Source organism: Streptomyces sp. NBC_01546, from assembly GCF_045208355.1.
Lineage (GTDB): Bacteria > Actinomycetota > Actinomycetes > Streptomycetales > Streptomycetaceae > Streptomyces.
Genome location: NZ_CP109379.1, coordinates 7,874,723 through 8,336,095 on the forward strand (window position 1 = coordinate 7,874,723; position 461,373 = coordinate 8,336,095).

General features: G+C 69.7%; 383 protein-coding genes, 2 tRNA genes and 51 pseudogenes (2 of these 436 only partly in view). 227 read left to right on the forward strand and 209 right to left on the reverse strand.

Annotated features, from left to right (window positions below):
- The 5 genes in view from OHA89_RS35950 to OHA89_RS35970 are tightly spaced (at most 6 nt apart) and all read left to right on the forward strand, a layout consistent with a single transcriptional unit that may run on beyond the window.
- On the forward strand, positions 1-728 hold the end of the coding sequence (locus tag OHA89_RS35950; protein WP_406367975.1) for an ATP-binding protein. Its footprint begins 817 nt before the window's first position; 728 of the gene's 1,545 nt are visible here — the last part of the coding sequence; its start codon lies off the left edge, out of view; the stop codon is at positions 726-728.
- 6 nt (positions 729-734) lie between these two features.
- Positions 735-1,142 carry a roadblock/LC7 domain-containing protein gene (locus tag OHA89_RS35955; protein WP_215140381.1) on the forward strand — a complete coding sequence of 136 codons (408 nt, stop codon included), beginning with the start codon at positions 735-737 and terminating at the stop codon, positions 1,140-1,142.
- Positions 1,139-1,498 carry a DUF742 domain-containing protein gene (locus OHA89_RS35960; protein WP_215140380.1) on the forward strand — a complete coding sequence of 120 codons (360 nt, stop codon included), beginning with the start codon at positions 1,139-1,141 and terminating at the stop codon, positions 1,496-1,498. The genes OHA89_RS35955 and OHA89_RS35960 overlap by 4 nt, the downstream gene beginning before the upstream one ends.
- Positions 1,479-2,099, forward strand: coding sequence for an ATP/GTP-binding protein (locus tag OHA89_RS35965; RefSeq protein ID WP_215140379.1), 621 nt, complete (start codon positions 1,479-1,481; stop codon positions 2,097-2,099). The genes OHA89_RS35960 and OHA89_RS35965 overlap by 20 nt, the downstream gene beginning before the upstream one ends.
- Complete coding sequence (locus tag OHA89_RS35970; protein WP_266612111.1) at positions 2,096-3,487, forward strand: cytochrome P450; 1,392 nt, start codon at positions 2,096-2,098, stop codon at positions 3,485-3,487. The genes OHA89_RS35965 and OHA89_RS35970 overlap by 4 nt, the downstream gene beginning before the upstream one ends.
- A 55-nt stretch (positions 3,488-3,542) precedes the next feature.
- Here OHA89_RS35970 and OHA89_RS35975 read toward each other — a convergent pair whose 3' ends face one another.
- The 3 genes from OHA89_RS35975 to OHA89_RS35985 form a co-directional block, all read right to left on the reverse strand.
- Positions 3,543-4,640 (reverse strand): hypothetical protein, encoded by a 1,098-nt coding sequence (locus OHA89_RS35975; RefSeq protein WP_266612113.1) that lies wholly within the window; start codon positions 4,638-4,640, stop codon positions 3,543-3,545.
- On the reverse strand, positions 4,637-5,509 hold the full coding sequence (locus tag OHA89_RS35980) for a cyclopropane-fatty-acyl-phospholipid synthase family protein (protein WP_266612114.1): 873 nt from the start codon (positions 5,507-5,509) through the stop codon (positions 4,637-4,639). The genes OHA89_RS35975 and OHA89_RS35980 overlap by 4 nt, the downstream gene beginning before the upstream one ends.
- 199 nt (positions 5,510-5,708) lie before the next feature.
- Complete coding sequence (locus tag OHA89_RS35985; RefSeq protein WP_266612116.1) at positions 5,709-6,743, reverse strand: helix-turn-helix domain-containing protein; 1,035 nt, start codon at positions 6,741-6,743, stop codon at positions 5,709-5,711.
- Positions 6,744-6,865: 122 nt separating this feature from the next.
- Here OHA89_RS35985 and OHA89_RS35990 point away from each other — a divergent pair, with 122 nt between their 5' ends.
- The gene (locus OHA89_RS35990) at positions 6,866-7,894 is read left to right on the forward strand and encodes a trans-acting enoyl reductase family protein (RefSeq protein ID WP_266612606.1); all 1,029 of its coding nucleotides are present in this window, start codon (positions 6,866-6,868) and stop codon (positions 7,892-7,894) included.
- A 126-nt stretch (positions 7,895-8,020) separates the two neighbouring features.
- Here OHA89_RS35990 and OHA89_RS35995 read toward each other — a convergent pair whose 3' ends face one another.
- Positions 8,021-8,416: a RidA family protein gene (locus tag OHA89_RS35995; protein WP_266612608.1), complete on the reverse strand. Its 396-nt coding sequence runs from the start codon at positions 8,414-8,416 to the stop codon at positions 8,021-8,023.
- 136 nt (positions 8,417-8,552) lie between these two features.
- Here OHA89_RS35995 and OHA89_RS36000 point away from each other — a divergent pair.
- Positions 8,553-9,033: pseudogene (locus OHA89_RS36000) on the forward strand (transcriptional regulator).
- A 4-nt stretch (positions 9,034-9,037) separates the two neighbouring features.
- Here OHA89_RS36000 and OHA89_RS36005 read toward each other — a convergent pair.
- The 3 genes from OHA89_RS36005 to OHA89_RS36015 all read right to left on the reverse strand — a co-directional run bounded on the left by OHA89_RS36005 (position 9,038) and on the right by OHA89_RS36015 (position 11,605).
- Positions 9,038-10,144 (reverse strand): sensor histidine kinase, encoded by a 1,107-nt coding sequence (locus OHA89_RS36005; protein WP_406367976.1) that lies wholly within the window; start codon positions 10,142-10,144, stop codon positions 9,038-9,040.
- Positions 10,137-10,832 carry a response regulator transcription factor gene (locus OHA89_RS36010; RefSeq protein ID WP_215140374.1) on the reverse strand — a complete coding sequence of 232 codons (696 nt, stop codon included), beginning with the start codon at positions 10,830-10,832 and terminating at the stop codon, positions 10,137-10,139. Before OHA89_RS36010 ends, OHA89_RS36005 begins: the two co-directional genes overlap by 8 nt.
- Positions 10,833-10,900: 68 nt before the next feature.
- A complete protein-coding gene (locus OHA89_RS36015; RefSeq protein WP_406367977.1) occupies positions 10,901-11,605 on the reverse strand; it encodes a VanZ family protein in 705 nt (234 codons plus the stop codon).
- Between the two features lie 211 nt (positions 11,606-11,816).
- Here OHA89_RS36015 and OHA89_RS36020 point away from each other — a divergent pair, with 211 nt between their 5' ends.
- Positions 11,817-12,659 (forward strand): helix-turn-helix transcriptional regulator, encoded by an 843-nt coding sequence (locus tag OHA89_RS36020; protein ID WP_266612124.1) that lies wholly within the window; start codon positions 11,817-11,819, stop codon positions 12,657-12,659.
- 3 nt (positions 12,660-12,662) lie between these two features.
- Here the strand turns inward: OHA89_RS36020 and OHA89_RS36025 are convergent, their stop codons facing one another.
- Complete coding sequence (locus OHA89_RS36025) at positions 12,663-14,057, reverse strand: amidohydrolase family protein (protein WP_266612126.1); 1,395 nt, start codon at positions 14,055-14,057, stop codon at positions 12,663-12,665.
- A gap of 443 nt (positions 14,058-14,500) precedes the next feature.
- Between OHA89_RS36025 and OHA89_RS36030 the strand changes: the two genes are divergently transcribed.
- Together OHA89_RS36030 and OHA89_RS36035 are read left to right on the forward strand one after the other, a co-directional pair.
- Positions 14,501-14,875, forward strand: coding sequence for a hypothetical protein (locus tag OHA89_RS36030; RefSeq protein ID WP_215140369.1), 375 nt, complete (start codon positions 14,501-14,503; stop codon positions 14,873-14,875).
- Positions 14,876-15,063: 188 nt separating this feature from the next.
- Positions 15,064-15,453, forward strand: a complete 390-nt coding sequence (locus OHA89_RS36035; RefSeq protein ID WP_215140534.1) for a helix-turn-helix transcriptional regulator — start codon at positions 15,064-15,066, stop codon at positions 15,451-15,453.
- Positions 15,454-15,565: 112 nt separating this feature from the next.
- On the opposite strand, the gene OHA89_RS36040 is transcribed toward OHA89_RS36035, so the two are convergent.
- Positions 15,566-16,762 carry a serine hydrolase domain-containing protein gene (locus OHA89_RS36040; RefSeq protein WP_406367978.1) on the reverse strand — a complete coding sequence of 399 codons (1,197 nt, stop codon included), beginning with the start codon at positions 16,760-16,762 and terminating at the stop codon, positions 15,566-15,568.
- A gap of 455 nt (positions 16,763-17,217) precedes the next feature.
- On the opposite strand from OHA89_RS36040, the gene OHA89_RS36045 reads away from it, so the two are divergent.
- The 3 genes from OHA89_RS36045 to OHA89_RS36055 all read left to right on the forward strand — a co-directional run bounded on the left by OHA89_RS36045 (position 17,218) and on the right by OHA89_RS36055 (position 20,155).
- On the forward strand, positions 17,218-18,864 hold the full coding sequence (locus OHA89_RS36045; protein WP_266612129.1) for a cytosine permease: 1,647 nt from the start codon (positions 17,218-17,220) through the stop codon (positions 18,862-18,864).
- Between the two features lie 99 nt (positions 18,865-18,963).
- Complete coding sequence (locus tag OHA89_RS36050; RefSeq protein ID WP_266612131.1) at positions 18,964-19,878, forward strand: acyltransferase; 915 nt, start codon at positions 18,964-18,966, stop codon at positions 19,876-19,878.
- A complete protein-coding gene (locus tag OHA89_RS36055) occupies positions 19,790-20,155 on the forward strand; it encodes an acyltransferase (RefSeq protein ID WP_266612133.1) in 366 nt (121 codons plus the stop codon). Before OHA89_RS36050 ends, OHA89_RS36055 begins: the two co-directional genes overlap by 89 nt.
- A gap of 69 nt (positions 20,156-20,224) precedes the next feature.
- Here the strand turns inward: OHA89_RS36055 and OHA89_RS36060 are convergent, their stop codons facing one another.
- Together OHA89_RS36060 and OHA89_RS36065 are read right to left on the reverse strand one after the other, a co-directional pair.
- Positions 20,225-21,064: an oxygenase MpaB family protein gene (locus OHA89_RS36060; protein WP_406367979.1), complete on the reverse strand. Its 840-nt coding sequence runs from the start codon at positions 21,062-21,064 to the stop codon at positions 20,225-20,227.
- A 184-nt stretch (positions 21,065-21,248) separates the two neighbouring features.
- Positions 21,249-22,472, reverse strand: coding sequence for a cytochrome P450 (locus OHA89_RS36065; protein WP_406367980.1), 1,224 nt, complete (start codon positions 22,470-22,472; stop codon positions 21,249-21,251).
- Positions 22,473-22,727: 255 nt separating this feature from the next.
- On the opposite strand from OHA89_RS36065, the gene OHA89_RS36070 reads away from it, so the two are divergent.
- Together OHA89_RS36070 and OHA89_RS36075 are read left to right on the forward strand one after the other, a co-directional pair.
- Positions 22,728-23,153, forward strand: coding sequence for a hypothetical protein (locus OHA89_RS36070; protein ID WP_266612135.1), 426 nt, complete (start codon positions 22,728-22,730; stop codon positions 23,151-23,153).
- Positions 23,154-23,172: 19 nt separating this feature from the next.
- A complete protein-coding gene (locus tag OHA89_RS36075) occupies positions 23,173-23,493 on the forward strand; it encodes an NAD(P)H-binding protein (protein WP_266612136.1) in 321 nt (106 codons plus the stop codon).
- A gap of 178 nt (positions 23,494-23,671) precedes the next feature.
- Here the strand turns inward: OHA89_RS36075 and OHA89_RS36080 are convergent, their stop codons facing one another.
- The gene (locus OHA89_RS36080; RefSeq protein ID WP_266612138.1) at positions 23,672-24,334 is read right to left on the reverse strand and encodes a nitroreductase family protein; all 663 of its coding nucleotides are present in this window, start codon (positions 24,332-24,334) and stop codon (positions 23,672-23,674) included.
- Positions 24,335-24,417: 83 nt separating this feature from the next.
- On the opposite strand from OHA89_RS36080, the gene OHA89_RS36085 reads away from it, so the two are divergent.
- The 3 genes from OHA89_RS36085 to OHA89_RS36095 all read left to right on the forward strand — a co-directional run bounded on the left by OHA89_RS36085 (position 24,418) and on the right by OHA89_RS36095 (position 26,804).
- Positions 24,418-24,813, forward strand: coding sequence for a helix-turn-helix domain-containing protein (locus tag OHA89_RS36085; RefSeq protein WP_215140360.1), 396 nt, complete (start codon positions 24,418-24,420; stop codon positions 24,811-24,813).
- 346 nt (positions 24,814-25,159) lie between these two features.
- Positions 25,160-26,203, forward strand: a complete 1,044-nt coding sequence (locus OHA89_RS36090) for a PP2C family protein-serine/threonine phosphatase (RefSeq protein ID WP_266947155.1) — start codon at positions 25,160-25,162, stop codon at positions 26,201-26,203.
- Positions 26,204-26,501: 298 nt separating this feature from the next.
- Positions 26,502-26,804, forward strand: coding sequence for a DUF2071 domain-containing protein (locus OHA89_RS36095; protein ID WP_406367981.1), 303 nt, complete (start codon positions 26,502-26,504; stop codon positions 26,802-26,804).
- Positions 26,805-26,892: 88 nt separating this feature from the next.
- On the opposite strand, the gene OHA89_RS36100 is transcribed toward OHA89_RS36095, so the two are convergent.
- Both OHA89_RS36100 and OHA89_RS36105 read right to left on the reverse strand, forming a co-directional pair.
- Positions 26,893-27,723, reverse strand: a complete 831-nt coding sequence (locus OHA89_RS36100) for a hypothetical protein (RefSeq protein ID WP_266612146.1) — start codon at positions 27,721-27,723, stop codon at positions 26,893-26,895.
- Between the two features lie 313 nt (positions 27,724-28,036).
- Positions 28,037-28,270, reverse strand: coding sequence for a hypothetical protein (locus OHA89_RS36105; protein WP_406367982.1), 234 nt, complete (start codon positions 28,268-28,270; stop codon positions 28,037-28,039).
- Between the two features lie 229 nt (positions 28,271-28,499).
- Between OHA89_RS36105 and OHA89_RS36110 the strand changes: the two genes are divergently transcribed.
- Positions 28,500-29,249 carry a hypothetical protein gene (locus tag OHA89_RS36110; protein WP_406367983.1) on the forward strand — a complete coding sequence of 250 codons (750 nt, stop codon included), beginning with the start codon at positions 28,500-28,502 and terminating at the stop codon, positions 29,247-29,249.
- Positions 29,250-29,333: 84 nt separating this feature from the next.
- Here OHA89_RS36110 and OHA89_RS36115 read toward each other — a convergent pair whose 3' ends face one another.
- Together OHA89_RS36115 and sbnA are read right to left on the reverse strand one after the other, a co-directional pair.
- Positions 29,334-29,624 (reverse strand): hypothetical protein, encoded by a 291-nt coding sequence (locus tag OHA89_RS36115; RefSeq protein WP_215140358.1) that lies wholly within the window; start codon positions 29,622-29,624, stop codon positions 29,334-29,336.
- A 236-nt stretch (positions 29,625-29,860) separates the two neighbouring features.
- A complete protein-coding gene (gene sbnA / locus OHA89_RS36120) occupies positions 29,861-30,844 on the reverse strand; it encodes a 2,3-diaminopropionate biosynthesis protein SbnA (protein ID WP_406367984.1) in 984 nt (327 codons plus the stop codon).
- A gap of 530 nt (positions 30,845-31,374) precedes the next feature.
- Here sbnA and OHA89_RS36125 point away from each other — a divergent pair.
- The 5 genes from OHA89_RS36125 (at position 31,375) to OHA89_RS36145 (ending at position 40,891) form a co-directional block, all read left to right on the forward strand.
- Positions 31,375-34,104 carry a Pls/PosA family non-ribosomal peptide synthetase gene (locus OHA89_RS36125; RefSeq protein WP_406367985.1) on the forward strand — a complete coding sequence of 910 codons (2,730 nt, stop codon included), beginning with the start codon at positions 31,375-31,377 and terminating at the stop codon, positions 34,102-34,104.
- Between the two features lie 59 nt (positions 34,105-34,163).
- Positions 34,164-36,713, forward strand: coding sequence for a non-ribosomal peptide synthetase (locus OHA89_RS36130; RefSeq protein ID WP_406367986.1), 2,550 nt, complete (start codon positions 34,164-34,166; stop codon positions 36,711-36,713).
- Positions 36,714-36,754: 41 nt separating this feature from the next.
- The gene (locus tag OHA89_RS36135) at positions 36,755-37,813 is read left to right on the forward strand and encodes a TauD/TfdA family dioxygenase (protein ID WP_406367987.1); all 1,059 of its coding nucleotides are present in this window, start codon (positions 36,755-36,757) and stop codon (positions 37,811-37,813) included.
- A complete protein-coding gene (gene sbnB / locus OHA89_RS36140; RefSeq protein WP_406367988.1) occupies positions 37,810-38,901 on the forward strand; it encodes a 2,3-diaminopropionate biosynthesis protein SbnB in 1,092 nt (363 codons plus the stop codon). The genes OHA89_RS36135 and sbnB overlap by 4 nt, the downstream gene beginning before the upstream one ends.
- A 265-nt stretch (positions 38,902-39,166) precedes the next feature.
- On the forward strand, positions 39,167-40,891 hold the full coding sequence (locus OHA89_RS36145) for a BCCT family transporter (protein WP_266612614.1): 1,725 nt from the start codon (positions 39,167-39,169) through the stop codon (positions 40,889-40,891).
- A 145-nt stretch (positions 40,892-41,036) separates the two neighbouring features.
- Here the strand turns inward: OHA89_RS36145 and OHA89_RS36150 are convergent, their stop codons facing one another.
- Complete coding sequence (locus tag OHA89_RS36150; RefSeq protein ID WP_266612153.1) at positions 41,037-41,510, reverse strand: ATP-binding protein; 474 nt, start codon at positions 41,508-41,510, stop codon at positions 41,037-41,039.
- 311 nt (positions 41,511-41,821) lie between these two features.
- Here OHA89_RS36150 and OHA89_RS36155 point away from each other — a divergent pair, with 311 nt between their 5' ends.
- From OHA89_RS36155 to OHA89_RS36170, 4 genes are all read left to right on the forward strand, one after another.
- Complete coding sequence (locus OHA89_RS36155) at positions 41,822-42,106, forward strand: hypothetical protein (RefSeq protein WP_215140352.1); 285 nt, start codon at positions 41,822-41,824, stop codon at positions 42,104-42,106.
- Between the two features lie 365 nt (positions 42,107-42,471).
- A complete protein-coding gene (locus OHA89_RS36160; protein WP_406367989.1) occupies positions 42,472-42,777 on the forward strand; it encodes a DUF6247 family protein in 306 nt (101 codons plus the stop codon).
- On the forward strand, positions 42,774-43,034 hold the full coding sequence (locus OHA89_RS36165) for a hypothetical protein (RefSeq protein WP_257558809.1): 261 nt from the start codon (positions 42,774-42,776) through the stop codon (positions 43,032-43,034). Before OHA89_RS36160 ends, OHA89_RS36165 begins: the two co-directional genes overlap by 4 nt.
- A 97-nt stretch (positions 43,035-43,131) precedes the next feature.
- Positions 43,132-43,350 carry a hypothetical protein gene (locus tag OHA89_RS36170; RefSeq protein ID WP_266612158.1) on the forward strand — a complete coding sequence of 73 codons (219 nt, stop codon included), beginning with the start codon at positions 43,132-43,134 and terminating at the stop codon, positions 43,348-43,350.
- A 103-nt stretch (positions 43,351-43,453) separates the two neighbouring features.
- Here OHA89_RS36170 and OHA89_RS36175 read toward each other — a convergent pair whose 3' ends face one another.
- Positions 43,454-43,816, reverse strand: coding sequence for a helix-turn-helix domain-containing protein (locus OHA89_RS36175; RefSeq protein ID WP_266612159.1), 363 nt, complete (start codon positions 43,814-43,816; stop codon positions 43,454-43,456).
- A gap of 84 nt (positions 43,817-43,900) precedes the next feature.
- Between OHA89_RS36175 and OHA89_RS36180 the strand changes: the two genes are divergently transcribed.
- Both OHA89_RS36180 and OHA89_RS36185 read left to right on the forward strand, forming a co-directional pair.
- Positions 43,901-44,809, forward strand: a complete 909-nt coding sequence (locus OHA89_RS36180; protein WP_266612161.1) for an NAD(P)-dependent oxidoreductase — start codon at positions 43,901-43,903, stop codon at positions 44,807-44,809.
- Between the two features lie 351 nt (positions 44,810-45,160).
- Positions 45,161-45,631, forward strand: coding sequence for a DIP1984 family protein (locus tag OHA89_RS36185; protein ID WP_215140531.1), 471 nt, complete (start codon positions 45,161-45,163; stop codon positions 45,629-45,631).
- Between the two features lie 582 nt (positions 45,632-46,213).
- Here OHA89_RS36185 and OHA89_RS36190 read toward each other — a convergent pair.
- From OHA89_RS36190 to OHA89_RS36205, 4 genes are all read right to left on the reverse strand, one after another.
- Positions 46,214-46,396 (reverse strand): hypothetical protein, encoded by a 183-nt coding sequence (locus tag OHA89_RS36190; protein WP_266612163.1) that lies wholly within the window; start codon positions 46,394-46,396, stop codon positions 46,214-46,216.
- Positions 46,397-46,509: 113 nt separating this feature from the next.
- Complete coding sequence (locus OHA89_RS36195) at positions 46,510-47,241, reverse strand: SDR family oxidoreductase (RefSeq protein ID WP_257558814.1); 732 nt, start codon at positions 47,239-47,241, stop codon at positions 46,510-46,512.
- A gap of 193 nt (positions 47,242-47,434) precedes the next feature.
- Complete coding sequence (locus OHA89_RS36200; protein WP_406367990.1) at positions 47,435-48,364, reverse strand: YybH family protein; 930 nt, start codon at positions 48,362-48,364, stop codon at positions 47,435-47,437.
- Positions 48,365-48,423: 59 nt separating this feature from the next.
- Positions 48,424-48,651, reverse strand: coding sequence for a hypothetical protein (locus tag OHA89_RS36205; protein WP_266612165.1), 228 nt, complete (start codon positions 48,649-48,651; stop codon positions 48,424-48,426).
- Between the two features lie 357 nt (positions 48,652-49,008).
- On the opposite strand from OHA89_RS36205, the pseudogene OHA89_RS36210 reads away from it, so the two are divergent.
- Positions 49,009-49,248, forward strand: a pseudogene (locus OHA89_RS36210) (helix-turn-helix domain-containing protein); the annotation flags it as partial.
- Here the strand turns inward: OHA89_RS36210 and OHA89_RS36215 are convergent.
- A tRNA-Met gene (locus tag OHA89_RS36215) sits at positions 49,246-49,319 on the reverse strand. The pseudogene OHA89_RS36210 and the gene OHA89_RS36215 sit on opposite strands and share 3 nt — an antisense overlap.
- A gap of 223 nt (positions 49,320-49,542) precedes the next feature.
- Here OHA89_RS36215 and OHA89_RS36220 point away from each other — a divergent pair.
- The 4 genes from OHA89_RS36220 (at position 49,543) to OHA89_RS36235 (ending at position 53,495) form a co-directional block, all read left to right on the forward strand.
- Positions 49,543-50,079, forward strand: coding sequence for an SMI1/KNR4 family protein (locus OHA89_RS36220; protein ID WP_266612166.1), 537 nt, complete (start codon positions 49,543-49,545; stop codon positions 50,077-50,079).
- Positions 50,080-50,438: 359 nt separating this feature from the next.
- Positions 50,439-51,083 carry a dihydrofolate reductase family protein gene (locus OHA89_RS36225; RefSeq protein ID WP_406367991.1) on the forward strand — a complete coding sequence of 215 codons (645 nt, stop codon included), beginning with the start codon at positions 50,439-50,441 and terminating at the stop codon, positions 51,081-51,083.
- Between the two features lie 850 nt (positions 51,084-51,933).
- The gene (locus OHA89_RS36230; protein ID WP_266612170.1) at positions 51,934-52,758 is read left to right on the forward strand and encodes a hypothetical protein; all 825 of its coding nucleotides are present in this window, start codon (positions 51,934-51,936) and stop codon (positions 52,756-52,758) included.
- Positions 52,755-53,495 (forward strand): class F sortase, encoded by a 741-nt coding sequence (locus OHA89_RS36235; RefSeq protein WP_406367992.1) that lies wholly within the window; start codon positions 52,755-52,757, stop codon positions 53,493-53,495. Before OHA89_RS36230 ends, OHA89_RS36235 begins: the two co-directional genes overlap by 4 nt.
- A 146-nt stretch (positions 53,496-53,641) precedes the next feature.
- Here the strand turns inward: OHA89_RS36235 and OHA89_RS36240 are convergent, their stop codons facing one another.
- Both OHA89_RS36240 and OHA89_RS36245 read right to left on the reverse strand, forming a co-directional pair.
- The gene (locus OHA89_RS36240) at positions 53,642-55,204 is read right to left on the reverse strand and encodes a DUF4139 domain-containing protein (RefSeq protein ID WP_406367993.1); all 1,563 of its coding nucleotides are present in this window, start codon (positions 55,202-55,204) and stop codon (positions 53,642-53,644) included.
- An 8-nt stretch (positions 55,205-55,212) separates the two neighbouring features.
- Positions 55,213-57,317 (reverse strand): annotated as a pseudogene (locus OHA89_RS36245) (DUF4139 domain-containing protein).
- Between the two features lie 685 nt (positions 57,318-58,002).
- On the opposite strand from OHA89_RS36245, the gene OHA89_RS36250 reads away from it, so the two are divergent.
- Positions 58,003-59,739: a DUF6777 domain-containing protein gene (locus tag OHA89_RS36250; protein WP_406367994.1), complete on the forward strand. Its 1,737-nt coding sequence runs from the start codon at positions 58,003-58,005 to the stop codon at positions 59,737-59,739.
- A 245-nt stretch (positions 59,740-59,984) separates the two neighbouring features.
- Here OHA89_RS36250 and OHA89_RS36255 read toward each other — a convergent pair whose 3' ends face one another.
- The 3 genes from OHA89_RS36255 to OHA89_RS36265 form a co-directional block, all read right to left on the reverse strand.
- Complete coding sequence (locus tag OHA89_RS36255) at positions 59,985-60,806, reverse strand: lipase family protein (protein WP_266612178.1); 822 nt, start codon at positions 60,804-60,806, stop codon at positions 59,985-59,987.
- A 288-nt stretch (positions 60,807-61,094) separates the two neighbouring features.
- Positions 61,095-63,743 (reverse strand): DUF4157 domain-containing protein, encoded by a 2,649-nt coding sequence (locus tag OHA89_RS36260; protein ID WP_266612180.1) that lies wholly within the window; start codon positions 63,741-63,743, stop codon positions 61,095-61,097.
- Positions 63,744-64,127: 384 nt separating this feature from the next.
- Positions 64,128-64,385: a hypothetical protein gene (locus tag OHA89_RS36265; protein WP_266612181.1), complete on the reverse strand. Its 258-nt coding sequence runs from the start codon at positions 64,383-64,385 to the stop codon at positions 64,128-64,130.
- Between the two features lie 190 nt (positions 64,386-64,575).
- On the opposite strand from OHA89_RS36265, the gene OHA89_RS36270 reads away from it, so the two are divergent.
- On the forward strand, positions 64,576-64,785 hold the full coding sequence (locus OHA89_RS36270) for a hypothetical protein (RefSeq protein ID WP_266612182.1): 210 nt from the start codon (positions 64,576-64,578) through the stop codon (positions 64,783-64,785).
- Here OHA89_RS36270 and OHA89_RS36275 read toward each other — a convergent pair.
- Positions 64,757-65,719, reverse strand: coding sequence for a hypothetical protein (locus OHA89_RS36275; RefSeq protein WP_406367995.1), 963 nt, complete (start codon positions 65,717-65,719; stop codon positions 64,757-64,759). The genes OHA89_RS36270 and OHA89_RS36275 overlap by 29 nt on opposite strands.
- Before the next feature lie 378 nt (positions 65,720-66,097).
- Positions 66,098-66,604, reverse strand: a complete 507-nt coding sequence (locus OHA89_RS36280) for a DUF1453 domain-containing protein (protein WP_406367996.1) — start codon at positions 66,602-66,604, stop codon at positions 66,098-66,100.
- A 71-nt stretch (positions 66,605-66,675) separates the two neighbouring features.
- Here OHA89_RS36280 and OHA89_RS36285 point away from each other — a divergent pair, with 71 nt between their 5' ends.
- The 7 genes and pseudogenes from OHA89_RS36285 to OHA89_RS36315 all read left to right on the forward strand — a co-directional run bounded on the left by OHA89_RS36285 (position 66,676) and on the right by OHA89_RS36315 (position 75,302).
- Entirely contained in the window at positions 66,676-67,293 is a 618-nt protein-coding gene (locus OHA89_RS36285; protein ID WP_266612186.1) for a TetR/AcrR family transcriptional regulator, read from the forward strand.
- A 235-nt stretch (positions 67,294-67,528) separates the two neighbouring features.
- A pseudogene (locus OHA89_RS36290) lies at positions 67,529-68,067 on the forward strand (amino acid permease); the annotation flags it as partial.
- A pseudogene (locus OHA89_RS36295) lies at positions 68,055-68,786 on the forward strand (HAD-IC family P-type ATPase); the annotation flags it as partial. The pseudogenes OHA89_RS36290 and OHA89_RS36295, both read left to right, overlap by 13 nt.
- Positions 68,787-68,962: 176 nt before the next feature.
- Entirely contained in the window at positions 68,963-70,900 is a 1,938-nt protein-coding gene (locus OHA89_RS36300) for an APC family permease (protein ID WP_266612187.1), read from the forward strand.
- A 324-nt stretch (positions 70,901-71,224) separates the two neighbouring features.
- Positions 71,225-73,558, forward strand: a complete 2,334-nt coding sequence (locus OHA89_RS36305; protein ID WP_266612189.1) for an Orn/Lys/Arg decarboxylase N-terminal domain-containing protein — start codon at positions 71,225-71,227, stop codon at positions 73,556-73,558.
- A gap of 208 nt (positions 73,559-73,766) precedes the next feature.
- Positions 73,767-74,357: a hypothetical protein gene (locus OHA89_RS36310; RefSeq protein ID WP_406367997.1), complete on the forward strand. Its 591-nt coding sequence runs from the start codon at positions 73,767-73,769 to the stop codon at positions 74,355-74,357.
- 240 nt (positions 74,358-74,597) lie between these two features.
- Positions 74,598-75,302 (forward strand): 2-phosphosulfolactate phosphatase, encoded by a 705-nt coding sequence (locus OHA89_RS36315; protein ID WP_323186051.1) that lies wholly within the window; start codon positions 74,598-74,600, stop codon positions 75,300-75,302.
- Here the strand turns inward: OHA89_RS36315 and OHA89_RS36320 are convergent.
- Positions 75,244-76,290 (reverse strand): LysR family transcriptional regulator, encoded by a 1,047-nt coding sequence (locus tag OHA89_RS36320; RefSeq protein WP_406367998.1) that lies wholly within the window; start codon positions 76,288-76,290, stop codon positions 75,244-75,246. The genes OHA89_RS36315 and OHA89_RS36320 overlap by 59 nt on opposite strands.
- A gap of 101 nt (positions 76,291-76,391) precedes the next feature.
- On the opposite strand from OHA89_RS36320, the gene OHA89_RS36325 reads away from it, so the two are divergent.
- Positions 76,392-77,582 carry a M6 family metalloprotease domain-containing protein gene (locus tag OHA89_RS36325; RefSeq protein ID WP_266612195.1) on the forward strand — a complete coding sequence of 397 codons (1,191 nt, stop codon included), beginning with the start codon at positions 76,392-76,394 and terminating at the stop codon, positions 77,580-77,582.
- A 67-nt stretch (positions 77,583-77,649) separates the two neighbouring features.
- Here OHA89_RS36325 and OHA89_RS36330 read toward each other — a convergent pair whose 3' ends face one another.
- On the reverse strand, positions 77,650-79,404 hold the full coding sequence (locus OHA89_RS36330; RefSeq protein ID WP_406367999.1) for an ABC transporter substrate-binding protein: 1,755 nt from the start codon (positions 79,402-79,404) through the stop codon (positions 77,650-77,652).
- A gap of 207 nt (positions 79,405-79,611) precedes the next feature.
- Here OHA89_RS36330 and OHA89_RS36335 point away from each other — a divergent pair, with 207 nt between their 5' ends.
- The 3 genes from OHA89_RS36335 to OHA89_RS36345 all read left to right on the forward strand — a co-directional run bounded on the left by OHA89_RS36335 (position 79,612) and on the right by OHA89_RS36345 (position 82,638).
- Positions 79,612-80,877, forward strand: a complete 1,266-nt coding sequence (locus tag OHA89_RS36335; protein WP_406368000.1) for an alpha/beta fold hydrolase — start codon at positions 79,612-79,614, stop codon at positions 80,875-80,877.
- 85 nt (positions 80,878-80,962) lie between these two features.
- On the forward strand, positions 80,963-82,141 hold the full coding sequence (locus OHA89_RS36340) for a M6 family metalloprotease domain-containing protein (protein ID WP_266612200.1): 1,179 nt from the start codon (positions 80,963-80,965) through the stop codon (positions 82,139-82,141).
- A 197-nt stretch (positions 82,142-82,338) separates the two neighbouring features.
- A complete protein-coding gene (locus OHA89_RS36345) occupies positions 82,339-82,638 on the forward strand; it encodes a hypothetical protein (RefSeq protein ID WP_406368001.1) in 300 nt (99 codons plus the stop codon).
- A 16-nt stretch (positions 82,639-82,654) separates the two neighbouring features.
- Here the strand turns inward: OHA89_RS36345 and OHA89_RS36350 are convergent, their stop codons facing one another.
- Positions 82,655-83,398, reverse strand: coding sequence for a TetR/AcrR family transcriptional regulator (locus OHA89_RS36350; RefSeq protein ID WP_266612203.1), 744 nt, complete (start codon positions 83,396-83,398; stop codon positions 82,655-82,657).
- A 134-nt stretch (positions 83,399-83,532) separates the two neighbouring features.
- Between OHA89_RS36350 and OHA89_RS36355 the strand changes: the two genes are divergently transcribed.
- The 5 genes and pseudogenes from OHA89_RS36355 to OHA89_RS36375 all read left to right on the forward strand — a co-directional run bounded on the left by OHA89_RS36355 (position 83,533) and on the right by OHA89_RS36375 (position 91,885).
- The gene (locus OHA89_RS36355) at positions 83,533-85,020 is read left to right on the forward strand and encodes an APC family permease (protein WP_266612205.1); all 1,488 of its coding nucleotides are present in this window, start codon (positions 83,533-83,535) and stop codon (positions 85,018-85,020) included.
- 120 nt (positions 85,021-85,140) lie between these two features.
- A complete protein-coding gene (locus tag OHA89_RS36360; protein WP_406368002.1) occupies positions 85,141-86,799 on the forward strand; it encodes an amidohydrolase in 1,659 nt (552 codons plus the stop codon).
- Positions 86,800-87,210: 411 nt separating this feature from the next.
- A complete protein-coding gene (locus tag OHA89_RS36365; protein WP_266612207.1) occupies positions 87,211-87,813 on the forward strand; it encodes a DUF6529 family protein in 603 nt (200 codons plus the stop codon).
- A 163-nt stretch (positions 87,814-87,976) separates the two neighbouring features.
- Positions 87,977-90,517 (forward strand): annotated as a pseudogene (locus OHA89_RS36370) (alpha-N-acetylglucosaminidase); the annotation flags it as partial.
- Positions 90,518-90,664: 147 nt separating this feature from the next.
- Positions 90,665-91,885, forward strand: a complete 1,221-nt coding sequence (locus OHA89_RS36375) for a cytochrome P450 (protein ID WP_406368003.1) — start codon at positions 90,665-90,667, stop codon at positions 91,883-91,885.
- Between the two features lie 449 nt (positions 91,886-92,334).
- Here OHA89_RS36375 and OHA89_RS36380 read toward each other — a convergent pair whose 3' ends face one another.
- The 3 genes from OHA89_RS36380 to OHA89_RS36390 form a co-directional block, all read right to left on the reverse strand.
- On the reverse strand, positions 92,335-94,140 hold the full coding sequence (locus OHA89_RS36380) for a hypothetical protein (RefSeq protein WP_266612209.1): 1,806 nt from the start codon (positions 94,138-94,140) through the stop codon (positions 92,335-92,337).
- A gap of 266 nt (positions 94,141-94,406) precedes the next feature.
- Entirely contained in the window at positions 94,407-95,324 is a 918-nt protein-coding gene (locus tag OHA89_RS36385; RefSeq protein ID WP_266612210.1) for a hypothetical protein, read from the reverse strand.
- The gene (locus OHA89_RS36390) at positions 95,321-95,752 is read right to left on the reverse strand and encodes a hypothetical protein (RefSeq protein WP_257558869.1); all 432 of its coding nucleotides are present in this window, start codon (positions 95,750-95,752) and stop codon (positions 95,321-95,323) included. The genes OHA89_RS36385 and OHA89_RS36390 overlap by 4 nt, the downstream gene beginning before the upstream one ends.
- Positions 95,753-95,812: 60 nt before the next feature.
- On the opposite strand from OHA89_RS36390, the gene OHA89_RS36395 reads away from it, so the two are divergent.
- Together OHA89_RS36395 and OHA89_RS36400 are read left to right on the forward strand one after the other, a co-directional pair.
- On the forward strand, positions 95,813-99,340 hold the full coding sequence (locus tag OHA89_RS36395) for a CHAT domain-containing protein (RefSeq protein ID WP_406368004.1): 3,528 nt from the start codon (positions 95,813-95,815) through the stop codon (positions 99,338-99,340).
- A gap of 3 nt (positions 99,341-99,343) precedes the next feature.
- Positions 99,344-100,870, forward strand: a complete 1,527-nt coding sequence (locus tag OHA89_RS36400; protein WP_406368005.1) for a tetratricopeptide repeat protein — start codon at positions 99,344-99,346, stop codon at positions 100,868-100,870.
- Positions 100,871-101,115: 245 nt separating this feature from the next.
- On the opposite strand, the gene OHA89_RS36405 is transcribed toward OHA89_RS36400, so the two are convergent.
- The gene (locus tag OHA89_RS36405; protein ID WP_406368006.1) at positions 101,116-101,622 is read right to left on the reverse strand and encodes a hypothetical protein; all 507 of its coding nucleotides are present in this window, start codon (positions 101,620-101,622) and stop codon (positions 101,116-101,118) included.
- A 543-nt stretch (positions 101,623-102,165) separates the two neighbouring features.
- On the opposite strand from OHA89_RS36405, the gene OHA89_RS36410 reads away from it, so the two are divergent.
- From OHA89_RS36410 to OHA89_RS36425, 4 genes are all read left to right on the forward strand, one after another.
- The gene (locus OHA89_RS36410; RefSeq protein WP_406368007.1) at positions 102,166-102,789 is read left to right on the forward strand and encodes a hypothetical protein; all 624 of its coding nucleotides are present in this window, start codon (positions 102,166-102,168) and stop codon (positions 102,787-102,789) included.
- 805 nt (positions 102,790-103,594) lie between these two features.
- Positions 103,595-105,037 carry a hypothetical protein gene (locus OHA89_RS36415; RefSeq protein ID WP_406368008.1) on the forward strand — a complete coding sequence of 481 codons (1,443 nt, stop codon included), beginning with the start codon at positions 103,595-103,597 and terminating at the stop codon, positions 105,035-105,037.
- Positions 105,038-105,290: 253 nt separating this feature from the next.
- Complete coding sequence (locus OHA89_RS36420) at positions 105,291-106,571, forward strand: AAA family ATPase (RefSeq protein ID WP_406368009.1); 1,281 nt, start codon at positions 105,291-105,293, stop codon at positions 106,569-106,571.
- 122 nt (positions 106,572-106,693) lie between these two features.
- Positions 106,694-107,899, forward strand: a complete 1,206-nt coding sequence (locus tag OHA89_RS36425) for a DUF2201 family putative metallopeptidase (RefSeq protein WP_266612217.1) — start codon at positions 106,694-106,696, stop codon at positions 107,897-107,899.
- 208 nt (positions 107,900-108,107) lie between these two features.
- Here OHA89_RS36425 and OHA89_RS36430 read toward each other — a convergent pair whose 3' ends face one another.
- The 8 genes and pseudogenes from OHA89_RS36430 to OHA89_RS36465 form a co-directional block, all read right to left on the reverse strand.
- Positions 108,108-108,545: a DUF3592 domain-containing protein gene (locus OHA89_RS36430; RefSeq protein WP_406368010.1), complete on the reverse strand. Its 438-nt coding sequence runs from the start codon at positions 108,543-108,545 to the stop codon at positions 108,108-108,110.
- Between the two features lie 535 nt (positions 108,546-109,080).
- Positions 109,081-109,581: a hypothetical protein gene (locus OHA89_RS36435; protein WP_406368011.1), complete on the reverse strand. Its 501-nt coding sequence runs from the start codon at positions 109,579-109,581 to the stop codon at positions 109,081-109,083.
- Positions 109,582-109,641: 60 nt separating this feature from the next.
- Positions 109,642-109,809, reverse strand: coding sequence for a hypothetical protein (locus OHA89_RS36440; RefSeq protein ID WP_257558881.1), 168 nt, complete (start codon positions 109,807-109,809; stop codon positions 109,642-109,644).
- A gap of 4 nt (positions 109,810-109,813) precedes the next feature.
- Positions 109,814-110,026: pseudogene (locus OHA89_RS36445) on the reverse strand (IS256 family transposase); the annotation flags it as partial.
- A pseudogene (locus OHA89_RS36450) lies at positions 110,027-110,101 on the reverse strand (hypothetical protein); the annotation flags it as partial.
- Positions 110,102-110,195: 94 nt separating this feature from the next.
- Complete coding sequence (locus tag OHA89_RS36455; RefSeq protein WP_406368012.1) at positions 110,196-110,450, reverse strand: hypothetical protein; 255 nt, start codon at positions 110,448-110,450, stop codon at positions 110,196-110,198.
- A gap of 241 nt (positions 110,451-110,691) precedes the next feature.
- Positions 110,692-110,907 carry a DUF6243 family protein gene (locus OHA89_RS36460; protein ID WP_266612221.1) on the reverse strand — a complete coding sequence of 72 codons (216 nt, stop codon included), beginning with the start codon at positions 110,905-110,907 and terminating at the stop codon, positions 110,692-110,694.
- A 673-nt stretch (positions 110,908-111,580) separates the two neighbouring features.
- Positions 111,581-112,690: an FAD-dependent monooxygenase gene (locus OHA89_RS36465; protein WP_406368013.1), complete on the reverse strand. Its 1,110-nt coding sequence runs from the start codon at positions 112,688-112,690 to the stop codon at positions 111,581-111,583.
- 166 nt (positions 112,691-112,856) lie between these two features.
- Here OHA89_RS36465 and OHA89_RS36470 point away from each other — a divergent pair, with 166 nt between their 5' ends.
- Entirely contained in the window at positions 112,857-113,819 is a 963-nt protein-coding gene (locus OHA89_RS36470) for a TetR/AcrR family transcriptional regulator C-terminal domain-containing protein (protein ID WP_406368014.1), read from the forward strand.
- Between the two features lie 101 nt (positions 113,820-113,920).
- Here OHA89_RS36470 and OHA89_RS36475 read toward each other — a convergent pair whose 3' ends face one another.
- From OHA89_RS36475 to OHA89_RS36485, 3 genes and pseudogenes are all read right to left on the reverse strand, one after another.
- Positions 113,921-114,097, reverse strand: coding sequence for a hypothetical protein (locus OHA89_RS36475; RefSeq protein ID WP_257558886.1), 177 nt, complete (start codon positions 114,095-114,097; stop codon positions 113,921-113,923).
- An 80-nt stretch (positions 114,098-114,177) separates the two neighbouring features.
- On the reverse strand, positions 114,178-115,326 hold the full coding sequence (locus OHA89_RS36480) for a DUF475 domain-containing protein (RefSeq protein WP_406368015.1): 1,149 nt from the start codon (positions 115,324-115,326) through the stop codon (positions 114,178-114,180).
- Between the two features lie 48 nt (positions 115,327-115,374).
- Positions 115,375-115,522 (reverse strand): annotated as a pseudogene (locus OHA89_RS36485) (TerD family protein); the annotation flags it as partial.
- Between the two features lie 1,363 nt (positions 115,523-116,885).
- On the opposite strand from OHA89_RS36485, the gene OHA89_RS36490 reads away from it, so the two are divergent.
- On the forward strand, positions 116,886-117,326 hold the full coding sequence (locus tag OHA89_RS36490; RefSeq protein ID WP_406368016.1) for a hypothetical protein: 441 nt from the start codon (positions 116,886-116,888) through the stop codon (positions 117,324-117,326).
- Positions 117,327-117,377: 51 nt separating this feature from the next.
- Positions 117,378-120,209: a tetratricopeptide repeat protein gene (locus tag OHA89_RS36495; protein ID WP_266612225.1), complete on the forward strand. Its 2,832-nt coding sequence runs from the start codon at positions 117,378-117,380 to the stop codon at positions 120,207-120,209.
- Positions 120,210-120,537: 328 nt separating this feature from the next.
- On the opposite strand, the gene OHA89_RS36500 is transcribed toward OHA89_RS36495, so the two are convergent.
- From OHA89_RS36500 to OHA89_RS36510, 3 genes are all read right to left on the reverse strand, one after another.
- Positions 120,538-121,521, reverse strand: coding sequence for an LGFP repeat-containing protein (locus OHA89_RS36500; protein WP_406368017.1), 984 nt, complete (start codon positions 121,519-121,521; stop codon positions 120,538-120,540).
- 230 nt (positions 121,522-121,751) lie between these two features.
- Positions 121,752-124,208 carry a hypothetical protein gene (locus OHA89_RS36505; RefSeq protein ID WP_406368018.1) on the reverse strand — a complete coding sequence of 819 codons (2,457 nt, stop codon included), beginning with the start codon at positions 124,206-124,208 and terminating at the stop codon, positions 121,752-121,754.
- Positions 124,209-124,419: 211 nt separating this feature from the next.
- On the reverse strand, positions 124,420-125,136 hold the full coding sequence (locus tag OHA89_RS36510; protein WP_266612618.1) for a DUF6333 family protein: 717 nt from the start codon (positions 125,134-125,136) through the stop codon (positions 124,420-124,422).
- A gap of 348 nt (positions 125,137-125,484) precedes the next feature.
- On the opposite strand from OHA89_RS36510, the pseudogene OHA89_RS36515 reads away from it, so the two are divergent.
- A pseudogene (locus OHA89_RS36515) lies at positions 125,485-126,244 on the forward strand (maleylpyruvate isomerase family mycothiol-dependent enzyme).
- A 330-nt stretch (positions 126,245-126,574) separates the two neighbouring features.
- On the opposite strand, the gene OHA89_RS36520 reads toward OHA89_RS36515, so the two are convergent.
- Positions 126,575-127,537, reverse strand: coding sequence for an SDR family NAD(P)-dependent oxidoreductase (locus OHA89_RS36520; RefSeq protein WP_257558887.1), 963 nt, complete (start codon positions 127,535-127,537; stop codon positions 126,575-126,577).
- Between the two features lie 178 nt (positions 127,538-127,715).
- On the opposite strand from OHA89_RS36520, the gene OHA89_RS36525 reads away from it, so the two are divergent.
- Both OHA89_RS36525 and OHA89_RS36530 read left to right on the forward strand, forming a co-directional pair.
- Positions 127,716-128,861 (forward strand): sensor histidine kinase, encoded by a 1,146-nt coding sequence (locus OHA89_RS36525; protein WP_406368019.1) that lies wholly within the window; start codon positions 127,716-127,718, stop codon positions 128,859-128,861.
- The gene (locus OHA89_RS36530) at positions 128,858-129,511 is read left to right on the forward strand and encodes a response regulator transcription factor (RefSeq protein ID WP_257558889.1); all 654 of its coding nucleotides are present in this window, start codon (positions 128,858-128,860) and stop codon (positions 129,509-129,511) included. The genes OHA89_RS36525 and OHA89_RS36530 overlap by 4 nt, the downstream gene beginning before the upstream one ends.
- A 120-nt stretch (positions 129,512-129,631) precedes the next feature.
- Here OHA89_RS36530 and OHA89_RS36535 read toward each other — a convergent pair.
- Both OHA89_RS36535 and OHA89_RS36540 read right to left on the reverse strand, forming a co-directional pair.
- A pseudogene (locus OHA89_RS36535) lies at positions 129,632-129,853 on the reverse strand (ATP/GTP-binding protein); the annotation flags it as partial.
- A gap of 638 nt (positions 129,854-130,491) precedes the next feature.
- Complete coding sequence (locus tag OHA89_RS36540; protein ID WP_215145158.1) at positions 130,492-131,145, reverse strand: TetR/AcrR family transcriptional regulator; 654 nt, start codon at positions 131,143-131,145, stop codon at positions 130,492-130,494.
- A 127-nt stretch (positions 131,146-131,272) separates the two neighbouring features.
- Here OHA89_RS36540 and OHA89_RS36545 point away from each other — a divergent pair, with 127 nt between their 5' ends.
- The 7 genes and pseudogenes from OHA89_RS36545 (at position 131,273) to OHA89_RS36575 (ending at position 135,564) form a co-directional block, all read left to right on the forward strand.
- Positions 131,273-132,241, forward strand: a complete 969-nt coding sequence (locus tag OHA89_RS36545) for an oxidoreductase (RefSeq protein ID WP_266612230.1) — start codon at positions 131,273-131,275, stop codon at positions 132,239-132,241.
- A 45-nt stretch (positions 132,242-132,286) separates the two neighbouring features.
- Positions 132,287-132,481 (forward strand): annotated as a pseudogene (locus OHA89_RS36550) (single-stranded DNA-binding protein); the annotation flags it as partial.
- A 50-nt stretch (positions 132,482-132,531) separates the two neighbouring features.
- Positions 132,532-132,996: a hypothetical protein gene (locus tag OHA89_RS36555; RefSeq protein ID WP_406368020.1), complete on the forward strand. Its 465-nt coding sequence runs from the start codon at positions 132,532-132,534 to the stop codon at positions 132,994-132,996.
- Between the two features lie 277 nt (positions 132,997-133,273).
- Positions 133,274-133,717, forward strand: a complete 444-nt coding sequence (locus OHA89_RS36560; protein ID WP_266612232.1) for a hypothetical protein — start codon at positions 133,274-133,276, stop codon at positions 133,715-133,717.
- 992 nt (positions 133,718-134,709) lie between these two features.
- Positions 134,710-135,036, forward strand: a complete 327-nt coding sequence (locus tag OHA89_RS36565) for a hypothetical protein (RefSeq protein WP_406368021.1) — start codon at positions 134,710-134,712, stop codon at positions 135,034-135,036.
- Positions 135,037-135,063: 27 nt separating this feature from the next.
- Positions 135,064-135,306, forward strand: a complete 243-nt coding sequence (locus OHA89_RS36570) for a DUF6247 family protein (RefSeq protein ID WP_266612235.1) — start codon at positions 135,064-135,066, stop codon at positions 135,304-135,306.
- 78 nt (positions 135,307-135,384) lie between these two features.
- Positions 135,385-135,564, forward strand: a complete 180-nt coding sequence (locus OHA89_RS36575; RefSeq protein WP_406368022.1) for a hypothetical protein — start codon at positions 135,385-135,387, stop codon at positions 135,562-135,564.
- Between the two features lie 30 nt (positions 135,565-135,594).
- Here the strand turns inward: OHA89_RS36575 and OHA89_RS36580 are convergent, their stop codons facing one another.
- A complete protein-coding gene (locus tag OHA89_RS36580) occupies positions 135,595-136,176 on the reverse strand; it encodes a hypothetical protein (RefSeq protein WP_406368023.1) in 582 nt (193 codons plus the stop codon).
- A gap of 284 nt (positions 136,177-136,460) precedes the next feature.
- On the opposite strand from OHA89_RS36580, the gene OHA89_RS36585 reads away from it, so the two are divergent.
- A complete protein-coding gene (locus OHA89_RS36585) occupies positions 136,461-136,847 on the forward strand; it encodes a transposase (protein WP_266612238.1) in 387 nt (128 codons plus the stop codon).
- Positions 136,848-136,921: 74 nt separating this feature from the next.
- On the opposite strand, the gene OHA89_RS36590 is transcribed toward OHA89_RS36585, so the two are convergent.
- Positions 136,922-137,866: a LysR family transcriptional regulator gene (locus tag OHA89_RS36590; RefSeq protein WP_257558898.1), complete on the reverse strand. Its 945-nt coding sequence runs from the start codon at positions 137,864-137,866 to the stop codon at positions 136,922-136,924.
- A 115-nt stretch (positions 137,867-137,981) separates the two neighbouring features.
- Between OHA89_RS36590 and OHA89_RS36595 the strand changes: the two genes are divergently transcribed.
- Entirely contained in the window at positions 137,982-138,794 is an 813-nt protein-coding gene (locus tag OHA89_RS36595; RefSeq protein WP_266612240.1) for an inositol monophosphatase family protein, read from the forward strand.
- Positions 138,791-139,489 carry an NADPH-dependent F420 reductase gene (locus OHA89_RS36600; RefSeq protein ID WP_266612619.1) on the forward strand — a complete coding sequence of 233 codons (699 nt, stop codon included), beginning with the start codon at positions 138,791-138,793 and terminating at the stop codon, positions 139,487-139,489. The genes OHA89_RS36595 and OHA89_RS36600 overlap by 4 nt, the downstream gene beginning before the upstream one ends.
- A gap of 322 nt (positions 139,490-139,811) precedes the next feature.
- On the opposite strand, the pseudogene OHA89_RS36605 reads toward OHA89_RS36600, so the two are convergent.
- The 24 genes and pseudogenes from OHA89_RS36605 to OHA89_RS36720 form a co-directional block, all read right to left on the reverse strand.
- A pseudogene (locus OHA89_RS36605) lies at positions 139,812-139,910 on the reverse strand (ATP-binding protein); the annotation flags it as partial.
- A gap of 44 nt (positions 139,911-139,954) precedes the next feature.
- A complete protein-coding gene (locus OHA89_RS36610; RefSeq protein ID WP_406368024.1) occupies positions 139,955-141,367 on the reverse strand; it encodes an alpha/beta hydrolase family protein in 1,413 nt (470 codons plus the stop codon).
- 89 nt (positions 141,368-141,456) lie between these two features.
- Positions 141,457-142,113 carry a TMEM175 family protein gene (locus OHA89_RS36615; RefSeq protein WP_266612243.1) on the reverse strand — a complete coding sequence of 219 codons (657 nt, stop codon included), beginning with the start codon at positions 142,111-142,113 and terminating at the stop codon, positions 141,457-141,459.
- 372 nt (positions 142,114-142,485) lie between these two features.
- Positions 142,486-143,829 carry an ABC transporter substrate-binding protein gene (locus OHA89_RS36620; RefSeq protein WP_406368025.1) on the reverse strand — a complete coding sequence of 448 codons (1,344 nt, stop codon included), beginning with the start codon at positions 143,827-143,829 and terminating at the stop codon, positions 142,486-142,488.
- A gap of 311 nt (positions 143,830-144,140) precedes the next feature.
- On the reverse strand, positions 144,141-145,391 hold the full coding sequence (locus tag OHA89_RS36625; protein ID WP_266612247.1) for a cytochrome P450: 1,251 nt from the start codon (positions 145,389-145,391) through the stop codon (positions 144,141-144,143).
- A 45-nt stretch (positions 145,392-145,436) separates the two neighbouring features.
- Positions 145,437-148,211: a BTAD domain-containing putative transcriptional regulator gene (locus OHA89_RS36630; RefSeq protein WP_266612249.1), complete on the reverse strand. Its 2,775-nt coding sequence runs from the start codon at positions 148,209-148,211 to the stop codon at positions 145,437-145,439.
- A 346-nt stretch (positions 148,212-148,557) separates the two neighbouring features.
- Positions 148,558-149,109 (reverse strand): hypothetical protein, encoded by a 552-nt coding sequence (locus OHA89_RS36635; protein ID WP_266612250.1) that lies wholly within the window; start codon positions 149,107-149,109, stop codon positions 148,558-148,560.
- A gap of 98 nt (positions 149,110-149,207) precedes the next feature.
- On the reverse strand, positions 149,208-149,759 hold the full coding sequence (locus tag OHA89_RS36640; RefSeq protein ID WP_406368026.1) for a MinD/ParA family protein: 552 nt from the start codon (positions 149,757-149,759) through the stop codon (positions 149,208-149,210).
- Positions 149,760-149,826: 67 nt separating this feature from the next.
- Positions 149,827-150,684: pseudogene (locus OHA89_RS36645) on the reverse strand (AAA family ATPase); the annotation flags it as partial.
- Positions 150,575-151,174 (reverse strand): sigma-70 family RNA polymerase sigma factor, encoded by a 600-nt coding sequence (locus OHA89_RS36650; protein WP_257558911.1) that lies wholly within the window; start codon positions 151,172-151,174, stop codon positions 150,575-150,577. The pseudogene OHA89_RS36645 and the gene OHA89_RS36650, both read right to left, overlap by 110 nt.
- A 146-nt stretch (positions 151,175-151,320) precedes the next feature.
- Complete coding sequence (locus OHA89_RS36655; RefSeq protein ID WP_406368027.1) at positions 151,321-152,469, reverse strand: S8 family serine peptidase; 1,149 nt, start codon at positions 152,467-152,469, stop codon at positions 151,321-151,323.
- Between the two features lie 173 nt (positions 152,470-152,642).
- A complete protein-coding gene (locus OHA89_RS36660; protein WP_406368028.1) occupies positions 152,643-156,074 on the reverse strand; it encodes a right-handed parallel beta-helix repeat-containing protein in 3,432 nt (1,143 codons plus the stop codon).
- A 52-nt stretch (positions 156,075-156,126) separates the two neighbouring features.
- Positions 156,127-157,500: a hypothetical protein gene (locus tag OHA89_RS36665; RefSeq protein WP_406368029.1), complete on the reverse strand. Its 1,374-nt coding sequence runs from the start codon at positions 157,498-157,500 to the stop codon at positions 156,127-156,129.
- Positions 157,501-157,580: 80 nt separating this feature from the next.
- Positions 157,581-158,003: a hypothetical protein gene (locus tag OHA89_RS36670; RefSeq protein ID WP_266612256.1), complete on the reverse strand. Its 423-nt coding sequence runs from the start codon at positions 158,001-158,003 to the stop codon at positions 157,581-157,583.
- 78 nt (positions 158,004-158,081) lie between these two features.
- Positions 158,082-179,069, reverse strand: a complete 20,988-nt coding sequence (locus tag OHA89_RS36675) for a hypothetical protein (protein WP_406368030.1) — start codon at positions 179,067-179,069, stop codon at positions 158,082-158,084.
- A 67-nt stretch (positions 179,070-179,136) separates the two neighbouring features.
- Positions 179,137-179,451 (reverse strand): hypothetical protein, encoded by a 315-nt coding sequence (locus OHA89_RS36680; RefSeq protein ID WP_215150354.1) that lies wholly within the window; start codon positions 179,449-179,451, stop codon positions 179,137-179,139.
- The gene (locus tag OHA89_RS36685) at positions 179,444-180,007 is read right to left on the reverse strand and encodes a YbaB/EbfC family nucleoid-associated protein (RefSeq protein ID WP_257558924.1); all 564 of its coding nucleotides are present in this window, start codon (positions 180,005-180,007) and stop codon (positions 179,444-179,446) included. Before OHA89_RS36685 ends, OHA89_RS36680 begins: the two co-directional genes overlap by 8 nt.
- A 73-nt stretch (positions 180,008-180,080) precedes the next feature.
- Complete coding sequence (locus tag OHA89_RS36690) at positions 180,081-182,204, reverse strand: hypothetical protein (RefSeq protein WP_266616483.1); 2,124 nt, start codon at positions 182,202-182,204, stop codon at positions 180,081-180,083.
- A gap of 44 nt (positions 182,205-182,248) precedes the next feature.
- A complete protein-coding gene (locus tag OHA89_RS36695) occupies positions 182,249-182,701 on the reverse strand; it encodes a hypothetical protein (protein WP_257558928.1) in 453 nt (150 codons plus the stop codon).
- Between the two features lie 135 nt (positions 182,702-182,836).
- Positions 182,837-183,133 (reverse strand): WXG100 family type VII secretion target, encoded by a 297-nt coding sequence (locus OHA89_RS36700; RefSeq protein WP_215150362.1) that lies wholly within the window; start codon positions 183,131-183,133, stop codon positions 182,837-182,839.
- A 65-nt stretch (positions 183,134-183,198) separates the two neighbouring features.
- On the reverse strand, positions 183,199-183,537 hold the full coding sequence (locus OHA89_RS36705) for a hypothetical protein (protein WP_215150364.1): 339 nt from the start codon (positions 183,535-183,537) through the stop codon (positions 183,199-183,201).
- A 104-nt stretch (positions 183,538-183,641) separates the two neighbouring features.
- A complete protein-coding gene (gene eccB, locus OHA89_RS36710; protein ID WP_266616479.1) occupies positions 183,642-185,108 on the reverse strand; it encodes a type VII secretion protein EccB in 1,467 nt (488 codons plus the stop codon).
- Between the two features lie 82 nt (positions 185,109-185,190).
- Positions 185,191-186,570 carry a type VII secretion integral membrane protein EccD gene (gene eccD, locus OHA89_RS36715; protein WP_406368031.1) on the reverse strand — a complete coding sequence of 460 codons (1,380 nt, stop codon included), beginning with the start codon at positions 186,568-186,570 and terminating at the stop codon, positions 185,191-185,193.
- 81 nt (positions 186,571-186,651) lie between these two features.
- Positions 186,652-187,074 carry a hypothetical protein gene (locus tag OHA89_RS36720; protein WP_266616475.1) on the reverse strand — a complete coding sequence of 141 codons (423 nt, stop codon included), beginning with the start codon at positions 187,072-187,074 and terminating at the stop codon, positions 186,652-186,654.
- 297 nt (positions 187,075-187,371) lie between these two features.
- Between OHA89_RS36720 and eccCa the strand changes: the two genes are divergently transcribed.
- From eccCa to OHA89_RS36735, 3 genes and pseudogenes are all read left to right on the forward strand, one after another.
- A complete protein-coding gene (gene eccCa, locus OHA89_RS36725) occupies positions 187,372-191,478 on the forward strand; it encodes a type VII secretion protein EccCa (RefSeq protein ID WP_406368032.1) in 4,107 nt (1,368 codons plus the stop codon).
- Positions 191,475-193,886 carry a hypothetical protein gene (locus OHA89_RS36730; protein ID WP_406368033.1) on the forward strand — a complete coding sequence of 804 codons (2,412 nt, stop codon included), beginning with the start codon at positions 191,475-191,477 and terminating at the stop codon, positions 193,884-193,886. The genes eccCa and OHA89_RS36730 overlap by 4 nt, the downstream gene beginning before the upstream one ends.
- 56 nt (positions 193,887-193,942) lie before the next feature.
- A pseudogene (locus OHA89_RS36735) lies at positions 193,943-194,389 on the forward strand (LysR substrate-binding domain-containing protein); the annotation flags it as partial.
- Positions 194,390-194,432: 43 nt separating this feature from the next.
- Here OHA89_RS36735 and OHA89_RS36740 read toward each other — a convergent pair.
- A complete protein-coding gene (locus OHA89_RS36740; protein WP_266616470.1) occupies positions 194,433-194,768 on the reverse strand; it encodes a hypothetical protein in 336 nt (111 codons plus the stop codon).
- A 122-nt stretch (positions 194,769-194,890) separates the two neighbouring features.
- Here OHA89_RS36740 and OHA89_RS36745 point away from each other — a divergent pair, with 122 nt between their 5' ends.
- Together OHA89_RS36745 and OHA89_RS36750 are read left to right on the forward strand one after the other, a co-directional pair.
- Positions 194,891-196,345, forward strand: a complete 1,455-nt coding sequence (locus tag OHA89_RS36745; protein ID WP_266616467.1) for a serine hydrolase — start codon at positions 194,891-194,893, stop codon at positions 196,343-196,345.
- Positions 196,346-196,594: 249 nt separating this feature from the next.
- On the forward strand, positions 196,595-196,831 hold the full coding sequence (locus OHA89_RS36750) for a hypothetical protein (protein WP_266616465.1): 237 nt from the start codon (positions 196,595-196,597) through the stop codon (positions 196,829-196,831).
- A gap of 82 nt (positions 196,832-196,913) precedes the next feature.
- Here the strand turns inward: OHA89_RS36750 and OHA89_RS36755 are convergent, their stop codons facing one another.
- Positions 196,914-197,144: a three-helix bundle dimerization domain-containing protein gene (locus tag OHA89_RS36755; protein WP_266616463.1), complete on the reverse strand. Its 231-nt coding sequence runs from the start codon at positions 197,142-197,144 to the stop codon at positions 196,914-196,916.
- A gap of 403 nt (positions 197,145-197,547) precedes the next feature.
- Here OHA89_RS36755 and OHA89_RS36760 point away from each other — a divergent pair, with 403 nt between their 5' ends.
- Positions 197,548-197,754, forward strand: coding sequence for a YozE family protein (locus OHA89_RS36760; protein ID WP_266616462.1), 207 nt, complete (start codon positions 197,548-197,550; stop codon positions 197,752-197,754).
- 251 nt (positions 197,755-198,005) lie between these two features.
- Positions 198,006-198,262: pseudogene (locus tag OHA89_RS36765) on the forward strand (RidA family protein); the annotation flags it as partial.
- A gap of 110 nt (positions 198,263-198,372) precedes the next feature.
- Here OHA89_RS36765 and OHA89_RS36770 read toward each other — a convergent pair.
- Genes OHA89_RS36770 through OHA89_RS36780 form a run of 3 tightly spaced genes read right to left on the reverse strand, consistent with a single transcriptional unit; the run spans position 198,373 to position 201,894 of the window.
- Entirely contained in the window at positions 198,373-199,047 is a 675-nt protein-coding gene (locus tag OHA89_RS36770; RefSeq protein ID WP_266616460.1) for a tetratricopeptide repeat protein, read from the reverse strand.
- On the reverse strand, positions 199,023-200,672 hold the full coding sequence (locus tag OHA89_RS36775) for a helix-turn-helix domain-containing protein (RefSeq protein ID WP_406368034.1): 1,650 nt from the start codon (positions 200,670-200,672) through the stop codon (positions 199,023-199,025). Before OHA89_RS36775 ends, OHA89_RS36770 begins: the two co-directional genes overlap by 25 nt.
- A complete protein-coding gene (locus OHA89_RS36780) occupies positions 200,635-201,894 on the reverse strand; it encodes an FAD-dependent monooxygenase (protein ID WP_406368035.1) in 1,260 nt (419 codons plus the stop codon). Before OHA89_RS36780 ends, OHA89_RS36775 begins: the two co-directional genes overlap by 38 nt.
- Positions 201,895-202,183: 289 nt before the next feature.
- Between OHA89_RS36780 and OHA89_RS36785 the strand changes: the two genes are divergently transcribed.
- Positions 202,184-202,993, forward strand: a complete 810-nt coding sequence (locus tag OHA89_RS36785; RefSeq protein ID WP_406368036.1) for a LysR family transcriptional regulator — start codon at positions 202,184-202,186, stop codon at positions 202,991-202,993.
- 105 nt (positions 202,994-203,098) lie between these two features.
- Here the strand turns inward: OHA89_RS36785 and OHA89_RS36790 are convergent, their stop codons facing one another.
- The gene (locus OHA89_RS36790; protein ID WP_266616454.1) at positions 203,099-203,833 is read right to left on the reverse strand and encodes an SDR family oxidoreductase; all 735 of its coding nucleotides are present in this window, start codon (positions 203,831-203,833) and stop codon (positions 203,099-203,101) included.
- Positions 203,834-203,927: 94 nt separating this feature from the next.
- On the opposite strand from OHA89_RS36790, the gene OHA89_RS36795 reads away from it, so the two are divergent.
- Together OHA89_RS36795 and OHA89_RS36800 are read left to right on the forward strand one after the other, a co-directional pair.
- Complete coding sequence (locus OHA89_RS36795; RefSeq protein ID WP_266616452.1) at positions 203,928-204,788, forward strand: LysR family transcriptional regulator; 861 nt, start codon at positions 203,928-203,930, stop codon at positions 204,786-204,788.
- Positions 204,789-205,468: 680 nt separating this feature from the next.
- Positions 205,469-205,639 (forward strand): hypothetical protein, encoded by a 171-nt coding sequence (locus OHA89_RS36800; protein ID WP_406368742.1) that lies wholly within the window; start codon positions 205,469-205,471, stop codon positions 205,637-205,639.
- Between the two features lie 283 nt (positions 205,640-205,922).
- On the opposite strand, the gene OHA89_RS36805 is transcribed toward OHA89_RS36800, so the two are convergent.
- Together OHA89_RS36805 and OHA89_RS36810 are read right to left on the reverse strand one after the other, a co-directional pair.
- Positions 205,923-206,348, reverse strand: coding sequence for a DUF4267 domain-containing protein (locus tag OHA89_RS36805; RefSeq protein ID WP_406368037.1), 426 nt, complete (start codon positions 206,346-206,348; stop codon positions 205,923-205,925).
- Positions 206,349-206,668: 320 nt separating this feature from the next.
- Positions 206,669-207,115 carry an anthrone oxygenase family protein gene (locus OHA89_RS36810; protein WP_406368038.1) on the reverse strand — a complete coding sequence of 149 codons (447 nt, stop codon included), beginning with the start codon at positions 207,113-207,115 and terminating at the stop codon, positions 206,669-206,671.
- Between the two features lie 90 nt (positions 207,116-207,205).
- Here OHA89_RS36810 and OHA89_RS36815 point away from each other — a divergent pair, with 90 nt between their 5' ends.
- A complete protein-coding gene (locus tag OHA89_RS36815; protein ID WP_406368039.1) occupies positions 207,206-207,784 on the forward strand; it encodes a TetR/AcrR family transcriptional regulator in 579 nt (192 codons plus the stop codon).
- A gap of 120 nt (positions 207,785-207,904) precedes the next feature.
- Here the strand turns inward: OHA89_RS36815 and OHA89_RS36820 are convergent, their stop codons facing one another.
- Positions 207,905-208,396 carry a hypothetical protein gene (locus OHA89_RS36820; protein WP_266616446.1) on the reverse strand — a complete coding sequence of 164 codons (492 nt, stop codon included), beginning with the start codon at positions 208,394-208,396 and terminating at the stop codon, positions 207,905-207,907.
- 175 nt (positions 208,397-208,571) lie between these two features.
- A complete protein-coding gene (locus OHA89_RS36825) occupies positions 208,572-208,985 on the reverse strand; it encodes a VOC family protein (protein ID WP_266616444.1) in 414 nt (137 codons plus the stop codon).
- A 356-nt stretch (positions 208,986-209,341) separates the two neighbouring features.
- Here OHA89_RS36825 and OHA89_RS36830 point away from each other — a divergent pair, with 356 nt between their 5' ends.
- Complete coding sequence (locus OHA89_RS36830; protein ID WP_266616442.1) at positions 209,342-210,082, forward strand: sialidase family protein; 741 nt, start codon at positions 209,342-209,344, stop codon at positions 210,080-210,082.
- A gap of 47 nt (positions 210,083-210,129) precedes the next feature.
- On the opposite strand, the pseudogene OHA89_RS36835 reads toward OHA89_RS36830, so the two are convergent.
- Together OHA89_RS36835 and OHA89_RS36840 are read right to left on the reverse strand one after the other, a co-directional pair.
- A pseudogene (locus tag OHA89_RS36835) lies at positions 210,130-210,353 on the reverse strand (transposase); the annotation flags it as partial.
- 141 nt (positions 210,354-210,494) lie between these two features.
- A complete protein-coding gene (locus tag OHA89_RS36840) occupies positions 210,495-211,130 on the reverse strand; it encodes a VOC family protein (RefSeq protein WP_266616440.1) in 636 nt (211 codons plus the stop codon).
- Positions 211,131-211,534: 404 nt separating this feature from the next.
- On the opposite strand from OHA89_RS36840, the gene OHA89_RS36845 reads away from it, so the two are divergent.
- The 3 genes from OHA89_RS36845 to OHA89_RS36855 all read left to right on the forward strand — a co-directional run bounded on the left by OHA89_RS36845 (position 211,535) and on the right by OHA89_RS36855 (position 213,675).
- The gene (locus OHA89_RS36845) at positions 211,535-212,371 is read left to right on the forward strand and encodes an ETEC_3214 domain-containing protein (RefSeq protein WP_406368040.1); all 837 of its coding nucleotides are present in this window, start codon (positions 211,535-211,537) and stop codon (positions 212,369-212,371) included.
- Between the two features lie 727 nt (positions 212,372-213,098).
- The gene (locus OHA89_RS36850) at positions 213,099-213,311 is read left to right on the forward strand and encodes a hypothetical protein (RefSeq protein WP_406368041.1); all 213 of its coding nucleotides are present in this window, start codon (positions 213,099-213,101) and stop codon (positions 213,309-213,311) included.
- Between the two features lie 211 nt (positions 213,312-213,522).
- A complete protein-coding gene (locus OHA89_RS36855) occupies positions 213,523-213,675 on the forward strand; it encodes a hypothetical protein (protein WP_266616436.1) in 153 nt (50 codons plus the stop codon).
- A gap of 48 nt (positions 213,676-213,723) precedes the next feature.
- Here the strand turns inward: OHA89_RS36855 and OHA89_RS36860 are convergent, their stop codons facing one another.
- The 5 genes from OHA89_RS36860 to OHA89_RS36880 form a co-directional block, all read right to left on the reverse strand.
- Positions 213,724-213,915, reverse strand: a complete 192-nt coding sequence (locus tag OHA89_RS36860; RefSeq protein WP_266616435.1) for a hypothetical protein — start codon at positions 213,913-213,915, stop codon at positions 213,724-213,726.
- A gap of 220 nt (positions 213,916-214,135) precedes the next feature.
- Positions 214,136-214,696 carry a hypothetical protein gene (locus OHA89_RS36865; RefSeq protein ID WP_266616434.1) on the reverse strand — a complete coding sequence of 187 codons (561 nt, stop codon included), beginning with the start codon at positions 214,694-214,696 and terminating at the stop codon, positions 214,136-214,138.
- A 31-nt stretch (positions 214,697-214,727) separates the two neighbouring features.
- Positions 214,728-216,032: an ABC transporter permease gene (locus OHA89_RS36870; RefSeq protein WP_266616432.1), complete on the reverse strand. Its 1,305-nt coding sequence runs from the start codon at positions 216,030-216,032 to the stop codon at positions 214,728-214,730.
- Positions 216,026-216,778 (reverse strand): ATP-binding cassette domain-containing protein, encoded by a 753-nt coding sequence (locus tag OHA89_RS36875; RefSeq protein ID WP_266616430.1) that lies wholly within the window; start codon positions 216,776-216,778, stop codon positions 216,026-216,028. The genes OHA89_RS36870 and OHA89_RS36875 overlap by 7 nt, the downstream gene beginning before the upstream one ends.
- Before the next feature lie 96 nt (positions 216,779-216,874).
- A complete protein-coding gene (locus OHA89_RS36880; RefSeq protein WP_215149845.1) occupies positions 216,875-217,219 on the reverse strand; it encodes a hypothetical protein in 345 nt (114 codons plus the stop codon).
- 877 nt (positions 217,220-218,096) lie between these two features.
- On the opposite strand from OHA89_RS36880, the gene OHA89_RS36885 reads away from it, so the two are divergent.
- On the forward strand, positions 218,097-219,275 hold the full coding sequence (locus OHA89_RS36885) for a copper resistance D family protein (protein WP_406368042.1): 1,179 nt from the start codon (positions 218,097-218,099) through the stop codon (positions 219,273-219,275).
- 338 nt (positions 219,276-219,613) lie between these two features.
- Here OHA89_RS36885 and OHA89_RS36890 read toward each other — a convergent pair whose 3' ends face one another.
- The gene (locus OHA89_RS36890) at positions 219,614-220,153 is read right to left on the reverse strand and encodes an HIT family protein (RefSeq protein WP_266616426.1); all 540 of its coding nucleotides are present in this window, start codon (positions 220,151-220,153) and stop codon (positions 219,614-219,616) included.
- Positions 220,154-220,300: 147 nt separating this feature from the next.
- On the opposite strand from OHA89_RS36890, the pseudogene OHA89_RS36895 reads away from it, so the two are divergent.
- Positions 220,301-220,825, forward strand: a pseudogene (locus OHA89_RS36895) (transposase family protein); the annotation flags it as partial.
- A gap of 525 nt (positions 220,826-221,350) precedes the next feature.
- Here the strand turns inward: OHA89_RS36895 and OHA89_RS36900 are convergent.
- A pseudogene (locus OHA89_RS36900) lies at positions 221,351-221,521 on the reverse strand (hypothetical protein); the annotation flags it as partial.
- A 768-nt stretch (positions 221,522-222,289) separates the two neighbouring features.
- Here OHA89_RS36900 and OHA89_RS36905 point away from each other — a divergent pair.
- On the forward strand, positions 222,290-222,910 hold the full coding sequence (locus OHA89_RS36905) for a hypothetical protein (protein ID WP_406368744.1): 621 nt from the start codon (positions 222,290-222,292) through the stop codon (positions 222,908-222,910).
- Positions 222,911-224,013: 1,103 nt separating this feature from the next.
- Here the strand turns inward: OHA89_RS36905 and OHA89_RS36910 are convergent.
- The 9 genes and pseudogenes from OHA89_RS36910 to OHA89_RS36950 form a co-directional block, all read right to left on the reverse strand.
- The gene (locus OHA89_RS36910) at positions 224,014-224,466 is read right to left on the reverse strand and encodes a hypothetical protein (protein ID WP_257558968.1); all 453 of its coding nucleotides are present in this window, start codon (positions 224,464-224,466) and stop codon (positions 224,014-224,016) included.
- Positions 224,463-224,975, reverse strand: a complete 513-nt coding sequence (locus tag OHA89_RS36915) for an RNA polymerase sigma factor (RefSeq protein WP_406368043.1) — start codon at positions 224,973-224,975, stop codon at positions 224,463-224,465. The genes OHA89_RS36910 and OHA89_RS36915 overlap by 4 nt, the downstream gene beginning before the upstream one ends.
- The gene (locus OHA89_RS36920; RefSeq protein ID WP_266616419.1) at positions 224,965-225,417 is read right to left on the reverse strand and encodes a DUF3995 domain-containing protein; all 453 of its coding nucleotides are present in this window, start codon (positions 225,415-225,417) and stop codon (positions 224,965-224,967) included. Before OHA89_RS36920 ends, OHA89_RS36915 begins: the two co-directional genes overlap by 11 nt.
- A gap of 374 nt (positions 225,418-225,791) precedes the next feature.
- Positions 225,792-226,034, reverse strand: a pseudogene (locus OHA89_RS36925) (DUF2236 domain-containing protein); the annotation flags it as partial.
- 942 nt (positions 226,035-226,976) lie between these two features.
- On the reverse strand, positions 226,977-227,150 hold the full coding sequence (locus tag OHA89_RS36930) for a CsbD family protein (protein ID WP_215149858.1): 174 nt from the start codon (positions 227,148-227,150) through the stop codon (positions 226,977-226,979).
- A gap of 101 nt (positions 227,151-227,251) precedes the next feature.
- Positions 227,252-227,617 carry a PRC-barrel domain containing protein gene (locus OHA89_RS36935; protein ID WP_266616418.1) on the reverse strand — a complete coding sequence of 122 codons (366 nt, stop codon included), beginning with the start codon at positions 227,615-227,617 and terminating at the stop codon, positions 227,252-227,254.
- Positions 227,618-227,889: 272 nt separating this feature from the next.
- Positions 227,890-228,279 carry a restriction endonuclease gene (locus OHA89_RS36940; RefSeq protein ID WP_266616417.1) on the reverse strand — a complete coding sequence of 130 codons (390 nt, stop codon included), beginning with the start codon at positions 228,277-228,279 and terminating at the stop codon, positions 227,890-227,892.
- Complete coding sequence (locus OHA89_RS36945) at positions 228,279-228,767, reverse strand: hypothetical protein (protein ID WP_406368044.1); 489 nt, start codon at positions 228,765-228,767, stop codon at positions 228,279-228,281. Before OHA89_RS36945 ends, OHA89_RS36940 begins: the two co-directional genes overlap by 1 nt.
- A 3-nt stretch (positions 228,768-228,770) precedes the next feature.
- Positions 228,771-228,959 carry a hypothetical protein gene (locus OHA89_RS36950; protein ID WP_257558978.1) on the reverse strand — a complete coding sequence of 63 codons (189 nt, stop codon included), beginning with the start codon at positions 228,957-228,959 and terminating at the stop codon, positions 228,771-228,773.
- Between the two features lie 183 nt (positions 228,960-229,142).
- On the opposite strand from OHA89_RS36950, the gene OHA89_RS36955 reads away from it, so the two are divergent.
- Together OHA89_RS36955 and OHA89_RS36960 are read left to right on the forward strand one after the other, a co-directional pair.
- On the forward strand, positions 229,143-230,291 hold the full coding sequence (locus OHA89_RS36955) for a mechanosensitive ion channel family protein (RefSeq protein WP_406368045.1): 1,149 nt from the start codon (positions 229,143-229,145) through the stop codon (positions 230,289-230,291).
- Between the two features lie 67 nt (positions 230,292-230,358).
- Positions 230,359-231,066: pseudogene (locus OHA89_RS36960) on the forward strand (glutamate synthase-related protein); the annotation flags it as partial.
- A gap of 171 nt (positions 231,067-231,237) precedes the next feature.
- Here OHA89_RS36960 and OHA89_RS36965 read toward each other — a convergent pair.
- Entirely contained in the window at positions 231,238-231,942 is a 705-nt protein-coding gene (locus tag OHA89_RS36965) for a TetR/AcrR family transcriptional regulator C-terminal domain-containing protein (RefSeq protein WP_406368046.1), read from the reverse strand.
- A 56-nt stretch (positions 231,943-231,998) separates the two neighbouring features.
- Here OHA89_RS36965 and OHA89_RS36970 point away from each other — a divergent pair, with 56 nt between their 5' ends.
- Positions 231,999-233,579 (forward strand): FAD-dependent monooxygenase, encoded by a 1,581-nt coding sequence (locus OHA89_RS36970; protein WP_406368047.1) that lies wholly within the window; start codon positions 231,999-232,001, stop codon positions 233,577-233,579.
- A gap of 287 nt (positions 233,580-233,866) precedes the next feature.
- Positions 233,867-234,043 (forward strand): hypothetical protein, encoded by a 177-nt coding sequence (locus tag OHA89_RS36975; RefSeq protein ID WP_406368048.1) that lies wholly within the window; start codon positions 233,867-233,869, stop codon positions 234,041-234,043.
- On the opposite strand, the gene OHA89_RS36980 is transcribed toward OHA89_RS36975, so the two are convergent.
- Together OHA89_RS36980 and OHA89_RS36985 are read right to left on the reverse strand one after the other, a co-directional pair.
- A complete protein-coding gene (locus tag OHA89_RS36980) occupies positions 234,040-235,023 on the reverse strand; it encodes a Dyp-type peroxidase (protein WP_406368049.1) in 984 nt (327 codons plus the stop codon). The two genes, OHA89_RS36975 and OHA89_RS36980, sit on opposite strands and share 4 nt — an antisense overlap.
- 218 nt (positions 235,024-235,241) lie before the next feature.
- Positions 235,242-235,613, reverse strand: coding sequence for a hypothetical protein (locus OHA89_RS36985; RefSeq protein WP_266616408.1), 372 nt, complete (start codon positions 235,611-235,613; stop codon positions 235,242-235,244).
- A 1,015-nt stretch (positions 235,614-236,628) separates the two neighbouring features.
- Here OHA89_RS36985 and OHA89_RS36990 point away from each other — a divergent pair.
- The 3 genes from OHA89_RS36990 to OHA89_RS37000 all read left to right on the forward strand — a co-directional run bounded on the left by OHA89_RS36990 (position 236,629) and on the right by OHA89_RS37000 (position 240,190).
- A complete protein-coding gene (locus tag OHA89_RS36990; RefSeq protein WP_266616407.1) occupies positions 236,629-236,910 on the forward strand; it encodes a hypothetical protein in 282 nt (93 codons plus the stop codon).
- A gap of 662 nt (positions 236,911-237,572) precedes the next feature.
- The gene (locus OHA89_RS36995) at positions 237,573-239,354 is read left to right on the forward strand and encodes an FG-GAP repeat domain-containing protein (protein ID WP_406368050.1); all 1,782 of its coding nucleotides are present in this window, start codon (positions 237,573-237,575) and stop codon (positions 239,352-239,354) included.
- A 278-nt stretch (positions 239,355-239,632) separates the two neighbouring features.
- Complete coding sequence (locus OHA89_RS37000) at positions 239,633-240,190, forward strand: hypothetical protein (RefSeq protein WP_257558987.1); 558 nt, start codon at positions 239,633-239,635, stop codon at positions 240,188-240,190.
- Positions 240,191-240,420: 230 nt separating this feature from the next.
- Here the strand turns inward: OHA89_RS37000 and OHA89_RS37005 are convergent, their stop codons facing one another.
- Together OHA89_RS37005 and OHA89_RS37010 are read right to left on the reverse strand one after the other, a co-directional pair.
- A complete protein-coding gene (locus tag OHA89_RS37005) occupies positions 240,421-240,897 on the reverse strand; it encodes a cupin domain-containing protein (protein WP_257558988.1) in 477 nt (158 codons plus the stop codon).
- Between the two features lie 403 nt (positions 240,898-241,300).
- Complete coding sequence (locus OHA89_RS37010) at positions 241,301-242,293, reverse strand: DUF4344 domain-containing metallopeptidase (RefSeq protein WP_406368051.1); 993 nt, start codon at positions 242,291-242,293, stop codon at positions 241,301-241,303.
- A gap of 449 nt (positions 242,294-242,742) precedes the next feature.
- Here OHA89_RS37010 and OHA89_RS37015 point away from each other — a divergent pair.
- Positions 242,743-242,861, forward strand: a tRNA-Arg gene (locus OHA89_RS37015).
- A gap of 566 nt (positions 242,862-243,427) precedes the next feature.
- On the opposite strand, the gene OHA89_RS37020 is transcribed toward OHA89_RS37015, so the two are convergent.
- From OHA89_RS37020 to ureA, 6 genes are all read right to left on the reverse strand, one after another.
- Positions 243,428-244,222 (reverse strand): urease accessory protein UreD, encoded by a 795-nt coding sequence (locus tag OHA89_RS37020; protein WP_257558990.1) that lies wholly within the window; start codon positions 244,220-244,222, stop codon positions 243,428-243,430.
- Between the two features lie 83 nt (positions 244,223-244,305).
- Positions 244,306-245,040 carry an urease accessory protein UreG gene (gene ureG, locus OHA89_RS37025; protein ID WP_257559609.1) on the reverse strand — a complete coding sequence of 245 codons (735 nt, stop codon included), beginning with the start codon at positions 245,038-245,040 and terminating at the stop codon, positions 244,306-244,308.
- Positions 245,041-245,065: 25 nt separating this feature from the next.
- A complete protein-coding gene (locus OHA89_RS37030) occupies positions 245,066-245,719 on the reverse strand; it encodes an urease accessory protein UreF (RefSeq protein ID WP_266616393.1) in 654 nt (217 codons plus the stop codon).
- 8 nt (positions 245,720-245,727) lie between these two features.
- The gene (gene ureC / locus OHA89_RS37035) at positions 245,728-247,629 is read right to left on the reverse strand and encodes an urease subunit alpha (protein ID WP_266616391.1); all 1,902 of its coding nucleotides are present in this window, start codon (positions 247,627-247,629) and stop codon (positions 245,728-245,730) included.
- 32 nt (positions 247,630-247,661) lie between these two features.
- On the reverse strand, positions 247,662-248,261 hold the full coding sequence (locus tag OHA89_RS37040; protein ID WP_266616389.1) for an urease subunit beta: 600 nt from the start codon (positions 248,259-248,261) through the stop codon (positions 247,662-247,664).
- A gap of 10 nt (positions 248,262-248,271) precedes the next feature.
- The gene (gene ureA, locus OHA89_RS37045) at positions 248,272-248,658 is read right to left on the reverse strand and encodes an urease subunit gamma (protein ID WP_257558993.1); all 387 of its coding nucleotides are present in this window, start codon (positions 248,656-248,658) and stop codon (positions 248,272-248,274) included.
- A gap of 1,125 nt (positions 248,659-249,783) precedes the next feature.
- On the opposite strand from ureA, the gene OHA89_RS37050 reads away from it, so the two are divergent.
- The gene (locus tag OHA89_RS37050; RefSeq protein WP_406368052.1) at positions 249,784-249,948 is read left to right on the forward strand and encodes a transposase; all 165 of its coding nucleotides are present in this window, start codon (positions 249,784-249,786) and stop codon (positions 249,946-249,948) included.
- 483 nt (positions 249,949-250,431) lie between these two features.
- Here the strand turns inward: OHA89_RS37050 and OHA89_RS37055 are convergent, their stop codons facing one another.
- Positions 250,432-250,989, reverse strand: a complete 558-nt coding sequence (locus OHA89_RS37055) for a hypothetical protein (protein ID WP_266616388.1) — start codon at positions 250,987-250,989, stop codon at positions 250,432-250,434.
- 490 nt (positions 250,990-251,479) lie between these two features.
- Here OHA89_RS37055 and OHA89_RS37060 point away from each other — a divergent pair, with 490 nt between their 5' ends.
- The 4 genes from OHA89_RS37060 (at position 251,480) to OHA89_RS37075 (ending at position 258,194) form a co-directional block, all read left to right on the forward strand.
- Positions 251,480-253,630, forward strand: a complete 2,151-nt coding sequence (locus OHA89_RS37060; protein WP_406368053.1) for a S8 family serine peptidase — start codon at positions 251,480-251,482, stop codon at positions 253,628-253,630.
- 341 nt (positions 253,631-253,971) lie between these two features.
- Positions 253,972-254,370 (forward strand): hypothetical protein, encoded by a 399-nt coding sequence (locus OHA89_RS37065; RefSeq protein ID WP_257559000.1) that lies wholly within the window; start codon positions 253,972-253,974, stop codon positions 254,368-254,370.
- Positions 254,367-256,292, forward strand: a complete 1,926-nt coding sequence (locus OHA89_RS37070) for a GMC family oxidoreductase (RefSeq protein WP_406368054.1) — start codon at positions 254,367-254,369, stop codon at positions 256,290-256,292. The genes OHA89_RS37065 and OHA89_RS37070 overlap by 4 nt, the downstream gene beginning before the upstream one ends.
- Before the next feature lie 42 nt (positions 256,293-256,334).
- A complete protein-coding gene (locus OHA89_RS37075) occupies positions 256,335-258,194 on the forward strand; it encodes a peroxidase family protein (RefSeq protein ID WP_257559002.1) in 1,860 nt (619 codons plus the stop codon).
- Between the two features lie 206 nt (positions 258,195-258,400).
- Here the strand turns inward: OHA89_RS37075 and OHA89_RS37080 are convergent, their stop codons facing one another.
- Positions 258,401-258,631: a hypothetical protein gene (locus OHA89_RS37080; RefSeq protein WP_257559003.1), complete on the reverse strand. Its 231-nt coding sequence runs from the start codon at positions 258,629-258,631 to the stop codon at positions 258,401-258,403.
- Between the two features lie 41 nt (positions 258,632-258,672).
- Here OHA89_RS37080 and OHA89_RS37085 point away from each other — a divergent pair, with 41 nt between their 5' ends.
- Complete coding sequence (locus OHA89_RS37085) at positions 258,673-259,410, forward strand: hypothetical protein (protein ID WP_266616382.1); 738 nt, start codon at positions 258,673-258,675, stop codon at positions 259,408-259,410.
- A gap of 94 nt (positions 259,411-259,504) precedes the next feature.
- Here the strand turns inward: OHA89_RS37085 and OHA89_RS37090 are convergent, their stop codons facing one another.
- Positions 259,505-260,221, reverse strand: a complete 717-nt coding sequence (locus OHA89_RS37090; RefSeq protein ID WP_406368055.1) for a TetR/AcrR family transcriptional regulator — start codon at positions 260,219-260,221, stop codon at positions 259,505-259,507.
- A gap of 63 nt (positions 260,222-260,284) precedes the next feature.
- Here OHA89_RS37090 and OHA89_RS37095 point away from each other — a divergent pair, with 63 nt between their 5' ends.
- The gene (locus OHA89_RS37095) at positions 260,285-261,781 is read left to right on the forward strand and encodes a monooxygenase (protein ID WP_266616379.1); all 1,497 of its coding nucleotides are present in this window, start codon (positions 260,285-260,287) and stop codon (positions 261,779-261,781) included.
- Between the two features lie 208 nt (positions 261,782-261,989).
- Here the strand turns inward: OHA89_RS37095 and OHA89_RS37100 are convergent, their stop codons facing one another.
- Both OHA89_RS37100 and OHA89_RS37105 read right to left on the reverse strand, forming a co-directional pair.
- Positions 261,990-263,105, reverse strand: coding sequence for a winged helix DNA-binding domain-containing protein (locus tag OHA89_RS37100; RefSeq protein ID WP_406368056.1), 1,116 nt, complete (start codon positions 263,103-263,105; stop codon positions 261,990-261,992).
- The gene (locus tag OHA89_RS37105) at positions 263,102-263,527 is read right to left on the reverse strand and encodes a VOC family protein (RefSeq protein ID WP_406368057.1); all 426 of its coding nucleotides are present in this window, start codon (positions 263,525-263,527) and stop codon (positions 263,102-263,104) included. Before OHA89_RS37105 ends, OHA89_RS37100 begins: the two co-directional genes overlap by 4 nt.
- Positions 263,528-263,637: 110 nt before the next feature.
- Here OHA89_RS37105 and OHA89_RS37110 point away from each other — a divergent pair, with 110 nt between their 5' ends.
- Positions 263,638-264,621 carry a helix-turn-helix transcriptional regulator gene (locus OHA89_RS37110; protein WP_406368058.1) on the forward strand — a complete coding sequence of 328 codons (984 nt, stop codon included), beginning with the start codon at positions 263,638-263,640 and terminating at the stop codon, positions 264,619-264,621.
- Between the two features lie 644 nt (positions 264,622-265,265).
- Here the strand turns inward: OHA89_RS37110 and OHA89_RS37115 are convergent.
- Together OHA89_RS37115 and OHA89_RS37120 are read right to left on the reverse strand one after the other, a co-directional pair.
- Positions 265,266-265,652, reverse strand: a complete 387-nt coding sequence (locus OHA89_RS37115; RefSeq protein WP_406368059.1) for an ATP-binding protein — start codon at positions 265,650-265,652, stop codon at positions 265,266-265,268.
- Between the two features lie 536 nt (positions 265,653-266,188).
- Positions 266,189-267,649 (reverse strand): nucleobase:cation symporter-2 family protein, encoded by a 1,461-nt coding sequence (locus OHA89_RS37120; RefSeq protein WP_406368060.1) that lies wholly within the window; start codon positions 267,647-267,649, stop codon positions 266,189-266,191.
- Between the two features lie 384 nt (positions 267,650-268,033).
- Here OHA89_RS37120 and OHA89_RS37125 point away from each other — a divergent pair, with 384 nt between their 5' ends.
- Complete coding sequence (locus OHA89_RS37125) at positions 268,034-268,753, forward strand: helix-turn-helix transcriptional regulator (RefSeq protein ID WP_266616368.1); 720 nt, start codon at positions 268,034-268,036, stop codon at positions 268,751-268,753.
- Positions 268,754-269,108: 355 nt separating this feature from the next.
- Entirely contained in the window at positions 269,109-270,545 is a 1,437-nt protein-coding gene (locus OHA89_RS37130; RefSeq protein ID WP_257559611.1) for a nucleobase:cation symporter-2 family protein, read from the forward strand.
- Positions 270,546-270,915: 370 nt separating this feature from the next.
- Here OHA89_RS37130 and OHA89_RS37135 read toward each other — a convergent pair.
- Positions 270,916-271,241 (reverse strand): annotated as a pseudogene (locus OHA89_RS37135) (transposase); the annotation flags it as partial.
- Between the two features lie 958 nt (positions 271,242-272,199).
- Positions 272,200-272,397: a 3-oxoacyl-[acyl-carrier-protein] synthase III C-terminal domain-containing protein gene (locus tag OHA89_RS37140; protein WP_406368061.1), complete on the reverse strand. Its 198-nt coding sequence runs from the start codon at positions 272,395-272,397 to the stop codon at positions 272,200-272,202.
- A 171-nt stretch (positions 272,398-272,568) separates the two neighbouring features.
- Between OHA89_RS37140 and OHA89_RS37145 the strand changes: the two are divergent.
- The 3 genes and pseudogenes from OHA89_RS37145 (at position 272,569) to OHA89_RS37155 (ending at position 275,872) form a co-directional block, all read left to right on the forward strand.
- Positions 272,569-273,115: pseudogene (locus OHA89_RS37145) on the forward strand (helix-turn-helix domain-containing protein).
- Positions 273,116-273,962: 847 nt separating this feature from the next.
- Positions 273,963-274,976, forward strand: a complete 1,014-nt coding sequence (locus OHA89_RS37150) for an SPFH domain-containing protein (RefSeq protein WP_406368062.1) — start codon at positions 273,963-273,965, stop codon at positions 274,974-274,976.
- The gene (locus OHA89_RS37155) at positions 274,973-275,872 is read left to right on the forward strand and encodes a hypothetical protein (protein ID WP_266616364.1); all 900 of its coding nucleotides are present in this window, start codon (positions 274,973-274,975) and stop codon (positions 275,870-275,872) included. The genes OHA89_RS37150 and OHA89_RS37155 overlap by 4 nt, the downstream gene beginning before the upstream one ends.
- Positions 275,873-276,522: 650 nt before the next feature.
- Here OHA89_RS37155 and OHA89_RS37160 read toward each other — a convergent pair.
- Positions 276,523-276,816: pseudogene (locus OHA89_RS37160) on the reverse strand (SDR family NAD(P)-dependent oxidoreductase); the annotation flags it as partial.
- Between the two features lie 107 nt (positions 276,817-276,923).
- Here OHA89_RS37160 and OHA89_RS37165 point away from each other — a divergent pair.
- A pseudogene (locus tag OHA89_RS37165) lies at positions 276,924-277,037 on the forward strand (IS5/IS1182 family transposase); the annotation flags it as partial.
- A 157-nt stretch (positions 277,038-277,194) separates the two neighbouring features.
- Here OHA89_RS37165 and OHA89_RS37170 read toward each other — a convergent pair.
- Positions 277,195-277,532, reverse strand: a pseudogene (locus OHA89_RS37170) (transposase); the annotation flags it as partial.
- A 114-nt stretch (positions 277,533-277,646) separates the two neighbouring features.
- Here OHA89_RS37170 and OHA89_RS37175 point away from each other — a divergent pair.
- A complete protein-coding gene (locus OHA89_RS37175) occupies positions 277,647-278,699 on the forward strand; it encodes a ferritin-like protein (protein WP_406368063.1) in 1,053 nt (350 codons plus the stop codon).
- Positions 278,700-278,714: 15 nt separating this feature from the next.
- Positions 278,715-278,906, forward strand: a complete 192-nt coding sequence (locus tag OHA89_RS37180) for a hypothetical protein (protein ID WP_406368064.1) — start codon at positions 278,715-278,717, stop codon at positions 278,904-278,906.
- A gap of 468 nt (positions 278,907-279,374) precedes the next feature.
- Here the strand turns inward: OHA89_RS37180 and OHA89_RS37185 are convergent, their stop codons facing one another.
- Together OHA89_RS37185 and OHA89_RS37190 are read right to left on the reverse strand one after the other, a co-directional pair.
- Positions 279,375-279,755: a hypothetical protein gene (locus OHA89_RS37185; protein ID WP_406368065.1), complete on the reverse strand. Its 381-nt coding sequence runs from the start codon at positions 279,753-279,755 to the stop codon at positions 279,375-279,377.
- 734 nt (positions 279,756-280,489) lie between these two features.
- Complete coding sequence (locus OHA89_RS37190) at positions 280,490-281,077, reverse strand: GNAT family N-acetyltransferase (protein WP_266616356.1); 588 nt, start codon at positions 281,075-281,077, stop codon at positions 280,490-280,492.
- Between the two features lie 183 nt (positions 281,078-281,260).
- Between OHA89_RS37190 and OHA89_RS37195 the strand changes: the two genes are divergently transcribed.
- Genes OHA89_RS37195 through OHA89_RS37240 form a run of 10 tightly spaced genes read left to right on the forward strand, consistent with a single transcriptional unit; the run spans position 281,261 to position 292,468 of the window.
- Positions 281,261-282,574 (forward strand): ATP-grasp domain-containing protein, encoded by a 1,314-nt coding sequence (locus OHA89_RS37195; RefSeq protein WP_406368066.1) that lies wholly within the window; start codon positions 281,261-281,263, stop codon positions 282,572-282,574.
- Positions 282,571-283,404 (forward strand): Rossmann-like domain-containing protein, encoded by an 834-nt coding sequence (locus tag OHA89_RS37200; protein WP_406368067.1) that lies wholly within the window; start codon positions 282,571-282,573, stop codon positions 283,402-283,404. The genes OHA89_RS37195 and OHA89_RS37200 overlap by 4 nt, the downstream gene beginning before the upstream one ends.
- Positions 283,401-284,522: a PLP-dependent cysteine synthase family protein gene (locus OHA89_RS37205; RefSeq protein ID WP_266616350.1), complete on the forward strand. Its 1,122-nt coding sequence runs from the start codon at positions 283,401-283,403 to the stop codon at positions 284,520-284,522. The genes OHA89_RS37200 and OHA89_RS37205 overlap by 4 nt, the downstream gene beginning before the upstream one ends.
- Positions 284,519-285,577, forward strand: a complete 1,059-nt coding sequence (locus OHA89_RS37210) for a dipeptide epimerase (RefSeq protein WP_406368068.1) — start codon at positions 284,519-284,521, stop codon at positions 285,575-285,577. The genes OHA89_RS37205 and OHA89_RS37210 overlap by 4 nt, the downstream gene beginning before the upstream one ends.
- The gene (locus OHA89_RS37215; RefSeq protein ID WP_406368069.1) at positions 285,574-286,848 is read left to right on the forward strand and encodes an MFS transporter; all 1,275 of its coding nucleotides are present in this window, start codon (positions 285,574-285,576) and stop codon (positions 286,846-286,848) included. Before OHA89_RS37210 ends, OHA89_RS37215 begins: the two co-directional genes overlap by 4 nt.
- Positions 286,845-287,657 (forward strand): trans-aconitate 2-methyltransferase, encoded by an 813-nt coding sequence (locus OHA89_RS37220; RefSeq protein WP_266616346.1) that lies wholly within the window; start codon positions 286,845-286,847, stop codon positions 287,655-287,657. Before OHA89_RS37215 ends, OHA89_RS37220 begins: the two co-directional genes overlap by 4 nt.
- Complete coding sequence (locus OHA89_RS37225) at positions 287,654-289,219, forward strand: ABC transporter substrate-binding protein (RefSeq protein ID WP_406368070.1); 1,566 nt, start codon at positions 287,654-287,656, stop codon at positions 289,217-289,219. Before OHA89_RS37220 ends, OHA89_RS37225 begins: the two co-directional genes overlap by 4 nt.
- Positions 289,216-290,163 (forward strand): ABC transporter permease, encoded by a 948-nt coding sequence (locus tag OHA89_RS37230; protein ID WP_406368071.1) that lies wholly within the window; start codon positions 289,216-289,218, stop codon positions 290,161-290,163. Before OHA89_RS37225 ends, OHA89_RS37230 begins: the two co-directional genes overlap by 4 nt.
- Positions 290,160-290,972, forward strand: a complete 813-nt coding sequence (locus OHA89_RS37235) for an ABC transporter permease (protein WP_266616341.1) — start codon at positions 290,160-290,162, stop codon at positions 290,970-290,972. The genes OHA89_RS37230 and OHA89_RS37235 overlap by 4 nt, the downstream gene beginning before the upstream one ends.
- The gene (locus tag OHA89_RS37240) at positions 290,969-292,468 is read left to right on the forward strand and encodes an ABC transporter ATP-binding protein (RefSeq protein WP_406368072.1); all 1,500 of its coding nucleotides are present in this window, start codon (positions 290,969-290,971) and stop codon (positions 292,466-292,468) included. The genes OHA89_RS37235 and OHA89_RS37240 overlap by 4 nt, the downstream gene beginning before the upstream one ends.
- 144 nt (positions 292,469-292,612) lie before the next feature.
- Here OHA89_RS37240 and OHA89_RS37245 read toward each other — a convergent pair whose 3' ends face one another.
- The 3 genes from OHA89_RS37245 to OHA89_RS37255 all read right to left on the reverse strand — a co-directional run bounded on the left by OHA89_RS37245 (position 292,613) and on the right by OHA89_RS37255 (position 294,094).
- Complete coding sequence (locus tag OHA89_RS37245; protein WP_406368073.1) at positions 292,613-293,029, reverse strand: transposase; 417 nt, start codon at positions 293,027-293,029, stop codon at positions 292,613-292,615.
- The gene (locus OHA89_RS37250; RefSeq protein WP_406368074.1) at positions 293,026-293,325 is read right to left on the reverse strand and encodes a transposase; all 300 of its coding nucleotides are present in this window, start codon (positions 293,323-293,325) and stop codon (positions 293,026-293,028) included. The genes OHA89_RS37245 and OHA89_RS37250 overlap by 4 nt, the downstream gene beginning before the upstream one ends.
- A 265-nt stretch (positions 293,326-293,590) precedes the next feature.
- Positions 293,591-294,094, reverse strand: coding sequence for an N-acetyltransferase (locus OHA89_RS37255; RefSeq protein WP_266616336.1), 504 nt, complete (start codon positions 294,092-294,094; stop codon positions 293,591-293,593).
- Positions 294,095-294,360: 266 nt separating this feature from the next.
- Between OHA89_RS37255 and OHA89_RS37260 the strand changes: the two genes are divergently transcribed.
- From OHA89_RS37260 to OHA89_RS37275, 4 genes are all read left to right on the forward strand, one after another.
- Positions 294,361-295,161 (forward strand): hypothetical protein, encoded by an 801-nt coding sequence (locus tag OHA89_RS37260; protein WP_406368075.1) that lies wholly within the window; start codon positions 294,361-294,363, stop codon positions 295,159-295,161.
- The gene (locus OHA89_RS37265) at positions 295,148-295,756 is read left to right on the forward strand and encodes a Fic family protein (protein ID WP_266616332.1); all 609 of its coding nucleotides are present in this window, start codon (positions 295,148-295,150) and stop codon (positions 295,754-295,756) included. The genes OHA89_RS37260 and OHA89_RS37265 overlap by 14 nt, the downstream gene beginning before the upstream one ends.
- Before the next feature lie 131 nt (positions 295,757-295,887).
- Entirely contained in the window at positions 295,888-296,037 is a 150-nt protein-coding gene (locus OHA89_RS37270; protein ID WP_406368076.1) for a hypothetical protein, read from the forward strand.
- A 126-nt stretch (positions 296,038-296,163) separates the two neighbouring features.
- Positions 296,164-297,417, forward strand: a complete 1,254-nt coding sequence (locus OHA89_RS37275) for a hypothetical protein (RefSeq protein WP_406368077.1) — start codon at positions 296,164-296,166, stop codon at positions 297,415-297,417.
- Positions 297,418-297,483: 66 nt separating this feature from the next.
- Here the strand turns inward: OHA89_RS37275 and OHA89_RS37280 are convergent, their stop codons facing one another.
- Positions 297,484-298,260 carry a MerR family transcriptional regulator gene (locus OHA89_RS37280; RefSeq protein ID WP_266616327.1) on the reverse strand — a complete coding sequence of 259 codons (777 nt, stop codon included), beginning with the start codon at positions 298,258-298,260 and terminating at the stop codon, positions 297,484-297,486.
- A 245-nt stretch (positions 298,261-298,505) separates the two neighbouring features.
- Here OHA89_RS37280 and OHA89_RS37285 point away from each other — a divergent pair, with 245 nt between their 5' ends.
- Together OHA89_RS37285 and OHA89_RS37290 are read left to right on the forward strand one after the other, a co-directional pair.
- Positions 298,506-299,732, forward strand: coding sequence for a serine hydrolase (locus OHA89_RS37285; RefSeq protein ID WP_266616326.1), 1,227 nt, complete (start codon positions 298,506-298,508; stop codon positions 299,730-299,732).
- A gap of 589 nt (positions 299,733-300,321) precedes the next feature.
- Positions 300,322-300,960: a transposase family protein gene (locus tag OHA89_RS37290; RefSeq protein ID WP_406368078.1), complete on the forward strand. Its 639-nt coding sequence runs from the start codon at positions 300,322-300,324 to the stop codon at positions 300,958-300,960.
- Positions 300,961-301,085: 125 nt separating this feature from the next.
- Here the strand turns inward: OHA89_RS37290 and OHA89_RS37295 are convergent, their stop codons facing one another.
- Positions 301,086-301,964 carry a GNAT family N-acetyltransferase gene (locus OHA89_RS37295; RefSeq protein WP_266616323.1) on the reverse strand — a complete coding sequence of 293 codons (879 nt, stop codon included), beginning with the start codon at positions 301,962-301,964 and terminating at the stop codon, positions 301,086-301,088.
- 187 nt (positions 301,965-302,151) lie between these two features.
- Positions 302,152-302,436 (reverse strand): hypothetical protein, encoded by a 285-nt coding sequence (locus OHA89_RS37300; RefSeq protein WP_266616321.1) that lies wholly within the window; start codon positions 302,434-302,436, stop codon positions 302,152-302,154.
- A 542-nt stretch (positions 302,437-302,978) separates the two neighbouring features.
- Between OHA89_RS37300 and OHA89_RS37305 the strand changes: the two genes are divergently transcribed.
- Together OHA89_RS37305 and OHA89_RS37310 are read left to right on the forward strand one after the other, a co-directional pair.
- Entirely contained in the window at positions 302,979-303,152 is a 174-nt protein-coding gene (locus OHA89_RS37305; protein ID WP_266616320.1) for a hypothetical protein, read from the forward strand.
- Positions 303,153-303,935: 783 nt separating this feature from the next.
- On the forward strand, positions 303,936-305,762 hold the full coding sequence (locus OHA89_RS37310; RefSeq protein WP_406368079.1) for a hypothetical protein: 1,827 nt from the start codon (positions 303,936-303,938) through the stop codon (positions 305,760-305,762).
- A gap of 595 nt (positions 305,763-306,357) precedes the next feature.
- On the opposite strand, the gene OHA89_RS37315 is transcribed toward OHA89_RS37310, so the two are convergent.
- The 3 genes from OHA89_RS37315 to OHA89_RS37325 all read right to left on the reverse strand — a co-directional run bounded on the left by OHA89_RS37315 (position 306,358) and on the right by OHA89_RS37325 (position 308,670).
- On the reverse strand, positions 306,358-306,762 hold the full coding sequence (locus OHA89_RS37315) for a hypothetical protein (RefSeq protein WP_266616317.1): 405 nt from the start codon (positions 306,760-306,762) through the stop codon (positions 306,358-306,360).
- A 439-nt stretch (positions 306,763-307,201) separates the two neighbouring features.
- Positions 307,202-307,645, reverse strand: coding sequence for a DUF4279 domain-containing protein (locus tag OHA89_RS37320; protein ID WP_406368080.1), 444 nt, complete (start codon positions 307,643-307,645; stop codon positions 307,202-307,204).
- 341 nt (positions 307,646-307,986) lie between these two features.
- Entirely contained in the window at positions 307,987-308,670 is a 684-nt protein-coding gene (locus tag OHA89_RS37325; RefSeq protein WP_406368081.1) for a TetR/AcrR family transcriptional regulator C-terminal domain-containing protein, read from the reverse strand.
- Positions 308,671-308,789: 119 nt separating this feature from the next.
- Here OHA89_RS37325 and OHA89_RS37330 point away from each other — a divergent pair, with 119 nt between their 5' ends.
- Positions 308,790-309,494 carry a DUF4386 domain-containing protein gene (locus tag OHA89_RS37330; protein ID WP_266616312.1) on the forward strand — a complete coding sequence of 235 codons (705 nt, stop codon included), beginning with the start codon at positions 308,790-308,792 and terminating at the stop codon, positions 309,492-309,494.
- Here OHA89_RS37330 and OHA89_RS37335 read toward each other — a convergent pair.
- A pseudogene (locus tag OHA89_RS37335) lies at positions 309,483-309,551 on the reverse strand (hypothetical protein); the annotation flags it as partial. The gene OHA89_RS37330 and the pseudogene OHA89_RS37335 overlap by 12 nt on opposite strands.
- Before the next feature lie 610 nt (positions 309,552-310,161).
- Positions 310,162-310,458 carry a hypothetical protein gene (locus OHA89_RS37340; protein WP_406368082.1) on the reverse strand — a complete coding sequence of 99 codons (297 nt, stop codon included), beginning with the start codon at positions 310,456-310,458 and terminating at the stop codon, positions 310,162-310,164.
- A 504-nt stretch (positions 310,459-310,962) separates the two neighbouring features.
- On the opposite strand from OHA89_RS37340, the gene OHA89_RS37345 reads away from it, so the two are divergent.
- From OHA89_RS37345 to OHA89_RS37370, 6 genes are all read left to right on the forward strand, one after another.
- Entirely contained in the window at positions 310,963-311,502 is a 540-nt protein-coding gene (locus OHA89_RS37345) for a hypothetical protein (protein WP_406368083.1), read from the forward strand.
- A gap of 450 nt (positions 311,503-311,952) precedes the next feature.
- Positions 311,953-312,579: a hypothetical protein gene (locus OHA89_RS37350; RefSeq protein WP_406368084.1), complete on the forward strand. Its 627-nt coding sequence runs from the start codon at positions 311,953-311,955 to the stop codon at positions 312,577-312,579.
- A 415-nt stretch (positions 312,580-312,994) separates the two neighbouring features.
- On the forward strand, positions 312,995-313,669 hold the full coding sequence (locus OHA89_RS37355) for a transposase family protein (RefSeq protein WP_266616306.1): 675 nt from the start codon (positions 312,995-312,997) through the stop codon (positions 313,667-313,669).
- A 55-nt stretch (positions 313,670-313,724) separates the two neighbouring features.
- Positions 313,725-314,225, forward strand: coding sequence for a Ku protein (locus OHA89_RS37360; RefSeq protein WP_406368747.1), 501 nt, complete (start codon positions 313,725-313,727; stop codon positions 314,223-314,225).
- Positions 314,226-314,340: 115 nt separating this feature from the next.
- On the forward strand, positions 314,341-314,853 hold the full coding sequence (locus tag OHA89_RS37365) for a nitroreductase/quinone reductase family protein (protein WP_266616304.1): 513 nt from the start codon (positions 314,341-314,343) through the stop codon (positions 314,851-314,853).
- A gap of 10 nt (positions 314,854-314,863) precedes the next feature.
- Positions 314,864-315,856 carry a pyridoxal-phosphate dependent enzyme gene (locus OHA89_RS37370; RefSeq protein ID WP_266616302.1) on the forward strand — a complete coding sequence of 331 codons (993 nt, stop codon included), beginning with the start codon at positions 314,864-314,866 and terminating at the stop codon, positions 315,854-315,856.
- Between the two features lie 27 nt (positions 315,857-315,883).
- Here OHA89_RS37370 and OHA89_RS37375 read toward each other — a convergent pair whose 3' ends face one another.
- A complete protein-coding gene (locus OHA89_RS37375; RefSeq protein WP_251064173.1) occupies positions 315,884-316,810 on the reverse strand; it encodes an SDR family NAD(P)-dependent oxidoreductase in 927 nt (308 codons plus the stop codon).
- A 173-nt stretch (positions 316,811-316,983) separates the two neighbouring features.
- Between OHA89_RS37375 and OHA89_RS37380 the strand changes: the two genes are divergently transcribed.
- Entirely contained in the window at positions 316,984-318,474 is a 1,491-nt protein-coding gene (locus OHA89_RS37380) for a glycosyltransferase (protein ID WP_266616300.1), read from the forward strand.
- Here the strand turns inward: OHA89_RS37380 and OHA89_RS37385 are convergent.
- From OHA89_RS37385 to OHA89_RS37405, 5 genes are all read right to left on the reverse strand, one after another.
- A complete protein-coding gene (locus tag OHA89_RS37385) occupies positions 318,443-319,156 on the reverse strand; it encodes an FkbM family methyltransferase (protein WP_406368085.1) in 714 nt (237 codons plus the stop codon). The two genes, OHA89_RS37380 and OHA89_RS37385, sit on opposite strands and share 32 nt — an antisense overlap.
- A gap of 245 nt (positions 319,157-319,401) precedes the next feature.
- A complete protein-coding gene (locus OHA89_RS37390) occupies positions 319,402-320,166 on the reverse strand; it encodes a CPBP family intramembrane glutamic endopeptidase (RefSeq protein WP_266616297.1) in 765 nt (254 codons plus the stop codon).
- Positions 320,167-320,177: 11 nt separating this feature from the next.
- Complete coding sequence (locus OHA89_RS37395) at positions 320,178-320,873, reverse strand: alpha/beta fold hydrolase (protein WP_406368086.1); 696 nt, start codon at positions 320,871-320,873, stop codon at positions 320,178-320,180.
- 163 nt (positions 320,874-321,036) lie between these two features.
- Positions 321,037-322,062, reverse strand: a complete 1,026-nt coding sequence (locus tag OHA89_RS37400) for a 3-oxoacyl-ACP synthase III family protein (RefSeq protein WP_266616293.1) — start codon at positions 322,060-322,062, stop codon at positions 321,037-321,039.
- Between the two features lie 89 nt (positions 322,063-322,151).
- Entirely contained in the window at positions 322,152-323,309 is a 1,158-nt protein-coding gene (locus tag OHA89_RS37405) for a DUF3419 family protein (RefSeq protein WP_406368087.1), read from the reverse strand.
- An 851-nt stretch (positions 323,310-324,160) separates the two neighbouring features.
- Between OHA89_RS37405 and lspA the strand changes: the two genes are divergently transcribed.
- Positions 324,161-324,739: a signal peptidase II gene (lspA, locus tag OHA89_RS37410; RefSeq protein ID WP_406368088.1), complete on the forward strand. Its 579-nt coding sequence runs from the start codon at positions 324,161-324,163 to the stop codon at positions 324,737-324,739.
- Positions 324,740-324,906: 167 nt separating this feature from the next.
- Here the strand turns inward: lspA and OHA89_RS37415 are convergent, their stop codons facing one another.
- Together OHA89_RS37415 and OHA89_RS37420 are read right to left on the reverse strand one after the other, a co-directional pair.
- Positions 324,907-325,569: a response regulator transcription factor gene (locus tag OHA89_RS37415; RefSeq protein ID WP_266616287.1), complete on the reverse strand. Its 663-nt coding sequence runs from the start codon at positions 325,567-325,569 to the stop codon at positions 324,907-324,909.
- Positions 325,544-326,716: a sensor histidine kinase gene (locus tag OHA89_RS37420; protein WP_266616285.1), complete on the reverse strand. Its 1,173-nt coding sequence runs from the start codon at positions 326,714-326,716 to the stop codon at positions 325,544-325,546. Before OHA89_RS37420 ends, OHA89_RS37415 begins: the two co-directional genes overlap by 26 nt.
- Positions 326,717-326,891: 175 nt before the next feature.
- Between OHA89_RS37420 and OHA89_RS37425 the strand changes: the two genes are divergently transcribed.
- Positions 326,892-329,156 (forward strand): MMPL family transporter, encoded by a 2,265-nt coding sequence (locus OHA89_RS37425; protein ID WP_406368089.1) that lies wholly within the window; start codon positions 326,892-326,894, stop codon positions 329,154-329,156.
- A gap of 81 nt (positions 329,157-329,237) precedes the next feature.
- Here OHA89_RS37425 and OHA89_RS37430 read toward each other — a convergent pair whose 3' ends face one another.
- Positions 329,238-329,819: a transposase gene (locus OHA89_RS37430; protein WP_406368090.1), complete on the reverse strand. Its 582-nt coding sequence runs from the start codon at positions 329,817-329,819 to the stop codon at positions 329,238-329,240.
- Here OHA89_RS37430 and OHA89_RS37435 point away from each other — a divergent pair.
- Complete coding sequence (locus OHA89_RS37435; protein ID WP_406368091.1) at positions 329,751-330,578, forward strand: hypothetical protein; 828 nt, start codon at positions 329,751-329,753, stop codon at positions 330,576-330,578. The genes OHA89_RS37430 and OHA89_RS37435 overlap by 69 nt on opposite strands.
- A 172-nt stretch (positions 330,579-330,750) precedes the next feature.
- Positions 330,751-331,011, forward strand: coding sequence for a DUF2625 family protein (locus OHA89_RS37440; RefSeq protein WP_406368092.1), 261 nt, complete (start codon positions 330,751-330,753; stop codon positions 331,009-331,011).
- Here OHA89_RS37440 and OHA89_RS37445 read toward each other — a convergent pair whose 3' ends face one another.
- Positions 331,012-331,629: a hypothetical protein gene (locus OHA89_RS37445; protein WP_266616278.1), complete on the reverse strand. Its 618-nt coding sequence runs from the start codon at positions 331,627-331,629 to the stop codon at positions 331,012-331,014.
- On the opposite strand from OHA89_RS37445, the pseudogene OHA89_RS37450 reads away from it, so the two are divergent.
- Together OHA89_RS37450 and OHA89_RS37455 are read left to right on the forward strand one after the other, a co-directional pair.
- Positions 331,623-331,847: pseudogene (locus OHA89_RS37450) on the forward strand (IS256 family transposase); the annotation flags it as partial. The gene OHA89_RS37445 and the pseudogene OHA89_RS37450 sit on opposite strands and share 7 nt — an antisense overlap.
- Before the next feature lie 56 nt (positions 331,848-331,903).
- Positions 331,904-332,242 (forward strand): hypothetical protein, encoded by a 339-nt coding sequence (locus tag OHA89_RS37455; protein ID WP_266616276.1) that lies wholly within the window; start codon positions 331,904-331,906, stop codon positions 332,240-332,242.
- Between the two features lie 143 nt (positions 332,243-332,385).
- Here OHA89_RS37455 and OHA89_RS37460 read toward each other — a convergent pair whose 3' ends face one another.
- From OHA89_RS37460 to OHA89_RS37475, 4 genes are all read right to left on the reverse strand, one after another.
- Complete coding sequence (locus OHA89_RS37460) at positions 332,386-336,804, reverse strand: trypsin-like peptidase domain-containing protein (RefSeq protein WP_406368093.1); 4,419 nt, start codon at positions 336,802-336,804, stop codon at positions 332,386-332,388.
- A gap of 17 nt (positions 336,805-336,821) precedes the next feature.
- Positions 336,822-337,133, reverse strand: coding sequence for a trypco2 family protein (locus tag OHA89_RS37465; protein ID WP_266616272.1), 312 nt, complete (start codon positions 337,131-337,133; stop codon positions 336,822-336,824).
- A complete protein-coding gene (locus tag OHA89_RS37470; RefSeq protein WP_406368094.1) occupies positions 337,037-337,855 on the reverse strand; it encodes a transposase family protein in 819 nt (272 codons plus the stop codon). The genes OHA89_RS37465 and OHA89_RS37470 overlap by 97 nt, the downstream gene beginning before the upstream one ends.
- Before the next feature lie 107 nt (positions 337,856-337,962).
- A complete protein-coding gene (locus OHA89_RS37475; RefSeq protein ID WP_406368095.1) occupies positions 337,963-338,253 on the reverse strand; it encodes a hypothetical protein in 291 nt (96 codons plus the stop codon).
- An 82-nt stretch (positions 338,254-338,335) separates the two neighbouring features.
- On the opposite strand from OHA89_RS37475, the gene OHA89_RS37480 reads away from it, so the two are divergent.
- Positions 338,336-338,977, forward strand: a complete 642-nt coding sequence (locus tag OHA89_RS37480; protein WP_266616270.1) for a hypothetical protein — start codon at positions 338,336-338,338, stop codon at positions 338,975-338,977.
- A 25-nt stretch (positions 338,978-339,002) separates the two neighbouring features.
- Here the strand turns inward: OHA89_RS37480 and OHA89_RS37485 are convergent.
- Positions 339,003-339,104: pseudogene (locus OHA89_RS37485) on the reverse strand (IS630 family transposase); the annotation flags it as partial.
- Positions 339,105-339,683: 579 nt separating this feature from the next.
- Between OHA89_RS37485 and OHA89_RS37490 the strand changes: the two are divergent.
- A complete protein-coding gene (locus OHA89_RS37490) occupies positions 339,684-339,950 on the forward strand; it encodes a hypothetical protein (protein WP_266616268.1) in 267 nt (88 codons plus the stop codon).
- A 312-nt stretch (positions 339,951-340,262) separates the two neighbouring features.
- Here the strand turns inward: OHA89_RS37490 and OHA89_RS37495 are convergent, their stop codons facing one another.
- The 6 genes and pseudogenes from OHA89_RS37495 to OHA89_RS37520 all read right to left on the reverse strand — a co-directional run bounded on the left by OHA89_RS37495 (position 340,263) and on the right by OHA89_RS37520 (position 343,499).
- Entirely contained in the window at positions 340,263-340,451 is a 189-nt protein-coding gene (locus tag OHA89_RS37495) for a hypothetical protein (protein ID WP_266616266.1), read from the reverse strand.
- Positions 340,452-341,042: 591 nt separating this feature from the next.
- A complete protein-coding gene (locus OHA89_RS37500) occupies positions 341,043-341,333 on the reverse strand; it encodes a hypothetical protein (RefSeq protein ID WP_266616264.1) in 291 nt (96 codons plus the stop codon).
- Positions 341,334-341,759: 426 nt separating this feature from the next.
- Positions 341,760-342,017, reverse strand: a complete 258-nt coding sequence (locus OHA89_RS37505) for a DUF3732 domain-containing protein (RefSeq protein ID WP_406368096.1) — start codon at positions 342,015-342,017, stop codon at positions 341,760-341,762.
- A gap of 91 nt (positions 342,018-342,108) precedes the next feature.
- Positions 342,109-342,534, reverse strand: a pseudogene (locus OHA89_RS37510) (DUF3732 domain-containing protein); the annotation flags it as partial.
- Between the two features lie 93 nt (positions 342,535-342,627).
- Positions 342,628-342,905, reverse strand: a pseudogene (locus OHA89_RS37515) (hypothetical protein); the annotation flags it as partial.
- A 90-nt stretch (positions 342,906-342,995) separates the two neighbouring features.
- Positions 342,996-343,499: a DUF4231 domain-containing protein gene (locus OHA89_RS37520; RefSeq protein ID WP_406368097.1), complete on the reverse strand. Its 504-nt coding sequence runs from the start codon at positions 343,497-343,499 to the stop codon at positions 342,996-342,998.
- Positions 343,500-343,846: 347 nt separating this feature from the next.
- On the opposite strand from OHA89_RS37520, the gene OHA89_RS37525 reads away from it, so the two are divergent.
- From OHA89_RS37525 to OHA89_RS37555, 7 genes and pseudogenes are all read left to right on the forward strand, one after another.
- Complete coding sequence (locus OHA89_RS37525) at positions 343,847-344,551, forward strand: hypothetical protein (protein ID WP_406368098.1); 705 nt, start codon at positions 343,847-343,849, stop codon at positions 344,549-344,551.
- Between the two features lie 259 nt (positions 344,552-344,810).
- Entirely contained in the window at positions 344,811-345,227 is a 417-nt protein-coding gene (locus OHA89_RS37530) for a hypothetical protein (protein WP_257559094.1), read from the forward strand.
- A gap of 727 nt (positions 345,228-345,954) precedes the next feature.
- Complete coding sequence (locus OHA89_RS37535; protein WP_406368099.1) at positions 345,955-346,230, forward strand: hypothetical protein; 276 nt, start codon at positions 345,955-345,957, stop codon at positions 346,228-346,230.
- A gap of 64 nt (positions 346,231-346,294) precedes the next feature.
- Positions 346,295-346,447 (forward strand): hypothetical protein, encoded by a 153-nt coding sequence (locus OHA89_RS37540; RefSeq protein ID WP_406368100.1) that lies wholly within the window; start codon positions 346,295-346,297, stop codon positions 346,445-346,447.
- A gap of 426 nt (positions 346,448-346,873) precedes the next feature.
- Positions 346,874-347,398, forward strand: a complete 525-nt coding sequence (locus OHA89_RS37545) for a VOC family protein (protein ID WP_406368101.1) — start codon at positions 346,874-346,876, stop codon at positions 347,396-347,398.
- Positions 347,399-347,520: 122 nt separating this feature from the next.
- A pseudogene (locus OHA89_RS37550) lies at positions 347,521-348,227 on the forward strand (transposase family protein); the annotation flags it as partial.
- Between the two features lie 71 nt (positions 348,228-348,298).
- Positions 348,299-348,577: a hypothetical protein gene (locus tag OHA89_RS37555; protein ID WP_406368782.1), complete on the forward strand. Its 279-nt coding sequence runs from the start codon at positions 348,299-348,301 to the stop codon at positions 348,575-348,577.
- Between the two features lie 99 nt (positions 348,578-348,676).
- Here OHA89_RS37555 and OHA89_RS37560 read toward each other — a convergent pair.
- A pseudogene (locus OHA89_RS37560) lies at positions 348,677-348,847 on the reverse strand (tetratricopeptide repeat protein); the annotation flags it as partial.
- 316 nt (positions 348,848-349,163) lie between these two features.
- On the opposite strand from OHA89_RS37560, the gene OHA89_RS37565 reads away from it, so the two are divergent.
- Positions 349,164-350,567: a N,N-dimethylformamidase beta subunit family domain-containing protein gene (locus tag OHA89_RS37565; RefSeq protein WP_406368102.1), complete on the forward strand. Its 1,404-nt coding sequence runs from the start codon at positions 349,164-349,166 to the stop codon at positions 350,565-350,567.
- 137 nt (positions 350,568-350,704) lie between these two features.
- On the forward strand, positions 350,705-350,962 hold the full coding sequence (locus tag OHA89_RS37570) for a hypothetical protein (RefSeq protein ID WP_266616253.1): 258 nt from the start codon (positions 350,705-350,707) through the stop codon (positions 350,960-350,962).
- Between the two features lie 53 nt (positions 350,963-351,015).
- Here the strand turns inward: OHA89_RS37570 and mmsB are convergent, their stop codons facing one another.
- The 3 genes from mmsB to chvE form a co-directional block, all read right to left on the reverse strand.
- Positions 351,016-352,251 carry a multiple monosaccharide ABC transporter permease gene (gene mmsB / locus OHA89_RS37575; RefSeq protein ID WP_266616252.1) on the reverse strand — a complete coding sequence of 412 codons (1,236 nt, stop codon included), beginning with the start codon at positions 352,249-352,251 and terminating at the stop codon, positions 351,016-351,018.
- A 3-nt stretch (positions 352,252-352,254) separates the two neighbouring features.
- Entirely contained in the window at positions 352,255-353,802 is a 1,548-nt protein-coding gene (gene mmsA, locus OHA89_RS37580; protein ID WP_406368103.1) for a multiple monosaccharide ABC transporter ATP-binding protein, read from the reverse strand.
- A gap of 102 nt (positions 353,803-353,904) precedes the next feature.
- Entirely contained in the window at positions 353,905-354,999 is a 1,095-nt protein-coding gene (gene chvE, locus OHA89_RS37585) for a multiple monosaccharide ABC transporter substrate-binding protein (protein WP_406368104.1), read from the reverse strand.
- A gap of 396 nt (positions 355,000-355,395) precedes the next feature.
- On the opposite strand from chvE, the gene OHA89_RS37590 reads away from it, so the two are divergent.
- From OHA89_RS37590 to OHA89_RS37640, 11 genes and pseudogenes are all read left to right on the forward strand, one after another.
- Entirely contained in the window at positions 355,396-355,686 is a 291-nt protein-coding gene (locus OHA89_RS37590; RefSeq protein ID WP_406368749.1) for a substrate-binding domain-containing protein, read from the forward strand.
- Positions 355,687-355,853: 167 nt separating this feature from the next.
- Positions 355,854-356,354, forward strand: coding sequence for a hypothetical protein (locus OHA89_RS37595; RefSeq protein WP_266616250.1), 501 nt, complete (start codon positions 355,854-355,856; stop codon positions 356,352-356,354).
- A gap of 144 nt (positions 356,355-356,498) precedes the next feature.
- A complete protein-coding gene (locus tag OHA89_RS37600) occupies positions 356,499-357,482 on the forward strand; it encodes an acetylxylan esterase (RefSeq protein WP_406368105.1) in 984 nt (327 codons plus the stop codon).
- A 133-nt stretch (positions 357,483-357,615) separates the two neighbouring features.
- Positions 357,616-358,849 (forward strand): annotated as a pseudogene (locus tag OHA89_RS37605) (GH1 family beta-glucosidase); the annotation flags it as partial.
- Between the two features lie 215 nt (positions 358,850-359,064).
- Positions 359,065-359,976 carry a MerR family transcriptional regulator gene (locus tag OHA89_RS37610; RefSeq protein ID WP_406368106.1) on the forward strand — a complete coding sequence of 304 codons (912 nt, stop codon included), beginning with the start codon at positions 359,065-359,067 and terminating at the stop codon, positions 359,974-359,976.
- A 451-nt stretch (positions 359,977-360,427) separates the two neighbouring features.
- Entirely contained in the window at positions 360,428-360,988 is a 561-nt protein-coding gene (locus OHA89_RS37615) for an RNA polymerase sigma factor (protein WP_406368107.1), read from the forward strand.
- Complete coding sequence (locus tag OHA89_RS37620; protein WP_406368108.1) at positions 360,985-361,803, forward strand: zf-HC2 domain-containing protein; 819 nt, start codon at positions 360,985-360,987, stop codon at positions 361,801-361,803. The genes OHA89_RS37615 and OHA89_RS37620 overlap by 4 nt, the downstream gene beginning before the upstream one ends.
- A gap of 150 nt (positions 361,804-361,953) precedes the next feature.
- Complete coding sequence (locus OHA89_RS37625; RefSeq protein ID WP_406368109.1) at positions 361,954-362,763, forward strand: ABC transporter ATP-binding protein; 810 nt, start codon at positions 361,954-361,956, stop codon at positions 362,761-362,763.
- On the forward strand, positions 362,760-364,121 hold the full coding sequence (locus OHA89_RS37630; RefSeq protein ID WP_266616240.1) for a hypothetical protein: 1,362 nt from the start codon (positions 362,760-362,762) through the stop codon (positions 364,119-364,121). The genes OHA89_RS37625 and OHA89_RS37630 overlap by 4 nt, the downstream gene beginning before the upstream one ends.
- Positions 364,118-364,693 (forward strand): hypothetical protein, encoded by a 576-nt coding sequence (locus OHA89_RS37635; RefSeq protein WP_266616238.1) that lies wholly within the window; start codon positions 364,118-364,120, stop codon positions 364,691-364,693. The genes OHA89_RS37630 and OHA89_RS37635 overlap by 4 nt, the downstream gene beginning before the upstream one ends.
- Before the next feature lie 208 nt (positions 364,694-364,901).
- Positions 364,902-365,319, forward strand: a pseudogene (locus OHA89_RS37640) (transposase); the annotation flags it as partial.
- A gap of 47 nt (positions 365,320-365,366) precedes the next feature.
- Here OHA89_RS37640 and OHA89_RS37645 read toward each other — a convergent pair.
- Together OHA89_RS37645 and xylA are read right to left on the reverse strand one after the other, a co-directional pair.
- Entirely contained in the window at positions 365,367-366,107 is a 741-nt protein-coding gene (locus OHA89_RS37645; RefSeq protein WP_406368110.1) for a class I SAM-dependent DNA methyltransferase, read from the reverse strand.
- 331 nt (positions 366,108-366,438) lie between these two features.
- Positions 366,439-367,611, reverse strand: a complete 1,173-nt coding sequence (gene xylA / locus OHA89_RS37650) for a xylose isomerase (protein ID WP_406368111.1) — start codon at positions 367,609-367,611, stop codon at positions 366,439-366,441.
- Positions 367,612-367,703: 92 nt separating this feature from the next.
- On the opposite strand from xylA, the gene xylB reads away from it, so the two are divergent.
- Positions 367,704-369,134, forward strand: a complete 1,431-nt coding sequence (xylB, locus tag OHA89_RS37655) for a xylulokinase (RefSeq protein ID WP_266616232.1) — start codon at positions 367,704-367,706, stop codon at positions 369,132-369,134.
- A 13-nt stretch (positions 369,135-369,147) separates the two neighbouring features.
- Positions 369,148-370,359, forward strand: a complete 1,212-nt coding sequence (locus tag OHA89_RS37660) for an ROK family protein (RefSeq protein WP_266616230.1) — start codon at positions 369,148-369,150, stop codon at positions 370,357-370,359.
- 603 nt (positions 370,360-370,962) lie between these two features.
- Here OHA89_RS37660 and OHA89_RS37665 read toward each other — a convergent pair.
- Positions 370,963-372,735 (reverse strand): glycoside hydrolase family 6 protein, encoded by a 1,773-nt coding sequence (locus tag OHA89_RS37665; protein ID WP_266616228.1) that lies wholly within the window; start codon positions 372,733-372,735, stop codon positions 370,963-370,965.
- Between the two features lie 618 nt (positions 372,736-373,353).
- On the opposite strand from OHA89_RS37665, the gene OHA89_RS37670 reads away from it, so the two are divergent.
- Positions 373,354-376,278, forward strand: coding sequence for a glycoside hydrolase family 48 protein (locus OHA89_RS37670; RefSeq protein WP_406368112.1), 2,925 nt, complete (start codon positions 373,354-373,356; stop codon positions 376,276-376,278).
- Between the two features lie 156 nt (positions 376,279-376,434).
- Here OHA89_RS37670 and araA read toward each other — a convergent pair whose 3' ends face one another.
- Positions 376,435-377,946 (reverse strand): L-arabinose isomerase, encoded by a 1,512-nt coding sequence (gene araA, locus OHA89_RS37675; protein WP_266616224.1) that lies wholly within the window; start codon positions 377,944-377,946, stop codon positions 376,435-376,437.
- Positions 377,947-378,028: 82 nt separating this feature from the next.
- Positions 378,029-379,723 carry a ribulokinase gene (gene araB, locus OHA89_RS37680; RefSeq protein ID WP_266616222.1) on the reverse strand — a complete coding sequence of 565 codons (1,695 nt, stop codon included), beginning with the start codon at positions 379,721-379,723 and terminating at the stop codon, positions 378,029-378,031.
- Positions 379,724-380,230: 507 nt separating this feature from the next.
- On the opposite strand from araB, the gene OHA89_RS37685 reads away from it, so the two are divergent.
- The 5 genes from OHA89_RS37685 to OHA89_RS37705 all read left to right on the forward strand — a co-directional run bounded on the left by OHA89_RS37685 (position 380,231) and on the right by OHA89_RS37705 (position 386,232).
- A complete protein-coding gene (locus OHA89_RS37685; RefSeq protein ID WP_266616220.1) occupies positions 380,231-381,229 on the forward strand; it encodes an ABC transporter substrate-binding protein in 999 nt (332 codons plus the stop codon).
- 93 nt (positions 381,230-381,322) lie between these two features.
- Positions 381,323-382,882 (forward strand): sugar ABC transporter ATP-binding protein, encoded by a 1,560-nt coding sequence (locus OHA89_RS37690; RefSeq protein WP_406368113.1) that lies wholly within the window; start codon positions 381,323-381,325, stop codon positions 382,880-382,882.
- A complete protein-coding gene (locus OHA89_RS37695) occupies positions 382,879-383,982 on the forward strand; it encodes an ABC transporter permease (RefSeq protein ID WP_406368114.1) in 1,104 nt (367 codons plus the stop codon). Before OHA89_RS37690 ends, OHA89_RS37695 begins: the two co-directional genes overlap by 4 nt.
- Positions 383,979-385,001 carry a galactofuranose ABC transporter, permease protein YjfF gene (gene yjfF, locus OHA89_RS37700; protein ID WP_266616215.1) on the forward strand — a complete coding sequence of 341 codons (1,023 nt, stop codon included), beginning with the start codon at positions 383,979-383,981 and terminating at the stop codon, positions 384,999-385,001. Before OHA89_RS37695 ends, yjfF begins: the two co-directional genes overlap by 4 nt.
- A 106-nt stretch (positions 385,002-385,107) precedes the next feature.
- The gene (locus tag OHA89_RS37705) at positions 385,108-386,232 is read left to right on the forward strand and encodes an aldose epimerase family protein (RefSeq protein ID WP_266616213.1); all 1,125 of its coding nucleotides are present in this window, start codon (positions 385,108-385,110) and stop codon (positions 386,230-386,232) included.
- A gap of 137 nt (positions 386,233-386,369) precedes the next feature.
- On the opposite strand, the gene OHA89_RS37710 is transcribed toward OHA89_RS37705, so the two are convergent.
- Positions 386,370-387,446 carry a LacI family DNA-binding transcriptional regulator gene (locus OHA89_RS37710; protein WP_406368115.1) on the reverse strand — a complete coding sequence of 359 codons (1,077 nt, stop codon included), beginning with the start codon at positions 387,444-387,446 and terminating at the stop codon, positions 386,370-386,372.
- Positions 387,447-387,784: 338 nt separating this feature from the next.
- On the opposite strand from OHA89_RS37710, the gene araD reads away from it, so the two are divergent.
- From araD to OHA89_RS37725, 3 genes are all read left to right on the forward strand, one after another.
- Entirely contained in the window at positions 387,785-388,522 is a 738-nt protein-coding gene (araD, locus tag OHA89_RS37715; protein ID WP_266616209.1) for an L-ribulose-5-phosphate 4-epimerase AraD, read from the forward strand.
- A gap of 268 nt (positions 388,523-388,790) precedes the next feature.
- Positions 388,791-389,141, forward strand: coding sequence for a hypothetical protein (locus OHA89_RS37720; protein WP_406368116.1), 351 nt, complete (start codon positions 388,791-388,793; stop codon positions 389,139-389,141).
- Between the two features lie 75 nt (positions 389,142-389,216).
- Complete coding sequence (locus tag OHA89_RS37725; RefSeq protein ID WP_406368117.1) at positions 389,217-391,712, forward strand: glycoside hydrolase family 9 protein; 2,496 nt, start codon at positions 389,217-389,219, stop codon at positions 391,710-391,712.
- A 69-nt stretch (positions 391,713-391,781) separates the two neighbouring features.
- On the opposite strand, the gene OHA89_RS37730 is transcribed toward OHA89_RS37725, so the two are convergent.
- From OHA89_RS37730 to OHA89_RS37765, 8 genes and pseudogenes are all read right to left on the reverse strand, one after another.
- Complete coding sequence (locus tag OHA89_RS37730) at positions 391,782-392,858, reverse strand: beta-galactosidase domain 4-containing protein (protein WP_406368118.1); 1,077 nt, start codon at positions 392,856-392,858, stop codon at positions 391,782-391,784.
- An 80-nt stretch (positions 392,859-392,938) separates the two neighbouring features.
- Positions 392,939-393,238 (reverse strand): annotated as a pseudogene (locus OHA89_RS37735) (glycoside hydrolase family 2 TIM barrel-domain containing protein); the annotation flags it as partial.
- A complete protein-coding gene (locus OHA89_RS37740) occupies positions 393,120-393,992 on the reverse strand; it encodes a glycoside hydrolase family 2 TIM barrel-domain containing protein (protein WP_406368119.1) in 873 nt (290 codons plus the stop codon). The gene OHA89_RS37740 and the pseudogene OHA89_RS37735, both read right to left, overlap by 119 nt.
- A complete protein-coding gene (locus OHA89_RS37745; protein ID WP_406368751.1) occupies positions 393,929-394,609 on the reverse strand; it encodes a sugar-binding domain-containing protein in 681 nt (226 codons plus the stop codon). Before OHA89_RS37745 ends, OHA89_RS37740 begins: the two co-directional genes overlap by 64 nt.
- Positions 394,610-394,759: 150 nt before the next feature.
- Positions 394,760-395,197, reverse strand: coding sequence for an alpha/beta hydrolase family esterase (locus OHA89_RS37750; protein WP_406368120.1), 438 nt, complete (start codon positions 395,195-395,197; stop codon positions 394,760-394,762).
- A gap of 75 nt (positions 395,198-395,272) precedes the next feature.
- Complete coding sequence (locus OHA89_RS37755; RefSeq protein ID WP_406368121.1) at positions 395,273-396,715, reverse strand: endo-1,4-beta-xylanase; 1,443 nt, start codon at positions 396,713-396,715, stop codon at positions 395,273-395,275.
- 396 nt (positions 396,716-397,111) lie between these two features.
- The gene (locus OHA89_RS37760; RefSeq protein WP_406368122.1) at positions 397,112-398,401 is read right to left on the reverse strand and encodes a glycoside hydrolase family 6 protein; all 1,290 of its coding nucleotides are present in this window, start codon (positions 398,399-398,401) and stop codon (positions 397,112-397,114) included.
- 115 nt (positions 398,402-398,516) lie between these two features.
- Positions 398,517-399,488 carry a glycoside hydrolase family 6 protein gene (locus tag OHA89_RS37765; protein WP_406368123.1) on the reverse strand — a complete coding sequence of 324 codons (972 nt, stop codon included), beginning with the start codon at positions 399,486-399,488 and terminating at the stop codon, positions 398,517-398,519.
- Between the two features lie 267 nt (positions 399,489-399,755).
- Here OHA89_RS37765 and OHA89_RS37770 point away from each other — a divergent pair, with 267 nt between their 5' ends.
- The gene (locus tag OHA89_RS37770) at positions 399,756-400,787 is read left to right on the forward strand and encodes a LacI family DNA-binding transcriptional regulator (RefSeq protein WP_266616203.1); all 1,032 of its coding nucleotides are present in this window, start codon (positions 399,756-399,758) and stop codon (positions 400,785-400,787) included.
- A gap of 106 nt (positions 400,788-400,893) precedes the next feature.
- Here OHA89_RS37770 and OHA89_RS37775 read toward each other — a convergent pair whose 3' ends face one another.
- The 4 genes from OHA89_RS37775 to OHA89_RS37790 all read right to left on the reverse strand — a co-directional run bounded on the left by OHA89_RS37775 (position 400,894) and on the right by OHA89_RS37790 (position 408,902).
- Positions 400,894-403,620, reverse strand: a complete 2,727-nt coding sequence (locus tag OHA89_RS37775; RefSeq protein ID WP_406368124.1) for a beta-L-arabinofuranosidase domain-containing protein — start codon at positions 403,618-403,620, stop codon at positions 400,894-400,896.
- Between the two features lie 332 nt (positions 403,621-403,952).
- Positions 403,953-405,446, reverse strand: coding sequence for a glycoside hydrolase family 43 protein (locus OHA89_RS37780; protein ID WP_406368125.1), 1,494 nt, complete (start codon positions 405,444-405,446; stop codon positions 403,953-403,955).
- Complete coding sequence (locus OHA89_RS37785) at positions 405,443-407,662, reverse strand: glycoside hydrolase family 3 N-terminal domain-containing protein (protein WP_266616200.1); 2,220 nt, start codon at positions 407,660-407,662, stop codon at positions 405,443-405,445. The genes OHA89_RS37780 and OHA89_RS37785 overlap by 4 nt, the downstream gene beginning before the upstream one ends.
- Before the next feature lie 226 nt (positions 407,663-407,888).
- Positions 407,889-408,902 carry a LacI family DNA-binding transcriptional regulator gene (locus OHA89_RS37790; RefSeq protein ID WP_406368126.1) on the reverse strand — a complete coding sequence of 338 codons (1,014 nt, stop codon included), beginning with the start codon at positions 408,900-408,902 and terminating at the stop codon, positions 407,889-407,891.
- A gap of 230 nt (positions 408,903-409,132) precedes the next feature.
- Here OHA89_RS37790 and OHA89_RS37795 point away from each other — a divergent pair, with 230 nt between their 5' ends.
- From OHA89_RS37795 to OHA89_RS37835, 9 genes are all read left to right on the forward strand, one after another.
- A complete protein-coding gene (locus tag OHA89_RS37795) occupies positions 409,133-410,425 on the forward strand; it encodes an extracellular solute-binding protein (RefSeq protein ID WP_266616196.1) in 1,293 nt (430 codons plus the stop codon).
- Entirely contained in the window at positions 410,418-411,407 is a 990-nt protein-coding gene (locus OHA89_RS37800; protein ID WP_406368127.1) for a carbohydrate ABC transporter permease, read from the forward strand. The genes OHA89_RS37795 and OHA89_RS37800 overlap by 8 nt, the downstream gene beginning before the upstream one ends.
- Positions 411,404-412,234, forward strand: a complete 831-nt coding sequence (locus tag OHA89_RS37805) for a carbohydrate ABC transporter permease (protein ID WP_257552267.1) — start codon at positions 411,404-411,406, stop codon at positions 412,232-412,234. Before OHA89_RS37800 ends, OHA89_RS37805 begins: the two co-directional genes overlap by 4 nt.
- A gap of 92 nt (positions 412,235-412,326) precedes the next feature.
- Positions 412,327-413,652 (forward strand): glycoside hydrolase family 30 protein, encoded by a 1,326-nt coding sequence (locus OHA89_RS37810; RefSeq protein ID WP_406368128.1) that lies wholly within the window; start codon positions 412,327-412,329, stop codon positions 413,650-413,652.
- Positions 413,653-413,681: 29 nt separating this feature from the next.
- A complete protein-coding gene (locus OHA89_RS37815; protein WP_406368129.1) occupies positions 413,682-414,740 on the forward strand; it encodes an endo-1,4-beta-xylanase in 1,059 nt (352 codons plus the stop codon).
- Positions 414,737-415,783: a Gfo/Idh/MocA family protein gene (locus OHA89_RS37820; protein WP_266616906.1), complete on the forward strand. Its 1,047-nt coding sequence runs from the start codon at positions 414,737-414,739 to the stop codon at positions 415,781-415,783. Before OHA89_RS37815 ends, OHA89_RS37820 begins: the two co-directional genes overlap by 4 nt.
- Positions 415,780-416,640, forward strand: a complete 861-nt coding sequence (locus tag OHA89_RS37825; protein ID WP_266616905.1) for a PmoA family protein — start codon at positions 415,780-415,782, stop codon at positions 416,638-416,640. The genes OHA89_RS37820 and OHA89_RS37825 overlap by 4 nt, the downstream gene beginning before the upstream one ends.
- On the forward strand, positions 416,637-417,380 hold the full coding sequence (locus OHA89_RS37830) for a cupin domain-containing protein (protein WP_257559192.1): 744 nt from the start codon (positions 416,637-416,639) through the stop codon (positions 417,378-417,380). The genes OHA89_RS37825 and OHA89_RS37830 overlap by 4 nt, the downstream gene beginning before the upstream one ends.
- Positions 417,380-418,855, forward strand: a complete 1,476-nt coding sequence (locus tag OHA89_RS37835) for a non-reducing end alpha-L-arabinofuranosidase family hydrolase (RefSeq protein WP_266616903.1) — start codon at positions 417,380-417,382, stop codon at positions 418,853-418,855. Before OHA89_RS37830 ends, OHA89_RS37835 begins: the two co-directional genes overlap by 1 nt.
- 95 nt (positions 418,856-418,950) lie before the next feature.
- Here OHA89_RS37835 and OHA89_RS37840 read toward each other — a convergent pair.
- A pseudogene (locus OHA89_RS37840) lies at positions 418,951-419,244 on the reverse strand (ABC transporter ATP-binding protein); the annotation flags it as partial.
- Positions 419,245-419,249: 5 nt separating this feature from the next.
- Here OHA89_RS37840 and OHA89_RS37845 point away from each other — a divergent pair.
- The 4 genes and pseudogenes from OHA89_RS37845 to OHA89_RS37860 all read left to right on the forward strand — a co-directional run.
- A pseudogene (locus OHA89_RS37845) lies at positions 419,250-419,552 on the forward strand (response regulator transcription factor); the annotation flags it as partial.
- Positions 419,553-419,568: 16 nt separating this feature from the next.
- On the forward strand, positions 419,569-420,051 hold the full coding sequence (locus OHA89_RS37850; RefSeq protein ID WP_266616902.1) for a hypothetical protein: 483 nt from the start codon (positions 419,569-419,571) through the stop codon (positions 420,049-420,051).
- Positions 419,946-420,476, forward strand: a complete 531-nt coding sequence (locus tag OHA89_RS37855; RefSeq protein ID WP_406368130.1) for a PadR family transcriptional regulator — start codon at positions 419,946-419,948, stop codon at positions 420,474-420,476. The genes OHA89_RS37850 and OHA89_RS37855 overlap by 106 nt, the downstream gene beginning before the upstream one ends.
- Positions 420,477-420,496: 20 nt before the next feature.
- A pseudogene (locus OHA89_RS37860) lies at positions 420,497-421,484 on the forward strand (NADPH:quinone reductase).
- Positions 421,485-422,193: 709 nt separating this feature from the next.
- On the opposite strand, the gene OHA89_RS37865 reads toward OHA89_RS37860, so the two are convergent.
- From OHA89_RS37865 to OHA89_RS37885, 5 genes and pseudogenes are all read right to left on the reverse strand, one after another.
- Positions 422,194-423,240: an IS630 family transposase gene (locus OHA89_RS37865; RefSeq protein ID WP_406368131.1), complete on the reverse strand. Its 1,047-nt coding sequence runs from the start codon at positions 423,238-423,240 to the stop codon at positions 422,194-422,196.
- Between the two features lie 192 nt (positions 423,241-423,432).
- Positions 423,433-424,884 carry a non-reducing end alpha-L-arabinofuranosidase family hydrolase gene (locus OHA89_RS37870; RefSeq protein WP_266616899.1) on the reverse strand — a complete coding sequence of 484 codons (1,452 nt, stop codon included), beginning with the start codon at positions 424,882-424,884 and terminating at the stop codon, positions 423,433-423,435.
- 323 nt (positions 424,885-425,207) lie between these two features.
- Positions 425,208-425,811 (reverse strand): annotated as a pseudogene (locus tag OHA89_RS37875) (transposase).
- A complete protein-coding gene (locus OHA89_RS37880) occupies positions 425,702-426,004 on the reverse strand; it encodes a winged helix-turn-helix domain-containing protein (RefSeq protein ID WP_406368132.1) in 303 nt (100 codons plus the stop codon). The pseudogene OHA89_RS37875 and the gene OHA89_RS37880 overlap by 110 nt, the downstream one beginning before the upstream one ends.
- A 42-nt stretch (positions 426,005-426,046) precedes the next feature.
- Complete coding sequence (locus OHA89_RS37885; protein ID WP_266616897.1) at positions 426,047-426,346, reverse strand: helix-turn-helix domain-containing protein; 300 nt, start codon at positions 426,344-426,346, stop codon at positions 426,047-426,049.
- 269 nt (positions 426,347-426,615) lie between these two features.
- Between OHA89_RS37885 and OHA89_RS37890 the strand changes: the two are divergent.
- Positions 426,616-427,158: pseudogene (locus tag OHA89_RS37890) on the forward strand (transposase); the annotation flags it as partial.
- A 93-nt stretch (positions 427,159-427,251) separates the two neighbouring features.
- Here OHA89_RS37890 and OHA89_RS37895 read toward each other — a convergent pair.
- Positions 427,252-428,745 carry a hypothetical protein gene (locus OHA89_RS37895; RefSeq protein WP_406368133.1) on the reverse strand — a complete coding sequence of 498 codons (1,494 nt, stop codon included), beginning with the start codon at positions 428,743-428,745 and terminating at the stop codon, positions 427,252-427,254.
- A 193-nt stretch (positions 428,746-428,938) separates the two neighbouring features.
- Here OHA89_RS37895 and OHA89_RS37900 point away from each other — a divergent pair.
- Positions 428,939-429,229, forward strand: a pseudogene (locus OHA89_RS37900) (DUF6766 family protein); the annotation flags it as partial.
- Between the two features lie 351 nt (positions 429,230-429,580).
- A complete protein-coding gene (locus OHA89_RS37905) occupies positions 429,581-429,937 on the forward strand; it encodes an SsgA family sporulation/cell division regulator (protein ID WP_266616893.1) in 357 nt (118 codons plus the stop codon).
- A 117-nt stretch (positions 429,938-430,054) separates the two neighbouring features.
- Here the strand turns inward: OHA89_RS37905 and OHA89_RS37910 are convergent, their stop codons facing one another.
- Both OHA89_RS37910 and OHA89_RS37915 read right to left on the reverse strand, forming a co-directional pair.
- Positions 430,055-430,474: an isoamylase early set domain-containing protein gene (locus OHA89_RS37910; RefSeq protein ID WP_323186145.1), complete on the reverse strand. Its 420-nt coding sequence runs from the start codon at positions 430,472-430,474 to the stop codon at positions 430,055-430,057.
- Between the two features lie 435 nt (positions 430,475-430,909).
- Positions 430,910-431,263, reverse strand: coding sequence for a PRC-barrel domain-containing protein (locus tag OHA89_RS37915; RefSeq protein ID WP_266616891.1), 354 nt, complete (start codon positions 431,261-431,263; stop codon positions 430,910-430,912).
- A 224-nt stretch (positions 431,264-431,487) separates the two neighbouring features.
- Here OHA89_RS37915 and OHA89_RS37920 point away from each other — a divergent pair.
- From OHA89_RS37920 to OHA89_RS37930, 3 genes and pseudogenes are all read left to right on the forward strand, one after another.
- Positions 431,488-432,575, forward strand: a pseudogene (locus OHA89_RS37920) (PEP/pyruvate-binding domain-containing protein).
- On the forward strand, positions 432,544-433,524 hold the full coding sequence (locus OHA89_RS37925; protein ID WP_406368754.1) for a PEP-utilizing enzyme: 981 nt from the start codon (positions 432,544-432,546) through the stop codon (positions 433,522-433,524). The pseudogene OHA89_RS37920 and the gene OHA89_RS37925 overlap by 32 nt, the downstream one beginning before the upstream one ends.
- A gap of 2 nt (positions 433,525-433,526) precedes the next feature.
- Positions 433,527-434,066, forward strand: a complete 540-nt coding sequence (locus OHA89_RS37930) for a histidine phosphatase family protein (RefSeq protein WP_266616889.1) — start codon at positions 433,527-433,529, stop codon at positions 434,064-434,066.
- 104 nt (positions 434,067-434,170) lie between these two features.
- On the opposite strand, the gene OHA89_RS37935 is transcribed toward OHA89_RS37930, so the two are convergent.
- Entirely contained in the window at positions 434,171-434,635 is a 465-nt protein-coding gene (locus OHA89_RS37935; protein WP_406368134.1) for a CDGSH iron-sulfur domain-containing protein, read from the reverse strand.
- Positions 434,518-435,203, reverse strand: a pseudogene (locus OHA89_RS37940) (HemK2/MTQ2 family protein methyltransferase). Before OHA89_RS37940 ends, OHA89_RS37935 begins: the two are co-directional and overlap by 118 nt.
- 318 nt (positions 435,204-435,521) lie before the next feature.
- Between OHA89_RS37940 and OHA89_RS37945 the strand changes: the two are divergent.
- From OHA89_RS37945 to OHA89_RS37955, 3 genes are read left to right on the forward strand one after another with little or no spacing between them, the layout of a single operon-like run.
- Positions 435,522-436,175 carry a nucleotidyltransferase family protein gene (locus OHA89_RS37945; RefSeq protein ID WP_266616915.1) on the forward strand — a complete coding sequence of 218 codons (654 nt, stop codon included), beginning with the start codon at positions 435,522-435,524 and terminating at the stop codon, positions 436,173-436,175.
- Positions 436,172-436,426 carry a hypothetical protein gene (locus OHA89_RS37950; RefSeq protein ID WP_266616888.1) on the forward strand — a complete coding sequence of 85 codons (255 nt, stop codon included), beginning with the start codon at positions 436,172-436,174 and terminating at the stop codon, positions 436,424-436,426. Before OHA89_RS37945 ends, OHA89_RS37950 begins: the two co-directional genes overlap by 4 nt.
- Entirely contained in the window at positions 436,423-437,193 is a 771-nt protein-coding gene (locus OHA89_RS37955; protein WP_266616887.1) for a metallophosphoesterase, read from the forward strand. Before OHA89_RS37950 ends, OHA89_RS37955 begins: the two co-directional genes overlap by 4 nt.
- A 60-nt stretch (positions 437,194-437,253) precedes the next feature.
- Here the strand turns inward: OHA89_RS37955 and OHA89_RS37960 are convergent, their stop codons facing one another.
- Positions 437,254-437,886: a hypothetical protein gene (locus OHA89_RS37960; protein WP_406368756.1), complete on the reverse strand. Its 633-nt coding sequence runs from the start codon at positions 437,884-437,886 to the stop codon at positions 437,254-437,256.
- 152 nt (positions 437,887-438,038) lie between these two features.
- Between OHA89_RS37960 and OHA89_RS37965 the strand changes: the two genes are divergently transcribed.
- The 5 genes and pseudogenes from OHA89_RS37965 to OHA89_RS37985 form a co-directional block, all read left to right on the forward strand.
- Positions 438,039-438,254, forward strand: coding sequence for a CBS domain-containing protein (locus tag OHA89_RS37965; protein WP_266616885.1), 216 nt, complete (start codon positions 438,039-438,041; stop codon positions 438,252-438,254).
- Positions 438,255-438,594: 340 nt separating this feature from the next.
- Positions 438,595-439,395 carry an SDR family oxidoreductase gene (locus OHA89_RS37970; RefSeq protein ID WP_266616883.1) on the forward strand — a complete coding sequence of 267 codons (801 nt, stop codon included), beginning with the start codon at positions 438,595-438,597 and terminating at the stop codon, positions 439,393-439,395.
- Between the two features lie 50 nt (positions 439,396-439,445).
- Positions 439,446-439,610 (forward strand): annotated as a pseudogene (locus OHA89_RS37975) (thiamine pyrophosphate-binding protein); the annotation flags it as partial.
- A 558-nt stretch (positions 439,611-440,168) separates the two neighbouring features.
- Positions 440,169-440,357, forward strand: a complete 189-nt coding sequence (locus tag OHA89_RS37980; RefSeq protein WP_266616881.1) for a DUF6381 family protein — start codon at positions 440,169-440,171, stop codon at positions 440,355-440,357.
- A gap of 373 nt (positions 440,358-440,730) precedes the next feature.
- A pseudogene (locus tag OHA89_RS37985) lies at positions 440,731-440,874 on the forward strand (glutathione-dependent formaldehyde dehydrogenase); the annotation flags it as partial.
- On the opposite strand, the gene OHA89_RS37990 reads toward OHA89_RS37985, so the two are convergent.
- Complete coding sequence (locus tag OHA89_RS37990) at positions 440,852-441,409, reverse strand: cysteine hydrolase family protein (RefSeq protein WP_266616879.1); 558 nt, start codon at positions 441,407-441,409, stop codon at positions 440,852-440,854. The pseudogene OHA89_RS37985 and the gene OHA89_RS37990 overlap by 23 nt on opposite strands.
- Positions 441,410-441,508: 99 nt before the next feature.
- Between OHA89_RS37990 and OHA89_RS37995 the strand changes: the two genes are divergently transcribed.
- Both OHA89_RS37995 and OHA89_RS38000 read left to right on the forward strand, forming a co-directional pair.
- On the forward strand, positions 441,509-441,736 hold the full coding sequence (locus OHA89_RS37995; RefSeq protein WP_266616878.1) for a DUF6479 family protein: 228 nt from the start codon (positions 441,509-441,511) through the stop codon (positions 441,734-441,736).
- Between the two features lie 74 nt (positions 441,737-441,810).
- A complete protein-coding gene (locus tag OHA89_RS38000) occupies positions 441,811-442,389 on the forward strand; it encodes a hypothetical protein (RefSeq protein ID WP_406368135.1) in 579 nt (192 codons plus the stop codon).
- 702 nt (positions 442,390-443,091) lie between these two features.
- Here the strand turns inward: OHA89_RS38000 and OHA89_RS38005 are convergent.
- Positions 443,092-444,378, reverse strand: a complete 1,287-nt coding sequence (locus tag OHA89_RS38005; RefSeq protein ID WP_266616875.1) for an AI-2E family transporter — start codon at positions 444,376-444,378, stop codon at positions 443,092-443,094.
- Between the two features lie 254 nt (positions 444,379-444,632).
- Between OHA89_RS38005 and OHA89_RS38010 the strand changes: the two are divergent.
- Positions 444,633-444,887 (forward strand): annotated as a pseudogene (locus OHA89_RS38010) (hypothetical protein); the annotation flags it as partial.
- A 259-nt stretch (positions 444,888-445,146) separates the two neighbouring features.
- On the opposite strand, the gene OHA89_RS38015 reads toward OHA89_RS38010, so the two are convergent.
- Positions 445,147-446,103, reverse strand: coding sequence for a TIGR03557 family F420-dependent LLM class oxidoreductase (locus OHA89_RS38015; protein WP_266616873.1), 957 nt, complete (start codon positions 446,101-446,103; stop codon positions 445,147-445,149).
- A gap of 277 nt (positions 446,104-446,380) precedes the next feature.
- Between OHA89_RS38015 and OHA89_RS38020 the strand changes: the two genes are divergently transcribed.
- The 10 genes from OHA89_RS38020 to OHA89_RS38065 all read left to right on the forward strand — a co-directional run bounded on the left by OHA89_RS38020 (position 446,381) and on the right by OHA89_RS38065 (position 452,221).
- The gene (locus OHA89_RS38020) at positions 446,381-446,857 is read left to right on the forward strand and encodes a hypothetical protein (protein WP_406368136.1); all 477 of its coding nucleotides are present in this window, start codon (positions 446,381-446,383) and stop codon (positions 446,855-446,857) included.
- Positions 446,854-447,156, forward strand: coding sequence for a monovalent cation/H+ antiporter complex subunit F (locus tag OHA89_RS38025; protein ID WP_406368137.1), 303 nt, complete (start codon positions 446,854-446,856; stop codon positions 447,154-447,156). Before OHA89_RS38020 ends, OHA89_RS38025 begins: the two co-directional genes overlap by 4 nt.
- A gap of 1 nt (position 447,157) precedes the next feature.
- A complete protein-coding gene (locus tag OHA89_RS38030) occupies positions 447,158-447,454 on the forward strand; it encodes a monovalent cation/H(+) antiporter subunit G (RefSeq protein WP_406368138.1) in 297 nt (98 codons plus the stop codon).
- A complete protein-coding gene (locus OHA89_RS38035) occupies positions 447,447-447,758 on the forward strand; it encodes a DUF4040 domain-containing protein (protein WP_266616867.1) in 312 nt (103 codons plus the stop codon). The genes OHA89_RS38030 and OHA89_RS38035 overlap by 8 nt, the downstream gene beginning before the upstream one ends.
- A complete protein-coding gene (locus tag OHA89_RS38040; RefSeq protein ID WP_266616866.1) occupies positions 447,755-448,531 on the forward strand; it encodes an MnhB domain-containing protein in 777 nt (258 codons plus the stop codon). The genes OHA89_RS38035 and OHA89_RS38040 overlap by 4 nt, the downstream gene beginning before the upstream one ends.
- Positions 448,531-448,878, forward strand: coding sequence for a sodium:proton antiporter (locus OHA89_RS38045; protein ID WP_266616864.1), 348 nt, complete (start codon positions 448,531-448,533; stop codon positions 448,876-448,878). The genes OHA89_RS38040 and OHA89_RS38045 overlap by 1 nt, the downstream gene beginning before the upstream one ends.
- A gap of 3 nt (positions 448,879-448,881) precedes the next feature.
- Positions 448,882-450,654, forward strand: a complete 1,773-nt coding sequence (locus tag OHA89_RS38050) for a complex I subunit 5 family protein (RefSeq protein WP_406368139.1) — start codon at positions 448,882-448,884, stop codon at positions 450,652-450,654.
- A 176-nt stretch (positions 450,655-450,830) separates the two neighbouring features.
- The gene (locus OHA89_RS38055; protein ID WP_266616861.1) at positions 450,831-451,280 is read left to right on the forward strand and encodes an SRPBCC family protein; all 450 of its coding nucleotides are present in this window, start codon (positions 450,831-450,833) and stop codon (positions 451,278-451,280) included.
- Positions 451,281-451,395: 115 nt separating this feature from the next.
- Entirely contained in the window at positions 451,396-451,785 is a 390-nt protein-coding gene (locus OHA89_RS38060) for an SRPBCC family protein (RefSeq protein ID WP_266616859.1), read from the forward strand.
- Positions 451,786-451,897: 112 nt separating this feature from the next.
- Complete coding sequence (locus OHA89_RS38065; RefSeq protein WP_406368140.1) at positions 451,898-452,221, forward strand: plasmid stabilization protein; 324 nt, start codon at positions 451,898-451,900, stop codon at positions 452,219-452,221.
- 144 nt (positions 452,222-452,365) lie between these two features.
- Here OHA89_RS38065 and OHA89_RS38070 read toward each other — a convergent pair.
- From OHA89_RS38070 to OHA89_RS38080, 3 genes and pseudogenes are all read right to left on the reverse strand, one after another.
- Positions 452,366-452,556, reverse strand: a pseudogene (locus OHA89_RS38070) (FAD-binding protein); the annotation flags it as partial.
- A 477-nt stretch (positions 452,557-453,033) separates the two neighbouring features.
- A pseudogene (locus OHA89_RS38075) lies at positions 453,034-453,387 on the reverse strand (Ku protein); the annotation flags it as partial.
- Between the two features lie 391 nt (positions 453,388-453,778).
- Complete coding sequence (locus OHA89_RS38080; protein WP_406368141.1) at positions 453,779-453,904, reverse strand: hypothetical protein; 126 nt, start codon at positions 453,902-453,904, stop codon at positions 453,779-453,781.
- A gap of 686 nt (positions 453,905-454,590) precedes the next feature.
- Between OHA89_RS38080 and OHA89_RS38085 the strand changes: the two genes are divergently transcribed.
- Complete coding sequence (locus OHA89_RS38085) at positions 454,591-455,355, forward strand: peptide ligase PGM1-related protein (RefSeq protein WP_406368142.1); 765 nt, start codon at positions 454,591-454,593, stop codon at positions 455,353-455,355.
- A gap of 140 nt (positions 455,356-455,495) precedes the next feature.
- Here the strand turns inward: OHA89_RS38085 and OHA89_RS38090 are convergent, their stop codons facing one another.
- A complete protein-coding gene (locus OHA89_RS38090; RefSeq protein WP_266616745.1) occupies positions 455,496-455,864 on the reverse strand; it encodes a PRC-barrel domain-containing protein in 369 nt (122 codons plus the stop codon).
- 373 nt (positions 455,865-456,237) lie between these two features.
- Positions 456,238-456,399 (reverse strand): hydrophobic protein, encoded by a 162-nt coding sequence (locus OHA89_RS38095; RefSeq protein ID WP_323186139.1) that lies wholly within the window; start codon positions 456,397-456,399, stop codon positions 456,238-456,240.
- 282 nt (positions 456,400-456,681) lie between these two features.
- Between OHA89_RS38095 and OHA89_RS38100 the strand changes: the two genes are divergently transcribed.
- Both OHA89_RS38100 and OHA89_RS38105 read left to right on the forward strand, forming a co-directional pair.
- Complete coding sequence (locus tag OHA89_RS38100) at positions 456,682-457,059, forward strand: hypothetical protein (RefSeq protein WP_323186138.1); 378 nt, start codon at positions 456,682-456,684, stop codon at positions 457,057-457,059.
- Positions 457,060-457,336: 277 nt separating this feature from the next.
- Positions 457,337-457,756 (forward strand): transposase, encoded by a 420-nt coding sequence (locus tag OHA89_RS38105; protein ID WP_406368143.1) that lies wholly within the window; start codon positions 457,337-457,339, stop codon positions 457,754-457,756.
- A 51-nt stretch (positions 457,757-457,807) separates the two neighbouring features.
- On the opposite strand, the gene OHA89_RS38110 is transcribed toward OHA89_RS38105, so the two are convergent.
- Positions 457,808-458,458 (reverse strand): hypothetical protein, encoded by a 651-nt coding sequence (locus OHA89_RS38110; protein WP_406368144.1) that lies wholly within the window; start codon positions 458,456-458,458, stop codon positions 457,808-457,810.
- Between the two features lie 104 nt (positions 458,459-458,562).
- On the opposite strand from OHA89_RS38110, the pseudogene OHA89_RS38115 reads away from it, so the two are divergent.
- A pseudogene (locus OHA89_RS38115) lies at positions 458,563-459,333 on the forward strand (transposase).
- Positions 459,334-459,384: 51 nt separating this feature from the next.
- Here the strand turns inward: OHA89_RS38115 and OHA89_RS38120 are convergent.
- Together OHA89_RS38120 and OHA89_RS38125 are read right to left on the reverse strand one after the other, a co-directional pair.
- Positions 459,385-460,734, reverse strand: coding sequence for a pentapeptide repeat-containing protein (locus OHA89_RS38120; protein ID WP_266616823.1), 1,350 nt, complete (start codon positions 460,732-460,734; stop codon positions 459,385-459,387).
- Positions 460,735-461,307: 573 nt separating this feature from the next.
- Positions 461,308-461,373 (reverse strand): annotated as a pseudogene (locus OHA89_RS38125) (IS110 family transposase) (it continues 1,136 nt past the right edge of the window).

Sequence of the window (461,373 nt, forward strand, 5' to 3'; positions counted from 1 at the left end):
TCCACACCCTTGCAGAGCTGCTGGACAACGCCACCCGGTACTCACCGCCGCACACCCGGGTCCACCTCACCGCCGTCGAGGTGCAGTCGGGCATCGCCGTGGAGATCGAGGACGGCGGCCTGAGCATGAGCGACGAGGCGCGCGGACGCGCCGAGAAGCTGCTCGCGCAGGCGCAGTCCGGCATCGACCTCAACGACCTGGGCGAGACGCCGAGGCTGGGCCTGGCGGTGGTCGGCCGGCTGGCGCAGGCGTACGGCTTCCAGGTGTCCCTGCGCTCTTCCGCGTACGGAGGCGTCCGCGCCGTGGTCATCGTGCCGCAGCACCTGATCACCACGGCGTCCGCGGCGACCGGTCTCGCCCACGGCATCGGCTCCTCCTCGGGGCCCAGGGCAGTGGCCGCCGCACCGCGCGAGCACCCCCTCGACCGCTCGTCGGCCGACGTGTTCGTGCCCCGGCCGGCACAAGCACCGGCACCGGCACCGGCGCCCAGGCCGGTGCCTGTCAGCAGCGTGCCGACCACCGAACGTACCGCGACCGGCCTGCCGCAGCGGCGCCGGAAGGACCGTGTCACCACCTCCGACGCCCAGCCCGCCGCGAGGCCGCAGTCGGCGGACGACGGCGGCCCCGGAATGTGGCTGGAGGCGTTCCACAGCGGACTGTCCGGCGAGCCCGGCCAAGAAGCGCAGGGCGCCCAGGACGCGTCGGGTTCAGCGACCAAAGGGGCGTAAGCAGTGATGACTCAGCGAAGCAGCAGCATGGACTGGATGCTCAAGGACCTGGCCGCCGGAGTGCCGCAGACGCGGCACGTGATCGTACTGTCCGCGGACGGGCTCTGCGTGGCGCAGCACGGGGCCGAGACCGACACGGCCGACCGCCTGGCAGCCGCCTGTGCGGGCCTGCAGAGCCTCGCCGGAGCGGTGGCCGCGGAACTGCCCCGCTCCGAGGGCAGAATGCGCCTGGTCGTGATCGAGATGGACGGCGGGTTCTTCTACCTGATGGCCGCCGGCAACGGCTCCTACCTCGCGGTCCTCGCCGACGAGGGTGTCGACGCGGGCCTGATGGGCGCGCAGATGCGCAACCTGGTGACCCGAATGGGGGAGCACCTGAGCAGCCCGCCCCGACATGACGGGCAGCCCGCGTGAATGAGCCGCCCACAAGCTGGGAGGACGGCAGCCCCGAACGGCTCTACGTCATCACCGGCGGACGCAGCGGACCCTCCACCGCTGTCCATCTGGACCTCGTGACCTTAGTCGTGGCCAAGGCGCCCGTCCGGCCCGAGATGCAGCCCGAGCAGGCGGCCATCCTGCGGATGTGCCAGTCACCGCTCTCGGTGGCCGAGATCGCCGCGTACGCCGGCCTGCCCGTGAGCGTCGTCACGGTGCTGGTCGGAGACCTGATGGCCGCACAGCGCGTGCACGTCCGTCCGCCCATTCCCGCCGCGCAGCTACCCGACCTTGCTCTGATCGAGGCAGTGATCGATGGACTACAGAAACTCTGACCCGCCCGCCGGGCCGTCCCGCGCGGACATACTGCCGCAGACGGCCGCGGCCGCCGTGAAAGTCGTCATCGTCGGCGGTTTCGGCGTGGGCAAGACGACGATGGTCGGTGCGGTCAGCGAGATCAAGCCGCTGACGACCGAGGAAACGATGACCAGGGCCGGCGTCGGCGTCGACGACACCTGGGGCGTGGCCCGCAAGATCACCACCACCGTGGCCATGGACTTCGGCCGCATCAGCATCAACGACGAACTCGTGCTGTACCTGTTCGGGACACCGGGCCAGGAGCGATTCTGGTTCCTGTGGCGCGGGCTCTTCGAGGGCGCGCTCGGAGCGGTCGTACTCCTCGACACCCGTCGGCTGGAGATCAGCTTCGATGTCATCGGACGGCTCGAGGAGCGGGGCGTCCCCTTCGTCGTGGCCGTCAACTCCTTCCCCGGCGCGCCCGAACATCCGGTGGAGGAGCTGCGCCAGGCCCTCGATCTGCCCCCCGCCGTCCCGATCCTCGTCTGCGACGCCAGACGACGGGACTCGTCCCGCGATGTCCTGCTGACCCTCATGCGCTACCTGCATTCCCAGGCAGCCACCCAGGAGGCAATGTGAGTACCCACCCCACCCCACCGCCCGAGTGCCCCGCCCACGCGGCGGGAACGGCGGGCGGCCTGTACCGGCTCCACGGAGAGGAGGCTCAAGCCGACCCCCTCGGGTTGTACGAGAAGCTGCGGGCCGAGTACGGGCCGGTGGCCCCGGTGCTGGTGAGCGGAGACCTTCCGGCATGGCTGGTCCTCGGTCACCGGGAGAACCTGGACGTCGCGCGCACCTCTTCGCGCTTCGCCCGCGATCCCCGGGGCTGGCGCGACATGAGAGAGGGCCGGGTACCGGCCGACACCCCGCTCGGCCCCATGGTCTCCTGGGTGCCGGTGTGCAACTTCACCGACGGGCCCGTTCACGAGCGGCTGCGCTCAGCCGTGGTGGAATCCCTGGAGCGCTTCGACAAGCGCGGCATCCGCCGCTACGTGACCCGCTTCGCCAACCAGCTCGTCGACCAGATCGCGGGCGAGGGATACGCCGACCTGGTCTCCGCCTTCTCCGACCAGCTCCCCATGCTGGTCATGACGCAGCTCATCGGTGCACCGGACGAACACGGACCCCTGCTGGTCAACGCGGCACGCGACATGCTCCAGGGAACCGAGACGGCCCTCCAGAGCGACCGCTACGTCACTGACACGCTGGAAAACCTGGTCGTGGAGCGCAAGGCCAAGCCGGCCCGTGACCTCGCCTCCTGGCTGATCGAGCACCCCGCGAACCTGAGCGACACCGAAGTGCTGATGCACCTGCGCGTCGTGCTGATCGCGGCCTACGAGACCACCGCCAACCTGATCGCCAACACGCTGCGGACCGTACTGACCGACCCGCGCTTCCGGGCGAGCCTCTCCGGAGGCCAGATGACCCTGCCCGACGCCCTGGAGCAAGTCCTGTGGGACGACCCGCCGATCAATACGATCATCGGGCGCTGGGCCACCGGTGACACCCTGCTCGGCGGCCAGCAGGTGAAAGCCGGCGACATGATCCTGCTCGGCCTGGCTGCGGGCAACGCCGACCCGCAGATCCGGCCGGACCCCGAGGTCTCCGTCCACGGCAACCGCTCCCACCTGGCCTTCAGCAGCGGACCGCACGAGTGCCCGGGCCAGGACATCGGGCGTGCCATCGCGGACACGGGCATCGAAGTCCTGCTGGACCGGCTGCCCGACCTCCAGCTGGCGGTCGACGCGAGCGAGCTCCAATGGCGTGGCACCCTCATGTCACGCCACTTGCTTTCACTGCCGGTACGGTTCGCCCCCCGTTCCGTGCCGAACCCGCAACCCCAGCCCGAGCAGCCGTCCGGGCACTCTGCGCACGCGCTGATCCCGCCGCAGCCGACGGCAGCGCCCGCGGTCGGCGTTCGCCGGCGTGGCGTCAGCTGGTGGCGCCGGCTGCTCGGCCGCCGCTGAGCAGGCCCTCCGCGCCAGGGGCCCCGGCCACACCGGCCGGGGCCCTCGTCATCGCTCAGCCGCGTACCCGGCGCCACCAGGACGCGAGAGCCGGCAGATCCGGTGGCTCCAATCCGGCGACGCAGGGGTCATCGGCGAACCGGACCGCGAACCCGGCTTCCTCGAGGGGCAGCTCGTACCGATTGCGCGGACTGGCGTACCGGGGGGCCCGACTCTGCCACGTGATGGAGCCGGCCATGTAGTGGCCCAACGCCGCCAGGTGACGGCGCAGTTCCCCGTCCGCACCCTCGTCCAGCTGTGCTCGTAGCCTCACGAAGAGGACCATCACCCGGTCACGCAAGGCAACCGCGAGGGGCACGGCCTCGGCGGGGGAGCAGTTCTCCTGATGGGCGAGGACATTGACGAGATTCACCTCGCGCGGCTCCAGGTGGTCGTCCTTGTCGTAGGAGAACAGGTCGTTGTCCGCGCTGACGACGAATCCCGCCGCGTCCGTCAGCGCCGTCAGGGCGGGGGAACAGAGCACGTCCGCCGGCAGCCGGTCTCCGCGTGCGACGTCGGACCAGGTCAGCGAGAAGCGTGTACCGTTCGCCAGCGGCCCCATGGCGACGAAGTCGTTCAGCCCCGGCATGGTCCCGGCCTCGGCCTGGGCGGCCCGCCAGGCCGCCCCGAGCAGCCAGTCCCGCGTCCCCTCGACGAACCTTCGCAATTCGTAGGGGGTGAGCATGGCGTGGGTGCGGCCCACCAGGTCCAGCAGCGCGCGGGTCATGGGCCCGTCGGGCAGCACGGACACCCCGGGGTCCTCGATGGTCCGCAGCAGACGCGCACCGTGTTCGACGACGGCACCCGTCCCCACCTCGTCGGAACCCGAATCCTGCCAGTCGTCGACGGCGTTGGCCCAGTAGTTCCACTCGGTGAACAGCAGGAGGGCCTCCACGTCCCCGTCGGGGATGATGCGGCAGGAGAAGTCGGCGCTGTGGGTGGCGAGACCCCACGCGCGTTCGACCGGATCCGGGTACAGGCCGAAGGCGTCCAGCCACTCGACCGCCCAGGCCTCCACCTGCTTCGCCTCGGGATGGACGAGGTCGCGCTCCAGGGGGCAGTAGAAGGACGGCAGGCGCGAACCGAGGCGGGAGGGGCGCGGGGAGACGGTCATCGGCCGCTACCGATCCGGAAGTGCAGCAGCCGCGTCTGCACCGCGTGGTCACGCCAGAGCCGGAAGAACCTGCTGTGCGCGATCGTCGACTGCTCGAGCCGTTCGCCGGTCCAGGCGCCGGGTCCGACTCCGGCGCCCGATCTGAGCCGGTCGAGTTCGGCGGTGTTCCACGCCATGGACTGCACCCAGAACTCCGCCACCGAGTCCGTCACGTCCTCGTCCTGTACCAGTTCAAAGCCGGCGGCCTCGGCCGCGGCCAGGTATTCCCCGCGCCGCCCCAGCCGCGTTCTGTAGTAGCCGTCCATGAACTCGCGCCACTCGGAGCGGCCCACGAAGTGCTCCTGGATCCCGAACCATCCACCGGGCACCAGCGCCTTGGCGACGACCTCGAAGAGCCGGGTCCGGTCGGTGTAGCCGCTGCTCTCGTTGGCGTAGACGGCGTCGTACGCACGGGTCTCGTCCAGGTCGTGCACATCAGCCAGTACGGGCGTCACCCGCCCCGTGACCCCCGCGTGACGGGCGAAGTGCCGGACGATCGGGACGTGTTCCGCCGCGACGGTGAGGCTGGTGACCGATGCCCCGTGCTCCTGCGCCCAGTACAGCGACGTGCCGCCGAGGCCGCAGCCGATGTCCAGCAGCCGCCGGGGAGGCGCCTCGTACGCGCCCCACGAACGGGCCGCGTGCTCGACGATCCGCTCCTGCGCGGCGGACAGGCGCTGCTGCAGTGTGCTCTGGGAGACGGTGGTCTCCGGGGGGTCGTCGGGATACAGCCCTACGTGGAAGTGCACTCGGGGGCCCGGACCGTACTTCTGGAGGATCTCCTGTGTCTTGCGGGTGTAGTAGAGCCGCACCGAATCGTCCGGGGCCAAGCCCTGATCGCTGCCTAAGGACGATACGAGGGGTATGACGCGCATGGGGTGTCCGCCCTTTCGTTGGGTAGGGCTGGTCTTCGGACACGCTGCCGCCGCTCTCACCCGCGTCCCGACCGGCACACTGTTGAAGCACGGATCATCGTGGCACTTCGCGGGCTCCACGTCAGCCACTGGAGCAGCACGGAGCAGCATCCGTTCATACGTGCGGCATCGGGGGAACTCCACTGCGGGCTTCCGCTGCGTCGGCAGCCTCTGGCCGGTGGTGTCGCCCGCGGTTGTCGGTGTGGGAGCGGGCGTGGGAGCGGAAGGTGCGGCGGTAGGCGTCCGGTGGGACGCCGACGGTCCGGTGGAAGTGCCGGCGCAGGGTGGTGGCCGTGCCCATGCCGGTGGCCGTGGCGATGGTGTCGATGGTGTCGTCGGTGGTCTCCAGGAGTTCCTGGGCGTGGCGGATGCGTTGGATGTGGAGCCACTGCAGCGGGGTGGTGCCGGTGAGCGACTTGAAGTGGCGGCCCAGGTGGCGAGAGCTCATCCGTGCCTGGCGGGCCAGGTCTTCCACGGTGAGGGGTTCGTCCAGCCGCCCGAGGGCCCAGGGGAAGAGGGTGGCGAGCGGATTGTTGCCCGGGGCGGGGACGGGGGTGGCGATGAACTGGGCCTGGCCGCCGTCGCGGTGTGGTGGTACGACCAGCCGGCGGGCGATCTTGTTGGCATTCGACGAGCCGTGGTCGAGGCGGACGAGGTGCAGGCACAAGTCCATGGCCGCGGCCTTGCCGGCGGAGGTGAGCACGTCGCCGTTGTCGACGTAGAGGACGTCCGGGTCCACCGTGACCTTCGGGTGGCGCCTGGCCAGTTCCCCGGTGTGCGCCCAGTGTGTGGTGGCGCGCTTGCCGTCCAGCAGGCCGGCGGCGGCCAGGATGAAGGCCCCTGTGCACAGGGAGGCCACGCGTGCGCCCGCCGCGTGTGCTGCGCGCACGGCGTCGACGAGTTCCGCCGGCGGGTCCACATCGGTGTCGGCCCAGCCGGGGACGATCACGGTGTCGGCGTGCGCGAGGTGGTCGAGCCCGTGGTCGGGCTCCAGGCGGAAGCGGTCGACCTGTACGGCGCTCGATCCGCAGAGCGAGAAGTGGTACCAGGGGTCCACGATGTGGGTCAGGTCCGAGCCGAAGACCTCGATCGCCATGGACAGTTCGAAATGCAGCATGCCGTCAGTGACGGCCAACGCGACAGTACGCATGTCCGGAATTGTACGGGGCATGTCGTTCCAGACACTCGTGCAGCGTTCTCTTCCTCGCCAGGATGGCCATGACAGATCGCAGCGACCAACTGCGGATCAGGCGAGTGCAGGGGAGCAACCTCATGGGATCGGGCCAGACTGTGGCGGTGTTCGGTGCGTACGGGCACACGGGGCGTTTCGTGGTGGCGGAGCTGCTGAAGCGCGGGTACGTCCCGGTTCTCTCCGGCCGCGACGCCGACAAGCTGAAGGCATTGGCGCACGAGACCGGGCTGGACGTTCGCGTGGCCTCGGTCGACGACCCGGCCTCGCTCGACCACGCCCTGGCCGGCACAGCGGCCGTGATCAACTGCGCGGGCCCGTTCGCCTCGACGACCGCCCCGGTGATCGAGTCGGCCCTGCGGGCACGGATCCCGTACCTGGACGTGGCGGCCGAGATCGAGGCCAACCTCGACACCTTCGCGCACTTCGCCGACCGGGCACGCGAGGCGGGAGCGGTCATCGTCCCCGCGATGGCCTTCTTCGGCGGTCTGGGCGACCTGCTGGCCACCGCGGCGATGGGCGACTGGACCAGGGCCGACTCGGCGCACATCGCGTTCGGACTGAGCAGCTGGCACCCCACCGCCGGGACGCGCCTGTCGAGCGCTGTCTCCCGGGAGCGGCGCGGGGATTACCGGCTGCGCTACACCGGCGGCCAGTGGGAGCACCGCACCGACGCCCCGCCCACCCTGGAATGGCCCTTCCCCGAGCCGATGGGCCCGCGTTCCGTCATCGGGGAGTTCACGATGGCCGACGTCGTGACCGTACCCAGCCACCTGTCCATCCCCGACGTGACCACCTACATGACGGCAGAGGCGGCCCGCGAGGTAGTGGCCTCCGACACGCCCGCGCCGGCCGCAGCCGACGAGAGCGGCCGGTCCGACCAGACCTTCCTCATCGACGCCGTCGTGCGCTCGGGCGACACCGAACGACGAGCCGTCGCGCGCGGTCAGGACATCTACGCCGTCACCGCGCCCCTCGTCGTGGAAGCGCTCGAGCGAGTCCTCACCGGGCGCACCCATGCGGTCGGCGTCGCCTCGGCGGGAGAGATGTTCGACGCCCCCGATTTCCTGAGTGCGCTGTTCCCGCACGTCACCCTCGAGCTCCACCCGTAACGAACTCCACCCGTAACGGACTGCAGCCGTAACGGACTGCTCCCGCACCTCGCGCCGGCAGCCACCCAGCTGCCTGCTGCTCGTGCCGGTTCAACCGGCACGAGCAGCAGGGGCGGTGAGGTCACATCACGCGACCGCGGTCCCCTCGAGCTCGACCATCTGGCCGGGGATCGCCAGTCGCGTCACCCCGAGCATCGTGGAGGTCGGCGCGACCCCGGCGGCACCCAACCGCGCTGCCAGCACGCCGTAGTGCTGGAAAAGCTGATCGACGTCGGTCGTGTAGACGTTGAGCCGGACGAGGTTCGCGAGAGACGTGCCGGCCTCGCCGAGCACGGCCTCCAGGTTGTCGATGCTCAGCGTCAACTGCGCCGCAATGTCACCGTCATGCTGGGGCTTGCCTTCGCCGCTCATCGCGGTCTGCCCCGAGATGTACAGGGTCCGTGTGTGCCCGGAGACGACCTCACCCTGGTTGAATCCCAACTCCTGCGACCACGTCACCGGGTTGACCGCCGTTCGTTCCACTGCCACGTCAGCTCCATTCGATTCATCGGGAGTGCGTACGTCCAACGGCTCGCTAGCCACCGGCTTCGACGTCGCGTAAACGAGCCTCCCAACAAATCACGACACCCTCTGTCATGTATTCCGTTAACGTTCTCGTATGCGCGCCGACCGGTTGGTCTCGCTGGTGCTGCTGCTGCGTCAGCGCGGTCGGCTGACTGCGGACACGCTGGCCCGCGAACTGGAGGTATCCACCCGCACCGTGCTGCGCGACATCGAGGCGCTGTCCGCCGCCGGCGTCCCGGTCTACGCCGAACGCGGCAGGCACGGCGGTTTCGCACTGTTGCCGGGTTTCCGGACCCGCGCAGTTTCTTTCCGGCGGCGACCACATCACCGTGCTGGTACGGGTGAACCCGGCGCGGCGGGAGGAGTTGCTGGACACCGCGCTGGCCGTCCGCGCAGAAGAACCCGACGCAGACGGCTGGCTGCGACTGGAGGTGACCTTCCAGGATTCACGGCACGCGGAATGGGCGCTGTGGCAGCTCAGCACGGACGCGGAAGCCCTGGCCCCGCAGTCGTTGCGCGCCTCCCTGCGCAACCGCGCCGCCGCGATCGTCACCCGCTACGGAGACTCGTCCTGAGGATCTAGTGGGCCCCGCTCGGGGACGGTGCCTGCGGTGTACCGGGAAGCCGGACCGTGACGAGGAGACCGCCGGCGGGGCGGGGGACGAGGCCGAGGGTTCCGCCGTGGGCGCGGACGATGCTGTGCACGATGGCCAGGCCGAGGCCGACGCCGGCGTGCTCGTCGGTGCGTACGCGTTCCGTTCCCCGCTGGAAGGGTTCGGTGAGGGTCGGTACCAGTTCCGGTGAGAGCCGAGGACCTGTGTTCTCGACCCGCAGCACGCTCGTGTCGCCTTGCGCCTCGGTGTGGACCGTCACGGTGCCGCCGGCGGGGAGGTTGTGGACGATGGCGTTCTGGACGAGGTTCGTCACCATCCGCAGCAGGAGCTCCGCGGAGCCGCTGGTCCCGGCCGTCCCGCCGGTGACGTCGAGCGTGATCCGGCGCTGTTCGGCTAGGGGAAGCAGCGTTTCGGCGGCTTCTTCGGCGGTGAGGGAGAGGTCGACGCTCTCGCGGGTGAAATCTCCGCGGTCGCCGCGGCTGAGCAGCAGAAGGGCCTCGGTGAGGTCGATCGCCCGCGTATTGACAGCGCTGAGGCGTTCGATGAGTTCGCCCCGGTCCCGCGTGGGATCCTTGCGGGCTACGTCGAGGAGCGTCCGCGAGATCGCCAGCGGGGTGCGCAGTTCGTGGGAGGCGTTCGCGGCGAACCGCTGCTGCTCGGCGACCTGGGACTCGAGTTGTTCGAGCATCGAGTCGAACGCGTCGGAGAGTTCACGGAATTCGTCCTGGCGGCCCTCCATGCGGATCCGGTGGGACAGCGACCCGTTCCCGGCCATCCGTGCCGCATCCCTGATCTGGGTGAGCGGTGCGAGCATCCGGCCGGCGAGGATCCATCCCCCCAGGAGGCCGAACACGAGCAGGAAGACCATCGCCACGGCCGCGGCGGGGGCGAAGGTGTGCACAAGGAGGTAGCGGTTGGGCGAGATCCCGAGAAGGCCCTGGGAGTTGTCGGGTACGTAGCGCAGCAGGAACACCCACACCACGGCCAGCAGGAGAGCACCGGCGACGGCGAGGAATCCGGCGTAGCTGAGGGTGAGTTTCAGCCGGGCGCTGAGCCCTGGGCGCCTATGCATGCGTGCTGCCGGGGGCGATGGTGTCCCTGCCGGTGTCGATCCGGTAGCCGACGCCGGGCACCGTGGCGATGATCCACGGTTCGCCGAGCCGTTTGCGCAGTGCGGAGACGGTGATGCGAACGGCGTTGGTGAGGGGGTCGACGTTCTCGTCCCAGGCCCGTTCCAGCAGCTCTTCGGCGCTGACGACCCCGCCCTCGGCGGCGACGAGGACTTCCAGCACGGCGAACTGTTTGCGGGTGAGCGCGACGTAACGTCCGTCGCGGAAGACCTCCCGGCGGAAGGGGTCGAGCCGCAGGCCCGCGATCTCGCGGACCGGGGGCCGGGCGTACGCGCGTCTGCGGTCGAGCGCCCTCAGCCGCAGGACGAGCTCCCGCAGCTCGAACGGTTTGGTGAGGTAGTCGTCGGCGCCGAGCTCGAACCCGGAAGCCTTGTCGTCGATGCGGTCGGCAGCGGTGAGCATGAGGATCGGGATGCCGCTGCCGGAGGCGACGATGCGCCGGGCGACCTCGTCGCCGGAGGGGCCGGGGATGTCGCGGTCGAGGACCGCGAGGTCGTAGGAGTTGACGCTGAGCAGTTCCAGGGCGGAGTCGCCGTCGCCGGCGATGTCGGCGGCGATCGCCTCCAGCCGCAGACCGTCACGGACGGCTTCGGCCAGGTAGGGCTCGTCCTCCACGATCAGTACGCGCATGTCCGAAGCCTAAGCGGCACACCATGTCGCCGACGCGTGCAAAGACGTGTGCACACCGGACACGCGGCTCAGCCTGCCGGTGCCAGCGCGGGGCGCGGCTGGTCCGACGGCGCTTGCGCCGTGGTGCGCCACCAGCGGCGCGACGCCAGCGCGGCCAGCACGGCGCCGGCGGCGTTGACCAGTACGTCGTCCACGGAGGACACCCGGTCCAGCCGCAGGACGTACTGTGCGGTTTCGACCAGGACCGAGCAGCCCGCCCCGAGCGCCAGGATCCGGGGCACGGACGCCAGCGCCGCGAACCGCATCGGGGCGAAGAACCCCAGCGCCGCGAAGACCAGCAGGTTGCCGACGATTCCGAGCGGCCCCATCGTGACCAGGTCCCGCAGCGGTACCAGGCTCACCCGGGCGGGGACGGTGCCGGCCCCGCCGCCCGGCATCATGGTCATCCAAATGAACGGCGCCGTGCCGTGGACCATGCCCACCTCGGCCAGCGACATCCTCCACGCCGATGTGACGCCGGCGGCACGCCGACGGCGTGCCAGAGCCCACACCACCAGCAGGGCCAACGGCAACGCGACCAACGTCATGAGCACCACACCGTTGAACGTATCGAAGCAGCCGTGCCACCGCCCGGCCATGCACATCGGAGCGGACATCATGAGCGGCCCCCGAACGATGAACACTGCGCTCGCCATGCCGAGGATCGCCAGGCCGAGGAGCACGATCCCGCGCACGTTGCGGGGAGGTGCTGACATGGACGCGTTGTGGTTCATGCCCCCATTGGAGACGGAGGGCCGTTGCGGTGGCGTATGCGATTTTCGATACGCCCGCGATACACGCAGCCCCCGGGCATCAGGGAATTGGACGGGGAAGGCGACCCTGGTGAACATCTCGTCGATCCCCGGGAAAAGGGAGCCAGGACGAAGCGTGCCCGGGTATGGCGCACCCAGGCGCGCGAGATGGGGTGCGGCATAGTCTGGAGGGGTGACCAGCAACGATCTCGGCGATTTCCTGCGCGCCCACCGCGCTCGTCTGCGACCCGATGATGTCGGGCTCGCCTCCTACGGCGCTCGCCGGGTGGCGGGGCTGCGGCGGGAGGAGGTCGCCGTCCTGGCCGGCATGAACAGCGACTACTACGCCCGCCTCGAACAGGGCCGCGAGCGCAGCCCCTCCCCGCAGATCCTCGAGGCCATCAGCAGTGCGCTGCGGATGGACGACGAGGCACGGGAGCACATGTTCCGGCTGGCGGGCATGGCGCCGGACGGTGAGCGGCCGCAGCCGAGGGAAACGGTCAGTCCTGCGCTGCGGCAGATGCTGGACGGACACCGGAACGCCGTGGCGTTCGTTCTGAACCCGGCCAACGACTTCCTGGCCTCGAACGCTCTGGCCGACGCACTGTTCTCACCGTTCGAGAACGTGGACAACATGGCCCGCATGACCTTCCTCGACCCGGCCGCCCGGGGCTTCTTCACGCAGTGGGGGCGGGCAGCCGAGGCAGTCGTTGCCGGACTGCGCCACGCCACGGGCCTCGACCCGCACTATCGGCGCCTGCGCGATGTCGTCGGCTCCCTGGCCCAGGCGAGCGAGGAGTTCGCCGCTCTGTGGTCCGCGCACACCGTGCACGGGAAGACCCGTGATGCCAAGGATCTCCTCCACCCCGACGTCGGGCCGCTCGCCCTCACTTACCAAACCTTCGACGTCCGCGGAGCATCGGGCCAGCAGCTGGTGATCTACCAGGCCGAACCGGGAAGCCCCAGCGATCAGGCACTCGCCCTGCTCGGCAGCCTCCACGCCACATCCCGCCAGGAGTCTGCCACGGAGCAGTAGCACTCAGGCGGTGGGAGTGTGGAGCACGTACTCGCGGGAGGCGTGGACCTCGTCGCGCAAGGCGGCCAGATCGACGTCGAGGACCTGGCCATTCCACTTGCGCGGCTCGCCGTTGATGAGGACGGCGCTGATGTTGCGGGCGTCCGAGCCCAGGACGACGGTGCCGATCGGGTCGTTGAGCGGCATGTTGTTGAGGTCCTCGGCCTGGATGACCAGCAGGTCTGCCTTCTTGCCCGGGGTGAGCGATCCGGTGACGTGCTGCAGGCCGTTGGTGCGGGCTCCCTGGAGGGTGGCGAAGTCCAGTACGTCGTGGGTGGTGATGCGGGCCGGCTGCTGGTCGGTGCCGTAGACGGCGTTGACCGCGCGCATCCGCTGGATGGCGTGCAAGGCCCGCATCTGCGTGAACATGTCGCTGACCAGCGCCACCTCGACGTCGATGCTCAGACCGGGCCGGACCCTGACCGCCAAGGCCTCGTCGACGGCGGGGATCGCGGTCTCCAGCCCGATCTGGGCGTCGGATGTCGGGGCCAGGGAGATGGTCGTGCCGCTCTCCCCGATCGCCTTCCAGGCCTCGTGAGTCAGGCCGGTGGCGTGGATGAGCGTGACGTCCGCCCCGAGGAGGCCCTCCTTTTCCCAGTTCAGGACGGCCGCCGAGGAGGAGGTACCGAAGACGGCGTCGACGCTCACGCCGATGCCCAGTTCCCTTGCTGTGCGGGCCAGTTCGGGACCGTAGGCGAGGGCGGGCCCGGCGATCTCGTCGGTGGCCAGGGCGGCCAGGCGCAGGGTCAGCAACTGGTCGTCGCCGGCGAAGTACTTCTCCTTGAGGCGGGCCAGGTCTCCGGGCCACTGCTCGTCCCAGTCACCGAAGTGCGGGCCCATCGAGGCGTGCACGCCGCGGATACCGGTGTCGATCAGCGCCTGGACGGCGGCGTCGGAGTGTGCGGGGGTACGGGAGTTATGGGAGAAGTCGAGCATGCACGTGATGCCGCTGTCGATCGCCGTCAAAGCGGCCAGCTTGGTGCCGACGTACATGTCGTTGGGCCGGTAGACAGTGGCGTAGCCGGCCAGAGTGGACATCACGTAGGCGCCGAGGTCGTCGACGTCCGGCATGATCCGGCGCAGCTGGGTCTCCCAGGCGTGCCGGTGCGTGTCGACGAAGCCCGGCGTGAGGATCGTGCCCGTGGCGTCGACAACCACCGCGCCGTCCCGGATCAGGCCAGAACCGATCGCGGTGATCGTCTCGCCCTCGACGAGCAGATCGGCGTTGTGCAGGACACCGCGGTCGGGGTCCATGGTGACGATGGTCGCCCCGGTGAACAGGATGCGCCGCTTCGGGTCGCCGGACCGGCGCTGAAGCTGTTCGAGTACGGCCGGGCTGGTGGTATCGGAGGTGGTCAAGGGGAAGTCCTGTCCGTCATGCCAGGGCCGTGGGCCTGTGCAGGGTGGGTGATGACCCCAGCCTCGGCCCATGCGACGGCCGCAACCAGGCCGCTGTCTGCCCAGGTACAGCACGCCCAGGCTCACCGCTCGATCCGTAGCCCGTAGCCCGTAGCCCGTCGCTCGGCTACCGCTGGTCGACCAGGAAGAAGGCCAGCAGCCGGCCTCGCCTTCACGCCTGTCCGGCGCGAAGGTCCGGGCTCGTCCCGCACAGAGGTAGGTGCGCCGTACAGCGGCCGAGGCCAGGCGAATGATAGCCGGGCAGGGGCCGGTTTCCGCCGAATTCACCATTCAGCACGCAGGTCGCCCCACGCTCAGTAGCTTTTGTCTCACAGACGGTCCGGCCCTCAGTTGGAACCGAGTGCCGGGCGTGGAGAGAGAACAGCAAGGGAGCGCGGACGGCGATGGCGAATGTGGAAGTCTCGTTGAAGGAGACGATGACCTCGATCGAGGGCGCGCTGGGTGCCGCACTGGTGGACTACACCAGCGGAATGGCCTTGGGCACCCTCGGCGGCGGGAAGGAGCTCGACCTGACGGTCGCCGCCGCAGGCAACACCGATGTGATCCGGGCCAAGGTCCGCACCATGGAAATGCTGGGCATGCAGGACGACATCGAGGATCTACTGATCACGCTCGGCACTCAGTACCACCTGCTCCGGCTGCTCAAGGGCCGCGGGGGCAACGGACTGTTCCTGTACGTGGTGCTGGACAAGAACAATTCCAACCTGGCCATGGCACGCCACCAGCTCAAGCGCATCGAGGCAGCGCTGGAGTTGTAACGCCGCATGATCGGGGCCCACGCATGCCCACAAGTTGAAGACTTCTTCAACCCGGCACATCCGAAACCGGTCAAGTTCGGGCATGCGCGGGCCCATCGGACGCGACGATGGACACCAAAGACCGGCTCGACTCGAAGACCCGCAGCCGCGGCCACGGTCCAAGCAACACAGCAGGAGCGTTCGTGGGAGTGCAAGTACCGCTGTACCAGGCCAAAGCCGAGTTCTTTCGCATGCTCGGACACCCGGTCCGCATCCGGGTCCTGGAACTCCTGCAGGGCGGGCCCATGCCCGTGAGGGACTTGCTGGCCGAGATCGACGTCGAGGCATCCAACCTCTCCCAGCAACTGGCGGTGCTGCGCCGCTCGGGCATCGTCATCTCCACCCGCGAGGGCTCGACCGTCAGCTACGCCCTCGCCGGCGGCGACGTCGCCGACCTGCTGCGCGCGGCCCGGCGCATCCTGACCGAGCTGCTGGCGGGGCAGAGCCAACTCCTGGCCGAACTACGGCAGGTGGAACCCGGCGCCGACGCCGTGGGAACGGGACCGGGCACGGGAACGGCTGGTGGCGCGGGCCACTGATCCGCCCGGTCCTGGCGGCAGGCGGTGACAACAGGCGTCACTGCCTGCCTGCCTGGACGGGCGGAACTCCCGGCAGGGCTCGGCGGCCGCCGCCTCGCTCTCGGCCCGCCCGTCAGTGCCCCTTGAGAAGGGCGCAGGCGAAATCCTCCTGCACGGTACGCAGCCGGGCCAGCAGGGCGGGCTTGTTGCTCTTGCTGGTCTGGGTGTTGATGGAGAAGGTCAGCGAGCGCGTGCCGTCGGGGGTGGTGGCGGCGAGCTGGGTGTAGCCGGGGAAGTTCCCGGTGTGGCCGTAGAGGACCCCGCAGCGGGTGGTGTACTGGAAGATCGCCAGCCCGGCGGCGTTGGTGCCGGGGCCGGCAGGCTCCGAGGAGTCCCCGGGGCGGAAGGTGAGCTGCTCCTTGCGGGTCTTCTCCGACAGCAGGGTGGGGCCGCCGTAGGCGCGGATGAAGGCGCCCAGCTCGTTGGGCGTGGAGACGATGCCGCCGGAGGCCCAGACGCTGGAGGCGCCGAGGGCTTCACTGATGTCCTCCGGTTCGGCGGGGGGGAGGACGTCGTAGCCGTGCAGGTAGGGCCGTGGGAGCTGGTAGCCCAGGGGCAGGCTGGTGCGGCGCAGACCCAGCGGGCGGTAGACGAGGTCCTTGAGCAGGTCCTCGTAGCGGCTGCCGGAGACGGCCTCGGCCATGAGCGCGACGGCGATGTTGTCCGAGTTGGAGTACTCGTACAGGGAGCCGGGACTGAAGAGCAGCGGCTCCCCGGCCACGAAGTCGAGGAGCGTGCGCGGGTCGAAGACGTGGTGCGGGTCGGCGCGGAGGATCTCCACGAACTCGGGGGCGGTGGTGTAGTCCGGCAGGCCGCTCGTGTGCTGGAGGAGCTGACGCAGGGTCACCGCGTGCCAGACCTCCGGCTGGTCGGGCAGGAGCTCGCCGATGGTGTCGTCGAGGGAGAGCCGGCCCTGGTCGACGAGCTGGAGGGCGACGGCCCCGCTGAACGCCTTGGCGATGCTGGCGATGCGCATGTGGTCGTCGGGGTGCGGCGGTCGGCCGGTCGCGATGTCGCCGACACCGGCGGTGTACACGTCCGTACGGTCTCCCCGGGTGAGGAGGGCGATCACCCCGGGCGGGCCGTCGTCCTGGGCGACGAGCCGGTCGAGCTGCTGCTGGAGGCGCTTGTCGTGGCGCGGGCCGCCATCAGCCGGACCGGGGTCGCCGGCTGCCTGCGCGGGCTGCAGCAGCCCTCCGAGCGCGGCGGCGGCGAGGGCGGTGGCGGACAGTCCGGTGCGGAGGCGGCGTCCGCGGGCGAGGGTCAGCACGTGCGTGTCTCCTGGTGTGCGGTGGGGCGGCGGGGCCGGCGAGACCCGAGCCGTACATCAGCCTGCCTAGCAGCCCGCGCCCCGCACCGGGGCCCACGGCACGCACCGGTACCCCCGGTTGGCTGCGTAAGTCGCAACCGGGCTGCGGCACACCTTCAGCACCGTTGGGCCAAGGTCGCACCCTGGGACACGGTCCAGGACAGGGCAGACGCACCTGCGCCGCGTGCGGGGTACGTACGCAGCCTGCGGAAACACGGCGTTCACCACAACGCGCACCCGGGGTAACAACCGCTTTCTAGCGTGACCGACCGTGGGATCACAGCCATATACAGGGCCGACGGAAACCACTGATGACGGTCCGTCATCCCTTCCCCGTCCTGTCAACGGCGCCACACGGGGCTCCCCACCGCATCGCAGCACCTGCACCTGCATCCAGCCCCACCGGGAGGCGTGGCATGAGCACCACCGAGTCACGACAGATCACGACGGACACGACGGAGCCCGCTGCCGACCAGGCGGTCAAGGAGACGCTGGAGGACTACACCCTCCGTTTCGCACCCCGCAGTTACCGCCGCTGGACCCCCATGGTCGTGGCCACCACGGCCCTCGGCGGCATCGCCTACATGGCCGACTTCTCCATCGGCGCCGGCATCGGCCTGGCCCACGGCACCAGCAACGCGCTCGTTGCCATCACCGTCGCCGCGGTCGTCATCTTCATCACCGGCTTCCCGCTGGCCTACTACGGCGCGCGCTACAACATCGACCTCGACCTGATCACCCGCGGCTCCGGCTTCGGCTACTACGGCTCGGTCCTCACCAGCATCATCTTCGCCAGCTTCACCTTCATCTTCTTCGCCCTCGAAGGCGCGATCATGGCCCAGGGCCTCAAACTCGGCCTCGGACTGCCGCTTTGGCTGGGCTACGCCGTCTCCACGCTCATGGTGATCCCGCTGGTCGTCTACGGCATGAAGGCGCTCAGCAAGCTCCAGGTGTGGACCACCCCGATCTGGCTGCTGCTCATGGTCGGCCCGCTGATCTACCTGATCGCCAACGACCCCGGCACGGTCGACCGCTTCCTGGCCTACCCCGGCACGAACGGCGACGGCGCCGTCAACACCGCCTCCGTCCTGCTCGGCGCGGGTGTGTGCCTGTCCTTGATCGCGCAGATCGGCGAGCAGATCGACTACCTGCGCTTCATGCCGCCCAAGACCGAGGCGAACAAGCGCACCTGGTGGACCGCCGTGATCATGGCCGGGCCCGGGTGGGTCGTGCTCGGTGCGCTCAAGCAGGCCATCGGCGTCTTCCTCGCCGTCTACATCATCGCCGAGGTCGGACCGGCCGCTGCGCCCGAGCCCATCCAGCAGTTCCGCGGCGCCTTCGAGGCGATGATGCCGTCCTGGATGGTCATCCCGCTGGCCGTGGTCCTGGTGGTCATCAGCCAGATCAAGATCAACGTGACGAACGCGTACTCCGGCTCGCTGGCCTGGACGAATTCCTTCACCCGCGTCACCAAGCACTACCCCGGCCGCATGGTCTTCGTCCTGGTCAACCTGGCCTTCGCACTCGCCCTGATGGAAGCCGACATGTTCAGCTTCCTCAACAGCATCCTGGGCTTCTACTCGAACTGCGCGATCGCCTGGGTGGTCACCGTGGCCACCGACATCGGCATCAACAAGTACGTACTGAAGCTGTCCCCGCTCCAGCCGGAGTTCCGCCGGGGCATGCTCCACGCGGTCAATCCGGTCGGCGTCGTGGCCTTCGTCGCCGCCTCCAGCCTGTCGATCGCCATGTATTTCCACCTCCTCGGCGACACCCTCCAGCCGTACTCGCCCGTGGCCGCAGCCGTCATCGCCTTCGTCGTCACCCCGCTGATGGCCGTGATCACCAAGGGCCGCTACTACTTGCGCCGCACCGAGGACGGCATCACCGAACCCCTGCTGGACACCGACGGCAACCCGAGCGCGGTCACCCTCGACTGCCACGTCTGCCGTCAGTCCTACGAGCGCCCCGACCTCACCGCCTGTGTCACCCACGACGCGGTCGTCTGCTCGCTGTGCCTGAGCACCGACAAGGTCGGCGACCACGTCCTGCCGGCTGGGTAGCCGTGACCTGAGGCGCTGGTTGCGGTTGTCGTGGGTGACGCCTCGCGTTCCGTGCCAGGTGCTTCTGTGCAGTGGGCGAGGCCCCAGGGAAGGCGTGCGATGACGGAGCCGGCCGGGCCATTGAGGTTGCCTTCGTTGACGGGTGTCCGCTTCGTTCTCGCCCTCGTGGTGGTGCTGAGCCACGTGTTCCATGTGTCCGGGCTGTTCGACGGACCGTTGCAGATGGCGCTCGGGGGACTCGCGCCGCTGGCGGGCACGGCAGTGACGGGATTCTTCGTCCTGTCGGGTTTCGTCCTGACCTGGGCGCACCGTCCCGGGGACCGGCCGCGGGCGTTCTGGCGGCGCCGCTTCTGGAAGATCTTCCCCAACCATGTCCTGGGCTGGTCTCTCGCGGTGGTGTTCTTCGGGTGCACGGGCGCGGGGCGGGTGCTGAGCATGGAGACCGGCCATGGCCCGGGCGCCGCTGTCACCGGCCTGTTCCTGCTGCAGGCCTGGGTTCCGGACGCCAACTGGTTCTTCAGCTTCAACACTCCGGCCTGGTCCATCTCGTGCGAAGCGTTCTTCTACGCGTTGTACCCGGCCCTGCTGGCTTTGACGATGCGCATTCCCGCCCGCCGGCTGCGCGCGGTGTGGGTGGCCGTCGTCCTGGTCATCCTGGTCCTGCCGGCCGTCGCCGGGCGCATCCCCGGGCCCGCCCTGTATGACTGGCTGCCCGTCAACGAGAACAGTCTGTGGTTCGGCTACGTGCTGCCGCCCGTCCGGCTGCCGGAGTTCGTTCTCGGCATCGTGACCCGCGAGGCTGTTGCAGACCGGCCTCCTTCCGCGCCCGACGCGCGCGTGGTCGCGTGGTCTGCCGGTGGCGGTCCTGGCCACGCTGCCCTTCGTGCCGCCGCAGTTCGCGCTGGGCGCGGCGATGGCCGCTCCTATGACGGTGGTCATCGCCGGCCTTGCCCTGGCCGACATCGAAGGGCGCTCCGGCTTCCTGGCCCGGCCCACTGCCGTCGCGCTCGGTGATGCCTCGTACGCCCTCTACCTCGTCCACTTCCCCCTCCTGCTCCTCTCCCGCTGGCTGGCGGGCCCCGAGCGCACATTCGGCACCTCGACGGGCGTCCCGCTGGCCCTCGGTCTGACCGGAGTGTCGGTGGGTGCGGCCTGGGTGGTCTACCGCTGCTACGAACGCCCGATCACTCGCGCCTGGAGCCGTAAGGCCCTGCAAACCGTCTGCTCCGCTCCACTGCCCACCCCCGCACGGCCACGCGAGGAGCAGGCCGACCGAGCCCACCACGAATGACGCCACCGATGCCGACCCCACGGACAACCCGTGGTCCGGTATAGAGGCTTGCACGGACCGCAGTTCCGGCTACTTCCCCGACAGGAGCGCTTCTCGGGGGAACGGGTCGGGGATGCGCACGGCATGGTCGACGCAGCCTCCGGCATGGGGAGTGTTCACGCGGGCCCGGGCCGTCTCCAGAATGGGCGAGGGCTCGCAGCCGAAGCGCAGGACAGCGCCCAGGGCGTGGGCAGCGGCGCGGTGCAGCAGGTCGAGGACCGGGCCGGGGTGGTTGAGGTTCAGTTGTGGTGGGGCCCAGACGGGCAGAACCCGTACCGCGGCGTTCATGAGGATGCGCACGGCCGTACGCTCCAGCGCGTCCTGGCCCAGACCGCGAAGAAACCGGACCGCGTCGAGGGACGCGTCGCTGGGCGCGAGGTCGCGGCGAACCGAGGCCAGGTAGGAGCGGACCTCGTCGGTCGAGGCGGGGACGGAGGAGGCGCCCAGTTCCTCGGCGATGACGGCCATTTCCCGGAAATACCGATCGCACTGCAGGTCCGTCAGCGGGCTTCCCCCGTATGCCTGATAGCCCGACAGGAAGCAGCTCGCCTCAGCGACGTGCACCCACGTGAGCAGAGCCGGATCAGAGGCCGCGTACGGCCGTCCGTCGGGCGCGGTGCCGCGGACGGGTCCGTGGCGCCGGCGGACCCTGGCGATGGCCGCCCGCGCCTGTTGGCACGACCCGAAGCTGGTCACCGCGATGAATCCCGTGGTCTGGTTGAGGCGGCGGACCGGGTCCTGCCGGTATGAGGAGTGATGAACAGCCCAGGGTCGCCCGCCGGGCCGGCCAGGCGCAAGCGAGGACAGATCACCCCCGTACACCGTCGCCTCGACACGAGCACGGATCCGCGCTGCCGCCACCGAACCCACACGTACCAGCCTCCCCAGTCGGCCAAGGAGACCCCGCCGAGGTAGCGGCCCGCTCCCGGCAGCTCGACGAGCCGCTCATCAAGCTCAACCACTGGGGGGTGGAAGCGTTACGCCACCACCACCCTCCGAGGCGACACCAACCCGCCGTTGCCACCAGCAGAGGCATCTCCCGCGCAGGAGGTGTTCACCAAGTCGCGTACAAGGTCTGCGGGGAGCGATGGATCAAGGTGGGGCGCATGGTCGGCGGGGGAACGTCGGGGTCCAGGCCGAGGCCTGGCAGTCGACGGGTGAACACCTCCAGGGTCAGGCGCAGTTGTTCGCGCGCCAGCTGTGAGCCGGGGCAGCCGTGGGGTCCGTGGCCGAAGGCCAGGTGGTGGTGACGGGCGGGGCGGCTGATGTCGAACCGGCCGGCGCGTTCGTACCGGTCCTCGTCCCGGTTGGCCGAACCGTAGGCGACCAGCACTGTGGCACCGGCGGGGAGTTTCGTGCCGGCGAGGGACACCGGCCGGGTGGCCGTGCGGCGGAAGGCCTGGACGCGCGTGTCAAAGCGTGCTGCTTCCTCCACCGCGGCCGGGATCAGCGCAGGATCGGCGCAGAGCATCTCCCACTGCGGCCGGTCGCGCAGCAGATGCAGCAGAGTGGTGCCGATCATTGCGCTGGTGGTGAGGAATCCGGCGATCAGGAGGTTCTGGAGGCTCGCCACCAGTTCGTGGCGCTGCTCCAGGGTGAGTTCGCCGCCGCCGGGAGCGAGAGTGGCCACCATGGACGAGCACAGGTCGTCCCGGGGAGCGGCGCGCCGGTCGCGGATGTATCCGTCCAGGAGGTGCTGAAGCGCGACGACGTCCGCGGCGGCGGCCGACTGAGCCTGCGGCGGCATGGGCCTGAACAGCAGCTCTTCGGCCCGGTACCCGCCGTGCACCGCGGCCGGCACGTCCGCCGGGTCCAGTCCGATCAGCCGGCCGACCACCTGCCCGGGCAGCCGACGGGCGTACGCGTCCATCAGCTCGGCCGATCCGGTCGCCGCGATGCCGTCCACCAGTTCCCGCGCGCACTCCCGGGCGTACGGCAGCAGGGCCGACACGCGTGCGGCGGACAGTCCGCGGTTCAGCACGGCCCGGTGCCGCCGGTGGTCGGCGCCGTCCGTGGTGACGACGGTGGGGCGTGGTGCGAACCCCCGCGGCAGGACGCCGAGCGCCGCTTCCGAGAGCGGGATGTCCGGCAGCAGGGCGTTCGCGGAGGAGAAGTCCTCGGCGCGCAGCAGCACTTCCCGTACGTCCTGATCCCGGGCCACCAGCCACGCGTCGAACTCGGGTACGTACGTCAGTCCCTCGGTCCGGCGGGCGCGGGCGTAGAGCGGGTACGGGTCGAGGTACAGCTCATCGCGCCTTGTCTGGTCGTGCGACGGCACACGGGCCTCCGGGTCGCGGTCGGTAGCGGGACGCGGGGCGGCAGCCCGCACGGGTGTACTCCGCTGCCGGGCCATGATGCAGGAGCCCTGCTGCCCAAGGAAGTACGCCTCCGCGCCCGCCGGAACGGATCGCCGGCGTGCCCCCGCTCTACGACCCGTTCGATTCCGGCCTCCGATTGGCGGATGTTGTCGGAGCGCGAGTCCGCATGCCCGGCTAGGGTGAGATCTCCTCAACTAGCTTCGTGGAGACGGAACATGCGCATACCTGCCCTGTCTGTCACCGTCGCGGTGGTGGCCGCGACGATAACGGGAGGAGCGGCTCCGGCCGCTGCCGACACGGTGCTCAGCACGGTCCCCCTGGAGGCCGGTACCGGCCTCCACCACAATTCCGCGACTGTGACCTATGAGCGCGTCGACGGCGCGGTGAACTCGGTCAAGATCATCTCGTTGGAGGCCTACTCCGGCGAGCCCGACTGCGTCTGGGTGGAGTGGAACGACCCGAAGGACCTGGGGGACGGCTGGGCCGCCCTCAACTCCGAGCCTCCGTGTTACGGCGGCAGCATGGGGGAGACGCTCAACCGGATCATCAAGGCGCCCAAGGGCCATCAGCTCAAAGTGCGTCTGGCCGCTTACCACGACGGCGGGATCGAAGTGATCCACAAGGACATCGCAAAGCTCTAGCCGGACCGTGCGGCAGGGGATGACGACCGTAGTGGTGACTGGCGCGACCGGGAACGTCGGACGACAGGTTGCGAGCGAGTTGCGCCGACGAGGCATCCCCCACCGCGCGCTCACCCGCAACCCGGAACGAGCCACTGCCGTACTCGGCCCCGGCGCCGACCTTGCGCAATCAGCACGGCCGCATCGAGCACCGCCTGCGCTCGGCGGGGATCCCTTTCGTGATTTCACCGAGGTCGCCCACCGGCTCTCCACCGCCCTCGGACGGACGGTGGAGTATGTCGCTGTACCCGACGAGGCAGCCCTGGCCGGCATGCTCGGGGCGGGCTTGCTCCGCTCCTGACCAGCTGATGTCGCAGCGGGTGGCGGCCGGCGCGGCAGAGTGGATCCCGGCACAGGGCCTCGCCGCCTGCGGGATCAGCGCCGGGGACCGACGTGGCCCTGCCCGGCCGCGGACACGCTGTCCTCGACTGCGCAGGCAGCCGCTGCCTCAGCGGATCGGTGTTACCGGTACAGGGCACCTATTCCTGGCGCGTGTCATTCCCCGCCCCGTCGGCTCCGTACGATTCGCGGAAGACGGTGCGCTCCCGGGCACGCCGACCTGGATGGCGCTGGTCCTCCGCCGGGTAGCCGACCGACACCAGCAGGGCAATGGCCAGGTCGTCACGGCCACCGATCCCGATCACCTGCTTCACCTTCGCCTCGTCCCAGCCGTTCATGGGCGAAGTCGCCAGGCCCATCTCCGTGGCGGCAAGCATCACGAAGGATGCCGCGATCATGGCGTCCTTGACCGCGTACTCCCGGAGCAGACCCCGCTGGTCGAGATCCTCCTGGAACACCCGTGACGCGGCGGAGAACATCGCGACGAACTCGTCGTTCCACGCTCCGCTGCACCGCGCCTGCTCGTAGACGTCGCTGTGGTCATCACGCCAGGACTGAGGCTCGGCGACGAAGACCAGTACGACCGGAGCCTCTTGCGGCTGGGGCTGGCCCCCCGTGGCCCATGCCAATCCGGCAAGGCCCTCGTCCTCGGATACCGCAACGATCGACCGGTCCTGCAGGTTCCAGCTGGTGGGGGCCTCAATGGCGAGACCGAGAAGCGCGTCGAGCGTGGTCTCCGGGATCGGGTCGGGCAGGTAGTGGCGGACGGTGCGGCGGGTGCGGATCGCTTCTGCGACAGACATCGTGGGACTCGTCATGTCACTCACTATTGGAGAGTCACTCTTCATGGGGAAGAAGGCACTATTTTGTGCGTTACTCTCCCCGCATGAAGACCACTGTGGAATCGTCCGGGCTGCCGGCCGATGTGTACTCCGCGAAGTGCCCCACACGCCAGGTCCTTGATCACATCTCCGGCAAGTGGACCATTCTGGTCGTGGACGCCCTCCTCGAAGGCACCTTGCGGTACACCGACTTGAGTCGGCGCATCGAGGGCGTGTCGCAGAAGATGCTCACTCAGACTCTGCGCGGTCTCGAAGCCGACGGGTTCGTCGCCCGCACCGTGTATCCCACCGTTCCGCCCCGGGTCGAATACGACCTGACGGAGCTCGGCCGCAGCCTCGCGGAGCCGATCACCGCGCTCCGTCAGTGGACGGAAACCCATATCAACGAGATCGAGCGGGCCCGGGCCCGGGTCACGTCAGAGGCTGGAAAGGCCCCCTGAGTCGCAGGACGGCCGTGCCGGACGCGGCCAGGGCCTTCGCTGGAACGGCGTAGTTGCGCAGCCACCCTTTGCAGGGTGAGCAGGTCATCAGGGACGCGGAAGGGTGCCCTCACCTTTCTATTACGACACGCGTTCGATTGGCCGCGCGAGCGGCCCGTCGGGTCACCGGCCGTACCAAAGTTTGAGTGGCGCGGGCCGTAGGGGCAGGGCGCTCATCGACTGCGGAACGGCAGGGGCGGGGCGGCCGACTCTGTTCGTCAGGGCGCTATGCCCCCATTGCGCAGATATTCTGGGAAGTGTGATCGAGTCTGGACGGCCGTGGCTCCGCCGGCGCTACGGCCGGGGGATGCTCGTTCGGCTGTCGCCAGTCATTCTGACCGTCGTAATCGCCAGCCTGGCCTACACCACTCCGCCTGAAATGGCCTTCAGTCGTCTCCTGCCGGCGGCGCCGGCCCTGGCAGCCGCCATGTGGCCGGTCCTGCCCACCGTCCTGCTCGGGACGGTCTGCCTCTTTCTGATGATCGGCCTCAGCCTCGTCTTCCCCGACCTGGGAACGTGGTGGACAGCCGCGGGGATCATCGCGGTCACCGTGGCCGCCGCGTACGGAAGCCATGTCCGGCTGCAGCGGGAGCGCACCCTCTTCCAGGTACGGCTCGTCGCCGAAGCGGCGCAACAGGTGGTGCTGAGCCCTATCCCACGCCGCTTCCGGAACGTCGAGATCGAGTCGCTGTACCTCGCGGCCGCGGCGGAGGCCCGCATCGGCGGAGACTTCTACGAGGTGGTCGACACGCCATTCGGGGTCAGGCTGCTCATCGGTGACGTGCGGGGCAAGGGCCTGCCGGCAGTGGGGGCGGCCGCCGCGATCGTCAACGCCTTCCGGGAGGCGGCCTACGGTGAGGCCGACATGGTCAACGTCGCACGCAGGCTGGACGCCAGCAGCACCCGTTACAACGCCGCCTTTCCCCCCGAGGGGCCGATGGAGCGCTTCGCCACCGCCCTCCTCGTCGAGATCCCGCACAAAGGCAGACGTATCGACATCCTCAACTGCGGACACCCCCCGCCGCTGCTCCTGAGCCGCAGAAAGCTCCGTGTCCTCGAGTCCGACAACCCCTCGCCACTGCTCAGCCTCGCGGAGCTCATCGGCGATCACTACAGCGTCGACACCTACGATTTCGCCCCCGGCGACCTGCTGCTCCTCTATACCGACGGGATCGCCGAGGCCCGCGCCCGCGACGGCGAGTTCTTCCCGCTGGCAGCTTGGATGCGTCGACAGCCCCCGACACCGCCCCGCGAACTGCTCACGGATCTTCACCGCGACCTCCTCCGCTACACAAGAGGACGCCTTGACGACGACATCGCCGCCCTTGCCGTACGCCTGCGTGAGTCCTGAGGCACGGAGTGCCAGCGAGCGGCCCGCACCGCTCACCCTTGATGGCACGCACGCGAGAGTTGAACGTCAAGCGTACGGCCGGCTCGTCGCGGCGCTGTCGTCTGCGGCGAGCCACTGGGCGGCGAGGCGGTCCCGTGGCGCGCCCACCCAGTCCGCGCCGCGGCCCTCGCCCGAGCGGTTGTCAGACCTCTGCTGTGACCGACCCGCGAGCTCTGCTTGTTCTAGTGCCGCATCAGGCAACGTTCGCCCTGTCGTGACGCGCCGTCCGGAGTGCAGGTCCGGGCGGTAAGCGCCCGCCATGCTGTCCTCGTGGCTGAGCGTGTGCGGGTGCGTGAGATCGACGCGCTCCTCGCAGGCCGAGGCCGCCCGCCCCCTCGATCACTGGCTCACCAACCGCTTCCACGCCCATTCCGCACGCATGGGCCTCCTGTGGCGAACCCCCGTCCGGCACGAGCCTTGGCCACTGGTCCACGCGACGACGGTGGCTCTCACGCAGACCCTCACCCGGGCCGCCGGCCTACCCGACCCCGAAACAGAGCCGACAACCCACACGTCCCCCTGCGTCGGACCGGTCAGACTCGGCCCGGCCCGACCCGCCTGAGCCACCTGGGCAGGCCGGCGTCACCTGGCCGCCAAGCCCTAGATCCAGGAGTGCGTCTTTGCGCCCGGTCAGGATCGGCCCGACCGAGTCAGCGGGAATCCGTTGCGTCGTCCTCGTCCGGGCCGGGAGCTGCCGTGCCGCCGGCGGCCTGGCGGGCGGCTCGTTCCGCGCGGAGTTCTTCGGCGACCTCGTAGGCACGGCCCGGGTCGTAGACGGTGACCGAAGTGCCAGGGCTGTACATCGCGGATGCCCGGGGCGTGTACCCATAGCTCTCGACGCGGCGCCGGGCGGCTATGCCGTCGACCTCGCCGATGGGTACCCGCCACAGCTCGGCGGTGTGGGACGGGGTCCACCACTCGTCCGGACGCACGAAGTCTCGCTTGACGTCCGTCCGACGCTCCACCGCCACCTGGGCCGGGGCGAGTTGCTCGGTCAACCAGCTGGTCAGCGCCTGTGCATCGACCCGAGAGAGCGGTGCGAAGGTCGCCGGTTCGCACTCCACCGTCTCGTCGCGGGTATGCAGCATCACCTTGATCGACTGTCGCTGCCCGAGACTGAGTCGCTCGATGACGACGACTCGCTGCAGATCAGCCATCGCCATGGTCGACGAACGCAGAAAGCGGGCGATGAGGACCTGGGCCGGAGTTCCCCGGGGGCGGAACTCGACCCACCGCACCGTCGTGGACACCGTGACGCACACCACGGCCACGATGAGCAGGATCATTCCGACGACCGTGAGCGCCAGGAGGACCCACAGAATGCCCCAGGCGACGGAACTCCCCGAGATCACGGCGCCCAGCAGAACGCCCAGCAGCAGGGGGGCGGCGACCACCGCCGGGACCACGATGCTCGCGCCGAACCCGAACGCCAGCTGGCGGACCCGGCTGGGGACGAACAGCAGCCGCCATCCGTCCGTCACGGGTAACACAACTTTCGCCAGCGGGCCAGAACGCTGAGATCTCATGGCTCAAAGGTAGGACCGTGCAAAGGAGTTCGTAAGGCCACTGCGAGCCGCACCTTCTCGAGGACGGGAACCGCAGGCGACAGCGCGTCAGCCGGTCAGGTGGGTGCAGAGGTCGGCCACGGCTTGGGGGTCCGGGTAGGCCGCGAGTTGTTCCAGGGGCAGCGGCTGGCCGGCGGGGTCCAGCCGAGTCGCCGAGGAAGCGAAGGCCCAGAGCGGGTGATGGCGCGGCGCGGCGGCGGGCGGTGCCGCCTGACGGGCGCCGGAGCGGTCAGAGCTCCGAGGCGTCGACCACGGCGACGTCCGGCTGGGACCGCAGGGTCGGGAGGGGGACGACGAGGACGGGGCACGGCGCGTGCGCGGCGCAGTACCGTGCGGTGGAGAACCCCGGGCAGCAGGCGTCGTCGCCGGGCGCCGACGACGAGGAGGTCGCCGTCCCGGTCGGCGGTCCGGGTGAGGACCGGTCCGGCGCCGCCCAGGGCGGCGACGGCCGAGAAGCGGACACCGGGAGGGCGGCCGCCCGTTCCGAAGACGGATTCGAGGACGGGCCCACCACGCCTCACCCTCGTGCGAGCGGTTGCGAAGCGCCCGCTCCAACGTCTCGACCACCACCTCGTGAGGCAGCGCGGGCGGTTTCTCGAAGCGCAGATGAGAGTGCATCCCACGAGGCTACGGGCCTGCGACCACGGCGAGACCAGGGCAAACGTTGCCTGATGGGGCACTAGCCTGGCTCGATGATGTACGAGGGGGACTTCCGGGTCGGCGACGTGCTGTCGGTCGCCTGCCCGTTCACGCCGACCAGGGTCGAACGAGGCGTGATGTGGGACCACGTGTCGGTGCGGTGGCCGTGGTGGCGCATCGACACCGACAGCGCCTTCTTCCGCTGGAACGGGATCGTTGCCCTGGGTGTGGACAGTGGCGGGTACGTCTCGGCGGAGGCCGGGGCGGAACTGTTCCGGACCGATCCGCCGCCCGAGCACCTGAAGGCGGGGGACGCCTGCCGGGTCGGAGTCCCGCCGACCGTAGTCCACGTGACTGCTGTCGACCACCACGTGCCTCCACTGGAGACGGGCTGGCTACCCCGCCCCGAGCTGACCGTGGTCGTGCTGCGCCGCGGTCTGTCGTACCGGGAGTTTCCGGACGGCAGCCATCTCAACGGCGAGGGTTATAGCCTCCACCCGGGCGACGGGATCCCCTTTGCGTTTGAGCTGCTGATGCGGCCGTACGCCTTTTTGCGGCCGGGCGACGAGGTCGCCGACGCCGCCGGGCGGGCGTGGCTGTTCGACGGCCCCTGGAGCTGGACCGCCTTCGATGCGGCGGGGCCCGGCACAGGCCCCGAGTGGCCGCTCGTCTTGCTGACCCGCTCAGGAGTGCCCTGCTCCGTCGCGGACGCGGAGGCAGTCGCCGAAGGCACGGCGATCGGTTCCCACCAGAAGACCGTCCGGCACTGGATGTCTCTCACCCAGGCATCGCCCACGCCCTAGCCGGCAACGTTGCCGTCGGCCTGGTCCGGAGCAGTGCTGTGAAGCCGCGAACGCCTTCGCCGGCCGGTTTGCCGCCGGGCAGGATCAGGGGCGGTCGGTGCTCAGGGGGAGGATCGCGCCGGCGCGTACGGAATGGATGACCGCGTCATGCAGGGCCCGGCTCGCCTCTTCGCTGGGGCACGGGACGGGGCTTCCGGCGAGGGGGAGCCAGTCGGACCCCCCGCTGTACTGCACCGTGACATGCGCCAGACCATCGGCCTCGGTCCAGGTGGTGTGAATATCGAGCTCACCGGTGAGGACGGGGCCGGCCTCGCCGGTCTGTACTCCGTCCCGTCCGGCGAAAATCCCGCGGGTGGTCCATGATGCCCAGCTCATCCGGCCTCCCAGCTGCGTTCGTCGTCCTGCCAGTGTGAACGAGCCGGCCCTGCCGCGCCTCTGCAGGCCGGGGATATCGGTCCGGATCAGGTTGAGGAGCGGTAAGAGCCCCGACGCTCGCGGTTCAGTCGACAGGGCGCCATTGGTCCTTCACTGTGGGTGACCGTCGCACGCTCGGGATGCCTCGCGCTGTTGCGTGGTGTGCGGGTGCCTGTGGCCGTGGCGCGCTCGGCGGGTCAGGCAGCCGGGGCGGCGGCGCTGACGGTCTGGGACTGGAGTACGTCCTCGCCGTACAGGTCTCGCACCCAGTCGGTCTGGTAGACGGTTTCGAGGTAGCGCTCGCCGAGGTCGGGGGCGATGGCGACCGCGGTCACCTGCCGTTCCTGCTGAGCCAGCCATTGGGTGGCGCCGTTGACGACGGTGCCGGTGGAGCCGCCGAAGATGAAGCCGTGGCGGGCCAGTTGGTGGCACGTACGAATCGTCTCGGCTTCGTCGACGTGTACCACGTCGTCGACGTAGGAGGTGTCGAGTAGCGGGGGGCGGATGCTGGTGCCGAGGCCGGGGATCATGCGGCGACTGGGCGTCTGTCCGAAGGTGGCAGAGCCTTCTGTGTCGATCGCGACGATGCGTACCGGGCGGTGCCAGGTGCGGAAGTAGCGGGCGCACCCCATGAGGGTCCCGGTGGTGCCGGCCCCGATGAAGAGGACATCAAGGTCGGGGAAGGCGCGGGCGATGGCCGGTGCGGTGGTGCGGTAGTGAGCGGTGTGGTTGTTGGGGTTGGTGTACTGGTTGAGCCATACGTAGCGGTCGTCGGACGCGCACAGGGCGCGGACGCGGTCGATGCGGGCGCCGAGCAGGCCGCCGGTGGGGGAGGGCCCGGTGACGATGTGGATCTGGGTGCCGAGGGCTTCCAGGAGGAGCCGGGTCGCCAGGTTGCAGCGGGAGTCGATGACGCACACGAACCGGTAGCCCTTGCTGGCAGCGATCATGCTCAGCGCCACGCCGAGGTTGCCGGAGGAGGATTCGACCAGGATGGAGCCAGGGGTGAGCAGGCCGTCGCGTTCGGCGGCCTCGACCATTGCGGTTGCGGCTTTGAGTTTGATGGACCCCGCGAAATTGAATCCTTCGCATTTGAGGAACATCCGGTGCCCGGTGATTGCCTCGAGGTCGACGTAGAGGTCGTCTTGGTTGAATTCCTGGGGGGTGGATATGACCGGCACGGGGCACCTCCTTGTATGCGTTCACGGCTGGTGTCTGGGGCCGCCAGCCTGTGTGGGGGCGGCTCGGGGAAGGCGTCGCTTGCTGCCACGTCTTCGGGCCTCTTCCAGTACGCGGGATGACCGTGGCTCTGTCATGTCACCGGATGTCGGGGCTTGACGCCGGCCGTGATCACGGATATGCGCCGGGCGGCACGGCTCTCGTGTGTACACGCTTGCGCGGCGGTATGCCGTGCCACACCGGCGAGCGCTGACCGCTCTACCTGGCTGAGCGCCTTTCCCGTATGCACGCGGCCGGGCTGTCCGGCGGTGCTTACCGCTGCAGGTGCGTGGTGTCAAGTCCCGACATTCAGCGGCGTGACGGATATGTGCCGACCGGGCCTACTGGAGAGGCGGCATCACGAACCCGATCGATGCCGAAAGGCATTTCCCGACAGCGGAACACGCGCATTTAGGTGGATTAACATGTTTTTCTTCTTTGGTGACCCGATGAGAGCCCCCGGCGCCCGAACCGTCGTCGTCGAGGAGCGCACATGCTAGAGAAATCCACCGATGCCTGGACGGCCGGCCCGCCCGGCACCTCAACGCTTTCCGGCAGCAGGCCCGAAGGCAGGCCAAACGGCATGTCCGGCGGCCCGCCGGCCGAGACCGCGCAGCTCGCGCGGCTCCTTGCGGAGGTGCTGGCCGAAGTCGTCGGAGTGGAGCAGGTGCCCGGCGACAGCAACTTCTTTGATGAGCTGGGCGCTGATTCGATGGTGATGGCGGGGTTTTGTGCCCGGGTCAGGAAGCGGGCGGACCTGCCGCCTGTATCGATGAAGGACGTCTACCGGCATCCCACAGCCGACAACCTGGCCTCCGCGCTCACCCACGCCGCGCCCGCGGCGGCCTCTGAGTCCACCTACGCAGCGCCCGCAGCCTCGGCACCCGTATCCGTCCATCCGGCCGTCCCGGCATCAACGCCGCAGTCTGCTTCGGCGTCTGCTTCGACGTCCGCTTCGGCGTCTGCTTCGGCGCGCAGGATCGCGGCGCGGGCGGGCACAGGGCAGTACCTGCTGTGCGGAATGCTGCAGCTCCTGGTGTTCCTCGGCTATTCCTACCTCGCTGCCCTGACCACGGTCCGAGGCCTCGAGTGGGTCAGCGCCGGCACCGGTGTGCTCGATGTCTACCTGCGATCCGTACTGGTGGGCAGCGCGCTCTTTGCCGGCGTGTGCATGGTGCCGATCGTGGCGAAGTGGACCCTCATCGGTCGTTTCACGCCGCGCGAGTTCCCCGTCTGGAGCCTCGGCTACCTGCGCTGGTGGCTGGTCAAGACCTTGATCCGCACAAGCCCTGTCCGTCTGTTCGCCGGGTCGCCGTTGTACGTGGCCTATCTCAGGGCGCTCGGCGCGAAGATCGGGCGCAATGTCGCGATCTTCTCCACTCACATCCCTGTCTGCACCGACCTGCTCACGATCGGTGACGGAACGGTGATCCGCAAGGACGTGCTCTTCTCCTGCTACCGGGCACACGCCGGTCTCATCCAGACCGGCCCCGTCACCCTCGGCAGCAATGTCCTCGTCAGCGAACAGACCGTCCTCGACATCAACACCTCGATGGGCAGCCAGGCCCAGCTCGGGCACGCCTCCAGCCTGCACGCCGGGCAGACCGTCCCCGCCGGCGAGCGCTGGCACGGGTCACCGGCCGAGCCCACGAGCACAGACTTCCGTACGGTCGGTGCCGGCGACTGCTCCACCGCCAGGAAAGTCCGCTACACCGTCGGGCAGCTGCTCGCCATGGTGCTGGTGTATCTGCCCCTGGCCACCGGCGGCGTCACCGTGCTGCTGGCCCCGCTGTCGCAGCTGACCACACCGCTTCAGGCCGGGACTTCGGCGTTCACCAGCGGAACGTTCTACCTAGGTGCGCTGGCCGCGTCCTTCGTGCTGTTCTTCGGCGCCGCTTTGGCGGGGCTGGTCATCCAGGGCGTCGTGCCGCGCCTGCTCAATCGGGCGGTCAAGCCGGACACGGTCTATCCGCTCTACGGCTTCCACTACGGTCTGCAGCGGGCCATCACACTTCTGACCAACAGGAAGTTCTTCACCGCGCTGTTCGGGGACAGCTCCGCGATCGTCCACTACCTGCGCTATCTCGGCTACGACCTGTCCCGCGTCACACAGACCGGTTCGAACTTCGGTTCCGAAGTGAAGCACGACAGCCCGTTCTTGACCTCGGTGGGCAGCAAGACGATGGTCGCCGACGGCCTGTCGGTCATCAACACCGATTTCTCCAACACGTCGTTCAGGCTGTCCCGGGTCTCGATCGGCGCCCACAATTTCCTCGGCAACCGCATCGCATATCCCTCGCAGGCCAGGACCGGTGACAACTGTCTGCTGGCGACGAAGGTGATGGTCCCGGTCGACGGAGAAGTACGGGAAAACGTGGGCCTGCTGGGCTCGCCTCCCTTCGCCATTCCGCGCACGGTGATGCGGGACACCCGGTTCCAGGACCTGGAGAGCGGCAGCGAGCTGCGCCGGCGCCTGGCCGCCAAGAACCGGCACAATGCCGTCACGGCGGGGCTGTACCTGATGGCGCGCTGGATCCACGTCTTCGCCGTGACCCTCGTCGCCCTGGGCGCCACAACCCTCTACCCCTCGCTGGGTGCGTCGGCGTTCGCGCTGGCCAGTGTCCTCACACTGCTGTTCACCGCCGTCTACTTCGCGCTGATCGAACGGGCCACCACCGGATTCAAGGCCCAGAAGCCGCTGTACTGCTCGATCTACGAACCGTCGTTCTGGCGGCACGAGCGCTTCTGGAAGTTGGCGTCGGTCGACTACGCGCAGGTCTTTGACGGGACCCCGTTCAAGAACGTCATCTGGCGGTTGCTGGGCGCGCGGATCGGCAAGCGGGTCTTCGACGACGGCTGCTTCTTCCCGGAGCGGACCCTCGTCACCATCGGGGACGACTGCACGCTGAACGCGGGCACGGTGGTCCAGTGCCACTCGCAGGAGGACGGCGCTTTCAAGTCCGACCGCACCACGATCGGTGACGGCTGCACCCTCGGTGTCGGCGCGTTCGTCCACTACGGCGTGACGCTGGCAGACGGCGTCCAGCTCGCCTGCGACTCCTTCCTCATGAAAGGCGAGCAGGTCCCGCAACGGGCCCGGTGGGCAGGAAACCCGGCCCGGCAGCTGACCGACAACACCCCGCCACCCGCAGCGCTGCCGGCACACCCGTCCGGCGCCGCGCCCCTGCACCCCGTACACCCCAACCCGCTCGGCGGCATCTGACGCCCAGCCCCAACCCCATCAGCACCAGCACCAGCACCAGCACAGGAGAGAGACCCCTCATGGCGCTCAAAGCATCTACCAGTAGAGAGTTCTGGCATGGCGTCCTGGCCGCCGGCAGCGGCTTCACGCCGCTTCCACGCTGGACCCGCGTGCCGGTTGCCGGCGTGGCCGAGTACGAGACGCCGGTCCCGGCCGGCCAGGCGACAGCATTGCGCCGACTGGCAGACGACCTGGCAGTGCCGCTGAACTGTGTGCTGCTGACCGCCCACGCGAAGGTGCTGGCCGCGCTGAGCGGCGAACAGGAGATCACCACCGGTTACGTCGCTGCCGTCGGCGGCAGGCCGCTGCCGTGCAGGCTGACGGCCGGCCCCGGCTCATGGAAGAGCCTGCTGCTGCACACCCACCACACCATCGCGCAGCTGCTGGCCCACCAGGACTTCCCCGTCGATGACCTCAGGCGCGAACTCGGCCTGACCGAAGCACCCTTCGAGACCGTGCTCGATCCCACCGGCATCAGCGGCGACCTCCCCGCCGCCGACGGTAAGCCGGCCCCGGACAGCAGCACCCTGGCCGCAGACACGGCGCTGTGGATAGGTGCCGCCCACCACGACGACGGACGGCTGACGCTGCGGCTGCGCTACCGCACCGACGTCCTCGACGCGGACTGCGCCGCCCGGATCGCCGGATACCACCTGACCGCGCTCGCCCTGATCGCCGCTGACCCGGATGCCGATCACGCAAGTCAGAGCCTGGTCTCGGCCGAAGAACTTCGTTTCCAGCTCCATGGCCTTGCCGGGCCGCACCGAGACCTGCCCGAGCACCGAGTGCACGAGCTGTTCGAGCAGCGTGTACGGCAGCACCCGAACGCCGTCGCCGCTCAGCACGGCAACCGGACGTGGACCTACGAGGAGCTCAACGCCCGCGCCAACCGGCTGGCCCGAGCCCTGCGGGCCCAAGGACTGCACCGTGAAGGAGTGGTCGCGGTGGCGATGGAGAGGAACCTGGACTGGCTGGCCGCCGTCCTGGCCGTCTTCAAAGCGGGCGGCACGTACCTGCCCATCGAGCCGCACCTGCCGGCCGAACGCATCAAAGCCATGCTGGCCCGTGCCGGATGCGGGCTCGTGATGACACAACCGGCCCCCACCACCCTCCAGCCGGCCCTCGCCTCCCAGCCCGCGGTCCAGATGCTGTTCGTCGACACCGCCTTCGGCCAGGAGCATTCCGGGACCGACCTCGGTATCGAGGTCGCACCCGACCAGCTGGCCTACATCTACTTCACCTCCGGCTCGACGGGTGAGCCCAAGGGCGCGATGTGCGAACACCAGGGCATGCTCAACCACCTCTACGCCAAGATCGACGACCTCGAGATCGGCGAAGGGCAGGTGGTCGCCCAGACCGCGCCCCAGTGCTTCGACATCTCGCTGTGGCAACTGCTCGCCCCACTGCTGGTCGGCGGGCGAACCCTGCTGATCGAGCAGGAAGCGATCCTCGACGCCGCACGGTTCGTCGACACCGTTGCCCGCGGCCGGGTCACCGTGCTGCAGGTAGTCCCCTCCTACCTCGACGTCGTCGTGTCCCATCTCGAGCAGCACCCCCGGACGCTGCCGGACCTGCGCTATGTGTCGGTCACGGGTGAGGCGCTGAAGAAGGAACTCGCCCAGCGCTGGTTCACCGCCCAGCCCGACATCAAACTCGTCAACGCCTACGGGCTGACCGAGACCAGCGACGACACCAACCACGAGATCATGGACCGCACACCGGACACCGACCGGGTCCCGCTGGGCCGGCCCGTCAACAACGTGCACCTCTACGTCGTCGACGAGCACCTCAACCCGGTGCCGCTCGGCGCGCCCGGCACGATCGTCTTCTCCGGGGTCTGCGTCGGCCGCGGCTACGTCAACGACCCCGAGCGCACCCGGCCCACGTACCTTGCCGATCCTCACCGTGAGGGCCGGCGCCTGTACCGCAGCGGCGACGTCGGCCGCTGGCTGCTCGACGGCAAGCTGGAATTCCTCGGCCGCCGCGACAACCAGGTCAAGATCCGCGGTTTCCGTATCGAGACCGGCGAGATCGAAAACACCCTGCTACGAGCACCCGGGGTCCGCGACAGCGCCGTGGTGGTCACCGAACGGCCCGACCACAGCACCCACCTGGTGGCGTTCTACACCGCCCCGCAGCCGCTCGAAACCAGCATCCTGCTGGACCGGCTGGGCACGTCACTGCCCGGGTACATGGTCCCCTCGGTCATCCACTGGCAGGAAAGCCTCCCGCTGACCGCCAACAGCAAAATCGACCGGAAGGCCCTGACGGCCCTGGCCACGCAACTTCACGACGCCGAGGACGACGTCCAGGCGCCGAACACGCCCGCCGAACAGCGGATGGCGGCCGCGTGGGCGCGCGTGCTCGGCATTCCGCAAGGGCGGATCGACCGGCGCGACAACTTCTTCGACCGGGGCGGCACCTCCCTTTCGTCCGTGAGACTCGCCATCACCCTGGACCGCGCGGTATCTCCGGCAGACGTCATCCGCCACCCCGTCCTCACCGATCTGGCCCGGTTCCTGGACACCGCATCCCACCGGCGCCCCACCGCACAGCCGGCCTCACCCTGATCGCCGGCCTCCTCCTCAGCACCACCGAAAGGACAAAGACCATGTCATTCACCAGCCCCGCCCCGATCAGCCCCAGCCCTGTGCCCTCCTCCGCGTCCGTGCCCCAGGTAGACCTGCATCCCGGCAAACCCCCGATACTGCACGTCCCCACCCCCGTCCCGGCCGACCTGTCGGCCTGGGCAGCCGAACACCGCCACACACTGCACGGACTCGTCACCGAACATGGCGCCGTACTCGTCCGCGGGCTCGGCCTGTGCGACATCGGGGAGGTGGGCGCCGTCTTCGGCCGATTGGCCCCCGCCCTGATGACCGACACCGAAGCCTTCGCCCCCCGTCAGACCTACACGCCCGGCGTGTACTCCTCCACGGCGTGGCCGGCCAACCAGCCCATGTGCATGCACCACGAGCTCAGCTACACCCACAGCCCTCCCGGTCTGCTGCTGCTGGCCTGCCTGACGGCGCCCACCGCCGGCGGAGCCACCGCCCTCGCGGATTCCGCCACCGTCCTGGATGCGCTGCCGCCGGAACTCGTCCAGCGGTTCGAACAGGACGGCTGGCTGCTCACCCGCACCTACAACGACGACATCGGCGCCTCCTGGACCGAGGCATTCGGCACCGACAGCCGGGCGGACGTCGAGAACTACTGCCGCGCCAACGCCATCGAGTTCGCCTGGCAACACGAGGGCGGCTTGCGCACCCGCCAGCGCCGCCCCGCCGTGGTGCGCCATCCGGCCACCGGCCGACGCTGCTGGTTCAACCAGATCGCGTTCCTCAACGAGTGGACGCTGGCGCCCGAGGTACGGGAGTACCTCGTCGACGTCTACGGCCCCGAAGCCCTGCCGTTCAACACCCGCTTCGGAAACGGCGACCCGATCGGCGAGGACATCGTCGAGCTGATCAACACGGTCTACGCCGAGCACACCATCCGCGAGCCGTGGCAGTCCGGCGACCTGATGCTCATCGACAACATCCGCACCGCCCACAGCAGGGAACCGTTCGAGCCGCCGCGCGAGGTCCTCGTCGCCATGGCCGCACCTCAAACCCCGACCTCCTTCCCGACCACCACCCCGACCGCAGCCTCCGAAGGGAGCACGCGATGACCACGTCCCGTCCCACTGCCACGCAGCCCCCGATGTCCGACCCGCACGCAGTGTCACCGCCGATCGCCGTGCCCCCGTTCGCCGTGATCTCCGGAGCCCAGGTCCAGCACACCCTCCAGGGCCAGGAGCACCAGATCATGGAGCTGATCGAGGCCACCTACCAGCTCCACGCCGTCGGGGAGTCGGTGAACCCGCCCTCCTACTTCCTGCGCTTCCCCGACCGCCCGAACGCCCGCATCATCGCGCTGCCCGCATCGATCGGCGGACAGGCGCGGGTGGATGGCATCAAGTGGATCTCCAGCTTCCCCAGTAACGTGCAGGCCGGCATCCCCAGGGCCTCGGCGGTGCTGATACTCAACGACCACGACACGGGCTACCCGTTCGCCTGCCTGGAAAGCTCCATCATCAGCGCCACCCGAACGGCCGCGATGGCCGCATCAGCGGCCAAGACGCTCAGCCAAGGCCGCGGGACACGACCGGCCCGCATCGGATTCTTCGGAACGGGCCTCATCGCCCGCTACATCCATACCTTCCTGACCGCAACCGGCTGGTCCTTCGACGAGATCGGCGTCCATGACATCAGTGCCGACAGCGCAGCCGGCTTCCACAGCTACCTGCAAGCCACCCATCCGACCACCCGGATCACCGTGCACGACAGTCCCGAGGAGCTGATCCGCTCCAGCGACCTGCTCGTCTTCGCCACCGTCGCCGACCGGCCGCACATAACCGACCCGGCATGGTTCGACCACAACCCCCTGGTCCTGCACGTGTCACTGCGCGACCTCGCCCCCGAAATCCTGCTGGCCGCGACCAACATCGTCGACGACATCGAGCACTGCCTCAAAGCCGACACCTCACCCCACCTGGCCGAACAGCTCACCGGGAACCGCGACTTCCTCACCGGCACGCTGCACGACGTCATGACCGGCCGCGCGGCGCTGCCGCAGGACCGGCCGGTGGTGTTCTCACCCTTCGGCCTGGGCGTACTCGACCTCGCCGTCGGCAAACACGTCTACGACGAGGCCGCCCGCACCGGGCAACTGCACGTCATCGACGGCTTCTTCCACGAAGTGAGCCGATACGGATGAGCGGCCCGCCGGATGGGGTGCGGATGCCGTGATCTTCGTACCGCGCGCGGAGGCAGTCGCAGCGAGCTCTCGTGCGGTTCCTCCTCGACACCCGTCTAGACACCCGTGCGGCCTATGACCTGGCAGAGGGGCCCGATCGACGCCTGTTGATGCCGGGACAGGTGTGCGCGCCGTGGTACGGGATAGCAGAAGCCAAATCGGGCCGTGATCGCGAAAGGTGCCGCCTGTGTCTCAGGAGCAACGCAAACGGGGGCAGAGGCTGCGGCTGCCCGTGAAGGCGGCACTGCCCGGCCGGCACCCGCACGAGGACAAGGCGCCCGTCACCGACCGGGTGGTCTTCGGCGTTGCGGCCGTGCTGACCTTGGGCTTCGTGATCTGGGGCGCCACGGCCACCAGCTCGCTGGAGAGCGTCTCCGACATCTTGCTGAACGGCCTTATGCACAACGCCGGCTGGGCGTTCGTCCTGGTCGCCTCGGGGTTCGTCGTCTTCGCTCTCTGGCTCGCCATCAGCCGGTACGGACGGATCGAGCTGGGCCAGGAGCACGAGAAGCCGGAGTTCAGCACCGTCTCCTGGGTCGCCATGATGTTCAGCGCCGGCATGGGCATCGGCCTGATGTTCTACGGCGTCAGCGAACCCCTCGCGCACTACACCACTCCGCCGCCGGGCACCGACCCCACCGACTCGGCGGACGCCATGCAGACGGCGCTCGCCACCACGCTCTTCCACTGGACGCTGCACCCGTGGGCCATCTACGCGGTGGTCGGCCTGGCCATCGCGTACAGCACCTTCCGGCGCCGCAGGCGGCAGACGATCAGCGCCGTCTTCATCCCGCTCCTCGGGAAGGAGCGCGCCGAGGGCGCACCCGGCCGGGTGATCGACATCCTGGCGATCTTCGCCACGCTGTTCGGCTCCGCCACGTCCCTGGGACTCGGCGCGCTCCAGATCGGCAGCGGCATGCACGAGGTGGGCTGGCTGGGCAAAGCCGGGACGGGCCTGCTCGTCGCCATCATCGCCGTGCTGACCGTCTGCTTCGTCTTCTCCGCCGTCTCCGGCGTGGAGAAGGGCATCCAGTGGCTCTCCAACATCAACATGGTGCTGGCCGCCGTCCTCGCGGTCTTCGTGTTCATCGTCGGCCCCACCATCCTGGTCCTCGACCTGATCCCCACCTCCCTCGCCGCGTACTTCGACGAGCTGCCCCAGCTGATCGGCCGTACCGAGGCGTCCACCGGCGGCGGTGACGTCGCCGACTGGCTGAGCAGCTGGACGGTCTTCTACTGGGCCTGGTGGATCTCCTGGACGCCGTTCGTCGGCATGTTCATCGCCCGCATCAGCCGGGGCCGTACGATCCGTCAGTTCGTCGGCGGCGTCATCCTGGTGCCCAGCACCGTGAGCCTGGTCTGGTTCGCCATCTTCGGCGGTACGGCCATGCGCCTGAAGGAGCAGGGAAAGCTCGGCGACGCGACCACGCCCGAGGCGCAGCTCTTCGGTGTGCTCCAGGAGTTCCCGATCGCCGGCGTGATGAGCCTGCTCGTGATGATCCTGGTCGGCATCTTCTTCGTCTCCGGCGCCGACGCGGCGTCGATCGTGATGGGCACCCTCTCCCAGAAGGGCACCTTCGAACCCGCCCGGTTCATCGTCGTCTTCTGGGGCGTGGTGACCGGTGGTGTGGCGGCCGTGATGCTGCTCGTCGGTGAGGGCAAGGGCGACGCCCTCGCGGGCCTGCAACACTTGACGATCCTCGTTGCCGCACCGTTCGTCCTGGTGATGATCGGCATGTGCTGGGCCCTGTTGCGAGACCTCCGCCGGGACCCGCTGATCGTCCGCGGCGAACTCGCCACGGAGGCGATGGAGGAAGCCGTGATCGCGGGCCACGAGAAGTACGCGGGCGAGTTCGAGATCCGCATCGGCCCGGCGAAGGACGAGGCACCGGGGGAAGCGAAGGACGACCGCGACCGCAAAGACCCGGGACCCCCGCCCCCGGCCCCCTGACGGGCACACCCGCCATACGCCACCACGGGCCCGGCCGGGCGACTCCGGGTAGGTGCGGACACGGCGTACGCGTCCCGGAAGAGCCGCGCCCGCCTACGCGGGCGCGGTATCCGCTGCACGGTCACGGGCACGATCCACACGCCATTTAAGGCAGTGGCGGATCGAACAGGTCCAGCTCGGCCGGAGTCGGGGCCTCGAACTGACTCTGACACTCCCTGAGCAGCTCGGGCGTCAGAACGACCGAGCCCGGCTCCTGGTTCCGGAGGGCGAGGCGCCGCTCCAGTTCTGCCATCGGCACATCGAGGTAGCGCAGTTCGACCTCGACCCCGAGCGCGCGAGCTCGGAGCCGCTTCTCATCGCGTTCGTGACGCTGCCAGAAGCCATTCTCCAAGATCACAACGGCTCCGGAAGTCAGCAGATCCTGGGCGTGCTGCCACAGGCGACGTTCGATGCGGTCCCGAGCCTTGCCGTCGAAGAGGTCAAGGCCCAGCTCCGCAAGCCGCTCGTCCGGGCACAGACGCACAGCGGAAAGTTCCCGCTCCAACCTCTTGGCCACCGTGGTCTTCCCCGCACCGGGAAGGCCGCACAGGAGTACCAGTCTTGGTCGTCGGTCGTCCATGATCCCCTACCCTCATCGAGCCCTCGTGGAGATCATCGCTCCTGTGGGGATGAGGGAGAAGCGAGTTTGTGGTGGGTGGCGGCGGTTCTTCGAGCCCGGCGGGCGGCCGGGGCCGGCGGGGCCTGGCGAGCCGCTGCCGGGGTGAGGTGTAGGTACGGGCCGTCGCACACCGTTCAGCGGTCGGCCGCCGTTCGGATCATTTGAGGCCGCCCTTCAGGTGATTGCCGCACCTCTGACGAGCCGGGCCGCTGTCCCAGGGGTACGACGACTCGGCGGGTGATGAACGCACAACCCCGGTGAGGAGCTCGACGATGTACGCAGCAGTCCGGCGGTACGAAGGGGTGAGTGATCCGACCGAGGCAGGACGCCTGGTGAAGGAGGGGTTCGTGCCGCTCATGCAGCAGGTCTCCGGCTTCGTGGCCTACTACTGGGTCGATGCCGGGGACGGAGTGATGGTCTCGACCAGCGTTTTCCGGGACCGGGCCGGTGCCGAGGAATCGGTGTCGAGGGCGGCGGACTTCGTGCGGGACAACCTTGCGTCACTGCTCCCCAACCCTCCTCAGGTCATGGCCGGTGAGGTCGTGGCTTCCGCGTGAGAGTGTTCGGGCCGGCGTGTCTCTTTGATGGGTGGTCAGTTGATCGGATGTGTCTGTCCGGTTGGTGACTGCTGTGACCGCCGAGCAGCACCAGCAGTAGCGCCCCGTAACGTGTTTCGGTCCGGGGCGCTGCTCTACTGCTCTGCTGCTGTGTGCTGAACAGGGGTTCGCCCGACTCCGCCTGCCCCAGGGCCGGCCTCCTCAACTACGCAGACTGCCTGAGAGAAGCAGGGCACCCGCTGCGGAATCACGTCTAGGCCGTCGCCCGTTCCCGGACCCTGCAGGAGGGATCTGCCCATGCCGGCTTCCACGGCCTTCCCGCGCGCGTACCGTGGCGGTATGACCCCCACCGGGAGGACCAGCCGATGAGCGTGGAGCCCGATCACGTATCCGTCCCGCCGTACGCGCCCGCGCCGGGTGCTCCGGGCGAACTACTCGCGCAGTTGCGTGCCGACCGCCGCGCAGAGCGGTGGGTGCCGGCGTTCGAGCGGGAGTGGGCGGCGGCGTTGGAGGAGTCGCGCCGTTCGTTCTCCCTCACCACACTGTACGAGGTCGTCCAGGTCTGGCAGGCCCGCGTCGCCTCCGCCCCGGCGGTCGACGCGTTCCTCGCCTCCGGCCGCGACGAGACCGGGTTCGTGGACATGGAGGAGCTCCGGAACGGGCGCCGGTGAGCGGCCGACCGTACGCGGTCCGGCTGTCGCCGCCCGCCGCAAAGGTGCTCGCCGCACTGCCCGAGCACGCGGAAGAGACAGTGTGGGATCTGCTGGACGCCGCTGCGGCCGACCCGTGGGGCTTCCGCCAGTGGGACGCCGGTGACCCTGAAGGCGAAGACGTCCGTATCGCGTCCGCCGGCCGCCTGTCCGTCATCTACTTCGCGAACCGTGCGCTTCGGCACCTGACGGTCCTGGACATCGTCTGGCTCGGCTAAGCCGGCCACTTGGCGTGCGAGCGTTCTGGTTTCTCCGGAGCCGGCAGGCGGGAGGGGCATCTATGCTGACGGCCTTCGTCCGCACCCGGGGGTCCATGTGTCCAAGAATCACTCCGTCACGTTCTACTCCAGCCTGCTCTCCATGGCCATGCTCGCCGTGCTGGGCGGTGCGTGCGTGTACTTCGGGGTCACCCTCAGCGTCTGGTGGTTCTACGCGCTGGCTGTCCCGTCGGTTTGCGGGGTGCTCGGCATCGGCGTCTACGAGTGGCTGAAGCGGCCGAGCCGCGTCGGGGCCGGGGCGGTCGAGGAAGAGTAGGGCCAACTAGGGGGTTCTGACCGCCCTTCTGGATGCCGTTGGTGATCTTTTTGGGGTAATCCGGACTGATGGCCAGCCATCGCGGTTTCAGCGCCGAGTGCGATCAGCAGTCGGCTATGTCGACCACTTCGAAGCCTTCGCGACGCATCCGTTCACCTCCCCAGGCGCCGAGCGGTCCGAGCGCTTGATTGAGCGTGCGCCCGTGCTCGGTCAGGGAGTACTCCACCCGTGGCGGCACCTGGGCGTAGACCTCCCGGTGCACGAGTCCGTCTTCCTCCATCTCACGCAGGTGCTGGGTCAGCATCTTCTCGCTCACTCCGGGCAGACCGCGACGGAGCTCGGCGAAGCGGCGTACGCCATGGGCTTCAAGTTCCCAGAGGATCAGTCCCTTCCACTTGCCGCTCACCACGTCGAGTGCAGCGTCGATGCCGCAGATGTAAGGCCCGTGCCTCGGCGCTTTGGCCATCACTGACCCTCCTTACTAAAAGGTAAGTACCGCAGAAAATAGTGGGTACTTCCGAGAGTAGTGGCGCTCTCCGAGCATGGAGGGGTGAACGAACAACAGAGCCACACCACCAGGCAATACAGCGCTGTCACCGTGATCGGGCTTGGCCCGATGGGCCAGGCGATGACGCGCACCCTCCTCGCCGCCGGCCACCCGGTCACCGTCTGGAACCGCACCGCCGGCCGGGCCGACGGCGTCGTCGCCGACGGAGCAACGCTCGCGGCAACACCTGGCGAGGCGGTCGGGGCGAGTGACCTCGTGATCCTCAGCCTCACCGACTACCAGGCGATGTACGACATCCTCGACAGCGCCACCGCATCACTCGCCGGCCGGACGCTGGTCAACCTGAGCTCGGACACGCCCGACCGCACACGCAAGGCAGCAACCTGGGCGGCGGGCCACGACGCCGCCTTCCTCACCGGTGGTGTCATGGTCCCGGCGCCGATGATCGGCACGGAGGCGGCCCACGTCTACTACAGCGGCCCCGACAAGGTGATGGAGAATCACCGGGCGGCGTTGGCACCGCTCGGCACGCCAAAGTATCTGGGCGAGGATCCGGGCCTTGCCCAGATGATGTATCAAGCCCAACTCGCGGTGTTCCTCACCACCCTGTCCGCGCTGATGCACGCCACCGCGATGCTGGGCACCGCAGGAATGAAGGCCAAGGAAACACTGCCGGAGTTGCTCTCCTCCGCCGACTCGATCGGCGCCATCCTGAGGGCCGGCGAAGCGACCCCCGGCGCCGCGCTGGATGCCGGCGAGCATCCGGGCGACCTCAGCACGGTCACCATGATGGGCGCGACGTCCGACCACATCGTCGAGACCAGCACGTCACTCGGCCTCGACCTCGCTCTCCCCCTGGCCGTGCAAGCCCACTACCGGCGCGCGATCGAGAACGGACACGGCGGCGACAACTGGACCCGCATCATCGACAGCATCCGAGAGCCGCGCTGACCGAACGCGGGACTGATGAACACACGGTTTGGCCTACAAGGAGGAGCTCGCGTCCGGGGGCTGCCTGAAGTGTAGGAATGGCTACGCAGGTGAGAGCGAAGAGCGGATGTCGGTGATTCCCGGCATCGGCTCTCACTCGAGATGCCCGGGGATGTCGGTGAGAAATGTGGCACCCGGGAGCGTGGGGGCGGTTGGCCCTCCTTCCCCCAGGCGGGGCAGGGAGGATGCTGCCCGGACCCGACACCATCCGACAAGCCGGGCCGGCCGTGCCGTGACGTGACGTAGGGTGATCGGCGCAGCGGTACCGCAGTACCGCGCGACGAATGGCACCAGGGGATGGGACCCATCACGATGAAGCTCGGCGAAGCACTGGCGGAGCGCGCGGAGGCGGCTCGCCGCGTCGAACAGCTGCGGGCCCGCATCGTGGCCAACGCCCGTCACCAAGAGGGCGAGACCCCCGCCGAGGACCCGGCAGCGCTGCTCGCCGAGGTCACCGAGACCCTCGACGCCCTGGAGTCCTTGATCCGGCGTATCAACCGGACCAACGCCGCCGTCGACATGGGCGCCGACGGCACCCTCACCGACGCCCTCGCGCGCCGCGACACCCTGCGCTTGCGCCACTCCGTGCTCACCTCGGCTGCCGACGCCGCCGCGGGCAGCGGGGACCGAGGCTACGGCCGCCAGCTGCGCTCGGAGCTGATGGTGCTCCCCGCGCTGCCCGTCGCCGAGCTGCGCGCCCGCGCCGACGACGCCGCCCGCGAGATCCGCGAGATCGACGTACGCATCCAGCGCACCAACTGGGAGGCCGACCTCCTGGACTGAGACCCGCGATGTGGAGCAGGTAGTCGCTCCGGAGGCGTGCACAACCGAGGGCCGGCGGTTACCGGCCCGGCTGGCGCGCGGAGAGCAGCGCATCGGGTTCGACTCCCGAGACGACAGTGCAGCTCAGCAGCGTGACGAGTCACAGCGCATCGCGCACATTTCATCACCACGTGCAGATCCGGTCGTGACGAGGGCGGGTTCGGGGCATCCGCATCGCAGGACGGCGCCCGGACCGGGAGCTCACGCTCCCGGTCCGGGCGCCGTGTCGTGCGCGGGCAGTGCGGGCCGCCTAAGGGCTGTCTGACCTCCTGCGGGGCGCGCGAAGGCCGGGTTCCACTGGCACAGACTTTCCTGCGCGAAGGCATCCTCGACGAACTCGTCATCACCACCGCCCCCCGGTCCTCCTGGGCACGGGCATCCAGAGCATCTGCACCGTCGACGACCAGTCGGCGCCAACGGGGAGCCGAGCCCGGGTCCCGGCACCGCCGAGCCGCTACGCGGTCCGGGCGGAACGCCAGGCTGTCGCTTCGAGGAAGTGCACGTCGTAGCGGGCCTGTTCGGGCAGCAGGCTGTCGAAGGAGTTCAGGCCGTGCTGGATGCGGCCCAGTGTCCGGAGAAGTATCCGAAGCGATCGATGCCCGGTGTCAGGACCGCCAGGAGCTCGGCGGCGTCGGCCAGCAGCCGGAAGCCTCCGCCGTGCGGCAGCGCTACGTACTCGGCTTCCTCGGGCCGCACGATCAGCGCGGTCTCGTTGCCAGTCTCCATCAAGTCTCCTTGGTGGCGCCTCCGGGAGGAGGCGGCCTTCTGCGGTCGAAGCCCTGCCCCCCGTCGCCACATACAAGGCGACGAGGGGCAGGACAGGGCACTGTCCGGCCCGATCAGGCGGCGTGGCCGCCGTCGACGGAGAACTCGGAGCCGGTGATGTAGTCGGCTCCGTCTCCGGCGAGGAAGGCAACCGTGGCTGCGATCTCCTCAGGACGGCCGAACCGGCCGAGGGCCGTCATCGCGGCCTGGGGGTCCGCGTGGGGTCCGTCAGCCGGGTTCATGTCGGTGTCGACCGGCCCGGGGTGGACGATGTTGGCGGTGATGCCCCGTCCGCCGAGCTCCCGGGCGAGAGCCTTGGTGAGCCCGGTCAGCGCCGACTTGCTCATCGCGTAGAGCGTTCCGCCCGGGCCCGGTACGCGCTGGGTCATGCAGGTGCCGATGGTGATGATCCGGCCTCCCCGGCCCATGTGAGCGGCTGCGGCCTGCGAGGCGAGGAAGGTACCTCGTACGTTGACCGCGAGCACGCGGTCGACGTCGGCCAGCGTCAGCCCGTTGAGCGGGCCCAGGACGCCCGCGCCGGCGTTGTTGACCAGCACGTCGAGCCGGCCGAGTGTCTGCACCGCCCAGTCAACGGCACCCGCCGCGTCCCCGACGTCGCCCGCGTCCGCCCTGACGGCGACGCCCCGGCGGCCGATCGCCTCGATCCTGCGGACCACTTCCTTGGCCGCCGCCTCGTTGGCCGTGTAGGTGATGGCCACATCGGCTCCCGCCTCAGCCATGGCCAGTGCGATCGCCGCGCCGATGCCCCGGCTGCCACCCGTCACCAGAACCGCCTTGCCGTTCATGCGCTCTCCTCGTCATTGGTTGCTGGTTCAATGAAACGAGACGGTGTTCGCCGGCGCTGGCGGGAATCGGACCTGGCGCTCAGCCCGCCAAGGTACGGGGGTACCGGTAGGCGCAGTGGGCGTTGACCGAGCCGGCGATCGCCGCGCGGAAGGCGGACCCGAGCCCGAGCCTGACTACGTAGCGCCGATGCGGTCAGCTGAAGAACGGGTCGTCCACGACGTGGACCCAGCCGCCGTCCGGCTGGCGTCGGAGGATCTCCGTGGTCGTGGAGATCACCGGCTCGGGGCCGACGCCCGTCAGGGTGGCGGTGTTCGACACCAGGGCGACGTCGTCCACCTGCCGGATTTCACGCAGCTCGAGCTTGAGGCGGGCGCCGTTGTCGATCAGCTGTTGCAGGGCGTTCCGGATGGCCTCGGTGCCCACCAGGTGGGTTCCGGGGGTGGGGACGAAGTGCGCGTGCGGCTCGTACAGCGACACCAGCCCCTCGATGTCACCCGCTTCCAGGTACTCCATGAACATGGCCCCGACCTGCTCGGGCGTCTCCGCACGGCGCCGGGCGACGGCGCCGACGGGCTTGTCGCCCCAGCCTGCCGCGGCAATCAGGTCGTACCAGTCAGGATGAGCGCCGTAGGGCAGATGGTGGCGCAGCAGCGTTCCCGGGAAGGTCAGCGGAGACGCCTTCTGCGGCTTGGACCTGGCCTGGGCGACGATCGCGTCGCTCAGCGCGTAGCCCAGGTCCATGCGGGGGAGCAGGGCGTGCACCTCGTCGGCGAGGCCGGCCGGAAGGCTCTCGCGCCGGACTCCGAGGATGTCGGTGCCAATGCCCGCTTGCGCCAGCGCCACCTCGGTGCCCTTCCGCCCGGCGATGCCGTCCGAGGTGTGCAGCGCGATGGCGTCCCAGGCGATGGCGATACGCCGTTCCCCGACGCCGCGTTCGCGGGGGAACACCGCTGCGGTGTCGCCACCGTCGACCTCAAAACGCTGATCGCCGTTGCCCTCGTTGCTCAGCCCGATGTCGTGCAGGACGCAGCTGATGAACAGCAGTTCGTCATCGTAGTCGGTACCTGCGCGCAGCCCCTGGTGCCGGGCGTGGGCGCGGGCGAAGACGTAGCTGCGGGGCACCGGTCGCGTGGTGTCGGCGTGACGGGCCCTGGCCTTGGCCGGCGTTCGCCGGTGCCGGATCACACCGTGCGGGTCCAGGCGGTTTCCTGGACCTGCTTGATGAGCTCCTCGGTCGCCGCGGGCCAGACGTTCCGGTACTTCCCGTAGCGCCCGTTCGTCGTGAGGTTCGATGTGCCTGGCCGGGGTGGCAGTGAGGCGGCGGACCGCACCGGTGAGGCGTCCTCGCCGGCCCGCTGGGCCACCACCACGTCCGGCAGGGGCGGCAGGAAAGCGCCTCCATCAGTCATGAAATGACCGTAGGCACGAACAGAGCGTGGGAGTCAGTGGCACTCGTGCCATGCAGCGATAGAATCATGCCATGGGAGTTCACGCCTCCGGCGGCAGCCACCACGTGGTCGTGGTGGCGCTCGAGAACGTCCTCGCACTCGATACTCGATGACGGTGTGCACGGAACGGCCTGGGCTGGTCTCGGTGCACGGAGGCCCGGCATTGTCCGTCGCCGATGGGTTGGACGCCCTGGAGACCGCGGACACCGTGATGGTCCCGGGGTACTTGGAGCCCGGCCCACCCTCCGCCGCGGTCACCGCCGCGCTACTCCGACACCGGTCGGCCGCCCATGAGTTGGCTGCTCGACCGCACGGGAACTCCTGGAATCGAGCGATCAGACGGTCGAAGCTGTCGCACGGCGCTGCGGCCTGGGCACGCCGGCCAACTTCCGGACCCTGTTCAAGGCACACGTCGGGGTACCGCCGCGCACTTACCGCGAGACATTCAACTCCGCCGGCACCGACGAGATTCAGGTACTGGCCGACCAGCCTGAAACGTTGGGACACGGCAAAAGGGCCCCGATCCCTGGGGATCCGGGCCCTTCCTTCCATCAGTAGCGGGGACAGGATTTGAACCTGCGACCTCTGGGTTATGAGCCCAGCGAGCTACCGAGCTGCTCCACCCCGCGTCGGTGAACCCCACCCTACGGCACTGCCCGGCGGTACTCGACCGGCTTTCGCTCAGGGTGCGGCGAAGACGTCGGCCTCGAAGCTCCCAGGTGAACCCGGCAGCCCGCGTCCTGCTTCCCTGAACGCTGAGGCCGGACGCCGAGAGTCGGCCCCGCCCCCGGTGCTGTCAGCGGGAGGCCTGATGATGCTCCCTACCAGCCGCATATCAGGAACGAGGAAGACATGCCGTCGCCGTTGGAACGACTCCAGGCACTGCTCGGTGAGCCGGAGGAGGCATGGGGCCGGCCGCGCAGAGAGGTCTGGGAGGCATCCGAACGGCATCTCGGTGTCACGCTGCCTGCGGACTACAAGGCCTTCATGGACGTGTACGGGCCGGGGACCCTCGGCGGGTACCTTCACCTGGACCGGCCGACGGGTCTCATGACCCCGGCCGAACTGGAGGAGTTCTGGTCCCTCGACAGCTGGCGCGAGGCACGGAGGGGGTGGGAGGACCTCTACCCCTTCCCCTTCCACCCCGACCCTGGCGGGCTCATCCCCTGGGGCCACGACGAGCACAGCAGCGAGTACTACTTCCTGGCCAGCGACCCGGATCCGGGCAATTGGGAGATTGCGGTCGGCAGCGAGTGTGCGGAGTGGTACCGCACCAGCGGCACCTTCACCGACTTCCTGATGCGCTGCTTCGACGGCCTCGACCGGGCGTCGTTCATGGACCGGGCCTGGCCCGCGGCCGACGCCCGCTTCGAACCTTTCGAAAGCTAGGTCCTACGACCGACGCCTGCCGAGAGGACCACTGCGATCGTCGAGTTCGCCGATCGCACGCAGAGAGGCCGCGTGGGACGGACCGGGCCCGCACGGGCCCCTCTCCGCCGACCATCTGTCCCGCATAGCCGAACTCGGCGATCCCATCGCGGTGCCCGTGATCACCGACACCCTCGCGTGGGCGCTCCACCGCTGCGCGGGGAGCGGGCAGAAACGGACAGGGCCCCTCACCGTTCACTGGCGAGGCGGCCTCGTGGTCATTCCGCCCGACTGGGTGAAGCCGGCGTCGCGGCGATGAGTCTGCGGGCGCCCGCAGGTCTATCTCTTGACGGAGACAACCGACTCATCGGGAGTAAGCCATGGGCCTCATCCACATCGAGCTGTTCGCGACCCTCGACCTCGTCGGGCAGGCGCCCGGCGGCCCCGACGAGGACCCGGTGGGGTTCCCGTTCGGCGGCTGGCAGGCGCCCCTGCTGGACGAGGTCGCCGGGGCGCAGGTCGGTGCCGCGTACGAGGGCACGGACGCCCTTCTGCTCGGCCGGCGGACGTACGACATCTTCGCCGCCTACTGGCCTCATCAGGAGGGCGGCGAGGACAACGAGATCGCCACGCTCTTCAACAGCGTTCCGAAGTACGTGGCCTCCCGCGGCAGGCCCGACCTCTCGTGGGCCGGGTCCACGCAGCTGGGCCCGGACCTTGCCGACGCGGTGCGTGAGATCCGTGACCGGCACGAGCACGTGAAGGTCGTCGGGAGCCTGAACCTCGTGCAGACCCTCCTGCGCGAAAAGCTCTTCGACCGTCTCGACCTCTGGCTGCACCCGATCGTGCTCGGCGTCGGGAAGAAGGTGTTCGACGACGGCGCGGTGCCCACCAACGTCAGGCTCCTCGCACCTCCGGTAGCCAGCCCGAAGGGCACCGTGTACCTGCGCTACGGGCTCGCCGAAGGCACTCCCGCGACGGGGGACATGAGCGCACCCGATCGCGGTGTCGGAAGCGAAGACTGAGGCCACCGCGCCTGGTGGGTCCGTGCCGCTGTGGAGTGGGCACCGGGATACCGGCCGCCCCAGCTGCCCACCCTGCCCCGGGCCGGAGAGACCGCAGGGCGGGCCAGGGTGGTTCGGGAGGCCGGCCCGACGACCGTCGGTTGTCCGTGGGCCGCTGCCTGGAGGGCGAGGCCGAGCTCACCGCCGAGGAGAGCGGCGAGCAGTACTGGATCAGGCCCGGAACCATGCACCCGCGACAACCGGCCCGCGTGACGCCAGTGCTGCCCCGCTGCCAGAGCCGCGGCGCCTGCCGCCCGGTGTAACGCCAGGGCTGTTCCGGCTGTTGTGCCCTCGGTGCCGGCCGCTGAACTGCTGCCGCGTCCGTACGCAGTTACGCCCAGGCGGACCGGCTGGCCTCTCGTCGATGGCAGTACCGAGCGGTCCCAGGACCTGAGCACAGGGTGCTGATTTCTTAGCATCAGAGGCCAATTATTCGCCCGGCCGCCGCCAGACCGACTACAAAGGATCGGACCGGACCGGACCGAACACGGTGACGGGGATGATGGAGGAATGCCTTGCCCGCCTGTGCACATTCAGCAGCGAGGCTTGTTCATCGAGCTCCACGTCGAGCCGCCTACAGAATACGAGACTTCGCATTGTCGGGTTTCGCAACACCTTCGAGAACGGGCAGGCCCTGCCGGAGGCACAAGTCCGTAACGTGCGGGACTCGGTCGCGCCGGGAATCCGCCGAACGGAAGCCCTGCCGTTCGGCTCGGGGCGCCACAAGAAGGAGTGAGGCCCTCACCAGGGGCTCATTTCACCCGTACGATCTGCGATTCCCTCCTTGGGGATCCAGGGAACAGGAGCGAATGTGATAGTCAAGCGCACCGGTCGCCTCGCAATACTTGCCGCCGTACCCGCCGCCGTGTTCCTGACTCTGGGATTTTCTGGACCCGCTCTCGCGGAGGGCGGAAAGGCCTACCAGATCGATCTGGCGCAACTGAACGAATCAGGCTCCAGCGGTACGGTCATGCTCAGCCTCAAAGGCAACCAACTCACCGTGCAAATCCAGTCCGAGGGCATGGTGCCCGGACAGCCGTCGGCCCAGCATCTGCACGGCTCGACGAAGGGGCACGACTTCCACTGTCCGGACGCCACCGACGACACCGACGGCGACGGGGTCCTCAGCAACACCGAGGCCACCCATGACTACGGCGACATCAACATCTCACTCACCACGGCCGGCGACACCAAGGCCACCAGCGGTCTCGCCGTGGAGCGGATGCCCGTCGCCGACAAGCAGGGCAAGGTCTCCTACAAGCGGACGATCGCCGTCGGCCAGGACGTGGTCGACCACATCAAGGACCTGCACGTCGTGCAGCACGGCATCGACCGCAACAAGAACGGCAAGTACGACTTCGAGGGGGCCGGCAAGAGCGAGCTCGACCCGAAACTGCCCCAGGAGGCCACGGCTCCGACCAACTGCGGAGAGGTCAAGGGCGCGGCTGTGGGGTCCATTCCGGTCGGCGGCATCGAGACCGGCGGCGGTTCTCCGCAGCGCGCGGCCGTGCCGGTGACGGTGCGCGACGGTGCGGCGATCACCGTACTCGCGGTGGTGGCCGGCGTGGTGGCCGTCGTGCGGAAGAGGGCCGCTGTCGTCCCCGTCCGCGGGGAGACCACCGAGGGCGGCGCGTGAAGCCGGCCCCGGCGCTCGCCGCATCCGCCGCACGGCCCCTTCGCCGCCGGACCGCAGGCCCCCTGGCGGCCGCCGCCCTCGCCGGGCTGCTCCTCGCGGGGTGCGCCGGCCAGCACGCGGTGAAGCCCCCCGCCCCTGAGGGGCAAGCCCTCCAGGGCGGGGCACCGGGGGCCGTCGGCGCCGCTCCCACCGGGAAGGCACCCGCCGACGGTGACTCCGCGTCACCCGCGGGCGGATCGCAGAGCGGTACGGGCACGGGTGCGGGCCAGGCCGAGCCCGTCCTCGCCCGGTCGGAGCCGCAGAAGATCACGATCCCCTCCCTCGGCCTGTCCAGCTCCCTGGAGACGCTGCGGCAGAACGCGGACGGCACCATGCAGACCCCGAAGGACCCCGCGCTCGCGGGCTGGTACGAGCCGGGTCCGACCCCCGGCTCCCAGGGACCGGCCGTCATCGCCGGGCATGTCACGTGGAACGGAGCATCCGCCGTGTTCGAGAAGCTGAAGACGATGAAGGCCGGTGACACCATCAAGGTGACCCGGCGGGACAGCAAGACGGTCACGTTCACGGTGGACCGGGTCGCGGAGTACCCGAAGGCCGAGTTCCCCACGCTGGAGGTCTACAAGAACCTCGACCACGCGGGCCTTCGCCTGGTCACCTGCGGCGGCGACTTCGACCCGAAGAAGCACTACTACGACAGCAACGTGGTGGTGTTCGCCCGTATGACGGGCGCCGCGTAGCCAGGCCGGCGGGGCCGGGAAAGTCGTCCGGCAGCCGCAGGGCCCCACTGCGGCTGCCGGATCCCGCCGGGCTCCTCGCGGATACGTCGGGTGCTCGGGTGCTTCCAGCAGGAGCCACACTGCATGCGTGCAGCGGACTGCCCCGCTCAGAGCCCGGCGACTTTGGCGCTCGCCGAGAGCTCGTAGACGAGGGTGAGCGTGCGGCGGCCGCCGGGTGGAAGGGTGACGTCCCAGCGGGCGATGCCCTCGCTGTCGACCTCCTCGGGCGTCGGGGAGCAGGCATCCTTCCGCAGGCGTACCTCCACCGCCGAGACCTCGGAGACCGGGATCCGCTCCCGGAGCACGACCACGCGATCGCCGTGCTCCCCGGGGGCGGAGAACCGGGACAGGTGCAGCCGGACCGTGCGGGTGACCACGGTCCGCTGCATGATTCCGGCCGAATCGCGGACCTCCTCGGTCTCCCGGACCACGGCGTGGTCGTCGCAGCTGCCGAAGGCGAGCTCGACGAGGGCGCCGGGAGCGGTGAAGTCCAGCGTGCCGCGGCCGCTGAATCCGCTGCCGCGGACCAGGTCCACCGGCCCGGCGAGCAGCGCGTGGCCGGACCAGTTGTCGAACTGCACCACCTGGGTGACCAGCGGCGACACCTCGGGCGAGCAGGCGTACTCGCTGCTCGCGGCCGTGGTGAAGACGGAGAGCGGCACGCGGTGGGCGCGGCCGTCCCCGGGCACGGAGACCGGCGCGGGGGAGCTCAGTACGCGGGCCTCGCCGCCGTCGTCCACCCCCGGCAGGCCGAGCACCGGGGCCGGGCCGAGCGCCCCGATCTCCTCCTCGCGCAGCTCGATGTCGACGGTGCGGCGCTCGGCTGCGGAGCGGTCCTTGAGCGTCAGCCGGTCCTCGCCCAGCCGTGGCGGATCGGAGGCCAGCCCCGAGCGGGCGGTCGACAAGGTCAGCCGTACGTCCGACCAGTCCTCACCGGTGCGCTGCCAGACCATCGCCTCGGTCTCCAGCGTCAGGGCGTCCCCGTCGAGCACGGCCCGGTAGGCGGGCCGCCACAGCGCACACGGGGTGAGGTGGCTCAGGCGCAGTTCGGCCGGCCCGGCGGCCGTGGCCTCCACGGTCAACTCGATGTGGCCGACCAGCTCGGCGGGCTCCTCGTCGGAGATGTGCACGGCGTGCTGGACGTCCCGGAGTTCGGCGGCGAGGGCGGCCAGCCGGGCTTCCACGGTGCGCAGTTGTTCGCCGTGCGTATCGCGTTCGTCGTCCACCCGGTCCAGTTCGCGGGCCCAGCGGGTCCCTTCGGTCTCCCCGGAGCCGGCGCCCTCGCCGATCTCCCGCAGCAGATCGGCGGCGAGGCCGCCCAGCAGGCCGAGGCGGGCGTGCAGCCGGTCGCGTCGCCGCCCCAGGGCCAGCTGCTCCTCTTCGAGGGCGTGTACGCGGTGGCGCAGGGCGGAGTCGTCGTCGGCGGACGGCAGCGGCCCGCGCGGCGTCCAGCTGCGGACGATCCGCACGTCGAGCACTGTCGCGGGGGAACCGGCGGTCAGCTCCGCATGGAGGGTCCGGTCGACGGCCAGCGCGCTGACCGGCCCGAGACGCAGCCGTTGGACCCCCGCCTCCAGGTCGAGCACGACGGCGCGCTCGACATGGGCGCGATCCTCGAGGCACGTGACGGCGGTAACGGGGAGGGCGATCGGCTTCGGGGCCGTGGACATGGGGTGCGTCAGCTCCTGCGGTTGCCGCCGACCAGGGCCTTGCCGGTCGGGATGCGGATCTCGTAGCCGCCGTCGAGGGCGGCGGTGGCGCCTGCGGGCAGGTCCAGCCGCCAGACGCGGGTGCCCGGGGCCAGGTGCTCGGGCCCGGTGCCTTCCTCGGGTGTCGTCCAGTCGGCCCGTTCCTCGATCCGGACATCCGGTTCGGAGGTCACCGGCACCCGCTCGCGGACCTCGACGGTGACGGGACGCGCGAGCCGGTTCGCCAGCTCCACGTGGACGCGGTGGTCGAGCACGGTGGTGTTGTTGCGCAGGCCCGAGGTCGACTCGCGGAGGTTCGTACGGCGGGTGACCCGGATGCTTTCGGCGGGCCCGAGCCCCACCCGGCGGACACCACCGGGGGCGAGCGTGGGCAGTGCGGCGGTCAGCAGGAAGTCGTCGTCGACGATGACCTCCACCGGTCCGGCCAGCAGTGCCTGGTCGGTTGCGTTGGAGAGCACCAACGTCGCGTACGCGGTCTGCTCCACCGACGGCACGCAGAGGTACTCGGTGCGCAGGCCGACCGGGATCTCGGCGACGGTGACGGTGTGCCAGGTGCCGTCCGAGGGAACGTCGGCGCGGGCGGCGGCATCGAAGCGGTGATCGAAGGACCCGGCCGACTCGCGCGGCCGCACGGCTTGTCCGGGCAGTGGCAGCGCGGCCACCGCCTCGGCGCGACGGCGGTGCTCGGCCGCCACCGGGTCGGTGGGGGAGCCGGGAAACAGCCGGCCCCGGCGAGCGCCCTGCTCGTCCGGGCCGCACAGCACGAGGGCGGCGTAGTCCAGCTCGGCGCCGCTCGGCCGCGGCGGACCGGTCACCGGTGCCGGAGAGGGGGCGGCGCAGCCCGGCCGGGAGCCGCAGGTGCCATGGGGGCGGGGGCTCCTGCGAAGGATCCGGCGCCGGTACGCGGCCTGGCGGCCGGTGGCGGCGGGGCCTGCCGCGCGAGGGCGGGCATCGCGCCGCCGTAGACCTCCGGGGAGAGCCCGTCGACGCCGCCGGGCATCGGGAACGCGGTCGGCGGACCGCCGTAGCCCTGCGGTGCCGGCGGCGGGGGAGGCGCTGGTGGCGGAACGGGACCGGATGCGGGGCCGCCCGCGGCAGCCAGGGAAGCGGATCCGGCCCCGACGGCGACAGGAGCGGCGGTCGGGGCAGGGCGCGGGCCGGCCGCCTCGTACCCGGCGAACAGGTCGGCGAGCCCCGCCGGAGGCTCGCGCCAGCCGGAAGGCGCGGGGGCGGGCTGACGGCGCCCGATGCGGATCGAGCGGAGCTTCGGCAGGTCGGTGCGGCGCCGGAGATCGGCGGTGGCCAGGGCTATGCGCACGCCGGTCCAGTCCTCGCCGGTCCGCTGGGCGACCGAGGCGCGCAGCACCAGACGGCCGCTGCCGTCGCCCTGACGGTGAGTGAGCCGGTACGTCGGCACCCAGACGGCGCCCGGCACCCCGTACTCCAACTCCAGTTCCACCTCGGTGTCACCGGCGCCGTCGAGGGTCAGAACCGCGCAGGGAGTGGTCTCCACGTGCGCTGACGGTGCGTCGGTGGAGGCGCGGGCGAGCCGGTCGGCGGCGACGGCTAGCTCGTGCCCGACGTCGCGCAGCGCTTCCTCCAGCTCGACGAGGCGGGCCTGCAATCCCTTCAACCGCTCGTCGACGAAGTCGGCGAGCTCCAGCCACGCGTCGACCGGGGTGCGGCGGTGCGGGTCCTCGGGGCTGCGCTCGGGTGGGACCGGGTGGAGGGCACTGACCTCCTCGATCCGGCTCAGCTGTCGGTCCCGGCGGCCCTGCGCTGCCGCGTACGCGTCGCTCAGCCGCTCCACCTCGCGCCGCAACGCGTCGGGCGTGCCCGTGCCGAGCGGCTCGGCCTCGACTTCCACCCGGGCCTCGGTGACGCGTACCCCGGGGGCGCCCAGGACTCGGGCCCGCAGTGAGCCGGGGTCCAGCGAGAGGGGCAGTCCCGTCACCCGCACCCGGCCGTCAGGCGGCACGACGCCCCGCGCCAGGCGGCGGCAGACCGCGCCCTGTGCGTACACCACGACCGAATCGAGGGTCGCGCCCCACCTGTGTGCCGTCTCTGCCCTCATGCGCCCCGCCCCCGCCGCGTCCATGCTGAGGGAAGCCTACGCCCTGGCGGTCGGCGTATCGCGTCGAGGCCCGACGCCGAAGACGGCCGTGGCCCGACCTCCGTCCGCGCGTCGCGCCCCCATCTCCCATCGTCGTTCGTCACGCACTGGGGAAGCGGGCGAATCTGCCTAGTGAGGCCACTGTCGCCTGTCAAGTCCCGAAAATCCGCAACATGACGCCTACCGAGGCCAGGGGCTTAATCAAGACATGGGCTCACGCACGACAGGTGGGCCCAACCGCGTCCACTGGTGGAGAGAGGGGCCCGTCTGGCCGCCTTTTCATTTTTTCTCGCGGGAACGGAACTGCGATAAGGAGCCAGCGCATGCGAATAGCCGTGATTTTCCCGATGTCCTACGTCGGGGGGCGAGTGTCGTGAGCTCCCTTCCTCCTGCGTCCGAGCGCCCCACCGGCCCCCCGGCCGGTCCGCTGTCCGGTCGGCCGACCAATGGGCAGACTTCGCCGCCAGGGCCTCCACCATCAGCGGGGCCACCGCCTCCGCCGCCACCAGCACCTCCGCCCCCGCCGAGGTCTGCAGGTCCGCCGCCCGGCAGCGGCGAGTCAGGTGAGCCGGGCCGCCGCCGCCGAGGGTCGGCTCGGGGGTGGCGTTCGCGCGGAACCGTCCTGAGTGCGAGCACTGCGGTGGTCTTGGCGACGGCGGTGGTCTTCGCCGTCACCGTCATGGGCGGGAACAAGGCAGCCGGCGGAGAGGTCTTCCTCACGGCCGCCTCGGCGGCCGGCCCCGATCCGTTCACCCCCTCGACGGCCACGGAGTCCAAGGACGCCGGAGTCACACCCGCGACCGCGGGCAAGGCAAAGGACGGTACGAGCGGGACGCGCACCCTCGAGGTCAACGGTGCGCACCCGGGGCTGTACGGGGGCACGCGGAACGTCGCGAGCTGCGACGTCGAGAGGCAGATCACGTTCCTCACGCAGCACCCGGACAAGGGGAAGGCCTTCGCCGCCCCCCTGGGCATCCGACAGCCCGACATCCCCTCCTATCTACGGTCTCTGACGCCCGTTCAGCTGGGCTGGGACACCCGGGTCACCAACCACGGGTACAGGAACGGCGCGTCCACTGGCTATCAGGCGATCCTGCAGGCCGGCACGCCCGTCCTGGTCGACGACCGCGGCATGCCTCGAGTCCGCTGCTCCTGCGGCAACCCCTTGACCCCGCCCGTCGCCGTCAAGGGCAGGCAGACCTACAGGGGCAAGGCGTGGCCATCGTTCCAGTCCTCCGATCGCGTTGCGGTCAAACCCGCCGAGAAGCCGGTGAAGACCGTCACGATGTTCGACCAGGACCGCAAGGGATGGTACGGGCGCCAGAGCGGCGACGTGTGGGGCAGGCATGACCGCGAGATACCTCCGCCGGAGGGCCGCACGCCCGACTCGCCGTACCCGGTCCTGCCCTCGCCCCATCCGGGATCAGTGGAGAAGTCCACGGACAAGGAGCCCGACAAGGACGGCAACAAGAAGAACGACCCAGCCCAGCACCCGGGCAAGGACCCCGGCCATACGCCGGACCGGATCCCTGGGAAGGACCCTGGCGGCGAGCCGGGCAGTAGGCCGGGCCTGGACCCGGACCCTGGCAAGGCGTCGGACCAAGGTTCGGGGAGGGACTCCGGCAGGAATCCCGGCCACGAGTCGGGGGACGGCCCGGGCCAGGACTCGGGCAAGGACCCGGGCCATACGCCGGACCGGATCCCTGGGAAGGACCCTGGCGGCGAGCCCGGCAATGAGCCGGTCCTGGACCCGGACCCTGGCAAGGCGTCGGATCAAGGTTCGGGGAGGGAGCCAGGTAGGAATCCTGGCCACGAGTCGGGGGACGGCCCGGGCCAGGACCGGGGCAAGGATCCCGGCCATGCGTCGGACCGGGTGCCTGGGAAGGACCCTGGCGGCGAGCCGGGCAGTAAGCCGGGCCTGGACCCGGACCCTGGCAAGGCGTCGGACCAAGGTTCGGGGAGGGAGCCCGGCAGGAATCCTGGCCACGAGTCGGGGGACGGCCCGGGCCAGGACCGGGGCAAGGATCCCGGCCATGCGTCGGACCGGGTGCCTGGGAAGGACCCTGGCGGCGAGCCGGGCAATGAGCCGGGCCAGGACCCGGACCCTGGCAAGGCGTCGGACCAAGGTTCGGGGAGGGACTCCGGCAGGAATCCCGGCCACGAGTCGGGCGACAGCCCGGGCCAGGACCCAGGCAAGGATCTCGGCCATACGCCAGATCGGGACCCTGGGAAGGAGCCCGGCAGTAAGCCGGGCCAGGACCCGGACCCCGGCAAGGCGCCGGACCAAGGACCGGGGAGGGACCCCGGCAGGAATCCCGGCCACGAGTCGGGCGACGAGTCGGGCCAGGACCCGGGGAAAGGCCGGGGTAAGAACGCCACGTAATCCGGACGGGTCACGTGGCAGTCGGTCTTGTCGAACCGAGGCCGACGGCCGGCCCGTACAGCGCGGAGGGGTGGCGGCCGTCCAGTGGACGGGCCGTTCTCGCTTCGGGCGTGTGCTGGGGGGTCGCGAGGCGGTCGAGACGTCGGCAGGCCAGGCCGCCCGCAGCCCACGTCCGACGGCTTCACCCGGTTGTGGCGGCCGAGTTGCTCCCTGCCGACTGCCAGGACGCCGCGCGCTGCCGGATTTCAGGCGAGGTCTTTCTCCAGCGCTGTGACGTACTGCTTGACGGGGTGGTCGCGCAGGGCGTCGCCGGCGGGGGCCAACAGGTCGGCGGTGGCGCCTTTGACCCGGTCGGTGAGGCTTCCCAGCAGCGGCACCGAGGAGCGGACGCGGCCTGTGGAGTCGATGTAGTGCAGGGTGTCGGCGTGGGTGTAGGCGGGCTCGGGCGGCAGCTGGGGGACGATGTCGTTGTTGTTGACGTATCGGTGCAGGCGGTCCTTGAAGCCCCTGTTGCAGGAGGCAGCCAGCAGCCGGTCGCAGGTGCGGGGCTGGCCGTAGGTGTAGATGCCGTCGGCCTGCAGGCGCGGCTCTTCCAGATACATGCGGCAGCCGGCGAGCATCGCGAGGGCGCCGCCGAGGCTGTGGCCGGTGAACCACACGCTCTGGTCGTTGTCCCGCAGGTCGGCGAGGGCGTCCTTGACCGTGGGGAAGACGGAGTCGAGGGCCTGGCCGAAGCCGTAGTGGATGTAGCCGGTCTTTCCCGGTCCTGGCCAGGGCGGGGTGGTGGCGTCGGGGAGCCAGTCGCGGATCTGCGCCGGCTCGGTGCCCCGGAACCCGGTGATGATCATTTTGTCGCTGGCGATCGTGTACGCCTGAGTGTCCTCCAGCGGGAAGGGCGGCGTGAACCGGGTGTGGTGGTGCCGGGTCCGGTCGAAGCCCCATTCGCGGGCGGTGGTGTCGATGGTGCCCTCGTTCTTGTAGGCCAGGTCGGCGGCCTTGACCATCCAGTAGGCGAGCCGGGAGCTGTGCTTCTTCGCGTTGTGGTCGATCGTCGAGGGTGCGGTCACCGGGTGCCTCTCGGGGTCGGTTGCAAGGGCGGTGCGGCGGCGACGGGAATCCGGCGCCGCCAGCCCGGATAGGGGGTGACCGGGCCGGGGATAGGGCGGGCGGCTGTGTCGGCCCGCGTACCTGACGGCCTGCTGCCGCGTGTGTGCGGGCCGCGGGGGTTGGCGGGCGAACAGCTCGCTGATCGTCGGCATCCGCACGCGGACGTGAGGTGAGCTGGTGCAGGTCGTTCCGGGATACGGAACTGGGCGGCACCCGATGGGTGCCGCCCAGTTCCGTCGGAAAAGCTGCTACTCGCTGCCCGGGAGTCCGAGGAGGTGGTCGACGAAGCTCTTGTAGGCATCGGGCTTCCGGTAGTCCGATTTGAGCTTCTCTTCCCTGCTCTGCAGACCGGAGGCGAGGTCGGTCTTCATCAGGAAGTCGCGCAGGTGCTGCCCGCCGATCCAGCGGCCGAGGTCCTTGGTGGCGGAGGCCTGGTCGCTGAAAGCCCCCATCCTGCCTTCCTGCTGCATGTTCTGCAGAGCTGCCGCCGCGGCCTTGAACTGGGGCTGGCCGGGTCCCGGTGTACCCCGCTGGTCGAAGTCCCGGCTGACGGCGGCGATGCTGTCGATGTCCGGCTGCTTGACCCCGGCGCCGGCGTACAGCGACTGCCGGAACGCCTTGCTCTGCTCCATGCCGATGCTCTCGTACATGATGGTCTTGCCGGCCGACAGCGCCTCGGAGGTGCTCTGGTTGCCGGTCGTCATCACGATCGGCTCGCTCGCCTTGATGAGCGTCAGCATGTCGTCGTGCGGGACCCGTTCGGTCGTGATCCAGTGCATCGTCTTGCCGGCGCCGCCGGTGTCCTGGACCGTGATCGTCGGGGCCGGTTTCTCGGAGGACACCTCCACCAGCCGGATCTTGGCCACCCCGAGCCCCGCGAGGTCGCGCTTCATGGTGTCGTCGAGCGCCGGCATCTGCGTGGGCGAGGACTGGACGACGTGCACGTCGTTGTTGTTGCCGTTTTCGACCTCGGCCACGGTGAGCGCGAACCGCATCGCGCTCTTGTTGGAGTAGGCGAAGTACAGCCGGGAAGTGGCGGCGGCGGCATACTCCTTCGCCGCCTGCTCCTGGTCTTCCGGGAAGAGCGCGGTCAGTAGACCTTTGGACTTGAGCGCCTGGAGGTTCTCCAACCGGGCGGCCCGCTTGTTCTCCTCGCCCGCAATGCTGTCCTGGTTCTGTTTGTAGGCCCGCAGACCGGCGTCGAAGGTGATACCGACCTCTCCGGCACCGAGTCCGGTGGTGTAGCCGGTCCCGGCGGCGCCAGGCGGTAGCGACTCCTTCTTGGAGTACTCGGTCATCGCGGAGACCGTGCTGCCCCATTTGTGGACGCTCTGCTGGAAGTTCTTGGTAGCGGCCAGCTGCGGGGCAACGACCGCGTGGGTGGGGGCCTTGCCGGGACCGAGTTGCGGAGCGGTGGGAGTGGCGCCGTCGAGCACCGTGAACGGGTGGCCGGAGTCCGTGAAAACGCCTGGCTGCTTCTTGTGCGCTGCCTCGGCGGTCAGCAGTGCGATGTCGTTCTTGTTCTCCTCGGTCCGCGGGAAGTTCTCGCGCAACGCGTCGGCGGTCTTGACGCCCAGCATCAGGTCGCCCCTGCCCTGGGCCTCATGGGTGAAGACCGCGATGGGTGCCCGGCCGGTCCACTCCAGGCAGCTGTAGAGCTGGTCGATGAGGTGCGGCATGATCTGGGCCTTGTTGTTGAGCCTCACGGATCCGGCCATCTGCTGGAACACCGCGTCGTTCAACTGGCTTGCGGCCCGTCGGCGCAGGTACTTGCGGGGAGCGGCGCGCTCCATCTCCAGTTCGTCCCGGGCCTGTGCGGAGTTCGCCGCGAAGTCCTCCACCGAGACCTGCTCGGCGACCCCCTTCTCCCGCTCCTCGACCGGCACTGGAGGCGCGGTGGTGTGGGCGTGCGGTGCCGGGGCCTGCGTCGAGGGGACCTGCTGCTGGGTGGCCGTGGAGCTCGACTGCTGCCCGGCCGTGGTGAGCCCGGTCGGTTTGGGCTTGGGCACCGGCCGCGGGGGACGGGCCGGGGTGGTCGTGGCCGGGGTGGTGGACGCCGGAACCCCCGAAGCCGACGTGTCCCCGGACTGCTGCGGCGGCTGGAGACCCAGCGCCGACGCGAGGCCGCCGAGGCTGTCGTAGGCCGTCGCGCCGGTACGCGCCGCGTTGACCGCACTCCACTTCGGTGCCGACCCCGGGACCTGCTCCTTCAGCGCCCGGATCGCCTGAGCGGTGTCGTAACTGCCCAGGTCACCCTGGAAGACCCGCTGCACGGGGGGCGACGTCGCGGAGTCCCCACCGCCCGACGCTGGGGGCGCGTCGGCGCCCGAGAGGCCGCCCTGCGGGGCGGGGCGGCTCATCACCCGACGGGCGTTGGCCTCTGCCTCCCGCTCGAACCGGTCGGAAGGGTCCGACACCCGCAGGCCCGCACCGTTGTCAGCGCCGGCGACCGGCCCCTGCCGCTGCTGAATGACGTGCGTCAACTCGTGAGCCAGGGTCTGCTTGTCGGCGCCGCCCTGGCCGACGACCACATGGCTGCCCGAGGTGTAGGCGCGGGCACCGACTTCGGCTGCGGAGGCCTTCGCGGCGCTGTCGGTGTGGATGCGGACGTCGGAGAAGTCCGCCCCGAGGCGGGATTCCATGTCCGTGCGGGTGGCGTCGTCCAGGGGCCGGCCGGGGGCGCGCAGGACGTCGTGGACGGCGGAGCGCTGCACGGCGGGCTGTGCGGCGCTCTGGTGGCCGCAACTGTCACTGTGCCGGTGCTCGTCGCGGGCCGGATGATGGCCGGCCTGCCGGAGCATCTGGACCACGGCTGCGTTGCCCGCCGTACTCTGCAGCGCGAGCAGTCCCTGCGGTCCTGACTCGCCCCGTCCCTGCGCGGCGGACGCCCCCCTCATTGAGGCGGGGCCCTGGTCCGGCTTCCTCTCGTCGCCCGATCTGTCGTTGCGCTGCGTCCGCACTGAGCACCATCCCCACGGTTAACGTTGCAAGTTTCCTTGATACACGCGGGTGGCGGTGTACGACGAAGGCTGCGGGGGCAGACCTTGGCGCCCAATCGGGCAATGATTGGTGGCTCGGTTCACGAGAACCCCGCGTCCAAAGCCACTTGGGGGACTCGAGCTTGCGGCCGCTCGACGCCCGTCATCCCTGTCAAGCGCCTGACCAGTGTCGGCGGGCGCGGGTTCGGAGCGGAACGAGCCCTGGCGAAGGCACCGCCTACCAGCGGCTGAGGTACGCCGAAGGGCAGTCCGGGTAACCGCGACCCGCCCCATCCGTCCGCGCTACGGATTGCAGAAGTCGTCCACGGCTTCCTGGCGGTCCTTCTGTTCCTTTCGCGCCGCTTTCCAGTTGGCCAGGGCCTGGTCGACCTCGGCCTTCTGGGCCTCGATCGCCGCCGTGTCCGGGGGCTGTGCGGCTTCCAACTCGTCTAGCTTGCGCTCGGCGTCGTTCAGCTCCTTCAGCTTGCGTTTTGTCTCCAGTTTGGCCTTTGCAAAAGCGTCCTTGGCCTTCTGGCACAGAATCGCCGCATCGCCCGGCATCTGTCCTCCTCGGGGAACCCGCTCGACGTACGGAGCTGGATCGGGTGCCGCCCTCGCGCAGTATGAACGGGACGCGGCCGCCGTCGTCCCACAAGCTAGTACTCGTCCCGCTCCAGGCCGTGGAACCCGGCTATGCGCGGGGTGAAGTTGTGCTGTTTGGCGGACACACCCGGGGCCGTGGTGCAGCGGTATGCCGGGAGCTGTCGGTCCGGTGGTGGTGGCCCGCCGGAAGCCGGGAGTCCGCTCCAAGCGCAAGCAGTGGCGCGGCCTGGCCACTCGCTACGAGAAGAGCGCGACCATCTACCTCGCCCTCGGCGCGCCGCCCGGTGAACGGCCACGTGGCGCGGACGGACGGCGGACGGCGGGAGGCGTCAGCGTCGCAGAGCCGTACGGAGCGTGAGTCCGTGGTGGCGTCGCAGCCGGTACAGCTCCCAGCAGGACAGGGCCGTCACCGTGACAGGGGCGCCGAGGATGAAGGCCACCCGGGCACCCGTCGGGACCTGGTGGTAGGCCCCCGTGATCACGTCCAGGAGCGCCATCTCCCACACCAGGACGCAGGCGAGGATCGGCGGCAGCACTTCGTGGATGTCGGCGGTGCGGAAGACGTGCACCAGCGACAGGCCGATGCCGTAGAGGGCGAAGCCGATCGACCACAGGCACAGCACGGCGATGACGATCTTCCCGGGCATCCCCACGGCATCCCGCAGACCCGCCAACTCCGGGGCCATGGCGAGGGCGGCGGTGCCCATGGACATCATGATGGCCAATACCGAGCCGAGCGGGCGCAGGGTCCGACGCAGGTACACCCGGCGCAGCCCGTCCCGCGCGGCTGCCACGAAGGCGCCGACCACCAGGGGGAAGGTGCAGACGAGTACCAGGACGCTGGACCAGCTCTGGTCGAGGCGTTCGCTCGCCACGCCCTGGACGTCGGTGGCGCTCGCGACGGCGTTGTAGGTGACCATCAGGCCCACCCAGGCGACGAGTCCCAGCCCGGTCCGCCACAACTGGAGCTTGCGGACCTCCCGGTCCTCGACGATCCCGGGGCGCGAGGGTCGGAAGGTCCGCTGGGCGGCGTACAGGGGGTTGTAGAGGCCGCGCAGGATGTTCCGGGCTCGCGACGGCTCTGCTCGCGGAGGCGGGATCGGCGGGTAGGTCGGCGCGTACGGGTATCCCGGCGGCGGGCCGGGCTGTGCATATGGGTATCCCGGCGGCGGGCCGGATTGTGCGTACGGGTATCCCTGCGGGGGGACCGGTGGAGCGTAGGGGTGTCCCTGCGGCGGGTTCGCGGCGCCGCCCGCCGGGTCACCGTACCCACCGCTGCCGTAACCGCTCATGCCACGTACCCCCGATGTCCTGCCCGGTCGAACCCAGGCATCCTAGGCCCTGCCCACCGCGGCGCCGGTCCGACCCCGTGCGGAGGCGGCCGGTCCCTCCGCCCGGGAGAGGAATGCCGAGTCCCCACCGCTGAGGAATGGCAGGAGTTCCTCGGCCACTTCGAACGAGGCAAAGTCTCCATCGGCGCATGCGGCCCCGCATTCGACACACCCGCATAGATCGACCGCATCGCTGAGGCTGAGCGAGAAGGCCCGCTCGGTGGGATCGAAGGACTTCAGGTCACCCTGTCACCCTGACCAGCGCTGGGGAGAAGATCGCACAGCTCGACGAAGCGGAGGCCCGCAGGCGCCAAGTGGTCAATCTGGGCATGCCCACCTTCATTGCCGGAGGCGGCTGACGTCATGAATCCTGCGAGTACGTGCCGGGGCGAAGGGGATTCCCGAAGCCAGGCCGCGGCGGCCGACCATGAGGGACTCGCCGAGGAAGCTCACGCCGATGGAGAGCTGCAGAGGGCGTGCGTTCTCGTGCATGCCCATCTTCACCGCCAGGACACTGAAGCCGGCTGAGACCGCCAGGGTGCCGATGACGGTGAGGAAGGTGCGGCCCGTGTACCGCTGCCACAGGACGCCTCCCTTGTCGACGAGTTGAACGGTGGCGCCGCGGAATGCGCCGAGTGCCGCGCCGAGGGCGGCGCCCGTGATGACCCAGGTGAGGTCGGTGCCGGTCAGATCCGGCATCTTGGCGAGGGACAGGACGCCGATCCCGGTAAGGATCACCGGGGTCGCGAAGAGGTCCCTTGCATTGACCGGTTCACCGATCATCCGTTTGATCACGACCGCGATCACGACCACCGCGATGATCACGGCGAGCAGCCAGGGGTTCACGCAGATACCACCCATCTTTATGGCACGACTGAGCTAAAACGATGTTAGCTCGGTCGTGCTATAACAGCAATGTGCCAAAGATCGTCGATCCCGTCGCCCGCCGCAGAGCGGTGGCGCAGGCCGTCCTGTCCGTCGCCGCCCGGCAGGGGCTGGAGCATGCGTCGCTGCGCAACGTCGCCGATGAAGCCGGACTCGCCATCGGCTCGGTCCGCCACTACTTCGCCGACCACGACGAGTTGATGACCTTCACGATGAGGGAGCTGAGCCAGCGCATCGGCGACCGCATCCGCACCCACGCCGAGCGGCTCCTGACTCCCGACGGCCATACCGACCGCCGGGCCGCAACAGAAGAGCTCCTCGCCGAGTTCCTCCCCCTGGACGAGGCCCGCCGTCAAGAGGCCGCACTCTGGCTCGCCTTCACCTCCGCAGCGCACACCCGCCCCGAACTGCTGCCTTGCGCAGCCGAGATGCAGGCCGACCTGCACACCCTGATGTCGCGCGTGCTGCACGAAGCCCGGTGCGCCGGCGGGCTGCCGGCCGGCACGGACGTCGAACTGGAAAGCACGCGACTGGCCGCCCTCCTCGACGGACTCACTCTCCAGGCGACGCTGCTGCCGGACCGCTATCCACCGAAACTGCTCCGGCAGGTACTGCGACGGCACCTGGACGCCCTCAAAGCCGCCAGCTGACCTCCGGCCAACGCGTTCAGCCCGCGCAACCCTGCCCCCTGTCGGAGGGACAGCCGCATACCCCGGCGAGGTCTTGACGCACCTCCTACGACTTTCCCGCCTCGGCATCAAGGGCGAGTGAAGACTCGAGCGGCGGCCGTATGGATAACGCCAAGAACACTGGTGATCCAGCCATGGCATTCCGACGCTGTCCTCACTCTGTCCAACGGAGGAACAGCGAAAGATGTCCATAGACATGGGAAAGCCGAGCACAGCAGGACAGGCCTCGGGCACGGAGGAACCTCCTGATACCGGCGTACGGACACTGGTGGCAGGGGACCGCCACCGGCTGACCGCCCTCAAGGGACTGGCGGCGCTGTCGCTCGACGCGATGGCGTCCGTGGCGCACGGGCCGGAGTCGATCGTGCTCGTCCTGGCAGCGGCCGGTGCCTACGGCATGGGCTTCACCCTCCCCGTCACCCTGGCGATCGCCGCGCTCCTCGCCTTCCTGGTGGCCTCGTACCGGCAGGTCATTGCCGCGTTCCCGGACGGCGGCGGCTCCTACGACGTCGCCAAACGCCATCTGGGCGGCGTACGAGTCTGGTCGCCGCGGCCTCGCTGGTCCTGGACTACGTCCTGAACGTGGCCGTGTCCGTCACGGCCGGTGTGGCCGCCCTGACCTCGGGGTTCCCCGAGCTGTACGGGGAGCGGGTGTGGATCTGCCTGGGCATCCTGGTTGCGGTCACCGCGGTGAACCTGCGCGGGGTCGTGGAGTCCGCCAGGGCCTTCCTCATCTCAAGGACGTGGTCAAGGAGGGCATCCGGGAGCGTTTCGCGGAGCTGCGCAGCATGGGGATCCGTACGGTCATGGTGACCGGAGACAACGAGCTGACGGCCCGCGCCATCGCCGCCGAGGCCGGCGTCGACGAGTACCTGGCGGAAGCCACCCCCGAGGACAAGCTGGCCCTCATCAAGCGGGAACAGGCGGGCGGCAAGCTCGTCGCGATGACCGGTGACGGCACCAATGACGCGCCGGCGCTGGCCCAGGCGGACGTGGGCGTCGCCATGAACACCGGTACCTCGGCCGCCAAGGAGGCCGGGAACATGGTGGACCTGGATTCCAACCCCACCAAACTCATCGACATCGTCGAGATCGGCAAGCAACTCCTCATCACCCGGGGCGCGCTCACCACCTTCTCCATCACCAACGATGTAGCCAAGTACTTCGCGATCATCCCGGCCATGTTCGCCTCGGCCTACCCGGGGCTCGGCGCGCTCAACGTCATGGGCCTGAGCAGCCCGACCTCGGCCATCACCTCGGCGATCATCTTCAACGCCCTGATCATCGTGGCCCTGATCCCGCTGGCCCTGCGCGGCGTCCGCTACAAGCCGGCCTCCGCGCACGACCTGCTGCGCCGCAACCTCGGCGTCTACGGTCTCGGCGGCCTGATCCTGCCGTTCGTCGGCATCAAGCTCATCGACCTGCTGGTGTCCACCGTCCCCGGCCTCGGCTGAACTTCCTGTCCTCCGAATTGAGCGTGAGTGCCTTCACTACGCCACAGGTGGCCTGTATGCGTTAAGGACGCGTCAGGATTTGTTGCCTCGCGTGCATGAGTGATCAGTCTGCGTACGCTTGCTCAGCCGTCGATGCCGATGGCTGAATCTTTTCCGTACGACAGGAGCTCCCCACGATGGCCACCCCTGCCCGCTCCTCGCGCCTGCGCGCGTGGATGCTGGAAGGCTTGACCGCCCAGACGAGTTCGCCCGCCGCCAAGGAGGCGGCGACCCAGCCCCATGGCCGGCCGTGGTGGCGGGTCATGTGCCTGACGGGTCTCGACTACTTCTCCACCCTCGGCTACCAGCCCGGCATCGCGTTCCTGGCAGCCGGTCTGCTGTCGCCGCTGGCGACCATCGTGCTCGTCCTGCTGACCCTCTTCGGCGCCCTGCCGGTCTACCGGAGGGTGGCCGAGGAGAGCCCGCACGGCGAGGGCTCCATCGCCATGCTGGAGCGGCTGCTCACGTTCTGGAAGGGGAAGCTGTTCGTCCTGACCCTGCTCGGGTTCGCGGCGACCGACTTCCTCATCACCATCACCCTCTCCGCTGCGGACGCGACCGCGCACCTGGTGGAGAACCCGCACCTCACCAGCACCCTCAACGGCCACCAGGTGCTGATCACCCTGATCATGATCGCGCTGCTCGGGGCGGTCTTCCTCAAGGGGTTCAGTGAGGCCATCGGCGTGGCCGTGGTTCTGGTGGCCATCTATCTAGGCCTGAACGTGGTCGTAGTGGCGGTCGGGCTGTGGAACGTGTTCACAGAACCGCAGGTCATCACCGACTGGACGACCGCGCTGACCGCCGAGCACGGCAACGTTTTCATGATGATCGCCATCGCCCTCGTTGTGTTCCCGAAGCTCGCGCTCGGCCTCTCCGGGTTCGAAACGGGCGTGGCGGTCATGCCGCACGTCAAGGGCGACACCGACGACACCGACGCGAAGCCCGCAGGCCGGATCCGCGGTGCGAAGAAGCTGCTGACCACGGCCGCCGTGATCATGAGCATCTTCCTGATCTGCTCCAGCCTCATCACCACCCTGCTGATCCCGGCCGACCAGTTCCAGCCAGGCGGCGAGGCCAACGGCCGCGCGCTGGCGTACCTCGCACACGAGTACCTGGGCTCGGCCTTCGGCACGGTCTACGACATCTCGACGATCCTGATCCTGTGGTTCGCCGGTTCCTCCGCGATGGCGGGTCTGCTGAACCTGATGCCGCGCTACCTGCCCCGGTACGGCATGGCCCCGCACTGGGCCCGCGCGCTGCGTCCGATGGTCATCGTGTTCACCCTCGTCGCGTTCCTGGTGACGTGGATCTTCAACGCTGACGTGGATGCGCAGGGCGGCGCGTACGCCACCGGTGTCCTCGTCCTGATCACCTCGGCGGCGGTCGCCGTGACCATCGCGGCGCGCCGGGCGGGGGAGCGCGGCTGGACCATCGGCTTCGGCATCATCTCGGCCGTCTTCATCTACACCACGGCCGTCAACATCGTGGAGCGGCCGGACGGCGTGAAGATCGGCGCCTGCTTCATCGCCGGCATCATGGCGCTCTCCCTCCTCTCCCGCCTCGCCCGGGTCTTCGAGCTGCGCGTCACGCACGTGGAGTTCGACGACATGGCGCAGCGGTTCATCCGTGACACCTCCAACCGTACGATCCGCTTCATCGCCAACGAGCCCGACAACCGGGACCTCGACGAGTACCGGCAGAAGAAGGCGCAGATCCGCGCGGACAACGACATCCCGTCCGAGGACGACGTCATGTTCGTCGAGGTCACCGTCCTGGACGCGTCCGAGTTCGAATCCGGCATGCGGGTACGCGGCGAGGTGCTGCACGACCGCTACCGCGTCCTGACCCTGGAGAGCTCCAGCATCCCCAACGCCCTGGCCGCCCTCCTGCTGCACGTACGCGACGAGACCGGCCAGCGCCCCCACATCTACTTCGAGTGGACGGAGGGGAACCCGATGGCCAACTTCCTCCGGTTCTTCCTCTTCGGCCAGGGCGAGGTCGCCCCCGTCACCCGCGAAGTCATCCGCGAGGCCGAACCCGACCGCACCCGCCGCCCCCACATCCACGCCGGCTGACCCATTCGGATCAAGACGCCGAGGGGAATCCCGCTGGACCCTCGCCGTGGCTGGGGTGCAGCGGGATTCTCACCACTGTGACCGCCCGCTCGCGCCCCGAGCGCGGAATCCGCCGTACCGTACTCGCCCTCGGAGCGGCTCCTGAATCACCGCCCCCTTGAGCAGGATCTCGGCCCGCAACGTCGTGTCGATCAACGGCACGACCGGAGGTCTCACCCGACTCCTCGAACGGGTGAGGCTGCCGCTTTTCGACACGATCCATGGCGTTTGCACTCGACACTTGGCTTGTCGGGCGGCTTGGTGCGCACGTGGGTGGAGAGTGTCATGGCAAACGGTAGTGTCCTGCTGGCCTTGCGCGAGGACCCTTTGGGCCGGGGCGTCGGCGGTGACCAGCTGCGGCGGATCGGCAAGGAGTTGGAGAACCGCGGGCTGGAGGTGAGGTGGGCGCGGACGGTCGAGGGGGCCTGTGCCGCCCTGCGTACCGAGGCAGGCTTGACGGCCGCGGTCGTCGCCTGGGACCTGCCGTCCGAGACCGGCGAAGACGCCGGCGGCGGGGGAGGGGCAGTCCTGCGGCAGATCATCCGCCGGTTTACGGCTCTGCCCGTCTTCGTCGTCATGAGCGAGGAGTCGGACCACGGCTTGGACCGCCTGCCCCTATGGGTGGCCGAGACCGCCGTCGGTTACATCTGGCCCCTGGAGGACACGCCGTCCTTCATCGCCGGCCGTGTCTTCAATGCGGCACGCGCCTATGGCGACTCCATCCTGCCGCCGTTCTTCAAAGCGCTGCGACGGTTCGACGACGCCCACGAATACTCATGGCATACCCCGGCGCACTCCGGCGGGGTGGCGTTCTTGAAGTCGCCCGTCGGCCGAGCGTTCTTCGACTACTACGGTGAGCGGCTCTTCCGCACCGACCTGTCGATCTCGGTGGAGGAACTGGGTTCCCTCTTCGAGCACAGCGGTCCCATCGGGGACGCCGAGCGCAACGCCGCACGCGTCTTCGGCGCGGACCGGACGTACTTCGTGCTGCATGGTGACTCCACGGCCGACCGCATGGTTGGGCACTACTGCGTCACCGCCGACGAGATCGCCCTGGTGGACCGCAACTGCCACAAGTCGGTGCTGCACGGCCTGGTGATCTCCGGTGCCCGACCGGTCTACCTCGTCCCGACCCGCAACGGATACGGCCTGGCGGGCCCACTCCCCGCCAGTGAGACCCTGCCCGCGGCGGTGGCCGCCAGGATCGCCGCCCACCCGCTGACGCCAGGGGCGGTCTCCCCCCAGGCTGAGTACGCGGTGATCACCAACTCGACCTATGACGGTCTGTGCTACGACACCGTGCAGACCGCGCGTGCCCTGGCCCCGAGTACTCCCCGTCTGCACTTCGACGAAGCTTGGTTCGCCTACGCCCGCTTCCACCCCCTCTACGCCGGCCGCTACGGCATGGCCGTGGGACCGGACACCTTCGCGAGCGAGGAACGTCCCACCGTTTTCGCTACCCAGTCCACGCACAAGCTGCTGGCCGCCTTGTCGCAGAGTGCCATGGTGCACGTGAAGTCCTCACCTCGGGCGCCGGTCGAACACCATCGGTTCAACGAGGCGTTCATGATGCACGGCACTACCTCGGCTCTGTATCCGGTGATCGCCTCGCTGGATGTGGCCGCGGCGATGATGGACGGGCCACAGGGCGAGTGGCTGGTCAACGAGGCGGTCACCGAAGCGATTCGGTTCCGGCAGGCCGTCGTGCGCACCGGACGCCGGATCGCGGACGCCGGCGACCGGTTGCCGTGGTTCTTCGGCGTTTGGCAGCCCGACAGCGTCACCGACCCGGCCGACGGGACCACTGTCCCCTTCGCCGACGCTTCCCCGGCGCTGCTGGCCGCCGACCCCCGCTGCTGGGAGCTCGACCCCGACGCGGACTGGCACGGCTTCCCGGGACTGAGCCGCGGACAGTGCCTGCTGGACCCCATCAAAGTGACGCTGACCTGCCCCGGTGTCAACGCGCGCAGCGAGACGGACACCTGGGGCATCCCCGCCCGCATCCTCACCGCCTACCTCGCAGGCCGTGGCATCGTCGTGGAGAAGACCGACACTTACACCACACTCATCCTGTTCTCCATGGGCATCACCAAGGGCAAATGGGGCACCCTGATGGACGCTCTCATGGACTTCAAAGCCCTCCACGACGCGGACACCCCATTGCGGCAGGTACTGCCCCACCTGGTCGAGCGCCACCCGCAGCGCTACAGCCGCACGACCCTGCGCGGCCTGTGTCAGGAGATGCACGAACACCTCACCCGAGCCGAACTGATCGACGCCCTGGACACCGCCTTCCAGCAACTGCCCGAACCCGTCGTCCCGCCCCAGACCTGCTACCAGCAGCTGATCCGGGGCGGCACCGAACGCCTCCCCCTCGCCCAAGCCTCGGGCAGGGTGGCCGCAGCCATGGTCACCGTAACTCCGCCCGGGATCCCCGTCCTGATGCCTGGAGAAGCACTCGGCGCCCCCGACGGCCCGGTCCTGCGCTACCTCGGAGCACTGGAGGCATTCGACCGCGCCTTCCCCGGCTTCCACAGCGAAGCACACGGCGTCACCATCGACCCCGACACCGGCGACTACCTCATCGAATGCGTACGCCAGGACACCCAAGCCCAGTAAGCTTCCGCGCCCAGGCGTACGGGAGACCGTGCAGCTCGACAAGCGACGCCTATCAAGAACCCGGCCCTCAGGCCTTTTCAGAGAGTGGCGCCCGGACCCTGGTTCTGGTCCTCCGGCGGCAGACTCCACCGCACCCTTTACGCGGGCACAGTCCCCGGGTTTCCTGAGAAGCATGACGGGGTGGGGTGGCGGCATACAGGTACGGCACGTGACAGCCTTGCTGGTGGCGATGACGTTCCCGTTAGTGGTGGGCGGGCTGGCCTATGCATGTTCGCGCGGGCAGGCTCTCGGCGCGCTCTCCGAGGGATGGGCGATCACCGGCATCGTGGTAGCGGCGGCGCTGGGGGTGGCGGTGTTCCTCTTCGGGCTGGGCAGCGATTCGTTCGCCTCTCATTTGGCCGGGCTGGCCGCCCTCATCGGGGTCTTCCTGGTCTCCGGCCACGTGGAGCAGGCTGTCCTCGAAGAGCGCGGGGTGGAGATCAGCTGCGTCGTACGGGAGGTCGACAGGCGCGTTGAGACGAGCACGTCCACCGACGCCGAGGGGCACACCACCACGACGACCACCACGTATTGCGACCACAAGCTCGATTGCCCGTTGGGCGGACCGGACGAGCTGGACGGCAGGAAGTCCAAGCTGGCCGAGGCCGGAGCCGACCTCGCCGTGGTCTACGACCCCAGGGGCAAGGTCTCGCCGCAGCCGGCGCGATCCCTCGATCCGGGCGGCATGCGGATGTGGGCGCTGATCGCGCTGTGCGCGTCGCTGTTGCTGGGTGTGGGCGCTGCCATCGACGACTGGTAGAACCCGGAGCGCGCCCCAGGGTCCCGGCGGGATCGGCACCGTCGCGTTCGGCGACCTTCCGGGCGACAGTGTCCACGCCGCGGCGGGAGCGGGCCAGCAGCGTCGGGGTGGCGGTGCCGCCCTCGGCGTCGTGGGTCAGGGCGCTGTGCCTTGTGTCCGCACTGGCCGTGTGCGGGTGACCCATATGATGCGCATCACTCTCCGGGTGCCTCGGGTCGGGCATGCGCGATCATGACCGGAATGGACGCTCGTTTCCTTGGCATCGCCGATCTGACCGAAGCCCCGGCCGTGGCAGTAGTAGTCGACGTCATGCGTGCTTTCACCGTGGCCGCGTGGGCCTTTGCCCAGGGGGCGGAAAAGATCGTTCTCGCTGAGTCGCTGGACGAAGCCCTGGCGCTCAAGGCTCGCCACCCGGATTGGGTGGCGCTCAAAGACGGCCCGCCCGCGCCCGGGTTCGACACCGTCAACTCGCCGGGCCTGCTGCGGTCTTTTGACCTTGGCGGACGCACCGTTGTGCAGAAAACCACGGCAGGGACAGTCGGCGCCCTTGCGGTCAAGGAGGCGCCGCTGGTGCTGTGCGCCGGCTTCGTGGTGGCGGAGGCAACGGCTCGGCTCTTGCGGACGCGCAAGAGTGACAGTGTCACGTTCGTGGTCACTGGCGAGGATGGGCAGGCCGATGAAGATCTGGCGTGTGCTCAATACATCGCTCGGAGGGTCACCGAGGCTGGGGCGGATGCTGCCGAGTTCGTCCGCCGCGCTGCCGAGTCGCGCGCGGCCGCCGAACTGGCGGAGGGAGTGCGTCAAGGTGTCCATCCTGATGACGTTGCACTCTGTCTTGAGGTCGACCGGTTTCCCTTTGCCATGGTGGCGACCTTGGAAGGCTCGCTCATGGTCCTGCGTCCACGCCCGATGCCTTTTCTGACTGACGAGGACCAGGTCTGGTGAGGTCTCCTGTGCGACATCCCTCGGGGTCCGGGAGACGGGCCGCGCCCGGGTGGCGTCGGCGCCAGTCCGCGTAGACCGGGCTGGCGGCACATGTGTCCAGGTAACCGGCCGCCACCCTGCGCAGGATGTCGTCGCCGTGGGGGGCCAGCGGGCCGTCACGGTGCCAGGCCACGACGTGGCGGTACCAGAGGGGGTTTCCCGCGAGGGGTCGTACGGTGACGCCGGGGGTTTCCGAGAACGTGGCCTGGCAGAGGCTGACGGCCAGGCCCGCACGGACCAGTTCGATCAGCTGGCGGCCCTCGGCCTCGTGCGGGGCGGAGGGGCGGCGGCCGGTCAGGGCGCACACGGAGGACCAGTACTCGCGGGTGCGGTCGCCGTCGGGCCGGGGCATCGCCCAGTCGTGATCGGCGAGTTCCGTCAGGGACACGGCCTCCTGGCCGACCAGCGGGTGGGTCGCGGGCAGCAGGGCGAAGACCGGTTCGGTGACCAGCGGGGTGAGGACCACCCCGTCGCGCTGCGGCAGGACCTGCTCGGGGTGGTCGCCAAGGACCGCCGCCTCCAGGCGGCCGGCCGCGAGGTCGTCCAGGAGTGTGACGGGGGAGTAGTGGCACCGTGACGTCACCTCGGCCTCGGGTAGCAACTCCCGTACGGCCAGGATGAGATGGCCGAGCAGAGGCGCGCCGACCGATCCGACGCGTACGCGGTTCGGGGAGGCCAAGTGGCGGGCCGCACGGGCGGTGTCGGCGAGGAGCGCGTCGATGCCCGGCAGGACGGCGTGGGCCCGGGCCAGCACCAGCTCGCCGAAGGCCGTGGGTGTGGCTCCAGCCCGCTGCCGGTCGAAGAGGGCACCGCCCAGCATCGATTCGATGCGGCGCAACTGAGTGCTGAGGCCCGGCTGGGTCATGGACAGCGCGGCGGCGGCCCGGGTGAGGCTGCCGGCCTCGGCGATCGCGCACACCACCCGCAGGTGCCGTACCTCCAGTTCCATGCCGCGCATGTTATGGAGCGGCGACAGCTTTCGGACAGGAGCGGGAACCCGTAAGTCTTATGTGAAATGTCACACACCATCCATGTGGAGGTTGCGAGTCCATGAGACCCACCCATCGGCTGAGAACATCGCGCGGGGTGCTGTTGCCCGCCCTTGCCGCCGCACTGCTGCTCCTCCTGCTGGGATCGCCGCCCGCCAGCGCCACTGACAGCCCGTCGGCCTGTGCCCTGCGCGGCACCACGGGCTGGACGGACGAGGGGCACGACACGGACTACTCGGTGTTCCAGCGCCCCGTCGGGACGGTCAGGGTCGGCATGATCTTCGTGGACTTCCCGGACGCACGGGCCACCGAGGCCCCGAGCGAGGACTCGGCGCAGATCACGCCCGGGGCGGACTGGCTGTGGTACGCCTCGTACGGCAGGACCTGGCTCTCGATCGACCAGCAGCAGCGGTGGGTTCGCATGCCTCGCGCCTCCACCGACTACGGCTTCGCGCGCGGCCTGACCCACGAGGCGCACGAGGCGTACATCAAGGACGCGGTGGCGGCCGCCGATCCGTACGTGGACTTCTCCGGCTACGACATGGTGTACGTCGTGCCGACGCGCAACGCGGCGGCGATCTCCTTCACGCCGACCTATGTGTACGCGCCGGGCACGGCTGGTGTGGTGGCCGACGGCCGCCGGGTCAAGTGGGCGGTGACCTTCGGTCAGGACATGTGGCACTGGGGTGCCAAGCTCGTCGCCCACGAGACCGCGCACACCTTCGGGCTGCCCGACCTGTACGCCTTCGAGGCGGGCAGCGACGCCCACCGCTTCATCGGCGGCTGGGACGTGATGGGCCTGATCGGCGGCCGGGGGTCGCAGTTCTTCGCCTGGCACTCCTGGAAGGCCGGCTGGACCGGGGACGGTCAGGTCGTGTGCCGGGCCACGAAGGGCAGCGACACCGTGCACCTCACGGCGGTCGAGTACGGCAGCGGTACCAAGATGGCGGTGATCCGCACCGGCCCCACGACTGCATACGTCGTCGAGTCCAGGCGCGGTGTCCAGGCGGACGCGGGTTCCTGCTCGACCGGCGCCCTGATCTACCGGGTCGACGCCTCCGTGCGGACCGGCTACGGGCCGGTCAGGGTCATGGACGCCAAACCGTCCGCCGCACCCGCCGGCGGCTGCCGCCCGTTGGACGACGCCCCGTTCTGGGCCGGCGAGTCGTTCACCGATGCGGCGGCCGGGGTCCGGATCGACGTGCTTGCTGCTGACGGCTACGGCGAGACCGTACGCATCACCAAGTCGTAGGAGCGGCATGGGTGCGGCAGTGTCCTCGGCTCCACACGAAGGAGCCGGGGGCGCTGCGCGGGTGGGGTCAGTTGCCGCTCTTCGCCGGGTCCTTGAGCCCGATCGTGGCGTAGTCGAGCTGGCCGCCGAACGACGTGTGGCCGAAGGCGCCGGCGATGTTGGTGCCGAGCAGCAGCGGCATGCGCTCGATGACGGTGGGCGCCGTCGGAGCCTTGGCGAGGATCTCCCCGTCCAGCTGCCGCCACGCCGTGTTGGCCTGCGCGGTGTCGGTCATGTCGGCGATCTCGTCCATCCGCTTCATCGTCGCCTCGTCGTGGAAGAGCGAGTGATTGCCGGAGTTCCCCTTCTCCTTGATGTAGCGGCCGTCGAAGAGGAAGGGCAGGAAGGTGGAGCCGGAGGGATAGTCGGGGCACCAGCCGGTGTAGACGAGGTCGGTGCGGTTCTTGGTGTCGCCGATGGTGTCGTAGAAGGCCGACGGGTCGACGGCGTCGATGGTGACCTTGATCCCTGCCCGGCCCAGGGAGTGCTGTATCGCCTCGGCGACTCCCTTGTCGCCGTTGGAGACGGTGATACGGGTGGTGATCCCGTCCGGATTGCCGGCCTCTTTCAGGAGCTGCTTCGCCCTCTCCACGTCACCGGTGGCCGGGATCCCCAGCGTGTCGGGCTGCTTGCCGCCGTAGAGCGAGCCGGGCATGAGTGCGGTGGCGGGGTCGTTGAGGGCCGGGCCGCCGGAGGCGGTCAGCACCGCCTCGCGGTCCAGGGCGTACTGCACGGCCTGCCGGACCTTGGCATTGTCGAAAGGGGCCCGGCCCGTGTGCATCTGCACCATCTCGGTGCAGTTGGTGGACTCGGCCAGCAGCCGCGCCCTGACGTCGGCGTTGGTGAGTACCTTGGGGGTGCTCTCCGGGCGCAGTTTGCCCCAGGAGACGGCAGAGGCGTCCACGCCCTCCGAGGCGATGAGCCGATCGTCGACCTGGTTGGCCCTCAGCCCCATCACCACGACCAGCCGGTCCGGGTACGCCTTGCGCACGGTGTCCGTCGCCGGGTCCCAGTGGGGGTTGCGGACCAGGACCAGCCGCTTGTCCCGGTCGTACGACTCGATCTTGTAGGGGCCCGAGGAGAACGGGCGGTTGTCGTACTGGGGGCCCTTGTCCTGGGCCCTGGGCACCGGGGCGAAGGTGGGCAGGACGGTGGCATTGGGGAACTCCGCGAAGGGCTTGCGGAGTTCGAAGACGATCGTGTGGTCGTCGGGGGTCTTGACCGAGTCGAGGTGCTGCCCCTGGGCGGGGCCCCGGTAGCCTTCGGCGCCGGCCAGGTAGCGTGCGGCGTAGTCCGGGCCGCCGGGCAGGTCGGGGGAGAAGGGCCGCTCCACGTTGTACTTGACGTCCTGGGCGGTGATCGGGGAGCCGTCCTCGTACGTGAGGCCCTTCTTGAGCTTGAACGTCCAGGTCTTGGCGCCGTTGGAGGAGACACCGAGGTCCTCGGCAAGGTCGGGGACCAGCTCTCCGCCCTTCGCGCCCGGTTCCGCGTCGTACGTCACCAGGGTGCGGTAGAGCAGCCGGGTCCCGAAGTCCATGTCTCCGATCACCCAGTTGCGGGCCGGGTCGAGGTGGGTGAAGTCCTGGTTGGACAGGACGGTCAGTGTGCCGCCCTTCTGCGGAGTGCCGCCGACTACGGCCCCCGCGTTGGCGAGTGCGGGGTTCTTCGAGCCTCTGTCCTGCTGACTGCCGCCGGAGTGGCTGCCGTTGGAACAGCCGGCCATGCCGAGTGCGACGGTCGCCGCCAGAGCGGTGGCGACGGCGTGAAGAGTGCGCTTGTTCATCAGTGGTCACTCCGTGAACGTCGGGCAGCCTCAGGAGGCTGGAATGTGACCGATAACATAGTTATGTGAAATGGCACTCCACAATTGTTGCGCCTCCATAGCGTGGAGTTATGGGTAAGTGAGGGCTCCACGGCCACGGTTGGCCGCGCCAGGCTGACGCGTGATGTCACACGTCACCGTGCGGCCATGTGGCCGCGAAAGGGACCCATGAACCCTGCGTACGCGACCGTCGATCACGTCTTCACCGTGCCCCTGGACCACGCGGCCCCGCACGGTCCGACCATCCGGATCTTCGCCCGGGAGGTCACCGATGCGCGCCGAGCAGGTCGGCAACTACCCTGGCTCCTCTATCTGCAGGGCGGGCCGGGCGGCAAGTCGCCCAGACCGTCGGCCGGTGCGCCGGGCTGGCTGCCGCAGGCCCTCAAGACCCACCGGGTCCTCCTCCTCGATCAGCGCGGCACGGGCCGCTCCACCCCCGTCACCGCCCGTACGGCCTCCCGCTTCGCCTCACCGGCCCGGCTGGCCGAGCATCTCGGCCACTTCCGGGCGGACTCGATCGTCGCGGACGCCGAACTGATCCGCCGGCAGCTGTGCGGCGATGAGCCCTGGGAGACCCTCGGCCAGAGCTACGGTGGCTTCGTCACCCTCACCTATCTCTCCCAGGCGCCCGAAGGCCTTCGGGCGTGCTACGTGACCGGCGGCCTGCCCGGCCTCTCGGCTACCGCCGACGACGTCTACGCCCGCACTTACCCCCGAGTACGGGACCGCGTCCTCGACTACTACACCCGCTACCCCGACGACGCTGCCCGGCTGGGCGAGATCGCCCGCCTCCTGGCCGCCACCGATGTGCGCCTGCCCGACGGAGACCGGCTCACCCCCCACCGCCTGCGCACGCTCGGCCTGGCCCTCGGCATGGGCGACGGCTTCGAACGGATCCACTGGCTTCTCGACGAATCCCTCGACGAGGAAGCGAGGCCTACCGACACGTTCCTGCACCAGGTGATGGCACTGACCGGCTTCACCGACAACCCGCTCTTCGCCGTCATGCAGGAGACCCTGTACGGGCAGGGCGCGGGGCCGACGGGCTGGGCGGCGTCCAGGATCATGGCGGCGTTCCCCGAGTTCGCCGAGGACGCCGACCCCCTCCTGCTCACCGGAGAAATGATCTACCCCTGGATGTTCCGCGAGATCAAGGGCCTGCGCCCCTTCGCCGGCGCCGCCGATCTGCTCGCTGAACGCCCGGACTGGCCACCGCTGTACGATCCTCGCCGCCTCGCCGCCAACCGGGTCCCTCTCGCCGCACTCGTCTACCACGACGACATGTACGTGGACGCTGGGCTTTCCCTGTGCGCCGCGCGCGAGGTCGGCGCCACCCGGGTGTGGGTCACCAACGAATGGGAGCACGACGGCGTCACCGCCTCCGGCGGCCGCGTGCTGTCCCGCCTGATGGACCTGGCCGCGGGTCGCGCGTAGGCCCCGCGCAGTTCCCACGCACGCTGCCCCGCAGTTACCGCCCGCGCTGCCTGCATCCCCTCAACCTGCCTCCGACGGGAGAGACATGACCACCCTGCTTCACCACCTGCGGCCGCTCGCAGCGGCCGTCGCCCTCATCTCCTGCCTGTCTGCCCCCACCGCGGCCGCCGCCCCCGGCTCGCCGCCCGCCGCCGCCGACTGCGCCCTCCCCGGCCGGACCGGCTGGACGGACGAGGGCCACGACACCGACCGGACCCAGTTCCAGCCCGCCACCGGAACCCGCCGCGTCCTTACGCTGTACGTGGACTTCCCCGACGCCCCGGCCACCGACTCCACCGAGCCGTACGCCGCTCACCTCGCCCCGGCCGCCGACTGGATGGGCCGCGCGAGCTACGGTCGTCTGCGACTGGACAATAGCCCGTTGCACCGCTGGATCCGGATGCCCGCCGACTCCACCTCCTACGGCTTCGCGCGCGGCCTCACCTTTGAGGCCCACGAGAAGTACCTCCGCGACGCGATCACGGCCGCCGACCCCTACGCGGACTTCTCCCGCTACGACATGGTCTACGTCGTCCCCGCCAGGACGGCGACAGCCATCCCCTTCTCACCGACCTACCTGTACGACCCGGCGGCGCCCGGCATCACTGCCGACGGCACCCGCCTCAAATGGGCCGTCACTTTCGGACAGGACATGTGGCGCTGGGGCCACAAGGTCGCCGCCCACGAGACCGCCCATACCTTCGGGTTGCCCGACCTGTACTCGTTCACCGGCGCCACCCACCGGTACGTGGGCGGCTGGGACGTCATGGGCGACATCGCGGGCCACGCCCCGCAGTACCTCGGCTGGCACTCCTGGAAGCTCGGCTGGACCCGCGACGACCAGGTCGCCTGCCTGCCCGTGTCCGGTCGCCGAACGGTACGGCTGACCCCGGTGGAACGTTCCGGCGGAACCAAGATCGCCGTGTTGCGGACCGGCGGGACGACGGCGTACGTGGCGGAATCCCGCCGTGCCCAGGGTAACGACGTGGCCGCCTGCTCCACCGGCGTCCTCATCTACAAGGTCGATTCCGCGGCCCCCACCGGCGAGGGCCCGGTGCGGATCATGAACGCGAACCCGACCACGACCCCGCCCACCGGCTGCGCCCCGCTGGCCCTGGCCGCGTACGCACCCGGACAGAGCTTCACCGACCCCGCGACCGGCGTGCGCATCGACGTCCTCGCGGGCGGACCGACGGGAGACACGGTGCGGCTGAGCAAGGAGTGACTCCGGTCGCCGCAGCCGTGGTTGGGGCTTGCGCGCCACTGCCGCCTCACCGTCCCCAGGGCCGGCCCTGCGTTCCGGCGGTGCCCTGCGCGGGGTTGTGGTGGCAGGCCGGCGCGCGGATAGTGGAGGCGTTCGGGGTCTTCGACGTGAGAGCGACGCGATGCCCCCAAAATGGACCTCTCGATCGGGAGCCACGGATGAAGCGCGTCGGATCCTTGATGACCTCGCTGGCCCTGGGCGCCGGGCTGGCGATGGCCGGGGCGAGCCCTGCGGCCGCGGACCCGTACGACTGCCGTACGTGGTACAAGTCCAGTACCACCGCGGCCGGTACGTGCACCAACGGAACCGGCGAGTTCCGCGTGTACACGAAGTGCGACAGGCCCTGGGCGCGGGACTACATCGTCTACGACCCCACGTGGCGCCGGGTCGGTACGACGAGCACCGCCATTTGCCACAGTGGTGGAACGCCGTACGGCGCGGGCATCCAGGTGCACTGATCCCCGGTCTTCATGATCACGTCGGTGGCTGCAACGTCGTGGCCCCTGCCGCCGGTTCGCCGGGTGTGTCGAGGCACCGACCCGCGGCCTCCGCCGTGATCCGCGCTGCGAGCCCGTCCAGCAAGGTCTCCAGGGCGGCCTTGAATACCGTCGCCCCGTCCAGCCGGGCCATGTGGGCCACACTGCGCGCGATGGCAGGGAAGGCGGCGGGGTCGGCCGCAGGGTACTCGCGGGTCCAGGCCTGCTCGTCGCCCGTCCGGGCGGCCCCGTCCAGTGACTCGAATGCCGCGTCCATCCCGGCCCAGGCCAAGGCGAAGTCTCCGTAGACCCGGTGCAGGACGGCGGCCAGCGCCGGGGAGCATCCGGCTCGGCCGAAGGCCACCAGGATGTGCTCCACGATCCGCATCTCGGCAGGGCGCCGGGTGGTGCGGTAGGTGGCCAGAACCGCCGCGCCGGGATGGCGAAGGGCGGTCTCCCGCGTGCGCAGCGCAAGGTCGCGCAGCGTGTCGCGCCAGCTCTCCGAGGGTTCGAACCCTGTCAGGGTCTCCTCGAAGAGGCGGTCGGCCAGGGCCAGGTGGAGCTCGTCCTTGTCGCTGACGTAGCGGTACAGGGCGGAGGGGTCGACCCCGAGTCTGGCGGCGAGCCGCCGCACGCTGAGCGCCGCCGCGCCTTCGTCGTCGGTCAGCGCGAGCGCGGCGTCCACGATGATCCGCAGGTCCAGCTCGACCTTGGGGGGACGGCCTCTGCCTCGTACTGCCATGGGGTGATCAGACCAGCCTGGACAGCGCTTCCGCAAGCCCTGCCGCCCGGCGGAAAATCTTTTACCCACACCGTTGACAAAATAGTGAGGCGAGCGGTTGTCTGCGGGGCACCCAGAACCGAGGAGTGCTGCTCATGGACCAGGGAAGACCCGCCACCGGCAAGGCGCCCGTCGCCGCGTTCCGCAAGACCCTCAGCACCCGGCACGGCGTGGTCATCGCGCTGGCCAACATCAGCCCCACCGTGAGCGTCGGCATCGGCCTCGCCTTCCTCGCCGCGCTCGCAGGCACCGCGATGCCCGCAGCTTTCCTGCTCGCGGCCCTGCCGATCCTTGCCGTGTCCGGGGGCTATGCCCGGCTCGCCGCCCGCGACCCCAACTGCGGCACGGCGTACGTCTGGGTGCGCCGAGCGCTCGGTCCCTGGACCGGCTATCTCACCGGGTGGACATCGGTCGCCACCAACATCCTGTTCCTGTCGTACGCGGGCCAGCTCACCGGGCAGTTCACCCTCGGCCTGCTCGCCGAGGCCGGCGTCCGGGCCGTCTCCCCGGACGACCCCCTGGCGGTCACCGTCACCGGCCTGCTGTGGAGCGTCCTGATCGTGCTGAGCGCGCTGCGGGGGGTGAAGGGCGCCACCGCCGTTCAGAGCCTGTTGCTCGGCATCTCCGCGGTCGTAGTCACCGCCATCGTGATCACCGCCTTCGCCCGGGGCGACGCGGCCCCCGTCTCCGCCTCGTGGTTCTCGCCGTTCGCCTTCCCCGACACCCTCACACTGCTCGGCGCGACCGTGATGGCGGCGTACATGTTCTGGGGCTGGGAGAGCGCCTTCTCCGTGGTCGAGGAGTCGACCTCGGTCCGCTCGTCGGGCCGTGCCGGAATCATCGCGATTCTGGTCACCACCGGGTTCTTCCTCTTCTCGGCAACCGGCTTCCTGCACGCGCTGAAGCCGGAGCAGCTCGCGGATCCCTTGTCCGGTGTCACCGAACTGGCCCGCACCTTCTACGGGGCCACCGGCGCGGCCGCAGCCCTCGCCGCGATGCTCTTCGCCACCGTGGCCTGCATGCAGTCGAGCGTCATCGCGGGGGCCCGGCTCACGCTCGCCATGGGCCGCGACGGTGTGCTGGGCACGAGCTGGACCCGATTGCATCCTGCGTGGGGCACGCCGGTCACCTCCACCGTGCGGATCGCGGCCCTCGCCATCGGAGTATCGCTCGCGGGGCTCGCGGTAGGCTCGCTGTCCGAAGTGGTGGTCGCCGTCGTCAACTCGGTCGGCATCCTGGTCTCGCTGATGTACGGGGTCGGCGGTATCGCCTGCGTCGTCACCTTCCGCCACGAACTGCGCGGCCGGATCCGCGACGCGCTTGTCGTGGGCCTGCTGCCGCTGCTCGGCGGCATCGCCCTGCTGCTGCTCGGCGGCCTCGTCGCCTATCAACAGTGGACCTCGGTGGACCACCTGGCCTTCGACCCCGAGAACGGGCGCTTCCTCACCGTACTGCCCCTCACCGTCATCGCCCTCGGTATTCCCACCGCCGTGTGGACCCGCTACCGGCGCAGGGCCGCCTACTTCACACAGCCGCCGGCTCCTCTCGCGCCCGTGCCCGCACCGGCTGCCGCCGGCGGCTGACCACCGCGCCCCGGGCGCGGACGCGCGCCTCACCAGACCTCACCCCCTCTCCCTCACCCCGTCGGCCTCTCCCACCTGTCACCAGCCCCTCACCAACGTGTCACCAACCGGAGCCCGCACATGCGCCATGCAGATCTCGTCCTCCTCAACGGCACCATCTGGACCGCCTCCCCGGTACGCCATCGGATATCGGCGCTGGCCGTCACCGGCGGCCGGATCACCGCCCTCGGCACCGACCGGGAGATCCGCGAGCACATCGGTCCGCGTACCGAGGTAACCGATCTCGGCGGCCGGTTCGTACAGCCCGGGTTCACCGACGCACACGTACATCCGGTGATCGCCGGGATCGGAATGCTCGGCTGCGATCTGAGCCCGGGCCGTACCGCCCTGGAGTACCGCGCCACGATCGCGGCCTACGCCGCCGCCCACCCCGAGGCCCCCTGGATCCAGGGCAGCGGTTGGTCCTTCGACGCCTTCCCCGGCGGTCTGCCGCACCGCGACCAGCTCGACGACATCCTTCCCGACCGGCCCGCCTACTTCCCGGTCCGCGACGGACACTCGGCGTGGGCCAACTCGCGCGCCCTGGCCCTGGCCGGACTGGACCGGCACACACCGGATCCCGCGGATGGCCGCATCGAACGCGACGCCGCGGGCGAACCCACCGGCGTACTGCACGAGGGCGCCATGATGCTCGTCGGGACGCTCGCGCCCGCTCCCTCGGCGGCCGAGGCCCGCGCCGGACTCCTCGCTGCCCAGGAACTGCTGCACTCGCTCGGGATCACCGGCTGGCAGGACGCACTCGTCGGCGCGTACGCGGGCTTCCCCGACCCCCTCGACACATACCTCGCCTGCGACGCCGACGGCTCGCTGACCGCCCGGGTACGCGGAGCGCTCTGGTGGGAACGGGACCAGGACCTCGGCCAGCTCGACTCGCTGCTCGCCCGCCGCGAGAAGGCCGCCCAAGGCCGGCGCTTCACCGCCGGCAGCGTCAAGATCATGCAGGACGGTGTGGTGGAGAACTTCTCCGCCGCCATGCTCGAGCCCTACCTGGACTCCTGCGGCTGCCCGGGCGACAACGCCGGGATCTCCATGGTCGACCCGGCCTTGCTCCGCGACGCCGTGGTCGCCCTCGACGGGCACGGCTTCCAGATCCACTTCCACGCTCTCGGCGACCGGGCGGTCCGCGAGGCGCTGAACTCCCTCGAGGCGGCCGTGGCCGTGCACGGCCACACCGGCCTGCGCCACCACCTGGCCCATCTCCAGGTGGTGCACCCCGACGACATCCCCCGTTTCCGCACACTGCGCGCCGCCGCGAACATGCAGCCGTTGTGGGCCGCCCACGAACCCGCCATGGACGAGCTGACGTTGCCCTTCCTCGGCGAAGAACGGGGGCGACGCCAATATCCGTTCGGAGCCCTGCACGCGGCTGGTGCGGTGCTCGCGGCGGGCAGCGACTGGTTCGTCTCGAGCCCGGACCCATGGCACGGCATCCACGTCGCCGTCAACCGCCAGGTGTGGGCCGAGGAACTGGGCGAGCCGGATCTGCGCCCCCCGTTCCTGCCCGAGCAGCGGCTCGCCCTCACCGACGCCCTCGCCGCGTACACGGCCGGCTCGGCGTGGGTGAACCACCAGGACGAGGCCGGTGTGATCGCCGTCGGCCGCCTCGCCGACCTCGCGGTCCTGGACCGTGACCCCTTCGCCGTCGCCGCTGCCGACCTGCACTCCATCCGCACCGTGGAGACGTACGTGGGCGGTGTACGGGTCTACAGCGCGGGCTAAAGAGGTGTTGCGGAAGTCCGTCTCGGGCAGGCCGGAGTGTGTTTGACCGGGTGTCTGCGTCGGGCCGCGGCACCGGCTCCAGCGCAAGCAACGGCCGCGGCCGCTGGCTGACCCGGCAGACCGGCGCCGGAGGGATCACGAACGGATGTGCCACTGCCGCAGGTCCCCGGATTGTGCTCCGTCCCCCTGATCGATCCCACGCCGCTGTACGCCTGGTCGCCGCTGTGGCGCTCCGGAAACGGACACCCGGCGCCGAACTGCCTCGAGATCGACGCCGCCCACGCCGCGTGCTTCGGCCGCGCCAACGAGGAGTCGAGGTCGCTACGGCCGCGTCGGCCGCCATCTGCCGGACCGGGCGAGTACAAGGGATGGCAAACCGCCAACCCTCAGCGTTCCGAGACGAGGAGCACCATGTCGCACGCCCGGCCCGCTTTGCGCCGCCCGGAAGCCGGGCTCGCTCTCGCACTGGCGTTCGTGGCTGCCGCCGCGGTCTTCGTCGCCGTCTTCCTGTTCGGCCGGGCGAACACGGCGGACTACACCGCGACACTGTTCGGCCAGGCGAACACCGATGCCGTGCGTCTCAAGGCACAGCTCGCCACCGGCGTCCTGGGGCTGGCCGCTCTCCAGCTGCTGCTGGCGCTGTGGATGTACCGCCGGCTGCCCGGGGTGCGCCGGGTGCCGGGCCCGGTGCCCATCACCCACCGCATCGTCGGTGTGGTCCTGTTCGCCCTCACCGTCCCGATCGCGGTGCACTGCGTCCAGGCGTACGGCGTGCAGCTGACCGGCTCGCGTGTGGCAGTGCACTCGATCGCGGGCTGCTTCTTCTACGGGGCGTTCGCCGCCAAGGTCGTGCTGGTGCAGAGCCGTCGCCTGCCGGGCTGGGCCCTGCCACTGGCCGGGGGCGCACTGGTGGTCGTGGTGGTGGTCCTCTGGTACACGAGTGCGCTGTGGTACTTCAACGGAGACAGCGTGCCGGCGCTGTCGCTCGGACACCCCCACCTGCCACCGGGGTAGATGTGACGATCGGACGAGCGCCGAAGGCCGGCGCCTATCGGATGACGGTCCTTGACACACCGTACGTGTCGCCGTCCCATGTACCCCGTTCGTACCGGTCCGAGCCGGTAGCCTGCGCTCCGCGGATCCGCCCGTCGTCACCCGAGGACCACGGAGAAATCAGATGGACATGCTGTCGAGGCGTGCCCTGCTCGGTGCGGTCGGCGCGGTGGGACTGTCCACGGGAGTGACAGGCTTCGCCCCGGCACCCGAACCCGTGGCGGCGGGCGTCACCGTACCGCCGGCTCCCCGTACCGGGCCCGCCTCGGACCTCGCCACGGCGTACGAGGCACTGCACCGCCTGCTGCCGCGCCACGCCGCCCAGTTCGTCCTCCGCGTCGTGGCAGCCGCCGACCGCGCCGACCGCGCCGACCGCTTCCGTGTCGCCGGCCACGACGGCCGTATCGAGGTCAGCGCGACCGGCCCCGCCGTCCTCCTCACCGGCGTGCACTGGTACCTCAAGTACGTCTGCCGCGCCCACCTCTCCTGGGCCGGCAGCCGCATCGACCACCTTCCCGACGTCCTGCCCGCTCCCGCCCACCCGCTCGAACGGTCCGCCACCGTCCCCCACCGCTTCGCCCTCAACGACACCCACGACGGCTACACCGCCCCCTACGCCGACTGGCCGCACTGGGAACGCCTGATCGACGACCTGGCGCTGCACGGATGCAACGAGGTGCTCGTCACCGTCGGCCAGGAAGCCGTCTACCATCGCGTGCTGCTGGACTTCGGCTACTCCGACGCCGAGGCCCGCGCCTGGCTGCCGGTCCCTTCCCACCAGCCGTGGTGGCTGCTGCAGAACCTCAGCGGCTACGGAGGCCCGCCCTCCCGCGAGCTCATCGCCCGCCGCGCCGCCCTCGGCCGGCGCATCACCGACCGTCTCCGCGCGTACGGCATGCACCCGGTCCTGCCCGGCTGGTTCGGCACCGTCCCGGACGGCTTCACGCAGCGCCACCCCACCGCCCGCGTGATCCCACAGGGCACGTGGTTCGGGATGCGCCGCCCGGACTGGCTCGACCCCCGCACCCCGCCCTTCGCCGATCTGGCTGCCGCCTTCTACCGGCACCAGCGCGAACTCCTCGGCGGTGCCGCCCACTTCAAGATGGACCTGCTGCACGAGGGCGGCAGTCCCGGCGACGTGCCCGTCGCCGACGCGGCCCGCGCCGTGGAGCGTGCCCTGCAAAGTGCCCACCCCGGCGCCACCTGGGTGCTGCTCGGCTGGCAGCGCAACCCGGTGTCCGCCCTCCTCGACGCCGTCGACAAGAGCCGCCTGCTCATCGTCGACGGCCTGTCCGATCTGGACACCGTCACCGACCGGGAGCGGGACTGGCGCGGCACCCCGTACGCCTTCGGCACGATCCCCAACTTCGGGGGCCGCACCACCATCGGCGCCAACACCGACCGCTGGACCGCTAAGTTCCCCGCCTGGCGGGACAAGCCCGGCAGCGCGCTCGCCGGCACCGCCTACCTGCCCGAGGCCACCGGTGGCGACCCCGCCGCCTTCGAGCTCTTCAGTGAGCTGGCCTGGCGTACCGAGACCATCGACCGGACGGCGTGGTTCGAGCGGTACTCCGAATTCCGCTACGGCGCCCCGGACCCCGCCGCACGGACCGCGTACGCCGCACTGGCCCCCACCGCCTACCGGCTGACCAGCCGTGACGGCCGCCCGCACGACTCCCTCTTCACCCGCCGCCCCCGCCTGCACGCTTCCTCCGCCACCGCCTTCGCGCCGGCCGGCTTCGACCGGGCCTTCGCCGCCCTGCTCGACGTGGCACCCGCACTGCGCGACAGCGACACCTACCGCCGCGACCTGACGGACCTGGCCCGCCAGGCCCTCGCCAACCGCTCCCGCACCCTCCACGAGCCGCTGCGCACGGCATGGCTGAGCCGGGACACCGCCACCTTCCGCGCCGTCGGCGCCCTCTGGCTGAAACTCATGCGACTGAGTGACACCGTGGCCGGCTGCCACCGGTCCTTCCTGCTCGGCCCCTGGCTGGAAGCAGCCAAACGGCAGGCCAGCAGCCCCGCCGAGGCCGCCGGACTCGAGCGCGCTGCCCGCGCCCTGATCACCACCTGGGCCGACCGGTCCGCCGCGGGCTCGCTGAACAACTACGCGGCCCGCGACTGGCACGGCCTGATCGCCGGGCTGCACCTGCCGCAGTGGGAGGAGTTCCTGCACGAGCACGCCGAGGCCCTGGCCGGAAACCGCCCCGCACCGCCCTTCGACTTCTACCCGCGCGAGGAGGCATGGACCCGGGAGCAGGACCGGCGGCACCCGGTCCGCCCGACGGGCGACGCGTACCGGACAGCCCGTACGGTGTACAAGACCCTGGCCGCCGCCCCCTACCAGGGCTCCACCACCGTCACCCTGGAACCGCTGGCGCCGGCCCCGGGCGGCACCGCCACCCTGACCGCCACCTTCCGCAACCGCAACGGCCTGCGAGACACCGGCCCCGTCGACCTCGCTCTCACCGGCCTGGCCGCCACCCCGCTCGGTTCCACCTCGACGCCCTCCGTCCCGCCGGGCGGCAGCATTTCGGTCTCCTGGCACGTCGCCGCCCCGTCGGCCCCCCTCCAGCCGCTGCCGTACACCCTGCGGACCCGGTACGGCCCGTCCGGCGAGCCCCCGGTCACCGTCACCCAGCACGGCATCGTGCCCGTGGCCGCCGGCGCGGGCCTGGCCGGACTGAAGGCAGGCCGCTGAACCGGGAGGCCGGAACCGAATCCCCGGCGCGGCTGTCGGTGACCCGTAGCGTGCGAATCGACATATATCGTCAGTCACCATGGCCGGGGCGACATCGCTGGAGGCGTCATGAGTGAGCGGCCGGTTCTTCTGCCCTACGCCGATCATGCCTTCGTCGCGGACCCTTTCCCGCTGTACCGGCAACTGCGCGAGGAAGGCCCCGTGCGCCGTGCCGTCATCGCGGGCGGCCTGGACGCCTGGCTCGTCACCCGCTACGAAGACGGACTCGCGGCCCTGACCGATTCCCGCTTCAGCGCCGATGTCCGTGACGCCTCGGACACCCGGCTCCTGGGGCAGCTGCCCGAAACGGAGCGTAAGTCGGTGCTGGGCAACATGCTCCGCAGCGATCCGCCCGATCACACCCGCCTGCGCAGCCTGGTCTCCAAGGCGTTCACCGCCCGCAGAGTCGCCGGGATGCAGTCCCGGATCCAGTCCATCACCGACGGGCTGCTGGACGCGGTCGTCCCGGCCGGCCACGCCGACCTCGTGGCGGACTTCGCGCTGCCGCTCCCGGTCACGGTGATCAGCGAGCTCCTCGGGGTGCCGGTGGACGACCGTCACGACTTCCAGCGCTGGACCGACCGCATGATCATGAGGGGCTCGGTGCCACCCGACCCGGCCGTGGTGAACGAGGCGTGGCAGCACATGCGGGCTTACGTCACCGAGCTCATCCAGGCCAAACGGGCACACCCCGGTGACGACTTGCTCAGCGGCCTGATCACTGCCCGGGACGAGGAGCGGCAACTGTCCGAGGATGAGCTGATCGCCATGGTGTTCCTGCTGCTGGCCGCCGGGTACATCACCACCGTCAACCTGATCGGCGGCGGTATCGCCATACTGCTCGCCCACCCCGACCAGCTCGACCTGCTGCGCTCCGACCCCGAGCTGCTGCCGGGCGCGATCGAGGAGTTCCTCCGCTTCGACGGACCGGTCAGCCCCGGCATCGCCCGGTTCGCACGCGAAGACGTCGAGATCGGGGGTGTGACCATCCCGCGCGGCGCGACCGTGCTGATCGCCTCGGCCATCGCAGACCGCGACCCGGCACGGTTCCCCGACCCTGACCGCCTGGACATCGCCCGGCAGGACAACGCGCACCTCGCTTTCGGGCACGGCATCCACTACTGCCTGGGTGCGCCGCTGGCCCGGTTGGAGGGGCAGATCGCGATCGGCACCGCCCTGCGCCGGCTGCCGGGCCTCGCTCTTGCCGTGGCGCCGGATGAGATCCGCTGGCGCCCAGGCGGCCTCCGCGGCCCCCAGACCCTGCCGGTCACCTTCACCTCAGGCGGCTGAGCACCCGCCGACAGCGGCCGCCTTCGGAGATCGGCCTACACCATCACGGACACCGTGCCCCGGATGCCGAACAGCGCCTTCCCCGTGTGACCCCACCCTGATCCACCACCCGATTGGTCTTGGAAGACAGACCCCAGGGGGTTCTCGCCCTCGGTCCGCCAGACGCCCAGCCTCTGGCGGACCAGGGCCCAGCCCTCCTCTCCCGGCGGAACTCCCAGTCGTTCGGCCCGCCCATGGCGTAGGGGGAGGCGGCCGTCCCGGGCGCGGGATCGGTGGCGACTCGTCGTCTACCAGGCCGAACCCGCCACCCCCAGCGCCCAGCCCTCGCCCTCCTCGGCACCTCCACGCCACCGCGCAAGGGCGTTGAAGTCTTCACTTCGCCGGTCTCATCGACCACCAGCACCGCCCGGTCATCGTGCAGGTGCTGCATGCCGTCCGGAGCGGTTTCTTCAAGCGCAGTTCGGCACCGCTTCGTCCACGAACGGAGTGCCCTTCACCGGCCCGGAGGTCTGACCATTGTTGTAGAAGGGGTCGGCCGAGGCGTAGTAGAGGTCGCTCCACGGGGGCGAACCGATGCGGTACCACCAGCTGTTGCCGTTCGCGACGGCGAAACCGCGCACCTTGCAGGTGATGAGGACCGAAGCCCCCGGGTCGATCCGTGGACCCTCCCGCCCACCCGCGTTGCGGTAGTCCGTCCAGGTGTGGGTGAGGCCCGCGACCGTTTCGGTCCGGCCTGCGGGAGCGGGCGGTGGAGGGTTCGGAGAGACGGGCGGTGGGGTCGGGCCGTCGCCGGTGTGGGACGGTCCCGGGGGCGGCGCGCTGGTCGTGGCGGGCGCGGTGGGCCTGGGCGGATCGGCCGGGCGGCGGGCCAACAGGGAGAAACCCGCGCCCAGTCCGCCCGCGTCCGACACGACCACCTGGTCCACGAACAGATCGGCGAACTGCCACTCGATGCCGTAGATGGTCCACCACCTTCCCACCACGGAGGCCTTCTTCAGGCCGTCCAGACGTGCCGAGAGCTGGTCCACCGTCGCGCGGTCCAGTTTTCCTGCGGCGACCTCGCGCAGGTAGGAGTCCTTGAGGCAGTCGCCGGCCGAGACGATGGTGTCGCGTAGCGACGCCGCCGACAGGTCGGGCGAGTAACTGGCCAACATCACGGTGCAGTTGCCCACCTCAGGCAGCTTCTTCCCCACCAGGAAGTCGGCTCCCTGCGTGGCGAAGTCCACGAAGAGGCTGCCCGCGGTCGGACCGATCCTGAAGCGGGACACCTGCGCGGCCGGAGTCCGAGGGATGCCGACCGAGGCCCGCCCGAGCGGCGGAAGGTACAACCGCCCCGGTCCCGCCAGGGCGTCGCCGAGCGCGTTCGCCCCGATCTCCTGGGCGCTCCCGCCCCCCTCGTGCCACCGCCACTTCACCGGCGCCCCGAACTCCAGCACCATGCCGTACGGCCTGTTGTTGACCAGCTGTACGTCCAGGACATCGTCCTCCGCCTGGGCGCAGCCGCGTACGGCGACCGCTGCGTCCGCCGTGACCCCGTTGAGCGCGGCCACCCAGTCGGGCGCGCCCCCGGAACAGGCAGGTTGCCCGGCGCGGCGCTTCAGGGCCTGGCCCACGTTCTGGTTCACCCGGGCCCCGATGTCGACCCAGTTCCAGGAGAAGGGGTTCCACCAGGAGAAGTGCGGGATCTGGGCGATGATCATGCGTCGGGCGGCGTCGTACGTGGAGGCGTACGGCATCCACGCGCCGCTCTTCTCCTCGAAGGTGGACACCCCGTACGACCGCGACGTCTCCGTGCCCGCGCCAGCGGGTGGTGCGGGCACCGGGAACTCCAGGGTGAGCAGCCCATGGATGGCGTCGGCCGGCTCGGCGGTCAGTTCCACCGGCGCCGAGGTGGGCGTCAGTTCGTTCCAGGCGCCATCCGGCCGGTGACGGTACGTGGCCCGGATCGTCGCGCCGTCCGTCATGGCCCCGGGCGGGACGATCAGGTGCGCGCCCCCGCCCAGGTCGACGGTGGTGGTCGTGGCGGCCACAACCTTGACGGGTACCGGATCGCCGGGCGCGGCCGGGATCCGGGGGCCGGAATCGCGGCTGTCGGAGCCCGAGTCGCAGCCGATCAGGGCGCTGCCGCCGAGCAGGGCGACCGCGACGAGGAGGGCGCAGGTGGGGCGTCGAGCACGTCGGGGGTACGGGGAGCATGAGCGGAGCCGGAGGCGCGGCGAGGAGGCTGGACGAGAAGGGCGTAAACGGATGCGCATGACGGGTACCCCTGTGGCGCGGACTGGCTGGAGGGTGGCCTGAAGCCACCAGGCAATCGTCAATGAGCCCTGTCGGCAAGCGATTTGACGGATGCTTTCCTCGTTGGTGTCGCTCTGCGGGGGGCGGGTTGAGCGCCTTCCTTCCTGTTCGGAGCAGGCGCCTGCGCGGGATGACTGCTCTTGCTGCGAAAGCTCCGGCGGAAGTGTGCAACTCCCTCATCACGCAGACTGGTGCGCCGCCCGGGCAGGTGGCCCGGAGCGTCACCTCAGGCCCGCAGGATCATGTTGACCTCGGCGGCCGTCGTGGGCCCGAAGGCATCGGGGCAGGCCACGCCCAGGCGCTCGGCCACGTCCCGTGCGTGCAGGTCCACGGCGCTCTCGGCCAGCGTGGCCAGCGTTTCGACTGCCTCGCGTGCCCGCCGCCCGGCTATCGGGATCAGCACCGCGGCCAGCGGCGCCGCGGGCCACCAGCCGGTGCCGGCTGCGATCGCCGCGTACCCCCAGGCCCAGGCGGCCAGCCGGGCCGCCGCCGCGTAGTTGTCCCGTACCGTCTGGACGTCACCACGCAGCTCACCGCTCGCCAGCGTCCACACGTGCGGCCAGACTTCGGCGAGGTCCAGGCCGTAGCGGCGGCGCACGCGGTCCGCCGCGTCCGCCATCCGCTGGGCCGGCCAGGTCGGCTGTGCAGGCCTTGTACCGGCGATCCGGTCCCGCCGGGCCTGTCGCCGCTCGACGGCGGGGAAGCGCCGTACCGTGGTTCCGCTCAGCAGCCGGTCCCGGGCCAGCACCAGGCCGGCCTCGGCCACGGCACGCGTGAGGGCGGCGTCGGCACGGTCCCACCGCCAGGCCCGCCACCGGGTCAGGGCCGCGACGTACCACCAGGGGCGCTCAGGAAGCCAGCAACGCTCCACGAACCGGCCTGCCGAGGCCGCGAGCAGCCCGGCGACGGCCGCACCGAGCAGGACCAGCGCCCCGATCACGATCAGACCCGCGAGCTCCTGGTTCGCCTTGTCCGTGGTGACGGTCCGCACGTACGCCCGCAGGTGCGCGAGGTCGAGGGCGTGGCCGAAGCGCTGGTGGTGCGCCAGGATCAGACAGGCGACGAACAGCAGCCCCGGTCCCAGCAGGACCGCCGCCCAGCGTTCGGCCGCTCTCTTCGACAGCTCCTGAAGCAGCGTGGTCATGGTCGGCCGGGCCCGGACCCGTCGAGTGGTACGGCCTCCAACGGCTGGTCCGCCAGAGCACACCGGCCTTGGTCGGCTTCGCCGCGCGTACACCGGGACAGCGGGCAGACATGCGCCGACGGCGTCCTTCGGGCGCCCTGTACACCGGGCAGCGCGCTGAAGGCACGGTCGGGGCGGGTCAATCCATGCACGCCCTGCGCTGCGAGCGCCTGCTCGATCGCATCGAGCACCTGTCGCATCCGCGTAGGCGCGTAGTCGGCGGACGTAGCCAGGGCGACGGCCTCGTCGAGCAGGTTCTCGGCGCCCTCCTCTTCCAGCAGGGCCACCAGCTGACCGCCGCGGCCGTGTTCGCGGCACAGTCGTTCCACTCGCTCGGCGAGCTCGACCAAGGCCTCTTGGGTGAGTGCGGGACTCGCGGGATTCGCCACAACTTCAGTCTAACGGCGGTAATTTGAGTTGTTGTTCGCTTTGTGGATCGGGGGCGGGGCGTGCGCGCACAGTTGCTGGAGAGCCTCGGGGCGAGGATCAGGGCCGCGGAGCGCGGGGCCGACGGCGGGAACGTGCTGTCCCGCGAAGCGCTGAGCGAGGCGGTTGGTCTGCTGTCCCACCGCAGCCCGCGGGGCCTCGACCTGGAGGCCCTCGTGACGGCCGGGCTGCTGTTCTTCCACCGCGCGATGCGGCAGCGGCCCGAGCGGCGCCTGGTGGAGATGGCCGCCGCCGCGCAGCTGCTCGGCCCGGTCTACGCCCATGCCCCCCACCTGGTCCCCGGCCGCATCCGGACGTTCTACGCCGGCGGCAACGACCCGTGGGCGCACTTCTCGGCGGACACCGGCTTCACCACGGACCCGTACGTGTGGTGGGAGCTGCACCAGGATCCCACCGCCCGCTACCTCGACTCGGACGACCAGGCCGACCTCTCGCTGGCCATGGCGCTGTTGCGGCTGGCCCGCCTGTCCGCTGCGCCGTCCCATCCGCATCTGCCGCAGGTGCTGACCAGCCTGGCCAGCCTGCTGAGCCTGTACCGGGCCGCCACCGGCGACCTCGCGGTGTGCCGCGAGGCCGTCGAGGTGGGGCAGGCCGTGCTGCGCGAGCCGCCGCCCGGCGACCCCGCGCGCGTGCTCACGCTCACCAACACCGGCCTGGCCGCCGTGGAGCTGGCCCGGCGGCTGGAGGACCGCTCGGCCGCCGATCTGGCGGTCCGGTGCCTCCGGGAGGCGCTTGCCCTGAGCGACGACGAGAACGGCGGCGACAGTGTCAACCTCGGAGGCGCACTGGCGACCCTCGCCGGACTCGTGGACAACGACGAGCCGTTGTTCGAGGCGATGAAACTGTTCCACGCGGCGGCCGAGCGAGCCGGGAAGATCGCGGTGAACAACCTCAATTCGGCACTGGGGATGCTGCTGCGCCGGCCCGATCCGCCGTACGAGCGGCTGGCCGCGTTCTGCGCGGCGGCACTGGACCACCCCGGCCCCGACCGGTCCGCCGACGTACCGCTGCTGCGCGTGCTGAGCGTCGTCCGGCAGCAGCACGGCGAGGAGCGTGCCGACCTGGCCGCAATGCGCGAGTCCGTCGCCCTGTGCCGCCGCGTGCTGGTCGTCTCCGACGACCCGGAGGCCCGGGGGGAGGCCGCCAACAACGCCTCCAGTGCCCTGCGGCTGATCGCCCAGCGCACCCAGGACGTCCCCGCGGCCCGTGAGGCGATCGCGCTGGCCCGCGCCGCACTCGGTCATGTGGCGCACGCCGAGCGGCTGGATGAGACCCTCGCCCGCGCCAACCTGGCCACGGCCCACAACGTGCTCTTCGAACTCACCGGTGACCTGGAGGCCCAGCGGGAGGCGGTGTACGCGAGCAGGCACGCGGTCGAGGCCTTCGCCCCGGAGGAGCACGCCGAGCACGCCAAACTCATCGCCGCCCAGGCCATGATCCTGCATCGCTACGCCAGCCGGACGGGTGATACCGGGCTGCTGCGCGAGGCACTGAACGCCCAGCGCCGCGTTGCCGCGCTACCGGACGCCCAGGCTCGCCGGGTGAAAGTGCTGTGCGGTCTGATCTCCATGCTCACTGATGCGTGGGTGCTGATTCCCAAAGAGCCGCTCAGCACCCTCGAGGAGGCCGTGCGCGCGGGCGAGAGCGCTCTGGCCCTGGTTGCCCCCGGAGACTACGTGGAGTCCTTCGTGCTCAACGAACTCGCCCGCGCCCAGCGGCTGCTGGGCCAGGCCGAGGCCGACCCCGGCCGGCTGCGCACGGCTGTCTCGCTCGCCGACCGGGCGCTGGCCCTCGGCGATCACGCAGTGCTTGCGGCCCTCGTCGCCGCAGAGATCGAACGCGCCCATGCACTCGGCCACCTGGCCGCACTCGAGACCGACCCGACGGCGGCCAAGGAGCTGCGGGCGGCGTCCGCCGCCGGATTCACCCGCGCCCGGGACACCCCAGGCGGCCGGGCCGACGTGCGGATGCTCGCGGCTCTGCGCCAGGTGGAGGCCACCGACGTCACCGCGCCCGACGCCCTGGACCAACTGACCAAGACCGTCGACCTGCTGCGCCGGACCGTCACCTCGGGGCCCTTGTGGAACGACCGGGAACACGCTCTGCGCAGTTTCTCCCGGCTCACCGAACGCATCATCGTCACCGGGCTGGCCGCCGACGCCCCGGAACGCCTGGTCGCCCTGCTCGAACGCACCAGGGGACTACTGTCCGAGGACGCCATGGACATCCGGCGCGATCTGCACGTCCTGGATCCTGGGCAGGCGAGGGAAATCCGCCTGGTTGACGCGCGGTTACGGGTCCTTGACGCACGGGACCGGGCCGCGGCCGCCGACGACTTCGAACACCGCCGCGAACTCGACCGTGAACTGGCCGCCGAACGCGCCCGGCTGACCGAACACTGGTCCAGGCTGCGCGGTGGGGCAGCACCGGACGGCAACCCCGATTTCGCCGCGCTCGCCGCCGACGGCCCGGTGGTTCTCGTCGCCTCCATTGCCTCCGGCGGCTACGCGTTCCTCCTCACCGGAGACCCCGCCCGGCCCGTGCAAGTTCTCGAGCTCCCCGGCCTCGACCATGAGTCGGCCAGCGAGCGGGTTCTCACCTTTCTCACCGCACGCCACTTCGCCACGGCAGACACCTACCCTCTGCGCGTGCGCCAAAAGGCGCAGGCCGAGGTGCGCGACACTCTTGCCTGGCTCTGGACAGTCGCCGCCGGGCCTGTCCTTGATGCCCTCGGCCTGACCGCACCCCCGCAGAGCGGCCCCTGGCCCCGTCTGTGGTGGTGTCCGGTCGGGTTCCTCAGCTATCTGCCTTGGCACGCCGCGGGACCCCCGTCCGGCGAGGGGGTGCTGGACCGTGCGGTCTCGTCCTACACCGCGAGCCTGCGCGCCCTGGCCTACGTACGCCGCATGCCAGGCCCCCCGGCGCACCCCAGCACTCTGATCGTCGCCCAACCCGAGGCGCCCGGTGCCTCCCCGCTGCGCGGGATCACGGAGGAAGTGACCGCCCTGCGAGCCCTGTTGCCCGGTGCCACGCTCATCGCCGGGGCCGACGCCACCAAGGAGGCCGTCCTCACCGCGCTCGGCGACCACGACGTGGTGCACCTGGCCTGCCATGCCATGACCGACGTCCACGCCCCGGGCACCAGCCGCCTGCTGCTCGCGGACCACGAGAGCGCACCCCTGACCGTCGCCGAACTCGCCGCCCTGCACCTGCCCGGACGCCAGCTCGCCATGTTGTCCGCCTGCAGCACCTCCGAGATCAGCCCCGATCTGAGCAACGAGGCCCTGCACCTGACCGGCGCCTTCCAGCTCGCCGGCTTCCGCCATGTCACCGGCGCGCTGTGGCCCGTCAGCGACGCCACCGCGGGGGAGGTCTCCCGCACCTTCTACGCCCACCTCACCGGCTCCGGCGCCCATTCACCGCGCACCGACGAGGCCGCGTTCGCGCTTCATGCGGCGGTACGACAACTGCGTGCCGGGTACCGCGCCACGCCCACCATCTGGGCGTCGTACATCCATACGGGGGCCTGACCGATGACGAACCCGAACCCGAACCCGAACCCGACAGTCGGCCCCCCTCGAGAGCTTTCGCCGAGCACCCCGCCCGGGGAACTGCCCGCCAGACTGGCCGCGCTGAGCGGTGACGCCCTCGTCCTACTGGCCGTGGCGGCGTGGCTCGACTGCGACCCGATCCCCGTCGGCCTGCTCTCCGTCCCCGCCGGCTCACCAGGCCCTGCCGCGCTGTCCGCCCTCGGCGCCGCCGGGCTGGTGACCTCCCGGCCGGACGGCGGCTTCACACTTCCCGAGGCCACTCGACGGGAGATGCACGCCCTCCTCGGCACAGAGGGCCGGGACCTGGCCCTCCGCATCCTCCAGGCACACCTGGGCGAACCCGGCTCCCCGGGGGAGACCGCGCGCTGCCTGCACCTGCTGCCCCACCTCATCCGGTGGACCGCCTTGACCCGGCCCGAGGACGACACTCCGGAGGGGGCCACCTTCCTCAGCCGGGCCGTCGTGCTGCTGCTGGAGAACCGGATGGGGTCGGCCGCCGTCCCCCTGGCCGAGCGGGTCGCCCGAACCGCCGAGACGCATATGGGGCCGGACGCGCCCAAAACGCTGTCGGTGCAGGCCAACCTGGCCTCGGTGTACGACCAGGTCGGCGAACACCGGCGAGGTGCACGGCTGCTGGAGAAGGTCATCGCGTCCCGTACCGCGCAGCTCGGCCCCGAACACCCCGACGTGTGGGACGCCTACAACAACCTCGGCGGCATCTACCTGACCCTCGGCGAGTACGAGAAGTCCGCGCGCATCGTGGAGGGCCTCATCGCCCACCGCACCAAGGAGCTCGGGCCCGCCGACCGGCGCACCCTGATGGCCCGAAACAACCTTGCCGTCATCACCCGGCGAGCCGGGCGCCGCGACGACGCCGTCACCCTGTGGGAGGCGGTACTGCCCGAGTTCGAGGCCGCCCTCGGCGAGGACGACACGGACACCATCGCCGTGCGCGCCGCCCTCTTCCAGGCGCGCAAGGACCGCGGCGGCACAGGCCGGACCGCTGACCTCACCGAGGTGGAGGAGCGGATCGCCCGGTTCGCCGGATCGTCCGGCGAGCCCACCCAGGAGGCCGTCGCCGCGCTCGTCGAACGCGCCACGGCCCTACGCGACCAGGGCCGCTACGACGAGGCTGTCACCGGCTACCGGGAGGCCATCGAGCGGGGTTGCGCCGCTCTGGGTCCGGGACATCCGGTCATGGTCTGCGCACGCTACCGGATGGCGCACGCGCTGCAGGCGCGAGGAGATGCCGAGACGGCCCTGGCAGAGGCCGAGGAAGCCCTGGCGTTCGCGGACCGAAGCCTGGGACGTCTCCACTACGAAACCCTGATGGCGGCCGCCAGCGTGCTTTCGCTGCTCCTGCGGCTGGAGCGCCTGCAGGAGTACCAGGACCTCCTGGAGACGCGCCTGGCAGACGTCATCGAGCGGCTGGGCTTCGGACACCCGCTGGTGCGGGCATTGGCTGCGCGCCGGGCGTCATTGGCGCTCAACCGCCCGGTCCGGCCGTGACCGCGGCCGGGTCAGGGGCGGGGCCCGGCGGTGAACGAGCGGGCCACCCAACATGGACGCCCGGCTCCCGGAGTCACAGCGGAAGCCGGCAGACTCCGGAGCCTGACGTCGCGGGGCCTTCTGGCCGCATTCGCGAGCCGATCGTCTCCGCGCCTGGTCGATCGTCTGCGCCTTGTTCAGCTGCCTTGGCGTAGGGGCCCCACAGGGCGGACCTATGGCGGACCTATGGCGGACCTATGGCGGACCTACTCGTCGAAACCGTCGGGGACCTTCCCGCAGGGCGCATGGATTCTGACGGCGAGCGTCCCGGTCGGCTCGTACCAGTCCACATCGACCTTGTCGCCGGTGCCCGGATGCTCGAAGCGGAAACCCATGTCGGAGATGTTCTCGCTGGTGAGCTTCCAGCCCTGTTCTGACAGTCGGCCGCGGGCGCGTTCCTGGCTGGCACGAGCGGTGGTCCGCGGAACGTCCGTAGTACTCCAGTCGAGTCCAAAGCTGCGCACGTCCTGGCGAGCCTCGTCGATGTGAGCGACGGACCGGAGCCCGCGGTAGTAGCAGGCGCCCGTGTCCACGTTATGGGCCTCGAAGCGGGACCGCCCGTCCAGGTCTTCCTCTACGCGCTCGGCCTCCTCCCTGAGCCGCATGGCGACCACGTTCGGGTCGACCTCTGGGTACGGTTCACCGTTCCACAACCGGTACCCGCCCCAGGACATGGACAACAGGAGTGCGACGCCGCCGAGTACCAGCGCCATACGAAGGAGGCGCACACTCAAGCGGGGCGCAACTGCGCTGGTAGCGGGCTGAACAGAGCTCATGGTTTAGAGGGTAGGGGTGGGGCGTGTGCGTCACATCGGGGCGGCTACTCATATCGACGTGAGTAGTAGACGGATTCAACGAGGCCTGCGTTTAGCCGACTGCCCCCACTGCCCCGCCTGTACGCACGGCGGTCTCCGTCAGGCTCTGCTCCTCCGTCAGCGGGATCGCCGACTGTTCGTGCCATCCGGGTGCAGGATCGTGCACGACGAGGGACCAGGGAGCCGGCAGCCGTAGAGCGGCCCGTTGCTCCTCCGCGCCTACGGCGCCGGAGATTACCCCAAAGCCGCCGAGCGGCACGCCCGGATGGTTCCTGTGATCCGACTCGGGCGAGGTCGTTGCGACTGTTGAGGGTGTCGGGCAAGTGTTCGGGGCAGTGATTTTTTCCTGGCAGGATCGGCGAAGATCGTGGTTCCGGTTGTGCGGGCGAGATGTCCCGGCCGGACGGTTGTCGTGACATCCAAATCCGATGGGAAAGCGAGATGGAGATGCGTGTGTGGAGTCGTGCCGTACCGGCAGCGGCGGGGGCTGTGGCTCTGGCCGTGGCCCTGACCGGCTGCAATGACCTGGGCCTGGGGAAGGGCAGCAGCTCCAGCTCCCAGTCGCCCAGTTCAGGTTCCGGTTCCAAGGCTGGTGCCAAGAAGACGAAGTTCGCTCTGGGTGAGGCCAGCCCGGCGCAGGAGAGCTCGAAGACGCGATCGGCGGATGCCAAGTTCACGGTCACGCCGACTGAGGTGAAGACCGGGACTCAGGCCGACATGGACAACTCGGGCCTGAAGAAGGACGACAAGGACGGCCCGCAGATACCCGTCTACGTCTGGTCGACGCTCACCCACAAGAGCGGCACGGCCATGGAGATCAGCGACATGGATGACGACTTGGTGATCAAGACGGACTCGGGCCAGCGAACCCGTGCCCTCCTGGTCATGATGGGTGACGCGAAGTGGCCCAACTGCCCGGAGCCGGACTCGGAGAAGCAGCTGACCCCGGGCCAGTCGGAGAAGATCTGCACCGCGTTTCTCATCCCGGAGGGCCGCAAGCCCGTCGCGGTCGAGCTGATGCAGGGCTTCCACGGGGAACCGCTGGAGTGGCCGGTCACCAACTGACCGGACGCAAGCGGCAGCTCGGCACGTGAGCCAGGCCGGCCGGACGGACGGGCCGGTAGGTCGGATTCAGCTCGTGCCGGCATGGGTGTGCGGGTCAGGTCCGGTAGCCAGAGCGCTCTGGGGTCAGTAGTCGGGCTGCCGCCCCGCCCGCCGGATTCGGCGGGCGGGGCGGCAGCGCCAGGGTCTCTCGGACAGCGCTTCCGCCGCACGTGTAGCGGGGCTCTTCGTGTCAGGGACGGCTGGAACCCCGTGCAGGGACACAGGCGCCTGGAAAACCGGCATGCCACCCGGTCCGCACGCCGACCACGGTGACGCCATGCGCATGGGGGAGCAGCCGGGCACCTATGGGCCCCACCTCGTCGTTCTCGCCGCGATCACCAGCGCGGTGTCTCTACAGAGCTGCACGGGATCCGGAGCGCCCTGACCGTTTACGCGTCGCTCATCGCTGCCGGCTTCTGGGCCTGGAACGGTCACTACGTCCACGGCCGGGCTGTCTCAAGTGACTACCTCGCCCCTGGAACAGCACCCACAACTCATCCGGAACCAGCCGCCTGAGTCGGTGCGGGTGGAGACGTTCACGGGCTTGCGGATCGAGCGGATCGAGCGGTTCGAGCGGTTCGCCAAGCTGGTGAAGGTGTTGCGGGAGCGCGGCAGGAACGCCACCGCGAAGACGGAGAGTAGACGTCACCGGCGCGGGCCTCACGGTTTGTGGCTGACAGATCATCCGGGAGGTGCTTATGATGCCGGTGATGAACAACATTCCCTCCTTCGGATTGGGGGAATCGTCCGCGCAAGGTGAGTGCTGATGGCAGCTCACTTCGCGGAACCGATTCCCGCCCGCCTGCTGATGTGGCAGCGCGTACGCGAGTACGCCGTGCCACCGTCCATGATCGAGAACGCGACCGCGCGCCGCACGGCCGGTGACTGGGCCGGGGCCTGCGCCGTCGCCCGAATCGATGTCGATCTCGATCTGCGCGCCGTGCGTGACCGCCACGGCACCACCCTCGCCACCCGCATCCGGGCCGATCTGCGCCGACTGGCGCCGGATCTACTGCGCTGGAACATGCCCCGGATCGCCCCCGACGGGCGGCTCCGGCCAGGCCTCACCCTTTCGCTTGCCCGCTACGGCGACCCGGGCCCCGCGGCACCGCAGCTCGTCGTACGGACGCCGCCTGCCTGGGCGGACGCAAGTCAGCGGATGTCCCTGGCGCTCTGGGAAGAGCCGCGGGACGGCGCCCCCGAGCACCATCCGCACCCCCACCCCGACCGGCGTTTCCGTCTCGACCTGCACCGGCACCTCTGGGACGCCACGCGCAGCGCCGAACTGGCACAGAGGTGCGGCGCGGACGCACTGCACCGGCCTGCCGGCCGCGATCCCTCGTGGCCGCCGCACCACTGGGCCGACGAGGCGGAACTGCTCCTGCGGGCCGAGGGCCGTCCTCGCGGGGCCCTCACCGTGCGGCTCGGTGCGCGCAGCCACTCCGTGCTCGAGCTCGTCGCCCCCGACGACAGCCATGCCCCGGTCCTCCGGCCGGTACGGGAGGTGCTGCCGCCGCAGCAGATCGCGGCGCTCCCGGTGCTTCCGGAGGCCGCAGCCTGGACGCTTCCGGACCTGGAGCTGCTGCGGGCCGGGCTGCTCCATGCCGAACGGCTGCACCCGCTGGTCGCGGCAGCGCTGTCCGCGCCCGGATTCGCGGGTCCCGCCTCCGGTCCGGTGGCGGGACCCGGCCCCGGAAGGCCGGCGGGCGACTCGGCCCCCGGGCCCACGGATCCGCACCGGGTCGAGTGCCTGGGGGACGTCCACCGGATCGCGCTGCGGAACGGGACGCTGACGGCGGTCGACCACGATCCGGCCCAACTGGCTCGCGAGGAACTGCTCATGGCGCTCGGAGGGCCTGGACTACCTTGTCTGAGAGCGATCGACACGGTGCACCGCAGCCCCGAGGCGCTGCCCGCCGTCCGTGAGCGGCTGGGCCACGGCGACGTGACCGGGGCCCTGGCCGTGGTCGAAGGGCTGCTCGGTCCCGGCGCCGTCCTGCGCGAAGGGCCCCTGCGGGAAGCCCTGGAAGCGGCGGTGGCTGGCCGCCTCGACCACGGGCTCTTCCGCTCGGGGCTGGTACCGGTGCACCCCGCCGCGGCTGCGACGGGGGACACGGGCTACCGGCCACGTCTCGACTGCCGTCTGCCGTGGGAGATGCGCCGCAAGCGGGGCAGCCGTGCCCGGCCCCGGACCGGCCAGCAGAGCTGAAGGACCGCAGCGCCCGCGTCCGCGGGCCCGGTCGGCCGCACGGCCTCGTCCGACCGCCCCCCGTACCTGACTCAGACCGGTAACCGACCGGACCGGACCGGACCGGACCTAACCCCGGCAACCGGACGCGACCCCTGCACGTATTGCACGTACTGCGCGTACCGCACGTACGGCGCCCACGCCGTCGTACGCCGCTGAACGACGACGACATCCAGGACGGGCCCCCGTCCCCGAAAACACCCAGGTGATGCCCATGAGTTCGAGCACCGTCCTCTCCATGCCCGTGCCCATGCCGCCCCCGGCCGGCCGCACGCAGCTCTCCCTCGCCGAAGACCTCCTGACCCTCCTGCGGACGACCACAACCGAGCCGCGCCCCGACGAGCAGTTGGAGGCGCTCACCCTGGCCGTCGCGGCCGACTTGCCCGTACTGCTCTGGGGCGAGCCCGGCATCGGCAAAACGGCCGCGCTGACCCAGCTCGCCGCCTCCCTCGATCTGCCGCTGACAACCGTGATCGCCAGCGTCCACGAGCCGACCGACTTCTCCGGGCTGCCCATCGTGGGCGAGGACCCGGCAGCGAACGGCGTGCCCATGGCCCCGCCGCAGTGGGCCGTGGAGCTGGTGCGCGCCGGGCGGGGGTTGCTCTTTCTCGACGAGCTGTCCACCGCCACCCCTGCCGTCCAGGCCGCGCTGCTGCGGGTCGTCCTGGAGCGGAAGGTTGGCGCGCTGCAACTGCCGCCCGGCGTAAGGATCGTGGCCGCCGCCAATCCGCGTGCGTCGGCCGCGGACGGCTGGGAGCTGAGCCCGCCGCTGGCGAACCGGTTCGTGCACCTGTACTGGGTGCACGACCGGGACGTGGTGGTGCGCGGTCTCGGTGGGGTCTGGCCGCGCGCGGAACTGCCCCGGCTCGACCCGACGGTACTGCCGGAGGCGGTGGTGTTCGCCCGCCGCGCGGTGTGCGGCTTCCTGAACGCCCGGCCGACGCTGATCCACCGGCTGCCGACCACCGAGACGCGGCGCGGTGGCGCCTGGCCCTCGCCTCGCAGCTGGGAGGCGGCAATGACCCTGCTCGCCTTCGGCACGGCGGCGTCCGTCTCCCGGGACGTGCTGGCGCTGCTGGTCCGAGGTGCGGTCGGGGACGGGCCCGGCCTCGAACTGCTTGCCCACATCGACCGCATGGAGCTGCCCGACCCGGACTCCCTGCTCGCCGACCCCGGCGCCGCCGAACTGCCCGAGCGCGGCGACCTGCGCCAGGCCACGCTGGAAGCGGTGGTCGCCGCCGTCGGGGCGCGCCCGGAGCGGGAGCGCTGGGAGGCAGGCTGGGCGGTGCTGGTAAGGGCGCTGGAGACCGGCGCACCGGATCTGCTGGTCGCCCCGGCGAAGGCGCTGGCCGCGCTGCGGCGCGACGGCTGGGAGGTACCGGAGACGGTGGAGCGCCTCGCCGCGGTGGTCGGCCTCGCCCAGCGGGCGGAGGACTCGGTGGCCCGCACCGCGGCGGCCGCCGGCGCCAAGAGCGCGGCGGGTGGGCGCCGATGACCGGGGCCGTGAAGCAGCCGCGGCCGCGCCCGCTGCCGCGCCCGATGTCCCCGCCTCCGCCGCCGCGGCCGGTGCAAGCCGCACTTCCCGGGTCACCGCCCGGCCCCGTAGTCCCGCTGGACATGGACAAGTTGCTGGCCGCGCGGCTGCACGCGGTCGCCGTCCGACCGTACCTCGCCGGTGCGCTCTTCGCGCTCCACGTCGTGGAGGACCGGTCGGTGCCGACCATGGCGGTGGACGCGTACTGGCGCTGCTACGTCTCTCCGTCCTTCGTGTCGCGCACTCCACTGGTGGAGCTGGCGGGCGTCTGGGTGCACGAGGTCTCCCACCTGCTCCGGGACCACCACGAACGCGGCGCGCGGTACGCCAGGGAGCACGGGGAACAAGGGCCGGGGCAGCGGCTGCGGCAGAACGTTGCGGCCGACTTCGAGATCAACGACGACATCTACGGCGATGGCCTGGCGGTGCCGGCGGGGGCGGTGCTCCCGGCGATGCTGGGCCTGCCCGACGGGCTGCTCATGGAGGAGTACCTGCGGCGGTTCTCGATGGCGGGCCGCACACCACGGCTGGCCTGGCTGGACTGCGGCAGCGGCGCCGACGGGCACGCGCGGCCCTGGGAGCTGGGGCCCGAAGGAGCGCACGGGCTGAGCCGGCAGCAGCGCGACGCGGTGCGCTTCCGGGTGGCTGAGGCGATCACCGGCCGGCCGGGGGACGCTCCGGAGGGGTGGCGGCGTTGGGCGGACGAGGCGTTCCACCCTCCGCAGCCGTGGCGGCAGTTGCTCGGCGCGGCACTCCGCGCGGCCGCGGGCGCACCGGGGGCGGGTGAGGACCACAGCTACCGGCGCCCGTCCCGCCGCTCCGCCGGCGTCCCCGGCATCGTGCTGCCGAGCCTGCGCCGGATGCCGCCCCGGGTCTGCGTCGTGATCGACACTTCGGGGTCGGTGAGCGACGCCGAGCTGGGCGGCGCGCTGCTGGAGGTGGCGGCGATCTCACGGGCGGTGGGCGGGCGGCGCGACCTGGTTTCGGTGATCTCCTGCGACGCGGCGGCGGGCGTCGCCGTACCGCTGTGCCGGGCCGAGAACCTCGAACTGATCGGCGGCGGCGGTACGGACCTGCGGTCCGGCTTCGCCCGTGCGCTCCGCTCCCGCCCCCGCCCGGACGTGATCGTCGCCCTGACGGACGGACAGACGCCCTGGCCCTCCGCACAGCCGCCCTGCCGCACGGTCGTCGGCCTCTTCCCCCGTGCTCCCCGCACCGTGAACGAGGAAGATCCGGACTACATCCCTGACGCTCCGCCCGCGTGGGCCCGCGTCGTCCCCATCGGCTGAGCGAGGGGACGGGAGCGCCCGTCTGCCCGACAGTTGTCGAAGAAGGCTTGGCTCCAGGGCTGCTGCCTCCTGGCCACTCCGGGAGACCGGTCTTCCATCGAGTCGCAGGGAAACGGGGGCCGGCCACGTCACGAACTGGGTGGCCGCCAGGAGTCGATCGCTTGGGCGGTCGGCCCGTGCGGGTTGACGCGCTTGCCGGAAGCAAGAGCTAGAGCAGGCCCAGCACCATGAGGAGGACGCCAACCAGCCCGAGACCCACCAGAAGCAGGAGGGTCAGCACTGTGCGCACGGTGCCCCGGCCCGCTTCGACGAGGACTGCTCGTTCCGGGCTCGACGGGAGATAGCGCATTCGTACCCGCGCGCCCAGGGGCCGTCGCCGGTCGGTGTCGATGTCGAGCCGGTACTCGCGCCCGTCGGCCGCGCGGAAGCCCACGATGACGTGCTGCAGGCCCGCCCGGCCCTGATCTCCCGGTAGCACATAGGCATCCAGCACTCTGCCCTCGGCGGGTAGCCCTTCGTTGAACGTCTTGCAGGCGAGCAGCCATCGGCTGCAGGTCCGCACCGAGAGTGCGACGGATACCGATATGGCGAGGAGCCCGACAGAAGCAAGCAGCAGCCGGTAGCCGTCCTCGCGCAAGAATTCCATGGCGCCATTTTATGGCGGCCTACCGCCGGGCCACCGTACGTGGCGCCGCCGGACGACAGAGCCGATATGCGTGCTCAACTCCCGGCCAGACTGGTCAAGGGAATCTGATGGGAGGTTGCGTTCTCAGTGACGGGCTCGGCTCTGGTCGCTCGGTGATGGGTCGAGCGGATGAGGACGGAGACCTGGGCGACTGGGTCTGCTGGGTGTACGGCGTAAGTGCGTAGCGTTCACGGCCACCCGTGGCGGAGGGGTCGCCTTGTCGGAACGACACCTCGGGCTGGCCAAGGACAAGCCGCTGCCATTCAGCCAGAAGCACGCAAGTGAGGGGGCGCTTCCAGGAAGCGTCCGCGCGCGATTGAGCCAGCGCCGCGAGCAATCGGCCGCCTCGGCCCCGGTAGGGGCGACCGTGGACAGCCTCAGAACCTGGTGCGATACGGGAGGCGGTTCCTCGAATCCGGCTCGGGAGCAATTGACACGAGTTATGGACGATGAGAGCCGCTGAGGCGGCGGCCGCAGTTGACGGGGACGTGTCCGGTCAGTGATCAACTCCGAGAAAGAGGACGGTGGCCCAGTCACTGGTGACCAACAGCAGGCTGCGCGACCATATGGCGCCCATGCCCGTGCGCGGGCCGTCGACGTCGCCGGAGCTTCGGACGGGCCCCAGATGGGCTTCGATGAGGTCGGCGATGCCATCGGCGAGTTCGCCTGTCAGCCGGATCTCGGCGGGTGTGCGCAGGTTGGCGTGTGGCCACCTGTTGGCGGGCTGCATGAAGCCGTCGGTCACCTGTTGGCGGAGGATGTCCCGCCAGGCCTGCGGTGACTCGAACGGGGCGACCGACGTCTGGTGTCCACTGGCCCCCGCGTCGTACACGGCTTGAGCGAGATCCTTCATCCAGTCATGACCGGGTGTCATCCCAGCCACCGGGACTACATGGAGCAGCTCGATGGACGACACATGGTTGCAGTCGTCGAGCAGCTCCTCGAGCAGTTCGGCTGCGTCTGACACCGCGGCTGGTGCGTCGAGTGGGTTCAGCATGGGCGTCTGGGTCCTCTGTGCGGTGCTGCGCTTCGGCCTCAGTGTGTCAGCTGAGCACGTTCATGCTGCGAGGTTTTTGGGGCGTTCGACGAGCTGACGGCGTTCGAAGCGGGCCCCGGCGCGGACGAGCGGGACGAGGTGGGCGCCGGTGATCGCGCGCCATCGGGCTTGGGCGGTCTCGACGAGCTTGAACACCATCGCGAGCCCCGCTGCCGGGTTGCCGGTCACCGTCGACCATCGCGGCCGACAACCCGGCCGTGGCGCCGAGGAAGTGCTCCAGGGCGGGCACAAAGTCCCTGGACGACAAGCCGTGCAGGGAGAGCAGAGGCAGCACCTCGGAGATCTTCGGCGACTTTCTGCACCTTGGCGGAAGGATCCTCAAGGAGAACCGCTGTCGCTCGCCCGTGGCCTCGTCCACGCGGCGGTCGTTCACGCGGGCGCCCTTCCATGACCCGAAGTGCTCGGGCAGGTCCATCCAGGGCGTGCCGGTGCGGTACTTGAACGCGATCGCGTCGATCACCTGCCGGTGATCACGTCACCGCCCACCCCGCCGAGGTGTACGGTCCGGCAACAACGGATCGATCCGCGCCTACTGGGCGTCAGTCAACGGCACATCAACGATCCGATGATCTGAAGGAAATGGCCCAACCGCGACCGTTCTTTTTTGCCGCCAGCCAGTTGGCCCGGGCCTGGTTGAACTTGGCCTTCCGGGCCTCGATCGCCGCCGTGTCCGGGGGCTGTGCGGCTTCCAACTTGTGGAGCTTGCGCTCGACGTCGTCCAGCTCCTTCCGCGTGCGAGCTGTCTCCTGTTCGGCCGTTGCAAGGCCGGCCTTGGCGTGCTCGCAGATTGGCAGTGGTGAGCTCGACATCCGTCCTCCTCGGGGAACCCGCTCGACGTACGGAGCTGGATCGGGTGCCGGCCGCGTGCCACGTATGAACGGGACGAGGCCGCCGCCGTCCCACAAGCTAGTACTCGTCCGCTCCAGGCCGTGGAACTCGCCCACGTGCGGGGTGTGGTGCAGCAGCGCCCCGGTACGGCAGCAGGGCCCGGACCGCGCGTCGCGGTCCGGGCCCTGCTGCCGTGCGGTGCCGCCCTGCGGCGGCGGTGCGTCAGCTCTGTGCGGTGTCTTCGCCCGCCTGCCCGGCGCCCTCGGCTGCGCTTGCCTTCTCGCGCATCTTGCGCACCAGCTCCGCCTTCTGGTCGGCTGCACCCTGACGGTCGAGGTTGCGGTGCGGACCGTTGTTCTGCCGTTCGGCGCGGGACAGCTTCTTGCGCTGGCCGCCGCCCTGGCCCACGGGGTTGTTGATGTTCTTGCTCACGGTCACGGGTTCTCCGGTAATGATGTGAAGTGATCTACGGATTCATCGGTGGGGGACGGGCGGCGACGTCGAAGGACGTCAGCAGGGGCCCGTCACGCTCTCACTCGTAAATCGGCGCCTGGAAGAACATGACAAAGACGTTACCCGGTTTCGTCGGCCCCGCACACCAACTTTTTCCCCGCCCCGGCGTCGGCCGGCCTTCGGCGAGTGCCCGGGGTCGCCGTTTCCTTCCGGGAATCTCAGCACCGCCGGCGCCCGCTGGTGGTCGCTGCCCGCCCGGGGCAGGTCCAGACGGGCGTTACTGGTCCGCCGCGGGCGTTGTCAGTGGTCGCGAGCACACGGACGGCATGAGAGACATCTCACTTGCGTCCCGCCGTTACGGGACAACCTTTAGCGGTCCTGCGGACGCGGCCACGTACGAGCCCCAGCCCACTCATCCCGCAGCCATGGCCCTCCATGCGGCGGTGACGCACCCTTCCTCACAGTGCCACCACTCCTTTGCCTCGCCGTGTTCCGGGAGCTTGCGGATCTGCGGCAGGTCCGCGTCCGGTGGCACATCCAGAGCCACCACCACCGCCGTGCGTTACCTGCACGCCGCCCACCCCGGACGCTCCCGTACCCTCGCACTCGCCCCGTAGTTCTGTTCCTGCGTGCTTTGGTGTCCGTGCGGGACAGGGCATCAGCTGTCCAGTGAGAGTGCGTTCTTGGCGTGCCCGAGGGATGCCTCGGAGGCAGGTCCGCCGGGATTCTCGGTGGCCAGGGCCTGGTTGAGGGTGACGAAGGGGCGCATCCGCTGCTCGTAGTGGGCATACGCGGCGCGGTGGTCGCCGTTGGCCTGGGCGAGGCAGCCGGCCAGCACGTGGGCGCCCACGAGGGCCAGGCTGGTGCCCTGCCCCGAGAGGGGGGAAGGGCAGTAGCCGGCGTCTCCGAGCAGGGTCACCCGGCCCCGCGACCACTGGTCCATTCGGATCTGGGCCATGGCGTCGCAGTAGAAGTCGGGCGCCTTCCGGGCGGCCTCGGCCAGGCGGGTCCCTTCCCACCGCATCGACGCGAGCTTGTCGACGACGAGCTGCCGGAGGGCAGCGCCGTCGCGGAGGTCGTGGGCAAGGGGGGCGGACTCGAAGCCGAAGGCGATCCTGAGTTCGGTGTTGTCGCGTACGGGCATGATGCCGAAGCCCGTGTCGCCGTCCCGTAGCCACATCTGCCAGTCGTCCAGGCCGAGGAAATTGTCCGCGCTGAACACCGAGAGGTAGCTGCCCAGGTGATGGGCGTAACGTTCTTCCGGACCGAAGGTCAGGCGCCGTACGGTGGAGTGGAGGCCGTCGGCCCCGACCACGAGGTCGAAGACGCGGGACGGCCCGTGTGCGAAGTCGACGCGCACGCCGGTCTCGTCCTCGTCGAGCGCGGTGATGCTGTCGCCGAAGAGGTACTCCACGCCTGCGCGCGTGTGCTCGTAAACCATCCGTACCAGGTCCTCGCGCAGCACCTCGATGTCTTCGCTGTCGAGCCGGCCGCTGCTGAAGGTCGCCTCGGTGGAGCGGTCGACCTCGTGGCCGTCGGGGTCGAGGATCGACATGCCGCGCATCCGGGTCCGTACGCGGCTTGCCTGCTCCAGCAGGCCCATCCGCTCCACGACTTCGAGCGCGACGCCGCGGATGTCCACGGCCTGCCCGCCGGGGCGTTGGCCCGGAGCGCGTTCGACGACGGTGGGCGCGAAACCGTGGCGGCGCAGCCAGTAGGCGAGGGCGGGCCCGGCGATGCCGCCGCCGGAGATGAGTACGGTCTGCATGGGAAGCTCCTCTAGTACTTCGTACGGTGTACGCGCTCTGAACGTACGCCGTACGCACAGCCCCTTCAACCAGCGAAATGCACGACGTGTACTAGGGCAGACGCCTTCCGTTCGACGTTGCTGCTGCTACCCTCTGCCCTAGTACAGGACAGGAAGGCGGCAGGACGTGACGAAGGTCACAGGCGCAGCCGGTGATCCGCCCTATCTGCGCATCGTCGCCGCGATCCGGCGGCGCATCGCGGACGGTGAACTCGCCCCCGGGGACCGGGTTCCCTCGACCCGCCAGATCGCCCGGGAATGGGGCGTCGCGCTCGCCACCGCCACCAAGGCCCTGACCACCCTGCGCCTGGAGGGACTTGTCGAGGCCAGGCCCCGGATCGGCACGGTCGTCGCCGGAACCGCCCCCGCCCCACCGGCCCGCAGACGCCCGTCGCCCGCCCCGGACCCCGAGCAGGAGCTGAGCCTCGACCGGATCGTCCGTACCGCCATCGAGATCGCCGACGCCGAAGGGCTCTCGGCGCTCTCCATGCGCGGCGTCGCGGCCCGGCTCGGCGTCGCGGCGATGTCGACCTACCGGTACGTCCCGAGCAAGGAAGACCTCGTCCTGCACATGGCCGACGCCGCGTACGGCGAGGACTCCTACCGTGCGGACGCCCCCGAGAATTGGCGTACCCGCATCGAGCTGGGCGCCCGGACCCTGTGGAGCCTGTACCGCAAGCACCCGTGGCTGGCCCAGCTCGGCTCCCTCACACGCCCGTTGCTCGTGCCCAATCTCATGGTCCACGGCGAGTGGGTGCTGGGCGCCCTCGACGGCCACGGCCTCGACCCCACGACGCTGTTCGACATCCACGTCCTGATCTACAGCCATGTCCAGGGCCTGGCGGTGCACCTTGAGATGGAGGCACACGCCGAAGCCGCCACTGGCCAGTCGGAAGACCAGTGGATGGACAGCCGCGCCCCCGCCCTCCAAGAACTGGTGGAATCCGGCCGCTTCCCGACCTTCGCCAAGGTGGTCGGATCCTTCAAGGACGGCTACGACCTGCGTCTCGACGCGCTCTTCGAATTCGGCCTCAAGGCACTCCTCGACGGCCTGACTTCCATCATCGAAGGTCAGGAAGCTGTCACGTAGACCGTAGAGTCCGGCTGTCCAACGGTCTCGGGAGCAGCCTGGAGTAGCGGGCGCTCACCGCTGGCCCATCGGCGCCTGCCTGCTGTAGACGGTCTGGGCCATCAGCGCGACCCCGCGGCTCCGGGTACGCGAGCGCCGGACATCTGCGCGATCGCGGCCGAAGGCGGCAACGCCTGGGCGACTGGGGTGAACCGGCCGAGCACCTCCATCAGCTCGGGCAGCCCGCGGCCCCCGTCAAGACGGATAAGCCGGATGTGGAAGAACACCGGCTGCTTCACGTAGATGGTTGGCGGTGAGGCGGCCGGCCTCCCGGCCGTTGGCACGCTCCTGCACGATCCATCCGCGCCGGCGGCCCGGCTCAGACCCCGGAGGAGACCTCGGCCTTCTCGTCGGACCCCGTGCCCTTCGCCTCGGCCGCCGCCAGCCTGCGGTTGCGCCGGACCGAGGAGAAGAAGGACGAGGCGATCAGGATGACGCCTACGAGGCCCGTGATGACCTCGTGGATCTCGTACTGGATGGTGACGAGCAGGATCACGGCGAGGGCGCCGATCGCGTAGTGCGCGCCGTGCTCCAGGTAGACGTAGTCGTCGAGGGTGCCCTGGCGGACCAGGTAGACCGTGAGCGAGCGGACGTACATCGCGCCGATGCCGAGGCCGAGCGACATCAGGACGATGTCGTTGGTGATCGCGAAGGCGGCGATGACGCCGTCGAAGGAGAAGGACGCGTCCAGGACCTCCAGGTAGAGGAACAGGAAGAACGCGGCCTTGCCGGCCATCACGACCGCCGGGACCTTCGTGCCGCTCGTCCTGGCCGCTTCCTCGGCTTCGTGCTCGCGCTCCTCCTCTTCCTCGAGCTTGTTCTCGAAGTAGCCGGAGAGACCGCCGACGACCAGGTAGGTGATCAGGCCCGCGATGCCGGCGATCAGGACGGTCTCCGCCTTGTCCGCGTGGATGCCGCCGTACTGGTGAGCGTTGGTGGCGAAGCTCATCGCGGAGACGAGCAGCACGATGAGCGCGATGCAGACGGAGAGCATGTCGATCTTGCCGAGCTTGGCGAGCGGGCGCTCCAGCCACGCAAGCCACTTGAAGTCGCGGTCCTCGAAGATGAAGTCAAGGAAGATCATCAGGAGGAACATGCCGCCGAAGGCGGCGATCGACGGGTGGGCGTCGGTCACCAGCTGCTGGTACTTGTCCTTGTCGTCCAGCGCGAGCTGTACCGCTTCGATCGGACCGATCTCGGCACTGACGGCGACGATCACGACGGGGAAGACCAAGCGCATGCCGAAGACCGCGATGAGGACACCGATGGTGAGGAAGATCTTCTGCCAGAAGGCATTCATCTTCTTCAGGATCCCGGCGTTGACCACGGCGTTGTCGAAGGACACCGAGATTTCGAGGATGGACAGGATCGCCACGATCCCGAAGCCGGCCCACCCCCCATATAACACCGCCGCGATCAGGCCGAGCGCGGTGACCGCGAACGACCAGCCGAACGTTTTCAGAAGCACTGGCTACCCAATCGTCGTGTACGGGGCTCCCCAGCGCCGTACATGGCTTTACGAATCATTGACCCTGAAGTCTAGAGCGATACCTCGCAGCCCTGACGCATCCCCCCGGGCCAACGGTTCGCAACTTCCGCTCGCCGCCGTGCCGGTAGACCTCGCCGAAGAACATCGCTGGCTCCATGGACGGGTCCTCGCCGAGTGCCTGAGTGCGAACCTGCGGCGCATCACCGTCGTGGGGTTGCCCAGGATCGGGCGATAGGGCTGTGCTCGTGCTTGGGATCGCCTTGAGGAGCGCGGGCTTCACCGTGATCACGACCTACCCGGCATGGCGCTTGAACCGGATGGATGGGCCGTTCCGGAACCGCCTCCGACCTGGGCTTCCGAGGTTCTCAATCAGGCACTTGGTTACCGAAGGCGGCGAGGGCCCAGCGCTGGGCCACGGCTTCGGCGCCCTTGCCGAGGGACGACGTCATACCGATCGCGTATACCGCGCGCCGGTTGAGGTCCGGGGAGGCGAAGACGCCGCTCCGGTATCCCGGATCAGAGGGTGTTGACTACGCATTTAGCCGGTCCATTTAGGTATGAGTTCGGGCTCGTGAGAGGCTGCCGAGCTTGCTGGGCATCGTGGTGCGAGCGGCACGAGTGCGGCGGCCTGGTCCGTACTGGAGCGCACCGGGCACGTCCCGCTGGCCGGGGACGCTGGAGTCGCGGCCGCTGTGGAGGAGCTTCATCTGGCGGCGGCCGATGTTGCGGGGGCAAATGATCTGGCCTCTGGGATGGATGACCAGGTGGCGGGCCAGGACAATCTGGTGCCTTCTCCTGGCCCGGCAGGAGGGCTCTGTGGCTGCTGCCCGGGCGCGGGCGGCAGCCACGGTCGAAGAGCGCCGTACCCGCCTTGCCGCCACGGCCGCAGCCCTCCGCGGTGCCGCGGGGATCCCGCCGCACCGGCTGGTCGAGGTCACCCGTTACACCGACCTGGTGGAGCGGTTCACTGCAGCGACCTTGACTGGCTGGCCGTCACCGGACGATTCGCTCCTGACCTCAGCTCGCCCCGGTCCCCGCCGGCGCCCATTCCCCGGCCTCCCGTGCAGGCGCAGCGCCCCGCAACAAGCATGGACAGGCCAGTGGCCCAGGTCAGGCACTTGCCCCTCCGTGTGGAGGCTTCGAGACGACCAGAACGGACCCCCCGTGAGAGTCCCCCCGCGATCAACTGCCGTGCTGCGCTGGCCCCGGGACGCGTTGCCCGCTGCTCTCACGCCCGCGACTCACCAGTTACGGGACCATCTGCAGTCCCGGATCGATATGGACGGAGCGGCGTTCGTGCGCCCGTGGCCGTTCCGGCCTCCGGCAACGTGCGCACGGGCCGTGTACGACGCCTTGGTCCCACCCATGACCAGGGGTTGCGGGACACTCCCTGGAACCGCAGTGATCCAGGGGTGGTCGGCTCCTGCGTTCCGACCCGAAATGGTGGAAAGCCTCGCGCCGGATGCCTGTTGACGGAACCGCGCCGCATCCCGGAGCGTTACTCCTTGCGAGTGCAGCGGTGCGGAGGGTGGTGTCGGGTGGATCCGATTTCGGTGGGACTGCTGTTGGCGCTGGCCGGTGGGGCCGGCGACGCGCTGGGGCGAGATGCGTGGTCGGGACTGCGCGCGCTCGTACGGCGGCCGTTCAGGCATGGCAGCGGCGCGGTGGATGCACCCCAGCTCGGGGAGGCAGAGCTGGAGGAGCTGGAGCGGGCCCCGACTGACCGGACAGCCGCACAAGCGCTGAGTACGGCACTGGCCGCCCGGGCTGACGCGGACCCGAACGACCTGGCCGACCTACAGCGATGGCACGAGCAGGCGCGACGCGTGCGCTTCGAGGAGGGCGACGTGCGCAACATGATCAGCGGCGGCACCTTCTACGGTCCGGTCGTGCAGGGCCGCGACTTCCCCGGAGCCTCCTTCGTCACAGGGCCCCCGGCGGATCGTCCCGCACCCCGTACACCTCCGGCTCAGGGCTGAACAGCCGTGAACCGGCCGGATGACCGGCACACGGAGGATGCGTACGCCTCGGTGTCGAACCGCATCGAGGGCGGGGTGTTCTTCCGCGAAGTGATCATGGGCAGGAACATCACCGTGCACTTGCCCCCGGCGATCACGCCCGCCCTGTCCGGCCTGCCTGCGGCCGCCCCCACCTTCACCGGCCGCGACTGTCAGGTGCGTGACCTGTTGCAGAGCCTCGCCCCGGTCACCACACCGGAGCAGGTGACGCCGACCCCCGGAGTCACCGGCCTGGGCGGAGTGGGCAAGACCGAACTCGCCGTACAGGTTGCCGCGCAGGCACTCAGGCAACCGGGCTGGTTCCCGGGTGGCGTTTTATTCGTCGACATGTTCGGTTACGACAACGAGCGCCGGTTGTCTCCCGAAAAGGCCCTGGACCAGATGCTGCGCGCCCTCGGCATGCCCGGTGAACACATCCCTGCCGATCTCCAAGCCCTCACTTGGCTCTATCGCAGCGTGCTGCGCGCCTTCGCCGCGCAGGGCCGGCGCCTCCTGATCGTGATTGACAACGCCTCCGACCACGGACAGGCCTCCCCCTTGCTGCCCACCGACGGCGTCAACAGGGCACTCGTGACCTCGCGCGAGACCCTCGGTCTACTGGGCGCCCGCTTCCTGGAACTCGGCGTCCTGGACCTTCCCGACGCCACTGTGCTGCTGCACCGAGCGCTCACCGAAGCCCGCCCCACAGACTCTCGCGTCACCGACCATCCTGACGATGCCGCCGCCATCGCGCGGTTGTGCGGCGGCCTCCCCCTCGCTCTGCGGATCACCGCCGCACTGCTGGCCGAGGACCCGGCGCGGCCTTTGGCGGCCTTGGCCGAAGACTTGCAAGACGAGCACTGCCGTCTGGATGAACTCAGCTACGTTGATACCGCCGTGCGTGCCGCCTTCGATCTGTCCTACCGCCGGCTGCCTGCCGAGGAGGCGCGGCTGTTCCGGCTGCTGCCGGTCAATCCCGGTCCCGACATCTCCACCGAGGCCACCGCAGCTCTGGTACAGGGCAAGCGCGCTGTCGTACGTAGGCGCTTGGAGGCGCTGGCCCGCTCCCACCTGATCGAGCGTGGCGCCTCGTACGGCCGTTGGCGCATGCACGACCTGGTCCGCCTGTTCGCTGAAGAACTGTCCTCGGGCCATGCCGACAGCCTTGAGGCAAGCGGCCGCGGACCGGCGTTCACCAGTCTGCTGGACTACTACCTGAGCACCGCACAGGCCGCTTGCGCCCATCTGGATCCCAAGGCCGATTTTTCAACAGGCAATGGATTTCCTGACCGTGACGACGCTCTGAGGTGGTTGGACTGGGAATATCCCAACCTATCCGCAGTTGCCTTCGCCGCCCACAATGCCGGCCGCATGGCGTCGGCCCGTGATCTGCCGCTGACTCTGGAGCGTTTTCTCGACTGGCGACGGCATTTCCATCACGCGATCAGCCTCCAGACCATGGCTCTGGAGGCTGCGCAGGAGCTGGACGACGACTACGGACAGACCCGGGCGCTGAACGCACTCGGGTGTGCACTCCATGAGGTGCGACGGGTCCAAGAGGCCGTGACCGCCCACCGGCGCGCCGCCCGCATGTGCCAAGTGGCAGACGACCCGTTCGGCGAAGCCGTGACGCTGGCCAACCTCGGCAACTCCCTTCAGGCAGCACGGCAGTTCGAGGAGGCCGTCACCGTCCTGGAGGCGGCGACACTTCTCTTCCAGGAACTCGGCGAGGTGTACAGCTACGGCATGACCATGGGGAGTCTCGGGAACGCCCTGAGCCACATGCAGCGGTTCGAGGAGGCGATCCACGCGCACCGGCTCGCCACACAGATCTGCAAGGACCAGGGTGATCGCCTCGGGGAAGGGATGATGCTGGGAAATCTCGGCAACTCCCTGCGACGGGTGGGCCGGTTCGAGGAAGCGCTCGAGGCTCACCAAGAGGATGTCAGAATCGCCGGCGAACTCGGGGATCACGGCGGCGGACGGGCGTGGGCCAACCTCGGACTCGCCCTGGAGCAAGCCGAACGCTTCGATGAGGCCGCCAGTGCGTTGGAGCGCTCTCTACAGCTGTTGCGTGAAACCGATGACCGGCATGGCCAGAGCATGGCGCTCGGCAGCCTCGGGAACGTCCTGTTCCGGATTGGCAGATCGAATGAAGCCATCAGCTCTCATCGGGAAGCCGCAGAAATCTGCCGCGATCTGGGCGACCGGCACGGCGAGGCCATGGCGATGACCAATCTCGCGAGTGCGCTACGCCGAGTGGGAGAATTCGAGGAAGCAGTCACGTTGTGTCGCCCAGCTGTGCAGGCATTTCGCGAGCTCGCTGACCGGCCGAGCGAAGGTATCGCCCTGAACAACCTGGGGTTCGCCCTGGACGATCTGGAACGCTGGGAAGAGAGCATTCCTGTCCGTCAACGGGCGCTCGAGTTGTTCCGCGAGCTCGGAGACGGCAAGAACGAAGGTGCCGCGGTGACCTGCTTGGGTATGGGGCTGGTGCACCTGCGCCGCTTCAAGGAGGCGATCGTCGCCCTGCAGCCTGCTGTGCAGTTCTCTCGTCGGGCCGCCGACCGGCACGGTGAAGGGATGCTGCTCGGACATCTGGCCGACGCTCTGAGAGAGGAAGACCGCCTGGAGGAGGCCGTGTCCGCGGGGCGGGCGACCGTCCGCGTCTTTCGCGAGCTCGGAGACCGGGACAATGAAGGCGCCGCCCTGACCAACCTCGGCATTGCACTGGGCCGGTCACATCGGTTCGACGAGGCAGTCACAGCCTGTGCGTCCGCCCGCCAGATCTTCCGCGACACCGGCGATCGCCACAATGAGGAGAAGGTCCTGTTGATTCTCAGACTCCTCGGCGCATGTGGCTGAGCTTCCCGCGCAGAAGCAAGCGGACCGAACGCCCCGTCACCTGCGCGACACCGCGCAGGTGACCACAGCCCTCCAGGCGCTGTCCACCCCCTCGTGGACTTGAGCATCCAGTTCCAAGACTGCCCCGGCGAGGACAGCCCACATGAGCCGGAATCCACGGGAACACTGCTCTGACCCCGAACCGCGCCCACGGCCCGGCTCGACTCGGCAGGGGCTGGCCCGGCCGGGTGGGCGGAACTCCGTGGCACCCGTGTGTGGCGGGCAAACGCGCGGCCCGTGGACCGCGACGAAGTCGATGCTGTCGAGGTGGCCGAGGACGCGGTGTGCGTCAGGCCGGTTCGTACCAGTTGCACAGGTGGGTCCAGACCAGGAGCGGGTTCATGGCGTAGTCCCAGGACACGTCACGGGCCCAGCCTTCGAGGTCCCAGGAGTTGCCTCCCTCGGGGCCGCCGCCGAGGTCGATGGAGTAGCGGGCGTGGCAGGCGAGCTGCTTGTACAGGGAGGATCCCTGTTCGGCGGTCAGCCACCGGTCCGGGTAGGGGGCCTGGGAGAACGACTGGTCCCACAGCCGGTCATAGCTGGTGTCGGCGTTGTCGAAGCCTTCGGCGGTGGGGATGACGGAGATGTCGACGTTCCCGCCTATCTGGCCGTCCTTGATGGCGCGGGCGATCTCGGTCCGCTTGACCCACTCGGTGTTCGTGACCGACGTGTAGCCGACGCACTCGCTCTTGCATACGGGGTGATTGGTGTCGCCGTGATCGAAGCCGGGCGACCACCACAGCACGGCGTTACGACCTGAGAACGACTGCATGATGCCCTTGATCTCCGGTGTGGGGGTCTCGTCCGACGTCGGATACCCGAAGTAGCCGCCTTCCCATCCGAACTGCCCCCACAGCTCCCCGACGCGGCCCCACACCGGGTGGGCGCCCTGGGAAAGGGTGGGGTGCCAGTAGAGGGTGCCGCCCTCGAACTGCTGGCGCTTGCCCGCGCCGTCGGCGTTGGTGAGTTCATCGCCGACCGGGTAGCCGAGCTGGGACTTCTCCCAGCCCATCGCCTCCCACTTGCCGCGGATCGCGCCCCATACGGGGTGCGCGCCGCGTTCGGGGGTCCAGTAGATGGAGCCTCCGGCGAAGTGGTTGTACCGGCCGCGGCCGTCGGGGGTGATCTCCTCGTCGGTGGTGGGGCAGCCGAGCGGGCCGGTCTCGCTGCCGGTCTCGATGTACTTGGCGAGGATGTCGCCGCCGACCTGCCTGCCGCAGATGTCGGCGGCGGCGGCCGGCGAGGTCTGGACGGTGAGTGCGGCGAGCGACACTAACGCGACCAGGGTCGCCTTCAAGGCGGTATGTCGGCGCCGTGGGCGCCGCGTTGGTGTGGGCATGCGAGGACCCTCTCCACGGTTCGTTGGATGTATGGATGGTCGGCTGGCTGCTGTGTGACCGCAAGAGGGCCCGTCTGGATCGTGGGCGGGGACGGCGAAGGGCCCCACCCGGCGCGTACTTACGGGTGGAGCCCTTCACTGTGAGACGTGACTGCCTGGTCAGGCTACTCCTGCGCGGTGCGGCGGCGCCGCATCCACCACGTCAGGGTGACGCCGGCCGCTGCGAGGGCAGCGGCGACACCGGCGATCAGGCCCACCGGTGTGTTGGAGCCGGTGTCGGCGAGGTCGCCGTCGGGGTCCTCCGGTGTGGGCGGCGTGTTGTCTCCGCCGCCGGGGTTGGTGGGGTCCGGGGCCGGGGTCGTCGGGGGGCTGGTCGGCTTGCCGGTGCCCGACGGGGTAGGTGTCGGGGTGGGGTCGTCGCCGGGATCTTCGCCGCCCGGGTCCTCGCCGCTGCCCTCTGTGGCCGGGCCCGCGCCGAGGTACAGGGTGTCGAGGTCCCGGTAGGAGGCGTCATCGGACTTGCCGGAGTTGACGGTGGTGTTGTCCAGGTCCCGGTTCTGGGTGTCGAACTGGGCCTTGGGGATGTTCTGCTTGGGCTGCTTGGAGAAGTCGACGCCGCCGACGCCCTGCTTATACAGCTTGCCACCGTACTCCAGCTCGAACCACTCGATGCCTTCCTTGATGGACTGCATGTACTCGTCCCAGACCTTTTCACGGGTCCAGTCCTCATGCGGAGCACGGATCGGCCAGGCCGAGACGTCGTTGGAGTTGATGATGTCGTGGAAGTCCGTCGGGGACTTGGCGTCCTGCTGACGGATGTACTCGGCTGCGACGCGGGCGTTGTAGACGGCGCGCAGCTCGGCGTACTTGGGGTCCTTGTTCACCCGCTCCTGGATGACCGGGACGATGTTGGCGTTGACCGACAGTTCGATGGCCTTCTTCTCGGCGTCCGAGAGGTCGGTGCATTCGGTGGAGCCGGGGACCGTGTAGTCGACGTCCAGCCACTGGGCGGAGACGTCCATTGGCGATTCGAGGATGTAGATCCCGCCGTCCTGCTCGCGGACCTTGGCCTCGTCGGGCTCGATCCAAAAGCGGGTACCGGGGAAGCAGGGGATGCCGTTGCGGCGCGGCGCTGTGTCCCAGTACAGCTTGCCCCCGGGATGCTTGTTGGGGTTCAGGGCCTCGGAGAAGTCGTGCTTCATGACCAGGTCGGCGTCGAGGAGGACGCGGCCGGCGTCGGTCTTGCCGAACTTGGCATCCATGACCTTGCCCGGCTGGTCCGGGTTCAGGTTGACCCAGAACTTTTCGGGGGTCAGGGCGAGCCAGGTGAACAGGGCGTCGGAGGAGAGCTGCATCCGGGCTTCGCCGCCGAAGCCGGGGTTGTTGTCCGGGTCGGGCATCTGGTCGGCGCGCATGGAGTAGCTCATGCCCTTGCCCTTTTCGAGGCCGCCGACGTACCGGAGTTCCATGGTGGTGAAGTCGACGCCGCCCGGGCCGCCCCTGGGGAGGGTGCCCCTCGGGTCGAGGCGGTTGGCGTCCCGCTGGTAGCGCTTCGCCTCTTCCAGGGTCTTCCCGGAGGACAGGGCCCGGTCGTTGGCGGGGCCGCGGGTGCCGCACGTGTTGGCGCCAGCCGCCGCGAGCTGCGTTGTGCCGGTCTGGCAGGCGGGCGCGAACCACCGCTGATGGTCCGAATACCCCTTGATCGGGGTGGTCTTGGGCACCGGGTTGTACATGCGCTGGTTTCCGCGCACCTGCCCGGTCTGCCCGTTCCGCATGTTGCGGACGTCGCGCTCCAGGTCGTCGATGTGCTTGACCTGACCCTTGGTGAAGGGCTTCGCGCCGGTGAAGCGGAACTTGTGGTCGGGCATCGACTTGGCGACGACCCGGTCGTTCGCAAGCTGCTTCGCCGTCAGCTTCGAGTTCGACTTGAACTCGTTGAACTCCTTGCTCTTCTGGTTGTAGGCGTCGTACCGGCGCTCGCCGACCTTGTCGCCGTTCTTGTCGAACAGCTCGACGGTGACCTCACACAGCCAGTCCGGGCCGATCAGCTTGTAGTCCTTGACGAGCTGCCGTTCGAAGCCCGAGCCCTTGTGGTTGTTGATCTGGTTGCGTATGTACCGCTTGTCGAACCAGTGCTTGAAACCCAGGTTCTCCTTGTTCGCGAAGTACCGGGCGTAAATCTCCATCGCCCGGTCCGCGGGCTTTCCCGACGCGTTGGCGATCTTCTTCCATGCGTCGACGTTCTTGTCCAGGTCCCCGGGGACCTTCGACAGGGCCTCGGTCTTCTGGGCGGCTGTCGGTGTCTGAAGGCCGTCGTACGCCTGTCCCGGAAGGTCGAAGTCGAAGTTCCTGGGGAGGGCAGTGTCCTTGTACAGGTTCCCGGCCGGATTGTCGGGGAACCCGGAGTCCGGCGGTGTCGTCGGGGCGGTCGGGAGGCCGTTGCGGGTGTCGCAGCGCTTCCCGGATCCCGCCTTCATCTTCGCCGAGACCGGCGGCAGCTTCGGTGGTGCGGCCTCGACGGCCTGGAGCCCGGTTGTGACGATCGCGGCCGTCAGGCCGACAGCGGCCGTGAACCTGGCCGCGAACCGCCACTTGGACGGTAAGCGAATGTGTTTGTTCAAGAGCTCGTCTTTCCCTCTCCGGTGGGGCCTTGAGGGGGGTGGGCGGCGCGTGGGCCCCCGTGACGTGTACACGCCGCCCGACCACCATAGCCCCCACCCGTCACAAGTAAAGACGAGTTAATGCGTGTCGACGAAGCATCAATACACGTGCGCAGACCGCCAGTTCACACGTCCCGACCCCCGGCCCCAGTTGGCATCCGCCGACTTGCGCCTAGACGAAGTACAAGCTCTCCATGTCCCTGACCGCGTCTTCGGAGTGCCGCACACGGAACGCCGTCGTCTCCATCTCCTCCCACCCCCACGGATCCGAATGCCCGAGCGCCAAGCCCCCCAGGCCCGCCCAGTAGACCTCGTTCGCGGGCACGTCCAGGTCGACGCCGGCGTTGTCCACCATCCACCCCCTGAGATCCAGGGACGCGATCACCGCACGCGGATCGCCCGAGATGACGAACGGCTCATCATCCGGCCATCCCGATGCGTGGAACATCGCTCCGTCCGGCAACCACACGATGTTCTCGGTGTGCTCCATCCCCCCGTGGTAGGAGACCCGTCCCACGATCCGCGCATCCGGGAACCGCTCCCGCAACTCCTTCGCCGCCGACCGGAGCGGCTCGTCGTTGCCGTCGGTCGCGAACGCGGGAGTCACGATGCTCAACATGCCGCCCCACGCGGCAGCGTGCACGATGTCCAGATCAGACCGTGCTGCCGATGGGAGCGGGGTCTGTGCGGAGCGTGGCCCGAGGTCCTCCAGGACGGCCTCGATGCCCTCGAACGACTCGACGAACGCGCGTGCGCGCTCAGGGTCGTTGGGGGGCAGGTTGCGGGCGTCGACGTTGAATGGCGCCTCGAACACTGTCAGGTGACACAGACTCATCGAGCCGCGCACGATCCGGTCCGGCGCAGAGGTCCAGTAGGTGTTCTCGTTCATGCGGGCCACCGTAACGGCCGGCGATGACAGAAGCGCCGCCGCCCAGCCCCTCGGCAGATGTGCGCCCCGTGCACGGATGCCCTGCAGGCAACCACGGTCGTCCAGTGGCAGCCGGCCGGGATGGCGCGGACGCCGCTGCCTGACCGGCAGCAACGGCTCGATCCACCCCCACAGGTCATCCGGCACTATCCACGGAGGACCGTTCCCCTTCCCCATGACTCGTTCAACGAGCCAGCCAGGAAGGGTATATGGCTACGACCAGGCTTTCTATCAGGTGCTCTAACTCCCGCAGCTGACGGCCTGGTGAATAGGGTGCGGTCGGCTGAGCTGGGGTGATAGATAAGCGATGTGACAGAGAGTCTTGAGTTCCGCCCTGCTGCAACTGATCGACGAGCGGTCGGCCGCGTTCCGGAGTGCGGTTGCCGCCGCGCCCAGCCCTGAGGCGCCGGTGCCGTCCTGCCCCGAGTGGACGTTGTTCGATCTGGTGCAGCACCTGGGTACGGGCCAGCGCTGGTGGGCCGCAATCGTCGCCGCGGGCCCGGCCGAGGCTCCGCCGGGCAAGGATGCCGCGGAGGCGCCGCGCGAGCTCGAGGCGCTGCTGGCCTGGTACGCCGAGTCGAACGAGCTGCTGCTGAGTGCGCTGCGCGAGGCTGGCCCGGAGCGCGAGTGCTGGGCGTGGTGGGGCGCCGGCGTGTCGCCGACGAATGCCTGGGGCGTTGCCCGGCGCCGGGTGCACGAGGTGCTGGTGCACACCTACGACGCCCAGCTCGCCGCAGGCGCCGTGCAGCCGATGCCGACGGACGTCGCGATCGACGGCGTGGCCGAGTTTCTCGACACCTGCAACTCCACCCCGGCGGCCTGGCCGCACGAGGCCGCGACCATCCACTACCACGCCACCGAGGGCCGCTCCTGGCTTCTCGCGTTGGACGGCACCGGCGCCTGGCCCGCACCCCTCACGGACGACGCCGCGCCCGCCTCCGCTTCGGCCACGGGCACGGCCGAGCAGCTGCTCCTCTTCGTCTGGGGCCGCCTCACGCTGAGCGACCTGAAGACCGAGGGCGACCAGCAGGTGTTCGAGCAGCTGATCGCCTGGGAGCCCGAGGAGTAGCCAGTCAATACCGCCAGCGGACGGCCTTGATGACGTCCGCCTCGGTGAACATCGCTGCCTGTGAGCTGTGCCGAGGCCGCACGGCGCGGGGTCTCCGCCATCTTGGTGGAGACCCCGCGCTGTCGCGTGTGCGAGACGGACTGCTGGACGGATCTGGTGCTTCCCGAACCGCACGAGGAGTGGTGAACCCGCGGCGGCGTGGGCGATACCCCCGGTGCGGTTTCGCCGGAGCGGGCGAGCATCAGCCCGGCCAGGCGTCCGGGGTTGTGCCGGTGAGGAGGTCGAGGGCCATTCCGATGACTCCGCGCCCCTCCGGGGAAAGCCCCAGCCTCACGTACCGCTCGGCTGGATCATCTTCCGGCCCGCGGTGCTTCCGCCGTCCACGGTGATCGACGCACCCGTCATGTAGGGGAAGTCGTCGGACGCGAGCCCGAGCACCGCGCGCGCGATCTCCTCGGCTTCGGCCATCCGTTCGAGACCGTCGACGTTGAGCGGTCCCCACGCCTGCTTGTACTTCACCCAGTCCGCGTCCGGGATTCCCGGCGGGCGGACGAAGGGGGTATCGGTGGTGCCGGGCAGCAGGGCGTTGAGCCTGATTCCCTTGGGTCCGTACGCGAGGGCTGCGGACTTCACCATGCCCTGCACCGCCCGCTTGCTTGCGGTGTACGCGGCGCCGTTCGGCCGCGCCTGTTCGGCCGCTGATGACGAGGTGCAGATGATGACGCCGCGCTGCGCCTTGAGCATGTGCGGAATCTCGTACTTGATCGCGAGGAACACTCCCCGGGCGTTGGTGGCCTGGACGTCATCCCACTCCTCGACGCTCATCTCATGGGGTAGTTTGCCGCCGCCGATGCCGGCGTTGTTGAAGGCGACGTCGATGCCGCCGTAACGGCTCGCGACTCGGTCGACGAAGCCGCGAACCTGGGCGTCCACGCGGACATCGGCCTCGATGTACGTGGCTTCGCCGCCCGCGTCCCGGATCTCGCGTTCCACCTGGCGCCCCAACTCGGCTCGTCTGCCACAGAATCCGACGTGGGCGCCCTCAAGGGCGAACGCCTTCGCTGCCGCCCTGCCTATGCCGGATGTGCCACCCGTGATGAGCACGGACTTTCCCTGGAAGCGGCCGGCCTTGGTGCGGGACCTCGGCTGGGCGCCGGTCGCGTGGGCGGTGGTGCCGAAGGCCGCGCTCCCCAGCCCCAGAGCGGCCGCACCACCGAGGAGGGACCGCCGCCCCATGGCGGTGGATTCTGCGTCTGCGTTGGCACTCGTGCCCGTATGCGCATTGGTATCCATGACGATCACTCTTGCCGCCCGACCCGGGTTCCCGACTCCCTCCACGGGCCGGACATCGCGGCCGGTGGGAGGAGGTGGCCTCCTCCCATGGCAGGACCCGGGCGCACGGGCGTCCGCCTATCGTGGGCGTGTGAACAGAGCTTGGATTGAGCCTGCGTTCGACAGAAGATTCGCCGGCATGCGGATCCTTGCGCTTGCCGGCGTAATGGTCGGCTATTTCCTGCTGCTGCAGCGGCCCTCCGGGGCACGAGACTGGAGCCTCGCCGCAGCCGGGCTCGTGCTGTGCCTGGCCGCGGGGAAATGGGTGTTCGGTGCGCTCCTGGCGCAGTCGGTCCTGCTCGTTGCCGCACACACGCTGGGCGCGAGCATCGTTCCTTCGTTGAAGGTGCTGGCCGCCGTTACTCTCTTCGAGCTGGCGGTACAGCAGTCCGGACGCTGCCTCGCCGCCGGGACGACGGGACTGGCACTTGCCGTCGCCGTGAACCGCTTCGAAGACCTGCCCGGCGAACTCCTGCCGGTGCTCTACAAGATGGGTATCGTCGCAGGCCTGCCGCTGCTCCTGGGCGCGTACGTACGCGTGACCCGCGACGCTGCGGTGCATGCCCGTCGACACGCGGAACAGCAGGAACTTCGTGCCGAACAACAGCTGCTGGCCGCCCGCGCGGCGGAGCGCACCACCATCGCACGCGAGTTGCACGACCTCGTGGCCCACCACGTCTCCTCCATGGTGTTGCGCGTCGGTGTTGCCCGGCACGTCACCGCAGCCACCAGCACCACTGATCCGCGGATCACCGACGTTCTCGACGACCTGCACGCCAGTGCCGGTGCGGCACTGACCGATCTGCGGCGCCTGGTCGCCGTACTGCGAGCCCCGGACCGGACCGGTCCCGGCACCGGCTCCCTGGTCGAGCCCGGAGCTCTGCCGGCGGCTTTGGAGTCGGTGGTGGAACACAGCCGCCAGACCGGCCTGACCGTAACCGCTTCCGTGGATCCCCGCGTCGCGCGGCTGGACGCGGTACGTGGCCTCGCGGTCCTCCGCCTGGCCCAAGAGGGCCTGGCCAACGCGGCCAAGCACGGCGGGCCCGGCGCACACGCCGAGCTGGCCGTGCGGGTGGCCGATGATGCCGTTCACGTGACGATCCACGACGACGGCGCCGGAAGGGCCCGGCCACCGGCCTCCGGCCCTTCCGGACACGGCTTGATCGGCATGCGTGAACGCGTGGACCTGCTCGGCGGCCGACTGGATGCGGGCCCCGCCGCTCAGGGCTGGCGGCTCACGGCCGAACTTCCCGCCTTCGCATCCGACATGGAGCCCCAGCTGTGATCCGCATCCTCGTCGTCGACGACCAGCAGCTCGTCCGAATGGGACTGCGCATGCTCTTCGAGCAGGCGCAGGACATCGAGATCCTGGGCGAGGCGGACAACGGCGCGGAGGCGGTACGACTGGCGGAACACCTGACTCCCGACGTCGTCCTCATGGACTTGAGAATGCCCGGCATGGACGGCATCACGGCCACCCGCCGCATCTTGACCGCACGCCCTGCCACCCGGGTCGTCGCCCTCACCACGTTTGACGACGACGACCATCTGTATCCGGTGCTCGCGGCCGGAGCCTGCGGTTTCCTCGTCAAGGACACCCCACCGGCCGAACTCCTGGAGGCAGTACGCCGGGCCGCCAACGGAGAGGCCCCCTTCAGCCGGGACGTCCTTGACCGCCTCGTCGCCCAGGCTCTCCACACCCGTTCCTCCTCGGACACTCCTACGGACTTCCCGGCGCCGGCCATCACCCCGCGCGAGCGAGAGGTGCTTGGACTGCTCGGCGTAGGCCTGTCCAACAAGGAGATCGCCGACCGGCTGCATCTCGGGGTCACCACGGTGAAGACGCACGTGGCCAGCCTGATGGCGAAGACGGGCCGGGACAACCGCATCCGTCTCGCTGTTCTCGCCGTCCTCACCGGCATCACGCCGAACTGATGTCGCTGAGGGGGAGGGCGGTTGCGGTATCAGTGGCTCGGTGAGCTGGGGTGTTGCAGGTAGCGCCTCGGTGTAAAGGACCGAGGCGCTTTTTCGTGTTCTGGGATGTGTTTGTGCTGGTCAGCGTGCTGATCGACGGGGGTGGGGGCGTTGTTGGGTTTCGGCGTGGTGGTCGAGGCGGATCGCGTCCAACACTGCTTTGGTGATGCGTTCGGTGCCGTTGTGGATGGCGGTGTTGGCGGCTTGCCGGATGAGCCTGGTGAGGCTGCCGATGCGGCCGACGGTGCGCTGGTGGAGGTACGTGGCGTGGCGGGGGAGTGTGCCGGGGCGGTGGTGTTGGAGGGTGCGATCACGGCTCGTCCCGTATGGGCCGGAAACCCGCCGCGAGATCCGGCATCCTCCCTGCACCTCACCCATGGGGATGAACTCGCCGAGCCTCGGCCCTTCCTGAGGTGAACGAGCGCCAGCGCCTGCCCGACGTCCCCGATCCCGTGGGCGGCAGCGCAACACATCCGGAGTTCGACCGGCGTGCGTCGTGGCTTGGCTCCACGCTCACGACAAGATCGGCGTCCCCGCCACCCTGCCCGCGGCCACGCTGGCCGTGGCCGGCACTGCGGCCGTGCGCGCACGATCGGTCTCGATGCCCAGTGGCTGGTCTTGGCGGACGACGTGGCGGGGGAGGACCGGGTGTCGGGCCGGTCCACCGAGGAGGACGCCGACGCGCTGGCCGGGCTGGTGACGGGGGAGTTGGGGCATCGATCCACCGGCTGACCGCGCCCGACACGGTGCCGCCGGCTGTGTTCGGCCAGGCGCGGGTGATTGACCGGTTCCAGTAGGGGTCGGGCGGCCTGCGGGCGACGCTGGCGTGGCCCCCCGCCTGCGCGGCACCGCCGCCGCGGGCACGTCCGGGGCGGTCCGGTACGCGGTCGCGTACACGGCCCCGGGAAGGAGTGCTGGGGCGGCGCGAGCACCCTGCCCCTTCATGCCTGACCGGTGCCCGCTTCGGTTGCCTTGACGGCTACGCCGGAGCCCTGTGTCAGCGCGCCGGCGCGGGCGGCGGCGAGCGTGATCCGCACGGCCTGGTCGGCGGTGCCCTCCTCGACCGGATCAGGACTGACCAGCAGCCGGAAGTAGATCGGAGCGACCAGCGTTTTGATCAGCTCGACCGGATCGGTGTCGGCCGGGAGTTCGCCCCGTTCGATGGCGCGGGCGATCACCGGCTCGGCCCGCTGGAACCGGTCGGCGAAGACCCGCCGCCGTGCCTCGGCGATCTCCGGCAGCCGACCGGCGTCGGAGTACATCGCGGTCTGCACCGCCCTGCCCACCGGGCCCGACATGCTCTGCACAAGCGCTTGGGCGAGCGCTTGTAGGTCGGTCTCGACGGCGCCGGTGTCCGGAATGGGGATGTCAGTGGCGAAGTGCTCGGCCAGCGCGTCGACGACCAGGCTCGCGCGGTCCTTCCAGCGCCGGTAGAGCGTTGTCTTGTGCACCCCGGCTCGCTGAGCCACGCCTTCGACGGTCAGCTCGGCGTATCCCCGGTCCACCAACTCGGCGAGGGTGGCGGCGCGCACCGCCGCCTGAGCCTTGCGGCCGCGCCCGACCGGGCGGGCGGGGCCGGAGGAACCCAACTCCATTGCAACTCCTAGTTGCGTTAGCAGGTACTCACGTGTCAGGCTCCAGCGTATCGCAACTAGAAGTTGCATTAAGCGGGCTCCTGTCCAGCTGCGCGCCGGATGCCCTCGAGCTAGGAGAAGGAAGGCCATGCCCAGCTCTTCCCGTACGTGGACCCTCGACTCCATCCCCGACCAATCCGGCCGCCTGGTGGTGGTGACCGGAGCCAACAGCGGCATCGGCCAGGTCACGGCAGAGACACTCGCTCGCCGGGGAGCCCATGTCGTGCTGGCCTGCCGCAGTCCCCAGCGGGGGCAGGCCGCCCTGGACCGGCTGCTCGCCCGGGCACCCGGCGCCGATGCCGAGGTGCGCCTCCTGGACCTAGCCGATCTTGCCTCCATACGTGCCTTCGCCGACGGCTGGGACCATGACCGGCTCGATCTGCTGGTCAACAACGCCGGCGTGGCGATGGTGCCGTTTGCCCGGACCGCCGATGGCTTCGAGTCGCAGTTCGGGATCAACCACCTGGGCACCTTCGCCCTGACCGGGCTGATGCTGCCTCATCTGCTCGCCTCGCCCGATCCGCGGGTGGTCACCGTCAGCAGCGAAGGCCAGCGGTTCGCCCGCTTCGACCTGAACAACCTCAACGCCGAACGCCGCTATGGCGCCATGTTCGCCTACCTGCAGTCCAAGCGCGCCAACCTCTACTTCGCCACTGAACTGCAACGTCGCGCCGACGCCGCCGGCCTGAGGCTGCGCAGCACGGCCGTCGCCCCCGGCCTCACCCGCACCAACGTTCTCACCGGCGGCGCCAACGGCAACCGCGGTCGAGTCTATGGAGCGTTGACCCGGCTGCTGCTCCGCATTGCCTTCCGCCCCACCCCCGAAGGTGCCAAGACCTCCCTGCACGCCGCGACCGTCCCGAACCTGCCGGGCGGAGCGTATGTCGTGCCCGGCGGGCCGCTGCAGCTACGCGGCGAACCAACCCTGCGCAACCGCGAGCGCGCCATCCGTGACACCACCACCGCCCGCCGGCTGTGGGAGCTGTCCGAGAAGCTCACCGGCGTTGCCTTCCGCCTGTCCGACGATGCTGCATGCCCCACTCAAGAGTCCTGCTAGCCAGCTCGCTGTTCACCTCGGAGACATTCGTAAGGCGAGACCTTTGTGACCGTCGTCGGCAACCTGGTCGACGACCCCGAACTCAGGTTCACCCGGGGAGGCGTCGCAGTCGCCGCGTTCCGCATCCCATCCACCCCGCGCACGTTCGACCGGCAGACCAATGAATGGAACGACGGTGAAAGCCTGTTGCTGACCTGCCCGGTTTGGCGCCATGCCGCTGAGAACATCGCCGCCACCCTCGCCAGCGAAAACCCGCGTCATCGTTTACCGCTGGACAGGAGCCCCGCCCCGTGACCCGCACGCCCGACATCGTCACCCTCGCTTCCCTCGACACTCACCGCCTGATCGTCACCCTTCCGAACCAGGGCCCCGCCGCCGTCCGCTCGAACCTTCCGCGCGCCACCGCCGCCGCCATGCTGCGCCGCCTCGCCGACGAGCTCAACGCCGAGCAGCCCCTCGCCGTCCTGCCCGGGGACGTGTTCGCCAGCCTCACCCAGCAGCTCACCCGCCGCCACCGCCCCGCCGAGGCCGCCCGGCACGCAGCCGACGCCCTCGCCCACCACACCCGCGAGCTCGCCAACATGCTCGCCGCCGCCCTTGACCGAGGCATCCCCGCCGAAGCCCCGTCGGTCGGCCGGTACCTGGTCTCGATTCTGCGCAGCCACGCCGTCAATCTCGACAGCCCGCCCCGGACCGCCCGTGACGATGTGCTCGACCTCACCGCCGCCCGCCACGCCCGCCGGACGCAGAGATGAGCAGCGACACCACCCTCGCCATGGCCGTCGGCGCCGCGCCCCCTGGTCCTGATTTTTTCCGGTGCCCCAGTCGCCGCAGCCGACTCCGCAGCTGCCCGGTATCACCCGTTGGTGGAGCTGCTCGCGCTCGCGTGTGCGCCCGCGCAATGACTCGGTCCCATCCCTCCGGGCGGTTTGCCCATGGGTTTGTAGGAGTCGCCGCAACCCCACCCTAGGCTACTTGCGGTAATCACTCGGCTACTCCAAGTAGAAGGGGATTGAGGTGCGTTGTAATTCTGTGGGCCGGCTGGTGGTCGTTGCCTCGGCAGCCCTGATGCTGGTCGGACTGGTCAGCGTCGGCGCGGCCCAGGCATCCAGTGGGCCCATCACGTACTCGATTGAGTTCTCCAATCCCCGGGAGAGCGATGACAACGACCTGCCCGAACCGTATGGCGAGGTCGTCGTGAGGGCGCCGTGGGGCCAGCAGACTGCCCTGTGGGAGCACCCGGATCGGGACATCAACACGCCGACCCTGCCCCGCTACCCGCTGTTCGGCGGAGCCGAGCACAGGTTCGTCCCCCACCTGGTCACCGAGGTATGTGCCTTCGTGGGGGAGGACGACACCGGCATTAACGATGACGACATCCTCGCCGACGGCTGCGTGCCCTACACGGGCCCCGGCGAGTACACCATCAGCGATGAAGGCGGGTCTGTGACGGTCACCGTGTACGACTTCGGCTGATCCCCACAGCGCACCGACGCCCCTGTTGTCCCGGGAGGGTTGACCGGGACAACAGGTCGGCTGAAGTGCACCGCACAACAACGCGTTTCGTGGCTGGTGAGAGGCGGCTGAGGAGGCTGGAACGCGGATGCGCGGAGTCGTGACACGACGCTGTGAACGTTCGCATTATTCCCCAGGGGTGAGTGCACGCAATTCGCCCGTGCCGGCCCGGGAGTACCCGCCGCCCGGCCACGGATGTCCGAAAGCTGCCCAGGGTGCGATGGAACGAAGGGAACGCCGTCGCCGACCCCGTCTTCGAGAAAAGGACGAGGAGCGGCGAACGCTGCGGCTGGAGCGTCTGCTGACGGCTGACGGCTGACGGCTCACGGCGCCCAGGCAGTTGGCAGTGCCTTCTCGTGGCTCCGGTTCGCTGACTGCGGATGGAGCCACTCCGTGTTTACGGCCGCAAAACTGCCACCCACGACGCTACTGGCCCGCGCCCCAGGAGGCCGTTCGTCATCCGGCGTTGATGCGCCCTCCAGCTGGCGCGGCAACCGCGGGTGCGCGTATCCGGAATGGTCTACACGTCTGGCAAGAGCACCTTCCGCGCGGCCCTGTCCGGCATCGCCGTCGAGTCCAGGCCACCGATGGCAGCGACCTCGACCGCGAAGAAGTGGACGCCCGCGTCATCCGCTGACTCCTCGCCACTGCATCCAACGCGCTGGTGTTCGCAACCGCGCGAGGAGTGGTGAGTCCACTCCTGTTCAGGCCCGGATTTCGTTGAGGAGCATGCGCAGGGTGAGGCTGTGCTTTTCGGGTGCAGGGCGTCCATCGAGGCGGTGGCGAGGGCTGCACCCCCACCGGGTCCCCGGACCGGGATAGCATCAACCTCCTGTGTGAATTGAGCGAAAATGATTCGAACATTCAAATATCGGCTCAGGAGTCCGCTCGGCGGACTGGCGGCAGACCTCTCGGCCCGAATCGTGCCGCCGGGCCAGGCATCTGCTCCTTTCATGCAGATCTACCGAGGAGTACGCCTGCTGCTTCCGGGTTCGGGCATGTACTGGGAAGACCTGGCCTGGCTCTCCTTCGCCGTCGCACTCCGTGCCGAGGAGCTGTGCACCAGGTATCCGAAGGGCATCCACCTCGAGATCGTCTCTCTCGACTTCCCGTTGACCGACTACCGCCCGGAGGTTGCCGCCCTCTCCATGGACGGGTGGCTGCGAGAGGAGTTCGACCTGCCCGACGCCGGGATCGCTTGCGCATACTCGGGTGGCGCGGACCCCTATGCCTTCTCGTGGGGTGGGGCGGAGCCGCCGCTGCGGAGCCCGCGGCTCTAAGACGTCGGCACGACCGACGACGGCCGCATGCGCCGCCTCGCAGCTGCGCGCAGATCGCCGCGCGGACCGGTGGTGCCGGCCTTCGAGCGGGACTGGGCCAAGGCCCCGGAGGATGCCCGCGACTCCTTCAGCCTCACCCCTTTGCACGAGGTGGTGCGTACCTGGCGGTTGCGTGTCGCCGCGGCCCCGGCTGTCGACGCCTTCATGGACCCCCGCCGCGACGAGTCTGGCCTCGTGGACCTGGACGACGTCCTCGGTCGCCGCCGGTGACCGGTCAGCCGTGGGCGGTGCGTCTTTCCCCGCAGGGCCGCGAAGACGCTCGCCGAGCTTCCCGACCCGGCCAGGGAGATGGTCCGCGACGTCCTCGACATCGCGGTGCGCTCCCCGCGGGGCTGGCCCCAGTGGAACGCCGGCGATCCGGAGGGCGAGGGCGTCCGCGCTGCGTCCGTCGGACAGCTGTCCGTCGTCTACACGGTCAACCGCCTCACCCGGCACCTGTCCGTCCTGGACATCGTCTGGCTCGGGTAGCAACGCCTTGCTCTCGGCCGCATTAAGGGGTCAGCCGATGCGAACGGTGATCTCGGGGAGGGGTATGTCGGAAAGGTTCAGCTGGAGCCCGGTCAGGGTCAGGTAGGTCTGCGAGTCGGTCAAGGCGGAGGTGGTGGACGGCGTCTGGGTCTTCCCGCGTGTGCTCACCAGCAGGTACCAGCCCCCGCGCTTGTAGCTGCGGGAGGCGTCGGGGCGGTCGCCGTTCGGGTTCAGCGTCCAGCCCTGGCGCTCCAGGTCGGCGCAGATCGCGTTCACCTCCGACTGTGCGGCGGTCTTCTCGCGGACTGCCATCCAGCCCGTCCTGTTCGAGTTGGCGTCGGCCGCGACGGTCGGGCGGCCCTGCGCCGGGTCGAGGCCCGCCGCGCTGACCGCGGTCCGGATCACCTCGTCCACGGCGTCCCGTGTGAGGGGCGGTGACGTGGACTCCGGTGTGGGCGCCGCCGTGGATGGGGACGGCGTGGGCGCGGCCGCGCCCAGGCGGACGCGCCCGTCGTCGGCTATCTGGATGTGGTCCGGCAGGACCACGGCGGCCAGACTCACGATCAAGGTCGCGGCCAGCCCGATCCACACCCTCTTCAACAGCGCGTTCAACGCGAAACTCCCCCCGAGTGATCATTCAGAGGGAGTCTCACACATACTGCTCGGCGCCCGGCAGCCCTTAAGAGAGCATCTGATCTACGTTGTGGGTGGTTTGGGCTGGTCGAGTGACCGCGTCCCATGGGAGGACCTGCCGCACGACTTCCCGCCCTGCAAAACGGTCTACGACTCTACGCGAACTGGGAAACCGTCACGGGACTACGCAGCAGGTCCATGGCCTGTTGCGGGACAGAACCCGCCGGGCACAGGAACGGGTTGCCACGCCGACGGCGGCCGTTGTGGACGCACAGGTGAAAACCTCGGGCAACGTGCCCGAATCCAGCCAGGGCATCGACGCCGCCAAGAAGATCAAAGGCCGCAAGCATCACCTGGTTACCGACACCCTCGGCCTCGTTCTTGCCGTGATCGTCACGGCCGCCTCAGCGCACGATTCCGCCGGCGGCAAAGAACTCCTCGAACACCTCGCCGCGTCCCATCCCGGCGTGACGAAGGTCTGGGCCGACGGGGGCTACCAGGCCTCTGTCATCAACCACGGAGCCGGCCTCGGCGTCGACGTCGAAGTCGTCAAGCGAGCCTCCGCCGCCGGGTTCGAACCCATCCCGAAGCGTTGGGTGATCGAGAGGACGTTCGGCTGGCTGACGGGCCAATCGGTCAACACGGCCTGAACCTTGATCAGATGCCCACTTATAGGTGACGTTCACGAGAGCAGGAGTCAGCTGCCGCAGGCCGGGCGTATCCGTCACTGCCCGGTCCGGTTGGTGACGGGCTGTTGAGAGGCGGTCGGTGGTGCGAATAGTGCCTGGACGGTCTCGGTGGCCAGGTCTCGCAGCCAGGTGTGGGCGCGATCGTCGTCGTAGCGCTGGTGCCACAGCAGGTACAGGGGGACGTCGGGCAGCGGCAGGGGCGGCGGCAGCGTGGCCAGGCCGAGTTGTTCCCGAGCCGTACGGGTGACCGCGTCGGGGAGGGTGACGACCAGGTCGGTGTCGAGGGCGAGTTGCAGTGCGAAGGCGGCGGTGGGCCCGGCGGCGGCGACGCGTCGTTCGAGTCCGCGTGTGGTCAGGGCGTCGTCGATCGGGTCGCGCAGGCTTCCGCGTCGCGAGACGGTGAGGTGTTCGGCGGCTGCGTAGCGCTCGAGGCTCAGCGGGCCTTCGGCGAGCGGGTGGCCCGGTCGGACGGCGACGACCAGCCGGTCCCTGCCGACGAGGCGGTGGCGGATGTCGGGGAGCGTCGGAGTGCTGGAGCTGGATTCGAGGTCGACCTCACCCCGGCGCAGTTCGGCGTCGTCCGTCCCGGGTTCGGCGGACAGGCGCAGCCGGACTCCGGGGGCCTGGCGGTGGACGGCGGTGATCAGGGCGGTGCCGGAGGCTGCGGTCAGGGCGTCGTGCCAGCGCACGGTGAACACCCGGTCCAGAGCCGCCAGGTCGAGTTCCTGCTGCGCGGACAGAAGTTGGTGGGCCTGCTGCACGAGGGCGTGGACTTGGGCGCGCATGGCCAGCGCGCGTGTGGTGGGGACCATGCTGCGGCCGGTGCGGACCAGGATCTGGTCACCGGTGGCCTTGCGGATGCGGCCCAGGGAGCGGCTCATCGCCGGTGCGGTGACGTGGAGGCGGGCTGCCGCGCCGGCGACGCTCCCCTCTTCCAGCAGGGCGTCCAGGGCCGTGAGCAGGTTCAAATCCAGTTGCATGGCAGTAACTCTACAAGTGACAAGCATGCACTTGTTGTTAATGACCAAGCGGCCTACCTTCGAAGTGCGGGGGCGAGACAACCACCCCGCTTAGACCGATCCCAAGGAGCCCACCATGAGCACAGCCATGCCTTTCGACGCCGACGCGACGCTCCTGTCCGACGTGACCGCTGTGGTGAAGGCCGCCGGCGTCACGCTGCGCGACCGCTACACCTCGCACGCCCGGGGCGTGAGTCTGGACGAGGTCGTCGGCGAGATCCACGCCAACGACGACGCGGTGCTGGACGTGCTGCGGGAACCGCTGCTGCGGGCCCGGCAAGGGTCGCAGTGGGCCGAGGACGAGCTGGCCGGCGGCGCGCTCCCGCCCGGGGAGTGGTGGGTCGTCGACCCCGCCGAGGGCAACATCAACCACGTCCACGGCATGGAGGACTGGGCCGTCACCGCCACCCTGGTCAGCGACAACCTGCCGGTACTCACCGTCGTCCACCTGCCGCTGACCGGCGACACCTACACCGCGGTCGCCGGCGGCGGTGCCCGCCTCAACGGCCGGCCCCTGAAGGTGTCCGCCAAGACCGACCTGGGCGCCGCCCTCATCGGCACCGGTCAGGCCAAGCCCGGCGAGGACGAGCGCACCTTCCGGCGGATCGGTGACTCCGTCACCGCCATGCTCATCAACGGCCTGGTCGTGCGCGTGTCCGTTCCCGCCACGATGCAGCTCATCCATGTCGCCGCCGGACGCATGGACGCGTTCTGGCAGTTCTCCGACGTCCGCTCCGGCCTGGTAGCCGGTGCCCTGCTGGTCTCCGAAGCCGGAGGCACCGTCACCGACCTGGCGGGAGAACCCTGGAACACCGGCAGCCGCGACTTCCTGGCCGCCGCCCCCGGCATCCACGCCGCCGCCCTCAAGGTCCTCTCGCCGACCGCCTGACCGGAAGTCTCCGCTCTTCCCCACCCCGATACCGCAAGGAGCATCACCGCATGACCAACATCGGCATCCTGGGCGCCGGCCGCGTCGGCACCAACCTCGCCGGCAAGCTCTCCGCAGCCGGACACCACGTCACCCTCGGCAGCCGGAACCCCGAAGGCACCACCGCCCGTGCCGCCGGACCCGCCCCGCGGATCACCTTCGCCGACCTGCGCACCACCGCCCGCGTCACGGACATCGTGATCAACGCGACCCCCGGCGACAGCTCCCTGGACCGCCTCACCGACCTGCGCACCGAACTCGCCGGCAAGATCCTCGTCGACGTCTCCAACGCCACCCGCGACGACGATGACGGCCTGCCCGGCGACCTGTGCTATCCCGGCAGCAGCCTCGCCGAGAAGCTCCAGGCCGCGCTCCCCGACAGCCATGTGGTCAAGACCCTCAACACCATGCTGTTCATGGTCATGACCGCCCCCGAAACCCTGGCCATTGCACCGACCGCCTATCTCTCGGGCGACGACGAGAACGCGAAGAGGACCGTCACCGGCCTGCTCGGCGACCTGGGCTGGCAGCCCGAACGGATCGAGGACCTGGGCGACATCACCACAGCCCGCGCCACCGAGGCCATGATCCTGGTCGTGCCCCACATCCTGCGCCGACACGGCTTCAAGCCCTTCGCCGTCACCCTCGCCCGCTGACCCACCAAGACCCCGTTCAGACCAGAACCAGTTAGCGGTGGTGGTCGTTCTCCGGCTACACCGGATCCAGCTTCACCAGCCACACGAAGACGGCCGGCGTCGTCTGGGCACCCCGCGACCAAGTGATGATGGGGCGGTGTCTCTTCGGAAGGACGAGGGCCCAGGGGGAACGCCGCTGACGGAACAGGTGCTGGCCTGGCTCGTCACGTCGCAGGGGCGGGCGACGGCCATCACGGTCGATGCCCAGGGGCATGTCGAGGATGCTGATGGCGCCGACGCCTTCATCCCGCCGGGCGAGGACCGGTGGCCTGATCGCAGCCGGTCAGGCCACGTCGTCCTCTCGCTCGATGGCCTTGAGGCGGTTCTTCAACCGGTAGCTGGGGCCGCTGACGGAGATCACTTCGCAGTGGTGGAGGAGTCGGTAGGGGCCGGTGGTCAGTGACCACTGGCCGGAGTCGTCTTGCGTCAGCTGCCGGGGAGCTTCTCCTGCAGCCAGTCGAAGACGACATCGCAGTGCTGCTGCGGGGCCATCGGGGAGCAGTGCAGCTGCGCGCCGGTGGCCGTGGTGAGCTTCACGTAGTCCTTGGGGGCCGTCAGTTTGTCGAACATCTGGCGCGGCTGGCCCGGATAGAACTGCTCGTAGTCGTAGTCGAGGACCAGCGTGGGCGCCTTGATGCCGCCGACGACGTTCGTGATGTCCAGCGACTCGATGAGTTTGGCCGGGGTCCAGAAGTCGGTGAACATCTTGCCCTTGCGGGCGTCGAGCATCGCCGGCACGGAGAAGGGCTCGATGCGCTTCTTCAGCGCCGCGGCCGCGTCCGGGGGCAGCTCGGGGACGACCTCCTTGTTCCAGATGGCGTTCGTCTCCTCCTTGTCCGGGGTGACGATCTTCCGGAGCTCCGGAGGAAAGCCGAGCCACGGTGACAAGCAGCCGGGCATCGCCACCAGGGCGGCGATCCTCTTCTCGAAGGCCGCGGCCCGGGGCGCCAGGTTCCCGCCCATGCTCAGCCCGGTCAGGGCGATCTTGTCCGTGTCCACGTCCGGGCGAGCGACCAGCCAGTCGACGAGCGGCGTCACGACGGTCTCCCAGCGCGGTGTGAAGACCACCTGGTCGACGAAGAGCAGCTGCCCCTGGCCGGGCCCGTCGTACACCAGGGCGTTCCAGCCGCGCGTCAGAGCGGCCGAGACGCCGTAGGTCCACATGTCGACGTCCTGCCCGTCGCTGCCGTTCGTCAGGATCACGGTGGGGCGCCGCTCGCCCGAGGTGTCCGGCCGGAAGAACCACACCGGCAGCGGGGTCTTCCCGTACGGGACCTTCGCCGTCACCGGCGCCGGGTCGTACAGCCCGCAGAACGTGTCCCAGGCCCCGCGCCCGGCCTTGTACAGCTGCTCCTCGCTGCCCGGGTCGTCGGAGCCGAGGACGAAGAACAGCGCCTGGCCGTAGTACTGCGCGGCCCGCAAGGCGCGGAAGCGCGTGGTCTGCTGGTCGGGCTTGCTGCCCTGGGACGGCTTCACGAGCTGGTCGCCGAGTTTCCTGAACGTCTCGGTGTACGTCTGGGCCGAGAGGCCGGCCTTGTTGATCGTGTTCACGGCGGTGAGGACCTCGCCCACCTCGGCGGCGCCGAATCCGGAGCCGCCGAGGGCCAGGAGCCCGTTGAAGTTGAAGGCCGGGTCCTTGAAGAGGGTCATCACCCCGGGCGTGGGTCCGCCCGCGGCAGCGGAGGCCGAGTCCGAGGGGGCGGGTGCGGGCGCGTTCGCGGGCGAGGCGCCCGACGGCGTGCACCCGGCGGCCAGCACGGCCCCGGCCCCGCCGACGAGCCCGGCGAGGGTGGTGCGGCGGGTGGGGCCGGCGGCGCGATCACTCGGTACGTACGTCATGGCAGCCGAACGTAGGAGCCGCACGTCGGGCCTGCCCGCGCGACACCCGTCGTTCCCCCGAACGGCGCTTCACGCGGTGCCTGGATGCCTCAACCGCCCGGAGCGCGATACGGCTGCGCGGCCGTGCGCAGGCGCTTGCCGCGCTGCCCCAGCACCACCTTCACCGGGACCAGTACAGCCCACCACAGCTGCGCGACCGTCGGGGAGACGAAGGCGAGCGGCACGGCCACGGCGAAGACCAGCACCATCGACGCCAGATCGAGCACGTCGTTGCGCGCCACGGGATCGGGCATCGCCGTACTGCTGAGCCACGGGCGCTTCCACAGCACGACCGTCAGCGCGAGCTGTGCGGCCCCGATGGCCGCGACGGCGCCGGAGTAGACCGCCACCGACTGCGGCCGGTCCCCGTACTCGGCCAGCAGGGTGGTGGGGAAGGGCATCAGGGCGATCAGCCCCAGGTTCAGCAGTCCGAGCTTGATGACCGTCCCGTCCACGTCCCGCACGTACCGGAAGACCTGATGGTGGCCCCGCCAGAACGCCGCGATGACCACGAAGCTGAGGGCGTACGCCCACAGGTTGGGCACCACCTCGCCCAGCGCATCTTCGAAACCGGCCGCGTCCAGCCCGGCGGGCAGCGTGATGTCCAGGGCCAGCAGCGTCATCGCGATGGCGAAGACGCCGTCCGACAGCGCGAGGACCCGGGCCGCGCTCCCCTCGTCGTCCCGCACTCGCTGATGGCCGTTCATCAGGCCACCATAGGGTTGAACAACCCGGAATATGCTGATTTCGGCGTGCGTCACGCGACCCGGTCAAGGGGTCTGAGGAACATCCGTGTCAGCTCGACGGGATGCAGGCCCGCCTCGCTGACGGTGTCGCCGTGGTGGGCTGCGAACATGCGGCTTCTGACCTGCCTGCTCGATCTGTGCGCGGTCCTCGGCGGTGAGCTGGTCGAGGTCGGCGGTGACGCGGTCGATGAGCCGGCGGACCCGGCTGATCTCCTCGTCGCCGGGCATGGCCTGGGTGCGTGCCCACTCGTCGGCTTCGAGCCGGTTCCTCCGAAGGGAAGAGCGCTGCGCACCCGTAAGCCTTGCGCCGCGGCCACTTCCGCGGCCGCCCCGCTACCTGGTCTTCGCAATGTCCGTGTCGATCTGCTCGGCGGTCTTGCGCAGACCCGCCTGGAGGTCTGCCACGTCACCCTTCTCGTGCGCGTATCCGAAGTCCTGCAGAGTGAGCTGGTACTGGCCGCCGTCCGGCTGTGCCTCGACCGAGCCGGACTTGGGGTGCCGGGCGATGTCCAAGAACGTCCGGAACGCGGGGTCGGGGTCCAGCGAGGGCGAGTTCTGCGCCTCGATGGTCGAGGGAACGTTGTGGATGGCGTTGGCGAAAGAGACCACCGCCTCGGTGTCCGTGGTCATGTACCGCACCAGCTCCCACGCGGCCTGCTGCTGCCTGCTGTTCGCCGACAGGCCGATGACGGTGCCGCTCACGTAGCCCTTGCCGTAGTCGGCGGTCTGGTCGTCGGGGACCGGCAGCGCCGCGGTGCCGATCTCGAACTTCGCGCCGGCGGCCCTGGCCGCGGCCAGCCGCCACTCGCCGTCCAGCTGCATCGCCACCTGCCCCTGGTGGAAGGGGTGCTCGGCGCCCCACTCGTCACCGAAGGAGGACCGGTACTTCTCCAGGCGCTGGAAGCCGCCGAGGCGGTCGACGAGTTGCTTCTGGAAGGTGTACATCTGCGCGAAGGCCGGGTCCTGGGCAATCGCCGACTTTCCCGCGCCGTCGAAGTACTTCACCGGCCCCCACTGCGCGGCGTAATGCATCGGGGTCGTCTCGTACCCGTGGAAGGTGGGCATGAAGCCCAGCTGCTCGTAGCCGTCGCCCTTCATCCTGGTCAGCTTCTCCGCGACCTCGGCGAACTGGCTCCAGGTCTTCGGCGGCTCGCTGATGCCCGCCGCCTCGAACGCGTCCTTGTTGTAGTACAGGCCGTACGCGTCGCTGAGCAGCGGCAGTGTGCACTGGTTGCCCTGGTACTGGGTGTACCGCAGCATGCTCTGCGGAATCGTCTTCTCCTTGTCCAGGCCCGCCTTCCTGAAGAAGGGGTTGAGGTCGGCGAGGACGCCGGACGCACAGAACCTGCCCACGCTGCCGGTGGAGGAGGACGACACCACGTCCGGCGCCTTGTCGCCGCCGGCCCGCAGCGCCTGGTTCAGCTTGTCGTCGGACATGTTGCCGGTGACCCTGACCTTGATGTCCGGGTGCGCCTTCTCGAACCGGGCGACGTTCTCCCGGACCGCCTCGACCTCCTGCGGCCCGCTCCAGCCGTGCCAGAACTCGATCGTCGTCCGCCCGCCGCGGGCATCCTGGGCGGCCGTGCCGCTCTGACCGGTGCAGGCACTGGTCAGAACGAGCGCGGCGATGGCCGCTATTCCGGTGAGAACTTGACCGAACGGGTGCTTTCCGGGCATGGGCATTTTCTCCTGCAGGCTGTGGGGCGGGTCGATCTTGAAGGTGGGGCAGCACCCTAGCCTCATCACCGACACGCATCATGTCCGGCCTGCGGTTCGGACGGTTCCGGTGCCGCTCAGGGGGAGAGAACGGCACCGGAACGCGCTCCGCGCCTCATCCCGGGGGAAGGACGAGGCGCGGAACCCGGCGGCCCGCGCAACTTCGGGAACGGGGTGGCGCGCGGGCCTTCCGGAAGCGCTGCCCGTCACCCACACGGCTGGACGGCGCTTCCGGTCACATCCGGGGAAACGTGCCGTGCCCCTCGTCCGGTTCAGATTCCGCGAACTCGTTTCCCGTAGGCCGCGGACAGCACACGAGGCCCCCAGAACAACCTGGTCGGGCCGGGGCGGAAGCGGTGCATCTCGAAGGTGCCGCAGCGCTCGAGCAGCTCGCGGAAGGCGATGCGCACCTCGAGGCGGGCCAGCGCCGCGCCCGTGCAGAGCGTGGCACCCTCCCCGAAGCCCACGTTGGTGGCGCTGTTCGGGCGCCGCAGATCGAACCGGTCCGGGGTGTCGAACTGCCGGTGGTCCCGGTTCGCGGCGCCCCGCAGCAGGACCACCCGGGAGCCGGCCGGGATCCGGACCCCGTGCAGCTCGATGTCGTGCGCCGCCTCACGCAGGTTGTACTGCGTGGTGCTGTAGTGGCGCAGGGTCTCGTCGGCGAGGTTGTTCAGCAGCTCGGGCTCGGCGCGCAGGTCCTCCTGCTGGCCGGGGTTCTCGCACAGCGCCCGCATGGCGTTGGCGATCAGGTTGGTGACGTTCTCGAAACCGGCCACCAGCAGGGTGAAGGCAAGGGAGAACAGCTCGTCCTCGGTGAGCCGCTCGCCGTCCTCCTCGGCGACCTGCACGAGGTCGCTGATCAGTCCGGGCGGGAGCGGCCGGCCACGCCGCAGCAGACTGCGGCGCTCGCCGATCAGTGCGGTGAAGAAGCCCTCGAACGCGCCGCTCCCGTCGACCGCCAGCATTTTCTCCGCGTCGGTGGGGAAGGGGTCGGCGACCGGCAGCACCTTGTGGGTCCAACCGAGGAACGGAGACCGGTCCTCCGGCGCGAGGCCGAGGAACTCGCAGATGACGAGGAACGGCAGGGGATGGGCCAGGGCCGGGATCAGGTCGAGCACGCCACCCGCAGGGTCCAGCTCCGCCCGGTCCAGCAGCTGCGCACAGATCCCCTCGATCCTGGGGATCATCTCTTCCACGCGCCCACGGGTGAAGGTGCGTACGATCAGGCGCTTGAGCCGGCCGTGGTCGGGGTCGTCGATGACGAACAGGCTGGACCCGAGGATCCGGTACAGCGCGGTGCCGCGGAACTGCTCGAACCCGCCCGACAGCGAGCTGCCCCGGATCAGCTTCGTCCGGTCGCGGCCCAGGGTGGCGATGTCCTCGTACCGGGACAGGAAGAACATCCCGGTCTGCGGGCTGAAATGGACGGGACTGTGCTCGCGTAGTTCCCGGTAGGAGGGATACGGGTCGTCCATGACGCCCGGGGCGAACGGGTTGAACCCGTCTGGGTGCAGGCTCCTCATACCCGGGGAAACGAGCCCTGGAGCACCCGGGTTCACACGGCTCGCTCAGAGCGGATCCTGCGCACCCTCTTCTATTCGGCCGCGCAGACGCTCCGCCGCGTGCCGCTTCTCCTCCGCCTCCGCCCGCAGGCCGAGCCTCTCCAGCACCTCCGCCAGGTGCTCGAGCACGCTCATCTCGCCGGCGACGAACTTCTCCGTACGGGCCGCGACGAGACCTTCCTCCAGCAGCTGCAGGGCCGCCCACGGGTCCCCGGTCCGGCACAGCGCCACCCCCTGCACGTCACACAGCAGCACCTCCATCAGACCCCGCGCCCCGGGCATCAGCCGGGCCCGCTCGGCGTGGATCAGGGCCCGGTCGGGAAGGTCCTGCTCCAGGTACAACCGCGCCATGTGGTGCAGGGCGAGCGCCGCCGTGCCATAGTCCCGGATGTCCTCGGAGACCCGCGCCGCCTCCTCGTACACCGCCACCGCGTTCTCGTACGTCCCGCACGCGGCATGGGCCAGCCCGAGATTGATCAGTGCCTGTGCCAGATCGCAGTCGTCGCCCGTCCCTACGGCGAGCTCCCGCGAGCGCTCCAGGAGCGGGATCGCGTCCTCGGCCCGGCCCGCCTCGACGGTGGCCCAGCCCAGCAGGTTCGCGACCCGGGTCTCCGCCCTCGGATCGCGAGCCGCCCGGGCCGCGCGCAGGCCGTGGGTCACCACCGGAATCCAGTTGCGGTGGCTCTGCCACGTCAGCAGCGGCCACACCAGCACGGTCAGGCGCCAGGCCCGGTCCGCCTCACCCGCACGGGTGGCCGCCTCGATCGCCGCACACAGGTTGCCCGACTCGGTCGCGTACCAGTGGAGCACCGCGCGCCGGTCGTCGAGCCGGGGCACGGCCTCCGGCCTCTCGCACCATTCGGGCAGATCGCAGCAGGGCCGGCCGGACGGGTCGTAGATCCGGGAGGCCGCGTACGCCGTGTGCACGTAGAAGTCGAGCAGACCGCGCAGCCGATCGCCGCGCCCCTCCGCCGCGTACTCGCGGGAGAACAGATGGACGAGGTCGTGGCAGGAGTAGCGGCCGACCGAACGCTCCTCGATCAGGTGGGCGCTCGCCAGTACGCCCAGCGCCCGGCGGGACGTGGCGAGCGGTATCCGGCACGCGGCCGCGATGGCATGGGCGGTGAAATCGCTGCCGGGCACCACGCTGAGGGCTGCGAAGACCGCCTGCGCCTCTTCGTCGAGCGCGCGGACGCTCAGGGCCAGGGCCGCGGTGATGTCGGCGTCCTCGATCGAGAGCGCCGCGAGCCGCTGCTGCTCGTCGCCGAGCTCGTCGGCGACCGATCGCAGCGACCAGCGGGGATGCGCCGACAGCCGGGCGGAGGTGATCCGCAGCGCGAGCGGCAGGCCGCTGCACAGCCGGATCAGTTCCGAGGCGGCCTCGGGCTCCCGCGCGATGCGGTCGTCGCCGAGCGCGGCCCGGAGCAGGGCCAGGCCGTCCTCCTCGTCGAGCAGTCCGACCGGCACCAGGGCCGCGCCGTCGAGGGCGAGCAGGCCGTCCAGCCGGAGCCGGCTGGTGACGATGGTCGACGACCCGCCGCCGGCCGTCAGCAACGGGCGGACCTGCGCGGATTCGCGGGCGTCGTCCAGCAGGATCAGCAGCCGGCGCTGCGCCAGCATCGAGCGGTACAGGGCCTGCGCGGCGGCCGGGTCCTCGGGAATGGAGTGCTGCGGCACGCCCAGCGCCGACAGGAACCCGCTGATCACCAGGGAGGGATCCACCGGCGTCGATCCGTCGAAGCCGTGGAGATCGGCGAACAGCTGCCCGTCCGGGTAGTCGCCGGCGTGCGCGTGGGCCCAGCGCAGGGCGAGGGAGGTCTTGCCGACCCCCGCTTGGCCGACGACCAGGGCGAGCCCCGCCGAGTCCGGAGCAAGCGCCCGCTCCACGGAACGGAATTCGTCCTCCCGCCCGATGAACCCGGCCGGGGTGCGGGGGAGCTGGGCCGGGTGGACCCGTACGGGGGCGGACGGCGTCCGGGGCGCGGGCCCGGACCGGGGCGATGCCGGCCCGGTGGGCTGGAGGGGCACGACCGTCGGCGGCCGCCTCTCCGGACCGGGGGGCATCCTGCCGAGCAGGTCGGTGAACACCGCCTGGAGTTGTGGACCCGGTACGACGCCGAGGTCCGCTTTCAGCAGCTCGCGCGTCGCGTGGTAGAGGTGCAGTGCTTCCGACTGCCTGCCCTCCTGCTGGTGGCAGAGCATGAGCAGCCGCACCAGGGATTCGCGCAGCGGGTTCTCCTCCACCGCCTCGGCCAGCCGTGCCACGGCCAGTTCGCCCCGCCCGGTGCGCAGCAGCCGCTCACCCAGCAACTCCACGGCGTGCAGCCGCGTCTGCTCCAGGCGGGTCCCCGCACCCCCGCGCAGCGATTCCGACTCGCAGTCCTCCAGGGTCGGACCGCGCCACAGTCCCAGGGCCGAGTCCAGCAGGCGGATGCCCTCCTCGTCCGACGCCTCCTGGGATGCCGCCACCAGGTCCTGCATGTGGTGCACGTCCACCTGGGTCCGGTCCGCCATCAGCGCGTAGCCGGGGGCCTTGGTCACGAGCGTGATCGTGTCGTCGAAACAGCTGCGCAGAGTGGCGACATGCCCCTGGAGTGCCGCCTTGGCGCTGGGCGGTGGCGCCTCGTCCCAGACCAGGTCGAGCAACCGTTCCACCGGCACGACCCGGTTGAGGTTGAGAGCGAGAGCGGCCAGTACGGCCCTGCGCCTGGCGCCGCCGAGGGGCACGGAGTCACCGCTGTCGGAGCGCAGCTCCGACGGCCCAAGGAGCAGCAATCTCATGTTCCCCACCCTTACCAGCCGATGCGCGAAGCGCATGGAACCAACCCGGGCGTGCGGTACTTGCGGTGCTCGGGCGTCTCGGGGTGGTGCGGGCGGCAGCGACTGGAGCGGTCACGGTACCGGTTCGGCAAGGTTCAGGCCAGTGGCCGAAACCGCTGATTCTGAGCCAAATCGCCCCGAGGTTGACTCGAGGCTAGCCCATTTCGGACGCACGTCCCGCTTCGCCCTCCGGTTCGATCGACTTCAACGATGGCAGATGAATTCCAGTGGCATTCGGAGTGTCGCCAAGTGCTCCTACAGGTGAACCTCCGTGGTGTCGCATCAGGTCGGATCCGCATGACGGGAATCACCAAGGGCTGCTGCCGGTGGTCGGCCCGTGGGATGAGGTGCGGGCGGGCGAAGCGGCGGGGGGCGCGGTGAAGGAGGGGCCGGCCGACGACGAACTGGTGGGGGAATGGCCGGGGCCGGCGGACGTGCGGTGGGCGGGTCCGCCGGACGAGGACTGGGTGGCCGCCCGGGCCGGGGCGTCGAGAGCGCGGCCGGCGTCGCGGGGACGCTCCGCCGGCTCGCCGGTCCGCTCCAGGCGCAGCACCAGATTGCGTTCGTGCTGGTTCCGGGGCCAATCCACGTCCTTGCTGTGGATGGTCTGCGTACGGACCCCGTCCACGGTTTCCCAGCGGCTCCTGACCGCACGGACGTTGGGCCGCCAGGTGCCCTGATACTGGTGCTCCAGCTCCAGGTGCCAGCTCCGGGCCTCGATGTGGCGGACCACGCCCACCGTGCCCGGGATCTCGATCCGGGCCCCGCCCGCGCCGGACACGGCGACCACGGCTCGCTGGGGCCAGTCGGCGTCAACGCCGATGACGGTTATCCGGCAGGGGCCCTCGTACCAGGCCATTGATTTCCTCCAGTTGGGTCCGGGTCGCGGGGGGAGCGGTCAGGAGCGGGCCGGGCCCGCCGCCCTCATGTCGGGTATCGGTGCCGGAGGGGCGGTGCTCACCGGTTGAACTCCTGCGCCACCACGGCCGCCAACTCGTAGTACGCCGCCCTGGTACGGCCGCGCATCTGCTCGGGGTCGACTTCGCCGCCGAGGGCGAGGTGGTCGTCGTAGGGCACCGTCACCACGGCCCGGCAGCGCTGCCGGAAGTGCGAGACGACGTCGTCGACGCGGATCAGTCGGCTGGAGGAGGACCGTACGCCCGAGACGACGGTCACCGCGTGCCGCGCCTTGTCCTGGAAGCCGTGGGCGCCCAGCCAGTCGAAGGTGATGCCGGCGCTGTTGGCGCCGTCGACGCTCGGTGTGGCGACGACGACCAGCTGGTCGGTCAGGTCCAGGATGCCGCGCATGGCGCTGTGCAGCAGACCGGTGCCGGAGTCGGTGAGGACGATCGGGTACTGGCCGCTTAGCAGTTCGACGACCTGTCGGTAGTCCCGGTCGTCGAACGTCCGGGAGACCGCCGGGCCGGAGTCGTTGGCGAGGACCTCCAGACCGCTGGGCGCCCGGGAGGTGAACGCCCGGATGTCCATGTAGGTGTGCAGGTCGGGCATGGCTGTCACCAGGTCGCGAATGGTGGCACCGGTCTGCCGACGCACCCGATGTTGGCGTTCCGTGGTCCGGGTTCGCGTCGATGGCGATGACCCGGTCGGTCCGCTCGTGCGCCAGGACCGCGCCGAGGGCCATCGTGGTGGTGGTCTTGCTGACCCCGCCCTTGAGGCTGATCACCGCGATGCGGTGGCTGCGCCTGAGAGGGGTGCGGATGGAGTCGGTGAATCCGGCCGGTCCGCGATGCCGGCCGACACGGAACATCCGGCGCGGCGTACGGCGGACCAGGCGCTCGGCGGAGAGCTCGGAACCCGCCGCCCAGCCCAGGGGCTGCGGCGGCGCGGTGACGGTCTCGGTTGCGGGAAGGGCGACCGGCGGAGCCTGGGCGGGGGCCTGCGTGCGCGGGGCCGGGGCCGGTCCGGGTGCCGGCTCTGACGGCTGGTCGGGTTCGGCGGGTTGGCCGGGCTGGTCCTGCTGGTCGCGCTCGGTGGCCGGAGCGGGTGCTTCTGCGCACGCGGGATCCGGCTCGGGCAGTGCCGTCGCGGGGGGCGGGTCCGCTTCCAGCAGATCCCGTAGGCTCCTGACCGGTTTGGGCGGCCCAAGTGTGCCGCTGCCCGCCTGATCGCCGCCGTCCGGCCATGTGGTGGGGCCGTAGTCGGGGGCCTCCGCCCAGTGTCCGGGCTCGTTCATGCCGTTTCTGTCTACGACGATGGTCACCTCGGTCGTCCCCTCCCAGTGTCCCGGCCGTGGTCGTCCAGGGGAACGCGACCGGGTCCGGGGCCGGTTCACGTGCAGGGCGCGTAGCGCGGGGCGGGGTGGCTCACACCGGGGCGAAGCCGTGCCGCTCCAGCAGTGGGCGGCAAGCCCGTACGGCGTAGAAATTGCGGGACTTGACGGTGCCCGGCGGGACGCCGAGCACGGCCGCCGCATCGGCGGTCGAGCGGTCGTTCAGGTGCAGCTCCACCAGCACCTCCCGGTGGTGCGGGGGCAGTTTGGCGAGGACGCCGCGGATGTCGTGGGCGACCACGACCTCCTCGTACGGGTCGTGCGCGGCCGCACGCTCCTCCGGACTCTCGTCGCCGAACTCCTTGGCACGGGCGGCCTGCATCCGGAAGTAGTCGATGGCGATCCGGCGGGCGACGGTGTAGAGCCACGGCCGGCTGTGCTCCGGTCCGCGGGTCAGCGACTCGGGGTGCTGCCAGGCGCGCAGAAACGTTTCCTGAAGCATGTCCTCGGCCTTGCCCCGGTCGCCGCTCGTCAGCCGCAGCAGCGCGCGGAGCAGGTACGGGGCGTGCAGACGGTAGAGCTCGGCCAGTGTGTCGCGGTCCAGGGTGGGGCGGCCGCCGTTGCAGTCCGCGCCGTCCCCCACGGCCGTGGTGGCCGCCGTGTCCCCGTCCGTGCTGTGCCGATCCATTCCCATCCCGACGGTTCCTCCCGCATTGAGCCGCCAGCCTCTTCACGCCGACGACAGCGCCAACCGACGGTCCCGAGCGGGGCGTTCGGCCTTGACAGAGGTGAGAGTCCCAGCGGTGCCCAACGGCTCACCAACGAATCGCCAACGGGCGGCTACAGCAGCTCCGAACCGCGGTTGCCGTCCGCCGCCGGGGCCCGGTACCGGCCCGGCCGCCAGCCCCGCCGCCGGCCGCCGGGCACCACCACGGCGGCGCCGGCCATCCCCAGCCCCACCGCGAACGCCGCCGCGGTCACCAGCCAGGCCGGCCCGGCCGCCGACGGTCCGGGGGCGGGCGGCATCACCACGCCGGGAGCCGACGCCCGGGCGCGGCCGGGCAGGCCCGGCGCCCCGCCCTGCTGCTCCTCGGGGAGCACCGCCGTAACGGCGGCCACCGGGTCCACGGGCCCGTACCCCTGGAGCGGGTCCGGCAGCCGGCCGCCCGGCCCGGACGCGGTCGCCCGCAGCCGGTGCGCGAGCGCCTCACCACTGAGTTCCGGCCGGTAGCCGAGCACCAGCGCCGCGGTTCCGGCCACCAGCGCAGCCGCGTAACTCGGCCCGGAGGCGGTGAAATGGCCCTTGCCGCCCGGCCCGGGGCCCATCACCGCCTCACCCGGTGCCGTCAGGTCCACCCGGCCCCCGGCCGCCTGCTTGGCCGGTATCCCGCCGGGGCCGGTCGCCGCGACCGACAGCACCTGCGGATGAGCCGCCGGGAAGGCGGCCCCCCCGGCCTCCCCGTCGGGGGCCGCCGGGGCGATCACGACCGCGCCCTTGGACACGGCGTACCGGACGGCGTCCGCCAGCGCCTGGCTGTCGGAGCCCGCCACCGCCATCACGGCGATCACCCGTGCGCCGCCGTCGGCGGCCACCCGGATGCCCGCAGCCAGCAGATCGGGGGTGGTGCTCCCGCGCCGGTCGGTGACCGGGACGTCCAGGACCCGGGCGCGGGGGGCGAGACCGGCGAAGCCCGACCCCGGGGTCCGCGCCGCCGCGATCAGCCCCGCCGTGAACGTGCCGTGCCCGGCGCAGTCCACTGCCGGACCGCCGTCGAACTGGCGTGGCGCCCGGCTCAGTCGGCTGCCCAGCAGGCCGGAGGAGTCGTCCACACCCGAGCCGACCACCGCAACGGTCACCCCGGCGCCCTCGGTAAGCGGCCAGACCGTGTCCGGGCGCAGATGCGCCTGCGGCCACGGCATCCGGTTGACGGTACGGTCCGAGGCCTTCCGGCACTCGTCGCCGGTGAGCCGCTGCGTGAGGCCGGGCAACGACGTAGGCTCCGAACTCGCCCCGGCCGAGGCCGAGGCGGTGGGCGTCCCCGGGCCAGGGGCGGTCGGCGCCGAGGGCGCGGCCACAGCGGCCACCGTGGCCGGAGGGCCCACTGCCAGAGCCCCGCACACCAGTGCTGCCGCCACCGCGGCGCCGACCCGGCCGCCGCCGGTCACGCCACGCCCCCCGGCACCCGGTCCCACGGGATGTCCTGGGGCAGCAGCAGGCTGAGCTCGGCCAGGTCGTCTATGTCCAGCTTGCTGAGCCGCCCGGCCTGCCGGGTGATCATCGACTCCAGCGTCTGCCGCGCGAAGCGGCCGTTGCCGAAGCTCCGGTCACGCGGTACCGCGGCGAACAACTCCCCTAGCGCCGCGAGCGCCTCGGGCGGGCACACGTACCCGGCCTTCTCCGCCTGCACCTGAACGATCCGCACCAGCTCGGCGTCCGTGTAGTGCTCGAACGAGACCGACCGGGAGAACCGGGAGGCGAGGCCGGGGTTGGAGTCCAGGAAACCCTGCATCTCGTCCGAGTACCCGGCGACGATGACCACCACCTCGTCGCGGTGGTCCTCCATCAGCTTCATCAGCGTGTCGACGGCTTCCTGGCCGAAGTCGTTGCCGCTGCCACCGCGCGGGGTCAGCGTGTACGCCTCGTCGATGAACAGCACACCGCCGCGCGCCTTGTCGAACGCCTCCTTCGTCAGCTGCGCGGTGTGACCCACGAACCGGCCCACCAGATCGGCCCTGGCGGTCTCGATCAGCTGGCCGCCGGGCAGCACGCCCAGCTCGGCGAGCAGCTGCCCGTAGAGCCGGGCCACCGTCGTCTTGCCCGTACCCGGCGGACCCGAGAACACCAGGTGGTGGCTGATCGTGGCGGTCGGCAGCCCGGCCTCCTTCCGCCGGTTCACCTGCTTGATCAGGTTGACCAGGTCCTCGACCTGCTCCTTCGCGGCCGGCAGGCCGATCATGCCGCGCAGCTCGTCCAGCAGTTCGGTTTTCCGCTCGGCCGGGACCCCGGCGGCGGCAGCGGCGACCGCGGCGGCGGCAGCCACCCCGACGTCATCGGGCTTCAGGAGCGCCAGGTCCGCGTTGCCGATCTCCGGCAGCACGGCCAGCCGGGACGCCTGCCGGTCCACCATCTCCTCGAAGACCTTCCGCGCCGCCCGGCCGTTGCCGAAGTCGGAGCCCTTGGCCACGCTCTCGAAGTGTGCCTTGAGCGCCTCGCGGGTGCCGTCGGCCAGCTCGTAGCCGTGCGAGGCCGCGGCCATCGCCACGATCGTCGTCAGCTCGTCGTCCGAGTAGTTCTCGAACTCCACCGTCCTGCTGAAGCGGGACGCGAGCCCGGGGTTGGAGTCGAGGAACCCCTGCATCTGCTCCGAGTAACCGGCCACGATCACCACGATCTCGTCGCGGTGGTCCTCCATCAGCTTGACCAACGTGTCGATGGCCTCCCGGCCGAAGTCCGGTCCGCTGCCGCCAACGCCCTGCGACAGCGTGTACGCCTCGTCGATGAAGAGCACACCGCCGAGGGCCTCCTTGAACACCTCCGTCGTCTTGATCGCCGTACCGCCGATGATCGCCGCCACCAGGTCCGCGCGCGCCACCTCGACCAGATGGCCCGACGGGAGCACGTCCAACTCGGCGAGGATCGAGCCGTAGAGCCGGGCCACCGTCGTCTTACCGGTACCGGGCGGGCCCGCGAAGATCAGATGCCGGCTCATCGGCAGCGCCGGCATGCCCGCCAACTCCCTGCGTCGCGCCAGCTTGTTGAGGTTGACCAGGGTGGAGACCTGCTCCTTCACCCCGTCCAGGCCGACCAGGGAGTCCAGGGCGTCCAGCGGGCCCTTCCGCCCCGGCGGGCCCGCCGGGGACTGCTGCGACGCGTCGGCGCCGAGGTTCCCGTCGGCCCCGTCCGACCCGACTGCGCCGGCGGAGTCGGGTCGGGACCCGCCACCGGAGGCCCCGGCCCCGGCCTCGCCGTGCGCGTCCGGCATCCCGTTCTCCACACTGGTCAGGTTCTCGACCGCCAGCCGGTTGGAGGGCTTCGACTGGCGGAGCCCCGACCCCCGGTTCCCGGAGACCGTGCAGTCGTGCACCCGCACCGCCTCGGTGGAGTCGATCCGGATGCCGTCGGCGGTGTTGTCCACCGCTTCACAGCGGCCGAGTGTGGCCCGCGCGCCGGCCGCGACCTGGAAGCCGTGCCGCCGGCACGACCGCGCCCGGGTGCGGGTGGCGTTCAGTTCGCCGCCGTCCTCGACGAGCACCCCCTCGTGCGAGGACTCGGCCACGTCGCAGTCCCGCAGCGTGGCCGCACCGCCGTCACCGACCGAGACGGCGGCCGCGCCGGTGTCCCGTACCGCCGTGTTGCCGACGTACGCGTTGCCACCGTCGGCGATCCGGATGCCGGCCTGACCAGTGCCGGAGATCTCCGAACCCTCCAGGCGGCCCCGGCCGTTGCGGGTCACCTCCACGCCGGGTCCGCGGACGTCCGAGACGGTCACGCGCCGCAGCATCGGGTTCGCCCCCTCGACGACGCGCACCCCCGCTCCGGCGCTGTCCCGGACCTCCAGCCGGTCGAAGTCCGGCGAGCTGTCCCCGGTCAGCTGGACCCCCGCATCCTTGGCGTCCCGTACCGAGCACCGGCTGAACGAGGGCCCCGAGGACTCCTCCACCCAGATGCCGTTGCCCTCGGCCGCACTGACCTCGCAGTCCTCGAACGTGCCCCGGGAACGACCGGTGACATGGATGCCGTTGCCCTTGGTGCGGGAGGTCCGGCAGCGGCGCAGCACCGGATCGGTGCCCCCCGCAAGCGCGATCCCGTGCACCTTCGTGCCGGTCACCGAGCAGTCCTCCAGCACCACCCGGTCCGCCGAGCTGATGTACACGCCCAGCAGACAGTCCCGTACCGACGTGCGCACGACCCGGGTGACGCTGTTCTGCTCCAGGGCGATGGCGGGCTTGTCGGTGGCGGAGATCTGGCAGTCCTCGACCAGCCCCCGCCCCTCGCCGTTGGCGCACACGCCGTTGCCGCGGGCATCGCGCAGCACGCAGTTGCGGATCGTCGGATTGGCGCGCTCACCGATGACCACCGCCGAGGTGCCGAGGTGTTCCACGACACAGTCCTCGATCACACTGGTGCCGCTGGAGGTCTCCACGATCCCCGCCCCGCCGGGGTTGGTCACCCGGCAGCCGCGCATCGCCAGCGAGCCCTGCTGGCGGGTGAGCACGGCCGTCCACGCGTTGCCCACCACCTCGCAGTCCTGGAGCGCCGCCTGACCGCGCGGCACGTCCACCGCGGGCAGTTCTTCGTCCAGCCCCTGGATCACCAGACCGGTCAGCTGCACGGCCTCGGCTACCACCTGGACCACCGTGCCCTGCCGGGGGATCACCCGTACGGTGCCCTGGGCGTCCTCGGCGGTGATCGTCACCATCTTGGTGATGACCAGGTTCTCCTCGTACCTGCCGGGACGGACCGAGATCACCGCGCCGCTGCGTGCCGCCTCCAGTGCCTCTCCGATGGTGCGGAACGGGCCGCTGGACCCGCCGGAGCCGTACGAGCCGCCGCTCTGCGCTTGTGCGCACACGGTCAGCACATGGCGCGACATGCCTGATCGTTCCCTTCGTCGTGGGCCGGTGGCCGGTGGTGGCCGGGTTGGTTCAGGAGGAGGTGCACTGGACGCGGACGGCGTCGCCCGCGTGGTGGGCGTAGGTCTTCGTCGAGCCCGACCAGTCCTGGCCCCTGTCGTGCAGCTTCACCGCGAGCTGGCCGCCGGTGATCCGGAAGCTGCCGGCGCCGACCCAGCGGCCCAGCTGGGAGGGCTGGTTGACGGTGAAGGACCCGAGGGTGGGGCCGCTCGCCGAGGCGGCGCCGTGCACGGTGTAGTAGGACGGCTTACCGCCGACCGCCTTGATGTCACCGTTGTTCGGGACGTGGACGGATACCTGGCAGGTGCCTGTGGTGACGGCGCCGGTGCGGAAGGTCCACAGCATGCTCTTGCCCGCGTCCTGTCCGTCGCCGGACATCGGCATGGCGAGGAAGTCGCCGTTGCAGCCGCTGCTGCCATAGCCGCCGGTGCCGTACGACTTCCAGCCCTCCTTGCCGTCCGTGTACCAGCCGTTGCGGCTGAAGGCCGCGCCCTCGCCCGCGCAGCCGGGGCCGGCGACGGCGGCGTACTCCTTCTTGGCCGGGGCCGGCGGGGGTGCCTGCGGGGCGGGGCCGGACTGCTGGGGGTCGTGGCGGGCTCCGGTGTCGGGGGACCCGGCGGAGCCGGGGTTGCCGGAGGTCCCGCCGGAGCCGGCCGCCGGGCCGCCGGCCGGGCCACCGCCGGGGCTGCCCTGACCGTCGCCGCTCTGCCCGGTGCCGGTGTTGGTCACGGGGGTGTTTGCGGCGCCCTGGCCCGGCGCGTCCGCGGCCGCTCCCGGGGCGACGGCGCCCGGCAGCACGGATCCCTTGTCCGGCACGTCGGTTCCCGGTACGAAGCCCTCGGGGCCGCCGTCGGGCTGGTTGTAGCCCGTGGGGCGGGACGGGACCCGACCAGGGCCGGCGTCGCCGCCGAGCTGGGAGAACAGCAGGGGCACGCCCATGAGCACCACGCCCGACGTGGCCGCCGCCGCGAGCATCGGCTTCGGTATCCGCCTCGCCGGGCGCAGGCCCGTGGGTGCGGCCGGGGCTGCGACGGGGGTCGCCGCCAGGGCGTCCGGAGCCGCCTCCTGCGGAGTCTCCTCGGCTTCGGCGATTTCCTCGGCCTCCGCGATTTCCTCGGCCCCGGCGGCCTCCTCGGCTGCGGGGACGGGGACCTCCGGGACGGCGCCGCAGGCCGGGGCGGCCTCGGGCTCCGGTTCGGCGGCGGGCTCGGGCCGCACCGCGCCGGTAGGCGCCTCCGGGGTCAGCACCGGAAGGGTCAGGGGCGGGCGCGGCACGACGGGCTCCGCCGCCGGCTCCTCACCGGCCGCGTGCCAGGCGACCGCCGGCAGGCTGATGGGAGCCGGACCCCGTCCGGCGGTCCTGTGCCGCTGTTCGTTGTTGTCCACCGTGTTTCCCCTCGGTCGTCGCGGAACACCCGCATCACGTTCGAACGGACCGCCACCGCTGTGGGGTTCACCGCGGCCGGTCAGCTCAGGACGTGGACCGCTTCGCCCCCCGGCGCCGGGGTGAGCACAAAGGCCGCGGCCCGCTCGACGACCGCCCGGTCGAGGGGCGCCGGGACCTCGTAGTCCGGGCTTCCCAGGTGTGCGAGCAAGCCGGGCTCCGGGGCGAGGGCGTACTGCTCCAGGTAGTAGGCGACCGTGTCGGTCCACACCCACCTGCCGTCCGTACGGAAGTTCAGCGGCACCTCCGAACGCCGCTCGGGGTCCAGCACGTCGTTCATCAGCACCGGCGTCATCAGTACGGGCGTGCCGGCGTTCAGCCGCTCGACCAGCAGGGCGAGCAGCGCAGGGTCCTCGACCGACGGGTGGTCCGCGGCGAAGCCGGGCCCGGCCACCGGGTCCACGTGGTCGAAGACGGCAGCCAGCTGGAACTCCGGGTCGGTCATGGCGAGGTCCTGTCCTTGGGGTCGGGGCGGCCGGCGGCCGCACGCTCCCGGGAGAACGTACGGAACGCCGGGCGCGGTTCACGCCGACCAGTCCACGGTGGGCAGCGCGAGCAGGGCCCCCGGGTTCAGGTGGAGGTACCAGTCCTCGTCCGGGGTGCCGTACTCGGCTCCCGCAGAGGCGGCCAGCGCCCGCACCGCCGCCGCGAGGGCCGCCGCCTGCGCCCGCTCCAACCGGGCGCGTTCCGCCGCAGGATCGGGAGAGGCCGCCGGATCACGGTCCAGGACGGCGAGCTCCCCGCGCGCCCGGCGGAGGTCCGCCATGGCCCGGGCGAGGGCCGTCCGCCCGTCAGTCCGGTCGGGGTCGGACTGCTCCAACTGCCGTGCGATGTCGTGCAGTTGATCGCCATAGTGCCTGAGGTTGGTCTCCACCGCCTCGCGCATGTCCTCCTCCAGCCGGCCGGGCCGTGAGGCGCTGCGCAGCATGAGGTGGTGGCCCTGGGGATCGCCGACCAGGACGACCGCTGCGGAGCTGCCGGAGCTCTCGCCCTCGACGGTGATCCGGAGCAGGGTGTGCTCCGTGTCGTCCCGGCGGAAGCGGACGTACGAGGTGTCGTCCACCGTCAGCCGCAGCGTGCTGCCGGCCGCGGCGAGGCCGGCCCGTGCCTGTTCAACGGCCTCCGGGGCGGCGTAGAACTCCCTGCGCCGGCCGTCGTGCACGGGCAGCGCGTACCGATGGTCACCGGACACCGTGAAGGCGGGGCGGTCCGCGGTGTGGAGCGGGCGGACCGGTCGGTAGACCGGGAACGACGCGGCGTCCTTGGCCGGGCCGTTCAGCGCGAGCTCGTACGGGTCCGCACCGTTCGCCGACGCCTCGATGCGTGCGTCCTCCGCCCGGTGGGTGGCGAGCGGGGTCGTACCTCCCGTCTCGTACTCGGTCAGCTCGTAGGGGACGAGCGGCCGTGCCGGGGCCGGGGCGTCCGGTGCGGCGGGCGGCTCGTCGGAGGGCGGGGTGAACGTGATCGTCGGAATCGGGTCCGGGTTCGGCTGATCGGCCACCGGTGTGGCCGGGTCCGGCCCGGGCCCGAACAGGGCACCGTGCTTCGCCGTCAGCTTCTCGACGTGCGATCCGTGCAGCAGGCCGATCAGGCCACCGTCGGCCTTGACCTCCACAGTGGTCCCGTCTCGCCCGGTGAGCACCCAGGTGACGTCGGCCTCGTAGTAGTGCTGAGTCCCCTTCGTCTTCTCGCGCTCGTCCACCGTCTCGCTCTGCGAGGAGCTGTGGCTGCCGCCCCGTTCCCCTCCGAAGGAGACCGGTGCGCTGCCGTTCGTGGCGTGGCCGCCGGCGTCCGGGGTGACCGAGGCGGACCAGATCCCCGCGGTCCGTTCCCGTTCCCTCTCCGTCTCCCGCTCCTTGACCCCGGTCTCGACGCCGCTGTCGAACTCGCCGGAGGTCAGGTGCCGGGTCCGGTGGACCACCAGTCGTACGGTGACCTGCTTGCCGCCGGCCACCGGCACCACGTACCCCTCGCCGAGCAACGAGGCGATGTTGGAGCGCAGGTTCCGCTCGGTCGTCAGCACGTCCGCGCGCAGCCCCGCCAGGGTGGTCGGGGCGAGGTCCCGCCGCCGCGGCGCCGTCGTGTCGCCCGCCACCACCCGGTGCGGCAGGGAAGCCGCAGCCGACAGCCAGGGCAGCACCCGGTCCAGTCCGGGCATCGCCAGGCCCTGCATGACCGGGGCCAGGTCCGAGGTCAGCCTCCGCACCGGCCCGGGGACCGCCGTCGGCCCGTTCGGGCGGACGTGCCCGGCCACCGGGACGGCCGGGGTGTGCGTGCCGGGACCCGGCTGCGTCAGATGGTCCGGGACGAGCAGGTGGACCCGGCCGCCCGGGACGCCGAACTGTCGCTTCGGCTCGTGCCCCGAGGGGAAGATCCCGTCCCACTGGGCGCCCCACTGGTCCGTGAACCAGCGGCCGGCCCGGCCGTCCGTGGCCCAGTCGACCAGTCGCGCCGGGGCGGTGAGGGCCGCACCCGCCAGCCGTGCCAGCTGGTGCGGCTCACCGCCGTCGAAGATCTCCACCTCGTAGCGCACCGGGTGCGAGAACTCCTGTGCCTCTCCCGTGAATTCGAGCCCGTGCTGGTCGCGCACCGTGGCCGTGTCGGTCGCGGTCCGGCCCGCGGAGGCCTCCGCGCCGCCGCCGAGCCTGACACCGCCGCGCGGACCGCCCACCGCGGAGGTTCCCCTCACGGTGACGCCGCCCTGTACACCGACTTTGTCGGAGGTGCCGGAGGAGGAGCCGAGGGTGGTCGTGGCCGTGTCGCCGACGGACATGACCACGCCGCTGCGGGGCCGCTCGTACGTCGCGTCCCCGACCTCGGCGGTGGCCCGGATGCCGATCAGGCGGGTGCCGCCTCCGGGCAGTTCGAGCTTGAGCAACTGGCGTACGGACGTGGTCCTGAGGGCGGTGAAGTCGGCGCGCAGCGACTCCTTGGCGAACACCGAGGCGATGCCCCGCAAGAGATCCGTCGGAGTGTCGCGCAGCTCGTCCGGGATGACCTTGAGTTCCCGCAGCGCCTCCTTGATGGCGGGCAGCACCTGGTCCGCGTCGAGCTTCTCCACGTGCGAGACGGCGTGCGCCAGATCGGCGTTGACGTACGAGCGCTGCGCCTGCGGGCCGGACCCGGGTGCCGGGCCCGCCTCGGGCGGGACCGGCAGGCCCAGATCGCGGGCCTGCCGGTCCGGGACCGCCAGCTCGACGCCGCCGGTGACCTTCGCGTACAGGGTCGCCGTGTCGGAGACGGCCTTGTACCGGCCGGCGGGCAGCCAGGTGTGGTGGGTGATCTCGAAGTGCGCGTCGGCACGGAAGCGGTGGCTCGTCCCCGTGTAGGTCAGGGTGGAGGAGACGGTGCCGGCCGAGACCCGACTGGCCGTGTTCGTGTACGTCCTCGTGCCCTCCGCCGAGCCGTTCGCGGCGAAGGCGACGCCCGTGGTGCCGTTGGGACTGGCGTAGACACCGGCGCTGAAGGTGCCACCGATATGGCGCGAAGAGGTGTCGGTGAAGCTGGACTTCGTACCGGTCTCCGTGCTGTGCGACAGGCTGGTCTCACTGCCGGACGTCTCGTGTGCCGGCCCGGCGAGCCTCAGCTTGACCACCAGCGCCTGCGGGTGCCCGCCGGGGCTCGGCGGAAGCGGGAACACCGCGCCGTCCGGGCCGGTGAGCTGCTCGAACTCGGAGCGTAGGAAGCCCGGACCGAAGATCTCCTCGATCTCCGGCGTGAGGCCCCGGCGCAGCGCACCCACCGTGTCGCCCGCATGCTTGCCGAACTCGGTGTCGAGCCCGGTCGGCGCGGCGCCGTCGCCGCGCTCGGCGACGAACGCCGCGGCGGCAGCGGCCACCTCCCTCGTGCCCAGGAACTCGGGGTGGATGCCGCCGAGGCCGGAGTGGGGCAGGGCGAGTTCCCGGGTCTGGCGGTCGCCTTCACCGACCCAGCCCGGTTCGTCCCGGCCCGCGAAGACCGTCGTGGTGCCGACCGTGACGAGATCTGCGGGGTCGTGCGGGGCGGTCGGCAGGTGTTCGTTGCTCACGCGCACCACGGCGGAGACCTCGTCGCCGCCGAATTCCAGGGAGGTGCCGGACACCAGCTCGCCGTCCCCGTCGTGGACGGTGGCGGTGAGGTGGTGCACGGCCGCGTAGGTGAACGCGGTGTGCGCGCCGGTGGACTCCTCCCCGTGGGACGACTTGACCGTGGAGCTCAGGGATTCCTTGTCGTTCGAGAGCGTGGCGCCGCCCGTGAGCTTGACTCCGGGCACCTCGACCCGGACTCCGTGGTCCGTGTTGATCCGCAGCGTGGAGCCCCCGCTGACCGAGAAGGCGACCTGGTCGCTCTGGCCGACCGAGTAGTTCGTGCTCCGTGCCGCCGAGCGCCCCAGCGTGACGTCGCTCTCGTCGGACGTACCGCGCAGCTCTCCGAGCCCGGTGCGCAGGTGCAGGCGGATCTCGTGGTCGCCGGCCTGCAGGGTGACCGGCACACCGGAGCCGATCAGCTTGGTGAAGCGGGCGCGCATGCCGGGCGTGCCGAAGGCGGCCGCGAGTTCGCGCTGGAACTGCCCGTACTCGTCCTCGCCGAGTCGCTTCTTGAGGCCGGAGGCCTCCAGGTGCGAGTCCAGCCAGTCGCGCGCCGCGGGCAGCACCTTCTCGGAGCCGGGGAGCTCGCCCACCAGGCCGGGGCCGAGGCCCTTGCGCGAGGCGAGGGACAGCGGCTCCAGGGGGTCCACCGGGAAGTCCCGCCTGGGGAACGGGCCGAGGAGCCTGCCCGTATCGTCCACGACCATCAGGAACGTGGCTTCGTGCGTGCCCGTCGCGTCCGGCAGGTGGACGTGGGAGTCCTGCCGGAACGCGTCGGCGAGCTGATCCGCATGCTCGTACCGCGGGCTGATCCGGAGCTGGACCGGACCGTGCTGGGCGGCGAAGTCCTCCAGCTCCGCGGCTCCGCCCTCGTGCATCAGCAGCGGCTCGTGCGCACGGGAGAACTCCGGCTGCGGCTGCGGCTGCGGTGCGTGGGCGGCGGCAGCGGCGAGGTTGCGGATCGCCTGCTCCACCGGATGGCGCAGGGTGCCCGGGACCTTGATCGTCCCGTCGGCGGTGATGTCGGTGACCAACAGGGTGCGGTGTACGCCGAGCCTGGACTGCGGGGAGACCTGATCGTGGTCGAGGAGGGTTTGCAGGTCCCCGTCCGCGTCGCCGTGGTCGGCGGTGAACTGCGGATCCACCATGACCAGCAGCGAGAGCTCGGGGTGCGATTCGAGGAACGCGGTGAGCTCGGCGACACCCCCCTCATGGGCCTTGGCCAGGGGGCCGAACAGTCCCGTGAAGTCGGTGGTGTCCAGACGCCGGGCCGCCGTGATGACCCCCTGGTCGTCCGCGTGGTAGCGGAACCGGGGGTGGGGGCCGTTCGCCGGCGCCGGCGCGGTCGCGGGCGCGAAGGAGTAGGAGTCCCGGTCGTCGACGACGGTCACGTTGGGGTGAGCCGTCAACCGGTCCCAGCCGGGTCCGGTGGGAACGCGGCCCTGCGGGACGGCGACCTCGATCGGCTGCCGTTTGGCGATCTTGAGCAGACCCTCGGTGCTCGGCATCCCTCCGGTCGGGAAGGGACGGCGCACGCCCACGTCGCGCTGGGAGACAGGCTCCTGGCGTGCCATCCGCAGCAGGCCGCGGACGGCGTGGGTCGCCGCACGGAAGCGGGACAAGGGGGCCGGGGCGGCTGGGTGGGGTGCGGTCGGGGCGGCGGGCTCGACAGGGTTCGCCGCGTCCGTCGGGGCCGGACCCAGCATGAGCTCCTCGAACCGGGCCGCTTGCGAGGCCGGCACGCCCACGGCCAGCACCAGCCGGGATTCGAACGGCGGGATCGGCTGCTTCGACAGGGACGTGAACTCCACGCGGAAGTCGGCCTCCGCGCGGTAGTCGGCCTGGATCTCACTGGCGAACTTGAGCTTCTGCTTGCTCTTGTCCGAGCCTCCGGCGTCGAAGTTGTGGGCGCGGGCGGTGTTGACCGCGAGGTCCACACCGGGCACGACCACGTACCGGTTCAGCGGGACGAGCGCGGACGTGGTCACCGTCACCGCCGCCTTGCCGCTGTGCTTGCTGCTCGACTTCACGCCGAACGAGTCCGCGAAGTCCTCCCGCACCCGCACCTTGCCGCCGGTGTCCCCCATGTGTTCAAGGCTGGTCAGCCGCGCACCCACCTGGAAGTGACCCGTCAGCGAGCGACCCGGACGACCGGCGGCGGTGAAGACCTTGGACGTCCAACTGCCGCTGGTCCACCACTGGTTGCTGTCCTTGAGCGTCTTCTCGTTGAGGAGGTCCTCGGTGACCTCGTTGAGGAACCTCGCGGCCACGTCCGGCGCCACCTTCGCCGCCGCCAGATGGTCCGCCAGATCGGCCGCGATCTGCTTCGGCGCGACCGCGTTGACGGTGGACAGCACCGCCTTCAGGCCACCGGGGTTCATCACCGGCCGGGGTCCGGTCGAGGGCGTCCCGGCCGGCGGCAGGGACCCCTCGGGGAAGGCCATGCGCAGCCGGTCCGGGATGCGGAAGGTGAACGGGGCGCCGCCCTCGACGCGGATGCCGATCCGTACGTCACCGTCGAACTCGTGCATCTCCTTGACCACGGTCCGGCCGGCGCCCTGGGTTTCCGCCGAGGCCGTACGGGACGTCGCGGTCGTGGTGCCCGCCTGCACGCGCACGGACGGGATCACCCCGGTCAGGGCGCCCGCGTCGAGCAGCTTGACGGCGGTGTCCACGGCGGCGGTGACCGAGGTGTTGCCGCCCGAGGTCACCGTACGGTTCGTCACGGGCTGGTTGCGCGAGGCGAAGCCCGCCAGCTCCTCCTTGGGCTGCGGCCGGTGGTGGCGCAGGTTCTCCGGCCAGGCGGTCAGGGTCACGCGCTGTCCGTCGGCGCGGAAGACGAGGCCGTTCTGCAGGAATCGCTGCCAGGCCGCCGGGTCCTCGCCGGTGGCCCTCGGGCGCAGTCGCTCCATGACCTTCTTCACGGTCCCGGGGTCCATGTCCAGCTTGGCGAGCGTCGATTCGGTCGCGGCGAGCCACTGCTTCCTGTCGGCGTCGCTCCACGGGTGCACGGACGTGACGTACCCGTCGCCCAGAGCCCCGTCCGCGACGTGCCAGGGAACCCGGGGCGGGTCCGGTACGGAGTCGGTGCCGGTGTCGGTGTCGGTGTCGCCGAACGGGACCGCGCCCGACAGGGGACGGGTGCCGTGTGCGAGGGGGAGGTAGCCGTCCGGGGCCGCAACGGTGTCGGGCGGCAGGGCGCCGTCGGGGGGCATGTGGGCGCCCAGGACCGTGTGCTCGACCGCGGCGCCCTCGCCGACGGGGAGCGACAGCCGGACCCAGTGGTCGGGTTCGAGCCGCGGGATGCCGTTGGCGTCCCAGCCGACCCTGTGGGCGACGACGGTGTGGCCGGGGCCGGTGGTGTCGGTGGTGAACGCCTGCCCGGTCGCCGCGGGCACGAACCACAGGGTGGACCGGGGTGCGTAGGCGGTCAACGGCAAGTCGGGGCGCAGCGCGCGCAGTTCGCGCAGGGTTTCGGCGGCGTACGACCGGTCGAGACCACGGCCGAGGTCACAGGCCGCGAACTGCAGCGGCTTGGCGGTGTCCCACACCCCGGTCTCGGCGAGGCGGGACAGTACGGCGGCGAGTTCCGCGGGGGAGACCGGCCGGCCGCGCCAGGTGGGCGCGCCGTCGATGCCCACGACATGGCTGGCGAGGGTGAAGAACCGGTCGTCCCGGGGGAACCGGCCGATGGCGTTCTGGAGCTCGTCCGCCTCGGCGCGGTCGGTGCGCGGGTCGATGAGGTGGTGGGTGTCGTTCTCCCGGCGGGACCTGGTGATCGCGTCGGCGATCTCGTGGACCCGGCCGGCCGTGCCGTTCGGGTTGCCCGGCGTGGTCGCCGTATCCGCGGTGCCGGCGCCGTCCTTCCCGAACGAGGTAGCCCCGTCGAGGTCCTCCAGCGGCGTGGGCTCGTCGCCGAAGATGTCCCCCGGGAAGTAGCCGTCCGTATCACTCAGGGGGGTCGACGGGCCCCCGTCGGCGTTCGACGCCACGCCGACGTCGGCCAGGTCGACGCCGCCGAACTCGAAGTCGAAGCCGGCGAAGTCGACGTCATCGGGAGACTGGGGGACTGCCGTGACGTCCGTGGCCGGGGCTTCGGCCTCGGCCTCGGCCTTGCCCTTTCCCTTGCCGTCCTGCGGGTCGCCGAGCATGCGCGAGAGGAACTTCACCCGGCCTTCGCCGATGCGCCGGAAGTGGGCGCGGACTTCCTCCGGACCGGCGAACATCGCGGCGAGTTCCCCGTACATCCGCTCGTACTGAGGGGCGAAGGCGAACCGGAGCGGACGTACGGGCACGCCCGAGTCGTCCACGGCCAGGAGCGGGCCGCCGCGGAGCGGGTAGGCGGTGTTGGGGGACTCCTGGCCGTCGGAAGGGAAGAAGACCGGGTTGAAGGAGGGCTTGCCCCGGCGGGCCTGGTCCTCGATCGCATCGTCGCCCGGTCGGCGCTCCCCGAGACTGGTGGCGCGGGACTCCTGTGACTCACGGGAGTCGTGGGAGTCCTCGGACATGACCGACGCGGCGTCGTCCTCCCGAGGCGTCACCGCGATGTCCGCCGCGATGTCCGCCGCGGTGTCCGCCGCGGGCTTCGCGAGGTGCGGGGGGACGTCTCCGAGGGGGTTCCAGACCAGGTCGCCGTGGCGGACGTACCGGCTGTAGGTCGTGTAGGAGGAGAAGTCGGCCTGGTAGTACTGGTGGAACTCGTGGAAGAGCCGGGAGACGGCCAGGGCGTCGGCATCCGTCAGCTCCGTGAGCCGGCGCCCGGCGCCGTCGTTGACGAGCACGGGCTTGCCGTCGAGCTTCAAGGCGGCCTCGGCGATCCACTGGAAGGCGGTGTCGCGGTTGACGTTCGCCTTCTTGGAGTGCTTGCTGCGGTAGTAGAAGCCCAGGGGGTCGGAGTCGACCATCATGACGGCGGCTTTGAAGGACCGGGTGTCCGCCTCCGAGTCGCCCCACAAGTACCGGTACTTGCCCATGAGCTCGACGGCACCGCGGTGTTCGGGCTCCTGGTCGTGGGCCCCCTTCTCCTCCCCGTACATCGCCTTCGAGTTCACCTTCTCGATGTCGTGGAACAGGATCGCCTTGACGATGGCGTCGACGGGCACCGTCCGGTGCGGGTCGTCGGCATCGAGGGCGGCGAGCTTCAGGTACTGGCCCACGACCATCTGGGCGTGCTCGAAGAAGGTGTACCCCTCACTCGCGCAGATCTGGGCGTACCGGTGCGCCAGTTCGGGGTAGTCCCGCGTCAGGCGGTCGATCATCCGGTACGTCGGGTTCCCGTTCTGCCAGAGTGCGGTGATCTTCTCTCCGGCCCGGAGCTGCAGTTGGACGTCCTCGTCGCGGTGCTTGCCCATCTCGTTGAAGTCGTGCATGACCGGGGCGTCCGTCAGGTTCCGGTCGGCGAGGACCTCATCGGCCTGGCGGGAAAGGATGTGGGCGATCTCCGCGTGGGAGGCCCAGGTCAGGACGGTCTCCGTCATGAAGTGTTCGACCGATGCCTCGTCGTGGTCCGGGTTCTCGATGTCGTGGTCGAGGATCCTGAGGTCGGGGGCGAGGTCCGGGTTCTGTGCGAAAGCTTCACTGTGGTCCTGCAGGAACACCTTCAGTTCCTCGAGACGGCGGTCGTAGCTGGCTGCCGAGGTCTCGTCCAGCAGCGGGTGCGGCATGCGCTGGGCGGGAAGCTGCCGGAACTGCTGCCAGGTCACGTAGTGCGTGCGCAGCTGGTTGGAGATCCGCCGGAGCGCGCCGGGCTTGTTGCGGTGCTTCTTGCCGTCAAGCCAGGGGTTGTGCTGGCCGAGGAGCTGGCGGCTCTCGACGTCCGGGATGTCGAGCCGGCGACGCAGCTCGTTCACGTGGACCACGCGGCCGTGCTTGGAGAACCGTGCGTCCGGATGGTCCGGGCTGACGCCGTCCGCGTCCTCGTAGTACGTGATCAGCGAGTGCGGCAGCATGCTCTCGCGCAGCAGCGCGAGGTGTTCCCCGCGGATGCCGAACTGGTTGCGGTCGCCGGGCTGGTCGGTGTTGATCGTGCGGTCGGTGTTGGGGGCAAGGCCGTTCAGGATCGGAGCGGGTGCGGAACCCGGGCTCTGCGCGGCGTACTTCAGCGGGTACTGGTCCTTGTCCCGCGCGATGTCGGGTCCGGGCGCGGCGAGATGCGAGTCGTCACCGCGGAAGACGTCACCGGGCGCGTTGACGTCCTCTTCGGGGACGGAGGTCGTCGTGATCTCGCGGTAGACGTCCATCGGGATCAAGTAGGACCGGATGACCGGCTTGTTGACCGTGGGGTCGTCGGCCTTGTACTTCATGGCCCAGGCGATGGCCCGTCCGGGAGTGCCGACACCCGTCCAGATGACGGTGTCGTTCGTCCCGCCGGTGCTCAGTACGATCCGCCCGGTGTCGGGGTCCTGCTGGATGTCCTTGAACTCGACGGATGTGGCCCGCCCCGGGGTGGTCGGGTCGACCGTGAGCTGCACCTCGCTGACCACCGTGGTGTAGAAGCGTACGAACGGCTTTCCGTCGACCAGCTCGACCTCCACCTCCCCGCGGTGGATGAAGTTCGGCTCCCGGAACACGTACTGCTTCTTCCCCGCGTCGTACACCAGGGTGGAGTCCAGCGGACGGCTCGGACCCGGGTAGCTCACGCCCGGTATGCCGATGGCCGGGGTTTCCCGCTGCGGTGGCCGGGACGGCCCCTGGCCGGAGCCGACCAGGGCCCGGGGGCTCACCTCGCGGAGGGTCACCTTGGTCCGGCCGGACTCGACCCGCTCCAGCGAAACGACCTCGAAGCGGGCGTCGGGCGCGAAGACCACGCGGCCCTCGCCGAGTATCTGCCCGGCGTCCCGGGCGGTCAGCGGGAGCACCTCGAAGACCACGTTGTGGTCCGGGGCGGGCCGGTGCCGAGGCCCGGCCTTCCAGCCGGCGTCCGGTCCGAGCAACTGGTCGAGCGGCAGCGCGGAGTGCTCGGTGCCGCGGTTGTCGGCCTGCTGCCGGAGCGCCTTGACCTCGGCGAGATTGAGCAGGGCGCTGTGCCGTACGGGCTTCTGGTGGCGGGGCAGGGCCTGCTGGCCGTTCCTGACCGCCGTCGCGGTGGGATGGCCCTGCTGCCCGGCTTCGTCGCGCAGGGTCGCGTTGCCCCTGGCATGGCCGATGGCCAGCGCCAGGTCCAGTTCCTTGACGGCGCTGCCGTCGAGCCGGCCGAGCAGGTTCGCCGCGTCGGCGAGGTACGGAGCGTACTCGTCCCGGACCTCGGGGATCCGGAGCTGGGTGATGATCGTGCTCTGGCGGCGCACGGCGGCCTTGGGACCGTCTGCCGCCGTGTGGTCCTCGTCGATCGCGCGTCCCCGCGAGGAGACGACGAAGTCGACCATCTCGGCCGCCCTCGGGACGTTCTCCGCGTCCGCGGCGGACCTGATGCTCAACCTGAGTGCATCGACGATGGAGTTGGCGCGCTCGGTGCCGGTCTTCTCCGCGGCGGGGGCGAACCAGTGGTTGCCACCGGCGTTGACGTGGATCTGGAGCCTGCCCTCCTGCTGGAAATGACGGCGCTTCAGCTCGGGGAGCAGCTCTTGGACGAACTTGTGGAGCTGCTGCCCGACGGCCGGATCGAGGGTCTTGCCACCCTTCGTGAACGACACGGTCAGCTCATGGGCCCTGAACAGTTCGCCGGCCATGCTGACGGAGATGGAGACGGAATCGGTGTCGGTGCCGAATTTGACGGCGTCGGGGTGCTGGTCGCCGGGTTCCGTGGCCGGGGGGAGAGCGTCGTCGGGGTGGTTGTTGGGGTGGGTGGCGGTGTGGGTGGGGGTGTGGCCGGGGTCTCCGGTGTCGGTGTATTCGTGCCAGGCGGCGTTGTCGGTGAGGATGGTGGGTTTGCCGTCTGGGGTGATGCCGATGTGTTGGGCGGTGACGAGGTGGCCGGTGGTGTCGCTGTGCGGGGTGGGTACGTACCAGACGGGGGCGTTGGCGGCGAGTGCCGTGAGGGTGTCGGGGGTGGGGGTGGGCTGGCCGTTGGCGCGGTGTGTCCACAGGCCGCTCATGACGGTTTTGACGGTGGTTTCGTTGACGGGTGTGGCGAGCTCGCAGGCGGTGAACTGGATGCGGGTGATGCCGTCGAGCTTGCCGGTGTCGTGGGCGGTGATGAGTGCTCGGAGGGTGGTGTCGGTGTCGGGTGCGCCGTCGGGGCCGGTGTGCATGCCGACGACGAACACGCCGGGCCGGGGCGGGAGCGCGTCGAGGGCGTCGGTCTGGGCGGTGCTCAGGTTGCCGACGGTGATACCAGCGGGGATGTCACGGACGGGCGTCAGACGGGCGAACGCCTCCAGACCTGACGCCAGGTCGTCCGCGATCAGGTCCGCGGGCCGCTGCCAGAACGGCAGGGTGTGGCCGTCGGCGTCCAGCAGCGCCGGGGTGTGGCCCTGGTCCAGCAGGAAGCGCTGGGCCAGGATCCGGACGTCAGCGGTGATCCCGGTATCGGGAGACGACGGCTCCAGGCCCTCGAACCGCTGGAGCCGCTGCACGACGTCGGCGATGGCCACCAACCGTTCCCGGTCCCCGGAAGCCCGGGCGACGGCCGTATAGTAGTCATCGAAGATCGCGTCGAGATCCCGCCGTACGGTGTCCTCCTCCGGCACGTCGTCGTCCTCGTCGCGCAGCCAGGGCGAGGCCCCCTCGGGCTCCTCGGGCGGCTCGGTCCCCTCGATCCTGCGGCGCAGTTCCAGGTAGGAGTCGGCGTGGAGCCGCCGCCAGTCGCGACTGCGGCTCGGCTGCCGGTCCAGCACCTCGCGGATCAACGGGATCACCCGGTCCTGGGAGTCGGCGCCGTCCAGGAGCGCCGGCCAGGACTCCTCGGGCAGCACCTCCGAGAGGCGACGCCCCGCGATCTGCGGGTCCGGGCCCTGCCACAGGAAATCGACGGGGCCCGACAACGTCTCACGGGGTTCCAGCCCGAGGGCTACTTCGTCCGGGAACCTCCCTCCCGGCATGGCCGTGCGGAGTTCGTTCTCGGTCAGGGGCGCCAGCGAGCGGAACCTGCTCCAGTTGTCGGCGTAGTCCAGCACGTCGTTGCCGAGCACCGTCCGCCCGAACTCGCCGGCCGCCCGCATGATCTCGTGGAGCGAGTGGTGGTGGACCGGAAGCATGTCGGCCAGGAGGGCGAGGCGTACCAGCTGGTAGTCGACCGTCAGGCCCCACTTCTGGCTCATCTTGTGAACTGCCTCGAGCACGAAGTACGTCGTGTTGGAGGTACCGGCGCCCAGGAGTCCGCCGGACTCCTGCGCGGTCGCCTGGGGCCAGCTCGCCATCTGGATCGTGCGGTGGTTCTCGCCGGGGAGCCAGGCGAGCCGGCCGTTCTCGAGGGTGTGACGCCGCTCGCGGTCGCTCAATGGCGGCACCACCTCGTCCGCACGCAGATCGGTCCGGACCAGCTGCTTCACTTCGGCTTCGTAGGCATCCCGGTCCGGACCCGGCGGCATCGCGTCGAGCCGCGCCTGCATCGCGTCGCGGCGCTGGGCGATGTCGGGGGACGCCTGCCTGTCCCACTCCTGCTTGAGGACCTGCGGCATCGTCTTCTTGAAGCCCACCAGCTGCTTGAGGACATCGCCGTGCACGGCGAGTTCGAGCAGGTACATCTGCTCGCGGAGGTTCCCCTCCCTGACGACCCGCTCCAGCTCGGCGAGGTCCGTGCCGACGGACCCGCTCCCGGTGTTGGCATCGCTGCCCAGCTTGCGACGCAGGTCGGGTCCCGCCTTGTCCCAGAGCGCCTGCACCAATTGCTGCACCTGCCGCTGCACCGGCTCCAGCCCGGCGATGAACTCGCCCAGCGGGCGCTCGGCCTGCCGGGAGGCCTCCGTGTAGTTGATCCGCAACGCAAGCCGCGCCATCGGGCTGTTCGCGTTCACACCCGGGTTGGCGTGCAAGGCCTGCTCCAGTCGCGTCAGCATCGCCAGCGGCAGACCCACCAGGTCGGCCTCGGTCGCGGCCTGCCACGGCTGGAGCCCGCCGCCCTCGGTGAACACGCCCGTGACGGTCACGTGGGTCAGGTCGTCCTTGCCGACCAGCAGCCGGCCCTCACCCGCGTCGACGGCGCGACCGGCGGGAACGGTCACCTCCAGCAGGGTCTGCCCGCCGAGCGGCGGATGCTGCGTCGTCAGCGCGGCCCACGGCTTGTCGCCCGTACGCAGGAACGCGTCGGACTGCCCCGTCACCTGGTGCACGGAGTTCGGGAGCACCAGGTAGGCCGTGGTCACCTCGGCCGTACGGGGACCGAGGGCAGCCAGCTCCGCCCGCCAGTCGGCGGCGTCCTCGGCCTCCGCCACGTCGGTGTCCGCGCGGGTCTGCTCGCTGCCGGCGCCGTCGGCGGGCGGCGGAACACTGGCGTCGGCCTCGGTTCCCGTACCCGGGGGCGTCACGGTTGCCGTGGCTCCGGGTCCGTCACCGCTCACCGTGTCGACATCGGGGGACTGCTCGGCCGGGCGGGACCGGAGGCGGGTGAAGGTGGCCATGCCCATGGCCAGGTCCTCCGCGATCCGCCGCTCCATCCGCTTCCAGAACTTCGCGGTGTCGGCGGCGGCCGGCAGAAGTGAAGGGGTGTAGCCCTGGTCCAGCAGGAGGCGCTGCGCCAGGAACCGGACGTCGGCCGTCATCCGGGTCTCCGGCGACGGTTCGAGGCCCGCGACCTTCTGGAGCTGCTTGAGCAGCTTGGCGACGGCCGTCAGCCGCGCCTTGTCCCCGGAGGCAGCGGCCACGCTCTGGTGGTAGACGTTGAAGATCGTGTCGAGCTCTGCCCGTACGCCGTCCGAGGGCTCCGCGGGCGGCCCGTCGCCCTCGATCCGGGCGAGCAGCTTGAGGTAGGAGTCGGTGTTCAGCGTCCGAAAGTCGCCGTGCTGTCCGTCCAGCACGTCCCCGAGCAGGGCGGTCGTCCGGTCGTCCGGGTTCGCCAGCAGCGTCGGCCAGGACGCCTCGGGCAGCAGGCGCGACAGTGGACCGCCCGCCGTGTCCGACCCCTGGGGCAGCAGGGACGTGAGACGGGCGAACGCCGCCATGCCGATGGCCAGGTCGTAGGAGCGGTCCGCGCCTTCCTGCCAGTAGTCCGCGGTGTAGCCGTCGGCGTCCAGCAGCGACGGGGTGTAGCCGTGGTCCAGCAGGAAGCGCTGGGCCAGGAACCGGAGGTCGGCCGTGGTCGAGGGATCCAGATCCTCGATGGTCTGAAGCAACTCGACCGTCTCGGCGATGACCTTCAGCCGCGCAGGGTCGTCGGCGGCGGAGGGCATGGAGTCGTCGTAGTGATCGAAGGCGTCGTTGATGCCTCGCATGACGTCGGCGTCGAGTGGCGCGGGCTGGCCATCGCCCTCGATCCGGGCACGCAGCTTCAGGTAGGTCTCGGCGTTCAGCGTCCGCCAGTCGCTGTGCTGCCCGTCCAGCACCTCCCCGAGCAGCGTGGTCATCCGGTCGTCAGGGCTCTCCAGCAGCTCCGGCCAGGACTCCTTGGGCAGCACCCGTGACAGGGGGCCGTGCTCTGCCGGTTCGGTGCCGAATTTGACGGCGTGGGGGTGTGGGCTGCCGGGTTCGGTGGTGGGGGTGAGGTTGTTGTCGGGGTGGTTGTTGGGGTGGGTGGCGGTGTGGGTGGGGGTGTGGTCGGGGTCTCCGGTGTCGGTGTATTCGTGCCAGGCGGCGTTGTTGGTGAGGATGGTGGGTTTGCCGTCTGGGGTGATGCCGATGTGTTGGGCGGTGACGAGTTGTCCGGTGGGGAGGTACCAGACGGGTGCGTTGGCGGCGAGTGCGGTGAGGGTGTCGGGGGTGGGTGTGGGTTCGCCGCTGGCGCGGTGTTGCCACAGGCCGCTCATGACGGTTTTGACGGTGGTTTCGTTGACGGGGTTGGCGAGGTCGCAGGCGGTGAACTGGATGCGGGTGATGCCGTCGAGTTTGCCGGTGTCGTGGGCGGTGGTGAGGGCCTTGAGGGTGGTGTCGGTGTCGGGTGCGCCGTTGGGGCCGGTGTGCATGCCGACGACGAACACACCCGACTGAGGCGGGAGTTGATTCAGGGCCTGGAGCTGCGCGGTGCTCAGATCGCCGACGGTGATCCCCGCGGGGATGTCACGGACGGGCGCGTTCGGCACGGTCCAGGAGCCGGGGCCGTTGTTGTCGTGGAGGACGGAGCCGGATTCCGTGACGTTCTCGATGGCTTCGAGGTACGCCCGGGGGAAGGTGCCCTCGGGGAGCGTGAGTTGGGCCATGAGCCCGGACGCGTCGGCTTGCTCGGGGGTGTGCCGGAACAACGACCGGGCGTCGTGGTAGCGGTCGGGCAGACCGGCGTAGTGCAGCAGCTCGTGCAGCAGCATGGCGTCGTCGCGCTTCGCTGATACCGGGTCCGCGTCGTCGCCGTGCAGGCGGAAGTTGAGCTGGTCGGAGTCCCGGCCGGGTCCGCCGTCCTGGCTCACGGTGATCCAGTCGCGTCCCTTGGGGCCGTCCTGCGGCACGGGCATGGGGACGAGCCGGACCTCCATGCGGAGCTGGTCCTTGGTACGGGGCAGCTCGAAGCCGAGGTTCACGTGGGCGTCGAGGAGACCCTGCATCCGGTCCCGCAGGGCGGCGACCTCGGCCGCGGAGTACGAGCCGTCGGTGGCCACGGGCAGGGTGACCTGGACCAGGCGTACCGCTCCGCCCGGCCCGCCGTCCTGCGCGGGGACGTTGAAGCGCTGCACCTCGGCGTTGATGAGGGTGGCCCTGCCGTCCAGCAGGCCGCCGCCGCGGCGGTCCGCGGTGCCGGAGTACGGCCCGGGGTCGTCCGGGTCGGCCGCGGGGTCGAAGCGTTCGGTACGGATCCGGGCGGGCGGGGGCACGTCCTCGCGGCCAGGGGCCCACTTCCAGCCGGACCACTGCTCGGGGGTGACCGGCCGGTCCGTGGGGGTGACCTCCTCGGGCTCCCTGCGTCCCGGCTGCGAGTACGGGGAGTTCTCGGGCACGGCGGGACTGGTGCCCTGGCGCTCGCGCTTGGGGTCCAGCATGTCGGTGTCGTCGTCGCTGTCGTCGCCGCGGCGGCGTTTGGGGACCGGGTTGGCTTCGGTCATCTCGACGTCGGGGTTGGTGAGGGACGCGCGGTACTCGGCGGCCCGTTCGTCGGGGAATTTCCCGTCGACGGCCACGTGGGTGCGCAGCTCCGCCTCGGTCAGCGGCCCGATGTCGCGGTAGTGCCCCCAGTCGGGGGCGGTCCGGGAGTCGCGGGCCGGCATTTGCAGTTCCTCGACAGCGGCCAGGTGGCCGTAGACGGCGGACCCCGCCATGACCTCGGGTACGGAGTGGTGCCCCTGACCGACGAAGGTGGCGAGCAGGGCCAGCCGCAGCGCCTGGTGGTTCACGGTCATCGACCACTGATCGGCCATCAGCTGGGCGTACTGGTGGAAGTAGAAGGCGGACCCGGACGTGCCGGTCATGACCAGACGGCCTTGCTGCTCACTGGTGAGCTGGAGCGGCGTGTTCATCTTGAGTTCCAGCTTGGCCGCGCCCGGTATCCACCTCAGGGAGCCGTGGCGGTCCAGGGCCTTCAGCCGCTCCGTTTCGCTCAGCTCCGGCGTGATCCCTTCGGGCCTGAGGTCCGTGCGCAGGGTCTTGGCCAGCGCGGACCACGCCGCATAGGTGGTCTGGTACTCCGGTGTATTCGTTCGCCCGGCCTTGCTCAGCCTTGTGACCTCGCCGTCGAGCGTGCGGAACCCGGTGTACTCGGGCCGCTCCTGCCGGGTGGGGCGCTCGTCCTTGATCTCCTTCGGGTAGCTGGCCAGCTGGTTGAGCGCAGTCGGCAGCACCTGGGTGGAGATGGCGTGGAAGACCAGGGTCATCCGCTCGCGCAGATTGCCCGTCTGGACGACGCGGCGCAGCTCCGGCTCCTTGTTGCCCACGATTCCGGGCATGGTGGCCTCGTTGCTGCCGAGCTTCCCCCGCTTGTCCCGCGGGAGGCGCCGCCAGACCGTCTCTGCCAGGGTCTTCGCGACCTGCTTGACGTCGTCCCGGCCGGCCAGGTAATCCGCGAGGCGCCGCTCGTACGTCTGCGATTCCTCCAGGTAGCGGATCCGTACCCGGTCCTCGATCGAGGCGTCGGGCGCGTTGACGGAGCCGGAATCGCCCGGCTCCGTGCCGAACTTGACGGCGTCGGGGTGCTGATCGGCGGTCGCGGGGGTGCGGACGTGCGCGTGGACGGCGCCGTCGGGGATGTCGCTGGTACGGGTGTCGGTGTGGTCGGGGGCGTGGTCGGGGCCGCCGGTGTCGGAGTACTCGTGCCAGGCGGCGCCCTCGGTGAGGACGGTCGGCTTGCCGTCGGGCGTGATGCCGATGTGATGGGCGGTGACGAGCGCAGTGTCGGCGCCGGTCGTGGGGACGACCCAGACGGGGCCGTCGGCGGCGATGGCCTTGAGGGTGTCGGGGGTGGAGCTGGTCTCGCCGACGGCCCGGTGCTTCCACAGGCCGCTCATGACGGTCTTGACGGTGGCCTCGTTGACGGGCGCGGCCAGGCTGCAGGCGGTGAACTGGATCTGGGTGATCCCGTCGAGCTCGCCGGTGTCGTGGGCGGTGATGAGCGCCTTGAGGGTGGTGGCGGCGTCGGGCGCACCGTGCCGGCCGGTGTGCATGCCGACGACGAACACGCCGGACCGTGCGGGCAGTTGCTGGAGCGCCTTGAGCTGGGCGGCGCTCAGGTCGCCGACGGCGATGCCGGCGGGGATGGCGGGGGCGGGTGCGTCCGGCGCCGGGGGCGTGTCGTCGCCGTCGTCGTCGCCCGGCGGAGGGGTGTCCGGCCCCTCGGGGGTGGCGGTGACGAACGTGCCGTCGGGGTCGTCGCCGCTTCCGCTGGTATCGGTGCCGGCACCGGCGTCGGCGACGGTGCTCCCGGAGTCCGTGTACGCCGACTCGACGACGACGGCGGTCAGCGGCGTGTGGGCGGTTGCCGGGGTGAGCACGTCGACGGTGCGTTCGGGGCCCTCGCGGAGGACCGGCCCGCCGGGCGCCGTGGCGGTCTGCCCCTCGCCCGCGGGCCGCTGCCGGGTGTCCTCGGAGGTGAAGGGGTTGTCGCCGCCTTCGGTCTGCAGGAAGGCCGGGTGCGTGAGGTCCTCGTCCGCGACGGAATCGTCGTCGTCCACGATGAGCATGTCGAACTCGGGAGCGGAGGAGACGGTGTCCGGCGGAGCGGTGGTCCCGTTGTCGGAATCGGCCCCGAACAGCGGGTGGTCGGCGAACTCCTCGCTGAAGGGCCGGTCGGGGGTGATGGTGGGCAGGTCGAACCCGCTGCCGGTGTCGCTCTGGGTGGCGACGTTGGGTACGTCGTCCAGCGACCCGGAGGCCGGGACGTCCGCGGCGTGCGGCGAGTCGGAGAAGAACGGGGTACCGGTGAAGGGGTTGGAGAAGACCCACTTCACCATCGCCTTCATCTCGGCGGTGACGCTGGGGTCCGGCGTCTGGGAGGTGGGGCGGGGTACCGGCCAGGGCGCGGGGTTGCCGGTCATGTTCGCGACGAACGAGGCGATGTTGATCGGGTGGAGCAGGCCGAAGTACTTGTTGTCGTTGGGGTTCTCGGAGTACTGGTGCTTGAGGACCCAGTCCTGGTACTTGACCATGACGGGCTCGAACATCCGGTGCAGACCGCTGCCGAGCAGGCTCATCGACACGCCGGCGGCGAACGGCCCGCCGCTGACCTCGAACGTCCCGTCCCCGAAGACCACGTTGTAGAAGCCCTCGCTGAGCATCTCGTGGGTGCCTTCTTGCAGGGTCGACGAGATGGCACCGCCCAGCTGGTACAGGGGGTTGCCCTGCAGGGGGTTCTCCTGGAACAGGACCCGCTGGAAGAAGCCCTTGTGCTCGGAACGGTTGAAGAGGTTCGGCATCGCGTCCGCGAGGTTCCTCAGCGGCTGGACGTGCGCCAGATCGCCGAGGGCCTTGGTCAGGGACTCGGAGAGATCGCTGTGGTCGGCGCCGAGACGGACCCACTTGCGGGCCAGCATGTCGCCGAACTCCCGGCCGGCGGCCTTCATCTCCGCCTTCAGCGCCGCGTCGGCACCCTCCAGCGCCAGGTGCTTGGCGAAGATGTCGCCCATCTTGTCGGCGAACGCATCCGCGATGGTGCCCTCGCCGAACCGCAGGAAGCCGGTCTCCAGCTGACGGTTGACACTGCCGAGGAGATCGCCGACTTCGTTGGAGAAGTCCTGCCGCGCCTGCTTGGTGGCCAGCAGGGATTCCAGCCGCGGCGGCACCTCGACGTCGGCCTGGCGGCCGGCGCTCCCGGCTGCCCCGGACGTCTTCGACGCCGAGCCCGCGGGCTGGGTGGCGGGGGCGTCCGCCGCGCCGGCGCCGACCGGCTTGCCCGCGGCCGGGGCGTCCGGCCGGCCCGCCGAGCCGGGCGTACCGGCAGAGCCGGGCGTGCCCGCCGTGCCGGGCGCCGTGCCGGGCGCCGTGGCGGGGGCGTCCGGCTTGGCGGCGGCGGGGGGCGTGGTGACGGCGTCACCCGCGGTCTCGGTGCGTACCGGGGTCGGCGGAGCGCCGTCCGGGACCTTGTTGACCGGCGTCTTCGCCGGCAGCTCCGGCTTGTCGATCGGCTTGGGGCCGTCCAGCTTGGATCCCGCGCCGGCCGCGCCGCCCGGCACGTCCTTCCCGGCGTTCGAGGCACCGTTGCCAGGTGTCTTGTCGAGCGTCTTGTTGATCTTGTCGTCGGCCTTGCCCTTGAGCGCGTCGTCCACCCGGCGGCTGAGGATCGAGGCCGGGCTGCGGCCGCCCAGGAGCCTGCCGAGCAGCTTGCCGCCGTAGTGGAAGACGATCTCCAGCGGACCGCCGACCAGACCGGTCAGTGCACCCTGCTTGATGGAGTCGATCATCGACTCCATGTTCCACTCCTTGGTGTGGCCCGCGCCGAGCTGGTACAGCTGGATGACCAGGTCCAGGAAGATGCCACCCGTGATGCCGATGAAGGTCTGGCTGAGGATCGTGCTGAGCAGCCACATGAAGAGGCCCTTGAGGCCCTCACGGGTCATCGCGAACATCACCGACACGGGTCCCCACACCGAACCGAAGGTGAAGACGGAGAAGATCGTGGCGAACAGGATCTGCGCCAGCAGCTCCACCAGCTGCAGGATCGCCATGATCTTCGTGTACTCGACCTGGTTGGCGACCTTCAGAGCCACCTCGGAGAGCTGCTGAGCGAGCTCCGCCGTCTGCTCCAGCTGGTTCGCACCCGCCGTCTGGCCCGTCAGGTCGTTCATCGACACGACGAACGAGGAGGCCGCCTCGCCCTTGAAGTCGCCCTTGACGATCGGAATGAGCTCCAAGACGTAACCGGAGAGCGTCGTGAGGTCCTTCGCGATGTCGGCGTAGTGCTCCGACACCCGCCGCATGAGGTCCTCGTCGGCTTGGGGCCACTCCATGCCCGTCACGAATCCGAGGAAGTCGGCGATTCCCTTGGGCGGATTGATGGACATGGCGTGGTGGTCCTCCGGTCGGGCGGGTGGCTGTGCCCGATGGAACGGAGACGGCCACCCGCACGGTTCAGAAGGTGTCCACGTGCTGCCCGGCCTCGTCGTCCGCGTTGTTCATCGTGTCGACGGTGTCGTTGCCGGCGCTCACCACCGTGCCCAGCTTCTTCCTGATGTACGCGACGGTCTCGGTCAGGTTCTCGGTGGGCTTGTCGACCTGCTGGTGGTAAACCTGGCCGATCTCGTCCTGGCCGGCCGACTCCTTGTTGATCCGGTTGATCTCGACGATCTTCTGGTTGAGGTCGGTCAGGCACCGCTGGTAGTCGTCGTAGTAGGCGAACTTGTCCTTGAGGTCGCTCAGTACCTTGAGGTCCTCTCCCTCAGCCATTGAAGACCTCCTGCTTCCCGGTGGGGATCCTGCTCTCCGACTCGGCCGCGAACTCCTCCTGCTTCTTGTGGTGTTCGGACCTCGCACGCGCGGCCTCCTCCTCGGCGGCGAACTCCTCCTGCTTGGCGGCCTTCGCCTCCTCGCTCGCCTCTTCCAGGCCGAACGAGGAGCCCATCGCGCGCAGCGGCTTCATCAGCTCGTCCAAGTCGTCGGGCATGCCGGTCAGGCCGGTGACCATGCGCAGGTGCTCGCCGAAGTTGTCGAAGCCCTTGATCCGCTCGATCACCTGGGCGCCCATCGTGGCCCGGGCGTCGTTGAGTACGGTGACCAGCGCGGCGGACAGCTCGGCCGGTGCCATCGCCTGGTACGCCTTGGTGTGGAAGGTCATCGAGACGACCTGGCCCTGGGGGCCGACGGTGACCGACACCATGCGGTCCTTGGACGTGGCGGAGGCCGTCGCCGAGTCAAGGTCGCGCTTGGCCGCGAGCATCCTGTCCCGCTGCTCGTGCAGCGCCGACATCGCGTCTTTGATCTTGCCCTCGAAGTCGATGCTCATCGGTCACCTTTCGGATGGTTGGTGGAGTGTTTGGTGGATTGGTTCGGTGGTGTTCGGGGCGGCCGGGGGCGGATCAGCGGCCGATGACTCCGCTGACCGAGCCGGTGTCCGTGCCCCAGACCTCTTCGTCCTCGGTCAGCCAGGTGGTGCGCTGCCGGTCCTTGCCCTGGTTCGGCTGCCCGCCGGCGCCGCCCGCGCCGGGGCTCATCGGCGGCATCATCGGAGACTGCGGCGGCGCCTGGCCCTGGAGGGCGTCCCGCTGCTGCTGGGCGGCGGCGTTGGCCGCGGCCGCAGCCGGGTTGCCCGCCACGGAAGCGCCCCTCTGCGTCCCCCACTCGCCGATCCCGGTCATGCCGCCGACGGTCCCCGCGATGCCCTTGGGCTGCGCGCCGTTGACCAGGCCGCTGCCGGAGCCGCCGCCGGAGCCGAGACCGTCCAGGCCGGGGAACCTGCCTCCCCCCGAGGTGCCGCCGCTCTTGAACTCGAAGCTCGGGAGGCCGCCGGACTGGGTGTTGGGCTTGGGGACCGGACGCGAGTTGAGGGCGTGCTCGGCGTTCGTCAGCAGTTGGTGCGTACGGCTGATCGGCTTGCCGTCGGCGCCGACGACGATGCCGTCCTTGACGGTGGCTCCCTTGGGCAGCGTGTAGGGATTGCCGTTGGAGTCGAGCAGCGGCTTGCCGTTGGCGTCGACGACGGTGCCGTTCTCCAGGACCTTCGCCCCCTCGGGGAGCCGGATCTGGTCGTACGGGCTGCTGCCCGGCTGCAGCGGGCCCTGGGGCGGCCCGCCCGGAGGCAGCTGGCCCACCTTGGCGCCGGGCGGCGCGATGACGGGCTTGCCGCCCGGCCCCAGGACCGGATTGCCCTTCGGGTCGTAGACCTTGCCGTCCTTGCCGATGCGGGACCCCGGCGGCACCAGCACCGGCTTGCCGTCGGGACCGAGGACCGGCTTGCCGTTCTTGTCGAGCAACGGCACCCCCGCGCCCGTCCCGGAACCGCTGCCGGGTTTGAGGCTGCCGGGAAGGCCGCTCGGAGGCTTGTTACCCGGGCCGGCGCCCCCGCCGGGCTTGAGCTCGGGGGGCTTCTTCGGCCCGCCGGGGCCGCCGGCCCCGCCCTTCCCGTCGAGGGGGTTCTTGCCGCCCGGGTTGAGGGGGTTGTTCTGGGGGTTGGGGGGCGGCGTCGGACCCGTGCCGCCGCCGGGCATGCTGATGTTGGGCTGGTAGACGCCCTCCTTGAGCGCGCCCGCGAGCTTCGAGTACGCGGTGTCCAGCAGGCCGAGGTGGTTCTTCGCGGCCGTGTCCAGCTTCTCCAGGTTCGCGATCCAGAGCGCCTTCGCGGCGCTCTCGACCCCGTCGAGCCAGTAGGCCTGGCTGATGTCCGACTTGTCGTTGTCGACGATCTTCCAGACGTCCGGTTCATAGCCGTACGTGTCGCCGTACGAGTAGGCCTTCCAGGTGACCTGGAGCTCCGCTTTGGACATGACTTTCCAGAACGCGTCGTGCAGCACGTTCAACCCATTGGCGTTCCGCGTCACGTACCACTCGTCGAAGGCCGTGTTCATGCCCGTTGCGGACGCCTTGAGCTGGTCCTTGGCCGTCGTGATCAACGCCGCGTAGTCGCTCGGCGCCGTGATGTCGAGCCTGACCTTGCTCATCTCCACGTGGATCACGTTCAGGAACTTCTTGAACGCGCCGGCCGCGCTGCCCTTCCACTCGTCGGTGCCGGAGTCGACGGCGTCGCCCCATTTCTTGATGGTCGGCAGCCACTCGTCGAACCAGCCGACGATGCTCGTGACCTGGGCCGCCGCGTGCTCGAACGAGAGGGGGTTGACGACTTCGTTCTTGAAGGGCGAACCCACCAGCGGTGCGAGGTTCTTCTTGGGGTCGCTGAACCACAAGTTCCACTTGGATGTGGGGCTGTCGAACACGTTCTTCTTGTCGATGTTGAAACCCGCCACGAAGTGGACGGGGCTGGCGACGTTCTGGCCGTTCGCGTCCTGCAGCGTCGCGACACCGGTCCAGAACACGTCGAACGTCTTGGACCAGTCCTGGTTCGGATTGATGTCCTTGAGGACGCGGACGCCGTCGGTCGTGGTCCATCTGGCGGAACCGGGGCCCGCCACCGAATTGCGGTCCGCCAGCGAACCAGTGTCGGCCATGAAGACCTTGAGGGCTTCTTCCCAGTTCTTGTTCACCGGCATGATCGCGCGGAACTCCTGTCCGTGGGGCTGGGGGGATGTCTCGTCTACTTGGTGGGCGCCGAGGGTCCGGGGCTCTGCGTCTTGGCGCCCTGCTGGATCGAGTTGAGGATCTCCCACATCTCGGTGACGCTGACGGCGTCGTCGGCGGTGTTGTCGAGGATGAGCTTGATGGTCTTCAGGGTGAGGAAGCCGCTGTCGGCGACGCCGCGGAACACGTTCAGTCCGCTGACCACTTGGGCGCACATCGCCTTGAACCCCTCCTGCACCTCCTTGGCGCTCTGCAGCTGCCCCGTGTTGCCCGGAAGGATCTTGCCGTCGTCGCCGATGGAGTTCCCCTGCGCCCACTGGGTCAGGCCCGCCACGGCCGGGTCCTCCCCGAGGTCCTTGAGGAGGGTCTCGAACTTGTCCGCGAAGTCCAGCAGGACCTGTTCGGTGATCTTGAACGATCCCTTGTCGCCCTCGTCGTCCGAGTCTTCGTTGGGGGGCTTGGCCGCCATGCGCGCTCTCCTGCCTTCGGGTGGGCCGTGAGTGTCCGGCAGGAAGAACGGGGCCCCCGCGCCGCCCGGTTCACCCCCGGTACGGGAAACCCGGCCCGCGCGCGAGCGCCGTCGGGCCGGGTCCGGGAGCGCGGATCAGCGCTGGAACAGGTAGGCGCTCTTGCGGTCGCCGTTGCGGATGATGCCGTGGGCGTCGGCCAGGAGGTCGGCCCCCTTGTCGAACTGGGAGGACAGGCTCGCGTCCAGACTGTTGACCGCCTGCTTGAACTCGGCGAACTCCTTGGCCGCCTCACCGGTGAACTCGGTCCTGATGGCATCGAGCCGCTGGACGATGGTGTCGAGGGCGCCGTTCATGGTCGCGGCGACCTGCTTCATCCGGTCGTTGGCGTCCTGGAGGGCGCCGTGCTTGATGTCCATGTCCATTTCGCTCATGGCGATTCCTTACGTCAGTGGGGAGGGACGGCCGAAGACGGCGGCGTACGAGCGCCGACCGGGGCCTACTTGCCGAGGATGTCGTAGACGTCGCCGGACCAGAGGTCCATGTTCGACTCCGCCTCACCGGCGGTGTCCGTCATGACCCTGCTGGTGACGCCGACGGCCTCCAGGAGGTCCTTGTACTCGGCCATCACCGAGCGGTAGCCGCGCTGCCAGTTCTCGATCTTGGCGACGAACTTGGTGCCGGCCGCCGACACCATGCTCTGCGAGACCTGGCCCGAGATGTCCTCGGACTCCGTGTAGGCCCGCTCCATCGTCTGGAGGTGCCCCTCGAGTTCGTTGAGGGTCTGTGTGAGTACCGCGGACGAGACTTTGAGGTTGTCACCGGGGTTTTCGGGCACCTGATCTCCTTGGTCGGAACGTGTGTGGCGTGGGGTTCCCGGCAGGGTGAACGGGGCGGCACCGGCTCGGGGTTCACCGCCGGAGCAGAGCTCGCGGGGGCCGGTCAGCCACTCGCGGCGGCGCCCGGGCACGGTGCGTCCCCGGATCCGGGGAGGGGCTCCACCAGGCCCGCCGAGGCCAGCGCGGCCGGGTCCAGTCCGGGCCCGGTCGGCAGCAAGGCCAGGAGCGCCGAGGGCACGCCCGCCACCCGTGCGCCGCCGTAGCCGAGGGTCTTCACGGCCTCCGGCGACGGCAGCGCGTACTTCACGCCGTTGTCCGCCACCAGGTACGTCGTCCCGCCCGCGCCCGCTCCGGACAGCGCCCGCACCAGGGCCCCGCCACCGGGCCGTACGGAGATCCGGTCGGCCGTACCGCAGCCGAGCGCCACGCCCGGCTGGGGCGCGGGCGCCAGGCCCGAGACCGCCGCCGCCTCGACGATGCTCACCAGGGTGCGGGGCCCGCCCGGCGAGGGTTCCACCGCCGTGCACACGCTCTGCCCCGCCGCCGGTGCCACCAGCTTCGGCGGCGCCTCGGGCAGCCCGGAACCCGGCAGGGTCCCGGCCGGCGCCGGATGGGCCGCCAGATCGGCCGCGCCCACTGCCGCGGCGACCGCCGGCGCCCCCGCGTACGCCTCCCGCTGCGTCCGGGGGTCCCCGCGCAGCAGCTCGAAGAGGGTCTGGTTCAGCGGCGCCAGCCCCTGCTGGGTCAGGACGTACGGCTCCCCGGCCGGACCTGTGAACAACTGGCCGGTCCGGGTCTGCTGCCCGGCCAGCGCGGGCCCGGCCGAACCGCGCCCGGAGATCTCCGGCGGTGACAGATCGGGCCCGGCGGGCAGGGAATTGAGGAAGGACGGGGGCACCGCGAAGGGGGTGACGGAGCCGTAGCCGAGCGCCGCGCCGGCGCCCGCGGCGACGTCGAGCCGCAGCCGCCTGCCCTGCCACAGCACGTGCTGGGTACCGTCCGCGGTCGCCACCAGCAGGCCCTGCCCGGGCGACAGGGCCAGGCCCGGCGAGCCGTTCCCGACGGCCACCGAGAGCAGCGGCGCGGCCTGGCCCGACGCGGAACGGCCGGGCAGCCCGCAGACCAGCCAGGACCCCTCCGTCAGCGAGGACTTGGCGGGCAGACCGTCCGGCGCGCCGACGATCCCGACAGGCCCGCCGCGCGGCGCCGCCTTGAGCGAGTTCAGGCCGACCTGGGAGACGCTCATCTTCTCCCCGGCCACCAGCCGGGCACTGGCCTGGTTGAGCACCGGGCGCAGCTCCCCGCCGATGAACAGGTACCGCGCGCCCGTCTCCTTCACCACCACCAGGGTGCCGGGCTTGGCCCAACCGGCCGCCCCGCCCGGCTTGATGGCCCCGTACAGGCCCATGACCAGGGCGATCAGCATGGCGATGAACAGCCCGGTGCGGACCCCGCGGGTGGTCCGCCGGGTCGGGAGGTCCGGTGCGTCGGGTTCGCCCCGCAGCATGCCGGCCCCGAGCCTGCTCATCACGAACAGGTGCGCCTGTACCTGGTCGCGCCTGGACTGCATGTGAACTCCTCCGCAGATAAGGTCCTGCCGGGGCCGTGGCACGGCCGCTCCGGTCGGGTGCGCGCTCCCGCGCGCCACCCGGTCAGCCGCTGAGCCCGCGCACCCAGGCGAAGACGCCGGCCACGGCCAGCGCGAGCGGGAGCAGGCTCAGCGCCAGCGCGCTGTGCAGCAGGTCGCCGGCCCGGCCCCAGTACGGCAGCATCCGCCGCCCCGGCACGGTCCACGAGGCGATGGCGAGGGCCGAGGCCACGGCCGTCAGCCCGGCCAGCAGCCCCAGTCGGCCGGTGCCGCCGAGCGTGAGCGCCCACTGCCCGGTCAGCAGGGCCAGACCGTAGGCGCCGGGCAGGACCAGTGCCAGACGCTGCCACAGGGAGCCCACCTCGCGGGCGTGCAGGATCAACAGCAGGGACAGGGCCGCCGTCATCGCCGCGGGCGCCCAGCCGGAGGCCGCGGCGACAAGGGTGAGGCAGCCGGCGCAGAGCGCACCGGTCACCACGTGGAAGGCCGTCAGGTAGCCGTCAGCCACCGCGCTGCGGTCCAGTACGTCCTGTGCCGGGTACGGCTCGATGTCCTCCTGGAGTTCGTCGGCGGTGCGCGGCAGCGCCGGGAGCTTCAGTCCGGACAGCCGGAAGGCGAACCCGGGGAGGAACGCGCCGAACGCCACGACCAGCACGGCGAGCACCGCGGCCGTCTCCACGGCCGAGAGTCCCGCCAGCGTGATCGCCCCTGCCACGGCACCGGTCGCCGCCGTGATCAGCAGCCCCAGGAAGAGCGGAGCCGAACAGGCCACGGCCGAGAGCGCGAGGACCGCCGCGCCGGCCGCCGCCGAACTCCCCGCCAGCAGCCGGGCGGCCGTCAGGTCATCGCTGCCCGTCGGCAGCAGTGCACCGGCCAGGGCGAGGTAGGGCACCGCCGCCGCGCCGAGCGCCGTGCCCGCCCCGGCGTCGCCCACCGCCCGTGCGGCGCTGGCCGCGCCCAGCAGCAGCAGTCCGCCGATCACGCCGGCCGTGACCCCGCGCAGCGGCCCGATGTCGCCGGACAGGGCCAGCAGGGCCAGCCCGCCCGCCAGCGCGGCCAGCGCGAGGCCGAGCGCCACGTGGTGGGTGAGAGCGGGGCGCCACGAGTCGCCGCGCTGTTCCAGGCCGACCGCGACACCGTCGATGAGGTCGTCGAAGTGGACCGGCGGCAGCGTTTCGCGACGCAGCCGCAGGAACAGCTGATCGCCGTCCCGCAATCCCAGGGCCTCCGCCGACCGCTCGTCGTCCAGGGGCTCCTCACCGAGCCGCTGGAGCACCCAGCCGCCCGCCTCGACGGCCTCCTCGTCGAGGTCGTCCCCGGCGTAACCGATGATGGTCGCCAACAGGTCCGCCAGCGGTACGTCGCCCGGTACGGAGAGCTCCACCACCTTGTGCGGCCCGTGGAATCTCAACCGGCACAGTCCCGCCACCGCGCTACCGCTCACTGCCCGCGTGTCCTTCCCGCTGTCCATCCGGGGCGAGGCGCCCTCAGCGGCCAGATGAACGGGCCGATCCCAGCGGTGGGTTCAGCGGGCCCGGCGCAGTTCGCGCAGCAGGGCCTCGACGCCCTCGTCACCGCGCCGTCCGATGAGCACGGCGATCCAGCGGGTCACGACCTCCCGCTCGTCCTCGGTCCACCCGGCCGATGAGGGGTGCTCCTCCACCACCAGCACGCGCGCGAGCAGGCACAGCTCGTCGAAGGGCGCCGCGGACCGGCTGTCCAGGGCACCGGGCACGGCCGGCGGTGCGGGCCGCTCACCGGGCGCCGCGGACAGTCCCAGGAGCCGGGTCACCGCCTCGGTCACCTGGGAGGCGGCGGCCTCCGGCACGTCCAGGCCGGTCCCGGTGGCCGCAGGCTCTGGATCCTCTTCCGCGGGGACGGTGTCCCGTAGCCAAGAGCGCAGCAGCGAGCGGACCTCGTCCGCCGCCGCGTCATCGTCCCCGTACACCGGTCTCCCACCGCCGACACCGCCACGGCCAAGGCCCCGGCACCGCATGCTCCGCCTCGTCCGCCGTGGCGGCCGGCCGGCGCGATGGCCCGGTGACCACGCGTAGATGCACACACTCTCTCACCGCTAACCGTTCACCGCTTCCGCTCCGTCTGCGAACTCAACGTGTGCCCGGATCCCGGGGTTCACCGGCCGCCATCGGTGGTGCGTTGAACCGCCCCCCGCCATCCACCCGTTCCCCCTGGGCGAGGAGACCGCCGAACACAGTCGGCCGGCGAGGCGTGAGGAGCATTTTCGTTGAGCGTGGTGCTAGTCAACCGCCCACCACGGCGGCCGGGCCCCGAGATGCCGGACGGCGAGATCCAACTGCAGGAGCCGCCCGTACTGCCCGAGAAGCAGAGCGGCATGGGCAACATCATCACGATGGTGCCGATGGCGCTGTCCTCGCTGTCCATGGTGTTCATCTTCCTGCGGCCCAACGGCGGCCTCATGACGTACGTCGCGATGGGCACCATGGCCGTCTCCGCGATCGGCATGGTGGTCACCCAGATCATCCGGGGCAACACCGACCGCAAACAGGAGCTCACCGCCGAGCGGCGCGACTACCTGCGCTACCTCACCCAGATGCGGCGTCAAGTACGCAAGGACATCCGCAGCCAGCAAGAGGCGCTGGCCTGGCGCAACCCGGCCCCCGCCGAACTGGCCTCGCTGGTGCGGACGTCACGGCTCTGGGAGCGGCGCGCCTCCCATCCCGACTTCAGCGACGTACGGATCGCCGTCGGGTCGCAGCGGCTCGCGGTGCGCCTCGCCCCGCTCGCCACCAAGCCCGTGGAGGACCTCGAACCGCTCACCGCCCATGCCCTGCGGCGATTCATCCACGCGTACGCGACGGTGGCCGGGCAACCCGTCGCGATCCACCTGCGCGGCTTCGCGCAGGTCCTGATCCGTGCCGGGTCGACGGAATCCGGGCCCCCCGACCGCGCGGACGACAGGGCGGCGGCCGAGACCGGGTCGGCGGCCGGAACCGGGTCGGCGGCGCGGCCCGAGGAGCAGGTCCGCGCGCTGGCCCGCGCCGTCCTCGCCCAACTGGCCACGCTCCACGCACCCGACGAGCTGCGCATCGCCGTGGTCGCCGCCCCCGACCGCCGCGCCCACTGGGAGTGGATCAAGTGGCTGCCCCACGCGCTGCACCCGACCGAGACCGACGGCGTCGGCCCGCTCCGGCTGGTCGCCGGCACCATCGGCGAGCTGGAGCAGCTGCTGGGCGACGAATTCGGCGCCCGGCCGCCCTACGAACCCGACGCGACCCCGAGCCGCGACGAGCCGTACACGGTCGTCGTGCTGGACGGGGCGACGTTCGCCGCCCCGCACCGGGCGGCCCTCGGCGGCTACCGCAACGCCACCATGATCGACATCGGCTCCACCCTGGACTGGAAGCACAACCGGCTCACCCTCCGGCTGCGGATCACCGGCGGCTCGGGCGGCGCGGACAGCTCGGAAGGCACCCTGGAGATGGTGGGCGCCGACCGGAACCGCAAGGACGAGATCACCGTCCTCGGCTCCGCCGACACCCTGTCCCACGCCGCCGCCGCCCGGCTGGCCGCGCTCATGGCCCCGTACCGGCTGGGCGACAGCGTCGACGCGGGCGAGCCGCTGGCCACCGACTTCGACCTGACCGCCCTGCTCGGCATCCACGACCTCCACCGTTTCGACGTCATACAGCAGTGGGCGCTGCGCAACCAGGCGAACAAGCTGAAGGTCCCGCTCGGCCTCGGCCCCGACGGCACCCCCATCGACCTCGACATCAAGGAATCGGCGCAGGGCGGCATGGGCCCGCACGGCATGCTGATCGGCGCCACCGGCTCCGGCAAGTCCGAGCTGCTGCGTACGCTGGTCCTGGCCCTGGCCCTGACCCACTCCTCGGAGATCCTCAACTTCGTTCTGGTCGACTTCAAGGGCGGTGCGACCTTCCTCGGCCTCGACCGCCTCCCGCACACGTCCGCGGTCATCACCAACCTCGCCGACGAGGCCGAGCTGGTGGACCGCATGCGCGACGCCCTGCACGGCGAGATGATCCGCCGGCAGGAACTCCTGCGCTCCGCCGGAAACTACTCCTCCCTCCTGGAGTACGAGACCGCCCGAGCCGCGGGTACCCCGCTGGACCCCCTGCCCACCCTCTTCGTGGTGGTCGACGAGTTCTCCGAACTGCTGGCCGCCCACCGCGACTTCATGGACCTCTTCGTCATGATCGGCCGTCTCGGCCGCTCCCTGGGCGTCCACCTCCTGCTCGCCTCCCAGCGCCTCGACGAGGGCCGCGTCCACCAGCTCGAATCCCACCTGTCCTACCGGATCGGCCTGCGCACTTTCTCCGCGATGGAATCCCGGGGCGTCCTGGGCGTTCCCGACGCCTACCAGCTGCCCTCCCAGCCCGGCAACGGCTACCTGCGCAGCGACATCTCCACCCTCACCCGCTTCAAGGCCGCCTACGTCTCCGGCTCCTACAAGCAGAAGCGGCAGCCGGCCGCCCAACGCGCGTTGATCGAGGGCCAGGTCGTGGCCTTCGGCACCGAGTACGTCGCCTCCCGTACGCTGCCGGCCGCCGCATCGGAGGCGACGGAGGAGGCACAGGAGCAGGAGGCCGAGGAGACCCGCACGCTCCTCGACATCGCCGCCGAACGCCTCCTCGACGCGGGCCCGCCCGCGTACCAGGTGTGGCTGCCGCCCCTGGACGTACCGCCGACGCTGGACGAACTGCTGCCTCCGATCGCACCCCACCCCGAGTACGGGTTCACCGTCGAGGGCGGGCTGCGCGGGGCCCTCAAGGTCCCGGTCGGCCTCGTCGACCGCCCCTTCCAGCAGGTACGCGACCTGCTGGTGGCGGACCTCGGCGGGGCCGACGGGCACATCGGCGTGGCGGGCGCCCCGCAGTCCGGCAAGTCCACCCTGATCCGAACCCTGATGGCGGCCCTCGCGCTCACCCACACCCCGGCCGAAGTGCAGTTCTACTGTCTGGACTTCGGCGGCGGCACCCTCTCGGGCCTGCGGGGCCTCCCACACGTAGGCGGGATCACCGGACGGCACGACCCCGATCGGGTCATCCGGACCATCGCCGAGGTCAATTCGGTCATCACCCGCCGCGAGAAGTACTTCGCCGAGCTCGGCATCGACTCGGTCGCCGCCTTCCGCCGCAAGAAGGCGGCCGGGGACCTGCCCGACGACCCGCACGGAGACGTGTTCCTGGTCATCGACGGCTGGAACACCCTGCGCCAGGAGTTCATGGACCTGGTCCAGCCGCTCACCCTGATCTCCCAGCGCGGCCTCAACTACGGAGTCCACCTGCTCGTCGGCACCACGCGGTGGGGCGAGATCACCGGTGCGCTCCGCGACCAGCTCCAGACCCGGTTCGAGCTGCGCCTCGGCGACCCGGTGGACTCGGTGGTCAACATGCGGGCGGCGGGCAAGGTGCCCAAGGTGCCGGGGCGCGGGCTGACGGAGGACCAGATGCACTTCCTGTGCGCGCTGCCGCGGATGGACGGCATCGGCACCGCGCACGACCTGGGCGAAGGCCTCGGCGACCTGGTCGACGTCGTCACCGACCACTGGACGGGCCCGCGTGCCCCCGAGGTCCGGATGCTGCCACTGGTACTGGACGCCGCCGAACTGCCCGAACCGCACGGTTCGTTGCGGATTTCCCTCGGCCTCGAGGAACAGGACGTCCAGCCGCTGTGGCACGACTTCTCGCAGGACCCGCACCTGATCGTCGTCGGCGACAGCGAGTCCGGCAAGACCAACCTGCTCAAGCACATCACCACGCAGATCATGCGCGCGTACACGCCCGACCAGGCCCGCATCATGCTGGTCGACTTCCGGCGTGAGATGTACGAGACCGTGCCCGAGGAATACCGGCTCGGCTACGCGGTCTCCGCCGACCCCGTGCGGCAGATGGTCACGGGGGCCGCGAGGGCACTGGCCAACCGGGTGCCGTCCGCCGACATCACCCCGGACCGGCTGCGGGCGCGCGACTGGTGGAGCGGGCCGGAGCTGTTCGTGATCGTGGACGACTACGACCTGGTCGGCAGCGCGGTGTCGGCACACCCGTTCGCCGCGGTCCTCGACCACCTGGCCCAGGGCGTGGAGATCGGCCTGCACGTCATCGTCGCCCGGTCCGCGAACGGGGCAGGCCGCGCCATGGGGGACCAGCTCCTGCGCAAGCTCCAGGACGTCAACACCCCGGCCGTGCTGCTGTCGTGCCCGCCGACGGAGGGCTATCTCTTCGGCGGCACCAAGCCGAAGGTGCTGCCGGCCGGGCGCGCGCTGCACATCACGCGGCGCCGCACGGTGCAGCTGCAGACTCCGCTGCTCGACCCCGACAGCCAGAACCCGCAGATCGGAACCGACGGATGACCACCCAGCCGCTCACCTCCATCGCTGCGCCCACCGGATCGAGGCTGTGGCCCGTCGGCCCGCACTTGGTCATCGCCCCGGAGGAGGCCGAAGCCGCTCTGACGGCGGCCCTCGGCGGGCTGGACCCGCTTCCCGACGCCGTGCTGGTGCTGGCTGCGGCGCCGGACGCGGCTCCGGTTCTGCGCCGCGCCCTGCGGGAACTCGTCGACCTCGCGGCCGGACGCGGCGCGGCCCGTCTGGTGCTGGCCGCGTCCGGGCTCGCCGCGGCAGGCCCGGATGGCCGTCGGCCCGTCGAAGAGGTGGCGGCAGCGGCCCGCTTCCCGGTGATCGCCCCCGACGGCATGGTCACCGTCGACCCCGACGGCTCCCTGCAGGTCGCGCCGCCGGGCACCTGGTGGCTGTCCGAACCGGGCGTTCCCTCCCGGCGACTGGGCCCGGCCTGGCCGCCGGAGGTACCGGGAGGCGGACCCGACGGGGAGGCGGTTCCGGACCTGCTGCCGGACCTGCTGCCGGACCTGCTGTCGGGCCTGGAGACGCCGGAAGGGCCGGAAGAGCCGTCCCCGGACGGGGATCCCGCCGTGCAGACGCCCGTCGCGGAGCCCGCCGAGCCGGCCGTGGGCACTGAGCCCGAGGAGCCCCCGCCGCTCGCTCCGCCCGTACCCGTCGTGGCCGAGTCCCAGGACGGCGGTCACGGGTCCGGGACCGACCCAATCGGCGTCGTACTGCGCTCCGGTCCCGGGCACCGGCCGGTCCCGGGCGGGTTCTGGCTGGGCGGGGTGCCGGAGGGAGTCGAGGCGCTGATCGGTGTCAGGCCCGGTGACCTCCTCCTCGGGGTGGGTTCACCGCAACGGCCGGTGCTGCCCGCCGCCGAGCTGCTGGACCTCGTACCCGAAGTCGCTGCGGAGCGGAACGGTCTTCTGCTCAGCGCCCCATGGGCCGCCCCGGCCGAACTCACCGCCATGGCCGTGGCGCTGGCCGCCCGGCTCGGCCGGGACGTGCGCGCGGCCATCGGCCTGCCCGTGCGCACCGCCGACGACTACGCCACCTCGTTCCTCGACGAGCGGGGCGCGCCCGCCTGGCAGCCCCTGCTGGTCGAGCTCACCGCCTCGCCCGGGCACCGTCGCGTGGTGCCCTCGGCGTGGCTGCGGCTGCCCGGACTCGACGCACTCGCCCCGGCCGTTCACCGGACCGGGACCGAGGGCTGGGTGCTGGAGACCGTGCCGGCCGGGCTCTGGCTGCGCCCGGTGGGCCGCTCGGCCAACCCCTGGCCCAGGATGCTGCACCGGGATCCGGCCCGGCCGGTGCTGGTGGTGGGGGAGCGGGACCGGGACATCGCCCCGGAGGTATGGGAGGCGCTGCCCGAGGTGCTGGCCGCACTGCCGGATCTGGGCGCGGCGGCTCCGTACGGCCTGCTGGTCCAGGGCAACCGGGCCGACCAGGCCGAGACGCGGGCGTTCGCCACGGCGCACGGCTTGGACTGGCTCGGTCAGACTCCGGCCCGGCCCGTGCCGCGCACGTCCGCCCCGGGGCCGACCCCCGATTCCGCGCCCGCACCGGCGGCGCAGCCCGCGCCGTCACCGTCCCCCGCCTCCACGGAAGCCGTCCCCGCCCAGGCTGCCCTGGGACCGGGCGGTCAGAGCGGGCCCGAAGACCGGGCCGCCCTCAAGGAGCTGCTCGGCCAGCGCTATCACCTCCTTGCCAGCAAGACCGAATTGCTCGCCACCCGGCTGCCCGCTCTCCGCTCCACCCCGCAGGACGACCTCAAGCCGGACATGGTCGCCATCGCGCTCTACCAGGCCGACACCCCCGAACCGGCCTCCCGAGCCGACCTGGCCGCGGCCGCCCGAACCGCGGAGCCCGGGCCGTTCACCCCGCTGCTGCGCTGTCTCGGCTCGGGCCTGCGCCGCCTGCCCGGCCACTACGGGGCCGTCATGCTGGCCGCCCCGGCCGAAGAGGTCCCGTTGGACCGGTACATGCCCGGCTCCCTGCTCGTCGAGCCTGCTCCGGTGGCTGCCATTGCGGCGTGCGACGCCGACCTGGAAGGTCCCGTCGAGTTCGGCATCTGGTCCACCACCGGCCGCCGTACGTCCGTGTTCGCCGGCCCGGAGGCCGAGCCCGAGGTGGTGTTCCCACCGGGAACCGCCTTCTCCGTCCTGGCGCTCAGCCCGCCGGACGACGACGAAGGGCCGATCCGGGTGCTGCTCCGCGAGATCTCGCCCGCCGAGGCCGAGTCGGCAGGTCACGGCACGACACCCTCCGGCGCAACCGACGGCCGGTCCCGGGAACGGGACGAACAGGCGCGAGCCCGGCTGACCGCATGGTTCGAGCGCAGGGACATGCTCCCACCGCAGGAGCGCCGCCCGCTGCCGGACCCGATCCGCTTCCACCTGGCTCCGGGAGCCGGTTGAGCAGTCAACACCCTGAGCCGACGACCTGCGTCGCTGAGAACCGTTCAACTACGCCCGCAACCGCCACCCCCGACGGGCTGGACGCGCTGACCATCATCAGCGAGCGGCTCGTCGTGGCAGTCCCGGCTGGGCACCCCCTGGCGGGACAGCGGCGGGTCACCCTGCACGACCTGGTTGCCTACCCGATCGCGTGCATGCCGCCCGGCACCGGCCTGCGCACGGTATTCGACCAGGCCTGCGCCGCACAGAGCCTCCGACCCGCGATCACCCTGCAGGCCAGCGCCGCGGATGCCATTGCCGACCTCGCCGCCCGCGGGCTCGCCGTCGCCGTCCTCAGCAACTCCATGGCCACGCGCTACCGCGACCGGCTCACCGCCCGCACCATCGATGACCTCGAAACACCCGCGTTGCTCGCCCTGATCTGGAAGAACACGCACAGCCCCGCGGTGCGTGAGTTGCTCGTGCACAGCCGACAAGCATTCACCGAGCCCGACCCTGCTTAGCGGGAACACCCCCGTCAAGATCCGCTCGACATGTGTCTTCGACTTACTTGGCTGCGCCAATAGGAGCCGACCCGGCGAGCTCCGCCATCACGGCAGTTGGCAGGGACGGGTTGGCGGCAGCGGCCTCCACCACTTGCCGATCGTGGTCGGAGAGCGCGACGACCCGTACGTCCGGATCGGCGGCGAGTGTCTCGCGCGCATCGGCCGGAAGCCCGGGACAGGCGGCCGGCTTCGCCCGGTGCCAGGCGTCGGGGTGCTGGGCGAAGAGCCGCGCCCACTCCGGGCCACCGGAACACTCGTCGTCCGCGTCCGCGACCGCGATCAGGCGCCCGACCGGCTCGCAGGGCAGAGCCTCATCGACGCCGAGGCCGCACATCATTCCCGCTCGTCCCGCGCTTGTCTCACTGTGGGCGCACGCCGTACGCATCTTGCATACAGTGTTCCGATCTGAGTACAGTGTTCGCAACGAGAGAATGTTGTACGCACCGGATGGGAGCAGGCATGTCGAACAACGTGGGCTGGGATGAGCGGGGCAACTGGGACGCCACGGGCGCGTGGGGGTCCCGGGATTCTGCGGGCCGGAATCTGGACCTCGCCCACTGGCAGGCCCGCCTCGATGCTCTGCGCGCCAAGCATCACGTCCCGGGCGCGTCTCTCGCACTCCTCGTCGACGGGACCGTCCACGAACTGGCCAGCGGCGTGCTGCACCGCGGAACGGGCGTGGAGGCGACGACCGACTCGGTCTTCCAGATGGGCTCGATAGCCAAGGTCTACACCGCCACCCTCATCATGCAGCTCGCCGAATCAGGTGAACTGGACCTGGATGCCCCGGTCGTGGACGTACTGCCGGAGTTCTCGGTCGCCGACCCCGAGGCGACCAGGGCGATCACCACACGCCAGTTGCTCAGCCACACCGGCGGTCTCACCTGTGACTTCACGCACGACAGCGGACGCGGTGACGACTGTCTCGCCAAGTACGTCGAGGCCGCGAAGGGCGTGGCGCTCGACTGCCCGCCCGGCACCGTGATCTCCTACAGCAGCGTCGGCTACAACGTGCTCGGCCGGATCATCGAGGTGGCCACCGGCAAGGTCTGGGACCAGGCGCTGAAGGACCTGCTCCTGACCCCGCTCGGCCTGACGCACACCATGACGCTGCCTGAGGAGGCGCTGCGGTTCCGCGCGGCGATGGGGCACTTGGGCGAGCCGGGCCAGGACCCGGACCCTGCACCGGAATGGGACCTGATGCCGCGCTCGGCGGGACCCTACGGCAGGGTCATCGCCACCGCCGGAGACCTCGCCCGGCTCGCGCGGATGCACCTGGCCGGTGGCGTGGCCGAGGACGGCACGCGCGTGCTCTCCGAGGAGACGGTCGCGCTGATGCAGCGCCGGGTGGTGGACTGTCCCGACAAGTGGACGGTCAGCTCGGACGGCTGGGGCCTGGGCTGGACCCTGTACGACTGGAACGGCGTCCAGGGCTACGGGCACGACGGCGCCTCGATCGGGCAGTACGGCTACCTGCGCGTGGTGCCGTCGGCGGGCGTCGCGGTCGCGCTGCTCACCAACGGCGGTGGCGCACGGGAGGTGTACGCGACTCTCTACCGCGAACTCCTCGCCGAACTCGCCGGGGTGACCATGCCGGAGCCCTTCGCCCCGCAGGCCCAGCCGCCCGTGGTCGACTTCGCACGGCTGGTCGGCACGTACCGTCGTGAGGGCGTGGTCATCACCGTGACCGAGCGGGACGGCGCGGGCCACGCGCTGTACGAATTCGTCGACGGCATGAAGGATTTCTCCGAGCCCCTTCAGATCGATCTGCTGCCGGTGACGGAGACGGTCTTCGCCGGTACGGGAGTGGGCGCGGCATTCAGCGAGGACTACACGCCCGTGGTCTTCTCCACGCTGCCCGACGGCACGGGCTGCGTCTACATCGGCATGCGCTGCGGCCCCAAGAGCGCGTAGAACCCGGCTGCGCCGGCCGGAGCTCGGGCCTCCTGCCGGTGAGCCCCGGTGGCCGCAGCCGGGCGCAGGCGCCCCGGGATACTTCGCACCGTCGTCGGCGGCTCGGGATTTGGGCGGTGCCCCTCCTGTGTTCCGGGGTCTGGTGTAAGGACGCCGATCCTGTCCGAATGAACCGCCCCTACCCGGGCAGGCGCAGTACGGGTCGGGTGGATCCTGGCGCCCCGGTCATGAAGTGGAGGCGAGTTGCGCATGACAGAGAGCGCGAGCCCCTACATGCCCACGGCGCGGGTCACGGTACTCGGCGTGCAGCCCGGTGACCCGCCGTTCCGGATCGTGGAGATCGACGGCGAGGTGGTCAGCACCGCCCGGTCCATGACGGACGTGCTCCTGATCGCCGCGCGCGGCGGCATCACGATCCACGACCTGGACGACCAGGACGAGGTCAGGTGGGTCGGCGGCGGGAAGTTCCGCTGGAGGGCACGCTGAGGCGGTGTTCACGCTGTGTGTGCTCACGGGCCGACTACGTGCTCATGAGGCCGCACTGGCCGCGCAGGACCCCGTGGACCGCTCACGCATCGAGCGTCAGGTCGGGCGATTCGGTCTGCTCGTCGGAGGGCAGCAGGTCCTTGGCTCTGCGCTCCATCAGGACCGGCAGGTAAGTGCGCACTCGTGCATACCTGAGTTCTTCGTACGCCGTCCGCACTGAGTCTTCCACCACCTCGGCGTCCACCTCGGGGTGGGCCTTGACCAGTCGTTCCGCGACATGGCGGATGGTGAGGGCATCCTCCGGCTCCGCCATCACGCACCTCAGCCTTCCTTCGGGGACAGCCGTTCCTCAGTCTGGCGGAGCGGAAGTCACCCCGGAAGTCGATCTTCCGCCGCTCTGTCCGCCATCGCCAGTACCCGCGGCTGGAACCTGCTGCGCCCATCGCGACGGTCAGCGGTGGGCGAGTGGCTGGCGTCACCGCACCGAGGTCCCCCCAGTCGGCTCAGGCCCGCGCCACCGTCGATGCGTCGGCCGATGACTGAGCTCCGGTCGATCAGGCCCAGGGCCGTTAGACGGGCGGCGAGCGTACCGAAGATCTGCTCGCTCGGCGGCGTCGCCAGCGGCCGCCAAGAGCGCGGACCGCGTGACGTCCTGGCAGTTCTGGCGCCCGGTACCGTGGGCCGCGGGAAGTGGCTTCAGAGACAGGGGCGGCTCGATGGAGGGCTTCACGGCGTGGCCGCTGCGGCACCCGGGGGATGAGGGCGCAATCGGTGAACTCGCCAGGAAGGCCGCCGCTGACCCGAACTGGCCCGAAGGCCCGAACAGGCTGCAGACCTTCACCGATCACCTGGAGGGCGGCGGTGCCACCCGAACGACGCTGCAGAACCTCACGGATGCCTGGATCCAGTACGCCTCCCGCTGAAGGCCTTCAGTAATGTCCGCACCCGCTTGATCCCCGCTTTGGCACCCATGCCGGCCCATCGAGCCGCCCCGAGTGCGGCCGGACGGCTTCGCGTGAGATTGCTTCATTTCCGTCAGGCGTCGAAGCGGCGGTGGGAGGCCTCGATGTGACCGAAGTACCGGTGGGTCCCGTCGCACAGTCCGTCGATCGTCAGGGAGTTGGCCGCCTGAGGTCCGCATCGTCGGGCGACCTTGTGGTGACCCTACCGGCAGGTGTCGATCGCAACCGGGTCGAAGCTCGTCTTCATCGCCGGACAGGTCGCCTGGCACGCCGACGGCGTCACGGTCGGTGAAGGCGACCTCGCCCGCTCAGGTCGAGCAGTGCTATCTCAACATCGGCACCGCCCTGGCAGACGTCGGTGCCTCCTTCGCCGACGTGGCGAAGCTGACCCTCGACGTCGTCGACTGGATCCCCCGACAAGATGCCCCTGCTGATGGAGGGGATCGCGGCCTCGGCCCTCCTGGTCGGCTCCTCTCGCCGTAGAGCTCCAGGCTCTTGGAGGGTCTTCGCCCCGGCTCGTCAGGGTGCGAGCCGGGGCGGTGGGGGAGAGGTCAGGCGGTGGCGCGGGCTCCGTACACGTCAGGCAGCGGCGGTCACCATGGCCTGGCAGCGGTTGCTCGACGCGGTGTCACCGATCGACTCGAAGACCTCTGCCGCCCGAACGTAGGTATGGCGGCTCTCGTCGGTCAGGCCTTCGTCGGCCAGTAGGGAAGCCAGCGTTTCCAGGGCGTCCGCCTGCCGGTAGTCGGACGCCCGGAGCGTGTCCACGAGGCCGATTCCCTCGCGGAGCGCGGTGATCGCCTCCGCACGACGGCCCAGGCGGCCTAGGCAGGAGCCGATGCGTAGCAGCGCCAAAGGCCGACTGTGCACGACGACGCTGGGTGTCATCCCTGACTCGTGGTCGTCCAGCACGGCGAGAAGGCCGAGGTAACGCTCCAAAGCCTCGGCGTAGCGCCCTTCGTCGAAGTGGCACTTGGCGATGGCGGCGTTGCTCTGGATGCAGGAGTCGATGTCGCCAATGGCCTGGAACATCTCGGCTGCCCGGGAGGAGGACTTGATGGCCTCGTCGTGTCGGCCGAGCAGGAGGAGTGCCTCAGCGGTGTACTCGTGCGCCCAGGCGATCTGCGCGGTGGCGTCGGCCCGGGTGGCCAGTTCCAGCGCCTCGGCCGCGTACCGCAGGACGGCCTGCGGGTCACCGGGCGGCACCGAGTGGACCCAGGCCAGATAGTTCAGCTGGGTCGCTTGCTGCGCCAAATCACCGAGGGCGCCGGCGGCATCCGCTCCCAGCGTGAAGACCTCCTGCAGTGCGGGCTGTGCGCCCACCGGTCGGAGAACCAGTGCATCGACTCCGCGCAGTCGAGGACGAGAGAGGGCCGGCCGCTGTCTGCCGCGGCCCGCATCGCACCCAGCCAGTTGTCCACGTTCACCCGCAGCCACTCGTCGGCCTCTTCCGCGGAGGAAAGGACGGCGAGATCGGGGTCGGGCCGGTAGGGAAGGGCGTAACCGGGCTCGAACCACCGCCCGGACATCGTCGCCGTCCGCAGCAGCCACGACGTCATCCGTTGCGTCAGCGCCTGTCGCCCGGCCGCGGACTCCTCCTGCTGGAGACGGTCGCGGGCGAACAGGCGGACGAGGTCGTGGAAACGGTAGCGGCCCGCGGCGCCGTCCTGCAGCAGACCAAGGTCGACGAGCTCGTCGAGAGCGTCCCAGGCGTCCTCGATCGGAATGCCGGCGGCGACGGCCGTCAGAGCGGCGTCGAAGTCCCGGCCGGGAATGGCGGCGAGGTTCCGGAACACCCGGCGCGTGGAGTCCGCGAGCTGCTCGTACGACATGCCGAAGGCGTTGGCGATCTTGAGATCGCCGGCCTTGAACTGCTCCAGGCGACGCTCCTCGTCCGTCAGCCGGGCGGCGAGTTGGGCGGCGTCCCAGTCGGGGCGGCTGAGCAGCCGGTTCCCGGTGATCCGCAGCGCCAGGGGCAGCCCCCCGCACAACTCGGCGAGCCGGGCGAGCGTCGACTCCTCGTCGCGCGCGGATCGTTCGCCCAGGATCCCGGTCAGCAGTTCCGTGGACTCCGGCAATGGCAGGGGACCCAGGACGAGCCTGCGGACCCCCTCCAAACCCGCCAGCAGACGCCGCGTGGTGATCAGCGCCCTGCTCGCGCCGCCTCCCGGCAGCAGCGCACGTACCTGCTCCTCCGAGGCGGCGTTGTCGAGGACGACCAGGACGCGTTTGTCGCTCAACTGCGACCGGTACAAGGAGGCGCGCTCGTGGGGATCGCCCGGGACGTGCTGGTCGGCGACACCGAGCGCGCGAAGCAGCAGCCGTAGCGCGTCATCGGCGGCCAGGGGCTGCTGGGACATGCCGAACAGGTCGAGGAACAACACCCCGTCCGGGAAGCTCGGCCGCACGGAATGGGCGGCGCGGACGGCGAACGTGGTCTTCCCCAGACCGGCGGAGCCGGTGACGAGCCCCACCACACCCACACCCGGCGCACTCTCCGTGTACACCAGCTCGCTCAACCAGATCAGTTCCTCAGCGCGACCCGTGAAGTCCTCGACGGACCGGGGGAGTTCGCACAGGCCGCCGCTCCGCCGCGTCCAGTGGTCCCGCAGCCGCCCGTCGCGCGCCAATTCGATCAGCCTCGCGCGACCACCCTCGGCCAGCTTCAGCGCGTCCGCCAGGGCGGTCACGGTCCGAGCCTGAGGCCCCTTGCTCCGCCCGCGCTCCATGTCCGACAGAGTCCGGGCACTGACGCCCGAGACCTCGGCCAGCTGCTCCAGCGTCAGCCGCGCAGCGCGGCGGTGGCCACGCAGCACCTCCCCGAAACCGGGTCGGTCCGTCTCACCCTTGGAGTCCCTCCCGATCAGCGGCGATGGCACGGACCGTCCAGGACCGGCGGGTGTTGACCTGCGCCGCGGTGGCGCCGGCCAGCCTCTTGTAGCGGGTCGTGATCTGTCCCGCCTGTCCGGTGGGCAGCGGCCCGCCGTGTTCCTCGGCTCGCGCGATGATCTCCTCCGGTCCCAGGTTCCGGTTGGCGAGTACGAGCGCGTTGACGGCCGGCCGGCGCATCCGGTCGTAGCGGCGGAGCGCGGCCACCGGGTCGTCCTCCCGGGCCAGACACCAGGCCAGCACGCGGGTGTCCACGATGGACTGCGATCCGCCGTTCATGCCCATGGGGTACATGGGGTGTGCGGCGTCGCCGAGCAGGGTGACCCGTCCGAAGCTCCAGCGCGGCAGGGGATCGCGGTCGGCCATCGGGTACTCGAAGACCGCTGAGGAGCGTTCGGCGAGCGTAGTGAGGTCGATCCACGGCAGCTTCCAGGACGACAGCCCGGCGTGGGCCTCCGCCGCGGTGACGCGGCGGCCGGGGCCGTCCGGAGGCGGGGCGGACAGCCCGTGCCGCACTTCCAGCACCCAGTTCACCAGGGCGTCGCCGGTCGCGGGGTCCTCGATCGGGTAGGCGACGAACTTCGCGCCGGGGGTGCCCCCGGCCACCACGATCGAACGGCCGTCGAGAACCTGCGGGTGGTACGCGACCCCGCGCCACATGAGGACGCCGTTCCCCTTCGGGGGGCTCTCGTGCGGGAAGAGCTGGGCGCGGACCGCGGAATCGATGCCGTCGGCGCCGACCAGTACGTCGGCGTCATCGACCGCGGGCAGGCCGCTGGACCGGTCCAGGAAATGGGCGCGGACGCCGCCGGCGGTCTGCTCGAATCGCTGGAAGAGCAGGCCGGTACGGACCGAACCCGGCCCAAGCCGTTCGCGCACCGCCGCGAGCAGCAGCATTTGCAGACGGCCGCGGTGGACGGAGTACTGCGGCCAGTGATATCCGGCCGCGCGTCCCAGGGGCTCCTCCCAGACCGTCTCGCCCGTCCGGTCGCGGTAGCTGAGCCGGTGCGGGGGCAGCGCGACGGAGGCCAGCTCGCCGTCCAGGCCCAGTTCGGAGAGTTCCCGGACGGCGTGCGGCAACAGGTTGATCCCTACGCCGACCGCCTCCACTTTCCGCGCCGCTTCGCACACCCACGGCTGGAAGCCGGCGGCGTGCAGGCTCAGGGCACACGTCAGCCCGGCGATGCCGCCGCCGACGACGGTCACTTTCATCGGTCTGTCCTCGCCCTTCGCCGGGGCCACAGGCATGGCCGACACTCTGCCACCAGCCTCGGGACACCAGTCGCGCGCGTCCAATAGGCAGCGGCGATGGCTGCCGTCACGATCGGTGATCGCACCGGGGGGTAGTCGTACCGGCGCCGGATCGTTCGTGACCCGCTACAACCAGCCCTCTCAGCTGCGCAGTTGATAGTTTGTCGGTCATGGAGCTCCGTACGCTTGAGTATTTCGTCGCGGTGGCGGAGGAGCGGTCGTTCACCAAGGCGGCGGCCGCTGCCATGTCGTGCAACCGGCGATCAGCCAGCAGATCCAGGCCCTGGAGAAGGAGCTGGGGGAGCCCCTGTTCGAACGGCTGCCCCGGCAGGTGGTCCTCACCTCCGGCGGCGCCGCGCTGCTGCCGCACGCCCGCGCCTGTCTGGCGGCGGCCGAGTCGGCCGTCCTGGAGTTCGCAGACCGGTCCGGTCTGCTCGGCGGCTCGTTCGCGCTGGGTACCGTCGGAGGGTTGGAGGGTACCGTCGTTCCCCGGCTGTTGGGGGAGTACCACCGGCGCCATCCCCGGGTCGCGGTGAGTCTCACCGGGGCGTCGAGCCCGGCCCTGCTCGCGAAGGTCCGGGACGGGGAGATCGACGCCGCCGTGGTCGCGGGACCGCCGGACGGAGGGCCCGCCGGCGTCGCCTCGCGTGTGCTCCTGGAAGACCGGATCGTCGCGGTCCTCCCGGCCGGGAGCCGGACCGTGAACCTCGTGAACGTTCCGATGACCCTCGACGAGGCGGTCCGGGGCCCGGTCATCAGCTACGGCCCCGACAGCGGCGTGCACGCGTACATCCGCGAGGCCTTCGCCGCGAAGGCACTGAGGCTGGACATCGCCTACGCGACGAACGACGTCGCCCTCCAACTCGCGCTGGTCGCCGAGGGGATCGGCATCGCTCTCACCTCCCACGCAAGTCCGGTCCTCGCCGCGGACCCGCGGTTCGTCGTCGTGCCGCTGGAGCCCGCCATCCGATTGCGGAAGGTGTTCGTATGGCGCGCAGGTACCCGGCCGAGTGCGCCCCTGCGGGCGTTCCTTGACCTGTGGACGGAGCTGTCCGAGTAGCGCGAGCCGTCCGCAAAGAACAGGTCCAGCGCCCCCGGGACACTGCCGCAGCTGCTGGACGCAGCGCGGGTGAGCGCTGCGTCCTCTACACGTCCGCCGTGCACATCACCAGGGCACTTCGCCGGCGTCCTCGAAGAACGTGCCGGTCGGACCGTCGTCGGGCAGCGTGGCGAGTTTGATGGCGATGGCCGCGCCCTGTTCGGGGGTGCGCACGCCGCGGAAGCCGTTGAGGTCAGTCGCGACGTAGCCGGGGCAGCCGGCGTTGATCAGGATGTTCGTGCCGCTCAGCTCGCGGGCGTACTGGAGGGTGACGGCGTTCAGGAAGGTCTTCGACGGCGAGTACGCGACGGCCACCGGCCCCGTCGTCTGCTGCTCAGCAGCGGTTCCCGACTGCCGGGTGAGGGAGCCGACACTGCTGGACATGTTCACGATCCGAGGTGAGCCGGAGCGTCGCAGTAGCGGCAGCATGGCGTTGGTGACGCGGATGACGCCGATCACGTTGGTCTCCACGACCGTACGGATGGTGGCGGGATCGACCCGGGTGGGTTCCTGCGGCATGCCGCCGGTGATGGCGGCGTTGTTGACCAGCACGTCGAGGCGTCCGGCCTGTTTCTCGATCAGTCGTGCGGCGGCGGTCACGCTCGCGTCGTCGGTCACGTCCAGTGGTACGCCGAACGCGTCGACGCCGGCCGCGCGCAGTCTCGCCACGGCGGTCGTACGGCGCTGATCGTCGCGGGCGCCGACGCCGACGCTCCAGCCGAGGGCGCCCAGGCCTGCGGCGATCTCGTAGCCGATTCCCTTGTTCGCGCCGGTGACCAGCGCAATCGTTCGTTCGCTCATGGGGCCATGCTGTCCTCGTGCCCCGGTGGGGGTCCAAGACCGATAAGGTGGTCATCGATACCGGCAGGGTATGGAACCGGATGGGCGTAGCCGTATGGAGACCCGGGAACTGCGATATTTCGTCGCTGTCGCCGAAGAGCTGCACTTCGGGCGCGCCGCGCAGCGGCTCGGGATCTCGCAGCCGCCTCTGTCACGGGCGATCCAGCAGCTCGAACGCCGGCTGGGGGCAGCACTGTTGGATCGGACCAGCCGCACTGTCACGCTGACCCAGGCCGGTTCGGTGCTATTGGCCGAGGGCCGGGCGGCGCTCGAGGCGGTCGACGCGGCCGAGCGCCGGACCCGCCGTGCCGCCCTCTCCGTGCCCGGCCGTCCTGGCCTGGTCCTGGTCGCGAAGGCCAGCGCGTCCCGCGAACTGCTGGCGAAACTGCTCGATGCGTACGCCGCCGAGCCCGGCGCGGTTACTGTCGAGGTCATCCTGTGTGGTCCGGCCCAGCAGGAGCAATTTCTGCGGGAGGGCCGGGCCGACGTGGCGCTGCTGCACCGACCGTTCGACTCGACGGCCGGGTTCGACACGGAAGAACTCGGCACGGAGAATCAGGTCGTGGTCCTGCCTGCCGGGCATCCGCTCACGGCCCGGCCCCATGTGCGCATGGCCGACATCAGCGGGCTGCCCGGCCTGCCGCTGCCACGCTGGCCCAACCCCGACGGCACCTACCTGCCCGGTCCCGGGCCGCAGGTGCGCGACCACGCGCAGTTGTTGCAGCTCGTCGCGCTCGGCCGTGCTTGCGCGGTCTCTCCGGAGTCGTGCCGAGCCCAATTGCACGATGACCTCGCCGCCGTGCCCGTGCTGGATGCGCCGCCGGTCACCACCGTGATCGCATGGCCGCCGCACAGCCGGTCCAGAGCCGTTGCCGACCTGGTCCGAACCGCGACACATCTCCAGCCGTTGTGTTGACCACGAACCTTGCCGGATCAGGCAGACAGGATGCGTCGTAGGGGACGCGGGTCGTGCCGGAGAACCCAGCGTCGCCGGCGACTGGACCGGACTTGCCGCAGCCAGAGCCAGGCGGACGGCCCCTGGGCCGTGACCGCCCAGTCCGCCTTACCGCTTGATGCGTTGATGACGCCACGAGGCCCGCATTGAGCTGCTGCTGCTGCCGGACCGGACTCGCGGTCGCCTGAAGTGGACGTCCGGTTGCGGAGAGCACGGTGTCGAGGTGGGCCGGGTGGTCGCGGTGCTCTTCGGTGCTTCGCGGTCATGCGGGAGTCCGGCACCTTTCCCGGATCCGCCCCGCCAGCAGCCTGGTCGGTCCGGCGACAGCGACCCCACGGCGGAGAGGCCGGCCCGCGTTTCGGTCAGCAGGGCGGCGAGCCGTGCTCGCCTCTCCCGGCACCGAGGACCCGCTCCAGTACCTGGTCACCCGCGCCCACGGCGTGCGGACCAGCCCGCCGCGGTGACCACCCGCCCGCGGACCGGCAACGAACCTCCCCACGAGGCAGCCGTGAACACCACCCACGCAGCACCCCCAGGCCGCCCTGCCCGCGGCTCTCGAACCGATCGCGGTACTGCGGGGCGACCCGGGTTACGACGACCTGCGGCACACTTACACCCGCCGCGGCTCACCCGCCGCCGTACTGCGCGTGCGCGGCTCTGGGGGCATCGCCACCGCCCTCGCCCACAGCCGGACGGCGGGCCTTTCGCTCGCCGTGCGCAGCGGGGGCCATGGGATCAGTGGCCGGTCCACCAACGAGGACGGCCTGGTAGTCGACCTGTCCCGGCTGGACGAGGGTGGTGGTCGATGCTGACCAGGGACAGGTGCACCTCGCCCCGCTTCGCCGCCTCCGCGACAGGTCCTCCAGCAGGGCTTCGAACAGTCCGGCGGCACGCCACTGGCGGAAGCGGTTGGAGACGGTTGACCAGGCACCGAACTCGCTCGGCATCTACGGGCCGTACTTGCCGATCGGCAGGTGCGGCTCTATGAACTCCCACTCTTCGTCCGTCAGTTGCGCGCACGTCACGCACGACGGTCTAGCGGGCCAAGGCCTGGAATGGTGCGAAACCCACGGATTGATCACGGCCCGATCCGCGCTAGGCGGGCTGCGGGGCGGGCGTTTCCGGAGCGGCCGCGACGTTGCGGGTCTCGCGCATGATCAGCAGGCCGTTGACCACCATCAGTGTCGCGGTCAGGCAGTGGACGCCGAGCGCGGTGGCCACGGAGCCGTGGTGGGCCAGCACGTTGGTCATGTCGCCGTACGCGGCGAGGGCCTCCACCAGCAGCGCCCAGCCCAGCGCCCGGCGGTGACCCGTCACCAGCAGGATGCCCAGGACCAGGGCCATGACGACGTCGCGGATTCCCTTGATGATCAGGAAGCCGTCGCCGTCGCCGGACGGCCAGCTCGGCAGGCCGTAGCCCGGCGCCGTCGTCTCCGGGCTCAGGATGTACTCCGTCCCGAACCAGAGGATGAAGAGGATGAAGCCGGCGGCCAAGACGGTGTTGATTTTCTTCAGCGACATTGTTCTTCTCCATACGAGTCTTCGTCAGATTGGTGAGCTTCGTGGAGCTTGCCGAGTCGTGTGGAGCCTGATCAGGCCGCGTGGACGCGGCCGATCGAGGGGCGCAGCTTGCCGGGGTCGCAGTTGTGGGAACTGAGCGGCAGCTGCATTCCCGAATGTCGGGATTCCGGTGGTCAGCCGCCCCCGAGGAGTGGGGACTGGCCACCGGCGCGGCTCCGGCCCGCGGGGTCAGAAATCCGATGCCCTCTCCGGCCCACCCGACAGGGCAAAAGCCGTCGATATACAGGGGCGCACCAGTGCATGTCGGGGCAGCGGTGGTATCAGGCGAGGGCGGCGACCAGCAGGGTGAAGGCGGCGATGATGACGGCGACGCGGACGTAGTGGAAGCGTTCCCAGCGGTGCAACTGCTGCTTCCAGTCGGCGGGCCGGTTCTCGGGGGTCCAGGTCTTGTTTCGGTTGTTGATCGGGACGAGCAGCAGGATCGACATGACCACGCTGAGGATCAGCAGTCCGGCGGCGGTGACGACGAGTCCGGCGCCGTGGTGGTGCCATCCGGCGACGGCCCAGATCGCGCTGAGGACGAGCGAGCCTATGTACCAGAACGGCATCAGGGCGCCGAGCATCCGGCCGCCGTGGGCGTGGCCGAGCTGGCCGCTGTCCTCGGGAAGCGCGTCCAGGATCCGGTTCATGATGAAGGCGACGGAGAACTCCACCCCCACCATCAGGCCGACGGCGACGGTGGTGACGACCTCGAGTGCGTCGAGCATGACGATCCCTCCGTGAACTAGCGTTGCTAGATGATGAGGCAACGCTAGTACTACTAACGCTCGGATGTCTAGCGATGCTAGGATCGAATCATGTCGGTACAGGAACGCAAGGAGCGCGAACGGGCGGAGCGCGAGCGCCTCATCGTGGCGACAGCCCGCGAACTCGCCGAGCAGCAGGGCTGGGACGCAGTCACCACCCGCCGGCTCGCCGAGCGCATCGAATACAGCCAGCCCGTCCTCTACAGCCACTTCCGCGGCAAGCGCGAGATCATCGGCGCCGTCGCCCTGGAAGGCGCCGCCGAGATGGCCGCGGCGGTGCGTGCCGCGGCATCCAGAGCGAACAGCCCGCGCGAGCGGGTCGCCGCCCTCGCTCGCGCCTACCTCGACTTCGCCGAGCACAACCCGGCGGTCTACGACGCCTTGTTCCAGCTCGACGGCGGCCTGGCGTACGCGCAGGAGGACACCCCCGAGCCGCTGAAGGACGCCTTCGCCGCCCTGTTCGAGTGCCTCGCCGAGGTCGCCGGCGACGGCGTCCACCCGGGGATGTTCACCGAGGTGTTCTGGGCGGCTCTGCACGGCCTGGCGACCCTGACCCGAGCGGGCCGCCTGCTGCCCGAGGAGGCTGAGCCGAGGGTGGAGCTGTTGGTGGACCGGCTCGCCATGATCTGACACACCGTCCCGGCGGGCACGCAGCCGGGGCCCTCGGGCCCCGCCCGCTGCCTGCCTGCAGCATCGCTTCCGGTCACTCGCACCCACACGGCGCAGCCGCAGATCGCCGGGTCCCGCACCTCAGACGGGGCACCCACCCAGGAGGTTCGTGGCGGTGATGTGGACGGTGGCCAGGTAGCGGACGGCGAGCTTGTCGAACCGGGTGGCTGCCGCCCGGTGGCGTTTGAGGCGGCTGATGCCGCACTCCACGGCATGCCGGCCGCGGCAGTCGATCGGGTCGAAGGCGGCCGGCCGGCCGACCTCCGGCCGGGCGATGCGGATACCGGCCATCACCGCCTCGAGGTGCGGGACATCCCCGGCCTGCCCGGCGCTCAGGACCAGCGACAAGGGCCTTTGCCCGTGCTCGCAGGCCGGGTGCAGTTTGGTCGACAGCCCGCCGCGGGAGCGGCCCATCGCGTGATCGCCCGGATCCGGTGTGCTCCCGCCGGGCGGCTCGCGCTGGGCATCCGGCTGCCGACGGGCGCCGGCGGCGTGCTGATGCGCGCACATGATGGTGGGATCCACACTCATCTGCCAGTCGACCAGCCCCGCCGCATCGGCCCTGGCCTGCAACACGGCCAGGATGCACGTCCAGACTCCGTCGCGCTGGCCAGCGCCGGGACAGCGCGTAGACCGCCTGCCAGGAGCCGTAGCATGCGGGCACGTCCCGCCACGGCGCGCCGACTCGCACCCGCCGTCGATGCCGTCGATGAGCTGCCGCTTGGTCCACTTCGAGGGCCGACCCGGCCTACTGGTCGCGCTTGGGCCAGATGGGGCCCTGATCGGTCCAGATGACACCCTTGTTGCGGCAGAGGCAGAAGGGGTGGCCAATGGGGTCGGCGTAGACGCGGAAGCCGTAGCCGTCGGGGCCGATGCAGTCCCGCTGCAGGGTCGCGCCGAGGGCCAGGACGCGGCGCTGTTCGGCCTCGATGTCGTCGACTTCGAAGTCGAGGTGGAACTGCTTGGGGTGCTCGCTGTCGGGCCACTGCGGGGCGCGGTAGTCCTCCACCTGGATGAAGGCCAGTTCGATCTCGCCGAATTGGATACCGGCCCAGTGCTCGTTACTGCCCTCCTTGACCGGGAGCCCCGTCACCTCAGAGTAGAAGGCTGCCAGCTTCATCGTGTCCGGGCAATCGACAATGAAATCGGTTAGTCGTAGCATCCCGCGATCTTGCCACAAGATCAAATGAGCCGGACTTTGAGAAGGCCCTAGCCGCCTCGCGGCGGTACGGCCCTCCGCCTGTTCGTCGAAGGCGGCAGCGGAGCTCTTCGTACGCCGTCTGTACTGAGCCTTGCACGACGCCGGCGTCCAGGTGCGGGCGCGCCTCCTTCCCCCGGGATGCCCGCGGCGTCAGTGACGGTTAGTAGCTGCGCCGGGACGTCGCGGGGCTCGGGGAGTGCTTCGATGCGGACTCGGTCGGAGCCCTGCGGCGGAACGAGCGAAGGAGGGCCGGACGCCGTTCGTCCGAGCCGGACGCACCCCGGCCGTCCACCCGGCGGTTCGTCGACACCGGCGCCGTGCCCAACACCCAGACCATCGGTCATGTGATCGTCGTCGACCGGCGCACCAGCACCCTGTACGACTTCTACGACCGGATCACCTACTCCGACGACCTGAGCACCGTCACCGAAGCCCACTACGAGGTGGTCACCTCCACCGACGCCGGAGAAACCTGGAGCGCCCCGGCCACCGTGGCCCGCGACACCTCCGTACCGGAGGTCGACCCGAACGACCCCACCAAACTGCTGCGCGCCGCGTCCACCCTGCCCAGCCCGGCCGTCGACCCCAAGTCAGGCACGCTGTACATGGCCTACGAGGGCTCGGACTTCTCCGGCGGCAGGTTCGACTCCGTCCAGCTCGTGCGCTCCACCGACGGCGGACGTACCTGGGGGACCCCCGAGCTGATCAGCCCTGAGGACGTGCCGGCCTTCTCCCCGTCCATCGCGGTCGACGAGCGGGGCACGGTCGCACTCACCTACTACGACCTGCGCTTCCTCAAGCCGGGCGACACCACCACCCTGCCCACTGCCTACCAGCTGGCCACCCTGCCGCACGGAAACCCGGAGCTCCGGACCGAACGACGGATCTCACGGGTCTTCGACTGGCTGCAGGCGCCGTTCGCCGGGGGCTACTTCCTCGGCGACTACCAAGGCCTGGTCGCAGACGGCAAGGGAGTGCGGGCGGTGCTCACCGAAACCAACTCCGACGCACCCCAGAACCGTACGGACGTGTACACCAGCAGTCTCCGCACCCGCTGACCGACGGGGACGCCGTCGGCCGGCCCGACCGCCGACGGCTGCAGACAGCCGATGTCGTCATCGGCGTCCGCGGCCGCCAGCACGGTGGTCAGGATGTTCTGCCAGGTTCCGTCGACGGCCCATCTGATCAGTCGTTTGTGGGCGGTCTGGAACGGGCCGAGCTCGTCGGGCAGGTCCCGCCAGGGCGAGTTGGTGCGGTACTTCCAGGCGATGGCCTCGAGCGTTCGGCGGTGACCAGCCCACCGCCGTCCACGACCGGATCGGCCGGCATCAGCGGCTAGATCCGGCCCCACATCGCACCAGTGATCACTAATCGGGCAGACACATCCGATCAACTGACCAACCCATCAAAGAGACACGCGCTAGCCAGGAGACCCCAGCCGGCTGCTCCCGCGGGGCAGTCGGGCCCTGGTCAGATCGTGACCGGGCCGTGGGCGGTGGCGAACTCGACCGAGACCAGGCCCGGTTCCTCATCCTCAACCCAGGTGACGTCGATCTGGTCGAGGGGGTGGTCGGCCGGTTCGCCGAGGAATTCGGCGATGGAGGCGGCGTCGCCGGCGATGGAGACCCCGTGGATGGTGGTGGGGGTGCGCGGGTCGGCGCTCGGGCGCTCCTCAATGGGGACCAGCCACTGAAGGAAGTAGGGCAGTTGCGGGTCCTCCAGCAGTTCCAGCAGGCCGATCTGCTTCCACCTCAGGTCGAACCCGTCGGGGCGGACACGGTGGCCCTCGGCCGAGGCGCGGCCGAGGCGGGCCTCGACCGGAGCGATGTCGTCGACGGAGACCACCCAACCGAGCCAGCCGCCGCCCTCGGCGGCGCGGCGCGCGACCGCCTGGCCGAAGGGTGCGCGGTCGGCGGCCGGGTGGTCGAGTGTGGTGACGACCTCGACGTAGGTGCCGCCGCTCAGCGGGAGAATAAAATTGCGGGTGCCGAATCGCGGGTGCACGCCCCCGTCGACGAACCCGGCGCCGAGGGCCGATCCGATCCACTGGACGGTCGAGACGAAGCTGTCGCGGGCCACCGCATAGGACACGTGATCAAGTTGCACTGCGCCATCATCACCCGACAACCCGCACAAATCCCGACGCCACGCCCGCCGCCCCGGCCGCGTCCGCCGTGGATCCAGCCGTGGAGCGGATCGATCACCGTCATCCCGGCGGGGGAGGCCCGGTCGAAGCCAGGCAGCAGCGCTGCCGCCTCGTCGAGGCCCACGACCCGCTCGATCAGCCGCTGCGGGGCAACACAGGATTTCGATCCGGCATGCAGCACCATGCGCACCGCACTTCCAAGTGACAGGCTCTAGTGACCTGAGTCAGAGACTTTCAGGTAGTTCCGTGGTGAACCACGGCAGCGTCGACTGTTATGCGCTGAACCGCCGGGGGATCCTTGACTCAGGACACTAGATCGGAGCGTCGTCACCCGACCGACTATTCGGGCCCCTAGTCTCCGGTCATGGCATCGGATGACCGGGAACGACAGCGGCGCCGGAGCAGCCTCGCGGAACGCTTCGATCGGCTGACCGGTCGCAATCTTCTCCTCAAGGTTGTGCTGTTAACGGCCGGGCTGGTAACCGCGATCAGCACCCTTACGACTGCTGTCGTGTCGGTTGTCGAATGGAGACCCAAGAAGGACTGGCGGTCGGTCGAGTACGCCAAGCTGGGTCGACTGCGCGCTGGCCACACCCTAGAGAGCTTCCGAGCGGTCCTCGGGGCGCCGTTGTACCGCCGTACGCCCAAAAGCGGAGATCTCACCTACAGCACGTTCTCACCCCGGCCGGAATATTGGGTCGATGTCGTAACTGACAGCGACGATGTGAGTGTGGCGTTCGCTGTCACGTCGTGCGAAGCAGACTTTCGCCCGACCTTCACATTCCGGGACGGCCCTGCCCATCCCCGCGTTACGCTCCGCGCGACCCGGTTCCAGGACATGGAACAGAGATCCTCCGCGAATGTGAAGGCGCTTCTGGGAGTTACAGCATCCAGTTACGCCTTTCATGTCATCGGCAGCAGCAACCCTACGAGCTACCGAAGTCTGGCGTGGGGGGTCAACGACACGTGCACTGCGTGGCCGGATGTCCAGACGGCAGACGCCCTTGAACAGTGGGCTGAGTGGCACATCAGAACCGAGGATTCGGAAGTCATCCGGCCTTGGAGCGAGTTGGCCCCGTCTGACCAAGAACGCCTCGGTCGGGTGGTTGTGAACACGTACGCGGAGACCGCCCCCTTCACTGAGTTCAGCAAGGTGTATCCAGAGCAGATCGGCGTCGACCGGATCACGGTCCGCCCGTAGCCAGTGTCCTGAGTTAAAAGATTCTCTGGTGGTTCAGTGGCAGGCCGGGATTCCGCGTGGGCTCGAAGCTGCCAGATCTCACCATTCGCTCGGCCGGAACTAACTGAGAATCTCTGCCTCAGGGCACTAGTCCCGACAAGGGGCCCCGTGGACTCGACGGAGTACGACTGTCAGCGCAGGCTCCTACCGCCTTCCACCCGGCGAAGAGAGCCCGTCCGACCAGCTGGCCCACCGCTGTCAGGGGCCTGCGGAGCAGGTGATGGGGATTCTTGAAAACGGCTGTGACCGCGCTTCCCTGATGGCTACGGCTGTCGTCGGATCGGGGCATCCCCCTTACCGGGACTCTCTTGACCGCGAAGATCACGGGCGTGGCAGGATGAGGGCATGACTATCCGAAAGGCTCATGCCGCGTAGATTTCCCGGCCGGATCTGACGGGAAGTGCCACGTCCTGCCCGTCAGATCCGGCGACAGCCGCCATCAGCGCAGTACCACGCGACGCGACCGCAGTCCGTCCCGTACATCGGACCTGGAAGCGGCGCCCCGCTGCTGTCTTCCGAGCCGTACGAGAGTTGGCAGCCACTTGCAGTCAGATTTCTCGGTGCTTCGGCCCACCAGCATCAGAGCGGAAGCTATGTGAACTGCACTCGGTTGCTGAGGACGGCTCCGCACGGCCTCTGGGCAAATTCGAGGGAATTGCTGAACGAGCGTGGTCTGGCCCCTGCCGACATGGTTCTTGTCTACCTCTTGCAGTCCGGGGCTGAAATCGAGTCCGGTGTCCTCCTGTCGGCCGGCGGCCCTGTCTACGACTTCGACTTGAGGCATATCCGGATGAGAGCCAGCACAGAGCGCACGGTTCTCATCGAGCGCTGGCTCGACATCACCGACCGGTGGCAGACGACACCCTTCAGTTCAGAGATCGCGGACCTTTATCTCACCTAGGCCAAGTCCTCGCCGAGTGCTCCACGAGGCCTGGGTAATGCACATTCGCGCGGCCATCAAGGAGCTTCACCGAGAAGGCAAGACCACCTGTAAGGGGATCGGCGAGGTGCGGGAACTGCGTGTGACTGGGCCACGTTGAGCCACAGACCGGTCCGGGGCCCGCAGGCGTTGCAATCCCCGTCAGGACCCGGACCGCCACGCTCCGGGGTGCGTGAAGACAGGCACGCCGGCCGGTGCACCGAACCCACGCGACCTGGGCCCGGCCCGCCCGCTGGGCTCGAAGAACCAGCAACCCGCCACCCGCTACGACGCCGGACGCATCCTCGCCACCGGCGAGGCATACGCCGGCTGGCTTTGTTCATGAGAACGGGTTCTGGCTCAGGTTCTGCGGTCCGTGCCTGTGGGTGACCGGTTAGATGTCGAAGAAGGCTTCCTCTTGTGGCGGGATCGGAGGGCCGAGGACGTCGCGGAGGCGAGTGACGTCTTGGTGCCATTTATGGCCGTCCGCGGCTTCGCCCCACAGCTGCGCCGTCAGGGCCGCGCGCTCGGTCAGTACGCCGGCGTCGGCCACGTCCTTCCCCAACGTAGCGCGCAGAGAGGCCACTTCCTCAACAGACTGACGCCAATCGCCAACGAGGCACCTGAGGACCTGTGCTGCGAAACACGTCATAACGTGATCGGCGCACGAAAAGAGACGTGACCAGGGCGGGACACACATAGTGCCGAAACAAGCTGGGCCACATTCCGGAGCCGGGATATCCGTGAACGGATATCCCGGCATGCGAAGCGCAGCTACCTAGGAATCTGGGGTTTTGCTCGCACATTTACCTCCGGAGGAACGTTTTTCTTCGCCACGGGGTGGCTGCGGTTGCAGTCACGCCGAGGGACAAAGCGAGCACGGCTAGAGCCCAGCTGAAGCGGTCGGTCGCCGAGTTTGACGTCCAGTCCCACCAATTGTGGGGGTACCAGATCAAAAAGAAGGCCGAGGCCAGGGGAATGGTCCAGCCAAGTTGGTGGCCGAGCAGCCTCACCGACAGCAGGGCGAGACCGAGCCAGATCAGGAGGGATCGGATGAAGACGACCCCAGCTTCCGTGCTGACGGCGAGCGCCTCAGTGATGAAGGACAAGACGCAAGCTGTCAGTGTCAGGCCAATGCAGTAGTTGAGGCGGAACCGGTGCATCGCGGATGCACCCATTTCGTCATGTTCCGACATGGCTCCGTCGAGAGCCGCAGTGAGGAAGACGGCTGACAGAAGTGGGAGTTCGTGTCGGAAGGGCACACCGGTGGTGACTCCTCCGCTGCCGATGGAAGGCAGCGCGATATGGGTGCCGCCAAAGAAGGCCGAGAGGAGGGCAATAGCGGCCGTCGCTGCGAGGATTGCCATGCCCCGGTGCACTCTTGCGTAACGGAGCAATTCAGAACCGGTCATCAGGCTTGCACCAGGAAGGGTCTCGAATAATGTGACTGCGTTCCTCAGCGAGCCATTCCTGCTGCTCGGCTGCGGGCATCCGTGCGGCCTTGGTCGCTTCGTGCTGGGCGGCGGAGACACCTTCCATGTGGAGTCCCTGGTCGGCGACAGCCGGGTCTTGGCCGGTGGAGCGGTACTCGAGCCATAGGTGGATGTTGTCCATCGCCTGCCAGGCCCGGCTCTCCTTTTGGGGAGGGCGACAGAGGCCCAGCGACTGGGTGAACACCTGGTCGGCCATGGCGATCGCTGCGGTACGGACGTGTCCCTCGGCGATGTCGAATCCTCGGTCGCCCCACTTGGTCCGCCGGAGCCCGAACTCGTAGAAGGCTTCGGGTGACTTCAACCAGGATTGGTCGGGCTGGCCCAAGCGCTGGGCCATGGCCGTCAATTCGGGCAGGTACTTGCGGTGCTCGGGCCACACGCACACCTGTGGCGCGCCCCTCTCGGCACGGTCGCACAGGGGCGCTGTCGCCGACGCCGGGCGCTCGACCCGCAGTTCGCCGCTGGCTGGCATCGCAAAAACCAGTGCGATGAGGGAGGCTGCTGTTGCCCCGATGGCGGCAGTGCGGATGGGCAGGGACGTTGCCCGGCGCGGCATCTGGCGCTCGGCGCTGCTCCGCAGTCGCGGTGCTGTCACAGCCAGCGTGGCGAGGGCGAGTGCAAACAGCAGCCTCACGGTGACTGGAAGGGGGCGTAGGTGCTGGTCCGGCGGCCCCGCGAGGACATTGAACTTGAAGGGGAGTGCCAGCATGCTGATGAAGCAGCCCAGTGCGCAGACGATGGGGGTGAAGGTGGCGGAGGGCCACCATCGGCCGGCCAGATGGCCTACGGACGCGAAGACGATCAGGGTCGAGGCGCCGAGCAGGAGGTAGGAGGGCCACAGGAATCCGGGGCCCGCCTCGCTGAACGAGATGACCGCGGCGGTCAGGCATCCGACCGCGTAGGCGAGGAACCCGAGGGTGAGAGTCGCGGCCAGACGTGCGGCCTCGATCCGCCAGATTGGTCGGGCGGCTGCAAGCACGGTCTCGGGCATTCCCACGCGGGAGGAGCGTCCGGCCTGCCAGGCTGAGACGCCGGCGAGGACGGGCCCCAGGAAGAGTGTGACGACCTGGGCTGCCACACTGGCTTCGGGCCATACCCCGATCCAGTACCGGGACCGACCGAAGAGCACCAGCAAGTCCACGGCGATCATCACGGGAAAAGCTGTCAGCAGCGGCGAGCGGCGCAGCTCGATGCGGTAGGCATTCAGCATGCGGCCCCCTCATTGGGTCGGCGGTTGCCGAGTACCGTCATGTAGCCGCGTTCCAGGGGGCTGTCGCCTGGGGCTTCGGGGGTTGCCAACTCTGCCAGTTGCTGAGGTGTGCCGCTGTGGCGCAGTTGGCCGTCGCTCAGCACGAGGACGGTGTCGCAGGCGGCGCCTACGTCCTCAACCAGGTGCGTGCTGAGGAGGACGGCCGTTCCTGCGTGGGCGAGGGAACGAATGAGCTCACGGAAGTCGAGTCGCTGCGCGGGGTCGAGCCCGACGGTCGGCTCATCCAGCAGAAGCAGGGAGGGAGAGCCGACGATGGCCGCGGCGATTCCGGCCCGGCGGAGCATGCCGCCGGACAGCGACTTCATGCGGTCCCGGGCCCGGTCGGCCAGGCCCACAGCCGCCAGTGCCTCCTTGGTCGCAGAGTCGGCCTTCTTGGAGGGGACCTCACGCAGCCAGGCGCAGTAGCGGACGAAGTCCGTTATGGAGAAGGCCGGGTAGTAGCCGAAGTCCTGCGGGAGATAGCCGATGCGACGGCGGACATGCCGCGCTTGCCGTTCGTTGGTGACGGGGCTGCCGAACAACTCCAGCTGCCCGCTTTGTGGCGGCGCGATGGTCGCGAGGGTACGGAAGAGCGTGGTCTTGCCCGCGCCGTTGGGGCCCAGCAAGCCCGTGACACCGGGCAGGATGGACAGGTCGAGATTCTCGATGATGGTTCGGCCGCTGTAACCCTGCGTGAGGGTCGTCAATCGAGCGACAGGGTATGTCGTCATTGGCAGAATTCCCTGAAATAAAGGATGGGCCCGCCATTCAGGCGGGCCCTCCTTGACTAGCTGACCAGCTGACTAGACAGCGTAAGTCACATGGGTCTTGTTGATCTTGAATGTGCACTCGTGGGTGTCGTACTTTCCCACGTATCCGCTGTGCAGGTGGTCCCAGTGCTCCGTATCGAGCTCGACATTGCAGTCATACTGCGTAATGTACGTGTAAGACGGGTAGTTCGACGCGCTGGAGCAGTAGCCGTGACCGGAGGTGCTGTACCAGTATCCCCGGCATCCCTGCTGCCAGGTTGACTCGTAGGACGCGCTCGCTATCGGAGCCGTCAGGCCGATGGCGGCAGCTGCCAGGGCACCTACGACAACACCCTTGGCAACCTTCGAACCGGCTATGCGTGACGCAATGGAATTCATGGATTCCCCCCTTGGGAATAGAATGACGGAGGCGTAAAAAACTGCCCCGCAGCTATGAAATGCAAAGCTAACAAGCTGAACGATCTTGAGTCAAGTCGATAGCGAAATTCGACCTTCCGTCATCGCTCATTCTCGCAAAAGGCAATTAACAAGCTTCTTCCTGTGCCCATCAATTACCCACTTCACCAACAAGGCGCATCCGCCAACAGGCAAGTTGATCATGGTGGTGATATTCGGTTAGGCACCCGACCTGGCCGGCACAAGCCAAGCGCCAGGACAGCCTCTACGCCTCCAGGACAACCACCCGCCGCACATCAATCTAGGCTCACGCGAGGTCCACGAGTGTGCGTGGCGTGCAGGCATTCTGTGCAATGCGCGCTACTACGGCGCGCCCAGGGAGCTCGCACAGTGTTCGGTGGGGATGATTCCGTAGGCCCAAAGCCGTGACCTCGCCGCACCACCGGCTCTTTGGGATCGCCTACGCACGGGCCGCGCCGTGGTAATCGGCGGCGGGCATGGCGGAGTCGAGCGGGGCGACCTCGACTTGGCGGCCGGTTCGGGGTGCGTGGAGACCTGGCCGGAGCCCGCGTAGAGGCCGACGTGGCAAATGGAGCCGCGATCGAATTCGCCGAGATCTGCCTGACGGGGTCCCCGCACTGCGCCCGGTGGTCGACCCCGCGCCCGCGGGGATGGTTCGGACGCGGTCCCCTCCCAAGGGTCGATGTCGACTTGGCCGGTGCGAGTGGAGCATCCCGATCAAGCACACGACCCTCGAGCCGAGAGGCCAGCGGACCCACCGCCAGCGCCTCGAGCGCGGATTCAACGTCATGTCCAGGGCTGTCGGGAGTCGGCGGGGTACTTAGGTTAGCCTGCCCTTATGCATTCCATACCTCTGGCCGCCGAGGCCGGCTACGCCGTGCCGCCGATGTGGCGCATCCTCACCAAGTCCGGCTACTTCATCGGCCTGTCCGGAGCCATCGGCGCAACGGTGACCTACGCGGCCTCCATCCGCCCCGCACTGCGCGTACCGGAGAACGACCGCGGCGACGTCGACGTCATGAGACGAAGAACGGCCGGCTACCTCGCCTGGGCGGGGGTCGTGCTGTTGGTCGCGGGCTACTTCCAGCTCGCCGCTCGCCTGGCGCGGGCAGGTAAGGGCATGCCATTCGGTGACGCCCTCGCGCCGGGCCGGATCTGGGACTTCTTGACGGCGCCGGTGGCGAAGGGGGCCTGGATCGCTCAGGGCACCATCTACCTGGTCCAGAACGTCGTACTGGTCCTCGCGTCCGCGGTCCTGATCTCCCTGTTCCTTCCCCGGGCGCGCCGGCACCTGAACGCTGTCGTGTTGACCGCCCTGCCCCTGACGCTTGCGGTGACGCTCGTCGGCGCGGTTCCGGCCACCAAGCCGAAGGACGGGGACAAGTGGCTGGACCTGGTGTTCGTCCAGTCCCACATCGTCAGTGGCGTGGTCTGGGTCGGAGGTCTGGTCCTCCTCGCCGTCCTCGCCGGTGCGCGCGGCCGCCTGAGCGAGGACGCGGGCGCGCTGTGGGCCGACATCTGGCGCCGCTTCGCCTTCGTCGCCCTGATCTGCGTGGGCGCGGTGTTCACCTCCGGCCTGTGGATGAGCTGGAAGCACGTCGGCTCCGTCAGCCAGCTCTGGACCACAACCTACGGACTCTTCCTGCTCGTCAAGATCCTGCTGGTCCTCGGCATGGTCACGGCCGGTGGCGTCAACCAGTTCTGGCTGATGCCCCGTATCGCCCGGGCCCGCCGCGAGGATGCCACGTCCTCGCTCCTGCACCTGACCCTGCGGCACTTCCCGAAGGTGGTCTGGGCCGAGGTGGCCCTCGGGATCGCCGTCCTGGCCATCGTCCCGTTCCTCGGCGGATCGGCCCGCTCCGAGGCGGGAAGCCCTCCGGCCGTTTCGAGCGGCAGCGTCTTCGCCATGGGCGCCGTCCTCGTCCTCACCCTCGCGGCCTCGCTCTACGTCACCGTCAGGACCTCCGACGCGCTCGCGCGGCGCGCGGCCGGGGCAGCGACCGCCGCAGTGTCATGACGCCCGCCGGAGCGCGGCGGAGATCATCGGCGGGTTGAGGCGCGCGAAGCCTTCCTGCCGCTCGTACGGGAAGTACCCGTTACGGGTGGAGCGTAAAGGAGCAGCCCGGGGGACCGTCCTGCCCGGAGTGCGAGTCAGACAGGGCAGCTGCTGCCCTCCGGCGCCGGGCTCCTAGGGTTCGGGCAGCCCGTGCCGATATGGCGTGCGCGGGTGAGGCCCGGTGCCCAGATGCGCTCTGCGGGCAGCAGTACCACCGGGCCGCTCACCGGGCGCTGTGCGAGGCAGGCGGGCTGGGCGGTCCGGCGTGGTACTCGCCGACTTGTGAGGGGGTCAGGGGTTCATCGGCCCGTCGGTGTCCGCGCGGTGCCTCCGTACGAGGCAGTGAGGGCTTCGGCAACGGTGGTTGCATCTGCGTCGGCTACGTCTGCCGGGTATTCGGGCAGCAGGTCGTCCCAGACGGGCAGCCACGACCCGTACAGCTGGGTCTGTCCCTCGGGCCGGGCGAAGAACCACACGTGCAGGTGTGCGGACCCGTCCCCGATCCGGTAGACGTGGGCTCGGCAGATGTTGGCCAGTGCCTGCACATGGCGGACGATGTGAGCGGTGAGCACGCCCAGCTCGGCGGCCAGTTCGTCGGGCAGGTCGGCCATGTCGTAGTGGTCGCGTGGGTACAGCATCAGTACCAGCGGCACACCGACGCCCGGTATCCGGGCCAGTCGCCAGCGGTCGTTGAGCCAGATGCCTTCGTCGCGGGAGCGGCACTCATCGCAGTCCGCCGGGTCTTCGCCGTGCCGCCGCGGCTCGGGCACAACGGGCGGGCGGAGCGCGGACACGCGTAGTCCATCCGCCTCGAAGGGGCTGATGTCCCATCCGGTCATTCTTGCCAACGGAAGCCGAAACTCATCATCCGCAGCCGCACGTGCGTGGTCGTAGAACTCATCGGGTCGCAAGGCCATGATCGTAAGACTAGCTGCGCCCTGCACGCTGCTGGCGGCCCGCTGGATGACAGACGCCACGGATCTTTCATAGGTCGGCTGCGGCCGCTGCCGGCGCTGGAGCCGGCCCCGCGGCCCGTTGCCGACGTCGAGCGCTTGTGGATCGTGGACGGCACCCTCATCCTCGTCCGCGACCGCACCGTAGGTGCCTCCTCCCGCAACTACGGGTTCTCGGTGAACGTGCAGGTCATCATCGACGCCGACACCCGTCTGGTCGTCGCGGGCGCCCGCCCGGCGCCGGGCAACAAGGCCGACGCCCACGTCTGGCGGGAGTCGGACCTCCCGGCCGCGGCGGCCGGGACGACGGTCATCGCGGACGGCGCCTTCCTGGGCACCGGTCTGATCGTCCCGCACCGCAGAAGGGCCGGACGTCCCCTCGTGCGTGGACAGGAGGAGGACAACGCCGAGCACCGCCGGGTCCGCGCCCGCGTCGAGCGCACCTTCGCCCGCATGAAGAACTGGAAGATCCTCCGCGACAGCCGCCAGAAAGGAGACGGTCTCCACCACGCCGTCCAGGCCGTCGCGACCATGCACAACCTCGCTTTGACACGGTGAAACAGCAGGTCAAACACCACTCAGGCCTGCCCGAATCGGACCTTCTGCAACAACCTTTAGCTCTCCTCGGAGGTTGAGGGGCTCGTCGGTGCAGAAGACAGCGGTAGACAGGGTTCGAATCCGTCCACCCCGCTCATTGATGAGCCCACCACGCGGCCCCCACTCCGCCGGCGGTTGTGACCAGCGAGACGAGCCACGTGGGCACGCGCTGAATGGTCAAGTGGAGTCCACCGCAGCGTAGTTCCAGGGCTGGAGGCGCAGTGTGGTTACCTGCTCTGACACTCATGTTGGCGTCCTCTTTTCGGGCCTTGTCCTGCTTGGTCTGCATGTCCTCTGGCTCCTGTCGCGCGTCGTAGCGTGACGTTGGTGAAGGAAGGAGCACAATGCGACGACGCGGGTGGGTCGCCATCGCCGCTATGCAGTCATGAGAGATGACCGGGGCGTAAGCGGCCAACTCGGATGCTGTCAAAGGGGGTTTGGAGCACGCTGAGCAGCGGGTCACGTCATCGGAGCTATCGCGCTGATCAAGTCACGGCGGACGACGACCTGCGGGTGGATCACGACGTGGATGCCGCGGCCCTGGCGGGACAGCTCGTTGGTGACGGAGTCCACGAGGAAGGGCATGTCGTCGGTGACGACCTCGACCACGGAGTGACTGGAGGTCCAGCCGTTCTCCTCCACCGTGGGGGTGTGCACCCCACCGTGCCCCGCAGACCCCGCTCCCTGCTCAGCACCCGGAGGGTCAGGGGGAAGTAGACACGCATGGCCCCCGCCTTGCGGCGTCGAACGCCGACGCCTCGGCGACCGCGCCCCCCGGCCGAGAGCACCGTTGCGGCTGTCGCCGACTGAAGACGTAAGCGGGCAGTTCCCGGGCGAGCTCCATCAGCGAGGCGTTGCGGGCCGGGCCGACCCGGATGCCGAGGGTTTTGAGGCGCAGGGCCAGGCGACGCGAAGGAGAGCCGCGCGGGTACGACGGCATCCGCCGCTACCTCGCCCGTCTCCAGCCGGTCCTCACCCACTGGACCGCGACGGTCGGAGTGAGCTCGCTGCGCTAGGTCACGATGGACCACGTCGACGCCTCACCGGCCTCCCGAGGCCCATCCCCTCCGACCGCTGATGGGCCTGCTCGACCAGGCCAGGAAACCGCTCGGCCCGGCCCGTCGTCGCCTTGGCCGCCATCCACGCCCTGCCCGGCAGCGAGATCCGGACCCTGCAGTCCAGTTGGCCTCGACCTGTCCCGCGGCACCCTGGAAGGGCGGCGAGGCCTGCTGCGGCACACCCTCTACCTGGAGGAGCTCACCCACCAGCTCACCGCGGACTGGAGCACCTACCGCCATCGCCGGTGGCCGGCCTCGGCCAATCCCCACCTCTTGGTCAGCTGCGGGCCCACCCTGAGCCCGATACCGCAGCTAAAGCCCGTGGCGGGTGTGGCAGCGGATCCGGCATTATCCCCGTGTGATCGTGATGCAACCCGTTCTGGAGATCGTTGCTGTCGACGACTTCGCGCTCTGGCCGGTTGGCGAGCACGAATCGTACGGCTACCTCGTACTGGACGGGGAGCTGACTCCGGCTGAGGTCGGCACGGCCGTTATGCGAATCGCCGACTGCAACGGCTTCGAGCCGGAGGAGGAGCACGGGCCATGCCCGACCGACCCGCTCGGCACATACCTGCACGGGCTGCTCACCATGCCTGATCTGTTTGCCGCCGGCGGGTTCCGGGTGACCGACAACGCCACCAACACCGTCTTCGTCGAGCTGGGCTGCTGCAACGGCCTGGAGACCTGGCGGTACTGGCTGGAGGTACTCGATGGCTCCGGCTGCTCCTACTTCGGCCACGATCCGTCCTCGATGGCCGAACGCGTCGGCGACATCGTCCGGCTGACGCTCGACGCCCACGGGACGGACGGCAGCCCGGTGATCGAGCTGCCTGTAGACCAGGTACGCACGCTCGTCGCCGGCGCCCAGCAGGATTTGCAGGACTTCCTCAGCCTTGCCGGAACCTGGGCTGAACAACACCTGCCGGCACACGCCGCCGCCGTCACTGCCGCCCTGGCACGGGCACTGGACCTGGCGCCCACACAATGACCAGCTTCCTGACCCACCGAGCGCACGTGCACGATGCCCGACTCCCCCTCCGTCGCCGGCACAGCGCGCTGCGGACCTGCATCACCCTCTTCGCGCCGTACGGCTTCCGGGCGACGTACCACCACCTCACGCTCAGCGCCGCGATTCCCCGGCGTCTGGAGGCGGACCCGGGCGCGCTGGTGCGGGCGGTGGAGGAACTACATGAGGCGCGGGTGCTGTGGCTTGCGCGAGCGGAGGAGTACGCCGCGCAACGCCGGGCAGAGAAGCGGGCCGGGCGGCGGGCTGTACCGAACCCGCGACCGTGGTGGCTACGGAGCAGGTGGGACGGCTCGGACCGCGCCTGGCACCAAGACCCGTTTCGTCACCCGTCACTACGACTGTCCGAGTACGTCCGGAGACAGAACGCGATTCTGGACGGCGCCGAGCCCCCCGGCTGCCCGGCCTGTGGGGATGAAGGACCGCGGGGGCTGCGCTCGACCGGGCACGGCTGGCTCGAACTGTGCCGTCGGTGCGCGTGGGTGCTGGCGCCATGTCCGTGCGGGCAGCGACACCGGTTCGTGCCTGAGATCCCGTTCAGCTGGAACGGGATCTGGCAGCGAGCGCACATGAGCGATGACGGCGTGCCGAACCCTCACTGGCCTGCGGGCTAGCCAGTTGGATGCGGCACGGCGAACGCTCGGAACATCAGATCCGGTCAGTCAAGCCGGAACCCGCACGCGTGGCACCGCCGCAGCCATCAACTGGCACGCAGGTTCCGGCTTACCAACGTTCAGGATTCCGGGAACCCGCGCGCTTCGGCCCGCATCAGCGTGAAGATCGCCCCGATCCACCCGGATGGCACCGAGTGCGACCACGCGGTCAGCCCTCCGGCTCGCCGAGCCGGCGCAGACCCGGCACCGCGACAGCCACAAGACCACGCTCGTCCAGGCCACCCGCTGACCCCCACCCACCCGGCATCCGGGAGCAATTGGTCCCGGATGGCCCGTCGAAACCCAAGCCGCTACGTCATGAGGCCGGCAGCTCGAAGGCCGAAGACCGGCCGGTACGTCGGCTTCGGGGCGAGGACCGGCTCCGCCCCCCTCCGGAGCCGGTGGACTTCTCGATCACAGCAGGGCCGTCAGGCGCTGAACGCTGCGGCTGCCCTCACGACGTACGCCCAAGGGGATCAGGGCGGCATGGGTCGGCAGGCGCACGCCCCCAGTGAACGCAACCCTAGTGCCTGGGCCTTCTGGCGCCGCCGCCACGCCGATCAGCAGGAACCGGCTCTGTAGCCAGCACCAGCCGGGCCGCTGCACCCCGCGCAGTCGTGCCCGCATCCCGTACCTGCTTCGCACCGTCGCCTCTACGCGCTCACCGTGCCGACCGACGACGCGCAGCTGCTCCATGTCGGGCACGACCTGCCCGAACGCTCCCTCCAGGTCGCCCAGCAGGTCCCAGACCCGTTCGAAGGGGGTGTCGATGTGCGCCTCGGTCACGTGGGCGCCGCGAATACCGCTGGCCAAGGCGTGCAGGCGGCGTACGGGGTCGAGGTCGGTGATGGGCCAGGGCTCGTTCATGACGTCCACGCCTTCCGGAAGATGTCGCGGGCCCGGTGCAGCCGCGACTTGACAGTGCCCGTGCGCACGCCGAGCAAGGCTGCGGCGGTGCGCTCGTCCAGGCCCTCGACGTCACGCAGCATCAGCACCGCGCGGTGCTCGGGGGAGAGCCGTTCCAGTACGTCCCGGATGTCGGTGGAGAGTTGCGGGTCGCCACGGGCGGGGAGCGCGCTGAGATCGGCCGGTACGGTGCGGGCGGCGCGGTGCGCGGTGCGGACCGCTTCCCGTACGGCGATGGCGCGGACCCAGCCGTGCAGTGCAGCGGGGTCCTTGAGGGTGCGTAGCGACTTGAAGACCGACACCAGGGTCTCCTGCGCAGCGTCGGCGCCCTGGCTCAGGGCTATGGGCGCGCAGACGCGGCCCACGTACGGGGCGAGGACGTCCAGGAGTTCGGCCATGGCTAGGGTGTCGCCACGCTGGGCGGCTCGCACGAGGCGGACCGTCCGGTCACCGGAGCGTTCATCGGGCACGGTCCGCATCCTTCCACCGCGCCACGCGCAGAGCGGCGACGGTCAGGACGGCGCACAGTGGGGTGTAGAGCATGAGGTTGAGCCAGTAGAAGGCAGTGCCGGTCTCTTTGGCGAACAGCCAGTAGATCCCCGCCAGGGCGCGCAGCGAGAGGCCTGCTGCCACGGCCAGGGTGCCGAAGCGGAGTAGCAGGTGGCGCGGCCGGCGAGAGTGGGCAAGGACGAAGGCGGCGGCGGTGAGGAGCAGGACGACAAGAGGAAGCAGGATCGATGGTGTGAACGGCACGTCCGTACCGAGAACAGCTTGGGAGAGGCTCCTGTCGTCGGCTGCGGGCCATGTGGCTCCCGTCGTCCAGTAAAGGTGGAGCACAGCGTCCACGGTGAGCACCGAGGCGACGAGCGCAGCGGCGCGGGTCGGGGCGGTGGTGGCAGGCCGGTACAGCATGGGTCCTCCTACGCGGCGAGGGTTTCCGTCGGCCTGTTGAGGAGCCGCGCACGCGAAACGTTCCCTCGGGCTGCGTAAATTTTCGAAGATGTGCGAAGCCCACCCGGGTTGAGACAGGACAGCTACCTCCGGCCCTGCCCCCCGCGTCTTGTGCCATCAAAGTCTGAGCGCGTGCCACCGAAATTTGAGCACCTGGGATGCCGGGGCCGAAGGCTGACTTCACACGTCGATGGTCCTTCGAGCGTGTTCAACGAACTGGGCGCGCTTCGATGATGCGTGGTCCGGGAACCGTCTGACCCCCTGGGGCTCCCTCGCAACGGAGGGACCGCCGCCCTGCCCGAGGGTGGCAGCGCTGATGGCGGCGAAGCAGGCCGGGCGACGGCGGCCATCGCCAGAGGGTGCAGGGACTGCCGGAGCAGGGCGCCGATCCCGCCGATGCACAGGGCCGCGTCGGCGTGGACCCGCCGCACCGGATGGTCCGGCCCGAACCAGCGCGGGCCGGGCGTGAGGTGGATCCGGTCCCGGGTGGCCGGGCGCTCGGGTCCCGCCACCCGCAGGAACAGTGCCTCGCCCAGCCGCGCACGGGCACCTGTGACAACCGTCCTCCACTGGCCCATGAGAACAGTATGCTCACCGGCCGGCTCCACCTGGTGGCCACGGTCTGGCCGCTGCACGACAGGGGCCGAGGGCTGACCCAGGCTCTCGGCCAAGCGGCTGGCGGACGGCGGGCGGCCGCACGGGGCCGGGATGCTGCCGTCCGGCCCGCAGCCCGGGGGCGGCAGCTGAAGCGCCGTTGCCGGGGGTTCGCTGGCTGCCCCGATCCTGCCGGGGGAGGGGGGAGTCGGGGCAGCCGGGTGCCGTGCGGATCCTGGCGGCAGCCCGTCGTGCGGCCGGGCCCCTGCCGCGTGCCATCGGGGAGGTGCCGCGCGGCAGCGGCCCGGTGCGAAAGCGCCTCACCCCCACGGTGTGGGCTTTCGTCATCCCGCGTGTTACCCGTCGACTTCTTCGCAAACGCCCCCGGTTGACAGTGAGCGGCGTCCTGAGACTCTCTCAGGCAGAACAGGCGCCGCCCGGGACCAAGGCGCGTCGACGCCGTCGGATTCCGGCCGCACCCCGAGATCGCGCAGCTGATTGGCCGCCAGCATGGCGGTGAACATCGTATTCGGGTTGGCGCCGCCGCCCCCCCAAGTTCGGCGAAGCATTCCGCGTAGTGGGTCGTGAACGCGCTCGGCCGGACCTGCCCGCTCTCCCCGGTCAGCCCGAGTGCCGCCTCCTGCAGGGCGGTTGCAGGGACCGGCCCGGTCCGAGGGGCAGCTGCACGGTGGTCACGCGGCGGGCCCGGCACTCTCCGCGCTGGCTGATCCCCTGCGCCGCCGAGTGGTGCGCGAGGACTACTGGGCATCGTGCCGGCCGAGTCGGCCGAGTGAGCTCAGGGCGCCGGTCGGTACGTACAGGTGCGCCTCGGTCCCGAACCCGTCGAGGGGTTCGGGACCGAGGCGCACCCCCGCGGTATCCGCGGGCGGCAGCGGCATCCGCGGTGCGGTCAGGTCACCGGCAGGTCACCGCTTGAACACGTCCTTGATCTTTTCCTTGGCCTCGCGGGCATCGCCCTTCGCCCCTTCGGCGCGGCCTTCGGCGGTCAGTCGCTCGTTGCCCACCGCGCGGCCGGCCGTCTCCTTGAGCTTGCCCTTGGCCTGCTCCGCCTTGGCCCGGCCCTTCTCATTCGTCGACACAGCTGATCACTCCCTGAGGGTGCGGGAAATGCCTTGCTCTTCGCGTCTGACCCCGATCGCACCCCGCAAACGTGAGCCGCGCGGGCAGGTCGGGAATCCGGTCAGGCGGGCGGGACGCCGAACGGCATGCCGGAGAGGTAGTGCGTGCCCAGGGCCTCGCGATGGTCCGCGTTCCCGAGGTGCTCGTCCCGACGGAACTCCGGAGCGGCCTTGATCTGGTCCTTCGTACGGTCCACGTAGACCTTCTCCGCCGTGTGGTCGATGCGGGTCACCAGACCCGCCGGCAGCAGGACCTCCTTGCCGAGGATCCACACGCCGGTGTCGACGACCAGATAGGCGTCGGTGACCTCGTCGGAGTGCTTGTCGACCTTGCCGATGCTGCCGTCGAGCGCCTCGACCCCGTAGCCGGTGAGGTCGGCCGCGAGGTAGTCGACGCCGACGCTGTAGGCCCAGACGTTCTCCGTCATGCGAAACAACTCCTTCGATCGGAACTGTGGCCCCTCCATCCCCGTGGCCCCGGGTATGGAGGGACCTCCGTCGATGGCGCGCCTGCCCAGAGACCCGCACTTCCACTCCCCTCTCCTGTGTGCGGGACCGCCCGCTCACTCCGAGAAAAAAACGGCGCTCCGACGGTTTGGGCCGACGGAGACCGGTCATAAGCCTGGTCACGGGAGTCCGCGACGGTGAGCGGCGCGGGTTCCCCACCGGACCCGGGCCGCGTGGTGGCATCCCCCCGCCATCACGCGGCCGGGCTCCTGCGTACCCCGGGGTCCATACCAGGCGCACGACGTACTGCCCTCGGTGGCGTACGGAAACCGGACGCTGCCTCGGTGGGCGCTCTTCCCGGCCGAGCCCCTCCCTGTCGCCTCCCCGTCGCCCCGTCGGAGTGGACAGCGGCCGATTCCCAGGGCGGCGGCCGTACGCCCGGATCGGTCCAGGCCGCCAGGGCCTCGCCGTCGACACAGACGATGCCGCACGTGGCGGCGTAGTCGAGGGCCGGTGCGGTGAAGGAACCGGTGGTGACGACGATCGCAACGTCGGCGTCGTGGACGGCGAAACACGTCCCGCCGAAACGCTGCAGGTCCTGCGAGCCGACCCGGTTGTCCTCGGCATAGTGCTTGCACTGCACTATGACGCGCAGCCCGTCTGCGTACGGGACGACTGCACCCCGGTGGAGGTGGTGGGCGGCGCGGCGACCTGGGCGCCGACGTGATCGTCACGACCCCGGAGCGCGCCGACGGAGTGCTCGAAGCCGTCGGCATCGACCGCGGCATGGTCCAGCGCGTCGGCTCCCATATCCGGTGGATCCGCCGAGGGGCGCACGCTTGCTGAGGGCCGCACGTCCTTCGCGGAGCGCACGCCCGGGTCGGGCTGTGCCGTGGGGCGCCGCCTGACGGGGGAAACGCTCCATCCGGCGAACGCCACGCCGATCAGCAGTACCACCGCCGCCGCGGCCACGGGCAGGACCGGCATCCGCGTCCCGGCCGCCGCGGTGACCTTGACGAAGACGGCCAGCCCGCCCACGGCGGTCCCGGCGAGTCCCACGGCGAGCACCAGATCGCGCGGGAGTGGTGCGCCGCGTTGCTGGACCTCGCTCCTGTCCTTCCTCGATGCCACGGGTCAGCGCCTACGGCCCCAGCCCCGTCCGCGGGCCGCCCACCCATGGCCGATGCCGGCGACGTGCAGCGCGAGCGCTGCGAGACCGATCAGCATGAAGTTGGTGGAGCTGAACACTTCATTGGTGCCGATGGTGGCCGCGTTGATCAGGAACGCGATGAAGAACAGCACTGCGGCGGTGATGCCGAGCATGTCCATGCCCCTTTCGGTCGGTGACGGCCGTGTTCCCCGCACAGGCCGGATCATGAGCGGCTGCTCCCGTCGGATTTCGCCGTGCTGCGCAGAAACGGAAGGTAACCCAGTCCCTCCTGTGTCAGCTCCCTCGCACGGGGCAGGGGCGTGAACGTCCATGTCACCTACATCCGTTGAGGAGATATGAACAGCGCTCTTCGTGTGCTGACCGTCCTGGGCGGCTCGATCCTCCTCACCCTCGCGGCCGGTTGGGCCGTCGACCTGCTGCTGCGCCGAGCCGACGCGCGCCACCCCGAGACGCCCCTGTGGAACCTGCTGCGCCGGTGCCGCCGCGCCCTGCTGATCGTGCTGTTCGCGGCGCTGCTCAGAGGTGCCTACCGGCAGATCGCATGGCCGCCGCTGCAGGACCACGCAGCGGCCGTGGGACGGGTCCTCTCCCTCACCCTGATCGGCGCGGGAGCCTGGCTGCTGGTGGCCGTGGCCTCCGCCGTCGTCGAGTCGGGGTACGCCCGCTACGCCACCTCCACCCGCGACCCGGCCCGGCTGCGCCGTGTCCGCACCCAGGTGACCCTGATCATGCGGGTGGTGACGGTCCTCGTGGCCGTCGTCGCGCTCGCCGCGATGCTCGTCACCTTCCCGAGCCTCCGCGCGCTCGGCACCTCCGTTCTCGCTTCCGCCGGGATCATCGGAATCGTGGCCGGTGTCGCCGCCCAGTCCAGCCTCGGAAACCTCTTCGCGGGCTTCCAGATCGCCTTCGGCGACATGGTGCGCATCGGCGACACGGTCGTCGTCGCGGGCGAGTGGGGGGTGGTCGAGGACATCACCCTCACCTTCCTCGCCGTACGCACCTGGGACGAACGCCGCATCACCATGCCCGTCTCGTACTTCACCACCCGCCCCTTCGAGAACTGGTCGCGCGGCGGCATCCAGATGACCGGCACCGTCTTCCTCCACTGCGACCACCGCGCACCCGTGGACCTCCTGCGCGACAAGGCCGAGGAGGTCCTGCACAACAGCAAGGAGTGGGACGGCCGCGGCTGGGACCTCGCCGTCACCGAGACGACGCCCTCCACCATCGTGGTGCGGGTCATCGTCACGGCCAAAGACCCCGACGACCTGTGGACGGTGCGCTGCGCCGTACGGGAGCAACTGGTCGCCTGGCTCGCGGAGAAGCACCCGGATGCCCTGCCGCGCATCCTGCTGGATCCGGCACCGAGAGCGGCACCGGGACATGCACCGGCACCGGGACAGGCGCCCGCACCGGGACAGGCGCCCGCACCGGACGCCGCCGGAGCCGCCGGAGCTGCCGGAGCCGCGCGCGCCCGGCAGTAGGCGCCGGCGGCGTGAACCACGCCCCCACGCGCTTGGCGCGAGGTCGTCGGGACACAAGCGGGGCGTGCTGAAGGCACGCGCCCGGATCCTGCCCGGCGCGGTGGCGGCGGTCGCCGCGGTCGCCGCCGTTCTCGTCTCGCCCTGGTGGTGGGCCGTGGCAGGCCCGTTGCTGCTGCTCGGCCTGGTGGCCTCGTACGACCTCTTGCAACGCCGGCATTCCGTCCTGCGCAACTACCCCTTGCTCGGGCATCTCCGGTTCGCCCTGGAGGCGCTGCGGCCGGAGATCCAGCAGTACTTCATCGAGCGGAACTTCGACGGCCACCCCTTTGACCGCGACACCCGCAGCCTCGTCTACGAGCGGGCCAAGGGCACCGACGCCGACGAGCCGTTCGGCACCGAGCTCGACCTCCACCGACCCGGCAGCGAATACCTCACCCCCTCCATGGCCTCGCATCCGGTACGGACCGACCCGCTCCGGATCCGGGCCGGCGGACCCGACTGCACCCAGCCGTACGACATGGCCCTGCTCAACATCTCGGCGATGAGCTTCGGCTCCCTGTCCGCCGACGCCGTCCTCGCCCTCAACACCCGTGCACATCTGGGGGGTTTCGCCCACGACACCGGCGAGGGCGGCCTGTCCGAGTATCACCTGTGCCCCGGCGGGGACCTCGTGTGGGAGATCGGCACCGGATACTTCGGGTGCCGCACCGACGACGGGGGCTTCGACGAGCGGCAGTTCGCCGAGAAGGCCGCGCACCCGCAGGTCAAGTGCGTGTAGCTGAAGATCAGTCAGGGCGCCAAGCCGGGCATCGGCGGCGTCCTGCCCGGCGCCAAGGGACCTCGACGACCCGGCCCGCGCCGCCGACCTGGCCGGAATCCTGGCTGAGGAGCAGGTCCGCCTCGTCCTCCACCCGGAGACCTTGAACCGCTACGCGTAACTGACCGCTCAGCGACCCAGCCGGGCCGCGAGCCCGTCGAGCACGCAGTCCAGGCCGAACGCGAACTCGACGTCGGGGTCGAGTTCCTCGGCTTCGAGGACGCGGCGGGCGAGCATCGGGTGTTTGCCCGCCGCGAGGACCTCGCTGATGTAGGGGCCGACGCTGCGCTGCCACTCCTCCTCGCTGAGCCCGGTGCGTTGCTCCGCGCGTCGAAGGGCCTGCTGGGCGGCGACCGAACCCAGCACGTATGCGTGCACGGCGCCGAGCGCCTGCGAGGCCAGGGTGATGTCGGGCGTGAGCGCGACGGCGGCGCGCAGCGCGGACTCGGACCGCCGCAACGAGTTGGGGCCGAGCGCGGGCCTCCCCGCCAGTTCACCCGCCAACCAAGGATGCCGCAGCAGCGTCGCACGCAGCGCGTTCGCGACCGCCCCAAGATCGGCACGCCAGTCCTCAGCGGACTCGGGCAGCAGGTCCTCGCCCTGCGCCGCGTCGACCATCAGGTCCACCAGCTCGTCGCGGTTGGTGATGTACCGGTAGAGGGAGGCAGTCCCGGAACCGAGATCACCCGCGACCCGCCGCATCGACACCGCCGCCAGTCCCTCCGCGTCCGCGACGGCCAGCGCGGCGGCCACGTACTGGTCCACCCCGGGCGCGCGTCGACGCGGCTCGGGGTGCGGCCGGGTCCACACCGACGAGGGAACGGGTTCGGTCATCGGGGCGGTTCCTTTCCTCGTTGACCCGCATCCTACCTTCTGGCTACGGTGTATCCATGACGGAGACAGTGTATCCAGACGTACCGGTGCTCGTGGTCGGAGGCGGCAGCGTCGGCCTGCTCACCGCGGCGCTGCTCACCCACCACGGTGTCCCCGCGGTGCTCATCGAACGCCGGTCCGGGCCGTCGGTGCACCCACGCGCCACCGGCATCGGACCGCGCACCGTCGAGGTCCTCCGCGAACTCGGACTCGACACCGCCGTCGACGCCGTCGCGGTCGACCTCCGGGGCGCCGTGGGCAAGGCGGTGGCGCGGACCGTCGTCGAGATGGGCGCGGGCGACGTCGCGACCGTGCCCATGCCGACCCCGTCCGCCGACGAACTGGACGTGACGCCGTTCAGACTGCGCGGCGTCTGCGCCCAGGACCGGCTCGACGCCGTCGTGGCAGCCGATCTGGCACGCCGCGGAGCGGACCTGCGCTGGTCGACCCGCCTGGTCGGCATCGCTCAGGACGCCGACGGGGTCGACGTCGAACTGGAGGGACCCGACGGCCGCTACTCGCTGCGGTGCACGCGCGTAGTCGCCGCCGACGGCACGCACAGCACCGTGCGGACCGCGCTCGGTGTGGGCACCTGCGGGCCGGGCGACCTGGGCAAGTCGATGATCAACATTCTGTTCCGCGCCGACCTGCGACCGCACCTGCGGGGAATGTCCTTCGCGACCTGCACGATCACCACGCCGGAGGCGCCCGGCCTGCTGGCCACCGTGGACGGCGAGACGAACTGGGTCTTTCACGTCTCCTGCGACGTCGACGGCGGCGAACGGCCCGAGGACTTCACGCACGAGCGCTGCGCTGCACTCGTCCGGCTGGCGGTCGGCGATCCCGACCTCGACGTCGAGGTGCGCAGCGTGCTCTCGTGGCGGCCCCGGAGCGCAGCGGCCGAAAGCTTCGCAGTCGGCCGCGTGTTTCTCGTGGGCGACGCCGCGCACACCGTGTCGCCCCTGGGCGCGTTCGGCCTCAACACCGGGGTCGCCGACGCGCACAACCTGGCGTGGAAGCTGGCCGCCGTCCACCACGGCGAGGCCGGTGCCGGGCTGCTCGACACCTACGCGCACGAACGTGAACCGGTCGCCGCGGCGACGCTGGACCAGGCGATGCGCAGGCTCGCCGACCCGGAGCTGCACTGGGGACGCGGACCCGAGGCCGACGCCGCCAGGGCGGCTGCGGGGGTGTGGGCGGCGCCGGTCGTGCACCTCGGTCAGAGGTACGACTCGGCCGCCGTTGTCGACCCGCGGCCGGAACTCCCGTCCACAGTGGACCTGGTGCTGGACGGGTCGCCGGGTTCACGGGTGCCCCACGCGTGGATCGACGGGGTTTCCACGCTCGACCTGGTGGCGTCCCGGTGGACCCTGCTGGTGGGCGCCGCCGGCGAGCGCTGGCTCACCGCCGCGGCGGACGTCGGACTCCCCGCGCATCGCGTCGCGGTCTCGGGGCTCCCCGACGAAGGGGCCCTGCTCGTCCGTCCGGACGGGATCGTCGCGATGCGCGCCACCGCGTCGGCGACGGATCCGGCGCGGTTCCTCACCGAGGTCTTGGACCAGGTGCTGGCCAGGCCGGTCCCGGTGCCGAGAACCTGAACGGGGGCGCCTCGACGGAGGCGCTCCCTTCGCGGCTGGCGCGTGTTTTCGGACGAGGCAGCCGGAGCGCCGTCGACCGCGCCGTGCGGACCCGCAACGGGCCGGCGGTCGGTCAGTGACCGGCACGCGGTTCGAAGCAGCCGCCCTCGGGGTACGGGCCGTTGGTCTTCACCTGGTAGTCAGTCTTCTGCACGAAGGCGGTGACGCAGGCGTCGTCATGAGTTCCTCCTGAGGTCTGCCGCGTCGATCCGGTCCTGGTTCCCCTGCGCGGCCCAGACCTCCATGCCGTGTCCGAACATGTAGTCCAGCACGAGCCGTCCCAACCCCACCCGGTCACGGACCGGCCCGGCACCGGCTGCGAGACCTGGGGCGTGCCGGATGTCGCCCAGCGTGAGGGCAAGGCGGTGGAGGCTGCGCAGCTGAGTGGGGAGCTGAATCCGGGCAACGGGTTGGAGAAGGACTAGTCGGCCTGAGGGCCCTTCAGGTCACCGGCGTCGGCCGAGCCCTGGGATGCGGTCGGCAGCTCGTCCTCGTCGGCCAGGTCGTCCAGGAAGCCGGCCGGGGGCACGAAGAAGAGTGTCCCGGTGACTGCCGTGGAGAAGTCGAGGATCCGGTCGTGGCTGGTGGGGCCGTCGCCGAGGAACATGTGCCGGAGCATCTCCTCGGTGACGTCCGGCGTGCGTGCGTAGCCGATGAAGTAGGTGCCGAACTCGGACCGGCCCGGGCTGCCGAAAGGCATGTTGTCGCGGAGGATCTTCCGTTCGGTACCGTCCGGGTCGGTGAGGGTGTTGAGCACGACGTGCGATCGGGGGGTGTCGAGCTCCGTGTTGGTGAGCTTGCGCCGGCCGATGATCTGCTCCTGTCGTTCGACGGGGAGCCGGTTCCAGGCGTCGAGGTCGTGCATGTACTTCTGCACGATCACGTAGGAGCCCCCGGCGAAGGCCGGGTCCTCAATGCCGATCAATACGGCGCCGGTGGCCTCCTGCCCGACCGGGTTCTCCGTACCGTCGACGAAGCCGAGCAGGTCGCGCTGGTCCAGATAGCTGAAACCGGTCACCTCGTCGGCGACGGAGACAGAGCCCCGCAGCCGGGTCATGATCTCCGAGCCGAGGGAGAAACAGAGGTCCTGGCGGGTGGCCCGGATGTGGAAGATCAGGTCGCCCGGGGTGGCCGGGGCGTGATGGCGGGCGCCGCGCAGCTCCCGGAACGGGTGCAGCTGCGCCGGGCGCGGACCGTCCACCAGCCGGTCCCAGGCCGTGGAGCCGATGCCCGCAACGACACTGAGTCGCCCGTCCGGATAGCCGAAACCGACCGAGCGCTGCAGCCCCGCGAGGTCGGCGAGCAGCTCCCGGACGACGGGCTCGCCGCCCGGATCGACGGTGAGGACGAGGAAGAGCGAGGCGGCGGTCAGCGGACTGAGCACGGGCTGAGGCAGGTCGCGCAACGGAGTCGTCCTCTCGATAGTGGGGTTGGCAGGGTCTGCTGCCAGTCCACTGGTGCAGCGAGGAAGGCCTGGTCACTCGAGCCCTCCGAGGGCGGCGTCGGGTGGACAGTAGTGAGGGTCAGCTGGGCATCGAGTGGGGCCTCTGGTCAGTGGGGTGATGGCTCCGCAGGGGAACACCTTCGGGCGATGTGATCTTGATGAAGTGGTGTGCTTCGGGCTCAGCTGGTGAGGCGGAGGCTGACCTCCAGTTCGTGCTCGCCCGGTACTGTGCCGCGGTCCTCCACGGCGAAGGCCGCGGCCAGTTCCTCCTTGACCTGGCGCACGGGATCGGCCGCGCCGAAGAGGTCGACGTCGACGGGACCGGCCAGGGGATCCGCCGGGCCCGCACCCGCCTTGCGCCGGGTGCGGGCATCGACGGCCATGGACCACACCATGGGTTGCCCCGTAGCCGATGCCTTCACCTCGCTGCGCGGGGGCCCGGCGCCCTCCGGGAACGCGGCTTCCAGGGCGCGGAACACCGCCCCCGCGTCCTGGTGCTCGCAGCTGCTCAGATGGACACTGACGTGATCCGCGCTCTCGGAGCCGCTCATGATGTGGTACTCCCTTGTGCCGTCGAGTCTTGCCGACCAGTCCTGCTGTTGCGTCTTGCCGCCGAGACGGCTGTCAGCCCGACTGTATGAGCCGCCGTGCCGCGAGGCATCAGCATGGGGCCGACCGGGGTCCGCAGGAGGGTCCCGGCTGATGGGCTAGTTGTGATGTGTGGTGGCGGCGACAGGCCACTGCGTGGGTTGCCGCCTCGTGGTCGAGGAAGCGCCGACGCCGGTGCGGACCGTCGGGAGCGATCCCGAGACGGCGCTACGCTTCCGCGACCGAGCGGCCCTCTGCAGGTTCGAGGACGATCCGGGACTGCAGAGCCAATGCCTGAGCGTCGAGCGACGGCGCACCAAGCCCCGTCCCTCGAGCACGGCCCGCTGGGCTGGAAGCACGAGTCCAGGCTGTGGCGCCGATCCATAGCTGTACTGCGCCCTGTATGTCCGGGGCGCCGCGCCTGCGAAAATCCGCGCGGGCAGGCGTGTGAGAAGGATGGTGTCTTTGTGGTGTGTGAGCCGTTAGGGCTGCACCGGAGCGGCGGCAGTCCGGCTCCGGCCCTCGGCACCGCCTGTCAGCACACAGCCCCGCGAACACTGATCCGCTCCGACACCGACCCTGAAGCACCCGCCTGTGACCGGCCTCGTCGGACCTGGTCCAGCACGAGGCAGCCCGCCAGGACGCCGGGGCCGGGACTGGCCGGTGTCAGCGTCGGGCGTCAACCCTCGCCCGCCTAGGGCGTGCGCGGGCGAGGCCCGGCGACCGGAGCGCTCTGGCGGTAGTGGCACCGGGCCGCCCAACCATCCAATGGGCCGAGGTACGGCATACGAGCACGCGGCTCCTCTGGTGTCGGCGACCCCCTGCTGAACCCGCACGAGGTGTGATCCGCCCCAATCGCATCACCTGATCGCCTCCTCGCGTGCCGCCACGGCTATGCGTACCACCACTCGGGTGGTACGGCATCCAGAGCTTCTGGCCGGGATGCAAGGTGGGCCCCCTTCGGTGGATGGTGGGGTCATGAACCATCACCACCAGTCCCACCGGAAGATCGAGATCGACACCCGGCTCATCACGACGGGTGCTGTGCTCACCGCGGCCGGTGCCGCAGTGGCGTGTACCGGCATGGCCATCGCGGCCCTCGCCGTGTTCGCGGCAGGCCGGCGCATGATCCGTGGGATGGACGTGCCTCCGGCCCATCAGGCGGCCATGAAGTGGAGGCAGGCCAAGGAGGCGTCCAGAGCGGGTATGCAGGCGTGGCAGTCGGCGTCCGACGCCCCGAATGGCTCGCTCGCCCGATAAGCGGTCTTGCGTAACAACGGCTAACGCAACGAGCCGGATCGGTGCTGGTCGCCGTACCTGGCCGGCTGGTTGATCACGCAGTAGCGGTTCGGGCGGGACACTTGAGTGGATGCATCGGTGTACCGCTGGAACCGAGGAAAGCCACAGTTCGGCGCCGGGCCGGGTATGTCCTGGTCGGGCGCCGCTTGGCCCGAGGCCGCGGACGCGGTACTCGAGGTCACCGGCGGAGACGTGCGCGGGGCGGTACGCGGTGCGGGTGCCGCCGGGGCATGTGGCGGTGGACTGCCCGCCCACCGAACTGCGAGTCGGGGACCAAGTCCCCGTGGGCGACCGCCTCGTCGCCATCGCTGATCTGCGCTGCTACGCCCGGCGGCCCTTGCGCCCGGCGCACCGCCGCCTGGGCCGGGCCCGGCGCGCACCGCGCGCACCGGCCCCTGAACAGGCGACGCGCCGGCACGTCGTCCTCACATGCCCGGTGCAGGAAGCCCAACTGATGTGCCGGGAACGGGAACCGGAGCGATCGTGCCGACGTGAACGTCGGTGACGGGGCTTAGCGTGCCCGGACGGAAGCGGGGGGCCGTTCACGCACGGACGCGTGATCCCGGACACACACATGACGTGTGCCAGGGCAGAGCCCCACGGCTCGATCCTCAGGGGGGATCTTGACTACATCGCACCGCACGTCACCGCAGCGCAGACGGCTGCGCGCCCTGGCCGCCGGGAGCGTTCTCGCCCTGGCCGCCGGCGCTCTGGCCGCCGCACCGAGCGTCGCCGCGCCGAGCCTGGGCGCGCCGAGTATCGCCGCGCCGAGCTTGGCCGTGCCGAGCCCGGCCGTGCCGGCGCCGGGACCGTCGGCCGTGACCGGAACGGCCGGAGGCCAAGGGCTCCCGACCGTCGTCATGCCGGCCAGGGTCCCGGCCCAGGTGGCCGCTGCCGCCAAGCCGCGGCACGACGTCGACGGCGACGGCGTCAGTGACATGATCGTCATGGAGTACGACCAGGTCACGGCCGTCTACTTGTCGTCGATCAGGGCCTGGAGCGACTACACGATCATCAAGACCGATCCGGATCCGGAGGCCTCGTTCAAGGACCTCCTACCGGTGGGCGACGTCGGCGGCACCACCCAGCCCGAACTCCTCTCTCTCACCTTCGACGGCGTGCTCACGCTCTACGAGGCGGGCGTGAAGAACACCTCGGCGCCCCTGTGGTCCGGCGGCGGCTGGCAGAAGTACAACCGCCTCATCGCCACCGGCGACATCACCGGCGACCGCCGCCCCGATCTGCTGGCCCGGGACCCCGCCGGTGACCTGTGGCTGTACACCGGAACCGGGACGGTCAGCAAGCCCTTCAACTCCCGGGTCAAGGTCGGCTCCGGCTGGGGGATCTACGACCAGGTCGTGGGCGCCAACGACGTCGACGGCGACGGCATCGGCGACGTCCTCACCCGCAACCTGGCCGGCGAACTGTGGTTCCACAAGGGAGCCGGCAGCGCCACCGCCCCGCTCAAGCCCGCCGTCAAGGTCGGTACCGGCTGGAACACGTACAACGTGATCACCGGCTCGGACGACGGCGACGGCGACGGCCGCAGCGACCTGCTCGCCCGCAACCACGACGGCGTGGAGTACTGGTTCAAGTCGATCGGCGGCGGCAAGTTCGCCGCACCCGCCTACTTCGGCAGCGGCTACGAACTCAACAAGTTCATCGTCGGCGCGGGCACCACATCGCTCTTCGGCAAGGGCCAGAACGTGATGACCCAGGCCGACAACGTCCTGGTCAAGTACCACGCCCTGGCCAACAGCGCCTACTACTCGCCGCCGTACGAGGTCGGGAAGGAGACGCCCGGCTCCCGCAACACGTACGCCACAGGCCTCAACAGCCACAACCACGCCAGCTACGTGCAGAACATCGGCACCGACCTCTACGTCCGCGGCGTGAAGGTCAGTACGTCGTGGAACTACACCATGATGGCCGGCCCCGGCGACCTCACCGGCGACGGGAAGGGCGACCTGGTCAGCCGTGACTCCGCCGGCGTCCTGTGGCTGCACCCCGGCGACGGCCTGCCGTACACGAAGTTCGGCACGCGCATCAAGGTCGGCACCGGCTGGAACGCCTACAACGCGCTCGTCGGCGCGGGCGACTACTCCGGGGACGGGCGGCCCGACCTGCTCGCCCGGGACACCGCCGGCGGTCTCTTCCTCTACAAGGGCACCGGCACGGCCAGCGCGCCGTTCGCCGCCCGGGAGCAGGTCGGCAGCGGCTTCAACCAGTACGACACGCTGTTCGTCCCGGGTGACATCAACGGCGACAGCAAGGGCGACCTGATGGCCCGACTCCCGGGAGGCGACGTGTACACGTACACCTCGACGGGCAAGACCGGCACCGCGACCTTCGCCCCCCGGGTGAAGTTCGGCACCGGGTGGAACATCTACAAGAACATGCTCTGACCCCCGCGGCCCCGGGCCGCTGAGAGCGACGGCGCGGGTCCGCCCGCCGGCCAGGGCCGGCGAGCGGGCCCGCGCCCGAGTCAGCCGCGCCGACCTCCTCAAAATCTTCCTACGCTCCGACAGCGAACTCGCCGCGCTGCCCACGACCCCGGCGCCTGACGCGTGCCCGCACCACGGTGGCCGGCCCCGCTTCGGGAGCCGCCCACCGGCGGATCGGCGGTCGATAGGCCGGGCCACGGCCGGGCCGCCGCCTCGATGCTGCGGCGGTGACTGCGGCGGTGACCACATCCGCCAGACCCTCACGGCGCGGCCTCATAGGCACGGTCCTGCTGGTAGCCATCGTGATCGCGGCCGTCCTCTCCTGGCAGTGGTGGGACCGGTCGCAGGAGGGCGAGTTCAGCTCCGATCCGAAGTTCTGCGAGCTCGTCGCCTCCGAGACGATCCACCGACTCGTACCCGAGTCGTACGGCGGACGCGAGGACATCGCCTCCTGTACATGGGCGGCCCCGTGCGAGAAGGGCAAGTACCGGGCCGGCGTCCACCTCTTCGCGTCCCGTCTCATCGTCGACCTGGCTCGCGAGGACATGCGGGAAATGCGCGCCAACGACGAACTGGGCTGGGAGAAGGACACGGTGGAAGATCTGCGACCTCGGCGACGTGGGGTTCCTCCGCTTCCGGCCCCCACCCCCGGCACGAGCATCACCGCGCAGGTCACCTTCCGCCGCAGCAACCTGGTCGTCTCGCTCGCGTACACCCGCAGCGACGACGACCGACAGGCCGCCCGCGCCGGGGCCATCGACGCGGCCCGCGACACCGTTGCCCGCCTCCGGCCCTGACGAATCCCTTGCGTGTGTGAAGGGCCCTCACTGGCGCACCGTCCCTGCCTGCTGTCCAGCCCGCCGAGCGGGAAAATGCGCCCTCGGTCAGCCCCACCGACGGGCCCGTGCCCCAACGAGCGGTCATCAGCGGTCAATACGGGTGCAGCAGGACTCGCACAACGGTCACTCCAGCAGCCCGAAAGGCCAGGTCAGAGCCCATATCTACTGTCGCGATAAGCCCTCGCTGGTCAGGCGTGCTCGTCCGATGGCTGCTGGGCAGGCTGGACCGACCAGCTTGGCGGCTCGTCCTTGCCTGAGTCCTCGTCGCGCTCCGCCTCGACGGCTGTCGCATGGATCTTGCCCGACGCGTGGTGGACCGGCGCGTATACGGCGTAGAGCTGCAGGGTCTCATCACCGATGTTGGTGACGTTGTGCCAAGTGCCGGCGGGCACGAAGATCGCCCAGCCATCCTCGACCTCCCGGTCGAAGTCGAGTCGATCCTTCGTGCGACCCATCTGGACGCGGCCCCGGCCTGCGTCGAGTCGTAGGAACTGGTCAGTCTCCGGGTGCGCCTCCAAGCCGATGTCCTCACCCACCGGGATCGACATGAGGGTCAACTGAAGGTACTTCCCAGACCAGGCGACCGCGCGATAGTCCGTGTTCTCGAGCGTCGCCTTCTCGAGGTCGAAACTTTGAGGTTCCGGCCCGATGTCCTTGATGGTCATACTTCTCTCCCGGTCAACGAAGGCGGTACGCGGTACACGGTCGCGGTCTTGCGCCAGCCCACGTCAACAATCTCAGAGCCCTGGGCTCTTCCGGCCAGAGGCACGCGCGCCGCTACCGCACCAACGGCCGCGGCCCCGCTGCCACATTCCAACGTGCGTTCGGTCGTGTAGCCGCGCCTGATGCCGGAGATGGTGATCTTGGAGCCGTCGGCTACGGCCTTGTTGGACTTGATGGGCACGGCAGTCTCGGACACTCACCGTTCCCCTGTTCGGCGCCGGTGTGCGGATATTGATCTTGCTGGTGGAGCGTTGCACGCCGCCTCGGCGCCGATCCCGCGATAGTCCCCCGGAACCCTGCTGCGCGACTACGCGGACGAGATCGACGGGGTACGCGTCATTCACCTCATTGACCGCTGCGGATCTCGTCGATGCGCTTCACCAGATCCTGTGTCTCCGCGACCAGCCGCCCGTGCGCCTTCTTCTGCTCCTCGGCACCCTGGTCCCTGAACGCCCCGCTGAAGTGGGGTTGGAGCTGGGTCCACCAGCCGTAGTCCAGCATTGCCCACGCCTGCGGGCAGAGGGGGGCGCGGGTCTTCGGGAGATAGCCGCTGTCGACCAGGGACTGCTGGTACTTCTTCGGGTCGCTGCCCTCCAGGTAGCACAGGAAGTTGAAGGCCCGCTGCTGGGTAACGGGGTGGTCGCTCGACATGCCCTCCAGGGTCGGCGTGCCTTCCTTGCGTGCGATCTCGTCGAAGAGGATCGCGGCGGCCAGCGACGGGCCCGGCCCGACCTCGTTGACGGTATAGAAGGACGCGAAGCCGTCCGCCGCGTCCTCTTCGAGACCGAGGTTCGCCAGGAGGAGCTGGCGCTGCAGGGCATGGCCCATCTCGTGGCCGAAGATGAATTCGGTCGACAGCACGGTCAGGTCGTTGGTGTTGTACTCGGACGCGGGGAACGGGGCGGGCCGTTCGACGGTCTTCACGACGTCGGCGAGGGCCTTCTCGATCTCGGTCAGGAACGGTGGCGGGACGAAGATCGTCCTGCCGTCGGGCTGGGTGACGGCGTCGGTGACGCCGGGCGGCACGGCGGCGGTGACCTTCACGACCATGTCGTGCGGGAGGGTGAGTGTTCTGTTCACCCAGTCGGCCGTACGCTCCAGCACGCGGGAGTTCCGGATCAGTGCCACGGCCTCCCGGTCCTCCGGTTTGACCGTTTGGGCCTCGTAGACGACGGTGACCCTGCCGGAGCGCGCCGCCTGGGGGCGGGGCCCTGCTCCAGGCCCCTGCCCGGCGTCGCGGGCCTCGCCGCTGCACCCGGTCGAGACGACCCCGGCGAGGAGCAGCACACCTGCCAGGACGATGCGCGCCCTCTTCGAGCGACCGGCGGTGTTCGGCATCCTTGATCGGCTCCCGTCGCGTGTCCCCGTACTGATCCTCCGGCCGTCCGGAGGCTGGCGCCCGTCGAGTCGCCCGTACGGGGGACCGTTCGCCGTGTGGGCGACAGGCCGCCTGGTTCGACCCGTTCGACAACCGCAGCATCAGGGATCCCCGACGCGGCTTCCGGCGGTACAGCGCAGCTCCTCGTGCTGGCCGACTGCGCAGACGCCAGCGCGAGCAGCACCAGCCCTCTCACGGCGCCCAGTCGACGCCTGCCTCGGCGAGCGCGGTGATGTACGGGAGGAGTGTTTGTGATCAGTGGCCAGTTGGCTGATCTGGGCTGATCGGTTCTGGCTCACCTTCTGTGGTCCTGCTGGAGCGGTTGTCGGTGCTGGATAACGGCTCGATGCGCACAGGACGATCCTCTACCTTGAGCCGGAGCGGGATGGCGCGCATTCTCGCAGGCTGCGGTGCCGTGGCAGAGCGGCCCATTGCGATCGACGTGGGCGATGTCCCGCTCACGGCGACTGACGGAGACGGGGCGGGCTTGCCCCTATCTGTCCGCGGGTTCAAATCCCGTCGGCACCGCAGCCGACCTGGAACTTTGTCCAGCGCACGCACTGCGATGTCGGTCCAGGTCCACAGAAGCTGAGTCAGATCCCACTCTCGTGAACAAAGCCAGTGGGTGCAGGCGCAGGCGATGAGCAGCGGTGAGCCGTACGTGCTCCGCGTGACCGCCACCTGACCCCGGCCCGCCGCCGGCCGGGCGCCGCGCTGTCCGCATGGACGTGGACCAAGCAGACCTCGTCGATCCGCAGGGGGTGGATTGGCTGTACACGACGGAGCAGGCGCTGGGTGTCGTCCGAGGATGCCTCCCCGTCTAATGGTGCAGTCGGGTATGAGAACTCGTCGAAAAGCTCGGTCAGCGCAACGCTCCGATTGGGCGCTCTCGACACATGTTCGTTTGGGTGTCCTGCGGGGTGCGTATGGGTTCTGTTGCTCTGGTCGTGCGGCGGCGGGCAGGAGTGAGTGCAACCAGAGTTGTGCCCACAGGGGCATAGGGCGTTCGTCGTTGCGGGGGCGTCTTGTCAGGGCGTCAGCTCGAGCGATCGCTCGCGCCCGCCAGTCGGAGGGCTGGCGGGCGGTTCGAAGCGTCAGGCTGAAGGGGCCACGGACCGCCGGGCACGTCTGTCTGCCTCGGCCGCGGATGCCGTGATGGCTGCGGCCGGGCCGTGACCGTCTTCTCCGCGGCAGGGCTCTGCTTCGCGGCGCAGGCGCTGTGCAGCGCGTTGGCGTCGGTAGTCGCGCATGGCGTCCTCGCGCCAGGCGGCGAAGGTGGGATCGCACAGCTCGTCACGGAACCGGCCGATTCCCATCCACCGCAGCACGGCCCCGGACCGGTCCAGGGGAAAGTAGGTCTCTCCGGGTCCGGTGCTGCCCGCGTCCGGTGCCCCGAACGGCTCGGGCGTCCATCCCAGGGCGGTGACCGTGTCCATGGAACGAAGGCTCCCGAAGACGCCTGGCATCTGACGGGTCTGCCGTCCCAGGTCCAGGTATTCCACCTGCAACGGCCCGGTGTCGTCGCTCGCGTCCAGGGACGTGGACAGATCCCCGCCCGTCTGCCCGGCGCGCCCCAGCACGACCTTCTCCTGCATCAACACCTTGCCGGTGCCGTGCAGCCGGAGGTGCGTGCCACGGTGGCTGGCGATCTCGTCCGAGACCACGAACGGCATGCCTGCCCAGGTTAGGACACCTCCGTCGCCCACGTCGGCGTCAATGGTCCAGGACGACGGAGCAGCGCCTTCATAGGCGACGGTGCCGGTCGCCTCCACGACGTCGAGCCAGGCACCGGGAGCGACGTTCACCTCGATGCGGACGTCGTCACCGGACAGCAGCAGCGCCCGGGTGGCGATCAGGCCCACCCTGGCTCCGTCGGCGTCCTGGTCCATGGTCCGAACAGTCAGGTGCCCGGTCGCCTGGCGGACGTGGCTGCGGCTTGCACCGGGCGTGATACTCAGGCGGGTCGGGCCGGTCACGTGCCTTGCCCGGCTTCCGCTGGAGCGTGGTCGTGCGAGTGGGTGGTGCCGTCGGCGTGGGTGTGCAGGTGACCGTTCTGGCCGGCGTGGAAGTGCGGGGCCATCGGGCCGGGGTCGACGGGGGTGTGGTCGCCGGTGCGGTAGTGGGCGAGAGTTTCGCGGACCCAGCCGGTCAGCATCCGGATGGACGCCGCGTCGTGCCGGGACAGTGCGACCACCGGGCCGCCGGCGCGGGCCTCGCGGCCCTCGCGTGCCATGCGCTCGACGTCCACGCCCACGTGCTCGCCCAGGTCGGTCTTGTTGATCACGAGCAGGTCGGCGCGGGCGATGCCGGGACCGCCCTTGCGTACGACGTCACCGCCGCCGGCGACGTCCAGGACGAACAGCTGGGCGTCGACCAGCGCAGGGGAGAAGGTCGCGGTGAGGTTGTCGCCGCCGGACTCGATGATGACCAGGTCCAGGGAGCCGAAGTCGGCCTCCAGGTCCTCGGCCGCCAGCAGATTGGCGGTCACGTCGTCGCGGATCGCCGTGTGCGGGCACGCGCCCGTCTCCACCGGGCGGATCCGCTCGGGGTCCAGCACCCCGGCGCTCTTGAGGAAGCGCGCGTCCTCGTCGGTGTAGATGTCGTTCGTGATGACACCCAGGCGCAGTTCACCGGAGAGGGCCTGGCACAGCGTCGCGATCAGCGAGCTCTTGCCGGTGCCGACGGGACCGGCTACGCCCAGGCGCATGGCTCGGGTGGGGGCGGTGGTGTTCTCAGGCACTGAAGAGTCTTTCTGTGGTGGTGTCGTGGGTTTCGGCCCAGCGCTCGATGAGAGGGGCGCCGTGGGCAGGGATCTGTTCGGGGGTGTGCAGGTGGGCGACATGACCGGCCATCTCGTCGATGTCCGGCAGCAGGTCGTTCACCCAAGCGGTGATGAGCAGCGGGTCTTGCGGTTCGAGTTTGAGCAGGGCTGCCGTCACGGTCTGGGCGTCGTCGTACCCGACCAGGCGGGCCAGGTCGGCGGGGTCCATCGCGGCGCGGTGGGCGAGCAGGCCGAGCACGACCGGGCGCGACCAGGTCCGTGCGCGAGCGTCGAGGGGGCTGGGCCAGAGCGTCTGCAGGACACGCAGGTACCCGCGCCCCAGGCGTCTCCCGTTGGTCCTCAGCGCCTGGCTGGGGGTTCGGGCGGCCCAGGCGGCCTCGACCGCGCCGAGGTCGCCGCCGTCGGCCGCCACCGCCCGTGCGACGACCGCGGTTCCGGCCTCCACACGGGTGACCGTGCGGAGCCGGGTGCGCAGGTAGGCGGGAATGTCGGCCGGTGTCGTGCCGGCCCGCAGGGCGGGCTCCAGACCGGCGGACTGTGTGTGTCCACCGGACGGGAGCCGGGCGTCGCCCAACAGGGCGAGCAGGAGTGAAGAGGTGCTCACGGGTCGCCTCAGAAGAGCAGATATCGCTGGGTGAGCGGCAGGTTCTGCGGGGGGTTCGGCTGGTCCAGGTACCAGAACCCCTTGAGGTCTGTGTGCTCTGTGAGGCTGTGTCCCTGCGCCGGGTCGACTCCCGGGATCTCCAACGCGATCGTGAACTTGGTCGGGTTGATGTCGATTTTGAAGCACTTGTCGTTGAAGACCATGTCCTTCTTCGTGACGCTCTTGACCGGCTTGGCGCCCTTCAGCTCACGCCGCAGACCGAGGGTGGCCGTCAGCGAGTCCTTGAACACGCCCTTGCCTTTCACCGCGCTGTACGGGTCATTGCCGGCGGGCGGGTTGAGGGCCTTGTCCGAGACGAACGCGTAGGACACCTGGGAGGCGATCGCGTGGGCCATCGCCGGGCGTAGGAAGGTGGGCTGCGGGGTGGACACCGAACCGTTCGGGTCTCCCAGGTTGCCGAGGACCATGGCGCCGCCCTTGATGACCACCTCGGGCCGTACGGCGAAGAACCGCGGGTCCCACAGCACGAGGTCGGCCAGCTTCTCCACCTTCACCGAGCCGACGTGGTCGTCGATGCCGTGGGCGATGGCGGGGTTGATCGTGTACTTGGCCACGTAGCGCAGAGCACGGGCGTTGTCGCCCTCCCCCTGCTCGTCCCCGTAGAAGAAGTTCGCGTCCCCGTTGAAGGTCTTGTGGCTCCACTCCTTCATGACGTGTGCGACCTGCCAGGTGCGGGTTACGACCTCGCCGATGCGGCCCATGGCCTGGGCGTCGGAGGAGGTGATGGACATCGCGCCCATGTCGTGCAGTACGTCCTCGGCGAACATGGTCGTGGAGCGGATGCGGGAGTCGGCGAACGCCTGGTCGTTCGGGTTGGCCAGGTCCAGGTGGTGGGCGGAGGCCAGCATGTCGATGTGCTCGGCCACGGTGTTCACCGTGTACGGCAGCGTCGGGTTCGTCGAAGCGGGCAGGACGTTTTCCTTGGCGGCCACCTTCAGGATGTCGGGGGCGTGCCCGCCGCCGGCACCCTCCGCGTGGAAGACGTGGATGCCGCGTCCGTCGATGGCATCGAGGGTGGTCTCGCTGAAGCCGGCCTCGTTGAGGGAGTCGGCGTGCAGGGCGACCTGTAGGCCCCACTTCTCCCCGGCCTTCAACGCGGCGTCCAGAGCTGCCGGGGTGGCTCCCCAGTCCTCGTGGATCTTGTAGCCTCCGGCACCCGCCAGCGCCTGCTCGTCCAGGCCGTCCTCGCTGACGGTGTTGCCCTTGCCCAGCAACATGACGTTGACCGGCAGGTCGTCGAAGCTGCGGTGCAGGTTCACCAGGTGCTGCGGGCCGGGGGTCACGGTGGTCGCCTTGGAGCCCTCAGAGGGGCCCACGCCGCCGCCGACCAGGGTGGTCGTCCCTGTAGCGAGAGCCTCCGTGACGGCGGACGGGGAGATGTAGTGCACGTGGGTGTCGATGGCCCCGGCGGTGAGGATCTTGCCCTCGCCGGAGATCACGTCCGTGGAAGGCCCGATCTCCAGCCCAGGGGTAACCCCAGCCATGACGTCGCTGTTCCCGGCCTTGCCGATCGCGACGATCTTGCCGTCCTTGATGCCGACGTCAGCACGCACAATGGCGTTCTTGCTGGCACTCTCACCCGGGACGAGGCTTGCCAGGTCCTGGGCGGGGGCAACGTCCAGGACGACCACGTTGGTAATCACGGTGTCAGGTGCGCCCTCCGTACTGGTGGTGGTGCCCTGCAGCATCGACTCGCGGATGGTCTTGCCGCCGCCGAAGACCGCCTCGTCGCCGCCGAACGTCAGGTCGTGGGTGACCTCGATCCAGAGGTTGGTGTCGCCCAGGCGGATCTGGTCGCCTACGGTCGGGCCGTAGGACTTCGCATAGTTCCCGCGGGTGATGATCGTCATTTCTTTCCTCCAGCTGGGTGTGCGAGGCCCGGTCAGTCGAGGTCGACGTCGCCGGCCGGCTTGTCCTTGCGCAGGCCCGGAACGCGGCGCTTCCCGCCCATCTCCACGACCTCGATCTTGTCGCTGGGAGCGTTCTCGGGGCTGAACCGCTTCGAATCCCCCGGAGCCACATCGAGACGGAATCCCCAGGGGGCCCTTCCCGGCGTCTTCGACCGGTCGTGCGCGAACCGGCGGGCCTCGGCGATCTGCTCAGGCCGCGAGAGCTGTCGGTCCGTCAGAGCCTCCTCAGCCTGAGCGGCAGCGTTCTTGTCAGTGAAGAACAACAGGTCCTCGTTGACATCGGCCAGATGGATGTGCGAACCGATCTGGATGTCGCGGTCACCGACGTTGATCACGTAGAGAACGGCCTTGGCGCCCTGGGAGTTGAGCTCGTGGTTCGCATCCGGATCCCTGACCCACACTCCTCCCACCTCGTACTCGGAAAAGGCGTAGACCGTGCCCGGATCCAGGGAAGAGGGTTTGGGCAAGGGCTCTTCGAGCCTCAGGCCAGGACCGGGCGGCGTGGGAACCGGCTGGCTGACCGCATACAAGGGCGGCTCAGGATTCGTGGACAGCGGCTGGAAGTAGGGCATGGATTCGTCCTCAGCTGCTCGGAACGGGCTTCGGGACGGGCTTCGGGTCGCGGATCGGGTTGTAGAGGGTGACCAGCTTGCGGCCGTCAGGAAACGTCGCCTCGACCTGGAGGATGTCGAGCATCTCGGGCACCCCCTCCATCACGTCGGCCCGCGTGAGGACGCTCTCTCCCTCGCCCCGGGTGTCGCCCTGCCGGTCTTCCAGGGGAAGGCGGGCATCGCTCATCATCTGGTCGACGGTGTAGTTGCCCGCCCGTGCTTCCTCGATGACCCAGCAGCTGATGTAGGCCACGGCCTCGGGGTAGTTCAGCTTGATGCCGCGCTCCTTGCGATAGCTGGCGAGCATCCCGGCCACGCTCAGCAGCAGCTTTTCCTGCTCTGAGGGAATCAGGTGCATCCGTGCTCCTCGATGGTGGTGATGGCGCCCTGACCCCAGACGGATCAGGGTGCTCGCACAGCCCCGGTGCCGAGGCAGGCCGCCAAGACGGCTCCCTCGACACCGGGGCCGGGCATACGTAGGGCTTGTCAGCGGAACTCCTGCAGGGTTGCGGTGCCGTACGTCCGCCGGACCAGCCAGACGGCGCCCGCACGCCTCCTGATCGACGCCCCGCAACAGGCACCCCGCGGTGGCGTGGCGGGCGATGAGGTGACCTCGCCCAATAGGACAACGCGTGGCCGCACCGCCAGGACTGAGGCCGGGCAGACCCGCCACAGCCGAGAACGGGGGCGTCGAGGCACGACGCGCACCGGGCCGGTCGGAAATCCGGGGCGCTGCCGGTCAGGACAAGCCGCGCACGGCGAGTGAGCCATACGATCGCGCCTCGCCGCTGAGTCCCGATGCTGCCGTTGCGGTGAGTCATACCGGCCCTGAACCACTCGTGGCTGCCTGCGTGGCTGCGGAGTACCACGGCAGCGCCGGCATCCCGGCCGGTCGCGCTCCCAAGAGGTAGGTTCCCCAGCACCCGCTCGAGCCGCGTGCGGACGTCATGCGAAGACCTCTCCCTGCATTAGCGCATGCCGAACACGTCTCGATTCACGAGACGGCGGCCACCCGCCTGCAGCAGCCAGACATTGCAGCACTATAGAGCGACATTTGTACGCCCTATAGTGCAATTCGTAATAAAATCAGCCGTTAAGATGTGTGATTAAGGAATGTCGAACCTCGGACAGGGCGAATGCCCAGTCTCAGAAAGTCCAGGTCATCTACGGGATTCAGCGTCTGCGGGGCATCGCTCGCCTTCGACAGCGCAGCGACCTCGGCCGACGGGCGTTCGCTCGTTTTCACCCGATACAGCGGTCCTCTGGCATTGCGTATGCACGAGCCAGAAGACGTGCCAGCGCCGCAGTCTGCCGGAGCGTTCTGGATCAAAGCCGGCCCCCACCAAGGCCGCTCGACTGCAGCGCCACTTCGCCAAGTTGAACCGTTCTGACTTCTCTGCCGCTCCGTTGTGAGCTATCAGGGAGGATGGGTCTCGTGCCCATGAAGATTGACGCAACCCTTCGTAGCCAGGCCGTGAGGCTGGTGACAGAGCATCGTGCGGAGTACTCCTCCGAGCGTGCACCGCACATCCAGGTCGCCGAATCCCTCGGCGTCTCCCGGGAGTCCGTGCGGCGCTGGGTGATGCAGTACGAGATCGACGCCGGCCAGGCGGCGGGCGGCCCCCCCACCCAGATCCCTCCCGCTTAAAGGTCGACGAGGTCCGGCCCGGGCGAAGGAACTCGCCGCCAGTCGGCCGACGACGATCGCAGTCTGAGATGGTCGAGGGTACGGGCGAGCACGGCCGACCGGACCCGGAATCAGCTGTCGCGCGTCGTCCCGCGGGTGGACGCCGAGGACCGGCTTTCGCGGCAACGGGAAGGTCGCTGCTCCCAGCCCCCGTGGCGCTGACGGCTGCGGGCAGACCCGACAGCCGCCACACGCCGGGGCCGTAGGCGCGGCCGAGGATCTCGCCGTCGCAGCGGAGGCGGCGCCGGCCCTCGGCGTCTGGTGGATGGACGACCACGCGCAGAGATCGACGTGGACGGCCAGGAGAGTGGATGGTGTCAGCGGACGGCGTGGTCGGCTACGAGGACCTGGGTGACGGCCTCGGTGTAACAAGCCTTCGGCAGCCCGTGCGATCTGGCGTGCGTGGCTGAGCCGCGTACGCGGGCCCGCGCGGGCCCGCGGCCGTCAATTCCCCTTGCCGAGCGTGGCCGCAGCCTCCGTGGCCACGTCGTAGGCGCCCGAATGGGCCCGGTCGATGTCGCCGTCGACCGGTGCGTACCGGACCGCGACCACCACATTGCTCCGGCGGAAGAAGACCTCGTTGGTCACCCGGCCCCCGCTGGGATACCGGACGCGGGAGAACGCCTCGTCGCCGAAGTCCGACAAGTCCGTCGTCATCGGGCCCATCTTTCCCTCCGACTCCTCCTTCGTGCGCTGGAAGCTGACCTGCGCCTCGTGCACCCCCAGCCGGGTCACCTGCACCTGCAGGACAGGCTGCGCGTCGCTACCGAGGCCGGGACCCGCCCAGCTGCAGTACGACATCGCCTCCACCCCGTCCGTCGGCCCGGCCAGCAGCCGGGCGGCCGTCTCCGCCGATACGAGTGAGCAGGGACGCGGATCCGCTGCGAAGTCGCCTTGCTGCGTCTGGTCCTGGTAGAGCCAGACGGCGAGGGCGGCGACCGCGGCGATGGCCGCGGCCATCGCGACGCGGGGCGCACGCTTGGGGCGGGAGGTGGACATCATGGCCGCAGCGTAGTGCGGGACGGTTGGCATTCCCAGGTCAGGGCGATTGTCCGGGGCCGGTCACCATCGAGGCATGGAGGTGGGGCCCGGTGCCCTCTCCCAGGGGCGTCGCAGGTCGACCGCGGCCATGCGGCGATGACGAGCTCCGGTTTTCGGAGCTTCGGCCTGGTCCGGCCCATCGTCTGTTTGATCATTCTGAAGGTGCGTTCGATGTGGAACCGGCGCAAGAAGGCACGCCAGCAGCGGTCCACGTCTGCGTCGGTGGCGTCCACGCGTGACCACCACGGCCCGGAACGTGTGCTGCTGCCTCCCGGTTGCCGGCACGCCCGGCGTGACCCGCGCAGACGTGGAGGCGCAGGCGGACGCTGCTGTCGAGCACCCTCCGGAGCAATATCGAGCCCGGATGGCGGTCTCCATCCGGGCTCGACGTGCAGGTGGACAGTCGCCCGCCTAGCGTCTTGGCTGAACGGAAGGAGTCACGCAGCCCGGCGTGCCACCGGTTCAGAAGGGCTTCGGCCATGTGAGCGTCGGCGAGGGCAGTGCCGGTGCGCGCCACGGCCGCCCGGGTGCGCGCCTTCGCATCACCCACATCCTCCGGGAGTTCGGCATGGCCCGTATCACCATCAACGGCGTGACGGTGGACCCTTTGGTTCAGTCCGATGAGATGGCCGCCGCGGCTCTGGTGTCCGAGGACGCCGCCGCGTCCAACTATCTGCTCGTGCAGACCACGCATCCACCCACAGCCGAGGAGAAGGAACAGCTCTCGGCGCTCGGCGTGGTGATCCACGAATACGTTCCGGAGGACACCTATCTGTGCGGCTACCGGCCCACGGATCTGGACGCCGTGCGCACGCTGCCCTTCGTGACCTGGGCGGATGTGTACTTCGACGGCTTCAAGATCGGACGGTCGTTGCAGTCGACCGGGATGCGTTCGAGTGTCGGCGTGCTGGCGGAGCCCCTGGAGGCGGGGGGTGCCGGGACCCGTACCGTCGACATCGTCCTCCACGACGACGTCGATGTGAGCGTGGACGGAGTACGGGACCGGATCGCCGCGGCGGCCGGAGTCAGCTCCGGCGACGTGAAGCCGAGCCGCGGCAAGGTGCGTGTGACGATCCGTGAGGAGGACCTGCCCGCGCTGGCCGGGCTCGACGAGGTGCGGCAGATCGAGGAAGTCCCCGAGAAGGTGCTGTACAACACCATGGCGGCGACGCTGATGCACGCCCATGTGTCCCTCAACGGCACGAAGTTCCGGGGTGAGGGCCAGATCGTGTGCGTCGCCGACACCGGCTTCGACAAGGGGTCGACCACCAATGTGCACCCTGCCTTCGCCGGCCGGGTCAAGCGCCTGGTCGCCCTGGGACGCAAGAGCCCCCCGCGGGCGGACGATCCCGCCGGGCACGGCACCCACGTGGCGGGCTCGGTCCTCGGCGACGGGACGTCGGAGTCGATGGGCGGCGCCGTCACCGGCACGGCTCCCGAGGCGCGACTGGTCTTCCAGTCCGTGATGGCCGAGAACGGCAGTCTCGCCGGCATCCCGGACAACCTGCTCGACCTGTTCGAGCCGCCCTTCCTGGAGGACGGGGTGCGGATCCACACCAACTCGTGGGGCCCGGGCACCCCGGGACTTCCGTACGGCACGGCCGCACAGGAGGCCGACCAAATGGTATGGGACCACAAGGACTTCGTCATCTGCTTCGCCGCAGGCAACGACGGTACGGACCGGGACGGTGACGGCCGCATCAACCTGAGGTCCGTCAGCGGCGAGACAGGGGCCAAGAACGTCATCACCGTCGGCGCCAGTGAGGGCAACCGCCCCGAGATCTCGCGCACCTACGATCAGTTGTTCAACGGAGCACTCCGGTTCCCCGCCCTGCCGATCCGCGGCGACAGGATGGCGGACAACCCCGCCGGGATGGCGGCCTTCAGCAGCCGCGGCCCGACCGCGGAGGGCCGGTTCAAGCCCGATGTCGTCGCCCCCGGCACATCGATCCTGTCGACGCGCTCGCGGGTGGCACCCCCGAGCGTGAATTTCGGCGTCTCCTCGGACCCCGCGTACATGTTCGACAGCGGCACCAGCATGGCCACCCCGCTGGTCGCCGGCTGTGTGGCGGTGCTGCGCGAGTCGCTGGTGAAGAACGGCACCCCTAAGCCCAGCGCTGCGCTCATCAAGGCCATGCTCGTCAACGGTGCCGACGAGCTTTCCGGCCAGTACAGCCCCAGCGAGGCGGGCCCTTCCCCCAACAACAACTCCGGCTTCGGCATCGTCAACCTCCAGCGTGCCGTCGTCCTCCCGACCGATGCCGGCCGGGCGGGCTTCCGCGACGCCAAGGAGCTGGACCAGGGAGAGGAGCGCGCGTTCGGCATCACGATCCCGGAGGGGGCGGTTCGCACCCTGAAGGTCACCCTCGTCTGGACGGACCCCCCTGGCGCGGCCCTGCAGAACGACCTCAACCTGATCGTCCGCGCGGACGGTCAGGAACGCCACGGCAACATGGGCACGGATCCCGGTTTCGACCGGGTCAACAACGTCGAGCAGGTGCACTGGCGCGACATCCCCGCAGGGGAGGTCGAGGTCGTCGTCCGCGCTCAGCGGATCACCCGGTTCGCCCAGCCTTACGCCGTCGCCTGGCGCATCGTCTGACGCGGATGCGGGCACATGATCCCGGCCCGTTCGATCGGGCCGGGACGGTGGTCACGGGTCGGGCGGTATCCGACGCTCCCGCCAAGTCGCCGACACGTCGGCGTGCGGTCGGTGGGAGCGGTCGTACGTCTGTGCCGGGCCCTGGTGTACCGCGGTTGGTGGCTCGTGCCGTCCATCAGGTCGTCGTCGATGTCGGCACCATACGTGCGAGAGTTCGCGCCCCCCTCGGCGTCGAGGTGCAAGCGCATAGCCATCCGTTTAGTGTGGCTTTCGGGGTAGTTTCATTGTATGCGAGGGGGCTAGTTGTGGCGGCAGAAGCCGCTGCACTCCAGGGAGACACCATGGCCAAGCCACGCGCGGCCCGCCGTCCGGCCTCGGTTTACGCACTGGCCGGCATCCGGCTCTTCAACGGCGTCACCGGACTGCTGATGCCCACCCTGCTCATCCGGCGCCTCGACCCGGACCGCGACCTCAGTCCGGCGGCCGTCTATGCTTTCCGGCTCTTCGGGATCCGTACGATCCTGCTCGGTCTCGACCTGCTCACCAACCGCGGCCAGCGGCTCCAGGAAGACCTTCGCGAGGGCGTCCTGATCCACGGCAGTGACACCGCGACCGCCGCCTTGCTCGGCATCCGTGGCCAACTGCCGCCCCGCACCGCCGCCCTGACCACGCTCATCTCGGCGGTCAATACGACCCTGGCCGCCAGCGCGGCCGATTTCGGGAAGAGGAAAGGGAAGTGAGCACGGAGTCCGGTGCCCCAGAGGCTGAGACGGGCTTCGACTACATTGTCGTCGGCGCGGGCGCCGGCGGCGGACCGCTGGCGGCCAACCTCGCCGACGCGGGAATGCGCGTCCTGCTGCTCGACGCGGGCGGTGCCGAGGACAACGACAACTACCTGGTGCCCGCCTTCCACGCCGATGCCTCCGAGGACCCCGTCCAGCGCTGGGACTATTTCGTACGGCACTACGCGGACGAGCAGCAGCACCAGCGCGACAGCAAGCTCGTGCCCGGCAAGGGCATCCTCTATCCGCGAGCCGGGACGGTCGGCGGCTGCACCGCGCATCACGCGCTGATCACCGTCTATCCGTACAACCGCGACTGGGACGAGATCGCGCGGGAGACCGGCGACGCGTCATGGGGCAGCACTGCCATGCGCCGCTACTTCGAGCGGCTGGAGCGCTGTACGTACCGCCCCCGGCCCAAGGAGCCCCCCGGCAATCGGCTGCTGGCCGCGTTGCTGGAGCTTCTGCCCTTCGCCGCTGCCCGGTACCGCAACGACTCGCGGCACGGGTTCGACGGCTGGCTGCCGACCGACCTCGCCGACCCCGAACTGGTCATCCAGGACAAGCAGTTGTTGGCCGTCATCCTGTCCGCCGCACAGGACACACTCGCCGACTTCATCGGCCGACCACTCTCCCCTCTGGAAGGGCTCGGATCCTTCGTCGATCCCAATGACTGGCGCGTGCAGACCGAGGGCCTGCAAGGGCTGTGGCAGATCCCGATCTCCACGGCCGACGGGCGGCGCAGCGCAGCGCGCGAACGCGTGCGGGCCGTACAGCGCAGCCATCCGGACAACCTGATCGTCCGGACGAACGCGTTGGTGACACGGGTCGTACTGGACGAGGACGGAGCGGCGACCGGCGTCGATTACGTGGACCAGCCGCACGCCTACCGGGCCGACCCCGGCACCCACGACGGTCTCGCGCTGCTGGTCCCGCGCAGGGTGCTCGCTACCCGTGAGGTGGTCCTGGCCGCAGGGGCTTTCAACACGCCTCAGCTGCTGATGCTTTCGGGCATCGGGCCGCGTGAGGAGCTGGAACGGCACGGCATTCCCGTACGCGTCCCGCTCCAGGGCGTGGGCGCGAACCTGCAGGACCGGTACGAGATCGGCGTGGTGAGCCAGATGGACCGCGAGTTCCCGGTCATCAAGGACTGTGACTTCCACGCCCCGGAGCCCGGAGCCGAGCCGGACCGCTGCTACCGAGCCTGGCAGCTCGGCGAGGGCCTGTACACGACCAACGGTGCCGTCGTCGGCATCACCCGCAAGTCCCGCCCGTCGCTGGACGCCCCCGACCTGTTCATCTTCGGCGGCCCTTTCGACTTCCGCGGCTACTACCCCGGCTACTCACGCGACCTGACAAGCCACCGGGACCGCTTCACGTGGGCCATCCTCAAGAGCCGGACCCACAACACCAACGGCCGGGTGCGACTGCGCTCCGCCGACCCCCGGGACACTCCGCTGGTGAACTTCCACTACTTCACCGAGGGCACGGACGAGGAGGCTCTGGACCTCGACGCAATGGCCTCCGCCGTGAAGTTCGTACGCAGCATGAACCGCAGTGCCGCCTCCGTGATACGCAAGGAGCTGTGGCCCGGCGAGGAGGTCGGCGACACCGAGAGCGTCCGCCGCTTCGTGCAGGACGAGGCATGGGGCCATCACGCTTCCTGTAGTTGCAGGATGGGGCGGGCCGACGATCCCTCGGCCGTCGTGGACAGCCGCTTCCGGGTACGTGGTGTGGACCGCCTGCGGATCGTCGACGCGTCGGTCTTCCCCCGAATTCCCGGATTCTTCATCGCCGTTCCGATCTACATGATCAGTGAGAAAGCGAGCGACGTGATGCTCGCCGATGCGTCGCGCACGCGAACCGCCGCGGCCGCATAGCGACACCCGACCTGACCGGGAACCGATCCTAGGAGCAGCACGATGAGCACGCAACGACGCACCGTTTCCCGGCGATCCGGCTCCGGGTACCGCTCATCCCTACCCTGGCGGATCATCACCCGCATCGCCGAGTTCGTCGACCGACACAACGGCTGGAACAACCTGGCGGTCACGCCCGGCCTGCTGGTCCTTCTCGGACTGCGCGTCAAACTCCGTCAGAAGAACCTCCACGACACCTCCCGACTGCCCTCCGCAAACCTTCCCGACCCCGCGCCGCCCTCCGAGCGCCACCGGGTCAACCGGACTGCCGACGGCAGCCACAACGACCTCGACGAACCGCGCATGGGCATGGCGGGAACTCGCTTCGGCCGGAACATCCCGCTGGACAAGATCGCCCCGGCTACGCCCGAGAACGTGCTGTCACGGCCGAACCCGCGCGAGGTCAGCCGCGCCCTCCTCACCCGCCACGAGCTGATCCCGGCCGAGTCGGTCAACTCCCTGGTCGCCGCCTGGCTGCAGTTCATGGTGCGCGACTGGTTCAGTCACGGAACAAGCCCCACGGAACGGCCGTGGGAAGTACCCCTCATGGACGACGATCCGTGGCCGGAACGCCCGATGCGGATCATGCGGACACCGGACGACCCGACCCGGGACCCCCGGTCGCCCGCCGGTACTCCCGACACCCGCGTCAACGTCTCGTCCCACTGGTGGGACGCGTCCCAGATCTACGGGACGAACGAGGCGGAACAGCGCCAGGTGCGTACGGGCAAGGCGGGCAAGGTGCACCTCTTCGACGACGAGTCGGCCCCGCTCCCGTCCGACCCTTCTCGCGATCCCTCGCGCTCGCCCGGCTTCTGGCTGGGCCTCGTCCTGATGCAGAATCTGTTCGCACGGGAGCACAATGCGATCTGCGACCACCTGCACGCCGCCTACCCGTCCTGGGACGACGAGGAGCTGTTCCAGCGGGCGCGGCTCGTCAACGCCGCACTCCTTGCCAAGATCCATACGGTGGAGTGGACGCCGGCCGTAATCAGCCACCCCACCACCGTCAAAGCCCTGCGATCCAACTGGTGGGGCATCGCGGGCGAGCGCGTCCACAACTTTTACGGCCGGATCACGGAGAGCGAGACCGTCAGCGGCATCCCCGGCAGCAAGACGGACCACTACGGCATCCCGTACTCCCTCACCGAGGAATTCGTGGCCGTCTACCGCATGCACCCGCTCGTCCGCGACGACTGGCACCTGCGCTCCGCCACCGACGACTCCACCCTCAGCGACTGCACCTTCCGCGACATCGCCGGACCCGAGGCGCTCAACGTACTGAAGACCAAGGGGATGGCCAACCTGCTCTACAGCTTCGGCACCCTCCACCCGGGACTGGTGACCCTGCACAACTTCCCCAAGTTCCTCCAGGACTTCGAGCGACCCGATGGACAGCGGCAGGACCTCGCTGCCACGGACATCCTGCGCAACCGCGAACTGGGCGTCCCCCGCTATAACGAATTCCGGCGGCTGCTGCGACTGAAGCCCGCGGAGAGCTTCGAGGACCTCACGGACAACCCCGTGTGGGCCAAGGAGATCAAGCGGCTCTACGACGACGACATCGAAAAGGTCGACCTGACAGTCGGGATGTACGCGGAGAAGCTACCGACCGGATTCGCCTTCAGCGACACGGCCTTCCGCATCTTCATCCTGATGGCCTCGCGCCGACTGAACAGCGACCGCTTCTTCACCGACTACTACACCCCCGAGGTGTACTCCAAAGCCGGTATGGCCTGGATCGACGACAACAGCATGATCACCGTGCTGCTGCGCCACTACCCGGAACTGCGCACAGCCCTCGCGGGGCTGAACAACGCGTTCGTGCCATGGCACACCGCCCGTGGCAGCACGCATTCCTGACGGGTGGTACGCACCAGCTCCACGCCCTCGGAATGCCACCCGGTCAACACAGACCAAGATCCGGACCAGTTGCGGACCAGCCACTGTTCGGAGTCGGGCGCCTGGACAGGACTCGTCCTCCAGGCGCCCTTGCCAAGTTGATGGCAACGCCGCTCCGGTGGAGCCACCGCAGTCGACCCCAGCGCCGCAGGCGGTTCAAGGCCGTGTCAGTGCTCGTGTCCGGCGGCTTCTTCGGGGCTGGATGTGTGCGGTGTCGGCCAGCCGGCGAGCATGCGCAGGGCCCTTTCGGAGGGTGATCCGGATTCGACGGTGTACAGGCCGAGCGTCTGGTCGGGGTCGCCCGTGGGCGTCAAGGCTTCGAAGCCAAGAGTGAGGTCCCCGGCGATGGGGTGGTGGTAGCGCTTGGAGCCGAAACCGGCCGTGCTGAACATGGTCATCGCGAAGTGCAGCGCGTCCGTGCGCGACAGCGGTTCGATCAGTGTTCGATCATGAGAACGGCACGTACGGCCGCATACCCCGCGAGGAGTGGGTGGTGACCATTTCCGGCTCCGGCCACGAACCCGCCTCGACCAGCGGGTGGGACGCCCACCTGTACTGGCGGTGGATCGGCTACAACACGCTCGCGTTCATCACCGTTCTGACCGTCGGGTTCCTGCTGATCCTGCTGGGCAACGACGTCCTCCACATGAACCTGGCCAGCCACAACGTGATCATCGCCCTCCTGATCGCGACCCTGGGGGCCGCACTGTTCGGCGGAGTCCTGGGAGCACTGCAGTGGCTGGTAGTCAAGGAGCGGGTCCCCATCCCCCGCAAGGTGTGGATCACTTCCAGCGTCGCTCCGGCACTGCTCGCATGGCTGCTGGTGATCATGCCCGCCGTGATCAGCGCACAGGACTCGCACGAGAGGGTCTCGACTGCCTACCTGCTGGCCGCCAGCCAAAGCCTGGCCCTGGGACCCCTGCTCGGCCTGTCGCAGTCACTGGTCCTCCGCAAAGTCACCGCGCGCTGGAAATGGTGGATCGGAGCCAACCTCGCCTCCTGGCTCATCGTCGACGCCGTCATCTACCTCCTCTCCCGATGGACCGCCGACCTCGACGTCCTCACCGGCGACGGATCACTCATCGAGGTCTACCTGACCCTCATCGCCACCACACCCCTCACCGGCAGAGCCCTCCTCTGGGTACTCGCCCCCACAGCCCTGACCGCCGCCCGTTGAAGCCGGATCATGCACAAGAGGGCCGCCACCCCTTCACCCTTCACGCCACGTGCCTGCGCATGGCGGCCGGCGACCGGGCCCAGTGCGGTGACCGCTAAGCGGGGGAGTGAGCCGGAGCTCTCAGGGCGCTCATGCCCTGGAGGAGCAGGCGCAGTCCGAACTCGAACTGGGCGGCGACGTCGCTGCTGGTGAGGGTCGGCAGGGCGGCCTCGACGTGGGGGAACCGCCCGGGCGTGGCCGCCACCGCCTCGCGGAGGCGGTCGGCGTCGGGCCCGGTCGCCGCGTTGCCCGGTCCTTCGAGGGCGGCCTGCTCCTCCAGCGTGTGGCCAGTGGTGAAGTTGACCAGGGTGAAGGCGGCCCGTGGGGCGTCCTCCGCGCCGAATCCCGCCTTGCGCAGGAGTCCGATGAGGGCGTCGGCGAAGCCCAGGGTGTTCGTGCCGGTGGAGTGGGTGCCGGCGTAGACGCGGGCGCCGTCGCGGTGGGCGAGCAGGGCGGCGCGCATGCGGCGGGCCAGTCCGGCCACCTGCTCGTCCCAGGCGGCACCGTCGTCGGCCACCTCGGCGCAGCCGGCCAGCATGTGCTCGGCCATGGCGGTGAGCAAGTCCTGTTTCGTCGCGAAATACCGGTACAGGGCGCCGGCCTGTACGCCCATCGCCTCGGCCAGCCTGCGCATGGTGAGCGCGTCGAGCCCGGCCTCGTCGAGGAGCCCGAGCGCGGTTTCGACCGTGCGTCGCTGATCCAGCCGCGGAGGTCTGCCGCGTGCGGGCCGGGTGGCCGCGGTGCCGTCCTGTGGGGTTGACGAGAAGTCCATGACCCTCACTATAGTGAACATCGTTCACGTGAACGCTGTTCACTAAATCTGGAGGTTGAGTCGATGGACACCGATGTGCTCGTGGTCGGGGCGGGACCGACGGGACTGATGCTCGCCGCCGAACTGGCCCTGGCGGGCGTCCGTGTACGGGTCGTGGAGCGGCGGGACGAACGGCAGCGGGACTCGCGGGCGCTGAGCCTGCATCCGCGTAGCATCGAGCTGATGGACCAGCGCGGGATCGCCGACCGGTTCCTGGCCCTGGGCCGGACCGTGCCGGGCTGGCATTTCGCGGGCCTCGACACCCGCCTCGACTTCACCGGGCTCGACACCCGGCATCCGTACTCCCTCTTCCTGGCCCAGAGCCGGACCGAAGAGCTGCTCGAACTGCGGGCCCGGGAGCTCGGCGCCGAGATCCGGCGCGGATGGGAGGCCGTGGGCCTGCGCCAGGACGAGAACGGTGTGGAGCTGCGGCTGAACGGAGCCGGCGGTACCGAGAGCGTGTCCGCCCGGTACGTCGTGGGGTGTGACGGTGGGCGGAGCTTCGTACGGCGGGCGGCCGGGATCGACTTCCCGGGCACGGACGAGACCCTGACCGGGATGCTGGGGGACTTCCGCACGATGGACCCGCTGGCCGTCAATCGGGCGCGTGCGCACGGCGTGCTGGTGGCGCCGCTGGAGGACGGGCTGACCCGGCTCGTATGCATCGACCCGGAGCGCATGCGGGTGCCCGCGGCGGAGCCGGTGACGCTGGAGGAGTTCCGCACCTCACTGGTACGGATCTGCGGTACCGACTGCGCTGTGGCGGACCCCCGTTGGCTGTCGCGCTTCGGCAACGCCACCCGGCTGGCGGCCCGTTACCGTGCGGGGCGCGTCCTGTTGGCGGGCGACGCCGCCCACATCCACTTCCCGGCGGCCGGGCAGGGCCTCAACACCGGCCTCCAGGACGCGGTGAACCTGGGGTGGAAGCTGGCAGCGGAGATCCACGGCTGGGCGCCGGCCGGGCTGCTCGACAGCTACCACGACGAACGCCACCCGGTCGGGCGGGCCGTCACCGAGAACACCGAAGTCCAGACCCTGCTCATGGAACTGACGCTCCTCACCCCGTACCAGGGACCCGCCGCAGCTCTGCGCCGTCTTCTGGATGGGCTGCTGGGTGTGGAGGAGGTCAACCGTCGCCTGGCCGGCATGGTCACCGCCCTCGACACCCACTACCCGGCCCCGGCCGAGGGTGCGGACCTGCTGGTCGGGCGGCGGGTCCCCGACATCGGGCTGACCGTGCCCGGCGCGGCGGCCGCCCGTGTCTATGAACTCCTCCACGAGGGCCGCCCGCTCCACCTCGACCTCACCCGGGACCGGGCGTCATACCAGGATCCGGGCGCCGCGCACATCACCGCGGTCGCACCCCTCGACCATGGCAGACACCCCGAACTCGCCGGGGTGACCGAACTCCTGGTACGCCCCGACGGGCACATCGCCTGGGCCACCCGGGCGACCGATACGCGGACCCGCCGCGAGGACCGCGCCGAAGCGCTGGCCGCTTGGGGCGGTTCGGCCGCGTAAGGCCCCCGCGAAGGCGTCGCCCAGCCCGTATCCGTCCGGTCCGGCCGTTGCCCGGATGCCGGCGCCATGACGGAGCCGAAGACCGTCATGCCGACGATGCCGCCGAGCCCACGGGCGAGTGTCACCAAGGAGCTCGCCACGCCCGGATCCGGTTCCTGAACGGGATCCGGGCGATCGGCAGTTCTCGGGGAAGCCTCGCGGGTGTCGCTCAGCGGGGAGACGCGGCGATCTGTACGCGGTTGCTGTCGTGGTCGGACAGGAACGCAGCCAGGCTCGTGCCCTCTTCGGTGACGGCGGTGTGCTCGGTTCGGGTGATGCCGCGCAGCGGGGTGACGAGCACTGTGCCCCGGTCGACGGTCCAGGTCGCGGCGACCCGGCCGTCCACCAGTACGACGCGTGCGCCGGCGACGGACAGGCCGCGGTGGGCGTCGTCGATGATTCGGCTTCGGTCGTGGTAGCCGAGGATCGCGTTGTCGAACGCCGGCAGGAACCGCACCGGGGCGGGTGTGTCGGGGTCGGGGCGCGGTGCGTCGGGAAGGTCCAGCAGTTCCCGGCCCCGCCCGTCTCGGAAGGTGACCAGCTCCTCGCGGATCGCGGCGACCGCAGCCGGCAGTCCGGCGAGGCCGCACCAGGCGCGCAGGTCGGCCGAGGCCGCGGGGCCGAAAGCGGCCAGATAGCGGCGTACCAGGGCTTCGCCGACCGGATCGGAGCCGTCCAGGGACGGGGACGGCGGGTCGATCTCGCGCCCCAGCCAGGAGGAGAGCGGGACGTTGCGCACTCCCGCCTTTGTCCGCCACAGCCCGCGCGGCGGCAGCTGCGCCACCGGGACGAGGGCGGCGATCAACATTTCTCCCAGTGCCCTCGGCCCCGGCGCCGGCCAGCGCTCGGCGAGTGCCCGCGCGAGCTCTGTCATCGAGCGGGGCTCGCCGTCGGCCAGCACCGCCCGGCCCGCCGCGGCGAGCTCGTCGAGGTCTATCCCGTCGAGCTCGCGGCGGTAGGTCCCGAGTACCCGCTGGCGCAGCATGGCGTCGTGGCGGGCCCGCCAGGCCAGGGCGTCGTCGGCGGTGACGAGGTGGACGGTGCGGCGCATGAGGTGGGTCCGCACCATGTTGCGCCCGGTCAGCTGGTCGTCCAGCGTCGCCGGGTCGAACGCGCGCAGCCGCGACCAGAGCCCGGTGAACGGTTCCTGCGGTTCCTGCGCTTGCAGGCCGCCGAGGTGTGCGACGGCGGCGAGGATCGGGGTGGCGGCGCGGTCGAGCAGCAGCTGCCGGGCGAGCGTCGCGCGGCCCAGCGCTCTGCTGTCGAGGACGGTCCCGGTGCTCACGAGGCGTTGTAGTCGTTGGCGACGTCCACGACCCAGGTGACGCCGAACCGGTCCTTGAGCATCCCGTAGAGGGGCGCCCACTGCGCGGGCTCCAGTGCCTGCACGATGGTCGCGCCCTCGGATAGCTTCTCCCAGTACGCGGTGATCTCCTCGGCCGTCTCACCGCGGAGCGAGACGAAGAACGCGTTCTCGCCCCGGTCCCACGGCAGGCTCGCGGGCACGTCGTAGGCCATCACGCGAAATCCGCTGTCGGCGGCCACTTGGCCCCACATCGCCTGATCGGCCTCGGACGGCTCCTGGACGTTTCCGGCGTCCTTGTACGTGACCACGACCACATCCCCGCCGAACACCGACTGGTAGAAGGCCAGTGCCTCGCGGGCGTCGCCCCGGAAGTTCAGGTGGATCACGGTGTTGACGGACATGACGGCAGCTCCTCGTCGCTCGATTCATCGGCTGGTGCCGATCACTCGATGACCACCGTCGCAGGAGAAGCGGACAGGATGTGGCCGCTTCTCCTGGCAGGATGGAGCTCATGCAGAAGACCTCAGCGCGGCTGCTGTCGCTGCTCTCGCTCCTCCAGGCGCACCGCGACTGGCCGGGGCAGTTGCTGGCCGACCGGCTGGAGGTCAGCCCGCGCACCGTGCGCCGCGACGTCGACCGGCTGCGCGAGCTCGGCTACCCGATCCTGACCACGAAGGGCCCGGACGGGGGCTACCGGCTCGACGCCGGCACGGAACTGCCGCCACTGCTGTTCGACGACGAGCAGGCCGTCGCGCTTGCCGTAGCTCTCCAGATCGCCACCATCAGCGGCGCCGGGATCGAGGCGGCCGCGGCGCGCGCCCTGACCACTGTCCGGCAGGTCATGCCCGCTCGGCTGCGCCACAGGATCGATGCCCTCCGCTTCACCGCCGTCGAGCGGCCCGCAACCCGGCCCGACCCGCAGGTCGACAGCAGCGTGCTCATGGCGCTCAGCGCCGCCGTGCACGCCCGGGAGGTGCTCCGCTTTCGCTACGGGCCCGCCGCTGATGCCCCGTCCCGCCGGGTGCAGCCCCACCACCTCGTCACCTGGGGCGGACGCTGGTATCTCGTCGCCTGGGACCTCGACCGTGAGGACTGGCGCACCTTTCGCGCCGACCGGATCACCCCGCGGACCCCCACCGGTCCCCGCTTCACCCCGCGAGAGGTGCCCGGAGGCGATGTGGCCGCCTTCGTGGCCGCGAGGTTCCAGGGCTCCGATGGCTCCGGTGACTGGCCGTGCCGCGGCGAGGTGATCCTCGACCTGCCCGCCGCCGAGGTGTTGCCGTACACCCGCGACGGCGTCGTCGAAGAGCTCGCCCCGAACCGCTGCCGGCTCATCCTGGGCTCGTGGTCATGGCCAGCCCTGGCCGCCGCCATCGGCAGCTTCGACGCCGACATCGAGGTCGTCGGCCCGCCCGAGCTCAAGGACGCCTTCGCGCACCTGGCCCGCCGCTACGGCAACGCCGTAACCGCCACGTCTCCACCCACGATCTCCTGAGCCACCCGAACGTAGACCACGATTCGGGGTGGAAGGACAGCGCGAAGATCTGAGGCGCTGCGGCCGGAGTGTGCCGGCCGCGTCCGGGGCGGTCGAGGGCCGGGGACCGCCGCTGTGCCCCGACGCGGTGGCGGTGCCGGACCTCGGCGTCGCCGAGGCTGGGGATCCGCTCACGGACCATGCGGACCGACACCTCGGTCGACTCCCCGCGCAGGCGCTGCAGTTCCGCCTCCCGCTGCCGGTCGGGGGCGGTGTTGCCCGCCGACATCGCCTGGATCTGGGGGAGCAGGGCGTGGGAGGGGACGTCGCAGACCGCGTGGTCCCTCTCATGACGCGTTGCCGGTCCGCGCACTCCCGCTCCACCCACTGCGTGAGGGCCGCCAGGCCCGCTCGAAGGCCTGCTGCGCCTCGCTCGCTGGTGATGCCGGTGTCTTCCCTGAGCCGCACCGCAGATGCACTCGAAGCTTTTGCCGAGCTCGCCGAAGCGCAGAACAGCGAGGGAAAGCTGAAGGCCGGATGTGTCCCCGCTGTTGCCAAGTGACCCAGGCGTGAGGCGCTGTTGACGTATGCGGCTGACTGCCCGAACGTGAACCTCGCCTTCGAGCGGGCGACTGAGACAGCCTCCGGCCATCGGACTGCAGAGCTCAACCGGCCTTGGACGGCGGGGGAGGGCGGAGGCAGACCCATACCCTCTTGCCATTTCCGTCCCTGTTCGGCCAGAACGACCATTGGTCGGCGAGAGAGGCCACCAGTCCAAGTCCGCGGCCGGATTGCGCTGATGGCGCCGGGTCGCGTGGTGTGGGTTGGGCGGTGGAGTTGTCCTCGAGCTGGATGATGAGGGCGTTGCCAGGCCGCCATGTGAGGTCGAGGCAGATGTGCTCGGGGTGGCCCTCGGATTTCGTGCGGCCGTGGACGACGGCGTTGGTGGCCAGTTCGCTGCAGATCAGGACGGCGTTGTCCTCGAGTTCGGCGCAGCCCCATTCGTCGAGCTTGGCGGCGGCGAAGCGGCGGGCCGCGCTGGCGGCTCTCATGTCGCTGGGGATCTCCACGCAGGCCGACACCGTTGTGGGGTCTTGGGTGAGCGAAGCCGTGACGTGTCGTGACGCCTCAGGTTCCAAAAGTGCTGTGTGACGGTTCATGTGCGGGCCCTCCACGCACCTGCCGATGGCTTCGGGTCCGGGAGCGACGACCGGGATGCAAGATGAGCACCGACGCTGGGACGACCCTGGCGGACGGCGGAACCGCCGCCCACCCGCCGGATCCTGCGAGAGCAGGCCCGGCCCATCATTCCATGATGCGGAATTTCTATTCCATAAATGTAGAAAACGCTGCTTGCTTCGTCAATAGTCATCAGTCGCTCGACGTGTATGAGGGCAGATTCCGGAGGTTCCTCCGGTTTCAGTTCCAGTTCCGGCTCGGCGCATCCGTCTCCCTCGTCCGGCGCGTACACGGCCCGCGGATCTTCACGTCCAGGCCGCAGAACGCGGCGAAGCCGTCGAAAGTCGGACTGGGCGAGTTCCCCGGCCTGTGGGCATGCCGCAGGACGGGTCGCGCGGCATGCCCTGATTCATCGGCTCTGTCGGACGGAACGTGGGGGGAGGTGTGCCTCGCTGTCGATGCCGTCGAAGGCGTCGACGTGTGCGGTGGGGATGTGGCTCTCGTTGGCCTCGCTGCCGCGTCCGAAGTGGTTCAGGAGCAGGTTGAGGAGGACGGCGACGAGGCATCCGGCCGTGATGCCGGATCCCAGGACCATGGCGGCGGGGGCGGGGAGGCGGTCGTAGAAGTCGGTTGATGCGACGGGGATGAGGCCGAAGGCAAGGGCGACGGACACGATGATGCCGTTGTGCCCGGTGGCCAGGGAGGCCTTGGCGAGGGTCCGGATTCCGGCGACGGTGATCGAGCCGAAGAAGACGACTGCCGCCCCGCCGAGTACGGGCAGCGGCACGAGCGCGACCAGGGAGCCCAGGGCCGGCACGAGGCCCATGAGGACCAGGACGGCACCGCACAGGGTGACCGCGTACCGGCTGCGGATGCGGCTGATCGCAACCAGGCCGACGTTTTGGGCGTATGAGCAGCTCACGAAGGCTCCCAGGGCACCGCCGAGCGCGGTGCCCAGTCCCTGGGCGCGCAGGCTCCCCGCGATGACGCGGTCGTCGACCGGCTTGTCGACGACCGATCCCACCGCGATCAAGGACGCGGTGGACTCCGTCATGGAGACGAGCATGACGACGAGCATGGTGGCGATGACCGGCGCCTCGAACTGCGGGGCGCCGAAGGCGAACGGCTCGGGGAGTGCGAACAGCGGTGCCTGGGAGAGGTGGTGGAAGTCGACCTTGCCCATCGGCACCGCGGCGGCCGTGCCGGCGATGAGACCGAGCAGGATCGCCACCCGTTGCAGGAAACGTCCGCTGAGGAGCCGGTGGAGGAGGAGCGTGAGCGCGAGGGTTCCGGCTGCGAGCGCAAGGTTGGACGGTGAGCCGTACCCGGAGGAAGCGGGGTCGCCGCCCCGGGCCCACTGCCCGGCCACCGGCAGCAGCGAGAGGCCGACCAGCGTGATGACGGAACCGCTGACGACGGGCGGGAAGAAGCGCAGGAGCCGGCAGAACGCCGGAGCCAGGAGGAAGCAGACGGCCCCGGCGACGAGGGTGGCGCCGAACACCAGGGGCAGGGTGTCCTGCCCCCGTGAGGCGGAAGCGGCCAGGACAGGGGAAACCACCGCGAACGACACGCCGTTGGTGATGGGCAGCGCCGCCCCGACACCCCAGAAGCGCAAGGTCTGGGCGACGGTGGCCAGACCCGCGACGACCAGGCTCGCGGCTAGCAGAACGGTGAGCTGCGCCGCGGTCAGGCCGAGCGCGCCGCCGATGATCAACGGAGGTGCCGCGAGGCCCGCGTACATGCTGGCCACGTGCTGCAGGGCAGCGGGGATCATCCGCCGCATGGGCAGCACTTCGTCCGCGGGATGAACGGGGAGGGCGGGGTGGGACGGGTCGGAGCGGTCGTGCATGAAGAGCGTAGGGGCGCGCATGGGGACAAGTCCCTCCGAGAGACCGACCGCCCGGCCGGCGCACGGCGGGGACGGTTGAGAGCGAAGCACGGCCGGACGAGCCGGACAGGTGGACGGACCTGCCCGGAGGGATGCGGAAATCGTGCCGGATTCCCGTGGTGCGGGAGCAGGGACACGATTTCCTTATTGCGGAATTTACTTTCCACTGTGGACGGCCTTGACCTTACGAACGGGCCTCCCGGTCGTCAACTCCTCCAGGCAGGCCATTTGATTCCTGAGATTCTTTGGAGGTACACACAATCGCGACCCGCAGGGGCGATCAACGCGCGTCAACTGGCTTCCCCCAGCGCCCGCGCAATCCGCAGGCCTTGGCCGGGGCGGCCGCGGCCCCTACGGTGTCCCGCTATGCCATCCCAAGACGATCTCCACAGCCTCTCCGAGGGTGAAAACGCCGCCTATCCCCCGTTCGATCCCCGCCTCGCCGTCCGCGTGCGCGAGCAGCTCGGACTCACGCGCGGCCAGGTCGCCTGGGCCGTCTCGGCCTTCCGGGGACACCCCCTGCACCCCGATGTGCTCCTGGCCTGGGAGCGGGGCACGGAGGTGCCGACGACCCGTCAGATCGACGCACTGGCAGCCGCGTTGTGGTGTTCACCGGGTGATCTGCTGGGCGAGCCGGCCACGCTCCTGCAGTGCCGGACGCTCCTCGGGCTGACGGTGGAGCAGGTCGCCACGATGGTCGGCATGACCCGCGACCGCTACGCCGAGGCGGAACGGCGCAACCGATGGCGCGGGTCCGGACGTCAGACCCAGGCGCTGTTCGAGGTCCTGCGGCCGCCGCCCGCCTGCTTCGTCGACGCGTGCGGCAGGGCGGGGCAGCTGCGCGTGCTGCTGCGCGAGGCGGTCACCGGGTGGTGGCCGAACTACGTACGGCCCGTCGCGAAGATCGTCCCCGTGGCGCCGGCCGAGATCCGCGGCGCCCTGGAACAGCTCCACCTGGCCTACCAGCGGATCGACAACCACGGTCGGACCGGAGCTGGCGCCGAGGCGGTCGAGCGCGAGGCGCTGGCTTTCCTCGACCGGGTCGACGAGCAGCTGTGGCGGCGGCTGCGCACCCAGGAAGCCTGACGCCCCCACAAGCCTCCCGGGCGGCAGGTCTTGACACAGTCGCCTTCACGTGGCGCACTGGAACCACCCAGCCATACGGAAGCTGCTTTCCGCATCGTGGATGATCCGTTGATGCAGTCTTCGGCAGGGAAAATCGGGGCTCGCTCACCCCGCGACACCCCGGCTCGGGCAACTCCCACGTTCCCCGTTCCTCAGGGCACTTCCATGCCCTCGGGCCCTCCTGCCGCCCGCTCGACTGCGTCATCGAACCAGTCCACACGGCCCTCCGAGGCATCGGCCGCTCCTCAGCGCGCCCCTTCCCGGCGACCGCCGTGCCACAGCAGCCCAGGAGGTACCTCCCGTGTCGCCCACCGCCATCCCCAGCCCCGCCCCGGCCCCCGCGCCGGACCCGGCCACGGACCCCGCCGCGAAGCATCCCGTCGACCAGACCCTGCCGTTCGGAAAGCTCCTCGGCGCCGGTCTCCAGCACGTGGCGGCCATGTACGCCGGTGTCGTCGCACCGCCTCTGATCGTCGGCATCGGCGTGGGACTGAGCACAGCAGAGATCGCGTTCCTGATGGGCGCCAGCCTATTCACCGCCGGTATTGCCACCCTGCTGCAGACCATCGGCTTCTGGAAGGTCGGCGCGCGTCTCCCCTTCGTCAACGGCGTCTCCTTCGCCGGCGTGGCCCCGATGCTGGCCATCGCCAAGGCCGAGGGCCCCGATGACGCACTGCCCGTGATCTACGGCGCCGTGATCGTGGCCGGAGTGTTCGGCTTCCTGCTCGCCCCCTGGTTCTGCAAACTCATCCGGTTCTTCCCGCCCGTCGTCACCGGCACAGTCATCACCCTCATCGGTGTGTCCCTGCTGCCCGTCGCCTTCAACTGGGCGCAGGGCGGCAACCCGCAGGCCGCGGACTACGGAGACATCAAATACATCGGCCTCGCCGCCGCGACCCTCCTGATCACCGTGGTACTCCGCAGAGTGCTGAGCGGCTTCCTCAAGCAGATCTCCATCCTGCTCGGGCTCGTCGCCGGCACCCTGATCGCCCTGCCCCTCGGCCTCGCGGACTTCAGCGCCGTCACCGATGCCGACATCATCGGCTTCCCCGCGCCCTTCCACTTCGGCGCCCCGCAATTCGCCGCCGCAGCCATCATCTCCATGATCATCGTGATGATCGTCTCCATGACCGAGAGCACAGCCGACGTGCTCGCCCTCGGCCAGATCGTCGACAAGCCCGCAGACGAGAAGACCCTCGCCGCAGCACTGCGCGCAGACGGCCTGGGCACCGCGCTGAGCCCGTTCTTCAACGGCTTCGCCGCCAGCGCCTTCGCACAGAACGTCGGCCTGGTCGCCATCACCAAGGTCCGCAGCCGCTACGTCGTGGCCGCGGCCGGCGGCATCCTCATCCTGCTGGGCCTGTGCCCGTTCCTCGCCTCAGTCGTCGCCCTGGTCCCTCAGCCCGTCCTCGGTGGCGTCGGCCTCGCCCTGTTCGGCACCGTGGCCGCCAGCGGAATCCAGACCCTCACCCAGGCCGGCCTCGACCGCGGCGACAACATCCTCATCGTGGCCATCAGCCTCGGCATCGGCGTCATCCCCATGGCCAGCCCGAACTTCTACCACGCCTTCCCCGAGAGCGTGCGCATCGTCCTCGACTCCGGCATCAGCACCGGCTGCGTCGTCGCCGTACTGCTCAACCTCGCCTTCAACCACATCGGCCGCGGCAGTCAGAGTGACACCGCCGACACGGCCACCACGCTGCATGGCACCACCCCGCAAACAGTGCCGGCTGCGGCCGCACAAGTGCACTGACCGCGGACAGCGGGTGGGGGATGCGCTCCCTGGAGGGAGGCGCACACCCCACTCGTGTGTTCAGGGGGAGTGCGGCCAGGGCGGGCAGCGTCGCAAGCCGGACGGTCGGCAAGGCCCTCCTCACCCAGCTCGGACCCGGCGAACGCCGCGACCACATCCAACGCCACCGCATGGATCGCTTCACCCCCCTCCCGCACCATCGCCAGCGGGTCTGTCAATCGAACGAACGGTGTATGCGGGGTGTTTGGCGCTACTGACGGGCTGCGCTGAGTCGGCCGTCGAAGGTGATGTCGAAGGCGTTGAGAGCGGTCTTCCAGCGCATGGTCCAGCGGGCCTGGCCCTTGCCGGTGGGGTCCAGCGACATGATGTGCTTGGCCACGATCTTCGGCTCGAACGAGCCGTCACGGTCGCGGGGCACGGATATCTCCACCGGTCCGACGTCCGTCAGCACGGTCTTGGCCCGGGTCCCGTTGCGGCTGTTGCCGCCGTTCTTCCCCGCCGGATCTGTTTGTCATAGCCGAGGTGGTCGGTGATCTCGCCCTCGAGGGCGGACTCCAGTAGCCGCTTCGTCAGCTGCTGCAGCAGCCCGCCCTCGCCAGTCAGCTGCAGACCCTCAGCTTGGGCACGGGACACCAGCTCGTCGATCAGCCCGTCGTCCACCCGCCTTCGCCGGCCGCGGCTCAGCCGCTTCGCCATCGGACTCGGTCACGTTGTCACTGGTCATCGATGCATCTTCCTTGATCAGGAGTTACACCGAACGAATTACAGTCCCGGCAGTGATCACACCGGAAAACCTCGTCGCTGTCCATGTAGGGCGCAGCATGCCTCCTTCTTTGAACAGGAATCCGCGCAGGCTCGACTCCGGCCTCTCCTCAGCCGGATGGCGAGGCACCGCAGGAGGGTGGAAGCCCAGTCGTCCGTGGTGAACGGCGCCTCTTCCACATGTGCCGGGTCAACCAGGTACGGCCCATTCCCATGACGGAAGTGACCACGCTCGAGGGGTAGATGTGCGTTCCGGTGTGCACCGAGGGAAGCAGCGCGACGACGCCGTGTGAGGTGCGCAGTTCCTCGCCCGCGCCAAGGGGAATCTCATGCGCCGTCAGCCTGGAGGGCTCGCACTCGTTCCTGTCTCCGAGGGCGACTCGGACTGCCGGGGCCCCCGATGGGGCGGGCAGGACTCCCCGTACGTGCTGGTCTTCCAGCAGTGGTGCGTAGACATAGTCCAGCAGGAGGCTGGCCACTTCCATTTGAAGGTCTTAGATCTCGTGGTCGTCATTGCTCAGCGGGTCACCCATTCACCTGGTGTGGGCACTTCAGCATGCCGTTGCTGTATGCGGTGATCACGCCGACCACGTGCCCAGGGCCGCCTCGTATCCTCCGACTGCCGTCTTGCGTGCGTACCGCACCTTGACGACGAGCTTCACTCGTCCGTACGCCCGGTTCGACGGCTTTCCTCGTGTCTGACGAACGCCGAGGTCCACCGCTGACGGACGATCACCAGCCCCGGGACCTGCAACTTCAGTTTGAAACGCGCTCAGTGAGACATTGATCTGTACTTGGCGGAATCGATTCTTGGTTGGCGAGCCGCGATCTGGTCACCGTGGGGTGAGCCCGTGTAGGACAGGCACATTGGGGCGCGAGCATGAGGCTCTGGTTACCAATTGATCAGCATGACGCCGCCGCTGGCGCCGCTGGCCAGGCCGAAGACCGCTGTCTTCGTGCCCGGGTCCAGGCGGCCCTGTTCTCTGGCCAGGGTGAACTGGAGGGGGAGTGTTGCGGCGCCCATGTTGCCGGTGCGGTGGAAGGTAGGTACGACAGCGCCCGCCTGGATGCCCAGGCGTTCACAGATCATGCGGACGAAGGGGACGAGGGCTGGTGGACGCAGGCCAAAGGAAGGTCTCTGGGATCAGTCTGCTGCTCCTTCAGCCACTGCCTGGCCTGAGTGTCCAGACCGAGGAAGGAGGCGAGCAGCTGCTCGGAGTCGATGTGAAGTCCGGCCGGCTGGCCCGGAGCCTGGGCAAGGCTGCGAGCTGCGCGCGACCAGCACGGCGCCACGCTCGCCGGTATCGGCTGTGCGACCGGCATCTCGCCGAGCACGCTGTCGCGGATCGAGACCGGCCGACGCAAGCCCACCCTGGAGGTGGTGCTGCAGTTGGCGAAGGAGTACGGCGTCTCCCTCGACGCGCTGGCCGGTACCGCACCCGCCCCGGTGGCCGAGCCGCGCACCTCGGCGCCGCTGAGCTTCGGCGACGACAAGGCGGTTCTGCCGCTCACCCGGTACGTCGGCGGCTTGCACGCCCACAAGCACGTACTGCCCGCCGTCGAGGATCCGCCCGCGCGGCCCGGGCAGGTCTCCCACGAGGGCTACGAGTGGCTGTGCGTTCTGTACGGGCGGCTCTGGCTCGCTGGGCAAGCAGGATCTTGTCCTGGCCGCCGGGGATGTCGCCGAGTTCGACACCCGCACCCCGCACGGGCTGGCGAACGCCGGCCCCGGCGGGCCGGTCGAGTACCTGATCTTGTTCGGGCCGCAGGGCGAACGACTGCGGCCGCGGACCACTGGCCCCCGGTAGCCCGACAACCCCCGTGACCGATCCAGACCCGGTACCGGTCAGCGACGGGCAGCGGCCGCAGGCCACCAGGCATCTTCGGCAGCCCATGCCCCGACCCTTGACCTGCGACCCGGCCGCAGCACTGCAACGACCTTCAACACTGCAGGACTGGGTCAGCGCTCACTGTTCGAGGCCGCGGAACCCGACACCAGCGGCCTGAACTGCTGGCCGCGTGTGGCTGGTGGGCTGACTGGACCGGGTGCGAGCGAGCGGCGTGGCGCTCTGGCGCCCTGCACCTGGCAGGCAGTGCCCGGCGTGCTCATACAGGGAGTCGTCCGGCACCGCTCGCGGCCTGGCGGGTGGGCGACCGGTTCGGGGCCCCGTCCCGGCTGCGGATGCCGGCCTCGGGCGGTGGTCGTGGACGGCATCCCCGGGCCGGCCCCCGTTGGCTTACGAGGCTGTCGGGCCGCCGGTGGCGATGATCCGGCGCATGGATGCGCAGGCGTGCTGGTAGCTGCGGTTGGGTCCGAGCCAGCCCTCCCAGTCGAGTCCTCGCTGTCGGTGGCGCTGGTGAGGGCGTCAGAGGTTCCTCTCCCAGCGGTGGAGCCACTCCGCTTCCGCCGTCCAGCTGTGGCTGCTCGAGTGGTCGCGCACGACCAGCTGCACTACCCGCCCATGCGTCAGCTCTCCCGCGAGGACCCAGGAGACAGCGACTTCGGCCGCCTGCTTGCTGCTGAAATCGAACGACGAAGCCGGTGATGACGGGACCGGATTGCCGGGGCAGCGCCCCGGAAACTCTCTTTTCGTCCTCTTGACGATATGGGCATGTCTCGTTATCGTCGCATTGACGAAATGAAGGGGGTTTGCCATGGCCGACATCACCCGGCGCTTCGGCTGGCGTCATCTGCGCTCCGCGCCCACCGCCCACATCCGCCACCACAAGCGCGGCCGACTTGTCCACGACGGGCGGGGGCTCAGTTTCTGGTACCGGTCGCTGTCGGCGGCGCTTTCCGAAGTGCCGGTCGACGACCGGGAACTGGCCATGGCGTTCCACGCCCGTACGTCCGACTTCCAGGACGTCGCCGTGCAGGCCACCGTCACCTACCGGATCAGCGACCCGGCCGAAGCCGCGGACCGACTCGACTTCTCCGTCGACCCGGACACCGGGAGCTGGCGCGGCGCCCCCCTGGAGCAGATCGCCACTCTCCTGACCGAGACCGCGCAGCAGCACACGCTGGACGTACTGGCCCGGACTCCGCTGGCCGTCGCCCTGGTGGACGGCGTCGCCTCCGTGCGGGGGAGCGTCGCCGCCGGTCTCGCTGCCGAGCCCAGGCTCCCGGCCACCGGCATCGATGTGGTGACCGTGCGGGTCGTGGCGATCCGCCCCGAGGCCGAGGTGGAGCGCGCCCTGCGCACCCCGGCCCGCGAGCAGATTCAGCAGGAGGCGGACCGGGCCACCTACGAACGGCGGGCCGTCGCCGTCGAGCGTGAACGTGCCATCGCCGAGAACGAGCTGGCCAGTCAGATCGAACTGGCGCGACGCGAGGAGCAGCTGATCGACCAGCGCGGCACCAACGCCCGCCGCGAGGCCGAGGAGAAGGCGGCGGCGGACGGCATACGGACCGAGACCGAGGCGGCCCGCAAGGTCCGCCTGGCCCGCGCGGACGCCGAGGCGGCGCGCGAGACAGGCGCGGCGCGCGCCGAGGTTCAGGCTGCCTGGCTGCGCGTGCACGACGAAGCCGACACGGGCACGCTGCACGCCCTGGCGGCAACCCGGCTGGCGGAGAACCTGCCGCGGATCGAGAGCGTCACGCTCTCTCCCGACGTCCTCACCGGACTCCTTACCAGGCTCGGACGTCCGGAAGGCGGAGCGGGCGCGTGAGCCTGGCCCCGCGGGCGGTGCTCGTGCACCGCAGGACCGAGTACGAGGAGCTGCTCGCCCGGCACGGGACGCACGGACAGGCCGCGTTCTTCCTTTCCAGCCGGGGCCGGTCGATCGACGAGGTGGTCCGCCGCCACGAGCGCACGCGGCAGGCGCTGCGGGAGGTGGCGGCGGCGGTGCCGCTCACCTGGCGCAGCTCCCGGGTGGAGCGGGCGGACCTGGACCGCTTCCTGTTCGCCCCGGAGGACGTGGTGGTCGTGGTCGGCCAGGACGGCCTGGTCGCCAACACCGCGAAGTATCTGCGTGGACAGCCGGTAGTGGGCATCGACACCGACCCGGGGCGCAACCCGGGGGTCCTGGTCCGTCACCGCTTCGCCGACGCGGCCGCCCTGCTGCGTGCGGCGACCGCCGCCGGGGGCCGGGCAGAGGAGCTGACCATGGTCGAGGCCGTCGCCGACGACACCCAGCGCCTCCTCGCGCTGAACGAGATCTATCTGGGTTCGCCCGGTCACCAGACGGCCCGCTACCGCCTGGGCTCCGACGGCGAGAAGGGCCCGGGCGAGGCCCAGGCATCCTCCGGGGTGCTGGTGGGCACCGGCACGGGCGCCACCGGCTGGCTGCGTTCCCTGTGGCTGGAGCGCGGCAGCCCCGCGGGGCTGCCCGCACCCTGCGACCGGCGGCTCCTGTGGTTCGTGCGCGAGGCCTGGCCCTCCCCGACGACCGGAACGACGAAGGTCGCCGGTGAGCTGGGGAGGGGGCAGGGGCTGCAGCTGACCGTGGAGTCGGACCGGATGGTGGTCTTCGGCGACGGAATGGAGAGCGACGCACTAGAGCTGACCTGGGGCCAGAGCGTCCGGCTGGGCATCGCGGGAACGTCGCTGCACCTGGTGACGTGAGCGCCCTGCCCGACCGGCTGTCGCCACTACAGACCCACAGGAGGACGTGATCGGCGCAGGACGCATGCAGAGGATTGGCGAGAGCGACGGCACGCATGGCGTCGCCCAGCACCTGAACCGCCTGACAGCCGACACCTCCTGAAAGCAGACCTCGGGTAGTGCCCTGGTGGGCCGCCTTGTGGACGCGACCCTCCACTTCCTGAAGACGCCGCCCGCGCCGCTGGGTTTGTTCATGAGAACGGGGTTCTGGCACAGATCTTGGGGAGTCGTCGCGGAGTGTCACGTCGATGTTCGATTGAAAGGAGACGGGTCCGAGTGAAGCGGCGTACGCCCTACTGCCTATCGGTCGGGAGTGACGCTGCGACCCTCATCTCAAGGGTCTTTCGAACCATTGAGGCTCGGTCATCGCTCATTGCGGTGTGAACGGTCACGATTGAGGCGACAGCCCCAATCTGGACCGATCCAACGATCCGCAGCCGTGCGAGCTCGCAGAGTCCGTAGAACCGCCGGACGGTCAGCGGTGTCGACAGGCCACGGGTGCGGTAGCGCCGGGAGTGGATCAGGGAGATTTCGTCGATGAAGCTGCCAACGATCTGCGGGGGCTTGTCGACCGAGACGTGGGGGAGATCGGTCCCTCCGCAGGCGGCGAAGGCGGGATCGACCCGGGTGGGTTCCTGCGGCATACCGCCAGTGATGCCGGCGTTGTTGACCAGCACGTCGAGGCGTCCGGCCTGTTCCTCGATCAGTCGTGCGGCGGCGGTCACGCTCGCGCCGTCGGTCACGTCCAGTGGGAGGCCGAACGCGTCGACGCCGGCCGCGCGCAGTCTCGCCATAGCGGTCGTACGGCGCTGATCGTCGCGGGCGCCGACGCCGATGCTCTAGCCGAGGGCGCCGAGGCCTGCGGCGGTCTCGTACCCGATTCCTTTGTTCGCGCCGGTGACCAGCGCAATCGTTCCGTGGCGTCCCGGCGTTGGCGATCGCGATGGTCACGGGCTCGCGTGGAGGTGGTTGCGTTCGCCGTTGGGGTCGAGGATGCACAGGACCTCGGCGGGCCCGGCTCATGCACGCACACCGACACGCCCGCGACTGTGAACGGCTCGTCCAGCACTCCGAAGCCCTCATCACCTGGGCCGCCATCACCCTCATGACCCGCCGTATCACCCAGAAGAAGAAGCTCAGCGCCTCCACCCTCGTCAAGGCTGCCTGAGCCCAGCACCTCCGGCCAGGTCGACCGACAGAGCTGATGGAGCCCGCAGGAACGGATCAGAAGGCTCACTCCGACATGTGGCGGGGCACCGCCTGAGACCGTCTGACTGATGGTTTCAGAATGAGGTCCGGAGGCGGCGAAGGCATCTGAGGCTGCAGGCCAGTTCGCGCAGGCCCTGGTGCAGATCCGCGCGTCGTTCGTAGCGGATACGGAGCCGCTTGAACTGGCGCAGCCAGGCGAAGGCGCGTTCGACGACCCAGCGCTCCTTGCCCAGTCCGGAGCCGTGTACGACGCCGCGTCGGGCGATCATCGGCTTGATGCCACGCTTCCACAGCAGGGCCGGTACTTGTCGAAGTCGTAGCCCCGATCGGCATACAGGCGCCGGGGCTTGCAGCGGGGGCGTCCTCGCAGGCCCCGAATCGCTGGGACGGCGTCCAGCAGCGGCAGCAACTGGGCGGCCTGCCCCGATCGGGTGAACCGTCCGGGGGCTCGCCCGCACCTCGCTCGCCCGCCCTGCCGGACGGATAGCGTTTCATCCTGTCTGTACACAAATGAGGCAGGTGTGGCATGACCCAGGTCCTTGAGTATGAGAGCAACGCCATCGTCGAGCTGCTGGGCGTTCTCCCGGCGGACCGCGATGCGGAGTGGCTGAAGAACTCCCTTCAGCAGGCGATCATGGTGGAGATCGCGACCATCGGTCCGTACGCGAGTGCCCTGTGGTCGATCAAAGAATCGAACACGGCGGTTGCCAAGAACATCCGGGAGATCATCTTCGATGAGATGACCCATATGGGACTGGTGTGCAACATGCTCACCACCATCGGAGGGACGCCGGTCCTCGCCGATCCCAAGGTGGTGCCGAAGTACGAGCACGCGCTGCCGGGGGGCGTGCGGCCCGAACTCATCGTCTTCCTGGAGGGGCTGACCAAGGACTCGGTCGAGATGTTCTCCGAGATCGAGCGCCCGGATCACCCGGTCGCCCAGTTCGGGACCTTCGCCACCATCGGGGCCTTCTATACCGCGATCGAAGAGGCCTTCGAGGTGCACCAGCACCTGATCAGCGGCGACCGGCAGATCGACTTCTCCCTTGAGAACCACGGCCAGGGCAACAAGATCGTTCCACTCGACAGCATCGAGAAGGTGCGAGCCGCGATCGAGATCATCAAGGAGCAGGGCGAGGGCACCTCCGCCTCACCCGAGAACCCCTTCCCCGGAAAGCCCGGCGAGCTGGCGCACTTCTATGTGTTCCGGGAGATGTTCCGCGGCAAGAAGCTGATCAAGGTGTCGGAGAATCCGGCCGTCTGGGACTTCAAGGGCGACGATGTCCCGCTGCCTCCGGCCTTCCCCATGGGGCGGGTGCCCGAGGGCGGTTGGGCAAACGGCGGGCTGAACGCGCCCACGCCCGAGGTTCAGCAGGTGCTCGCAGCGTTCAACACGCATTTCAGCGCCATGTTGCGGGCGCTGGAGGCAGCCTGGCTGACGGGTGACTCGGACATGCTGTTCCCGGCGATCGGCCACATGGGCGGGATGCGCACCGAGGCGCGGAAGCTCGTTCAGCTGGAGCTGCCCGACGGCAGCGGGAAGACCTACGGGCCGGAGTTCCTGTACGCCGAGGAGTGAGAGCTGGAAACCCAGATGAAGGAGAGCCAGCGGCAGGGCGGCGCGGCCACCCTGAACGTCTACACCGTATCCGGCAACGGGCTCCTCGGCTGGACGGCAAGCCCCCACCTCTACAGCACCAACCCGTCCGGGGACGGGGTCGTGCTGTCGTTCACGACGCTGCCCGGCGGCACCGCCACCGAGGACGGAGACGGCGCCATGCCGTGATCCACAATCGTGAGATCAGCGATGCGTGGGGAGGGCCGCAGCAGCCGCGCTGGCTGTGGCGGCGTTGGCGGGGGTGGCGGCGTGCTCCGGTGGCTCGGAGGAAGCCGCGAGGCGGAGGCTTCCGCTTCGGCGCCTCCGGTGCGGACCGTGGCCGCTGCGAAGGCCACGCATCTGGACCCAGCACTTTCAGCTGCGACAGCGAGTCCCAGACGTTCGAGTGGGGCGAGGACGTCGGTTAGTGGATCGACGTCACCTCCATCTTCGACTCGACGAGCTGGAGGGGAGTGGCACTGGACCCGAACAACACCTCCCTCGACTACTTCGGGCGTGCTGAAGGCGTCGGGGGAGGGCACTTGCCGCAGTTCAAGGTCATGTACGTGAAGTGAATCGGGGTTGATCGCCAGCAGTTGCCGGGAGTCACGGGCCCATGCCCGCGCCCCCTGGCCTGCCGGGTGTTCGCGACCGGGACTACTGCTTGTTCGTCGTTTTGTCCGCCAGGTCTTCCTGGAAGGGCTTCTCGCACGCGGGCCCGGTGTCGTTGGCGATGAAGCTGTCCACATCCGTCCCATCCGCCCGGCCCTGGGGGTGGTGCCACGCCCTGATGTTCCAGCCGCCTGTGTCGAACGCCTTGGTGACCGACTGTCGATCGTAGGAACTCCCGCTCTCCTTCCAGCCCCCGTTGACCAGGGCGGCGACCGTGGTGTCGTAGGACTTCCTCGAGTCGGTGGCTTTCGCGCCGTCCGCCTGCCACCTGACCGTGCAGGACTTGAGGCCCGGCGGGACGTCGTCCGCGGGCTGCCTCGCGGTGAAGCCGGCCGCCGTGGCGGCGGCCTCTATTTCCTTCCTCACCGCCTCGACGTCCAGGCTGCCGCCCGAACCTGCCTTCGCCGGGGCGGAGCCGCTGGCTGACGGTGCGTCACCGCCATGTCCCTGAGGCGAATCGCCTTCACTGCCGCATCCCGTGATCAACAGCACCGCAAGGCGACCGCGGCCGCCCACCTCACCTTGCGCACGATGACGCATCCCCGTTCACGTCCGCGGACCCGTGCCCGCGATCAAGGCAGCAGTCTGCCACCGGCGCACGCCGGCGCGAACTGTGTTCGCTCACCGCCCGGATGACGGTGCGGCCGCGGCCCGTCAGGGCTGGGGGCGGAAGCTCCTGTGCGGCCGAGGAGCTCGGCCAGGCTCGGCGGGCGGCGGCCAGGACCACGCGGTCCTCGGCCTTGAGGACGTACCCCGGGGGCTGCCACACCGGGCTGCCCGAGATCTGATCACATCAGCCTTGGCGATGAGCTGACGGCCCGCAGGACCCGCGCCCGCGGTCGCCTACCGTCAGGGTGGCTGGGCGCGTTGGGCCTGTCGTTGTGCGGAGACGGCGTCTGCGCGTGCCATGGACAGGTGGGAGGCCCGGCTGCCTTGGTGTTCCACGAGCAGTGGGCGGGCGAGGGCACTGCAGATCTGCCCTTCGGTCGATGTCCCTGCCTGGGTGTGGGCCGCCAGTTCCTGCGGGTCTCCCAGACGGTATTGCCGACGGGGTCCGGCAGGATCACGGCTGGCGTGCGGCCTCCATCTGATCGGCCTGGTCAGCCGCTGAGCCGGCTGACGGTGGCCGCGACGGGGATCGGGATTTCGAAGTGGACCGTCCCGTAGCCGCCGTGTTCGCCCGTCGCGCGGGCGTCGCAGACCTCATCGGCAATGCTGCGCCAGAAGGCCTCCGCGCCCGGGATGTCGACGTTCGTGTGCAGATAGATCGCGTCGTAGCCGGGGACGCCGGCGGCGAATTCGCAGGCCGTCCTGACCATGGCGCGCGCCAGCCCGTGCCTGCGGTGGTCCGGGCGTACGTACACCCGCAGGAGTTGCGCCGTGCGGCCCGAGGGGTAGCGCTCGGTGAGCCAGCGCGGGTGCGGGGGGTGTGCAGGGCCCCGGGAGTTCAGCGCGGTGGTGCCGACCACTTCTTCGCCGAGGACGGCCACGACGAGGGTGTGGCGTGGGTGCTTGAGGTAGGTGCTGTCGATGTCGACGACGTCGTCGTGCCACTGGGGTACGTAGCCGTAGTCGAACTCCCGGTAGAAGGTGTCGAGCATGACGCTCCGCGCGCCGTGTGTGTCCTCGGGCCTGGCGTGCCGTACCACGTACGGCCCGGTCTCCTGCCCCTGCGTCAGGTCTCTCATGGCTCGGCGGCTCCCTTCCGGCACTCCGGTCTCGTGAGCGGCAGGCTACCGGAAATCCGCTCTATTGGAAATGAAAACGATTTCCGGTAACTTCCTCCTCGTTCGATGCGGACGCCTCCCGTCAGGCAGCCCGCTTCGCAGGTATGCCTCACGGTCGTGACGGCATTTTTGAGAGGAAGTCCCTTGGCGCATCTGCTGGTTGTCGAGAGCTGGGTGGGGTCGATGAGCAGGCTGCTGCCCAGGGCGATCGGGGAGGGCGGGCACGAGTTCACCTTCGTCACCCGGGACCTGCACCACTACCTGCGGGGCGCCGGGTCCGCCGGCCCGCACCCGTTGCTGGCCGCGCGCAACATCATCACCGCGGACACCAACGACATGGATGAGCTGCTGCCCCACCTGGAACGCCTGCACGCGGTGCTCGCCTTCGACGGGGTCGTCTCCTCCTGCGATTACTACCTGCCGGCCGTGGCCCGGATCGCCGACCGGCTGGGCCTGCCCGGCCCGACCGTCGAAGCCATCGAGGGAGCCTGCCGCAAAGACCTGACCCGCCGGGTACTGGCCGAGGCAGGGGTGCCGGGCCCCCGCTTCGCCCTCTGTGCCGACACGGCGCAGGCCGCGGCCGCCGCCCGGGAGATCGGCTATCCCCTCGTGGTCAAGCCCGTGGACCTGTGCGCCGGGATGCTGGTCCGTGAGGTCCGCGACGAGCGGGAGCTGGAACTCGCCTGCCGGGCGCTGGCCGAGTTCCCGGTCAACGCGCGCGGGCAGGACCGTACGCCGTCCGTCCTCGTCGAAGAACTGCTCACCGGTCCCGAGGTCAGCGTCGAGACCGTCTCCTTCGGTGGTGTCATGGGCGTGGTCGGTGTCACGGACAAGAGCATCGGCGGAGCGCCCGCTTTCATCGAGACCGGCCACATGTTCCCGGCGGGCATCGCACCGGAGTCGGAGGGGGGAGCGGTCGACACGGCTGTGGCCGCCGTGAAAGCCCTCGGCTTGGACCGCGTGGTCTGCCACACCGAGATCAAACTGACGCCAGAGGGTCCCAAGGTGGTCGAGGTCAACCCCCGGCCCGCCGGTAACCGGATCACCGAACTCGTCCGGCACGTGACCGGCATCGACCTGGCCGCCGCCTGCGTGGACGTCGCCCTCGGCCGCACGCCCGACCTCACGCCGCGCCCGACCGGCGTGCACAGCGCCGCCATCGCCTTTCTGCTCCCCGACACCACCGGCACTCTCACCGGCATCCAGGGTGCCGACGAGGTCCGGGCGCAGCCCGGGGTACTGGAACTCACCCTCGCCGAGCCCGGCCGCGCCGTACGTGCCGCGACCAGCAACAACGAGTACCTCGGCCACATCATGACCGCCGACACCCGGGGCAGTGGGGCCCGCGAGGCCGCCGATCGGCTCATCGCGCACCTGCACCCCACGTATGAAGAGGGTCCGGCTGAAGAGGGTTCGGCTGAAGAGTGTTCGGTCGAGCCGTCAGCGGTGCCAGCATGACCGCGCCCACCCTGCACGAGCCCGCCGTGCGCACCATCGACCAGCTCATCCAGGCGGTCCGCACCGGGAGTTACGGACCCGATCCCGCCCAGGAACGCATCGCGCTCGCCTTCACCACCGCCCAGGCGGTCCGGCACGCCGGCCGCAGCAGCGGATACCGCAACGAGGTGCTCAGCCTGCGCCTGGACGCGGCCGTCGGATCCTGCGCCGTGGAGCCGGGCGCCCTGCCCGCGGCGGCACTCGACGACTGCGTCGGAGCCTCGGTCGCCGAGCTCCTCGCTCACCCGATGCTTCCCGTGCGGGTCGCCGCCCTCGACGCGTACCTGAGCCGGGTACGCCCCCACACTCCCGATCACGGCGCCCGCCCATACGCCCTGCCGGCCGGCAGCTCCCTGCACAGGTCCAGAGCCCGCGCTCGCGCCGTGGTCGATCTGCTGCCGGTGACCGGGATCCGCCGGGTCCTCGTCATCGGAGTGGTCAACTCCCTGCTGGAACAGCTGCGCGAGCGCGGCGCCGGTTATGTGCCCTGCGACCTCAAGGGCGGCACCACCGAGTGGGGCGAGCCCGTACGGACCGATGCCCTCGCGGAGCTGGAGCACTGCGACGCCGTCCTCGCCTCCGGCATGACCCTCGGGAACGGAACCTTCCAGCCGCTGCTCGACCATGCCGCAGCCACCGGCAAGCCCCTGGTCATGTTCGCCCAGACCGGCAGCGCGGTCCTCCCACGCTTCCTGGGCGCCGGGGTCAGTGCCGTGTCCGCCGAGCCCTACCCCTTCTTCTGGCTCGACGGCGGTCCCGGAGTCATCCACCGCTACGGGGGCAGCCGGTGACCGTCGCACCCCCGCTGTACCGCCCCCCGGCCCACAGCACGAACCCGGAGCTGCTGACGCTGGTCGGCCGCACCCCGCTCGCTCGGATCCGTACGGAACTGCCCTACGCCCACCCGGGCTTCTGGGCCAAGCTCGAGTGCCTTGGAGCCGGTGGGATGAAGGCGCGGTCCGCCGTGTCCATGCTGCGCGGTGCCCGGCAGCGCGGCGAACTCCGCCCGGGCGCCACCGTGGTCGAATCCACCTCCGGAACCCTGGGGGTCGGTCTCGCCTTCGCCGGACAGGCCCTCGGACATCCCGTCGTCCTCGTCGGCGACCGCGAACTCGAACCGTCCATGCGGCAGTTGCTCCGCGCGTACGGCGCACACCTGGAGCTGGTGGAGCGGCCCGCCCCCGAGGGTGGCTGGCAGGCCGCCCGGATCGCCCGGCTCCGCGAGGTCCTGACCCGGATCCCGGATGCCTACTGGCCGGACCAGTACAACAACCCCGACAACGCGGCCGGTTACCTCTCCATGGCCGCCGAACTCTGCGGGCAGCTCGACCACCTGGACGTACTCGTGTGCAGCGTCGGCACCGGCGGCCACAGCGCCGGGCTCATCGGCCCGCTGCGCCGCCGCTGGCCACGCCTGAGGGTGATCGGCGTCGACTCCGTCGGTTCGGCCATCTTCGGGCAGCCCGCCCGCCCCCGCCTGATGCGCGGGCTCGGCAGCAGCATCCACCCGCGCAACGTCGCCCACCACGCCTTCGACGAGGTCCACTGGGTGGGCCCGGCCGAAGCCGTCGACGCCTGCCGCCGTCTCGCCCGTACCAGCTTCGTCAGCGGCGGCTGGAGCACCGGAGCCGTCGCCCTGGTCTCCGCCTGGGCCGCCAGGGTCGAGGCCGGGGCGGTCGTGGCGACCGTGTTCCCCGACGGTCCCCACCGTTACCTCGGCACCGTCTACGACGACGACTTCTGCCACGCACACGGCCTCGACCGGGCCGAACTTGCCCTCCGCCCCCTGGAGATCGCACACCCGCACGCGACCGAGGCCGTCGGCTGGACCCGCTGCCGCACCGTCGTCGACCCGCGTGCAGCCGCTCGGCCGCACCTGCCCGCGCCGACGCGGGGAGGTGGCGCATGAGACTCACCTGGCACATCACCGACCTGGAACTGGCCGAGCCGCTGCGCATCTCCCGCTCGGTGATGGCCCGCCGCGACGCGGTCTGGGTCGCGCTCGAGCATGGCGGCCTGACCGGCTGGGGCGAGGTGGTCAGTAGTGACTACCTCGGCCTGCCCACCGCTCGCATCGTCCGGCACCTCACCATGGCGCGCCCCGCCGTCGAACGCCTTCCCGACCCCGAGACCGCGTGGGACGAACACGTAGCCGACGCGCTGGTCGGCTTGCCGGAGCTGCCGGCCGGTGTGCTCGCCGGGATGGAGGCGGCCCTGCTCGACCTGGTCGGCAAGCGGGCGGGCCGGCCAGCCCACCAGCTCCTGGGTACGCACTCCGCACCGGCCGCGCAGACGGCCCGCACGATCGGCATCGTGCCGCCCGTACCGGCGGCCGCACAGGCCGCCCGCCTCGCGCTGAGCGGATTCACCGTCATCAAGATCAAGGCCGGATCGCCCGATCCGAAGGAGGACCTGGCCCGGGTGAGGGCGGTGCAGGTCGGAGCTCCCGGGGTGAGTCTGCTGCTCGATCCCAACGGGGCCTGGACCGAACGCCAGTCGATCGACCTGCTGCCGCGCTTCGCCGAGTTCGGCGTCACCGCCGTGGAACAGCCGATCGCGCCGGGCAGCCCCGACGCCCTGGCCCGCGTGGCCAAGGAGTCACCGGTACCCGTCATCGCCGACGAGGACGCCGTCTCCTACGAGGACGCCGTCGCCCTCGCCGGACGGGTCCACGGAGTCAACGTCAAGCTCGCCAAGTGCGGCGGTGTACGGGCTGCCCTGCGCATCCACGACGCACTGCGCGGCAGCGGCACCGACCTCATGCTCGGCTGCCTCACCGCCAGCTCGCTCGGCATCGCACCCGCCGTGCACCTCGCCGACCGGGCTCGCTGGGTGGACCTCGACGGGCACTTGCTGCTCGCCGACGACCCCTGGACCGGTATCGGCGGCACGGACGGCACCGTATGGGCCGCTGACCGGGCCGGACTGGGAGTCCGGCGCACCCACATGGCGGTCGTCAGGTGAAGATCCTCAGCTCGATGCGGGGCTTCCCCCTCGCCGTGCGACTGCTCCTGGTCAACCAGCTGGGCGTCAACACCGGCTTCTACCTGCTGATCCCGTACCTCGCCACCCACCTCTCCGACGACCTGGGACTGTCGGCCGCCGTCGTCGGCGTCGTCCTGGGCCTGCGTAACCTCAGCCAGCAGGGCCTGTTCCTGATCGGCGGCTCGGCCGCCGACCGGCTCGGGGCACGCGGGGTGATCATCGCGGGCTGCGCCCTGCGCACGGTGGGATTCGGCTTGTTCGCCCTCGGCGACAGCCTGCTGTTGCTGATCGCCGCGTCCATACTCAGCGGGCTGGCGGGGGCCCTGTTCAACCCCGCCGTGCGGACGTACGTCGCCCAGGAGGCCGGGGAGCGCAAGGCGGAGGCGTTCGCCCTGTTCAACGTCTTCGCCACCACCGGGGCGCTGCTCGGCCCGCTGCTCGGCACCCTGTTGCTGCTGGTGGACTTCCGGGCGGCAGCCGTCACCGCCGCCGGCGTGTTCGCCGTCCTGACCCTCGCTCAGCTGCTGGTGCTGCCGGCCGGTGAGGTACCGGCCCCCGACAGCAGCGTCCTCGCCGACTGGCGCGAGGCCGCGGGCAACCGCCGGTTCCTGGCATTCTCCCTCGCCATGGTCGGCATGTACGGCCTGGAGAACCAGCTGTACCTGTTGCTGCCCCGTGCGGCGACCGATGCCTCCGGCTGGGGCGGCTCGGTCGGCCTGCTTTTCCTCGCCGGGACCGTCGCGAACCTGCTGTTCCAGCTGCGCATCACCCGCGCCCTGAAGGCCCGGGGGAGCCGGGGGCGCTGGATCGCCACCGGCCTGGGCGTCATGGGCCTCGGATTCCTGCCCCCGATGCTCGTGGCGGGCACCTCCACCGCGCACCCCCTGCGCCTCCTGCCGGTACTCGCCGGAGCCCTGCTGCTGCACATCGGTGTGATGGTCGCCCAGCCCTTCGTGATGGAGCTGATACCGGCCTTCGGGCGCACGAGCCTGACCGGCACGTTCTACGGCCTCTTCTACGCGGTCTCCGGACTCGCGGCGGCTGGCGGCAGCGCGGCCATCGGCTGGTCCATGGACACCGCCGGCCACACCGGCCTGACCTGGCTGCCGTACATCTGCTGCCTCGCGCTCGGCCTGACCTCGGCAGCGGCCGTGGCGCACCTGCACCGAAGACGAGCCCTGCCCGCAGACCGAGCCCCAGACCCCCTGCCCCCTCGTGCCCCCGCACGCGCCCGAAGCGAGCCCCGATGACCAGCGGCAACCTGCTCACCGACCACCCCGCGCTCTACGAGGAACGCTTCCCCGACCCGGAACGGCTCGCCGCCCGCTGGACCGAGGACGTACTGGCCCGCCACGGTGCCGGTCCCCGCGTGCTCGACGTCGGGTGCGGCACCGGCCGCGACGCCGCCTGGCTGCACCACCGGGCCGGGCGCGAGGTCACCGGAATCGACACCTCGCAGGCCATGCTGGCCCACGCAGGCACGCACCACCCCGGCCCCGGCTACCACCTGGCCGACATGCGGGACTTCGACCTCCGGGCCACCTTCGACGCGATCGTCTGCCTGGACAGCGCCCTGCTCTACTGCCACACCAACGAGGACCTCACCGCCTTCCTCGCCCGCTGCCGCGCCCACCTCACCCCCGGTGGGCTGCTCGTCGCCGAGATGCGCAACGGGGCGTTCTTCCTCGGCAGCACCGAACTCCTCGACGGCCCTCGCACCGCCTCGTTTGCCTGGCGCGGCACCACGTACACCTCCCACACCACCCTGTGGATCGATCACGGCGCACAACTCCTGCGCCGCCGAAGGACCTGGGCCGCCGCCGACGGCTCCCTCACGGACGAGCAGCACTCCGCCTGGAGGCTCCTCTTCCCGCAGGAACTCCGGTACTTCCTCACCACCGCCGGGTTCGAGGTCCTCGCGCTGCACGACGGACCCGGCCCCCGCACCGAACCGCCGTGGAGCGAAGGCGAGGCGCCGCACGGGACCACGAGTTCCGACCGCCTCCACCTCATCGCCCGGCTCACGCCCCACCCCAGCAACGGAGACACCCCCGCATGAACGACGCCCGCTCCAGCCTCGCCCGCAGAGGCTTCCTCATCGCCACGGGCGCCACGGCCCTCGCCTTCACCGCCGCCTGCGGCACCGGCGCCACCACCCCGGACGCCAAGAACGCCGCAGAGGGAGCCCCCAAGCGCGGCGGCAAGCTGCGCGCCGCCTTCGCCGGTGGCGGCGCCAACGAGACGCTCGACCCGCACGCCGCCAACCTGTTCATCGACGCCGCCCGCGCCAAGGCCCTCTTCGACAAGCTCGCCGACTTCGGCGCCGACCTCGCCGCCGTCCCCAGGCTCGCCGAGCGCTGGGAGCCCAACGAGAGCCTCGACACCTGGCGCATCACCCTGCGCAAGGCCGTCTTCCACGACGGCAGGCCGGTCACCGCCGAAGACGTCCTCTACAGCTACCGCAGGATCGCCGACCCGAAGGGCACCTTCCGGGCCAAGGCATCCCTGGAGCCGATCGACCTGGCGGCGAGCCGCGCAGTGGACGCGACTACCGTCGAGTTCAAGCTCAAACGCCCCTACGCCGAATTCCCCAATGTCCTCGCGGCGTTCGGCGCGTACATCGTGCCCAAGGACACCACCGCCTTCGACAAGCCCATCGGCTCCGGCCCCTTCGGCTTCGTCTCCTTCAAGCCGGGCAGCTCCCTGGTCGTCATGCGCAACGACGCCTACTGGGAGGGCGCCCCCCACCTGGAGGAGCTCGAATTCGTCGTCGCCGGCGAGGAATCGGCACGCGTCAGCGCCCTGCTCGGCGGTCAGGTCGAGTACGCCCACGAGCTGAACCCGGCCACCGCCCGCACCCATGAGGGCAAGGGGAAGATCGACATCGTCCGCCTCCCGGGCAGTGCGATGCAGGGCTTCGTCATGAAGACGGACCGCCCGCCGTTCAACGATCCCCGGGTCCGCCAGGCCTTCTTCCTCATCGCCGACCGCAAGGAACTCGTCGACGGGGCCCTCTCCGGCGCCGGCGAGATCGGCAACGACCTGTTCGGCAAGGGATACCAGTACTATCCCGCCGGCCTTCCGCAGCGCGCCCAGGACCTCGACAAGGCCCGCGCCCTGCTCAAGGAGGCCGGGGCCGAGGGCCTCAAGGTCACCCTCGACACGGCCCCCGCCGCCACGGGCTTCGTCGAGGCCGCCGGCATCTTCAAGGAGCAGGCCGCCAAGGCCGGAGTCACCGTCGAGATCAAGGTCGGCAACAAGGACACCTACTGGAAGGACATCCTGAACACCGGCACCTTCGCCTCCTACCGCTCGGGCGCCATGCCCATCGAGTCCCACATCTCGCAGCGGCTGCTGACCGGTTCCACCACCAACGCCACCAAGTGGCAGCAGAGGGAATTCGACGACCTCTACCAGCAGGCCCAGTCCACCCGCGACGTCACCCAGCGCGGCGCCCTCTACGAGCGGATGCAGCGCCGCCTGTACGACGAAGGCGGCTTCCTGATCTGGGGCTTCGCCGACTGGATCATCGCCACCGCGCCCAAGGTTCACGGGGTGTCGAAGCAGGCCCCCGCCAACACCCTCGACTGGGCCCGCTTCGACAAGATCTGGCTCGCGTGACACCGCACCTGTCATGGATCGGCCGCCGCCTGCTCCTCGGCCTGGGGCAGACGGCGGCCGTCGTCCTGTTCATCTTTGCCCTCACCGAGGCGCTGCCCGGCGACGCGGCCGTCGCGCTCGCCGGGGACCAGCCCGATCCCGTCCGTATCGCCCGCATCCGCGAGACGATGGGCCTGGACCGGTCCGCCGCCGAACGCCTCGCCGACTGGGTTGCCGGCCTCCTGCACGGCGACCTCGGCACCTCACTGGTCACCGGACGGCCCGTCACCGGCTACCTGGCCACCGGACTCGGCCCCACCCTGCTCCTGGCCGCCGCGACCCTCGCCCTGCTCGTCCCCCTCGCGGTCGGCCTCGGGGTCCTGGCGGCCCGCCGCGAGGGCGGCCCGCTCGACCGGACCGTCAGCGCCCTGACCCTCGCCGTGCACGCCGTACCGGAATTCGCCGTCGGGGTCCTGCTCGCCACGCTCTTCGGACTGTGGCTGGGCTGGCTGCCGCCCACCGCCGTCGGCGCCGATGTGTTCACCGAGCCCGCCGTCCTGGTCCTGCCCGTCGTCGTCCTGCTGTCGCGGCCCGTGTGCACCATCAGCCGCCTCGTGCGCGCCGGGATGATCGACGCGATGGCATCGCCGTACGTCGCCCAGGCCCGCCGCTACGGAGTCTCCGGCACCCGGATCATCTGGACTCACGCCCTGCCCAACGCGCTCGCCCCCGCCATCCAGCAACTGGCCCGCACCTGCGATTGGCTCCTCAGCGGGGTCATCGTCGTGGAGGCACTCTTCGTGATTCCGGGCCTCGGCACCGTACTCATCGAGGCAGTCGCCGCCCGGGACCTCCCCGTCGTCCAGGGCATGGCCGTCGTCTTCGGCATCGTCACCGTGGCGGTCAACCTCGCCGCCGACCTGGCCGCCCGCCGTTTCGCACCCCGGTCCGAGGTGGCGGCATGAAGCAGAAGAGACCATCGAGGTCCGTGCTCGCCCTCGTGCTGATCGGCCTCCCTGTCCTGCTCGCCCTGGTGGGACCCTTCGTGGCGGGCCCGTCCGGACCCCGCTCGGTCTCCTTCGCCTCTCCCGAAGGCCACTGGCTCGGCACCGACTTCAGCGGACGCGACGTATGGCACCAGGTGCTCCTCGGCGGTCGCTCCGTCGTACTCGTGGCGATCGCGGCCACCGCCCTCGCCTACCTCGTCGCCATCCCGCTGGGCCTCACCGCAGCCCTCACCCGCCGCACCTGGCTGGAAGAGACACTGATGCGCCCCCTGGACGTGGTCATCGCAGTCCCCTCACTCCTGCTGGTGCTGCTCGTCGCGGCCACCCTCACCCCAGGACCCGCCGGACTCACCGTCCTGGTCGGCCTGGCCGCCGTACCCGACGCCGCCCGGGTCGTGCACGCGGCGGCCGTCGAGATCGCGTCCCGGCCGGCCGTGGAAGCGCTACGCATGCAGGGCGAATCCTGGTGGCACACGGCCGTCGGGTACGTGGCCCGCTCCATGCGCCGCACCCTCGCCGCCGACGCCGGAATCCGGCTCACCGGAGCCCTCTACCTGGTCGCGACCGCCGCCTTCCTCGGCGTGGGCGTACAGCCGGACGCCGCCGACTGGGCGGTCATGGTCGACCGCAACCGCACCGGGCTGTTCCTCCAGCCCTGGGCCGTGGTCGTGCCCGCCCTGCTCATCGCAGCCCTGTCGATGGGCACCAACCTCCTGTTCGACGCCGTCCTCCAACGGCACGGCCCCCGGAAGGGAGCGACACGATGACCCTCGTCGCACACGTGCGGGACCTGCGCGTGGAGATCGGCGGACGGACGATCGTGGACGGCGTGAGCCTCGCCGCCCACGCCGGCAAGGTCACCGCCGTCATCGGCCCGTCCGGCAGCGGCAAGACCACCACCGGGCTCGCCCTCCTCGGCGAATACCCGGCCGGCGCCGTGGTCGACGGCGCGGTCCACGTACCCGCAGGCCCGGTCGGATACATACCCCAGCACCCGGCTTCCGTTCTCAACCCCGCCCGGCGCGTCGGCGCCCTGCTCACCGACATCACCGCCCGTCAGGGGGGCAGCCGGCGAGAGCGCAGGCGCCGTGTCGAACAGGCCCTGAGTCTCGCCCAGATCCCGCACCCCGGCGCCGTGCTGCGCCGCTTCCCGCACCAGCTCTCCGGCGGACAGCAGCAGCGGGTCGTCCTGGCCCAGGCATTGCTGCTGGGCGCGCGGGTCATCGTCGCCGACGAACCCACCACCAGCCAGGACGTCCTCACCAAACAGGGCATCGTGGCGGAGCTCGCCGCGGTGGCCGCACAGGGTATCGCCGTCATCCTGCTCAGCCACGACCTGGACGTCGTAAGGGAACTGGCCGACGAGGTCGTGGTGATGCGGGCCGGCAAGGTCGTGGACCGAGGGCCCGTGTCATCCGTCTTGGAGGATCTCGTACCGGAGAAGCCGCGCGTTGCGCGAACGCCCCGCCCGTGCGGTCCGAAGCGTCTGGAGACGCGGAACCTGACCGCACGGCACCGCACCACGCAGGGAGCCGCCGAGGTGCTGAGCGACATCGAGGTCTCGCTCGCGACAGGGGAGTGCCTGGCGCTCGTCGGCCGTTCCGGCAGCGGCAAGACCACCCTCGGACGCTGCCTGGCCGGGCTGCATCGCGCGTACGAGGGCACGGTCCTGCTCGACGGGCTGCCGCTGCCGCGAAGTCTCCGTTCCCGCACGCGCGCCGAACTGGCCGCCGTGCAGTACGTGTTCCAGGACGCGAAGGCGGCCTTCGACGAGCACCGGCCGGTCCTGGACCAGGTCGCCCGCAGCGCGGTACGGCTCCGCGGAGCCGTACCGGCGGACGCGCGGCGTACGGCCCTGAGCACCCTCGGTGAGTTCGGCCTCGCCGAGAGCCTCGCCGGGCGCCGCCCCGGAGAGCTCTCCGGCGGCGAACTCCAGCGAGCAGCGCTGGCCCGGGCACTGCTGGCGGAGCCGCGCGTCCTCATCTGCGACGAGATCACCTCCGGCCTGGACACGACCACCCGGACCACCATCCTCGACTCCCTCGCCCGGCTCAGGGACAACAAGGAACTCAGCCTGGTGTTCATCACCCACGACCTCGCCGCCGCCGGAGTCCTCGCGGACCGGATCGCGGTTCTCGACGCTGGGCGCATCGTCGAGGCCGGCCCGGCCGATCAGCTGATCGAGATGCCGAAGCACACCATCACGCAGGAGCTGCTGTCCGCCTCGCTGACGGCGCTGCCGGACCGCGCGCCGAGACGCTGAAGGCTCCGGATGGCGCTCGGTCACCAGGTGGAGGGATGAGGTCACGATGCTGCTTCGGCGCTGCATGGCGGAGTCCGCCGTGAGGCTGGTCCGGCAGCCAAGGACCTCGTACGCGTCCAGTGTGCTCAGCCCGTCCGCGAGCAGCTATGCAAGCGCCGGGGTCCAGCGCTCGATACAGTCGGTTTCCGCGGCGTCCAGCCCGTCGAGAGCGGCCGCCAGGCTCGCGATCCCCGCCGTGTCGGCCGTGTCGGCCGTGTTGGGGAAGGCGAGGAGGCCACCAGGCTGCGGCAGGCCGGACAGGAAGACCGCGCGGCGTGTCGATCGAGGCGAGAAAGGCTCGAAGATCCACTTGATCACAGAACGGACAGCCACCTGTTCCAGCAGGATGTGGGCAGCGGCGCGATCGCCCACATCCGCAGCGGTGACCATCACGCCCAGCAGCAGGCCGAGGGTGTCGACCACGACGTGCCGCTTGCGTCCGTCGACCAGCTTGCCGCCGTCGAAGCCACGGGTGCCGGCGCCGACCACGGCATCCGCCTTGACCGACTGCGAATCAATCACCCCAGCCGTCGGCAGGGCATCGTGCCCTGCCCTCTCCCGGACCTGCCCCCTCGCACCCGGTCATGGAACTCCCGGACCAGGCCGCGATCGCGCCAGCGGCGGAAGAACGCGTAGACCCGGTCCCACGGCGGGAAGTCGGCCGGCTTCGCCCGCCACTTGATGCCGTTGTCCACGAGATAGCCGATCGCGTCCAGCATCGCCCGGTGGCAGTACCCTTCCGGCTGCCCGCCCTGGCCCTGCATCCAACCCGGCACCGGCAGCAGCGGCCGCACCACCACCCACTCCGTGTCCGTCATGTCGCTCGGATACCGACGCTCTCGCAGGCGATTGTCGGCAGCGGTTCCGAACCGGTGAGCCAGACAGTCACACTCCCGAGTACCCGCGGTGGAGTGCACGGGCATCGGCACGCAAGACTGCGACACCAGGGCCTCCTGATGCTCGGTGATTCGACACCAGCGAGCCGTTCAGGAGGCTCTCCTCGCATGCGCCGAGCACCCGACGACCACCCAATCGAGACGGCCGTTCGAGCACCAGTCCCCGGAGCATTACGACAAGAGCTACTTACGCGTCGGGGTGCTCCGGCAGGGCGAGCCAGTCCGACCAGGAGATCTCCCGGCCGAGGAAGCGCGGCTGCTCGAACGGCCAGTCGGCGGCGATCCACTGCGGCACCAGCTCATCGAGGGCCTGCTCGACCTTGCTGTCCACCAGCTCGTCCACCACCCACCAGGAGATCTCGCCGTCCGCGCCGGCCCTCTCCGGTGGGTCGATGTAGACGCAGCCGAGCAGAGCTGTCTCCGCCGCGTCGAACAGCGCGTAGTTGAAAGACTGGTGTGCGGCGATCTCCTTCTCGTGCCGCAACAGGTCGGCCTGGTCGGCCTCGTAGGTCATGGTGGCCGCGGGCCAGCCCCAGGCTGGGCCGTAGATGGTCCACAGCCGCTCGCGCGAACCCATCACAGCCGGATAGTCGAGCGGGGTGTCCGTCTCCCGGATCGGCCGCAGGTGATGACCACCGCCCGGCAGTGGTACCAGGACGGGATGGAAGAAGTTATCGGGGAGCCAGCTCATAGCGCCCGACCGTAGCAGCGCGCGGCCCTCCGCTCCCCTGGATTTTCCCCGCATACGGCCAGGCCCTGCTCGCATGCTGGGCAGTGCCCGCGATCACCCGATCGAGACTCCCGTTCGATCGACAGACTCCATGATCGGTATGGCAACGGCTCCGACAACGCGGCGAGGTGCCGTAGCTGGCGTCGTGCGCCCGCCGGGGATTGCGGGACAGCCCTTGGGCGGTCTTGAAAACCCTTCGCGATTCCAGAGGCCTCGGGCCGAGACTGGTGGGCGATCACATCGGACAGGAAGAGTGGCCAGCGCTGACGTACAACCGTGACACCCTGCCCTTCCCCGCGAACCGTGTGCCCCGCATCACCTACGAGGGCATTCGGAACTGGGATGAATTCGATCCGGCCCGCCACCCGTTCGCCTGGGATGAGGAGGAGGAAGCCCACCTCCGTTCGCTGGTCCGCGAGTGGGTGCCACCCGTGCTCTCCGGTATGGCCGGCTGGTGGCAGGGCGAACGCTGGTGTGAAAGCCAGGTGGACGCGATCGTCCGGGAGCGATACGGCACCTGGGCCTGGGGATGGAGCTGGTGCTACCGCGACGGCGGGCCCATCGGCAACTGGGTCTGTGGGGCGAGCTCGGTGACGACCCCCGACGAGACCGCGGCGCGCGTCGTAGCCGCGCTGTTGGAGTGGCGGGAGTGGCTGGAGCGGACGGCCCGGCGCTTCGCCGAACTGGCACCGCCGTCGGACGCCTCACCCGAGGACCGCAGCTGGCACCTGGAGCGGGCCTGCGTCCGGCTCGTGACCCACACGCTGGACTCGGGCGCGGAGGGCGGCTGGTACGGCCAGGCCTCGATCGTCCTGGGCTGGTTCCTCACCAGCACCGGCATGGACCGGGCCGAAGCCGCGCGGGCGGTGGGGAGCGCGATCGGTGGCCGGTTCGAGAGCTGGGTCACCCCGGAACGGACGCTGATCGAATCCGTCGGCGAGGACCTGGCCACCAGCCTCACCGGCCACGCCCCGTACCGTGACCACCGTGAGAGGGCGGCGCTGGAGGATCTCCATGACCGCTACTGACAGCCTTTCGGTCTGGCTGCGCGTGCGCCGTGAGGTCGACTGGCACAGCGCACCGGCCCTGCAACGGGTCCCGCCCGACCGCGACGGGTTCCGGTCCTGGTGCGAGGGACCGTTGCGCCGGCGCGACCCGATGCGCGCCGAGCGCCTGCTCGCCGCCCACGCCCTCGCCCGAGAAGATGCCGCACGCCGCACCCCGCTGGACTTCGCCCTCCTGGCCGGTTGGCAGCGTGTAGTCCTCGCTGCAAGAGGGGCACCGTTCCGCGCGAGCGACGCATATGCGAAGGCCGGCCGCGAACGCTACGGCCGGACCCCTCACACGCAGGCCGACTTCGATTCCTGCCTGCGCGAGACGACCGACCCGGACATCCCGCTGGCGGCCCGTGCAGCCCGCGCCTACCTCGACGTGGCGTTCTTCCACCCATTCACCGATGGCAATGCCCGCGCCGCACTGTTGACCTTGGTCCACGTTCTGGCCCGTGAGGACATCGTCCTTCCCGAGGTCGGCCCCCTCCAGACCACCCGCTACGCGGATGACCCGGCCGGCGCCGCTGACCTTGCCGTTCTCATCGGGGTGCTCAACCGCCGCCGAGACTGAAGCGTTCGGGCGAGAGCACCGACGACTGCCGCCAGGCTTCAACAAGCCATGGCGGGCTCAAGGGATCGACGCACCACTCACGGATGACCGGCGTGTTTTTGCCAGGGCCGGTCGGGGGCCCCATTGCCGTAGTGCAACACGACGTTCGCGGAGTGGCCTGGCGCCGCCGGGCGCTGACCCGCCGGCCGATGCGGAACCTGCCGGCCGTGCGGTTCGCCAAGGCCGCGAACACGGCCCCGCCCGGCCACGGCTCTCTGACCGCCCGTCAGCCGTCGAACTGACAAAGCACGCCGGTCGTCACGGTCGGGGGAGCGGCGGTCCGTCCCGACGGCGAGTGGCCCGGGTCCGGAGGATGAGGCAGCACGCTCTCCCAGCAGCGGGGCGCAGCGCACCGGGCGGCGCCGGTCGTGCACAAGGTGCCGGTCAACGGCAGGCTGAGCATCACGTCGCTGCGCGCCGAGTACTACAACCTCACGGTCACCCTCGCCGACCACGGCGCTCGGATCGCGTCCTGGGCGCAGCCGCCCGACGGCCAGGGCATCTCGCAGACGGACTGGGACGCGGTCCGCGACCAGCTGCTCGTGGAGATCACCTATGCCGATGCCACGCGCAACCTGTTCGCCAACTACGGGACCTTCCACATGGAGCTGTTCGAGGACGACGGCTTCCTGCTCAACAAGTTGATCTCGGACGCCGGCATGACGGTGGACGGGGGAAGCATCGTCCAAGGAATCATTTTCGCTGTCGTGGACGGTCTGACGTATGCCGGGCTGAGCGCAATGGGGGGCGAATTCGCGGTCGCGGGGAACCTGATGCAGATGGGCGTGGAGGTGGGGGAGGCCGTTGGCTCGAGCGGCGCCATTTCCCCCGACCCGTTCCAGGTGACGGTTTCCGAATTGTGGAACCAGCTGAGCACCAGTTTCGAGGCGCTGCTGGACGGGATGGGGGTCCTGGAGAACGCGATTCTGCAGGACTGGGGGAAACTCCAGAGCCTGTACGCGATGACGCAGCAGCAGAGCGGGGGCGACAGCCTGTACTGGGACCCGAACACCACCGGACGGCTCGTCCGTGCCGCGCGCATCGGCTACACCCGGTCCGCGCTGCAGATCCTCCTGCCTGTCAAATACCAGATCTACCACTGGAAAGGTCTGCAGGACCTGCCCGAATCCATCATGTGGCAAACGGATGGGAGCACCTACTACATCGCGGAGATCGCCAACTACGACGCGTACCCGACCGAAGACATGATGGATCAGGACGTCTGGAGCACGGGCGTGTCGAGGAGTGATTTCTTCCGGGACTCCGCCGACTGGGGATTCATCACGTCGACGGAAATCGGGAACGTCTGGTTCGTGCTGACGTTCTGCAATCAAACGCCGAATCTCGTACGCCTCACCAACTCCACCACGGGTAGCTTGTACGTGAGCCCGTTCCAGCGCGTCAGCGTGAACTTCGACAAGGAGTTCGGCTGCCAGTACTCCGTGACGGACCAGAACAACAACGGCAAAGAGGTTACGCAGTTCAAAGTGGTGCAACTCGAGGACAGTTTCTACATCACCTCGCCGAGTGCTGTTTCCGGCTACTGCATTTCGCAGCCACTCGGCACGCAGGGTTTCGTCCGGTGCCCTCCGGCAGGGCAGATCACGCTCTCGCTCGGCTGACCCCTCGTCCGCTACAGAAGTCAGGCTCCCGGGATGGCGTCCTGCCTCGCTTCTGCCGGGCGGCCGTCACTGAGTCGGAACGGCGATGCCTGCTGCGCGCAGGTGCGCCTCGACCAGCGTGTTCAACCGGGCGATGGACGGTGACTGGTCTTCCCGGTGGTGGTTGACCATTGCGTACCGAGAGGCGGCGTCGGACTTGTTCCCGAATCCGGCCGGCATCGCCAGCAGCTCGCGGTTGGTCAGCAGCTTGTCAGCCAGGGCGGATGCCAGTTCATCGATCCGAGGGTCGTCCGGATCCCAGGTCCCCGCATCCCAACCGCGCTTGGTCAGCTCGACCGACTCGGGATCGTCCAGCGAGTGTTCGAGTCGGGTCAGGAAGCTGTCGAAGATCTCCGGGACCAGCGCGCGGGCCAGCACCAGAGCCTCCCGTTGACCGGCCACGTAGTCGGGACCGAAGCCGAGTTCGGCGAGTCGTTCCAGCACCGCGCAGGCCCGGTCGGGCAGCAGGGCCCGGTCGCCGTGGTCGAGGCGGTGCAGCCTGTCGCGGCGCGCGATCAGGTCTTCGATCCGTTCGGTGAGCTGGTGATGGACGTCGTCCAGGGTCGCGGCGAACGTGCGGGGGTCGGCGTCGAGCAGGTCACCGATCTCAGCCAGCGGCACGCCGGCCGCGGCCAGGGTGCGGACCTGGACCAGCCGGAACAGCTCGACCGATCGGTAACGGCGGTAGCCGGAACCGTCGCGTTCCGGCTCGGCGACCAGGCCGAGCCGGTGGTAGTGCCGCACGGTTTTGATCGTGACGCCGACGAACGCCGCCGCCTGACCGATCGTGAGCCCGTCTGCCATCAGGTCGGCGTACCTCCGGATCGTGGGCGGTTGCGGTTGCGGTCTCGCGAACCGCGTCGGCGACGGCCGGGAAGTCCGGACGATCACAGGCGGCGAGGATAGCGCGCACCAGTTCCAGTCCGTCCCCTGTAGGGGGTTGACCTTGACCTTGGGTCAAGGCCGCAGGCTCTTCGCATGGCCGCTCGAAGGGCCGGGCAGCCACCAGGGCTGCCGTGCGAACCAACACTGTGAACAGGGGATTCATCATGGGAACGAGCAACAGCGGCTTCTCCGGCGCGGGGCTGCGCCGACTGCGCGAGGTGCTGGCACGGCACGTCGAGTCCAAGAAGATTCCCGGCCTTGTCGCCCTGGTCAGCCGCGGCGGCCAGACGCACGTCGAAGAGATCGGGACGATGCGTCACGACGGTGGCGCGCCGATGCGCCGGGACACGATCTTCCGGATGGCGTCCACGTCCAAGCCGGTCACGATGGCGGCGGCGATGATCCTGCTCGACGAGTGCCGGCTGCGGCTGGACGACCCGGTGGATCGGTGGCTGCCCGAACTCGCCGACCGGCAGGTGCTGAAGCGGCCCGACGGGCCGCTGGACGACACCGTGCCGGCGCAGCGGCCGATCACTGTACGGGACCTGCTGACCTCCACGTTCGGGCTCGGAGTGGACTTCGAGTCGATGTCTTCCCCGATCAGGGCCGCGACCTTCGAGCGTCTCGACTACAGCGTGGCGTCCGGGCCGGCGCCCGAGCCGGACGAGTGGATGCGCCGCCTCGGCGAGCTGCCGCTGCAGTACCAGCCCGGGGTGCGGTGGCAGTACGACCTCAGCAACGAGGTGGTCGGCGTGCTCGTCTCCAGGGTCACGGGACGGTCGTTGGAGACGTTCCTGCGCGAACGCGTCCTCGATCCGCTGGGGATGAAGGACACCGCCTTCCACGTGCCCGCCGACAAGATCGACCGACTGCCGCCCCTGTACGGGCCCGACCCGCAGACCGGCGAGTTCCTCGTGTGGGACGAGGCGGCAGGAGGAAGGGCCGGCATGCCCCCCGCGTTCCAGGGCGCCGGCGGCGGGCTGGTCTCCACCGCCGACGACTACCACGCCTACTTCCGGATGCTGCTGAACCACGGGATGCACGGGACCGAACGGATCTTGTCCCGGGCCGCCGTGGAGCTGATGACCACCAACCGTCTCTCGCCCGGGCAGCTGGCCGCCCGGGACGCCATGTTCGGCAACGTCGCCCACCTGTCGTCCGGCCAGGGGTCGAGCGGCGGCTGGGGCTTCGGTATGGCGGTGCGCACCCATCGCGGCGACTACGCGCCCGTCGGCCAGTTCGGCTGGTTCGGCGGTACTGGCACCACCGCGTACGCGGACAGGACCAACCAGCTCACCGGAGTCCTGCTCACCCAGGTCGGACTGTCCACCCCGGATTCTCCGCGTGCCATGAATGACTTCTGGACCACGCTCTACCAGGCCATCGACTGACAGCGGTGCCCCGGGTGCTTCAGCCCCGCCCCCACCGGGGACCGCCGGACCCGCCAGGACCGGGGGCGTTCAACTCCGCCAGGACCCGGCGCCGCAACCGAGTCCTGGCCCGCGAGGCAGGGCCTCTCCGGGGCTTCGGGTCAGAGCTTCACTTCCCAGTGCGTAGCGCTTGTCGTGCGCTGAGCGTCAAGGAAGGCTGCGCTGGGTGTACACCGTGGTCAATCCCGTTTTCCTAACGAGCTCGTGCGTGGTTGGCTGTGCGACGCCAGATCTTGATCCCTGATCATGTTCGTGTGGTGGGGAACAGGTCTCGTGCAGCGATCATCAGCGACCTGAGGATCACGGGGCTGTCTGCCGATATGATCGCCGAACTCGTCGCGAAGGTCGGTCCGTTGTGGCACGAACGGCATCAGGCGGGACTGGAGTCCAGGCCGCGGAAGCGGGCCGTCGGCGCTGGTGCAAAGCACCGGCTGGTCTTCATCGAGCGGTTCCTGGCCACGCTCATCCACCTCCGTCACGGTGCCACACACGACGTGCTGGCTGCTGGTTCGGCGTCGACCGCTCCAGGATCACCCGAGCGATCGGCGAGGTGCGGCCACTCCTTGCAGCACGCGGATGCACCATCGCCACCGGCATCCGGCTCCACACCCTCGCCGAGGTCATCGACCACCTCGGCGCCAGCAGACAGACCGGAATCATCGACGGCACCGAGATCCGAGTCCGTCGGCCCGCCGTCGGCCGCAAAGACCGGGAGAAGTTCATCTCCGGCAAGAACAAACAGAACGCCGTCAAGACCGTGGTCCTCACCGACGCCACCGGCAGACTCCTGTTCTGCTGTCCAGCCCAGCCCGCAAGCTGTGCCGACATCACCCACGCCCGGCAGTTCGGCCTGGTCAAGCACCTGACCGACGGCCCGGCCGTGGAGATCCACGTCGACGCCGGCTACCAGGGCCTGGGCGCCCAGACCGGCGGCCGCGTCGTGACGCCACCACACCGCAAGTTCAGGAAGAACCCACCGGACTGGTACGAAGAGATCCACGAACGCCAGCGCAGGGCACACTCCTCACGCCGCATCCGCGTCGAACACGGCATCGCACACCTCAGGAACTGGCGAGCCCTCGCCCGCCACCTGGGCCGACGCGAGCACATGAGCGACACGATCCAAGCCATCGTCGGCCTGCTCTCACACCAACAGACCGCCACCCGCGGGCCCGATCAGCCACAGTGACCACCGTGCCGACCTGCACCTTTTGACGTCGCACCGCCAACCATGCACGAGCTCGTTAGGGCCTGTTGTGAAAGTGCCGACGGGCCGGACGAGGTGATGCCCAGGTCCGGCCCGTCCGCTCGCCTCTACAGGTCGAGCTGGTACTGCAGCGTCGTGTGCGTGGGCAGGTAGCCGAGGTTGTCGCTGATGTGTCTCATGTGCGTGTTGCTGTCGGCGGTGTCGGTCAGGAGGCCGCCGAGGTCCGGGTAGCGCCCGTCGGCTTGGCGGATCGACTCGGCGTTCATCCAGCGGCCGAGACCGTGTCCGCGGTGCTCAGGCAGCACGCCGGTGCCGTAGTGCTGGGCATCACCTGTGCCGCCGCCGGGCACGACGAGTTCGGTGAACCCGGCGATCGAGCCGTTGGAGGTGTCGATGGCGACGACGGTGTGCAGGTGGTCGCCGCGCTGTTCGACGGCCTTCGCCGCAGCCCGGACCCGGTCCACGTCCCAGGTCGTGGTGCCGTAGTCGGTGTCCTCCATGGGCATGTCGTCCATGGCGCGACGTGAGTCGGCGAAGGTCTGGGCGAGATCGTCGGGGACGGTTCCCTGCCAGGACGCCAGCCGGTAGCCGGAATGCGGACGCTCAATGATCTCTGCCAGTGAGGGGATGTCCACATCGGCCAGGGGCAGGCGGGAGTACCTCAGGGTGAGGACCTTGCGGAAGCCGCGGGCCGGCAGGAAGTGGTCGCCGGGCGATCCGGCCCCGGCCTGCGCTACGACGCAGCGCCGGGTGTTGTCCCGGGCGGCTGCCACGGCAGTGTCGAGTAGCCGGGAGCCGACGCCCTTGCGGCGCTCCACGGGATGAACGTGGAGGGTCAGTTCGGCCAAGTGCGCTTGTCCGCCGTCGAACAGGCGCAGAAAGGCCGTCCCGACAGGGTTGGCATCGGCATCAGACGCCAGCCATGCAAGGCGTCGGCTGTGCGCCCCGTGAGCGGGGTCGGTCAGTGGGGTGATGCGGAGCGACAAGGTGTCTCCGTCGTGAGGAGGTGGCAAAGGTCAGTACGCGGGCTCAACTGCTGGGCACTCCTGCGCATGTGCTCCACACCTCCTCGTCGACAGTGCCGGTCCGGATCAACATGGACGGCTGGGAGAACGTAGTTGGTCTATCGGCTCCTCGGCAAAGGGTTAACTGAGGGCTGCTGCGGCCGCGGGGTCACAGCCACCTATTGATGGCCGCGACCAGCATGGTTGCTTCGTAGCGGACGGCGAGTTCGTCGTATCTCGTGGCCACGGACCGGTGGCGCTTGAGGCGATTGATCCCGCATTCGACCGAGTGCCTCGCGCGGTAGTCGGCCTTGTCGAACGTCGGCGGCCGGCCGCCGCGGGAGCCGAGCTCCGTGCCTGATGGCTGCAGCGCTGCAGAGTCCGGACGCCAGTGTCGCCATCGCTCGATCCAGCGATGGCGCCACACATGTGGTTCAACCTTTTCGTCGCCCAAGCCCTGTAGTGGGCAGTCCTGGGCAGAGGGCCACGGAATGAGGCAGACGGAGTACCAGTGAATGTCGATCTCGTGGCGGTGCTGGCGCCTGTACTGGTTGCCCTGGTGGGGTTGCTGCTCCGTTCCCGTGCTGGGAGCTCGAACCACTGGGACGTGCTGCACGAGCTGGCACGCGGGCGAGTGAGCGCGGGGATGGAGAGGGAGCGTCGGTCTACCCTGAGGATGTTGCTCGAAAGCCCCCTGACGACGGCTTGCATGCGGAGAATACAGACGCAGGGAACGTCTCGCGGGGGTAGGAGCCGAGGAGTTCGGGGGCCGGAGTTCCGGGGAGGATGGACTGGATCATCCAGTCCCGTCCGATCGTCTCGTGTGACCAGTCCGCTCCCAGCACACGCGGCATCAGCGGTGCGATCGGGGCGAGCCACGGTACGGAGGCGTACTCGTTGCGCATCAGCTCTGGTTCGGAGTGGAACTGGCGGTCCGGGGCGGATGCGGCCCGCAGCACGACGGGCTCCCGCTGCCCGGCCAGGTCGATGCGGTAGGTGGTGTTGTACCTCCCGCCGCCCAGCTCGGGTTGCGGCCAGCACCTCGGTGTCGGCGCCGAAGGCGCGACGGAACACGGCCAGGATCTCGCGATCGGTGAGGCCTTGCTGACAGGCGTCGGCGGGGCGTTCGATGGCGTGCAGTTCCACGGGATTTCCCTTCTGGGTGGGTGAAGGAAGCGCTGGGCGCCCGCTACTGGCGGGGCCGGCGGCCGGTGGCCGAGGCAACCCAGGCGATCTCGCTGTCGCCGTAGGCGGTGCGTACCCCTGAGAAGGACATACCCGCGGCGCTGCCCAGATCCGTGGGCCGGTACGGGCGGGGGCCGGGCGAACTCGCGTCCGTAGGCGATCAGTCGGCGGATCTCGGTCTCGGCCTGTGCCCGGCGCTGCCGGGCGGAGTCGATGGCCGTCATCAGCGGCTCGTTGGCTTCGGGGTCCGTGTCCGAGGCCGCCTCCAGGTTGAAGGCCGTCTCCTTGCGGGAGGCCTCGACGTCGTCACGGACGGCCTCGTAGATCTCCGGGGTCAACATCCCCCGGTTCGGGCATCGGGTGCACGATCGCTGCGATCTCGGCGAAGAGGTTCATAGCTTCAGTGCGCGCAAAGAATTGCGATCAACACAAGACATTTGCGCGGATCGCCACCCGTCTTCCGGGTGGCGCGTCGCCGATGGCTGACCGCGCAGGCAACAGCGCCTCTGGCGTCAGCCGGCGCATCGAGGCAGTCGCGCCCACCGCAGCCGGTCTGGCCTCGCCCCTCTGGGCTGCCGGCTGACCCTTCCTTCGCGAGTGGGCCGCGCTGCCTGCCGATGACGGTCTCACCGGGCTGGTGCGTATCGGCGTCGCCTGCCGGGGGTCGGGCGCAGCCGGGAGCAACCCCGGGCCCCCTGGCCTCCTCTTGACAGTAGCAAGGCGAGCCATTTGGTCTCCGCAATGCAGACATCTCAAGGAAGTCTGGTTATGACGCAACTGACCCTCTCGGACCCTGCCGGGGCCGAAGACGCCCGGTGCGCCGGGGATCCCTCGGCGGACAGCCGTACCCGCGCGGGGTGGTGGCAGGCCCGCTGGGTGGTGCCGTCGGCGCTCGCCGTCGGATACGTGCTCAACGTGCTCTTCCGGCTCTCCCTGGTCACCGATCAGGACCACCCGACGGTCAGCCCGGACGAGCAGATGTACCTGGTGATGGCCAGAATCATGGCCGGCAGACCGACGACCGCGATCCACGGCGATCAGATCATCCCAGGCGGGTACTCGCTGCTCATCTCGCCGGCCATGCGCCTCACCCAGGACCCGGTTCACGCGTACCACCTGATCATGGGCATCAATGCCCTCATCAGCTGCCTGATGCTCCCCGTCGCGTACTGGGCACTGCGCCGTCTGAACATCTCCCGGCCGGTCTCGTACGCCGCCGCCCTTGCCGCGGTGATGCTCCCGACGGTGCTCTTCTACACGCAGTACGCGATGGCCGACACCCCACTGCCGGTCCTGGTGCTGCTGTGGCTGATCGGTGTGCACGGCCTGTTCTCCGAGGGCAGCGGGCGTCGCAGGATCTGGTTCGGCCTGCTGGGCGGCCTTGCCGCCGGGTACTGCCTGCTCACCCACGACCGTGGCGGCGTGATCATCGCCTTGACCGCCGTGGTGCTGCTGGTGGCCCTGACCTTCAACTGGGCACCACGCATGGCCAGTGCGCTGGCGCTGGCGGCGCTGGCCGTGATGTTCGGCGTCAAACAGCTGATGACCGCCTGGCTGATGTCACGGATTGACGGGGCCCGCCCGAGCGAAGTCGGCAATGCCGTCTTCGAGACGCTGGCGAACACCCGGCTGATGCGCCGCACCTTCATGCGGGCGACCGGCCACCTCTGGTACTTCATGACCTCCACGTGGGGTCTGGGCGCGCTGGCCCTCGTGGTCTGCGTGTACGCGCTGTTCAGCAAGCGCTTCAGCCTGGCCAACCGTGTGACCGCCTTCCTCATGGTCGCGCTGCTGGGCGGCATCACACTGGCGGCGGCCGCCGGCCTGCCCGCCGACGGCCGGATCGACACCATCACCTACGCCCGCTACCTGTCCCCGCTGGCCGCGGTGTACGTGCTGGTCGCGGTGGCGGCGCTCTACCACGTCCGCGGCTGGAAGAAGATCGTCGCGCTCGGCACGGCCGCCTCCGGTGTGACGCTGGCGCTCATGGCGGTGCTGGTCCACATGGCGGCCAAGGAGCTTCACGAGTCCTACTTCGTCGTCTGGGGCCTGCCGGACGCCACCTTCCTCTCCAGCCTCTGGACCGCCGAGGACAATTGGGGCAGCTTCCACGCCGGCCGCACCACCGTGGTCGCCCTGATCGTGCTCGCCGTCGTCCTGCTGCTGCGCCAACTCGGCGCCAATCGCAGGGCCGCGCTCGCCACCGGCACCGTCGCGGTGTCGCTGGCGGTGTTCGCCGGCGTCGGGAGCGTGGCCGTCACCGAACACATCACCAAGCCCCGGACCAGATGGGCCGAAAGGATCGCCACCGGTTTCGTCCAGGAGGCTGGCATCCGGCCCGGCGACCGGATGGTGATGGACGATGGCCTCGTTTGGGAGATACGCGCGACGCTGACCTTCATGGTGCTCGACGGCCGGGTCTGGTCCCGCGCCCTGAGCAAGAACGGGGCCGTGCCGGCCGAGGCCAACGTCGCTGCGCTCCCCCTCTCCGACGAGAAGGCCCCGGCCACCGACAGCTGGCGCGACGCCCCGCCCGGCTGGCACGTCGACCGGGATGTCCGGGAGCACCGCTGCGTCATCTGGCGCCGAGGCTAGCTCTGCCGAAGGTGTGGCATCGGGCAGCCGTGACCGCCACGCACGCAACTACAAACGACTCGTACAGCACAGTGAAGCCCTCATCACTGGGCCGCCGTCACTCTGATGACCCGCAGGATCGTCCAGAAGAAGATCTTCAGGGACCTCAGAGGACAAGCAAAGACTGCCGGAGGCGGATACGGGTACCGGCACAGAACCTGCAACGAAGTTCGCCACCCAGAACTGCTAGTGCTGATACCGCGAACCCTTGTCAGGTTGGGTGTCAGGCGGCTCTGATCGGCGTCGAGAACCGGACTGGCGCCGTGCCCGTTACCCCGAAGCGGTCGGCCGCTGACCGCCACGCACGATGCCGGGCACGTCCCGCTCGAGACACCGCGTGGGACGGATCGGCCCACTGTGGGAGTCGGCATAACCGGCTGGGCAAGCCCAAGGGGAGCCTGAGCAAGCCGCCCTGAACAGCGGCTTGCCCAACCTTGCCGGAGTGCCTTCTCAGAGGACGGTTCGTGAGTTTTCGAGCGGCTCTGTCGTCGCTTGATGGTGTGGGTGCGGGGCGGAATCGGCTGGCCCGTAGGCGCTCGTCTGCTGGCGACGCCTGTCACAGCCGGTCCGGGCTCGCGCCCTCTCGCCGTAGCCATTCCCTGACCGAAGGAGCACGGTCAAGGAGTTGGCTGACCTGCGTGCCTTCTTCGCGTGAGGTCACCCTCGGCAGCGGGGCGAAGTCGTCGGGAAGTACGTCCAGCAGGCTCATCACGCGGTCTCCCGCACGCAGAGTGATCAACAGCTCGCACCGCAGCTGACGTGGAACGTCCGGGCGGTGGGGCAGGCTGTTCCACAGGGCTGGCCACAGGTAGTGGGTTCCATCGGGCGCCGCATTCGCTTGCACCCACGCTGGGTCCAATCGCTGGTTCAGGGCGAGGACACACGCCCGCTCCTCCAGCCTGAACAACGAGGCCGAATCGACGACTTTGACCTCGTGAGGCAGCGGCTGATCGAAGTGCATCGCCCCATGCTGCCCCACAGCACTCTGATGCGCGCGGCGTCCTCGTCGGTCAGATTGAGTCCCTTGTGGAAGCAGTGGCCGATGACTCCGCCTCCGCCTCCGGCCGCTCCTCCGAGCAGGGAGAGACCGCCTGCCGGAATCGCCGCGACCACGCCCAGGGCGACGCCGACCCCCATGCCCTTCTTGCCGGCGCGTTTTCGTCCAGCCCTGGCGGCGGAGGCTTTCGAAGCCGTCCAGGAGGAGGTCCAGGGCGAATTCGAACTCGAACCTCGGCAACCTCGCCGCGGCGGACCTGGGCCAGATCACCCGGGCCGTGAAGCACCGGCTCAAACGGATTCAGTACCGCCCGGACCTGGTCGACGGCTGCCTCACCGGAACCGGCCTCACCCTCGTTTGACCAGCCGAGACCGCATCGAATCAGCGCGACTGGAGCCGGTCGTCATCCCGGAGTAGCCGTCGCCGCTGACTCGGGCGGATAGAGGTCGAGCACGATGTCAAGCCCCAGCGCGCCAACCTCCGCCAACAGACCAGCCGGCAGGCCACAGCCTCCCTGACCGTTCTCGCTGCCAAAGCCAAGAAGCAGCTCCAGGTCACAGTCGGCGGACAGGTGCGCCAGCTCCTCGCGACACCTGTCGACGAGTCCGACCAGCGCTCGGACGTGATCCGCAAGCTCGCTGTCGTTGCACAGTCCGCTCCGTCGGATCCAGACACTGCTCTCCCGTCGAGCACTGGACGGATTGCGGGGACTCATCAGGCTGCCCCGCTCGAACTGCTCGTCGGCTGTGATCCCCAGGCGGACCGAGATCCCGCTGGCACTGACCGCTCGGCTCGTGATCCGGATCGATCCGGCCGACCACTTCGTGACCGGCGCAACCGGCTGCATCGTCAAGTCCTCTGGCGCGCACTCACGATCGCAGGCCAGCCCGCAGTACGCGAACGTATTCCGCGGGCTCCCACATGCGCGGTCCACGAGACCGACATCACGAGTTCAAGTTCAGTACCGGAGAGAAACGGATTAGTTGGGTTGCGAGCGCCACGTCATCGTGGACCAGGCATCCACCCGGCTGTCGGTGTCGGCGTACACGTGATCAACAAGTACGCCGACGGGTGTTGCCGGATCCGCGTGGGAACGGCGCCGGGCGCAGGCGGGTCCGCGCGCAACCACTGGCCGCGGCTCGGCTGGATTTACCTCCCCCTCGGCGCTAGATCAGCCCCCCGTACCCGCTACGCCTTCCGCGCGGACGTCCAGCCCTGGCGGCGGAGGCTTTCGAAGCCGTCCAGGAGGAGGTCCAGGGCGAATTCGAACTCGAACTGGTCGTCGCAGCCGCCACCGACCGTGGAGCCCCCGTCGTGTGCGGCGGTCGCGGCCAGTTCCGCGATGTGGGGGTAGCGCGCCGCCAGCCTGGGGTCCGGAGGGCCGGAGGGGCCCGAGGTGTCGAACAGTTCCTGGCTGAAGCCGAGCAGGCGGCTGCCCATCGCATGCATGACGTGGTGCGTGAGGTCGGCGGAGAGGCCGCCGTCCCGGAAGCTTCCGGCCATCGAGTCCAGGTACGCCAGCACGGCCGGGGTGGGGCCGGTCCGCGACTCGATGACCCGGGCCGCCCAGGGGTGGCGCAGCAGGACCTGCCGGGCCGAGAGGATCCGCCCGCGGACCACGCGCTGCCAGTCGGGGCCTGCGGCCGGCGGGTCGATCTCGCCGACGACGGCGTCGGTCATGCCGTCGAGCAGCTCCTCCTTGTTGGCCACGTGCTTGTAGAGGGCCATCGGTACGACGTCCAGCTCCTGCGCGAGCCTGCGCATGCTGAGCGCGTCGATGCCGGTGGCGTCGGCGAGCGCGACGGCTGCGCGCAGGACGCGGTCCCTGTTCAGGGGGATCCGTTGCGTGTGCGTGGCTTCCTGCCGGGTCATTCCGGTTCGGCCCCTTCCCTCCTCGACAGCGCCCTCTCCTTGACGAGTGTACGCCGTACACCTATGGTTCTGTCAGGTGTACGGCGTACACCACCGATCGAGCGAGGGGTACCGAGAAGATGAGTCCGGACCGGAGAACCGCGGTGGCCACCGGGTCGCTGTTCCTGTTGACCGAGGTCGCCGCGATAGCCGGGGCGGTTCTGTACCGCCCCCTGCTGGGCGCGGCGGACGGTCATCTCGCGCAGGGCGCCGATACGCGGGCGCTGCTCGGGGTGCTCTGCGAGGTGGTGCTGGTGGTGGCGGTGGCCGGTACCGGGGCGGCGCTGTTTCCCGTCCTGCGGCGTCACGGCGAGGGGCTCGCGCTCGGGTACGCCTTCGGGCGGCTGCTGGAGGCGGCCGTCATCGCCCTCGGGATCGTCGCAGTCCTGGCGCTCGTCACCCTGCGGCGGGACGCGGGGGCGGCGGCCGGCGCCGACGTCGCGCTGGCGGCCGTGCACGACTGGACGTTCCTGCTCGGGCCCAACATCGTCCTCGGCCTGAACACCGTCCTGCTTGCGTACCTGGCGTACCGCGCACGGCTCGTGCCGCGCTTCATCGCCGTGCTCGGGCTGGTCGGCGGGCCGCTGATCTGCGCCTCGGCCGTCGCCGTGATGTTCGGGGCCTACGCGCAACTCTCCGTGGCGGGGTCGGCCGCCGCGCTGCCGGTGTTCGCCTGGGAGCTGGGGCTGGCCGGGTGGCTGATCGTCAGGGGGTTCGGGCCCGGATCGGGCGCCGCGTCCCGGGCAGACGGAGAAGTGGCTGATCCGGCAGGTGTCCGTCGGTGAGGCCGACCCGAGGTTGACGGCGGTGCCGTCCGGGGCGACGCGCCAGCGCAGCTTCATGCGGGGATGCGTCCCTTCCGAAGATGATCAAGAGGTCACTGCGGGGCCGACCCTGGGCGGGCCGAGAGCGGCGAATCGATCCGCCGCGGGCCGTCGGCACGGCGCGTCCTCTCATCACCACTCGTTCGGGTCAGATCGGCCGGAAGGAGGCCAGGCGGGATCAAGGCGATGATTCCGGTCCCCGCGGACCGTGTCCGCAACCGGCTGGGGCGCGGCTCGCGCGGCGGACGGCCGCCGAAGTTCGACAGAGACGACTGCAAGCAGCGGCACGCTGTCGAGTGTGGGATCCACCGACTCATGGCTTTGTTCACCGGTTGTGGTTCTGGCTCAACTTCTGTGGTGACGGCTCGACGCTCAATACTTCGGGACGCTGAACAATGAGAACCAGCAGGTCGGCGCGTTGGCCCGACGGTGGGCACGAGCGCGCCCGGCGCAGCTCCACAGAAGTTGAGCCAGAACCTTGAATTTGGCTCTGACCGCAGTTTCGTGAACGGCCTGGTGTCGATCAGCGGTCACGTACGAGGGCAGGAGGGCGCAAGTCCACTGGCCGATCCACCGCAGGCCCCTCCCGTGTCCTCAAGTGCCGTTCAGCACCCTGGGTGATTCGTGTCTACCAGGCATCCCAGAGCGCACCGTGACGGTGGCGGACCGGAGGGATATCTGCGTCGTCAAGGTCATGGCCGGAATGGTGCAGTCCACGGATCCGCTGGGCGTCGAGTCGCCCCTGGAGCCGGGCCCGGCCTTCAGCGGTAGCAATCTCAACGGAGAACGAGCCCTTCCTGCAGTAGAGCACCATCCACTGCCAGGAGGTGATCCTGCGCCGCGACTTCGTCGGGGCAGGGCGACGGCCATCGCGCGCGGCCTCGGCAAGTTCAGCGTGCGTGTAGCGCAGGTCATACAGGGACATCGACTCCGATGCGCCTTCTTGGACGCGGAGTTGTCTGGGAGTCGTGCGGACGGTTCGGGACATCTAGAGCCTCCGTAGGTACCTCTGGGCACTCCAGAGGTACCTACGGAGGGTGCGTATTGGTCAGCACGACTCAGCCCCCTCGTTGGTCGGGACGATCTACCCAGCAGCACATTAGTCGTGCGGAGGCATGGAGGCCGAGATTTTCTGCTTGCCCCCCGTTGCGAAGTCAAGCCGCTCCAAGATCCTTCACGGAACTGCGGTCAGAGCCTGACAGGTTCTGGCACACATTCCGTGAACGATCTTGACTCGGGCTCCATCAGCCTCCCGCGACATCCAATCCGCGCAGTTCACGTGGTGCGCACCACCATGCTGTTCTAGTGGCCAGTTGAGACTCCCCACCGACGGCCAGTCGGTGGGGAACTATCTGGCCGTCACGGATCACGGTCGGTGATCGACTCGCGGGCTGTCGCGATGGCACCCCGGCTGGCAGACTCTCCAGCCATGGCGAACAGCGGACTGTGGGTCGGTATCCTCACCGCGCTGACCGCACTCGGAGCCAGCTACATCACCGCGCGGGCGACCTTGCGCGCAGCGCAGGCCCAAGCCCGAACAACCACAACGGCAGAGGCCCTGCGTGAACAGCGTGAACGGCGCCGATCCGCCTACCGGGAGATGATGAGCTGCGCGCATGCATTCAACGCGGTCACATGGCAGATCGACGACGTCGACGCGGCGCGCGACCGTGAGAGCAAGAACCGGCTCCTGACGCAGATGTACGAGCACATCGGCCCGGCCATCGGGGACATGAACAGGGCAATGCATGAGGTCCGGCTCGACGGTCCTGCCGAGGTCTCCGACGCGGCGGATCACGTGCGGAAAATGGCGCGGTGCGTCCAGCCGCTGCTCAAGGCACTCATCGGTGACGACAGTCCCGAGCGGCGGGACGAGTACGACGCTGCCTACCGGGATTTCCGGGAAGCCTACGTCACGTTCATCGGCGTGGCACGAGGAGCGCTGGAGGTCAAGGACGTGGACAGATAGCCGATAGCCCCTCTTCCGCAGTGTGATCAGATGCGCGCAAGCCGAGCGGCCTTTCGCCCGCCGCCAGTACTGCCGGACCGCGAGGCGGAGGGCGGCCACAAGACGGAGCGTCCGGTGTGTTTTCGGCGCGGTGAACGAGAGCCATGTGGGCGGTGGTTGTGGGAGCCGCTTTGGTCCGTCTGTGCAGGCGATGGACAGCGGTGCAGGTTCATGATCGGCGGCGAGAATGGGAGCCACCCTGATCGAGTGACGTGTGGGTGGGAGTGTCTGCAGTAGCGGCGGGGGTATGGGCCCGCCCATTTGATGTCGAGTCGGCTTACCAGGGACTGCTTCAGGCGTTGTCAGCCGTGGATGGGATGATCCCCGTGGCGGGCGTGAGCACGCCGATATCTGGAGGCCGCGTCGCCCAGTGAACGCGGGGTTTTCGCCGCGGGCGTTGCTGAGCGTCTGATGGGCTGGCACGAGGCTCTGTCGGAGGATGAACAGGCAGCCTTCACTCTGGGTCTGCGACCGCTCCTGAACTCGGTGTGGGAGGGCGTCCTCGGCGATCCGGCGGTGTATACCGCCGTCAACCGCGGCCTGGCGGAGTACATGCTCAGCGACTACTGCCACAACGACCGCCTGTTGGGACCTGAGGATGCGTACGAGCCCGCTGCTGCCGCGACCCTCAATGCCGCGTATGCGTATCTCTTCAGGTGCACCGACTTCGCAGTCTGGGCCAGTCGCCGGGCCATCGATGATCAGCACCTCGAGTACCTCGCCGGCGCCGGGCTCGAAGAAGGAGACTTCCTCGACACCGACAAGGCACTGATCGATGAGCTCAAGCGTCAGCTGCGGGACCTCGACCTCATCGCCGCGCGAGAATGTGCTCTGCACGACGTGGGGGCCCGGGTACCGTCTCTGAGCACCCGGCCGCTGTCGACGGCTCCGGCGAGGTCGGCCATCGTCCGTCGGCTTGGGGCCCTGACGTGCATGCTCGTCCAGAGGCTCCTGGCACGGCCGTCATGCCGCGCGGGGCGGGCGCAACCAGACGTGCGGAGGGATCCAGCACGCGTCTGCAAGATCACCGGAGTGTAGCCCACAGCCCTTTCGGCGTTCAGCAGGCACCAGACTCCGATACCGTCAAGCCGCTGGTTGGATGAGGGGAGGGCTTGAATGTTCGGACGGCTAACGAGCTCGTGCATGGTTGGCGGTGCGACGCCAGATCCTGATCCCTGATCATGTTCTTGTGGTGGGGAACGGGTCTCGTGCAGCGATCATCACCGACCGGAGGATCACAGGGCTCTCGGCCGATGTGATCGCCGAACTCGTCCCCGAGGTAGGTCCGTTATGGCACCAACGGCATCAAGCGAGATTGGAGTCCAGGCCGCGGAAGCGGGCCGTTTCGGCGCTGGTGCAAAACACCAGCCGGTCTTCATCGACCGGCTCCTGGCCACGCTTGTCCACCTTCGCCACGGTGCTACTCACGACGTGCTGGCCTGCTGGTTCGGCGTTGACCGCTCCACGATCACCCCGGGCGATCGGCGAGGTGCGGCCCCTGCTCGCAACCCGTGGCTGCACCATCGCGGCCGGCACCCGGCTCCACACCCTCGCCGAGGTCATCGACCACCTCGGCGCCAGCGGACAGACCGGAATCATCGACGGCACCGAGATCCGAGTCCGTCGGCCCGCCGTCGGCCGCAAAGACCGGGAGAAGTTCATCTCCGGCAAGAACAAACAGAACGCCGTCAAGGCCATGGTCCTCACCGACGCCAGCGGCAGGCTCCCGTTCTGCAGTCTCGCCCAGCCCGCAAGCTGTGCCGACATCACGCACGCCCGACAGTTGGGCCTGGTCAAGCACCTGGCTGGCGGCCCGGCCGTGGAGATCCTCGCCGACGCCGGCTACCAGGGCCTGGGCGCCCAGACCGGCGGCCGCGTCGTGACGCCACCACACCGCAAGTTCAAGAAGAACCCACCGGACTGGTACGAGGAGATCCACGAACGCCAGCGCAAGGCGCATTCCGCACGCCGTATCCGCGTCGAGCACGGCATCGCACACCTCAAGAACTGGCGAGCCCTCGTACGACACCTGGACCGCCGCGACCACATGAGCGACACGATCCAAGCCGTCGCCAGCCCGCTCTCACACCAGCAGACCGCCACCCGCAGGCCCAATCAGCCACAGTGACCACTAGCCCGACCTGCACCTTTCGACGTCACACCGCCAACCATGCACGAGCTCGCTGGAGAAATCGGGCAAGGCGGGGATCGCCACGTTCGTGATGCGCCAGCACGAGTACCTGGTGGCGGTGAAGGCCGAGAACGGCCTCCTCACCTGTCACACGCTGCACTGGGCGGACGAGATCAGAGACCCGAAGAAGGAGATCGGCGACCTCCCCGCCAAGGCGAAGGCCTCCGACAAAGAGCTCAAGATGGCCGAGCAGCTCATCGAAGCCCTGAGCATGGAGTGGAACCCCGAGGAGTTCCACGACACGTTCCAGGAGAGGGTCGCCGCCCTGATCGAGGCGAAACGGGCCGGCAAAACCGTGGAGAAGGCCGAGCCGGCGGCGAAGGCGACAGGCGCGGTCGACCTCATGGAGGCCTTGCGCGCCAGTGTCGAGCGGGCCAGGAGCCCCAAGGTCACCGGAGGCAAGGCCGCTGGCCCCGGAGCGATTGCGGAGAAGAAGCCCGGTGCGAAGAAGCGGATCCGCTCCACACCACCCACGGACGGAAATGGCGGTTGAACGCTCTCGGATTCCATGGCTCACGACTGCTGTGCAGGCATCAATCCGCCGTCATGCGAACGTAGGCAGTCCGACGTAACTTGGAACATAAGATCGACTGCCATTGGGAGTCCCTATGCACATACTCGGGGTGGCCCTTCTGCGCGCGGTCATGCTTCGGATCGGACAGAAGTCCAGTCCTGCCCTTCGCAGATTCATCGTCGTCATGAGCGTGCTGCATCTCGGCGTCTATCGACGAACGGGTGGTCTGCTGGGACGACTGGGACTGAAGCACGGCAAGATCGTGATCATCACGACGACGGGCCGTAGGACCGGCGAGCCGCGGACGGTTCCCCTCCTCGCTGTCGAGGATGGCGAAGGCCTCGCGGTCATCGCTTCTCATGGGGGCCTGGACCAGCCGCCGGGCTGGTGGCTGAACCTCGGAGAAAATCCCTTCGCGACGGTCGAGATCAGAGGTCGCACCTTCCATGTCAGGGCCGAGCAGGCTGACCAACGGAAACGTGCGGAACTGTGGCTCCGGTTCGTCAAGGCTTTCCCCGGGTACGAGGATTACCGGCAGCGCACAGCCCGCGAGCTTCCCATTGTGATTCTCCATCCCGTGCCCGGACCGGCCGTGACAGCAGGTTGAGGGAGCAGGTATGCGCGACCACAACGGAATCCAGCGCATTCTGGAGGCCCCGTTCGTCCCTCTGGGACAGTGGCCGACGCCGATCTCGGCAATCTCCCGATCAAACGGGGTGGATGTCCTGGTCAAGCGTGACGACCTCTCCGGTCACGGCCGCGGAGGCGTCAAGACGCGTAAGATCGAGCATCTGGTCGGGCACATGCTGGAGAAGGGGTACGGCAGCCTCGTCACCCCGGTGGGCAACGTGACCAACCTCGTACACGACATCCTCCCGGTTCTTCGACGGTTCGACATCGCATGGGAAATCGTCGTCGCTGACGTTCCGCCTCTTCCTCTCGGTGAACGACGGAGGATGTTCGGCGGCCTCGGAAACAACGTGCGTCTGATCGGTCCGGGCCACATCGAGGCAGCCGGTGCGCTGGCCGGTGCCTATCACCGGAGCCGCAGAGCGGGACGGCGGCCGTTCTTCGCCCCGCCGAGCCTCGCACATCCCGCAGCGGTGATCGCTGCTGCGCGCGGTTTCCTGGAAATGGTGGGGCAGGTCGAGGCCATGGGGGTGCCGCCGCTGCAGACGGTGTTCATCACGGCCGCGTCGGGCACGGCGTTCGCGGGTTTCGTGCTGGCGGAGAACCTGCTGCGCCTGCAAGGACATCGTCCGATCCATGTCGTCGGCGTTCAGGTTTACCCGGGCCCAGCACGCTGGTGGATCCACGGACTCGTCCAGTGGACCGAGCACTACTTGTCGGTCTCCGACCGGGTGCCCAGTGGACGCATCGACCTGAGGACGACCAGGATCTATCGCGAATTCGGTCGCTACCCAACCGACTTGGTCGAGCTGTGCACATCCGTGAAGGACGAGACAGGACTGAAACTCGACCCGGTATTCGGAGGTAAGACCTGGTCGATCATGGAGTTTTGTCTAGCCCAGGGGCGCAGCAATGGTTCCGTGTTGTATTGGCACTGCGGCTACACGCCGGACTGGGACGTCGTGCCCGCGGCTTGTTGAGGTGGGCCGGCCCACGTCACTGAAGGTCTATCTCGACGGGGATCTGCTCAGCTGCCTGGCAAGCAGCGCGTCGAAGACACGTGTGGGCAGAGCGGTGGACAGGGCCACCCCCGCGCGTGCCTCCGCGCCCATGAGATAGACGGCCTTGGGATGTCGCGCATAGAGCGCATGACGGGCGGCACGGGCGACCACCGACGGTGAGATGCTCCGTCCCGCCGCGGCGGAAGCCACGTATCGCCGCATGTTCTCCAGTGTGCTGCCGTACAACTCCTTCGCTCTCGTCGGCAGTCGGTCCGTCAAGCCCTGCACAGAATGGTCTGCCTTGCTCCAGATGGGGGTCGCCACCGCTCCGGGCACGAGGACGGACACGCGGATGTTCCATGGCCGCAGCTCGCGTCGCATCGACTCCGCTATGCCGTTCAGTGCGTGCTTTGACGCGGCGTAGGGTCCGAAGCAGGGTGCGGCGATGTGTCCTGCGATAGAGCTCGTGAAGAGTACGCGTCCGTCCCCGTGATCGCGGATCAGGTCAAGAACCGCCTGAGTCACGGCCAGCTGGCCGAAGACGTTGACCTCGAACTGGTGTCGCATCTCATCGATGGTCACGTATTCCAGGGGGCCGCCTGTCGCGGCGCCGGCGTTGTTCACCACTCCGCGGAGGCGCTGCCGGCCCAGGAGCCGGCGGATCGAATCGGCCGCCTCCGTGATCTGGCTGCCACTGGTGACGTCCAAGAGGATCTCGTGCACCGCACCTGGTAGTCCGTCGCCCTTCGGCGCGTCCCCGGCCCTACGCACACCGGCGAATACGGTCACACTTCGCCCGGCGAGGTCCAGAGCGATTGCCCTGCCGATCCCGCTGGATGTACCGGTGACGAAGACTGCTTCGTCTCTGGTTTCCTCGAGGTGTCGACCAAAAGGTGAGTGACGCCTCACGCGGCGGCCTCCTCGACTGCTCATGAACAAAGAAGCGGAGCGAAACGGTTGCGAACGGTTACGTCACCATGATGAGTGAGAACCCACCTTTGCTCCCCTGTCTCCACCGGGAGCTCGTCGGCTCATCACCCGAACGCACCACTGTCGCGTCAGTAAGCCGGCGAGCCCTTATACGGAATTCGGGTTAGACTGATGGCATGCTGGTGATAGCCCTTTCCGCCATGCTGGCGTTCTTCGCCATAGCTCAACTGCGGATACTGGTCATTCATTCATATTCCCAGATGAAGGGTGTCGGAGGGCAGGCCATCGAACTCACCCGGCCGACCAGTTGCTCCTGGCCGACGGTCGTGGTGCAACTCCCCATTTACCGAGAACACAAAGTTCTTTACCGACTGCTCACGGCGGTAAAGAACCTCGACTATATGGATGGCCGACTCGCGGTGCAAGTTCTGGACGACTCCGAGGGGGAAGAGGCCGCGCTGGCCAAGGCCGTCGTCGACGCACATCGCGGAGGCTCCGTCCCGATCGAATACATCCACAGGACAAGCCGCGACGGGTACAAGTCAGGGGCGCTCAACCACGGTATGCGGATGGCCGATTGCGACCTCGTGGCAATTTTCGACGCGGACTTCACACCTGATCGTGACTTCCTCATCAAAACCGTGCCCCTGTTCGAGGATGCTCGCGTCGCTGCAGTCCATACGCGGTGGCGGCACCGCAACGGTCTTTCGTCCACTCTGACGCTGTTCCAAGCGGCGGTCATCGACAGCCTGTTCTGTTTTTCGAGCGGGATCCGCCAGGCCAGGGGGGAGTCCACCATATATCTGGGGACCAGTGGGGTCTGGCGGAAGCGCACGATCGAAGAACTCGGCGGGTGGCGCGAAGCACCGTTCACCGACGACGGCATCGACCTCAGCTTCCGTGCCCAGCTCGCGGGATGGTCGGTCGTCTTCGTCAACGAGGCATTGGCCAGCAGCGACCTTCCCGACACCTACCTCAGCTACAAAAACCAGCAACGCCGCTGGGCGCGCGCGGCATTCCGGCTCTTCCTCGACTATGGGAAGAATGCGCTTAGTCCGCCACAGGGCAAGAGACGTCGATTTCTTGAGCTTTCTTCCTTGCACCTGGTTCTGGGTACACCGGTACTCGTCCTGACCGGAGTGCTCTCCAGTGCATATATCGTTCTCGGGCTCCCACGCACTCCGTACTGGGCGATCACCCAAGTCGGTCTCAGCGCGTTTCTCGTGCTGTTCCCGCCGCTGCAGGAATGCGTGCTCTCGCAGAGAATTCTGTACGGCGACTGGGCGCGGCGGTGTCTGCGTCTCCCACTGTCGTTGCCGCTCGCCATCGGCGTATCGGTCTCCATCCTGGCCGGCTTCCGGGACACGATCAAGCGAGACGAGCCGGAGTTCGTGAGAACCCCCAAGGAAGGGTCGTTGGGCATTATCCGGAAGAGCGAAGCGAAGTGGGTCGGAACCGCCTCGCGGATCGCATGGTGTGAACTGGGCCTGGGCGTCGTGTTCCTCTCGGCCGGGCTGCTGTCCGTCGTGCGCGGGTACGCCGAATCGTGTTTCCTGCTCTCGTCCCTGGCAGGGGCTTTCCTGGTCGCGAGTGCGAGGAGCGGATCGGAGATCCGACGAGCCGGTCACCAGCCGGCTACCCCAGCCTCCGCAGGCACACCAGATTGACCCGCCCGTTTCCCTGGCGACGGATCTCCCGCCGGATGGCGTCCCGGTCCTGGGGGAACGTCACCGGTCGAGGAGGGGGCCCCGCCAGGGAGACGTCGTCGAATCCGCATGCGGCCAGGGCCGCCCAGAACGAGTCGATCGACTCACCTGCAGCGGCCAACGTCCGCTCGTTGAGCTCGATGATCAGAACCAGACCAGGATTTCGACGACTCAGCTCCCGCATACCGGCCAACGCCGCGACCTCATGCCCTTCAATGTCGATCTTGACCAGATCCACTCGGGGCCACAGACTCTGTTCGGCCCATGCGTCCAAGGTGGTGCACGCAACGGTCTCCCTCGGCCCCGGACCGTCGCCAGCCGCCGCGGCCCGGTGGATGCTGGACAGCATGCTGTCGGGCGTGCCCGCGAACAGCGTCACTGCACCGACCGAATCTCCCACGGCACTCGGCACCACGTGGATCTCGCCGCCGGCGTCGTTCTCCGCCACGTTTCTCCGCAGGATGGGGAGCAGTGCCGACGACGGCTCGAACGCCCAGACCGTGCTCGCCGCTCCGCCGAGGCGCGCGCACAGCAGCGTGAAGTAGCCGAGGTGCGCACCGACGTCCACGACCGACATGTTCGGCCTGACGAAGTGCCGGATGAGTGCCGCGACGTCGCGGTCGTGCATGCCCATCGCCAGCATCTGCAGGTGATACGAGGGGCGCCCTTCGTGGTAGAGCCGAAAGCCGTCGACCTCGACGGGGATCCCCGGATCCGTCAGAAGCGAGTGGGGAAACAGCCACCGATGCAGGGGTGCGCCGAGTTCGGCAAGGAGTGGCGCAAGGGGACCAGAACGGTCGAACCCCCAGGCTCCGGCTCGATGAATAGCGCGTGCGCCGCGCAGAGTGAATGCGCGCAGCGGTGATGCGGGACGTGGCACGAGCGGACCTACCAAACCACTAGGGCAACAACAATGGGGGCGAGGACGATGTTCACCCCGTGTGTCGCCATGCAGAGCCACAGAGAGCCCGTCCGTGCGTGCACCCAGCACCAGATCATGCTCACGCCGAAAGCCCATACAAAGTATGCTGCGCCGGCCACATACGGGTATGCAGGCAAAAGGTAGACCAGTTGGGCCGAGTGGCGGAGTCCGAACAGGGTGGACGTGACGACCGAAGCGATCGGCAGCGAGTAGCGCCCCAACAGCGAGCCTTGGAGGAATCCCCGGTAGAAGAGTTCCTCTCCGAACATGGGCCACAGTCCCAGGAAGACGTACGCGATGATCAGCGCGAACCAGCTTCCATAACGCGCGGCGTACAGATCCGCGAACTTCCCATAGGTCGCAAGCAGGTTCCATGCGGGATCCCGCGTCTTGCCGAGGACGGTCATAGCGAGGCTGTAGAGAAGGATAAAGCCGCCGATGAACGCGATGGCGGCAGCAAACGGTCGGCCCTGCTTCGGAAGATGCGCCCGAATCTCAGGCCAGGGTCGACCGGTGGGGCGAACCCGAAACCAAAGCGGGATGACAATGGCGAGGCACGCGTGAAAGACAGGAAACGGCGCGTAGGGCCAGCCTTGCCATGACTCCGGAAGGGCGACCGCGGTGACCAGTACACCGATGCAGAGAACGGTGAGCGGGTGGAGTCCGCCGACGGGTGCGGTGGGGTCGGCGGCTTGCGCGTCCGGAACCGCGGGTCTCCTTACGTTCGCCATGGTCTCATCAGCTACTCCACGCTTGAGATGAAGCGGCGAACGGTCTCGTTGACGAATGAGTCGTCTACGTAGGTGATGAAGTGCTCACCACCTGGCTTGATGACCGCTGCACCCGCGTTGGGAAGCAGCGCGGCCATGCGGCGGGCCTGGGCGACCGAGACAATGTGGTCGTTGTCGCCGGAGATGACCAGGCTCGGCACGTGAACCTCGCCCGGAGTCGGGCGATGCTCGGTCAGGTTGGGAAGAATGCTGTGCTTGAACAGCGCCGTCAACCGAAGGACGACCAGCGCCTCCTGGACGATCCACTCCGGTTTGATCTGGGTCCCTCCGACGAAGCGCCCAAGGAGTGTCGCGAACACACGCGATGACACCACTCGCTCGATGGGAAGGTGTTCCAGCATCTTCAGCCAGAAGCCGTAGGGTTGCGGGAACCGGTAACGATCGGCCAGCCCGACGAAGACCATCGAGCGACACAACTCGGGGTGACGCTTGGCCAGATAATAGGCTGCCGCACCCGTGTCGCCCCACACGACGAAGTGCGCGCGGCTGATACCGAGGGCGGAAAGCAGGCAGCGGACCTCGTGGGCCCTGTCCTTGATGCCGACTCGCGTGTTCGTGCTGAGCAGCGGTTCATAGAGCACGACGCGGTGGTCGCGCTGGAACTCTGCGATTTGAGGTGCGTAGACGAAGTTCAGTTCGGTGACCATGGGCAGGAGTACAACGGCGTCCCCCTCTCCGCAGTCGAGTACGCGGAGTGTTCTGCCGTCGGGAAGCGTGACGGGACGCATGGCCGCCGCGATCGCTCTTTGGTCCTCGGTCATCCTCGTGCGAAGCGAGTCCGAGACGGGAGGTCGCACCCATGTGCGCGCGTCAGTCATTGCACCCCGCCTCACCGGGCAGGAGCTCGATTGCCGCTGCGCCACAGGAAAACCCGAGGCCGAAGGCGAGAAGCAACAGCCTTTGCCCTGGACGGAGTAGGCCTTCGTCTCTGGCCAGGGAGAGATTCACCAACAGGCTGGCCGGGCCCATGTTCCCCAGGCGGCTGGCAGGCATCGGAAAAATATCCGGCCGGAAGCCCAGAGCCTCGATGAGAACGTGCAGCATGCGAACGTTCGGCTGATGGGAGATGACGAGGTGGACGTCGTCGTGGCACCACCCGGCTTCTTCGAGTACACGGGAAACCAGGGGAGGGATGACGCGTACCCCCGTACGAACCAGGCCAGAGCCGTCCATGTCGTAGAAACCCGCTTGCACGCTGACCCCTTCGGGGCCGGCGTTGTAGCCCAGTACCGGGATGCTCCCGAGGGCCGCATGGTCGGCGTGAGTCACCCACTGGATGCTCATGACCTTCGCCGACATGCCCTGTGACGTGGTGTGCCGCTCGACCACGACAGCGCCCGCACCAGCGCCGAAGAGCCCGACCGTGCCCCTGTCCTCCGAGCTGATGATCGGCAGGAAATCCACACTCGACGAGATGACGACCCGACTGCAACGATTGCTCGACAACATGAGCACAGCCATCTCGAACATGGCCACAGGTTCAGCGCACACTCCGTCAACGGAGAGCACTCGTAGACCCTTGAGCCCCAGCGCATTCGCCAAGATGACCCCGGACGGCGGGGTGAAGGCCGTCAGGCCGTTCTGGATGTGAAGGAGAACTGTTTCGGGGCCCAACATGTCAGGTTTCAGCCCACTCGACTGGAGAGCCGACTCGACAGCGGAAACCGCCAGCGTGAGTACGTCCTCTCCTTCCCCGCAAACCCGTCGTTCATCAATCCCTGTTCGCTTCGTGAACCAATCCGTGGACAGCCCCATCGAAACAGCCAAGCCGGTGTTCGAGACAATCCTGGAGCCGACGGCATGACCGGTGCCTGAAATACTGAACTGCTCGAGCACGACCTCACTCCTTCGGGTGAAAGTTGGTCCGGCATCCGGCCAGGAGAAGCGAGCTACATCTGACCTGTGAAGGTGTGGCTGGCCCAAGGTTACGTCCGGTGCAATTGATCCGCGACTCGCTGCTGGTCAATTCGGTAGATGTAGAAGCTGCTGTACGTAAAGGACCGGTCCTGCGCGAAGAGCCGGTCGGCGAGATCGTCCTCGCTGACCACCGCACTTCGGAGCTCCGGAGGGACAGGAAGTGAGCGTACGGCGGAACGGTAGATGAAGCGGCCGCCTGGCGTACCAGCCCTGAGCACGCTGCGCACCGTCGTATGGAGGGCCTCCCGGCTCATCCAGTCAAATATGTCCAGAAGGTTGAACTTGTCGACCGATGACTCGGGCAATGAATCGAGGTACTCGGTGAGCCAGGCCGTGACGTTGACTACGCGATCGGCCGTTTGCTTCAGGGTGTCGAAGTTCCGTTCGAGGAGGTAGGGAGGAACGTTCTCCGCGTCCAGGTAGGCGCCCAAAAATGCCTGGGCGATGAAATAGTTGTCACGTATCGGGACGGTGGTCAGCACATATTCCACGCGATCGCGTATGTATCGCCCTATGCCATGACGGTCTTGAATCAGGTCATACTGGGAGGGGTGCATGCCGGCGCAGGCAAGTACCCATCGGGAGCCGAGGATTTTGAGTACCGAACCGCGCAACAACCGCGGGTGGATCTCGCGGTAGTAGAAATCGCGCTGGTCATCGATGTCGCCAACCTCGAAGAACTGGCGCATCCGTCGCTCTCCGAGTTGGCATCGCATATAGCGGCGAATCCACTTCAAGAAGAACCCCAGCTTGCCCTGGGCAAGTATCCCGCGTTCCAGTACCCGAGTATTACTGTCCCAGTAATTTCGTGCGTCATCAGGCAACTTGGCTCGCAGTGCTCGCCGGTAGATGTCCACCGCCTCTGTGCTGCCACAGGACGTGAGGAGAGAGCAGAAGTCGGCATGGTCAAGGTGTCGGATGCCTGCCAGCTTGAGGTCGAGCAGGTGCGTCTGAGCGGGGTTGGGGTCGACGCAGATAAGCCGGCGGGGCCGTAGACAGAGGAGGTTCAGGCAGTTGCAGCCACCCGACGTGATGGATAGAACGGTGTCCTGGTCCGCCGATATGCGGAGCGCCTCACGATCGAGAAGCGGATCCTCCCAGGACTGGTTGAATACCAATCCGCGGAAGTAGGTGCGTTCTATCAGTTGATTGAGCGTGCTCTTCATAACGCGAGCCCCATCGCCGGCCTGGTCCTGTCGAGATGAGGCAGTAGCACCCATTGCCCCTACTGCCCCACCCCTCCCTGTTGGTTACATTTGTCACCAGATGCTACTCCGAGTGACTCTTATTCGCTCCTTGACGCGGCGGTCGCCACCCTGCCGCCCTGCTTCCGGGCGTCCTGGACGCACCGGGCCCGGGGTCTCCTGGCTGACGGCACCCCCGACATGGTGGATGTGGAGTGGGCCGAAGTGCGCGGTGGTGCCGGCGTCAAATGGCCAGCGCTGACCGCTGATTGCTCTTTCGTCCGGCTGACCTCTCTCGGTCTGCTCGATGAGCATTCCGTACGAGCTGAGAGAGGTCCTCGGGACGCCGCCGACTGCCTACGTCGCCTACACCCCTGACTCCGCCAGACCGCCCGGTGAAACGCTCAAGGATCAGCTCGACGCTGTCGGAATGCCGCAGGCCGACCTGGCTCGGTGTACCGGTTTCCCGTGGGGAACCAGTCGGAGTCCGCCTGGCGTCGCCGACCCGAGGTGGCCGAAGGCCTGGCGCAGCTACTGGACCGCGTTCCGCCGTTCCACCGTCTTGGGACCACTTCTTGATCACCGTCTTCCGCGAGTTCCCTCACATCCGAGGGGGATCGGAATCGAAGCAGAAGTGAACGCTTTCCCGGATTTCCTGTCGGTCCTTTTCCAGTGCTTCGACGCGTACGGCTGAGTCGGCCAAGCCCGGCATTTGTCACTGATAGTGGCCGGTCAGGTGCATAGTGTCCGCATTTGCCTGCTTTCAGTAGGGCAGGCGCTATTGTGTCGTAATGCCGTCTCGTCATGGCGGCTCGGTATCAGTGGAGTGGATCATGACTAGCAGCAGTTCCTCGCAACCCCAGCGGGAGACAGCAGGGACCGAAACCGGCGCCCGAGCTCTGAGCAAGAGCCATCTGGCCGCATTGCTGGCAGCAGCTGGTCTCACCTACGCATCGGACCTGGGCAGCAAGTTCCTGGCCGTCTCGCGGTTGGAGAACCACGAGCCCGTCGGCGTAGTCGGCCGCGCGCTCACTCTCCATGTGATACGCAACTCGGGCGCGGCGTTCAGTATGGGCCAGGCGGTCACTGCTGTGTTCACGGCGATCGCGCTCGCGGTCGTCGTGCTCATCGTGCGTGCCTCACGCAAGCTCCACAGCCTCCCGTGGGCTCTCGCCCTGGGCCTGCTGATGGGAGGTGCGCTCGGCAATCTGACTGACCGGATCTTCCGGGCACCTGGGGTCTTCCGAGGGCACGTCGTCGACTTCATCTCTGTTCAGCACTTCGCGGTCTTCAATCTCGCCGACTCGGCGATTGTCTGCGGGGGAGCCCTGATGATCCTCCTTTCGTTCTTGGGTGTTTCCCTGGACGGAACCAAAGACCGCCGGGACAGCGGCATCGTCGTCCCGGGGTGACACGCATCCCCACCGCGTAGCAGATCCTGGAACCGCACCCCACCGTCCCAGTTCCGGCCTCCTGGTACGTCACGCTCTGGGGCGGGTGAGGCACGTGGAGCCGACGTGAGCCGACCGGTGCACTGATGTCCGGGCGGGGACTCATGGGACATGGCCCGGCACCCGGCTCAGGTTCCGGGGAGGATACGGCGCGTTTCGTAGGCCCACATCGCGATCTCGACCCGGTTGCGGGCGCCGAGTTTGGCCATCAGGCTGGCCAGATGCGTCTTCACCGTGCTGAGGCTTATGTGCAGTGCATCGGCGATCTCGGTGTTGGTCAGCCCGCGAGCGACGGCTAGGAGCACTTGCTCCTCGCGGGCGGTGACGGGGGAGACCGGCTGGGCCACGGGCCGGCCGGCGGGCAGGTCCGCGAATGTCTGGAGCAGACGGACGGTGACGCTGGGCGCGATGAGCGCCTCACCGTCGGACGCCGACCGTACGGCCTGCGCCAGAAGGTCCGGTCCCGTGTCCTTGAGGAGGAATCCGCGGGCGCCGGCACGCAGTGAGCCGTAGACGTACTCGTCGAGGTCGAACGTGGTGATGACGACCACGGCCAGCGGGTCGGCGACACCCGGGCCGGCGACCAGCCGGGTGGCCTCGAGCCCGTCGAGTACGGGCATGCGGATGTCGAACAGGCAGACGTCGGGGCGTAGTTCGCGGGCCAGACGTACCGCTTCCCGCCCGTCGGCGGCCTCGCCGACCACCTCGATGCCGGGCTGGGCGTTCAGCATGATCCGCAACCCGTTGCGGATGATCGTCTGGTCGTCAGCGACGAGGACGCGAATGGGCACCGCTCTCGCTCCTCGCTCTCGGCAGTTCGGCTTCGACATGCCAGCCCCGGTCGGTACCCGGGCCGGCTCGTAGTGTGCCGCCGAGCAGCGTCGCGCGCTCGCGCAATCCGGTAAGTCCGTATCCGTCGCGACCCCGGCCGGTGCGCCGGCCGTTGTCGCGCACGCTCACCCGTACCGTGTGCCGTTCGGCGGCGACCCGGACGACGAGCTCGGTCGCGTCGACCGCATGGCGCAGCGCGTTGGTCAGCGACTCCTGCACGATCCGGTAGACGGCCGCGTCCACGGCCAGGGGCAGCGCGTCCAGTTCGCCGTCGAGCCCCAGGTCGACCCTGAGGCGACCACCCGGGGTGCGCACCAGGCGCTCCAGATCCGCGACTCCGGCAGGCGGCGCCAGCTCGGCGCCGACCCCGTGGTCGCGCAGCGTGGCGACCATGGCGCGCATTTCCTCCAGCGTGCGCGCCCCTTCCTCCTCGACCCCCTCCAGCGCCTCGACGGCGGCGGACGGGTCGGTGCCCGCGAGCACCCGGCCCGCCTGGGCGATGATCACCATGGCCGACACGTGGTGGGCCACCGTGTCGTGCAGTTCCCGGGCGAGCTGCTCGCGCTCGCGGGAGCGCACCTGCTCCAACTGTCGCTCGCGAGCGGTCACCCGGAACCGCACGGCAGCCCCGACCACGCCGGGCAGCAGCAGGAAGACGAAGCCCACGACCTTTTCGACGACCGGGGTCTCGTCCGTGACGACACACAGCGCGCCGGCCGCGAGGATCACCGCGCCGCCCAGCACGATCTCGCGTCCCGATCCCCACCGGGGCAGCGCGTACACCAGCACGAGCACGACCGCGCCGGTGTACAGGCCGACGGGCTCGCGCGGTGCGGCGACGAGCGAGGCCACCGGAAGCAGGATCACCGAGCCGAACGCCAGCGTCACCATCGCCAGCGGGCGGGTCCGGCGCCACAGGGGCAGCAGGCACAGCCATACGGCGAGCACCACCGCCACCGGCCGCCACACGACGTTCTCGCGCAGGGTGGCCTCCAGCGCCACACCGGCAAGGCCCGCGGCGAGCAGCGCCCAGTCCCGCCGCACCCGGGCGGGCGCGCCGGGCGGCCGGGGTTCGGTCCACAGGGTTCGCAGGTCGTCTCGTAGCACGGTTCTCAGCCTAGGGACCGCGGCGTGCCGCGCATCGGCCGAAAGGACGGGTCGTTCCTCCGCCCTGGGGCCGACGGATCCGCGGCCCGCGGGCCGATGCCGCGGAGCGCCGTGGCGACGAGCCTCGGCATCGGAGGCCGTACAAGGACGGCCGACGAGGTGGTTGGAGGACCCGATGCTCTCGAAAGCCCTGTTGCGCCTGGGCGCAAGCGCCGCCCGCCATCCCTGGCGGGTGATCGCGGCATGGCTGATCGCTGCCACGCTCGCCGTCCTCGCCGCCGTCGCCTTCGGCGGGCGGACCGCGGACTCGATGACCGCTCCGGGACTGGACTCCCAACGGGCCGCGGAACTGATCGAGCGAGCCGGCACCGGCCAGGAGGGGATGACCGCCCAAGTGGTCGTCACCCCCCTCGACGACGGTGCGACGTTCTTCGACCACGGCAGCGCGCGCACCGCTCTCACGCGGCTGCAGACCGAGGTGAAGCGGCTGCCGCACGTGCTCGGCACGAGCGACCCGGCGGGGGCACTCGACGCGGGCGGGGACACCGCCGTGCGCGGCGGCCTCGTTTCGGCCGACGGGCGGATCGCAGTCGTCCGGGTGCAGTACCCCGACCAGAGCCGGCTGTCGGCCGAAGACCTCGACGCCCTCGTCGATCTCGGCGACCGGCTGCGCGCCGAGCTGCCCCTGCGCATCGAGATGGGTGGGAACCTCTTCTACGCCTTCTCCGACCCCGACGGCGGCGCAAGCGAGCTGATCGGCCTCCTCGCCGCGGCCGCGATCCTGTTCCTGGCGTTCGGTTCGCTCGTCGCCGCCGCGCTGCCGATCGGCATGGCGGTCTTCGGGCTGACCATCGGAGTTGCCACGATGACGGTACTGGCGGGGGCGACGGACGTCCCGACCTTCGCACCGGTCCTGGGCAGCATGGTCGGGCTCGGAGTGGGCATCGACTACGCGCTGTTCGTGCTCGCCAGGCACCGGGAGTACCTCGCGTGCGGGCTCGATCCGCAGGCGGCGGCCGGACGAGCGGTGGCAACGGCGGGCCGGCCGGTGGTCTTCGCCGGCGGCACCGTCGTCGTGTCGATCCTCGGCCTGGCGGTCGCGAACGTGCCGTTCATGACGGTGGGCGGGGTTGCCGTCTCGATCGTCGTCCTGACGATGGTGCTCGCGTCGGTGACGCTGCTGCCGGCCTTCCTCGGCGCGGCGGGCCCGCGCCTGTCCCGGGCCGGCCGGATCGGCCGGGCTCTGCAGACCGGGAAGCTGGGCCGACTCGCACGGCGGCGGGACCCGGTGGCGGGCGCCGCTCCCGCCGCCGGTTGGCGGCGCTGGATCGGGCACGTCAGCCGGCACCCGGTGCTGTACGCGGTCGGCGCGGCGGGGCTGCTGCTGACCGCGACGCTGCCCGTGCTCGGCCTGCGCGTCGGCCTGCCCGACGACGGCTCACTGCCCCACAGCCGTACCGAGCGCCGGGCCTACGACCTCGTCGCCGAGGGGTTCGGCCCGGGTACCAACGGTCCCCTCGTCATCGCTGCGGACCCCACCGGTGATCCGGGAGTGCTGGACCGACTCGTCGCAACGGTCGCGGCGGATCCGGGCATCGCATCCGTCGCGCCGACGCAGATCGATAGGGCCACCGGCATCGCGACCCTCGTGGTGTTCCCGACCACCAGCCCTCAGGACAAGGCCACGGCCGACACCATCGCCCGGCTGCGCACCGACGTGCTGCCCACGGCGATCGGGCACGGCCCGGCCAGGGCCCACGTCGGCGGCGCCGCCGCGAGCCTGTCCGATGTGGGCCGACGCACCAGCGAACGCCTGCCGCTGTTGGTCGCCACCGTGCTGGCGATGTCGTTCCTGCTGCTGATGCTGGTCTTCCGCTCGGTACTCGTACCGCTCAAGGCGGTACTGCTGAATCTGCTGGGCATCGGCGCGGCCTACGGCATCATGGTCGCGGTCTTCCAGTGGGGCTGGGGAGGCGCACTCATCGGGCTGGAAGCGACGGTTCCGATCGTGTCGTTCATCCCGATGTTCCTCTTCGCCATCCTGTTCGGCCTGTCGATGGACTACGAGGTGTTCCTCCTCTCCCGCGTACGCGAGGAGTACCTGCGCACCGGCGACAACGGCACGGCGATCGTTGAGGGCGTCTCGGGCACCGCCCGGATCATCACCTCGGCCGCCCTCATCATGGTGGCGGTCTTCCTGTCCTTCGCCGTCGCCGAGGACCCCTCCGCCAAAATGTTCGGGCTCGGCCTGGCCACCGCGATCTTCATCGACGCCACGGTCGTACGCATGGTGCTGGTACCGGCGACCATGACACTCCTCGGCCGGACCAACTGGTGGCTGCCGAAGTGGCTGGACCGGATGCTTCCCCGCGGCCCGGTCGGCACCGACGACACCGACGCGGAATCCACGGGTGAGACCCCTCGTCCACGGCTGGTTTGACCGTTGACTCTTGACTCAACTCCTGCCCGCCCTTCGCGTCCGGCACCTCAGCGCGTCACCCAGGGGCGTATCGAGTCGTGATCATCGGGTGGTCCTGGTGAGGTCCTTGATCCAGATCATCGAGGCGCGCAGGTGGAGACCGGCGAGGTGGCTGTCGGGAGTCTTGTCGTATCGGGTGGCGATGCCCCGCCATGCTTTGAGCTTGTTGATCAGGCGTTCGACGGTGTTCCGCTCCTTGTAGAGATCGGCGTCGTGGCTGACGGGTCGGCCGCCTCTGGAGCCCTTCTTCTTCCGGTTGGCGGCCTGGTCCTTCTTCTCCGGGATGACCGCCTTGATACGGCGTTTGCGCAGGTGGGCGCGGTTTCCGCGGGACGAGTACGCCTTGTCCCCGGCGACCGCGTCCGGCCGGATGCGGGGTCGGCCGACGGGCCCGCGTACCCGTACCTTCTTCGGGACGGGGATGAACTGCGGGCTATCCGCTGCCTGGCTGTGGTCAGCCGCAACGGAGAACGGAAATGGCCAGGCCGCCGGTGGGCGGCCCCGTGCCGGTGTGGTCCTCTGCACTCTCCCTGAGAACGGAAGGTTTGGTTCCCCATGCCCTTTGAAGACGAGCTCGGCGAAGCCCTCCGGCGTGCGGGGGACGGTTTCACGGCCGACCGGCACGCCCTGGTGGAAGCCGGTGAGCGGCGCGGACGGCGGCTCGTGGCCCGCCGCCGGGCCGCCGTGATCGGCGGATCGGTGCTGTCCCTGGCCCTGATCGGCGCGGTCGGTGCCTACGCCGGGGGGCTGCTGGACGGAACGGGCCGGGTCGAGATCGCGGCGCCGCCGCAACCGTCGGGCGGAGGGTCCGGCGGGGGCGGGGGCGGCGCCCCGGAGCTGCCGCCCGGCGGTACCGGCGCGGTCTCCGCGGCACAGCTGGTCGAGGTGTTCAAGGGGTTGCTGCCGGGAGGGACTCTGTCCGTAGAGCATGCGAACGGTACCGACGGCCACGGCGCGGGAGTCGCCGGCGTGTACGACGACGGCAAGGGCGCAGTGGCGATCAGGCTCACCCTGGTCCCGGTGGACCCGAACGGCAGCATGGCCAACATCGCGACCCTTTGTACGAAGAAGGATGTGCGGCCGGACGACGCCTGCACGACGGAGCAGCTGGCCGACGGCTCCAGGCTGCTGACCCAGCAGGGCTACATGGCCCAGAACCCCGCCATAGACATCAAGGAATGGCGGGCCGCGCTCGTGACCCCGCAGGGGTTCCTGGTCGAGCTGTCCGAAAAGAACGCTCCGCCGATGGAGACTACGACGTCCTCTCGCCCCAACCCGCCCTTGAGCCCGGCCCAGTTGAGGGCGGTGGTCACCTCGGACAAGTGGCAACCGGCGCTGAACGACATGCCCCCGGCCGTGCAACTGCCGGGCCAGACGCCCTGATCCCCGAACGCGCTGCGGGATCTGAAGACAGCGGAGCAGCTGCAGAGCATCGACTACCACCCCAAGTGGCATGAACTGGACTACTTAAGCTAAGAGGTCATCTCGATTGGTGGATCGAAGTACGGGTAACCCGGCGGACTGAGCCTCTGGGCACTGGTGCGACGATGCGGGGATGCGCGAGGACAACGAACTGATCAACGTCGACGATCCAGCCTGGCCGCTCCTCTTTCAGGAGCTGTCCGGCACCGACGTACCAGTTGAAGTGCTGCCCGGCGATGTCCGGAAAGGGCGAGCCTCCCTGCTGCAACTACAGGTCTCCGCCCATGATCAGGTCCGCCTCGATTGCGGGACGTGTCGGAGACCTCCTGCTGGCGGTTCTCCGGGCGCCCCATCCCGCCGGACTTCATCAGCTGCCGCGGGCCCCGCCTGCTGATCAGATCTGACCTTCAGTCTGGCGTGCCGAGTAACGCCATTTCCACATCGTGTGCCCTGCAAGGCCTACAGCAGCGACGACCGCAGTCACATGAATTGTGCTCCAGGTGCTTACGGCTACCCGTCCCGCAGAGGCCCCTTCTATATCCAGGCGCCAGTAGGTCTCGAAAAAAGCGATCAGTGGGATAAGCAGACGGAACGGGAGGCCGCCGACGCCGGAAATCTTTGCAAGGTTTCCGAAGAGCCTCAATGGGGCGCCGAAAACCAAAGCTGCTATCCCCCAGACAAAAACCCCAGACGAGATATTACTGCCGTTCGGATCGCCAGATACAGGCGTTCCGATCGGCGCAACAGGGGTCAAATCCTTGAGGAGGTAGTAGGCGATCACGCCGATGGACAATGCCGAAGAGGCTAGCCACGTCGACTCAATCTTCGATTGACGGAAGTAGCCGACGAGGAATCCGAAACATGCCCACGACCAGCCCCCGGAAAAAACAAGGCTCAGGACGTGAAAAACCGGGTTATGGAATTTGCCTGCGAGCGCGCCAAGCGTGCCAATCGCCAGACCTGATACTAGAGCCACCATCACCGGTGCAACGCGACTACGTGGAAAGCTCACCCATCGAGTCGACCTTCAGCACCGTGAAACTTCGGACCAGGTCACCCGCGGCGCCGGCCGCCCCCACCGCCGCCCTCGCGATGGTCTTCAAGCGCGTGGAATCCGCCCAGGCCCGCTGGCGAGCGGTCACCGCACCTCACCTCGTCGCGCTCGTCCGAGCCGGCGCCCACTTCGAGAACGGTCACCTTGTCGAACGCCCCGAGGACCTCGCAGCATGATCCACCTCAACCGACCTGCAAGTCTTGACCATTACGCGGGCAGGTAAGTTGGTGGAATGGCAAGGTACTACCGGGATGAGCGGGCGGCGAAGCGTCAGCCCGCGTTGTTGCCAGTACGGTCGCAGGAGGTGGACGAGGGCTACCGTCTTGTTGGCCCTGGCGGCACGTTGTCGCCTGTCGTGGCGCACGTACAGTGGCTGGACAATCACCGGGCCGGACCAGACACGCACGTGATGATCTCGTTCGAAGACGGCACGAAAATCGAGTTCCCCTTCGATGCACTCCTGGCTGCCGTCTGGCATGACGAGCAACGCGCGATCAACGAGCCTGAGCTCAGCGCTGCCGCTCCCGCGGTATGGGGCAAGGCGGAGGCGTCCTGGGGAGGGGGGCCGTGATTGCCGAGCTGATCCACAAGTCTTGACAATTACTCCCTCCGGCGACGCTGGCCGCCCAGCTGCGTACCGCCCGCCGCACCAGCCGCGCCATGTACGACGTCACCGCGCACCGGCAGGCCGAGACGATGCCCGAACCGGGCGGTTCAGCCAGTGGGATCGGGCTCAGTGGCCTCGTTCGAGTCGTCGCTGAGATGTCCCACCAGCGCGTCATACTCGGGCAACAGTGCTGAAGCCTCCTCGGTACGTCCGAGTTGCACCAACGTGACAATCCGATTGTTGAGGCAGATCGCTAGCGCCTCCGTCTTGGACGGGTCCTCCGTGGCGAGGGCCCGCCAGATATCCAGCGCTTCCTCATTGAGTCCCAATCCCTCTTCTTGCCTTTCGGTTTTGAAAAGGATCACCGACATGTTGTCCACGACCGTCGCGACGTACGGATTGGGGCGACCGTCCGGGTGCAGGGCCTTGTAGAGAGAGACGCTCTTCGCGACCGCCTCCAGCGCGTCGTCCGGGAATCCGGTGTGCGCGAGCACCAGGGCGTTCTCGTGGAAGACCATCGCACGGATGCCCTGGTGGTCCTCGTCGGCGTATGTCCACGGCTCGACTGCGGCCAGTGACGAGCGGGCGGCTGCGGCAGCCTGCTCGGGGCGCTCCGTCTCTTGCAAGTGTTGTGCGTACTCCATACCTGCCCACGCACACGCGAGAGCGCGCTCGCGACTCGGTTCCGCCTCATGTAGGTCTGAACGCACCGTGACCCGTTCCGCGAGCGCCGGTCCGAGGTCTTCACGTCGATCGAGTTCCCGCAACTCCTGGGCGTACAGGGATAAAACATTGTCGAGGGAGTCGGCAAATCGCGGCTCCTGCAGTTCTTGAACGATTGCAAAACCGATCAATGGCTGTTCGTGCGGAGTGTCGAAGTGTTGGGTGAGCCATCGTGTGAGCGGCAGTGCGTCTTCCAGCAGTGCTGCCGCCCGGGCGTGGTTGCCGCGTCTGGCCTCGAGAACAGCGGCGTGGATGAGGTGGTTGCAGAGCAGATGTGCCCAGTCTTTGCGCGCGCTGCTCAGGTGGGTTTTGCCCAGTGAGACACCGAGTCGGCTCAGCTCCAGGCTCTCCTCGTCCGCTTCGGCGTGCGCCAGGTGCCGCGCGACGTCGTGCAGTGCGTCGGCCGCGACATATGCCGACCACTGGTTCTCCTGTGTGCCCTCCGCGGTGAGTGCGCCCACTCCCTCCCTGGCCGCTGTGGTCGCCCGGGCGTGCTCCCCCATCCGGGCCAAGGCCTTGGCTCGCCACATCACCAATGTCACGAGGAGTGCCTGATGGTTGAAGAGGCCCCTGTCGTCGCTCTGCTCATCGCGGAGGAGACATTCGACTCGCTCACACAACCCGACGGCGGTGGCCCTGAGTCCGCTCTCGGCGGCCCACCCCACGAACAGTGTGAGGTCTACGGTCATGTCGTCGTCGCCGGGGATCCGGCCCGCAGCCTCCCAGCCCGAGACGACGTAGTCGAGCGCTTTGGCCACCTCGCTCATGTACGGGCGGATGTCGAAGTCGGCATCTACCCGTTGTGCATGCTGGATGAAGGGCTTGAGCGCCAGCATGTAGTGCCGTGCACTGGCTGCGGGATCCTTGCGGAACAGGCGTCGCAGGACTCCGCAGGAGCGTGCCAGCACATGCACGACGGACGCCGCTGGCGCTCCTGCCAGACCGAGTTCTCCCGCCTGCAGCACGAGGGTGATGCCCAGCTTCAACTGGTAGGTTCTTGTATCCTCGTTCCAGAGTCTGCTCAGCGCCTCTCCGGCCTCGCCGTACAGCGATGCCGCCTCGGCATGTCGCCTCTCCTTCCCGAGCACATCCGCCAGTGTGAACGCGCAGCGTTGGAAGTGGTTCGCGTAAACTCCGCTGCTTGCCCTGTAAAGACGCCGGAAGATGTCGACGCCTTCGGTCCGGACCCGGACTTCCTCTTCTCGTTCTCCCTGGCTGGCCAGCCAGTCGGCCTGGTTCAGCAGAAGTAGACCGAGGTTCTGCCAGTCGAAGCCATGGCCGCCGCTCTGGGAAGACACGGCCTGCCGCTGCATGGCCACCGCGCGCGAGAGCACCGACTTCGCCTCGCCGAACTCGCCGAGGTGGGAATGGTGGAGGAAGAGGGCCGACAGGGCACCGACCAGGGAGCGGTTGGTCTCGGCATTGGCTGGGTGTTGCCCGGCTAGCTCGATGACCTGAGAAGCGGCCCGATAGGACGCATCCCACTCTCCCTTTCCCGCCAGGTTCACGGCGTGGTTGCTCAGGGCGTTGAGGTATGACGTCGGCTGCCTCCCGGCTGCGGGACCGTGGGCCGTGAAGAGTTCGACCGCTTCAGCACTGGCCGAGGCCGCCTCCTCGGTCTTTCCGTTCACGGCGAGGTAGGTGCCGAGTAGGGTGAGTTCTTCTGCCAACTGCAACCCGAGTTCCTCCGACTGTTCACCCGATCGCAGCAAGGCGACGACGCGCTGCTGCAGGGCGAGCCCGACTGGGGCGAGCCTTCCCGGCACAGGGGGAAGTGACGTCCGTAGGCGCTGCAAGTGCCCCACTTCGGCGAGCTCGGCCTGCACGAGCGTACTGAGCGCCGCGAGGAGCGGGCTGGGGTCCAAGGCATGGACACTGACCGCGACGGCGATGGGCGGGAGCAGGCCGTTGTGGACTGCTACGAGCATTCCGAGTGTGAACCGGAGTCTGTGTGCGGCCGGGGTCGGGTGGGCGGCGGCTGCCGTTAGTACGGTCAGCGCCCTGTACAGCTGTGCACCGGTCAGCTGACTGGCCGAACCCTTCTTGTTCGTCCGTGTGAGGTTCTCCAATAGTTCGGGCTCGTCCTGGAGGGTCTCGGCCAGCAGGTACTCGAACAACCAGTCCGGAGTGAGAAGTCCCCAGTAGTCCGTACGCGGGTCCGCAGGCGGGTAGAGGGAGGCGATCCAGTGGGCGAGTACCCGCCGACCGTCCTCGAGCGCTTCTGACCGGAAGCCCGGTAACAGCGCCACTGTCTCGAGTGCCTCGGCCTTGGAGCGGGCGCCGCAGAGCAGGCAGAAGATGAGAACGAGTTCGCGGGTTTCCGGAAAGCGGATGGACCGCTCTGCGGCCAGGCGATTCCAGTACCGCTTCTCGTGCCGCAGCAGAATCTTCTCCGGCTGACTCTGCCCTGCAACGTCGTCGCGCTGGGCAAGGAGACTGGCCAGTACCGCGATGTGCAGGCTCAGTGGATGGTGCGTGTCGCTGCGCACCATGTGCCAGGGCAGTTCCAAGGCTGCAAGGTCGGAGTCGTGCTCCTCGTAGCCGGGAACACGGGCGAGCCCCGCCCGGAGGGCGTTCGTCAGGATGGCCAGCTGTTCGCTGGTATCGAATACGTACTCGACACCACCGAGTGGATATGGCGGATCGGGCAGGATGGCGGCAACCTGCTCGTCCTGGAGGAGGGTGTCCCACCACTGTCCGGCGGACCGCGCCAGGAGGAGTACGCGGACGGGATGCTGACCACCTCTCTCCGAGAGGAACCGCAGCAGTGAAGCAGTCGCCTCGACCCGAGTCTCCGCGTAGTCGATCAGCAGCAGGAGCGGGCTGGCCGCTTGCGTCAGCACACCGAAGTCCGCTGCACTGTCGGACACCTCGCCCACGATCCAGCCTTTGCGGTGCATCACCCGTGCCAACTCGCGGGCCAGTCGGGTCTTTCCGGTTCCGCCCGGCGCATGGATCAGCAGACCAAGTGCCTGAGGACCTGTCCCACACCAGGCCATAAGGTGCGCCATTGTGTGGGTCCGCCCGTGAAAGGGAACCACTTCGTGCTCCGGACGCAGCAACGCCACCGGCGACTGCGGCGTGTCCGGGCGGCGCCACGGCCGCAGGATCGGCTCCAGCTCCACCGGTTCGAGCCACAAGGGAGTGCCGCGGTGGCGCTCCACCAGGTCGAGGAAGGACGGGTCGGTACGCAGCGCCGACAACGGCATCGCGGTGAGCCGTCGATCTTCGAAGTGGGCCGGAACCTCGATCACCACGCCGATCAGCAGCTGACCGGAGGCGGACAGCAAGCCCGCCCCAGACATGCCCGACCACAGGGTCGGGCCGCCTGGACGACGTTGCGGCCAGCTGGTCGGCACGATGTCGAGCATGCCGCGCCGCTCGCGGCTCAGCGGGTTGATCGTGCCGTGGATCTGCTCCTGCTCCGCCCGGTTCTTGGCGTCGACGACGGAGTCCGGAAAGCCGGTGGCGGAACAGGCCACCCCAGTGCTGCGGCCGGCGACCCACCCCCAGCGCATGGGTGGCAGGGGGGTAGGGCGGTACGACGGATCATCGATGTCAACGACCGCCGCGTCGAGGCCGTCGTCATGACCGTCCGTACCAGCGGCGAGCCACACCACGGTCCCGAAACAGATCTGTCCGCCGATGCGAGCCGTTACGCCGCCCCGAACCCCATTCGCCGCGCGGACCACGTGAGCAGCGGTCAGCATCAGCCGGTCCGTGATCAGATACCCCGACCCGAAAGTCGGGGCGGCCCCTTGGCGGCCTTCGCATCGGATGGCCGCTACCCGCACGTCCGCCATGTGTCTGGCCTCGCGGGCTACAAGTTGGATCGGTAGCCGGAGGAAGCGATCAGGGCTGGATTGCCCTGCGCGTCGATCGGGTTGAGGACCACCTTGATCCGGTGCAGCCGGCTGTCGGTCTTCTTCGCGTCGCCGCCGGCGTCTACTACCCAGATGCGGAGTTTCCCGCTGCCGCCTTTCTCCAGCCGTGCCTCGACCGTGAGTTCCACTTCCACGGGACCGACACCGAACTTCAGACCGGATTCGGCGCCCTGTCGCATGGCCGTCTCGAGTTCTTGCCGAATGCTGCGGATGGTTTCCGCAAGACCGATGACCTCGCTGTTTTCCACGTTGTCCCCCCGAGATCTAGTGCAGAGGCGCGGCCCCACCGCCGATACCCCCGCTTCCACGGACGACTGTAGGGCATTTCCGACAACGACCGCCGCCGCTTGAAGAGCCCCGTTGGCGGGGGCGCTCCGCGCGCCAGCCCGTGCTCGTCGGCGGTGCTTGAATCGTGATCCAAGCCGGCCCGGATGAAGATTGATCCCCGGTCCGTCAGTCGATGTGGTTCATTCCCGGATGTTGGCGGGTGGAACCCGGCCGATGGTCGCGACCGCGCATGCGGTAGCGGTCGCCCTTGAGGGAGACCACTTTGGCGGCGCGGTGTCGTCACCGAAGACCTCTTGAGCCGGGTGCCGGTGGCGATGGTGCAGCCACGGGTTGCGAGCAGGGGCCGCACCTCGCCGATCGCCCGAGCGATCGTGGAGCGGTCAACGCCGAACCAGCAGGCCAGCACGTCGTGAGTAGCACCGTGGCGAAGGTGGACAAGCGTGGCCAGGAGCCGGTCGATGAAGACCGGCTGGTGTTTTGCACCAGCGCCGACGGCCCGCTTCCGCGGCCTGGACTCCAATCTCGCTTGATGCCGTTGGTGCCATAACGTACCTACCTCGGCGACGAGTTCGGCGATCACATCGGCCGAGAGCCCTGTGATCCTCCGGTCGGTGATGATCGCTGCACGAGACCCGTTCCCCACCACAAGAACATGATCAGGGATCAGGATCTGGCGTCGCACCGCCAACCATGCACGAGCTCGTTAGTTCCACCTCTGCCGCGCCGCCGTCTGTGCTTGGAGCCTCGCGTCATCGTCGCTGGAAGAACGCCGCGGACGAATAGCTGGAGCTACGCACTGATGAATAGGACGAATAGTGCGAGCAACCCAACCAGCGCCACGCAGCCCAACGGCTTGGCCCACTTCGGCGTCCACGACGCCGTGAGCCACTCCACCGCCTGGTAGACCGCGGTAAGGAATGCCAGCGCGACCGTGGGGTACAGCAGCGCCGCCAGGCCCACCCCCACGACCGCGCCGGCAATCCGGAAGGGTCCCCAGAACATCAGCGCCAGCGCTGGCGGGATCACGACCGCGCCCGACAGCCCGCCGACGAGCTCGACCCACCACGGCCGGTCGCCCATCCAGGGCAGCATCGGGAGTCCCAGTCCAGGACCGCCACCACCCGGCCGCCCTGCCAAGCAGGTTGCGGTACTGGAAGTCGCCGTGCGTCCACCCGTACGGCCCCGCCGGGACTTCGCTCACCGGCCGCGCGCCGACGTGCCGCGCGAGCAGGCCCCTCCGCCCGTGCGCCTGCCGGAGCAGCCACAGGACGGCCGGGCGGACCCGGGATTCGAGGACCTGACACCCCCGGGACGGGCGCTGGCCGCGCAGTGGCTGGAGGCGGCGGGCGCACCGGGCGTCGAGGAGCCGCAGAACATCGGGCTGGCGCCGCTGCGGCAGATGCTCGGCAAGCTGATCGATGGACGCAGCAGCCGGCTGACCCGCGCAGTGCGCGAGCAGACCGTCCGCCGGCTGGAACACGTCGTCGTGGCGATGCTGCGCGAGCTGACTGCCTACACCACCTGGACCGGTCGTCGTCAGGCCGTGCGCGAGCGGGTAGCCGCCGTCCTACGGCGTGAAGCGCCGGCCGTGGTCGTCGCGCACTCCCTCGGCTCGTTCGTCACCTACGAGACCCTGCGCGCCCCCGGACCTGCACGTCGAGCTGCTGCTCACGGTCGGCTCGCCGCTGCGGCTGCTGGAGGTGCTGCGCCGGCTGGAGCCCGGACCGCGCGGGGGCCGGGGGCGCGGCCGGCGGGGGTGAAGCGGTGGGTGAACCTCGCGGACGTCGGTGACCTAGTGCTGTGACCGCGAACCTTTGCCGGGTTGGGTGTCAGGCCGCTGTTGGTAGCGGTCTGCCGCCGCAGCGGATGCCTTTCTCGCTGCGGATGCGGGCGCGTTCGCGTCGCTGGGCGGCGAGGATACCGGGGTGGCGCCCGCCGGTCTGGCCTGCGAGGGCCCACCTGGCAGGCGGCGCGCACACTGACTGCCCGGACCGCGGCCGCCTTCTGGAACCCGGGAACCCCGGCCCATGGGACCGGCCCTGGCTCGGCGAAGCCGAGCCCAGCCGAGCGCGGCGGCCACTCCTCCATACGTAGTGTGGAGGGGTCCGCCCCCACAGCAATCTTTGGGCGTGCCGTCGCGGACCGCGCCAGTGGCTTTGTACACGTCGAAGAGCAGCGTTTTGGCAGCAGTTCGGGAGTCGCCCTGGCTGTCGGCGCCGAGCCGCCGTTCCTGACGACGGGAGGCACCGCCCACCGCTGGAAAGTCGTACCGACGGTCTGGGCGTCCCGCAGGCTGGGTCCGGCCTTCGGGGAGCATCGGTACAGCGCTGCTCCGGGACAACGGCTGCCTCGGCGGTGGGCGGGTCTTCTGGGCCGCCGACCTGTGACCCGGACGCCGTCGGACGAGGCATCTGAGCGACACGGCAGATTCAGACATTTATCCCCGTATTCGGTACGGCCGCGTGCTAGAGATAGGTGGCAAATAGTCCCAAAGCAGGAGGTATGTGACGATGCACACAACTCTTCTCCGTGTGACGGCCGCGCTGGGTGCCGCGGCAGTGCTGGCCATCTGCGGCGCCGGCGCGGCCAGCGCCGACGGCGTCGGCAACGCGGGAGTCGGCAACGCGGGAGTCGGCAACGCAGGCGCTTTCAACGGCGGCATCGGCAACGCTGGCATCGCCAACTGGGGTCTGGGCAACGCGGGCATCGCCAACACGGGCATCGGCAGCCACGGCATCGGCAACACCGGCATCGGCAGCTCCGGCATCGGCAATTGAGACGGGCTTACGGCCCCCGCACCACTGGGTCGCACGACGCGCCCGGCTGACGCCGGGCCGGTCCACCCGGGCTGCCCGCTCCACCAGCGGCCGGCCCGGGTGTGTGGCGTCGAGCAGCTGGCCCGCCAGGATGGCGAACCGCGCGAGCAGAATCGGCTTCACCTCATTGCACGAGAACCTGGATGCCATCACCCCCGGCGGCCGGCCTGGCCGCCGCCCGCGAGCACGGCCCGATCGGCGGCCGCCCGAGGGCCGCCACCGAGGAAGTCATCCGTGCCGCCTGCGAGCTAGGGCGTTTCTTTCGGATCATGCTTAGGCAGCGTCGTCCTTCGCCCGCACCCAGGCCAGCTGCGCGTCGCTCAGCGGCGGGTCGAACCCCTCTGGGAACATCAGCATGAGTGGTTGCGGCCACATGTTCTCGGGCCCGTGCTCTTGGCAGTGCAGGGCGATGAGATGCGGCCCTTCCCCGCAGGGCTCGTGCCAGTAGGGGCGGTCATGCACCTGGCAGAAGTCCCCGAACCTTGAGCAGCCGTCCTCATCACTCGGTTCATAGAAGCCGGGGTCACAGACGATCTCGGGTACCGGCTCCTGTCGATTCAACCGGGGGATGGGTCGGGGATCACGCCACAGCAGTCGGGGAGGGAGCGTGCGCTCATCCTGCACCGAGGCCGTCCCCCTCGGATCATCGGGTCGTTGGTCTGGTCATATCGTTGACTGATGTGCAGTGGTCGCGGATTGAGCCGCTGCTTCCGGACCGGACTCCGCGACGTGGCGGGCGGTGGCGTGATCACCTGCAGATCTCATGATCACCTGGAGGCCGTGCGTGCCTCCGTTCCGGCTCCGCGAACTCCGCAGCCATGTCCGCACCTGAACCAGCATCAAGTCGGACAGATCGTCTGAACTGCGCCGCCCTGGCCTCGGTGGGGGGTTGGTTCGGCGATTCTTCCGCTGCCAGAAGCAGGTGCACCTCGTCCGCAGATCCTTTCAGGGCCGGCACGTCGATACGCCACCGGCCCAAGGGGAAATCGCGTTCCTGGCGGATTTCGAGGAGGCGGACGTATTTCGCCGTGCTGTCGCGGCTCGGCTGTTGAATCAGCCGTTCAAGGCGTTGGACAGCAATCCTGCGACCGTCAGGAAGACGACGACCGCCGCGAGACCGACCCCTAGCATGGCTGCCACCTTGCCGGCAGTCGGCAGCTGTGTCTTGGCAATCTTCACGTTGGCGACCATGCCCAGAGCGCCCAGCCCACCGCCGATCGCACCGCCTATGAAGAGCAGTCCCAGCGGGAGCAGGGAGAGGACCACCTGCCACGGGGCGAGTCCGTCAAAGAACTTCTTCTTGGTGAGCGGCGTAAGGGGGCCGACCTGCGGCGACTTTGACATGGCTGGTCCTTCCGATGCGCCAAACGTGCGCAGTCGACTCAAAGTGGGCGGGCGTGAGATGGGTCGCCCGAGCAGAGGGTGCCCGCAGGACATATCGCACGGGTGTTCGTGATCTTATCGACTTGATGCTGTGCGGGCGTGCGTCGCGTCGGCATCAAGTCGGGCACGATCTGCGCACTCCTGGCCGATCTAGTCTTTGAATCGCCATCAATCCGGACGCATCCGTTGAACGACGTCGCCTTGGCTCGTGAGCTGTCTGACAAGCGATGGCGCTCTTGCCGGACAGGGCGCTGCGGATCCTCAACGTCTGGTGTCGCCGGTCAGTGGATCTGAGCAATGGTCAGGCTTCTGACCTGGGGTTGTGCGGGTTGGTTGAGTGGCTTGGTGCTGGGGTGGCTCATGGAATCTGCGCAGTGTCTGGGTGCGTCAGCCGTCTGACCTGCGGTGTTTTGTGGCCTGGCTGTGGTTGCTCAGGTTGGTTGAGTACTGCGCAGTTTCAGTGATCCCCGTATGTGGCGTGGTCTCGGGGGCGGGGTTTTCGTCGAGCCAGGCGGTGGGGATGAGTTTTTCGCCGTTGCGCCAGTTGTAGCGGACGGATTCCTGGTACCAGGTGTGGGGCAGGTCGGCGTGGTCGCTGACGATGATCGGGAAGCCGGGGGAGAGCTCGGTGACGACCTGGTGCATGAGCTGTAAGAGGCGGGTGACTGTTACGGGAAGCGGGTACGGGTCGGCTGTTCGCGGTGAAGTACTGGTGGAGGGCGAGATGGGCGGCCAGGTGGTAGCCGATGTGGTTCTTGCCGCTGCCGATACGGAGCAGTTCGGTGATGCCGTCAGGGGTGTCGGTGACGGCGGTGAGTTTCTTCGGGTTCAGGCGGACCAGTCCGTCGCCGTGCTCGAGCTTGAGGAATCGGGCGTGGCTGGTCATCTTGCCGCTGACGTAGCCGAGGCTGTGGGTGAGCTTGTCGTCGATGGCTTCGCTGTCGAGCTGCTCTTCGAGGCCCTGGACACGTTGCTGCGCGATGGCGACATCCGCTTGCAGCCGCTGGAGGTGGCCGGCTGCCGGTTGTGGTGCTGATCTGGCCCAGGTAGGCGCTGATCCTGCCGCGGGTGTAGGCCTGGGCCTCGGCTTGCCCCAGGAGGCCGACCTGCTCGGAGCGCTGTGACAGCGGCCAGTAAATTTCCTCGCCTGCGGCCACTTCAGCTCCCCGGCGTGGCCACTTCAATTCCCCGCTGGCGGCCACTTCGTCTACAGAGCGTGAAGTCACGCCGGTGGCGTCGGACTGGAAGCCCTCGGTCATGGCGTCCGGCCACCGAACTGCCAACTGGTGCACCTTGATGTCGGCGTACAGGTCCGGGGCCAGGACGGCGCGTGCCGTGTCTGGGTTCGGCGCCCGAACCAACGCCGCCGTGCCCAGCCAGAGGGCACCGTCGTCGGACAGTAACGGTCCGTAGGCGATCAGCTCGTTCCGGCCGGGCGGCGACGCAAGGTCGGCAGCCTGCCCCTTACCCAGGCCGGGCACCAGGCGCTAGTTGCCTCCGGTCCGGCCGCCGGGGAAGTCCCCACATGGTGCGCCACCGTCGGCCCTGCGGCTGGTCGGATCGATCCTGCACATTCCATGGCGGCCCCGGCCTGCGTCTGGCAGCGGAACGGCGACGGCTGTCTCAGGCACCGCGCGACGACACTGGTTCCCGGCGTTGCTCCAGCCACACGCGGCACAGATCATCCCAAATATCCTGATAACTAAGGAAAATGGCGTTGACTTGGTCGTGCGTCAGATCGCCGGGATCTGTTGACGCCACGAGGTATTCCAGGTCATCGGCCAGACGCCGGAATCGGTACTGTGTCTCCTCCATCAGCACCCATCGGGAGCGCCAGTTGAAGAACGGCTCGACGGCCCCCAGCAACGTCCCTAGCGCCACCAGCGCAAAGGCAAGACCGGCCCACGTGTTGAGGCTTTGCAGGCCCAGGATGATGGTGGACGCCGCGGACAGTGTCAGAGTCACCATCTTGATCACTGAAGCGAGCCGGCGGAACTGCTGCTTCCTCCTATCGGCGTAGTCGTCGCCTCGGCGAATCTTGCCCAGCAGGAGAGCAGCCACCTCCTCCGGGCTGAGGCCTGCGCTCAATCCGCCAGTTGGCTGCACTCTGTCCGCCTCCAAAGCCACCCGTCGTCACCTTGCGACTCCCTACGTCAGACACTGCCTGGCGACTGCGCGGTTCCACAGAGCCGCCGATCGGCAGCCGAACTACCGAGAACCGGCGAAGCCGCCTGGACCGCGTGATCGTCGCCATCAGCGTCAACCCGGAACTCGGCACCGAGGTGCCCGGCAGTGCTGGCCGGCGCGTGGCGCTCCGCCGGCGCCGGACACCAGGCGGTGCTCGGCGGGCCAGGACGCGGGCCGGGAGCGGTCGCTGCGCCTGCTGAAGGCGATCGACGAAGCCGGCTGTTGTCAGTGGCGGGCGCGAGGATGCTGGCATACCGCTGAACCGGCCACCTTCTGAAGGGTTCTCCATGTCCGTTTCCGTTTCCGGGCCCGCAGCCGACGTCGCGGCCATCCCCTTCCCCACCGGCTGGTGCGCCACGGACCTGGGGAGCTTGCGGCCGTGCGCGTCCACCTACGAGATATACCCCCTGGAGAGCCTGCCGCCGCTGGAGGCCGCGCACCTCGACGACGGGTTCGACTGGCTGGGCGGGGCGGGCGGGCCGCGATCCGAGCACACGGAGCATCTCGCGGCCATGGAGCGGGAGCTGGCCGAGGCCGGACTGGCGCTCCCCGAGGGCTTCGCCGCCTTCTACGGCAGCGAGCGCCTCTGCCGCGCCTTCGACGAGGTCTCCGTGACGGCCTGCTGGAGCCACCTCTCCGGTCCGTTGCACAGCCCGGCCGAGGAGGGCGCCCGTCTCGTACGGTTCCTGCGCGACCAGCAGGACTGCGTCATCTGGTACCTGTACCTGCGCCCCTCCGGCGAGGCGTTCGTGGTCTTCTCGCCCGTGGAACTGGAGTCCGCCGGCTGGTGGGCGGAGGGGGAGCCGGCCGAGGAGGTCCGGGCCGCGGTGACCTCCTCGCTGATGCGGTGCGCCGACACCTTCGAGGAGTTCGCGTACCGCTTCGTCGTGGAGAACGAGCTGTGGATGCAGGCGAACTCAGCCGGTGCCGAGAGCCCGCTCGCTCCCCGACTCCAGGCTTACGCCGGCCACTACGCGTCCGTCGCCTCCTGACCCGGGCGGGCCCGCCTGCGGGCGCTGCTGCCTCGGGCGAGGACGTCGCCCCGCTCCCCTTCGTTCGGCCGCTGGTGGACTGGAGGGTGGTGATCACCGCCCTGCTGTAGGCCGGGATCCGGCGGCGTGGCCTGACGAGTCGACAGGGATCACGACTCCGTATCTGATTGGAAAACGGAAGGAGAGAGTCCCTTTTGTGTGTTCAGGAGCCGGTAGCGTACGCGCGTTCGATCACGTACACGTCCCCAAGGAACCCTCCATGGCCACGCCTCCCGCGCCGCAGTCCCCCGAGCAGCCCGCCGCTCCCGGCCCGTTCGACGCCCCCGTCGCGCCGTCCGAGCCCGCGAAGAAGAAGGGCGTCCTGGGGAAGAAAATCCTCGGCATCGTCGTGGCGATCGCGGTCGTACTGTTCTGGCGCCTGGGCCTTCCCTACCTGACGGGCGAGGCCCCGGTGCACGCGGAGGCCGGTGACTGCGTCGTCGTCACCGGCCCGGAGAACGACCCCAAGGTCGAGAGCAAGGGCTGCACCGAGAAGGTGGCCGACCTTTACAAGGTCGTCAAGGTCGTAGACAACACCTTCGACATCGACAAGTGCGAGGGCGTGGCCGAGGTCGCTCTCGCGCAGCAGCTCGAATCGGACAAGTTCGTCCTCTGCATGGAGCCCGTCAAGAACTGACGCCCCACATACGGCCGCAGGGGCCGGACCCGCCGGGTCCGGCCCCTGCGGCGTCCCCGCGGGCCGTCAGGCGGTACCCGTGCAGCGAGTCCAGCAGCGCGACGTCGTCTCCGGACAGCGGCAGCGCCCCGCCGCCACGTTCGCCGCCGGATGCTCCGGGTCGCCCGTGCCCGGGATGGCCAGGACGTGCGGGTCCCGGTGTCTGGAGGACGAGCTGGCGGATCGCGGAGGCCCTGCCGCGCCGCGGAGGACGCCGAGGTGGACTTGGAGGCTGACCGGGTTCATCGGCTGCCCGGGCTGTCGGCCGGGGGAAAGCCACTGTGAGCTTCTGCTACTGGCGACGGCGCGACTCGGGAGGGGCTGCGGGTCCGCGCCGGTCGGGCGCTGCACATGATCGAGGACGCACCGCCGGTGGGCGGTCTGCGGGCATCGGTTGTGTTCCCGGTTGGGCGGAGGGCAGGACGGAGGGGGAGTCCATGGCGCAGTACCTGGGGCCGTTGGAGCTGATCGGGGACCCGGTGGGTGATCGGGGACCCGACGCGAAAGGACGGCCTGTCCATCGTGTTCACGCCCGAGGGCCTGGAGCACCGTTGGTGCGAAGAGGCGGTGCCTCTGCTCGCCACGGAGTGGTCCCGGTTCTTGGAGCTGCAGGTGCGAGCCGCCTACCGAAGGTGGCATGTCACCCGGTTCGGAGGCGTCGTGGGGGGGCTTCGCGCACGGTGCCGACATGGGCCGCGACGACTGCTCCCTGCGAGGCATTGTGCGCCATCCCTACGAGCCGTGGTCGGTGCGGTACACGCAGCACGAGCGCGGTTACACGGGCGGCCAGGTCATTGTGCTGAACGCACTGTTCGGCCAGCTCACCGAGGCGAAGGCGTTGGACCGGCTCGGTGATCCCGAGTGGCTGGGTGCGGCGGTTGCCGAGCTGTCTTCGTACACCTCGCGGTACGCGCCCAAGGGCAACCGTCTGATGACGGAGACCCTCCGGAGGCTCGGCGTCTGAGCAGAAACCCAGGGCGCGGTCCACTTCGTCATTCCGGACGCTGAGGTGTCGTTCGCCAACTCGGGTGTCGGCATTTGGCTCGAGGCCCGGCCGCCTCGTGGACGCGACCCTCTCGGCGAAGGTGTACCGCCGGTTCGAGCAGCAGGGCATCGTGCCAGCGCAGCGGGGGGTGTTCCTCGACGAGCTGGCCGAGGTCTCGCGGACCTGCGTCACCTGATCGCCGAAGGGGGGGGGGAGACGCGGCCCTGGCGGTGCGGATCGGACAGATCCCGTGGGAGGAGGTGGCGACCGCGCTCGGTACCAGCGAGGAGCCGGCCCGCTGGTCCGTGAGGGGCTACCTCCAGCCCTGGCCCGCCCTGCCGCCGGGACTGGCAGGTTCCTGGCCTGAGGGATATCCGAGCCGAGGCTGTGCCTGCCGCGGTGGCGTGATTACCGGAACGGCCCGTGTCGTTCGCCGCCAGGGAGGTACGCACCGTGGAACTGAGCCCTTTTCATCCTCAGCACGAGGTTCTAGAGGGAGGACGGCTATGACCAGGGCGCTGACGAGGTTCGCGCTGATTCCGGGCTCATCTAGGAACAAAACTGTCCTAGTTGACCTTTAGTGTCGTCACGCCACGAAGAACCACAGGAGGGGACGACACCGATGAGTCAGACTGCACCCGAGGGCTACACCAGCGTTGCACCGTGGGTGGTCACCGACGACACCGGCGCACTGTTCGACTTCATCACCGTCGCGTTCGACGGCGAAGAGATTGCACGGGTGCCGCTCGAGGACGGCACCATCGGTCACGGCGAGATCCGAGTCGGCGACACGGTCGTGCTGGCCTTCGACCGACGGCCCGACTGGCCGGTGATGCCCTGCCTGTTGCGGGTCTATGTCCCGGACGCGGACGCCGCCATGGCTGCTGCTGTTGCGCACGGGGCACAAGTGATCACCGAGGTTGCCGACAGTGCGTGGGGGGATCGCGGCGGCAGGGTGCGGGACCCGTTCGGCAACATCTGGTGGGTGATGAGCAGGGTCGAGCACATCGCACCGGACCTGGCCTGGCAGCGAATGTCCGAGCCGAAGTACGCCGAGGCGATGCGCACGGCCCAGGAGACCCTGGACGCCGCGCTCAGCGGCCGGGAGGCAGGGGTGGCCAGCGCCCCGCAGCGCCCAACCCACTGAGATCAACTTCCGACCTGACTGCAGACAAGGGGAGTTGAGGGCCGACAGCAGTGCATTGGCCCAACGAAGCTCCTGGTGGACGATATCCCGACCAAGATCACCCGTGTCCCCAGGAGCTTCGCGTGCTTGCCTACCCATCATCAATAGATCTGTCCACCAGCACCCTGAGGTACCTGACCGGTCAACTCATCGCCCGGTTGCTGGAGATCGGCACACGCTGGCGGCGCCCCTGACTGCTGGCCGTCAGGCGCACCTTGCGCTGGCTCACCTGTGGTGCGGCGACACCTATGCCCAGCTCGTCGCTGGATTCGGCATCGGGATCGCAACCGTCTACCGATACGTCCGCGAGGCCGTCGACGTGCTGGCCGGCGTCGCGCCGACCTTGGCCGAGGCGATGAAGACGGCCTCGACGAAGGCGTTCGTGATCCTGGACGGCACCCTGCTGCCGATCGACCGGATCGCCGCCGACACTCCGTACTACTCCGGCTACTCCGGGAAACACAAGCGGCACGGCATGAACGTGCAGGTTCTCGCCGCTCCCTTCGGACATCTGATCTGGGCGTCCGCGGCGCTGCCCGGCTCGACCCACGATCTGACCGCTGCCCGCAGCCACGGGATCATCGACATGCTTGCCGCGGCAGGACTGAAATGCTGGCCGGGGTGCGCTGCTTGTGACGGCACCGCAGTGGAGGAGCGGGGCGAGTCGAGGGCGGGAAGGGTGGCTTATGCGGTCTGGGCGGGCTTTGCGGGGTCTCCGGCTGTTCGGGACATTGGCGGCTCCCTTGCCGCCCTGGCGGAGGTGGGCCAGGCCGCGGTTGTGAACTGGCGTCGGCGCTTGTGCGACTTCCCGGACCCGGGGGTGGCACCGAGCCGCATCGGGAATTCGACCCGCGTGCGGTGGTGGACTGGCTCCTTGCCCACGACACGATCGGCGTCCCCGCCACTCTGCCTGCGGCCACGCTGGCCGTGGCCGGCTCCCGTGGTCGTGCGCGCACCGTCCGTCTCGACGACCCGTGGCTGGTCCTGGCGGACGACGTGGAGGAGGAGCGGCTGGCCGGCTGGTGCACCGAGGAGGACGCCGACGCGTTGGCCGGGCCGGCAGGGGAGTTCGGGGAGTCGGTCCAACGCCGGCAGCGCCCTGGCACGGTGCCGCTGGCGGTGCGCGGCGAGGTCGAGTGATCGACCGGTTCCGATCGGGCCGGAAACCCCGGGGGCGGCTTGGCGCCGGCGGTCAGGGGCCCCTGCGCAGCAGCACGCGCCCACCTCATTCTGAAACGATCAGTAAGAGGCAGGAGGGCGGTCTCGGCCATGCCACCATCGACGCCGTCGGCCACGGTCTGTATCAGCGCTGGCGAGGTTGTTGCGGCTCTGGAGGGTGTCGGGGTGGTCGGGCCCCAGGATGCGGGTTCGGTCGTTGAGGGTTTGCTGGTGGAGGTCGGCTGCTTCTCGGCGACTACCGCGACACGCGCGGGGTCGGGAGGGGTGCCTTCGAGGCGAAGGATTTCGCCTGTGTGCGCGTCCTGCCGGGCCGGTGGTTGGCGGTGGGCTAGAACGAGGGCCAGCCGATTCGAAATGCCGAGGTGATGTGGTGGATCAGACGGGTTCCGCAGGGGAGTCCGGCGTCGTCCGGGGGCCCGGGCGTCGGCTGATGCTGGGCCTGGCAGCGGCCACGATCGGATCTTGGACCGTCGGGACTGCGGCGGCCCGCGACGCAGCCGGAGCCCACCAAGCCGTTCGCCCGGTGTCTGCTGGGTGCGGACTGGACGTGGAGGCCGAGAACGCTCTGGCAGGTTCCCCCGACTGGCGGATCAGCCGGAGGGGCCCGGCGCGGGCCATCGAAGGGTTCGCCGACCGGGTCAGCGTCCGTCCGGGGGAGCGGCTCGGTCTGCGGGTATCGACGACGTCCGCGTACTACACCGTCCGTGCGTACCGGATGGGCTGGTACGGAGGGGCCAGGGCCCGTCTGGTGTGGCGGTCGGCCGCCCTGCCGGGTGTTCTCCAACCGCCGGCCATGCTCGACCCCGACACACGGACGGCCCGCGCCAAGTGGTGTGAGACGGCGCGGATCGACACCTCCGGCTGGCCGGAGGGCAGTTACCTGCTGAGGCTGGACACCCAGGACGGGCAGGCGCAGCGGTTCATGCCAGTCACCGTACGGTCGGCCTCGGCGGCCGGCCGTACGGTGATCATGAACTCAGTGGCCACCTGGCAGGCCTACAACCGGTGGGGCGGTGCGGACCTCTACAGGGGGGTGACGGGCAGGAGGGGATCACGGTCCCTTCAGGTCACCTTCGACCGTCCGTACGAGAACAGGCAGGGCGCGGGTCAGTTCCTCCCGTACGAGGCACCCTTGATCGCGCTGGCGGAACGCATGGGCCTTCCCCTGGCGTACACCACGGGCGTGGACGTGGCCCGCCGTCCCGACTTCCTCATGGGGGCGGCTGCCATGGTTTCGCTGGGCCACGACGAGTACTGGAGCCCCGAGCAGCGCCGCCACGTGACCCGGGCGCGCGACACAGGTACGAACCTGGCAGTCCTCGGGGCGAACTGCTGCTACCGGCGGATCCGCTTCGAGGCCTCCGCCGTGGGGCCGGACCGCAACGTGGTCTGCTACAAGGATGACTACGCCAAGGACCCCGGCTTCCAGCGGGGCTCCCCGCCCACCCACGATTTCCGGCGCACGCCCGGCTCCGACCCCGAGAGCTCGCTGCTCGGCGTGCTGTACGACGGCTATCCGGTCGACGCCCCCTACGTGGTCTCCCACCCAGAGCACTGGCTACTGGCGGGTACCGGGGCGGGGGCGGGGGACTCCTTTCCCCACCTGGTGGGTGTGGAGTTCGACCGGGTGAACGCGGCGCACCCGACGCCGCGGCCGGTCGAGATCCTCGCGCACTCACCGGTGGTGTGCAAAGGCCGCCCCTCGTACGCGGACACCGCGTACCTGTCGCTCCCGGGCGGGGCCGGGGTCTTCGCAACGGGCACCATGCGCTGGGTGGAGGCCCTCGACGCGGGCGCTCCCGGAGGCGGCAAGGCGAGCCACGGGTTGGGCGCGCGGGCCGGTCACTTCACCCGCACCGTCACCGCCAACGTGCTCCGGGCGTTCGCGAAGGGCCCGGCCGGTCGCGCCAGGCCCGCCGAGGACAATCTGGCCGTGCACTACAGGACATGACCGTGATGCCCGGCATGTAGTACCACGCCGTCGTTTCGCCGTGACGGTCGATCCCGGCACCGAGGGCACCGAGGGGGCGTGGCCGGTCGTCCGTAGCGGTAGGCGTCCATCGAGTACGGGTCCGGGGCGACCGAGAGATGACCCGAGCCGGTCGTGCTGGTGACGGTGACGTTCAGGACGTAGGCCTCAACAGGGAGACCCACACTTACAGCGACGAGCCGCCGTACGAGTCGGGGGTGGCGGCGCTCCGGGCGGGCTGGCGGCTGATCCAGGCCACTCAGCTGATCCCGCCGTACCCGGGTCATGAGTACGACGTCTCCTTCCTCAAGCACGAGTTCTTCTTCGAGCGGATCGTCGACGCGCGAGCGGAGCCGCAGGAGGCGGGCTCCGGATAGGCGGGGCACCCCTCCTCGTGCGGGCGGCGGCGCCGAGCCGAGGAGGGGTGGGGTCAGGCTCCGACCTTGCGCTTGTTGTAGACGTCGAAGCCGACGGCCGCGAGCAGTACCAGGCCCTTGATCACCTGCTGGTAGTCGGTACCCACGCCGACCAGCGACATGCCGTTGTTCAGCACGCCCAGCACCAGACCGCCGGTGAGCGCACCGAGGACGGTTCCCACACCGCCGCTCGCGGAGGCGCCGCCGATGAAGGCGGCGGCGATCGCCTCCAACTCGAAGTTGATGCCGGCCTGCGGCGTACCGGCGTTGAGTCGCGCGGCGAAGACCATCCCGGCCAGGGCCGCGAGGACGCCCATGTTCACGAAGGCCAGGAAGACGACCCGCTTGCTCTTCACCCCGGACAGCCGCGCCGCCGCCTCGTTGCCGCCGATGGCGTAGGTGTGCCGGCCGAGGATCGAGTTGCGCATCACGTATCCGAAGCCGACCAGCAGGACGCCGAGGATGAGCAGGACGATCGGCACGCCGTGGTAGCTGGCCAGCAGCAGCGTGAAGGCCACGACGGCCGCGGTGATCGCGCCGAGCTTCACCAGGAACAGCCCGGCCGGGAGCGGTTCCAGCCCGTACGAGGCGGCCCGCCGCCGTCCGCGCACCTCCTGCAGGATCGCGACGGCCAGCACCGAGAGGCCCAGTAGCAGGGTGAGGTTGTGGTAGTTGGTGTGGGGGCCGACCTCGGGGAGGAAGCCGCTGCTGATGTTCTGGAAGCCCTTGGGGAACGGCGCCACCGACTGGCCCTGCAGGAGGATCTGGGTCCCACCGCGGAACAGCAGCATGCCGGCCAGCGTGACGATGAACGAGGGGATCCCGAGATAGGCGATCCAGAAGCCCTGCCAGGCTCCGGCGAGGGCCCCGATCAGCAGCGCGGCCACCAGCGCCACGGGCCACGGCGCGTGGTGTTTGACCATCATCACCGCCGCGGCCGCCCCGACGAAGGCGGCGAGCGACCCGACAGACAGGTCGATGTGCCCGGCGATGATGACGATCATCATGCCGATGGCCAGGATGAGGATGTAGCCGTTTTGCTGGATCAGATTGGTGATGTTGAGCGGCTGGAGCAGGATGCCGTCCGTCCAGAACTGGAACAGCAGCACGATCAGCGCCAGTGCGAGCAGCATCCCGTACTGGCGCAGGTTGCCGCGCAGTGCTCGGGCCAGTACGGCACCGGCCGACGGTCGTTGGCCGGTCTCCGGTGTGCTGGGCGTGGTGTCCGGGGTGGTCTTGGTTTGGGCCATGCCTCACACCTGCTTGTCGGGGGATGCCGCACACATGGTCATGAGCCGCATGAGGGATTCCTGGGTGGCGTCCGCGCGGTTCACTTCACCGGTGATCCGGCCTTCGGCCATGGTGTAGATCCGGTCGCACAGGCCCAGGAGTTCGGGGAGTTCGGAGGAGATGACGAGTACCGCCTTGCCCTGGGCGGCGAGCTCGGTGATGACGGTGTAGATCTCCGCCTTGGCACCGATGTCGATGCCCCGGGTGGGCTCGTCGAGGATCAGCACCTCCGGCTCGGCGAAGATCCACTTGCTGAGGACGACCTTCTGCTGGTTGCCGCCGCTGAGCTTGCCGGTCTCCGCGAACACCGAGGGGGCCTTGATGTTCATGGTCCGCCGGAACGATTCGGCGATGCGGGCCTCCTCGTGCCGGTCGACCCAGCCCCGCCGGGCGACCTTGTCGAGGGCGCTCAGCGAGATGTTCCGGCTGATGTCGTCGTTGAGGTTGAGGCCGAGCTGCTTGCGGTCCTCGGTCACGTAGGCGATGCCGTGGCCGATCGCCTCCGGCACCGTCCGGGTACGGATCTCCCGGCCGTCCAGCCGTACCCGGCCGCCGGTCCACCGTCCGTACGAACGGCCGAAGACGCTCATGGCCAGTTCGGTGCGACCGGCGCCCATGAGGCCGGCGATGCCGACGATCTCGCCTCGACGGACGTTGAGCGAGACGCCGTCGACCACCTTGCGCCGGTGGTCGATCGGGTGCTGGACGCTCCAGTCCTCGATCTCGAAGGCGACCTCGCCGATCTCCGGGGTGCGCTCGGGGTAGCGGTGTTCCAGGTCGCGGCCGACCATGCCACGGATGATCCGCTCCTCGGAGATGCCCTGGGGCCCGATCGCGATGGTCTCGATGGTCCGCCCGTCGCGCAGGATGGTGACGGCGTCGGCGACCCGGGCAATCTCGTTCAGCTTGTGCGAGATGAGGATGCAGGAGATGCCCTGGGCCTTGAGTTCGAGGATCAGGTCGAGCAGCTTGCGGCTGTCCTCGTCGTTCAGGGCGGCCGTCGGCTCGTCCAGGATGAGCAGCTTGACCTTCTTGGCGAGCGCCTTGGCGATCTCGACCAACTGCTGTTTGCCCACGCCGAGGTCGGCGATCCTGGTGTGCGGGCTCTCGTCGAGTCCGACCTGCCGGATCAGCGCGGCTGCGTGGGTCAGCGTCCGGTGCCAGCTGATGACGCCCCGGGTGGCGTGCTCGTTGCCGAGGAAGATGTTCTCGGCGATGGACAGGTAGGGCACCAGCGCGAGTTCCTGGTGGATGATCACGATGCCGCGCTGCTCGCTGGCCCGGATGTCCCGGAACCGGCAGGGCTCGCCCTCGAAGTAGATCTCGCCCTGGTAGCCGCCGTGGGGGTGGACCCCGCTGAGTACCTTCATCAGCGTGGACTTGCCGGCGCCGTTCTCACCGCAGACGGCGTGCACCTCACCAGCGGCGACGGTGAGGTTGACCTCGGAGAGGGCCTTGACACCGGGAAACGTCTTGCTGATCGACCGCATCTCGAGAACGGGTCGGGCCATGGTTGTGCATCCGTATCGTCGGGGCGGTGCGGTGCCGGGCGGTCTCCCGGGCGTCGCACCGCCGTTTCGTCGTCGCCGGACCCGTCGGTCGGGCTCCGTGGGCTACTTGAGCTGGTCCGCGGTGTACTGGCCGCTGTCCACCAGGACCTTTTGGTAGTTCTCCTTGTCGACGCTGACCGGCTGGAGCAGCTGCGCCGGTACGGTCTTGACACCGTTGTCGTACTGGCCGGTGTCGTTGACCTCGGGCTTGCCGCCGGTCAGCAGCGCGTCGCCCATCTGGACCGCGGCCTTGGCAAGTTGGCGGGTGTCCTTGTAGACGGTCTGGGTCTGCTCGCCTGCGATGATCGACTTGACCGAGGCCAGCTCGCCGTCCTGGCCCGTGACCACGGGCAGTGGCTGGCCGGCGCCGTAGCCGACGCCCTTGAGCGAGGAGATGATGCCGATCGAGATGCCGTCGTACGGCGAGAGCACGGCGTCGACGCGGGCGGCGGTGTACGACTTGCTCAGCAGGTTGTCCATCCGGGACTGGGCGAGACCGCCGTCCCAGCGCAGTGTGGCGATCTGGTTGAGGGAGGTCTGGCCGCTCTGCACGACCAGCTTCTTGTCGTCGATGTACGGCTTGAGGACGCTCATCGCGCCGTTGTAGAAGAACGCGGCGTTGTTGTCGTCCGGTGAGCCGGCGAACAGCTCGATGTTGAAGGGGCCCTTGCCGTCCTTGACGCCGAGCTTGTCGACGATGTAGCTGCCCTGGAGGACGCCGACCTTGTAGTTGTCGAAGGTCGCGTAGTAGTCGACGTTCCCGGTGCCGCGGATCAACCGGTCGTAGGAGATGACGGGGACGTGGGCGTCGGCGGCCTTCTGCAGCACGTTGGTGAGCGAGGAACCGTCGATGGCGGCGATCACCAGCAGCTTGGCTCCCTTGGTGATCATGTTCTCCAACTGGGAGACCTGGTTCTCCACGACGTTGTCGCCGTACTGGAGGTCGGTCTTGTAACCCTTGGCCTGGAACTCCTTGACCATGTTGTTGCCGTCGTTGATCCAGCGCTCCGACGACTTGGTCGGCATCGCGATGCCGATGAGGCCGCCTTTGGCGTCCCCGCCGTCCCCGCCGTCGCCTGCTCCGTTGGCGCTCTGGCCGCAGGCTGCCAGCGACAGCGTCAGGCCCAGAGTGACAAGGCCCGCTGAAAGCTTCCGCACAGTTCCTCCAGTGATGTTCCGCGACCGGCACAGTGCGACCCGGCTGGGAGAACCGGAAGCGGTCGAGCGGGGCCGGCCGGGAGTCGTTTCCTCGCGCTGTGCGAAGTCCGGGTTTGCAGCGGCTCCGGCCTGGCGATACCTGAGTGTTAACGCTCACAAGTGTGCCGTCAAGGGTCTGTTCGGATCACCGTTGGGCCAACAACGGCGCAGGCGATCAGCCGCCTCGGCGGGGCGCCTCTACATTGGGCGCGTCCGGGCACGCTGACCGCAAACGGCTCCTGGAGGTTCCGCGGCTTTGTCGAGCTCGGCGACTGGATTGCGTGCGCCGGCCACCAGGCGGGCTTGCGGATCGCCGAACCGGGCGACGTTACCGCCGTCTTCTGTGCCAACGACGGCATGGCGCTCGGCCTGCTGCGCGCCCTGCGTGAGTCCGGCCGCTCGATCTCGGGCGACATCAGCGTCGTCGGCTTCGGCGACATTCCCGAGGCCGCTCACTTCGTCCCGCCCCTGGCCGCCTGCGGCAGGACTTCGGCGAGCTCGGCCGCCGGCCCTGGAACTGCTCGTCGAAGGCTTGGACGGTGGCGTGCACACCCGCACCCACCTGCTGATTTCGCCCGAGATGGTGCTGCGTCGCAGCGCGGGCCCCGCGGACCGCCCTTGAGTCGGCACCGTCGGACCCGGAGCTGACCGCCGCGTCGCCCCAGGCTCTCCGCCGCGCCGGTCGCACTTTTGTCGAGGCCTCCATGGGTACCTTGACAGGAGAAGTGTGAGCGCTAACATTCTGCCTCATCGAAAGAGGTGCCGCTTCAACTCCGCAGGAACCAATGCCGGTTTCCCGTGCGAAGGATGAGAAAATGACCGTGATCCCTGCCGTCCAGGGCTCGGACAGGTACGTCGTCGGCATCGCCTCCGGCACCCTCTCCGGTCGTGCCGTGCTGGTCCGCGTCCATGGCGGACGGGAGCTCGCGGCCATCGTGCACGAGTACCCACACGCAGTCATCGAGCGCGAGTTGGCCGGCACCGGACGCCCACTGCCGCCTGGCTGGGCCCCGCAGCATCCCGAGGGCCGGCACGAGGTACTGCGCACCGTCCTTCCTGCCGTACTCGCCGTCGCCGGCGTTGATCCAGCCCACCTCATCGGTATCGCCACCGAGGAGGCGCGGCTGGAACTCCGGGTCGGTGACCGACTGCTGGCGGAGATCGGTGTTCCCGTCACCGGCAACCGCTACACGTGGACGGCCGTCGCGGCCGAGCTCGCCACTGCGCTGAACGGCGTCCACGACCTGCGGCTGAAACTGCACGGAGGCTTCCGCCTGGCCGGCTTCGGCTTCACCGCGTCCGGCGGGACCGGCTGAGGCCCGCGCCTGCGAGACCGGCGGCCCGTCCGAGGGGGACGGGCCGCCACCCCTTCCCGCACCACTGCCCGGACCTGCGAGGCAAGGCCCCTGAGGCCGCCGAGCTCCGTTACCCCGTCACCTCTCCGACCGGAGGAAACCCCCATGCCGCTCACAGACCTGGGCGCGGACGAACTCGTCAGCTACCGCCCTGAGTTGTCCGATCCGACGGGTTTCGACGCCTTCTGGCGGCGGACCCTAGCCGACGCCCGGTCGCACGACGGGGCGATCAAGGTGGAACGGGTCACCGCCCAGCACCTGCTGCACACCGTCGAGGTCGACGACGTACGCTTCCCCGGCTGGGACGGCGAACCAGTGGCCGCCTGGCTGCTGCGCCCGCGCAACGCGGCCGGACCGCTGCCGGTCGTCATCACCTACATGGGCTACGGCGGCGGTCGAGGACTGCCCACCGACCACCTGTTCTGGTCCGCCGCGGGCTACGCCCAATTCGTCGTCGACAGCCGGGGCCAGGGCCACGACACCCCGGACCGGGGCGTTGGAGACGGCACGCAGTGGGTCGAGGGCTTCATGACCCGCGGCATCGACTCTCCCGACAACTACTACTACCGGCGATTGATCACCGACTGCGTACGAGCCGTGGACGCGGTCGCGGAGCTGCCCGGACTCGACAGCCGTCGGATCGTGGTGGCCGGAGGCAGCCAGGGCGGCGGTCTGGCGCTCGCCGTCGCCGGTCTCGCCGGGGACCGCGTGGCGGCGGCGATGCCGGACGTCCCGTTCCTGTGCCACTTCCGCCACGCTGCCGCGATCTGCGCCGACGGCCCGTACCAGGAGATCGCCAAGTACCTGCGCTGGCACAGCCGCCATCGCGTGGAGCCGGCCTTCGCCACCCTCGACCACTTCGACGGTGTCCACTTCGCCCGGCGGGCCACCGCGCCGACGGTGTTCAGCGTGGGCCTGATGGATCCGGTCTGCCCGCCCTCCACGGTCTACGCCGCCTTCAACCACTACGCGGGCGAGGACCGCACCATGACCGTCTGGCCGTTCGGCGACCACGGCGGCGGCTGCGGCTCCAACCCGCCCGTCCAACTGGCCTGGCTGCGCGAGCGCGGCCTGGCGCCGGAGCTCTGACCGCCCCGCACCACCGGACCGCCCCGCACCACCGGGCCGGGCGGACCGCGTGAGGACGTCCCGCGCGCCCGGCCGCCCCACGCACTGAGCCACGCCCCGCCCGAGGCCCAGGAGCCCGACAGACCCGTGAGATGGCGACACGGCCTGTGACCACTACCACCGCCACCCGGAAGACGTCGCCCTGCTGCGCGGGCTCGGTGTGGAGAGTTACCGCTTCTCGATCGCCTGGCCCCGCCTGCTGCCCCGGGGCACCGGACCGGCCAGCCCCCAGGGGCTGGACTTCTACAACCGCCTGATCGACGATCTGCTGGCCGCCGGTGTCGCCCCCGCCGTCATGCTCTACCACTGGGATCTGCCCCAAGCCCTGGAGGACCGCGGTGGCTGGCGGGTCCGGGAGACCGCCGAGGCGTTCGCGCAGTACGCGGCCCTCGCGGCCGAGCGCTACGGGGACCGGGTGGAGCGCTGGATCACCCTCAACGAGCCGTACTGCTCCGCCTTCGTCGGCTACTGCCGAGGGGCGGCACGGACCCGGGGCCGAGGAGGGCCGCGGCGCGCTGGCGGCCGCACACCACCTGCTGGTCGCCCACGGCCTCGCGATACGGGAGCTGCGCGCCGCGGGCGCCCAGGAGGTCGGGATCACCCTCAACCTCGACCGCATCCATCGCGCCTCCGCCCTCCCCGAGGACCGAGCCGCCCTGCGCCGTGCCAAGGTCCTCCACAACGAGGTCTGGACCGAGCCGCTCCTCGCCGGCCGCTACCCTGCGCACGAGGCCGAGACCTGGGCCGGCCTCGCCGACGGTCCCTGGCGGTTGCCGGGCGACCTGGAACTGATCGGCGCCCCGCTGGACTTCCTCGGAGTCAACTTCTACCGCCCGATCACTGTCGCCGCCGTCCCCCACCGCGAGGCCGACCTCGAACCGCGCACCGCCGTGGACATCGGCGTCACCGAGCTGGACCGGTACGGGACCCGGCGCACCACCATGGGATGGCCCGTCGTCCCGGAGGTGCTCACCGAACTGCTCCGCGAACTCCACGCCCGCCACCCGCGGCTTCCGCCGGTCTGGATCACCGAGAACGGCTCCGCCGAGGCCGACGCCGTCGCCCCCGACGGTCGGGTCCATGACACCGCGCGGATCGACTACCTCGCGGACCACCTCGCCGACGCCGACGCCATCTCCGCAGGGGTGGACGTGCGCGGCTACTACGTCTGGTCGCTGCTGGACAACTTCGAGTGGGCGCGCGGCTACGGCCAGCGCTTCGGCCTGGTCCACGTCGACTACGACACGCTGACCCGAACGTCCAAGGACAGTTACCACTGGTTCCGGGGCCTGATCACCGCGCACCGCGTGCGGACGGAGGGGGTGTGATCGGGGTACGCGTCACCCACCACGCCGGTTCGGTGCGGCGCGGGCCGGAGTTCGCGCTGCCCGGCGCGCAGCAGGGCAGCGGGAAGGGCACCGAGCTCATGTGGACTGCATAACCGCCACAACACGCGGCGGAAAGCCCCTCGACGTAAAGATCCACCGGCTCGCGCGCCCGTGCGCTTGAGTCTCCAGCGGCTGGAGGGTCCAGGATCTCGCTCATGGAAGACGAACGCCCCGACGTGCTCACCATCGGCCAGCTCGCGCACCGCACCGGACTTGCGGTGCGCACCCTGCGCTTCTGGTCGGACGAGGGAGCGGTGCCGCCCGTGGCTCGCTCCGCCAGCGGCTACCGGCTATACGACGCCGAGTCCGTGGCCCGCGTAGAGCTGGTCCGCACCCTGCGGGAGCTGGGCCTCGGGCTAGACGACGTGTGCCGCGTCCTGAGCGGCCGCACCACGGTCGCCGAGGTCGCCGACGCGCACGTGGCCGCGCTCGACGCGCAGATCCGCTCCCTCAAGGTGAGCCGGGCCGTCCTGTCCACCGTATCGAAACGTGGTTCGACCGCTGAGGAGACAGCACTGATGAACCGGTTGGCACGGCTTTCCGCCGCCGAACGCAAGCAGATCATCGACGAGTTCAAGGATGAGGTGTTCGGCGGTCTCGACGTCGACCCGCGTCTGCGTGACCGGATGCGCACCTTCAGCATCGAACTGCCCGACGACCCCACACCCGAGCAGGTCGACGCCTGGATCGAACTGGCCGAGCTGGTGCGGGACCCCGGTTTCCGCGCCCGGATGCGCACCATGCTGGAGCTGAGCACCCCGGCCCCCGGGCAGAGTCGCGCCCCCGGGGCGTCCATCTGGTGGGCCAGGCAGGTCGTGCAGACCGTTGCGGAGGTCAGAGAACGCGGGGTCGCGCCTGAGGGACCGGCAGCGGCCGAAGTGCTGTCCGAGCTGTTCGGCGACGCCGATCGGGCCGCCGTCCTGTTGTGCCTGGAGGCCGGGATCAAGGCAGGGGCGGAGCGCTACCGCAGGCTCGTGGCCCGCGTGCGCGGACAGTATGCGTCTCCCGACGCGTCCGAGGAGCTGGAGTGGCTGGCGCGAGCCCTGTATGCCGCGGATCAAGCCTGACCGGCCGCACCGCCCCTGCCCCGCATGGGTTGAGGCGAGCCGGGGCGAGCCGACGCGAGCCGTGGTGTTGACCGCCGTCACGAGGGGGCGGTCAGCCGGCCGTGCTGCTCCATCAGCACCCCAGGAAATCGGTCCGCTGACCCTCCCCCCCCCCAGACCCGGCAGGCTGGAAGGCCGCCGTCCACCCGGGCCGGGGCAACTTCACCCCCGGCTGGATCGCCCGGCGTAAGAGCACACCGGCCCGCCTGACCCGGCCCACGCGGCAGGAAGCCTCTCCAACACGCGGCTCAAATCCGACGAACACAGAAGGCCAGATCGGCTTGCCTGGCCAGCGAAGCTACCGCTGCATAGCGGCGAAACTTCAATTGAGTGGAGCCCACGGGTTTTCCCGCATGTGGCGGGGATCACGTTGGGGGGAAAACCTTCGGCCCGGTTCGGGCGTCTAGGAGGTGTGAGATCAGTCAGAGCAGCGCCGCACGAGTTGGACGAGGAGCGTCTCGTCCGGCTGGTGGCCAAGGGCGACCGTGTCGCGTTCGAGGAGTTGTACCGGCGTACGTCGCCGTGGATGGCGGTGCGGTTGCGCAGTCGCTGCGCGGACGAGCAGATCGTCGCCGAGGTCATGCAGGAGACGTATCTGGCGGTGTGGCGTGCGGCGGGTGCGTTCGCGGGTTCGTCAGTGGGCGGGACGGCCGTCGGCTGGCTGTGGACGATAGCGGCGCGGCGCCTCGTCGACTCCTTCCGGCGCAAGGCCCACCACGCGGAGCCGCCGCCGGCCGCCGCTCTTCCCGACGCGGCGCCCGCCGCCGAGGAGGAGGCGCTCGCGGCGACCGTCGGCGGTGACGTCGGCGACGCGCTGCGGCGCCTCGCGCCGGAGCTCAGACAGGTACTGCAGGCCATGGTGCTCGACGGACTGTCCGTCAGGGAGACCGCGGTCCTGCTCGGGCTCCCCGAGGGCACGGTCAAGACCCGTGCCCGCCGGGCCAGGATCGCGATGCGGAGGGCGCTGGTATGAGCGTGGAACACGCGTCGATGCGGACCATCGACGGTTACGCACGCGGCGACACGGACATCGCCGCCGACGAGGTGTGGGCCCTGGAGGCCCACCTGGAGGCGTGCCGGGTGTGCCGTGACCGGCTGTCGGCCGCCGTTACGGCACAGGCACCCGCCGTGGCGGCACTGGTCGACACGGTATGGTCCGGCCTAGGCCCCCAGCTGGCCGCCACCGCCACGATGCCGCGCCGGCGGCGCTGGTCGGCGTGGCTGTCCGCGTGGATGACGCCGGTGATGGTGCCGTGGCTGGCCATGGTCGGGAGCGTGACACTGCTCGCGCTACTGCTCGACCTGGTCGGCACCGGATCCAGCGAGGTGTCACTGGTACTTCTGCTCGCCCCGGTCCTGCCCGTGCTCGGCGTCGCGGCGTCGTGGTCGCGCGGGCTCGACCCGGCGTACGAACTGACGGCCTCGGCGCCCAGAGCCGGGCTGTACCTGGTGCTGCGGCGCACCGCCTCCGTGCTCGCCGTGGTCGTCCCCGCGCTGCTGGTGGCCGGGTGGGTGACGGGGATGACGGCCGCGCAGTGGCTGCTGCCCTGTCTGGCCTTCACCTCGACGACCCTGGCGCTCGGCGGTGTCGTCGGCGTGACCCGTGCGGCCGTTGCGCTGGTGGCGGTCTGGGCCGCCATAGTCGTGGCCCCGACCCTGGCCGCCAGCCGTACGACCTTCGCCCTGCAGACGGACGGTCTGCCCGTATGGGGGCTGATCCTCACGCTCGGCATCGGTGTCGTGATCGCCCGCAGGGGCGCGTACTCCGTACTGGGAGCCCATCGATGACCATCGGCCTCGCCGGTGTGTCCTTACTTAGCGATCTTGTCGCGCGCATCCCAATGAGTGGCTGAAACACCACAGCCACACCGGCATCCCTGGGTCTCCCGGTCCTACGAGTGACCGGAATCAACCCACCCACAACGTAAGGAACGCCACATGATGACCGCGGTGAGCGCGGCTGACATCGCACCGATGGCCTACGCCTGGGAGATCCAGGCCATCGGGCTGAAGGTCAGAGTCGGCAGGAACCGGATGGCGGTCGACGGGCTCGACCTGAAGCTCGGCATCGGCGTACACGGGCTGCTCGGGCCCAACGGGGCGGGCAAGACCACCCTCATCCGGACGCTGGCCACCGTGCTGCGCCCCACCGAGGGCACCCTGGAGCTGCTGGGCGAGTCCGCGGGCGGCCTGGGTGAGCACCGTGCGCTGCGCCGCCGGATCGGTTACCTGCCGCAGGAGTTCGGCTACTACAAGCGCTTCACGGTGCGCGAGTTCGTCGAGTACATGGCGTGGCTGAAGGAGGTGCCCAAGGCAGACATCCCCGGGGCGGTGCAGCGCGCCGTGGAGCGGGTGGGTCTGGCGGACCGTGCCGACGAGAAGATGAAGGCCCTGTTGGGCGGCATGGTGCGCAGGGTCGGCATCGCCCAGGCCATCGTCAACGACCCGACGATACTGCTGCTGGACGAGCCGACGGTCGGCCTGGACCCGGCGCAGCGGCTGCGCTTCCGCGAGCTGCTGCAGGAGCTGGGTCAGGACACCTGCGTGGTCGTCTCCACCCATCTGGTGGAGGACGTCGCCGCCGCCTGCACCGACGTGGTGCTCTTCGCCGAGGGCCGGCTGGTCTTCCAGGGCCCTCCGGACGAGCTGGCCTCGATGGGCGGCCCGGAGGACGCGGGTGACAGCCCGCTGGAGCGCGGCTACTCGGCTCTGCTGCTCAACCCCGAGCAGGGAAGGGGCGCCTGGTGAACGGTCGTGTCCTGCGCATCGAGCTGAGGCGCTCCATCGCCCCGTGGGCCGGCGCCGTGGTCCTGACGAGCGCGCTGGCGTTCCTGTACCTGGTGAACGCCGCGTGGTGGAGGGGCACCACGGCGTGGACGGCCCAGTGGACCTCCATGGCCCTGTGGACCCGCGCTCTGCTGGTCTACCTGTGGCCGCTCGCCGTGGGGCTCGGGGCGCTGCAGGGCCTGCGCGACCACCGCTCGAAGGTGTCCGAGCTGCTGACCACCACATCGCGTCCCGCCTGGCACCGCGCCGCCACGCTGGCGGGCACGACGGCGATCACGCTGGCCTCGGCCTTTGCGTTCCTCGTCCTCGTGGGCGCGGTCCAGGTGCTCCCCAACACCGAGTACACGCACCTCGGATGGCTGCCGATCTCGCTGGTGGGGGCACTCTCCCTCGTCGCGGGAGCCGTGCTGGGCATGGGGGCCGGGCGCGCCCTGCCGTCCGCGCTCACCCCGCCCGCGCTGGCCATGGGCGCCTTCGTGTTCACGGCCCTCATGTACATGTCGTCAGGCACTGAGCCGAACCGGGTCTCGCTGCTGTCACCGGCGGTGCAGGAGGTGCGCGACGTGCTCGTCACGCTCTCCGCCTCCGTGCACGTCGGGCAGACGATCTGGCTGCTCGGCATGGCCGCGACCGGCTTCGCGCTGCTGATCGCCGCGACCCCGCGCGCCCGGCTGCTCGCCCTGACGCCCGTCCTGGCGGGCGCGGCGATCGCCCTGCTCGTCCTCCCCTCCCATCCGCGTCGGATGTATGTCCTCGACGAGGCCGCCGCGGAGCTGGTGTGCGACGGCCCGGTATGCGTGACCAAGACGCACCAGGCACGACTCACCGACCTCGCCGGTCCCGGCAGGGAGGCCCTGCGTCTGCTGCACGACGCTCTGGGCGGCCAGGGGCCGGTCTCGGTCCGGGAGAACATCGCCGTACTGCCGGACGGCTCCACGCCGCAGTGGTCCGGCAAGACCGTGCTCTTCGACTTCGACGACGACATCATCGCCGCCGCGAAGGGCGAGGAGCTGACCTGGGCCCTGATCGCCAAAGGCATGGTGCCAGGGTGCACCCCCGTCGGCTGGAGCAGCTTCGGGGGAGATGAATTCGCGCAGACCGTCGCGGTGGGCTGGGTCCTCGGGGACCTCAGGCCGCTGCCCGGCACAGGATCAGCAAGTTTGCACCGCGAGGTAGACGCCGAGGCCCGCCCGGTGTGGACGGAACTCAAGACGCTTCCGCGGGCCGAGCAGCTCTCGCGGATCAACGCGATGCGCGCTGCCGCGCTCTCCTGTAAGGGCGACGCGTTCGACGCTCTGAAGGGCGGTGTGTCCCGGTGAGGTGGCTGATGCTGTACGCGCGCTCGCGGCAGGTGCCCGCGTCGCTCGCCGCGGTGGTGATCAGCGCGGTCGCGGTGTGGACACTCGCCCGCGACGGGGGCGGGGGGCCCGGGGATCCGCGGTCGGCCGTGCTCGTCCTCGCGACGGGGGCGATGGCGGTCTCGATCGGGCTCAGCGGGCAGGACATCGCGCTGGACCGGACGGCCGCGATCCGATGGGTGCCCCGCAGGGCGGCGCACGTGCTGCTCGCCGGCGCGGTCGTCGGCACGGTGCTGCTGACTGCGCAGGCGATGGGTGAGGACCTGGCCACGACCGCGTTCGTCGTCCGGGACAGCGCGGGGCTGATGGGGCTGGTCGCCCTGGGCGCGGTGCTTTCGGGCGGGCACTGTGCCTGGACGCTGCCGTTCGCCTGGCTCGCGTTCTCGTTCTTCGCCCCGCCTGCCACGAGTGTGCCGATGCAGGTGGCGACCTGGATGCTGCTGCCACCCGGCACGGCGGCGAGCACCTGGACGGCCCTGGTCCTCGCCGTCGCCGGCACCGCGGCCTACGCCGTCGCGGGACCGAGACGGTAACCGGAGCGGGCCACCGGACCGGGACACGGCCGTGGCAGCGAGGGGGTGAAAACCCGGCCCGAGTGCGCAAAGGGGGGTGACGACCGCAGCGTCGTCGCGTGGGGCGTGGGCACGCATCGGATCGAACACCCACCACGCGGCCTCGTTCATCTGTGTTCGGCCGACGCATCGTTCGTCCGGCGCCCTGTGGATGGGCTTCTCCGGGCCGGCCGTCGACGGCTCCCACATACAGGCGTCAAAGGGGGATCCAGGACGGGACGAAGCCCCGTTGACCGGGGCAGGACGGGCAGCAAGCATCACCTGATCACCGACGCCACTGGTATCCCGCTCGCCGCCACCTTGACCCGGCGGCAACCGCAACGACGTCACCCAGCTGATCCCGCTGCTTGAGGCGGTACCGCCGGTGCGGGGCAAGCGAGGCTCGGCGTAAAGCCGCCTATCGCCCGCCGGGCACCGAGCACGGCTCCGGACTCGGCGCCCAACGCTGGGTCGTGGAGCGAGCATTCGCCCACCTGCACTGGTTCCGCCGCCTGCGGATCCGCTGGGAGATACGCGATGACATCCACGAAGCCTTCCTCACCCTCGGATGCGCACTGATCTGCTGGCGACGCCTGAACTTCCGGTAGGAGTTTCAAGACAGGCACGGCTTACGTTGACGGCCCAGTGGCCGACCTCAGGTTGGCTTGCGCCACACGGAGATGTGCTTCGCGGAGTCCTGGGTGAACGGCGCCCCGTCCCAGTCCGCGACGCGACGTTCCATCTCGAGCCCAGCGATCCGTGCCATCAGGTCGAGCTCTGCCGGCCAGGCGTAGCGGTGCCGGGAGTTGTCGCGGCGGTAGCGGCCGTCGTCGCCGTCGCGGGTGAAGTGGTGCGAGACGAGAATCTGCTCGACGGGGTCGACGGTGTCCAAGCCGAGATGCTGCTCAGAGACGTCGAACGGCACCGCGACCTGGCCGGGCGGCAGGAACCGCAGCGGCGGCACGCCCAGCTCGATGACGAATCGGCCGCCGGGCTCCAGATGACGTGCGGCGTTGCGGAAGCACTCGACCTGCTCGTCCTGCGTGAGCAGGTTCGTGATGGTGTTGTAGACGAGATAGACCAGGGTGAACTCGCCGGGAACGACGGTGGTGGCCATGTCCCCGATGACTACCGGGAGCGTGTCCTCGTCGATCTTGCGCCGCATCACCGCTGCCATGTGCTCGGACAGTTCGATGCCCACTACCGGCACGCCGCGTTCCCGGAGCGGGACGCCCACTCGTCCGGTCCCGATGGCGAACTCCAGTGCCCGGCCGTCTCCGGCGAGCTCGGCGAGGAAGGCGAGAGTCGGTCCGAGAACGGCGGCCGAGGATGTCTCGGTCTCCTCGGCGTCGTAGCGGTCGGCGGTCGCACGGGTCCACAGCTCACTGCTCGTCACAGGCGGCCACTCTTCCGGGTACCGAGGGGCGCTGTCGACGCATTTACCTTCCACCGGCTCCGATCACACGGTTCGGGGCGGGCCGGGACCTTTCAGGGCACCGCCCGGCTCGGGGTGCACGGTCAGGGCAGTGGTGCGGTCGTTCTCCTCGGCGCAGCGGGCACCGCCCACAGCTCGTCGTCGACTTCCCATTGCTTCGGCCGAGCGACCCAGCACCCCCGGATCATCAGTCTCGGAGTGATCCAACCACCTTGAAGAACATTTCGTTAGGAGTACTTGGTGGCGGAGCCGGGCCGTGGAACGCCACGGCCCGGCTCCTGGGCACTCCGGCTCAGCGGGCGCCGAGGAGGTGTTCAAGGGCGAGCTGGTCCAGCTGTTCGAAGGCCATGCCGCGGCGGGCGGCGGCATCGACGTCGAACTCGTCGAAGGCGGACCGGTCGGCCAGTAGCCCGGCCAGGCCGTCCTCGGCGGTGGGGAGGGTGAGTTCGGGCAGTCGGGAGGCGGCGAGCGCGGTCTGGACCTCCGGATCGGACCGGAAGGCGCGGGAACGCTCCGCCAGGAGCAGGTAGTTGCGCATGCAGGCGGCCGCCGAGACCCAGACGCCGGCGGAGTCCTCGGTGCGCGGCGGTTTGAAGTCGAAGTGACGGGGGCCGTCGTAGCCGGCCGACTCCAGCAGGTCGACCAGCCAGAAGGCCTGGCGCAGGTCGCCCGCGCCGAAGCGCAGGTCCTGGTCGTATTTGATGCCGGTCTGGCCGTTGAGGTCGATGTGGAACAGCTTGCCGTGCCACAGAGCCTGGGCGATGCCGTGCGGGAAGTTCAGCCCGGCCATCTGCTCGTGGCCGACCTCCGGGTTGAGGCCGACCCGCTCGGGTCGGTCCAACTCGTTGATGAACGCCAGGGCGTGGCCGATGGTGGGCAGCAGGATGTCGCCGCGCGGCTCGTTGGGCTTGGGTTCGATCGCGAAGCGCAGGTCGTAACCCTGGTTCTCGACGTACTCGCCCAGCAGGTCGAAGGCCTCCTTCAGCCGGTCGAGGGCGGTACGCACGTCCTTGGCCGCGCCCGACTCCGCGCCCTCGCGGCCGCCCCAGGCGACGTAGACCGAGGCGCCGAGTTCCACGGCCAGGTCGATGTTGCGGATCGTCTTGCGCAGCGCGTACCGGCGCACGTCCCGGTCGTTGGCGGTGAAAGCGCCGTCCTTGAAGACCGGGTGGGTGAAGAGGTTGGTGGTGGCCATCGGCACCTTCAGCCCGGCCGTGTCGAGGGCGGTGCGAAAGCGCTTGACCGCCTGCTTGCGGGCGGCGTCGCCGGCGGCGAAGGGGATCAGGTCGTCGTCGTGGAACGTGACGCCGTAGGCGCCGAGTTCGGCCAGCCGTTCCACGGTCTCGACCGGGTCGAGGGCGGGCCGGGTGGCGTCGCCGAAGGGGTCCCGGCCCTGCCAGCCGACGGTCCACAGGCCGAAGGTGAACCTGTGCGCGGGGGTGGGGGCGAGCGGGTCGCTGGTCATGAGGCGCTCCGGATCAGGCCGAGGGCTATTTGTAATGTCGAAAAACAAATTAGTATGCCGAGACGCCAGAAGGAACCCCACCGGAGGAACGCATGTCTGCTCAGCGTGTCGTGATCGGTGTCGACAGCTCGACCCAGTCCACCAAGGCCCTCGCTGTCGACCTGAAAACCGGCGCCGTCCTGGGCGAGGGCCGTGCCGCGCACGCCGTCAGCGCGGGCGCCGGACGCGAGAGCGACCCCGAACAGTGGTGGCGGGCGCTCGGCGAGGCCACGGCGGGCACCGGCTGGGCGGATCGCGCAGCCGCCTGCTCGATCGCCGGCCAGCAGCACGGCCTGGTCACCCTCGACGCGGCCGGCCGGCCGGTGCGCCCGGCGCTGCTGTGGAACGACGTCCGCTCCGCCCCGCAGGCCGCCGAACTCGGAGCCGCGTTTGGCCCGGCAGAGCTCGCGCGCCGCACCGGCAGCGTCCCGACGGCCGCCTTCACGTCCGCCAAGTGGGCCTGGCTGCACGCGAACGAGCGTGCCGCCGCCGACCGCGTCGCGGCCGTCCGCCTTCCCCACGACTTCCTGACGGAGCGGCTGACCGGCGAGGCGGTGACGGACCGCGGTGACGCGTCGGGAACCGGCTGGTGGGGCCCGGACGGCTACGACCGGGACGTCCTCGACCGGATCGGCCTCGACCCCGGGCTGCTGCCACAGGTCCTCCCGCCGGGCGCCTTGGCGGGCGCCGTCCGGGCCGGGATGCCACTGCGCGAGGGCGCGCTGGTGGCCACCGGGACCGGTGACAACATGGCCGCCGCCCTCGGGCTGGGCCTGACCCCCGGACGTCCGGTGCTGAGCCTCGGTACCTCCGGCACCGTCTACGCCGTCGGCCGGACCCGGCCCGCCGACCCGAGCGGAACCGTCGCCGGCTTCGCCGATGCCCTCGGCGGCTGGCTGCCACTCGCCTGCACGCTCAACTGCACCCTCGCCGTCGACCGCTTCGCCGCCCTCGTCGGCCGCGATCGCGAGGACGTCGAGGCAGGCGGCACGGTGGTGGTCCTTCCCTATCTGGACGGCGAGCGCACTCCGGACCTCCCGGGCGCTTCCGGCCTGGTCCACAGCCTGCGCCACGACACCACGCCGGGCCAGCTGCTCCAGGCCGCCTACGACGGTGCCGCCCAAGCCCTGCTTGCGGCCCTGGATGACGTGCTGCGCGCCGGAGGCGAGAACCCCGCCCCCGACGAACCACTGCTGCTGATCGGCGGCGGAGCCCGCGGCAGGGCCTGGCAGCGGACCGTCCTGCGGCTGTCCGGCCGGGCGGTCCAGGTGCCCGAGGCCCGGGAACTGGTCGCGCTCGGGGCCGCCGCCCAGGCCGCCGCCCTGCTCACCGGTGAGCCTGCCGACGTCGTCGCCCGGCGTTGGGGGACCGCCGGGGGCCGGGTGCTGGAACCCGTGACCCGTGACGACGACACGCTCGAACGGATCACCAGTACGCTGCGGCGGGCGCGCGCCTTGCAGGAGGTCGCGTCGGCAGAACGATAGGAGGGTCGGCTCAATGGCGGGGATCGGCAGGGCGGGCGGGGGCGTGGAGGCCGTGCCCGCCTCGCAGCAGGGGATGCGTCGCCAGAATCTCGCGGTGGTGATCGGCGCGGTCGCCGCGCACGGTCCGCTCTCCCGGGCGGACGTCGCCGGGCACACGGGCCTGACCAGGCCGGCCGTCTCCTCCATGGTCGACGAGCTCATCGGCCGTGGCGCGCTGACCGAGACGGAGACCGCGCCCAGCGGGCGGGTCGGCCGCCCCGGACGGGCACTGGAGGTGAGCGATCGGGGTCCCGCGGGCCTCGGCCTGGAGATCGGCGTCGCCCATCTCGCCGCGTGCGTCGTGGACCTGCGCGGTGAACCCCGGATCTGGCGCCGGGTGGAGCGGGCCAACGCGGGCCGGCCGGCTGGGCAGGTGCTGGCGGAGGCCGCCGCGCTGGGCGCCGAGGCGGAGGCGGAGGCCGCCGCCCTCGGCCTGCGCGTCGTGGGCCGTGTCCTGGCCGTGCCGGGGGTGGTGCCGAACGAGCCGAGCGGGCTGGTCGGACACGCCCCCAACCTCGGCTGGCAGGCCGTCCGCCCCGCCGACCACTGGCCCGACTCCGACACCGTGCCCGAGCCGGAGAACGAGGCCAACCTCGGGGCGCTGGCCGAGCAGTGGCACCAGGGACACCCCGCCGAGACCTTCGTACACGTCTCCGCCGAGGCCGGAATCGGTGCCGCACTGGTCGTCGGCGGGCAGCTGTTCCGCGGCGCCCGCGGCTTCGCGGGCGAACTCGGCCACCTGCCCGTCCACCCGGAGGGCGCCCGCTGCGCCTGCGGGGCACGCGGCTGCCTGGAGCAGTACGCAGGCGAAGCGGCCGTGCTGCGCGAGGCCGGGCTCGCGCACGTCGGCGACCCGGTGGCCCTGCTGGCCGAGCGGGCAGGCGCCGGGGACGCGGCGACCCTGCGCGCCCTGGACCGAGCAGGACGGGCCCTGGGCCTCGCCCTCACCTCGGCGGTGAACCTGATCGACCCGGACGCCCTCGTTCTGGGCGGCGCCTACGCCGAACTCGCCGACTGGCTCCTCCCGTCCATCCGCGCCGAACTCGCCGCCAGGGTCACCGTCCGGCCCTGGACCCCGGAGGCGGTACGCCCCTCAGCCCTGGGCCGACGCGGACCGGTGCTGGGCGCGGCATGGTCGACCGTCCGACAGATCATCGCCGATCCCACCCGCCTGCCGGCACGCTAGTGCCGTGACCGCGCGGGTCCGCCGGGCTGGTGGCCGCAGTTCCCGGGTGAACCGGGGGCGGTCAGTCGTCGATCGCCCGCAGCAGGTCGTTGCTCACACTGGGGGCCGGCCACTGCTCCACGGCCGTGATGTGGACGGTCGCATCTGCGGCTCCGCGCGGAACTGGAACATGACCGAGATCGGCTGAGCGCGCCCGGGGCGGCCTGCCGAGGGCACGCCACCCCGCCTCATGTGCTCCTCACGGGGTACGGCCTCAGACGCTGAAGGTGACGCGCGCGAGCCGCACCGGCCACGCAGTCCCCGGTGCCACCCGTTCTCGCTGATGACGAGGGGCAGGCCGGGATAGCGGGCGGCGCGGTTTCGGCAGCCTGCCGGCCGCCCGGCAGAGCCTCGGCAGTCCGCGCCCTGCCCGATCGGCGTCGTGTGATCGACAAGGCGGTGTCTTCTGTGGCCGCGGTGAACTGGCCGGCCGGTCGGCTTGACAAGAGTTGGGCGTCAGCGGACGAGGCCTCTCGGGGCCGGTTTCTTCCGAGTGTGCCGAGGCCCGGAGCCCTGCGGAAGGGAATGCTTCCGTAAGGCTCCGGACTCGTCACCTGCTCTGCGTCACAGTGCCGGGTAGGCGTTCTTCATGAGCTCCTGGAACTGGGCGGAGAACCACTGTCCAGCGAGCGGCGCGTCCGGGAGGGACCCCGACATGCTGTTGCCGTTGCGTACGTTGCCCGTGTAAGTGGGGTCGCACATCCGGTCGAAGCCCTTGCCCTCGTTGTTCGGGATCTCCTTGCTGGCCCCGTCGGACTCGCCCGGGGGCTTGATCCACACGTAGGCGTCGATGCCGGCGGCCGGGGCAGCTTGCGGTCGTTCGCCGAGTCCGGCGCCGGACTGGTTGCACCAGTTGCCGAGGTGGATGCGCCGGTCGTAGCGGCCGCCGTTGACGTAGGTGTCCACGCTCGTCAGCGCGCCGGGTCCGGTGGGCCGGGCGGTGCCGCCCCAGCCGTTGCGGGAGGTGTCGATGAGCATACCGATGTTGGCGTCGAAGCCCAGGGAGACCAGCTGGGTGCGCATGCCTTGGGCGTAGGACAGTTCGTCGGTGTAGCGGTTCCAGTCGACCCACTTCGACTGGCGTACGGAGGTGCCGTTGATGGAGTCGTCGATCTTGAAGTTGTCCTCCTTCAGGGCGCTGTAGTTGGCGGTGTTGACGATGAAGCCGTGCACGTTGGAGAGCGTGGAGCCCTCGGCGGTCGCGGCCTGCTTGAACATCTCGGCGGAGGCGCCGAGGTTGTCGTCCCAGCCGAGCCAGCCGTGGTGGCCGGCGTCAACGTAGTTGTAGACGTTGGCGATCGAGCCGAGCTTGTTCAGGGCGTAGCCGACGCCCTTGACATAGTTGCCGTTGGTCTTCATCACGTCGCAGTTGGCCGTGGCGGTGGGGCGGCCGGAGACGTTGGTGACCAGGTTCGGCAGGGAGTCGATCTCGACGGTGGTGACGATCCGCAGCCCCGCGTACTTGGGGTCGGCGAGGATCGCGGCGATCGGGTCGATGTACTGCGTCTTGTACTTGTCGATCTCGGTGGGGCCCAGTTCGCCGTTGGAGGCGAGCGCAGAGCAGTCCCGGCCGGGCAGGTTGTAGATCACCAGCTGGACGACGAGTTCGCCGCTGCCCTTCTGTGTCAGGGCCGCGTTGAGGTGGTCGCGCAGACCCATCGTGCCGCTCGTGCCGGTGACGAGGGCGATGCGGTCAAGCCAGACGGCGGTGGGCTGGTTGGACACCCTGCTGCCGCCCGGTTCGGCGGCGGCATGGGCGGACCACTCGGGGTTCACGTACATCTTGGCGCCGGCGTAGGGGTTGTCGACCTTGCCGCCGGTGGGCGGAGGCGTGGTCGGCGGCGTCGTGGGCGGTGTGGTCGGCGGCTGGGTCGGGTCGGTCGCGCCGTTGCAGGTGACGCCGTTGAGCTTGAACGTCGCGGGCACGGCGTTGGTGCCGCCGTACGAACCGTTGAAGCCGAAGGAGGTCGAACCATCCGTGGCCAGGTTCCCGTTGTACGAGAGGCTCTTGGCGGTCACGGCCGCCCCGGACTGGCTGATCGTGGCGTTCCAGCCCTGCGTGACCTGCTGACCGTTCGCGTAGGACCATTCCAGGGTCCAGGAGGCGACCGGTTCACCGGTGTTGGTGACGATCACATTGGCGCCGAACCCGGTGTTCCACTGGTTCGTGATCTGGTACTCGACCTTGCAGCCGGCGGTGGCGGCGCCGGCGGAGGTGCCTAACACGGTGGCGGTGGCGCCCGCGGCGGTGACGAGGCTGAGGGCCGCCAACAGGGCGGTACGCCTGGTCGTACGGGAAGTCGTGCGGGGACTCGTGCCGATTGCTGAGCGGCTCATTTTCGTGGGGTGCCTTTCAGTTCAGGGCGCGCAGGTGGTCGCGCAGCCCGGTGCCGAGTGCGGGGAGTGCCGTTGTGCGGAGGGGTGCCGTCGTACGGAGCGGGTGCGGTCGTCGGAACCGGGGCCGTGGCGCGGTCGATGAACGTGTGTCCGCAGGCGTGCTCGCCGCTCTCGCCCGCGACCGGGGGGACCCGGTCCGCGACCGAGGCGAGGGTGGGGGAATCGGTGAGCCACTGGCTCGGGTCGTTGTAGGCGATCCCGGGGACCGGCAGGAAACTGCGGCCCCGGTCGCATGCACGGCCTCCACCAGGTCCTGCATGCCGGCGACCTCGTGGCCGATGCCGGCAGGTACCGCCGTCGCGCAGGGTCAGCGCTGCTCCGCCGAGCAGCGCTGATGGAAGCGCTCCCACTGGTTGGGGCCAGACCGTAGCGCCAACTGACGCCAAGCAAAAGAGGAGTTGAGCAAATTCCTCGCAGATTGCCTTCGACTCTTCACACGTCTTGACGCCGTCACGCCACGTCTGCACGGTGGGAGCGCTCCCACTGGTCGGAGCTTGGAGCTTGTGCGCAATCGTTCTTCCGTCCCCGTCTCCCCGAGTCGCGAGGAGAACCATCCGCATGTCGGCACATCCCCCACCCAGACCGCGCGTCCGACGCAGGCTGCTGACCGCATCGGCCGTGGCCGTCTCGCTGTCCCTTCCCCTCGGTCTCACGGCCGTCGGCGCCACCACCGCCGCGGCCGCGGCGGTGCAGTGCAGCGTCGACTACAAGACCAACGACTGGGGTTCGGGCTTCACCACCGAACTCACCCTCACCAACCGGTCGGCGACCGCACTCGACGGCTGGACCCTCACCTACGACTACTCCGGCAACCAGCAACTGACCAACGGCTGGAACGGCACCTGGACCCAGTCCGGCAAGAGCGTCCGCGTCGCGGCTCCGGACTGGAACAGGACCGTCGCTGCCGGCGCGGCCGTCACCGCCGGCGCCCAGTTCGCCTACAGCGGGACCAACGCCGCCCCCACCTCTTTCGCCGTCAACGGCACCCCGTGCACCGGAGCCCACCAGCCCCCGGTCGCCGTCCTGACCAGCCCCGCCGCAGGCGCCGTCTACACGGCGGGCACTCCCGTCCCGCTCGCCGCCACCGCCGCCGCGGCTGACGGCGCCACCGTGGGCAAGGTCGAGTTCTACAGCGATACCACGCTCCTGGGGACGGACGCCACGGCGCCTTTCACCCTGGATGCCACCGGCCTCGCAGCTGGTTCCCACTCCCTTTACGCGAAGGCCTACGACAGCCTCGGGGCCTCCGCCGAGTCTGCACCCGTCGGCATCACCGTCGCCGCCGGCCCCGCGCTCGTCGCCACCCCCGCGCAGCTCTCCGTACGCCGCGGGGAGACGGGCACCTTCGACTTGAAGCTGTCCAAGCAGCCGGCCGCGAACGTCACGGTGGGCATCGCCCGCACCTCGGGCAACACCGACCTCGCCGCGACGCCCGCCGAGCTCACCTTCACCCCGGCGAACTGGAACACCGCCCAGAAGGTGACGGTCACCGCCGGTGCCACCGGCAGCGGCTCCGCCGTCTTCACCGCGACCGCACCCGGCCATGCGAAGGCCGAGGTCAGCGCGACCCAACTCGCCGCCGGCTCCACGTACGCCGCCCGGTTCCTCGATCTCCACGGGAAGATCACCAACCCGGCCAACGGCTACTTCTCGCCCGAGGGCATCCCGTACCACTCCGTCGAGACGCTGATTGTCGAGGCCCCGGACCAAGGGCACGAGACGACCTCGGAGGCCTACAGCTACCTGATCTGGCTGCAGGCGATGTACGGGAAGATCACCGGGGACTGGACCAAGTTCAACGGCGCGTGGGCGGTCATGGAGAAGTTCATGATCCCCACCCACGCCGACCAGCCGACGACCGGCTCCTACAACGCCTCCAAGCCCGCCACCTACGCCCCCGAGCACGACCTTCCCTCGCAGTACCCGGCCAGGCTCGACGGGGGAGTTGCCGCCGGCGCGGACCCGATCGCCGGGGAGCTGAAGAGCGCGTACGGCACGGACGACATCTACGGCATGCACTGGCTCCAGGACGTCGACAACGTCTACGGCTTCGGCAACGAGCCCGGAAAGTGCTCCGCCGGACCGACCGAGACCGGACCCTCGTACATCAACACCTTCCAGCGAGGACCCGAGGAATCGGTGTGGGAGACCGTTCCGCACCCCACCTGCGACAAGTTCGCCTACGGCGGCAAGAACGGCTATCTCGACCTCTTCACCGGGGACTCCTCCTACGCCAAGCAGTGGAAGTTCACCGATGCCCCGGACGCCGACGCGCGTGCCATCCAGGCCGCGTACTGGGCCGACATCTGGGCCAAGGAGCAGGGCAAGGGAACCCAGGTCATCGCGACCGTCTCCAAGGCGGCCAAGATGGGTGACTATCTGCGGTACTCCATGTTCGACAAGTACTTCAAGAAGTCCGGGAACTGTGTCGGCCCGACCGTCTGCCCCGCCGGCACGGGCAAGGACAGCGCGCACTACCTGATGTCCTGGTACTACGCCTGGGGCGGCGCCACCGACACCTCGGCCGGCTGGTCCTGGCGCATCGGCTCCAGCCACGCACACAGCGGCTACCAGAACCCCCTCGCCGCCTACGCGCTCAGCGAGTACGCCCCGCTGAAGCCCAAGTCGCCGACCGGCGCGACGGACTGGGCGACCAGCCTCGACCGGCAGTTGGAGTTCTACCGCTGGCTCCAGTCCGACGAGGGCGCCATCGCCGGCGGCGCCACCAACAGCTGGCAGGGGCGCTACGCACAGCCCCCGGCCGGGACTCCCACCTTCCACGGCCTCTTCTATGACGAGAAGCCGGTCTACCAGGACCCGGCGTCCAACCAGTGGTTCGGCTTCCAGGCCTGGTCCATGGAGCGGGTCGCCGAGCTCTACCAGCAGACGGGCGACACAGGTGCCAAGGCCGTGCTCGACAAGTGGGTCGGCTGGGCCCTGTCGAAGACCACGATCAACCCCGACGGCACCTACCGTATCCCCTCCACCCTCCAGTGGTCCGGCGCCCCCGACACCTGGAACGCGTCGGCTCCCGGAGCCAACACGGGCCTGCACGTCACCGTCGCCGCCTACACCGACGACGTGGGCGTGGCCGCCGCATACGCCAAGACCCTGACCTACTACGCCGCCAAGTCCGGGAACACCGAGGCCAAGCGGGTCGCCAAGGCCCTGCTCGACGGCATGTGGGCCCACCACCAGGACCCGCTGGGCGTCGCCGTCCAGGAAACGCGGACGGACTACAACCGCTTCAGCAACCCGGTGTACGTGCCCAGCGCGTGGACCGGCAAGATGCCGAACGGCGACACCGTGAACTCCTCGTCCACCTTCGCCTCGATCCGCACCTTCTACAAGAACGACCCGGCCTGGCCGAAGATCGAGGCCTACCTCGCCGGCGGCGCCGCGCCCGTCTTCACCTACCACCGGTTCTGGGCCCAGGCGGACATCGCCCTGGCCATGGGCTCGTACGCAGAGCTGCTCGAATAGGAGCCCGCCCCGCCCGGAGACAGCCCCGCGTACGACGAGGCCGGGCAGCCCGTGAGGGCCTGCCCGGCCTCCGCGCGTCCACCCGTCACACGCTCTCCCGGAAGCCCGGGCCGCGTCGATATCGATGACGGGGGGTCGCCCCGGGCTTCGAGCGGTTCACAGCCCCAGTGCCAGCCGGTAATACGCCTGGTTCCAGCGGAGATCGCGCCGGAACTGCTTCGGGGTGGTGGTCTCGTCGATGAGGGCGAGTTCCAGGCGGAGCATCTCCGCCAGGTCGTCGAGGTGGTCGCAGGTGAGGGCGGTACTGAGGACGGTGTGGTGCGGTCCTCCGGCCGTCAGCCAGGATTCGGTGGAGGTTCGCAGGTCGGGGTGGGGTCGCCAGACCGCGCGGGCGACGGGCAGGGCGGGCAGCGGGTGGGGGGGTGCCACCACGTCGATGTCGTTGGCGATCAGGCGGAAGCGGTCGCCGAGGTCGGCGAGGCCGACCACGACGGCCGGGCCGGGGGCGGCGTCGAACACCAGGCGCACCGGGTCCTCCCGCCCGCCGATGCCGAGGGGGTGGATCTCGCAGCTGGGCCTGGCGGCCGCGATGGTGGGGCAGACTTCCAGCATGTGTGCGCCGAGGATGAGCTCGTTGCCGGGTGTCAGGTCGTAGGTGTAGTCCTCCATGAAGGAGGTGCCGCCGGGGAGGCCGGCGGCAGCCACCTTGAGGGCGCGCAGCAGGACGGCGGTCTTCCAGTCGCCCTCTCCTCCGAAGCCGAACCCCTGGGCCATGAGCCGCTGGACCGCGAGGCCGGGCAGCTGGCGCAGTCCGCCCAGGTCCTCGAAGTTGGTGGTGAAAGCCCCGAAGCCGCCCGTTTCGAGGAAGGTGCGCAGGCCGGCTTCGATGCGGGCCGCGTAACGCAGCGAGTCGTGCCGTTCGCCGCCCGGTCGCAGTTCCGGCGCCAGGTCGTACAGGTCAGCGTACTCCTCGACGAGGGAAGCCACCTCGGTCTCGTCCGCGCTGTCGACGACCTCCACCAGGTCGTTGACGCCGTAGGTATTGACGGAGACGCCGAAGCGCAGCTGGGCCTCGACCTTGTCGCCCTCGGTGACGGCCACGTCGCGCATGTTGTCGCCGAAGCGGGCGACCTTGAGGGTGGCCAGTTCGGATCGTGCGGCTGCGGCCCGCGCCCAGATCGCGACGCGTGCGGTCGTCACCGGATCGGTGACGTGGCCGGCCACGGTCTTGCGGGGTACGCCGAGACGGGTCTGGATGTGCCCGAACTCGCGGTCTCCGTGGGCGGCTTGGTTGAGGTTCATGAAGTCCATGTCGATGGTGTCCCAGGGCAGGGCCACGTTCGACTGGGTGTGGAGGTGCAGCAACGGCTTGCGCAGCGCGTCCAGTCCGGCGATCCACATCTTGGCCGGCGAGAATGTGTGCATCCAGGCGATGAGCCCGATGCACCGGTCGTCGGCGTTCGCGTCGAGGCACACCCGGCGGATGGCGTCGGCGTCGGTCAGTACCGGCTTCCACACGACACGTGCGGGAATGCCGGAGACGTCTGCCAGGGCGGTGGCGATCTGCCGCGACTGTTCGGCGACCTGCTTCAGTGTCTCCTCCCCGTACAGGCCTTGGCTGCCCGTGAGGAACCAGATTTCCTGGGCGGGAGATGTTCGGCTGGGCACATGGACTCCTGAAGGTGACGTCCCGCAACGGTGGTGAGGGCGGCGGGCGGGTGGGGAAGCGGGAAGGAAGAGCGGGGCGGGGTCAGCCCGCTGTGCGGGTCGTGTCGCGGATGCTCCTCAGGCGGTGCAGCAGGCCGCCGGTGCCGAAGTGGTCGTGCAGGAGCCGGTACTCGGCGAAGAGGGCGTCGTAGGCGTCGGCCCGGGAGGCGTCGGGCGTGTAGACGGCGGGCAGGCGGCGGCCCATGGCTGCGGTGGCCGTTCGCACGTCGGTGTGCGCGCCGGCCGCTACGGCGGCGTGGATGGCCGACCCGAGGGCGGGGCCCTGGTCGGACGCGGCGAGGGAGACGGGGCGGCGCAGCACGTCGGAGTAGATCTGCATCAGCAGTTCGTTCTTGGCCAGTCCGCCGGCGACGATGAACTCGTGCACCGGTACGCCGCCTGCTTCCAGGGCCTCCACGATGACGCGGGTGCCGAACGCGGTGGCTTCGAGCAGCGCGCGGTAGACGTCTTCGGGGCGGGTCGCGAGGGTGAGACCCACGATGACTCCGGAGAGGTGGTGGTCGACGAGGACCGAACGGTTGCCGTTCAGCCAGTCGAGGGCGACCAGTCCGTGGCCGCCGACCGGCTGGCCGGCGGCTTTCCGGGTCAGCAGGGTGTGCAGGTCCTCGCCGCGGTCGGCGGCCTCGGCGAGGTAGTCCGACGGGACTCCTTGGTCCAGTACCCAGGCGAAGATGTCGCCGACCGCGCTCTGGCCGGCCTCGTAGCCGTAGGTTCCCTCGACGATCCCACCGCCCACGACACCGCAGATGCCGGGGACATCGGCGAGGACGGGAGCGTTCACGACGTGGCAGGTGGAGGTGCCCATGATGGCGAGCAGTTGACCGTCCTTGACGGCCTGGGCCGCCGCCGCGGTGACATGGGCGTCGACGTTGCCCGCGGCCACGGCGATGCCGGGGCGCAGCCCTGTCCAAGCTGCCGCCTCGGTACTGAGCGAGCCCACTCGTGAGCCCAGCGCGGAGAGGGGGAATTCGAGACGGGTGCGTGCGAAGTCGGCGAACCGGGGGTTCAGCGCGGCCAGGTACTCCTCGCTCGGGTAGGCGCCGTCCTGGTGGATGCCCTTGTATCCGGCGGTGCAGGCGTTGCGGGACTCGGTTCCCGTGAGCTGCCACACGATCCAGTCGGCGGCCTCGATCCACCGCGCGCAGGTTTCGTAGACGAGCGGATCCTCCTCCAGGACCTGCAGGGCCTTCGCGAACTGCCACTCGGCGGAGATCCGGCCGCCGTAGCGGGCGATCCACTTCTCCCCGCGGGCGTGGGCGAGTTCGTTGATGCGGTCGGCATGCGACTGGGCGGCGTGGTGCTTCCACAGCTTGGGCCACGCGTGCGGCCGTCCGGCGAGCTCCGTCTCGGCGAGGGGAGTCCCGTCGGCCAGCGTGGGCAGGACGGTGCACGCGGTGAAGTCGGTGGCGATGCCGATCACCGAGGCGGGATCGATCCCGGCCGCCGCCACGGCCTCCGGGACGGCGTGACTCAGTACGTCCCGCCAGTCCTGGGGGTGTTGGAGGGCCCAGTCCGGAGGCAGTTGCGCACCGCCGTGCGGCAGGTGCCGGTCGATGACGCCGTGCCGGTAGGCGTGGACCGCCGCGGCCAGCTCCTGACCGTCGCGAACCCGCACCACCACGGCGCGGCCCGACAGCGTGCCGAAGTCGACGCCGACCGTGTACTGCTCCGATTCCTCGGAAGGCGGGGTGGGCGCGAGGGGATGGGGTGACGTCAACAGAGTGCCTTTCGAAGGAGCCGTGGGGCGGCAGGCGGCGCGGCCCGGCAGCCGGAGATGCCGTCCCGACAATCCTGGCGGTCGGCGGAGGGTCCGATGCCATGCAGTGTGAGCGCTAACAATGTCGATAGGCAAGAGGTCTGCGTGGATCATGTGGGGAGCTCCTTCGGCGCGGCGGCCTCCGTATACCGGGGGCTCGGCTCGTTCTGCCGTTGATTCGGTGCGGGTTGAGGTCTCTGATCCGGGTGGCGGGGTCGATGGTCTCGCGAACGGATGGAGTCCGCCTCGTTGTCGCACGTGACCGGTAACGGACAGGTAACGCGCGCAAGGGGGTTGAGAACCTGGCTTGTTAGCGCTCACAATGCGACGGCGCCCCCTTCTCAAGGGCATCCCTCTCCTGTCGACCCCGGCTCCGACCCTGGCCCCGCCATGCCCCCTGACCCCGGGCACAGCCCCCGGCCCCGGCCGTGCAGAGCCTCTTCCGTACAACCCGAAAGGACACCCGCGATGGCTCGCAGAGCAGCTCTCGTCCTCACCGTCACCCTTCTCGCCTCCTCGGCGTTGACCGCCTGCTCGACCGAGGGCCCCGCCTCCGGCCCGGCCTCCGGGGCCAAGGCGGACTCCGGCGGCGCGATCACCATGGGCTTCGCCCAGGTCGGCGCCGAGAGCGGTTGGCGTACCGCCAACACCAAGTCCGTCCAGGAGGCGGCGAAGAAGGCCGGGATCGACCTCAAGTTCTCCGACGCGCAGCAGAAGCAGGAGAACCAGATCAAGGCGATCCGTACCTTCATCCAGCAGAAGGTCGATGTGATCGCCTTCTCGCCGGTCGTGGAGTCCGGCTGGGACACGGTGCTGAAGGAGGCCAAGGACGCGGGCATCCCGGTCATCCTCACCGACCGCGCCGTGGACACCAAGGACACCTCCCTCTACAAGACCTTCCTGGGCTCGGACTTCGTCAAGGAGGGCAAGTCCGCGGGCGAGTGGCTGACCAGCGCGTACGCCAACGAGCAGAGCCCGGTCAACATCGTCGAGCTCCAGGGCACCACGGGCTCCGCACCCGCCAACGACCGCAAGGCCGGCTTCGCCGACGCCATCCGCGCCGACGGCAAGTTCAAGATCGTCGCCTCGCAGACGGGCGACTTCACCCGCGCCAAGGGCAAGGAGGTCATGCAGGCGTTCCTGAAGTCCCAGAAGGACATCGACGTCCTCTACGCCCACAACGACGACATGGCCCTCGGGGCCATCCAAGCCATCGAGGAGTCCGGCAAGAAGCCCGGTACGGACATCAAGGTGATCTCGGTGGACGGAATCAAGGACGCCTTCGTCGCCATGACCGAGGGCAAGATAAACGTCGTGGTGGAGTGCAACCCGCTGCTCGGCGACCAGCTGATGGAGCTCGCCAAGAAGGTCGTCGCAGGGGAGAGCGTGCCCACCCGGGTCGAGACCCAGGAGGGCGTCTTCCCGCAGGACAAGGCCGCGGCCGCGCTGCCGTCCCGGAACTACTGAAACAGCAGGTTCCGGTGCGGAGGAGGCCCGGCCCCGGTGCCTCCTTCGCCGTCCGGAGCCCGCTCCACGACCCCACCCACGAGAGGAGGGCGGATGGCATCCCCGCCCACGCCGCGGCCCACGGACGCCGGCGGCCCGCAGCCGGTCCTGGAAGCCCAGGGCATCCGCAAACAGTTCCCGGGCGTGCTGGCCCTCGACGGAGTCGCCCTGCGGCTGTTCCCCGGTGAGGTGCACGCCCTGATGGGCGAGAACGGAGCCGGGAAGTCCACCTTGATCAAGGTGCTCACCGGCGTCCATCCCGCCGACGGCGGCACGATCCTCGTCGACGGCCGGCCCCACGCGTTCGCGGAGCCCCTCCAGGCGCAGCAGGCCGGGATCAGCACCGTCTACCAGGAGGTGAACCTCTGCCCGAACATTTCGGTCGCCGAGAACATCCTCATCGGGCGCGAACCGCGCCGGTTCGGTCTCATCCACTGGTCCGCGATGCGGCAGCGGGCCGCTGAGCTGCTGACGGAACTGGACCTCGACCTGGACGTCACCGGCCTGCTCGGCTCGCACTCCCTGGCGGTGCAGCAACTGGTCGCCATCGTCCGTGCGGTGGACGTCTCGGCGAAGGTGCTCGTGCTGGACGAACCCACCTCCAGCCTGGACCGCGAGGAGGTCGCCCAACTCTTCACCCTGGTACGGCGCCTGCGGGACCGCGGGGTGGCCATCCTGTTCGTCACGCACTTCCTCGACCAGGTATTCGACCTCTGCGACCGCGTCACCATCCTGCGCAACGGCCGCCTGGAAGGCGAGTACCCCATCGGCGAACTCACCCCGGTGACGCTCGTCCAGCGCATGATCGGCGGAGAACTCGCCACCCTCGACCAGCTGTCCGACCGTGCCCGCGAGGAAGCGGCCGAACGGGAGGCCGGCGAGCCGTTCTTGCGGGCCCGCCAACTGACCCGTACCGGCTCGATCGAACCGTACGACCTCGACATCCACGCCGGCGAGGTCATCGGACTGGCCGGCCTCCTGGGCTCGGGCCGCACCGAGGTCGCGCGCCTCCTGTTCGGCGCGGACAGCGCGGACGCCGGAGAGGTCAGCATCGAGGGCAGGAAGGTCCTCCTGCGCACCCCCCGCCACGCCATCGCCCGAGGCATCGCCTTCTGCTCCGAGAACCGCAAGTCCGAGGGACTGGTGGGCGAGCTCACGGTCCGCGAGAACATCATCCTCGCCCTGCAGGCCGCCCGCAGCTGGACCAGGCCGCTGTCCCGTGCGAAACAGGACGAACTGGCACGGCACTGGATCGAAGCACTGGACATCCGCCCCGCCGACCCCGAAGCACAGGTGCGCCACCTCAGCGGAGGCAACCAGCAGAAGGTCCTCCTCGCGCGGTGGCTGCTGACTGCGCCCCGGCTCCTGATCCTCGACGAACCCACCCGGGGCATCGACATCGGGGCCAAGGCGGAGATCCAGAAACTCGTCGCCCGGCTGGCGAGCGAAGGCACCGCCGTGCTGTTCATCTCGGCCGAACTCGAAGAGGTCCTGCGCCTGAGCCACCACATCGCTGTACTGCGCGACCACCGCATGGTGGCCACCCTCAGGAACGACGACAGCGTCACCCCCGAACGCCTCCTCACGACCATCGCCACCGGAGCAGCCTCATGACCCCCCAGCCTGCCAAGTCCGAGGCGGTCGGCGGCGGCATCGGGCGACGACTGGCCGGCCACCGCCTGCTGTGGCCCGCGCTCATCCTCCTCGCCCTGCTCCTCGGCAACCTCGCGTTCCACCACGACTTCTTCTCCGTCCGCGTACGCGACGGCCACCTCTACGGCAGCCTCGTCGACATCCTCCAGTTCGGCGCGCCCCTCACGCTGGTGGCGCTCGGCATGACCCTCGTCATCGCCACCCGCGGCATCGACCTCTCGGTCGGTTCGACCGTCGCCATCGCCGGCGCCCTCGCCTGCGGGCACATCTCCAGCGCCGCACACCCCGGCAGCGTCGCCACGATGCTCACGGCCGTCGCCCTCGCGCTCTGCGTCGCCCTCGTACTGGGCCTCGCCAACGGCTTCCTGGTGTCCGGGCTGGGGGTGCAGCCCATCGTGGCCACCTTGATCCTCATGGTCGCGGGCCGCGGCGTCGCCCAGCTGATCACCGGCGGCCAGATCATCACCGTGACCAGCGCCCCCTACAAGATGATCGGGGGCGGCTACTGGCTGACCTTCCCGTTCGCCGTCCTCCTGGCGACCGCCCTCGTCGCGCTCACCGGCTTCGTCACCCGTCGCAGCGCACTCGGCATGCTGATCGAGTCCGTGGGCGGCAACCCCGCCGCCAGCCGCCTGGTCGGCATCCGCGCCGGCGGTCTGCTCGCCCTGGTCTACGTCTTCAGCGCGCTGTGCGCCGCCGTCGCCGGGCTGATGATCAGCTCCAACGTCTCCAGCGCCGACGGCAACAACGCCGGCCTGTGGATCGAACTCGACGCGATCCTCGCCGTCGTCGTCGGAGGCACCGCCCTGACCGGAGGACGCTTCTCCCTCGGCGGCACCGTCCTGGGCGCCCTGATCATCCAGACCCTGTCCACCACCGTCTACACCCTAGGTGTCCCACCCGAGACCACCCTGGTCTTCAAGGCCTTCGTCGTCATCGTCGTCTGCCTCATGCAGTCCCCGGTCTTCCGGGCCAAGGTCCTGCGCCGCCGCAGGACGACCACTCTCCGAACCCACACCACGGCGGGCGCCGCCCCGCAGCAGCAGGAGGTACGCGCATGAGTACCGGCATCGCGAGCGCCGCCGCTGGGCTCACCCGTCCCTTCGCGACCGTGTCCCCGCGCATCCGCACTCGTATCCCACTGATCGTCACGGCCGTCCTGCTGGCCGTCATGTTCAGCGTCGGATCGGTGCGCTACGAGGGCTTCCTCTCCGCGCAAGTGGTACTGAACCTGCTGATCGACAACGGATTCCTCCTGGTCGTCGCGGTCGGGGCGACCTTCGTCATCCTCACCGGCGGCATCGATCTGTCCGTCGGCTCCATGGTGGCCCTGTCGACCATGCTCACGGCCTGGCTGGTCGAGTCGCACGGCTGGCCCCTGGCCACCGTCATCCCCCTGGTGCTGCTCGTCGGCGCCGCGAGCGGAACGCTCATGGGCTGGATCATCCACACCTTCGAGATCCAGCCGTTCATCGTCACCCTGGCCGGCATGTTCCTCGCCCGCGGGCTCTGCTACACGATCAGCACCGAATCCATCACGATCAGCGACCCCACCACGGCCGGAATCGCGCAGACCCGGCTGTACGGCCCGGGAGGACTGTTCGTCTCGGTCCCGGTGGTCATCGCCCTGGCCGTGCTGGTGATCGCCTTCGTCGTACTGCACCACACGCGCTTCGGCCGCAACGTGTACGCGCTGGGCGGCAACGAGTCCTCCGCACGCCTGATGGGTCTTCCGGCGGGCTCCACCAAGATCGCCGTATACGCCGTCAGCGGCCTGTGCTCCGCACTCGGCGGCCTGCTGCTGACCTTCTACATGCTCTCCGGCTACGCCCTCCACGCCATGGGCATGGAACTCGACGCGATCGCCGCCACCGTGATCGGCGGCACGCTGCTGACCGGAGGCTCCGGCTTCGTCCTGGGCACCGCCCTCGGCGTGCTCGTCCTCGGCATGATCCAGACGGTCGTCAACTTTCAGGGCACGCTCAGCTCCTGGTGGACCCGGATCGTCATCGGCGCCCTGCTGCTCGTGTTCATCGTGCTGCAACGTCTGATGAGCGGACGCCGCCCCGCCGCGGATTGACTCCGGCTCCGCAGCCCATCAGCCCGTGCCACCACGTTCGCGTGCCGCGATCACAGCTTGCTTCCCGGCGCGCCCTCCGGTGGACCGACTTCCAGGGAACACCGCCATGGAACAAGTATACGAATCTGTCGACCAGGCCGCCGAGCCCAGGCAGACTGCCGCCTGTCCGCGGACGGTCCGCCCCCTGCGCCTGGACGAGGAAGGAACGGGGGAGAGGTGGCGGTTCGGCTTCCCCGGCAGGGCCTGCGCGGAGGTCCACACGCGCGGCGCCCGCCTCCATTCGCTGATCCTGCCGGACCGCTGGGGCCACACCGCCGATGTGGTGCTCGCCGCCCGCCACCCCGGCGCATGTGAGGACTCCGCACGCTACTTCGGTGCGACGGTGGGCCGTTACGCCAACCGCATCGCGCGCGGCCGGCTCGTCGTCGACGGCGTCACCCACCGGCTCGCCACCCAGGAGACCGGGCACACGCTGCACGGCGGTCCCGACGGGTTCGACCAGCGCATGTGGCGGTGCGAACCCTTCCACTCCGCGCACCGCACCGGTGTCCGCCTGTTCCTGCACAGCCCCGACGGCGACCAGGGATTCCCCGGTGCCCTCAACGTCCGCGTCACCTACACGCTGGACCGGGACGACAACCTGACCCTGTCGTACCAGGCGGTCGCCGACGCGCCGACGATCGTCAACCTCACCAACCACGCCTACTGGAACCTCGAAGGAGAGGGGCGCGGCAACGTCCTGGCCCACCACCTCCAGGTCGAGGCCCCCCTCTACACCCCCGTCGACGCCGAGCTGATCCCCGACGGCCCCCACCGCTCGGTCAGCGGCACCCCGTTCGACCTTCGCCGGCACCGGCGGCTCTCCGACGTCCTGACCCATACGGATGCACAACTGGCGCTGGCCGGTGGCGGCTTCGACCACAACTGGGTCCTCGACGGCGCCCGGCGAGCCCGTCCTCGGAAGGCCGCCGTGTTGTACGCCCCCGCATCCGGCCGCCGTATGGACGTGCTCACCACGGAACCGGGCATCCAGGTCTACACCGCCCAAGGCCTGACCGGTGACATCACGGGCAAGGGAGGCAAGCCCTACCAGGCCTACGCGGGGGTCGCGCTGGAAACCCAGCACTTCCCGGACTCGCCGAACCGCCCCGACTACCCGACGGTCCTCCTGCGCCCGGGCGAGCTGTACCGGTCCACCACGATCCACAGTTTCACCACGGTCACCTCCTGAGAGGGGCGGCGCCGGCCCTATCCGCTGTCCGGTGTCGCAGGGACACCGGACAGCGGCTTTCGCGCACACGGCACCTTCCCCGTACGACGTGTTGTCGGTGCCCGGGGAACAGCTACCCCCGGGAAGCGGAGGTGGGGTCATGCGCTGGGGGGAGCGCTCCTGCGGGCCGTACTGGCGCGCACGATGAGCTCGGGCGCCACCACCAGGTGGGTCGACTCGTCGGTCCGGCCTTCGATGTGGTCCAGGAGCAGCCCGATGCTGTCGCGCCCGAGCGAGGCGAAGTCCTGACGGATGGTGGTCAGCGGGGGTGGGAAGAACTCCGCCTCGGGGATGTCGTCGAAGCCGGCGACCGCCACGTCCTCCGGCGTGCGCAGGCCCGCTTCCCGCAAGGCCCGTAGGACGCCGAGGGCCATCTGGTCGTTGGCGACGAACACCGCGGTGAGGCCCGCTCCCCGCCCTCGTGACGCCCGGACCCGACCCGCGAGCTGCTGGCCGGCCTGGTATCCCGACAGTGGACTCCAGTCGCCGCGCAGCAGGGGCGGCACCTCGGCGCCTGCATCTCGTAGCGCTTCCTCCCATCCCTGCGTGCGGGCCTCGCTCTCGAGCCAGTCGGGAGGGCCTGCGACATGCCACACGGTGGTGTGGCCCGACGCGAGAAGATGTTCCGTGATCATGCGAGCGCCGAGGCTCTGGTCCAGCGACACCCCTGGCAGGTCAAGGGTGTGGCCGCCTTCCACGGTGACCACCGGGCACGGTGCTTCCAATGCCGCCAGGGCCCTCACCGCAGCGCGTTGGGGAGTGACGGCGACAATCCCCTCCACGCCCCACCCGGCGAGGTGCTGCATGGCTTCGGCGAGGGCCGTCTGCGTGGCGGTCCGAAGCGTGACGGCGGACGTCAGATAGCCGCGGTCCCGAGCCGCCTCCTGAACTCCCGCCACGGTGCTTGCGGGCCCGTGCAGAGTGGTGTTCACCGCGATGACGCCCAGCGTGTGGGTCCGACGAGTGGCCAGGGCCCGGGCTGCCGAGTTGCGGCGGTACCCCAGCTGCTCGATGACCTGTGTCACCGCGGCCCGGGTCTTGGCGCTGACGTTCGGGTGGTCGCTGAGCACCCGTGAAACGGTCTGATGGGACACGCCGGCGACGCGCGCGACGTCCGTCATCGTGGGCGCTCGCGAGACGTCTGGGAGCTGGGTCAACTCTCTTCCTTTCCTCATCGAGCGGCCTTCCCTCAAGGTACCGAACCAGCCGCGGCCCGCACACATCTCGGACCGACCGGGAGATTGTCGACCAGGTATCGATGTTGGCGTTCACATTATGCAGCGTTGGCCGCATGGTGCGGGCGGGAATCTCCTCGTACCTATTGAGATTACTACCTGTTAGCGCTCACAATTCGATCGGGGCAGCTGGGGTGGGCGGGATAGCTGCGGTAGCGCAGCCGCGATGCCTGGTGCGGCCCCCGATCAGTCCAGCCCACTCATGCGCGACTGCGGGGCCTGCCGGACGCCAGTCCCAGAGAAACCGCCGCGCATGTCAGACAGACGGTGAGAGCGTAGTGAGCGAGACCATTCTCAAGGACCTCCGTCGCGAGGTCCTCGCGGCCAACCTGCGCATCCCGGAGGCCGGTCTGGCCACCCTCACCTGGGGAAACGTCAGCGGAGTAGATCGAGACGCCGGCGTCTTCGTCATCAAGCCGTCCGGGGTCTCCTATGCCGACCTCACCGAGGATGACCTGGTGGCTGTGTCGCTGGAGGACGGGCGGGTCGTCGACGGGCACCTCAGGCCGTCCACCGACACCGAAACCCATCGGTGCCTCTACCGGGCCTTCCCCTCCATCGGCGGCGTCACCCACACGCACTCGACGCACGCCGTCGCCTTCGCCCAGGCACGCCGCCCGATCCCCGTGCTCGGCACGACACACGCCGACACCTTCAACGGGCCCGTACCCGTGACGGCGGATCTCACCGCCGAGCAGTGCGCGCAGGACTACGAGTACAACACCGGACAGGTGATCGTTGCCCGGCTCGGCGGCGACCCCCGGCGGGCCGACGAGGTCCCCGGAGCGCTCGTCTCACGACACGGCCCCTTCACCTGGGGTGCCACCTCGAAGGCTGCGCTGGAGAACGCCATCGTCTGCGAGGCCGTGGCGGAGATGGCGCTGCACACGCTGGCGCTGGGGTCCCGCCTGGGGGACGCCTCCGCACCGCCGAGGCATCTGCTGGAGCGGCACTTCACCCGTAAGCACGGACCGGACGCTTATTACGGCAACATCCCTCACGCCCCAGGCATCTGAGGCCGCGCACCGCCTCGCGGTGCATGATCCCGCCAGACCGTCCGACAGGCCGCGGCTCGGAAGGCAGCGGGACCTCCCGCGCGCATTCGGCGACGCGGTTCACGTGCTGACGGGATCGGCCAGGAGGGATGCCGCGGGTCGCTGCAGACGGCGGCGCTCCGGCGGCCGCCTGCCGGGGCGGACGCGAAACTCTCCCGTCGGCACCGAACGCCGCCTGCCGTGAACGACGCCGTGTGCGCGGCCCGGTCGAGATCGCGTCGGCCCGGGCGTGGTCGCGGTCGCGCAGTTCCGCCGCCCGCAGGGCGCGACCGCGCCCCGCTGGGTGGACGGCCTCACCGTCGCCGACGCGACGGTGCCGGCCGAGTACGACCACCTGCACTTCGGCCGCTGGCCCGCCCTCACCATCCGCCGCAGCGGCGCGGGCCGGATCGCCTGCGTCGGCACCGTGCCGGGTGCGACCTTCGCTCGGGCCTGGGGCGTGCGAGTCTCCGTCGCGGGCCGGCGCCGCCGCCGATCGTCGATTTCGCGCCACCGTTGTCCGTCCGTCGAAGCTGTGGTGGTAGTTGGCCTGCTCTCGGAGAGACGGCAGGTCAACTACCTGTACAGCCAAGAGACTTGACGGGGCCGACCGGTGGCAGGCTTGATTGGGAGCGCTCCCACATTTGTCTCCCGCCCACCAAGGAAGGCTCCACCCGTGCCTCCTGTCACCTCCGCCCGCGGCGTGCCACGTCGCGCGGCAGCTGTCCTCGCCGGCTTCGCGCTGGGCGTCGGCGGCCTGTCCGCGACCGCCCTGACAGTTCCGGTCGCGGCTGCCGCCACCGTGGCTGCCGCTGCCGCTGCCGCTGCCGCTGTCGCTGCCGACACGCCCGTCCGGGTCAATCAGCTCGGCTACCTGCCCGCCGGCCCCAAGCGGGCCACCGTGGCCAGCTCCGCGACGGCCCCGCTCGCCTGGCAACTGCGCGACGCCTCCGGCGCGGTGGCCGCGTCGGGCGCCACCACGGTGCGCGGCGCCGACCAGGCGTCCGGCCAGTCCACGCACCTGGTGGACTTCGGCGCGTACACCGGCACCGGGACCGGCTACACCCTGGCCGTCGGCGGCCAGACCAGCCACCCCTTCGACATCTCGGCATCCCTGTACGACGGACTGCGCGCCGACAGCATGTCGTTCTTCTACCAGCAGCGCAGCGGTAGCTCGATCGACGCCGCCCTGGCGGGCGGCAGCGCCTACGCCCGCCCCGCCGGGCACCTGGGCGTCGCCCCGAACAAGGGCGACACCAGTGTCCCCTGCCAGGCCGGGGGGTGCGACTACCAACTGGACGTGCGTGGCGGCTGGTACGACGCGGGCGACCACGGGAAGTATGTGGTCAACGGCGGCATCTCCGTCTGGGAAATGGTCAACTCATTCGAGAGGGCCCGCCGTTCGGGCGGCGAAGCGGCGCTCGGCGACGCGACGCTGCGCGTGCCGGAGCGTGGCAACGGGACGCCGGACGTGCTGGACGAGGCCCGCTGGGAGCTGGAGTTCCTGCTGCGGATGCAGGTCCCGGCCGGGAAGCCGATGGCGGGCATGGCCTTCCATAAGATGCACGACGCCAAGTGGACTGCCTTGCCCACCCGGCCAGAACTCGATTCCGAACAGCGTGAGTTGCACAAGCCGTCGACCGCCGCGACGCTGAACCTGGCGGCTTCGGCCGCGCAGTGTGCCCGGGTATACGCGCCGTACGACGCCGCGTTCGCCGCGCGCTGCCTGGACGCGGCCCGCCGCGGCTGGACGGCTGCCAAGGCCAACCCGGACGTGCTTGCTCTCGCAACCGACAACACCGGCGGCGGTGCGTACGAGGACGCCGACGTCTCCGACGAGTTCTACTGGGCGGCGGCGGAACTCCTGGCCACCACCGGCGAGTCACAGTACCGGGACGCCGTCACCTCCTCTCCGCACCACACCAAGCCCGTCGACGGGTTCTGGTGGGGCGGCACCGCGACGCTCGGCCGGATCACCCTCGCCACCGTCCCCGGCGTGGCGCTGCCCGCCGACGACGTGGCCCGGCTGCGCGGCCTGCTGACCGCGGCCGCCGATGGCCACCTGTCCACCATGGCCGGACAGGGCTACCCGGTGTCGCTCCCCGCCACCGGGTACGTGTGGGGCTCCAACAGCTCCGTCACCAACAACGCAATGGTGCTGGCCGTGGCGTACGAGCTCACCGGTCAACAACGCTACCGGGACGGAGTGTTGGAGAGCCTGGACTACCTGCTCGGCCGCAACGCGCTCGACCTCTCCTACGTCACCGGCTACGGCGATCGCTACTCCGCGAACCAGCACCACCGGTTCTGGGCGCATCAGAACGACGCCTCGCTGCCGCACCCGCCGGCGGGTTCCTTCGCGGGAGGGCCGAACGCCGGGCTGGAGGACCCGGTGGCCAAGGAGAAACTCGCGGGCTGTGCACCGGCGGCGTGCTACGTGGACGACATCGGCTCGTACTCCACCAACGAGGTGGCCATCAACTGGAACGCCTCGCTGGCCTGGCTGGCTGCCTTCGCGGCTGAGCGGCGCAGCGTCCCGGCGGTGCCCGTGGTCGAGGTGGCACCGGCGGCCGTGACCGTCCCGGAGGGCGGTTCGGCCCCGGTGGGCGTGCGGCTCTCGGCCGCGCCCGCGCAGAACGTCACGGTGACGGTGGCCCGGAACTCCGGCGACCAGGACCTGTCGGCAGCCGCGACCCTGGTGTTCACCCCGGGCAACTGGGCGACGGCGCAGCAGGTTTCGGTCTTCGCCGCGCAGGATGCCGACGCGTCCTCGGGCAGCGCGACCTTCACGGTCGGTGGTCCTGGCGTGCAGCCGGCGACGTTCACGGTGACGGAGGCGGACGACGACGCGTCGGCGGCCTCCTGCACGGTGGCGTACCGGATCGACAACGCCTGGGGCAACGGCTTCACTGCGACGGTGACCGTGAGGAACACCGGAACCTCGGCGGTCTCCGGGTGGACCCTCGGCTGGAGTTTCGCGGGTGATCAGCGGATCAGCAACGCCTGGAACGCCACGGTGAGCCAGTCGGGCAGCACGGTCACCGCCCGGGACGCCGGATGGAATGGGACCCTGGCGCCCGGCGGCAGCGTGAGCTTCGGCTTCCAGGCGACGTACTCGGGTACCAACGCGATCCCGGCGCGCTACACGCTCAACGGTGCAGTCTGCTCCTGAACGATCGTGCCCTGCCCGCCCGCCGACCAGGTGCGGCGGGCGGAGCGCGTTCGAGGCCGCTCGGTGGTCTCAGCTCTGCTGCAGGGGAGTCAGGATGAACGCGAAGTCCGCCGACGTGAGTTCGAGCCGGTACTGAGGCAGGACGCCGGGTCCCACAGCGGCGCTGCCGAGGCCCTGGACAGCGTGGTCGGTGTGGAGGTGGATCACCGGGCCCGGGACGAGATCGCTGTGGTGCCGTGCGGTGTCGAGCTGTTGGTCGGTCCACCGGCGCGCGATGAAATGGAACGGTTCTTCGCCCACGACGCGCAGTCCGTTACCGGCTTCGTCGGTGAAGGTCGCCCAGCGGATGTCCGCACGGTTGCCGTTCTCCTGGGGGCGCACGTAGGGCGTCTGCAGCTCGTCCACGGTCGCGCGGAAACGTCCGACGCGAACTGCCTGACGCGAGTCGGGGTAGGCCTCACCCGGGCCCGTACCGAACCACTCCACCTGGGACCAGCCAGCGGGAATCTCCCAGTCGAGTCCGATGCGGGCCAGTGAGCGGGACCTGTCCCTGCGGAGCAGATCCTGGTATTCCTCCGGCGGTAGTACCGGGTCCACCATGGTGTCGTGGAAATCGTCGCCTCGCTCGGGCCAGTGGCCGACGGGTTCGGCGTGCGCCCGCAGGCGCAGGCTGTCACCGTCGCCGTCCCAGCGGTAGGTGGTGAGGTAGCCGGAGCTGCCCGCAGCGGCGGCGCTGCGGACGACGACGGTCATGCCGTGTGCGTCAGGGGTGACGGAGACGGTGCGCTGCCGTAGCCGGTCCAGCCCGCGGTCCTTCCAGTAGGCGGCGTCGCGCTGGGACCAGCCACGGTCGTTGTCGATAGGGGCGCGCCACAGGTTCAGCCGTGGTCCGCGGAGGGGAAGGTCGCCGATGCAGAGCAGAGCTCCGGTGGTCCGGTCGAAGCGGCCAGGGCCGAGCAGAATGTGCGCGCCCTCGCCGCGGGCCGGGCCCGGTAGGCCGATCGGCCGGTGGCGACCCGTCGCGGAGAGCTGGAGCTGTCCCCAGGCGACCACGTGACCTTCGGGGGCCCAGTTGGCGGGCTTGCCCAGCTCCGCCTGGACGGTGAGCCAGAGCTCGCCCCGCCGTCCTCCCCGCCCTGGGGGCACCTCCCAGCGATAGCTGGGGGAGGGTCCCGCCGGGGCAGCGGCAGCGGGCCGTGCTGCCCGGCCGCGAGCTCGGGTGTGGGCAGCACGCCGTGGTCCAGTTCGATCCCCCCGCGGGCCAGCGACCAGGTGAACCGCAGGTGGGACAGGCCCAGCACCTCGTAGCGGTTCTCCACCTCGAGGGTGCCCGGCTCAGGGCCGGGGCCGATTCGGACGGGGGCGATCACCCTCGCGTACTCCAGGAGACCCGGAGAGGGCGTGCGGTCAGGGAGGACCAGGCCGTCGCAGATGAAGTTGCCGTCGTGCAGGTCCTCGCCGAAGTCTCCACCGTAGCCGAAGAACTCGCGCCCCTGGGCGTCGTATGTGCGCAGTCCCTGGTCCATCCACTCCCAGACGTAGCCCCCTGGACCGCGGGTACTTGCCGCACAGCTCAAGGTATTCGGCGAGCCCGCCGGGCCCGCTTCCCATGGCGTGGGCGAACTCGGTGAGCAGGAAGGGCTTGCCGTTGCGCGGGTCGTCCGCCGGGTCGCCGGAGCCGGCGCGGGCCGGGTAGGAGACCTCGCCAGGCAGCAGCTCCCCCCGTCCGATCCGGGCGACGGCGGCGGTCGGGCGGTACATCTCGCCGTGGACGTCGGTGTACTCGCCGAGCCGGTCGCCCTCGTAGTGGATCGGGAGGGACCGGTCGCGCCGCCGAACCCACTCGGACATGGCCCGAAGGTTGCGGCCGTCCCCGGCTTCGTTGCCGAGCGACCACAGGATGACGCTCGGGTGGTTCTTGTCCCGTTCCACGGTCCGCTCGACGCGGTCCAGGTAAGCGTCGTGCCACCGAGGGTCGTCGGAGGGGTTGCGCTGCCAGCGCTCCGGGTCGACGCTCTCGAAGCCGGGGGTCTCCAGGTCGCACTCGTCCATGACCCACAGCCCGAGCTCGTCGCACAGGTCGAGAAATGCGCGATGCGGCGGATAGTGCGCGGTGCGCACCGCGTTGAGGGTGTGCTGCTTCATCAACTCCACGTCACGGCGCATCGCTTCGAGTGAGAGCGCACGGCCGTGATCGGGGTCGAGCTCGTGCCGGTTTACGCAGCACAGCACCACCCGGCGGCCGTTGACCCGGAGCACCCCGGCCTCGTCGACGGCCACGCTGCGGAACCCGATCTGGATCCGGACCCGCTCGCTGCCGGTGGCCAGGTACGCCTCGTAGAGTTGCGGACCCTCCGCACTTCAGGGGCCGTACCGCCGCGAAGGCGAACTCGGTCCCGACCGGCTGGTCGTGGATCCCGAGGGCCGGGATGTCGATCCGCACCGGCGCGTCCGCGTCGGCCTCCCCGGAGCCGGCCCGCGCCGGTGTCCGCGTCGTAGTCGGCGTGCACGAAGACGTCCCGGATGCCGCCCTCAGGACGGGCCAGCAGGGACACGTCGCGGAAGATGCCCGACAGGCGCCAGGTGTCCTGGTCCTCCAGGTAGGTGCCCGCGGAGAACTGGTGCACCCGCACCGCCAGCACGTTGCGGCCGGGCCGCAGCAGCTCGGTCACGTCAAACTCGGTCGGCAGGCGGCTGCCGTAGGTGACGCCCAGCTCGCGGCCGTTGAGCCAGACCCGGGCGCAGGGCAGGCGAGAACCGGAACGCCCAGTCCCCGTTGGTCGATTCTGCGGGCATCGGAGTCCAGGGCCGCGCGCGGCGCCGCCCTGCCGCGGCCGGGTGCGTAGTCCTCGAAATAGCGTGCGGACATGCGGAATCCACCGGCGGTCGTAGGTGATGCGCGCGACCGTACTATCGAAAGGCGTTTTGCGGGAAGCGGTGCCATCGAGGGACGACGACGGAGTGGAGCCAGGATGATCCTGGCTCCACTCCGTGGTGCGGGCGTGTCACTGGAACTGTGCGAAGAACCTCCAGATGTCTTCCTTGGTCTAGGTCGTGACACCGCTCTCGTTGGAGGAGCCGTCGACCGGACCGGGCAAGTGGCCTCCGTCGAAGGCGGCCCATTGGACCGGGTACCCGGCACGGCAGCCCGAGTAGGTGGTGGTGATGTGCGTCCGGCTGCCCGGCGCGGGCTCGCGCGGGCTCTGGGAGGTGCAGCCGTTGTTGCTGACGAACCTGTCGCGCAGGGAACGTCCTTGCGCGATGTTGAGGACAGAGTCGCTGACGCCGCGAATTCCGAAGTAGGCGATGGGCTGGGCGCCGCCGCTGCACCCGCTGATCTCGCCGCCGGAGTTGACCGCGACAGCCCTGAAGACGTTGGCCCGGGTGCGTGCGAGTGCGTGGCTCATCCCGCCGCCCCAGCTGAAACCGGTGGCGAAACGCTGCGCCGTGTTGACGCAGAGGCCGCCCTCGATCCGCCGGATCATGTCGCCCCCCAGGGCCTCGACAACGGCTGGGCCAATGACGTCCAGCGCCTTGCCGCCTTTCGCCGTGTCAGGTCGTCAGGTGCGGGTCCAGCGCTGGTTGCTGCCGCCCGAGCAGGAGTAGAGCTGGATCAGGGTGCCGTTGGCGGTGCCGTTGCCGACGGCGTCCAGGCAGAGGCCGGACTGGACTCCGACGATGGATCCGTCGGAGTTGAGGCGCCATTTCTGGTTGTCGCCGCCCCAGCAGCTGTAGATCTGGACCTTGGTGCCGTTGCCGGTGCCGGCGGCGTCCAGGCACTTGTCGCCGTAGACCTTGAGCTCGCCCCCGGCGGTGTACGACCACTGCTGGTTGGTGCGGTTGTTGCAGTCCCACAGGTTGAGCTGGGTGCCGTCGGTGGTGCTGGCACCGGGCACGTCCAGGCAGCGGCCCGAACCGACGCCCTTGACCTGTCCGGAACCGGGTGTGGGGGTCGGAGTGGGGGTGGAGGAACCGGCGTTGAGTGCGTTGAGCACCGAGGTGTAGGCGGGCTTCTTGTTGCCGTTGCCGTCGAACAGCAGCGGCGATTGCTCCGACCGCCATGAGTCCGTGTCGCGCACACCCCAGACGGTGATGCCGAGGCAGCGCGGGACGGCCAGGCAGTCGTTGGTCACGTTGGCGTAGGTCGTGGCCGAGGCGCCCTGGATGTCGAGTTCGGTGACGGCCACGTCGACGCCGAGGGCGGCGAAGCTCTGCAGGGTGGTGCGGAAGTTGCTGTTGTACGGGCTGTCGTTGTTGAAGTGGGACTGGAAGCCGACGCAGTCGATCGGCACGCCGCGCTGCTTGAAGTCCCGGACCATGGCGTACATGGCCTGGGTCTTGGCCCAGGTCCAGTTCTCGACGTTGTAGTCGTTGTAGCAGAGCTTGGCGGCCGGGTCGGCGGCGCGCGCGGTGCGGAAGGCGACCTCGATCCAGTCGTTGCCGGTGCGCTGCAGGTTGGAGTTCCGCCGGGCTCCCGAAGTGCCGTCCTCGAAGGCCTCGTTCACGACGTCCCACTGGACGATCTTGCCCTTGTAGTGGGCCATCACGCCGTTGATGTGGTTGGTCATCGCCTGGCGCAGCGTGCTGCCGCTGAGGTTCTGCATCCAGCCGGGCTGCTGGGAGTGCCAGGCCAGGGTGTGGCCGCGTACTTGCTTGCCGTTCTGCACCGCCCAGTTGTAGACGCGGTCACCGGCGGCGAAGTTGAACTGGCCCTGCTGGGGTTCGGTGGCGTCGATCTTCATCTCGTTCTCGGGCGTCACCATGTTGAACTCGCGGCCCGCGATCGTCGTGTACGCCGAGTCGCCCAGCCTGCCCGAGGCGACGGCGGTGCCGAAGTAACGGCCGCTCTGCGCCGCCGCACCGCCGAGCGTGCTCTCGGCGGCGTGTGAGGTCAGCGGCGCCACCAGCATGGCCGCCGAACCGAGGACGCCGACGACCAGGGCCGTACGAAGAACGCCGATCTTCCGGCGGACGGTGGATGGGGGAATGGCATGTGAGCCCATGAAAGAGCCTCCAGGACAGAAATCACGGAAGGATTGGAGTGCGGCCGAGTGAATCGGCGTGAACGACGCCCGCGTCCATTGATAAAGGACGCTCACCGCCAGGGCGTAAAGATCCAAGGCCTGCACCCGGCACCAGGACACAGACGGGGGACACCGCCTCGGGCCTTAGTCTGGAAACACCGCTGAAACATGTCAAGAGTTTCGAAAGGGTTTCGAGAATCCCCACCCTCTGAATAGCCCAATAGCCGCCTTTCATAGAGTGATCCTCATCGAAAATATTTCGATGAGGATCGCTCGACTGGACTGCTGATGAAAGCTCAGGCGAAATCAGAACGGCGGCCCCTGAGGAGAGATCCCGCCATGAACGGGTATTTCCTTCAGTTCGCATCTCTGGTGTCAGCGCAGGACCGTGTTGAACTCCAGTGCGGGGTCGGCGTTCCGGACGAGGGACTTGGCCTGCTCCGGCCACCACACACCGGCCGCGGGATCGACGACGCCGTACTCCGGGTCGATGGTGCCGCCCGGGATGTTGCGGTTGCACTGGCCGTCGGACTGGCCGACGGTCTTGATCCACAAGTAGGCGTCCACGAGCGGGACGCGGGTGTTCGCGGTCGGCCGGGCGCCGATGCCGCGACCGGGAGCGTTGCACCAGGTTTGCGGATCGCCGCTGTACTTGCCTGCGGGCGGGGTCCAGGCGCCCCGGCCGTCGCGGCTGGTGTCCACGACGAGGTGGGTGAGCTCCTGCGCGGGCGGGGCACCGACGTTCTGCTGGAACCACAGGTCGGTCCAGTGCCAGGTGGACGGGTCGTCCACGTTCACGGAGTTTCCAGGCTGCCCGTCGTTCGGTGCTGAAGGGGAGTGGTACTGGCTCGCGCACCAGTCGGGGTGCCCCTTGGCCCAGTCCGGGCCCTTGGTGGCGAACCATAGGCACTGGGAGACCCAGGTGCCGTAGTGGGTGGACAGATCGGTGGCCAGATAGTTGGAGACGTTCAGCGAGAAGCCCTGGGTGCGGGTGACACCGGCCTGGAGGAGGCGTTGTGCGATGTCGCCGACGTTGCGCCAATGGCTGTTGCCGGCGTCCAGGTAGACGACGCTGTTCGGCTGCCGCTCCAGGGCGTCGATCGCGTGGTTGAGGTCGGCGAAGCGTCCTGTGGTGATCGCGCCGGTGGGGTCGCTGCCGGGACCGCAGTCGGAGGGGAGGTTGGCCAGCCCGTCCGGTTCGAGGATGACGACGGCCTTGCTGCGGCCGAGCCCCCGGGCGAAGGCGCTGATCCAGGCCTGGTACTCGGCGTCCGACTGCGCACCGCCGGAGGAGTACTGGGAGCAATCGCGCAGCGGGATGTCGTAGGCCACCAGGACGGGAACCGTCCGGGTTCGCTCGGCCCGGCGCACGAGGTCGCGTACGCGGGATTCGACCTGCTCCGGGGTGCCGTCGGTGAACCAGGCGGCCTCCGCCCAACTGGCCAGTCTCGCCATGGACTTGGCGCCCTCGAAGTCCCGGTGGAGGAGGTCGGTGACGGCCTGGTGGGCCGCGTCGCTGTCGGGATCGACGTAGAAGCGGGTGTTCGCGGGAAGCGTGTGGGAGGCCGGCGCGGAGCTCGCCTCGGCAGAGGCCGGGGCGACGGCGCCGAGGAGCAGCGTGAGCGCGCTCGCTGCCAGGACTAATCGGTGCAGGGGGATGCGCACGGGGTTCCTTTGGTAGGGGTGCTCGGGTGGCAGGCCCTGACGTCGGACCGCGGGGGTCGACCCGGCCCGGCGCCGGGGTCCGGCCTTCGGCCAGGGAAGGGAGGCGAGGGGTGCGTCAGTAGCCGTAGATCATCTTGTAGGCGACCTCCGGCAGGAACTGTCCCGCCGAGGAGCCGGCCCCCACGCCGCAGTTGCCGTCGGACTCGCCGGGGATCTTGATCCACAGCAGCATCTCGGCACCGCCGCCGCGCTGGCTGGGAGTGCCGGTCCGGCGGCCGGCGGGGTTGCACCACTGGCCGTTGGAACCGTCGCCGTTGCGGCTGGTGTCGACGACGAACGGCTTGGTGTAGCCGTAGGAGCCCAGGGCGGAATTGACCGCGTTGCCGTAGGAGGTGTTCTGGTCGGTGGTGAAGTAGTTGGAGACGTTCAGCACGAAGCCGCGTGCCCCGCTGACACCGGCGGCGGCGAGCTGCTGCGCCATGGTCGAGGCGCCGATCCAGCCGGGGTTCCCGGCGTCGAGGTAGACCCAGGTATTGGGTGCCTTGGCCTTGAACTGGGCGATGGCGTTCTTCAGCATGGCGTTGCGCTCGGCGATCTGATCGGCTGTCATGCAGCTCTCGTGGCCGAGCGCGTCGGGTTCGAGGACGACGACGGCCGGGCGGCTGCCGATGCCACTGGCGAAGGCGGCGATCCAGGCGTCGTACGCGGCGCGGCTCCCGGCGCCGCCGCCGGAGTGACCGGCGCAGATGTCCCGATTGGGGATGTTGTACGCGACCAGGATCGGCAGCTTGTCGTAGGAGTCCGCGCGGCCTACGTAGGCGCCGGTGGCCGTGCCGATGTCGCCGCTCCAGTTGCCGAACCAGCGGGCTGCCGGGGTGTTGGCGATGGACGTCCGGATCGCCGCCGCCCGCCCGTCGCCGGGGTTCGCGTTGACCCACCGCAGGGCGGAGTTGTCGGGGTCGGCGTAGAAGCCGCTGGTCATGGTGGTCGGGTCGGCGGCGTACGCCGGGCCGGCGTTGATCAGGGCGAGACCGGTGGCGAGGACACCGGCCAGCAGGGCGGATGCAGCTCGGACGGACATGCGCATGGTTCTTCCTCCGGTAGGTGGGGAAGTGGAAGCGCTTCCAGTTTTGCTGTGGGTCGGACCGCGCTGATGGGATGATTGGGTCCGTCGCCAGGGTGTGTCAATAGGTTGAACACAGAACTGCCGCCATGGCCGGTATGACGCGATAGGTTGGAAGCGCTACCAAATCGAGACCGAGGGCGATATCCGCGCGCAGGTCCGAAGCCGGGGCGGTGCATGGAATCATGGCCGCTGTTCGCCGTCCGCGTGAGCCCGAGGAGCAGTTCTTCCATGGAGCCGTCACCCAAGCGCATGCCGACTCTCGACGAGGTGGCTGCACGAGCCGGTGTGTCGCGCACCGCGGCCTCCCGGGTGATCAACAACGCCCCGCACGTAAGCCGCGCCAAACGGGAGGCGGTCCAACGGGCGGTTCGCGAGCTGGATTTCGTGCCCAATCCGTCCGCTCAGGCCCTGGCGACCCGCAGGGTCGGAGCGGTGGTGCTGGCGGTCTCCAGCGACGAGCCGGGACTGTTTGCGGACCCGTTCTTCGCGGAGGTCATCGTCGGCGTCAGCGCGGCGTTGGAGCAGACCGAACTGGAACTGATCCTGCTGCTGGCCAACACCCCGCGTGGCCGGGAGAGGTTCGAGCGGTTGCTGCGCTCCCGCCGGGCCGACGGCGTCATGCTGATGGCGCTGCGGGGCGACGATCCGCTGGGACGCCTGGGCGAGGAGGTCGATCTCCCCGTCGTCTTCGGCGGACTCCCGCTCATCGGGGAGCCTACGTGGTACGTGGACGCCGACAACCGGGGCGGTGCCCGCCTGGCCGCCGAGCACTTCGCGCGCACGGGCCGCCGGCGGCCCGTCATGATCACCGGCCAGGTGGACGCCATGGCCTCCGTCGCGCGGGAGCAGGGGTTCACCGACGGTCTGACCTTGTCCGGCCTGCCGCTGCTCGGGGTCGAGCCCGGGCAGTTCACCGAGGACGGCGGCGCCGAGGCGATGGAGCGACTGCTCCGGGCGCACCCCGATCCCGACGCGGTGTTCGCGGCCTCCGACGCGATGGCCATCGGCGCTCTGCGCACCTTGCGGGAACGGAGGCTTCGGGTGCCCGAGGACGTCGCGGTGATCGGCTTCAATGACCTGGCGAGCGCCCGGCACACCAGCCCGCCGCTGACCACGGTCCACCAGCCGGTGCGGGCGCTGGGGCAGGAGATGGCCAGGATGCTGGTCAGTGCCATCGAAGGACACCGCCCCAGCCCGCTGATCCTCCCGACCCGCCTGACCGTGCGCGAGTCCGCCCCCGATCTGCCCGCGTCCGCCTGACCGGTGGGCGCTGCCGACAGGGTCGGCCCGATCTGACGGGAGCGCCTCCCACTCGATTTCCCGTTGCCGCGATCGGCCTGGGGCGATCGGGGGACTCGGCGCCGGGTCAGATGAATCGCCACAGGTGGTCGTTGGTGCCGTTGTCGTCCCAGAGGACGGTCTGTGCTCCCTGGGCGGTGGAGGCGCCGGAGACGCCGAGGACGCGGCCGCTGTTGGCACACTGGATCCTGAAGGTGTCGCCGCCGCCGTGGCGCAGGCGCCACCGGTGGTCGGCGGTGCCGTTGTCCGCCCACTGGACGATCCGGGCGCCGTTGGCGGTGCCGCCGTTCTCCACGGCGAGGACCTTGCCGCTGTGGGAGTTGCGCAGGCGCAGGTGGCCGCCGGTGTCGACGGCGGCCGTCCAGAGATGGTCGGCGGTGCCGCTGTCGTCCCACTGGATGGCGAGGCCCCCGTCGGCGGTGGACATGTCCCGCACACCGAGGACCCGCCCGCTGGCGACGTTCTGGATGCGCCTGGCGCCGTCGGGGACGAACTGCCACTGGCCGGCGGGGGCGCCGGTGTCGGGCACCTGTACGGCTGCGGCGCCGTTGGCGGTGGAGCCGCCTTCGATGCCGAGCAGCTTGCCGGTGTGGACGTTCCGAAGCTTGTGGTAGCCGTTGCCGGCGTCGACGACGGTCCACCGGTGGTCGGCGGTGCCGGTGTCGGCCCACTGGAGGATCGGGGCGTTGTCGGCAGTGGACATGTCCTTCACGCCGAGGACCTTGCCGCTGTTGAGGTTGCGCAGCCGCAGTGCGGTGCCGTCGACGAGGAGGAGCCAGTCGTGGTCGGCGGTGCCGGAGTCGGTCCACTGCAGAGCGAGGCCCCCGTCGGCGGTGGACATGTCCCGGATGCCGAGGACGAGTCCGCTGGCCGCGTTGACGAGACGGAAGCCGGGACTGTCGATCCGCCAGTAGACGGTGTAGTTGAAACCCTGGGCGTCGTGGAACGGGGCGAGTTCGACCTTCGTTCCGTTGGCGGTGGCCGTGAAGGCGAGGGCGGTGCTGCTGGTTCGGGTGATCGAGGTGGGGTCCAGGGCCGGGAGGGAGGACAGTGTGGTGCTGCCGTAGTTGCCGGCGAGGATGGCGGGGCCGTAGGTGATCGCCGCGACACCGGGGGTGTCGTTGGCGGCCTGGAGGGCCACGCGCATGGGGAGCTTCACGGTGACGGTATCGCCGGAGGCCCAGGACCGGGTGAGCGTGGCGTAGGTGCCCGGACTGGCCGTGACCGTCTGGGCGACGCCGTTGACGCTGACGGTGGCGCCCGAAGTCCATCCGGGGATGCGGACGCGCATTGACCAGGTCCCGCCGACGCCGCCGGTGACCTTGAGCGTCGTGGTGTCGTCGGCCGGATAAGAGGTGGTCTGGGTGACGGTGATGCCTCGCTGGGTCCAGTTCAGGACGGAGGGGAAGAACAGGTTCACGGTGAGGGTGGTGCTGCCGTCGTGGAAGTAGATGGAGTCCATCAGCTTTGTGTTGGACTCGACGCCCGTTCCCTGGCAGCACCAGAACGTGCCGTAGTCGGTGCTCCAGGTGCCGCCGCCCCAGGCCGGGCCCTTGCCGCGGCGGCCGCCCGGGTTGAGGGGGGTGAAGTAGGTGACGTGCCCGTGCGGGTCGGCCGGGTTCTGGGCGCCGATGACGTGGTTGAGCAGCGCCTTCTCGTAGAAGTCGAAGTACGACGCCCGGCCGGGGTCCAGCTGCCACAGTTCTCGGGTCAGCTTGAGCATGTTGTAGGAGTTGCAGAGCTCGCAGGTGTCGGGGACGAGGAAGCCGGAGATGGCGTTCGGGGCCCGGAAGTGTTCCGCCTGGCTGTTACCGCCGATGGCGTAGGTGTGCGAGGTGGTGCAGATGGTCCACGCGTTGGCGGCGATGTCGCGGTAGCGGGTCGTCCCGGTGGCCTTGTACTCGCGGACGGCTCCGATCCACTTGGGCACCTGTGTGTTGGCGTGCAGACCGTTCAGTTGGTCCAGGTTCGCGGCGAGGGGGTCGAAGACCGCCGCATGGTCGAACCGCTGGGCGGTGGTCAGCCAGCGTGCGTCGCCGGTCTGTTGGTGGAGGTCGGCGAGCACCTCGTTCATGCCGCCGAACTCGACGCCCAACAACGACTGCATCTTGCTCTGGCTGAGCACGGCGGTGCGCTGGTCGACCCAGCCGGCGAGCGCGAGGAGCACGTCGCGGGCCTGCGTGTTGCCGATGAGGCGCCACACGTCGAGCAGACCGGCCATGGTCTTGTGGACGCAGTAGTACGGGACGTTGCCGTTGGTCAGCGTGCCTGCCTCGAGGCTGGTGAAGTCGGCCTCGGGGAAGCCCGACAGGTAGCCGGCGGAGAAGCCGGCGGTGGAGTTGTTGGCCTGGCACTTGGCGAGTTCGGCCACCATGCGGTCGGCCTTGTCGCGGCAGGCGGTGTCCCCGACCGCGGCGTAGGCCTGGGCCCATGCCGTGAGGAAGTGGCCCTGCACGTGGGTGCGGAAGGGGAACGCCGGGTCGTCCCATCCTCCGGTCGGGGCCGCGGCGTTGGTGGAGAGCCGGTGGTTGGCACGGAAGTTGTACAGCAGGCGGTCGACGTCGATGAAGCGGAGATAGGCCAGGGTGCGGTTCTGATTGTCGAGCCAGCGGCTGCTGGTGAGCTGGACCTGACCCAGGTCGAACGGGAACGTCGACACTCCGACGTCGGACCTGACCGGGGGCGTCTCCGCCGCGGCGGAGACGGTGTTGAGTACGGGGCCGACAGCCGCGGCTACGGCCGCGACGCCGGTCGCCTTGATCATGGCGCGGCGGCTGAAGGGGGGAACCGGCATGGCGAACTCCATGGTCCGTGAGAGATAAGGGCGCCGCGCACAAGGGCTGTTGGGCTTCAACCGGCGGCTGCGAGGTCGGTGGGGGCGGCCGCCTGCTGCGCACGAGTGTTAGCGCTCACAATTGAGGTGTCAATACCTTCGACGGGCGGTGCCGACAAGGCCGGCCCGCGCACCGCGCACCGCGCGCAGCTGCTCCAGGCGATCGATCCGCTCCGGCGGCGTGCATCGCGGCCACGTACACCGCGGTCAAATGGGGTCGGCTGGGCGGGAGGTGAGGTGCGAGCCGGCAGGTGGCGGACGCGGACCGCGACCTGGCCGCGGCATCAGCGGTCTCAGAGCCTGCCTGGCGGTTCCTGTGGGCTCGGGTACGTGATGTCGAACCACGTGAAGTGGGCTTGGTTGGTGGAGGGGCGGCCGTTGGAGGTGGCGTAGAGGCCGAGCTGGATGCTGGTGAAGCGCGGGGTGAGGAAGGTGGCTTCGACGGTGGTCAGGTCCTGCCAGGCGCCGTCGGGTGCCGCGTGGGCGAAGGTGTGGCTGAAGCCGCGGATGCGGACCCGCAGGCGAATGGGGCCCGGGGGGACGGGAACGCCGGCCAGGACGTCGGGCCCGTGTCGGAGGCTGAGTCCTTCCGCGGTGCGGAGGAAGAGGAGATGGGTGTCGTCGTCGAGGACTACGGCGAGGCCCGCCTGTTCGTCCGGCGCGGCGGGGGTGAAGTGCAGTTCGGCGGAGACGTCGCAGTCGGGCTGTTCCTGGGGGCGGGCCAGCAGTGACGGGGTGGTGCGTTCGCCGATGCGGTCGGGGCGGAGCTGGAGGCGGAGCCCGTCGCCGGTGGTCCAGAACCGGGCGGGTGGGGTGCGCAGGGTGCTCCAGTCGGCGGAGAGGGTGGCGAAGTCGTCGTGGAGGGGGCGGCGAAGGTCGGTGTGGACGACGGGGGAGAAGACCGGCCAGCCGTCGTCCCAGGTGATCCGGCTGAGGAAGGTCTCACGGCCGAGGGCGGAGCCCGGGCGGACGCCCAGGAGGACCGCCCGCCACTCGCCGTTCGGGGTTTGGACGAGGTCGGCGTGCCCGGTGCAGGTGACCGGGCCCTTGGCGGGCGGTAGCGACGGGTTGCCGGGGGCGCCCTCGTAGGGGCCGGTCACACGGTCGGCGCGGGCGGCCACCACGCTGTGGTCCACATCGGTGCCGCCCTCGGCGGTGAGCAGAAGATAGGTGCCGTCGATCCTGTAGAGGTGCGGGGCTTCCGACCATCGGGCGCCCGGGTGGCTTCCCGACCACAGGACGTGCTCGGGTCCCGTCAGCCGTCGTTCCTGGGGAAGGTATTCGCGCATCCAGATCTCGGTGCGCCCCGCGGCTTCGTCCACGACTCGTGCGGCGGTGAACCAGGCCCGGCCGTCGCCGTCGCCGTCGCCCTCGCCGTCCCCGTCGCCGTCGTCCGGCCCGTCGTCGAAGAACAGCGACGGGTCGAAGCCCTCACCGTCCAACCAGTGGGGCTCCGACCACGGCCCCGCCGGGTCGGTCGCCGTGACGACGAAATGGCCGGGGCCGTCCATCAGCGTGCAGACGAGATGAAAGACCCCGTCATGGTGCCGGATCGTCGGTGCGAACAGGCCCCGTGAGGGCTCGCACCCGTCGAGGTCGAGCTGGGACGGCTGGTCGAGCGCGGAACCGATGCGCCGCCAATTCACGAGGTCGCGGCTGTGGAACACGGGAAGGCCCGGGAACCATTCGAAGCTGGACGTCACCAGGTAGTAGTCCGCTCCCACCCGGCAGACGGACGGGTCGGGCCGGAACCCGGGCAGCACGGGATCACCGGAGAACCCGGTCATGAAACCGGGACGATCTCGACCGGCACGGACAGCACCCGGTCGGCCGCCGGGTGACGTACGGGGCCCTCCAGAGTGAAGGAGCCCTGGAGCGGAAGATCGCCGCTTGACCGTCCGACGGCCACGCCGATCTCCCCGGGCTCCACTCTTCTGCGCAGGTCGAGCCCGGTGAAGGAGGTCCGGTCGGCATGGACGGAGAAGGTGATCCGGGCGGCCGCGCCCGGCCGCAGCTCGACCCTGGCGAACCCGGCGAGCCACCGCTGCGGCCGGACGACGGACGCCACGGGGTCGGAGAGGTACAGCTGGACCACCTCGGTCCCGGTCACCTCGCCGACGTTGCGTGCGGTGACCGAAACAGCGACGGCCCCGTCCGTCGCGGCGACGGGATCCACCGAGAGCTCCGAGCAGGTGAAGCTGGTCCAGCTCAGCCCGTGTCCGAAGGGGAACAGCGGGGTCGGGTCCACCGAGCTCCAGTCGGTGTGCCCGCCGAGCCTGGCGTGCAGATAGGTGCCGGGCTGGCCGCCGACCTGGCGGGGGATCGAGACGGGCAGCCGCCCGGACGGTTCCGCGGCCCCGCTGATGATCCGGGCCAGCGCCGTCCCACCCTCCTCTCCGGGGAAGAAGACCTGCACCACGGCCGATGCGCGCTCGGCCAGTGTGCCGAGCGCGTAGGGCCGTCCGGAGACGAGCACCAGGACGGTCGGCACCTCGGAGTCCAGAACGGCGGAGGCGAGTGCGGCCTGGTCGCCGGGCAGGTCGAGGGTCTCGGCGTCGCAGCCCTCTCCGGAGGTGCCCCGGCCGAACATGCCCGCCCGGTCCCCGAGCACCAGCACGTTCACGTCCGGATCTTCCTCGGTGACCGTGAACCCGGCAGCGGTGAGCGCCTCGCCGAGCGTCGGGATCTCCAGACCGAGGTCGCCGGGCAGGGCGACGTGATTGGGGAAGGAGTAGCAGCCGAGGAAGGACTGGGGGTCGTCGGCGTAAGGCCCGCTGATCGCCACCCGGCACGGCTGCAGCGGCAGGATGCCGTCGTTGGCGAGCAGGACGGTGGACCGTTCGGCCAGGAGCCTGGCCAGTGCCCGGTTCTCCGGCGGGTCGAGGTCGACCGGCTCGGGTTGGACGGGTTCCCAGCCGGGGTCGAGCAGGCCGAGCTCGGCCTTCTGCAGCAGGACCCGTTCCGCGGCCCGGTCGATGAGCTCCTCGGGAAGGCTTCCCGACCGCACCAGTTCGGTCAGCGGCTCGCCGTAGCAGCGGGCCGTGGGCAGCTCGACATCGATTCCGGCGGTCAACGCCAGCGCGCCGGCCGCGCCGCGCGATCCGGTGACACCGTGCCGGGTCTCCAGGAAGGAGACGGCGTAGTAGTCGGCGACGACCACACCGCCGAAACCGAGCTCGCCCCTGAGCAGTTCGGTCAGCAGCCGTTCGTCGGCGGCCACCGGAACGCCGTCCACATCGGTGTAACTGTTCATCACCGACCGGGCGCCTCCCTCGCGCAGTGCCCGTACGAAGGGCTCGACCAGTACGTCGGCGAACTCGCGCGGTCCTGAGGAGACGGGGGCCATGTTCCGGCCGCCGCGCGAGGCCGAGTACCCGGCGAAGTGCTTGAGCGTCGCCACGATCCCGGCTCCTTCCAAGCCCTGCACATAGGCGGTGCCGATCGCTCCGACGAGATAGGGGTCCTCGCCGATGCACTCCTCGGTCCTGCCCCACCGGTAGTCGCGGACCACGTCGAGCACCGGAGCCAGCCCCTGGTGGACGCCGACCCGCCGCATCCCCGCGCCGATGGCGGCGGCCATCTGGCGCACGAGCTCGGGATCGAAGGAGGCGCCCCAGGCCAGTGGCCCGGGGAAGACCGTCGCTCCGAACGTCATGAACCCGGTCAGGCACTCTTCGTGAGCGACCGCCGGTATCCCGAACCGGCCGGATCCGGTCACCTGCCGCTGGAGCGAGGCGAGCCGCTCCATCCCGGCTTCCGCGGTGATCGGCGCGGTGCCGTACACCCGGGTGAGCTGGCCGAGGCCGTGGGCGACGATGTCGTCGAGGCCGGGCGCGGACTCGCCGGAATCGTCCTCCATCGGCGCGACGGGTGCGCCCGGATCCGAGGGCAGCGCCCAGAAGCCGGCGAGCTGACCCGCCTTCTCCTCCAGCGTCATCCGTTTCAGCAGATCGGAGACTCGTATGGACACGGGCAGGAGGGGGTCACGCCAGGGCTCGGTCAAGGAGTTCTCCTAGTGCTGTGGCCGGGAAGGTTTGCCGGGTCGCGGTTCCCCCAGCTACCGCTGGGAGGGGCCCCCGGGGGTGCGGTGCATCGCAAGGCGGAGGGCCGCCGCTTGTACTGGACGTACTCGGGGCGGTCCGACAACGCCGGGGGCACCTCCCAGCGGTAACTGGGGGAGAGGTGCCGTGCCGTGCGCCGTGACACGGTGAACCTCGCCGGTCACAGCACTAGAGACGGGGCAGGGCGGTGGAGAGCCGGACCTTGAGCTCGGTCGAGAGCTCCATCCGGGGGCTGACCAGCGGCTGGCCGTCCAGGAGCTGGAAGAGTGTGCGGGCGGCGAGCCGGCCCATCTCCTCCAGCGGCTGGCGCACCGTCGTCAGCGGCGGGGACAGCCATTCGCACATCGGCAGGTCGTCGAAGCCGACCACGCTGAGGTCTTGCGGGATGCTCAGTCCGCCCTGGCGGGCGGCTTCGTAGACGCCCATCGCCTGCTGGTCGCTGCCGGCGAAGATGGCGGTCGGCGGCTCGGGGAGGGCGAGCAGTTCCCGGGCGCGCTGGAACCCGCCCTCGTGCTGGAAGTCGCCGAACCGGATCAGGTCGCGGTCGACCTCGATCCCGGCCCGCTCCAGCGCGGCGCGGTACCCGTCGATGCGGGCCTGGCTGCAGAGCATCTCCTTGCGCCCGCCGATCGCGGCGATCCGGCGGTGCCCCAGCTCCAGCAGGTGTTCCGTGGCGGCGAGGCCGCCCGCCCAGTTGGTCGCGCCGATGCTCGGCACACCGTTGCCCGGCAGGTCGATCGGGTCGATGACGACGAGTGCCACCCCGGCCTGTTCGACCTGGGCGCGCTGGGCCTGGGTGACCGAGGCGGTGACGAGGATGACGCCGTCGCTGTGGTGCAGGACCGGCAGTGCGGCCCAACTCGAAGGCGTGGCCTCACCCGGCGGGACGAGCGACACGACGGTGCCGACGCTCCGCTGGGCGCACTCGGCCTCGACGCCGCGCAGTATCTCCACTGCCCACGCGCTGTCCAGACCGCCGATGATCAGGTCGACCAGGCCGGACCTGCGGGCCCTGGCCTGCGCGCCGGGGTGGAGGTAGTTGTGGGAGCGCAACAGGCTCTCGATCCGTTCGCGTGTCGCGGGTGCGACATCGGAGCGGCCGTTGACCACCTTGGAAACGGTGGCCTGGGAGACCCCCGCCTCAGCGGCGATGACGGCCAGGGTCGGACGCTGCTCGCTCAACTTCTCTCCTCCGCGCGGACGCCTTGGGTTAGCGACAGGTATCGCAAACTTTCGAAGAGTTTCCGGTCGGCGCGACCTCATTGTCAAGCCACAAGTGGGCTGCTGCCGACGGAAATTCGGTGAGAAGGCTTGACCGGGGGGCTTCACGTTCCTAGTTTGTGGCAGCACGAATTCGAGAATGTTACGAAACATTTTCGAATCGAACCGGCATTCACCACCCCGGAGGTCCCATGGCCAGCACACACCCGAGTCGACGAAGCTTCCTCGCGCTCTCGGGCCTGACCGCTCTGTCCGTCTCGCTCACCGCGGCCTGCGGCGGCGGGGGCTCCGGCTCGGGGTCGGCGGCCGACGGCAAGGTGACCTTCGCGTGGTGGAACATCGCCACGACGGAACCGGGCAAGTCCCTGTTCCCGCAGATCTCCTCGGCGTTCACGGCCGCTCATCCGAACATCACGATCAAGACGACCTCGTTGGAGAACGAGGCCTTCAAGTCCAAGCTGACGGCCAACACTTCGTCGGGCAAGCTCCCCGATGTCTTCCAGACCTGGGGCGGCGGCGTTCTGCGGCAGCAGATCGACGCGGGGCTGGTCGAGGACCTCACCGAGGCGTTCGGCTGGTCGTCCGACCTCACCCCGGTCTCGCTGCAGGCCTATCAGTTCGAGGGCCGGACCTACGGGGTGCCCTACGACGTCGGCATGGTCGGCTTCTGGTACAACAAGAAGCTCTTCGCCGAGGCCGGGATCACCGCTCCGCCGGCCACCTGGGCCGAGTTCCTCGAAGACGTCAAGAAGCTCAAGGCGGCGGGCGTCACTCCGATCGCCCTCGCGGGCAAGGAGAAATGGCCGGGCCACTACTACTGGGCCTACCTCGCGATGCGCGTCGCAGGCCTCCCCGCCCTGCAGCAGGCCGCGACCACCAAGGACTTCACCGGCGCCGGCTTCGTCCAGGCGGGCACCCACCTCAAGGAGCTGGTCGACCTCCAGCCGTTCCAGACGGGCTTCCTCGGCGCCGGCTACTCCACCCCCGGCGGCCAGGCCGCGACCATGGGCAACGGCAAGGCCGCCATGGAGCTGATGGGGCAGTGGGCGCCGTCAGTGCAGAAGGACGCGGGCGCGGACCTCGGAGCGGACCTGGGCTTCTTCCCCTTCCCGACGGTCGACGGCGGCGTCGGCCAGGCCACCGAGGTGTTCGGCGGTGGCGGCGGCTTCGCGCTGCGCAAGGGCGCCCCGAAGGAGGCGCTGGACTTCCTGAAGTTCTTCGTGCTGGAGAACGAGTCCAAGCTGCTGGCCTCCAACGGCTACCTGCCGGTCGTCAAGGGCGCGGAGAGCCAGCTCACCGAGCCCAACAGAAAGGTGGTGGCCGACAGCCTGGTCAAGGCGACGGGCTTCCAGCTCTTCCTCGACCAGGCCTACCCGCCTGCGGTGGGCCAGGAGGTCAACGACAGCGTCGCCGACCTCATCGCGGGCAAGAAGACGCCTGAGCAGGTCACCAAGTCGATCACCGAGGCTGCGAAGGGTGCCTAGCTCCGTGTCCACCCTGACCAAGGAGCGGACGAAGGACGCCGTGCCGGCGCGCCCGTCAGCCCCGGCACGGTCGCTCCTGCACGGATTGGGAAGCTGGGCGTCGGTCGCCTGGTTCCTCGTCCCGGCTCTGGTCCTCTTCCTCGTCTTCGTCCTCGCCCCGATCGTCGTCGCCGTCTACACCGGCTTCTTCAAGTGGGGCGGGATCGGCCCCCTGGGCGACTTCATCGGCTTGGAGAACTACGCCACGCTCTTCCGCGATCAGGTCTTCCTCGGCGATCTGAAGCGAGGGCTGTACCTGATCGCCCTGTCGATCACGGTGCAGCTGCCGTTCGCGCTGTTCACCGCGGTCCTGCTCAACCAGCGGCTGCGCGGCCGGGCCGTCTACCGGATGCTGTTCTTCGCGCCGTACATCCTGTCCGAGGTGGTCACGGCGGTCCTCTTCACGATGATCTTCCTTCCCGGCGCCGGCATGGCCGACCATCTCGCCGGCGCCCTCGGCCTGGAGGGGCTGCGGGGGAAGTGGCTCGCCGATCCCTCGACGGTCATGCCGACCCTGTTCGTTGTCATGACCTGGAAGTACTTCGGCTTCCACATGATGCTCTTCCTCGCCGGACTGCAGAGCATCCCGAGCGAGATCCTCGAGGCCGCCTCCATCGACGGCGCCGGCGTCTGGCAGCGCTTCCGGCACGTGACGATGCCGCTGCTGGGCCCGACGATCCGGATCAGCGCCTTCCTTTCGATCATCGGGGCCATCCAGCTCTTCGACCTGGTCTGGGTCATGACGGCGGGCGGGCCCAACCACTCCTCCGAGACGATGGCGATCTCGATGTTCCAGTTCGGGTTCAAGCGCTACCAGGTCGGCTATGCCAGTGCGATCAGCGTGGTGCTGTTCATGATCAGCCTGGTCTTCTCCCTCTTCTACCAGCGCTACGTGCTCCGCCGTGACCTGAGCGGGGCGGTCACCTCGGGAGGTGGCCGATGAACGCCCGCAGGACGGCACGAGGCCTGTCGCTGCACGCCGTGGTCTGGCTGATCGGCGCGTTCGTCGTCGTGCCGCTGGTCTACGCGGTGATCTCCGGGTTCAAGAGCACCGGCGAGCTGACGACCAACCCGTTCGGGCTGCCCGAGCACTGGAAGACCGGCAACTACACCGGCATTCTCGGCGACGGAATGTTCTGGCGGCAGATCGCCAACAGCGCGGGCATCGCGATCGGCACGACGTGCTGCACGGTGGCGGTCTCCGCGATGGCGGCGTTCGTGCTGGCCCGCTACGCCTTCCGGGGCAGGGAGCTCTTCTACACGCTGTTCACGATCGGGCTCATGTTCCCGTTCGCGGTGGCCGTCCTGCCGTTGTTCCTGCTGCTGCGCACCTTCGACCTGCTCGACAACCCGCTCGGAGTGATCCTCCCGCAGGCGGCGTTCGGGCTCCCCATGACGATCATCATTCTGCGCGGCTTCTTCCGGACCATCCCGGCGGAGGTCGAGGAGGCGGCCATCATGGACGGCTGCGGCAAGTTCCGCTTCTTCTGGAAGATCCTGCTGCCGATGGCGCGTCCGGCGCTCGGCACGGTGTCGGTGCTGGCGATCGTCGCGAGCTGGAACAACTTCTTCCTGCCGCTGCTGGTGTTCAACGACCCGAAATGGCAGACGATCCCGGTCGGAGTCCAGCAGTTCCAGGGCCAGTACTCGACCGACTACGCGCTCGTCCTCGCCTACATCGTGCTCGCCATGGTCCCCGCCCTCGCGTTCTACGCCGTCGCCGAGCGGCAGTTGATCGGCGGCCTCACCGCGGGCGCCACCAAGGGCTGACCCGCCCCGCGCGACTTCCACCCCGAGGAGACGTTGTGAAACGCCTGATCGCACTGACAGTCCCAATTTTGTTAGCGCTAACATCGCAGGCCGTGGCCGCCCCCGCGCGAAGCGGCAGCGGCATCGACTTTCGCACAGCGCTCCAGCCCATAGACGGATTCGGCTTCTCGATGGCCTTCCAGCGGGCTGACCTGCTGCACGGCGCGCGCGGCCTCAGCCCGGCCAAGCAGCGCGAAGTGCTCGACCTGCTGCTCAGCAAGGACAAGGGCGCGGGCTTTTCGATCCTGCGCCTGGGCATCGGGTCGTCGACCGACAGGGTCTACGACCACATGCCGACGATCCTGCCGGCCGATCCCGGCGGGCCGGACGCCACGCCGAAGTACATCTGGGACGGCTGGGACGGCGGCCAGGTCTGGCTCGCCAAGGAGGCCAAGGCCTACGGCGTCAAACGGTTCTACGCCGACGCCTGGAGCGCCCCGGCCTTCATGAAGACCAACGGAAGCGAGAACAACGGCGGCGAGCTGCGGCCCGAATGGCGTCAGGCCTATGCGAACTACCTCGTGCAGTACGCAAAGTTCTACCGGCAGGAAGGCATCGGGATCACCGACCTGGGATTCACCAACGAACCCGACTGGACGGCGACCTACGCCTCGATGCGGTTCACCCCGCAGCAGGCCGTCGACTTCCTCAAGGTGCTCGGGCCGACCGTTCGCGCATCCGGATTGAAGACCGAGCTGGTCTGCTGCGACGCCGCGGGCTGGGACCGGCAGGTCGCCTACACCGAGGCCATCGAGGCGGACCCCGCCGCAGGCAAGGCCGTGCGGACCATCACCGGCCACCGCTACAGCGGTCCGACCGCGGTCCCGCAGCCGGCCGACAAGCCCGTGTGGATGTCGGAATGGTCTCCGGACGGCGCCACCTGGAACGAGAACTGGGACGACGGCAGCGGCTACGACGGTCTCGCCGTCGCCGCCGACATCCAGAACACCCTGACCGTCGGCAACGCCAGTGCCTACGTCTACTGGACCGGAGCGTCCCTCGGCGCGACCCGGGGCCTCATCCAGCTCGCCAACCCCGGTGACGACTACCGGGTGTCCAAGCGGTACTGGGCCCTGGCCGCCTTCAGCCGCTTCATCCGCCCCGGCGCCGTCCGCGTGGCGGTCACGAACGCAGACCCGGCACTGCAGATCACGGCCTTCCGCAACACCGACGGCAGCCGCGTGATCGAAATCCTCAACACCGCGACCACCGAAAGCTCCACCGAGTTCTCCCTTCGCGGCGGGCACGACCGGCACCCCGACGGCTACGTCACCGACGGGACCCGCTCGATCACCCCGGCCGACATCGTCGCCACGCACGGCACGACCCTCACGGCGACGCTCGCCCCGCGCGCGCTGACCACGATCGTCCTCGACTGAACCGCCTGCACCCCGAGGAGTAACCCGCCATGTCCCTTCACATGTCCGTTCCCATGTCCCGGATCCTCACCGCCCTGTCCGCCGCCATCTGCCTCTCGGCCGGTCTCGCCGCAGCGCCCGCGGCCGCCGAGCCCCGTCCCAAGACACTCGGCGAACTGGCCGCGAAGCACCACAAGTACTTCGGCTCCGCCACCGACAACCCCGAGTTCACCGACGCCGCCTACCTGAAGCTCCTCGGCAGCGAATTCGGCCAGACCACCCCCGGCAACGCCATGAAGTGGTACGCCACCGAGCCCGAGCGCGGCGTCTTCGACTTCACCGACGCCGACAAGGTCGTCGAGTTCGCCAAGGCCCACCACCAGAAGGTCCGCGGCCACACCCTCATCTGGCACAACCAGCTCCCCGCCTGGCTCACCGAGGGCACCTGGAGCGCCGACGAGCTGCGCGCCATCCTCAAGAACCACATCCAGACGGAGGTCCGGCACTTCAAGGGCCAGGTGATCCACTGGGACGTCGTCAACGAGGCCTTCAACGAGGACGGCACCTACCGCGAATCGCTCTTCTACAAGACGCTCGGCCCCGGCTACATCGCCGACGCCCTGCGCTGGGCCCACGAGGCCGACCGGCACGCCAAGCTGTACCTCAACGACTACAACGTCGACGGCATAGGCCCCAAGAGCGACGCCTACTACACCCTGATCAAGCAGTTGAAGGCCGACGGGGTCCCGGTGGAGGGCTTCGGCATCCAGGGCCACCTGGCGCTCCAGTACGGCTTCCCCGGCGATGTCCAGCAGAACATGCAGCGCTTCGCCGACCTCGGGGTCGACGTCGCGGTCACCGAGCTCGACATCCGGATGGCCCTCCCCACGACCCCGGAGAAGCTCGCCACCCAGGCCACCTGGTACGCGGACTACGTCAAGGCATGCCTGGCGGTCAAGAAGTGCGTCGGCGTCACCATCTGGGACTACACGGACAAGTACTCGTGGATCCCCTCCGTCTTCCCCGGCGAGGGCGCAGCGCTGCCCTACGACGAGAACCTGCTGCCCAAGCCCGCCTACCACTCGATCAAGGAGGTGCTGGGCGGATGATCAGGACGGCGATCGTCGGAACGGGCGGGATCGCGGGCATCTGCCACGTTCCGGCCCTCCGCGCGCAGGCGCACCGGGCCCGGATCGTGGCAGCCGTCGACGTGGACGCCGCGCGCGCCGAGGCGTTCGCGGCCGAACACGGCATCCCCGCGGTCTACACCGACCTGCACACGATGCTCGAGGAGCAGAGTCCGGACCTCGTGCACCTGTGCACGCCTCCGTTCCTGCACGCCGACCAGGCCGTGGCCTGCCTGGAGTCGCAGGCGTGGGTGTGGTGCGAGAAGCCGGTGGCCCTGTCGCTGGCCGAGCTCGACCGGATCCGTCGCGCCGAAGGGCCCGCCCTCGCGGGCGCGGTGTTCCAGCACAGGTACGGCTCGGGGGCCCGGTACCTGCGCGACCGGATCACGGCCGGGACCCTGGGCCGTCCGCTCATCGCGCAGTGCGTCACGGCGTGGTACCGCGACGACGCCTACTACGACGTGCCCTGGCGCGGCACCTGGGAGAGCGAGGGCGGTGGCCCGACCCTGGGCCACGGCATCCACCAGATGGACCTGCTGCTCGCGGTGCTCGGCGAATGGGCCGAGGTACGCGCGATGGCCGGCCGCCTCGCGCGCGAAGTCCAGACCGAGGACGTGTCCGCGGCCCTGGTCCGGTTCGACAACGGAGCCATCGCGACGGTCGTCAACAGCGTCCTTTCCCCACGCGAGGAGAGCTACCTGCGCTTCGATCTCACCGACGCCACGGTCGAGCTGCGGCACCTGTACGGCTACTCCAATGCGGACTGGACCTTCACCACGAGGGCGCCGGGCGAGCAGTGGGAGCCGCCGGACGACCTGCCCAGCTCGCACACCGCCCAGCTCGCGGCCTTCCTGGACGGCTACGAGGCGGGGATCCGGCCCGACCTCGGCAGGCCCACGATGGAACTGGTCACCGCCTTGTACAAGGCCGCGATCACCGGCCTGCCGGTCCGGCGCGGAGAGATCGACGCGGCCGACCCGTTCTACGGTTCGCTCAACGGAGGGCGCCCGGGGGTGTTCCGGTGACCTTCGAACTCCTCGAGAACGAGGACTCGCTGACCGTCCGAGCTCGCGACGTCGACCTCTTCCGGTACGTGCACCGGCCGGTCATGGACCCCTTCGAAGCGCCGAAGCCCTACCTGCATCCGGTACGCACGCTCGCAGGCGACGTGGTCACCGGGTACCGGCCGCACGACCACCGCTGGCACAAGGGCATCCAGATCACGGCGTCGTGGGTGTCGGGGCAGAACTTCTGGGGCGGCGGCACCTACCTGCGCGGCCAGGGCTACGTGGACCTGCCGAACCTCGGCACGATGCGCAGCCTCACCCTGTCCGCCGAAACCGGCCACGGCCGCGCCGCGATCACCGAAGCCCTGGCCTGGCACACGATGGCGGGGGAGCGCTGGATCGACGAGCACCGCACGCTGACCGCACACGGCATCGGGGCCGACTCCTGGACCCTGGACGTCACCACCTCGCTGACCAACGTCCGCGACGCCGGCCTGATGTTCGGCAGCCCCGGTACGCAGGGCAGAAGGCTCGCCGGATACTCCGGCCTGTTCTGGCGCGGCCCGCGCGACTTCACCGGCGGCGAAGTGATCGGCCCCGCGATGGGCGAGCAGGGGGACTGGCTGGCCTTCATCGGCACGCACGACGAGGTCGACCGCTCCTCCACGCTCCTGTTCCTGGACGATCCCGACGCCCCCTGCCACTGGTTCGTCCGCAGCGAGCCCATCCCCGCCGTCAACCCGTCCCTGGCGTTCGACAAAGAACTGCCGCTGGCCCCTGGCGACACCCTGTCGCGCCGCTACCGGATCGTCGTGGCCGACGGCGCATGGACCCCCGGGCGCCTGTCCCGCCACATCGCGGAACACTCGTGGTGACCCCGCTCCCCGGCGGCGTGGGGATCTCCGGGTTGACGGTGTACGACTGGCAGGCCGCGGACGGGCTGTGCGGCGGCACGCCCCACATGCACCTCGTCTGCTCCGAGGCATACGTCGTCATCGGCGGCGCGGGCAGCGTCCAAACCCTCACCACCTCCGCCTTCACCGAGACCCCGCTGCTCCCCGGCGACGTCGTCTGGTTCACCCCCGGCACGATCCACCGCCTCGTCAACGACGGCGGCCTGCGCCTCGTGGTGCTCATGCAGAACAGCGGACTCCCCGAGGCGGGCGACGCCGTCTTCACCTTCCCTGCTCCGGTCCTGGCCGATCCCCACGCCTACCGGAAGGCTGCCGCCCTCACCGGCGACCATTCCGCGGCAGCGCGCCGCCGCCGTGACCTGGCACTCGAGGGTTTCCTGGCCTTGCGCGAAGGCGGGCTACAGGAGTTCCACATCGCGGCCCACCGCCTGAAAAGCGAGCTCCTGGACGCCTGGTGGCTCCGCTGGCGTGACGGCCCCCTGGCCGCAGCCGTCACAACCGGCCGTCAGCTGGAACGGCTGAAGGCCGGAGACCTCTCCCACCTCGACCACGGCGAAGTCTCACGACTGGAGTGCCCGGAGCACCAGCGCTTCGGCATGTGCGGCCGCCTTCACACCTATCCCGTCCCCGACCCCCTGACGCGGCCGCTCGGCGGTTCGTCGGGTTCACCTCACCCCCGCCCCCCAAAGGAGCTCTTCTGATGTGGTTTCGCCATCCGTCTCCGGTCCACCTGAGACGACGCCTGCTCGCCGTCCTCGCGCCCTTGCTGCTCCTGGCTGCTTACCTCGGTGTGCAGCCCGCCGGCGCGGCGACGGCCGTCGACCCCAACGCTTCGTACGTGCTGGTCAACCGCAATAGCGGCAAGGCCCTGGACGTCTACAACCTGGCGACCAACGACGGCGCCCGCATCACCCAGTGGACCAGGAACGATCAGAACCAGCAGCAGTGGCAGTTCGTCGACTCCGGCGGCGGTTACTACCGCATCAAGTCCCGCCACTCCGGCAAGGTGCTGGACGTCCAGAACGGGTCCACCGCGAACGGCGCCTCGATCGTCCAGTGGGCCGACGCGAACCGAACCAACCAGCAGTGGCGGCTGGCCGACAGCTCGGACGGCTACGTGAGGTTCATCGCGCGCCACAGCAACAAGGCCCTCGAAGTACAAGGCGGGTCCACCGCCGACAACGCGAACGTCGTCCAGTACGACGACTGGGGCGGCACCAACCAGCAGTGGCAGCTCGTCAAGGTCGGTGCCGGCAACCCCGGCGCCTGCGCCCTTCCGTCGACGTACCGCTGGACATCCACGGGCCCGTTGGCGCAGCCCAAGCCCGGGTGGGCCTCGCTCAAGGACTTCACCGTCGCCCCCTACAACGGCCGGCAGCTCGTCTACGCGACGACCCACGACACGGGGAAGAACTGGGGCTCGATGAACTTCAGCCCGTTCACCAACTGGTCGGATATGGCCTCGGCCGGGCAGAACGCGATGTCGACGTCCACCGTCGCGCCCACGCTCTTCTACTTCGCGCCGAAGAACATCTGGGTGCTCACCTACCAGTGGGGTGGCGGGAGCGCCTTCTCATACCGGACGTCGAGCGACCCCACCAACCCCAACGGCTGGTCCTCACAGCAGGTGCTCTTCTCCGGAAGCATCGCCGGCTCCGGGACAGGACCGATCGATCAGACCCTCATCGGTGACAGCACGAACATGTACCTGTTCTTCGCCGGTGACAACGGCAAGATCTACCGGGCCAGCATGCCGATCGGGAACTTCCCGGGCAGTTTCGGCTCGAACTCGACCGTGATCATGAGCGACACGACGAACAACCTGTTCGAAGCCGTTCAGGTCTACAAGCTCCAGGGCCAGAACCGCTACCTCATGATCGTCGAGGCTGACGGCTCGCAGGGCCGCTACTTCCGCTCGTTCACGGCCACCAGCCTGGACGGTTCGTGGACGCCCCAGGCCGGGAGCGAGAGCAGCCCCTTCGCCGGCAAGGCCAACAGCGGCGCCACCTGGACCAACGACATCAGCCATGGCGAACTGATCCGCACCAGCGCCGATCAGACCTTCACCGTCGATCCCTGCAACCTGCAGTTCCTCTACCAGGGACGCGACCCCAACGTCGGCGGTGACTACGGCCTGTGGCCCTACCGGCCGGGTCTGCTGACACTGCAGCGCTGACGACGTGACACCGGTCCGGCTCCGGAGGGGAGCCGGCGTGGCGGGCTCGGGGGAAGGCCGAGCCCGCCACGGGTGCGTGGCAGTACGGTGCGGAGTCACCGTGCCGGCCCCAGGAACTGGGTGGCCGCCAGGCGTGCGTACAGGCTGTCTTGGCCGAGCAGTTCCGTATGGGTGCCCACCGCGCGTACCCGCCCCGCGTCCATCACCACGATCCGGTCGGCGTGGGTCACCGTGGAGAGAGGGTGTGCCACGACGAGGACGGTGGTCGTCCGGGCGGCCTGCGTGATGACGTCGCGTACCGCCAGTTCATTGACGGCGTCGAGCTGCGAGGTCGCCTCGTCCAGGAGCAGCAGCCGGGGTTTGCCCAGCAGGGCTCGGGCGATCGCGATGCCCTTCACCGAAGGTCGCGGCCCGGGTCGTCGCGCATCTCGCCGCTGGCGGTGCGGGCGCCCAAGCCGGCCGCCGCTCTGCGGCCCGCGCCCGCGTCGAGGCCCTGACCGCCCGGGAGCGGGACGTCCTCGGCTTCCTCGGCAGCGGTCTCTCCAACGGGCAGATCGCGCGCCGCCTGCACCTGGCGGAGGGAACGGTGAAGGCCCACGTCAGCTCGATCCTCGCCCGCCTCGGCGTCGACAACCGGGCCGCAGCGGCCGTGGTCGCGCACGAGGCCGGCGTGGTCCCGGTGCCGTCCGACCGGCCGGATTACCGGCAAGCGGATGCGTCAGGCGGTCGAGCGGGTGGCAGCCCACCAGTTCGACCGCAACGGTCAACGGACCTGGCAGCAGATCCAGGGCGCCCTGGATGACGAGCACACCCGGCTGCGTATCGGACAGGTCTCCGTCCCCTTCGGCATCTGCATGGAACCCAGCAACATCAAGGCCGGCGGCCAGGCCTGCCCGTTTCGTTTCCGCCGTCTGGGCTGCGGCCACTTCCGCACCGACGCCTCCTACCTCCCCGAGCTCAAGGACTACCTCCAAACCCTCCTGCGTGACCGCGAACGCGTCCTGGCCACCGGCGAACTCGACCCCTGGGCCCGCACCGAAGCAGTCCCGTCCGAGACCGAGATCACCAAGCTCCGCCAGCTCATCCATCGATGCACGCCACCGAACTGCAACAACAACTCGCCGACCGCGAAGACGACCTCGACGCCGCCCACGCTGCGAACCGCCAGCTCATCACCCGCCTCAAGGCGGGCTTGATCGAGCGGCGCGCCGACCCCGCCGCGGGGGCGGCCCGGTACGTGCTCAGCCTGACAGCGGCCGGGCGGGCCGACATGCTGCAGCGTCTACGCAAGCCCGCTGACCACGAGATCACCGACTTCACCCGGTTCTACATCGTCCTGGCATTCCTCTCCCACCTGCCGGACATGGCCGAACAGCACGCGGTGCTGCGCAGACGGCTGGAGTTCCTGGAAGAACCGGCGAGCTTCTTCTACGACAATGACCGGCCCCTGCGTGCCGAGGAGATCGCCGACCCCTACCGGCGCGGCATGCTGCTCACCGCCCGCGCCACCAGCCGCGCCGAACGGACCTGGCTGCGCGAGGCCCTCGGCGAGAAACCGCCCGCGCTCGACACCACGGTCACCGACAGCGACCCCCATGCTCCCGCTGCTCCCGCGAGCTGACCGCCCACGGAGGTACCTCCATGCTTGCTTCCTGGTACGACGACCAGGGACCCGCCGCCGATGTCCTGCACGTCGGGGAACTCCCTGATCCCATCCCCGGACCCGGTGAGGTCCGCGTCCGTGTCACCGTCTCGGGCGTCAACCCCGGCGACACCAAGAAACGGCGCGGCTGGCTCGGCTCGACGATGCCCTTTCAACGCGTGATCCCGCACAGCGACGCCGCCGGGGTCGTCGACACCGTCGGAGAAGGCGTCGACGCACGCCGCATCGGGCAGCGGGTGTGGGTATACGGCGCCCAGTCCTACCGACCCTTCGGCACCGCCGCCCAGTACACCGTCGTCCCTGCCGACCTGACCGCTTTCCTGCCCGATCACCTCGCCGACGAGCTCGGGGCGAGCCTGGGCATCCCCGGGATCACCGCCCACCGCACGGTGTTCGCCGACGGCCCGGTCGACGGGAAGCTCGTCCTGGTGCACGGTGTGCTCGGCGGGGTCGGCTCCCTGGCCGCCCAGCTCGCTCACTGGGCAGGGGCCACCGTGCTCGCCACCGTCCGGCGCGGGGAGGACCTGCACCGGGTCGACCCCCGTGGTGTCTCACGCCGTCGCCCTCGACTCCGGCGACCCGGCGGCGGAGATCTGCACGTACGCACCCGAGGGAGTCCACCGCATCGTCGAGGTGTCCCTGTCCGACAACGCCGACCTGGACTGCGCCGTTGCTGCGAACGACGCGGTCATCGCCGCCTACGCCACCCGCGCCGACCGGACAGAGATCCCCTTCTGGCCGCTGTTGTTCAACAACGTCACCCTCCGCCTGCTCGGCAGCGACGACTTCCCCGCCGCGGCCAGAAGGCAGGCCGCCCGCGACCTCACTGCCGCAGCCGCCGCCGGCGTCCTCACGGTGGACATCGGCGACCGTTTCCCGCTGGAGGAGATCGCCAAGGCACACGACCGCGTCGACGCCGGCGGCCGCGGCCGCACCCTGGTCACCATCCCCCAGCGATCCAGCTGAGACAGCGACGGCCGACACTGCTCCTCGGCGAATACCTCACTGCGGCCACCATCGCAGGAACCGCAGTCCTGCTCACGGCCGTCGCCGGCCTCGCGTTCGCCGAATCACGGCTGAACACCATCTGAACACCGCCTGGTGAGGTGAAATAGGGCGCGTGCGGTGCGCAGGCGTAAGAGTCCCTGCGCACCGCACCACCGGGCCCGCCCCCGGCCGCGCAGCCGCCGCTGGCGCCGCCAGGATTCCCAACTCTCATGCCGCCGGTCGCTCTCGCCTGACCTCTACCGCGAGAACCGGCACGCCCTGCGGACTCGCATAAATGACCAGCTGTGCGAGTTCTGCGAGAGCCCCCGAGCGTGGTGCGTTTCCGCAGGTCGCCGTTCGCGGAAGTCCTCTCAGAACTCGGGCGTTCTGCAAGACACTTCTGACTGCGAACGGATCCTTCCGCCGCCGCCAGGCCCTCACCTTGCACTTCGGCGAGCAGTACACGGCCGCGAATCGCCGGTCCACGCCCGCGATCCAACGGGGCCCCGCACTCGCGGCACGCCCGCCCCGCCCTGGACCGTGGCCAGGAGTCGGCGCAGCCTTCGCTCCACCCGCTACCGCCTGGAACGACACGCCGCAGAGCACAATGCCGCGTCCGGCCGGGCACCCAGCTACACCCGGTCCCCACAAGCCCCACAAACCCTCTCAACGGCCCCAACTGAGGTTTTCAGGGTGGGGTCGGTGGGGTGATGGGTAGTCGGGTGCCGGTGAGGCATCCGTCGATGAGTGCGGGTCGGAGTCGGATGTGTCGCAGGCCTCGGCGGAGGGTGCGGGTGAGGTGGTCTGGGTCGGTGAAGGCGGTGTTGGCCATCGGTCCGCGTCGCAGGAGCGACCAGATGCCTTCGACGGGGTTGAGGTCCAGTGCATACGGGGGAAGTTGGAAGACGGTGAGCCAGTCGTGCTCGGCCGCGTACCGCTTCATGCCGAGGGCCTGATGTGTGTTCAGGATGTTCCAGACCAGGACGATCGGGCCGCCTCGCTGCAGGTACGCCCGGACGGCGAGGTCGCGGTAGTCGGTCCACGCGAAGCTCCTACGGGCTCCCCTGAGTGGCATGTGGAAACGGGGCCGGTAGATCATCCTGCTCTTCTCGCCGGGTTTGTAGCAGCACAGCGCGGCGACCGAGATGCGGCGGCGGGAGCGCCCCCGGACGCGGACCCGGTGTGTGTCCGCGCCGGCCCCAGGTTCGGGAGCGCGGCGGCGACATCGCGAATCCGGCCTCGTCCTCGAAGACGATCCAGGCCCCGAGCGCCGCCGCGGTGCTTTTACCTGCGGCCACACCTCCCGCTTCCACAGCTCGACCACGCCCTCGTCCCGCTCCAGCGCCCGGCGGGCCGGGGCCTGCCAGGACCAGCCGTGCCGCTTCAGCAGCCGCCGCACCATCCCAACCGACAGTCTCATCCGGAATCGGCGACCGATCACGGCCTGGACTCGTGCCAGGGTCCAGCGTCGGTCCTCGAAGCCGTGCGCGGCCGGTCCTCTGCCCAACTCCCGCTCCAACAAGGCGAACCGGTCGTCCGACAGCTTCGGTGCACTCGCTGGACCCGATGAGCGCATCGCGTCCTCGCCGCCTTCCCGCCAGGCCCGCCGCCAACGCTCGACCGACCGCCCTCTGACCCGAAGGGCAGGGGCAATCACCACAGTCCTCTCACCAGCCTCAAACCGGGCACCGGCCTGAAGGCCTCGCGGGCGAGGAGCACAAGAGATGTCCGTCACGACAGACAGTCCAGCCTCCCCAACCGGGGCACTGAAACCGCCTGCACACAGGATGAGAAACCCCAGCCGATGCGCGGCTGGGGTCCTCGGTGCGGTGAGTATCGGTCAGCAGGTGAAGTTGCCCACGCCGTAGACAGCTCGTCTACGCGCCGGCGGACCGCACCCCATCGCGATCACCGTGGATCAGGCGGGTCAGCGCTGCAGGGTGAGCAGGCCCGGCCGGTACGGCAGTTTCAGGTAGTCGGTGCCCGCCGGTGTGTTGGTGGGGAGGCCCTGGTAGAGAAACTGCAGGTTGCAGGCATCGATGGTCTTGGTCTGGTCTGGGTTGTTGCGGACCAGGTCGCCGTGACTGACGCCCCTGGCCCAGGTGGAACCGCTGTTGGCCTGGCCCGCGAAGGGGCTGCTCTCGCTGCCGGCCTGGACGGCCCACGGACCGTCCAGGCTGGAGGCGGTGAACGAGCGGAAGTAGCGGTTCGTACCCTGCGCCTCAACGATCATGAGGTACTGGTTCTGGCCCTGGACCTTGTAGACCTCCGGCGCCTCGAACAGAAGGTCCGTTGTGTCGCTCATGACCGTCGTGTACGAGGAGCCGAAGCTGCTGGGGAAGTTCCCGATCGGCATGCTGGCCCGGTAGATCTTGCCGTTGTCAGCGGCGAAGAACAGGTACATGTTCTGGTCATCGGCGATCATGGTCGGGTCGATCGGGGCGTCCTTCTGGCCCTGGGGGCCGACGGGGAGGCTGCCGGTGAACAGCGGCTGCGAGGCGGACCAGCCGTTGGGGTTGGTGGGGTCGCTGGACGTGCGGTAATAAAGCGGCCACTGACTCCACTGGGACACCATCACCCAGACGTTCTTGGGCGCGAAGTAGAACACTTCGGGCGCCACCGCGGGATCGTTCATCCCCGTCTGGGTGGCCGTCGCCATGTCCGACCAGTTCGTGAAGGGACTGAACCCCGTCGAGCCCCACGACGTTCCGTTGGAGGTCGTCCCGTAGACCAGGCGCTTGCCGTTGTACGTGGTGGTGCTGAAGTCCTTCAACGCGACCTGCCCGTTCGCCGGCTCCGCCAGCGGACCCGTCGATGTCCAGCGGTAGGTCGACGGAAGAGCGCACGTGCCGGTGCCGGTGCCGACGTCGGCGACGGGGACGAGCTGCCACTGCTGGTTACTGCCGCCCCAGTCGGCGTACTGGACGATCTTGCCGCCGTCGGCGGTGGAGGCGCTCTGGACCTCGAGGGCCTTGCTGCTGTGGCGGTTCAGGAGGCGGACGTAGCCGCCGGCGGAGTCGGCGAGGCGGAACTGCTGGTTGGTCGCGTTGAGGTCGCTCCACTGGACGACGTCGGTGCCGTCGGCCGAGGACCAGTTGTAGTCGTCCAGGACCTTGCCGGAGTTACGGTTCTGCAGGCGGTAGTAGCCGCTGCCTGAGTCCAGGAAGCGCCACTGCTGGGCTTCGTTGCTGGAGCGGGTCCACTGGACGACTGGCGAGCCGTCGGCGGTGGCGAAGTTGTAGTCGTCCAGCGCCTTGCCGCTGTTGCGGTTCACCAGCACGTACCACTTGCCGGTGTCGACCGAGGCGGCCGAGGCGGACGACGGGTTCACCATCGCCAGGAAGCCGGCCACGAAGACCATCGAGAGCAGGGCGGCCATCCGCGGCCGCCATCCTCGCCGTGTCGAGGTTCGTGGAGCTGTACCGAGAGCGTTCATCTGCACCCTCCTAGGGGCGACTTGGGCAGGGGTCGGTCCTTCGCGGTGCGTGCGTGCGTGCGGACCGGGCACGGCACGTCCGAGGCGGCGGCAAGACGTGACCCCTGCGGGGTGGGGGCACCGGATCTCCGGCGTATTGTTAGCGCTAACAATTTGAAAGTCGAACATCTGGTGTGTTCACGGAGAAGACCATGGGGCATGAGAGGTCGTCAAGTACCGTGCCGCAATCTGTCCGTTACTGAAGCGCCATCAGAATCTCTTACCTGTCAGAGTTGTTGACGGGATTGGTGTGAGCGCTCACACTCTTCGGCGCGGGCGGCAGTTACTGAGGTTTTCAGGGTGGTCGGTGGGTCGAGTGTCAGGTCGGTGGCGGTGAGACAGCCGTTGATCAGGTGGGGCCGGAGTTGGATTGTGCGTAACTCGCGGCGGAGTGTGCGGTCGAGGTCGTCGGGTGTGTCGAAGGCGGTGTTGGCCATCGCTCTGCGTACGAGTGACCAGACGGCCTCGACGGGGGTTCAGGTCGGGCGCATAGGACGGGAGCCGGATGGTGGTGAGCCAGTCGTGCTCAGCCTCGTACTGCTTCAGCCCGGCGGCCAGGTGGGTGTTGAGATTGTCCCAGGCCACCACGATCGGGCCGCCGAGCTGGATAGGTGCCCGCACCAGCAGGTCGCGGTAGTCCTTCCAGGCAAAGCTCTTGCGTGCACCCTTGAGGAGGAGGTGGTGTCGGGGGCGGTGGATGAGGCGGCTCTTCTCGCCGGGTTCATAGCAGCAGAGGGCGGCGACTGAGGTTCGGCGGCGGGACCTGCCACGGACGCGGATGAGAGGGGTGAGCCCGCGCCGGCCCCAGGTGCGGGCGCGGGGCGGCGTCATCGAGAAGCCGGCTTCGTCCTCGAAGACGATCCAGGCCCCGGACGCCGCCGCTAGGCTTTACCTGCGGCCACACCTCCTTCTTCCACAGCTCCACCGCATGCTCGTCACGCTCGAGTGCCCTGCGGGCGGGTGCCTGCCAGGACCAGCCGTGCCGTCTCAGCAGCCGCCACACCGTCGTCACCGACCGACTCATCCGCAACCGTCGGCGGGTCACAGTCTGGACCCGGGCCAGGGTTCAGCGATCGTCGTCGAAGCCGTACGCCGACAGGCCCTTGCCGAGTTCCTCCTCGAGCACGGCGAACTGTTCATCGGTGACGGTCGGGGCGTTCGCCGGACCCGCCGAGCGCAGGGCCTCCATGCCGCCCTCGCGCCAGGCACGACGCCAGCGTTCCACCGACCGGACACTCACCCGCAGGCTTTTCGCGATGACCGCGGTCTCCTCACCCGCTGCGAACCGTTGCCCGGCCTGAAGCCGGATTGCCTCACGAAATGCCCGACGCTCAGCGGTCAGGCCCCCGCCCTCTGGGTACCTCACCTCACCGGCAGACCGGAGGGATCATGAACCGTCACCACCCGACGACAACCCGAAATCCTCAGTAAGCGTTCTTCGACACCAAGCCAGCCTAAAACCCAAGGCTGCTTAGAACAGGGAACCCGAAAGAGTCACTCAGTCAATACCAGATCCCGTAGCCCGCACTGTGCTGAGCCGCATGCGTGCACGACACCTGTCGCGCTAGCCGCCCAGCCGTCCGACTGATTCGATCAGGCAAGTACCGGCCACAGCGAACTTCTACGGATCAGTAGCCCTACAGAAGTGCCGATCGACACCCCGCACCGCCGGTGGCGACCCTGGCCGCCGGTCTCGAGCCGAAGACGTTCACCACCGTTGCCTGGCGGCAGGGCACACGCGGCCGGCTGAAGTCCCGCTTCGCCGCCGTGCGCGTCCGCCCCGCTGGCAAAGCCGTCGAGCGTCCGATCAAGGCCGCCGCCTCGTCCGAGCAAGGCTGGTGGGACGGGGTCCTGCCCGACTGCTGGCTGCTGGTCGAATGGCCAGAAAACGCCGACGCTCCCACCGACTACTGGCTCTCCAGCCTCCCGGCCGACACCCCGATCACCGAGCTAGTCCGTTTGGCCAAGGTCCGCTGGCGCATCGAGCACGACTACCGACAACTCAAGCACGGCCTGGGCCTGGACCACTTCGAGGGACGATCCTGGCCGGGCTGGCATCACCACGTCACCCTCGTGACCGCCGCCCAGGCCTTCCTCACCGAACAACGACTGACCCCAAAAGTCCCAGGACCGGCCTCACTCTCTACCAGACCCTCGACGCCCTCCAAAACATCCTGAGGTGCTGGACAGGCATCTGCACCACCTGCCACCAACCCCTCCCCAACAGACCACACACCACACCGAGATCAAGAACGACCTAACGGAGTCCTACTAGGGCTGCGACAGGGCCTCCCGGACGGCGTCGATGCCGAGGGCCAGGTCCGCGTGGAAACTCTGGTGGAGGTCGAAGTCCCGGGTCATGTCGACGTAGTAGCCGTCCGGCAGTGTCGACTCGGCACGCGAAAGGTCGCTGTTCAGTTCGTCGAGCTGGTGGATCATCCGGTGGGTGTCGCTCAGGGACTGCGTGAGGGCCTCGGCGAGCGAGCCGCCGGACTGAGGAGAGGTGTCCGCCCCGGGCCGGTGCAACGTGCGCAGCGCGGCCCGCACCGCCGCGCGCCGGAACTGGGCCAGGGCGAGGGACGCTTCGATCCCGTCGTAGGAGACCTCGTTCGTCCAGGGGTCGTCATGGGCGAGGCCCGCCGCCAGGAAGCCGACGCGGCGCGGGACGTCGAGGTCCTTCACCGCGTCGAACATCGGCGCGGTGAGCGCGGCGTCCTGTGCCAGTGCGACCGCGAACGCCCGGGCGTCCTCCCTTCGGAACTCGTCCCTGGTGGCCCGGGTCCCGGACCGCTCGGCCTCCCGCCGGAATCGCTCCACCTGAAGGGCGAGCACCGCTCCGAGCCGTACGGCCGCCAGCTCGACCGCGGGAAACCCGCTGAGCGCAGCCTCGCGGCCCTGCGCGTCGCACCGGGCGAGGCCGGCCGCGTAGGCCCGCACTCCAGATGGCGCGGGCTCGGCGAATGAGTGCAGCACTGGTGCGCCGAAGGGCGGCACGGGGAGCGAAGGGCCGAGGTTCCACAGCGGCGGTACGGGGGAGCGGCGAGCGGTGGTCCCGTCTGCACCAATGGAGCCGCTCACCTCGTCCAGCCCGGCCCGCAGGTCGAGTACGGGATCCAGCGCGGCGGCCAGCTCGCCCAGCAGCTCCGCGAACCTGACGTCTGCCTCCGCGGTCCCCTCGGCCGCCCCAGACCCCTCCGCCTCCTCCGGTGCCTCGGCACCTGTGGCCTGCCGTACCCCTGTCTCCGCTTCGAGCAGCTTGCCGACGTGGCGCAGGGTGCGGTGCACCTTCGGCATCGACAGGCCCAGCTCGTACGCGATCGCTCCCGGCGCGCAGCCAGCCAACCGAAAGGCAGTGACGTTGAGTTGGCGCTCGTTCAACTCTCTCAGCGGGGCGAGCGCCACCACCGTCCGGGCCTGCACCAGGGCGTCGGTGCTGCCCTTCCCCAGGAGGGCGGGCACCGTCTCGTGCACTGGGCGGAGCGCGCCGCGGCCGCCGCCGACGGTCATCCGGCACGTCCAAGACCGCAGCGCCTGCGCGGTGACCACGGGGGTCCTGGTGTCCTTCGCGGCCCCGACCACGTTCGCGGCCAGCAGGTCTATCCACCGTCGGGCCACTGCCATCGAGTCCTGGGCGAGTCGCGCGGCTTCCACCAGGTCCGCGCCCCGCAGCAGCGACAGGGCAACGAGCGGCCCCGCATGCGCCCGGTAGTAGTCCCCGAACCCGACCCCGCTGACGGACACCGTATCCGCCGGATCTGTCGTCATTACCCCAACTCACCTGAGTTCGCCGATACTTGTAATTTCCGTCGGAGTTCAAGGTAGAGGCTCGACGCGGGGTGACGGAAGCTGCCCCGCCCCCCTGGAGTGAGGGCGGGGCAGTCGCGTGGGCGGTGCGCGGCACAGCGAGACCCAGGTCAGACCGCCGGGGATGGGTGGGTCGGGTCCTCGAGGCTCGAGACGTTCCCTGGGGACCGTGATGGCCCTGCTGTTCCTCCTGTCCTGGCTCGCCCAGTCCATCGCCGGCACAGCCGCCTACGACGAGGAGCAACTGCGGCGGCTTCAGCCGCCCGTCTCCTGGGGTGCCTACCTGGCATCCGCCGACTTCTTGAACCGCTCCCTGCAGAACTGGCAGTCCGAACTCCTGGTCGTGGCCGCCATGGCGATCCTCTCCGTATACCTGCGCCAGCGCGGATCCCCGGAGTCCAAGCCCGTTGGCGCCCCGCACACCTCCACGGGAGTGGAAGGCTGAAGTCGGCCAACAGGCCGCAGTCGGCTTCGCCACGGGGGCTCCTCCCCTGTACGCGCGCCCGGGGCGCTCGGCCTTTCACAGCCCAGGGGCGTGCTCGCGTCATCCGGATATTCGCATTCATCGGACAGCGGTACTGCCTGAGAGGTGGATGGCCAGCAGTGCGGCTCTACCTGCGCTGGCGCCCGCCAGCTGGACCATAGGTCTTCAGGACTCGCGATTCCCACGATCGGTCCAGTGTGGCAGGGGCCAGGCGGGGCAGACGCGTGTAGCCGTGCAGCCCATCCAGGAGGCCTATCGATGTCCTGCGTGTCTGCTCTGATCCTTGTGCGCCTCGATGCAATGACTGGTCCTGTGCCTCTTCTTGTCCGCTTCTCGTACGACGGCGGCGACCCGTACGTGGTGCAGGCGACGTTCTTCGACGGCCCCAGCGTCCTCGCGCGTTGGCACTTCGACCGGCAGATGCTTGCCGAGGGACTCCAACGTCCGGTGGGTGAGGGCGACGTCACATTCCGCCCCCGCAAGGGAGCCGGCGTCGAGGAACTCCGGGTCGACCTGCGCGGCCGGAGCGCCGAGCGAGAAGAGAAGGCTGTTCTCTTCGTGGATGCCCGCGCGCTCATGGGCTTCCTGGAGCAGACCTACGCAATCATCGGCGCCGGGGAGGAGTTCCGCGACCTCGACAAGCTCCTCGACGAGTTCCTGGCCCGCTGAAGAGCCCGAGCGCCACCAGGCTTGCCGAGTCACACCCCTCGCTCGGACTCGCGGGGTGCGGTGGTGGTCGGTGTGGGTTCTGGCACATATTCCGTGAAAGATCTCGCTGGCTATCCGTCAGCATCGCGGTGCGCACCACGTGAGCTGGGCGGATTGGATGTCGCGGGAGGCTGATGTAGCCCGTGTCAAGATCGTTCGCGGAATATGTGCCAGAACCCAGGTGTGGAGGCGGCCGTTGGTGCCGTCGTGGCCGTCGGCGTGTTCGTCGTCGAACCAGTAGTCGCTGGCGGCGAGGTAACGGAAGGAATGGGCGCTGTGTGAGGGCAGGGAGACGCAGGCAGCTCGGGTGCCGTCGCCGCGGGCTTCGAGGGGGTGGGCGGCGGCGGGGTTCCAGTGGTTGAAGTCCCCAACGACGCTGACCGGCCCGTCCGGATTGTCCTCGGGGAGGATGAAGGTGACCTGGGTACGGCCCTTGAGCTGCTTGCGTTCGCGCAGGGAGAACCCCAGCCGCGAAGAATCGGGGAACGGTCCGTGCATACTCGCCCGCGCGTGAGTCCGCTGCCGCACTATGCGGCCGTGAGCCGGGGTGAAGGTCACCCGGCCGGTCATTGGGGCGCCCTGTTCCCAATCCGTGGTCGGCGCCGGCGGGGACACCGCCCGTGAGCCCGGGTGCGTACATACCTGGCCAGGCGTGCCGCGCGGGCGGACGCCCTCGGTCAGCCCTGGAGGGGGAAAGGGAAGGCTGCGTGCAGATGGCCGCAGCCTGTCGCTCTGTGGCTGGCGCCTCGGGGAGCCCGCGCCACGTAGCCGCCTGCAAGTCGTCGCCCGCGCGCTGCCGGATGCGAAGGTCGGCGACCTGCTCCAGTCGATCTCGCAGAGCTGACCGGCCCGCGCCCCGCACGCATCGGGCGCCTGGGTGTCCGCATGGCGGCCCCACCGTTCGGTGGGCCCCGCGCCATGCGTGCGGCTGCGCTACATGTGCGGCGCGTTGTAGTACCGGCCGAACTGTTCCAGGTAGGACGATTCGCCGCCCTGCTTGGCCTCGTCGAACTCGGGAGCGTCCTTGATCTGCTCCTTCGTCCGGTCGATGTAGACCTTCTCCTCGACCATGTCGATCATGTTGATCGTCCCGGCGGGCAGCAGCACATGTTTGCCGAAGATCCACACCCCGGTGTCGACGACGAGATAGGAGGCGCCGACCTCCTCGGAGTGCTTGCTGATCTTGCCGATGCTGCCGTCCTTGGCCTCGACCTTGTAGCCGACGATGTCGGTGCCTTGCTGGTACCCGGCGTCCGGACGGTAGCCCCAGATGTCGAATTCAGTCACAGCTGATCCTTTCGCATGGCTGTCACGCACTCGCAGTTCGTCACTGAACGTATGACTGGGGTTGCCGGTCTGCGACTCGGGCACCTCCTTCGGGGTAACGGCCGGCGGCCATTGCCGGGGTGCGCGGGCGAGTTTGACGCGGACACGCTCACGCCGCTTCAGGCCACGCGAGACAGGCCTCGCTGTGGACCGACCGCGCGGTCGACTACCGTGCCGGCCGGGGCATAGACCACGGTCTGGTGAGGATGGCGGTCGTCGTGCAGCGGATGGTTGCCGCTGAGTTCGCGGGGGTGGCGTTCACCGCCGGTCCCGTCACCGGTGACCGGCACGCGCTGGTCATCGACGCGAGCCCGGGGCTCGGCGAGGCGGTGTCTCCGGGCTGGTCTCCCCGGAGCACATTGTGGTCGACACTCGGCGCGGGAGGATGGTCCGGCGCAGGGTCGGACGCCGCGAAATCGCCGTCCGCCCCCGCCCCGGCGGTGGCACCGAGCAGGTCACCGGGCGCCTGGCCGAGGCTGCTCTGCCCGCGGCGGCGGTACGGCAGCTCGTCGGCGTCGCCAGGGACATCGAGCGGCACTTCGGCCGGCCGCAGGACATCGAATGGGCCTGGGCCCACGGAAACCTGTTCATCCTGCAGACCCGCCCGATCACCGCGCTGCCCACGCCGATGCGGCTACCGAGGCTGTCGGTCCGCTTCCAGCGGATGACGAGCGCGATGCTCTGCGAGGTTTTGCCGGTCCGCCCGTACCCGATCGACACCACGGCGTGGCTGGTCCCGCTGCTGGGGCTGCTTGAGAAGGCCGCCAAAGCGACCGGCATGGCCCTTCCGCCGCCGTCCCGGATGTTCGTCGAGGACGGTGGCGTGATGGTTCGTGTGGAGATGCCGTGGCCCCGGCCCACCTGGCGGCTGCTGACGGCGCCTGTCCGTCTCGTACGCGCGGCCCGCCGACACGACCCGGCCCGGTGGGCATCGGATCCGCTCGTCGGGGCCATGCGCCGACGTGCGGAGGAACTCCGCAGACGGGATATTGCCCGCTGTTCCTGGCCGGAACTCATGGCCCCGCTGAAGGAAGGGCCTCAGATCGCCGCGCCGCTGCTGGCACTTCGGCTGCGCTACTTCCCCCGCACGCAACGACACGCGGTTCCTGGCGATGCTGCCGCTGCCGGCGATGCGGCAGGCGCTGCTGGAGATGGGCGACCGGCTCGTCGCAGCCGGGGTACTCGACGGCACGGAGGACGTCTTCCGCCGGGCGGCCGCCGTCGTCACCGACACGGGCGGCGTGGCCTCCCACGCAGCGATCGTCGCCCGTGAGTACGGCATCCCCGCCGTCATGGCCACCGCCGACGCGACGACGCGACTGACCTACGGCCAGCACGTCCGCGTGCGACCACGGACTGGCCCTCCGACCGAGCCGCTGAAGCGTCGAGGCCGGTGCCGTCATCATGTTCGCTCCGGCGGCCGCCTACCCGGTGGCCGTCCGCCTGGACGATCGGATGGAAGGTTCGCAGTCCGCGGAGTCGAGGTGGAGGTCGAACTCCGCGACATGGCAGTGCGGCTGGCCGGCGAGTCGGTCGCCTGCTACCTGTTCGTGTTTCGCGTGTCGCCGTCAGCGTCCCGCCGCCTGCACGGTCGCGGCATCACGTTCTTCGCGTACAACTGGCAGGCCCAGCCCCGTCGGCTCCTGGACCTCATCGACGGTCTGCACTCGACTGCCGACGTTTGCGGTGCGCCTCGCGCGGCACCCACCCGGCTCCGCCACACCCTGTGTGACTCCGCCCACCGCGCCGCCGGAATCGTCCGCCTGACCGCGACCGGGGGAGGACGAAGCCTCGAATTGGGCCCGGGTAGGGGCCCAATACCGGGGTACGGTCCGGCCTTCCGGCCGCGACGGGGCCGTAGCGCCCTCGGCTGGGGCCGAGGGCCGCTGGTCGTGCCCGAGGCGGTACGCGTAGTGGTCCTCGGTGAGGTCGGCCGCGTAGGCGCGCAGTGTGTGGACCGTCCGCGGCTCGGATCGCCGTATCCGATCGACGACGTGCAGCGAGAGACTCGTTTGGTGTCCCACGGGAGGGTAGTAGCAGCACCAGCGATTTCCGGCGAGCACAGCGGGAGGGCGCTGGTCGCGGTCCGCGTGGGCCGGGACCCGCGCTCGCTTCGAATCCTGTGGCCGGGGCCCGGCGCTCTGGCCGGGTGCTGTTTTGCGGGTGCGGACGTCAGAGGACGGCCGCACCATGGCCTTGTACCTCCGCGGCGAAGGAGATAACCGTGCATGTGGAACCGTCGGCCCGCGCAGGTGGAGAGCGTCGCCGACTGCTGTTGGTCCGGCATGCGAAGGCAGTGCCCAAGGGGCGGGTTGAGGACTTCGACCGACCCCTGAGCGACCGGGGCCGCAAGAACGCCCCCGATACCGGACGGTGGTTGGCCGGGGCCGGGTACACGGCCGATCTGGCCCTGTGCTCCCCGTCCCGCAGGACACGGCAGACGTGGGAGCTGATCCTGCCCGCCCTGCCGAGTCCGCCTCCGACCGTGTACGACGACCGGCTCTACAACGCGGCTCCCAGCGGTCTGGTGGATGTGCTCTCCGCGCGGGGCGGGGAGCTCGGCAGCCTCCTCCTCGTCGGCCACAACTCCGGCATCCACGAGCTGGCCTCCGTCCTCTGCGGCAGCGGCCCGGTGGAACTGCTGGAACGGCTCCGAGAGGGCTTCCCCACCTCGAGCGTCGTCGTGGTGGACCTTGCGGACGCATGGGACGGCCTGACTCCGGGCCGCGGCAGCCTGACGGACCTCTGGTCCCCCACCCGCTGATCAGCGACGGGCGGCGGCGAGGCGTGCGCCAGGCCACCCGGCCACGAAGGTGCCTCGATTTGCGCCGGCCCACGGCCGCCTCCCAGGAGAGCGACCGACCCCGTTCACGCCGGCCGGGCACAAGACGGGCCGGGGAACCGATCCCCGTGTCCGGACGGTGTTTCGGGGACGCGGTGTTCCGCCCCGACATCGTCGCCCGCGACCGTCCACCAAGGACGGTCCGGCTGCCGTGTCGCCCGTGCGCGGGGGTGGTGGCTGGTGTCGCACCAGGGGTAGGTACGGCTGCGACGGCAAGTGCACACGGCGACTACGAACCCGCCCGGTCCCAGTGGGCAAGGGTCCCGTCGTCCAGGAGGATTACGACCGGGCCTTCCACCAGCACCGGCCCGCAGGGGTCGACGTACACGCGGTGAGCGGGCCTGCACGCGGGTGCGGGGACGTCCGGGGTCTGTCAGAGACACTGGGCACGGATGATCACCAGTTCCTCGAGTTCGTCGCCCTCGTCCACCGGACCCCGTTCTCGCAGCCGGGCGCCTCGCGAGCGCAGTACGGGCCCCCAGGGCACCCATGCCCACGTCGTGCTCCCTGCGGGCAGCCCCAACAGTGCCAAGAGCCGCACCGTGGTCTCCGCTTCGCACATCCCGGAGTGCACCAGGAGGAGGACCCCGCCGGGAGGCAGCAGGGCCGGGGCGGTCGTGCAGATCCGGTCGATGACGCGCCGCCCGTCGGTTCCGCCGTCCCATGCCCGCTGCGGTCCGCAAGTGGGCAGCCGGGCGTTGGGCGATGGGACGTAGGGCGGCTTGGCGATGACCAGGTCGAATCTGAGCCCAGGGTGCGCGCGGCGAAATCCCCGTGCAGGACACGCAGTGACAGTCGCTGCCGCAACCCGTTCAGGCGGGCCGCCAGCACAGCGGCCCATGAGACGTCGACGGCCGTGACCTGGGCACCTCTGGCCGCAGCCTGCAGCGCGAGTGCCCCGGTGCCCGTCCCGACCTCCATGACTTCCGAAACAGGCCCGAGCGGTTCCCGGGCGAGGGTGTCGGCGAGCAGCAGGGTGTCGGCCTGTGGCCGGTAGACACCGGGCGGTGATATCAATTCGGGTGCGCCGGTGTGGCATGTCAGAGCGGTGCACGGCATGGAGCTTCCTCGGTCGCGTCGGTCCGCTCCACTTCACGCCTCGGACTGGATCCGAGGGGCAGACGAATCCTCTGTCGGGGGTTCCCTCGACAGCCGGGCAGCGCGGGCCCGGTATGGCCACGGGCCAGGTGCGAGTCGTGCGGTACGTCACGGGGACATGGGAGGCGCCTACCCGGCGCGTCCGCTCGCACCGCTCGGGACCGATGTCTGGTTTGAGGAATTTTGTAGTGGTTAGGCGCCCCTCGTATCGAAAGTGACACGCAGCAGTCAGGCACTCGGTTGAAGTGAGGCACCGTGGACCGCAAGACGGCCCCGCCCATGCCAGCGGGGCGCCCCCCACCCGGAAGCCTGAGCCCCCCTGCTCCGGCCGACGGTCCGCTGCCCAAGGACCACACTCAGGCGATCCTGGAAACCACCAAGCACGTGGCGGCGCTGCTCAAGCGCACCGGAAAGCCCTTCGCCCTCGCGGGCAGCGTGGCCGCCTTCGCGCATGGTCTGCCGGCCCGCTTCCAGCACGACACCGACTTCTGCGTCCGGCCCGAGGACGCCGACGCGGCGATCGAAGCCCTGGAGGGCGGCGGCATCGCCATGCGCCGGGCCCCAGAGGACTGGCTGGTCAAGGGCCGATCGGGCGGGGAAGAGATCGACCTCATCTTCGAGCTCGCCAGGCGTCCGGTCAGTACGGAGCTGCTGGGGCGGGCGAGCGTCAAGGCGGTGGACTCGGTGTGGATGCCGGTGCTCTCGCCCACCGACCTGATGGACAGCCGCCTCGCCGCGCTCTGCGAGCACTACTGCGATTTCGGCGACCTGCTGCCCATGGCCCGCATGCTGCGCGAGCAGATCGACTGGGACCGCCTCGACCGGGACCACCGGGCGACCCCGCTCTCGGACGCCTTCCTCTACCTGCTCGCCAGACTGCGGGTCATCGACCGTCAATCCGAGGGGCCGAAGGAGAGGGAGGAAGCGCCGTGACCGCCACCGAGATCACCGAGTACCGCATCGAGCACCTGCGCGACCGGCTGGCGCGCGAGGAGACCGCCGAACTCGGCGTGCGGGTCGAAACGCACGGCGCCCGGGCCGTCGTACGGGGCTGTGTCCCCGACGAGCAGTGCCGGACGGCCGTCCTGCGCATCGCGGGGGAGGAGCTGGCCGGCCTGGACTGGTACGAGGACCTCGCGGTGAGCCACCCCCGCCTGCCCGACCACGCCGAGGAGCTGCCGTGATCCGCGTGGCGGCCGTTGGGGACATCCACCTCGGCCCGGACAGCGCCGGGCTGCTGCGGCCCGCCTTCGACACGCTCGGCACCTGCGCGGACGTGCTGCTGCTGGCCGGCGACCTCACCCGGCATGGCACCCCGGCGGAAGCCCGGGTCGTGGCCGCGGAGGTGGCCGGTCTTCCGGTGCCCGTCGTCGCGGTCCTCGGGAACCACGACTACCAGAGCGACCAGGAGGAGGCCGTCGCCCGGGAGCTGCGGGCGGCGGGCGTGCACGTCCTGGAGGGCGATGGCGTCACCCTCCACCTTGCTGGTACGAAGGTGGGCGTCGCGGGGACCAAGGGCTTCTGCGGGGGCTTCGCCGGACGTAGCGGCAGCGAGTTCGGCGAACCGGAAATGAAGGCCTTCATCCGCCACACCCGCAGCTGTGCGGAAGCCCTCGGACGGGCCCTGGGCGAACTCCGCGAAGCGGGCTGCACGCTGCGCATCGCCCTGACGCACTTCGCGCCCGTACCCGACACCCTGGCGGGCGAGCCCCGGGAGATCTACCCCTTCCTCGGCAGCTACCTGCTTGCCGAGGCGATGGACGAGGAGGGCGCCGACCTGGCCGTCCACGGACACGCCCACCTCGGCACCGAACACGGCATGACGGCGGGCGGGATAAGAGTCCGGAACGTCGCCATGCCCGTCATCGACCGGGCCTTCGCCATCTACCACCTCAGCGCGAACGGGCACGTACCCGCCCCGGGCGAGCCCGCTCCGACGGGAACCGCGTGAGGGAGCCCGGGCTCGGCCCGGCCCAGGAGAAGATCGAAGCCCGTGCCCGGCCCGGCCGGGTCACACGTGGCCGGCTCGCAACAGGTTCAGAACGGCGCGCTCGACGGCGCCGTGGGTGGCGGGCTCGCCGAACATGGCTTCCTCGCCCAGCTTGCCGAGGACTGGGGCGATGGTCCTTCCGTCCTCGTAGAGATCGATGACGCGGCGGTCGATGTCGGACGCCCGGCATAGGGCGGGTGTGTTCCCCAGGTAGCCGCCGACCTCGCGCACGGCGCGAGCCACGACCCTGCCGCGCCGGGCGCGGGAGGCGTCGGCAGTGCCTTCGGAGAAGGCCAGGGCGACCGCTGCCAGTACGGTGGCGTACCCGGTCCTGAAGTCCTTCGCCGTCACGTCCTGTCCCCCGCGCTCGCTCAGGTAGGCGTTCAGTTCCTCGGCGTGGACCCCGCGCCACGCCCGGCGCTCCCAGTACGCGAACAGTCTCGGCCCGGGGTCCTTGCGCCGGAGCAGCGCCCAGACCACCGGGTAGGCCTGCTCGTCCACCAGCGTGCGGGTGGCTGCCTTGCCGGACTTGGCTGGGAAGTGCAGGCGGATCTCGCGGCTTCGGCAGACGGCGTGTTCCCGCAGCAGCGTGGTGAGCCCGTAGCTGCCGTTGTCGCGGGCGTAGCGTTCGTCGCTGATCCGCAGGAAGCCCAGGTCGAGTAGCCGGGGTCGTGCACGCCAGGACCCGCCCGCGGGTCAGACCGCGCCCGGCGAGAACCCGCGTCACGTGCTCGCGCAGCCGTGGCAGTGAGCGGGCCGCGTTCCGGACGTGCTCGTGTTTGGCGGCGTCCTGCTGTTACACGACTGTGCAGGCGATATGCAGCACTGAACCGATGACCGCCAAGCCCGGCGACGGCGTCGACCAGGCCGTCGATCTCATGCACGGGCACGCGCTGAGGCGCCTGCCCGTGCAGACCGAGGACGGTGAACTCGTCGGCGTGGTCACCCTGGGCGACCTCGAGGTCGAACGGGATCCGGGGTCGGCCCTCGCGGCCATCTCGGCGGCCGAGCCCGACACCTGAGGCCCGCCACCCGTACCGGAGCCGCCCGGCAGCCGGGCGGCTCCGGTACGACCGGCCGCTCGCCGGGGGGACGGCTCGGACAGTGCCGGGAGATGAACGGCTTCCTCCCGTGTGTCCACGCGGCGATGACGCCTGCCGGGATGACGACACGGTGGCCGAAGATCCACGTGCGCTGTGCTGCCGTCCCTGGCGTGGGGCGTCGATCTTGGCCGAGGCAGGCCCCGCATCCTTGATCGTTTTCCGCTACTTCGAAGTCGCTCTTCGGTGCCCCCTGGCTTGAACCTCCCGCTGCCGGGCAGGCGCCTTGTGGAGGGGCACCGTACGAGAGGCGCAGAATGCCATGAACACCCCGCATCCGCTTGCCGTGATCACCGGCGCATCCAGCGGCATCGGCTTCGAGCTGGCCGGGGAGTTCGCTCGTCACGGATACGATCTGGCCGTCACCGCCGAGGACGAACTCCTGGACGACGCGGCGGCCCGGCTGCGGTCGCACGGCACCCAGGTCCACTCGACCAGGGTCGACCTGGCGACTTCCGACGGCGTGGAGACCTTGATGGCCGAGCTCAGCGCCCTCGGCCGACCGGTGAGCGCTGCGGTTCTGGGCGCGGGAATCGGTCATGGTGGCGCCTTCCTGGAAGCCGGCCTCACGGATTTGGCCCGCGTCATCGACGTCAATGTCTCCTCGACCGTGCACCTGACCCACCGGCTGCTGAGCGACATGGCCCGACGTGGAGAGGGGCGGATACTCGTCGTTTCTTCGGTGGCCGCCGAGATTCCCGGGCCGTACCACGCGGTCTACAACGCCTCCAAGGCCTTCCTGAAGTCCTTCGCGGAAGCCCTGCACAGCGAGGTGAAGGATTCGGGCGTGTCCGTCACCGCGCTGATGCCCGGTGCCACCGACACCCGTTTCTTCGTGCGCGCGGGTCTGCTCGACACCCGTCTCGGGCGGGCGAAGAAGGACGATCCCGCGCTGGTGGCGCGCCAGGGCTACCGAGCACTCATGGACGGTAGAACACGCAAGGTCGCGGGATCCCTGCGCACCCGGGCAGAGCATTCGGTGACCCGCCTTTTCCCCTTGGGCGCACGCGCGGGCCTGCACCGCCGGTGGGCGCAGCCGCACGGCAGTCGCAGCCACCTGTGACCGCCCGCGCCGCCGAACGCGGCAAACACCGATGCTGACGGAGTAATACGATGAAGGCCGACTACCTGTTGCAGCGCCTGCGGGAATGGGGCGTCGAGCACGTCCTCGCCTACCCGGTGGACGGCATCAACGGCTTCCTCGCGGCGCGGGGGCGGGCTGGGGACCGACCGCGGTGCGTCCAGGCTCGGCACGAGGAGATGACCGCCTTCCCGGCCGGACAGACCGACCGCAGCGCAACCACCGCGCTGATCATCCCCGCCGACGGGCAGGAACTCGGCCACGAGGCGCCCGCACACGTCGCTGGAGCAGGCTCGTCGAGCCGCCGACGCCGGGTTACCCGCCTGGCGATCTCCGATCACTTCCACCCGTGGAAGGACGCACAGGGCAACAGCCCGCTGGTCTGGTCCATGATCGGACCCCTCTCACAAGCCGTGGACCTGCCCGTGAACACATGGGTCAGCTGCCCACCATGCGTCTGCATCGCGCGATCACCGCCCAGGCTGAGGCCATGCCGAGCACCTGCCCGGTGAGCTCAACCAGATCCAGCCGACCCCCGCGCAATTAGAACAGGTGGTGCGCCACGAACGTTGAAAGGGGCTTTATGTAGGCAGCTCTGGGAAACCTTGCTGTTGTCCCCTGCGGCGACGACGTAGAGGAACACGTGGCGGCCGTACGTGCCTCCGTGAAAGCGGGCTTCGACGAGGTGCACGTCGGGCAGATCGGCCCCGACGACGAGGCGTTTTTCGCGAAGGCTCCACACCCGAGGAGTGGTCATGAGTGACGAAAGCGGGCCGAGCATGCGAGCCCGGCAGATGCGCGACAAGGCTCAAGAGCTGGAACAGGCGGCTCAGCGGGCAACGGATCCCGCAGAGCGGCAACGACTCACGGACAAAGCCCAGCACATACGCGAGAAGAGCGAGCAGGAGAACGGTCCGGGCAGTGGAACCATGGACCCCATGTAGACGGGCAACGCGCCGGCGGCGCGGCCGCGACCTTGCCACACCCTGAGCCTCGGCAGGGCGTGCGCAGGGGGCGGGACGTACGGCGGATTCGTGACCACCAGGTCGTAGCGGCGCCCCCGCGCAGCGTGAGGCGAAATCGCCGTACAGGACGCGGCGGGGCAGCCGGTGGCGCAGGGCGTTCAGGCGCGCAGTCACCACGGCGGGCCAGGAGACGTTCGACCGCCGTGACCCGTGCCCCCTGGCCTGCGGCGTGAAGTGCCAGCGCGCGGGTGCCCGTACCGATCTCCAGCACGTCCGTGAAGGGCCCGAGGGCCTCGTGGGCGAGCGCCTCGGCGAGCAGACGGGTATCCGCCTGAGGCCGGTAGACACCCGAATTCTGCCTCTGCTCGACGACAGCGATCCCCTGGGAGTGGAGGGCTTCGCCACGCACGTCGTGCCGTTGGAGGAGGCTCCGCGCGCCTATGCGACGTTCCAGGCGAAGGAGGACGGCATGATCAAGACACTTCTCCGACCGTGACCCTCAGAGCTGCCGCGGCGGGGACGACGCGGGCACCCATATTGATCTCCATCATCCGTAGGGCGGCATCGGCCAGGTCCCGGTGGATGTGGGCCACGGCGTCCTCGGCGACCGTGACGGAGAGGTGCCGGATGTGGGCGTCGAGGGCGGAGTAGAGCACGCACTGCTCCGTGACCTGCCCGCACAGAACGAGGCGCGAGACGTCCAGGGTTCCCAGCAGGTAGGCGAGCGGGGTCTCGTAGAAGATGGAATGGCGCGCCTTGACGACGAAGTACGCGTTCCCGTCCGGCCGTACGGGGTCGACGAGGTCGGCGTGCGGCCCGGCGAGTGCCGCGTCCAAGATCTCCCCGTGGTGGGAGCGCCACTTCCCGAAGTTGTCGTTGGCGTAGATCACCGGAAGATCCTTTGCCCGGGCCTGATCGAGCAGATGCACAACGGCGGGGAGCGCCCGCTCGACGGACGGGACGAGCACGTGGGCGTCCTCGTGGTCGTACGTGTTGAGCATGTCGATGATGACAAGAGCGGTCTTCGCCATAGAGTCCAAGCTCCCAGATCAGGCACCGGGAGTCGGGCGACAGGCCGCACGGTGATAGCGCGTACGTGCAAAGCGGGCGACACCGGGTAGGCGCGGCACATGACCCCTTCCCTTCCGCTCGCGGCTTCCGGTTCCTCGTCGCTCCTTCTGATCGTGGCCGGTGTCGTCGTGGTCGCTCTCCTGATCGCGGCGTTCTGGTACGGAAGCAGACGTGTCGAAGCCCGCAAGGACCCCGGTGCACAGTCGGCGGACCAGAGCCCACCGGCACGTGCCCGGCAGGATTCCTGGCAGAGGCCCGACGAGCCCGACCGGCCGTCCCCCTCGTGACCGCTGATTCGGGGCGTCCGAGGCGGGTAGGGGCAGGAGGCACGTTGGCAGTGCCCTGGAACGGAGGTTCAGCCATGTACGACGACAAGCCCCGGACCTCGTCGAGGCCTTCCCTCCTCACCGTGTACCTGAACGACCACCTCACCGGTTCAGGCGCAGGTGTACGCCTGATCTACCGGATCGTCGACCGGCACCGCCCCAAGGGCTCGTGGCCGGAACTGGCCGCTTTGGCGGGGCAAATCGAAGAGGACCAGCAGAGCCTGCGTCGGATCATGCACGACCTCGACGTCCCCGTGCGGCGGCTGCGCGAGGTGGTGGGCCGGATCGGGGAGAAGGCGGGGCGGCTCAAGCCGAACGGCAGGCTCCTGTCCCGCTCCCCGCTCAGCGACGTGCTGGAGCTCGAAGCGATGCTGCTGGGTGTCGAGGGCAAGGCCGCGTGCTGGCGGGCGCTGCGCGCGCTCGCCGCAACCGACACTCGTCTCGATGCCTCCGATCTCGACCGGCTGCTCGCCCGGGCGGACGCTCAGAGCCGCAGCTTGGAGGACCTGCGCCGGTGTTGCGCGGTCGAGGCACTCACGGCGGAGCCAGCCGCCGTGAGTGCCCGGCCCGTCCGCAGGGCGGTGGCCCCTGCCGGTCGGCCGGGCACGACGTAGCGGACACGCGAGCGCCGGAGCCCAGTCGGGGCACGGACGGCTCGAGGGAGTCCGACCGCGTGCGGGCGTAGGCCGTCGAGCCCGATCGCCCGCTCCAACCCAGCAGGCGATGCCGCAGGCCGACGGCACCTCGGGCTGGAGTTCGATGCGGAGTTGGCCCGTCACGTGCGATCGCCGGCGGTTGCCCGAGGACGAGGAGCCCCCAGACTCATGGCAACCACCAGGGGGATCGGAGTGGCGGCCTGTGGCCCCAGAACGTGGGCGCCCAGCAGCAGTCCGGTGCTGCGGTCCGCGAGCGCCTTGCAGAAGCCGGTGGCGTCCTCCATCGCCCACCCGTACCGCGGTGTCCGAGAACCGGCGCACCGCGACCGCGTAGTCCAGTCCCTCCTCCCGGCACTTGCACTCGGTCCTGCCGACCTGCGCGATCTGGGGGCGGGTGAACACCGCTGCGGGGACTGCCTCGTGGGCCGTGCGGACCAGGTCGTCGGCGTGCAGCAGGTTGTGTGCCACCACCTGCGCCTCCCGGTTCGCCACGTGCTTGAGGGGGACGGGCGTGCACACGTCCCTCGCATCGCGGGCGTACCGCCGAACACGCGCGACCGGGGCGTAGGGACGCCCGAACGGCCCGGGTGACGACTCCGGGTACGGTCCGCGCTGCGCCGGCCCTCGTGGCGCCCCCCGCTACGTCGGTCGTCCCAGTGCTCAGTGGTTCGCGCTGCCCTCCCCGCTCGCCTGCTCTTCCCCGGCCGAGGCAACGGGTGGGGGCGCAGCACCCATCTCACCCGGGGCAGGGTGGGCACGGAGGTAGCCGACCACGGTGTTGCCCACGGCGACGAGCGGGACCGCCACGACAGCCCCGCCGATTCCCGCGACGGCGCCTCCCATGGCCACGGCCAGGACGACGGCCAGCGGGTGGACCCGCACGGCCCGGCCCAGAATGAACGGCTGTAGCAAGTGCCCTTCGATCTGCTGCACCACGAGGACGACCATCAGCGCCATCAGAGCGGTGAAGACCCCCTCGGTGACGAGCGCGACGACGACCGCGAGTGCTCCGGAGACGACGGCGCCGACAAGGGGCACGAAGGAAGCCAGGAAGATCACCACGCCGATGGGGACGGCGAGCGGTACGCCGAGCAAGTAGATGCCCAGGCCGATGAAGACCGCGTCGATCAGCGCGACGATCATGGTGCCGCGCACGTAGGCGGTGAGCGTGCGCCAGGCGCGCGGGCCGGCGCCGGCGACCCCGGGACGGGCCGCCGCGGGAACCAGTCCGAGGGTCCACCGCCAGATGCGCTTGCCGTCGTACAGCAGGAAGAGGGTGGCGAACATGGCCAGCAGCAGCCCGGTGATCACCTCGACCAGCACGGTCACGCCTTGCAGGCCGGTGGAGGTGATCTCGCTCGTACTGGTGCCGATGGTGTCGCTCAAGGTGTCGGCGATGTCGTTGATCTGCTGTTCCGTGACGTGGAGCGGGCTGTCGATCAGCCATTGCTTGAGTTCGTCGATACCCTCCTGAACCCGTTCGGACAGGTTGCCAAGATTGTCGAGCACCTGCCAGACCACGAACCATCCGACCAGTCCGAGCAGCACGAATCCGCACGTCGCGGTCAGCGCCGTCGCCGCGCCTCGGGAGAGTCCGCTTCGGTGCAGCCGGGCGACGGTCGGCTGAAGCAGCGCGGTGACCAGCAGCGCGACGACGACGGCGAGCGCGACCAGCCGTACTGCCCCGATGACCCGCATCAGCACCCAGAGGGTGGCGGCGAGCACGAGGAACCGCCAACCTGCCGCCGCGGCCACACGTATTCCCCAGGGCACCGCCGCCGCGGGGTCCCGCGCTCCAGGGCCGACGCCGGTCCGTATCTCCGGAGGTGCCGAGTCCTCCCACGGTCCGGCGTCCTCCGCGTCCCGCTGGGCCTGGAGCTGCGCTCGCCGCTCGCCGAGCCCCGCAGCACTCTTCTTCAGGCGTCCGAACCATCGAATGGTTTTCATACGAAACTCCTTCCAGGTCGGGCGGCTGCTCCGCCCCTCAGGCACCCCGGCGGGGAGCCGAACGCCACAAGCAGCTTCCGGCCTTCGGACGCAGCGGATCCGGAGTGCGCGCCGCCGGCTGGGAGCGCCCACCGCATCCTCAGCAGGGGTGCGCCGTTGATCCCGGGTGACTGCGACGACTGAGATGAGGACCCTGTGAGTAGCCCAGTCCGGTTTTCGGAAGGGTGCTTGACGCCCTTCCCCATGTGAAGGAGATGCGGGAGGTCAACACTGTGATCCTTCGCTGCGCGGACGCTCCGGGTGTCCTGGAGCTTGACGCGGAAGCGAACCTGACGCATGACGAGCTGCTTCAGGCCCTGCCCGCGGACGAGTCGCGGCTGGTCGTCCACGAGATCTGCTTCGCCACCCCTGAGGGTGCACGCAGGAAAGAGCGGCTGCTGATCTTCTGGACGCCCCCGGACGCCGGCGGGCAGGAGGAGGCCTACACGGCCGGCTGCACAGCCCTGAAGGAGTTCCTCACCGACATTCACGTCCACCTCACTGCCCGGCAGACAGACCAGCTTGCGTACCGAGGCTCGCCGCCCTGGCCGGCTGAGGCCGATCACTGCCGTGGCCGGCTCCCCAGCACACCGGCGGCCGCCGTGCAGCGTTCCCGCGCGGCGACCGCCCGTACCCGCCGCGGGCGTGCTCGCCGGATTCCTCGTGCGGACCGAGGGCGCGCGCCCACTTCGACGACGCCGCACTCTGTCCGCGGCGGGAACACAAGCCTCAGCCGCGGAGGGCGGGAAGAACCTTGTCGCGGTAGGCGGCGAAGAAGTCTTCCTGCCCCTGGCCGATCTGCCCGACGTACACCTCGTCGAACCCGGCTGCCACGTACGCGCGAATGGCATCGGCGTGCTCTTCGACGTCCGGGCCGCACGGTACGGATCCGGACACCTGCTGTCGGGTGACGAGCTCCGTCGCCTGCTCGAAGTGGGCAGGTGTGGGAAGGATCTGGTTCAGCTCGCCGGGCAGGTGCTCGGTCGGCCACATGCGGTGCACTGTGTCGACAGCCGCTTCCCGGTCTTGGTCCCAGCAGACCTTCAGTCCTCCGGCGACTCGTTTGCCAGCGCCGCCCGCCTCGCGGAACGAGCCGATCGCGTCCTCGTCCGGACTCATGGTGACGAAGCCGTCTCCGATGCGGCCGGCGAGCCCGGCCGCTTTGGGGCCGAAGCCCGAGACCAGGATGGGCAACGGCTCCTCGGGAGCGGTGTAGAGGCGGGCGTTGTCGACCGTGTAGTGCTTCCCCCGGTGGCTGGTCTGGCTGCCGGTGAAGAGCTTCCGCATCACTTCGACCGCCTCCTCCAGCATGTCCGCCCGCTCGTCGAACGCGGGCCACCTGTCACCGAGAACATGCTCGTTGAGGGCCTCACCGGTGCCCACGCCCAGAGCGAACCGGCCTCCCAGCAGCACGCTGGAGGTGGCCGCCGCCTGGGCGGTCACCGCCGGGTGCAGGCGCACGGTGGGGCAGGTGACGAGTGTGGTGACGGGCAGGTCCACCGTCTGGGACAGGGCACCGATCATCGACCACACGAAGGGGCTGTTGCCCTGGGTGTCGGTCCATGGGTGGTAGTGGTCGGAGATGGCCAGGCGCGTGAACCCCGCGTCCGCTGCCAGACGTGCCTGGCGCAGCAGCTGAGCCGGGGTGAATTCCTCACAGGACAAGAAATAGCCGAAGGCCGTCATGCGCTCGTCCCCTTCCGCTCGAGTCCGGCGCCCCCTGATACGGCTACCCAGGTCTGCCGCCCGGACACGCCCGGACACTCGGTGCTCCGTCCTCCGGCTACCACGGACCGTGGGCATTACCGGACGGCCGACGGGGCACCCGCGTTCCCGGGCACTGGCTGACCGTCCGCTCCTGCGCCGGGCGGGTGACATCCCCGGCGTCAGCCGTTCTGAGTCAACGCCGCGTCCCGTCCGGATGCAGAGAATCGGTGTCCGCGGCGCATGGAAGGGGAGGCGAGTGGCGGCGATCCTGTGGTTCCTCGGGTGGTGGACGGTGCTCACGGGTCTGACCTTGGTAGTGATCACCTCGCCGAGCCCCGTGGAAGTGGCCGTGGCCTGCGGTGTGGCAGCGGCTGCCGCCGGACTCGCCGTGAGGATGCGCCAGGTGGCCGCAGTGCGTCCTCGCGGGGCTGCCGGGCTCCCGCGGGCCCTCCTGCTCCTCCTCCCCGCCGCCCTGGGAGGCTGCGCGGCACTGATCCGGAACGTGGTCAAGGGCGCACCCCGGGGGCGGGTCCGGCGCGTCCGTCTGCGTGACGGCGCCGACCCGGGATGGGCCGCCCTGGTACTGGGATGGTCCGCGGACACGTGTGTCGTGGACGTCCCGGACGGCCCGACCCCGGACGTCGTGCTCCACTCCCTGCCCTCCTTCCGCGCCCGGAGCGGACTCGTGGAGCGGTCGCTGGTTCACCGCCCAGAACCGGAGGCCGAGCGGTGAACGCATGGTCGGCTGCCGCGCTGCTGCTCATCGCGGCCGGATTCTCGGCGGCGCTGTGGGGCGCCGTGCGGGGGAGCGCGGTCCGTCGCCTGGCGGGCCTCTGCCTGGCCGGAACGGTCACCGGCGCCGTCTTCCTCGTACTGCCGATGGCCTTCGGGAGAGCCTCGTACCAGGACCTGGCACTCGCCCTGGCTGTTCTCTCGCCCGCCGGCGTGCTCGTCTTCACCCGCTTCGTCGGCGGGTCCGAAAGAGGACCCGAGGCTGGCGAATCCGAGGGCCCGCAGCAGGAGGTGCGGTGAGGTGACGGCCGGTCATGTCGTGACGCTCGTCCTCCTGTGGGCGGGAGTCGGCTGTGTCCTGCTGTCCGCCGCAGGACTCGCCCTGCTGGGCGACCGCATGACGCGGCTGCACGCCCTGGCCCCGGCCAACGGTCTCGGGGTGCTGTCCATCGCTCTCTCGGTGGCCGTGGAACAAGGGATGGGGCGGGCGGCCGTGAAGACGCTGTTCATCGGAGTCCTGTTGGCCCTGGGCGGGGTGGTCAGCACGATCGCCGTCGGCAAGGCCACCCTGGAAGAGCAAGGAGGTTCGCGTGGCTGACGCCACGACTGCCCTGTGCCTGTTGCTGGTCGTGGTGGCGGCCACCGCGGCGGTCCTGTGCCGCGATCCCGTCCGGCAGGCCGTCGTCCTCGCGGTGCTCGGCCTGCTGCTGGCCCTCCTGTTCACCCTGTTTCAGGCACCCGATGTCGCCCTGTCCCAGCTCGCGGTCGGCTCGGCGCTGACACCGCTGCTGATCCTGCTCACCGCCCGGAAGGTCCGCCGGGGTGCCGCGCAGGAGCAGAACCAGGAGGACCGGGGTCAGGCGGAGGGGGCAGCGCGCCTTGTTCGGGGTGACGACGCGTGAGGGACCGTACGAGACTCCTCGTCTTCGTACCGGCCGCGGCCGTAATCGCGGGATTCCTCGTTGCCGCAGTGGTGCGGTTGCCCCCGTTCGGCACCCCGGTCCACCCGTACGGGGACCGCGCCGTCGCGGCCGCGCTGGCCCGCCGTACGGCCAACACGGTCTCCTCGGTGAACTTCGACCTCCGGGCCCTCGACACGCTCGTCGAGGAGTCCATCCTCTTCGCCGCCGTCCTCGGCTCCACCCTCCTGCTGCGGTTGGCCCGCGACGAGCGACAGGGCCGCCCACGGTCGGAACGCGCCCTGCCCAGCACCGTCCTGCTGGGACTGGTGCTGCTGCCCGTGGCCCTGATCGTCGGCGGATACTTCGTCGCCCACGGACAGCTGTCTCCCGGTGGCGGGTTCCAGGGCGGTGTCGTGCTGGCCACGGCTGTGCACCTCGCCTACCTCGCGGCCGACTACCGGGTCCTGGAAGAGGTGCGGCCGCTCGCCGTCCTCGATGTCGCCGACTCGCTGGGTGCGCTGTCCTTCACGCTCATGGGACTCGCGGGACTGGTCGCGGGCGGCGCGTTCCTGGAGAACGTGCTGCCGCTGGGCACGTTCAACGAGATCACCTCCGGCGGGTTCGTCCCGCTCCTCAACGTGGCCGTCGGCGTGGAAGTGGGATCGGGACTGATCGTGCTGATCGCCCACTTCCTCGACCAGGCGGTGGAGGTCACTGCCTCCGAAGCCCCGGCCGACGGCTCGCGGTCTCCTGAGAGGACTGATCAGAAGTGATGGGTGTCCTGCCGTTCCTCGCTTCCGGATGGCTCCTGCTGATCGGCCTGTACGGGCTCGTGACCAGTAGGAACCTCATCCACGCGATCGGCTGCCTCGCCGTCGCCCAGTCCTCCACCTACCTGCTGCTCCTCGGGATCGGTTACCGGCGCGGCGGCACCGCCCCCGTGTTCGGCGACCTCACCCCGGGGAGCCGGCCCGTGGTCGACCCGGTCGTGCAGGCCATGGCCCTCACAGATGTGGTGGTCGGCGCAACGGTCACCGCCCTCCTCCTCGCGCTCACCATCCAGCTGCGCAAGCGGCACGGTACGGTCGACCCCCAGGCGCTGACCGCGCTGCGGGGCTGAGCCGTGCCGGACACCGCCGAGGCATTGCTGCCGCTGGCCGTCGCCATCCCCCTGGTGGGAGCAGCCCTGCTGGCCGCGGCGGGACGCCGGCTGCCCCGGCTCGGGTGCGACATCCTCGCCACGGCCACAGCTGTAGCCGACCTCACCTGCCTGGTCATGCTGTGGCCGCACGCGGCCGATCGCGTGACGGTGCGGGCCGGAGGCCTTCCCGAGGACCTCGGCATCCTGCTCGTCGCCGACTCGATCGGCGCCGGGCTCGCCCTCCTCGCCGCCGTCCTGGTCCTCGCCGTGATCGTGTACTCGTGGCGGTACTTCGACGAGCCGTCCGGCGAACACGCGGGCGTGTTCCCGGCCCTGGTCCTCCTTTTCGAGGCCGGCATGGTCGGCTTCGCCCTGACCGGCGACCTCTTCAACGCCTTCGTCTTCTTCGAGCTCATGAGCGTGGCCGCGTACGCGCTCACCGGCTTCCGCATCGAGGACCCCCGGCCGCTCCAAGGCGCCCTGACGTTCGCGATCGTCACCTCCTTCGCCGCGTACTGCTCCCTGCTGGGCATCGGCCTCCTCTACGCCCGCACCGGCGAACTGGGCCTCTCCCGCATCGGAGAACAGCTGGCCGGGCGCCCCACGGACCTTCTGGTCGTCCTCGCCTTCGTCCTCGTCGTCACCTCCCTGCTGGTGAAGGCGGCCGTCGTACCCTTCCACTTCTGGCTGCCCGACGCCCACGCCGTCGCACCCACCCCTGTCTGCATGCTCATGTCGGGGGTGATGGTGGAACTCGGGCTCTACGGGACGGCGCGGGTCTACTGGACCGTCTTCTCGGGGCCCGGCGGCATCCCTCCGACCGCCTTCCGGGCCACCTTCGTCGTCCTGGGCGTGATCACGGCGCTGCTCGGCGCGCTCATGTGCTGGCAGCAGCGCCACCTGAAGCGCATGCTCGCCTTCTCGACCATCTGCCACACCGGCCTGTTCCTCCTCGGCATCGCCCTACTGACCCCGGCCGGACTCACCGGCGCCGCCATCTACGTCGCCGGACACGGCTGCGTGAAAGCGGCCCTTTTCGGGCTGACCGGAGTGCTGCTCTCCCAGTACGGCTCCGTGGACGAGCACGGCCTGTACGGGAGGGCATGCGGACACAGGACCGTCGGGCTGCTCTTCGTACTGGGGGCACTCGTCCTCGCCGGGCTGCCGCCCTTCGGGAGCGGGCTGGGCAAGGCGCTCGGAGAAGAGGACTCCGGGGGCGTTCTGGCGGCGGGGTACGTGGTGTGCTCCGCCGTCACAGGCGGGGCCGTGCTGCGGGCGGCTGCCCGGATCTTCTGGGGGGCGGGCCAGAGGCCCGCCGAGCGCCCGGGGGACGCCGAGACCACCGGCGAGGGCGAGGAGCCCGAGGTCCGCCTGCCCGAGGGGCGGCCGCCGTGGCCCATGGTCGCGGTGCCCGCTGCGCTGCTCTTCCTGTGCCTGCTGGTCGGCGTCCTCCCCGGCGTCGCCGGGAGCCTGGCCCGGGGCAGCGAGCTGTTCACGGGTCACCCCGGGCAGGCCACGGGAGCGGAACCCGGGTGGGCCCCGGAGGGCGTGGCGCTGGGGGTGACGTCGGCGGTGCTGGCCTGCCTTTTCGCGGGCGCGGCCCTCTTCGGCCGTACACGCGAACCGCTGCGTCGGTCAGCGACCGCCGTCCTGCGGCCGCTGCGCGGCCTGCATTCGGGACTGCTCGGCGACAACCTGGCCTGGCTCTCCGCGGGCATGGCCGCCCTGTGCGTCGCCGTGGCCCTGTACATCTGACCGACTTCGACTGATCGGGGTAGCGAAGCGTTTCCGGAGCGGACCGAAAGCCTGTGCCGGTAGGACGGCTCGGGGTGGTTGCCACGTTCTGCGGTGGGCAGGCGCGAGGACCGGAGGTTCTGACGAGCCGATGCCGAACGGTACGGCCGACCACTCAACAGAAGGGGATGTTCCTGATGTCGCAGGTGACGGAATCGATCGAGGTTGATGTGCCGGTGACGACGGCCTACAACCAGTGGACGCAATTCGAGTCGTTTCCGCAGTTCATGGACGGTGTGGAGCGGATCGAGCAGCGAACGGACACGCTCACGCATTGGGTGACGAAGATCTCCGGGGTGGAGCGGGAGTTCGATGCGGAGATCACCGAGCAGGTCCCGGACCAGAAGGTGGCCTGGGTGACCGTGGGCGGTGAAACCGAGCAGTCGGGCCTGGTCACGTTCCGGCCCCTCGACCCGGCCCACACCGAGGTGACACTGATGATGGACTTCGATCCCGAGGGGATGGCGGAGAACATCGGGGACAAGCTCGGGTTCGTCGACCGGCAGGTCAAGGGCGACCTGAAGCGGTTCAAGCACTTCATCGAGGACCGCGGCGCCGAGACGGGCTCCTGGCGCGGCAGCGTCTGACCGGCACACCAGCCTGCCGGGAGCGGTCGCGTCCCGGCAGGCGGTGACGCGTCGGTATGGACTCTGCGGAACGGACGAGAGGTGACGATCTGATGACGAGTACGAACTTTCGCGCATGATGCCCGCGCTGCCGGAGCACGTCCTTGACCAGGCGTCCAACGTCGGGCAGATGGATCAGTGGCTCCCGCGCGAACTGCACGTGCACGCCGAGGAGCTGCCTGCCGTGAGCGTGCGCGAGGACGGCGCCGCGGACGACAAGGCAGCCGTTCTGCGCGCCAGGGCGGACCAGATGCGGCTTGAGTGGGGGACCCGGGAGAACGGCGGGTACACCGGGTGGCTTCAGGTGGCCGGCCACGACGGCGGTACCGCCGAGGTGACCGTCCACCTTTCGTTCCTCACCGGGGAATCCGATCCCGGGGAGCAGGCGGCGAATGACGCCCTCGACCGCAGTCTCGCGCGCCTGGAGGAGCAGGTACGCCTCCGCGTCGACGGCGCGGCCGGCTGACCCGCCGGACCACGTCGATGGAGATGGTGTGAGCGGCTCCCGTCCGGGCAGGCGCAGAGCGGGTCCGGTGGATCCACCATCGGATCGGCACGCGACGAGTCGAGGAGCGACCATGCCTCGCGGTTCCAGCCCCAAGCGTGAACGCCAGTACGAGCACATCAAGGAGAGCGCCGAGCAGCGCGGCGAGAGCACGAAGCGCGCCAAGGAGATCGCGGCGCGCACCGTCAACAAGGAACGTGCCCGCTCCGGTGAGTCGAAGACCGCGAGCCGGTCCTCCACGCACGACATGTCCTCCTCGAAGCGGGGCGGGCAGCGCTCCCACAGCGGCTCGCAGGGCCCCACGAAGGAGCAGCTGTACAACGAGGCGAAGCAGCGGGGCATCGAGGGCCGCTCGAAGATGGACAAGGCCGAACTCAAGAGGGCCCTCGGCCACTGAACCCCCGCCAGGATTTCCAGCAGGTCCCCCGGATGCTCAGGTGGGCGGGGCACGGCCCGTCAGCGGCTTCCACCGATGCCGCGATGCCGGGCTGCCGCCCCGCAGCACTCGCCGCCGTCGCCAGGGCCACCGCCGGTTCAAGATGTTGCCGATCATGCCGCTGAGGGGGCAGTGGCTGTGGGTGGCCGGCTTCGGGCCGACTTCAGCTCGGTCGGGGACAGTTGCCGGTTTAGCTCGTCCAGCACGATGCCCGGCTCCACGACACAGACCCGCCGTGCGGGGTCCACGGACACCAGACGGTGGCAGTGCTTCGTCCAGTCGATGACCACGGCCGTCTGGAGGCGAGGGCGTCGGCGAGCTGGTCGTGGGTCATGAAGAGCGGCCGGGGACATGTGCGGCTGCGGCCCTTTTGCAGAGCTCGGCCTTCGTGAGCGAGGTGAGTGAGTGACTGGAGGTGACGCGCTTCTTTCCGGACGGCGTACTCTTCCGTGCCTTGCCGCTCGTGGTGGCCTTCTCGCCGGTGTCCTTGGGGCTGCGGGCCCGCTCGACGCAACGCGTCCATGAGGTCCACGGTGCCGGTGGGCTTGACTGGTGGCTCGGCCTTCTCGACCCTCTCGCCCGCCTTCTTCGCTTCGATGAGGGCGGTGACCTTCTCCTGGAAGGTGTCTTGGAAGGCGTCGGGATCCCAGTCCGTGGACAGGGCGCTGATCAGCTGATCGGCCATCTCCATCTCGCTGGCGCGGACACGTGTCTTCTGGGGTGGGTCGGGGATCTCCTGGTGCGTCGCGGATCTCGTCGGCCCGGTGCTGTGTGTGCAGGGTCAGGATGCCGTCCTCGGCCTTCAGCGCGATCAGATACTGGCGGCCGCGCATCACGAAGGTGGCGACGCCCGCCCGGTTCGCCTTCGCCAGGGCTTTCTGCAGCAGGCCGTACGCCTTGCTGTACACCTTCCGCCTCGGGCCGACGTAGCAGGTCTTGTCGAAGAAGATTGGAGCGACCTGGTCGAGGTCGACGAACCCGCTGATCTCCAGAGTGCGGGAGCGCCCGGGCGCTATGTCGTCGAGCTCTTTGGGCTCGACCAGCACGTACTCTTCGTCGGTCTCATAACCCTTGACGATGTCGTCAAGCTCGACTTCCTTTCCGGTCTCGAGCTGGTGGAAACGGATCGTGTGGCTGTCGTTCGCCGTAGAGGCCTACCGGCAGGCTGACCAGCCCGAACGACAGAACTCCTGCCCACACCGGGCGCGCCATGACGATCACCGCCCTCACGTAGTGCTGAGCTCGCACCGAGCGCCTACCCGGGGCGGGGGCAACACGGTCGCCCCCGCCGGATCCGACGTCGGTGAGACCTGATGGCCCGACCTGCGCCGACGGGACCCTGGCCGAGGTTCAGGGCGGCGGAAGGGCAGGTGCGGAAGCGGCGGTTGGGGCCGTCAGGCAGCACAGGAGCGGCGACAGCGTCCTCCAGCGGCACCTCTTTGTGGGGTACGGCGATCAGCTCGGCCTGGGTGGTTGTGGTTGCCTGACCGTGCCGCCCGGCCACCCCTCGGTCGGTGTTCAGAGCTCCCGCCAGCCCAAGTCGACGGCCCGGTCCGGGGCGTCGATCTCACGGGAGGTGTCGAGGCGTACGGAGGCGATCGGGCCTGGTCGTGCGCACAGCGGGGTGAGGAACTGCAGTCTCAAGCTTCTTCTGAAGCGGCACGGCCGCACGGCGTCCCACCCTCAAGTGACGGGCTCCGGTGCCGGGACGGGCCCGGGCAGTGGACCCGGCTGCGGGTGCGGCTCCGGTCGCGGGCCAGGTGACGGCTGGGGATCGGGTTCGGGCTGCGGCGGGGCCGGCGGCACGGGGTCGGGCCCGCCCGGAGCCGGGACGGGACCGGGGACCGGTCCGGGCTGCGGTCCGGGTCCGGGGCCCGGCGCCGGGGTGGGACTGGGCAGAACGGGATCGTTGGGAGGGGTACCCATGGTTACTCCCTGCAGTCGGGAACGGAGTCGGCCCTACCGGGGCGGAGGTGACGGCGGGGGGTCCGGCACCGGCTCCGGATCGGGGACTGGCCTCGGGACCGGCCTTGGCGTGTGCGGATCGCCCGGGAAGAGGTGAGTAGGAGGTACCGGGCCCGGCTCCGACGGGAGCGGATGGGTCAGCGAACCGGTCTGCGTGTGCTCGCGGGTGTGAGTGGTTGCGTTCGGCATGGTGCACCCGGCTTGTTCAGAGATGGCTTTCTCAGTTCCGCGCCTGCCCGCTCTCATCCGGCCCAATCTCCGCTGTCCTCCGTGCCCCCGGCTCCCCGTTCACGCTCCGCCGCCCGGGTGCCCGTCCGCCATGTCGCCGTGTCGTCGTGGGGCCCGCCCGGCCTCGGTAAGAGGATGTGGCCGACATTTCCCGACTCGGCCGCGAGACGGCCGGACGACTGGGCATGCGGCTGCCCGCGGGGCGGATGTGCCGGCGCCCGGAGGCCGAAGGCGTGGCCCGCGAACTCCTGCGGGACCACGAGCGTGTCGTGGTGAAGCCCGACCGTTCGGCGGGAGGGCACGGAATGCGCTTCGTGTCCCGCGACGACCTGAGGGGCGAGGCGAGCCTGCTGCTCGATACGGTCGGCGGGCCCGAGGGCCTGTGGGTGGTGGAGGAGTGCCTCGACGTGGCCGAGTCGGTCAGTATCCAGATGGAGGTGGCCGCCTCCGTGGCACACGCGCTCTTCAGCGGTGCGATGCGCACGGTTCAGGGGTCCTTCACGGGATACGCCTCTCCACTGCCGCCGTCCTGCGCGCACGTGGCCGGCGAACTGGAGGAGTGGGGGACGGCCCTGGGCCGGCACCTGGCCGACCATGGCTACGCCGAGCCCTTCGGGCTCGACGGGCTGGTCGACACGGACGGCGTCATGTGCGCGAGTGAGAGCAACATCCGTCGTACGGCTACCACCACCCCGCACGCCATGGTCACCCGGCTGACCGCAGAATCGGCCGAACCCCACCCGGCCTGGTCCGTGTCGAAGGGTTGGACGCGGAGCCCCATGGACTTCGAAACAGCCCTCGCCCGGCTGCGCGCCTCCCACCTCGCGTTCGACCCGGAGCGCGGCGAGGGCGTGGTCCTTTACGCCGATGCGCCGCCGGCCGTTCCTGGCGGTACGCGGTGATCGCCAGGAACGCCGGCGACGTGGAGGAGCAGGGAGCCGCGTTGGCCGAGGTCTTCGGATTCGAGGGCGGGTGACCCCTACGACGCCGGTCCCGACACCCTCCTGGGTATCGGGACCGGCCTCGTCGTGCGGGAATGCGATCACGCGGGTCGGCCGCCGAAGGGGGCGCCGGTGCCGTAGTACGTGCCCAGCTCCTCCCGGTACCCGGCGTCGCCGAGGTGCTTGTCCCGGTGGAACTCGGGGGCGTTCTTGATCTGTTCCTTGGTGCGGTCGACGAAGACCTTCTGGTCCTCCGTGTCGATCCTGACGACGGTGCTGGCCGGCAGGAGGACCTCCTTGCCGAAGATCCACACGCCAGTGTCCACGACGAGGTAGGCGTCACCGACCTCGTCGGAGTGCTTGTCGACCTTGCCGATGCTGCCGTCGGTCGCCTCGACCTTGTAGCCGGTCAGATCGGTACCGGCCAGGTGGCCCGCGGTCGGCTGGTAGCTCCACACATGCTCAGTCACGCGAAAAGCAACTCCTCCGGTCAACGGGAGACGGCGGAATAGCGAACTCCCCACCGATCCTCCCTGTTCCGTACGCTGTGTTCGGCGGTTGTGCTGCGTTCCGCCTGGACTTCGTCTTCCCCGCCTTTATGGCTTCACGCACCCGGATCGAAATACGGGACCGGGGCGGCCGTCGATCATTGGAGGTGAGCAGGTTCCCTGCTGCATCACGGCGACCGTCCCGGCTGCCCTCCGGATGCCCGGGGTATGTGCCTTTATCCGTTCCGGGTTAGCGTAGGACTGCAGACCATGACATGGCGGTGGCCGGTCGCCCCCAGGAAGGGATTGACCGGCCACCGCCCATGCAGTGTCAGAACTGCGCTTCGCCTTACAGCTACCAGCGATACCAGCGGCCACTACCGCCCTTGGGTCGGGCGACGAAACCGATCAGCCACAGGACCAGGACCGCGATAGCCACCCACCAAAGAATCTTCACCGCGAAACCCGCTCCGAAGAGGAGAAGGACCAGCAGAAGAACGAGAAGCAGGGGGACCATAGTTATCAACCTCCGAAGAACCGTGTGCCCGACCGCACCCAGGACATGCATTCGATTCTTATTTGTTTCTTATCCTGATGGCTGGGCAGGAGATTCTGCCTGCATTCTGCGACGGTGCGACGGAGCGGTGTCGGGAACGATGCATTTGGGGAGACCTTCTTACGCCGCTTGGCCCCATCCCTCCACCGGTGAAGCGTCCTACGGGCAGAACATCCTCCATGGACAGCAATCACGAGATGGTTCCGGCAACACCAGGTTCCGGACGGTGTCGACGAGAAGACGGTGCGCGCTCTGGGTGCGCTCTCGAAAGCGCTGAAAACCACGGAGCGGGCCCGCGGTCACCTCTACGGGTTCCACCAGCTGACCGGGCCCGCGGACTTCGAGCTCGGCGACGCGGCCCGGCTCTTGCGCGAGGCCGGGCACGAGGAGCAGGCCGATCGGGTGGAGCGTGAAATCGTGGGCCGCAACGTCATCCCGGGCCACTGGACGTTCCAGATCGTCGAGGCATGCAACTCCACCTACTACCAGCCGTTCGCCGCAGTGGAACGGGACGTCGTCGACGAGGCGGCCGGTGGGCGGGGCCACCTCCTGGAGGCCCGCCTCAAACCGATTCGCCGCACTCACCACCATCCTGACCACACCGCAACGCCCCCCGCCTGAAAGAAGGCCCGCCCCGGCGGGCGCCGGTGAGTCCCCCGGAACTCAGCTGACGACCGGGGCTCGTCCGACGGGATGGAGCGGGAGCGCAGAAGCTCCCTCATGCTGCGGCGTGCGCTCCGACGGCCTGTCGGTAGGCCACGTGCCCGCCCAGCGCGCCGCTGACGGCTACGGCAGTCATCCCACTCAGTGCCCACAGCCGGCCCCGCGCCGAGCGGCCGCAGAGCCGAGCGGCCAGGGACGCGGTGTAGCAGGCCACCGCAAAGACGTTGGAGGCCGCGTGGACCAGGCCGACCCGGGCCTGCTCGGGCGGCAGGTCCGCCCAGTCCGCCCAGCCGGCGACCGCGGCTGGTGCGACACCGGCAAACTGCTGGTGCGGGCTCACATCCAGCTCGGCGGCCCGATCGTGGTGGTCTGGGACAATCTCAACACCCACCTGGCCGCGGGGCTGAAACATTACGAGGCCGAGCACGACTGGCTCACCACCGTCCGGCTCCCGCCCTATGCACCCGACCTGAACCCCGTCGAGGCCGTCTGGTCACTCGTGCGCAGAGCGATGGCCAACACCGCCTTCGCCACACCCGACGACCTCGACCGCACACTCCGCCGCGAGTTACACAGAATCCAACTCCGACCCCACTTGGTCGACGGCTGCCTCACGGCCACACATCTGGCCATCGACCCACCGACCCCACCCTGAAAACCTCAGTAAGGGCTGTCCCGTAACTGCCAGGAGGGGTGAGAATCGGGCTCAGACTCCCTCGCGGTCTGCTGCTGCGGCCCAGCGACGGATGTGCAGGTCGGGATGGACTCGGGCGGATGCGAGTGTGCTTTCAAGTAGCTTGTGCAGGGAAGGCGGGTATGCCGCGCGGGAGGTCGGCAGGCCCAGCAGGACGCGGTGGCGCATCTGAAGGTCGGTGGCTTCGGCGAACACCCGCATGGATGCCTCCAGCCACGCGGCCTTGATGTCTTGTGACTCGTCCAGAGCGGGATCACGTACCCCGCCGTGTCCGTACGCTGGGGACCGATCTGCGCGCAAGGGCACATGCGCGCTGTACCAGGCTCGCACGGCACCCGCTCGCTCAGCATCCGTGCCGATCCGCAGATAGTCGACCAATGCCGCCATCACACGGCGGCGTCCGAACGCGTAGACCGCCGGCTCGACGAACCAGCGGCAGAAGCTGGGATCCGGGTCGTATACGGCTGCAGCCATCAACGGGGCGAACAACTCACCAGGCAGACTCGTGCGTTCCAGCAGGGGCTTACGCACCGCAAGGGCGAGGTGGCGAGCCTGGTCGTTCGGCTTCATGGCGACGTCTCCGACGCCCAGCAGCCGAGCCACTTCTGTCGCGCAAGTCAGGAATGAATGCGGTTCTATGCCGCTCTGCTCGTCTTCGGTCACGGCAGCATTCTGGACTGGCCATGTCGGCAGGCGCAGCACTGGTGGCCGCTGACCTTGCGCGGAAAAGCACTCGCTCGGCCTCCTCTGGCTGGAACGATCACGGTGTGGCTGGTGTGATCACGGCGTCGGAGCCGTCCTGGATAGCCCCGTTCTCCGGGCTGAGCCCGCGTGCCTTCGGGAAGCTGGTGACGGTTCTGCGGCGCCAGGGTGCGGACGCGGTTCGCAAGGGCCGGCCGTGGAGCCTTCAGCTGGAGGACCGGACCTGCTGGTCGTGGCGTACTGGCGAACGAACCTGACCATGCGCCAGCTCGCCCCGCTGTTCGGAGTGTCCAAGTCGGCGGCGGACCGGATCATCGACCACCTCGGACCGATGCTCGCCCTCCAGCCCCGCAAGCGGTTCGCCAAGGATGCCGTGCTCATCGTGGACGGCACCCTGGTCCCCGCCCGGGACCACACCATCGCCGAGCGGTCAAAGAACTACCGGTACTCCACCAACCACCAGGTCGTCATCGACGCCGACACCTGCCTGATCGTGGTGGTCGGCCAGCCGCTCGCCGGGAACCGCAACGACTGCAAGGCATGGCCGGAGTCCGGCGCCAAGGCTGCCGTCGGTAAGACCCTCACGATCGCCGATGGCGGCTACCCGGGCACCGGACTCGTCATCCCGCACCGTCGCGAGCGCGGCCAGACCGAGCTCCCGGCCTGGAAAGAGGACCACAACAGGTCCCACAAGCAGGTCCGAGCCCGGGTCGAGCACGTCTTCGCCCGCATGAAGACCTGGAAGATCCTCCGCGACTGCCGCCTCAGAGGCGACGGCGTCGACTACCGCCATGCTCGGCATCGCCCAGATGCACAACCTCGCCCTCGCCGGATAGATCAACGGGCTTCACCACGGTCAACCACGCCCGAGGCGAATCGAAGATCCTTTACGGGACAGCCCTTAGCCATGAGGAGGGCAGAGTGACTGTCACAGGAATGGGAGTGCCAGCGGCAGCAAGGAGCCCATTGGGGGTTGGACCTGTTGCCCCAGCGAAATCCATCCCCCCGCTTCCAGAGAGCTGTACCTCACTGAAGTCCACCCCGCCGCCAGAGAACCTTGCGTCGCGGAAGGACACCGCGCCGCCGGAGAATATTGCGTCGCCGAAGGACAGCATGCCGCCGGAGAACGTGGCCCTGCTGAAGGTCACCGCGCCGCCGGAGAACGCTGCCCCGCCGAAGAACGCCACGCCGAGGGAGAATACCGCCCTGCTGAAGGACACCGCGCCGCCGGAGAACGCGGCCCCGCCGAAGTTCACGGTACCGCCGGAGAACGCTGCCCCGTCGAAGTTCACGGAACCGCCGGAGAACGCTGCCCCGTCGAAGTACACGCTGCCGCCGGAGAACGCCGCGTCGCGGAAGGACACCGTGCCGCCGGAGAACACTGTCCCGCCGAAGGGCACCAAGCCGCCGGAGAACACGGCCCCGCTGAAGGACACCGCCCCGCCGGAGAACACGGCCGTTCCGAAGTGGACCGTGCCACCGGAGAACACGGCCCCGTCGAAGAACACCCTGCCGCCGGAGAACACCGCGTCGCGGAAGGACACCCTGCCACCGGAGAACACCGTGCCACTGAAGTCCATGTAGCCGTCGACGGTGACGCCGGTGAGGTCGAGATCGCAGCCCTGCCAGGAGCGGTGGGTTCCCCGGGGGCGTCGGTAGTGGTCGCCGATAAGCCGCAGGATGGTGTGCCGGACCTTGCGGAAGGCCAGGTAGCGGTGGTGTTCCTCCTGGTGGGCGGGATCCTCCCCTGGGTCGGGGATGAAGGGGAGCTGGAGGTATGCGCACAGAACATCGATGCAGGTCTGGCGCAGGCTGTCGTCGGGGGCGTCGTCCGCAAGGCCGGCGAGGGCATGGACGCCCCCTAGTCGGACGGCCGGTGAGTCCGATCCGAGTTTGTCGACGGCCTGGGAGAAGCGCTCAGTGTGGAGCCGGGTGGCTTCGCGGTGGGAGCCGGTCTCATCGACGCGCTGGCGGCGGTACGCGACGACCAGGGCGACGAGCGCACCGGCCCCGGCGACCACCCCGAAGGAAAGCTTCACCAAGTCGAAGAGCGTCTTAGCGTCGAGCTTCGCCGCGCTGTCGATCTCCTTGAAGCCCAGCACGGCCACAAGCCCGTAGAAAATACTGCCCGCGACCAGGACGGCAGCGACGAAGGCAACGGTCAGGGCCCGGCCGACCCTCCACAGTCGCAACTCTCGATCATCCATGGTTGATCGCTGCCACCTATTAGCCGTCATGAGCACGAAGACATGGATCGGGGGTCCGCGGTTGCAGCTAGGCCCGCAGGATCGATGGATCACAGGTCACGAGGGACCGAGCGCCTACCTGGCCCATCGGATCTCGGAGTTCAACGCGATCCGGACAACAATTGTCCTCAACTCTCTTCAACTCTCGCGTGGACCTGCACACACGCGCGGCTCTGTACTCGAACCTGCGCTCCAGGTGGCGAGATTTGCCTGGCCCGGACTAGTGACCTGCCTCGAAGGCCTCGGGCCGGATCTTGGGGGAGTGCCCGAAGAGAGCTGCTCGAACACCCGGACCAGCTAAAGCCGCTCGCGCTCAGACACGAACCTTCCTCACTGCGGCGAGGCGCGCGTTCGGGACACTTGTCGTCCGCGATGGCTGGATATGGCGTCAAACCACCGAGTTCGGGGGGTGGGGCTCGCCACCCGTATTAGCGTTCTTCCACCGACCGGGGAGAGGACTTCGTCCTCATCCTCACGTCGGAGGGTTACCCCTATGAGCCTCTCATCAGCAGCTGAAACCCATTTCGGCAGCAGGCAGCATGCGCTGCCTCAAGACATCAGAGGTCAGCTGACGGCGAGACCGCGCTGAGGTGGCTGAACCTCGAACGTTCGCGGGTCGCGGATGAGGGC

Coding starts and splice junctions, on each gene's coding strand:
- OHA89_RS35955 (WP_215140381.1), top strand. CDS start 735: ATGACTCAGCGAAGCAGCAGCATGGACTGGATGCTCAAGGACCTGGCC.
- OHA89_RS35965 (WP_215140379.1), top strand. CDS start 1,479: ATGGACTACAGAAACTCTGACCCGCCCGCCGGGCCGTCCCGCGCGGAC.
- OHA89_RS35975 (WP_266612113.1), bottom strand. CDS start 4,640: ATGACCGTCTCCCCGCGCCCCTCCCGCCTCGGTTCGCGCCTGCCGTCC.
- OHA89_RS35985 (WP_266612116.1), bottom strand. CDS start 6,743: ATGCGTACTGTCGCGTTGGCCGTCACTGACGGCATGCTGCATTTCGAA.
- OHA89_RS35990 (WP_266612606.1), top strand. CDS start 6,866: ATGGGATCGGGCCAGACTGTGGCGGTGTTCGGTGCGTACGGGCACACG.
- OHA89_RS36005 (WP_406367976.1), bottom strand. CDS start 10,144: ATGCATAGGCGCCCAGGGCTCAGCGCCCGGCTGAAACTCACCCTCAGC.
- OHA89_RS36010 (WP_215140374.1), bottom strand. CDS start 10,832: ATGCGCGTACTGATCGTGGAGGACGAGCCCTACCTGGCCGAAGCCGTC.
- OHA89_RS36015 (WP_406367977.1), bottom strand. CDS start 11,605: ATGAACCACAACGCGTCCATGTCAGCACCTCCCCGCAACGTGCGCGGG.
- OHA89_RS36030 (WP_215140369.1), top strand. CDS start 14,501: ATGGCGAATGTGGAAGTCTCGTTGAAGGAGACGATGACCTCGATCGAG.
- OHA89_RS36045 (WP_266612129.1), top strand. CDS start 17,218: ATGAGCACCACCGAGTCACGACAGATCACGACGGACACGACGGAGCCC.
- OHA89_RS36050 (WP_266612131.1), top strand. CDS start 18,964: ATGACGGAGCCGGCCGGGCCATTGAGGTTGCCTTCGTTGACGGGTGTC.
- OHA89_RS36055 (WP_266612133.1), top strand. CDS start 19,790: ATGACGGTGGTCATCGCCGGCCTTGCCCTGGCCGACATCGAAGGGCGC.
- OHA89_RS36070 (WP_266612135.1), top strand. CDS start 22,728: ATGCGCATACCTGCCCTGTCTGTCACCGTCGCGGTGGTGGCCGCGACG.
- OHA89_RS36075 (WP_266612136.1), top strand. CDS start 23,173: ATGACGACCGTAGTGGTGACTGGCGCGACCGGGAACGTCGGACGACAG.
- OHA89_RS36080 (WP_266612138.1), bottom strand. CDS start 24,334: ATGTCTGTCGCAGAAGCGATCCGCACCCGCCGCACCGTCCGCCACTAC.
- OHA89_RS36085 (WP_215140360.1), top strand. CDS start 24,418: ATGAAGACCACTGTGGAATCGTCCGGGCTGCCGGCCGATGTGTACTCC.
- OHA89_RS36090 (WP_266947155.1), top strand. CDS start 25,160: ATGCTCGTTCGGCTGTCGCCAGTCATTCTGACCGTCGTAATCGCCAGC.
- OHA89_RS36095 (WP_406367981.1), top strand. CDS start 26,502: ATGCTGTCCTCGTGGCTGAGCGTGTGCGGGTGCGTGAGATCGACGCGC.
- OHA89_RS36110 (WP_406367983.1), top strand. CDS start 28,500: ATGATGTACGAGGGGGACTTCCGGGTCGGCGACGTGCTGTCGGTCGCC.
- OHA89_RS36115 (WP_215140358.1), bottom strand. CDS start 29,624: ATGAGCTGGGCATCATGGACCACCCGCGGGATTTTCGCCGGACGGGAC.
- OHA89_RS36125 (WP_406367985.1), top strand. CDS start 31,375: ATGCTAGAGAAATCCACCGATGCCTGGACGGCCGGCCCGCCCGGCACC.
- OHA89_RS36130 (WP_406367986.1), top strand. CDS start 34,164: ATGGCGCTCAAAGCATCTACCAGTAGAGAGTTCTGGCATGGCGTCCTG.
- OHA89_RS36135 (WP_406367987.1), top strand. CDS start 36,755: ATGTCATTCACCAGCCCCGCCCCGATCAGCCCCAGCCCTGTGCCCTCC.
- sbnB (WP_406367988.1), top strand. CDS start 37,810: ATGACCACGTCCCGTCCCACTGCCACGCAGCCCCCGATGTCCGACCCG.
- OHA89_RS36150 (WP_266612153.1), bottom strand. CDS start 41,510: ATGGACGACCGACGACCAAGACTGGTACTCCTGTGCGGCCTTCCCGGT.
- OHA89_RS36155 (WP_215140352.1), top strand. CDS start 41,822: ATGTACGCAGCAGTCCGGCGGTACGAAGGGGTGAGTGATCCGACCGAG.
- OHA89_RS36160 (WP_406367989.1), top strand. CDS start 42,472: ATGAGCGTGGAGCCCGATCACGTATCCGTCCCGCCGTACGCGCCCGCG.
- OHA89_RS36175 (WP_266612159.1), bottom strand. CDS start 43,816: ATGGCCAAAGCGCCGAGGCACGGGCCTTACATCTGCGGCATCGACGCT.
- OHA89_RS36185 (WP_215140531.1), top strand. CDS start 45,161: ATGAAGCTCGGCGAAGCACTGGCGGAGCGCGCGGAGGCGGCTCGCCGC.
- OHA89_RS36190 (WP_266612163.1), bottom strand. CDS start 46,396: ATGGAGACTGGCAACGAGACCGCGCTGATCGTGCGGCCCGAGGAAGCC.
- OHA89_RS36195 (WP_257558814.1), bottom strand. CDS start 47,241: ATGAACGGCAAGGCGGTTCTGGTGACGGGTGGCAGCCGGGGCATCGGC.
- OHA89_RS36205 (WP_266612165.1), bottom strand. CDS start 48,651: ATGACTGATGGAGGCGCTTTCCTGCCGCCCCTGCCGGACGTGGTGGTG.
- OHA89_RS36220 (WP_266612166.1), top strand. CDS start 49,543: ATGCCGTCGCCGTTGGAACGACTCCAGGCACTGCTCGGTGAGCCGGAG.
- OHA89_RS36225 (WP_406367991.1), top strand. CDS start 50,439: ATGGGCCTCATCCACATCGAGCTGTTCGCGACCCTCGACCTCGTCGGG.
- OHA89_RS36240 (WP_406367993.1), bottom strand. CDS start 55,204: ATGTCCACGGCCCCGAAGCCGATCGCCCTCCCCGTTACCGCCGTCACG.
- OHA89_RS36260 (WP_266612180.1), bottom strand. CDS start 63,743: ATGAGGGGGGCGTCCGCCGCGCAGGGACGGGGCGAGTCAGGACCGCAG.
- OHA89_RS36265 (WP_266612181.1), bottom strand. CDS start 64,385: ATGCCGGGCGATGCGGCGATTCTGTGCCAGAAGGCCAAGGACGCTTTT.
- OHA89_RS36270 (WP_266612182.1), top strand. CDS start 64,576: ATGCCGGGAGCTGTCGGTCCGGTGGTGGTGGCCCGCCGGAAGCCGGGA.
- OHA89_RS36275 (WP_406367995.1), bottom strand. CDS start 65,719: ATGAGCGGTTACGGCAGCGGTGGGTACGGTGACCCGGCGGGCGGCGCC.
- OHA89_RS36300 (WP_266612187.1), top strand. CDS start 68,963: ATGGCCACCCCTGCCCGCTCCTCGCGCCTGCGCGCGTGGATGCTGGAA.
- OHA89_RS36305 (WP_266612189.1), top strand. CDS start 71,225: ATGGCAAACGGTAGTGTCCTGCTGGCCTTGCGCGAGGACCCTTTGGGC.
- OHA89_RS36315 (WP_323186051.1), top strand. CDS start 74,598: ATGGACGCTCGTTTCCTTGGCATCGCCGATCTGACCGAAGCCCCGGCC.
- OHA89_RS36320 (WP_406367998.1), bottom strand. CDS start 76,290: ATGGAACTGGAGGTACGGCACCTGCGGGTGGTGTGCGCGATCGCCGAG.
- OHA89_RS36325 (WP_266612195.1), top strand. CDS start 76,392: ATGAGACCCACCCATCGGCTGAGAACATCGCGCGGGGTGCTGTTGCCC.
- OHA89_RS36330 (WP_406367999.1), bottom strand. CDS start 79,404: ATGAACAAGCGCACTCTTCACGCCGTCGCCACCGCTCTGGCGGCGACC.
- OHA89_RS36335 (WP_406368000.1), top strand. CDS start 79,612: ATGAACCCTGCGTACGCGACCGTCGATCACGTCTTCACCGTGCCCCTG.
- OHA89_RS36340 (WP_266612200.1), top strand. CDS start 80,963: ATGACCACCCTGCTTCACCACCTGCGGCCGCTCGCAGCGGCCGTCGCC.
- OHA89_RS36345 (WP_406368001.1), top strand. CDS start 82,339: ATGAAGCGCGTCGGATCCTTGATGACCTCGCTGGCCCTGGGCGCCGGG.
- OHA89_RS36350 (WP_266612203.1), bottom strand. CDS start 83,398: ATGGCAGTACGAGGCAGAGGCCGTCCCCCCAAGGTCGAGCTGGACCTG.
- OHA89_RS36355 (WP_266612205.1), top strand. CDS start 83,533: ATGGACCAGGGAAGACCCGCCACCGGCAAGGCGCCCGTCGCCGCGTTC.
- OHA89_RS36360 (WP_406368002.1), top strand. CDS start 85,141: ATGCGCCATGCAGATCTCGTCCTCCTCAACGGCACCATCTGGACCGCC.
- OHA89_RS36365 (WP_266612207.1), top strand. CDS start 87,211: ATGTCGCACGCCCGGCCCGCTTTGCGCCGCCCGGAAGCCGGGCTCGCT.
- OHA89_RS36375 (WP_406368003.1), top strand. CDS start 90,665: ATGAGTGAGCGGCCGGTTCTTCTGCCCTACGCCGATCATGCCTTCGTC.
- OHA89_RS36380 (WP_266612209.1), bottom strand. CDS start 94,140: ATGCGCATCCGTTTACGCCCTTCTCGTCCAGCCTCCTCGCCGCGCCTC.
- OHA89_RS36385 (WP_266612210.1), bottom strand. CDS start 95,324: ATGACCACGCTGCTTCAGGAGCTGTCGAAGAGAGCGGCCGAACGCTGG.
- OHA89_RS36400 (WP_406368005.1), top strand. CDS start 99,344: ATGACGAACCCGAACCCGAACCCGAACCCGACAGTCGGCCCCCCTCGA.
- OHA89_RS36405 (WP_406368006.1), bottom strand. CDS start 101,622: ATGGCGCTGGTACTCGGCGGCGTCGCACTCCTGTTGTCCATGTCCTGG.
- OHA89_RS36410 (WP_406368007.1), top strand. CDS start 102,166: ATGGAGATGCGTGTGTGGAGTCGTGCCGTACCGGCAGCGGCGGGGGCT.
- OHA89_RS36415 (WP_406368008.1), top strand. CDS start 103,595: ATGGCAGCTCACTTCGCGGAACCGATTCCCGCCCGCCTGCTGATGTGG.
- OHA89_RS36420 (WP_406368009.1), top strand. CDS start 105,291: ATGAGTTCGAGCACCGTCCTCTCCATGCCCGTGCCCATGCCGCCCCCG.
- OHA89_RS36425 (WP_266612217.1), top strand. CDS start 106,694: ATGGACAAGTTGCTGGCCGCGCGGCTGCACGCGGTCGCCGTCCGACCG.
- OHA89_RS36430 (WP_406368010.1), bottom strand. CDS start 108,545: ATGGAATTCTTGCGCGAGGACGGCTACCGGCTGCTGCTTGCTTCTGTC.
- OHA89_RS36435 (WP_406368011.1), bottom strand. CDS start 109,581: ATGCTGAACCCACTCGACGCACCAGCCGCGGTGTCAGACGCAGCCGAA.
- OHA89_RS36455 (WP_406368012.1), bottom strand. CDS start 110,450: ATGTCGAGCTCACCACTGCCAATCTGCGAGCACGCCAAGGCCGGCCTT.
- OHA89_RS36465 (WP_406368013.1), bottom strand. CDS start 112,690: ATGCAGACCGTACTCATCTCCGGCGGCGGCATCGCCGGGCCCGCCCTC.
- OHA89_RS36510 (WP_266612618.1), bottom strand. CDS start 125,136: ATGAACGAGAACACCTACTGGACCTCTGCGCCGGACCGGATCGTGCGC.
- OHA89_RS36520 (WP_257558887.1), bottom strand. CDS start 127,537: ATGGATACCAATGCGCATACGGGCACGAGTGCCAACGCAGACGCAGAA.
- OHA89_RS36525 (WP_406368019.1), top strand. CDS start 127,716: ATGCGGATCCTTGCGCTTGCCGGCGTAATGGTCGGCTATTTCCTGCTG.
- OHA89_RS36540 (WP_215145158.1), bottom strand. CDS start 131,145: ATGGAGTTGGGTTCCTCCGGCCCCGCCCGCCCGGTCGGGCGCGGCCGC.
- OHA89_RS36545 (WP_266612230.1), top strand. CDS start 131,273: ATGCCCAGCTCTTCCCGTACGTGGACCCTCGACTCCATCCCCGACCAA.
- OHA89_RS36565 (WP_406368021.1), top strand. CDS start 134,710: ATGCAGATCTACCGAGGAGTACGCCTGCTGCTTCCGGGTTCGGGCATG.
- OHA89_RS36570 (WP_266612235.1), top strand. CDS start 135,064: ATGCGCCGCCTCGCAGCTGCGCGCAGATCGCCGCGCGGACCGGTGGTG.
- OHA89_RS36575 (WP_406368022.1), top strand. CDS start 135,385: ATGGTCCGCGACGTCCTCGACATCGCGGTGCGCTCCCCGCGGGGCTGG.
- OHA89_RS36590 (WP_257558898.1), bottom strand. CDS start 137,866: ATGCAACTGGATTTGAACCTGCTCACGGCCCTGGACGCCCTGCTGGAA.
- OHA89_RS36595 (WP_266612240.1), top strand. CDS start 137,982: ATGAGCACAGCCATGCCTTTCGACGCCGACGCGACGCTCCTGTCCGAC.
- OHA89_RS36610 (WP_406368024.1), bottom strand. CDS start 141,367: ATGACGTACGTACCGAGTGATCGCGCCGCCGGCCCCACCCGCCGCACC.
- OHA89_RS36615 (WP_266612243.1), bottom strand. CDS start 142,113: ATGAACGGCCATCAGCGAGTGCGGGACGACGAGGGGAGCGCGGCCCGG.
- OHA89_RS36620 (WP_406368025.1), bottom strand. CDS start 143,829: ATGCCCGGAAAGCACCCGTTCGGTCAAGTTCTCACCGGAATAGCGGCC.
- OHA89_RS36625 (WP_266612247.1), bottom strand. CDS start 145,391: ATGAGGAGCCTGCACCCAGACGGGTTCAACCCGTTCGCCCCGGGCGTC.
- OHA89_RS36630 (WP_266612249.1), bottom strand. CDS start 148,211: ATGAGATTGCTGCTCCTTGGGCCGTCGGAGCTGCGCTCCGACAGCGGT.
- OHA89_RS36635 (WP_266612250.1), bottom strand. CDS start 149,109: ATGGCCTGGTACGAGGGCCCCTGCCGGATAACCGTCATCGGCGTTGAC.
- OHA89_RS36640 (WP_406368026.1), bottom strand. CDS start 149,759: ATGCCCGACCTGCACACCTACATGGACATCCGGGCGTTCACCTCCCGG.
- OHA89_RS36650 (WP_257558911.1), bottom strand. CDS start 151,174: ATGGGAATGGATCGGCACAGCACGGACGGGGACACGGCGGCCACCACG.
- OHA89_RS36660 (WP_406368028.1), bottom strand. CDS start 156,074: ATGTCGCGCCATGTGCTGACCGTGTGCGCACAAGCGCAGAGCGGCGGC.
- OHA89_RS36670 (WP_266612256.1), bottom strand. CDS start 158,003: ATGACCGACCCGGAGTTCCAGCTGGCTGCCGTCTTCGACCACGTGGAC.
- OHA89_RS36675 (WP_406368030.1), bottom strand. CDS start 179,069: ATGTCCATCAATCCGCCCAAGGGAATCGCCGACTTCCTCGGATTCGTG.
- OHA89_RS36680 (WP_215150354.1), bottom strand. CDS start 179,451: ATGGCTGAGGGAGAGGACCTCAAGGTACTGAGCGACCTCAAGGACAAG.
- OHA89_RS36685 (WP_257558924.1), bottom strand. CDS start 180,007: ATGAGCATCGACTTCGAGGGCAAGATCAAAGACGCGATGTCGGCGCTG.
- OHA89_RS36690 (WP_266616483.1), bottom strand. CDS start 182,204: ATGCCGGTGAACAAGAACTGGGAAGAAGCCCTCAAGGTCTTCATGGCC.
- OHA89_RS36695 (WP_257558928.1), bottom strand. CDS start 182,701: ATGGCGGCCAAGCCCCCCAACGAAGACTCGGACGACGAGGGCGACAAG.
- OHA89_RS36700 (WP_215150362.1), bottom strand. CDS start 183,133: ATGAGCGAAATGGACATGGACATCAAGCACGGCGCCCTCCAGGACGCC.
- eccB (WP_266616479.1), bottom strand. CDS start 185,108: ATGCAGTCCAGGCGCGACCAGGTACAGGCGCACCTGTTCGTGATGAGC.
- OHA89_RS36730 (WP_406368033.1), top strand. CDS start 191,475: ATGACCACCCAGCCGCTCACCTCCATCGCTGCGCCCACCGGATCGAGG.
- OHA89_RS36740 (WP_266616470.1), bottom strand. CDS start 194,768: ATGATGTGCGGCCTCGGCGTCGATGAGGCTCTGCCCTGCGAGCCGGTC.
- OHA89_RS36745 (WP_266616467.1), top strand. CDS start 194,891: ATGTCGAACAACGTGGGCTGGGATGAGCGGGGCAACTGGGACGCCACG.
- OHA89_RS36750 (WP_266616465.1), top strand. CDS start 196,595: ATGACAGAGAGCGCGAGCCCCTACATGCCCACGGCGCGGGTCACGGTA.
- OHA89_RS36755 (WP_266616463.1), bottom strand. CDS start 197,144: ATGGCGGAGCCGGAGGATGCCCTCACCATCCGCCATGTCGCGGAACGA.
- OHA89_RS36760 (WP_266616462.1), top strand. CDS start 197,548: ATGGAGGGCTTCACGGCGTGGCCGCTGCGGCACCCGGGGGATGAGGGC.
- OHA89_RS36780 (WP_406368035.1), bottom strand. CDS start 201,894: ATGAAAGTGACCGTCGTCGGCGGCGGCATCGCCGGGCTGACGTGTGCC.
- OHA89_RS36790 (WP_266616454.1), bottom strand. CDS start 203,833: ATGAGCGAACGAACGATTGCGCTGGTCACCGGCGCGAACAAGGGAATC.
- OHA89_RS36795 (WP_266616452.1), top strand. CDS start 203,928: ATGGAGACCCGGGAACTGCGATATTTCGTCGCTGTCGCCGAAGAGCTG.
- OHA89_RS36805 (WP_406368037.1), bottom strand. CDS start 206,348: ATGTCGCTGAAGAAAATCAACACCGTCTTGGCCGCCGGCTTCATCCTC.
- OHA89_RS36810 (WP_406368038.1), bottom strand. CDS start 207,115: ATGCTCGACGCACTCGAGGTCGTCACCACCGTCGCCGTCGGCCTGATG.
- OHA89_RS36815 (WP_406368039.1), top strand. CDS start 207,206: ATGTCGGTACAGGAACGCAAGGAGCGCGAACGGGCGGAGCGCGAGCGC.
- OHA89_RS36825 (WP_266616444.1), bottom strand. CDS start 208,985: ATGCTACGACTAACCGATTTCATTGTCGATTGCCCGGACACGATGAAG.
- OHA89_RS36845 (WP_406368040.1), top strand. CDS start 211,535: ATGGCATCGGATGACCGGGAACGACAGCGGCGCCGGAGCAGCCTCGCG.
- OHA89_RS36850 (WP_406368041.1), top strand. CDS start 213,099: ATGGTTCTTGTCTACCTCTTGCAGTCCGGGGCTGAAATCGAGTCCGGT.
- OHA89_RS36865 (WP_266616434.1), bottom strand. CDS start 214,696: ATGGCAATCCTCGCAGCGACGGCCGCTATTGCCCTCCTCTCGGCCTTC.
- OHA89_RS36870 (WP_266616432.1), bottom strand. CDS start 216,032: ATGCTGAATGCCTACCGCATCGAGCTGCGCCGCTCGCCGCTGCTGACA.
- OHA89_RS36880 (WP_215149845.1), bottom strand. CDS start 217,219: ATGAATTCCATTGCGTCACGCATAGCCGGTTCGAAGGTTGCCAAGGGT.
- OHA89_RS36885 (WP_406368042.1), top strand. CDS start 218,097: ATGCATTCCATACCTCTGGCCGCCGAGGCCGGCTACGCCGTGCCGCCG.
- OHA89_RS36890 (WP_266616426.1), bottom strand. CDS start 220,153: ATGACCGGATGGGACATCAGCCCCTTCGAGGCGGATGGACTACGCGTG.
- OHA89_RS36905 (WP_406368744.1), top strand. CDS start 222,290: ATGCAACCCGTTCTGGAGATCGTTGCTGTCGACGACTTCGCGCTCTGG.
- OHA89_RS36910 (WP_257558968.1), bottom strand. CDS start 224,466: ATGAACGAGCCCTGGCCCATCACCGACCTCGACCCCGTACGCCGCCTG.
- OHA89_RS36920 (WP_266616419.1), bottom strand. CDS start 225,417: ATGCTGTACCGGCCTGCCACCACCGCCCCGACCCGCGCCGCTGCGCTC.
- OHA89_RS36935 (WP_266616418.1), bottom strand. CDS start 227,617: ATGACGGAGAACGTCTGGGCCTACAGCGTCGGCGTCGACTACCTCGCG.
- OHA89_RS36950 (WP_257558978.1), bottom strand. CDS start 228,959: ATGCTCGGCATCACCGCCGCAGTGCTGTTCTTCATCGCGTTCCTGATC.
- OHA89_RS36955 (WP_406368045.1), top strand. CDS start 229,143: ATGAACAGCGCTCTTCGTGTGCTGACCGTCCTGGGCGGCTCGATCCTC.
- OHA89_RS36965 (WP_406368046.1), bottom strand. CDS start 231,942: ATGACCGAACCCGTTCCCTCGTCGGTGTGGACCCGGCCGCACCCCGAG.
- OHA89_RS36970 (WP_406368047.1), top strand. CDS start 231,999: ATGACGGAGACAGTGTATCCAGACGTACCGGTGCTCGTGGTCGGAGGC.
- OHA89_RS36985 (WP_266616408.1), bottom strand. CDS start 235,613: ATGAGCGGCTCCGAGAGCGCGGATCACGTCAGTGTCCATCTGAGCAGC.
- OHA89_RS36990 (WP_266616407.1), top strand. CDS start 236,629: ATGAACCATCACCACCAGTCCCACCGGAAGATCGAGATCGACACCCGG.
- OHA89_RS37005 (WP_257558988.1), bottom strand. CDS start 240,897: ATGACCATCAAGGACATCGGGCCGGAACCTCAAAGTTTCGACCTCGAG.
- OHA89_RS37010 (WP_406368051.1), bottom strand. CDS start 242,293: ATGCCGAACACCGCCGGTCGCTCGAAGAGGGCGCGCATCGTCCTGGCA.
- OHA89_RS37020 (WP_257558990.1), bottom strand. CDS start 244,222: ATGGACCAGGACGCCGACGGAGCCAGGGTGGGCCTGATCGCCACCCGG.
- ureG (WP_257559609.1), bottom strand. CDS start 245,040: ATGCGCCTGGGCGTAGCCGGTCCCGTCGGCACCGGCAAGAGCTCGCTG.
- ureC (WP_266616391.1), bottom strand. CDS start 247,629: ATGACGATCATCACCCGCGGGAACTATGCGAAGTCCTACGGCCCGACC.
- OHA89_RS37040 (WP_266616389.1), bottom strand. CDS start 248,261: ATGCCCTACTTCCAGCCGCTGTCCACGAATCCTGAGCCGCCCTTGTAT.
- ureA (WP_257558993.1), bottom strand. CDS start 248,658: ATGCACCTGATTCCCTCAGAGCAGGAAAAGCTGCTGCTGAGCGTGGCC.
- OHA89_RS37055 (WP_266616388.1), bottom strand. CDS start 250,989: ATGATGTCCACCTCCCGCCCCAAGCGTGCGCCCCGCGTCGCGATGGCC.
- OHA89_RS37065 (WP_257559000.1), top strand. CDS start 253,972: ATGGCCAAGCCACGCGCGGCCCGCCGTCCGGCCTCGGTTTACGCACTG.
- OHA89_RS37075 (WP_257559002.1), top strand. CDS start 256,335: ATGAGCACGCAACGACGCACCGTTTCCCGGCGATCCGGCTCCGGGTAC.
- OHA89_RS37080 (WP_257559003.1), bottom strand. CDS start 258,631: ATGACCATGTTCAGCACGGCCGGTTTCGGCTCCAAGCGCTACCACCAC.
- OHA89_RS37090 (WP_406368055.1), bottom strand. CDS start 260,221: ATGGACTTCTCGTCAACCCCACAGGACGGCACCGCGGCCACCCGGCCC.
- OHA89_RS37095 (WP_266616379.1), top strand. CDS start 260,285: ATGGACACCGATGTGCTCGTGGTCGGGGCGGGACCGACGGGACTGATG.
- OHA89_RS37105 (WP_406368057.1), bottom strand. CDS start 263,527: ATGTCCGTCAACACCGTGATCCACCTGAACTTCCGGGGCGACGCCCGC.
- OHA89_RS37110 (WP_406368058.1), top strand. CDS start 263,638: ATGCAGAAGACCTCAGCGCGGCTGCTGTCGCTGCTCTCGCTCCTCCAG.
- OHA89_RS37115 (WP_406368059.1), bottom strand. CDS start 265,652: ATGAGAGCCGCCAGCGCGGCCCGCCGCTTCGCCGCCGCCAAGCTCGAC.
- OHA89_RS37120 (WP_406368060.1), bottom strand. CDS start 267,649: ATGCGCGCCCCTACGCTCTTCATGCACGACCGCTCCGACCCGTCCCAC.
- OHA89_RS37125 (WP_266616368.1), top strand. CDS start 268,034: ATGCCATCCCAAGACGATCTCCACAGCCTCTCCGAGGGTGAAAACGCC.
- OHA89_RS37140 (WP_406368061.1), bottom strand. CDS start 272,397: ATGATCTGTGAACGCCTGGGCATCCAGGCGGGCGCTGTCGTACCTACC.
- OHA89_RS37150 (WP_406368062.1), top strand. CDS start 273,963: ATGGCCGACATCACCCGGCGCTTCGGCTGGCGTCATCTGCGCTCCGCG.
- OHA89_RS37175 (WP_406368063.1), top strand. CDS start 277,647: ATGACCCAGGTCCTTGAGTATGAGAGCAACGCCATCGTCGAGCTGCTG.
- OHA89_RS37180 (WP_406368064.1), top strand. CDS start 278,715: ATGAAGGAGAGCCAGCGGCAGGGCGGCGCGGCCACCCTGAACGTCTAC.
- OHA89_RS37190 (WP_266616356.1), bottom strand. CDS start 281,077: ATGAGAGACCTGACGCAGGGGCAGGAGACCGGGCCGTACGTGGTACGG.
- OHA89_RS37200 (WP_406368067.1), top strand. CDS start 282,571: ATGACCGCGCCCACCCTGCACGAGCCCGCCGTGCGCACCATCGACCAG.
- OHA89_RS37210 (WP_406368068.1), top strand. CDS start 284,519: ATGAGACTCACCTGGCACATCACCGACCTGGAACTGGCCGAGCCGCTG.
- OHA89_RS37220 (WP_266616346.1), top strand. CDS start 286,845: ATGACCAGCGGCAACCTGCTCACCGACCACCCCGCGCTCTACGAGGAA.
- OHA89_RS37225 (WP_406368070.1), top strand. CDS start 287,654: ATGAACGACGCCCGCTCCAGCCTCGCCCGCAGAGGCTTCCTCATCGCC.
- OHA89_RS37235 (WP_266616341.1), top strand. CDS start 290,160: ATGAAGCAGAAGAGACCATCGAGGTCCGTGCTCGCCCTCGTGCTGATC.
- OHA89_RS37240 (WP_406368072.1), top strand. CDS start 290,969: ATGACCCTCGTCGCACACGTGCGGGACCTGCGCGTGGAGATCGGCGGA.
- OHA89_RS37250 (WP_406368074.1), bottom strand. CDS start 293,325: ATGACGGACACGGAGTGGGTGGTGGTGCGGCCGCTGCTGCCGGTGCCG.
- OHA89_RS37255 (WP_266616336.1), bottom strand. CDS start 294,094: ATGAGCTGGCTCCCCGATAACTTCTTCCATCCCGTCCTGGTACCACTG.
- OHA89_RS37265 (WP_266616332.1), top strand. CDS start 295,148: ATGACCGCTACTGACAGCCTTTCGGTCTGGCTGCGCGTGCGCCGTGAG.
- OHA89_RS37280 (WP_266616327.1), bottom strand. CDS start 298,260: ATGGCAGACGGGCTCACGATCGGTCAGGCGGCGGCGTTCGTCGGCGTC.
- OHA89_RS37285 (WP_266616326.1), top strand. CDS start 298,506: ATGGGAACGAGCAACAGCGGCTTCTCCGGCGCGGGGCTGCGCCGACTG.
- OHA89_RS37310 (WP_406368079.1), top strand. CDS start 303,936: ATGACGCAACTGACCCTCTCGGACCCTGCCGGGGCCGAAGACGCCCGG.
- OHA89_RS37315 (WP_266616317.1), bottom strand. CDS start 306,762: ATGCACTTCGATCAGCCGCTGCCTCACGAGGTCAAAGTCGTCGATTCG.
- OHA89_RS37320 (WP_406368080.1), bottom strand. CDS start 307,645: ATGCAGCCGGTTGCGCCGGTCACGAAGTGGTCGGCCGGATCGATCCGG.
- OHA89_RS37325 (WP_406368081.1), bottom strand. CDS start 308,670: ATGACCCGGCAGGAAGCCACGCACACGCAACGGATCCCCCTGAACAGG.
- OHA89_RS37330 (WP_266616312.1), top strand. CDS start 308,790: ATGAGTCCGGACCGGAGAACCGCGGTGGCCACCGGGTCGCTGTTCCTG.
- OHA89_RS37340 (WP_406368082.1), bottom strand. CDS start 310,458: ATGTCCCTGTATGACCTGCGCTACACGCACGCTGAACTTGCCGAGGCC.
- OHA89_RS37345 (WP_406368083.1), top strand. CDS start 310,963: ATGGCGAACAGCGGACTGTGGGTCGGTATCCTCACCGCGCTGACCGCA.
- OHA89_RS37350 (WP_406368084.1), top strand. CDS start 311,953: ATGGGCTGGCACGAGGCTCTGTCGGAGGATGAACAGGCAGCCTTCACT.
- OHA89_RS37365 (WP_266616304.1), top strand. CDS start 314,341: ATGCACATACTCGGGGTGGCCCTTCTGCGCGCGGTCATGCTTCGGATC.
- OHA89_RS37370 (WP_266616302.1), top strand. CDS start 314,864: ATGCGCGACCACAACGGAATCCAGCGCATTCTGGAGGCCCCGTTCGTC.
- OHA89_RS37375 (WP_251064173.1), bottom strand. CDS start 316,810: ATGAGCAGTCGAGGAGGCCGCCGCGTGAGGCGTCACTCACCTTTTGGT.
- OHA89_RS37380 (WP_266616300.1), top strand. CDS start 316,984: ATGCTGGTGATAGCCCTTTCCGCCATGCTGGCGTTCTTCGCCATAGCT.
- OHA89_RS37385 (WP_406368085.1), bottom strand. CDS start 319,156: ATGCTGGCGATGGGCATGCACGACCGCGACGTCGCGGCACTCATCCGG.
- OHA89_RS37390 (WP_266616297.1), bottom strand. CDS start 320,166: ATGGCGAACGTAAGGAGACCCGCGGTTCCGGACGCGCAAGCCGCCGAC.
- OHA89_RS37395 (WP_406368086.1), bottom strand. CDS start 320,873: ATGGTCACCGAACTGAACTTCGTCTACGCACCTCAAATCGCAGAGTTC.
- OHA89_RS37405 (WP_406368087.1), bottom strand. CDS start 323,309: ATGAAGAGCACGCTCAATCAACTGATAGAACGCACCTACTTCCGCGGA.
- lspA (WP_406368088.1), top strand. CDS start 324,161: ATGACTAGCAGCAGTTCCTCGCAACCCCAGCGGGAGACAGCAGGGACC.
- OHA89_RS37425 (WP_406368089.1), top strand. CDS start 326,892: ATGCTCTCGAAAGCCCTGTTGCGCCTGGGCGCAAGCGCCGCCCGCCAT.
- OHA89_RS37435 (WP_406368091.1), top strand. CDS start 329,751: ATGCCCTTTGAAGACGAGCTCGGCGAAGCCCTCCGGCGTGCGGGGGAC.
- OHA89_RS37440 (WP_406368092.1), top strand. CDS start 330,751: ATGCGCGAGGACAACGAACTGATCAACGTCGACGATCCAGCCTGGCCG.
- OHA89_RS37455 (WP_266616276.1), top strand. CDS start 331,904: ATGGCAAGGTACTACCGGGATGAGCGGGCGGCGAAGCGTCAGCCCGCG.
- OHA89_RS37460 (WP_406368093.1), bottom strand. CDS start 336,804: ATGGCGGACGTGCGGGTAGCGGCCATCCGATGCGAAGGCCGCCAAGGG.
- OHA89_RS37475 (WP_406368095.1), bottom strand. CDS start 338,253: ATGGGCGACCGGCCGTGGTGGGTCGAGCTCGTCGGCGGGCTGTCGGGC.
- OHA89_RS37490 (WP_266616268.1), top strand. CDS start 339,684: ATGCACACAACTCTTCTCCGTGTGACGGCCGCGCTGGGTGCCGCGGCA.
- OHA89_RS37500 (WP_266616264.1), bottom strand. CDS start 341,333: ATGTCAAAGTCGCCGCAGGTCGGCCCCCTTACGCCGCTCACCAAGAAG.
- OHA89_RS37505 (WP_406368096.1), bottom strand. CDS start 342,017: ATGCACCAGGTCGTCACCGAGCTCTCCCCCGGCTTCCCGATCATCGTC.
- OHA89_RS37525 (WP_406368098.1), top strand. CDS start 343,847: ATGTCCGTTTCCGTTTCCGGGCCCGCAGCCGACGTCGCGGCCATCCCC.
- OHA89_RS37530 (WP_257559094.1), top strand. CDS start 344,811: ATGGCCACGCCTCCCGCGCCGCAGTCCCCCGAGCAGCCCGCCGCTCCC.
- OHA89_RS37535 (WP_406368099.1), top strand. CDS start 345,955: ATGGGCCGCGACGACTGCTCCCTGCGAGGCATTGTGCGCCATCCCTAC.
- OHA89_RS37545 (WP_406368101.1), top strand. CDS start 346,874: ATGAGTCAGACTGCACCCGAGGGCTACACCAGCGTTGCACCGTGGGTG.
- OHA89_RS37570 (WP_266616253.1), top strand. CDS start 350,705: ATGACCCGAGCCGGTCGTGCTGGTGACGGTGACGTTCAGGACGTAGGC.
- mmsB (WP_266616252.1), bottom strand. CDS start 352,251: ATGGCCCAAACCAAGACCACCCCGGACACCACGCCCAGCACACCGGAG.
- mmsA (WP_406368103.1), bottom strand. CDS start 353,802: ATGGCCCGACCCGTTCTCGAGATGCGGTCGATCAGCAAGACGTTTCCC.
- OHA89_RS37590 (WP_406368749.1), top strand. CDS start 355,396: ATGGCGCTCGGCCTGCTGCGCGCCCTGCGTGAGTCCGGCCGCTCGATC.
- OHA89_RS37595 (WP_266616250.1), top strand. CDS start 355,854: ATGACCGTGATCCCTGCCGTCCAGGGCTCGGACAGGTACGTCGTCGGC.
- OHA89_RS37600 (WP_406368105.1), top strand. CDS start 356,499: ATGCCGCTCACAGACCTGGGCGCGGACGAACTCGTCAGCTACCGCCCT.
- OHA89_RS37610 (WP_406368106.1), top strand. CDS start 359,065: ATGGAAGACGAACGCCCCGACGTGCTCACCATCGGCCAGCTCGCGCAC.
- OHA89_RS37620 (WP_406368108.1), top strand. CDS start 360,985: ATGAGCGTGGAACACGCGTCGATGCGGACCATCGACGGTTACGCACGC.
- OHA89_RS37625 (WP_406368109.1), top strand. CDS start 361,954: ATGATGACCGCGGTGAGCGCGGCTGACATCGCACCGATGGCCTACGCC.
- xylA (WP_406368111.1), bottom strand. CDS start 367,611: ATGACCAGCGACCCGCTCGCCCCCACCCCCGCGCACAGGTTCACCTTC.
- xylB (WP_266616232.1), top strand. CDS start 367,704: ATGTCTGCTCAGCGTGTCGTGATCGGTGTCGACAGCTCGACCCAGTCC.
- OHA89_RS37660 (WP_266616230.1), top strand. CDS start 369,148: ATGGCGGGGATCGGCAGGGCGGGCGGGGGCGTGGAGGCCGTGCCCGCC.
- OHA89_RS37665 (WP_266616228.1), bottom strand. CDS start 372,735: ATGAGCCGCTCAGCAATCGGCACGAGTCCCCGCACGACTTCCCGTACG.
- OHA89_RS37670 (WP_406368112.1), top strand. CDS start 373,354: ATGTCGGCACATCCCCCACCCAGACCGCGCGTCCGACGCAGGCTGCTG.
- OHA89_RS37685 (WP_266616220.1), top strand. CDS start 380,231: ATGGCTCGCAGAGCAGCTCTCGTCCTCACCGTCACCCTTCTCGCCTCC.
- OHA89_RS37690 (WP_406368113.1), top strand. CDS start 381,323: ATGGCATCCCCGCCCACGCCGCGGCCCACGGACGCCGGCGGCCCGCAG.
- OHA89_RS37695 (WP_406368114.1), top strand. CDS start 382,879: ATGACCCCCCAGCCTGCCAAGTCCGAGGCGGTCGGCGGCGGCATCGGG.
- yjfF (WP_266616215.1), top strand. CDS start 383,979: ATGAGTACCGGCATCGCGAGCGCCGCCGCTGGGCTCACCCGTCCCTTC.
- OHA89_RS37705 (WP_266616213.1), top strand. CDS start 385,108: ATGGAACAAGTATACGAATCTGTCGACCAGGCCGCCGAGCCCAGGCAG.
- OHA89_RS37710 (WP_406368115.1), bottom strand. CDS start 387,446: ATGAGGAAAGGAAGAGAGTTGACCCAGCTCCCAGACGTCTCGCGAGCG.
- OHA89_RS37750 (WP_406368120.1), bottom strand. CDS start 395,197: ATGATCCGGCGGATCGAGGGCGGCCTCTGCGTCAACACGGCGCAGCGT.
- OHA89_RS37755 (WP_406368121.1), bottom strand. CDS start 396,715: ATGGGCTCACATGCCATTCCCCCATCCACCGTCCGCCGGAAGATCGGC.
- OHA89_RS37765 (WP_406368123.1), bottom strand. CDS start 399,488: ATGCGCATGTCCGTCCGAGCTGCATCCGCCCTGCTGGCCGGTGTCCTC.
- OHA89_RS37770 (WP_266616203.1), top strand. CDS start 399,756: ATGGAGCCGTCACCCAAGCGCATGCCGACTCTCGACGAGGTGGCTGCA.
- OHA89_RS37775 (WP_406368124.1), bottom strand. CDS start 403,620: ATGCCGGTTCCCCCCTTCAGCCGCCGCGCCATGATCAAGGCGACCGGC.
- OHA89_RS37780 (WP_406368125.1), bottom strand. CDS start 405,446: ATGACCGGGTTCTCCGGTGATCCCGTGCTGCCCGGGTTCCGGCCCGAC.
- OHA89_RS37795 (WP_266616196.1), top strand. CDS start 409,133: ATGGCCAGCACACACCCGAGTCGACGAAGCTTCCTCGCGCTCTCGGGC.
- OHA89_RS37805 (WP_257552267.1), top strand. CDS start 411,404: ATGAACGCCCGCAGGACGGCACGAGGCCTGTCGCTGCACGCCGTGGTC.
- OHA89_RS37815 (WP_406368129.1), top strand. CDS start 413,682: ATGTCCCTTCACATGTCCGTTCCCATGTCCCGGATCCTCACCGCCCTG.
- OHA89_RS37820 (WP_266616906.1), top strand. CDS start 414,737: ATGATCAGGACGGCGATCGTCGGAACGGGCGGGATCGCGGGCATCTGC.
- OHA89_RS37835 (WP_266616903.1), top strand. CDS start 417,380: ATGTGGTTTCGCCATCCGTCTCCGGTCCACCTGAGACGACGCCTGCTC.
- OHA89_RS37850 (WP_266616902.1), top strand. CDS start 419,569: ATGCGTCAGGCGGTCGAGCGGGTGGCAGCCCACCAGTTCGACCGCAAC.
- OHA89_RS37855 (WP_406368130.1), top strand. CDS start 419,946: ATGCACGCCACCGAACTGCAACAACAACTCGCCGACCGCGAAGACGAC.
- OHA89_RS37870 (WP_266616899.1), bottom strand. CDS start 424,884: ATGGCCGCCCTGCTCTCGATGGTCTTCGTGGCCGGCTTCCTGGCGATG.
- OHA89_RS37880 (WP_406368132.1), bottom strand. CDS start 426,004: ATGAGTCGGTCGGTGACGACGGTGTGGCGGCTGCTGAGACGGCACGGC.
- OHA89_RS37895 (WP_406368133.1), bottom strand. CDS start 428,745: ATGACGACAGATCCGGCGGATACGGTGTCCGTCAGCGGGGTCGGGTTC.
- OHA89_RS37910 (WP_323186145.1), bottom strand. CDS start 430,474: ATGCACGGACCGTTCCCCGATTCTTCGCGGCTGGGGTTCTCCCTGCGC.
- OHA89_RS37935 (WP_406368134.1), bottom strand. CDS start 434,635: ATGGGTGCCCTGGGGGCCCGTACTGCGCTCGCGAGGCGCCCGGCTGCG.
- OHA89_RS37945 (WP_266616915.1), top strand. CDS start 435,522: ATGCCAGCGGGGCGCCCCCCACCCGGAAGCCTGAGCCCCCCTGCTCCG.
- OHA89_RS37970 (WP_266616883.1), top strand. CDS start 438,595: ATGAACACCCCGCATCCGCTTGCCGTGATCACCGGCGCATCCAGCGGC.
- OHA89_RS37980 (WP_266616881.1), top strand. CDS start 440,169: ATGAGTGACGAAAGCGGGCCGAGCATGCGAGCCCGGCAGATGCGCGAC.
- OHA89_RS37990 (WP_266616879.1), bottom strand. CDS start 441,409: ATGGCGAAGACCGCTCTTGTCATCATCGACATGCTCAACACGTACGAC.
- OHA89_RS37995 (WP_266616878.1), top strand. CDS start 441,509: ATGACCCCTTCCCTTCCGCTCGCGGCTTCCGGTTCCTCGTCGCTCCTT.
- OHA89_RS38000 (WP_406368135.1), top strand. CDS start 441,811: ATGTACGACGACAAGCCCCGGACCTCGTCGAGGCCTTCCCTCCTCACC.
- OHA89_RS38005 (WP_266616875.1), bottom strand. CDS start 444,378: ATGAAAACCATTCGATGGTTCGGACGCCTGAAGAAGAGTGCTGCGGGG.
- OHA89_RS38015 (WP_266616873.1), bottom strand. CDS start 446,103: ATGACGGCCTTCGGCTATTTCTTGTCCTGTGAGGAATTCACCCCGGCT.
- OHA89_RS38045 (WP_266616864.1), top strand. CDS start 448,531: ATGGGTGTCCTGCCGTTCCTCGCTTCCGGATGGCTCCTGCTGATCGGC.
- OHA89_RS38055 (WP_266616861.1), top strand. CDS start 450,831: ATGTCGCAGGTGACGGAATCGATCGAGGTTGATGTGCCGGTGACGACG.
- OHA89_RS38060 (WP_266616859.1), top strand. CDS start 451,396: ATGATGCCCGCGCTGCCGGAGCACGTCCTTGACCAGGCGTCCAACGTC.
- OHA89_RS38065 (WP_406368140.1), top strand. CDS start 451,898: ATGCCTCGCGGTTCCAGCCCCAAGCGTGAACGCCAGTACGAGCACATC.
- OHA89_RS38095 (WP_323186139.1), bottom strand. CDS start 456,399: ATGGTCCCCCTGCTTCTCGTTCTTCTGCTGGTCCTTCTCCTCTTCGGA.
- OHA89_RS38120 (WP_266616823.1), bottom strand. CDS start 460,734: ATGACGGCTAATAGGTGGCAGCGATCAACCATGGATGATCGAGAGTTG.